Origin of the sequence: Mucilaginibacter oryzae (assembly GCF_003148845.1) — a bacterium.
In the GTDB taxonomy this organism is placed as follows: domain Bacteria; phylum Bacteroidota; class Bacteroidia; order Sphingobacteriales; family Sphingobacteriaceae; genus Mucilaginibacter; species Mucilaginibacter oryzae.
In genome coordinates, this window is the sequence record NZ_QGHA01000003.1 from 321613 (window position 1) to 648376 (window position 326764).

Below are 326764 nucleotides of genomic sequence, written 5' to 3' on the forward strand. Positions count from 1 at the left end.
CCCATATCCTGGGTAATGTAAACCGAAGTACCGTCTCCACGCAGCACCAGCTTTTCATCCAAACCATCGGCAGTCAAATCAATCCAAACCGAGTTATCTTCTTTTTTAAAGAAAACACCTTTTTCAAGGCCTTCCTCAATAATATCCTTTCCTAACAGGTAAGTATTGGATTCGTAGTAGTATTTATCAAAATCAACGCCCAGTTGCTTGTAGGTTTCGGCAAAACCTGCGTACACCCAACCATTCATGGTGCGCCACAGGTTCATCACCTCTTCGTCTCCGGCCTCCCACTTTTGCAGCATTTGCTGGGTTTCGATCATAATTGGGGTAACATTTTTGGCTACCTCTTTAATCTTATCCTCCTCAGCTTCAATTTTATCGGCAAGCTCTTTTAAAAGCTTCGCGTTGCTTTGGGGCGTTTGCGCTTGCTTATCTTTTACTTTGGCGATGGTGGCTAAAGCCTCTTCTATTTTTACTTTTTGGGCTTCTTTAAACGCCGACAGGTTATTGTTTTCATAAACTTCGGCCAATATCGGTTTAAGCTGTTCCCTCAGTTCCTTATCAAAAAGCACATAGTACTTACCTACCAGGTGGTCGCCTTTCATACCTGATGACTCAGGTGTTTCGCCATTGCCAAATTTTTGCCAGGCCAGCATCGATTTACAGATGTGGATGCCGCGATCATTAACCAGGTTGGTTTTAATTACCTCGTAACCATCGGCAGCTAAAATTTCTGCAACCGAATAACCTAACAGGTTGTTGCGGACATGGCCAAGGTGCAGGGGTTTATTGGTATTTGGCGATGAGTATTCAACCATTACCTTTTGTCCGTTTGGTTTGGCTACCGCGAAATCGTCGGCAGTGATCGTATGGTATAACCGGTTAATCCAGTATTCATCGCTGATAGAAATATTGAGGAAACCTTTAATTACATTAAAAGAAGCTACTTCTTTCAATTCGTTTTTAACATATTCGCCTATTTCGGTACCGGTTTGCTCGGGGCCCTTGCGCGAAAATTTGGTAAACGGAAAGGTTACTATGGTTACCTGCCCGTCAAACTCTTTACGGGTTTCCTGTATGCTAACAGCAGCCGGTTCAATATCAGTTTGGTATAAATGTTTAACTGCTTTTACGGCTGCTTCAATAATAAAATCCATAGGGCAAAATTAAATAAAATGAGCGGATTGGCTATATTAAAGTGGCGAGTTTATACGATGTAGAAAGGTAGGTATCTACCGTTACCGTTAAGGGACCTACTTCCTGCACAACCGGGTTAATAATTCCTGATGCTGCGGAAACTTTACAATCAACTCATCCCGCTTTGCCATTTCAAATTCGTTAAAGTCAAAACCCGGAGCAACGGCGCAGCTTACCAAAGTAAAACCGGCTCCTGTTTTAATTTTTGCCGCGAACCATGATCCGGCTTCAACAATAACCGAAAAATTGCCGGTATCAAGGTCAGACAATTCGTGGCTTATCAAATTACCTTCCGGACCGATTACATGGATCAGCAACGGCGCGCCTTTATGAAAATACCAGAGCTCGTCCGAAGCGATACGATGAAAGCCCGAAAAGTCGTCATTCTCCAGTAAATAATAAATGGAGGTGCATGCCTGTTTTACATCTTCCGCGCCAACGCGGTTTACCTGACGTGCAGATCGGAAAGTTTCTTTATAATGACCACTTTCCGGGTGGGGCAGCAGGTTTAATGTCCGGATGTAATACGCGGCAGACTGATTTTCCATAAAGCAAAGATAGCGGATAGAGTGTGTTTTTACTTCGCCGGCCGGTCAAAAGGCCTTATGCAGGATTACGGTTACCGGCTGCCCGGAGTGCAACAGTGTTAATTGCTTGTCCGGTATCAATAAAACAAGTACAACAACATCCCTGAATAGTACAATTGCATTGGTTTACAGACCACTACTTTTGTTGTATAATTAAACTATTATAATATGGAACAGAAACTTCCGCTCCCTCCTTTTACCCGGGAAACCGCTATACAAAAAGTTCAATTAGCCGAAGATGCCTGGAACAGCCAGGACCCGGTACGGATATCGTTAGCTTATACCATCGATACCGAATGGCGCAACCGGTCGGAATTTGTTAACGGCCGCGAACAGGTGGTTGAGTTTTTAACCCGCAAGTGGCAAAAGGAATTCAATTACAAGCTTAAAAAAGAACTCTGGGCATTTACCGATAACCGCATAGCCGTGCGTTTTGAGTATGAATATCAAAATGCCGATGGCGAATGGTTCCGCGCTTATGGTAACGAAAACTGGGAATTTGACGAAAACGGGTTAATGCAAAAACGTTATGCCAGTATCAATGATGTGCCGATTAAAGAAGCAGACAGGCGGCTGTAATTCATATTACAGCAACCTGTTATCTGGAACCTGATTTATAAAGCGGTAACTTAGTGTAACTTAGTTTGCGGCATTGCATAATTTGCTCAAGGCCTTGTTGGATATGATTTTGCGTATAACAAAACATTGGTTTTGCTGTATATCGTAATTAACGAACCGCGCTAACGGTATATCGTCATAAAAAGCCAACAACACAAAGCACAAATAGCTTATTATCAATAACTTAAAGCGGCGGCATAAGTATTGAATAAACAATGGTATACAAAAATCCAAATCATTAAAAAACAATACTTTAACCTTAAAACTTTTTATCATGCCAAACGCTTTATCAACATTCGGAGCCATTCATACTGCCATCAGTATTGTTGGCGTAGCCGTAGGTTTTATGGCTTTATTCCAGGATGGGAAAATCAGTCCACAATCAAAAAACGGAAAAATTTATGGCGTATTCACTGTGCTGGCCTGCCTCTCGTCGTTCCTGGTGATGAAAACCGGTCACCTGAGCAGTGCCCATAATCTTTCGTTCCTTATCCTGATATTGCTGCCCTTTGTTTATTACGCGCCCGCATTACGCATTTTTGACGGCAAGGCAGATTATGTGCAAACCGTGGGTATGACGGCTACCTTGTTTTTTTCGCTAGTGCCGGCAGTTGTTGAAACGCTTACCCGCCTCCCGGTTGAGCAACCCCTGGCCAATGGCCCGGATTCACCGGTGGTTAAAACAGGATTATTGGTACTGTTAACGGTATTTGCCGCTATCATGATTTACCAGGCCGTTAAGCTGCGCAAGCAACGAAAAGCGGCGCTAAGTCCATCTATGTAATATTTTATATGCGGCATATTTTGATTGAAGCCCTCCTTGTTGGAGGGCTTTTTTGGGGGTATTTAGTTTTTTTAAAGAAGATAAGTGTCCAACCTCTTGAAATTGAGCTCTTCAACTCAATCGTCCGTAATACAAAAAATACATGCGGGCGGTCTTTCAAAGATCTGAACCCAGTTTATCTAATCAGCCTTGCTTATCCTGCCCGAGCCGGCATAGCGGGTTTCGCCAATGCTTGCCGAACCAGAATATAGCACACTACCCGAACCGGAAATACGTGCCGATACCTTTTTGCTGGCCATAATATTTATATCACCCGATCCGGCTATCGAAGCCTCTACTGTTTCGGTGCTTAATGATTTACCGTTGATCTGCCCCGAACCACTGATACGGCACTCGGCCAACCCGGTGCTGCCTTTAACATCTATCGAACCGGAACCGCTGATCTTTATATCAAGCGTACCCGATTTAACCGCGGTTTTAATATTACCCGAACCGCTTAGCGCGATCTTCGCGTTTTCGGCTGTCATCACGCCATCAACAGTGGTGTTACCTGAACCGCTGTTGGCCAGGTAGGCTACAGTTTTGGCCGAAATGTAAATATCAGCACGCTGTATGTTGCCATGGCTTTTCCAGTGGTTTTTAAATTCAACTTTAAGGATCCCGTTTTCCACCTCGGTTTTGATATCATCAACAATGTTGGCATCAACGTCGAGCTTTACGCCTTCTGTTCCGTCAATTTTAATAAAAACATGAAAAGGGCCGCCACAGGCTATACCGTTATAACCGGAAACATCGCGGGTTACCGTTTGCGCAGATACTTTAACAGCTACCGAAACAACCAGTACAGAAGCCATTAACGAGAAGATTAGTTTTTTCATGATCGCCTTTTTTATTTATATGACGACATCACCTTTAAAAACGTTGCAATGCTTTTTACATTTACGCTATAGCCTATCGTAAAATAGTAACCGACCCGGATAAGGGCGGCTTTCCCAGTTTCATATCAATAATGTAATAGTAAACGCCCGGAGGCAGTTGTTTACCGTTAAAAGCACCATCCCAGGGCGTGCCATACCCTATCGAATGGAATAACTTTTCACCATACCGGTTAAACACGTCAACCGTAGTGCTTTCATAGGCAACCAGGCCCCTGATCTCCCAAAAATCATTAAAACCATCACCGTTAGGCGTAAAGGTATTAGGTATGGTAATATCCGGCGATACTTTTATCAATACCTGGCTTTGTGCCACACAGCCTAATTTATCGGTTACATACAAGGTATAAACAGCATCCGCATCGCCGGTAAGCGTTGGCTCTTTAATCTTATCATCGTTCAGGCCCCTGGCCGGAACCCAGCGGTATTGTACGTTTTCATCGCTTACGGTTGGGGTTAAAGTAATGGTATGACCTTTTTGCACATAACGTACCCCACCGGCGTTAACTTTTGGCGGCGGCAGAAAAGTGATGGTCACGTCGTCCGTTGCTAAATAACACTGGCCGGGGTTGTTGGCAGTAAGCGTGAGTTTAACCGAACCCTTTTTCACATCATCAGCAGATGGCTGGTATACAGCGCCATTTTCGCTTTCGGGCGAGAGGAAAGTACCCGTTCCGGAGGTTGACCATTTACCGCCGCCCGGCGCAAAAACAGTTCCATCCAGCTTTACTTTTTGTTGCTGCTCGCAAACGTCAATACCCGCGCCAGCTTCAACACCCGGCACCCTGCCGAAGGTGATGGTCATATCGGAGGTGGCCACCTTACAATGATCCTTACTGGTCGACGTAAGGGTAAGAACCACCGAACCGGCTGCTTTGTCTTCTTCTGCCGGTACATAACGGGCATTCAGGTCATTATTCAGCGGCAAAAAGCGTCCTTTACCGCTGGTTGACCATACACCGGTTTTTGTTCCGCCGCCAATTTCGCCGCCCAATTGAACGTACTGATCGGTTAAACAGGCGGTAACGTTTTTTCCGGCATTGGCGGTTGGTGGCTGGTTTACGCGTACGGTTACGGTGTCAACCAAAGTGGTGCAGTTATTTATGGTAACATATAAACTATACAAGCCACCCATATTGGTCGTAGCGTTTTTTATCACCGGGTTTTGTGCTGATGACTTGTAATTGCCGGGACCAGTCCAGGCATAAGTTGCATTAGCTATGGCATCAACATTCAATTTGATATCACTATTTAAACAGATCGGCGAATTGGCACGGATCCGCCTTTGAGGAATTTCAGGTTCAACTTTAACCACGTAGAAAAACGGATTGCCATCGCAACCAAATGCCGATGGTCTGATCACGTATACAACGTTTACGGCAGACACGCCCTTGTTTACCAATACCTCGTTGATCTTGTTGCCCGTTTGTGTGCCCGAAGCAGGGTTGCTGATACCCGTAACATCCGCCCGGCTCCAGGTAAAAGTTGCCGAAGGTACATTTGAGGTAATGGTATAATCTAAAGCCGAACCACTGCAAATTTCGTCGGTAGCCTTGCTGTTGACGGTAACGGACGGATTAACCGTGGCTACCCATTTAAAAGTAGGTCCTGTACAGTTTCCGGTTTGATAATTAAACGTGTAAGTTACGTTAACAGGGGCATTGGTTGTGTTATATAACACCTCGCGGATCACGCTTGCCATCTGCCCCGTAACCGTTTGGTTACTAATGCCCGGCACAGCCTCGCGCGACCAGTTAAAAGCCATCACAGGCGTACTAAAAGCAACGGCATAGTTACCGGTTGTCATATTACAAAGTGTTGACGTCGGCGCGCTGGTAACCATTGGTGTTGGGTACACGGTAACCACATAATTAAAGGCGTTACCCGAACAGCCCTTGATAACCGGGGTAATAACATAGGTAACATCAACAGGATCGGCTTTAGTGCTGGTGAGCGTTTCGTTAATTTGAGACGATGACTGGTTGGATACCGCGGGGTTACTGATCCCCTCTACCGCTGCACGCGACCATATAAACGCAGCCCCCGGCTGATCGGCAGTGATGGTATAAGCCTGGGCTAAGCCACTGCAAACAATATTGGCCGAAGCGCTTGTTATTTTGGGCAATGGCGTTACCGTTACATCAACCTTTGTACGTGGGCTCACGCAACCATCAACAACTGCCTGTACATAATAACTGGTATTGCTTATGATAGCCGGCGTTACATAAGTATCGCCAACCCAAAGCAGGGTGCCGCCGACAGGCGCGTCGTACCATTGGTAACTCCCCGCCGATCCACTTGCCGTAAGGCTGGTGCGGCTGCTTTGGCAGGCTGCCTGGCTTTTGGCTACCGGCGCAGGCAGTTGCCCGTTAACCGTTACGGTTACGGCTGTCATGGGGCTTGTTTGGCTGCCGATGGTTGTATTTACATAGTAAGTGGTGGTTTGCGTAAGTGGCGGCGTAATAAAGTTTGGCCCGGTTGAGAGTTCTTTACCATTTTCGGGCGCACCGTACCATCTGTAGGTACCACCCGGCCCTGTAGCCGATACCGTGGCGATACTCCCCAAACAGGTAGTGGTGCCGACGGCGGTGGGCGGCGGTACCGTGCTGTTTATGGTAATAACAACCCTATCAACACCCGGGCCGCAACTTCCCGAAGGATCATTTGAAGTTAAGGTAAGTGTTACCTGCCTTTCGCCCGCGGCGGGGGTATATACTGCATCCAGTTTGGTAGCATCAGAAAATTTGCCCAGCCCGCCCGACCATCGTCCGCCTGTAACGCCCTCTACGCTGCCGCTAAGCTGAACCGCTTCGCCTGGTTGTACGGTTTGATCGGGACCGGCATTGGCTGTCGCGCCTGGGTCAATGGTAACCTTGGCGGTTCCCGAACCGGCAACTGTTCCGTCGGGATTATAAATGGTATTGGTAACATCGTACTTTCCGGGCTGTGTTTTACGCAGATCAATTTCGCCTGTGGCAGCGCTAACAAATACCAATCCTGCGGGTGTGGCCTTAAAAACGCCCGCGCCCGCGTTTGGAGAGAACTTAGGCTTTGGGTTGGCGCCAAACCGGCAAAAAGGCCCGTCATAACTAAAACCGGGGCTCAGTACCGAAACAATATTCACCCCGGCACTATAAGTTGCAGCACAGGGGCCGTTACCCGTTAGCGTAACAGTATAGCGGCCGGGCTTACTTGCTTTGATATCAATTTCGCCGGTATGGTTATCAATAAATACCAAACCCTCCGGCGACGAGGTAAAAGTACCTCCGGACGGACTTGTGATCACCGGCTTCGGGTTTGGGCTTCCAGGCGTAAATGTACCTGAGGAGTACGAAAACCGGACATCGCTGCCACTACTGTTAATGCTTACGGTTACCGGTACCCGTGGGCTTGTACAATCACCCAGCCGGCTTTGTACATAGTAGGTGGTTTTTTCGGAGATCACCGGCGTATTATAAACGCTGCCGGTAAACAAGGGAGCGCCTCCTGTCGGCAAGCCAAACCACTCGATAGTGCCGCTGCCCGTAGCCGATAACCTGGCTGATGAACCGGAACAAACGGAAGCATCCTCAACACCTGGCACTGATGGACGGGGAGTAACATTAACCCTAACAGCAGTGCGCCCGCTCACGCAATCATTAACCCTGCTCTCCACGTAGTAGGTGGTTGAAGCAGTTAAATCAGGCGTAACATAGCTTTCGCCTGATGATAACAGGGTTCCGCCCACCGGGCTGTCATACCAGGCAACACTCCCGCCTGTCCCGGTCGCGTTAAGTACCGCCGCGCCGTTATAGCAAACGGTGGCATCAGGTACCTTTGGGGCTGGTACCGGCGGTAATACGGTAACTTCTACCGCGGTACGCTCGCTGGTGCAGCTATTGGCAGTTAATTGCACGTAATAGGTTTTGTTAACTGTTGATGCCGGTGTAGTATAACTTGTTCCTGTTTGTAAAAGCTTCCCGCCGGTAGCGGCATCATACCACTGATAAATACCATTGCCTGGCGAGATCACCGACAAGGTAGCCTGCGATCCCGGGCAAATTGTAGCACCCGCGATTACCGGCGCGGCTACGGGCTGGTTAACTATAACCTGTACGGGGGCGCGCTTGCTTATACAACCCGCATCCGAATGGTTTTCAACGTAATAAGTAGTAGTGCCTGTCAATAACGGCGTGGTAAATGTAAGTCCGCTTTTAAGGAGGCGGCCGCCGGTTTCGGCATCATACCAGGCGTAAGTACCCTGCGGGTTTGCCGAGGCCGTTAAGGTAGCGGATGTATGATAACAGATAGTTGTGGTTTGAGCGGCAGGGACCTGCGGAATAGGGTTTACTATTACATTTACCGGTACACGCGGGCTTTCGCAATCATTAAGCCTTACCCGCACGTAGTATGTTTTACTGGCTGTTAAAGCCGGGGTAGTATAATCGGGGCTGGAGATCAGCGAGGTACCTCCCTGCGGAACATCAAACCAATCAAAAAAACCGGTGGGCGCATCGGCATGCAAGGAGGCTACGTCTCCTGAACAGATCTTCACATCTTTTACTACAGGCGTTGGCGGCGGCGGGCTAACCCATGCCGTGACCGGCACCGGCGAACTGGTACAACCGTTGGTTACCCCAACTACGTAATAAACGGTTGTGTTAAGCAATGGAGGTGTTTTAAACAATGGCCCGGTTTGCAAAACCGTACCGCCGGTTGACGAATCATACCAGCTATAGCTGTCGGCACCGCTGGCCTGTAAAGTCGCGATCCCCCCCTGGCAAACAGTGGCACCGGTAACAGTTGGTTTGTTAGTTATAAAAACCGTAACCGGGGTACGCTGACTTGTACAACCACCGATTGTAGTTTGTACATAGAAAGTTGTGGTACTCGTTATGGCCGGGGTAACGTAGGTCTCGCCGCTTGCCAGAAAATTGCCGCCAACCGCAGCGTCGTACCATTGGTAATCGCCGCCCGGGGCGGTGGCCGTAAGCGTTGCCGGACTGTTATGACAGATCACCGCGTTTTTTGCTGTAGGCGCCGCCGGGGTAGTTGATTCGGTTAAGGTGATATTTTTAACAACGCCTTTGCAACCCGGTGTTTTATCAGTAACGGTTACGGTATACGTACCCGCTTTGTTAACGCTGATGCTTTCGCCGGTTTCGCCCGTGTTCCATAAATAAGTGTAAGGCCCCGTACCGGCCGAAGCCGTGGCCTTTAAAACCACCAGCCCCCCTGAGCAAATGATGGTTTCTGATGATGACAGGGCTACCGTAAGTGTACAATTTTGCGCCTTCGCATTCCATCCCGGCACCAGAAACAAAAATAATAATACAACAAAATAAAGATTGCGCATGAACCTCTAAAAATCCATTAAACCACTCTGTTAGCACTCCATAAGGCTGTCACGGACAAACTATTTGCTGAGTATTTATGTTCAGGGCGATAAATAACTCAACAGCGCCGGTACAATTAATCAGGTAGTGCTTATACGGTGCTATTACCTAAATGGTTCCGTTTAAAAGTTTAAACATTAACTTTTCGGCAATTTTATTTAACGAAGAAGAAAGTAGTTAAACCGTAAATCACTAATTACCTGACGGTTCCCATCCAATCCGGCTTAAACAAAAAGAAAAAACCAAGCCTGTTTAACATAATGATTACAGTTAGTTAAATTTTGCTTATCATCGGCGGAGGGCAACTTAAATACCTTTGAAACCAAATACTCATTTTAAATGAAACGTAGGGATTTTATTAAAAACACCACCATTACGGCGCTCAGCGCATCTGTTATAACACCCTTAGCCGCCATGGCCTCTGAAAATGTAACCCATTTTGAAAGCGATGACCTTTCGCCGTCGGCAAGCCTGAAAGATGAATTTAACGTACATTTTATGGCTATCGGCGATTGGGGCCGCAATGGCGAATACGACCAGACCGAGGTAGCCAGGCAAATGGGCCTGTGGGGCGCAGCCAATCCCAACGATTTTGTGATTTCTGTTGGGGATAACTTTTATCCGCTGGGCGTAATCAGTGAAAACGACCCGCTTTTCCACTATTCGTTCGAAAATATTTATACCGCGCATTCGCTGCAATGTAACTGGTACCCGGTTTTAGGCAACCACGACTGGGGGGCCGATCCGCTGGCGCAGGTACGCTACAGTAAGGTAAGCCGCCGCTGGAATATGCCCTCTCTATACTATAAAAAAGAATTTTCGCTGGGCAAAACTGATAAAGTATTAATGCTGATGATTGATACTGACCCTATGCTTCACGACGATAAAAAGCAGCAGGTTGAGGAGCAGATGGTATGGATTAACGAGCAACTCAAAAACGCGGGGGCCGATGTTAAATGGAAAATGATCATCGGGCACCACCCCTACTACACCGTTGGCCCGCGGATTAAAAACTACGATACGCTAACCATCCGCGAAAAGCTGGCCGGTATTTTTGAGAAGTATAAAATTGATGTTTACCTTTCGGGGCATGATCATTCCCTGCAGCACCTCAAACCTGAAGGATATACGCACCAGTTTATATCGGGTGCCGGTTCTGAACTTACCCCGGTTACATCGGGCATCCCCTACAGTAAATTTGAGGCGTCGGAGCATGGGTTTATGTACTTTGCCATCAACAGTAATAAACTGCATGTGAAAGCTATCAACATGGCTGGTAAGGTTTTGTACGAAACTACATTGACGAAGTAGCCCCCACCCCCCTAAGGGGTGAGCGACCGTTTAAACTTTTTAATGCCCAAAAACATAAAAAGCCGGAATGAACTATTCTCATTCCGGCTTTTTTATGTTATACAGTGCCGCTTAATCCAAAAACTTAGCTCTCAGCGCTTTGATATCCTTATCTGTTAAGCCGATCTGGGTTTTCAGATAATTATCTATCGAGCCGTATTGCTTTTTAATGGCGGTAAAAGTAGCGTCGAGATATTCTTTTTTAACACTCAGCACATCTTTGGCTACATTTTCGTCAATCTTCATAAATTTCACCATGCCGTTAACCGATTTCCGGTTCTCGGCAGCGCGGTAATAGTTCGAGGCTTCATAATCTTTCATAATGGTTTCGTACGGCACGCCCAAGCTGTACAGCAATAAGGCAGCGCCTATACCGGTGCGGTCTTTACCGGCGGTACAATGAAACACCAGGCTCTTATCTTCGGGCATGGCGAGCAACTTACCGAAAAACGGCTTGTACCTTTCGGCCAGGAAAGTAGTGTTGGCGTAATAGGCCGTCATCACCGAATCGCCATGGGTTGTTTTCCTCAGGCTCTGCATCATATTGCTGTTGGCATCATCACTTCCGGCCGGGCATAAAATATAATCGGTATTAGGGTTCAGCCTATCCGGCGCCTGTTTCGATTCCTGGGTACCGCGCAGGTCAACATCATAGGCTATTTTGCGTTCGGCTAAGGCGACCAGATCCTGATCGGTGAGCTTGCTCATATCGGCGCTGCGGTATACCTTACCCCATTTTACATGGTGTCCATCCTTAGTAGCATAACCGCCAAGATCCCGGAAGTTTACAGCGCCCTGTAATTCTACTTTACGTTTGGCGCTATCGGCAATCTGGGCTTCAGCCTGCCCCGCGAGGCAAACAGCTAAAATTAAAATTAACTTTCTCATATCCGTTTTAAATGGAAAAAACAGAGGCCCTAAACCGGGCCGCTGTTTCAATTAATTAGTGTACGTATATATTTTTTTATTTGGTAAGCCAGGTATCTTTAAATACATCATCAGTACCGCCAAACTGGCTGGCGATAGCCTTCTGGTAATTAGCATTATTGGCGTTAATCTCATCTAAAGGATACAACCAACGACGTGGTAATTTACCACCAGGAGTACCTAAACCGGTGCCACCTTCGCTAAATGCCGGTAAACCGGTACGGCGGTGGTTCATATATGCTTCCCAACCCGAGTTCATGAAAAAAGCAACATATTTTTGTTGTAAAATTTGAGCAAGAGCTGCTGTAGGTGAACTTAAATTATAGCTCACATTAGCAAGAAATGTCGCGTTATCTGTAGTGACTGTACCTATGCTTTTACCACCTACTTCGGATATCGAAACCGTTGAATTTGCATTAACGTTTAAACCGAAATTGCTGAATGAAGCAGCGATACCTTTATCATACCACGATTTTGCATCGGTTGCGGTAAGCGTTGGAGCCCAGCCACGGTTAATACCTTCGGCAATATTGAAGCATAATTCAGGATAACCGATAAATATAAACGGCTCGGCAGTAGCGCCGGTAGCTGAACCAAAATAACGCATACCATTAAAGTTTGAATATTTGGCGGCGTCGTTTTGCAGGGTTGATATCGGTGTTCCCGGATCAGCGCCTATGTAGTTTGAAAAATCGCCGACATTTGTTTTAGTTACAGGCGTAGCCATTAAAAATGTGCGGGGATCTTTTGTAGACGTTGTAATATCCAATACGGTTTTACCAACATTCATAAAGTTATTGTATGAATTACTACCCGAAGCGAAAATCGGGTAAGGAGTAGCCGTTGTATATTTATATACTACGTTATCAGTATTGGCTGTCATGATCGGATATGTAGCCGGATCACCAACAATAGCTGCAAACTGCGATTTAACGTTTAAATCCGCGTTATCGTCTGCCCTTTTACTTAAACTTATCAATATCCTTAACCTGTAGGTATTGATAACTTTTTGCCACTGCAAATTAGTTAGGCCAAAAATATCACCACTATCAAAAACACTTCCGGGAGAACCTAAAGTAGCCAAGATTTTGTTAGCGTCATCAAGCAACTGCAACGAGTTTTTATAAACATCGTGCTGCGTATCAAAAACAGGCGTAAGGAAATTGATATCACCCGCCTGGCTCATAGGAACATCACCCACCCTTTGAGACAACCAGATTGCGGAATATGCGCGAAAGAACTTAGATAGTGCAAAATACTTATTGGTTGTATTGCCAAACTGGTTTTTTGCCTGAAATTCCAATTGCACTGCATATTTTAACAATTCATAGCTATGCGCACTATACGACCAGGAATCCTCGTTAGTACCCCAATATTTAGTATAGTTTGACACCTGGAACTGGTTTGATTTATTTACATCACCAAAAGGCGCTTCTTCAGAACGTACTAATACCGCTGTAAGGTGGTTAACGATCAGCGACACCGGAATTCTTGAATTTGAGTTAACAGCGTTGGGACTTAAATTGAGGTTACCCTTTTGGCAACCCGTGATTGACGTAGCCAAGATCACTGCAGCTGTTATTGCTTTTAAAGTTTTCATCTTTATAAAAATGTTTTATAAAATATTTTAGAATGTTACATTGAGGTTAAAACCGTACCTGCGGGCAGTTGTACTTTGTAATGCACCGTTTGAAGGCGCACCACCGGTTGTACCGTCGGCCGAGTTATAACCAGAAGCGTATTGATCGATATCAAAGTCTTTGCGGGCGGCAAAGTACAACAGGTTACGACCAACTAAGGAGAACGATATTGCTTTAATAGCTGAGTTTCTGAGATATTTTGCCGGAACGTTATAGCCGATAGTAACCTCACGTAATTTGGCAAATGACCTGCTGATCATAAAGGCCTCGTCGATAGATTTAACGTTACCATTTAAATAACCCTGAACGGTAATAGGAGTAGTGTTAGGAGCAAATGTTAACTCGCTTAAATTTGAGATAACACCATTTTGAAACTTAGGCGTACCACTAACAATTTTAACGCCTGCACCTTGCTCATTACCTAATAAAGACGGAGTAGGCGCCTGCGTACCCACCTTGGTAGAATTCCACTCAGCCAAACGGGCTGCACCAATAACACCCTGAACTGTTGAAAGATCAGTACCGCCCTGACGTGCCGCGTAGTAGTTATAATCATAAATAACACCACCTATACGGCCATCAAACTGGAAACTGAAGCTAAAATTTTTGTATGAAAAGCGGTTGTTCACACCAAAAGTAAAGTCAGGATTTAAGTGACCCAATGATCCGTAAACCTGGCTGTTTGAACCAGATGCCTTTAACAAAGCACCACCTGCATCATAAATAATATTACCTGCCGGGTCTCTTAAAAATTTGGTACCAAATACTTCATCAACCCTATCACCTATAGCAAAATTATGGTTAGCCACAAGTGCAATTGATTGAACGTTATTATAACCGATATCTTTCAGCGTTTCCTTAAATGTTGAATAGTTTACATTCACATCCCATGAAAATCCGTCTTTATTACGGAAAGGAGACCCGGACAATGAAATCTCCCAGCCTGCTCTTTTCGTAGTAACCGCGTTTTGGTTATTAGCGTTGTAACCGGTAGCAGGATCAGTTGGGAATGGATAAATCTGCGGACCGTTTTGCGTATCAAAATAAGTAACATCCAGGCCTAAACGGTTTTTCAGGAACTTAACATCCATACCTGCTTCATATGATACCCTTTTTAAAGAATGCAGGTTTGGATTGGCCTTGGTGTTTGAATAAACAACCGATGGCGTATTATTGTAAAGGGATGTGTAAGAGGCAAGATCCTGGTTGCCGTAGCTTGGTCCATCATAAGAGCTATATAACTCAGTGCCATAGCCAAGCAAGGTATTAGTAGTTACACCAGGCGTGTTTTGAACCTGTGTATATGCGCTTGCCACGGTTGATTGCGTCAAACCAGCTTTAAGCACTGCCTCAGAGGCCCTGAATTTCAGGAAACTGATAGCCTCCGGCAATTTAACATAATCAGATACAGCGGTTGAAAGCGAAACTGAAGGATAGAAAAATTTATCATGACCAGGAGCAAAAGTTGATAATTTATCAACACGGCCCGTTGTGTTTACGTTAAGGTATTTATCATAACCGATATCAAATGAATAATAACCGCTATAAACCTGCATTTTTGAATCCCAGTTATAGGTAAGCGCTAACTGCTGCGAGTTTGATAAAATATAAGCGTTAGGGCCTGCTAAAGCACGGGTTGTACCATAAAACGAATTATACGTAAATGAACGTGAATTACCACCTAATAAGCCCGTTACATTAAACTTACCAAAAGTTTTGTTGTAGTTGATTTGCAGGTCGGTATTGTTTTCAAACAATTTACGGTCGTCCTGACGATAGTCACCATACCAGCCAAAATAATACCACTTGGTGTAGGCATTTAAGTTAGCTGATGATGGCACCTGCTCGGTTCTTTCTTGGTTCCAGGTAGAGATTTGCGAGCGCAAACTTACGTTCAAATCATTGGTGATTTTATAATTTAAACGCAGGTAAGCGTAGATATCAGTTTTGTCATGACCGCGCAGCCATTTTTTTGCCATGAACCATGGGTTATTTAAACGACCATACTCCTGCGCGTACTGAACCAGATCCGGCACACCCATCGGGCCTTTGTAAATATCTTCAAGATCACGAACGTCATAATCAGCCGAACCATAAACCTTAAACATGTAGATGTAGCTATTAGGGCCGTAGCTAACATCCGGGATGTTCGGCGTGTATTGTTTGTTGAAGTTGATATTTCCGTCAATAGTCAACTTAGGTGTAATGTTATAGCTGGCGTTAAGGCTGAAGTTATCAGAATTTAACTTTGTATTAGGGAACATACCCTTTTGATACATGTGGGTATATGAAAACCGGGTGTTGTAATTTGAACCGCTTGCAGCCACAGCTAAATTGTTGGTTGAAATTAAACCGGTTTGCCTGAAGTTATCAAAGTTATTTTTGCCACGCGCGGTCCACGGCGTAGGTGTACGTTTGCCGGTAACCGGATCGTAAGGGCTATCATATTGGCGTAATAACTGGCCTTCAAAACGAGGACCATATTCGCCTAAACGGTTAGCGTTATCATACAAAACATCGGCAGAAGGAACGTAAACGTTGCTGTTATCTTTTGCCTGATATTCGTAGTGGTAAGCGTTACCACGACCGTATTCAGTTTGAGCCTCCGGCGAAGCGATCAGGCCGCCTTCAAATAAGGTACTGCTGTTAACGTTAACTTCCCAGCCTTTTTTATCTGTAGTACCTTTTTTAGTGGTGATGATAATAGCGCCGTTGATACCCCTTGAACCATATAACGCAGCGGCGTTAGGGCCTTTTAACACGGTATAAGTATCGATATCATCAGGGCTGATGTTCCAGGTATCGGAGTTGATGGGGCTGCCGTCAACCACAAACAAAAGGTCTTTGCTACCACGTAAAACAATCTCCGGGCGGCCTAACATCTCGGCATTGGTACCTACTGTTAAACCTGCTACTTTACCGGCCAGCGAGTTGATGGGGTTCGGATCACGGGCTTTAACCAATTCAGGGCCTTTAACTTCCTGAACGGTATAACCCAGTCTGCGGGTTTCCTTTTTCACGCCATAAGCAGTTACCACAACCTCTGATAATGCCTTTGAATCAGATTTTAGTTGAACAGAAATATTGGTTTCGTTACCGATGGTTACCTCCTGAGGTGTATACCCGATAAATTTGAAAGTTAATACTTTGCCTTTTTCAACAGCAAGCGTAAAACGGCCCTCGGTGCCTGTTACCGTACCAAAGGTTGTGCCTTTAATTTGTACACTTACGCCCGGAAGCGGGTGATTGGTTTCGTCTAAAACGATACCCCTGATTGTTAGGCTTTGTGCGAAAGAAGTGCTGTAAGCAAGCACACCTATCGCTAAAAGCATGAACAACCGTGAAATTTTGAGTAAATTTTGTTTCATTGCAATACAGTTAGTTTGCAACAAAGCTACCTTAGCAGTATTAAGACAGGATTTTCACATTGATAATATAAGAATAAGGAATTATAAACAAATATATTTTTAAGCTCCGTTTTATTACTTAATGTTAAATATTTCTTAATTCTTTTAACATTACCACCATTTGGCACGGCAACGGCTTACATACTTAAAAGAATCTCCAATACAAAAAAGAGCCGAAATCCTGGTTGGCAGGGTTTCGGCTCTTTTGTTATCGTTATCCAATTTATCCTATGAACAAATCACAACCTGAAGTTAAGCGATATGTAGGGGTACCATCCTTCAGTTGAATGGCCTGCCAGTAACTGAAGCACTGTTAAGCTGGCGGGTGCAAAATATAAGCCGCCGCCGGTGCCCGTATGCCATTTATCAGAATGCTCGTTATCAACCCAAACGCGGCCGGCATCGTAAAAACCTACCAGGCCCAGCTGCCCCGGTAATATATAACTGGCTATATCCGCCAGTTTAACCCTTGCCTGCAGATTGTTAAATACCATATGCTTGCCCGCAAAACGGTTTTGCAGGTAACCCAGTAAATTGCCCTGGCCACCTAAAAACAGCGACTGATAAAATGCCGGTTTACCGAAGCTAACGCCGCCCCCTACCCTGTCCGAAAGCACTACAGCACCGCCCGGAGTAAGGCTTTGGTACCAGGTAAATTCAGGCTTTATCTGCACAAACGACTTTGAATCATCATTAAGGCCGGTATATCCCTGCGCGGTTACCGTAAAATAGAAACCCTTTTTAGGCAGGATATTATTATCACGCTGATTGGTGGTATAATTAATGAGCGCGCCAAGGTGGGCCTTATCCTTACCAACCGTCAGGCTATCGTACGAATTGATGAGCGATGTTTGGCTGATGAACCTGCCGGCGTTATCGTTAAGATCGAGATGATAAAACTGAAATGATGGTCCCGCGCTGATATCGCTGTTTTTACCGGTATGCCAGCGCAATGCCGGATCAAACTGGTAAATATCATAACGTGTACGGTAAAAGGTGCGGTAACCCTTAAATTTGTTAAGCGTACTTTCGTTACCAAGCCCGAAAAAGTTCACGGTATTATCCGGCGATTGAATATTGGCCTGCATGGTAAAATCCGCTTTGCCAAAAACGTCTATCCATTCGCCGCTGTACCTGATCCTGAACGCGTCGGTAGCAAACGAGTGCGTGATCATTAACTGCTGTACGGTTGAGTATGGCAACTTTCTAAAACCATCATAACCGGTATATTTAAAACCTGCGCCCAATAAAAAGCCGTCGTCCTTATTTAACGCGGCGGTAGCCAGCGGCATCCATACATTATATAAGTTGGTTGGCAAAAACTGTGTATTTAAGCTATCGTTTGATAAATGCCTGTTCAGCCTGTCGGTATCGCCGATAAACGTAATATTGTTTTTGCGGCCATAAAACTGCACCCGGCGCGACGCCTGTTTTACATCAACAGTTTTATCACCAACACTGTCTATCAGCCTTAATTTTATAGGTGAATTCGCGGTGTTGATCTGCACTTTATCATCACCGGCAGATGTAAAAAGCCTGATCTCCTTCGTAATATCCGGCTGATAGAGCATATCCATGAGCTGATCTTTGGTTTCGCCCTCTTTATTTATTCTTGCTACTGTTATCCGCGTAGCCTTATCAGGGCCATCGGTTACGGTAATCAATTCGCTTTTATCGGTAGTGCGGATATCTACTATCCGGTTAATGAACTTGTAATAAGCGGTCATTGCCCGGGGGATATCGTCGCGCCGTTGCTTCAGTTTAGCCAGCAGCTCATCGTGGCGGAATTGGTAAATTTCCTTGGGCAACCTTTGCAAGCTTGCTTCAAGTACGGCATCGGTCTCGGCCTTTACAAACGCATTCACTATCTTCATGTATTCATCGTAAGGAAGCTGCGCGTCGGGATATTCCTTCATAAACCGGGTTTTAAATAATGAATACTTAACACGCGGAATAGCCGGATCAAAATCTTCCAACGTAGGATCGATCCATGACCATGAAGCGATTGACGGGAAAACACCCTGTGTAACGTGAAAAACCTGGTCGCGGTCGCGCGGAACGGCGGTATAAAGTTTACCCTTACCATTTTTGGTATCTGCCCATCGCCATTGGTCTTCGTGGCGGTCCCAATCCGTCATGAGCAGGTCGAGCAGCCTTGCCCTCAAAAATTCGCGGCCATCTACGCGGTTATCGTTACTTTTTAAAAGCGCGTCCTGCATTTTAAAAGTGTTATCAGAGTGGCCAACGGGTTCCCGCTCCTCTAAAAGGCATACCAACCCAACAAAAGTTTTGCTGTACTGGCCCAGCACAGGGTCGTCTGCAACAACACCTATTACCGGGTTTGCATGCGGAACGTTGGCGGCCTCGGCAAGCGGCGGCACCACTAAAGCGCTGTACGGATGCTGACCGCTAAACTCGTCGCCAACCCAATCAACCGCGAAAGTTCCCTGTAAATTTGGCGGGAGTAGTTTATCGGGTACTTTTTCAACGCTTCGCAATACCCATTCACGGCCTGTTTTATCTTCCAGCCTCAACGATTTTGATTCCATACCCCCACCCTGTTTTAAAGGGCTTAAGCCGCCGTTTACCTGCGATAACTTGATTACGGGCAGTTTAACCTTCATGGCCCAGTCTTTACGGTAATTTTCACCAAACAACCAACGGTGGATCCTGCTCACCTGATCATAAGAGGCATGCACAGCTACAACCGTGCTATCAGGAAACTTTTGCCAGGCCGAAGGGGCTATAGCCTGCCCCCGGGCGTAAAAACCGGCGGGTATTAATAAAGAAGACAGGAGTAATTTTTTTATCATGGGTATTTGCTTTACATGTGGGCACTTAAAAATACAAAAATGCGCAAACAAGTTGCGCGCCAAAGCACAAGCACTTAACTATCAATAAATTAAACAAAAACAATTTTAATCAAACGGCGATATATCGTTATTTAACCAATAATGATCCCGGTAATTGATACGGCATAATCCAGAGTGCCGTAGCCTTGGCGCGCCTTTACCGACGAAACGGCAGCCTTAACACGGTAGTTTTTTATGCTGATTTACATTTATAAATCTGTTGACGCGCCGGTTAACTTTTCAGGCGAAATGATAGTATTAATCATTACCGCCATCCGGATCTTATTTAATGTAATAGCCTGGCAGGTATCCCTACCCGCCAGGCTATCACCAAAAATAAAACTCAATAAAAGATAGTGCTGCTTTTTAGCCTTATCTTAAATGCGATCTTAGCATCCAGGCCATTTTTTCGTGGGTTTCCATCAAGCCTGTGATATAATCGCTGGTACCGGCATCATGCAGATCGTTTGCAAAATAGTTGATATTTTCGCGCAGGTTGATGATCACGCTTTCATGATCGTTAAGCAATTCGCGGATAAAACCATCGCCGTCATTTTTTTCGTGCAACTGCTCTGAAAGATGGGTTAATTGTAAAAAGCTTTTCAGGGTTGCCGGAGCATAATGGCCTAATGAGCGGATTCGTTCGGCTATGCTATCCACAATCTCGTCCAGCTCATTGTACTGCGATTCGAAAAATAAATGCTTGCTGTGGAAATCGGGGCCTTCAATATTCCAGTGCGCGTTACGGGTTTTGGTATATAATACAAATTCGTCGGCCAATATAGCGTTTAACGCATGGGCAACTTTAGCCAGGTTTTCGGGGGTAATACCAATTTTAGGTTCCATGTTTTTATGTTTTATAGATGTATTGTTCAATGTCGATTCAAGCTGTACCTGTATTGGTCCAACTAACCGGCGCTAAAATAGAAAGCACAGCGCTTATAAAAAATAACATTTATCACTTATACTTTGTAATGACAAAAACGCCCTGAGTTTAGCGGTCTTCCCCACACTTAAACGGGAATCTCATCCAATAAATCTCCCAAGCGGAATATTATATATAACAGGAACAGACCTTAAAGCGGTTCTCTTTAACATAAAAGGTACTGCTTTTTTAAACTTCTCCTGCGCCGGGCACTTACTTAAGGGCTCAACACATGTACCCTGTGTAAACTTAATGTCAAATTACCTGACAATAAACCTCTAATTTACAACCTGACGACCTGATTATTAACACTATACAGCCTCTTGTTAATAAATAATTTCCTCGCAATATGGGCTTAATAATTTAATAACAATAACTTCGTATTATTTAAAAACAGTGAGCCTACATTTATCAAATTATAGTTTTCTTAATTATGTGACTTAAGCTACATATTATTAATCACATAATTTTTGAAGAATTTATAAAGAAATGCCCCTAAGAATATTTGATATGAAATACATTCGAACGGATAGCACCCCGAACGGGAGATGCTGTTTGCTGATGACTTTCTACAGAATTACTCCAAATTCGAATAATACCTTGAGTTGTTCATCAGCAGGGAAATTTCATTAAACTAAACCTGATTGAAATAAAAGGATGAAGAAAATATTATTCATTACCGGCTCAATTAACCAAACCACGCAAATGCACCAGATAGCCAATGAGCTGCCTGAGTTTGATTGCTGGTTTAGCCAGCTGTTTACAGATAATACCACGCTTAACTATATTTTAAATGATACCAGCCTGCTAAACGGCACGGTATTATCCAACAAATTCAGGCTGATAGCTGAAGAATATTTAAATAATCACAACCTGCAGATTGATTTTGCTGCCCGCAAAAACAAATACGACCTTGTGGTGTTTTGTACCGACCTGATTGTACCGCGCCGCATGCGCCAAACCAAAACTATTTGGGTGCAGGAAGGAATGATAGACCGTTACACGCCTTGGAGCCACGTGGTGCGCCATTTAAAATTACCGCCAACGCTTTGCGGCAATACATCACTTAACGGCTCGTCAAACCGCTGCGATATCTATTGCGCCGCATCCGAGGGGTATCGCCAGTATTTTGCTGCCAAGGGCACACCCGAAAACAAAATCGTGGTAACAGGCATCCCTAACTACGATAACCTGGCGCAGCATATCAATAACGATTTCCCGCACCATGGTTATGTAATGGTTGCCACTACAGATATGCGCGAAACCTTCCGTTTTGAAAACCGGGTAGCTTTTATTAAAAAAGCAATTGCTATTGCCAATGGCCGCCCCTTGCTGTTTAAGCTTCACCCAAACGAAAATGTTGAACGGGCCGAGCGGGAAATTAAGGCCAACACCCCGGCGGGTACACTTATTTATAGTAAAGGCAACACCAACCACATGATAGCCAATTGTGTCGAGCTCATCACCCAGTACTCAACCGTGGTTTATACAGGCATTGCGCTTGGTAAAAAAGTGCATTCCTTATTTGATGTGGATGAGTTAAAACGGCTTACACCAATTCAAAACGGTGGCGCATCTGCAGGAAATATAGCGGCCCTTTGCCGGGACTATATCAACTACAACGGCGCCCCCGAAAACTACAGCCCAGATATGGTTTTAGCGCAATACCAGGCTAAAAAAGCAAGCCTGCAACTGAAGCCCGAATTAGTAGAAAGCTGGTAATCAAATTACCATGACAGAGAGAATACTTATAGTAATACAGGCCCGCATGGCCTCAAGCCGTTTACCGGGCAAAGTAATGCTGCCGATATTGGGCAAAAGCTTGCTTGCGCGGATGGTTGAGCGCCTGCAAATGATCAAACACCAGGCACAACTGCTGGTTGCCACATCCGAAACTGCGGATGATGATGTTATTGAGGCCGAGGCCGAGGCCATCGGCATACCCTGTTTTCGCGGCAGCCTCAACAACCTGCTCGACAGGCATTATCAGGCGGCTCAATTATTCCATGCCGATGTCGTACTGAAAATCCCGTCTGATTGCCCGCTGATCGATCCGCGAATTGTTGATGAAGTGCTGGATTACTTCTTTGCCAACAGGGACCAATACGATTTTGTAAGCAACCTGCATCCCGCCACCTACCCTGACGGAAACGATGTGGAGATCATGACCATGGAGTGCCTCACCAAAGCCCGCGAGCAAGCGACAAGGCCATTGGAGCTGGAGCATACCACCCCCTACATATGGGAAAACCCCGGCCTTTTCAGGATAGGCAATTTCGTGTGGACAACAGGGCTTGATTACTCCATGTCGCACAGGTTTACCATTGATTATGCGGAGGACTATTATTTTATAGAAAGGGTTTTCAGGGAACTTTACCCCGAAAACGCGGCCTTTTCATGCCAGGATATTCTTGACCTGCTAAATCAAAAACCCGAAATCTACAACATCAACGCCCAATACGCGGGCGTGAACTGGTACCGTCACCATATTAACGAACTGAAAACCGTATCGGCCGATAAAACCCGGCAGGCGCCTTCAGAAACTTTATAGCAACACAAAGAAGAACATAGCGTGGAGAACAAGAATTACGAAGAATTAACAGCTACGGCCCTTAAAGTAAGAGAGCATATTATCCGTATGTCGACAGACGGGGGGTGCTTTACCGGCGCGTCGCTATCGGCAGTGGACCTGATCGTGTACCTGTACAGCCGTTTTTTAAACATCAACAAGGATAACCTGAACGATCCGGACCGCGATTACCTTTTCCTATCCAAGGGTCATGACGTACCCGCCCTGTACGGCACCTTTGCCGAGTTGGGTTTACTGGAAAAAGAACGCCTTAAAAATCACCTTTTATTAAACGATCATATTTACTGGCACCCCAACACCAAAATCCCGGGTATCGAATTTCATTCCGGTTCGTTGGGCCACTTGCCATCTGTGGCGCTTGGTGTTGCCCTTGATCTGAAAATCAGCGGCAGTACCAATAAAGTAATCTGCATTTTGGGCGACGGGGAGCTGAACGAAGGCACCTGCTGGGAAGCCGTACTGGTAGCCAACGCCTACAAACTGGATAACCTGATCTTTATTGTTGACCGCAACCAGTTCCAGGCCAATATGCGTACGGAAGAACTGATTCCGCTGGAGCCGCTTGCCGATAAATTCGCTGCCTTTGGCGCAGCCGTTAAACGCGTTAACGGGCATAGCTTTGCCGAACTGGACGAAGCCCTGAATGCCTACCCTTTCCAAACCGGTAAACTGAATGTGCTTATTGCCGATACCATGCGCGGTAAAGGCCTGCCAAGTATCCAGGAGCGTGCCGACCGCTGGTTCTGTAATTTCAGTGCTGGCGAAGTTGAGCAACTTCTGCTCGAACTGCACGGCGAACACAATACAACATTAACATCCGAAACTTTAGTGGTGAGATAAGATGAGTTACGAAGAACTTTTAACCCAAACCGCGCTTGCCGATGAGCAGGTGATAGTAATGACCGCCGAAAACCGCGCGCTGGTACGCAACCTGCCCGCCAAATTAGGCAAACGTTTTATTGATACCGGTATAACCGAGCAAACTATGGTTGGCGCCGCTGCAGGCCTGGCTTTGCGCGGCCGTGTGCCGGTTATTCACGCGCTGGCCTCGTTTTTAACCATGCGCGCTTTTGAGTTTGTACGCACCGATGTGGGCATTGCCAATTTGCCGGTAAAGCTAAGTTCCTTTATCCCCGGATTTTTATCGGATGGAAACGGCCCAACCCACCAGGCCATCGAGGATATCTCGATCATGCGCGGCATCCCTAACGTAACCGTTTTCGCGCCCGCCGATGAGGATGACCTGGTAAAAATGCTGCCGCAGATCTGGGAAAGCAAAAGCCCCGCCTATACCCGCATCAATACCCGCCAAACCGGCTACAACCACGCGCCTTTTGTGATGGGCAAAGCCGAAGTAATTACCGAAGGTACCGATGTAACCATACTAACCTACGGCCTGCTGTTTGAACAGGCGCTGATAGCCGTTGAAATGCTGAAAGCCGAAGGTTTATCCGTAGGCCTGATCAATATGCGCAGCCTTAAACCGGTTGACGAGGAAGCGATCCTGAAAGCATCGGCCCAAAGCAAACTGGTAGTAACGCTGGAAGATCACTTTGTAACAGGCGGCCTTTACACCATTGTTGCCGAAGTTTTGCTAAAAAACCGCAGCACCGCCAACGTATTGCCTATCGCCCTGCATGAAAAATGGTTCAGGCCGGCATTACTGCCCTCGGTATTGGAATACGAAGGCTTTACCGGCAAACAGATAGCCGAAAAGATTTTAGGTTACCAGACCGCGCACCACCAACCCGAAATTTTAACCCCTGAATTTTCAGAATAAAAAATATTTACCATGGCCAATAAAATTGAGCTTAATAACGATTTCCCGATCATCACCGAATCGGACAAACTATACGAACGTGCTTTAAAAGTGCAGAAACCGGTTACCCAGACTTTGGCAAAAGGGCCGGGACAGTTCACCAAGGGCGTAGCGCCTAAATACCTTGTAAAAGGCAAAGGCTCGCATGTATGGGATGCGGATGGTAACGAATTTATTGATTTGAACGCGGCTATCGGCCCTATTTCATTGGGGTATGCTTATCCCGCTGTTGATGAGGCTATCCGCACTCAATTAAACGATGGCATCACTTTTTCATTGATGCACCCGCTGGAGGTTGAGCTTTCTGAACTGGTTCAGCAGGTTGTACCTAATGCCGAAGCCGTTAAAATTTCAAAAACCGGTGCCGACGTTTGTTCGGCAGCTATCCGCGTGGCAAGGGCATTCACCGGCAGGGATAAAGTATTTTGCTGTGGATACCACGGCTGGCACGATTGGTATATCGGCATCACCAGCCGCAACTCGGGCGTTCCTGAAGCCATCCAGGATATGACCTATACTTTTGAGTATAACGATATCGAATCGGTAAAGGCCGCCTTGGATGAAACCGTTGCCGCCCTCATCCTGGAGCCATTTATTTTCGAGGCGCCAAAACCAGGCTACCTGCAGGAATTGGCCGAGGCTTGTAGGGCCAATGGCACCCTGCTTATTTTTGATGAGATGTGGACAGGCTTCCGCGTAGCCCTGGGTGGCGCGCAGGAATATTTTAATGTTAAGGCCGATCTGGCCGTATTTTCAAAAGCATGCGCCAACGGTATGCCGATCGCCTTATTAACAGGCAGGGCCGATGTAATGGAGCTGTTCAATTCAGAAGTATTCAGCTATACCACTTTTGGCGGCGAGGCCCTATCATTGGCGGCCTGCATCGCTACCATCAATGAGCTTCGCGATAAAAACGTACCTCAGTACCTTGATGAGCATGGAGCCTTATTGAAAGATGGTTACAACGGGCTGGCTATTGAATTAGGTATGGATAAATACACACGTGCGGTAGGTTTCAACTGCCGCAGCATGGTAACTTTTACCCCGGATGTCGGCAACGGACTGGAAGTAAAAACGCTGATGCAGCAGGAAATGATAAAACGCGGGGTGCTTTGGGCCGGTTTCCACAACATGTGCTACAGTCACACCACCGAGGATATCAACTACATCCTTTCGGCTTACCGCGATGTGCTGCCGTTGGTTAAAGAAGCCATAGAAAGCGGCAACGTTAAACAATACCTGAAAGGCGAAGTGCTGGAGGCTGTTTTCCGCAAGGTGAGCAATTACAATATCAAACCTAAAACCACCGCCTAAGCCATGGAGCTTTTTTCATTAAAAGGGAAAACGGCTGTAGTAACCGGCGCTTTGGGCCTTATCGGCAGGAAACATTGCGAAGCCCTTGCAGCAGCTGGCGCCAACGTGGTAGTAGCTGATTTGGGCGCAGAGCAAACTGCAAAATTCGCGGCCGGACTGGGCGAAAACCATTTGGGCCTTGAAGTTGATGTAACCAGCAAAGCATCGTTAGTTGACGCGCTTAACGCCGTATTAAACAAATATGATTCGGTTGATATACTGGTGAACAACGCTGCTATTAACGATAAGTTTGAAAACCCGGCGATGGCCAAAGAGCTTTCGGCTTTTGAAAACTACCCGCTGGAGGCTTTCCAGTTATCGCTTAACGTCAACGTAACCGGCGTGTTTTTATGCTCGCAGGTATTTGGCACACAGATGTCATTACAAGGCAGCGGCAGCATTATCAACATCGCTTCAACCTATGGTATGGTTGGGCCCGATCAAACCATTTATCGTGATGCACAGGGTCAGCAAACTTTTTATAAATCGGCGGCCTACCCGGTAACCAAAGGGGCTATTATCAACTTCACCCGTTTCCTGGCCGCTTATTGGGGCCATACCGGTGTAAGGGTAAATACATTATCACCGGGCGGCGTTGAGGCCGGGCAAACCGAAGATTTTATAGGCAACTATTCAGCAAAAACACTATTAGGCCGAATGGCCAAAGCTTCTGATTATCAGGGCGCATTGATATTTCTGGCCAGCGAGGCGTCGGCTTACATGACCGGCGCTAACCTCGTGGTAGACGGAGGATGGACAGCAATTTAATTTAAACCTATTATGAACGAGATTTTAAAACAAAAAGCGGCAGGCATTAAACTATTGCTGACCGACAATGACGGGGTATTAACAGATGCAGGCGTTTACTACAACGCGGAAGGCGAACTGCTTAAAAAATTCAGCATGCGCGATGGTATGGGGGTTGAGCGCCTGCGTAAACTGGCCAATGTGGAAACAGGCATTGTAAGCGGCGAACATTCGCCATCGCTGATGAAAAGGGCCGAAAAATTAAATATTACCGAGTTGCACTTAGGTATAAAAGATAAAGCCGCAACCTTCAAAGAGATCTGCAGCCGCCTGAACCTCTCGCCGAATGAGGTGGCTTTTATTGGCGACGATACCAACGACCTGGAGGTGATGAAGCTTGCCGGACTTACCGCCGCTCCTGCCGACGCCCTGCCACAGGTTAAGGCACAGGTTGATTTTGTAAGCACACTGAACGGCGGAGACGGCTGTTTCCGCGAGTTTGCCGAGTTTATCATCGAAGCTAAGAGTAACAAATATTTAACAAGTAACCGCAATGGCACTGTTACCTTACATAACGGGCGCGTTATTGGCAAAGGCCAGCCAAGCTATATCATTGCCGAGATCGGCATCAACCACAATGGTTCGCTCGAAATCTGCAAAAAACTGATTGATGAAGCCGTAGCAGCCAAAGCCGATGCGGTTAAATTTCAGAAACGCACACCCGAAATTTGCGTACCGCGCGATCAGTGGGAAATTATGCGCGATACCCCATGGGGCCGCATCAGCTACATCGACTACAAACGTAAAACCGAATTTGGCATTGCCGAATACGCTACTATCGACCAATATTGCAAAAAAGTGGGTATCGACTGGTTCGTATCTGCCTGGGACGCGCCATCGGTTGATTTTATGGAGCAGTTTGATACCATTTTGTACAAATTGGCTTCGGCATCGTTAACTGATTTTGACCTGATTCAGCGTATATTGGAAACCGGAAAACCGCTGATGCTGTCAACCGGTATGTCGACCATGAAAGAGATCGAAACCACAATGGATTATATCAACAAGTTTGATGAAAACTATCCGCTGTTTATCGCCCATTCAACATCGGCTTACCCATGCCCTCCGCACGAGCTGAACCTTAAAATGATCCAGACTCTGGAGAATAAATATCCGGGCATACCAATCGGTTACTCCGGCCACGAAACAGGTTTAGCTACCACCGTAGGCGCAGTAGCTATGGGCGCAACCTTCGTTGAACGCCACTTTACGCTTGACCGTGCTATGTGGGGATCAGACCATGCCGCATCAGTTGAGCCGGGAGGGTTCCAACGCCTTGTTCGTGATATCCGCGATGTGGAAACCGCTGCCGGTGATGGCGAAAAACGCGTTTACGAATCGGAATTAGGGCCAATGAAACGCCTGCGTGTTAACATCAGCGACGAATACAAAGAAAAACCAACAGTAAAATAATAATGCCACAGGAAAAAGTACTTACCATCACATCCACTATCCTTTTTTGCTGGATAGCAATTATCATTGCCTGGGAACGGATCTCGCCTTACAGAAAAGGTCTCAAGTTTTTCAGGGAAGGCTTTTGGATTGACCTGGTATGGTATACGCTGATACAAAGCTACTTTCTGAAAATCCTGATTTTCGACTATATCATAGCGCCGATGCAAAGGCACTGGGATCTGTCGCATTTCCATTTGGTGAGTAACTGGCCGGTGGCCGTGCAGGTTTTATTTTTTTTGCTTACGCACGATCTGTATATCTACCTGTTTCACCGCTTTCAGCATTCCAATAAATTTTTCTGGCGGATTCACGAAGCGCACCACTCAGGTAAGGAAGTCGACTTCCTTGCCGGTTCGCGGTCGCACGTGGTAGAGATTATCATTAACCAAACCATCGAGTTTGCACCTATCATTTTGTTAGGTGCCGACCCGGTGGTTGTACCGATTAAAGCCATGCTGGATGCCATGTTTGGCATGTTTATCCACGGCAATATCAAGGTAAACATGGGCAAGCTGAAATATATCATCAACTCGCCCCAACTACATTTATGGCACCACGCCAATTATATTGAAGTTTTTCATGCTAACTTCGCCACTAAGTTTTCATTTTGGGATTACCTGTTTAAATCGGTTTATGATCCGGGCCACGCGCCGGGCGATAAACCCGAAAACTGGGGGCTTTACTATGATTACCCGCGCGATTACTTTTTGCAGCATGCCTTCAGCGTAAAACGTTTTGATGAGCAAAAACTGCTTAAGTACCCCTTATTCAACTGGTATTATAACCTGAGGCCGCGTTTAATGAATAGGTTCGGCAAAATGCTGCCGGCTAAATTAACTACGGTAAAAAAAGCGGAAAAAAAATCAGAACCGGCTGTTGCAATACCGCAGGAAGAAAACATTTTACAATAAAACTAATACATTGGCCTGGTTATACCTTTTAATAGCAGCCGCGTTTGAAGCTGCATGGACCTTCTGCTTAAAATTCATGAAATTCAGCGATTTAAAAGCTTTACGCTGGAATTCCGTTTTAAGCCTGCAATATGGTTTGCCGGTTTGGCTGCCCTTTGTGGGATATGTGCTGTTTGGCATCGGTAATATCTACTTCTTTTCGTTATCCATTAAATCGGTACCTACAGCCGTAGCCTATGCAGTTTGGACGGCGGTAACACTGATCCTCATTAAAGTGGTAGAAATGACCTTTTTAGGCGAGCGGCTATCATTTGTGGAGATATTTTTCATGCTGCTGATTATGACCGGGGTTTTGGGGCTTAAGTTTTACGGGCCGCAGGTAAAATAATCAAATCAGGCATTTAACGTCCTTGCTTTGATCACATCTCTATTTCGATGTAGAGACACATACTTGCATCTCGCATAGGACAACCTTTTCGCATCTCAAGCAAACGTAAATTGCATGCGGGAGACTCAATTATTCGTCTCTAAAAAAAATCACTCCCGCCTCTCATTTCTGGTCGAAGTTTAGCGCAGCGTAACTTCAACCAGGATCAGAAAAAGCCCCCCTAAAAAAGAAAAGGCCGGGTGGTTACATACACCCGACCTTACAGTTCAACTTAACCAAAGTGAATTGTTGCTCTTTTATAATTTCACTGTAGCCGGTAAATATTTGGCTATCAGATCTTCATAGTATGGTTTCAGTTCCGAAACCACGGGTGGTTTCGGACTTTTTGAATACAGATCGTAAGGGTTGAATTTATCTACCCATTTAAACATCTCCTGATCGTGCGCGTTTAGTAAATGATCGTACGCTTTTTCGCGGTGCTGCGAATAAAACGAGTGATAACGGATCATATACAACGCCTCTTCGGGAAGATAATCTTTGGTAATGTGGTACAAATACTCATCATGTCCCCACGACATGTGCACGTTATCCAAACCGCATTGGTGTGTATAAACGCCGTATTTGGTATTGAAGCGCTCATCGTAACTATCCGGGTTATCGGCAAAAAACTCAGGATACACTATCTTATCCGAAAATTTACATCCTACCGGGAAGGTATCGCCTACCACGTTCCATTGGGGCTCGCCAAACAGGCAAAGCACTTTGCCCAGGTCGTGTATAAAACCGGTTAATACAAACCAGTCCGGGTGCCCGTCGGCGCGGATAGCTTCGGCAGTTTGCAGCAAATGCTGTAGCTGATCGAGCGAGATATCCGGGTCTGAATCATCAACCAGCGTATTTAAATACTCCATGGCTTTCCACCATGGCATTTCCATTTCATCAAACTTTAAAAAATTGGCCTTTTTAGCCAAAACGTTATCATAAGTTTGATATTTGTGATTTAACCTGTAAAACTCGCGTACCGGGTTATCTTCGGCCTCGCTGTAAACTCTGAACTCATCCTTCGCTTTGGCGGGTCCGGGTTCGGGGTAGCGCTCTAATACATCGTCTTCCCATTCTTCGATACTGGCCAGCGGCGAAATTTCCTTTTCGGTTAACTTGTCCATGTTGGTATTTTTGGTTTTTATAACTGGTTGGTTAGCTTGTAACAAGCCGTTACCCAAGGTTATACCGACCTATCACACTACTAAATTCCTAAAAAAAGATGCCCTTTTTATGGATCGTACCGGATTTATTTACGTAAACGTTTACGTAAATCTGCTACATTAGCGGTGTAAAAAACGTTGATACAGCCCTTGCCGTGGACAAAGTAAACATCAAAAAACTCGCTGCCGAACTCAACCTTTCTGCCGCCACGGTATCGCGTGCGCTGCGCGACAGCCACGAAATTGGCGCTGCCACCAAAGCGCGGGTAATGGAAATGGCGCGAAAAATGAATTATGTGCCCAATCCCTCGGCCAGCAACCTGCGCAGCCATAAAAGTAAAACCATAGCGGTTATTGTACCCGAAATTGCCAACAGTTTCTTTTCGCAGGCTATTAATGGTATTGAGGAGATTGCCCGTGCACATAACTACCACGTACTGATTTACCAAACCCACGAAAACGTTGAACTCGAAAACGCATTTATCCGCAGCCTATTAAGCGGACGGGTGGATGGCATTTTAATATCGATAGCCAGCGGCTTAAACGGCGAAAGGAATTTTAAGGATGTGCTGCCGGTTTTGCCACTGATATTTTTCGACAGGGTTTATGAAGACATCGAAGCCATTAAAATAACCACTAACGATTACCAGAGCAGCTACACCGCCACTAAACACCTGGTTGAAAACGGCTGCAAAAAAATAGCCTACCTGAAAGGGATTGATCATACCCCCGCAGGTAAAAACAGGATAGCCGGATATATTGACGCTTTACGGGATAGCGATATTTTGTTTGATGACAGGCTGATGATAGCTACCGGCGATGAACAGCAGGAAAACCCCGACCTTGTTAAAAACCTTTTATTAAGCCAAAAACCGGATGGCCTGATCGCCTCTATCGAAGACCTGGCCCTCCCCTGCTATTACGCCTGCCGGGATTTAGGTTTAAAGATCCCGGAGGATGTAAAGATCATCAGCTTTTCAAACCTTAAAACAGCCGGCATTTTAAACCCGTCGCTTACAACCATAACCCAACCGGCTTTTGAAATGGGCCGAACCGCGGCGGGGATACTTTTTAAAATATTAAACAGGAAAGAGGTTGAGCCAAATCAAACCTTAGTTTTAGATTCGGAGTTGGTGGTGAGGGAATCAACGGGAAGCCTCACCCAACCCTCTCCAAAGGAGAGGGCTTAACAGAATTTTATTTTTTACCTTCCAGGGAGATTTAGAGGGAGCTAAAACGGAAACACCGCCTTAAAACTCAGGTTACGCCCCATGTTATAAATACCCGAGCGACCATTGGGCGATGCGGTGTAATACTCAAAGTATTTCAACCGGTTTAGGTTAGATTGATAAACCTTATCGAACAAATTATCTACCTGCAAAAACAACTCACAAAGCGTTCTTCCCGGTTTGGTTTTGATCCGGGTACCCGCGCCTGCATTGATCAATGTATAACCGGGCGTAGCCGTCTCCGTATTATCTAAAGCGTAATAACGGTTTTGCGCGGCATAAATCCCGGCCTCAACCTTAAAGTAAGTTTTTGAAAAGATTTTCCCGCTTTGCTGCAGGGTAAACTTCAATTCCGACCGCACATGCAGCGGCGGAATAAAAGGAAGGTACCTGGCCGCGCCATTTGATTGGGCAATTAGCTGCCGGTTTTTGTTAATACCGGCAACATAGGCTAAACTATTATTAAAAGCCAGCCATTTCAGTTTTTGTGGATGCAGGTTAACGGTAAGCTCTGCGCCATAAAGCCTTGCCGCGGATTGCTGATACTTGTAGGTACTATTTCCGGGAACAACAACTACCGGGTTGCCGTTGGCATCGTTCAGTTTAGCCTGGTAAATATAATTATCGATGTTATTATTAAACAGTTCGGCCATCAGGTCGAGGTCGTTAAGATATGATATAATGCCCACATCCTGCTGGAGACTAAACTCCGGTTTAAAAGTACGATCGCCAAGATAAACAATGTGAGCACCCGGATCGAGCCCGTTCGAGCCGATTTCGGTGATATTGGGGGCACGGTAGCCGCGGGCAATGTTTACCTTAAGCAGCAATTTCTCGGTAACATTATACGTTAAACCTAAACTACCCGAAAAGCCATGATAGGCATGTTTAAAGGCCGGGAATTGTAAATTGGCACCGGCGGTATCAGGCGGGATTACATGCCTGTTAAAGCCATTGGCAGGATTAGGGCCTACGTAAAAATCATGCCAGCGGATGGCACGGCTATCATACCGCAAACCGCCGGAAATATCAACCTTACCAAAAGTTTTCCTGGAGAAAAAGAAAGCACCCGCGTCAAACAAATTATAATCAGGGATCGGGAAATCGGTAGCGGTTTTACTCCGGTTAGTTTGGCACATACCGTTTAAACCGATAGTACTTTCAATGCCCCGAAAAACCGGCAAATTATATTTTACATCATAATTAAGCGTATTCAATACCACATATAAACCAGGCTGGTTCACCATAACAGAATGGTTATATTCGCGCCGGACACTTTGCTGCAGCCCAAGCGCTACGTCGATGCTCCCCTGCCCCGTTTTTATCTTGCCATAACTGTAAAGCCGGTAATGCTGAATGCGTTGGTGCAAGGGCGCAATCGCATAGGATTTAAGTTCATTATCGCCCACCAACGGGCGATTTTTAATATCATCGCCCGCCCCCTCAGCAACCTGTTTGGTAAAACGCCGGGTAACAGAATCGCGGCTGCCATCAGGTATTTCCTGTTTATTATCATACCATGTGCCTGATAATTGCCACGAACCCCATTTTTTATCCGTCCGCATATTGCCGCTCAGGTTATATTCCCTGAAACCGGTATTGTAAACAAAACCATCTGTTTTGTTTTGATAATCGTGCGCCGTTTTAGCCGAGGCGCGGAAGGAATATTTCCAAGCGGCTTTTTGGTAAGCCAGCCCCAACGAGGTACCGATCATGCCGTTGTTGGTATGATAATCTACCAGGTAATCACCTTTCCATATCCCATCCGCCCCCTCGGGCATAGCCGGAATCATGTTAATCACACCCGCCAACGCGTCTGAGCCGTAAGTTAAACTTGCAGGCCCCTTCACAACTTCGGCACGCCCGAGGCCGTATTCATCGATCTCAATACCATGTTCATCACCCCATTGCTGCCCTTCCTGCCTTATGCCATCATACAAAGTAAGCACCCGGTTATAACCTAAACCCCGGATGAAGGGTTTTGAAATATTAGGGCCGGTAGTTACCGCACTAACACCGGGAACACCTTTAACAATGGCATCAATTATGTTATTATTCACATTTTGGTTCATTTCCCTTTTGGTTATCACGGCTATGGGGATAGGGTTTCTGCGCAGCTCGGTTTTGCGCGATACTCCGGTAACCACCACCTCATTCAGTTTAGAACTGTTCTCTTTTAAATTGCAGCTAAGCGTGGTCACCAATCCTTTTGGTATGGTAACTTCATGCTTTTCGGTAAAATAGCCTATGGCCGAAAACCATACTTCATACCTCCCGGGTTGAATGTTTTTAAGTTCGTAATAACCTTGATCATTGCTGTTGGTGCCTGTTTGGCTACCTGCTAAGGCGATGGTAGCGTAAGGCACCGCATCGCCGCTACTGGTTATCCGCCCCTTCAAAATCCCGGTTTGAGCACGAACGGCGACAGGTATGGTTATCACGATTAGCAATAACAGGATATAGGGTATTTTCATGGATGTTTTGTTTGATAAATACAATGCGATGCCCATTAAGTAAATTCAAACAAACATAAATAAAAAATTAGATAAGACTAATTTATTTAATTTGTTAAATTAAATAAAGAAAATCTATACGAGTTATACATATGATCATGAAAATGTATAGGGCAATAGCTTTTAACATTTTTGTAAACGTTCCCCAATGTGATGGATTTGACATGCAATCATATTCACTACCGCCAAAAACCAATTTATTATGTTGAACGTAGTGAAACATCTTGTTCGCCCTGTAAGTAGGCGACTTTGCACCCGCAGAAGATATTTCGCTGTCGCTTGATATGAAAAGTTTAAAAGCCATTCCGTATGAAAATGTATATTAAACCAACCTTTAGTAATTTATTTACATATATTTAACGGTTTAGCCGGTTTAATAACCTTTATTTATTGATCAACAGCAATTAAAATTGATAAAGCCTGATCAGAAAATGGAACCTATTGCCTTTATTGATACAGAGATTGATGCCAAAAGCCATAAAATAATGGATATTGGCGGCATCAGGAGCGATGGAAACGTTTTCCACAAAACTTCGGCGGCTGATTTTGTACAGTTTATAAAAGGTTCGAAATATATAGCCGGGCATAATATTTTCAATCACGATATCAAATACATCGGTAAAGAGCTTGTTGAAGCGGGCATCAATGAGGTTGATGTTATAGACACGCTTTATCTTTCGCCGCTTTTATTTCCCACCGAGCCTTATCATGCTTTATTAAAAGATGATAAGCTGCAATCGGATGATCTGAATAACCCGCTTAATGATTCGATAAAAGCACGAGACTTGTTTTATGATGAAATCGAGGCTTTCAGGCAAACAGATAAAATACTCAAACAAATTTACTACCTGTTGCTGCACAACCGGAAAGAATTTAGCGCCTTTTTCAGATTTACGGGTTATTACTGCTACGAAGACCATATTGCAGGGCTCATCCATCAAAAATTTAACGGCGACATTTGCAGGCAGGCCAGATTAAGCGAATTAATCCTGTCGCATCCGGTCGAACTGGCCTATTGCCTGTCGCTTATCAATGCCAACAACCGTTATTCCATTACACCGCCATGGATTTTGAAAAACTACCCCAAAACGGAGTGGATCATGTTCATCCTCCGAAGCAATCCTTGCCTAACCGGTTGCCCTTACTGCTTAAAAGCACTCGACCCGCATGAGGGATTGAAAACATTTTTCGGATTTACGGCCTACCGCAAATTCGGCGATGAACCTTTGCAGGAAAAAGCAGTTGAGGCGGCCATCAATAATAAATCCATATTGGCAGTTTTCCCAACGGGAGGCGGTAAATCCATTACCTTCCAGGTACCCGCGCTAATGGCCGGGCGAAACAGCAAGGGCCTCACCGTTGTGATCTCGCCCTTACAATCGCTGATGAAAGACCAGGTAGATAACCTTGAAAAGGTCGGTATTACCGAAGCCGTTACGATAAATGGCCTGCTCGATCCGATAGAGCGGGCAAAATCATACGAACGGGTGGAGAACGGATCGGCCTCGCTCCTGTATATCTCGCCCGAATCGTTAAGGTCAAAAACAATCGAACGCCTGCTTTTGGGCCGTAAAATAGCCCGTTTTGTGATTGACGAAGCGCACTGCTTTTCATCATGGGGGCAGGATTTCAGGGTAGATTACCTTTACATTGGCGATTTTATTAAGCTGATACAGGAGAAAAAAAATATTGAACAGGCCATACCGGTATCTTGCTTTACGGCAACAGCCAAACAAAAAGTGATTGATGATATCCGCGAATATTTCCGCGATAAACTCTCACTTGATCTCGAATTGTTCACCTCCAAAGCTTCGCGTACCAACCTGCAATACAAGGTTTACAGGAAAGAGGATCCAGAAGACAAATACCTCGCCGTACGCGACCTTGTTGAAGAAAAAAAGTGCCCTACCATTATCTATGTATCGCGTACACGCAACGCCGAAAAGCTGACCGAAAGATTAAACAGCGATGGCTTTAACGCAAAAGCCTTTCACGGCAAGATGGACGCCAAAGCTAAAACCGCCAATCAAAACGCTTTCATAGCAGGCGAAGTACCCATTATGGTAGCCACATCGGCGTTTGGAATGGGGGTTGATAAAAAGGATGTGGGCCTGGTGATCCATTATGAGCTTTCCGACTCGCTGGAGAACTATGTACAGGAGGCAGGGCGCGCCGGAAGGGATGAAAACATCACTGCAGAATGCTACGTCCTGTTTAACGAAGAAGATTTAAGCAAACATTTTATCCTGCTTAACCAAACCAAGCTCTCCATAAAAGAAATCCAGCAGGTTTGGAAGGCAATTAAAGACATCACCAGGTTCAGGGCGTCGGTATCTAACTCCGCGCTCGAAATTGCCCGTAAGGCCGGTTGGGACGACAATGTGGCCGAGATTGAAACCCGGGTAACCACCGCCATTGCCGCCCTTGAAGATGCCGGGTATTTAAAACGCGGTCAAAACATGCCCCGAGTGTTTGCCAACAGTATTTTGTCAAAAACAGCGCAGGAAGCCATAGATAAAATTAATGCCTCGTCGAAATTTGATGATAAACAGCGCGCAAAAGCCATCCGTATTATCAAAAAGTTGTTCTCGAGTAAAAGCAGGAAACAATCTACCGACGAAGCAGCCGAATCGCGTGTTGATTACATCAGCGATTATTTAGGGATTGTAAAGGATGAGGTTATCCACATCATCACCATGCTGCGTGAAGAAAAGATCCTTGCCGATGCCAAAGACCTAACCGCGTTTATTAAGCGCGCCGAAAATAAAAACCGGTCGTTAAGCATTTTGGACACGTTTATGAGAATAGAACAGTTTTTACTGCCCCATTTTGCTGAGCAGGAAAAAACTTTTCAGCTCAGGGAGTTAAACCAGGAAGCGGAAGATCAGCGCATAGACGGCGTAAATCCCAACCGGATCAAAACCATCATTAACTTTTGGGCGATAAAAAAATGGATTAACCGGTCGGGCCTGGGTTATTCAAAAAATCACCTTGTTGTTGTAGCCCTTTATCCGGAATCTGAACTGAAGGAAAAACTTCAAAAACGATATGAGCTGGCCAGGTTTATAGTTAATTTTTTATACAAACGCAGCGTTACAGATGCCACCCCTATCCAGCAAAACACCGACGAGGTTTTGATCGAATTTTCGGTACATGAGTTAAAAAGCGCCTACCAAAACCAGGCAAACCTTTTCAAACAGGAAATTACAACAGATGATGTAGAAGACACCCTCTTTTACCTGTCGCGTATAGAGGCTATAAAAATTGAAGGCGGCTTTATGGTGTTATACAACAGCCTCAAAATTGAGCGGCTTGAGTTAAATAATAAGATCAGTTACAAAAACGAGGACTACCAAAAACTTAACCAGTTTTACCAAAACAAAATCCAGCAGATACACATCGTTGGCGAATACGCCAAAAAAATGATAGCCGATTATAAAGAAGCGCTCCAATTTGTTGAAGACTACTTTCAGCTAAATTACACATCGTTCCTTAATAAGTATTTTAAAGGAAGCCGGTTACAGGAAATTACGCGTGCCATTACCCCCGAAAAATTCAAACAACTGTTCGGCGAGCTATCTCCCGCGCAGTTAAAGATAATTAATGATAAAGATGCAAAACATATAGCTGTAGCGGCGGGCCCTGGCAGCGGTAAAACCAGGGTACTGGTACATAAACTGGCTTCGTTATTATTGATGGAAGATGTAAAGCATGAGCAATTGCTGATGCTTACTTTTTCGCGCGCGGCTGCTACGGAGTTTAAAAAAAGGTTAATTAAGCTGATAGGAAACGCTGCATTATTTGTTGAGATTAAAACTTTTCATTCCTATTGTTTTGATCTGCTTGGCAAAGTGGGGAGCCTTGAAAAATCCGGTCACATCCTTAAAGACACCATCAACAAGATCAGGAATAACGAAGTGGAGATAAACCGCATCACCAAAACAGTTTTAGTGATTGACGAAGCCCAGGACATGGACCGCGACGAGTTTGAACTGGTAAGGACACTGATGGATTGCAACGACGAAATGCGGGTAATAGCCGTAGGAGACGACGACCAGAATATTTACGAATTCAGAGGGGCAAGCTCCAAACACCTCGAAGAATTTATAACTATAAACAAAGCTACCCGGCACGAATTAATAGAGAACTACCGCAGCAAAAACAACCTGGTACAGTTCAGCAACCAGTTTGTGCAAACCATCCGTCGCCGGTTAAAGACAACGCCCATTGTGGCTATCCAAAAGGGTGACGGGCAAATAAAGCTGGTGAAACATGCGCATCAAAACCTTATTACACCGCTTGTTGATGATATCATCACAACCGGGCTTTCAGGTACTACCTGCGTTTTAACAGGCACAAATGATGAAGCCTTAAAAGTTACCGGTTTGCTTTTAAAAAATAACTTCCCGGCAAAGCTAATTCAAAGTAACGATGGTTTTGACCTTTACAACCTTGCCGAGGTGCGTTACTTTTTAAGCCGCCTTAACCTTGATGACGGCGTTTATAGTATCGATGAAACCCAATGGGCAAACGCCCGGCGCGACCTGGGAAAACAATATCAAAAAAGCAACAAGCTTAAACTTTGCATTAACCTGCTAAAAGATTTTGAAGCAACCAACACCAAGAGCAAATACAAATCAGATCTCGAAACCTTTATTCACGACTCCAAACTGGAGGATTTTTTTGATGAGGATAGCGAAACCATATTTGTATCAACCATACATAAAGCCAAAGGCCGCGAGTTTGATAACGTTTTTATGATGCTTGAAAATTTTGATGCCCTTAACGACGAAAAGAAACGGCAGCTTTATGTGGGCATTACACGGGCCAAACAAAATTTAACTATCCACTTAAATACCAATATTTTTAATGATGCTGCTGCAAATAACCTTCGGTGGATAGATAACACCGATATCCATACCCAACCCAGCCAGTTAACCAAACTGCTAACCCATAAGGATGTCTGGCTCAATTATTTTTCCGGTCGTCAGCCCTGGGTATCACAGTTGATAAGCGGAGATAAGCTCATTGTACGTAGTGATGAATGCTTCAACACCGCGGGCCAATCGGTTTTAAAATTTTCCGGAAGTTTTGTTAGGGAGATCGAATCGATGAAAGCAAAAGGCTATTTTATAAAAAACGCGGTGGTTAACTTCGTTATTTACTGGCAAAAAGAGGGTTCAAAACAAGAAATACAAATTGTACTCCCGGAGCTTTGTTTTGAAAAAATTGTGCGATAATGGGCATCCATTTCCCTTAAGTACAAAAGCAGTCTTTCGGGTTCATGTGGGCACGATCAGACAATTTTACGGGTTAGAATATAGTGAAAAATATACCATATCGATTTAATGATCATTTTTTTTCGTTCATACGCTCCACAATATTTTTTAATAGAACCCGGAATAACTAAATTCGTATAAACCCAAAACCCGAACAATTGACAGACCATAACGAAAAAAACCGGCTCAAAGCACTTCACAGCTATCATATCCTGGATACCTTGCCTGAACAGGCATTTGACCGGATTACACGACTGGCCTCCATCATCTGTGAGGTGCCGATAGCCCTGATATCGTTGATTGACGAGAATCGGCAGTGGTTCAAGTCGCGCCAGGGCCTGGAAGCTTCAGAAACATCCCGTGACCTCGCTTTCTGTCACTACGCCATACTGGGCAGCGAAATTATGGAGGTAGAGGATGCCCTGAGCGATGAGCGGTTCAAAAACAACGCATTGGTGCTATCTGACCCGCATATTCGTTTCTATGCCGGTCAGCCGCTGGCTGATCCTAACGGTTATGCCCTCGGCACCTTGTGTGTGATTGACAGAGAACCCAAGTTGCTGAGGCCTGATCAGAAAGAGGCGCTAAAACTTTTGTCCCGGGAGGTAATGGATCTGATCCTTGAACGGCGGCAAAAAGAAGAACTAAGATCTTTTGAAGTTCTGTTCCAGCTTTCCGACGATCTGCTTTGCATAGTCGACACTGATGGTTTTTTTAAAAAGATCAACCCCTCATTCGGGAAACTGCTGGGTTGGCAGGGCGACGAACTACTTAAAATGTCATTTTGGGATCTGGTGCACCCGCAGGATTTAGAAGCCGCCCAACAGGAGATGACCCGGCTTGCCTCAGGCAAGCCTACAGTTAACTTTGAGCACCGCTTTAGGTGTAAGACAGGCGATTACCGCTGGCTGCAATGGGTGGCAACTCCCGAACCTGAAACCGGCTATTTGTTCGCGATAGCACGGGACATCACCCATGAAAAAAAACAAGCGAAAGAGCTTGCAGAGAATGAACGCAAGTTGCGCGCTTTTTTTGAAAACTCGCAGGGGTTGATGTGTACGCATAACCTTACCGGAAGGTTTTTATCGGTGAATAACGCCGGGGCCGGAATCCTTGGCTACTCGCCTGATGAAATATTGCAGCTTGGCCTTTTTGATATTGTGCCGGAAGAACATCATACCGAAGTGCGCGCCTACTTACAAGCCATCAGGCACCAAGGTAGCGCGCAGGGACAAATGATAACCAGGCACAAAGACGGGTCGCTGCGGATTTGGCTGTTTAACAATGTATTGGAAAATGGCTTTAAGGACGAAGATGACTACGTTATCGGCAACGCGATAGATATTACCGACCGTGCGATGCTGGAGGATGCTCTCAGAAAAACGCGTGAGCTACTGGAAGAAACCAATAAAGTAGCCAAAGTGGGCGGCTGGGAGGTAGACCTCGTCCTTCAAAAAGTAAGCTGGACCAAAGTAACCCGTGATATTCATAAGGTGGGTGAAGATTATGAACCAGACATGGAAACGGCAATCGAATTTTATAAAGCCGGCGAGAGCCGGGAGGCCGTGACAAAAGCAGTGAATACCGCTATTGAAAACGGTACGCCCTGGGACCTGGAACTGCAACTGACGGATGCCAGGGGTAAAGAAATCTGGGTGCGGGCTATCGGCAAAGCGGAAATGGAAAACGGCGTTTGTAAAAGGCTTTACGGCACTTTCCAGGACATCGACGAAGCTAAAAAAGCAGATCTCGAGCTTCACCGTTCCCAAAAGCAGCTTAAAGATGTACTTGACGCTGCATCCGGTGTTAGCATCATAGCTACAGATCCGGAAGGGCTGATTACCGTATTTAACGCCGGTGCAGAAAAGATGCTTGGTTACGCCTGCGAGGAGATGATCGGTAAACAAACACCTGCCATTATTCATGATGCCGCCGAGACAGCCGCCCGCGGAAAGGAACTTTCTGAACAGATGGGCTATCCGGTTGAAGGCTTCCGCGTTTTTGTCACCGTTCCTGAGCAACAAGGTTCGGAGCGGCGGGATTGGACCTATATTACCAAAAGTGGCCGACGGCGTACCGTATCGCTGATGGTGACGGCTATTCGCGACCAGGGACGGGTTACCGGTTACCTGGGTGTAGCGATAGACATTACCGATAAAAGACTGACAGAAAACGCCTTGCTTGCCGAAAAAGGCCGACTATCAGCTTTTGTAGAGCATGCCCCGGCGGCTGTAGCCATGATGGATGAAGAGATGCGTTTTGTTGCGGTAAGCAGGCGCTGGCTGGAAGATTATCATTTTTCGGGTGTTAATGTGCTCGGTCGCTCATATTATGATGTGTTCCCCGGCCTTGAAACCGAGCGAAAAGAGCGGCATCAGCGCGTGTTGAACGGAGCCGTTGAACGCAAGGACGAAGATACTTACAGGTTACCGTTTGATACGGAAGACATGTTCATCACCTGGGAAATGCGGCCCTGGTTCCGGTTTGACGATAAGGTGGGCGGCATCATGATCTTTACCCAGAACATTACCCCAATCATCAAACAGCGGGAAGAACTGAAGCTGGCTAAAACGCTGGCAGAACAGGCCAGCCAGGCCAAATCGGAATTTCTGGCCAACATGAGCCATGAGATCAGGACACCATTGAACGGCGTTATCGGGTTTACCGACCTGGTGCTGAAAACACCGCTGAACGAAACACAGCATCAATATGTATCGATCATCAATCAATCCGGCAACGCTTTACTGAGTATCATTAATGACATTCTTGATTTTTCAAAGATCGAAGCCGGGCGGCTTGAATTAGATATTGAACGTTGCGACCTGTATGAACTATGCGGACAGGCCACTGACATCATCACCTACCAGGTACAACATAAAGGGTTGGAAATGTTGCTGAATGTAGCGGCCGACCTGCCACGTTTTATTTACGCTGACGCCATCAGGCTTAAACAGATCCTGGTGAACCTTTTAGGCAACGCCGCGAAATTCACCGAAAAAGGTGAAATAGAATTACATATCGAAACATTATCAGCGACCGGGGATGAACAGACACTACGGTTTGCCGTGCGTGACACCGGTATCGGAATCCAGCCGGAAAAACAGGCTAAAATATTTGACGCCTTTTCGCAGGAGGACAGCTCGACCACCAAAAAATATGGCGGTACCGGATTAGGCCTAACAATATCCAATAAATTGCTGGGGCTGATGAACAGCCGTTTGCAGCTCATCAGCCAGCCAGGTAAGGGCAGTACTTTTTATTTTGACATCAGTTTCCGCGCCGAGCAGGGCGAGGCCATTGAATGGGCCGGCCTGGATAACGTGAACCAGGTGCTTATAGTTGATGACAACGCTAATAACCGCCTTATCATTAACCAAATGCTGGCCTTAAAAAATATCTCGGTAACAGAAGCGACAAATGGTTTCGAAGCATTGCAGTTGCTGGCCAAAGGCGAACGCTACGATGTAATCCTGATGGATTACAACATGCCTTATATGGACGGACTGGAGACTATCCGCAAGATCAGGGAAAACTTCTCCCGTACTTACGAGGAGCAGCCGGTTGTTTTGCTGCACAGCTCATCAGATGATCAGCTTATCCTGCAATTGTGTAAAGAACTGGATGTACGGAAACGCATTGTTAAACCCCTCAAAATTCAGGAACTTTATGGCGCGCTTTCCAGGCTCAATAGTGATGATGATCGTCAAACCGAACATGCCGCACACAATTCGCCCCCGGTTCCGGCCACTTTGCGGGTATTGATTGCCGAAGATAACACGGTTAATATGCTTTTAGCCAAAACGTTAATCCGCAACGTCTCGCCGCATGCAGAATTGATTGAGGCGCATAACGGGATAGAGGCAGTAACCTGCTGTGAAAAGTATATGCCCGACATCATATTTATGGATGTACAAATGCCGCTGATGAACGGTTATGACGCTACACGGAAGATAAGGCTGATCGACACCGCTAAGAAGATCCCCATCATTGCGCTCACGGCGGGCAACGTGAAAGGAGAAAAAGAGAAATGCATAGACGCCGGTATGGATGATTTTGTGGTTAAACCGGTTGTAGCAGATACCATTGCGTTGATCCTGAACAAGTGGCTTGACCATGATAGCGGGCATGAAGTTAGTAACCACGAGAATAGCAGCGACACGGATCCTCATTATGACCCGCAGGTATTGATGACTTTTTTAGGCGATGCCCCGGCAAGCCTGAAAGAAGCGCTTGACGCGGCTGTGAGCGAGCTTGAGCAGGCAAAAAGCCAGATCACCGCTGCACAAAACAGTGGTAATATCAAACTGATTAACGAGCAGGGTCATAAACTTTACGGAACAGCTACCTCCGCCGGAATGGGAATTTTGGCCGGCCTGGCAAATACCCTTGAACATTATAAAGGCGGAGATTTTGCCCAACTGGACGAACTTATAACCAAAACAACCGGGGAAATTGAACAGTTATTAAACAGAATCCGGGTGTAGGCTACGTTGCCTTTATATTGGTTGGTTTTGGTCAGAATAAAAATAGAAAACCCGCTAATCTGGTTAATCAGCGGGTTTTGCCTTGGATATTGGTATCGCTTATCGTCGCCCTGCCTGTACAAATTTCGAATCTTTTCCTGCATGATCTGAGAAAATTAGCGGCTTTAGATATTTGACATAACCGGCGGCACCGATGTACAAACAGGCTAAGGTGCGTGAACTGGCGTGTCGTCCTCAAAAGCGTCTTCCGGTTCAGCCACTAATAGCGCGTTCTGCTTCAAAATAACTCTGCGTAGCCGTTCCTGGTGTTCGTCGCCCCATAAGCCGATGGAAGAAATCAAGGGGATGAGTGTTTTGCCAAAGTCAGTAAGATGATATTCTACCTTTGGAGGCATTACAGGATAGATCGTTCTTATTACTAACTCATGATCTTCGAGCTCTTTCAACTGTACATTCAGTACGCGCCTGGTAACGTCCGGAATCTTACGCTGCAATTCACCGGGCCTTAAGTGCCCTTGGTGAATGAACCATAAAATACGGATCTTCCATTTGCCATACAGCACTTCACCAACCAAATCAAGGCCGCAGTTAAGAGATGGAGCAATCTTTTTCACGTACATAACTACAAATATACAACAGCCGTTATGTGCAAGCAATACGGACAAATTTATCCCTATTTGATTCGTAAGCCCGTAATTGTATAGTATCGGAGTACTGTTGAGATTTGCGTAAAAATAAAACATTTATGAAACAACAGATCAATTACAGTAATGAACTATCCGGTAAAATAGCCTTGATAACAGGTGGTACAAAAGGCACAGGAAAAGCGATTGCCGAACGCTTAAAAGCAGCAGGCGCCACAGTGGTTATTACGGCCAGAAACAAACCCGGTCAGTATGATCCCGACCTGCATTATATAGCAGCCGACCTGAGCAAGGCAGAAGATGCACAAAATATGATCAGCGAAGTACTGTCTACCTATGCCAGGCTGGATATCCTGGTAAACAACCTTGGCGCTTCGTCAACACCCGCTGGCGGTTTTGCAGCATTGAATGATGAGGACTGGCTATCAACCCTGCAAGCTAATTTATTGGCCCCTGTAAGGCTTGACAGGGGATTTTTACCGCAAATGATCGATCGGAAAAGTGGTGTTATCGTTCACATCGCTTCCATCCAGGGGCTGTTGCCGCTATATGATTCTACCTTGCCGTACGCAGCTTCAAAAGCAGGCTTGATCAATTACAGCAAAAGTTTATCGAATGAAGTTGCCCCAAAAGGTGTTCGTGTACTAACTGTTTCGCCAGGATGGATAAATACAACAGCATCTGTAGCCTGGTTGGGCGAGATCGCAAGAAAGTCGAATAGCACAATAGAAGAAGCGCAGCAAAGTGTAATGGATGCATTAGGTGGAATACCGTACGGTAGGCCCGCCGAACCGGAAGAAGTAGCTGAATTGGTTGGCTTTTTGGTTTCACCAAGAGCCAGTTACTTAACAGGAACAAATTTCGTCATAGACGGAGGAACCATACCAACAATTTAATAGTTAGCATCATATCTAAATAGCAAATACCATGAATTTACCAGCAGTAGTTACCCGATTAGTAAACGCGCAAAACAAATACGACAGTAAGGCTTATGCGGAGTGTTTCACAAATACGGCTATTGTTCACGACGAAGGCAAGCAATATAACGGGAAGGAAGAAATTCGCCAATGGATTGAAGAAGCTAATGAGAAGTACAAAAGTTTGATGAAACCACTTAAATACAAGGAAACCGCCCTGAAAGCGGTACTGACAGCAGAGGTGTCCGGCACTTTCCCCGGAAGCCCCATAGTGCTGCAATTTCATCTGGAACTAAAGGATAACCTCATTGATTCATTAAAAGTGACTCCATAATATTGAGGGCGTAAGGCTCAGCTGATCCAGATGATTACAAAGTCGCTTTTTTTAGATGCGCCGGTCCTTTCCATTCAAAACCCAACATTATTCGAAACCCGATGAATTTGATTGAACAGCAAATAAAAAACCGCTCCTAAATCTCTTCAAGAGCGGTTCTGCTGGTGTCGTCGGGATGGCAGGATTCGAACCTGCGGCCTCCACATCCCAAATGTGGCGCGATACCGGGCTACGCTACATCCCGTTTGGCTTTTGCCGGGTTATTTAATGTTTCCAATCAGAAAATAAAACCCTCTAAACTTTCAATTTAGAGGGTTTTGATACTGGGTATCGCTTTGTCGGGATGGCAGGATTCGAACCTGCGGCCTCCACATCCCAAATGTGGCGCGATACCGGGCTACGCTACATCCCGTCTCCCTGATTGGGTGTGCAAAAGTATGATTTTTAATCAAGTTGCAAAATTTTTTTTGAAAGAATTTCCTTACAATTTCATAACATACTCATTTGTAATTTCTTTCCCTGGTTTTCCATTCGGCACTATTGAATGGTTTTAAACTAATCTGGATTACTGATAGCGATTTCAACACAAATACCGTTAAATGCGATTACACTTTAGCCGGGGCAAACCAATGGAATTGCAGCGCTATTTGAATATCGATCAATTAAAAAATTTCCATTTTATACAATAGCTATAAGCGGCCTGTTAACTTATTAAAGTCACGACCAGAAAATTAAGATTCGCCGTTAGCCCTCCCGCCAGAATTCAACGCTTTTATAATAGATAACAACCCGGTTAATTAAGGTAACAGTAATTGGATAAAACGCTTGCCTTTCGGTAACAATGTTCATTAACCGGGTCAATTGCTTTGTTTGTCGATTAACGCTCACTTACAGTTAAACTTATTATATTTTTGAGACCAACTATTGCCGGGCTCATTACGTATTTATTGATGATCGCAAAAACGCACCTGTATGACAAAAGAACGCTTACTATTAATGCCGAAACTATTCGGTTATTTCATAATTATTTTAGCCTTTAATTCCTGCAAAAAGGATAAAACCGCCACACCGCAGGTGCAAACGGTAAAGCCGGTAACGCTGGGCTTGTACGAGTACTCATCGGGCGTTAACAAGCGCATTTTTTTGCCGGTTTCGCAGGTTGGCACTAAAACGGTAACGTACTACACCGTGTTCGACACCGGCTCGTCGGGCATGACGCTCGACGCCGATGGCATTTTACCGGCATCCATGATCACCTCATCGGGGATCCAGTTTACCGGCGACTCCGTTGTGGTAAACGGCATCACAGTTACCAAAACAACCGGCACAATCAGTTTTGGAGACAACATCAGCTCCACTAAAGAATACGGCAACCTTGCCTATGCCGACATCACTATCGGCGATCAGCTGGGCAACCTCGTTTTAAAGCGCGTGCCGTTTTTCCTGTACTATAAAATAGTTGATGGCGATGGCAATAAACTAAGCGCCCATTCAAGCGATGTGTTTGGCGTTGGCCCGGGCACCAGCTATGTAACCAACATTATTCAAAGTCCGCTGCAGAGGTTTAACACCGGCGGCAATCTTACCGGCGGCTTCAAGCTGGCTACCTTAAACAAAAGTATGTTCAGTTCGGCAGGTAATTACGTGAGCAACCTGTTAACCATCGGCCTCACCGGTTCCGATCTTTCTTCGCAGGGCTTTATCATGCATAACCTCAATTACTATAATGCAGGCGGATATTCGCCCAATATTCCGGCAACCATCAGCTATAACGGCAAAACCATATCGGGGCAAATCCTTTTCGATACGGGTACCCCCTCAACCACTGTAATAGAAGACAAAACGGCTACAAACGCCATCGGTAACCTGCCGGCAAATTCAACGGTAACCATAACCACTAACAAGGGCTTCACCTATACGTATACTACAGCCAGCACAGCAAACCTTACCGAGGTGCAAAATCCCAATAACACAGGCGACACGCGAACCATTTTCAGTCTGGATTTTTTCATCAGCAACGAGTACCTTACCGATTATGGAAATCACCGCATCGGTTTGAAAAATAATTAGCCGTAACCGTCGGTCCGGTTTCGTATTACCAAAGCCGGCTTTTATAACCTATCCATAACTTGCTATAGAGAATGACACGATAATTTCTGTTTTGCGAATAATTTTCATGCATTGCGGTGATTGAAACCTTTAAATCAACAACGGGGCTGCATATTTGATAGGCAACCCCGTTTATTATACCTTATTGTAAGAACAACAGGCTCATAATAAAAATAGGTTTATAAGGTTGTTAAACCTGGTATGGGAAGATGCTAATTGGACTGTTATTTCTAACAACAGGTAGCGTATCGCTCCGTTACTTAACCAAGTGACCAAAAAACAACAATCAACGTAATTAACCCACAGTTAAGGGTTAATATTTCGGCAAAACTGCAGCTGATAGCCTTGAGATGCAAGCTTCAGTTCGAGCTAATAAGGCTTAAATCCGGAAAGATGGATATCATAATGAACAGAAGTTATCTATTAATTAAACTACGCCAGTATTATGATATTATTTTACGTCGACTGTAAATAGCGACTGATCGGAAAAACAATGCGAAGAAAAGTGATCAACTTTATAGAAACAGCTATAAAAGAACAGAAAAACCATCGCAGATGCTAAAATTTACCTTCTTCGGTTTCTAATAAGTGAAAATTAACGACAGGAAGAGCTGGAATACATTGATAACAGTTAAAAAAGACTTCAAAAAGTTACATTTCAGAAAACATTACACCTAAAAAATTAGTTTTAGAAGTAAAAGAATATAAAACATCCGGCTTTTGTTTGGTTAAAATGCAGATTCTGAAAAAAAAGTAGAATACAATTGCAACTTTTTATCGCCCAAGAGAGTCTTGTATTTAAAATAACTCTTCCAAAAACCAACAATCAACGTATTAAAAACACGATAATTTTTTAATAATATCTAAAAAAATAAAAATATAATTTTTAATAAAATTATTCAAACAAACATAAATCACTATATATCAAAACACTATAAATAAATAATTACAATTAAAATAGTTTTGGTAAAACATTTTTAACTCAAAAACCAAAATCATATCCAATCCATAACATTTTTGTTACAAAACAATATATTTTAAGTTACAACCCGCATAACGAACCGTATCACAATTGTTACAATTGAAGATACTCAAGCTATCAAAGTCTATATTTTAAGCCATCTTAGTCATTTTCATTGTCAATTCAACACTTATTATTAATAAGCATTAAACTTTCATGCACTTTCTACAAAAAAATGAGCGAAAATCACTTTTTTAGCCTTTTTTCAATATAAATTTCATGTAAAATCCACGTCAATTAATTGTCAGCTTTAGAAACACAACACGCATCGCAATGATTTTTACATATATAACAATATATCATTGCCGTTTTTACACTTTTATCAAAATTATTTTGATTCTATTGCAAAAAATGTAGTTTTGGGTATTAACTAAAACTGATTTTTAATAATGAAAAAACTCCTACTCGCAAGCTGGTGTTTTATCATGCTATTTATTAGTGTGGTACAAGCACAAAACAAAACAGTTACCGGCCGGGTAACTTCGAAAGATGATGGATTGCCGTTGCCTGGTGTATCCATAAGAGTTACGGGTACAACTATCGGTACCCAAACCAATGCAAATGGCCAGTTTGTGTTGAATGTTCCCTCCTCGGCAAAAACATTAAGCTTTAGTTTTATTGGTTACGCAAGCAAAAGCGTTGAAATTGGAAACGGCCCGTTAGTAGTTTCGCTTGAAAGCTCTGCTAACAAGCTATCAGAGGTAGTAATCTCAGGTGCTTACGGCGCTAAACAATCGTCACGTTCGGCTTCTTACGCTGTACAGGTTGTAAAAGCAGAGCAACTGAACACAGTTCGTCAGCCAAACGTTAACAATGCCCTGGCTGGTAAAGTAGCCGGTATACAGGTACGAAGCCAATCTGCAGCAGCATTGGGCCGTAATACAAACATCAGGTTACGTGGCGCTACAGGTTTTGGTAGCGGTAACAACCCATTATATGTTGTTGACGGTACCATTTTGCCAAACATTGATGACATCAGCAATGACGATATCGAAGATATCAGCGTACAGATGGGTCCGGCAGCTTCTGCCCAGTTTGGTTCACAAGGTGCTTACGGTGCTATCGTAATTACAACCAAAAAAGGTAAGAAATCAAAAGGTGTAGGCGTTGAGTTTAACTTGGGTGCCAACTTTGATAAAGCTTACATTCTTCCAAACTATCAAAACAGCTATGGTGGTGGTGCATCTGCAGATTTTATCCAATACCATTACAAAGATGGCGATCCTGAAGGTTGGAAAGCTTTAGATGGCAAATACTATCCGGATTATACCGATGATAGCAGCTGGGGCCCTAAAATGGTTGGTCAGGAGTATATTCCATGGTATGCATGGGCTCCCGGAACAAAATATTCATTCAAAACAGCTAAATGGACCCCACAACCGGACAACGCTAAAGACTTCTTCCAAACAGGTGTAGCTTTAAACAACACTGTAGCTTTCACTAAAGCGGCAGACGACTATAACTTCAGGATGTCGTTCAATAACCAGCATACAACAGGTATTGTTCCTGAAACCTGGTTAAACAAAAACAACTTCGCTTTAGTAGGTAACTTTGATCTTAACAAACACATTACTGTAGGCGCAAACATTAACTTTGCTGGTTCACAACTTCATGGCCAAATTGATGATGCTTATGCAAGTGCATCAAGCGGTTCGTTCAACTCATGGTTTCACCGTGATCTTGACATGGGTATCATGAAAGAGTTGCAAGACCTTAAATCGCCAGATGGTACTTACGTAAGCTGGAACCACGCTAATCCAAACTCATATGATCCGGCACACCCAGATCAATTTTACGGTGGTAACTATTGGTATAACCCATACTTATGGCAAAAACAGTGGCAAAACCTGAATACCCGCGACCGTTTATTCGGTAATATCTACTTCCAGTACAAGATCAATAAAGATTTAAACTTTAGAGTAACCTACCGCCGTAACCAAACCAACACCTGGAACGAAAACAAAGTTTCGTCTGAAATCCAGGCCAGCGGTACGCAAACAGGTAAAAAAGCTACTTACGCTACTTCAAACACGTATTCAAACCGTGAAAACTATGAAACACAGTTGAACTACGATAAACAGATCAAAGACTTCCACGTAACTGCCAACGTAGGTACAGATATTTACAACTGGAGCTACAAAGACAACTCGGCAAGTACTCAAAATGGTTTAAGTGTACCTGATTTGTACAGTTTGTCAAACTCTGTGGATCCAATCTCCTTCGGTAACGGTCGTACACAAGAGCAATACCGTTCAGTTCATGGTTCAGCTCACGTTGGTTACAAAGCTTTTGCCTATTTAGATGCGACTTTACGTAACGACTGGTATTCAACTATTGCAGCTACAAATGGTGCAAACTCTGTATTATCAAAATCATTTGGTGGTTCATTAGTTTTCAGCGAATTGCTCCCTGAATTTAAAGACTGGTTGAGCTTTGGTAAATTAAGGGCATCCTGGGGCCAGGTACCATTGGCTTTAGGTACAAGCACCGAAACATTTGGTGCTTACCGTAACAACACTGTGTATGGTATTGCTGCTAATAAATGGAATGGCAACCTGTTACAAGGCGGTCCTACTCAATTTGTTGATCCTAACCTGCACGGTACTACAACTACTTCTCAGGAGATCGGTTTAGACTTAGGTTTCTTTAACGACAGGTTAACATTTAAAAGTACCTACTGGAAAGCCGACGATAAAGACATACCGCTTTCATTGGCTGTAAACGCTGCCAGCGGTGTATCATCGATCTTAACAAACGTTGGTTTGATCAAAAAAAGAGGCTTAGAGATAACAGTAGGCGGTACTCCGGTTGCATTACCAAACTTTAACTGGACTATCAACGCTAACTTCTCACAATTGCTCGATAATACCGTTGTTGAGATCAGCAACAAATACGGTGTTGACCGTGTACAGGTAGCAGGTGTTTGGGGTTCAGATATGCCTTATCTTATTAACCAGAAAGGTAAATGGTGGGGACAAATTTACGGTAACGGCATCAAACGTAACTCTGCTGGCATACCTATCCTTACTTCATCAGGTGCTTACATCAACGATCCTAACGTATACTTTGGTAGCGTATTACCAAAATATACCGGTGGTTTACAAAACTCGTTCACTTTCCTGAAATCGTTTAACTTAAACATTAACATCGATTACCAGTTTGGTGGTAAATTCGTATCGTTATCAAACCGTTGGGGCCAGTATAGCGGCTTAACTGCTAATACCGCGGCGCTTAACGATAAAGGCATGTCGGTACGTGACCCTGTTGCTGACGGCGGCGGTGTAAAAGTTACCGGTGTTGACGCAAACAACAACCCTGTTACTTACTATGTAGATGCAAAATCTTATTACCAGGGCTTAACCAACAACAAAACTTACGATCCGTACATCTACGATTTAACGTTCATTAAACTTCGTGAGGTTGCGTTTGGTTATACACTTCCAATCCAAAAATGGGGTTTAGGCAAAGCATTACAATCAGCACGCATTGAGTTTGCCGGTCGTAACTTGTTGCTAATTTATGCGAAATCAAAAGATTTTGATCCATCAGAAATCAGTGCAACAGAAGGTGAAACTGCACAGTACCCAGGTACAAGGGGAGTTGGTTTCAACTTAAAAGTAACTTTCTAAGTGATAAGGACTATTAGATCAAGAAAAATGAAAAAAATATTTTTATATACATTAGCAGGCGCACTTATGCTTTCGGGTGCGGGTTGTAATAAGATTAAGGATTTTGGCGATGTTAACAGTAATCCGGGCGCAACAACAACACCTATACCTTCGGCCCTGTTATCAAACGTTGAAGCTGGCCTGAGCGGTTATGCATCAACAGGTACTGAGGCCATCAGCGGCGGTCAATACGCTCAATATTTTACTGAAACCCAGTATTCGGGAACTTCATTATATAACTTACCACAAAACTCATTTACAGGCAACTACGCGGGTAACCTGAATAATCTCCAGATTATTGTTAACCTGGCACCAACCAAGAACATGGTAAACGTTGCAAAAATCCTGCAACAGTACATATTTTGGGTGGTAACTGATTCCTGGGGAGACGTTCCCTACAGCGAGGCTTTAAAAGGCGCTACCAATATCCTGCCCAAATATGATAAACAGCAGGATATTTATAAGGGTATGCTAACCACCTTAACAACAGCCGTAAACTCGTTTGATTCGTCGCCGATTAGCGGTGATATCATTTATGGGGGTGATGTTGCTTCCTGGAAACGAATGGCCAACTCGCTTAAATTACTGATAGCCGTTCAAATGTCAAAAACAGCCGATGCAGCAACAGCATCTGCCGCCGTAAAAGAAGCAATTGCTGCCTCAGGTGGCGGTGTTATTACCAGTACTGATCAAAACTTTACGGTTAAATATCCGGGCGGTGTTTACAAAAGCCCATGGTGGAACTTGTATAATGGCCGTAAAGACTTTGCCGAATCAAAAACGCTTACTGATTATACTGCAAGCACCAGCGACCCGCGCCAGGCAGCCTTTGGTGGCGAAAGTGAGCAAGCGGGTAACTTAAACACCTCAAATATCGGTGTTCCTTACGGTTTGGCGCGCTTATCTGTAACAGCGTTTACCGATGCCAACCCCAAATGGGCCCGTGTATTACGCGGCGACTTCAGGCTTGAAAATGGATCCGTAACCCTGATCACAGCCGCTGAAGTGTGGCTGGCAAGGGCCGAAGCAGTAAACCTGGGCTGGATCACGCCAACCGCTGATGAAACAGTTGCCAAAGACTTCCAAACCGGCATTGGCGAATCATTTGTTCAGTGGGGTTTAACTGCTGCTGCAGGTAAAAGCTTTGCACAAGGTTTAGGCACACCTGATTTCAAGTTAATTTCAACTCAGCGTTGGGTGGCGAGCTATCCGGACGGGCACATGGCCTGGGATATATGGAGGAAAAGCGGGTACCCGGAACTGAAACCGGCCCCTGACGCTACTAACTCGTCTAAGCAAATTGTAAGAAGATTTGTGTATGCTACTTCAGAGTATAATACCAATGGTAAAAACGTAGCGGCAGCCGTAGCAAATTTAGACGGAGGAGACAGCCAGGACTCGCGCGTATGGTGGGATGTTAAGTAATTAATTCAAAATCAGTACACAAAATGAAAAAGAATATATTAAAATATTTGTTTCTTGCCGGTACAGTGACTGCTGTTGCAGTTTCAGGTTGCCGTAAAGAAACGGCCGCCGATAAAGTTGGTGGTCAGGCGATGGATAACGGAAAATCATTCATAGGAATCCCCGATGGTTTGGAGCAGCCTCATTTCTTCGATCCGTTCACAAACATTAAAACAGTGGATGTATTTTCGATAAAAAGGGACGCTAAAAGTTCGGCCGATCTGCAAAAAGATCAAACTATCACATTAAAATCAATTCCTGCGGCAATTGATAAATACAATGAAGATCATGACACGGAGTATGAACTATTACCAGCAAGCCTTTACACTGTAAGCAGTACAAGCGTTACGGCGGGTGCCGGGGGCGATTTAACAGCAAAGTTTGCACCAGGCGATTTTCAGCACTACTTCACTATAAAACTGAATGGTGCGAAGTTTGATCTGACCAAAAAATATGCGCTTGCTTATGTAATCAGTAATGCAGGAGGTTTGGATATTCATGCAGCCAGCAAGGATACCTTATATACCTTTTTTGCCATCAAAAACAAGTATGATGGCGATTACCTGTCAAACGGCATCTTTCATCACCCCGTTAATGGCGACCGCGCTATTACAAACAGACCCAAAACGCTTACTACAGCCGGCACTTCATCAGTAACTACCGAAATTGGGGATATTGGCGGCGTTATGACCTTAACAGTAAATGAAGCCACAAACGAGGTGACCGTTTCTGGTAATGTGAGTGCTACTCAACCGTTACTTCCGGTTGCTGGCAAAACAAATACTTACGATCCGGCAACAAAAAGTTTTATCCTCAACTACAGGTACCCAGCCAGTACGGGCGACCGCGTTGTTGAAGAAACCATCAAACGTAAATAATATTATTTCAAATCAAGGAGCGGCAACATGCCTCTCCTTGATTTTACCAATCCCGAGCCAATTTTATCCAATCGCAATGTTAAAACCGTTTTGCCTTATTAATGATGAGTATTTACAGGTTATGATAGTGGCGGTTTGTCGGTTGGGTTACTTTCAGATTGGTAATTAAATTTATAAACCTACACCCATAAACCCATAACTAATACTTTGCAGCTTCGTTCTTTTAGTTAATAGTTATATATGCTTTAAAGCCGTACACAGTAAGCTCGTGTGCGGCTTTTATATTTTAGGCAGGTCAACAAGGCCCGGTGGCAAAAAAATTTATCCTTTAATAACCGATAGCGCTACGCGATTCGTTAATCAATCTGTCGGAAAAAGCATCGTCTACAGGCTTAAGCCAACCAGCCGGTAAAGCAAACCATTCAGCATCATACAGTTGCCCGGACATTGAAGTTGTAGCCGTTTGATGCATACCTTTTATAATTTGTTTCACCTCTTTGAGGTCGTGTTGGTTTATTCTGTTTGGCACTACCATTCCAACACTTCTGTCGGGCAATGCAACCCGGTAGCCATCCGGGAATATGGCGCTTAGCTCATGCGAAAGTAAGATCCTGCTTGAGCCTATACCATCGGCATGCATAAACACTAAAAATTTAATGGTTTTGCCATCGCTTCCTGTCGCCTGGTGCGTAAAAAAGTTTTCGTTATCGGTTATCGAATGCCGCAAGTTTTCAAATGCTGTTTGCTGCCAGTGTTTGTGGCTTTCATTCAATAAAGCAAATTCATCCTTTGTAAGGTACGTCATTTGGCCGGGACCCGTAAAAAACACCCAGGTAAGCAGAAATTCTTTATTGTTTAATTGCTGGTGCGGTGATGGCCATGTACTTTCATGGTAATAACTACGGGGTACAATTAGCGGAAAGATCTGGTCAAGGTTCATATTTATCACGGTTTAAAGGTAAACAAAAGTAATGAACAATCACCGTATACCCCTTATGCTGCACAATCCTCCTCATACCCGCAGGCGGCTATCAGGGTACCTGCATCGGTATCCAGCAGGCGGGCTATCTGTATTAACCTGTCTACCGTGAGTTTTGAGTAATTAAGCTCTATTTTGCTGTAGGAGTTTTGGCTCATCTTCATTTTGGCAGCCATATATTCCTGCGAATAATTTTTGCTTTCGCGCAGTTGCCTGATGTAGTTTGCTATGCGCCCGATATCGTTTTGGCTCATTGGTTTACTTTAGTTTTCAATTAACAATACGCTGTAATAAAAGTTCGGCTGTACCCCTAACAGGAGTGAACAAGTGCCCGGCGTGCTTTTTCACCTCGCCCGTATGCCTGATATACGCTTAAAAATAACAGGCGGTTTGGGATGGCCTGCCCTATTTTCTACTTCATTTTGGCGTAGCATTTTTCAATCCGCCGGTAAAAAAACTCCGTTAGTTACTTCAAATCATTAAACATAATATCATGAAAAAACTATTTGTAATGGCTATCGCTTTGGTAGCTTTAGCCGCGGCCCCAAAAACTTATGCTCAAACTAAAATGGTAGGCGGCGCAGCCATGTACCCCACTAAAGACATTGTTGATAACGCCGTTAACTCCAAAGACCACACCACCCTGGTAGCTGCCGTTAAAGCCGCAGGCCTGGTTGAAACCCTTAAAGGTACCGGCCCTTTCACCGTTTTTGCGCCAACCAACGAGGCTTTTGATAAATTACCTAAGGGAACAGTAGCAACCTTGTTAAAACCCGAAAACAAGGAAACCCTTACCAAAGTGCTTACTTACCACGTAGTGGCCGGTAAATTAAGCGCGGCCGACCTGATGGCCAAAGTAAAGGCAGGCATGGGCAAGGCCGAACTCAAAACCGTAAGCGGCGGTACCTTAACCGTAATGCAGCAGGGTAAAAAGTTATATCTGGTTGATGAAAAAGGAGGCAAATCATGGATTACCATTGCCGATGTTTTTCAGAAAAACGGCGTGATCCATGTGGTGAATACCGTTTTGATGCCTAAATAATTTATAACATCCTATACACAAAGCCCGGCGCGCAAACGCCGGGCTTTGTGTTTTTTAATTGGCTGTAAAAATCACGCGGCTAACTTTTATAAGATCACCCCCGGTTGATATCAATCCTTTAACCTGATCCAAACCGGACCATGATCGCTTGATTTTTCCCAGCCGCGTACGTGTTTATCAACACCGGCAGCTTCCAGTTGGGGTACCAGGTCGGGGCTTAACAAAAAATGGTCGATACGCAAACCAGCGTCCCTACCGTAGGCATTGCGGAAATAATCCCAAAAGGTATAGATGGTTTCGGTGGGGTATAAATGGCGGATGGCATCCGTCCAGCCCTGGGCCAGCAGGTTTTGGAAAGCCTCGCGGGATTCGGGGCGAAAAAGCGCGTCGTCAACCCAGCGTTCGGGTTTGTACACGTCGGCACCGGTGGGGATAATGTTATAATCGCCGGTTAAAATAACGGGCTTGCCGGTGGCCAGCAGTTGCGCCGCATGGGCCTTAAAGCGATCAAGCCAGGCCAGCTTATAGTCGAATTTGGGGCCGGGAGCCGGGTTGCCGTTGGGCAGGTACAGGCAGGCAATGGTAACGCCATCCACCACGGCTTCAATATAGCGGCTGTGGGTATCTTCCTCATCGCCGGGCAGTGCGCGGCGCACCTCGGTAATATTGCGGTTGCGGGTAAGTATAGCTACGCCGTTCCAGCTTTTCTGGCCGTGCCAAATGGCATTATAACCGGCATCAAGCAGGGCCTGTTCCGGGAAATTTTCCTGCGGGGCTTTCAGTTCCTGCAGGCAGGCCACATCAGGTTGGGTTTCTTCCAGCCAGCGCAGCAGCACCGGCATCCGGGCGTTTATACTGTTTACGTTATAGGTAGCAATTTTCATGATGCAAAATAACTATCTCCGGCCGAAACCGCGCTATAAAACATGAGCTGCAACTTTTATTTTAAACGCAGATTCCCCGTTGTTGCGCGGAGATAGTTGATAACAAGCTTTTACTTTTCAAACTCGTCCGGGTTTACTTCCGGCTGCGGCGATTGCTCGTCGGGCACCTCATTGGGGATATTTTCCGGCGCTTCCTCGGGTACGTCCGGCTCCCCCGGATCCGTTGGCTGCCTGATCTCCGGGTTTTCCGGGCTTATCGGGAATTCTTCGGGCTCGAAGGGGATTGAGGTGTGTTTCTTTGTCATTGTTTTATAACACGGGAGGCGGGGTTTGGTTTTTTTGAAAAAAAACGGTCGTAAAACCAGCTAATAAAATCAAACTATCTGTTTACTTTTTTGCACTATTAGCAAAGTAAAATCCGAAAACCAACGATAGAGCCACTTGAAAAAAAGTAGAAAACATGTTCGTATTCTCAATAACCTTCATCGGATTTTGAGATAAAAATTGTGCCTTAGCCAAGGCATAGCAAACCCCAAGTACAAAAAATATATAAGCCAATGATAGCACCAAAGCAAGCACGAAAGCCCATCGGTCGGTATATTGTATTTTAGTAGACTTTTTTGAGGAAAAATAGACAGTCAGAATTAACAAAATGTATGGTAACGACGATTGAGTTACCCAATTTACTATGTCTTTAGTTTTTTCAGAAAAATAACTATTTACGGCCCATAAAACACTCCAAGGTAATATTATTAGAAAAAAGCCTCCCCAAACAATTGCCAAGGTATTTTGAGCTGTAGTTTTTTTCATTTTGAATTCAATTTTAAGAGTAGTTTTGATCGTTGCAGATGTTCATAAGCTGTCAAATGAGCCGACTGAACGGTAAGCTTTGAATTAGGTTTGGTTGAAACAAATTCATAAACTAAAACAGTACAAAAATAGTCTTTCCCTTTTTTTTTATTCGCAAGATCGCTTGGCAGAATATTGTAACCAACCCTTGAAAGCTTTTTTAGGGCTTCAAAGTCGGCATCTTTCAAACTGGGATTGAATGGCTTATTAGTAACAATAAATGCAAACATTCTAAATAGCCCGGATCTTGGTGCAAAGAAATCACTAAATGTTGGGCTTTTCAATTCATTGATAGCAAATCTCTCGCTATTAAAAATTGAAGAACCATCGTCTGTAATCGATTCTATTCTTGTCACCAAAGCAAATCCGTCCGGAATTATAAAATAGCTTCTCTCATCGTATCCGCCAGAAGTTAACGCTCTTATTAAAACTTTGTCCATCTGTCCGAGAGTTTCTGTCTTATCAAAAATTTCATTGTCTAAAACAGCCAAAGTGTAACCACTTAACGGTGGAAATGGAAAAACATTGATTGGACTCTCCCGCACTTCCTCTCCACTCACATGTAAGATATTTTTATAATTAAGCGTAATTTTCAACCCATTCGCATTGAGTGATGCAGGCTGATCTTTTAAAGGTATTTCGGATGCTGAATATCCTATAAACGACACAATCAGTTCATCGCCTTTTTTAACATAAATAACAAAGTTTCCACCGCCATCAGTTACAGTACCGATCGTCTTTCCTTTGATCCTAATTGTAACTCCCGGTAAAGGGTTTCCCTCGTCATCCGTTATCTTTCCAACCACAACATTAAAGTCCGAGACCTGATAACTATTTTGTGCGCGGACTTTAATGTTGTAAACACATAAAATAAACACAGACAATAAGATACTCTTGATTAACACTACTTTATTCATCTGACAACCGAGTTCCTTGTTCAATAGTTTCCTTAATTGCATCCGAAGAATAAACAATTCCCAATCCCATTCTCTGAATATTATTGGGTGAAATGTCTTCGAATGGAATTGAATCCGATACGATTCCCAAAATATACGGCGTGCCCTTTGGGCCGCTAAATGAGGCTATGCCAGTTAAAGAAGTATTCAAAGTCTTATAAATGACCATACTTCCACTTGAGCCAGGATAAACATTTGCATCAATAAGAAACCCATCAATACTACTCTTTAAACCCAATTTATCTCGCAATTTCTTATTAAAGTTATACCTCTCATAAGGTAGTGTGGCGATAATACCATAACGAAACATCGGCGAATAATTCTTTTCGTCATAAATGCCATCGGGATACCCAATATTATATATTTCATCACCCACTGTGAAACCTTTACTCTTCATATCTGCTTTCGAAAGTAATAGTCCCATTGGAATTCCACGCGAAGTTATCCCATCCGCTACAAATTCTTCTGTAATTTCTATTGCTACAACATCAGCTCCTTTCCTGTTAAATCTCATTTTTGGTAGATAACGTCCTTTTTTATCCGTTAATTCCACCGTCAATTCCATTCGATTTTTCGTATTGTTATAGTCTTTAGTAAAAAATCTGAGCTTAATTGCGTTAATCGATCCTTCTTGCGGCAAAGTATGCTTTGTTGTTATTAAAAACCCTTTCCATCTTTGAGTATTTGGAGTTACCTCTTGAAGCAAAATAAAACCACTTGAAAACACATCGTGGCCATCTTTATTATAAGATATCAAAGCGCAATTCTCGTAAAACGCTTCGTTTATGCTACCAGAAGTTTGTGCTTTTGTAGCTTCGTAACTTAAAAGAAGCGAAAAGACAAGGCAGTACTTTAAATATTTCATTTAGGTTATTAAAAAAATAAATATACAAATTGTTACTTTGTAGAGAGTTTATATTTTTACAAACAACCTGAAATATTTGACATTAAGTGATTATTTTCCTGTTTTAGATGCTTTAAGGGGGGCATTGCCGCCATAGCGCTGATTATTTTCCACCTCATTGAAATTTGCCGCGCAGCCGCACCCTAAAAAGCGAAAAATCAACCGCATTAAAACCACTTTCAAAATTCACGGAACTGTCCTGAAAACTTTGCGGCTCCGCGGCTTTGCATGCTTAAAAACCTCAAACTATCCAACCTCAAAAATCCTGGCATTTTAGCGCCTGCGTGCTTAAAAATCCCCGTTAAACTAACAATAATGAAAACTAAAAAAACAGTTTAATCCGCCTAAACAAAACACCTGTTTTATTGTAATATTTAATACATTGCGCAACTTTTTGCACAATCGGCTTGATATACGATGGACATTTCGCCTTACCTGTTAACTGATAAACAACTGATTGACGTATTATGCATGGGCCACCAACCTATGGCGGTGCATGTATCTGAAGATGCTGTGATCCAGGCAGCTAACGATGCCATGATAAACGTTTGGGGTAAAAACCGCAGCGTGATAGGCAAATCGCTGGCTGATGCCCTGCCCGAACTGGAGGGACAGCCATTTATTGATATGTTTAAACAGGTTTGGAACGAGGGCGTAACCTTTTCGGGCACGGATACCCCTGCCGACCTGGTGGTTAACGGCATACTGCAAACCTTTTACTTTGATTTTGAGTATCGCCCCATTAAGGATGCCGACGGAAAAACCTATGCCATACTGCACACCGCTACCGATGTAACCGAAAGGTACCACAGCCGTTTCCGCGAGCAAAAGCTGATTGAAGAACTCACCGCTTTAAACGAAGAACTCACGGCATCGAACGAAGAAGTGCGCGCAAGCAACGAAGAACTGGCCGCCATTAACGAAGAGCTGCAGGCCATAACCGAAGAGCTGCGCCTATCTGAAGAGTTTTTGCAAAACGCCAATAATGAGTTATCGATAAGCGAGGCCCGTTTCAGGCAACTGATCAGGCAGGCCCCGGTTGGCATTTGCCTGATAGGCGCAGGCGACCTGATGGTACAGGAAGTGAACGACGCCTACCTGCATGTGATTGGCCGCAGCCGTGATGTTTTTGAAAAGCGAACTATTTGGGAAATAGTGCCGGAGGCTGCCGAGGCTTATGCACCTATCATGAACGGGGTAATTGAAACCGGCAACACCTTCACTGCTAACGAACACCGGGTGATCCTTAACCGCGAAGGCAATGATGAAGAGGTATACCTGAACTTTGTGTATGAACCCATCCGCGGCCATGCCGACACGGTGAATGCCGTGCTGGTGCTCGCCTTCGAGGTGACCGATATGGTTATAGCGCGTAAAAAAATAGAACAGGCCGAAGAAAGGAGCCGCCTGGCGGTAGATGCCGCGGGCATCGGCATCTTTGACCTCGACCTGGACACCGGCATCCCGGTGGTGTCGGGGAAATTTAATGAGATCTTCAACCTCGATTCGCCGCCCGATCAGGATACGGTGACAGCCCTGGTACATGAAGAAGACCGGCAACTGCGGGCCGAGGCCCACGCGGAAGCCCTGCGCACCGGGCATTTGTTTTATGAAGCGAGGATTTTAGCCCAACCCGATACCATTACCTGGATCAGGGCTCAGGGAAAAGTGTTTTACAACGAAGATAACAGGCCCGAGCGCATGCTGGGTACCGTGCTTGACATTACCGCCTACAAAGAATTGCAGCAGCAAAAAGACGATTTTATCAGTATTGCCAGCCATGAACTTAAAACGCCGATCACCAGCCTCAAAGCTTCGCTGCAGCTGATGGATAAGATTAAGGATAAGGCCGAGCAAAACATGATTGCCAAACTGATTATGCAATCGCGCAAAAGCGTAGAAAGGGTGAGCGCCCTGGTTGAGGACCTGCTTAATGTTAGCCGCCTGCAGCAATCAGATATCCGCTTAAATAAAAGTTATTTCATCCTGTCGCAACTGGTTAACGCGGTGGCTAACCCTATCAGCATCATAGCCAGACATAAAATTATGATAACCGGCGAACTTGAACTGCAGGTTTATGCCGATGAACACCGTATTGACCAGGTACTCACCAACTTTTTAAACAACGCGGTTAAATACGCGCCCCTATCCGAAACCATTGAAGTTGACATCAGCAGGGACGATAATTATGTAATCGTTTCCGTTACCGATCACGGCCCGGGCATCCCGTTAGAAAAACAGGAACACCTGTTTGACCGCTATTACCGTGTAGACCCATCGGGCCACCAGGGCTCGGGCCTGGGCCTGGGGCTTTATATATGCGACGAGATCATTACCCGCCACAACGGTACCATCGGCGTTAACAGCGAGGAAGGCAAGGGCAGCACTTTTTGGTTCAGGTTGCCATTGTAAGGTGGCATCACCCGCAACTGCTAATTATGCATTAGAGGATAATATATCTATTCGTATTTCTATTCGGCAGGCAGTGTGCTATACCAGGAAAGGGGATTGCTATTTATAGAAATCAAATCGTATAAAGAAATTTTAACACGAATTAACTTTTATTCGGACACAATTTAAACGAATTACACGAATGTCCATTTTTTATTATTACAGCATTCGTGTAATTCGTAAGTATTCGTTTGAAATTTTTTACGCTTTATATACCGATATCTTTGTAACGGATTAAAAGCTATTCCCCCGATAATAGGGCACTCGTATAAAGTAGCTCCATAATAAATAATAAATGAAACTATTTTGCCCTGATCACGTAACAATAAACGCGGCAACTAACTTAAATTAAAGTTTTTGAACCGCTGTAATTGTTATCAATTTCAATGTGTTGTTTAAATAATACTTGATAATCCGGGCAAAAGTTGTTTAAATTTATTATATAAAATAAACCTAAAGGTTTTTCTGAAACAGGCTTATCATTTGGCCGCTGTAATTTTTTTCATGATGATATCGAAGAATCAGCATTAACCTATTAAATAATGAGGCCAAAATTGTCTTTAACCTGGTGTTTGTACCTGCTTTTCCCTGCACTATGTTATTCACAAACATCGGCGCTTAAATTTAAACAGCTCAGCACAAACCAGGGTCTCTCACAAAGCCATGTGGTTACCATTTTACAGGATAGCCGGGGCTATATGTGGTTTGGCACCGAAGATGGCCTTAATAAGTACGACGGCTATAAATTCACCCCCTATAAGCACGACCATAACAACAAGGCTTCCATTATTGATAACTACGTGCTATCCTTAATGGAAGATGATGCGCATAATTTATGGGTAGGCACAGAAAGCGGGCTCGACAGGTTTGACCGCGCTACGGATACCTTTATTCACTACTCCGGCAAGTCTGTTTTTTCTGTCAATTCTATTTTTTTGGATAGCAAAAAAAGGACCTGGCTGGGCACCGGTAAAGGTTTGTATCTTTTTAATACCGCAAATGGTTCGTTTAAAAAAATCGCCTATGCAGGTAAAAACCCCGCCGGTTTAACGGATGATTTTATCAGCCAGGTTACCGGCGATAACGACGGCTGGCTGTGGATAGCCACCGATAACGGCCTGTATCATTTTGATCCGGAAAGCGGCAAGTCTACGGGTTACTTTCATAACCCGGCAAACAACAGCAGTATTGGCAGCAGCTGGATCAAAGCGGTATATAACGACAGCAAAGGAAATACCTGGGTAGGCACCCACGGCGGCGGACTGGCGTTATACAATAGAAATAATAACTCGTTCACCAATTTCAAACACGATCCTAAAAACAACAACAGTATTTGCCATGATGATATTCTTTCGATACATGAGTATAAAGGAAAGTTATGGATAGGTACAGAAAACGGTGGCATCAGCGTACTGGATTATCCGGCCAACAGGTTTACCGCTTACCAGAATGATTCATATAACCCTTACAGCCTGAGCAGTAACTCTGTTTATTGCCTATACCAGGACCGTACCGGAAATTTATGGGTTGGCACTTACTCGGGTGGGGTTGACTTTTTACCGGCCATCGGCAATAAATTCACATCCTATAGCCACAGCCCCGACAACCCTAACAGCCTTAGCAACAATAACGTGCTGGCCATATCAGGCGATGGCAGCAATGAAAATATCTGGATAGGCACAGACGGAGGCGGCCTTAATTTATTTAACCGGACCAAAAAAACTTTTGTGCGCTATTTACACAGCGATAACAACAGTAATACCATAAGCAACAACTACCCCATAGCCATAGTGCCGGTAAATAAAAACACTATTGGTATTGGCTATCACGTGGGCGGTTTTGACCTGTTTGATATTACGAAAGGTACTTTTAAACATTACATGCCGCAGGCCAATAACCTGCGCAGCCTATCGCTTTCAGATATCACCGATGCTTATAAAGACCGTGAGGGTAACATATGGCTGGGTACGTGGAAAGGGGGCCTTAACTACTTCAATATAAAAACGGGGCTTTTTACGCGGTACACGTACAACCCAAAGGATACTAACAGCATTGGCAGCGATATCATTAACATTGTATATGAGGATAAACGGGGCAACATATGGATAGGCACCGATAACGGGTTGGATATGCTGGAGCCCAAAAGCGGGCGCTTTACCCATTACAGGCATAACGAGGAAGCTCAACACAGCCTGCCAAACAACACGGTAGAATCTATTACCGAAACAGATGACGGCGATTTGTGGGTAGGCACCAATGGCGGCGGGCTCGCGCTGCTAAACAAACGCAGCCAAACGTTTACCATCTACACCGAAAGGGAAGGATTGCCCAACAACGTAATTTTTGGAATTTTGCAGGATACCAAGGGTAATTTTTGGCTGAGCACCAACAAGGGCATAGCGCGGTTTAACCCCAAAACCAAAGCCATCAGAAACTACGGTATTGCCGACGGTTTACAGGGTGATGAATTTAAAGGCCACTCCTTTTTTAAGGCTACCGATGGTGAAATGTTTTTTGGCGGCGTAAACGGCTTCAGCACTTTTTACCCGGATAGCTTAAAGGATAACGATTTTATTCCGCCGGTTTATATTACCGGGTTACAGATTTTTAACAAACAGGTAACCATTGCCGATAAAAACTCGCCGCTGCAAAAAGACATCAGCGAAACAAGTTCTCTTAATTTATCCTATAAACAATCGGTACTTACATTTGAGTTCGCGGCGCTGAACTACAATACCCCCGAGAAAAACCAATATGCCTACAAGCTGGAAAACTTTGACAGCGACTGGAACTATGTGGGCACAAGGCGCAGCGCCACCTACACCAATCTTGATCCGGGGACGTACATATTGAGGGTGAAGGCTTCCAATAACGACGGAAAATGGAACACGCGGGGCAGCGCCATCACCATTAACATTGCCCCGCCCTTCTGGCTTACCTGGTGGTTTAAGTTAATTTTGGTTTCCAGTTTTGTAACCGTCGGTCCGGCGTTTTACATTATCCGTACACGCGCTATGCGAAAACAGAAAACCGAACTTGAACGCCAGGTACAGGAGCGTACAGCACAGCTGGCAGCAGCTATAGAGGTAGAGAAAAAGTTAGCGGTAGAAGCAGAAGAAGCCAACCGGGCCAAAAGCACCTTTCTGGCTACCATGAGCCACGAGATCCGCACGCCTATGAACGGCGTTATTGGTATGGCATCGTTACTTGCCGAAACACCGCTGAATGAGGAGCAACTGATGCTCACCGAATCTATACAAACCTGCGGCGAAGATTTGCTGAGCGTGATCAACGATATTTTAGATTTCTCAAAAATAGAATCGGGCAATATGGAGCTGGAGGAAAAGGATTTTAGCCTTCGCACCTGCATTGAAGAGGTTTTTGACGTTTTTGCCCTGAAGGCCGCCCACTTGATGCTCGACCTGGTGTACCAGATTGATTATGATGTGCCCGCGCAGCTTGTTGGCGATAGTTTAAGGCTCAGGCAAATCCTCATCAACCTGATCAGCAACGCTATTAAATTCACCAAAAAAGGCGAAATCTTTGTAGCTGTACATTTAGTTTCAGCTTCGGATGATAACCGCTTAGAGTTAAATTTTGAGATTAAAGATACCGGCATCGGTATTTCGGCCGATAAGCTTCACCGTTTATTTAAGGCCTTTTCGCAGGTGGATTCGTCAACCACGCGCCAGTATGGCGGTACGGGCCTTGGCCTGGTAATCAGCGAGCAACTTGTGCGGTTAATGGGCGGCAAAATTACCGTTGAAAGCGAAGTAAACAAAGGGAGTACCTTCCGGTTTAATATCCATACCCAAAAAAGCTTAAAACAAGATACGGTGCAGGTACATCACAGTATCAAGGGGTTTGAAAACAGCGGGGTTTTAATTGTTGATGATAACGAAACCAATTGCCGGATCTTAAAAAGCCAGCTGGAACAATGGCAGCTCTGTCCTGTGGTAGCCAATTCGGGTGCGGAGGCCCTTCAAATCTTATCAAACCCGCATAATTTCAAGCTGGTAATTACCGATATGCAGATGCCGCTTATGGATGGTATTGAGTTAGCCAAACTGATCAGGGCCGACTATCCCGACATGCCGATCATACTTTTAAGTTCGATAAGTTACATATTTCATAAGGATAATCCCGGCCTTTTCAGCGCGATACTAACCAAACCTGCAAAGCAAAGTAGTTTATACAGGCATATCTTAAAAGGGCTTGCCCGGAATACAAACGCCACAGGCGCTGAACCGATGCCCGCTGAGGAAAGTAAACATAAACTCCCTCCAGACTTTTCGGAAAAGTACCCGTTAAATATCCTGGTTGCTGAAGACAATAAAATGAACCAGCGATTGATTATGAAACTTCTGTATAAACTGGGTTACGAGGCAGATTTGGCAACCGATGGACTAGAAACGCTGGATATGGTGAACAAAAAAACATACGACGTTATTTTAATGGACGTACAGATGCCCAAAATGGACGGTATAGAAGCTACGCGGATCATAAAAAGGCGCTTTCCTGAACGTCCGTTTATTATAGCCATGACGGCCAATGCCCTGAAAGCCGATTTACAGATTTGCATGGATGCCGGCACCGACGACTATATCAGCAAGCCCTTTAAACTGGAAGATGTGGTTAGCAAACTGGAAAAATGGGCATTGCACAACAACTCCTTTTAAGCCCAAACGGACGGTAAATGATTCCGGCGTATTTTAAATTAACTATGTGTTAGGTTTGTGTCAGCGAACAGGGAAATACCGGTATCTAATCGCCGAAGCTACCCGTTTTAACATCGCCATCACGCTTATAATTGGCAACGATAACGCCGCCTGCCGTTACCGTACTTTCTGTTAGTTTAAAAGCGGCGGGTACAATATCATCATTGTACAATTTTTTCCCTTTGCCAAGCAGCACCGGGTATATTTTAAGCCAAAGTTCATCTACCAGGTTGTGTTTTAACAATAGCTGTACAAGCTGGCCGCTGCCCCATACTTTAAGATCACCACCTTCCGTTTTTTTTAGATTTTCGATATCAGCAACGTTAGTGAGGAATACGCAGTTGTTCCAGTCGGATTTGGTCACGGTGTTTGACAACACGTATTTGGTAACATCGTTTATTCCGGGCCAATTGTCGGCGCGCTGCGGCCAGTAAGCCGCAAAATTCTCGAATGTTTTACGCCCCAGCAGCATATCGGCTGGCGCCATTTGCTGCTGCATCACGTTACCCAAAACCTCATCGCTGTAAGGCACAATCCAGCCACCGTACTCAAAGCCCCCCGACGGGTCTTCGCCCGGTCCGCCCGGTGCCTGTATCACACCATCCAATGAAATAAATGTTAAAACGATTATCTTTCTCATAGCAACTCAAATTTGGATTTCTTACAAAACAAAGTTAGGCAGGCATACTTTAAGCACTAAGGTGCATATGCGGCAAATCAAGGGTTAATCGCGACGGGAAAGGACACCGAAGCCGCATATAACCGGAAAGATCATTGCCGGTGGTAACAGGATGTATAACGATAATTCAGCAACAAAAGTGATCTTTATTAAGCAGTTACCTTGTACACCCTATTTATTTACAAGGGCCCACTCCCTTAGCAAAACGATGGCGTCATAAAGTACACCTGCTTCCCCCCTGAAATCGCCGGAGCCTTTAGGCGTACCATTTTGCACATCATACCACTCGTAAAACCCCTGGTGATCAATGGTACGTTGTAACATGGGTTGTAAATCATTATAGGCATCATTAACCAGTTTATAGGGAAGCAAGGCCCCTACTACGCGACCACCAAACCAGGTCCAGTCGCCCGCGTTTTGGTAAACATAAGGCGGCATGTTGGGATATTCATCCTTAGGATAAGGCGGGTAAACGGTTATACCGATAGTGGCAAATTTTTCATGAGCGGCGGCAGCCAGCATTTGGCGGTTAATTTCTTTAACCTCGGCGGGCGTGTTAAAGCCCGCGATAATCGCGCAGATTGATCCCCCGGTATAAATCCTTCTTCTTTCATCAAATTTTCCAGAAAAAGGTTGATTACCCAAAAACAAGTGCGGGATATATTTTTGCCTGTCCGAATCCCATAAATACCGGCGTACACTTGCTTTTAAACGCGCGGCAAGCGCCGACCAGTTACGGAATGGCTTATAATTTCCGGGCATCATGGCTATAAAATCATAAACGGCCTTTGCAAACATGGCGTTATCATAAACATCAATGGCCCATTTGGTTTTTTTGTTGATATTTACGCCCCAGCCGTTTTCAGGCTGTACGTCGCCCCAATCAATGGTAGTGGCGCCTTTTACCAAACCATATCGCGCCGACCACCTTTCGTTCACAATATAGTTTAAAGCATCCTCCATCCTGGCAATCACCGTGCGCCCATCAATCTGATCGCTCAATATCGCCCTGTCGCCTGTTACATCGATATATTTTTTTACCGCCTGAATTAATGAGGATTCCTGGTCGGTTTCAACCGTATTTTTATGGGCGGCCCAACCCGGCAGGCTTTTCGAGTACCGGTAGTTATAGCCAACATGTGCCCTTGCCGTATCAACTAAACCATCTACAATATCCCCGCCGCTGCCCTGCATCCTGAAAAACAGTAACAGCATCTCTTTTACTTTTTCTCCCCCCTGCACTTTGATGGCACCGTTTATAAAAGTATTGAAATCGCGGATCCAGACTTCGTTGTAGGATGTACCCGCAGAAAACCCGTTCAGCAGTGCAAGCGCCCGTTTTTGTATGGTGTCCATCCGGTGGTCGTTCATTATCAGATAAGCCAGTCGCTGATCTGACCTGCTCTGGGCTTTAACAACGCCACCATACAAAAAAGATAATACGCCAAGGGTAAGCTGAAGTTTACGCGCGGATAACATAGTGCTATGAATTTCTACGAAAATATTGATTTACACGAATTATTGTCCGGCCTTGAATTTTTAAATCCATGTAATTCGGTCAATTGGAATCGGCGGAAGTGCTATTGTCTGTATTGCCAGATTGAATGCCGGGCACATCAATTGATCGTTAGATTGTGATGGCAGAGTATCCGGTTAATTCCAAAGTGAGCCAGGTTGCTTTATAGTGCCGGTACCAACCATTTTATTGTATTTTGGTGACTACATTTCACTATAAATTAATTTGGTTAAAATATAAAAAGGCAATAAACCCGGGGCATGTACTGACATCCCGGGCTTATGCCTTTTATTATTGGGGGGATAAACTGGTTTAGCTTTGTACAGTTATGGTTGGGTCCCAGTAATAGTAGCCGAACAATACCGGTTGGTCAACACCTCTCTGACGTACATAAAGTGCAAATTGCACATTGTATTGCTCAGTTCCTTTGGCAACTACCGTAGCCTGGTTAAACCAGAAATTTTGTACGGAATAACCAACAGGGATAGCGGTGCCCTTAGCTGGTAAAATACCCGTGCGGTTATAAACATTAAAAGTTTCGCCGTCAAATACCACATCCTGGGCGTACCAGGCCAATTTGTAAATAACTACCGACGAATCAAAGTTACCGTATTCGGATACTGCGTACCAGCGTATAACATCGCCTACATCAGCTTTAACGTTCAGGTCGGCTCCGCCCGAACCGCCAATGGTGTTACCGCGGGTAGCAACCATATACATGTAGGTGTGAGGCAAGCCTGTAGGATTATTAGGATCCTGGCTTGGATTTGGATAGTCGTTAGTTATTGCATCGGTATCAATAACTATCTGAATGTTGATGATTTCCTGCGAGGAGGAGAGAAATTCGCTGTCGATTGCCATGACTAAAAAGGTTGTTAGGATAAATAAATGGCCCTACTCTTTAAGGATTTTCGGGCTAGCTCCTTGTTCAAAACCAAAAAGACCGAAGCGCTTTCTTAACCGGTTTTTCTTCTTAGCTTATCACAACACAAACTTCAGGTTATTTCAATCAGCTTATTAGAGATAAAATACTGTATAAATAAAATAGGTATTTATACGTATCAAACCATAAAAAAACTCTTTTATAAAATTTCATAAGCTACGGTTAAAACGCGCTTATCAAGCCTGCCTGGAACATATTAAAAATTTTAATATATTGAATATCAAATACTTAAAAAACAGAAAGTAAAATAAAATGAATTTCCAATCATCAAATCACGTACGTTCAGGCTCAAACACTACTTATTTTTTGGTTGAGAAAGTAACCAGGGCCTATCTTAAAATTCAGCTTTTTCAATACATGAAACAGAATTATTTACTTTTTTCAATAAAAAAGCTGTACCAATTATTTATGATACAGCCTCTTGTTTACTCAGCGGAAAGGGATAGAAATGAACTTTTATGCGTTATATTTTAACAATCAGTTTTTTGCCGGTATACTCAACTGTTTTTACAGTATTGTTGTCTCCCATACCGATATTCATTCCCGGTTTAACCACCGATATTTTAAACCTGCGTAGCGAGATCATTCCCGGAAACTTACCCTTCCTGGCACCGATGGTTAGTTGCTTATTAGCGTCATCCCAATGAAATTCAATTGTAGAATAGAAACCCTTTTCGTAATTATAGTTATCCTTTTCGTCCTCATAAAAATTAAAACTTCCGTTAGCGCCGGGATATATTCTGAGTTCCAGGTTATCCCAGGCCTTTTCACCTGTGTATTGCACTGCAGGCCCCCATGGCAATATCGACCCGGCTTTCACGTAAACAGGTATAATATCCTTTGGCACTTCTTTGTTGATGGTTTGGCCACCATTTAATTTCTCACCGGTCCAGAAATCTAACCAATCCGCACCTTTAGGCAAGTAAACCGGCCAATTTTTTACATCAGGCTTTGTTACAGGGCTAACAAGTAATGAGCGGCCAAACAGATATTCATTACCAATTTCGTAACATGCGCTATCAGCAGCAAAATCCATGATCAACGGGCGCATAAATGTGCCATCGTTTTTTGATACGTCCCAGGCTGTACTGTAATTGTATGGCAACAATCGGTAGCGGAGATTTATCATTTTCTGTTGCCCATCAAAGCACCAATCGCCGGGTTTACCAAAATTGTAAATTTCGCGCGGAATATCAGTACCGTGCGAACGCATCATCGGACAAAATGCACCGAACTGCATCCAACGAAGGTAGAGTTCCTGAAAACCAGGATTTTTAGCGCCTCCGCCATCATTCCATCCCCCGGCAAAAAAACCGCCTATGTCACTGTTCCAGTTGGGAATGCCCATCAAGGTATAGTTCAGCGCTGCCGGTATCTGCTTCTGCAACATGTCCCAACTTGATGTTACATCGCCGCTCCATGTATTAGAGCCAAATCTTTGCTGCCCTATAAAGCCCGAGCGGGTTAACAACACCACCCGCTTATTTTTTGAAGTTTGCTTTTGATGCGTGGCAATACCGCCATTATGCATAAATGAAAACGCGTTTTTTACGCTCCGGTATGAACCCAAATGAGTAGGAAGATCAAAATCAGCATCCTTAACATTGATATGGTCCGGCTCTGTCGAATCCAGCCACCAGCCATCGTTACCAAGGTAACTAAATATCCTTTTATTAAGGTATTTCCAATAGATGTCAAGAGCAGCCGGATTATAAACGTCGTAAGGCCTTGCACCGCTATTTGGCGGCCAGGTATCAAAGTTGATGATCATATTTTTGCTATCCAACTCCTTCCGCTGATCGGTTTTGGGGCCAAATCCAGGCCAGGTAACAATCATCAATTTTGCATTTAATTTATGGATCTCATCAACCCATTGCTTTGGCCGCGGAAAACGCTCCGTATCAAAAAGCTGCGAATTCCATGCGCTATCTGTCCCTTTATATTCCGGCCAATAGCGCCAGTCTTGTATAATCACATCAATTGGCACGCGCAGTTCCCTATACTTTTTCAATACATTTATACTTTCATCCTGCGTTTTGTAACGCTCCCTGCTTTGAAAGAAGCCATAGGCCCACAACGGCAGCATGGGCGCTTGTCCGGAAAGTTTACGAACCTGTTTAATTACGCCATCTGCATTGCCGCCGTACATAAAATAGTAATCTGCACAATGCCCAAGGCTTTCAAAGGCCAGCTCACCGGGTTTATCAGTGAAGTTTGAAATAGAGTAATTATCCCAATACACACCATAACCCAAAACAGACATAAAATAAGGAGAGTAAGTGGACATGTTCTCGTTCTTCAACTGTAATGACGATCCTCTTCTGTTAAATTTATTATCCATTATCTGCCCTATGCCATAAATTGGTTCCTTACTTTGCAAAACGAACGATCCCTTTACCGTGTAAGATGGTTTACCGGCATCATCCTTTGGCAAAAATGAAGTTGTGCTATCTATCAGTAGTTGTTTACCTGCAGCATTATAGAAAGCAATTCTGCCGCTTTTGTTATTAACCATCACTTTTATTGCAGATGAAGCCATTATAAACAGATCGCCGTTTCTATGTATTTTTACCGGTGTTTTTTCGGGTTCCCTGATAACCACCAGGCTTTTGGGCGAATAGGGTTTGTTTACCGGCGTTTTCAGCACACGGACAATTGAAGGTGAATAAAATTGCACTTGAATGTTAGTGTTGCCACTTACAAACTTCGCTATCTGCTGCGTTTGGCTGTTAGGTTGAGCTAAGGCTGTGGTTAGAGCTGTTGCTATTGCAGCTACAACAATCAATAATCTCTTTATCATAATCAATTGGTTTGGTGATATGTACACGAAACAATCTATGAGCCGCTGAGTACTTTACTACGGATTGGTTCGGTTTTGTTGTACAATAATATGTATATCCGGTTATAAATTAGTCGGCTATCCTAATTAATGTCTCTTTTACAGTTAAATTGCTAATATCCTGCTCAGAATAGATAAAATACTGTCGGTTAGGTGATCACTCAACCGCCCGCGCATAAATACAGAATCGGCCGGGGCTGACAACATTAATTAATCATCAATAAATAAGGCAATCTTGCTTTCATCCCAATCTGTGCTCCATATCCGAAATTTCGATGCCTAATCTTTGCCAAAAGACTCTGTGGGTGAAGCATAAAAGCTGGGGGATGTAGATTTAGGAATGAATTTCATTAACCTAAACGTGGGGGAATGCAACGTTCCCTGCGCTTCTGAATTGCGCAACCTAAGTTCAACAAAAACAGTTAAAGGCTCATCACCTTTTCATGGCCATCAACTTGCGCACTTCCTCCATTTCGTTTTCAGAATACCCAATCAGCGTTACACATATCACTCCTGTAATCGATGTATTATTTTCAACAACACACAATAATCTATTTGCCGCAAATACAACAATTTTAGGATACAGCTGGTTTCCTGATTTAGGCCCCTACGTGGTGTTTAACCTAAGGCCGCGTTAAAGCAAAGCTTAGTTTTAAATTACTGGTTTTCGTATATATATTTTTGCATGCTGAAGTCGTCCGGGTATTCCTTTTGGGCTTTCTTTTTTGCTGCGTTATCGGGTATGCTTTGCATAAAGTCCTTCGCGGCGGCCTGCTCATCGTAAATATATTTCTGCATACTGAAATCGTCCGGATACTTCTTTATCGCAAAAGCTTTCAAAGCAGCATCGGTAACCTTAGCCATGTTGAACTTGGCGGTCTTTTGCTCGTCATATACGTAAACCTGCATGCTGTAATCGTCGGGATATTTCTTTTCAGCAAAACGCTTAATTTCTGCATCAGCTACTCTTGTAATATAATTATAAGCTTTTTTTTGCTCGTTATAAATATAACGTTGCATCTCAGCATCGGTAGGGTATTTTTGTTTAGCGATAGACCAAAGTTTCGCTTCTATTGATTGTGCAAAACTGACAGAACAAATGAGGAGTGCGGTAATCAGTGATAAGATTGGTTTCATAAGGCTATTTTACTATTTAATCAAAAATAACAAAAATTTGTACTTCAGAGTATTATAGTTGCACTAACTGCTTTTCTGACTCTCAGATATAATTTCAATATAAGTGTTTCGAAGCGAATGCTCTACCAGAACCGGATTTAAGGTAACGCTCAAACTCATAAGCTTTATACCTATCATGAAAAGAACAGCACCAGTTTAATTTTAGGGGAAGATGAGACTTAGTTGCGGGCACATATCATTTTATATGCCGGGAAAACCTCTCCTTTAGATTTACAGTACATCCTACGTAATGCTTGCCGTTATTCAATTCAAGAATGTATACGTAATACCACATGCGAAAGGTTTAGTTAAGGCTAAAACAGAAAAATGCGGAATTTTCATCCAGCTTTTTCCATTTATCTTTTGATGCACTCACCGATAGAGAGCACAATTCCTTATTACTCGGGCGAAGCCCTCCTACGCAGCTACAGCGGATTTCATCCGCCATAGTCCGCTTCGGCGTGCGAAGGCGGAGAGAGAGGGATTCGAACCCTCGGTACCGTTTCCAGTACGACAGTTTAGCAAACTGTTCCTTTCGGCCTCTCAGGCATCTCTCCGGTTTTACCTGCTGCTCTTGTTTAAAACCACAAGCAGCTATAATGCAATAAAAAAAGCCCTTTGGGGGCTTTTGGCGGAGAGAGAGGGATTCGAACCCTCGGTACCGTTTCCAGTACGACAGTTTAGCAAACTGTTCCTTTCGGCCTCTCAGGCATCTCTCCGTTTTGCTTTGTTAAGCTATTGTTTCCCTTTTTTCGGGGACTGCAAATATAGTAATTCAACTATCCCCTCAAAAAAAAATTACATTTTTAATAATCTATCCGCACATGATAAATACTCATCAGCATCCGTTTAAAAATAGCTTTAATAGTTTCAATATCTTTTAACGTTATATTACTGTCTTTCAGCTGGTTTTGATCAAGCTTATATTTTACAATCCGGTCAACCAAAACGCTGATGGATTCTTCATCAGGTTCTTTTAATGAGCGGGAGGCAGCCTCAACCGAATCGGCCAACATTAAAACAGCGCCTTCCTTGGTAAAAGGGATCGGTCCGGGATAGCGGAAAATATTCTCGTTGATAAATTTTTCGGGGAAATTTTTGAGCGACGACTGGTAAAAATAATCAACCCGGGTGTTGCCATGGTGTGTACGGATAAAATCGATCACCACTTCGGGCAGGTTTGCCTTGCGGGCCATTTCAATACCCTTGCTTACGTGGCGGATGATGATCTGGGCGCTTTCTTCGTAAGGCAGCTTATCATGCGGGTTAAAACCGGATGCCTGGTTTTCGATAAAAAACAGCGGGTTTTCCATTTTACCGATATCATGGTACAAAGCCCCTGCCCTAACCAGCAGCGCGTTGCCGCCTACGGCATAAATAGCATTTTCGGCAAGGTTGGCTACCTGCAACGAGTGCTGAAATGTGCCCGGGGCGCTAAAGGCCAGTTCGCGCAGCAGGGGCGCGTTGGTATTGGTAAGTTCAATGAGCGTAATTTCGGATGTGATGGCAAAAACCTTCTCAAACAGGTAGATCAGCGGGTAGGCCAGCAGGGTAAGCAGTACGCTTACCACAAAGGGCAAAAACTCCATCCAGTCGATATTCATAAAATCGCCTTCGCGCACAAAGGTGATCCCTAAAAAGGCCACAAAATAGTTAAATATGATAATTACTGCCGAGATGAGGAACTGCTCGCGGCGCACCAGGTTTTTAATGCTGTAGATAGATACCATACCCGCCGTGATCTCGTAATAAGCAAACTCGAAGCTGTTGGGCACAAAAAAACCGGCCATCAGCACCACAAGCATATGGATATTGAGGGCCAGGCGGGTATCAAACAAAATACGGATAATGATGGGCACTATACAGTAAGGTATATAGTATAAATTGGTAGGGAACTGCAGCTTGATGGCCAGGCTCAGGGTAGACAGCATAGCGGTAATCACCAGCAAAATAAGCCCCACCAACCTGTTATCCGCATAAATATCCTTGCGGAACAGGTATAAAAATATCATAAGCAGGGTAATGGCTATCCCCACCAAAAAAAACTGGCCCAACAGCACCAGGTTACGGTTGCCGTTTACCCGGGCGTTATCTTCAAAGGCTTTTTTAAACGATTCGAGCTTTTGGTAAACATCATCATTAACCACCGAGCCTTTGTAAACAATCACCTCGCCTTTTTGCACCATGCCGCGGGTTACCGAAAGGCCGTCAACCACCTCCTTCTCCAGCCTTGAGGTAAGGTTATTATCATAGCTCAGGTTGTTTTGCAGGCGGTTGCTGACCAGGTCGAGCAAAAAGGCTTTATCCAGGTCGGTATGGCGGCTTAATACCTTATCGCAGTAAGCGAGCGCTTTTTCGCGGGTAAAAAGTTCGCCGGTGTTACGGTCGGTAGCTACGTTTTTATTCAGGATGCGCACCTGGTAATTTTCGGTTCCGCGCTGGTATTTGGCGTTAGGCTTAAAAACGCCGGTTTGGTAGATTTCGGCAAGCAGATCGGCCCCGGTTGACAGATACTTTGATTTAAGCTTATCGTTCAGGCCCGAGTTATGCCACTTAATTTCCAAATCGCTTTTAAAACCATCTATCTGCGCGTTGCCCATGCCGGCATCAAGCTGGTAAATAGGCGTTACACTTAGCAGCGCCGATTTTTGATCGCTCATAATCTGCTGCGGTGTTTTCAATATGGCAAAGTTATAAGGCGATACCAGGTCTTTCTGGTTCCAGATGCGCCCTTTTTCGTGCTCGTAGCTAAATTTTGCCTGCTTGGGTAAAAAGTAAACAATAAGCGCGATACTGGCCAGTGTCATTAAATATTTAACGTTACGGGCGTATTTGCGCAGCAAAGCCTTTTGGCGCGAAGTGGATAGTTTTGCCATTGATGTATTTAACCTGCCAAAAATAATATAAGTTTCTGTTATATGCAGTTTTTCTTGCTTTTGTGGAATTGATTATGATATCTTTGTGATATCATTTTAAAATCAAACTAAATCATGAATCCTGAAAAAATCATCAACCCGCCGTCCGGCTTTGCTACATTTATTGTCTCGATGGTATTATTAATTGGTTCAGCACTGTTATTTGTACAGCAACAAATAGCCATTGCCATTATACTATTGATCATCACCTTCGTCTTTTTGCTACCGGGCCTCATCATTGTAAACCCTAACGAATCTAAAGTGCTGACGTTTTTTGGCAAGTATATAGGTACCGTAAAAAAGGACGGCTTTTTTTGGGTTAACCCCTTTACCGTTAAAAAGAAGGTATCATTAAAGGCATTTAACCTGAACGGCCAGCAACTGAAAGTGAACGATAGCATTGGTAACCCCATCGAAATTGCCGCTGTTATTGTTTGGCAGATTAAAGACACCGCCGCCGCCGTTTTCGCGGTTGAAAATTATATCCAGTATGTAAATATCCAGAGCGAGGCCGCTGTGAGGCACCTGGCCAATACTTTCCCGTATGATAACCTGGAAGATGAAAACGCAACGATCACCCTGCGCGGCGGCGCCGACCAAGTAAGCGAAATGCTGGAAAGAGAATTAAACGAGCGCCTGAACCGTGCGGGCATTGAAGTGCTGGAAGCGCGGATCTCGCACCTGGCCTACGCACCCGAAATTGCGCATTCCATGTTGCAGGTGCAGCAGGCATCGGCTATCATCGCGGCGCGCAAGCTGATTGTTGAAGGCGCGGTTGGCATGGTTGAAATGGCGCTGAACAAACTATCCGAAAAAAACATTGTAGAGCTTGATGAAGAGCGTAAGGCGGCCATGGTGAGCAACCTTTTGGTGGTGCTTTGCGGAGATAAAGCTGTAAACCCCGTTGTTAATACAGGTACCTTATACCACTAACAGCCATGGAATACTACAGAAATTTCGACCAGTTGCGAACCACGGGTCTGCCCGTAGTTAAACACGGATTTTGGCGACCGTGGTATGAACTTACCGACGGGCAGTTTACCTACGGCAAACTTACCTACACCAACGCTTTTAAAAGTTGTTGTTTACTGGAAACGGCAACCGGCAGCTGGAACATCAGGCGCAAAGGCCTGTTAAGCCGCAAGCTGGTTATAGAACAACCCGCCGGAGAAGAAATTGGCATGGTAGTACCGCAACGCTGGTGCCGCAAAATACAATTAAGCCTGAATAAGGGCTTTACGGCAACTTTTTTTAATAAAAAGGTTTTATCGCACAACTACACCTGGGTTAGCGACCAATATGGCGATATCCTGGTGGTGCAAACCAAATTCTGGAGCTGGAAACGTCCGTTTATAGTTCAGATTGAACCCGAAATGGCTAAAACGGTGCCCCACCTGCCATTACTCGCCTTAATGGGCATTAATTTGGTATTACTTAAACAAGCCGAAGCTGCGGCCGTGAGTTGATATGGCGGAAAAGAAAGCATTTGTATTACGCATTAACCCCGAAATGCTGAAAGAAATTGAAACCTGGGCAGCCGAAGAATTCAGGAGCACCAACGGCCAGGTAGAATACCTGCTGCAACAGGCTTTGCTGGCGCGAAAGAAGGGGGCGAAGAAGAAAGGGAAAGAGATTGGTGATTAGTGGTTAGAGGATGGACTTTAGGAAAATTGTCATCTAAATAAATCCAACCATTAATAACACATAGGTTAACTAATCTCTAATCACTAACAACAAATCACTAACTTTAGCCACCAATTTTAAAGCGAAACACATGAAAGAAGTAGTAATAGTAGCGGCAACCCGCACACCCATAGGCAGTTTCGGTGGTAGTTTGGCAGCCATCAGCGCCACACAACTGGGCGCCGCGGTCATTAAATCGGCAGTTGAAAAAGCGGGTTTACAGCCCGGTCAGGTGCAGGAAGTTTATATGGGGAATGTAATGTCGGCCAATATCGGGCAGGCTCCGGCTACCCAGGCGGCCATTTTCGCGGGCCTTCCCTACCTGCCTGCCACTACGGTTAATAAAGTTTGTGCTTCGGGCATGAAGGCCATTATGCTGGCCGCCCAAAGTATCGAGCTCGGCCAGAATGATATTGCTGTTGCCGGCGGCATGGAGAGCATGAGCAATGTGCCCTACTATCTTGATAAAGCACGTAACGGCTACCGGCTGGGCCATGGCGAGATAACCGACGGCCTGGTAAAAGACGGTCTTTGGGATGTTTATAACGACTACCACATGGGTTCGGCAGCCGAGCTTTGCGCTACCGACTGCAACATTACCCGCCAACAACAGGATGCCTACGCCATCGAATCGTACAATCGTGCGCTGGCGGCCCAGGCGGCCGGAAAGTTTAAAGAGGAAATTACCCCCGTTGGCCTGAAAGATAAAAAAGGCGAGATCACCATGTTTACCGAAGACGAGGAACCGCGCGCGGTAAAATTTGAAAAGATCCCTACACTAAAACCTGTATTTAAAAAAGACGGAACTGTTACGGCAGCTAACGCCTCTACCTTGAACGACGGTGCGGCGGCCGTTGTACTGATGAGCTGGGAAAAAGCCGATGAGCTTGGCATTAAACCACTGGCCAGGGTTGTATCATATGCCGACGCGCAACAGGCACCCGAATGGTTTACCACGGCACCCTCAAAGGCCCTTCCGCTGGCTTTGCACAGGGCAGGTTTGCAAACCGATGATATTGATTTTTTTGAGATCAACGAGGCTTTTTCTGTGGTATCGATAGCCAATAACCAGCTTTTAAATATCGAACCCGCAAAAGTAAACGTTAACGGCGGGGCGGTATCCCTCGGGCACCCGCTGGGGGCTTCGGGAGCGCGGATTGTTGTTACCCTTTTAAACGTACTGAAACAAAACAACGGCAAATACGGCGCTGCCGGAATCTGCAACGGCGGCGGCGGCGCCAGCGCAATTGTTATTGAAAATTTACGTTGATATAGAGATTAGTGGTTGGAGAATAGAGATTAGTTAGAAGCCGTTAAAAATTTCACGTAGAGACGCATATTTGTGTCTCCTGCAGGACAAGCGGCTTTGCAGGTTATACTGCTACTGTAAACAGCAATTTTAAGACACAAATATCCCTCTATCTACAGAAAAAAAGTAAACTTAAACAGTTGCTAAAGATTTGATTTGTTCAGATAAGTGAAATCACTTTTAAAACATATACAAAGCTTAGCCTCACCCCAGCGCTCTCCAAAGGAAAGGGCTGGGGTGAGGCCTTTTTTCGTAGACAATGGCAACTTTTTTTTAAAACGATTTCACTAAACCCAAAATACAGTCCCAAACAAATCACCACTTAAAGTAAAATCAAGTAAACTATAACCGTGACCAAAAAAACAGCGCTTACCATCCTTTCCCTCCTGCTTTGTTTACAAACCTTTGCACAGCATACCGGTGATGCCGGGCGGCTTAAACGGCTTACCATGTTTGAAGACAGCCTTGCGCACCTGAGCAACAAAATGGTGAACGATGAGAACGATATGGAGCGTAAAAACGCCAACTACAAGTTTATACCTACCCTGGTACAGGCTTTAAGAACAGATAATTCGTTCGCCTTTCCCTTCGATTCGGTGAAGGCCGTAACCATTGTTAAATCGCCCGATAACCGTTTCCGGATCATTAGCTGGCACGTAATGAACCTTGACGGCAGCTACCGTTTTTACGGCACGGTGCAAATGAATACCCCCACCGGCGAATTAAAAATGTACCCGCTGGAGGATTACTCGCCGCTGATTAAAAATCCTGAAGATACGGTAACCGACAACCGCAAATGGTATGGAGCCCAATACTATAAAATTGTGCCCGTGCATGCCATTAAACCCTATTATGTGCTTATTGGCTGGAAAGGCAATACCGTAAAATCAACCAAAAAAGTACTGGATGTGCTATCATTCAACAATGATAAGCCCGAATTTGGCTTGCCTGTTTTTGATGGCAACCATAAAACCCGCAAACGGGTGGTATTTGAATATGCCCGCCAGGTATCGATGTTATTAAGGTATATCCCCGATCAAAACCTTATTGTTTTTGACCACCTCACCGCGCCCGACGATAAGATGAAAAACCATCCCGAAACTTACGGCCCCGACCTGAGCTACGATGGCTACAAGCTAAAAAACGGCCGGTGGAGTTTTGTAGAAACGCTGGATATGCGCAACATTCCTGATAATACCGATGCAGCCGCCGGCGCGGGTTATATCGACCCCAAAAAACAAGCCGCCCGCGACCGCGCCAGCGTGCCCGTTAATTAAAAAAGAAATTAAACTTTACCTGTAGCAAAAAACTGAAGCATTTATTATTAAAATTGTAACACTTTCGGTATTAAATTTTGAATAAGAAGATTTATATTATTTTTACAGACTTTTTAATTTAACTAAATGCAAGAAAAAACCGCTCCGGCAAAGTCGCGATTCCCCAAGAGTGTACCTTATATCATAGGCAATGAAGCAGCCGAACGCTTTAGCTTTTACGGCATGCGTTCCATACTAACCTTATTCCTGGTAAAACAGTTTTTTAACCCTACAGGCGCCGAAGCACTGGCCCAACAGGCTGATGCCCATGCCAATAAACTGAACCACTTGTTTGTAATGGTGGCTTACGCCCTGCCATTTGTGGGCGGTATGATAGCCGACTGGTTTACCGGCAAATACAAGCTTATCCTGTACGTTTCACTGGTATATTGCGTTGGCCACCTGTTGCTGGCCATGTTTGATACCAGCTTAAGCGGTTTTGAATTCGGGATGCTTGTAGTGGCTATCGGCGCGGGCGGCATTAAATCCTGCGTTTCTGCTAATGTGGGCGACCAGTTTGACGCCAGCAACCAGGATCTGCTCTCGAAAGTTTATGGCTGGTTTTACTTTAGCATCAATGCCGGCTCTATGCTCTCCACCGTTGCTATCCCGGTTATTTACAAATATTACGGTCCGCAATGGGCTTTCGGCGTTCCCGGGATCCTGATGGCTTTGGCTACTCTTATATTTTTCATGGGCCGTAAAAAATATGTAAAAGTGCCTCCTCAAGGTGTAAACCGCAACAACCTTGTGTTTATCACCTGGTACGCCCTTACCAATTTAAGCAAAAAGAAACCGGGCCAGTCGTTACTTGATATCGCCAAAGAAAGCTATGACCCTGAACGGGTTGAGGGCGTTAAAGCTGTTTACCGCGTAATTTCTGTTTTCTTTTTCGCGCTTGCGTTTTGGGCTGTGTGGGATCAATGCCTTTCTGAATGGACACTTTACGCGGCCAAAATGGACAGGAACATTAACCTTGGCTTTACCTCGTTCATGATCGAACCGGGCTCGATGTCGACGTTTAATACAGTTTTCCTTTTATTGTTCATCCCGCTCTTCAACTATGTGATCTACCCTAACCTGGATAAGATCGGTTTAAAAACAACACCATTACGCAGGCTGGGCGCCGGTTTGGTGTTAACAGCGCTATCATTCGTAGTCATCGGCTTTACACACGTAAGTATTGATCATGGTGGCTCTCCATCTATGTGGTGGCAGGTACTGGCGTTTTTAATATTATCGGCTGCCGAAGTACTGGTATCCATTACCGGTTTGGAATATGCTTACACCCACTCTCCAAAATCAATGAAAAGCACCATGTCGGGCATCTGGTTTTTGGTGGTGTCATTCGGGAACCTGATCACCGCTTTGGTTAACGGGCTTATTGAAGATGGCGGCTGGTGGGCCGAAAATTTGAAGGGTGCTAATTACGAATGGTTTTTTGTCGCCTTTATCTGCGTGTTTATCATCATATTTATGTTTGTTGCACCGCGCCTTAAAGAAAGGAACTACATTACCGATCCTTATGTTAAGGATAACGAGGTGATTGCCGAAACCAACAATTTATAAACAACTATTTGTTAAATACAGTTAAAGAAAAGGCTGCCGGTTCTTTTCATTTTCAGAGCCGGTTTAAATCAATTAGCTTTGGCTGTTTTTATTTTAATTGATTTTTTAAGTGCCGGATAGCATTATTATAATTCCTACTTACAATGAGAAGGAAAATATCGAACGGATGATCCGCAAGGTATTTTCCTTACCTCATGATTTTCATTTACTGGTGATTGACGATGGATCGCCGGACGGAACGCCGCTTATAGTGAAAAGGCTGCAATCTGAATATGAGGGGCGCCTGTTTATAGAGGAACGTGCAGGTAAACAAGGCCTGGGTACAGCTTACATCCATGGCTTTAAATGGTGCATAGCCCGCAGTTATGACTATATTTTTGAAATGGATGCCGATTTTTCGCACAACCCGGATGATTTGCTGCGGTTAAGGCAGGCCTGTATAGATGGCGCTGATTCTGCCATCGGCTCCAGGTACATCAACGGCGTAAATGTGGTTAACTGGCCTATGAGCCGCGTATTGATGAGCTACTTTGCATCGGTATATGTAAGGTTTATTACCGGTATGAACATACAGGATGCAACCGCCGGCTTCATGTGTTACAAACGCAAAGTGCTCGAAACCGTAAAACTCGATAAGATCAAATTTGTAGGCTACGCCTTCCAGATCGAGATGAAATATACCACCATTAAACACGGTTTTAAGGTGATCGAAATCCCGATCATATTCACCGACCGTACAGCCGGCACCTCCAAAATGTCGACACGGATTTTCCGTGAAGCTTTCCTCGGTGTCATCCAGATGAAGATCAACAGTATCTTCAGGAAGTATCCGGAGGGATGATTGTTTTGAGGTGAAAGGATAAAGGTAAAAGGCGAAAGGTGAAAGCATTTCGCCTTTTATCGTTTTAATCCACAAGAACTTGTTATCCATTAATCCCACAAAAAAAGCCTTTCCCCTTTATCCTTTCATCTCAAAAAAGCTTTCACCTCAAAAAAAGAAACAAACCTTTTACCTTTAACCTTTCACCTTTCACCTAAAAAATACTAATTTCGTTGGCAATGAACGAGCATCTTGATCCTAATCGTGAACGCCTCAGCAATACCGAACGTGATATTGAAAAAGTATTGCGCCCGCAGCAGTTTGAGGATTTTACCGGTCAGCATAAAATATTAGCCAACTTAAAAATATTTGTACAGGCGGCCCGCCAGCGAGGCGAAGCGCTTGACCACGTGCTTTTGCACGGCCCGCCGGGGTTGGGTAAAACTACCCTGTCGCATATTATTGCCAACGAGATGGGTGTGGGCATCAAGATCACCTCCGGACCGGTGCTGGATAAACCCGGAGACCTTGCCGGGTTGTTAACCAACCTTGAAAACGGCGATATCCTTTTTATTGATGAAATACACCGCTTAAGTCCGCTGGTTGAAGAGTACCTGTACTCGGCGATGGAGGATTTTAAGATAGATATTATGCTGGAGAGCGGGCCCAACGCCCGCTCGGTGCAAATTTCGCTTAACCCCTTCACCCTTGTTGGCGCCACCACCCGGTCGGGTTTGCTTACAGCGCCGTTAAGGGCCCGGTTCGGCATCAACTCGCGTTTGGAGTATTACGACGCCAAATTACTCACCACCATCGTTTTGCGCTCGGCCTCGATATTAAAAACGCCGATAACCGATGAAGGCGCTTACGAAATTGCCCGCCGCAGCCGCGGCACCCCACGTATTGCCAACGCTTTACTGCGTCGTACCCGTGATTTTGCCCAGATAAAGGGCAACGGTAAAATTGATACCGAAATAGCCGAATATGCCTTGAACGCCCTGAATGTTGACAGCCATGGCCTTGACGAGATGGACAACAAGATATTGCTTACCATTATCGATAAGTTTAAAGGCGGACCTGTTGGCTTAAAAACTGTAGCTACCGCTGTTGGTGAAGATGAGGGCACAATTGAAGAGGTATATGAACCTTTTTTGATACAGGAGGGTTTTTTAATGCGCACTGCCCGGGGGCGCGAAGCCACCGAAGCGGCCTACAAACATTTAGGAAAAATAAAACTGGGCGGAAACCCATCGTTATTTTAAGATAAACCTGTATAAACATCCCCCTATCTACCATGAAAACTAAATTAAAACTTTTGTTAACCGCATGCGCGCTCATAATCAGCGGCATGGTATCGGCGCAAACCACGCCCCCTGCGCCCGTTAATCCGCCTGCCCCGGCAACTTCTGTTAAGCTGCCCGGTGATACTGCTAAAACCAGGAAAGACACCATACCGGCTAAAAAACCACTGCCCGACTTAAAAGTAGGCATCATGGGTTTAAACCACGATCATATCCACCTCATACTAACCGAGTACAGCAAAGGCAATGTGAATATTGTAGGCATTGCCGAGCCTAACAAAAAACTCAGGGAAAAATTTGGCAAGGCCTATAACCTGCCCGATTCTTTGTTTTTTGACGATCTGAAAAAGATGTGTACCACCCGCAAGCCGGCCATGGTACTGGGTTATAATGAAGTAAGCAAACATGTTGATATTGTTGAAACCTGCGCCCCGCTGGGGATCTCTGTGATGGTTGAAAAACCATTGGCTGCAACCTTAGACCAGGCAAAGCGTATGGAGTTCCTGGCGCTGAAGTATTATATCAAGGTATTAACCAACTACGAAACTACCTGGTACCCGTCTTTCCAGCATGCCTATAATTCCGTACGTGCAGACAGTATCGGCATGATCCGTAAAATGGTGGTGCACGACGGCCACCAGGGACCAAAAGAAATTGGCTGCAGCGAAGATTTTCTGAGCTGGCTTACCGACCCGGTATTGAACGGGGCAGGCGCGCTTAATGATTTTGGCTGCTACGGCGCTGATTTAATGACCTGGCTGATGAAAGGCCAGCGCCCTATTGCCGTTACGGCCATTGCACGGCATTACAAGCCCAATATTTACCCCAAGGTAGAAGATGACGCTACCATTTTAGTTGAGTATCCAAACGCTACGGGGCAAATTGAAGCGTCCTGGAACTGGCCTTTCGGCATTAAGGATCTGGAGATATTCGGCACCAAGGGGTATGTCCATGCTTTTGATAAAGATAACGTACTTTTAAAAACCGATAATCACGCACGTAATTACGTAGCCGCGCCACTGGCCGCGCCTGATGAGGCGCCGGTAACTTATTTTACCTATGCCCTGCAACACCCTTTAAAAACCGGCGAGTACGACCGCTCATCGTTAAAATACAACATGATAGTGATGCAGATTTTAGACGCCGCCAAGCGATCGATAAAAGAAGGTAAAAGGATAGTATTATAAGCTCAAACTATCGCGGTGGACCGTGTGTATCCGAGCACAATCGCTTTTAAACTTTTTGTCATATTGAGCGATAGCGAAATATCTTCTGCGGGTGCAAAGTCGCCTACTTACAGGGCGAATAAAATGTTTCACTGCGTTCAAGATGACTAATCGGTCTTTTTGGACAATGAATATCATTGCATCTCAAGGCCATCGCATTGGGCAACGCTTGCAAAATGTTAAAAGCATTGCCCTGATTTGGACCCGATTCACATCAAATTATTTAAACGGGGGTTTCGATGAGAAAGCCCCGTTTTTTTATGGCTTAAACATTTAATTATGTAACTTTTGAGGCTTAAGGCCGATCTAAAAGATACCCATTAAAAGCCGTTCGATTAAAACCCATGAAAGCTAAAATTACTTTGTTAGCATTGCTCGCCATACTTGCCGCCTGCACCAATAAAAAAGACAAACCGCCTGCCAAAGAAGTCTACCCTACAGTAAGCTATCTGAAAATAAAACTGGATGCATCAGGGCACCTTCCGTCAAATCCTTACGTGCTTACATTTAAAAACGGCGCTAAAGAAATCGTTTTTTGCGGCGTTAATCACCTTGAAAATAACAGCGACATCGATAACCCCATGTTTAAGGGCATCGAAAAAGCTTTTTTTGATGCCAGGCCAGACGTTTGTGTTAACGAAGGGGGTGATGTTTCAAAAAAAGTATTCGCATCAAAAAAAGAAGCGATTATGAAGGATGGCGAGATTGGCCTGACCAAAATGCTTGCCGACAGCCTGAAAATAAAAACCGTAAATGGCGACATGAGCGATAGCCTGGAGTTTAAAGCGCTTTTAAAGCGTTATACCAAAGGCGAGTTGCTGGCTTATATTGTTACAGAAAGGTTTATGTGGGGAATCAGGCCCCCTATAACTGACAGTGCCGCCTTTAAAGCGAACTATTCCAAGTTTATTCAAAATTATATCATGAAAACAGGCGGGGTAAAGCTATCGCAGCAAGAGCAAACACTGGAATTTTACAAGGCAAATTATCAAAAGCTGCTGCACCGCCCGTTTGAAATTGAAAAGTTAGAACCTACCAATCCCTTTAATCCAAACGGTAAATTTCAGGAGATCGGCAGGGCCTCAAAAGAAATAAGAGATCAAAACCTGCTCGCCACTATTGATGGGTTATTAAAAACTAACAACAAGGTATTTATTGTTTTTGGGGGATGGCACCTGTTAACCTGCAAGCCGGGGTTACAATACATCATTAATAAGAAACGTTAAGAAGCGTTCATCTCGGCTATCTTTAAATTAATAATTAAATTTCATTACAATAAAAGGTTGGCATGTGATATAATTATTAATTTAGCGGCCTTTAAAACAAGAAAAAACCAACCTATAATATGATAAAACAAAGTTTAGCAGCGCTGCTTATCTGCGCTTTCGGCACAGTTTCATGTCAGTCAAAACCGGCTGATAAATCAACTCCAACCACTACTCCGGCTGCTGCCGCACCGGCAACGGGCAACGCCGTACCGCAAGCCGGTGATGCCGCCGCTATACTGGCCCGCAAGCAGGTACCCATACTTTGTTACCACCAGATCCGTGACTGGAAGCCGACCGACTCCAAAAACGCTAAAGATTACATAGTACAGGTTGCCGCCTTTAAAGAACACATCAAAATGCTGGCCGACAGCGGTTACCATACCATCCTGCCCGATCAGCTTTACGCTTACCTTACCAAAGGCGCACCACTGCCCAAAAAACCCATCATGTTAACGTTTGACGATACGGACCTGGATCAGTTCACCATCGCCAACCCTACACTAAAAAAGTATGGTTTTAAAGCGGTTTATTTTGTGATGACCGTATCATTAGGTCGCCCGCACTACATGACCAAAGAGCAGGTTAAGCAACTATCAGACGAAGGCAACACCATAGCAAGCCACACCTGGGACCACCACCGTGTTGACCGCTACTCACATAACTCAACACTTAAAATTATTGGTAAAAATGGTAAAATAACTACCCGCCCGGTGGATGATTGGGTTACCCAGATTGATAAGCCAACCAAAACCCTCGAAGAAATAACCGGCAAAAAAATGGATTACTTCGCTTATCCGTTCGGCATCTGGAACAAGGCAGCCTTGCCTGAATTACGTAAACACGGCTTTAAAATGGCTTTCCAGTTGGCGGATAAACGCGACCCGAACGACCCATTGATGACCGTGCGCCGTATTTTGGATAGCGGTTACTGGAGCACCAAAACCTTGAGCAAAAGCATCAGGAATAGCTTTTAAGGCTGTCGGACCCCCCCGGCCCCCTAAAGGGGGAGCTCGAGGATATGTATAGAAAATGCCCGGCAAAACCGGGCATTTTCTGTTTTATAATTTATCAATGGAGAATAAGCGCTCTTCCTCCCCCTTTAGGTGGCTGGGGGGCGTCGCCGCGGGGCTACAAGTCCTCTCCCGCGGGACCCTGTCCTTTGTTTGAAGATGCTGCCTGAGCTGTTTTATCCTTGCCGGTTTCTCCTGGCTCCGGCGCACCCTCCTTAGCTATTGCGGTATCAGCACCGCTGTTTTCGCCCAATTCGTCATTGTGCAGATCCGAATCATCATTATTACCATCATGTACCGGCCTTTTCCTTGAAATTTCCATATTATATAATTTATTTAATTCCTGTTACCCATTTTATCGCTTCGTCCAGCTCTTCCAGTTTATAGCCTTCAAAACTGCCCGGAAGGATGTATTTAAAAAGATGACTAAATTCCCTCACCCCTTCCTGGTCAGTTACTACCGCCACTTTATTCCAACGGGTAAAATATTTAAGTCCCAGCCTCACGTTTCCGCACCAGGCACCGGGACTAAAGTTTTTGATGTTAGTTTCCAGTATCAACAAAAAATTGATCTTCCCAACGCGTTTTACCTTTTCTTCCAGCAAAGGTTGTAAAGCCTTTTCGTAATCATCATTTGTTACGTGGCCAACAGCATGCATCCCTAATACATGCGATGGCAAATATTTTATATGCTCCAGCATGTGTTGTTAAACCTATATTTTACTATAAGTACAAAAACTGCACCAATGGTTAAAAAAATGAGTATTTATTAATGATCAGAACGTAAAAAAGACCTCACCCCAGCACTCTCCAAAGGAGGGGGAACGCTTTGTTCTTAAAGCCCTTTCCTTTGGAGAGGATTTAGGTGAGGCTTTAAAATCAGCTCGCTGTATACTTTCCCGTAGCGATATCACTAAAAAAAGAGTTGCTATTGCCATTGGAGAAGGCCTCTACATTTCCCTGGCTTACCGGGCCTTAGTTATCGGTTCCATTTATATTATCTTTGCAAAATGCAGCAAAACAAACAGGCATACAGCCAACTCATTAAAAGCGAGGCCCAAAAGCTTGGATTTTTGTTTTGCGGTATTGCCAAAGCCGATTTTTTGGAGGAGGAAGCCCCGCGCCTTGAAGCCTGGCTTAACAAAAACATGCATGGCGAAATGGCCTACATGGAAAACCATTTTGATAAGCGCCTCGATCCGCGGTTGCTGGTTGACGGTGCCAAATCGGTTATCTCGCTCGGGATAAATTACTATACCGATCAAACACAGGATGACCCATCGGCGCCCAAAATATCCAAATATGCTTATGGGATGGATTACCATACCGTGATAAAGGATAAGCTTAAACAACTGCTTCAAATCATCAACGAAAAAATAGGCGAAGTGGGAGGCAGGGCTTTTGTAGATTCGGCGCCGGTACTGGATAAAGCCTGGGCCCGAAAGGCGGGTATGGGCTGGATAGGAAAAAACAGTAACCTGCTCAATAAAAAAGCGGGATCGTTCTTTTTTTTGGCCGAACTGATCATTGATCTGGAGCTGGAATACGACATCGCGCCTACGGCCGATCATTGCGGCACCTGTACCAATTGTATCGACGCCTGCCCTACCAATGCTATTGTTGGCCCTTATGTGGTTGATGGAAGCCGCTGCATCTCTTACCTCACCATCGAACTGAAAAATGAGATCCCGCAGGAATTTAAAGGTAAAATGGATAACTGGATGTTTGGCTGTGATGTTTGCCAGGATGTTTGCCCCTGGAACCGCTTTTCGGTAATCCATACCGAACCTGCCTTTACCCCCCACCCCGATCTGCTCCATTTAAAAAAAGCCGACTGGCAGGAAATCACCCGGGATGTTTTTCAAAAAGTATTCAAAAACTCGGCGGTTAAGCGCACCAGGTTCAGTGGCTTAACCAGGAATATCAGTTTTCTCAACAATTCCTGACAAGTCAATTGAAACAAAAAAGCCTTCGCGGTTGATTTTTCGCAAAGGCTTTTTGTATATAATTTGTGGTTTATCCCTTTTTAAACTTCAGCGCTAACTGCTGTAACATGTCGTCATCAACAGGTTTTGCAGGCTCTTCCTTCTTTTTAAATGGTTTATTTTGCTGGTAGTTATTATTCCGGGTATGATCGGGTTTAATAAACTCCTTTTTTTGATACTCGGGCTTTGATGCCGCCGGTTGCTGCTGCTCGGCGGGTTTTGGTTGCGCGGCACGGTTAGCCTGGCGTTCGGCAACCCGTTTAGCGTTCCAGCGGTTATAAATTTCCTCCAGTTTGCGCTTGGTGTAAAGCGGGAAATCGCCCTGCATCATCCACGAGTAATAGCTCGGTTCAACAGTAAACACGTCCTCAACACGTTTACCTTTATGCTTGCCAAAATTAATCAGTTCTTCGCCCTGCTCATTGTAAACCATACGGCCGGCAAAATCAACAGGTTTACTCAGGTTGGTAAATAGGTGCAAAGCTTCCACATCGCCCACAACCGGCACTAATTTATTACCTTTTTTATCTTCCCATTCCACGTTTTCGTAGCGCTCAATCTGGGCAAGCAACACCTCCATGGTAGCGCGGGTATCGGCCTCGGCCGAGTGCGCGTTTTCAATCACCTTATTGCAGTAAAACTGGTAAGCGGCTTTTAAGGTACGCTGCTCCATCTGGTGAAATATATTTTGCACATCAACAAAGTGGCGGGCATCCAGGTTAAATTCAACCCCCGCGCGCAAAAACTCTTCCATCAGCATCGGGATATCAAACTTGTTTGAATTATAGCCGGCCAGGTCGCTCTCGCCAATAAAATCGGCTATCGACTGGCCAAGTTCTTTAAACTGAGGTTCATTTTGAATATGCTCATCATAAATGCCATGCACTAATGATGATTCGAGCGGGATAGGGATGCCAGGGTGTACGCGCCAGGTTTTAACTTCGTCGGTGCCATCAGGATAAAGCTTGATAACAGATATTTCAACTATGCGGTCGGCACCGATATTGGTACCTGTAGTTTCAAGATCAAAGAAGGCGAGCGGACGTTTTAGTTTTAATTTCATTTGTTGATGATCAGAGATACAAAGGTCGCAAAAGTCCTAAAATTAATCAGTACAATAAATTTTTTAATTGATTTATTATACCGAATTATTATTTATTTTGACGCTTCCTAATTATCACAATTTACATGAAGAAATTATTTCTTATCGCGCTCATTTTTATCGGCTTAGCTAAAACAACCCGTGCCCAGGATTTTGAACCGGGCATAACCGATAAGGAAATTGAGATGACCGCGTATGATAAAGACCCGCAGGCCAACGCGGTTTTTTTAAATGAATTTGGCAGTACCCGGATAGATGAAGTGAACGACCACGTAAGGCTGATCTACACTTACCACGCGAAAATCAAGATTTTTAACAAAGAGGGTTTCAATAACGGCACTATCGAAATCCCGATCCACCACAACGAATCCGTATCCGAAGATGTGGACGAAGTTACCGGCACCACCTACTATAAAGACGAAAACGGCATTATCCAGAAGGCCGAACTCGACCCCAAAAAGGTTTTTACCGTAAAGGATTATAAATATGGCAGCACCGTAAAATTTGCCTTGCCTGCCCTACACCCCGGTTGCGTTATCGAGTTTAAATACAAGCTGGTATCACCATATATTGATTATTTCAGGGACTGGTATTTCCAGGACGATATCCCTAAAATGTACTCACAATACGAGGTTCATATCCCGGGTTTCTGGACATTTAACGCTTCATTGCGCGGCGTGTTGAAACTTACCAAAAGCGCATCAGAAGTGGAGCGCGAATGCTTTATATCAGGCGGTTCAAAAGCCGATTGCTCGCACATTACCTATGGCATAAAGGATATCCCCGCGTTTGTTAAGGAAGATTACATGACGGCCCGTAAAAACTTCCTTTCCGCCATCTTTTTTGAACTGGTAGAGGTAACCAACCCCTACACCGGGGTAAAAACCGTAGTAACCAAACAATGGAGCGATGTTGACCGGATACTGAAAACAAGCGAAAGCTTTGGCTCGCAACTGAAGCGTGGCAGCCTGCTTAAGGAATATATAGCGCCCGTTATAGCAGGTAAAACCGACGAGCTTGAAAAAGCCAAAGCCCTGTATAGCTGGGTTAAAAAGCAGATAAAGTTTAACGACTATTACGGTATTTACAGCGAGAATATAAAGAAGGCCATTGAAACACACTCGGGCAGTGTGGCCGACATCAACCTGACGCTGGTTACCGCCCTGAATGCCGCGGGTTTAAATGCCGAGGCCGTGTTACTTTCAACCCGCGAGCATGGTATGGTGAATACGCTTTACCCCGTATTAAACGACTTTAATTATGTGATAGCCAAGGTTAACATTGGTAATAATACCTACCTGCTTGACGCTACCGACCCATTGCTTCAATTTGGCCTGCTGCCGTTACGTTGTGTTAATGATCAGGGCCGGGTGGTGAGCCTCAACAAACCATCATACTGGATAGACCTGGGAACGCAGCAAAAAGGTGCGACAACCCGCACCCTCGAACTTACGCTGTTGGATAATGGTAAAATAAAGGGCACCATTATCTCATACTACAAGGGTTACGAGGCTTACGAACGACGTAAAATCATTAAGAAATTTAATTCGGTTGATGAGTACGTAGAGGATTTTGACGAGAAACACCCCAAGCTGAAGGTTCTTAAATCAGATATTCTTAACCTCGATAGCCTGGACAACCCGCTGCGGGAAACCTTTGAGGTGGAGATAGATGCTTACGACAACAACAATCACGACAGGCTTTTATTTAATCCCTATTTTTGGGAAAAGCGCACCACCAATCCGTTTAAACTGGCCGAGCGCGATTACCCTGTAGACTGGGGCTACGCGTCAGACAGCCGCCTGGTATTGGTAATGCACCTGCCGCCTCAATATACTATTGAAACGCCGCCCCAGGTTGTGGCTTATGGCCTGCCAAACAAAGGCGGCATGTTTGCAACCGCGTTCGAAACACAGGATAACAATACCTTCACCTTTTCGAACATCACGCAGTTTAACAAAACGGTTTATGATCCGGCCGAGTACCCTTATCTTAAAGAATTGTACAACAAGATCATCCTCACCGAAAAAGGCGAAATGGTATTCAGGAAAAAATAATGAAGAGAATTTTAACAGCGCTGTTTTTACTATCGGCAATAACCTGTGTTAAAGCGCAGGATAATTATGACACCTCCCTGATCCCGAACGACCTTTTACCTTATGCCGGCGCCGTGGTGCGTAACGAAGAAACCACCGTTGAGGTGAAAGACTTTGATTACACGCTTTGCCATGTTAAAAAAGCCATTACGGTTTTAAACAAGAACGGCGATGATGAAGCCGGCCTGGTGATCTGGTATGATAAAAGCAATATAATAAAAGATGTAAAGGGAATAATATACAACCAGTGGGGTAAACCGGTAGGCAAGTTTTCTGAAAGTGATTTTGATGACGAGAGCCAGCACGACGGTTTTTCGCTGTTTACCGATCTGAAGTTGAAGCATTACCAGCCCCGGAGTACCGATTATCCCTATACGGTAAGTTATGAGTACGATGTAAAATCGAAACAATCGCTCGACCTGGAAAACTGGCACCCACTTGCTTCCGACGGGATTTCAGTCGAAAAAAGTTCATATACCCTCATTTGCAAACCCGATTTTAAAATAAGGTATAAGCCCATAAACCTGCACGTAAACCCGGTTATAGCCACCAATAAACAGGGCCTGCAAACTTATACCTGGCAAATCAGTAACCTGAAAGCCTTACGGAGCGAGCCTTACAGCCCGATATACCGCGAAAGGATGCCGAGCCTTAAGGTGGCGCCCGATAAGTTTACTTACCGGGGCGTAAGCGGAACAGTTACCAACTGGAAGGAACTGGGTCAGTGGCAGTACGAAAAGCTGAACGCAGGCAGGCAGCAGCTATCGCCGGTAACCGTGCAAAAAATGAAGGAACTTACTGCCGACGTTACCGACCCGAAAGCCAAAGCCCGCAAAATTTATGAATACATGCAGGGAAGAACGCACTATATAAATATTTCGGTTGGTATTGGCGGGCTGCAGCCATTTCCGGCCGCGGATGTTGACCAGCAAAGCTATGGTGATTGTAAGGCATTGGTAAACTATACCCAGGCCCTATTGAAAGCTGTGGATATAGAATCCTATTACTGCGTGGTAAAATCGGGCAGTCAGAAAATAAGCATGCTGCCCGATTTTGCAAGCATGGACCAGGGCGATCATGTGATCCTTTGCCTTCCGTTTAAAAACGACACCACCTTTTTAGAGTGTACCAGCCAGAACATGCCCTTCGGCTTTTTGGGCAACTTTACCGATGACCGGCTGGTACTGGCCTGTACGCCCCAGGGAGGCAAGCTGATCCGTACGCCAAAATATACCGCCCAGGCAAACCTTGAACAACGCAAGGCCTCATTTACGCTGAACGCGCAGGGCGATCTTTCGGGCACTATGATCACCAATTTTAAAGGGGTAAATTATGAAGACCGCGACCAGGTGATCTATGAATCCAAAACAGATCAAATTAAAGACCTGAAGAAGATCTACCCTATCAACAATCTTGAAATAGAAAGCGCCGACCTTAAACAATACAAAACAGATCAGCCTTATACCACCGAAACTTTAAAAATAACAGCATCTGAATACGGATCGGCAAGCGGTGACAAAATTGTATTCATGGCTAACCCCGCCAACCGTATTACCACCCCCTTGCGCGAAGTGCGGAACCGGCATTTTGACGTGCATATTAACCGGGGCTATACCGATGAAGATGAGATAACCTACACCATACCTGCCGGGTATAAAATTGACTTGCGCCCGAAGAATGTAAAGATAGAAAAGCCGTTTGGCAGGTTTGAAGCTTCGGTTACCGTTAACGGCGACAAGGTTATTTACAGCCGCAAACTGCAGATCATTGACGGCGATTACAGCAAGGAAACTTACCAGGATATGGTTGACTTTTACCAACAGGTTACCGATAGCGACGACGATAACATCACCCTTACTAAAGGTAGCTAATAATCACTATACCGAGGATAATCCCGATAACCATAATTACGTACAGCATGATCTCGTTACCGGCAAAGCGCTTGTATTTTGTCCAGAATGAATAGTCGGGTTTGTTTTGGGGTGCCATGCTGCAAAAATATTGAAATTTGCGTCTGAATCAGAATTTACAGAATTTGAGGATTTACAGAATAGATATCTGATCTGGTTTATTTCTAATTACTTTCAAAATCCTGATCATTCTAAAATTCTGTAAATTCTGATTCAGATGACTTTTTAATTATTGATACTGGTTGTGGGCGCATATTCGATGGAACCGGCTCTGGAGAAGTATTTATACAACGACGGATCGCGCAACCTTACAATCATCACCCCCTTGCGCGAACTGGCATGCACCACGTAGCCGTTTTGCAGGTAAACCCCAACATGGCTGAACTGCTTTCCGTCGAAATCAAAAAACACCAGGTCGCCTTCTTTCAGTTCATCTTCGTATTTACGCTTGATCACGGTAATCTGTTTGCTGGTCATGCGGGGGATGGTAATCCCGTAAACTTGCTGTTCCAGTAAAAAAGTAAGCCCCGAGCAATCGATCCCGTCTTTATCCAGGCCGCCAAATTTATACGGCGTTCCCATCCACTGCTCGATAAAGGCATAGAGGCGCCCGTTTTGGATATCGCTTTTATCAACACCCATAATTTCAGCATACTTTGAAGCGATATCGCCCGATGGCTTTACAACTTCGCCAGGCTGGCCGCGCATAACGGCCTTACGGCTATGGCATGAGGTTAAAACCGCTACGGACGCCAGCACCAAAAAACAATAATATAAACGGGGAAACGGGATAGACATAAAGCAAAAGTAAAACAAGCTGTAAAAAATAGCCGCCCGGTGTTATTAACATATCCACATTAATGGATGTGCAGATGTGGCGGATGTGCAAATGTGCGCATGTGCGGATTTCAGATGTGCAGATGTGGGGATTTCAAATAAATGGGCAGATAATCAATTCTCTTAGTACGAGCGATGGCGAAATATCTTCAACGGGTGCAAAATTGCCTGCCTGCAGGGCGAGTAAGCTGTTTCGCTACGTTCCATATGACAAACCCCTACCCGGCTCAAATGCAACAAGCACATCCGCACATCTAAATTCAGCACATTTGAAATCTGCACATCTGAAATCCGCACATCAAAAAAATCAGCTTTTCACCACCCGCTGTATCTCGTCCAGTTTCATTAAAGCTTCTACAGGGGTTAAGGTGTTTACATCGAGGTTATTCAGCGTATCGCGGATTTTAACCAGCACCGGGTCATCTATTGAAAACATCTGCATCTGCACGGCCTGTTTCTGAACCTTGCGGATGCTTTCCTTAATATGTTCGCCGCCGGTGCGTTCGTTCTCCAGCTTTTTCAGGATCTCGTTGGCGCGGCTCAATACCTTGGATGGCATACCGGCCAGTTTGGCCACATGGATCCCGAAGCTGTGCTCGCTGCCGCCCGGCACCAGTTTACGCAGAAAGATAATTTGCTGGCCAACCTCTTTTACAGATACGTTGAAGTTTTTAATGCGGTTAAACGAGTTGCTTAACTCGTTAAGCTCGTGATAGTGGGTGGCAAAAAGGGTTTTGGCCCTTGCCGTTGGATGGTTATGCAGGTACTCGGCAATTGACCACGCAATGGAAATACCGTCATAAGTTGACGTACCGCGACCGATCTCATCCAGCAGGATCAGGCTCCTGTCGGATAGGTTATTGAGGATGCTGGCCGTTTCATTCATCTCTACCATAAAGGTCGATTCGCCCGACGAAAGGTTATCGGATGCCCCTACCCTGGTAAAAATTTTGTCAACCAAACCGATGATCGCCTCTTTAGCAGGCACAAAACAGCCCATCTGCGCCATCAGCACTATCAAACCGGTTTGCCTTAACAAAGCCGATTTACCGGCCATGTTAGGCCCTGTAATGATGATGATCTGCTGCGTTTCCGAATCGAGGTAAACACTGTTGGTGATGTACTCCTCACCTATCGGCAGATTTTTTTCGATAACAGGGTGGCGGCCACCTTTAATGTCCAGTACCTTACTTTCGTTTATTTCGGGCTTAACGTAGTAATTTTTGATGGAGATGGTTGCAAAGTTGAGCAGCACATCCAAACGGGCTATCAGCTGGGCGTTAAGCTGGATAGGCTTGATATACTCGGCCAGCGAATACAGCAAATCGTTGTACAGCTGTGTTTCCAATGCCAGGATCTTCTCCTCGGCGCCTAAAATCTGCTCTTCGTATTCTTTTAATTCGGGCGTGATATAACGCTCGGCATTCACGAGGGTTTGCTTGCGGATCCATTCGGTGGGTACCTTATCCCGGTGAGCGTGGGTAACCTCGAGATAGTAACCGAACACGTTATTAAACGATACTTTAAGCGAAGGGATGCCCGTTAACTCGGCCTCACGTTTCTGGATTTCGAGCAGGTAGCCTTTACCGCCAAAAGCGATTTTCCGCAGCCTGTCGAGCTCGTCACTAACGCCATCGTTCATTACCGAGCCTTTTACCAGCATCACCGGCGGCTCGGGGTTAAGTTCGCGTTCTATCTTTTCGCAAATGAGGGCGCAGGGGTTAAGCTGTTCGCCTATGGCACGTAACGGCGCGCTTCCCGAACTTTCGGCAATGCGTTTGATCTGGGCTATAGCCGTTAAAGCTTTTTTAAGCTGGCAAACCTCGCGCGGGTTGGCTTTTTGCAAGCCAATTTTCGAGATCAGCCTTTCCAAATCGCCTATCTGGCGCAGGTACTGCAGCAACTCCTCACGCAGTTCTTCATTACCTATCAGGTATTCTACCACGCCAAGCCTGTCATTAATAGACTTGATCTGCTTTAAGGGCATCACAATCCAGCGGCGCAGCAAACGCGCCCCCATGGGCGAGCAGGTATGGTCAAGCACATCAACCAGGGTCATGGCGTTTTCGTTGGCCGAACCCACCAGCTCCAGGTTGCGGATGCTGAACCTGTCGAGCCACAAATACCGGTCTTCCTCTATCCTGCTGATGGCCGAGATATGGCCCAGGTTGCGGTGTTCGGTTTCGTTAAGGTAGTGAATAGCTACACCTGCGGCTATAATGCCCAGCTGCAGCTTATCGATGCCGAAACCCTTTAATGATTTTACGCCGAAGTGTTTCAGCAGCGTTTCGGTGGCATAATCGCCGCTGTAAGGCCACTCATCAAGGGCGTAGGTATAAAAGCGGTCGCCGTAAGTATCTTTAAAATCGCGGGCGCGGCTTTTAGGGTAAATCACCTCGCTGGGCGAAAAGCTTTGCAGCAGTTTATCAATATAATCGCTGTTACCCTGGGCCGTCATGAACTCGCCGGTAGAGATATCTATGAGCGCGATGCCGATTGTATTTTTTTCAAAATGCAGCGAAGCAAGGTAATTGTTGCTTTTTTGCTGCAGGATATTATCGTTGGTAGCCACGCCGGGGGTAACCAGTTCGGTTACGCCGCGCTTAACGATGGTTTTGGTTGTTTTAGGGTCTTCCAGCTGATCGCAGATAGCCACGCGCTGCCCGGCACGTACCAGTTTGGGCAGGTAGGTATCCAGCGAGTGGTGCGGGAAACCCGCCAGCTCAATATGCGTAGCGGCACCGTTGGCGCGGCGGGTAAGCACAATGCCCAAAATGCCCGCGGCTTTAACGGCATCTTCGCCAAATGTTTCGTAAAAATCGCCCACCCTAAACAGCAGCAAAGCACCGGGGTACTTTACTTTAATAGCATTGTATTGCTGCATTAAGGGGGTTTCTTTGGTAGTATCTTTAGCCAAGCGGTTTATCCTTATAATTAATCGGCTAAGTTAATGCATTGGCAGGGGTTTTAGGGTAATGTGGAAAATTTGGGGTGATGTGGAATAAGTGCCCCCAGGTATAAAATCACCAGACCGCCTTTACCTCACCACCATTTTCCCATTCACAATCCTATCTACATAATCCTGTATCAGCGCTTTGCAATCCTGCATGCCTTTCTGCATTTCGGGGTTTAACCCGCCGGGCATCAGGTTTTTATCCAAACCTTTATCTTCCACGGCAAAAATCCCGGTAAAGTTTTTACCGTCAAACAGGTAGGTGTAATTACCCTGCATAAACTGGTAAATATTACCGGTGGAGTTGATGAGCCTCGGCTGCTCATCGGGCACTTTGCTAACTAAACTCCTCCCCCATGAGCGGAAAGGTTTATTATAACCCGTTAAATCGGCCAGGGTGGGATATATATCCATTTGCGACGCGATATCTGTGCGGGTGCCTTTAAGGTTGTACGCCGGGTTGGCGCTGTAAAACAGGATGGGAACGGCAAAACGGTTTACCTGCTTGCTGTACTCGGGGTAATAGGTTTGGCTGGTATGATCGGCAGTGATCACAAAAATGGTGTTGCTGTACCAGGGCTGTGTTTTGGCATAGTTAAAAAATTCGCGCAAGGCGTTATCGGTGTATTGTACGCACTTATCAATAGCCAGCGGACCGCCGGTAAACCTGGCCTTATATTTTTCGGGCAGCTGATATGGGTCGTGCGATGAGAGCGTGAACAACGTAGCCATAAAGGGCTTCTTTTGCCGCGTAAGCGTGCGCCCCATAAACTGAAAAAAGGGCTCATCCCAAATACCCCAGATGCCGTCGAAATCACGGTCATTATTATATTCAGTACGGCCATAATAGTGCTTATAGCCCAAAATACTGCCGAAGCCCTGGAAACCCATCGAACCGTTTGCCGCGCCATGAAAAAACGAGGTTTCGTAGCCCATATCGTTACAAACCGATACGATCGACTGGATATTTTGCTTGGCATAAGGCGACGAGGTGAAAGCGTTTTGAAATGAAGGGATACCTGCCAATACCGACGACATGGCATGAATAGATTGCCTGCCGGTAGCATAGGCGTTGGTAAATATGAGGCTGCTGTTTGATAGCGAATCTAAAAACGGCGTGTATGATTTAAAGCCCGGGATGTTAACGTCCCTGTTCATGCTGCCCCAATATTCGCGGGCCATGCTTTCCAAAATGATGATCACCACATTGGGTTTGGCGGCGGGCTGGTTATTATATTGCTTGATGGGCTTGATATTAGCGCTGATGTAAGCATCATCAACCCAATGCTGCAGCTTATAGTTATTGGTACCCAGCGTACGGAAAATAGCGAACGGGGTATTCAGTACAATATCGCCCTGGTTTGGGATGGTGATATGCTTATAGGCATCAACCATGTTGATAGGCCTCGTGCTGTGCGCAAAATCGCCGCGGATGCCGCCGATCACCAAAGCAAGGATGGCAAAAAATGATACCACCGATGATAAAAAGTAAACCTTATTGTCGGTTACCCGCTGCGGCTTCAGTTTTACCAGCTTATACAGCCAGATCCAGCTAAGGGCACAAATAATAAACAGGGCCACTACGTACCAGTAAGCTTCAGAAAAATGGGTAAATAATAGCTTTTTATTATTCTCATCGGCCAGTACATCAAGGGTGGCTTTGGTTGAGCGTACCTGGCTAAAGCGGTAATAAATAATATCTACAAAGTTGGTAGCGTAGCAAAGCAGGTTGGTAATGAAATACAAAATGGCCATACCTTTTTGAAAACCCGGGCGGGTATTCACTATCAGCGGTAATACGCTGAGCAGTATGAAAAGGCTGTTGGTATACAGCAGGGCCGTGGTATCAAAGGCCATACCATAGTAGCAAAGTTTAAGCAGTGCCCAAAAGCTATCAACAGCGAAAAGGTGTGTATTAAACGCGAAGAATAACACCCTTGCGATAAAATAAAACAAATACCCTAAAAACAGCCTGTATAAAAGCACTTTATACTCGGCCAGCCTCCATTTACTTTCCATTAAACTACGTTGCTTTTAGTTTTCCTTTAGGCCGGATCGGCAGGGAGATCATTGCCCGTTGCGGTAGAAACTAACAGGTGGCGAAAGTAAATAAAATTGATTAACAATTATTTAATAGCAGGGTAATAGGAATTTAATGACTTGCAGCTTACATAATTGGGGCTTGGGTAGATGATTGTGGGCTCGCTTGTCCTGAAGAAGACGTATGTGATGCGTCAATACGTAACAAACACTTAACATTTCCAACAAAATCCCTGTTCTGAAAAAAAAATCAACTTTTTTTTCACTGCGCAAATACACTGCGCAGCAGCTTCCAACCTTTGTATCGTCAAAACAAACAAAGGAGGTATAAAATGAAATTCAACCTGTTAAGCAAAGTGAAATCAATAGTGGTTAACCATGAAGGGGAGAAAGCTTTTAAAATGAGCCCCGAAATGGAACTGTACACCACGGTAGTAACCTGGAGCTTGAACGATACCTTTTACGAAAAAGATCAAACACGTATGGGGCGCCTGCAGATGCTGATCGCCCAATGCAATCCGGTATTTGTGGGTAAGCTGGCGGTATATGCCCGTACTAAAATGTATATGCGTTCGGTTCCGCTGTTACTGGTTACCGAATTGGCTAAGCTGCACTCGGGCGACGATCTGGTTGCCCGGGTTACCGACGCCGTTGTTGGCCGGGCCGATGAAATTACGGAGCTGCTGGCGTGTTACCAGGTAATGAACCGGCGTACCGGCACCAAAAAGCTAAACCGGTTATCGAAGCAAATGCAGAAAGGTTTAGCAATGGCATTTAACCGTTTTGATGAGTACCAGTTTGCCAAATATAATCGCGATGGCGCCGTTAAACTGCGCGATGCCCTGTTCCTGGTACACCCACGTGCCAAGGATGACTTGCAGCAACTGATATTTAACAAAATAGTGACCGGTAATCTGCAAACGCCTTATACATGGGAAACCGAGTTATCCGCTTTGGGTCAGCTGAATTTTGATAGCGTTGAAGCCAGGGCTACCGCGTTCCGGGCTAAGTGGGAAGAACTGATAGATAGCGGCAAGCTGGGCTACATGGCTTTATTGCGTAACCTGCGTAACATTCAGGATGCAGGCGTAAGCTATGCGCACTTTAAAAAAGTATGCGCAACCCTGGCAGATGGCGAACAGGTAGCTAAGGCCAAACAGTTCCCGTTCCGTTACCTGGCAGCTTACCGCGAGTTGATCACACCAACTAACGCGGCGCAAAACATTGTAAGGGCCGCCAAAGCCGCCATAACAGGCAACAAAGGCTATACCGGCGAATTGCTGGATGCCTTAGAAAAAGCGGTACGGGCAAGCGCTGCAAACATGAGGGGTTTTGATGAAAACACCCGTGTACTGCTGGCCTGCGACGTATCCGGTTCGATGCAACAACCGATCTCGGCAAAATCAAAAGTATTGCTGTATGATATAGGTTTGATGCTGGCCATGCTGCTGCAATCGCGCTGTAATAATGTGGAAGTGGGTATGTTTGGCGATACCTGGAAAACTATTGCCATACCGCGCCATAACATATTAAGCAACGTGCAGGAATTTTACCGCCGCGAAGGTGAAGTGGGTTATTCAACCAATGGCTACCTGGTTATTTATGATCTGAGTATCCGTCGTGTAAAGATGGATAAAGTAATGCTGTTTACCGACTGCCAGTTGTGGAACAGCAACAACAGCACTAATCATATCCAGGAGCAGTGGGTTTATTATAAACAAAACATTGCGCCAAACGCCAAATTGTACTTGTTTGACCTGGCAGGTTATGGCCAAACGCCATTGCAGTTGCTGCAAAACGATGTGTACCTCATTGCAGGCTGGAGCGATAAAGTTTTTGATGTACTGGCAGCCATTGAAAAAGGCAGCCCGGCACTTGATTTAATTAACAAAATTGATTTATAAATAATGGGGAGGAAAAGGCCTCCCCTGTTAAAAATATAAAGATGCCGTATGCCTGCGTTACTTCAATAAAATTAAAACCTACGCAGGCCGCCCGTTGCTCTTTATACCCGTTGCTCTTTATAAAGAAGGTGCCGTATATAAGTGTTACTTCGATTTCCAAGCCTGAGACGCCGGTTCGAATCCGGCCCCGAAAGGGTAGTTGAGATGGTTAAACACAGGGTAAGCAAACACTTGTAACCCGTTGCCCTTCTTTTAAAATACTGAAACTAAAAAACACGGAGAGTTTTAACTCTCCTGAAAAAAATAAGGATGCCGTAGGTAAGGGATACTTCGCAGCAGACCATGGGGAGGGCATTGCGGTGAAAGCCGTGATGGAGGTTCAAGTCCTCGCTTGCAAGCCCCCAAAGCCCCTTGCCGCCTTTGCTCTTTATATTAAGGAGGTGTCGTTTATTAGTGTTACTTCGATACATTACCGAACGCCCGTTTTAATCACGCCCTTAAGGGTAGTTAAGATCAGAACCCGGTGTAAGCACACACTTATAGCCAGTTACCCTTCTTATTAAAACATTGAAAATAAAATAAGGTGCAGTAAACAAGTAATACTTCGTTTAGGGACATTCGGGTCGCCGGTTCGAACCCGGCCTGCGGGTAACCGCGGTAGCTCAGGTGGTTAAAGCATAATGTAGAAGATTTGTTGACAATTGCCCTTATTTTTAAAATGAACAGCGGTTAAAGTGCCGTAGATAAGTATTACTTCGCATAACCCCAAGGTCGCCGGTATAAGTCCGGTCCTTAGCGTAAAGCTAAGGTAGCTCAGCAGCGTAGAGCATGGGACCCCGATTACTTATCGGCTATTCGCCTTTACCGCTGTTTATTAAAACTTTGCAACCTAACCTTTATCAGTAAAAGAAACCGGGATGCCGTAAGTAAGTGTTACTTCGCCTGTCACGCTAAACAAAACGCTTGCTCAATGTAGCTCCTGGTTTCTTTATTTATTTTTTACGAAAATAACCATGACACCAACCATACAACAAAAACTCCTGGAGCTTGAGCAGACTGAAAATATAAAAATACTTTACGCCTGCGAATCAGGTAGCCGGGCCTGGGGCTTCGCCTCGCCGGATAGTGATTATGATGTGCGCTTTTTTTATGTGCGCCCGCTTGATTACTATCTTGGCATAACCGGCATGCCCGACTTCCTTGATCTTCCGCTTAATGATGAACTGGATTTGAGAGGCTGGGATATACGTAAGGCACTTAAGCTATTTCTTAAGTCGAACGCATCGCCGTACGAATGGCTGCAATCGCCGGTAGTTTACAGGGAAGAAACTGTTTTCGCCGAAGAGCTGCGGGTGCTCATGCCCGGCTATTTTTCAACGCGGGCGACAGCTAACCACTATGTTTCGCTGGCATTCAATGCTTTCACCAACGATTTGCAGTCGGACGATATAAACCTCAAGCGCTGCTTTTATGCGCTGCGATCGGCACTGGCCTGCCTCTGGATAGCGGACCGGAAAACCGTGCCGCCTATGGAATTTACTAAATTGCGGGTGATGATAACCGATGCAGCCGTTCAACAAGCCATAGAGCCCTTGCTTGAGCGAAAGGGGCAAGCCAATGAAAAAGCGACGGTTAAATCTGTTCCGGTATTACAGCAGTGGCTTGCCGAAACTTTAAGCTATTGTAAACAACAAATACCCGGGCTACCGTCAAGTAAGAGAGAACCCGGTGAGCTTAACTTATTGTTCAAAAAACACATACAACAATGAATTTTCAGCAGTTAAAGCAAAACCCGCAATGGCTCCTGCTTGATTGTATCAGCGGGAGTACCGCGTATAACCTGAATGTTAAAGGTTCTGATACGGATAAAAAAGGCATCTTTATGATGCCTCAAAAACAGCTTTACGGATTCGCGCAAACCACCCAGGTAACCAATGATAGTAATGATGAGGTTTATTTTGAAGCAGGCCGTTTTTTAGAGTTACTTACCAAAAACAATCCGAACATATTGGAACTGTTAAGTACACCCAAACAGTTTGTATTATACCGCCATCAGTTAATGGACCTGATAAAGCCGGAGGATTTCCTGTCAAAACTTTGCCTGGATACTTTTGCAGGGTACGCGCATTCGCAGATAAAAAAGGCACGGGGGTTAAATAAAAAAATCAACAGGCCGATGGAGGGAGAGCGCCGGTCGATATTAGATTTTTGTTTTGTGATCTATACCAACGGAAGCATCCCGCTAAAGGATTGGTTAAAAGAAACCGGTTTTGTACAGGAGAATTGCGGACTTATTGCGGTGGATCATTTTAGGGATACCTACCTGTTGTATCATCAGCACCAGTTAACTACCGGCTATTTTAGAGGCATAAGTTCGGGGCATGAAGCCGATGACGTACAACTAAGCCCTGTCTCCAAAGGATTAACGCATCTTGCCGTAATGAACTTTAACAAAGACGGCTATTCGGTATACTGCAAAGAATATAAGGAGTATCACGAATGGGTAGCTAAACGTAACGAATTACGGTATCAAAGTACCCTATCGCAGGGTAAAAATTATGATGCGAAAAACATGATGCACACCTTCCGGCTGTTGAATATGGCCGCCGAAATAGCTAAATATGGCGAGGTAATAGTAAACCGGCCAGATAGGGGTTTCCTGCTGAAGATCCGCAGTGGTGAGTTTGAGTTTGATGGCCTGACCCTGATGGTTGAGGAAAAAATGACGGAGATTTCCGAACTATATCGTACATCTCCACTGCCCGACAGGCCGGATGTACGGAAAGCCGAAGAAGTTTTACGGCAGATGAGGACAGAATTTTACAGTGTAAGCTGCTGATAAATTTAACCATCCACTTATAACACATCATTGTAATTGGTTAAAACCAACGGCGATGTTGTGTTTTTTCCGCCGTTGGTGGTGACAACACCAACAACGGCGGGAATGGCGGGAAGTAACAATTACCTTCGGGTTACCTTTACACCGTTCCGGTATTAATTAAGGAAACCGAACCTGTTAGCCTTAATTATGAACATCATCAAAAAAACCACCCGCTTCATCCTGAAATTTGTGTTAGGCTTTGTGGCATTTGCACTGCTTTACTTGTTTTCGGCGTTGATCCTTTCGGTATGGAGTGTAGATAAAGAGCCAGGTACACCTAACGATGTCACCATCTACATACTCACCAACGGCGCCCATACCGATATAGTTGTACCGGTAAAAACCAATATTATCGACTGGGGCAAAGAAATGAGTTATCAAAACACCATTGCGAGAGATACCACCGGCAAATACATTGCTTTTGGCTGGGGCGATAAAGGCTTTTACCTTAATACCCCCACCTGGGCCGATTTAAAATTCGGCACGGCTTTTAGGGCTGCTTTCGCTTTAAGCACATCGGCCATTCATGCAACGTATCACCCTGATATGCAAACTAATAACAATTGCAGGAAAATAATGATCAGTAATGATCAATACAAGCGCGTAGTAGCTTATATCCAAAGCAGCTTTAAGCTGGATGAGAGCGGCAATGTGATCAACATAAAAACAAACGCTAACTATAATAACAACGACGCTTTTTATGAGGCTAAGCGCAAGTACAATCTGTTTTATACCTGCAACACCTGGGCTAACAACGCCTTAAAGGCCGGAGGCCAAAAAGCCTGCGTATGGACACCTTTTGACAGGGGGATTTTTTATCACTACCGTTAATAAGGCTTCATAAAAACGAAAATAGCCGTCGATTTGTGACGGCCATTTCGGTTTGATGAACATAGGTATTAATTAGCTTTCTCGGCATATTTATCATTTAAATTCAGCAGCATATCTTCCGTCATCAGCCCAACATCGAATTTCGGCTTCCAGCCCCAATCGTTGCGGGCTACGGTATCGTCAATGCTTTGAGGCCAGCTATCGGCGATAGCCTGTCGGCTATCCGGTTGGTAGCTTACTTTTAGCTCAGGTATGTGCTTCTGTATTTCGGCAGCAAGTTCGGCGGCACTGAAACTTAAACCCGATAAATTGTATGATGTGCGGATGCTAATGTGTTCGGCAGGCGCATCCATCAACTCAAGTGTAGCACGGATGGCATCATCCATGTACAACATTGGCAGGCGGGTATCTTCTGCTAAAAAGCATTCGTAGCTGCCGGTTTTAATCGCTTCATGAAATATAGCCACAGCATAATCGGTAGTACCGCCACCCGGAGGAGCCGAATAACTGATCAATCCCGGGTAGCGGACACTGCGAACATCCAAACCGTATTTTTCAAAATAATAACGGCACCATTGCTCGCCCGCTATTTTACTGATACCGTAAACCGTAGACGGATTGGTAACGCCATCCTGCGGGCAATCAGCCTTCGGAGCATCCGGACCGAAAACAGCGATACTGCTTGGCCAGAAAATCTGTTCCAGTTTTTCTTCGCGGGCAACTTCCAACACATTCAGCAGGCCCTGCATATTGATATCCCAGGCCATTAAAGGGTTTTGTTCGCCCGTGGCCGATAATACAGCCGCGAGGTGGTATATATGGGTAATTTCTTTTTCCTGTACCAAGGCTTGCAGGGCCGCCTTATCAAGCACATTTAACTGAACGTAAGGGCTTACATAACTTGTTTTTTCATTTACAGGGTGACGGTCTGAAGCGGTAACCGCGTCAACACCATATTTTAAACGCAGGGCAGCAGTAAGTTCGGTACCAATTTGCCCCAATGCACCAATTACAAGGATAGATTTCTTGTTACTATACACTTTTATAGATTTTGTAATATTAAAATGCTTTTTTAAGCGAAGGATAAGAGCACTTAGCCGTTCCCGTTGCCATACTGAAGTACGAAGGTTGGGCCTGAAAAAAATCAAAGATTAGCCCCAAAACAACTAATCTCTGTTCTCCATCCTCTAATCTCTTATTTATGCTTCTGGCTCATGTAAAACGTGATCTCGCCGCCGTTCATGATATCGGTATGGCTAATGAACAATTTATCAAGCGGCTTACCGTTCAGTACCATTTTTTGTACATATACATTTTTCGGTCCCTGGTTTTTAACGTTTATGGTGAATGTTTTGCCGTTGTCCAGGTTGATGACAGCGTGATCGACCGCCGGGCTGCCGGTTGAATACTCATCCGAGCCTGGCGCCACCGGGTAAAAACCAAGCGAGGTAAATATATACCAGGCGCTCATCTGGCCGGTATCGTCATTACCACCTAAACCATCGGGAGTTGGTTTGTACATCATCGGTAAAATCATACGTACACGCTCCTGGGTTTTCCAGGGTTTATCTGTCCAGTTGTAAAGGTAAGCCACATGGTGCGATGGCTCGTTGCCATGAACATAGTTACCAATGATGCCGTCGCGGGTAATATCTTCCGTTTCAGCAAAATATTTGTCGGGCAGGTTCATGGTAAATAATGAATCGAGGTAGCGTACAAAACGTTTATCGCCGCCCATCATTTTAATCAATCCTTCAGGATCCTGTGGTGCAAACAGCGTGTAGTTCCAGCTGTTGCCTTCAATAAAACCTTCATTAATGGTGCTCAACGGATCAAATTTGGCACGGAATACACCGGCAGCCGATTTAGGTCGCATAAAACCTATCGTCGGATCGTAAACGTTTTTATAGTTTTCAGACCGTTTGATGAACTCCCGGTAAATATCATTGCGGTTTAACTTTTTGGCTAACTGAGCGATAGCCCAATCATCAAAAGCATACTCTACGGTTGATGATACCGACACGCCGCTTCTTTCGTCAGGGATATAGCCTTTATCCATGTACTCACCAATACCCTCATAATCGCGGTGGCGGGCGGTGGCTACGCAGGCATCCAGCGCTTTATTGGCATCAAAGTTTGCATTGCCTTTTATCACGGCATCGGCAATTACCGCCACACTGTGATAACCGCTCATACACCAGTTTTCATTACCCGAGTTTGACCATACCGGCAGCATATGCTCCGGGCTTTGATCATAGTGGGCCAGCATGGATTGTACCATATCCGCGTTGCGCTTCGGCTCAATGATATTAAACAGCGGGTGCAGCGCGCGGTAAGTATCCCAAAGCGAAAAGGTAGTATAATTGGTAAAACCATCGGCCTTATGTACGTTTTGATCTAAACCTTTGTACTGACCATCTGCATCCATGTACACGGTTGGGTTAATCATGGTGTGGTACATGGAAGTATAAAAATTCAGTTTAGTTTCTTTACTTCCGCCAATTTCAATTTTGTGCAGTTCCTTTTCCCACAATTGCTGCCCATCGTTTTTTACTTTATCAAAGTCCCAGCCCGGCACCTCGGTGCGCATGTTGTTCAGCGCGCCGTCCATGCTTACCGGCGAAATAGCGAACTTAATCTTGATCTTCTCGCCCTCTTCGGTTTTGAAATCGAAATAGGTACGCAGCTGTCTTCCGGCAATTTCAGGGAAGTTTTTTACCTGGTTGAATTTACCCCAGAAACCGCCGTACACCTCGCGTTTGTCATATTTTTTGTAGCCATGCTGATAAAATGGTTTTGAAAAACTCATGGCAAAATACAGGGTACGCGTACGGGCCCAGCCGTTGGTTTGACGGAAGCCTGTTACGGTTGAATCATTTACTATGCGCAGGTAAGTCCATACATTTTTATCAGAATAGTTGTAGATGCCCGCCATCAGATCAAGAATAATGTGCGATTGATCTGACTTAGGGAAGGTGTACTGATGGAAACCTACCCTCGCCGTGGTGGTTAACTCGGCAGTGATGTTGTTGGCATCAAGCTTTACCTTGTAATAGTTGGCGGCGCTTACCTCGTTCTGGTGCGAAAATGCAGAACGATAGCCGCTACCTGGTTTATCGGCAGTACCCGGATTAAGCTGCAGCTTACCAACGGTAGGCATAATTAAAAAATCGCCCAGGTCAGAGTGCCCCGTACCGCTGAAATGCGTGTGGCTGAAGCCCACAATGGTTTTATCGTCGTACTGGTAGCCCGCGCAGTATTTGTAAACATCCGGGTTGTAATGACCATCTTTTTCGTAACCGGCCGTATCTGTTTCGGGGCTAAGCTGCACCATGCCAAACGGCACTGTAGCGCCCGGGTAGGTATGCCCCATGCGCTGTGTACCGATAATGGGGTTTACATAATCTACCAGTTTTTCGGCTTTGTTCTGGCCCTGCGCATATACCGCCGAACCCATTAATAATACTGTAAGTATCCGCTTCATTTATTTAATATCATTAATTCCCTCAGCAGGAATTTATTATCAGCACAGGTGCGTTTTGTGTATGTTATAAACTTTAATTTTTTGTTTTGACAAGGTTGCTAATTTATATAAAACCTCCGGCTTAATACCCAGTGGCTTAATTTGTTACGCAAACGTTTGTAAAGGTTTAAATAGCCGGGTTAGCGGCGTAGGCAGCCCATAGCTCATCAACTGTTTTGCCGGTCAGGTTTTTCCAGCTATCGGAAGTGTAAGTATGTTCTCGCAGTTGCTTATCCAGCGTTTTTACCAAACCGGGCTTTACATTTCTTTCAATCCACAGCAAAAACCTCGCTGTTACGCGGTAAGCGTTATCATAATTTTGGGTTGATTTAAATGGCGGCAATGCCCATTTGGCGCCCGCATTATCCACACCAAATTTATTGCGGGCAAAATCGGCAATACCTTCGGTTAACCAGCCCGGCCCATCGCTGTTACCGTAATTCTGTACAATGTGCATTACCTCGTGGGTAACCACATCTATATCGCCGGGATATTTGGCCATGTATTTAGCGCTGAACACAACGGTATCATTACCTGTAGCGGCAACACCATCGTAAGCGGTATCAATAACAAACGTTACTTTTTTTGATGTTTTTTTGTTATATTCCTTAGCCAGTTTTGGGTAAACTTCAAAAAAGGTTTTAACCAATCGGTCCTTCAGTGTAGTGCTGAAAGCCGGATCTTTATTGATAAAAGTTACCTGGTAGCCTTTCTGTTTAAAAACTTGCTGCGCCGCGGTAATATGGCTTGAACAAATGCCCGAAATAATGAGCGAAAAAAAGATGAGTGTTTTTTTCATTTATTGATTTGATGTGTTAATTGATGTTGAGGTTAAAAACCGGCCAAATATAGATAAAACGTTTTATCTAAACAGGTATACTTTATTATAATATTATTGCTAAATAATAAACAAAATTATCAAAAACTAACGCCTGCTGCCTTCAACCAGCAGGCGTTATGATTAATTAAACAATATTAAGGGAGAAAGAACTGAGAAGCATTTTAAGATAGCAACGCAGCACAAATTGGCTGGGCCTGACCTACGGTATTACTCAACTGTTTTCAAATTTAAACAAATAAAACGTTTTACCAAATGGTTTTTTTAACTATTCCCCGTTAATTTTTCATTTTTAATTAAGCGGTAACTTTGGCCCGGGTAGATCCGCGTTCAATTAGTTTTGAAGGAATCTGCAAATCAATTTTCGAAGCATCCAGCTTGTGGTTGTTAATCTGTTCCATTAAAATATCAATAGCCGATTTAGCTATTTCATAAGTGGGTTGCTGTATGGTTGTGATGCCCGGCGGATACAGGTTAAAGATCTCATTATCGTCGAAACTAATCACGGCCAAATCGCCGGGAATATCAAGTCCAAGATCCCTGATAGCCTGCAGACCCATGGTGCCAAGATAATTGGTGGTAAAAAAGAGCGCATCCATTCGTTTTTGCCTGCCAATAAATTCTTTGATCGCAGTTACGCCATCAGCTTTGCTCATATCATACGGCACCTTAAACACCATTTTGCTGTTATCTTTTAAACCATGATCTTTTAAAGCCGCCTTAAACCCTGCCGAGCGATCATTCAGCTGCACAAGTTCAAGGTTGGCCGTAACCATACCGATATTTTTATAGCCCGATTTGACGAAACAGCTTACCGCGGCATAGGCGCTTTCATAGTTATTTACCAATACATGCGGAATGTCCATACCTGGGAAATACCCATCAATCAACACTACCGGCTTTTCATTATCAACCAGGCTCCTGATCTCTTTTTCAAGACCTTTCATTGGGGTGATGATATAGCCATCAACCAGTTGCTGCGACAGCATCCTGATCATGTCTTTACCTTTTTGCAGGTTGTTGTTAGTGCTGCAATAAATAATCCGGTATCCGTCTTTCTCGGCCTCCTCCTCAATTACTTTGGCCATTTCGCCAAAAAAGGGACCACCAATATTTTCTACAATAAGGCCTATAACTTTTGATACGCCGGTGCGCAGGCCCACAGCCATACGGTTGGGTTCGTAGCCATTTTTCTGTGCTACGTCAAGGATCTTTTTACTGATCTCTTTGCTGATGCGGCCTTTGCCGTTTAGCACGAATGATACGGTTGTTATTGATGTACCTGTTAGTTTCGCTATATCCTTAATGGATATCTTTTTTTTAATCATTGTCTTTTTTCAGTCCAGGTGTTAGGTTCATCACATGGTTAATTTTGCTATTAACGGAGATTTATCCATTATAGTTTATACGAGCGTATCGCATTTTCAGCCACCTGATACCTTACATCTATATTTGTACCATAAAACAAGCCCAACACACAGTAAAGGCCCGCCTATATTACAAAAAAGATACCTTTTGGTCAACATTTGATACCTATACCATGCAATCGTTTTTAAAATAGTTATTGTTATTTATAGAAATTTTTTAAGGAAAGTTTCACACAGACGATTTTTCAACCCGGACACAATTAAACGAATTACACAAATGGTCATATGAATATAAACTCATCAATATCAAACACCAACGGTGGCTTTAGCATATAAATTACGCGGCCGCTTAATTAAAGCTTTTTAAATGTTACTTTTATCTTCGCGTTAACCTTATTAATTGATATTTTAAAACTACATGAGCATAACGCCCAAACTCACCCGTTTTGATCTTTCAATGATTGTTGTAAGTCTTGTTATCGGGATGGGTATATTCGCCGCTCCTGCCGAGGTGGCAAAAATGTCCGGTAATCCGTACCTGTATTTCGGGGCCTGGCTGCTTGGCGGCGCGGTAAGCCTTTGCGGTACGCTCACTTTTGCCGAAATAGGTGCACGCTACCCTACCACCGGTGGTTTTTACAAGGTATTTTCCTTTTGCTTCCACCCGGCGTTTGCATTTATGATTAACTGGGTACTGGTAATAAGCAACGCCGCCTCCGTAGCGGCCGTAGCGTTAATAGGCGCCGAATACATTAACCCCGTTATAATGCCGCGAAGTTTGCAAAATGATACTGGTTTAAAAATCATGACCATCGGCTCGGTGTTGATACTGTATATCATCAATTACCTGGGCATAAAAATGAGCGCACGTACCCAAAATGTGCTTACACTTTTCAAAATCGGCATGATCCTGATTTTGTGCGCGGCAGTTTTTAAAGGCAACATAACGCAGGCCGATCATATTATCGGCCATCATAACGCTAAAGGCATCGGCGCGTTCGGGCTAAGCCTGGTAGCTGTTTTTTTTACGTATGGAGGCTATCAGCAAACCATCAATTTTGGAGGAGACATTATAAACGCCAAGGTAAACATTCCTAAAGCCATTTTCTTTGGCATAGCCACCGTTATATCGTTGTACATGCTCATCAATTTTGCCTACTATTCAACACTGGGGTTGAGCGGGTTGCAGCAAAAAACAACGCTGGCTGCCACGCTGGCCGGCGTATTATTCGGTACGGCGGGCTATAAAATTGTATCGCTGCTGATGTTTGTTTCGGTACTGGCATTTGTGAATGTAAATATTATGGCAAACCCGAGGGTTTATTATGCCATGGCCGAAGACGGGATCCTGCCGGCAAGGTTTAAACACGTTAACAGCCAAACCCAGGTGCAGGAATTCGGACTTAGCTTTTTTGTGGGGGCAGTGCTGGTGATTTTGTTTTTTGCCGGGTCGTTTCAAAAAATACTGAGTTATGTGATGTTCTTCGATACCATTGGCCTGTCTACCGCCGCTTTGAGTATCTTTATTTTACGCCGAAAAACCAAACATTTAAACCATACCGGCATTTACAGCATGAAGTGGTATCCGCTTATACCCGTTATATTTATAATTACTTACTGGTTTGTTACCATCAGCATTTTTATTGATAACCCCCAGGCGGCATTAATATGTATTCTGGCGTTTATAGCCGGGCTTATAATTTACTTCGTTACCAAAAAACGAACCCAAAAACCTTATACTGCACCTTAATTATGGATATTTCATTTATATTAAACGAGCTGGGGGAAGAGCGAGAACAATACTTCAACGCGGTTTCGCCGCCTATTATGCAAAGCAGCAACTTCTGTTTTAAAGATGTTGCCGGGCTTAGGGCCGCCATGGCTAATGAGTTTGAAGGCAACCTGTACTCGCGCGGACAAAACCCTACGCTTAATATTTTACGGAAGAAACTGGCCGCCCTTGATGGCGCCGAAGACGCCCTGTTGTTCAGCAGCGGGATCAGCGCTATCAGCGTTCCCATCCTGTCGCTACTCAAATCGGGCGATCATATTGTTGCGGTTGATAATATCTACAGCTGGACGATAAAGCTTTTCCAGGATCTGCTGCCTAAATTTGGCATCACAACCACCTTTATAGACGGGACTGTTTTTGAAAATTTTGAAGCTGCCATTCAGCCTCAAACCCGTTTAATTTACCTGGAAAGCCCCAATACCTTTTGTTATGACTTGCAGGATATAAAAAAGGTAGCCGCGCTGGCCCGTTCAAAAAACATCATAACCCTGATTGACAACAGCTATTGCAGCCCGCTTTTTCAACAACCCATAGCGCTTGGCGTAGACCTGGTAGCGCAATCGGCAACAAAATATATTGGAGGGCACTCGGATGTGGTAGCCGGGATACTTACCGGGAGCAAAGCTATGCTTAAACATATTTTTGAGCACGAATTTATGAACCTGGGCCCCGCGCTTTCCCCTCCCGCCGCATGGCTGCTGTTGCGTGGCCTGCGTACGCTGCCCCTGCGTTTGCAGCGCAGCTTTGAAAGCACAAAAATTATTACCGGATGGCTTGCCGCTCATCCAGAAATACAAAAAGTGATCTGGCCATTTAGCGAAGGTTTTAAACAAAGCGAACTGGCCCGCGAGCAGATGCAGGGTTGCGGCGGCCTGTTCAGCATTGCTTTAAAAAACAGCACATTTGATAAAATAGAAACCTTTTGCAATAGCTTAAAGCATATCCTGCTGGCGGTATCATGGGGCGGGCATGAAAGCCTTGCCGTACCCGCTATAGCCTCGGTTAATGAAAATCAATATAATGAACACGATGAGCGCCACCAGCTCATCAGGATTTACATCGGCCTTGAAGATCCGCAATATTTAATTGCCGACCTGGAACAAGCGCTGAATAGGTTATAAACCAAAAGCCCGGCCTCGCGCCGGGACTTTTACTCACTCCGGAAGTCCGACCTGTCCGGCTATTGAAGATTATTGTTTATGAGTTACAGTGACGCGTGCTGTGTGGCAGTACGGTGTTGGTGCTCAAAATACAGGTATTTAATTTCGTACTGCTTATTGAACCTGTCGTAAATAGCCAGATCCGAATCGCTGTGGAAATAATTCTCAAGGCTGTACCTGAAATCGGCCTGACCGGCAAAACTATTGTTGATGTTTGCAATGGTCAATGCTGTAACCGGGGTATTCTCATTCAAACTAAAAAAATAACTGGCATTGGTTGTATAACCCTTGCCCTGCGGCGCCAGTTGCTCGTGGCTGTAAAGTGTAAAACCTGCCGTATCCAGTACCTGATAGGCCTCGTTTTTGTAAAATCTATAGTTAACCCCGTTAATACGATAACCAAACACGTCGGCTTTTAACAGCTTCACTTTCTTCCCATCACTGATCAGGCTGATATGGCTGCCTCCTAAAAACTGGTTAAGCTTTAAATTTTTAGCGTCGGTATATGTTAATTTACCTGCTTTGTAATCCTGTGCAGTGATGTATATACCGGTGCTGTTACTTTGCGCCATCAGGCTGTTCACTTGTGTACCGATCATCATTAAAACGATGATCATCTTCATTAAATTTTTCATTTTGTTTACTAAATAAATTGTTAAATTAAGGGCATAAAAAAGCCGGGCGGCAAAACCCGGCCTCCAACCTTTACTAAATCTATCTGTACAATCAAACAGGGTAGATTATCGCGGTTTTAAAGTATGTTTACCGGTTTATGCTTTGTTAAAACCTAACCAGCAGCGCGGCTATGAACCTCGTTTCAGAATTAACCAGATCGGGCGTAAAATTGGTACCGCCAATCGGTGTGGTGTTATACCCATCCGGCGAGGTTACACCGCCATGGCCTGCAAAGTAAGGCACGTCGGCATGGCGGTGCACTACTTCCATCCTGAACGTTAGATAGTCGTTTGGCATCAGGTCGATAGTTGTTGAATAATCATAAGCATGGAATTGATCGCCTGGGTTTGCCGAAAACGGGTGCGTACCTGTGGTGCCTGTACCTACTGCCGGGATAGGGTTAGCATCGCCGGTTGGGTAAAGCACCAGGTAACGGCCGGGGTTGTTCATTACACCGCCGCCTATTGTCCAGCCCAGGTGGCCTTTGGCCATTACCATACGGTGGTAAAACATAGCGCTGGCAAAATATTGGGCGGGGCCTTTAACCGGGTCTGATTTGAAACCGTTTACACCATCGCCTTTTTCGTAGCCAAGATCGCCGGTAAGGGAGAAAGCGGCGCTGTTTACAAAACTGTTTTTGTTAGTGCTTTTAAAATAACGTACTTCAACACTGTTGTCGGTATGAAAACGCTTGCGGCCGGGCTTGTCCTGGGTATCTGCGCCATAGTAGTTATTGCTTAAAGCCTGCAGCCATTCTTTGGGCCTCCACAGAACCTGGCCACCAACACCGGGCCTGCTATTGAACATACCATATGATTGCCAGCCGTTAATTAACCACGGCTCGATTTTCAATTTATCAGACACAAAGATCTGAACCCTTACGCCGTTAAAGAACCATGGGGTGTTATCGCTGGTGAAGGATGGCTGGTAAGCCCAGTTCTCGGCATTATAATAAGAGAACAGGCCTACGTACGACATAAACAGACCTGCATCAACGTTAATACCGTTCAATACGTCAAAATGGTAACCGGCATTGGCCTCGCTCAGGTAACGGTAGGCGGTGCCCAGATCAAACTGCCCGCGGGTTACGCTTAAATCGTTTCGGGGCACTACGGTGGCACGGGTACCGAACTGGGTAAGTACGCTGGCACGCACGTTATCATAATGAAAATCGCCGCCAAACGCTACTGTAGAAATTTCAAACTCATGATCGCGGGCCAGCGCGGTTGAGCCTACCACAGTATGATCTACCGGGTTATTGTTTGAGGCAGTATAATTAAAATCCAACAAAAACCTGCCGGTAAAATACTTAGTATCTAACAGGGCTTTATGACGGCGGTCGTTACCGTTAAGCCAGGTAAAATCGCCGAAGGCAAATGGTTCGGGTTTAGTTTTTACGGGGTCTTTAACAGCGATAGTATCGGTTAAAGAAGCAGCGTTTGCCTGTGCGTAGGCTAAAAGAAGTGTAAGGCCTAAAGCAACGAATAAGAGAAGTTTTTTCATTTTAAATATGATATTATTTGTTCGCGGCAGGTGCGGTTGCAGTGTTTAATTTAAATTGCGCCTGCCTGCGTTAATTATGGCATGCATGCCAATTGCTGTACCATACAGAAAGCACATTACCAAATCAAATTGATAATCAACACCTTATTTGTTTCATTTTGTTTTTTGAGAATAGATATACTAACGAGTTATCTCATTTTGAGATGGTGGTTTTCTCGTGTTGAAGTGCCGGCCTCCGCGGCTTGATAAGGGTTTAGCGGCAGATTAGTGATACCCGGACCAAAAACAATTTAACAAACAAGCCCCGCAAGGTTTCGCAAAACCAGGCGGGGCCTATTCTTAACTCACTGTTAAAATTAGTTCATTAATATATGATACTCATCAATTTTACGGTATAAAGTGGCCAGACCAATTCCCAACACCCTCGCCGCTTCAGATTTATTGCCTTTTACGTACTTCAAAACCCTGCGGATGTGATGCTTTTCAACGCTATCCAGATCAAGCGCCACCAGGTCATAGTAACCTCCGTTATGAAACTCATTGGGTAAAAGCTTGGGGGTAAGCACCGGCTCGTCCATCAGGATAATGACGCGCTCAATCACGTTTTTCAGCTCGCGGATATTTCCGTTCCATTGATGTTGGTTAAGCAGCTTGAAAAAATCGGCATCCACATCAGGCTGTTTCTTTTTTACCTTGGCCGAATATAGTTTAATAAAATGCCGTGCCAGTACTTCAATATCCCCTATCCTTTCCCGCAACGGCGGCAGCACTATTGAAAACCCGGAGAGGCGATAAAACAGGTCGAGCCTGAAATGCCCGTCTTCCGATTCCTTTTGCAAATCGCGGTTGGTGGCGGCTATCAGGCGTACATTAACCTTAATGGTTTTGGTTTCGCCTATTTTGATGAAGGTACCATTCTCCAGCACCCGTAAAAGTTTGGCCTGCAGGTCGTGGCTCATCTCGCCCAGCTCATCCAAAAAAATGGTGCCGCCACTGGCTTCCTCAAACAAACCTTTTTTGTCTTTAATGGCCCCGGTAAAGGCCCCTGCCTTGTAACCAAATAGTTCACTTTCCAGTAACTCTTTGCTAAAAGCGCTGCAGTTAACGGCAACAAAAGGTTTATCCTTACGCTGGCTTTCGTAATGAATAGCTTCGGCAAATACTTCTTTACCGGTTCCGGTTTCGCCTAAAAGCAATACGGTAGCATCGGTACGGGCTACCTTTTTGGCAAGTTCAACAGCTTCAAGTATCGCCGGCGACTGCCCCAGAACTATCGGGAAGCCGTGCTGCGTTTCTACCTCGTTCTGCATCTCGCTGATATGGTATTGCAGATTAGCTTTATCCAAAGCCTTACTTACCAGCGGCAGGATCCTGTCGTTATCATCGCCCTTGGTTAAATAATCAAAAGCACCGTTTTTAATGGCCGATACACCATCGCTTATGGTACCGAAAGCCGTGAGGTTAATCACCTCAATGTAGGGCTTTATTTGTTTAATACGTTGTACCAGCTCAACGCCGTTGGCATCAGGCAGCTTTACATCGCTTAAAACAACCCTGATGTCTTCCCGCTCAATCAGTTTCAATCCGGCTTTTGCGTTAGGCGCCTGTATAACGTGGTAACCCTCCAGCCCAAGTATGCGGGCCATCAATTCGCTCAGCTTAATCTCGTCGTCAATTATTAATATGCCCGGTTTCATTTTTGTATTTGTTTGGATTATTGATAAGCATAAGCGGCAGTATTTCCAGCAGCTTTACATATAAACTTGTTCCCTTTTTTATTTCTTCGAGGTAAATGAATTCATCTGCCGAGTGCGACCGGGCCGAATCGCCGGGACCAATTTTAACCGACGGGATAGACAACCACGCCTGGTCTGATGTAGTAGGCGAAATATATGTTTTACAGCCTGCTGCAATTCCCGCTTTAACTATTGGATGCGCGGGCGATATGGATGAAGCGCCCGGCGAACCCGGACGTGGGTTTACCTGGCAGGATACGTTCCGCCTGATTATGTCTATAATCTCCTTTTGCGAAAATGTATCATCATGCCTGATATCTACCGTAAACTCGCAACGGCCGGGCACTATGTTATGCTGCGAGCCGGCCTTGATGGTAGTCACCGTCATTTTTACCGGCGGCAGTGCCTTTAGCTGCTGCGGAAACCGGTACAGGCTAAACCATTCCAAATCGCGCAGGCATTTATGGATAGCATTATCACCTTCTTCGCGCGCGGCATGGCCGGGGCGGCCATTACTTATACAATCAATAACAAGGTTGCCCTTTTCTGCAATGGCCATTTGCAGCAGCGTAGGCTCGCCAACTATAGCCAGTTCGCAATTACCCAATAACGGCAGGATGGATTTAATACCATTCTCGCCAGCGTTTTCCTCTTCGGCGGTAATGGCTAAACAAAGATTAAAACCAAGGCCATGGTAACTGTAAAAATGCAGGAAGGCAGCAATTAACGATACCACGCAACCGCCGGCGTCATTACTGCCAAGGCCATAAAGTTTGCCATCGGCTATTTCCGGACAGAACGGATCTTTGGTATAACCCTCGTTTGGCACAACCGTATCCATATGAGAGTTAAGCAGTATTGTTGGTTTAGTTTCATCGTAGTATTTATTAAAGCACCAGATATTATTTCCCCTGCGGTTCACCTTTACCGAGTATTCGTACAAATACTGGTGAATAACAGCCGCTACAGCCGATTCATTACCGCTAAATGATTGCGTTTTGATCATTTTTTGCAGCAAAACAACACTTTCGCTAAAAAAATGCGGGTTTAAGGGCAGCGCATGCGCCATTTGGTTTACTGCAGGCTGCGTATCGTTTAATGTTTTTATCATGGCAGGTTAGTTTAATTGCGGATCGAACAACATGGCAGTACACAGGCAATTACAGCGGTTTTTATTTTGAAGCACATCATAGTTTACACAGCTTTTACAGGCGTCCCAAAAACGGGCCTCGCGCGTTACTTCCGAATAAGTTACAGGCTCGAAACCCAGCCGGGTATTCATTTTCATAACTGCAAGCCCGGAGGTAATGCTGAAGATCTTCGCTGTAGGGTATTTGCTGCGCGACAGGTTAAAAATGCTATTCTTGATCTCGGATGCAACGCCCTGGTTACGGTGTTTGGGAGATACAATTAAACCACTGTTGGATACAAACCCGCCATTGTCCCAGGTTTCGATGTAGGAAAACCCCACCCATTCGCCGGTTTCAGTTACGGCAACTATCGCCTTACCTTCATCAATCTTTTCAATCACGGAAGCGGCCGACCGTTTTGAAATACCGGAGCCCCTCGCTATGGCCGAAGCTTCCATTTCCTTAATAATCTCATCGGCAAACACCACATCAGCCGGGATGGCCGGTCGCACAATAATTCGTTCTTCTTCCATTTTATGTGTTTATTTCAGCTACCTGCAATAATTTGCATCATAACTGTACTTATGCCAATGCCAAAAGGATGCCCTTTGCAACACACCGGGGCTATTTACGGGTTTAGGCCATGTAAATGAAGATTTTATGTTTACCCCCGTTTTGCGGCCATAAAAAAAGCCTATCAAAATGAAAGGCTTTTATTTTCAAAACAAGATATTTTGAAGGTTAATAATGTGTTTGGTGGTACTCCGGGCTACTGTTAAAATGCTCCAGGTAGCCATCGGCATTAACGGCAAGTGTGCTCAACTCTGTTTTGCAAGGTGCTTTCCTCTTTTTAGGGCCGGCCAGCGGGATTATGATTACTGCTATTAAAGCTATAACTTCAAGTATGTTATAAAACGATGCCATGATCTTTATTTTATGATAAAGCTCAATGTTGGCTAAGTTTGTGCCAAAAAGCTGTTAAAAGCGCGATAAGGGCGTTAGTAGGCCTAAATTGTTGGTTACTGATATTTAACCACAGCAACGGACCTACCATTTTGGTAGGGCGGTATTATCAAAATGATAAAACATCGGTTAGCAAAACCATTAACTCAACCCAAAGGCAATTGAACGTGTAAAACTTTGCCTTAAGTACCCGCAGTTATTAGCTTAATAACTGCGTTATCCTTCAACGCTCTATGTTTATTCCCACTTCCTGATTCCCAGCTTCTGCATTTTTGAGTGCAGGGTAGACGGCGGTAAACCCAGTTTGGAAGCAGCGCCGTCCTTACCGCTAATTTTTCCGTTACAACGCCTTAAAACATCAAGAATGTGTTCACGTGCATTTTCATCAATGGTTTTTAGCCGGTCGGTAGCAACATCCTTATAAACGGAGCTTTCCTTTTTACTTTGCAGTTTGGGCAGGTATGTGTGTTTTATCATCGGGCCATCGGCAAGCAGCACACTCCGCTCAATAAAATGCTCCAGCTCGCGCACATTGCCCGGCCATTGGTATTCAAGCAACTGTGTCATCACATCAGGTGTGACACCGGTAATATTTTTGCCGCTTTTTTGCGCATAACGTTCTAAAAAATGGCGAACTAAAACCGGGATATCATCCTTGCGCTCACGCAAAGGCGGTATTGTTATCGGGAATACGAATAAACGGTAATATAAATCGAGCCGGAAACGGCCTTCCTCAACTTCTTTTTCAAGGTTGCGGTTCGTAGCCGCTACGATGCGAACATTAATTTTAATTGGTCCTTTACCGCCAATACGTTCAATCTCCTGTTCCTGCAGCACACGCAGTAGTTTTACCTGTAATTCGGCAGGCATCTCCCCTATTTCATCCAAAAAAATGGTTCCGCCATCGGCCAGTTCAAACTTTCCCGTACGTTTTTCAACAGCCCCGGTAAACGCGCCCTTTTCGTGACCAAACAACTCCGACTCAATAAGGGTGGCCGGCATCGAAGCGCAGTTAACTACTACCAAAGGCTTATTTTTTCGGGGCGACAGATAATGGATGCTTTTGGCAATCCGCTCTTTGCCGGTGCCGCTTTCGCCCAAAACCAATACCGAAGTATCGAGCGGCGCCACAATAGCGATATGATCCAGCACGGTGAGCATTTGGTGGCTTTTGCATATAATATCCCGAAAGCCTGCCGCCTTATTCTGCTCACTTAGCCCCTTACCAGCGTACACATCATTTTTAAAAGGCGCTGTTTCGCCGTGATCTACCGGGATGATGTCTTCCATGGCGGTTAAGAGCGACCGGTGCAACCTATCCAGCAGCACTACATGATCGGTACTGTAACAATCGGGTTTGCGGCTGTAAAACGAAAAACATACGTTGTCGCCTTTTGAATTCACCAAGGGGCTTCCCAAAAACGATTCCATATGAAGAGCGTTTGCCAGCAGTTTTTTAACCGGAAAACGCGATTGTAATGTGGTAAAATCGCCGTCGTTATAAAAGGCGGTTTTAGTAAGCAGCGGGCTCTCGGCCTGCATTTCCTTTAACCGTGCCCGGCTAATGTTTGTTATATTTAAAAATTCGTTGATACCGATAACCTGGTATTCATCAAAACCGGTACGTAAAAATGAAATAGCTTCGTCCGAGAATCCGGCGGAGGTTCTAACAATCACCGTTAAATAATCAAACGGAACGTAGGGCTGTAAGCTGGTGGCTATTTTAAGCAGTTTCTGTTTCCAGTTTATGGGCTCGGCTACTATGTTTTTAAACAGCTGCTCTAAACCCTGCTCCCTGCGTAATTTTGATTCGATGCTGTTTTGATGCCGGTAAAAAGCTACATCAAGCGTAATCAGTAATTCCTTTTCCCTGAAAGGCTTTACCAAAAAACCATAAGGCTGGGTAGCCTTAGCCTTTTCGAGGATACTTTCCTGGAAATTAGCAGAAAGGTATACAAAAGCGATGTTTTTCGCGGTGAGCATCGCGGCGAGATCTATACCGTTTAAATCTCCTTTTAAAAAAATATCAAGCAATACCATTTCGGGCTTTTGCTCTTCCATTATTTCAAGCGCTTCGGGCACCGAATCGGCAATGCCACAAACCCGGTATCCTGCGCGGGTCAATATTAATTTCAGGTCGTAAGCCACCAGCGATTCATCCTCAACTATTAATATTTTTCTGCTCATAGGTTTAACTATATAAAGTGTCTGTTTCTGTCTTGCTTAATCTGGTCTCGGCTTTAAATTCTACCGTGATCAGCACTCCCCCGCAATTTTCAATTTTAAAATACCCGCCAAGCTGCTTGCTCAGGGCCCTCATCATTTCCATGCCCAGGGAGTTTGCCCGGCGCAAATCAAAACCGGCCGGCAGCCCGGTCCCGTTGTCAGCTATGGTGAGTATAATAGTTTCCTCAGCAAGTTGCAGGGCGATTTTGATTTCACCTCCCTGTGGCCCAAAGGCATATTTAATAGCGTTGGTAATAGCCTCATTTAAAACAAGGCCTAAAGGCACAGCCTGGCCAACATCAAGCTTTATCGGCTCAACCATTTGCTCAAAGCGTATCCCACGCCCGGCAGGATTGTAACAATCGGCCAGGTAGCTGATCAATTCATTAATATATACCGACATATCAATATAAGACCCCGCTGAATTGCTATACAGCTTTTGGTGAATGAGGGCAATGGCCTGCACCCGGTTCTGGCTTTCGCGGATGGCTGCAAGCGCAGCGTTATTTTTTAAGAAAGCGGATTGTGTATTGAGCAGGCTCATCACTATCTGCAGGTTGTTTTTTACCCGGTGATGCACTTCCTTCAGCAACCAATCCTTTTCTTCAAGCAGGTTATCTTTTTCGTACACAAGCCGCTGCAGCGACGTATTCTGCTCGTTAATTTCAGCCTGCTTTAATTGTAACTGCTTATTGGTTTCCTGTTTGTGCCTGTACCCGTTAAATGCAAAGCCAACGATGATGATAAGCATGGCGATACCGGCAAAAGTGATATTGCGCTGCATGTTTGCTTTTTGGATTTCGGCCTTCTGGCCGTCGCTTTGCATTTGCAAAAGCTTTATCTTTTGCCTGCTTTCTTTAGTTTTATACCTGATTTCCAACTCTTCTATCTGCTTATTTTTAATAGCACTAAACAGCGAATCGTCTAATCGTTTATTAATCTCGAAATGTTTTATGGCAGCCACATAATTACCGGATGCCGAATCAACCCTGAATTGCATCCTGTGGATTTTGGTGAGGGTAACCGGCCGGATGGCGCCGGGTTTTAATTCCAGGATCCGGCTGGTGTAAATACCCGCCTTTTTAAATTGGCGGGTAAGCAGGTAAAAACCCGCCATAGTTTCATTATAATGCACAAAATCGGTCACCATTTGTTCGTTGGTGGTGTAAAAATCTTTGTTATAGGTGGTGGTTTTGTACACCTCCATCATTTTCAGGTAATATTGCTCCGCTTTGGCGTAATCTGTAAGCGCCACATAAATATTACCGAAAGCCTCGTACATATCAACCTGTTGCGCAAGTATAACCGGCGGTACCTCTGCTACCGCCTTTTTAAGATAGGCTAACGCTTCTTTAGGCCGTTTAGCAGCGATATAATCATAAATGATGAGGCTCAGGTAACCGTAAAAATCCTCATACTGTTTACGCCGCTTCAGGATCTCGGCCGATTTGAGGATGTAAACCAGGCTCTGATCGTACTTCTCCAGGTCGGCATAAACCAGCGCCACTTTCGCATAATAAAAATCGGCCAGGGCAGTATCGGCGGTTTCGTTCATGCTTTTAATTACTTCAAGCCGGTAGTAAAGTTCTTTATGCAGATCAACCTTTTGTTTACTTACCTCGGCCATGGAATGATAGGTGGCAGCCAGTTTTTTGTAGCCGATTGATTGATATTGTTTAAGTGCCTTGTTCAGCTCATCACCGGCAATGTCTAATTTTTTTTGGAAGAGGTGAACATCGGCAATGCTCCGGATCATATCGGCTTCGCCGAGCTTGTTACCGGTTTGCTTAAATAGGGCCAGCGCCTGCTGGTAGACTGCCATTTTATCCGGCAAGCCATCTTTAAGATCTACCGAAATATTATCGCCTAAACGAGCCTGGATTTTACCTTCGGCATCCTTATCCCCGGTTTTGCGGTAATAATCTATCACCTGCATAAAGGAGGCTTTGCCCTGTTTCAAATTGTTTTGTTTGATATATGCCGCGCCCCTGAGCATCAGGGCTTCATTAAGCCATTTTGCCGAGTGGAGGGCCATGCTCATCTGAATAGCTTTAGTGAACGCCGTAATACCGCTATCCAACACCTCTTGATGATCGCCTATTTTATTGAGGTAATAAGTACCAAGCTTAATCTGTAATTTAAGGATATCGGTATCCGGCCCGGATTTAAGGTTTTGCAGGTTTAATTTAATGGCAGCAACGTCCATCTTTTTTTGTCCCGACACGCCGGATGCAAAAAAAGCAACAATAAAACATAACGTTATATATTTAAACATGAACAGCGTATTTTATTGTGTTAAAGACTCATAAGCATACCGCAACACTGCTCATCCCGGGTGAATACAGGCGGAACTATGACAGGTTTTGACAAGTAAATTTATTCATTTCCGGTCAAATCGCGCTTATTTATTTAGTTGGTAATCAGGCCGCAGCTATAAAAATACAACAACAGGTTTTAATAAATTTATCGCCCGGGTATGCTAAAACCGATGTATGTTTTAAGGTTTTTGTTGTATTGGTTATATGAAAGGCATGCCGGTTGTAACATTATTTTTACAGCTAAATCATTTCATCCAAAATTGGAGTGATCAAAATCAACGAGGGCGAACCCTAAAAGAGTTGCATCGTGTCCCACTAATCAAGCAAACCCACTTCGATTACTATCCCAAAGGATACCGATATCCTTTGGGATAGTAGTATCTTTTTGATAGTACACATCAGTAGCTTTGCTTTCTCAAACAAACAACAATGAAAATATTACATCTTATCAGCAGCCCGCAGGGCGAGGCTTCGTTCAGCGTAAAATTAGGTAATGCGATTGTTAAAGAATTGCAATCGGCCAATCCGGGTTGCGCCTTAACCACACACGATTTAGCAGCTAACCCTTTTCCGCACCTGGAAGAAGCGCACCTGGCATCATTTTACACGCCCGAAGAAAAACGTACCCCCGAACTGGCTGAGGCCGTTAAACACTCGGATGCTGCTATTGCCGAATTGACAGATGCAGACGCCATTGTAATTGATACCCCTATGTACAACTTCAGTATCCCATCAACCCTAAAAACATGGATCGATCATATAGCCCGTGCCGGCAAAACTTTTAAATATGACGGCAAAGTACCTGAAGGCCTGGTTAAAAACAAAAAGGTTTACCTGGCTATCGCCTCGGGTGGTGTTTACTCTGAAGGCTTTATGAAAGCGTACGATTTTACCGAGCCATATTTAAGGGCTGTATTGGGATTTATGGGCATGACGGATATCAAAGCTTTCCGAGTGGAGGGCACCAAAGTACCCCAGCTCCAGGCAAACGCTTTGGATAAAGCCATAGAAAGTATCGAATTGTAGCGGTTTCCCGATGCACAGCAGGCATGCAAACAACATTATCCGTTTGCATGCCCGTTGTTAATAGCCCTAAACGATTAATGCAAACCTATCAGCTAAAAGTGCTGTTCCTTCGCCCGTAGCTGTATAGTATTCGCCTGTTATAGTGATCGCGCCATCGGCTTTCTCCAGTGCAACTTTCATAAAGCCGTGACAACTATCGCAACTATATTCCAGGTTAACACCTTCAAACCTGCAGTCATCGGCAGTAAAACGTTCATCATCTGTTAAAGCTACAGGATGCAGCTCGTCAAAGCCGCCGGTACCTGCTACAATAAAAGGCACTACCAATCCATCGCTGTACAGCTTACTGAAACGCTGGTAATTATGCACGTGCCCGCTAAAAACAATATCAGGCCTGATACCGGTTTCGCTAAAAACACCTTCCAGAAAATCGATCATGGGCAGGCTGGCCCCATGATTAATATCTGCCGAGTAAGGCGCGTGGTGCATACAGAGTATAACTGCCTTACCGGGGCGCTGCTTATCGGCCATCCGCAACTCCTCTATAAACCATTCGCGCTGCCGGGGCGTAATCACACCGTATTTGGGCACGTTGGTATGCAGGCCGATAATAGTAGCCAGCGGGGTGTCCATTGTCCAGTAGATGTTGGGCTGGGTGATACTCATCCGGTCAATTTCGCGGCTAAACGCCACGGGGCGCGAAACTGTATCGCAAAATACGGTGGTAAACGCGTCGAGGCTTTGGTAAGGGAATTCGGCGGCAGGGTTAACGTCACTATCGTGATTGCCGGCTATCGCCAATATAGGGCCAGGGTAAACGCTGTAGGGTTCATAAAACTGGTCGTAATAGTTTTTAGCTTCGCCATGGTTATAAACCACATCGCCCAGATGATATAAAAATTGAGGTTTGTCCGCATCTGCAACAGCACCATACTGCCCGGCCATTAAGGCCGCGATGTGCCTTTGCGAGCCGGGGTTACGGATGCTGCCGGTATCGCCCACCATGTGGAACACCATCTTGTCCTTATTTATGCCCGGCACAACATCATCTATATTTAAATGGTAGGGATAGTTGCCCGAAGCACCAGGAGGGCTTTGAAATTTATGGCTATCGTCCGGCTGATCTTTTTTAATAACCGGGGTAGTGTATTTCAATGAAGTAATTACTGTTGTTTGCTCCATTGTGCAAAAATACGCAAGTATTATTAAGGCAGGGTTAAATCAACCCGGGTGATTGATGGTGCGAACGGGTTAGTCGAACTTTAACCGGTTAAAAGATAGTTGAAAGAAAAAGGCTTTAGATAAACGGGCTATTTTAAAACTGTAACGGATAATTTAAAATATCCGCACTCATGTAATCATTACCTTTGCGCATGAAAAACTATAAAATAATCTTATCTGCCGCCCTGCTGGCATTTTCTGCCTGCGGTGTTAACAAGTCGCAAAAAGCCACATCTGCTACCGATTCAACCGCCGTTCAAGCCGTTAAACAACCGGTCAGCGATAGCCTTATTGCCAAAATAAGCATCAAAAACCCGGTTAAAGTCGGCGAACCCGTTGAACTGAAGTTTACAGTTTACAATACTGCCGATACCGCCCGCCGGTTTTGCAAATGGCATACGCCTTTTGAGCCACTAATCAGCAAATACCTGGAAGTAAAAGATGAAAGCGGCCAGGAAATGCAATATAAAGGCGCTATGGCCAAACGCGTTATGCCGCCTCCGGCCGATAGCTACATTAAAGTAAACGCTAAAGACAGTTTATCTGTAACCACCGATTTGTTAAAAGCATTTGATATCAGTAAGCCCGCTAAGTACACGGTTGTGTATGTGGGTCAAAACATGAGTGGTTTGGCTGTTGCCGATAGTATATCGTTTAATTACGTGAAGTAAATCACAAACCCCATAGCTTATTCAACCGGGCCGGGCGAAGAACGGTCCGGTTGTTTTTTTTAGAAATCAATTAAACAATCACTCTTTCCGGGCCGCCCTTCAAGTTAGCCAGCTTGCTTTGAAACATTGCAGCCATTAAACCGGCCCTGTTTTTCGCGTCATTGGCCATGGGCCCGGCAAAATGACTGTCGATAGTTTGGTTGAAAAGTTCCAGCCAGCGCTCAAAATGACCGGCGTTAATAAGCAGCGGCGCGTGCCTGGCGAAAGGGTTACCTTTAAAACCGGCTACACCAAACAGCGCTGCGTTCCAAAAGGCGTACATTTTATCAAGGTGCGGCTGCCAGTCGTCTTTAATTACGTTATTAAAAACCGGCCCTAATAACCCGTCGCGCCGTACCCTGGTATAAAAATCATCAACCATTAACTTAATTGATGCGAGGTTTTGTATATCACTCATAATGCTTCGATATTTAATGGGGTTACTTTTTAAGCACTACGATACCTAAGTTTAAATCTTCATTAAACTGGCCTATAGTTATGCTTTCAAGCATGCTTTGTAAACGGTTACGCACCTCTAAAAACCCGGAATGCAGCGGGCACGGATTTTTTGACGAACATTCTTTCAAACCCAAACCGCAGTCCCTGAATAAGCCGTCGCCATCAACAGCTTCAATTACCTCTATTAACGGGCGGGCAAGGCTTTGCTGATTGAGATAGAAGCCGCCGTTAGGTCCCTTTACCGATTGAACGATACCACGCCTGGTTAAATCCTGCAGTATTTTGGCCAAAAAATGCTCGGGCGAATCAATGCCGGAAGCTATTTCCTTTATCCCTACCCTATTGCCTTCAACCGTTCGCCGGGCTATAAAAAAAACTGCCCGCAACGCATACTCGCATGTTTTTGAAAATATCCCCATTGCTTTACAAAGCAAATGTAGGCATTAGCCTCAATAATAAAAGATGTTTTTGTCTTTTATTATTCCTTTTACTTAACGATTACCCTTTTATGCCATTAGCTTTATCGCATCCTGCCTGGTTGTGTTAAAATTGCTTTGCTCGCTAACCGGCAAACTAAAATAAAATACAGCGCCACCATTTTCACCATTTTTAGCCCTCACCGTGCCGCCGTGCTTTTGAATAATATTTTTAACAATGTATAACCCTAAACCCTTACTGTTTTTTTGCCGTACCGATTTGAGATTGCACGGATAAAACTTCTGGAACAGCGCCTGCCCTTCTTCCTGGTTAATCCCCGTTCCTTCATCGGCTATGGCAACTTCAATATCTTTTTCAGTACGGCTTACACTGATAGTAACGCGCGAACATTGCGGCGAAAACTTTGCCGCGTTGTTAAAATAGTTAATGAGCACCTGCATAATTTTGTACTTATCACCCCTTACCAATACCGGCTCATGGGCTGATAATTTACAAAACCGGTGACTGCTGTATAAAATGCGCATTTCGCCAAGTACGGTATCAATCAAATCGTTCAAATCAAACAAACTAAAGTTGAGCTGCCCGGCCTTGTCGTCGCCTGCCGAGGCCGAAAGGTACTCTTCAATAAGCCTTGTAAAACCGTTAATATGCTGATCGACCATGTTTAAAAGCTTAACCGGCTGCTTGTTGATGCTGTGCCCCAACTGGCTGATTAAAGTTTGGGTATTTAATTTAATGATAGACAAAGGCGCACGCAATTCATGGTTAATGATAGCCATCCCCAGGCATTCTTCATTTACCTTTTGGGTAACATCCTCAGCCGTCCCAACCATCTGCTCGGCGGTACCCCACCTGCGCGAATATAACACGCCTGTTAGCTCAATCCATTTTTCAGTTCCCCGCGGCGTTATTACCTGCACCCGTTTTTCAAATCTCGTTCCGTTAAAACAGGCGGCTTTAAACTCGTGGATTAACCGGCTGACCTGGCAGGGCTTAACGAGGTCGAAAAAGTCGTTAAGGTTTTCATAGTCCCCCTTTTCAAACTCAAGTATTTTACGCATACGCGGGCAAACAGCTATTTTGTTTGACCGGAGCTGAATTTTCCAGTTACCGATGTAAGCTACATTGGTAGCGTAATCTGGTAAAGTTGCGCCGAGGCTGTTAATGTTTCTTATTCCCCTGTTCATAGTTGATGCGTTAGGCCTTTATTTTGCTGCTGTTAAGCTTAATTTGATTACGTTGTTAAATTTTGACCACAACCGTATAGACATTCCCCGGATGTACGTGCGGTAGCTGCTCATCAGGATCCCGCTTACATCATAATTACTTAGCCGGATAGCGTACACAAGGTTATCACCGTCCTTGCTTCCGCAGTGGTAGGTTTCCGAAATCTCAAAATCATCAGGAGAGATCAACTCATTATGCTGCAGGCACCTGATGTATTCCTTCTCAATAACAAAATCATGGTTAAAGCCCCGCTCCTGCAGGTCGGTAATCACATCTATCAGTTTGTAGTTATGTTTCATATCAATCTGCTTTTAAATGCGGGGGATAGGTTACCTTTTACTTTAGCGGCGTTATCTTCGGTTTTATAAATCCACAGGCGTCCCTGAACTGTCATGTAATAAACAATAAACAAGACCTGAACCGTGAAAGGCGCCACAGGCAGCGTTAAGCTGCCATTAAACCTGAGGCATAAATACATGATCAGCATATCGGCCGATACAAAGCCCGAGGCAACCTGTGTAAGCGCCGGTTTGTTCGGCATCAGTATAATAACGAGCAGCGCGAATTTTAAAGCGCACACGGCCTGTACAGCTATCATGAAAAACCCCGCTGGCATAAACGGCTGCATAAGCCCGGTGTTGAGCCGGATAAAAATAGCTGCCGATAAAAACATCAAAACGCTTGCTAAAAAAGCGATGGAAAAACAAACGGGCTTTTTCATGATCGATCTTTACTTTTTTATCCTTGTTAATTAATACTAAATAATTAACCGTTGTGTAATAATGTAAAGTTCGAGGCGAAACGATGTACAATCAATGTACTAATTAAGGTTTCAGTAGTATAAATTACGTGACCGAAACAGGCCGGGGCTATCTGCGGCTACCGTTGTCATCGCTTCCAAATTTGTTTTCAATACCGAAGATGAGGGAGATCAAAACGCCATTTTCGTTCTTTATGGTAAATTTACCGTTTAATTGCCTGCTCAGCGCTTTCATCATTTCCATCCCTAATGTTGAGGTTTGCTTAATATCAAAACCGGGTGGCAGGCCAACGCCATTATCGCTTATGCTTAAAGCAATGTTATCATCATTTAAAGTTTCGAGCGATACTTTAATAATTCCCGGTCCGGCTGCAAAGGCATATTTTATGGCATTGGTTATAGCCTCGTTAAGCATCAAGCCAACGGGTATGGCCTGGGCCACATCCATTTTTACAGGCAGGATCAGTTGTTCAAACCTAATCCCCTTTTCGCGCGCCTTATAACAATCGTCAAGGTGATTAAACAGTTCGTTAATATAAACCGCAATATCAATAAAGGCCACATCCGCATGGCTATACAACTTTTGATGGATGAGTGCGATAGATTGTACCCGGTTCTGGCTTTCGCGAATAGCGGCCAGCGCGGCATTGTTTTTTAAAAAAGCCGATTGAGTGTTCAGCAGGCTCATTACTATCTGCAGGTTATTTTTAACCCGGTGATGAACTTCCTTCAGCAGCCAGTCCTTCTCGTTAAGCAGGCGATGATTATCGGTAATCAAATGCTGTAAAGCCAGTTCTTGCTCCCTGATCTTGTTTTGCATGTCAGCCAGCAGGCGTTCATTGGTTCGCTTCAGACGGCGTGTATGATAAACTGAAATTAAAACCACGGCCATAAGCAATATACAGGCAATCACCGTTAAGCTTAAATTTAATTGCGCTTCTGCAGCTGCCGGCCGAAAAAAAAAACGGCCTGGCGGCATCGATTTATAAACCGAAAAAGAGGTGCTTATAATGATGTTCACTTAATACTATTTTACAAAGCAAAGGCTCACAAGCGGCTAAACTTTAAAAGCTTATTTTACGCCAATTGAAACAGGCCCTTGCTCAACTCCTAAAAGTCACTTATAAAAGTTCATGAAGCAATGTATTAAACAGGGATGTTGATGTATAAATTATGTCTTGCTCCGGTTACATCGGTATGGAGATGATATTTAAAAAAGCATAACCGGGTACGTTATTTCGATTGGCAAACGGATATTTTATGATATATCGTTAGTAACTTCAATACCTAAAAAAACATAAAACACTAACAAACAGAAATTTAACACCAACGGCACGATATTGGACAACACAGAATTGCTTTACAACCCTAAACTAAGCAGCCATGAAACAATTAAACGATTTTGCGTCACCACTTGTCGAAAAGGCCAGAATTTGCCTTCCTTTCAAAATTCAAACCATTCAATGGGTAAGGGAAAACGGTATCGAACTGCCTAATGGTTACTTCATGTTAATATGGATTATGGCCGGTAGCGGACATTACAGACTTAACTTACAAAAGCACAGCATAACTATCAACCAGTTGTTGCTGATCAGGCCCGGGCAATTGCATGATATTAAATTTAGCGAAGGGTTGCAGGGCTACGTAATTCAGTTCACCGATTCGTTTCTTGACGCCGATGACTATGGCCGTGAAACTGCTTATAATCATTTTTACCAGTTATTCGGTAATTCGCAAAACACCATTATTAGCAGCGAACTGGCCGAAGATATGAAAGACATCAGCGAAATAATGATAAAGGAATACAGCAGGAATAATTTATACCGTGCCGAGATCCTTAAGCGCTATTTTAAAATTTTCCTGATTTATTTATACCGGCAACTGGAAGTGGTATCACAACCCTTAAAACAATCGCGGAACACCGAAATACTTCAAAGCTTTATGAGCCTGCTCGACAGGCACTTTAGGGAATATAAAATGGTTGCTGATTATGCCGATCGCTTGTCTGTTACCCCTAATTACCTGAACGAAGTGGTAAAGAAACTAACAGGCCAGCCGGCCGGGTACCATATACGCCAACGGGTTGCCAACGAGGCCAAACGCCAGGCCGTGCATCCGGATAATTGCATGAAAAAAATAGCCTACGATCTGGGCTTTTGCGACCTGGCCCACTTCAGTAAATTTTTCAAAAACGCAACCGGCACTAACTTCTCCGATTTTAAAAAGCATAGTGCTTATCATCAATTAAGGCCCCGCAGTTAAGAATATGACCTTGTTTAAACACCTTGCCCTTACAGGTAACAAAAGCCAGGCAAAGTGTCATTTTTATGTTGAAAGGATGGCAAGGCTATAAATTATCCAAATTTACTACAGAATGTGAAGGTACTATAGCGGTCATCATGCCTGCAATAAACATAGTACAAAAAGCCGCTGCTTACGTTAAGGTGCTTTTAAAAAGCAGCCTGCCGGTAAATATGCACTTTCACAATTTGCAGCATACGCAATATGTAGTGGATGCCGCGGTTGAAATTGCCAAACAAAGCGGACTGAACCGCGATCAAACTACCATAGTTAAGGTGGCAGCCTGGTTTCATGATACCGGGTATTTATATCATTACAAAGGTCACGAAGATACCAGCATTGTGATAGCCGGCACATTTTTGATGCAGCACCATTATGGCAACGATTTTATACAGCAGGTATGGGATTGTATTGAAGCTACAAAAGTACCGCAATCGCCTAAAAACCTTACCCAGCAGGTTATCTGCGATGCCGATATGCGCCATTTCGCCGCCGAAAATTACCAGGATTTTGCCCGGAACCTGAAAGCGGAATGGGAAGATCAGTTAGATAAGCGTTACACCGATACCGAATGGCAGGATCTCAACCTGCATATATTACAACATCATCAATACTTTACCGATTATGGTAAAACAGTTTTGCAAAATTTAAAGCAGAAGAATATTGAATTGATGCAGCGTAAAAACTAATGCTTCCTGGCGCTTTCTTTACGCACCCTGCTCAGGGTTTCGGGCGTGATGCCCAGATATGAAGCGATCATGGCCTGCGGCACCCTGACCGACAGATCAGGATATTTTTGTACAAAATCAAGATATTTTTGTTCGGCTGTAAACGCTATAGCCGCATGGATTCGGTTTTGGCTAACAATAAAACTTTTGTTGAGAATAGCGTTAACCATATCATTAAAGGCCGGAATATCGCGGCAAAGTTTATCGAAATTGGCTTTGGCAATCAGGATCAGCTCGGAATCCTCAATGGCGTCGATGTTATTTTGGGATGGCTCACCGGTAAGCAAACTTGCCCGGTCGCCGGTCCAGCCATCTTCGCGGGCAAAACTGATAATGTTCTCCCTGCCATTGTCATCAACATTGTAAAACCGCAGCAAGCCTTTCACAATAAAGCAGTTGTATTTCCAAACATCGCCTTCCTGCAACAGGTATTGCCTTTTGCGAAGCTTTTTATAAATACAAACCGCTTCAATTTTAGCGTAATCGGCTTCGGTAAGGGTTATTTTGTTGCTGATGTATTGTTTTAACGGACCGAACATAATAAAAGCGAATATCCCTTTTTATCCGGGATATCCGCTTTGTTACAGGTCATATTTTATAAGTAAAACATTAATTATTGTATTTACTCAGCCATTTTGCCTTAATGGCGGCGCGGGCATCAATAAATTCCTGGTCGGTACCCTGGGCAACGGCATCAAGCGGGTAACGCAACGGGCGACTGCCTTTTTCCATTTCAACAAGGTGCAGGATACCATCGGCAATGGTTTGCGGATCCATATTAAATTCGGCCATCTTGCTGAACAAGGCGGTGCCCATGGCGTTGAATTTTTGAGCGGCTTCATCGCCATATTCAGCAATAATCTTAGGTTTATCTGCATGCACACCGGCCTTGCTTCCGTTGTTCATTTCGGTAGGATAAACGCCCGGCTGGATACTTACATTTTCAATGTTATATTGAGCAAGCTCGTCCTGCAAACCTTCAGTAATGCTTTCCACGCCAAATTTTGAAGCGAAATACGGGATCATGAACGGCAGCGTATGGCCACTGGCACCGGTTGTGATGTTGATGATCAGGCCGCTTTTTGCCGCGCGCATGCCGGGCAGTACCGCGAAAATGGTGCGCAGGGTACCATAAAAGTTCACTTCAAACATCTGCCTGATCTGATCGAGCGAATAAGCCTCCAGCAAGCCAAAGCCCGATACCGCCGCGTTGTTCACCAACACATCAATATGGCCGTATTTAGTTAAAGTGTGCCCGAAAGCGGCTTTAACCGATTCGTCGTTGGTAATATCTATTTCAACCACTTCCATGTTGGGCAGCGCTGATAATTCTTTGGCTACAGCTTCGTTTTTGCCGTTAACTCCGCGCATACCTGCTATAACGGTATGGCCTGCGTTTGCGAGGGTTATTGTGGTTAATTTACCAAACCCTGTACTTGTTCCGGTTATAAAAATTGTTTTTGACATTTTGTATCGTTTTTGTTGATACAAATGTATCCTGCCCCTCAAACCTGCACATTGATGTATGATAAAAAGAAACTTGACATTTATCAAGAAGCAAAACTCCTGCACCCGCCGGTTGAATACGCGTCGGCGGATATTAAACCTGTTTGCTAAAAAGGAAATAACTTTAAAAGTGCTAACAAACCGCTAATAATTAATACGGAGCTTTAACCCGTTGTAATATTACTTTGCGATATGACTGCCAACCAGATAACACTAAGAGACGCCAACGCTGCCGATATTGAAACCATTGCCGGGTTAATGAATGATATGAGCTACCCTACCAGCCTTGCCGATATGCAGGCCCGCATGGAAGCCATATTTGCCCATCCTGATTACAGAACGCTATTGGCCATTTACAACAACGAGGTTGTAGGCCTGGCCGGTTTGCAAAAAGGTTTGTATTACGAAAAAAACGGCAACTACCTGCGTGTGCTGGCCTTTGTAGTTAAAGAAACCGCGCGAAACCTTGGCGTAGGGAAAGTGCTGGTTAAAGCCTGGGAAGACTACGCCGCCGAACAAGGCCTGCGTACCGTGCTCATTAACAGCGGTAACCGCGATGACAGAAAAGTAGCCCATCTTTTTTATCATAAAATGGGCTACGAGATCAAATCATCCGGCTTTGTGAAATCACTTTAAACGTTAATCATCATCGTCATCAACAGGTTTACCTGCCAGTTTTGCCGGGTAGGCTTTTTTACCCCTGGCGGCGTACCATAAAATGCGGTTCAGCAAATCATCGTTACCTCCGTCAATATGGTTAAACTCGGGTCGTAACGATGCCTTTGCAAAATACAAGGCCTGCCCTTTTAAAGATGCCAGTTTGGGGTTCATATCATTAAGTGGGATACGGTTTGGGACGGCTTTGTAGGTATATAAAGATGGCCATTGCCCGAAGCAATCAAACATGGGGAGAGCGGTTGCATCGATAATATTCATAGGCGGGATGCCTAAAATCTGTTCGATAGACCGCACCACGCAGGTTTGATTATAGTTGGTTGATACTGTTTTTTGCGTTTGGCTGTAGGGGCTGATCACAAACCCGGTGGTGCGATAAGCAGAAATATGGTCCCAACCCGCCTGCGAGTCATCTTCGGTAACAAAAACAACGGTATTTTTCCAGAAACGGCTTTTGCTTAAAGCTTCAATAATCCGGCCCAGGGCCAGGTCGTTATCGGCAACCATGGCTTCAGGTTTAGGCAAACCCGGGCGGGTACCCTGAGTGTGATCCGTTGAAAGTGCCATTACCATTAATTGGGGCAGTTCATCACCTGGTTGTTTTTCATATCCTTCCAGTTCTTTAATAAATGCGGATGCCCGGATCTGGTCAGTTATTTTCAACTCGTCTGATCCGGGGTAGTTTTGCGACAGCAAAGGCCTAACCCTTGATATGGTGCTGGTGTTATGAAACTTTAACGGTGTGCCGGCCTGGTATTGGTTGTATATGTCAGTCCAGCTCAACTTGTCGTCGTAATGCGGTACTGAAGCCTCGCCGTAAATCCTTACTTTTTTGCCGTGATCGGCGGCGTTGTTCCAGATAAAACCCTTACTGCCATAAACCAGGGCGTCTTCCTGCACATGCGGGTAACTCCTGAACCAGGCCCTTACGTTTTTGGCCACATAATCGGTCACCATGGCTGCATCCGTCCATTGGTGGCCCTCGGCCGAGCATTTGCCCGAGGCATAATAATTATCCAGCAAAACAAAATCCCGGGCTAACCGGTGCTGGTTTGGGGTTACTTTATCGCCGTAAATGCATAATGACGGCTCGCCTTTACCCGTGGGCAAGTCGCCTAAAACCTGGTCGTATGTGCGGTTTTCCTTAATAATGTACAGCACGTGTTTAAATACCGATGGTTCGCCAATACGCTCGGGCATTGGTTTGGGCGCGATGTTTTTACGGGGCAATTGCTGCGCTATTTCCTGCCTGAAGGTGAGGTTAAGCGTTTTTACTTTTTGGGTATATTGATTTAAGGTTTGCTCATCGGGCAGCGGGATCATGGAGATGGTTGCCTTTTCATGATGCGAATTGTAAGCCGTAACCTGATCAGGAACTTCTGATTTAAATTCTTTAGTGCTAAGGCGCGAACCCTCGCCTTCCAGGTTGGTTACAAACAGCGTATTATGATCAACCAATAAACCGCCCGGATAGGCCTCGGTAGGAATAAAACCTTTTATAGTTGATTTACCTGTGCCTTTGGCCGATGCCTTAGCGCCGAGCTGTATTACAGCTACTGCATTATCGAGCCCGTTGGCAACATATAAGGTGCTACCCTCATCGTTTACAGCCAGGGCATTTGGCGAATCGCCTATATAGCTGTTTTTGGCGGTGGTAAGTTGAACAGAAATTTGCTCAACTACTTTATAGTCAGGTATGCTGATTACCGATACATTATCGCTGTTGGCATTGGCTACGTATAAAAAGCGGTTGTCTTTACTTTTGATGATAACGTTTGGATGAAGGCCAACCGGGATATCCTTAACCACATCGCCACTATTGATATCAGTAACCTGCACGCTTCCCATTAATGTAGCGCCCGTTTTAGGATTGACGTAAGTGCTTCCGTAAGGCACGCCGGCAGTTTCATGTTTAACGGTATCGGCAGGCATGGGGCCGCCCCAGTTGGTTACTAAAATATGATGCCCGACAATGGCCAGGCCATAAGGGGCTACGCCGGTTGGCTTTGTCCATACAGTTTGGCGGGTATACAGATTAATTTTAACCAGTTGGTTATTACCATTCAGCGCTACATATAGAAAATCGGTTCCGTTTTCGTTGTTGATAACAAGCTCGTTAGGCAGGGCCAAAGGCGACGGCGCGGTGGGACTAAACGGGAAAGCGTGTTCAATGCTGAGTTTCTCGCCGTTCCAGGCGGCCTGCATCACAAACGATTGATGATTATTACCATTTGAAGCGCTCCAGAAGATCTGAGTTTTATCGCCCTTTTTCAGAACTTTGATACCCGAATAGGTACTCATCAGGCCATTGTATTGTTTATCGCCGGTGAAAGTCCATTTGGCTATCACCTTGCTTTTAACCGTATCAATAAGTGTAATGCCATAACGGTCTTCAACCGCCAGTATAGTGCTTTCCGGGATCAGCTTCACATCAAGACTATGATTTTCGAGGTTAGGATCGCCAAAGCTGATCACTTTGCCGGCCGGATCAATAATACGGTTGTAGGGCATTACCACAGGCAGCACCCTGTTGGTCAGCGTACTATCATCGTAAGCGCTGTGCATACCGGTTTGTTCAGAAATACCTGATCCATTATCATTTTTAACAGAGTTACAAGCGGCACCAAATATCGCCGATATGGCCGAAACGGTAAGTAATATTTTTATTCTCATGATTGTTTAAATGAGGATTTTTTGTGCGGCAGAAATAAGATTTACCAATTTGCTGCCGGCTTCTTCAATTTCGCCATCATTTTGTATGATGAAGCAGTTTTCCATGTTTTCGCCAAGCTCCGCGGTGCGGGCTATCCGGGCGGCTATTTCATCAGGTGTTTCACGGCCGCGGCCCGCCAGTCGCTTTATTAACACTTCGGCACCGGCAGTGATTAAAACAACAAAAAGGTCGGGGTAAAGCTGCCTGGCAACCGGAAGGTATTCGCGCGAGCCATTGACTACCACATTAAACCCTTTGTTCAACCAGCTGTTTATTTCCTGGCCTATGCCATAATACTTGCCGTGGCTGCCCCACTGTAATGCAAACATGCCTGCCTTTTTCATTAGTTCAAACTCCTCGTTGCTTAAACTTACATGGTTTTCGCTGCCGGCAAATGGCGGCCGGGTGATGTAACGATGCGCAAACATCACGTTTTCTGATCCGTTAATCTGTTTGCGGGCATAGTTCATCAGGGTATCTTTACCTGCTCCGGATGGGCCGATAACGTAAAATAATTTACTCATACTTTGTTTTTAAACTTGCTGTTCCATCAACAGCCAAACTGCCGGTTGCCTGAATGCGCGGTACTTTCTCCATTAGCCGGTAATAAGGGTTGTGGTAATGCCAAAATGGTCGCTTGCATATAACCCGCTCTCCTCGTCGGGCACATTCAGGGTAACGGCAGAGTTGATAAATGCCGGGTAACCGCCGTGAGGAGGTAAAGGCAAGGCAAAAATCTGATCGATACAGATCTGTTTATTGGCTTTGTAGTAAGCGTCGGTAAGGCTGTACCTTGGTTCGGTGCCATTGCCTGCCGTGTAACAATCAATCGCCCCCGATTTGGCTAAAAAGGCCTTTACTTCGTCCGAATCCGGCGTGGCATTAAAATCGCCGCAAATAATATGAAAGGGATGCGCGGCATCGGTACCCACAAAGGAAGCCAAAGCTTCGGCCTGGCGTCCCCGTAAACCGCTGGCATGGCTCAAGTGGGTTAAATGTGTCGTGGTAAGCAACATATTTGTTCCTGTTGGCAGGCTTACGGATACCGTAAAAGCCTTGCGGTCATTATCATCCGGTACAACCGGTAAATTTATATGTTTAAATTCGCTCAGCGGATAAACCGATAATACACCTAAACCGGAAGTGCTGTTTACAAGGTGCCCCTCAAACAGGCGCCTTTTTGATCGCCCCGGCAAAAAGCAATAGTTCATATTCAGTTCACCTGCCAAAAACCCCAGCGTATCAGCTTTGGCTTCTTTACTGTAAAAGCATTCCTGGCAGGCTATCACGGCAGGATTTAATTCCTTCAGTTGCCTGGCCAGTATACGCATCCGCAGCCGGTAATCCCCGTCACATTTCCAGGTATTTATGGTTATTATTTTAACATTTTCCACAAAGGCAATATCAGGAATCTAAGTTGTACAATCAACATTGGGTAATTATTAGGTTTGTATTAGTTCTGTATTAAATTGAAACGGGTTAGAGAAAAGTTGGGCCAGGTCGATCTCCGTTTTAATGCGCCACGGCTAAAATATTAGCAAATAATTAGTGAAAAGTTAGCATTAGATTTTCTGACGCTTAATTTAACAGAGAAAGCGGCTTTTATTGTTAGAATTTAACAATGGGCTAATCTTTAGTTTAACTACGGTGACTAATATCGTAATGGTAAAAATAGCTTATGAGAAAACCCCGGCTCGTTATTATTGATGACCATTACGACATCCTGGAGATTTTAAAACATAACATGGTTCAGGAAGGTTACGAGGTTAAAATGTTCTTTAACGCGGTTGATGCCCTCAAATACATCAACGCCGATAACACCGACCTGCTGGTAACCGACTGGATGCTCCCCGAGATGGACGGCCTGGAACTTTGCCGCAACCTCAAAATGAGCCCCTCCACACGGGATATCCCCCTGGTAATGCTCACCGGCAAAAATGACGAGATTGATGCCGTAACCGCCCTTGAGGTAGGCGCCGAAGACTATATGACCAAACCCATCCGGATGCGCGAGCTGATGAGCCGCGTAAAAAAGATCCTGCGCCGCAAAAGCACCGAAGACACCGCGAGTACCCGAAAAGAAGCAAAGGAAATTATTGAGTGCGGCGTACTGCGGATGAACCTCGTTAGCTACAAAGTGTACATTAATAATGAGCTGTTAGAACTAACCATAGGCGAATTTAAACTACTCGAATTATTGGCCAAACAACCCGGAAAAGTTTTTTCGCGCAGCCAGATTATTGAGCGCATTAATGGCTCGCAGTATTTTGCTACCGAAAGATCCATTGATGTGCAGATTGCCGGGTTGAGGAAAAAGTTGGGCGAGTATAAGGATGCAGTGGAGACGGTGAGGTCAGTGGGGTATAGATTTAATGAGCGGTTTGTCTGAACTGGATTTTGACAACTCTTACCCACCTATCCCCGACTGCCGTGAGGACACGGCAGCTCGTTTGCCATTTTCAAGAATTTATGAAATTAAAAGATAAGCAAATACTAAGCAATTTCAACAAATACTATTAATTCAACCCGGTTGCCGTGTCCTCAGGGCAGCATGCTTGTCATTCCCCTTAACCGGAGTTTACTAAGTTATTCTATTCACCCAATCCCAGTCCAGACAACCCTTGCAAACAAACACCCCCTTCAGGGGGACGGGGGGCTAACAATCCCCTAACAAAACAATATCCCTTCCCTAATTATTCACAAATAATTGCGGCCTAATTTTGATTCAAATCATTAAGCCCGATGCAAGAACAGGATTTTATATTATGCGAGTGCGAACTGGCCTCCCTCCGGGCTTTCGTAGCCTCGATAGAAGAGAACTTTGAAGTGACCATTGCCAAAGCCCCTTCAACCTGTATGACCATGATCCGGGCGCAAGACACGGTAGAGTTGCAGGAGTTTTACCTGGGTGAAGCCCTCACCACCGAATGCGAAATTTTAGTGAACGGGCAACGCGGCTATGGTATTTGCCTGGGCGACGAGCCCGTGCGCGCTTATTGCATTGGCTTTATAGATGCGCTTACCCAATTGCCCGGTGCCGATTTACAGGCTGTATACACTTTTCTGAACGAACAATTACAACTCATCCGTAAAGCCGAGCAACTGGAATATAACCAGATTATGCGCACCCGCGTTGATTTTAAACTGATGGAACAGGAATAATATGCAACCTGAACTACATTACAATACTGTTTTTGATGCGCAACAGCATTTCCGTTTGCTGCTGGATAGCATGTCCCGCCCCGGTAAGATCAATACTTTTCCATCATCGAATATTTTGCCACCGGCTGGTTTAAATCAAGCTGCTGCGCTTACGGGCTTTGCTTTGCTGAATGCCGATACCAACTACCATATCACAGTCCAAAACAGCACGGATATTGCCGATTACCTGTTGGTGAATACCGCTGCGCAGCAAGTGGATATTGCTGTGGCCGATTATATTTTTTTACCCGAAAACCATGATGGCCGGGGTTTACACGAAGCCCGGGTGGGAACACCGGTTTACCCAGAAGACAGCGCCACGCTGATAGCTGCCGCTCAGGTGATAAGCGCCGTGGCTATGACAGATTCTTTAAAGATCACCATGAATGGCCCCGGCGTAAATGGCGAAGCTACGGTATGGGTTAAAGGCATTAACCCCGATTTGTTGAATTATCTTAAAGAACAGAACAGCGAATACCCTTTGGGTATCGACCTTATAATTACCGACGGGCAAAACAATGTGCTCTGCCTGCCACGCAGCAACAGGTTTACTTACACTCAAACAAACTAAAACATGGGATACGTAGCAGTAAAGGGCGGCACCGAAGCCATTCACAATGCAAGCGAACTGGCAGAGTTTTACCGTATAAAAGGCGATACACCCCCGATAGATATTCAACAAATCCGCGCGCAGATGCGCCTGGCTATTGATAAGGTAATGGGCGAGGGCGGTATTTACGCGCCCGAATACGCGGCCATAGCCTTGAAGCAGGCAGAGGGTGATGTGTACGAGGCCGCGTTTATTTTGAGGGCTTTCCGCACCACGCTGCAACGCAATTATTACTCATACGTGATCAATACCCGCGAAATGTTTGTGAAACGCAAAATTTCGGCATCATTCCGCGAAATTCCCGGCGGGCAAATCCTCGGGCCAACCCGCGATTATACCCAGCGTACCCTTGATACGGCCAAAGCTACGGAGACATCTATCGACATCGATGCCTTTTTAAATAGCTTCGGCGCTAAGGTTGATCCTGAAAAAATGGAAGGCATCAGCACTTTCGGCAAAGTGATCGACTTACTTCAGCAGGAAGGTTTATTGGCCCCGCCCGACGAAACCGAAGATCGCCGCCTGGTCGATATCACCCGCGAAGCGATCAAATTTCCGGCTCCGCGCTCGGCAAGGTTACAAATGATGGCGCGCGCCGAAACAGGCGGACTGATGGCCCTCGGTTATAGCAGTCAGCGCGGCTTTGGCAGCGTACACCCAACCGTTGGCGAACTGCGTTACGGCAATGTGCCCGTACATGTGCAGGATGCCGGCGGCCGCAAACGCTATATTGGCAAAATTGAAGTGACCGAAAACGAGATGATCACCGGCAGCAAGGCCGCCAAAGAAGGTGCTCCGCCATACTTCACCATTGGCTACGGATTGTGCTTTGGCCACAATGAAACCAAGGCGATATGCATGAGTACGCTGGATACCACTATGCGTCGGCCCGAAAACGGGGCCCCGGCAAACGACCAGGAATTTGTACTATACCATACCGAAGGCGTTGAGGCCATGGGTTTTACCAACCACCTTAAACTGCCGCATTACGTTACTTTTCAGTCGAGCCTGAGCAATACCCGCGCCGCGATTGAACGGAACAGCCAGGCAGGCAAAGAGCTTGAACAGCAATTGATCCAGATGCAATCAGTTTAAAGCACACCACCATGATTGAAAACACCAAGTACACCAACAAATACAATTTTGCCTTTATTGATGAGGCCACCAAAAAGGAGATTCGGCGCAAACTGCTGAAGGCCGTAGCCATCCCCGGTCACCAGGTGCCATATTCATCGCCCGAAATGCCTATTTCGCGCGGGTGGGGAACAGGGGGATTGCACATTACACTGGCTGTTATAGGCCGCGAAGATGTGTTTAAAATAATTGACCAGGGCAGCGATGCCAGCGTTAATGCCTGCAACCTGCGCGAGTTTGTAAACAGGATGACCGGCTGCAAAACAACATTTGATACTACCGAAGCCACCCTGATCCAAACCCGCCACCGTATTACAGAGGAAGAATTGACGGAAAAACAGATCATCGTTTTCCAGGTGCCCCTGCCCGAGCCCTTACGTATGGTGGAGCGGTATGAGTATAAAACCCTGCAAATGCATGCCGAGGCAGATTATGCAAAAATGTACGTTTCACTTTATGAATCGTACGTGCGCCATGGAGCTATTATGGAGGGGGCGGGTTACCCGGTTATGGTAAACGGCAGGTATGTGATGTCGCCTTCGCCGATTCCCCGTTGGGATATCCCTAACCTGAACCAGGCTAAAACGTTGTTTTTATTTGGAGCTGGCAGAGAGAAGCGACTTTACGCCGTGCCACCTTACACTGATGTGGAGCCGTTGGAGTTTGAGGATGTGAACTTTGAAATAGAGGATTTCAGTAACAGCGGGTGTTATAAAACGGGTTATAAAAAAGCGTTTTTGGATGAGATCTACGCAGACGATGGCGGGCGCAAATTTGTAATAAGCGACAGCAATTTCCTGGATAAGAAGATGGAAAGGCAGGAAACCCGGCAATACAGCAATAAATACATAGATCAACTGCAAGCATATGACCTTTAACCAGGATAACTGGTTGCTGCGGGTGCGCAACCTGACTAAAATATACGGCGAACCGAACGAAAGGACACTGGCGCAAACCGGTCCGGAGTTTGGCTCCAACATCTGCCCTGAAACCGAGAGTATTGTGGCCTGTGCCGATATCAGCTTTGATCTGTACCCTGGCGAGGTGCTGGGCATCGTTGGCGAAAGCGGATCGGGCAAAAGCACGGTAGTTAAAATGCTGTACTTTGATTTTGAAAAAACTTTTGGCTCGGCATGGCTTAAGCCATATAACAACGGGTTGATTGATATACTGCAGGAATCGAACCAGCGCAAGCGCTATATCCGCAACAACCTGATGGGCATGGTTTATCAAAACCCGCGCGACGGGCTAAACTTCGGCTTCTCATCGGGCGGCAACATTGCCGAAAAACTAATCATGGCCGGGCAAATGAATGTTGGCAGTATCCGCGCAAGGGCGGCAGACCTGCTCACCAAAACCGAAGTGCCGGTGCAGCGTATGGATCACCGGCCCGGTACTTTCAGCGGTGGTATGCAGCAAAGGGTACAAATCTCTAAAGCCATAGCCAATAACCCTCCTTTGTTGTTTTTGGACGAGGTAACTACCGGGCTTGATGTATCTGTACAAGCCAAAGTGCTCGACCTGATCCGCGAACTGCAAACTACCCTCGGCATCGCCATGATCGTAGTATCGCATGATCTTTCGGTGATCAGGATGCTGACCGACAGGGTGATGGTAATGAAGAACGGACGGATTGTAGAGAGCGGCCTTACCGACCAGATTTTACAGGATCCGCAGCATGAATATTCACAATTGCTGGTGAGCTCATTGTTATAAACCAAACATACAGGCTGATAAAATAATAATGAACATATTAGAAGTTAACAACCTGAGCAAGGTATTCAAACTGCATATCCTCAACAACAAAAAGCTTGAGGCCCTTGCCGATATCAACTTTACGATGAAGGAGGGAGAGATCATCGGGCTTACCGGTAAATCGGGCTCGGGTAAATCAAGTTTGATGAAATGCATTTACCGCACCTACCTGGCCTCATCGGGCGAGATCATTTACGGTTCGAAAGATGGCTATCTCGACCTGGTAAAAGCCGATGACCATCGCATCATCGAACTTCGTAAAAATGAGATCAACTACTGCTCACAGTTTTTAAGCGTGATCCCCCGCGTAACCGCCGTCGACGTGGTTTGCGAAAACCTGTTCAGGATAGAAAAGGATAAAGAGGCAGCCCGCGCCAAAGCTAAACAGATGCTGGAACAACTGGCGCTCCCCGGCGAACTGTTTGATGCCTTCCCGGTAACCTTCAGCGGCGGCGAGCAGCAGCGCGTTAATGTGGCCCGCTCCATCATCGCTTCACCAAGGTTTTTGCTGATAGATGAGCCTACAGCCTCGCTGGATGCCCGCACCAAAGATGTAGTGATTGATATGATATTAAGCCTGAAGCGAAACGGCACATCGGTGTTGTGCATTTCGCACGATGAATATGCTTTGGACAGGCTGTGTGACAGGAGGATTGATCTGCAGTTTGGCAGGATCAATGAGGTGGAGATTGTTGAATGATTTAATGTAGAGACGCATTACATGCGTCTCCAAGATACTATGGGAGACACATGTAATGCGTCTCTACAAATAAACAAATTGATTAAAGTCTCCTCAGGGTCTCTCTCAGAGGACCCTGAGGTTCCAGTTTATAAAAATGAAGCTACGGCAATTGTGTGGAGCACAAGGCTTGCGACTTGCATAGCGCAGAGCCTCAGGGTCCTCTGAGAGAGACCCTGAGGGAACGGTGAAAATATCCCCACAAAAGAAAAGTACGATTAAAAGATATTTTAAAAATGAGATCATTCATTATCAGTAACGCCAGGGTGGTAACACCATCCGAAGTACTTGAAAACACATCCGTACTGGTTGAGCATGGCATTATTACCCATATAGCCGGGCAAATTGATGAGCAACTGGCGGAATATAATATCGATGCCGAAGGCGCCATCCTGATGCCCGGCATTATCGATATCCATACCGATGCCATGGACGCCGAGATTGTACCCCGCACCGGGGCTGATATCCCGATAAATGTGGCCTTTCGCGAATTGGAGCGCAAAATGAGCGGCTGTGGTTTTACAACCGTGTACCATTCCATGCATTTAGGTTACGATATGGCCGAGCTGAACGCCAGCAGCAAATACACCCGCGATGAGGTTTTTGAAACGGTTCACCGTGCCGCGAAAGGCAGTACGCTGTTGAATAATAAGATCCATTTAAGGTTCGAATTATCGGGTGTAAAAGCCTATCAAACCTGCTTTGACCTGATGGATAAAGGTTATGTACAGCTATTATCGGTAATGGACCATACCCCCGGCCAGGGGCAGATCAGTAAGGGCTATTTTATAGACTACTACAAGAAAATGGGTAAAACGGCCGAAGAAGCTGAACAGGCTTTTATTGATAAACTGGCTATGCCCGTTATACGGGGCGAAAAACTGGAAACCTTGATTAAACATGCACAGCAGCTGCACATCCCTGTGGCATCGCACGATGATGACAGCGTAAAAAAAGTGGAATACATGCGCGGCCTGGGTGTTGAGATCTGCGAGTTTCCCATCACCATGCAAACCGCGAAACATGCTGTTAACTTAGGCATGCATGTGGTTGGCGGCGCCTCAAATATTTTAAGGGGGGGCTCGTTATCCGGTAACCTGAATATGAAGGACGCGGTTCTACAGGGCGCGGTTGATTCGCTCTGCTCTGATTATTATCCGCCGGCAATTATTCATGCTATATTTAAATTATATCAGGAAGAGGGATTGCCCTTACCCGAGGCTGTAAAAATGGCCACACTTAACCCGGCTAAAGCCGTGGGAATAAGCAGCCATACCGGCAGTATTGAAACCGGCAAGGATGCCGACCTGGTTTTGGTAAAACTACCCGATGGCATCCCGATGGTAACGCACACCATTGTACGCGGCCATATCGTGGCACAGGCCAGCAACAAAATAAATTATCATAAGGACCATCAACCGGATAATAATTTATCACTAACCAATGAACTATAAGCAGGCAATAAACACCATGGATCTTTCCTTTGAAGCTTATAATCAAAGGCAGCTTGGCGAAATTTCGGCAGAGAAAAACAGGGAACGGGCCTGGAATGCCCGGCCCGCAGGTAATTTTATATACAAGAACCCGGACTGGCAACCGTTGGAATACGAAGGCTTTGCCGTTGTATCCATGCTGAATGAAAACCCCGGCAACGAACCGCTTACCGCCCGCCTCATTGCCATACAGCAGGAGTTAAGCTTAAACCTGTCGCCCCGTAGCGCTTTTTACCAGCTCCCGCCCCAAAGTTTTCATCAAACGGTAGCCAACACCCTCTCTGCCGATAGGTTTAAACAACATATTCTGCACGTAGGGCTTGAAGAAACTTACCCGGCTATGGTAGCCAATGCTTTTAACCGCATCCCTTCAACCGGAGGCGAATCAATTATCAGGATGAAGATGGTAGGCTTAAGCATATTTGGTACAGCTATAGGTATTTTAGGCGTTTTTGAAGATGAGGCTGATTACAGCCGGATCGTTAATTTCCGTTCGGCGTTTTATGCTGATGAGCAACTGGCCCAGCTTGATGTTAAGATGACCCGCCCCTTTATCGGTCACATCACCCTAACCTATATCGAACAAAGCCTCAATAAAAACCAGAAGGAACATTTAGCCACGGTAATCAGTGAGATTAATGAGGGTTTGGCCCTTGAAGAAAACTACTTCCATATAGCGCTTACCGGTTTGCGGAGGTACCACCACCTGGCCGATTTTATGAAGAAGGATGATTATCCAGTTCATCAATTTTAATCTTAAAAAATGAAAATAGGTATTATAGGCGATATCCACGAAGATATTACAGCGCTGCAAAAAGCCTTTGATGTGTTGGAAAAAGCGGGCTGCACCGAGGTGATTTGCCTGGGCGATATTGTAGGGTACCGGGTAAACACTTATTACTACCTGGATACCCGAAGCGCACACGAGTGCATTGCCATGATCCGCGCCAATTGCAGCACCGTAGTGATTGGTAATAATGACCTGTACCAGGTAAAAAAGCTCCCTAAATATGACGGGGGCCTGGGTTTCCCTGAAAACTGGTATGAACTTGATTTTTTTGAACGTAAAAAATGGAGCGATGGCCGGGTGCTTTTATTTGAAGAAGTGCAGCTCAACGCCCTCATGACCAGGGAAGATAAGGCCTGGCTGGAATCTGTTCCGGATTTTGTTGTGCGCGATTTTAATGGCCATAAAGTTTTATTCTCGCATTTTGCCTATCCCGATCTGCACGGCGTTAAAGCCAGCTTCCCGCAGGTTGCCGAAGCCTATCATGAACATTTAGAATTTATTGAGCAAAATGGCTGCCGTACCGGTTTTAGCGGTCATATGCACTTTGAGGGCGTTAGCATTTGCAACGATGAGCATATCGAACGCAATCCCTTTGGCAAATATCGCTTAACAGATCAGTTGCAGTGGTTGTATGGCCCTTGTGTGGCCCGCAGCAGTTTTAACAACGGGGTGCTGGTATTTGACCCCGAGCAGTTTACCATCGAGGCTATCCCTATGCTTTTTATCTGATTATAAAACATTTATCATGAAATATTTTTGCATTTTCATTCTTCTGCTAACCGGTTTTAACACCCTCGCCCAAAAGGCCGACCTGGTTTTAACCAATGGTAATATCATCACCCTGAAACAAAAAGGCGACAGGGCGCAAGCCATTGCCATAAGCGGCGATAAGATCATTGCCGAAGGCCCGGTCAAAGCCATCAGCAAATACATTGGCAAACAAACAAAGGTTATTGATTTAAAAGGCAAAACCGTGATACCGGGTTTTAACGATGTTCACCAGCACCCGGCACCGCTGTATACTTTTGATAAGCTTTATGCCACCATCGAACTGGATACCGTAAAGTCCATGAAAAATTTAATAGCCTTGCTGAAAAAGAAAGCAGCCATTACGCCCAAAGGCATGCTGATAAGGGGAGTTGGTTATAACGAAACCAGGCTGGGTGGCCAGCCCATCCGCGACAGCCTGGATAAAGCATCTACCGATCACCCTATCATTATTTCGCATGTAAGCGGTCATCTTTCGGCTGCCAACTCTATGCTGATGGACATGAACGGCATCGATGAGAATACTGCCGATCCGGCAGGCGGCGCCTTTGAGCGTTACCCTAACAGCAAACGCCCGGATGGGATCTGTAAGGAGGTGGCAGCTTCATATCTCCGCAAATCAAAACTAATTGAATACCCACCGCAACCTACAGCGGATGAGGAAATGGAAGGCTATCGGTTGTATTTTAATAAAGTACTTGCAAGCGGCGTAACCAGCATCGGCGATGCCTGGACAACACCTGAAAAAGTGGTGATATACCGTAAACTGGTTGCCGAAGGCTTCCCAATGCGTTTCAACGTACTGATGGGCACGCCTTACGCCGCCGACCTCATCAGCGGAAAGATAAAACGCAGCAATACCGATCACTTGCGGATTGAAGGTGTAAAGGTAGTTCATGGCAATTCCCTGAGCGGTAAAACCTGCTGGTTATACGAGCCTTACGATATGATCAATCCCGCTACGGGTAAAAAAGATTACTACGGTATTGCACCTGCCCGCAGCCAGGCCTCGCTGGACAGTTTATTTTTGGCTATCCATAAGGCCGGTTTGCAGATTGCCTGCCACTCCAACGGCGACAGGGAGATAGACATGGTGATCTCGGCCATCGAAAAAGCGCAAAAAGCTTATCCCCGGGGCGCAGCCCGGCACCGGATTGAGCATTGCAGCATTACCAACCAGGATATTTTGTATAAGATCAAGGTAGATGGTATTGTACCTGTATTTCACTGCTACATGTACGAGCTCGGCGATAAAATGCAGGTTTACGGCGAAAAACGGATGAGCATGCTGCACCCAACCAAAACCGCAACCGATATGGGTATCATTTACGCGTTGCACTCGGATGCACCGATATCGCCTTATCCGGCCATGATACGTTTGGGCAGCGCGGTTAACCGTAAAACCAAAGACGGCGGCATAGTGATAGGCGTTAACCAGCGTATTGATGCTGAGGAAGCCATAAAGGCCTATACTTACGGCGGCGCTTACGCCACTTTTGAAGAACAGAAAAAAGGCAGGTTGCTGGCCGGACAGCTGGCCGACCTGGTTGTATTGGAGAGCGACCCGACAACAATTGATGCGGAAAAGATTTACGATATTAAAGTTGCAATGACCATAGCCGGAGGCAAAGTGGTTTTCGGTAAATAGCGTTTGGAGCAAAAGTCGCGGGTTACCGCTTAATTTTATCAGTTGTATAGCCTCTATTTTTCTTATGTTTACTATCCGGTATAATAACCGGTTACAAAATAAGATAAGTAAGGGTAGATATGAATTTTGGTGGGGTTACTATAAAGGATATTGCTAAGGAGCTGGGCATTTCACCTTCGGCTGTGTCAAAGGCATTAAAAGATAGTCACGAAATTGGCGAAAAAACAAAAGCGCTTGTAATAGCATGCGCTCAAAGACTTAACTATCAGCCTAATCTTAACGCGCAAAGCCTGAAGCAGGGCAACAGCAAATCCATCGGGGTTGTAGTATCAACCATTGATAACCAGTTTTTTTCGCAGGTAATTAACGGTATTGAGTCGGTTGCGCATAGCAGGGGGTATAACGTGATCATCACCCAAACGCACGAATCGTATGAATTGGAAATGCAGAACGTACGCCACCTCACCTTCCGTTCTATCGATGGTTTGCTGATCTCCTTATCAACCGAAACCAATAATGTAGACTATCTTAAATACTTGCACAGCAAAGGCCTTCCTATTGTTTTTTTTGACAGGGTAAGCGATGAGATCAATACGAATAAAGTAGTGGCCGATAATTATGCCGGGGCGTACAATGCCACAACCCAGCTTATCAAGGCCGGCTACCGAAAAATAGCACACATTACCAGTTCGGTAAACGCATCTATCACGGCCGAGCGCTTAAAGGGGTACCGGGCCGCCCTGCAGCAGCATCATATCGACATTGATGAAAGCCTGATCAAATATTGTTTGCACGGCGGCAAAGACTCTGCCGAAATTGAAAATGCCCTCGGCGAGTTATTTCATCATGATAACCGGCCTCACGCTATTTTCACAGCATCCGACAGGATCACCACAACTACACTATCCTTACTGCATAAGTTGGGTTTAAAAATACCGGGAGATATCGCCCTGTTAGGTTTCACTAATACCCAACTGGCCGAAGTATTAAACCCGCCTTTAAGTTCGGTTTACCAACCGGGTTTTGAAATGGGAAAAAAGGCCACCGAGATGCTGATCAGTGTTATTGAAAGCAGATATCCCGTTACCGAATTTGAAACAATGGTGTTACCCACCGAAGTATTTATCAGGGCCTCATCGCAGCCGCAGAGGCTGTCGACCTGACTTCTGCTGGAACATTTTATGCTGATTTACGGCTTTTTATTGAGTGTAATCCGTTTTAATGATAAAGCGCTTACGGATTATTACTGAACTACCGGCATTAACTGTATTATTTACGTTTGTTGTTTTTATAAAATCTTTTGCCCACTTTTAGCGCTGTTATAAACCAAGCTAAAACCTTTCAGCGCTATGAAAAAACTATTTAACGCCTGCCTGCTGCTGCTTTTATTTTCAAAAGCCGCCACTGCGCAAAACGCAGGTAAAACTTTTACTAACCCCTTAATGCCTTCCGGGGCCGATCCGTGGGTTACTTATAAGGACGGATTTTACTACTATACCAACACAACAGGCGGCAATATCGTGATCTGGAAAACCAAAGATGTAACGGCTTTAGGTACAGCGCCCAAAACGGCCGTTTGGTCGCCGCCTCAGGGCACCCCTTATTCAAAAGAGCTTTGGGCGCCCGAACTACATTTTGTAAAAGGAAAATGGTATGTTTATTTCGCTGCCGATAACGGCGATAATAACAATCACCGCATTTATGTGATCGAAAATTCCTCGGCCGACCCAACGCAAGGCACCTGGGAGTTTAAGGGCAAAATAACCGATAGCACCGATAAATGGGCTATCGATGCCTCGGTGTTTGAAAACAAGGGCAGCTGGTACATGATCTGGTCGGGTTGGGAAGGCGACCATAACGGGCAGCAAAATATTTATATAGCTAAAATGAAGGATGCTTTGACCATTGGCAGCGAACGGGTTAAAATATCAAGCCCCACTTACGATTGGGAAACCAATGGCAATCTTCATGATGGTAAGCTGACGCACGTAAGCGTAAATGAAGGGCCCGAAATTTTGAAACATGGCCACAAGCTCTTCCTTACTTATTCGGCAAGCGGCTGCTGGACAGATTTTTATGCATTAGGAATGCTTACTGCTGATAAAAACAGCGATCTGCTAAATCCCGCTTCGTGGCAAAAATCAGCTCAGCCGGTATTTAAGCAATCACCGCAAAACAGCGTTTACGCACCCGGCCATAACGCGTTCTTTAAATCGCCGGATGAGAAGGAAGACTGGATTGTTTACCATGCTAATTCAAACCCTAACGAGGGTTGCGGCAATAAACGCTCGCCCCGAGCACAAAAGTTTACCTGGAATAAGGATGGTTCGCCCAATTTTGGGGTGCCTGTTAAGGATGGCGAGCAGTTAGCTGTGCCTTCCGGAACAAAATAATTGAAGAATAACAGCTCCCATGCGCCTGTTGGTGTTTGAAACTGTGATCCAACTCTTTACCATTTACAACGAAAAGCCGCCGATGTTATGTACACCGGCGGCTTTTTATTGATACAAATTATTGATATTACCTGAGCGTGGCGTAGTTATAAAACTGTAACCTTCCAGTGCCCTGCACATTGATAGTTTTAGTTTCAACTCCGCCTTGTGCATTCTTCAGCGTGATACTGATCTTATTATCACCTTTTTGCAGCGGGATACGGGTATAAGATATATAGGCCGGCAAACTTTGCCAGTTACGGGTATCGGCTTTTTCGGATAGCAGGCTGTACAGTTGGATGCCATAACCCAATCCCTCCAGCCAGCCATTGGTTTTACCATCGCTTTTGGCAGCCGCCCGCACCGAATACTCAGCCATTTTTTTAACAGCTAACCGCGACAAAATGCCACCCATTTCTTTTAACGCCCTTTGCTGAAGGGTTTTGAATGCCAGTTCATTAATATCCTCGGCCTTGGTTAAAAAGGCTTCCCGACCGTTGCTGGTGATCGAAGCGCTTGTATAATAAGGCGTTTGCGCAACGTATTTAGGGTAGGCTACATTTAAGCTTTCAACCGATTTAGTATTTACCTTACCCCTATCGCCGGTGTAGTTAAACGGCACAACAATACCGCCTGCGGCATCCGAAAAAAACAAATCGCCATTGCTGTTTCTTATCAAACTAAAAAACATGTTAACCTGCGTTTTAACCGGTGCGAGGCCGTTTTCCCAAAAAAATATGAGTTCCCCCCCTTCCGATGGCTTGGCGGGCTGGTAATTAATGCCGAATGTTTTTTCAAACTCGTCGGCTTCGGTTGTAAAGCCGTTCAGCTTAGCCGTGCGGATCACATCCTGCTCCAAACCCGCGGGTATGGTGGTGCCGTAATAAGTTTTATCGGGGCTTTTCAAATAAATTTCGGCGGCGTTACGATAAGAAATAAAAGCATTGTTAACATCATTATTAGCCTCATAAAGCATACCCTGCAACATCAGTGAAAAAGCGTCGTTGGTATAACGGTTATCTTTATTGTTAAACTTATCGCCCTGTTCCTGTGCCTGCAGCGTAATGCGGCGGGCTTCCACAATGGCCTCGTCGGTTTGGTTCAGGTAAATGTAATTGAGGGCCTTGTAGTAATGGATCATGAATTTTTCAAAATCCTCACCTTTATAAGTTTGCGATGCGGAGTTAAGCAATACACCAACCGCCGCATCTGAGGCTCCGCCGAGGCCCTGATCCAATAATTGATCTGCCTCGTTAAAATATTTGTTGCTGTTATCGTACTCGCCTTTCAAATGGCAGATGCGCCCCTTTTCCATCAGGTATAACAGCTTGTTGCGCGGCTTCTTAATCAGGCTGTTACCATCAAGGTCCTTTTCGGCCTGGGTATAATTACCGGCAGATACGCTTTTATAATAAGGCGCTACACTCTGGTTATAGGTGGCACAGCCCGATAACCAAAGCATCAGCCCGGCAAAAGCAAATACCCGGCATATATGCGTACGTAAATTGATCATTATATGATGCAAACAGCCCCGAACGCAGGTAAACCGTGTTCGGGGCGATATAACTGATATGTGGTATTAATTTTTAACGTATTTGGCAATTTTCTTTTCGCCAATCCAAACTACCTCGTTGGTTTGGATATTGGTAAGCTCAAGGTTTACCTGGTAGTAAACCACTTTTTGACGTTTATGCGCATCAACAATGGAGTTGATTGAGCCTTGCAAAATATAATCGGCACCATTTTCCATACCGAATTTTTTCATGCTGGATACGGTGGCGTTGGTCTGCTGATCTGCCTTTTCGGCACGTAGTTCTTCGCGCTTTTTGCCGCCTTGTACTAAACGTACTTTTTGCGATTGGATGAACGAACTTTCAATATCAGTAAGGAAGGTTTCGGCATCAATATGTTCGTGGCTCTTGTTTTGAACAAAGCCAACAATCACCACCGGGCGTTTACCCTGGTGTTCGTTCATGTGCGTGTCTATCCAGTTAGCACCTAAAATTTTGCCTGTCAGTTCGTCGGCAGCCATACGGGCGTCGCTGTTGTTCCAGTTGCCGCTTACATCTATAGTTTCATCGGTACTTACGCGGGTAACCTGGCGGGAGCACGAGTTAATTAATATTCCTGAAAACGCGATGGCAGCAACTGCTATGATCCTGTTAAATTTCATTTGTAGTATATGTTGTAAATTATGATATGTTAGATTGTGTATTGGCGCAATTGTTACCAGCCAAAGCCGATACCTATACTGGCGCGGTTACCCCAGCCCCAGCGACCGTAACCACCCCAGCGGTTACCCCAGCCGTAGTTTAAAAACGGCGAGTATGAATAACCACCATACAGGCCCCATGATGGCGAATAATCGTAATAACCATTCATGCGTTCCTCATGGCGCCATTGGCGGTTTTGGCGGCGGCGTTCCTGACGGGCCTCATACCAATCATAAGCTTTATAGGTATTTTGAATGGTAACACCATGTAAACTGTTTAACGTATCGGCTACGCGCGCATATTTAGCCTGGCTTTCGGCATATCGTGGGTTTTGATCGGGCAATAAGGCGGTTTGCTGCTGAGCTTTCACTATGCCGCTAAATAAGCTGCACACAAGTACGCAGGCCGCAATAATGATGTTCTGTTTCATTGTGATTAATTTAATAAGTAAAATTACGCAAAAGCAACACCAAATATTACAGCGCTACCCCTGGTAAATGTTAAATTATGTTAGATTGATTGCTTTTTGACGTTAGTATGAAAAGAAGGTTTAGTTGCCTGAATCAGAATTTGCAGAATTTGAGGATTTACAGAAGTCTATTTGCTCAATCCGGACAAAATCAAAGTAATCAGCAAAATTAAACCCGCTACGGCAAAATCGGTGTAATCAAAAAATCAATCGGTGCAATCCCCAAAAATAAAAACAACCGCAAGCTATCCATCAATAACAGCCAATTAAATTAGGGTGTTGCCTGCGGCCCGGGCTTTACGCTCATACTGCACAGGCATTAGCCACAAGGCCGGTATACGCTTCAATTAACACAAAATACGTTTTCATTTTAGCTTTATTCCCGTAACAAGTATGTACTGCCGGGCGTCAATGTGTTATATTTAAAAATTCATGAAAAAGTTAATCCAAAATATACTCGCCATAACAATCACTGCTATTTGCGTTAGTACGTTGTCTACAACCTCAGTCGACGCGCAAACCGCCGCTTTTAAACCTAAGGATGTTCAGCTTTATAACACTATTGCCCATATGGATAGCGTGATGTTTAACGCTTTCAACAGCCGAAACCTCGAAGTAATGAAAACACTCTTTACACCCGATGTTGAATTTTATAACGATGGTAAAGGCGTTACCGGTTATGATGCCACCATGGCGGGCTTTAAAGGTATTTTTGAAAACAAACAGGCTGCCGATTTACGCCGCGACCTGGTAAAAGAAAGCCTTGAGGTATACCCTATGCCCGGCTATGGCGCTATTGAAATGGGCACACACATTTTCACGCATACCGAAAACGGGCATAAGATTACCGGCACCATGAAGTTTGTACATCTCTGGCAGTTAAAAGACGGGCAATGGAAAGTGGCGAGGGTGGTGAGTGTAGGGCATTAACCCCTCACAAACCCTCCCCGGAAAAGAGGGCTTAAAAAGCAAAAACATATCCTAAAACTCTCCCCTACTGGGGGAGTTTTAGAGGGGGCTTGCGCAATCAAACCAAACAACATTCCCCTCCGGTTTCAATCTGAATATAATACCATCAACCGGCTTACCGAAACTACCTTTTACCGCTTTAAAAGCATAACTCATCCCTTCAAATTTACATTTTATTTGTTTCCTGCCGATGTTAGTATAAGGCAGCTTCACGCCGGCAGCAGTAGCCATATCAAAGTACCAGTCAACAGGCTTGTCACTTACCAACCACATTTTTATTTGCCGCTCGTCCATGTCAACTTCCAATGTACCTTTTACCGATGTTAGCGGCCATGATATGTGCATAGAAGCAGCCGTTTTATTGGTGAATACAGGATTGCCACCCTGCACTAACACTTCCTTGCCATCTATAACAGCTTTCAAACGCAGGCCGCCAATTTCGTTAGGTTTACTCCAGATGTAGCTATCAACAACCGGCAGGGTAAAAAATGTACACTCGTTGGAGGTAGCCACCTGCCGGGTATAAACAGACGGGAAATTTTCATTAAACAAATGGATATCGCGGATACGGAGGTTGCCGTTTTCCCAAAGCATATTGATGCGGTAAAAGCGGCTGTTGAACCAGGCTGTTTTTAAATCGCTGCCTTCAATATCTTTACTTACCGTGAACGATGTTGGCGGGGTAACTTTATATTTCTTTTTAAACCATAAGCCCGATTGCTCCATGGTTTCCAACGTTATTTTTTGTTCATCGCGCAGGCGGGCAATCAGCGGCATCTGAATTTCGAAACCTTTGGCCATGGCATCCCAGGTAAAGGAGTTTTCCTGCCCTGCCTGGGTATAATTAAAGCCAAGCGCCTTATCTTCGGTAAATGATTTCAAAAACCAGTTAACCCAGACTGAATCGCCGCCGCCAAATTTATAAACAGGTTCGAGGGTTACCACACCCTGCCTTGCCGTACCCAAACCATTGTCATACTGGCGGATCGGGTCGCTGCCCAGCATCCTGAAAATGGGTACCGGGATTTGGTTTTGGGCATGTTGAGCGGGCATGTATGAGTTAATTTTACTTGGATAATAAGCCTGGTTCCAGTAACCGCCCCAAAGGGTATAACCATCGGTGCCATACTGATCTTTACAATTGGCCGATGCCACAATGTGGTACTTGCGATACATATAATCCAAACTGTAACTATCAATAAACCATGATGCTATTGATTTGGGGTAATAGCCGAAAATCTTTTTAAAATCGGCCATGTAAACGTCAATTAGTTTTTCCCGCTCCCCTGGTGTGTATCCGGTTGAGAAACCGATGTTAGCCCGCCAGTCCCAGGGATAACGGCCACGCCATTTTAGTCCGGCTTTTTCTACCTGAGGCTGCGGGATCTCCCACCAGGCACCTATTTCGAACGAGTTACGGGGTAAGGCTTTGAGTAGTTTCTGATATCTTGGGTCGATCAGGGCATCATACTGTAGTAAAAACGTACCGCCGAGGTGATATTTTTTCATGACCTCTACCTGTTTAACCACCGTTTGGTATAATACATCTTCAGTAATGGCAGCATCACGCGGCTCAAGCAGGCGGATAAAGTTAACTATGTTGACGATTTTGGGGGAAGGCGCTTCGTGCGGTTGCTTTTGGGCTAACAATTTTAACGAAAGCAGGCAAAAAAGCACGGAGGTGGCAGAAAAAAGCAGGCGATGTTTCAAGGTTAACAATTTTGGTGATGGTTGATAAAAGTAGGCATCGCGAAAGTCTTCTCTATCCCTGTCTGTCCTGCGTGGAAAAAAGTTAGCCTGAGCACCGACTCTTATTAACAAAAAAGGAGCAAACGGTTAAAGCTTGCTCCTGTAAATATTATCAAAAATCAGTCCTTTACTTCTGCAACTCGCTCAAAACCGGCTTAGCCAGGCTTGGCAAAACATTCTGGTCGGTTTTAATCAATTCCAAAACTTCAATTTCATTGTTACCCGCTTTAAACCACTCAACCGGGGCATAAACTGTTTGCTGCGGACCAACGTTCCAATACCGGCCCAGGTTATGGCCATTTAGCCAAACGGTTCCCTTACCCCATTTGCTCAGATCCAGGTAAGTATCAACAGGTTTCTTCAGGCTAAACACGGCTTTCTTTATCACCGGCTTACCGCCTGATATTTCAACGCCTTTTCCTGCTAAGTTCAAAGTATTTAAAGGCAGCCCGTAGCTGTACCAGTTTTTCACCTCGGTACCGTTCAAAGTAACCTTACCAGTAATGCCTTTTTTGTTTTTAAGCAGGTATGGGCCAAAATTGATGCGGCCAAGGTTTTCTACCAAAATTTCCAGTTTAACTTTACCTTTTGGCAGGGTAATTTGCAGGCTATCCTGTTTCAGGCGCCTGTCAAGGATCCCAACCCGCTTACCGTTCAGGTAAATAATCCCGTAATCGCGCAGGCCATCTATTTTAAGCATGGCTGTTTTGCCCCCGGTAACCGAGGTACGATATAAAGCGAAACCGTAAGCCTGGTTCAAATCTTCAAAAGTTTGTGGTGCCGCGTGCAATGCTGCTTTGGGTAAATGATCAAACAAACCGAAGGTTTGTGTAAAACGGATAGCTGGTATAGCCTCAGCAGGTTTAGCTGCCGGAACTTCGGGCAAGGTTACACCTGCAGGCAGGTGCTTCTTGATCACCTCCCTGAATTTCATATACTTATCGGTAGCATTACCTGCTTCATCCAAAGGCGCGTCATAATCATAGCTACTAATCTGCGGCTCGTACGGGTTTTGATCGTTAAAGTTTGCGCCGTTCATGAAACCGCGGGTGGTACCACCGTGAAACATGTACATATTGATGGAGAGCCCGGCACTTAACACCGAATCAAGCGGGGCAACGTACTTTTCGGCAGGAACAGTATGATGAGCGGTTCCCCACCAGTCAAACCAGGCCGGGTACCATTCGGCAATAAAATAGGGGCCTTTGCCGCCATGGTTTTCACCGATAAGCTTTTTCACTTTGGCCACGTTATCTACACCGTTAATAGCAGGCAGCAAACCAGGCAGGTGACCATCTTTAATAGCCGCTTCCGGATCGCAGGTATAAAGCTGTCCGTCAAAACCTGCTTCAATAAACATTTTACGGTTCAGGGCAAGGTAATCCTTATCTGCACCGTACGATCCGTATTCGTTCTCGATCTGCACCATCAGCACGTTGCCGCCATGGTTAACTTGTAAGGGAGCAAGTTGCTTGCCCACCTCCATGATGTATTTATGATACGCTTCAAGGTATTTAGGCTCCTTGCTGCGTACCTGCAGGCCTTCTTCCTTTTCGAGCCAGTAAGGGTAACCGCCAAACTCCCATTCGGCGCACACGTAGGGGCTTGGCCTTAAAATCACCCAAAGGCCTTCCTCTTTGGCAATTTTTACAAACTCGGCAACATCGTGGTTACCGCTAAAATCATAATGTCCTTTTTGCGGTTCGTGCACGTTCCAAAAAACGTAGGTACCAATGGTATTAAGGCCCATAGCTTTGGCCATTTTCATACGCTGGCGCCAGGCCTCGCGCGGTACGCGGGTGTAATGCATCTCGCCCGAAATAATCTGGAAGGGTTTGCCATCCAGTAAAAACGCGGTATCACTTAGCGCGAAGGTATGTTTCACATCCTGGGCGGCAATCCTACCGGTTACCAACAAAAAAAAGAAGAGGGATAACAGTTTTATAAACTTCATATATTAAAAATGCAGGGTGTTAATTTTTGTGTTACTATGCCGATGCCTATTTTACAATTAATGTTACAGTTGATGGTTTAAGCTTACCGGCGCTAAATTGAACGTTTACCTTACCGGGAGTACCGTTGGTTTGAATATAAGCCAGTAAATGGCCGTGCAGGGTTTTACGGCGGTTTGCCTGGTAGTTTTCGTGGCTGGTGGTACTGCCGCTTTCCAATCCTAATAATTTAGCCGGGCCGGTTATGTTAACGGTTACTTCGTCATCAGCATTAAATACCGGGTTACCATCTTTATCGGTTACATAAACCTCCACCTGGCTCAGGCCTTTGGTCTTGATGCCAAAAGTTGTATTGTCGGCTACTACTTTAAGTTGATTAGCTTCGCCTGCCGTTTTGATGCTGTTCATGGATACCTCGGTGCCGTTGTTGTAAGCTTTTACAACCAATTCGCCGGGTTCATAATCAACCTGCCATGACGGGGTACGGTTACGGGCTACGCTTAATTTTTGCCTTCCTAATGATTTGCCGTTCAAAAACAGTTCTGCTTCCTGGCAGTTGGTAAAGCAGTCTACCTTTATTTTATCGCCCGGCTTCCAGTTCCAAACAGGTTCGGCAGTGCGGTGGCTCCAGATACCGCGATCTTCGGCACCGGTAACGGCACGTGCGCCTATGTAAACCATTGGCTTAGCGGCCCACAAACTCTGCCTGAAAAAGTACTCGGGCTTTTTAAATCCTGCCAGGTCTATCAGGCCTGCGCCGTTGCTGCGCTGCGGCCATTTTCCGGCTTCGCCCAGGTAATCAATACCGGTCCACAGGTATTGGGCAGAGATATACTCGTTGCTATCCACGGCGTTCCAGGCTTGTAGCTGATGGCCGTTCTCGCTGCCGTAAATAATGCGGTTAGGGTATTTTTTATGATCTTCAGGGTAGCGGTACTCCTGGTAGTTATATCCTACGATGTCCAATACTTCGGGATACCCCACCTCGTTCGACATGACTACACCGGCCAGCGCGGCAGTTACCGGGCGGGTGGTGTCAATATCCTTTACAGCTTTAACCAATCTTTTAGCTATCGGGGTTAAGCCACTTGCCGCGGGGTGGTCGGGCAAATAGCCTTTCCCGTAGATCTGCGGATTGCGGCCTGTGTTTAACACCTCATGCGTATAAGGGTCATTAGGATAATCAATTTCATTACCAATGCTCCACATAATAATGGATGGGTGATTGCGCGAGCGTAAAACCATGTCGTGTACGTCCCTGTCGGCCCATTCTTTAAAATATTCGTGATAGCCGTTTTTCGATGGCGTACCCACATTCCAGCCGGCAACCCATTTGTTTTTGCCTATCTCCCACTCATCAAAAGCTTCATCCATTACCAGGAAGCCCATTTTATCACACAGATCATATAAATAATCAGCATGCGGGTTGTGGCTTAACCTCAGCGAGTTTACGCCCGCGTCTTTCAAGATCTTTAGCCTGCGCACCCAAACTTCCTCCGGAACAGCTACGCCTAATGCACCCGCATCATCGTGAATACAAACGCCTTTCAGTTTGGTGCTTTTTCCATTTAAAAAGAAGCCCTTATCCTTGTCAAAACGGATGCTGCGGATCCCTACCGGTTGTGTTATTTCATCTATTTTTTTACCCTTACTGCTAAGCACAACTTTAAGTTTATACAAGTTCGTGCTTTCAGGATCCCACAGTTGCGGCGACAGGATTTGCTGTTCAAATTCAACGGGCTGCTTCCCTGGTGCGATCTGTGTCTGTTTTTGTGCGTTGCACACAACTTTACCGCTCCTGTCAAGCAGGCTAACATTTACAGATACCAGGGCGGTAGTGCCGGTGCTATTGGTAACATCTATAATAACTTTCGCGGTAGCATTTTTTACCGAAACCTCCGGAGTGGCGAAGGCTACATCCCACAAACCGATATGCACGGAATTTTTAACAATCAGATATACATTACGATAAATACCCGAGCCTGTATACCACCTCGAATCGGCAAATTCGCTATGATCAACTTTTACAGCGATGGTGTTTTTTCCTGTCAGATTGAGGTAAGGGGTTAACTCGTATTGAAAAGCGATAAAGCCATTAGGCCGTTTGCCGAGCGAATGCCCGTTGAGCCATACCTCGCTGTTTTTGTATACCCCATCAAAATAAATAAATACCTGCTTACCTCTCCACGCGTTATTGGCTGAAAAGCTTTTTTTATACCAGCCTATACCTCCGGGCAGATAGCCTGTGGCGCTTGCCCATTCATCGCTAAAAGGGCCTTCAATACTCCAATCGTGCGGCAGGTTTACGGTTTGCCAGCCGGTTTCGGTTGTAAGTCCGCTGATTTCATTATTAATATTGCCCTTGTGAAAACTCCATGCCGAATTAAACAAGGTTTTGCCGTTCATATCCTGGGCTTTTACCAAACCCGGAACCAGCGCAAGGAAAGCAAAAAGCAGAAACAGGTAATTTTTATTTTTCATTTGGCGATAGTGTGTGCTAATTGATAGTTCCGGTAAAAGTGATTACCGAGCGGGCCGGGATAATTTGTTTTTGTACCGATGCCTTGCCTGCTTTTAGTTCGGCATTTTGTGATGTGAGATAGGATGAAACCAGTTTTAGTTTATTGCTACCTGCATTAATATCCGCGCTTACGTCATTTGCAGAGTTGTTTACCACCACCAAAACAAGGTTTTTATCATTTTTATAAGCCGATACCAACAAAGGCTTAGCTGTTGATGAAGCTTCGGCGTTAACCCTTATTGCGCCGGGCTTAATAAAACGGCTGTAGTTGCCCAGGGCCCACAGCATTTTGCTGGAGTAAAAATTGCCGTCGGTTTTATTTCTATCCACATAAACCAATCCATCTTTATAATCATAGGCTGAAATGGCGGTCCACCACTGCCATGCGGATGCATTGGCAACCGCGAGGTCGGTATGAATAACCGAGGCCAAATACAAAGCGGCATCAATTCCCAGATCGCGTTTGTTGCCATCTATTTCACCTGCGTTATCGCCTAAAATACAATACTCCGATTGCCAAAGCTCGAGTCCTTTAATAGTAGCTATACTATCAGCCAACGCGGTACGCAACTTTACCGATGACGCCATTGGCGATGTAGTAAAATAGCTGTGCGTGGCAATGGCTTTAGCTACCGAAGGCAGATTGCCAATGTAATTTGCAGAGCCGGGTTTAAAAAAGTCGCTGATTTGGTTGCCTTTTCCTGGCTTATCACCTTTGGTAAACAGATAGTTGATGCTGCCCGCCTCGCCAACCAATATTTTTGAGTTTATTTTATTCGCTGTAAATTGTTTGTTGATAGCGCGTACCACACCGGCTATCTCTGTATTATTATAAGGAGCGCCTTCCTGGCCTCCGTCGCTCCAATCCCATTGCGGTTCATTGATCGGGCTGATATAGTTAAACCTGATTCCGCTTGTTTTTTCAACACCTTTCACAACATCGCCCAGAAACTTAGCGTAGGCATCATATTGATCGGGGGCGATGTTCACCTTCCCACCGGTTGCATAGCTTTTACCATTTACCGTAAACTGTACCGGCGGGCTGTTGTTAAACCCTAAAAACTGGTTTACCCCCCGCCTCTTCGCTGCTTTTAAAAACCAAACCTGTCCGGCCTGGTTTTGCCAGTTGTAATTTCCATCCTTGTTTAAAAAAGACTCAGCACGGCGCCACTCGTCTTTAATGCCGCTTGCTTCGCCCTGCTGCGTACTTCCCGCGCCGATATTGAACCTCCACATGGAAAGGCCTATACCTTTTGGCGAACCATCTGCAAAAGTATCCCTGCTGAAAAGCCAGTCGGCAATCTGGTTTCGCTTGGCATCAGTCCAATTGCCTACAAACTGGCACGACCATGCATCGGAAGCGGCAAAGTTATTAATGGTTTGATAGGTTTTTGAAACATCAATTTTGATGGTAACCACTTTAACCTGGCTAAACGCCAAAGGTATATTAAACCCTATCGCGGCAACAACCGGAAGTATTTTTTTTATGGTAGAATTAAATATCATCATGTTAAATCAACATAGCAACCTGCCCTAAGCAGGTTGCTATGTGTTTATTACTGTTGTACAATTTGCCATTGCTGGTTATTACCCCCGCTATAGGCATATTGTATAATGTTTGCTCCGTTTGCGGTTGAAGCCCCGTTTACATCCAAAGCCTTGCCGCTATTGCGGTTAATTACTTTGTAAATACCTGTTCCGGTGCCGGTAAGTTGCCATTGCTGGTTATTGCCGCCGTTCCAGGGGTATTGTATTATTCCGGCGCCGTTAGCTGTTGAACTCATGTTCACATCAAGCGCCTGGCCGCTGTTGCGGTTGGTTATTTTATAATAACCGCCGCCGTTATCAGTTATTATCCATTGCTGGTTATTGCCGCCGTTTTGCGGCCATTGTATAATACCGGTACCGTTGGCGGTAGATGCTCCGTTTACATCAAGCGCCTGACCGCTATTCAGGTTTAAAAAGCGGTAGTAAGCTCCGGTATAAAAAGTATCAGTACCGCCTGCGCCTACACCCCAGGCGTATTTAATGCGGCTTAAACCCGAGGCATTGGTGGTTGATACCGTATAGTTAGGGGCTGTTCCATTTAACTGCTGTATAGCATAGCTATCGCCGGTGCGGATACCCGGCCAATAAACTGCCCCCATAGTGTAAGCCCTAACCTGGTTGGTTAAACCTTGCAGGTAGGCTATTTCCTGATCTGCATTGATAGCGCCGGTATAATTTTTACCACCCGTCATCGGGATACCAAACTCGGTTAATACCGCGCGGCTGCTGTAAGCGCCTATGTTTGCTTTAAAACGGTTTTCCCATTGCAGAGCTGTTGTAAGTGTGCCGTTACTGAAAAACGTATAATCATGTATCGAGAGCAAACAACCTGAAAAACGGCTATCGGCCCCTACCCCGGTAATATCCTGCGAATAAGATGTACCGCTGATGAGGATCCTGCCCTGCGGCACCGTTGGATAATTGCTTAACCACTGGGCGCAGATGGTTGTCCACTCGCTTAAAGTGTAGCCATGCGGCTCGTTAAAAATTTCAAAGTACACGTGGGTGTTGCTGCCATACTTATTTACGATGGTTTGCCACATCGACCAGAATTCGGTAGTGTTATCTATCTTACCATCTTTAGATGAATTACCTTCCCAGTAGCCTAATATTACATTCATCCCCTTACTCAGGGCCTTATCAATTACGCCTGTATATGAGTTCCACCAGGTTTGAGATACGGTTGAATAATTTACCGGTAACCTTAACGTATTGGCGCCCGTGTTATTCTGGATGCCGGTTAATACAGCATCGGCCTTGCTCGATACGGTGGCATAGCTATCTGTTGATGCCAATCCACTCAGTACCAAAATGCCATCACTAAAATTATCACCGTCTGCCGCCCAGTTTACGCCTTTGAGAGCGCTTGCGGGTGTGGAATCGGTGGTGACAATATCCGCGGCGGGTTTGGTTTCGCCTGTTGTCGCCGGTTGAGTGGTTATAACATTGTCCTTTTTACAGCCGACCATTAAACAACATATCGCCGTTAATAATAAACCCAGGTTCTTCATATTTTGCATAGGTTGATGATTGGATTGAAAAAAGGGGAAGAAAGAACTTTCTCCCCCTTTTTTGTAAAGCGGTTATTAATAGCCTGGATTTTGTTGCAGCTGATTATTCGAAGCCTGGATCTCGGCCCTTGGTATAGGTAGCCAATAATGTTGAGGCTTGAATGAGCGGCCATCCAAAGCCACTTTTGGCGTGTAGGTAAACGAGCCATCGGCATTTTTGGTGATAATTACACCTGCAGCCGGCTTGTTTTCGGTAACATCGGCAATTTTCCAGCGACGCACATCATAAAAACGGTGCTCTTCAAAGGCAAGTTCTACGCGGCGTTCATAACGGACAGCGTTACGCATATCTGCTTGCGACATGCCCACAGCCAACGGAGGCATATTGACACCCGGGCGCGAACGGATCAGGTTAATGGCAGTACGGGCTGATAAGGTAGAACCGGAAGGAATCACATCCGGACCGTAAGCCTCGTTAGCGGCTTCGGCAAAGTTCAGCAAGATCTCGGCATAGCGGAAGTAGATCCATGGCTGAAAGCCCGCATTACCCCATGGGTTTTGCAGTGGGTAGCCATCGTTCATGAATTTTTTAAGATAATAGCCAGTTTTGGTAGTATTCCAGTTGTCTGGTCCGTCTTTGCTGTCTCTACCACCAGGAATAAAAGCTTCGATAGATCTTTCGCGGTATTGAGCGCCGTTATATAATATAGTAGCGGCAAACCTTGGGTCGCGATGCTCATATGGTTTTGTAGCATCATATCCGGATGTTGGATCGGTAATAGGTTTACCGTTATCCATTTCATAATCATCAACCAGGTTTTGCAGCGGTGTATTACCTGCCCAGCCCCCATAACCGTTAGGCCCATTTGCAATTTCAAGATGGGTGTGGTTATCGTTTTTGGTATATAAACGCTCAAAAATGGTTTCGTTGGTAACGTTGTTTAAAAACAGGTTACCATAACCACCTGCATAAATACCGTATTTATTAAGGCTGATAACAGCTTGCGCGGCAGTAACAGCGTCAGCCCACGTACCGGCGGCATATAATGGACTTGCCGCATAAAGCATTAGCCTTGACTTCAAAGCCAATGCGGCACCCTTTGTCGCACGCCCTAACATCCACGATTCGTCATTATCAACCGGAAGTTTCGAGGCGGCATCAGTAAGTTGCGCAACGGCGTAGTCAATACTTTCTTTGATAGTAGCCCTTTTAAACAGCGACGCATCTTGCAGGTTATCAGTAAGGTTAACCACTTTATCGCCCATTAATACCACGCCACCATAGTTACGGATCAGATCCTGGTAACGGAACGCCCTGATAAATTTCAATTCACCTTCCAAACGCGCTTTGTGGATTGCACTGAATGGCATTTTTGGCAAAATACTTAACGCGTAGTTACACTCACGGATGCTCCTGTAGCTGCGCCCCCATAAAACACCAGCGCCGCCTAAGTTTTCGGGCGCAAGCTGGCCTCTTTGTACCAACCAAGTATCGTCATCGTTATTATAAATGGATTCATCAGTAAGTGAACTCCACATGCTGTATTCAAAACCACGGCCAAAACCAGGGTTAGTCCCATCGCCCTCTTTATTCTGTAACCTCTCGCCAATGTAACGATTAGTTACAAAAGCCTCAAATACGGCTGTGTCCGCCTCAATTGCAGCGGTTGAGATCCTATCCGTTGCCTGCACATTCAACAGGTCTTTTTTACATGCCGAGATACCCAGCATGGCACCGCATATTATTAAATACAGCGGGGTTTTATATTGTAGTTTCATTGTTGTTTACTAATTAAAATTTCACGTTAACACCTAAGTTTATAATTCGTTGCTGCGGATAAAACTGGCCGCTGCCGCTGTTGCCTTCAGGATCGTAATCTTTTACTTTTGTGATCGTGAACAGGTTGAACGCGCTGGCATAAACCCTTAAACCACCAATCTTAAGTTTTGAAAGGAAAGGAGCATTGAAATTATAACCTAACTGAACATTTTTTAACCTTAGGAACGACGCGTCATTAAGCCAAAAGGTATTTTGATACGACCCGCTTACCGAGTTAGACGAGCGATCTGCAACCTTTGGATAGGTGCCGTTTGGATTTGTAGGGCTGAACCTGTTATCGGCCCAGCTACTGTAAAAGTTACCTACAGTACCAGCCTCGGGCAATACATATTGGCTAACCTGCGCCTGACCTGAAAATAACAGCGACAGATCAAAATTTTGATATGCGGCATTAACGGTCATGCCGTAAGTAATTTGTGGAATATTGCCGTATTTAGAGCGGGTCTGGTCATCAGCAGTCAATTTGCCATCCTTGTTATAATCCTCATATTTCAAATCGCCCACCTGCGCTCCGGGCACATGCGGATAGCTATCCAATTCGGCCTGGGTACGGAAAATACCTATAGCATTGTAAAGCAGGTAAGTATTTAAAGGCCTTCCTGTTTTACGTTGATAAGGGAGTGTTCCGGCGGCTTCGTCAATAAATATGATCTTACTTTTAGCGTAGGTGACGTTGCCACTTACACCCCAGCTAAATTTCTCGCCTGTATGGTTATAACCTAAAGTGGCTTCAAAACCCTGGCTGTTAACCTTTCCGATATTTTCTGAAGGCACCAATGGTGTATAGTTTGGGTTCCCGTCATTATAAGGATTTACAATGCCCGAAGAGCCAGGCAATGAAGCATTACGTGAAGTTAAGATATCGGACCTTTTTTGTTTGAAATAAATTGCCTCAACAGTAAAGTTGTGTAGGAAAGTAGCGTTGATACCGATGTCCAGTTTTCTGGAAACCTCCCAGGTTATATTTGGGTTTGCAAGCTTTACAAGATTAACGTTTGGCTGGATAACGTTTGTACTAACTTTTGGGTCATAAGCTACAAAACCGTTGTTAACTAAAATATAGTTGTCAAAATATTGAAATCCCTTCACGTTATCATTACCTAATGAACCGTACGATGCCCTTAATTTCAAATCATCAAAAAAGGTAACGCTGTTTTTAAACCAGTTTTCTTTCGAGATCCTCCAGCCTACTGAAGCCGATGGAAAATACCCCCACTGTTTGCCAGAAGGGAATATGGAACTACCATCGGCACGTAACTGACCTTCAAACAGGTATTTTTCGTCATAAGCGTAAGCTAAACGGCTAATAACACTTCGGCGGTTATAATTTGAACTATAGCCAGAGTTTAAATAGTCTGTAGCCGCACCGCCACCTTGTGATAATTCAGGTAATTGAGTTGATAAATAGTTATAGCGATTTGCATCAAAATACTCAAGGTGATTTTGGCTTTGCTCATAACCCACAAACGCGTTAATATCATGTAGGCCAAACTTCCTTGTAAAATTAAGTTTGATGTTTGAGGTAATTAGCGATTCGTTATTTTGCGATTCGAACAGGGTAGCTTTTTGGTTGTTGCCACCAACTATATTTTGTTCGTAAACGTCGGTAGATTTGTTATAATTATATAAGATGTAAGGCTTACTAAAGTTTTTATCAAACGTGTATGATTTATCTATTGAAAAGAAACCGTCAAGAGATAGGCCTTCAATCCCCGGAATAGCATAGCTACCCCTCAAAATACCATTAAAAACTTGTTTTGGATTATTATTAGTACCGCCAATATCGGTTACCGCTACGGCAGGGTTAGTACCTTCGATTCCCCTCGTAGGCAAGCCGTTTGGATAGAATGCCGCTATGGTAGGTTTAGCTCTATATACCGAACGGAATACATCTCCTGCGCCAATCTGCGGGAAAATTCTGTCTTCCTGGCGACCGGATAAAGACAACCCGACTTTTAAACGCTTAGTTACATTTGCATCGATATTTGAACGGAAATTATACTGGTGATATTTGGTTACCCCGCTTTTATAAATACCGTCCTGGTAAATTGTACCGAGAGAAACAAAATACTTAACATCCTCGCTGCCACCTGCAACCGAAAGGCTGTGCTGATTTTGTAGCGCTGTGCTTTTTAACGTTTGCTTTTCCCAATCGGTATTTGGATAATTGAGCGGGTCGGAACCATCTCTAAATTTTTGTATCTCAGCTTCCGAATACGTTTGATTTAGCCCTCCTCCCTGGCTTGCATAATAACCAATCTCGTTCACTATGCGGGCATAAGTTGCCGCATCGGCCATTTTTGGCAAACGGGTTGGTGAGCTAAAGCCTTGGTTAAAGCTATAATTGATAGTTGGCTTGCCGGTTTTACCACGTTTGGTAGTTACCAAAATCACACCATTAGCCGCTCTGTTACCATAAATGGCAGCCGAAGCGTCTTTTAACACAGACATACTTTCGATATCATTCGGGTCGAGCCTCTCCAAACCGCCAATCTGGCCAGGTACACCATCAACTACGATAAGTACATCGTTGCTGCCGGTAGTAGCTTGCCCACGAATGGTAATGCTTGATCCATCATACCCCGGCTCACCGCTACGATTATTTACAATTACGCCTGAAAAACGGCCTGCCAAGGAGTTTGAAAGGTTAGGTTGCGGACTTTTCACAAGTTCGGCACCTTTTACCTGCGATATTGATCCGGTTAAAGTGGCTTTCTTTTGCGTACCGTAACCTACTACTACAACCTCGTTCAGTGATTTTGAATCGGCCTGTAATTGTACGTTAATGGTTGTTTGGCCGTTAAGAATGATTTCCTGCTTGTTGTAGCCTATATAGCTAAACACTAAAGTGCCAGATGACGCGTTTGGCACGTTAATACTAAATTTACCGTTAATATCGGTAACTACACCTGTTGATGTACCTTTTAAAGCAACGCTTACGCCTGGTAAAGTCTGGCCTTTTTCGTCGGTTACCTGGCCGCTTATACGGTCAACGGGCAGGCGCTGCTCATTGATGCTGCCTGTCATTGCCATTGCCGGCAACTGTGCCGTAACAAAGCAAGCCATAGCCATGCTTGTGGCAAGGGCGAAAAAGCGGGGTGACCATTTCCGGTGGGGAGAATCCTTTTCGAGTAAATTTGGTTTCATACGGTTTTTTAAATTGGTTTTAAAATGAAGTAAACTTCGCCGCGGTTAAGGCATTTCTGTTTACCGGTAAGCCTTAGCGATAATCTCCGCTTGGCCGCCTACCCGCGCTTCAAATAAATGTCCTTTTACTTTAGTTTGGTTTACACCATGGTTATTGGTAAGGGCTAAATTGCACGAAAAACACCCTGATAAGTGAGGGGTAAATTCTGATTAAGACGGGGGGTATTTAATAAAAAAGTGCTGGTTTACCGCTTTACGGGCCATTTTAAACAGGGGGTAAATTAATACAGGTAAAATTTACAGGAGGAAGTTTCGTTGAAACACCCGATACACTAAGCATGCGAAACTGGCAGGCAAAACCTAAGAAAAAAGCGATGAGTTATCTCATGCAAAACGTTATTGATATACGAAGTAATCAATAACTAAACGCGGCAAAACTGCCCATGCAATTGCATCGTTTATCGCGACGGCATTTTTTGGAAACGGCAATTTTATAAAACCGGGGGCTTTATGTTTCAATATGCCCCCGATCAATTCTCCTTAATCACATCCCGGTTAACGTTGTAGTTATTATGAAAGGGCTTGCGGTACTTCTTAATATAATCTGAAGGATTAATACCAAACAGTTTATGAAACTGTTCCCTGAAATATTTCAGATCATTCAAACCAACCTTGTAGCCTGCCTCGTAAACCGTGCTATCAGATGAGAGCAAAATTTCGGCGGCTTTACGCAGGCGGATAAACCGGATAAAACTATTGGCCGACTGACCGGAGATAGATTTGATGCGCTTATACAAATTGGAGTGGCTCATGCCAATTTCCGCGGCAAGGGTTTTAATGCTAAAATCAGGATCGGTAAGGTGCAGTTCCACTATCTGCAAACACCTCTCCAAAAACTCTTTGTATTCCTGCGAAATCTTCAGATCATTTGATTTATTGAGCGTGATCTCGTTATAAAAATATTTTTGCAGGTTATTGCGGCTTTTAAGTATGCCGTTAACACGGGCTATCAGGATATCCCTGTCGAACGGTTTGCTGATATAATCGTCGGCCCCGCCCTCAATGCCTTTCAGTTTAATCTCGGGCGATGAGCTGGCGGTGAGCAATATCACCGGGATATGGTTCATTACCGGGTCTTCTTTTATCCGGCTGCATAATTCAATCCCGCTCACGCCGTTCATCATCACATCGCTTATCACAATATCAGGCATCAGATTGCAGGCCGCTTCAAGGCCCGACGTGCCGTTATCAGCTTCAAATATTTCGAATTCGGCGCTAAAAATCTGTTTAAGGTACGTTCTGATCTGTTCGTTATCATCAACCAGCAGCATGGTTTTGGTGGCCGAGCTTAGCGCTTCCTGATTTTTAACGGGTGTCATCAATTCCGGTTCAGGAGATACCAGTTCATCCTTGCTCTCCATCAATTCATCCAAAAACACCGAACTTTCAGCAACATCTTCAAAAATAAATTGCTGACCAAAATGCTCTTTTCCTTTCAATAACGATACGAAGAAGGTTGTGCCCGCGCCCGTCTTACTTTGATAGGTAATGTTACCCTTATGATTTTCAATAAAAACCTTAACCAGGTAAAGCCCTATACCAAAGCCCCCCGCATTAGCCATGGGGTTTTGTAATTGATGAAACTTGTCAAACAACTCATCGCCCGTACCCTCGGCTATACCGCAACCACTATCTTTTATGGCAATGGCAACACCATCTTCGCTATCTGTTATGGTACAGTTTACAATGCCTCCGTCGGGTGTAAATTTCAACGCATTGGAGATCAGATTAAAGATCGCTATTTCCATCTTCTCCTTATCAGCATATATTTCAATGTTATCCCGGTCGGTAATAAAATCAAACTGGATATTCTTGACCCGCGCCTGGTGATTGAAACATAAAAATACCTCGTGGCACAGCGAAACGATGTTTAGCTTTACTATTTTCAGCTTATCGGTGTCGCTCTCGGCCTTACGGAAAAGCAGTAACTGATCAACCAAACTCAACAAACGGCGCGCGTTGCGGTAAACAATATGCAGGTTACCATTGTCATCCGGCCCGCTGCCCTTACCAAACAGCATATCCTTTACCGGGTTAATGATGAGGGTTAAAGGCGTACGGAACTCGTGCGAGATATTGGTAAAGAACGAGAGTTTACGCTCGTTCAATTCCCTGTCCTTTTCGGCAGAAAGTTGGGCTACCTGAACTTCTAATTTAAGCTTTGCCTGGTTTATTTTGTACAACCTGTAATAATTGATCATAAAACCGGCAGCGGCGATGTAGCAAATATAGGCCCACCAGGTTTTATACCAAGGCGGCAGTATGGTTACCTGTAAGGTGGCATAATTATCAAACCAGATGCCATCCTGGTTTGATGCCTTTACCCTAAAGGTGTAAGTACCCGGTTCAAGGTAACGATATGTGGCCGAACGTTGATTACCCACATAGTTCCACGACTTATCGAGGCCTTCCATTTTGTAAGCAAAATCGCCTTTTTGCGGGTAAGCATAATTTAAGGCGGTGTATTGAATGGAAAATACCGACTGATCGGGCTGCAAAACGATTTTCCTTGTTTCATTTACTGCGGCAGGCAGCACTACGCCATTGGCATCACGGTTACCGGCTTCTACCTGTTTACCAAAAATCTGCAAACCGGTAATCACCACGCCGGGACGGTAATAGCTTTTATTTACCTGTGACGGATCAAAAGCGTTTAGCCCTTCGGTACCGCCAAAGTACATTACACGATGGGTGACATCAAAAGCTACTGAGCCGACATTGAATTGCCCACCCTGCAAACCATCAGACTGGTCGTAATTTTCTATTTTCCCGGTAGAGGCGTTAATGCTGGATAAGCCTTTATTGGTACTTACCCAAATGTTGCCGTTGCCAGCATCTTTTACAGCATACACTGTATTATTTGCCAGTCCGTTTTTTTCGTTAAATGCTTTCAGCGAGTGCTGTTTAAGATCATACCTCAGCAAGCCATCGCCTTCTGTGCCAATCCACAAGCAATTCCGCGCATCCCGGTACAGCGAAAATATTACCGCCCCGGGCAGGTATTTTTTTTCATCAGCCGTTTTTAAAAACCTGGTAAAGCGGTTTGTGCCCACATCAAAATAGTCCAGTCCTCCGCCGTAAGCGCCTATCCAAAGGTTACCGTTCTCATCTTCGGCAATCGCCCTTACATCATACGAACTGATGTTGCTGTTGGCCGGGGTATAATTTTTAAATGAACGGGTTACAGGTTCATATAAACTCAACCCACCGCCGTTAGTGCCTATCCAGAGGCGTTTACGCTTATCCTCATAAATTGCACGTACATCATTACCGCCAAGACTATTAGCTACACCGGCAATATGGCTAAAATTGGTAAACGAATCGGAAGACCGGTTATATAAAAACAATCCCTTCGCATAAGTGCCAATCCATACATTGTTGTTACTATCGGTAAACCCGCTTAAAATGGCGTTGTCGGTTAAACTTCCGGCCAACCCATCGGCTTTGTACCGTTTTATCAGCGTACCATCAGGCCTGGTTTTGAGTAACCCGTCGCCATCTGTACCAAACCACAAGTTACCGTTTTTATCAATGGTCATCCCATAAAAACGCACCAGGCTCTCACCGTTTTTATCAATGTTTTTGCGTTGTATACGGGTAAATTTTTCTGTTTTATTACTTACCATGTAAACGCCATCGCCATAGGTACCCAGCCAGGTGTTCTTATCCCTGTCAATATAAAGGGTTTGCACGGAGCGGGGGGTAAGATTAAAACCGTCATCGCCGGTAACAGGCTCAAGTACAAAACTGTTAACGTTATAGTTAGCGGATGAGCCCGGATCAAGTTTGTACAGACCGCCATCCTGCAGGCCAACCAAAAGTTTCTTATCGGTTGTTTCGTTAAGCGCTATATAACGTTTGCTTTTAGCCCCGCTTTTTTCATTGGGAAGCTGGTAAAATTTACCCGACTGCCGGTTGTACCAAACCAGGCCGTTGCCGGTGGCTATCCAAATGTTATGAAAATGGTCTTCAAAAATATCATTGATACGCCCTGAGGGGGGTAAATTAATATCCAGTTTCTTTCCGATAACACCATTTACCTGCATAAACACGTTAAGCCCTCCCTCCTGGGTACCTATCCAGAACAGTCCCTGCGAGTCTTCGAGCATCGAAATCACCCTATCGTCGGTCAGCGATAAAAGTGTTTTTTGCCTGTAATTGGTGAACTTGGCGGTCTTGGCGTTGTAATATGAAAAGCCTATACCGTAAGTGGATACCCAGAAGTTGTTACCCCGCGAAGAGACGATGTTGTTTACATCCTCTTTTTGGGCCCGGCCAATGTTTACTTTATAATGGGTAAAATTTTCTGTACGGGTATCCAGCCTGCTTAATCCATCTCTCGATCCTATCCAGATATAACCGTCTTTACCTGTAAAAACTTTTTCGACATAATTGCTGGTTAAGCCGGACGAATCCCTTTGTTTTGATTTAAATACTTTGAATGTTGTACCGTCAAAACGGTTAAGCCCATCGCTGGTTGCAAACCACATAAAACCATTCGCATCCTGGGTAATGCTGTTCACGATGCCGAACGAAAGCCCATCCTTTAGCGAATATTTTAAAGCCTTGTTTTTTATAGGCGATTGGGCATGCAGCACTGTAAAACTTAGCTGCAAAAGCACCACTACCGAAAGCCTTATTAAAAAACAAGAAGATTGTTTACGATGTAAAAGTATCAGCATTTAATTCCCTCAATATCAAAAGCCCAACAGGCTTATAAACTTTGTTTAAAACGTAAATCGTAAAATGGGCGAATGATTTTCAAATGCCACAAACGCCGGTTTTGATGGTTTATAATTGAGAAGCAAGATAGAAATTAATTGTAATTAAAACACTTAAATTAAAAATATTTTAGTTTGCACAACAAGTGAAACATGCTGAGCGGGGCAGTTGACGTGTATAGTACCACGCTTACAAGCAACTTAAACCGCTGGTTTCGATTGAACTTTTAACATGTAGACCTCAAGTTACATTAAGCATATATTAAGTTTTCATTATCGAATAATCCCGAAGCCAATTATTCAAATTTCCTACAACTTTTGGCAAGTTTCTTTGCGAAAAAATCACCCGTTGCTCATGAAACACCATTACTTTAATCACAGGCTTTTGCTCTTCGTGGCATTAAGCCTGTTATTTTCTATTAAAACTATCGCGCAAACCATAAAAGGGAAGGTAAGCGATTTTAAAACCGGCGAACCCCTTGTCGGCGCTACTGTGCATTTAACACAGGCCGGCGCCAGCAGGTTTGTTGCTGTATCGTTAAATGGTTCTTATAGCTTTAAAAATGTAAAAAGCGGTGCTTACCAGCTACAGGTAAACTATGTTGGCTATACAACTTCACAGAACTACCAAGGTACCATTACATCAACCGATGAAATTAAAATTATCAATGTAAGTATGCAAGACGCGAGTCAGCAAATGACCGAGGTAAAGATCACCGCCTCAACCGGCAAAGAATCTGATAGGGCTGTACGCACTATAGAAAAAACATCGCCTATGGTGCTTAATATCCTATCGGCCAACACCATTAAACTTTTGCCCGATGTTACTGTTGCCAACGCCCTGCAACGTGTAAGTGGTGTTACTATCCAGCGCTCAGCAAGCGGCGAGGGCCGTTACGCCATCATCCGCGGTATGGATCAGCGTTATAACTCAACCCTTGTTAACGGCATTAAAATACCAAGCCCCGATCAGCAATACCGTTTTGTACCGATGGACCTTTTCCCATCAGAAATGCTTGAACGCCTTGAGGTGATCAAAGCCTTAACGCCAAGCATGGAAGGCGACGCCATTGGTGGTGCTATGAACCTGGTAATGAAAAGCGCGCCAAGCCATTTTACGCTCAGCGCCAACGTATCGGGCGGCTTTTCGGGCTTATTTTCAGATGGCAGGTTGTTTAACGCGTTTAATGCTTCGCCTAATAAGCAGTCGCCGGCCATTGTTAACGGCAACAACTTCGCGGCTACCCCTGCCGATTTTAATAACAAAGCCATAACCAGCGGTCACAGCCTTAACAACCCGTTCAGCTCAACGGCGGGTTTAACCATCGGCGATAGGTTTGCCAATAACAAATTAGGCGTTATCTTATCGGCCAGCTATCAAAATGTATATCGTGGTTCCGATTCAAAACAGTTAACGCCAAACGCCCAGCCATCGGCTATTCCTGCACCAAACACACCTCAGTTTTCTGATGCTTATGATCGTACCTACTCAACGCAAACCAAACGGATTGGGGTCCACAATAAAATTGATTATGCAATCAACGATAAAAACAAACTATCGTTATACAACCTGTATATCCACCAGGACGAATCTGAAGCGCGTTTAACAGCTGATACTTTGGGTTTAGGCTTAAATACTACCGCTTTAAACAAGCAGATCACCATATCAAACAGGAGTACCCTAACCCAACAGTCTATTTACAACTCCACTCTGCATGGCGATCATATTTTAGGTAGTAAGCTGGTATTTAACTGGGATGGAGTTTATTCGGTTGCCAACAGACACATGCCCGACAGGACCGAGTTTTTATACGATGCCAACAAATCGTTAAACAGCGCAGGCTCTGTTACCGCCGAGTATGATAACAATACCGAGCTTATTCATCATTGGGAAAACAACCGAGACCGTGACCTGAGCGGCTATGGTAACCTGATTTTCACGCCTAAAATTGGTAACCGCGACGTTGAATTTTCGATAGGTGGCCTATATCGCCACAAAACACGGGATGCTGATTACATCGATTATCACCTTAAAGGAGGTTTAACTTATTATAACAACAACTTTAATTCGTTGCCATTTGCCATTACTACCCCGGCGGGCGGCCTGGGCAGCAATAACGATAGGTTAGAAAACAACTACCATTTTATTGAGAATGACAACGCCGAATATTTTCAGTTTAAATTTAACCCCTTAGATAAGCTACAGGTTTTAGGTGGTGTAAGGGTTGAAAATACAGATATGAGCTATGCTACGCAATCGCCAATTACGGTTACTGAACGTAGCGGAAATATCAAATACACTGATGTATTGCCAAGCATCCACCTGAAATATGAATTAGCCGACAATCAAAATATCAGGGCATCATATTTCGCCTCTATCAGTCGCCCTGGTTTTGGCGAGATCGTACCTTACAAAATTACCGGCGAGTATTATGACCAGGAAGGCAATCCCCACCTGAAACACATCACTGCCGATAACTACGATTTGCGTTATGAACTGTTTCCGGGCGGAGCCGACCAGTTTTTGATCGGTACGTTTTATAAAAAGATCTACAATCCTATCGAATACTTTGTGGTACGCGATGGTGGCCCAAGTACCCAGGTCATTAAACCGATGAATGATGCAGGCAATGCAACCAACTATGGTTTAGAAGTATTGGCCACCAAGTTTTTTGGTGTACTGGGTTTCTCGGTTAACTATACCTATACCCACTCCAGGATCACCACTACTAAATTGCTTTACCAGCAGGGTGCCGACCAAAAATCCACCCAGGATTTTGTGAACGAAACCCGCCCGCTGCAAGGCCAGGCCGATAACGTAGGCAACGCGTCGATCCTGTTCAAGAGCGCTAAATTAGGTTTGGATATGCAGGCTGCGTTTGTGTACACCGGCGAGCGTCTATTCCAGGTATCGCCTTACTACAACCTTGATTTTTATCAGCACGCTTACAATCAGCTCGACTTCTCCTTCGAGAAAACGATTACCAAAAAACTGTCTTTTTACGGCAAAATCAACAACATAACCAATGCCGCAGCCAAAATCTACCTGAAATTCCCGCACGGACAGATCGACAGCAAGCAACAGGAGTTTTTAGGCAAACAGGATATAACATCGCAAACACTGGTTCAGAGCGATTTTTATAAAACCTTCTTTTTGGGCGGTTTCAGGTATAAATTTTAATTAAACACAACGATGAAAAAATATATAGTTCCAATCATTTGCCTCATTATGGCAATAGGTGCTTCAAGCTGCCAGAAATGGAAAGGCGAACACACCGACATTTATACTTATACCCCGCCGGCCGCCAACCCGGTTAGCGATAAAGCCCCACTTTCATGCAGCGGTACCGGCAGTACTGTAGTGCCGGTGAAAGGCACCATGCTAAGTGGCAAAATCTACACGGTTGAAGGTGGCTGCGACTTGGTAATCAACCCTTTAGATACCCTTTTATTGCAGCCCGGCGTAACCCTTAATATGGGTACCGGCAGCAGTTTGATCGTGTTGGGTACACTGGTAAGCAACGGATCGAAAGATGCGCCCAACTGGATCACTGCACCGGGCATTACTAAAAACGATGCACCTGGAGGCGTAACGCCTGCCAACGACCCGGCGTATGCAGGTAAATGGAAAGGTATTGTAGGCGGCAGCACATGCAATTTAATGGTGTTGCGCTGGACACATATTGAATATGCCGGTTTACAGGAGGGCGATGCCACCTCAAAGATTGCCGGATCAGGCGCCGGCAACCAGTACAGCATATTATTTGCCAATTACAAAGGCAACTTTATTTTGGAAGACTCGTGGTTGTACGGCGGTATTGACGACCCCATACGTATATCGGCCGGTAAAATTGCCATTTTCCGCAACACCTTCGAAAAAAATGGCTTAAACGGCGGCGACTGTATAAATGCTAAAGGTGGCACTACCGGTACCATGGCCTATAACCTTTTTATAGGTACAGCAACCAATGGCCAAAAGGCATCAAACAAAGGACAGGCTACCGGTGCTCCGCAAACTAATGTTGTAATGTACAACAATACATTTGTAAGCGGTGGTTACCGGCAGGTACAAAGCGGCAGGGGTGGCTGTATTAATTTTGAGGAAGGTGCCGCGGGTATGTACTATAACAACGTGGCTATTAACTGCCGTTTTGGTTTCAGGGTGGTTGGCAGTCCCGTTGCTGATGTGGCCCATTTATCATACGGCAATAACTATCAATGGGCTGATTCGGTGAAAGTTGCCAACCAGTTTTATCCAACAGGTTACATTACGCAACCTCAGCCAACCGATATTCCATCTATAAAAACGTCAGCTAATTATTTACCAGCCGGTTATACCTTAGGTTCTATTTATGATGGTACCGATGCGGTGCAAAAAAACAACCCTATGTTTACCAACTTCCCGCTGCCAACAAGCGGACATCCGCTGGCGCAATACACAGCAGTAGGAAACTATAACTTCCATTTACAGGCAAGTTCGCCATTAATAGGCAAAGGCAACACCACTATTGCCCCGCTTATTACGGTACCGCTTGATAAGATCTACGGCTTATCTGAAGCTACTTTACCGGGCGCCGATCTGGGTTGCTACCAGCTTAACGGCAGCGGCAACAAACACTAATATTTAACGTACTCACCCAAAGGGCGATTGAGCAATCAATTGCCCTTTTTTATTCCATTTTACAAATGAAAAAGATCATTTATAATATTTTAACCCTGCTTGTGGTAGTCCAGGCATTTTCATTAAAAGTTCAGGCTCAATCTGCCGATCTTAAGATTGTATTTATCCGCCATGCCGAAAAACCGCTTAAGGGCGATAACCTTACCTGCGCGGGTATCAATCGCTCATTAAAACTGCCGGCTGTTATCAATGCTAAATTTGGCGTACCTACTTACTTGTTTGTTCCGGGTTTGGGTTTGGGCGAGACTACCAAACATGCCCGCATGTTTGAAACCGTTGTTCCCTTAGCGGCCAAATACAATTTAACCATCAACAGCAGCCGCGCCGAAAAGGATTCGTTAGGGATGGCTGCCGATTTAAAAAGCCGCAACGGAGTTGTACTGATAAGCTGGGAACACGGCGGCATAGCGCCGATAGTACGATCATTAGGTGTAAAAAAGCAAGGCTTGAAATGGCCCGATGATGATTATGATAGTATCTGGATAGTGAGCTTTAAAAATGGTGAAGCTGTTTTAAATGTGGATCATGAGGGTATAGTTCCTGAAGCAGGATGCAGTTTTTAAAGCGAATTTAAAAAAAACGCCGCAGCTCGGCTGGAGCCGAGCGGCGGCGGGGCGGCACCCTTTTGTTGTTTACAAATTCAACGCGTACATGATAATATTAACGCCGAATTTGGTATTATCCTCGGCCAGGAAACGCTTGTTCCTGAAATCGTAGTCCCACTCGCAGCCGTAATCCTTATTACTGTACAAAACCCCAATCCGTCCGTCAAACTCAATGGCTTTCAGATAGTCATGCACCAGGTCATCCCCCCAGCCGTTCAGCTCAAAACTGGTATTGGGCGGCCCTTTGTCAAAAGGAAAAAACGAATGATAGATTTGGTGGTTATTGGGGATCTTCTTCAATGCCGCCGGGCCAAATAAGGCGCTCATCTGGGCCTCAAATGAGCGGGCGAAGAGGCCATCGATATCATGGTTACAGTCATCGGCAAAAACAAAGCCTCCATTCTCAACATAGCGTTTAAAATTAGCTTTCTCCTTAGCATCAAACTGAACAAGTTTATGACCGCTGATATAGCAAAACGGAGCCGAGAAAATATCCTCACTGCTCAGGGGGATCACTTTTTCGTGCGGATCGATGGGAATAGTAGTGTACTCCAGCAATGAGTTAAGCAGGTTGGAAGGCATGCGCTGGTCGGTATCCCAATCGCCCGAATGATAACTTAACCTTGTGAAGGTAAATTTGCCGCTGTAACGCATTTTAATATTCAGATTTTAAAAGTAGCACATTATTCTGTTTCAATGGGGCTTTTGTTTTTGTATATTGTAAAGTTTCGGATACTTTGTTGCCTTTTTATTAACAGCTGCCCGTTTTTAGGCAAAAGGATGATATATTGGATGACTTATAAAAACTGATCTCATATTTTGGAACTTACCGAAAATAACGTAAAAGTATTATTGGCTAAACTGCCATTGCTAAAAAGCGAGATACAAAAGGTAATTGTTGGCCAGGATGCCATACTGGATGAACTGCTGGTAGCCTTCCTGGCGGGAGGCCATTGTTTGCTGGAAGGCGTACCCGGCCTGGCTAAAACGCTGATGGTGAAAACCATGTCGCAGGCATTACACCTGTCCTTCAGGCGCATCCAGTTTACCCCCGACCTGATGCCTACTGACATCGTAGGCACCGAGATTCTGGAAGAAGACCATGCCACCGGCAAGCGTTTTTTTAAATTTAACAAAGGTCCCCTCTTTGCCAATATTGTTTTGGCCGATGAGATAAACCGTACACCGCCTAAAACACAATCCGCACTGTTAGAGGCCATGCAGGAGTTTGAGGTTACCTACGGCGGTCAAACCTACCCGCTGGACAAACCGTTTTTTATACTTGCCACCCAAAACCCTATTGAACAGGCCGGTACCTACCCCCTGCCCGAAGCGCAGTTAGACCGTTTTTTGCTGCTCGTAAAAATGGGCTACCCAACCGAGCAGGAAGAGTTTGAAGTACTGAACAGAACCACGGGCACCAAAAAAGCTGATGTAAAACCGGTTATTAACGCCGAAGACATACAGCAGGCGCAGGCGTTAGTTAGGCAGGTAAATATCAATGATGAACTGGTGAAATATGTGAGCCTGCTGATACGCGCCACCCGCCCCGATACCACTTCATTAGCCTATGTTAAGGATTGGGTACGCTGGGGGGCAGGTCCGCGCGCGGGGCAGGCTTTGATTTTGACCGCCAAAGCCCGTGCTTTATTAAAGGGCAGGTACGCTGTTTTGATGGAAGATATCCACGCCATGGCCCCGGCAGTTCTGCGCCACCGCGTATTGATGAACTTTAAAGCAGAAGCTGAAAACATTACATCAGACCATGTTACCGCGGAGCTGATCAAAGCCATTGAAAGGCCAAAGGCTATCTGATAAAACATTTCCCTGTAGAGACGCATAATTGCGTCTCTCTGGAGAACACGCTGGCTTTACAGGGCCGCCATTCCAGCGTAAATTGCATGCCGGAGACGCAATTATGCGTCTCTACATATAAAATCCGACCTAAAAAAATGCTCGAACCAAAAGTATTAATGACCATTAAAGATCTGCCCTTACTCGCCAAAACGGTGATAGATGGCTTTTTGAATGGTTTTAATAAAAGCAGCATTAAAGGGCCCGGACTTGAATTTAGCCAATACCGCAGCTATCAGCCAGGCGATGACCTCAGGTGGCTGGATTGGCGCATGTACGCCCGTTCAGACAGGTATTACATCCGCGAATCGGAGGTGGAAACCAGTATTGCCGTTCGGTTTTTGGTGGATGCCAGCGCTTCGATGGCGCACGACGATAATGGCATTAAAAAAATTGACTATGCCCGTTTTATGGCGGCGGCGCTCGCTTATCTGGCCAATTTACAGGGAGATGCTGTTGGTTTATATATTTTTAAGGAGGGAGATTTGTTTTCACTCGCTACTAAACCCGATCCCCGGCATTTACAACGCTTGTACCACCATCTGGCGCAGATCCAGCCTTCGGGCACGTTTACTAATCCCGCACATTACAAAGAACTGTTTGCAGGTACAAACCGTAAGGAACTATTGGTTTTTATTACCGATATGTATCAAACTGATGGAGAGATCAGCAGGCTGCTCAACTCATTATCGGCACATCAGCACGAGATCATTGTTTTTCATCTGATGGGCCAAAATGAGCTTCATTTCGACTTCCACGACTATGGAACACTGGAAGATCTGGAAACGGGGGAAACTATTGATATCAACACCACGCAGTCGCTCTATTACAGGGATAAGCTACAGGAGCACCTAAACAAAACCCGGACAGAACTAACAGGAAACGGTATTTTTTACCGGATGATCAATACTTCCCAACCGTTGGATGAAGCTTTGCGCAGCTTTTTGGTTCAGCGAAATAAAAGCAGGTTTTAAGCGCTAATCAAAGTAATTAATGCAGTTTTTAAATCCCATATGGTTGTTTGCAATTGCCGCGGTAAGTATCCCGGTAATCATCCACCTGTGGAATATTAAAAGCGGCAAAACGCTGAAAGTAGGCAGCATAGCGCTCATTAGCGCTGCAGCAAAAAAAAGTAGCCGAAGCTTATTAGTAACCAATAAATTGTTGCTTGCGGTAAGGTGTTTATTACTTATACTGTTGGCCTTACTTTTATCAATACCTGTTTGGAAAAAAGAAACTAATACATCCAACGCCAGGGGCTGGCTGCTGATCCCCCGCGAAAACCTTACCGAAAGCTACCGGAAGCTGAAACCACAGATTGATTCTTTAACCCGCATGGGGTACCTGTTTCATTATTTTAACGAGGGATTTACTGCAGCGGAGATGGGCAAAGCGCTGGCCGACACATCGAAGCAATCACCAGCAGATGAAGATTATTGGGTGCTTATTAATAAACTGAACAGGCAAATTCCGGCAGGGCTGCCTGTGTACCTGATCACCCCAAACGGCATCAATCATTTTAAAGGCGACAGGCCATCAACAGCTTTAAATATCAAATGGAAAACCTACACGCCCGATGATTCCACAAGCAGCTGGATAGCCGATGCCTGGTTCACCGGCGAAAAAAACATACAGGTATTGCAGGGTCACAGCAAACCGGGCGGAACTAATTTTACCAGGCATATCATTAATTCGGCAGTAGATCATAACGCTGATTTCAGGTTACGCACCCTTGATGGCAAAGCTTACATCAGCCTGAAAAAAGGCGATACAAGTGACGTTATAATTGATACCACAGCTATCAAACTTACTGTTTACACAGATCGATATGCTGTTGATGCCGCTTATGTGGGGGCCGCCCTGCAAGCCCTGGGTAGTTTTAGCGGACGAAAAACGGTTATAAAACAATTTAAAACTCCGAACGAAATTACCGCCGGGCAAAACTGGTTGTTTTGGTTATCAGACCAAAAGCTTCCATCGGCGATAGCAAAAAAAACAACCAACGTACTGATCTACGCCCCCGGAAATGTTACCAGGACCAATTCATGGATAAATGACAAGGGGGCATTTAATATCTCGGAGCAAATTAGTAAACCGGGGCTTTACCAGCTGATCAACGGCAATGCAACCGGCGAAGCGCTTTGGACCGATGGTTTCGGCAGAACTGTTTTGAGCAGAAACCTGCCCGGCCACAACTATTATTTATACACTCATTTTAACCTGGCCTGGACAGACCTGGTTTGGGATAATAACTTCCCGCAATGGCTATTCCGATTGGTTTTTGACGAACGGATGCAAATGACTGCCGGCAGGCACGAACGCCGGGCTATCAGCAACGGGCAATTACTCCCTGGTAATAACAACGGAAAAGATACAGTAACCGGGCAGCAACCCGATATTCTTACCGATCTGTCTCATTATTTCTGGCTGCTGTTGGTTGCTTTATTTCTCTTAGAACGGTTTATGGCCCATCATCAATATCAACTTCAAAAACACTGATGGATAAACGAGGAACAGTATATCGACACATTGGGCAGATACGGCGATTTTATATTTGCTGCAGGCTTGTTGCATGTTTACTGTATTCCTTATCGGCAGCGGTTGTTTTGGGCGCGTTACTGCTGATATTCCTAAATGCGTGGCTGACCTGGACAGTAGCCATCTTATTTATAGTCTTCATTTGCCAACTGCTTTATCAAAAGTCATGGTCTACTAATGAAGCGGGCATCCTGAATTTCCTCAATCAACATTACCCCGAATTGCAGGAAAGCGGCAACCTGCTGTTAAAAAATCCGGATGAACTTAACCTGTTAGAGCGATTGCAGCTATCGAAAGTTGAAGAGAACCTTATCAACATACCTATAAGGCAAAAACATTTTTGGAAGCCGGTAAAGCAAGCGGGGATAGTTTTGGCAGCGGCTTTGGTTGTTGGCGCTTTGCTGGCGACCCTGGTTCATCTTAAACCGGGGTTAAATTTACCGGGTAACGAACAAGCAGCCGTAAAAGCGGGCAAAACGGTTGAAAAATTATTGCCGCAAATAAACGCCGTTAAGATAACGATAACCCCACCCGCCTACACAAGGAAGGTTAAACGCACCCAGGATAAATTGACCATCGAGGCCGAAGAAGGTTCGGCAATAGCATGGGAGGTTAGTACCAACACGCCGGTTAAACATGTTGCGCTATTGATTAATAACAATCGTATTATCAATTTAAAGCCTATTGATAACGATAAGCAAACATGGAAAGTGCAGGCAACTATCAACCAGGCCGTATTTTACCAGGTAAGTATTGGCGATAAACTATCAGAACGCTGTGCCATACAAATTATTCATGATCTTCCGCCGGTTATCCATATCCAGGCGCCGCAGCCCTACACTTATATCGACGCCGGCGAGGCACAGCAGGTGAACATTCGGGCCGGCATCAATGATGATTACGGCATTGCCGATGCGATGATATTTGCTACTGTTGCTAAAGGCAGCGGCGAAGCAGTAAAGTTTAAAGACTATAAGTTAGATGCAGGGTTATCTTTTGGCAGCCGTTTGCCACATTACGATCTGCAAAAACTAATAAAACTGCCCGCCTTAAATATGGAGCCGGGCGATGAATTGTATTTTTACATCCAGGCCACCGACACCCATCAGCAGCAAAGCCGAACCGATGTTTACACCGTATCAATACAGGATACCGCCAAACTGTTAAGCATGGACGGCATTGTAACCGGCACCGATCAAAAACCGGAATTTTTCAGGAGCGAAAGGCAGATCATCCTTGATTCGGAACGGTTACTGAAGGAAAAAGACAGCATCACTGCAGTGCAGTTTAAAAACCGCAGTAATGATCTTGCTACCGACCAAAAGTTATTACGCCTGCGGTATGGAAAGTTTTTGGGCGAGGAATCAGAATCGGACATCGGGGGCGATGACAACAACGCGGTAAGTGATCTCAATAATTTTGGCAACGCCGATGTGATCAGGGATCAATACACCGATAAACACGATAATGCCGAAGACGCGGGCTTTTTTGATCCCGCGCAAAAAGCACAGCTAAAAGCCACCCTGACCGAAATGTGGAAGGCCGAATTACAGCTCCGTTTATACAAACCGCAGTACGCCCTCGCTTTTGAGTATAAAGCATTGCGGCTGCTAAAAGACCTGCAACAAAAATCGCGTGTGTACGTGGCCAAAACAGGCTACAACCCTACCCCATTAAAATTAGAGAAAAGGTTAAGCGGCGACTTGTCTGCCATCAAATCGGCGTCGATAAAGCAGGAGATCAAGCCCAAAGAAGATGAGCTTGAAAGCCTGCGTAGGGCTGCAGAAGTATTAAGTCAGTTAAAAGCCGATACACCTGTAAACATACAACAACAGCAAATATTAAACCCGGTGAACCGGCAACTAAGCGCTAAAGCTGCCAGATCACCAGGCAGTTACCTATCGGCATTGAACGCGCTAAACAGCATCTTATCGCCTAACAGAAAAATTAAGCAAAGCGATATCATTTTAGTGCAAAAGGCTATCCAAAAAGCGCTTCATGAAGTAAGTAAAACGCCTGTTGCCGGGCAAAACAGCCCGGATATGGGCTTATCGGAGCAGTATTTTAAAAACTTAAACCGTAGCCGGCAATGATGCAAAACAACTGGAACATATTAGTTTTGATTATCTGCCTGGTAATTGGCGCGGTAGTGACATGGCAGGAAATTAGGCGCGTCAATAAAAGATTACTTAGCTGGCGGATCCTTGCCGTTATAATAGCGAGTACCGCTTTAGCCGGCATTGCTATCCCGATAAGTTTTCAAAAGGAGATCTCTGTTGACAACCAAACGGAGGCTGTTTTGGTAACCGATGGTTTTAATCCGGCCAGCTTATCAGCCTATAAAAACTTAAAGCGGTTCACGATAAACCCAGCTCTTAAAAAGCGCCATCCTAAACTTGTTTTAGTTGATGAATTAGCTAACCTCTACACCGACTCGGGCATTACCAGGCTGCATATTTTAGGCGATGGGTTAAGCGCTTATCAGTTATCGCAGCTCCATAATTTGCCGGTATCCTTCCATCCCGGGCAAATTAAACAAGGCGTTACAGCTGTAAACTGGAATACCCGCATTAAAAACGGCGACGAATTAAAGGTACAGGGCACCTATAAAAACACATCAGCTAACAAAATTAAATTAGTACTTCAAGGCCTCGGCACATCCCTCGATTCGGTATCTATAAAACCAGGGGAAACCGGCACATTCGAACTTAAAAATACGCCTAAAATTTCAGGAAAGGCTATATACCGCCTTTTAACTATTTCGGGTAAAGATACGGTTGATAATGGCAGCATTCCTTTCCAGGTTGACAGTACTGCGCCGTTGAAAGTATTGATGCTTACATCATCGCCCGATTTTGAAAGCCGTTTCCTGAAAAACTGGTTATCCGAAAAAGGCTATGCGGTAGCTGTACGCTCGGCTATCAGCAAGGATAAATTCCGTACTGAATTCATCAATACGCCAGCCATCCCCTTAGAAAACATTTCAGGTTCTGTTTTGGATCAATTTGATTTGCTGATCGGTGACCTATCTGCATTAAAAACATTTTCACCGCAAAATTCAGCTGCACTTCATAAGGCGGTAACAGAAAAAGGATTCGGCGTTATTATACGGGCAGATAGCGCCGCGGGAAATTCATGGCTGCAAAGCAGTTTCAAAACCGCGCTGTCGCCCCGGCGCGATACGCTGGCTTACCCTATCTTGCTACAAGGCAACCAACAACCCCTTGCCCGGATCACAACAGGGCCGCTTTCAATTCAATTCCAGGATGGTATGCGGCCCCTGGTTACAAACACACTCGGGCATTTGCTGGCGGCTACCTCCTTAACGGGTAATGGTAAACTGGTTTACACACTGATAAACAATTCCTTTAGCTGGGCATTGGCAGGCAATAAAGGCGATTATGCAAAACTATGGTCGGCTTTAATCCGGCAAGCTGCCCGCAAAACTCCGCCGGAAGCAAACTGGGCCATCCACACTGACATACCATCGGTATCTGAACCTGTTGATCTGCTGCTGCAAAGCGAAATTGCCGAAATTGCTACTGCCGGCAGCGCCGCTTTACCGCCCGATCAAAACCCACTGCTCCCCTTTGAATATCATTATCAATACCGGCCTGAAAAAACGGGCTGGCAGTTAGTAAAAGCCGGCAACGCTACAAACTGGTGGTATGTTTATGGCGATGAGGAATGGCAAAGCATCCGCAAATTAAAAAAGCAGGCAGATACCAGGCACTACAGCCTTAGCCTTGCAGGCGTCAACGATGTAACAAAACAGATACAGAAAAAAGCAACAATTTTGGTATCGAAAATATATGCTTATATTTTGCTCTTGTTAGCATGCACGTTTCTGTGGGCCGAAGCTAAAACGGCAGGGGCAGCAACAACCTCTCGCAAAGGGCAGCTATAAAACAACCCTATTTTTTAAACAAACGCCGGGCAATCCCATTCAGGGAGGCTTAAAGCGTTAAGGAGGACTAATATTTTGAGAAGACGAGACTTTCTTTATTTATCAGGTATTGGGGCAGGCGCGTTAATGCTGCCCGATTTATCTGCATTCGGTAAAACGATTGATCCGGCACAGGCCCTCGAGCGGGTAGATGTGGCCGTTAAAAAGGAGCTGGCCGATGTGGCCCTCAACACCGCAAAATCTAACGGGGCAACCTACGCCGACGTGCGCATTGGCCGCTACCTGAACCAGTTTGTAGTTACCCGCGAAAACAAGGTACTGAACGTAGCCAACACCGAATCGTACGGTATCGGTATCCGGGTTATTGCCAATGGCTGCTGGGGCTTTGCAGCCACCAACGATGTAACCAAAGAGGGCATGGCTAAAACAGCCCTTAAAGCAGTTGCTGTTGCCAAAGCTAACGCTAAAATTGGCGGCGCGCCGGTACAACTGGCACCGCAAAAAGGCTACGGCGAAGTAAGCTGGAAAACCCCGCTTACCAAAAACGCCTTTGAGGTACCTGTAAAAGAAAAAGTTGATTTACTATTGAATGCCAACGGCATAGCCATGGCGGGTGGCGCCAATTTTGTAAACTCGGTTATGTTTGCCGTTAACGAGCAAAAATACTTTGCTTCAACAGATGGCTCCTATATTGATCAGGATGTACACCGCCTCCAGCCAAGTTTTACAGTTACTAAAATCGATCCTTCGGCAGGCTCGTTCGAAACCCGCCGCTCGTTAAGTTCGCCGGTGGGTATGGGTTATGAATACCTCGACGCGCTGGAGAGTGAAAAAGTTGGCGGCATTACTCCGCGCTATAAACAACGCTACGACATGCTGGAGGATATTAAATATGCCACGAAGCAGGCCGCCGAAAAAATAAAAGCCAAATCAGTGGAACCGGGCAAGTACGACCTGGTGCTTGATCCATCACACTTATGGCTAACCATTCACGAATCCGTTGGTCACCCTACCGAATTAGACCGCGTTTTAGGTTACGAGGCAAACTTTGCCGGTACCAGTTTCTTAACGCTTGATAAATGGAAATCGGGCAAGTTCAACTTCGGCAGCAAGGCGGTTAATATTGTGGGCGATAAAACCCAGGTTGGCTCATTGGGCGCAGTTGGTTACGACGACGAAGGCGTTAAATGTAAAAAATGGGATATCATTAAAGATGGCATTTTGGTTAACTACCAGGCCATTCGTGATCAGGCCCATATCATTGGTTTAACAGAATCGCAGGGTTGCTGTTACTCGCAAAGCTGGCAGGACGTACAGTTTCAGCGCATGCCAAATGTTTCGCTGCTACCGGGCAAAACACCGCTTAGCGTTGATAACATGATTAAAAATGTAGAAAAAGGCGTTTATATTATTGGCGATGGTTCATTCTCTATCGATCAGCAGCGTTATAACTTCCAGTTTGGCGGTCAGTTGTTTTATGAGATCAAAGAGGGTAAGATTGTGGGCATGCTGAACGATGTTGCCTACCAGGCCAATACCCAGGAGTTCTGGAACTCGTGCGCGCAGGTTTGTGATGAAAGCGACTATCGTTTGGGCGGCGCGTTTAGCGATGGTAAGGGGCAACCAGCCCAATCAAGCGCGGTATCGCATGGGTCATCAACCGCGTTATTTAAAGGAGTAAACGTAATTAACACCAAAAGAAAGATCGGATAATTGAAATGGCAATATTAACTAAAGAAGAAGCCCGGGCTTTATTGAAAAAAGTACTTGCTTATTCAAAAGCCGAGGAATGCGAAGTAAGTATAAACGGCAGTGAAGGCGGCAATATCAGGTACGCCTTAAACGCCGTATCAACGGCAGGCGATGTCAGCACCATGGGCCTGGCCGTAACCTCCGTTTACGGTAAAAAGGCCGGAACCGCCACTATTGATGAATTTAGTGATGCCGCGTTGGAGCGGGTGGTTCGCCGCTCGGAAGAGTTAGCCCAGCTGGCCCCTCCCAACCCCGAATACATGCCTATGTTAGGGCAAAGTGAATTTAAGGAAGAAATAACTTTTAACCCAACAACCGCCGCTATGACACCTGATAGCCGCGCCGAACTGGTGGCTAAAAGTTTGGAAGTAACCAAAAAAGCAGGGCTAAGCGCGGCAGGTTTCCTCGAAAACTCAACTGGTTTCAGCGCGGTGATGAATTCAAAAGGTCTTTTCGCTTACACCAAAGGTACCGATGTAACTTTTTCGGTAACTACCCGTAACGAGGCAGGCACCGCATCGGGCTATGCCGCACGGGGTTTTACGGATGTGAGCAAGCTCGACACTTTTTCGGCAACCAAAATCGCCTCAACCAAATGTTTAAGCTCATCAGGAGCAAAAGCCATTGAACCGGGAAAATACACCGTGATACTGGAACCCGTAGCGGCAACCTATATGATGGAGAACATGTTTAGGTTTGATGCCCGCAGCGCCGAAGAAGGCCGTAGCTTTTTAAGCAAAAAAGGCGGAGGCACGCGTTTAGGCGAACAACTGGTTGATCCTAAAGTAACCATTTACTCTGATCCGTTCAATGCAGACCTGCCCTCTTCAACCTGGAGCGGAGAAGGGCTGCCTCGCGAAAAAACCATGTGGATTGATAAAGGCGTGGTTAAAAACCTGAGCTACTCGCGTTATTGGGCCGATAAAAAAGGCGTAAAACCGCTGCCCGGACCGGGCAACATCATTATGGAAGGCGGTGATGCCAGCATTGAAGATCTGATCAAAAGTACCGAACGTGGTATTTTAGTATCGAGGCTTTGGTACATACGCATGGTTGATCCCCAATCGCTGCTGTTAACCGGCCTTACCCGCGATGGTACCTTTTACATTGAAAACGGTAAGATCAAATTCCCGGTTAAAAACTTCAGGTTTAATGAAAGCCCGGTTATTATGCTGAACAATCTCGAAGCCCTGGGCAAGCAGGAACGCAGTATTAGCGTTGAAAGCTACCGCAGTTACCTGATCCCGCCGATGAAGATCAGGGATTTTACATTCAGCTCTTTATCTGACGCTGTTTAACAGATACTATCAGCCTGCCGATGTGATCGGCAGGCTTTATTATTTTTCATCATTATGAAATTTTTATCACTCGAACCATTTGTCCCATCCGGCAACAACTTCGAAGGCTCACGGGCTTTCTTTCTTGAATTAGGCTTTCATATCAATTGGGAGGTGGATGGCTATATTGGTTTTCAAAAAGATGAATGCCGGTTTATTCTTCAGAAATATGAGGAAATCAATTTTGCTCAGAATTTTATGCTGAGTGTAAAAGTGAGTGATGTTGATCAATTCAGAACAGATGTGCTGAACAGGCAGCTGCCCGAAAAATACGGTATCCGCATCGGCGGGATCTCGCGACAGCCTTATGGCCGGGAGGTAGATATTATTGATGTAGCAGGTGTTTGCTGGCACTTTGTAGAGCAGTGATTTTAGCGCATAATAAGCCTGCGCATTGACGAAATCGCAACACAACCTCCTAACAAAACCTTGCGCTCGCCAAAACCTTGCGCTCGTTTGCAACGAGCGCTTAACCTGGTTTCGCGATTGTATCGCGTGGCTTGCGTTATAAACGCAAAGCCATATTAAGCGCTCGTTGCAAACGAGCGCAAGTACAAAGAACTCGTTGCAAACGAGCACAAGCACACTCTTACTATCGGTGTAAACCAATCCAATCACCGTATCATTTTTCTCAATATCTTTGTGCCGCGCCAAACGGTTGTTTACCGGGATCTTGCGCTGATAAAATTAACAAACCGGCACATTTCTGATGAACAACCTGATACCCCAATTAAAAGCCTCAAAAAACCTTTATCGCCTGTTTATCATCTCCCTGTTTTTCACCTTCCTGGTTGCTACCGGCTCATTGATATTAAAATATTCAATAACAAAGAAACTGGATAAGCTGAGCCGCGAATTCAGGGAACCATCAAAAACCCAGGATATCAGCAATATCCTGATTGACCTGAACACTGCCGAAAACGATTTTCAGCAGGCGGGCCTGTATCACGAGCCTCAAAAACTGAATGATTATAAAAACAGGCTTACAAACATATTCAGCCGGATTGAGGGCATTTTAAAAGATTACCAGGCCGATAGCGCACGGTATTTCCCGGGTAGCCGACAACAGATCTCAGCCTCGTTAAAAAACAAACTGATGTTGTCAGAGCAGGTACTTGTACTGAAAAAAAGTTTTGATTCACTGCTCAAAGTAACTACCATCGAAGGTATTAACGTATCGGCGCCATCAAACCAGAATGTGAATTTCCAGTTTAAGCGCCAGGTTAAAGTAAAGCAATCGGCAGATACCACAGTAACTGTTAACAAAAACAAAAACGGTTTTTTCAAAAGGTTGCGTGATGCTATCGCCAATAAAAACCAGGCTACAACCCGTACGCTTACCATCAGGCGCGAAAGGCAAATTAAAGATTCGGTTACCAACGCGCTTAACAAAAAGCATGAAGCCATTATTACTGATCTGCTCAAAAAGCTTAACGAAAAAAACAACCAGCTGATAGGCTCCAACAAACGTCTTGTGGCCGCTAATCTTGATTTTGTATCGCAAATCCGCGAATTGTTAAAGCAACTCCGGGATATTGACCTTGGCGCCTGGATCAAAGACCGAAGCGACATTTTAAAACAATACCAGGCCGCTACCGACGAGATGAACACATTTACCGGCATAGCGATTATTGTGGTGCTTTTATTTATCCCCCTGCTCATTGTATTCATTTTCAGGGCCCGTACCGCCGAGCAGAATTACCTTACCGAAAATGAAAGGGCAGTTGCGCTGGCAAGTCAGAAATCAGAGATTCTGGCAACTATGAGCCACGAGATCCGCAACCCGCTTACGGTTATTAACGGCGCTATTTATATGCTCAACAAAACGCCGCTTACGGATGATCAGCAAAAAAAGATAGCAGCCATCAAGCATTCATCCGCCATGCTGATGGGTACCATCAACAATATTCTTGATGCCGGGAAGATGGAGAACCAGCAGACCGATGTACTTACCATTACATCGTTCAATCCCGGCCAGGAAATCAGGGAAGCGGTAGAGGCTGTTAAATTTATGGCCGAGAACAAGGAACTCGACATCACCGCTAACGTTACCGGCGATGAACAAACGTTAATTAAAGGCGACGCGTTTCGCCTTAAACAGGTTATGGTGAACCTGCTAAGCAACGCCATCAAATATACAGATACCGGCAGCGTAACAGTGCAGGCCGTTATTACCCGTTTAAATACGCAGAAAGTGGAGCTGCAGGTAAGCGTTATCGACACCGGTGTAGGAATACCAAAAGAAAAACAGGATAAATTGTTTACCCGCTACTACCAGGCCAACCAGGCCGGGCGTAAACCCGGTACCGGCCTTGGCCTGTATATTTGCCGCGAAATCATTAACCTGCAAAAAGGCAGCATTGATATTGAAAGTGAGGCAGGCAGGGGCTGCTGCATCAGGTTTAAGATAGCTTACGAAAAAGCTGAGGCATAAATACAATCAGCACACTTCTCATCAATGGTCGAAGTCGGGGGCTTGTTACTGGTTTAGAACAGCTTTGTTTTAAATAGTGATACCCTTTAATACATCGCTAAGCTTCTCCTGAATTTCCTTGTTACTTACAATCTTATACTTGTTGCGGTTAAAGCTAAATACACCATCAACAACCGAGGCTTTGCGGTCATATTCCTTCCCCGTTATTTCAATTGCACGATTAGCCGATATTACGCCATCAAGTTTAAGGTTAATGGTTTGTTGCCCGCCGGTTGTGAGATTTTTAACTTCGGCAAAGGTTGATGAGGGGTTTATAAACAGGTTAACCGAATAAACAAGCCTCTCCCCTTTTGCCACAGTAAATGAATCTGTTTTAAAACCAACGGCTGTTTCAAAAATGTCGTTCATGCCGGGCTTTTTGGCTACATACATAATTGATTTCGGATTGTTGATATTACCATCAAGCGGGATGTAATAGTCTTTAACCAGAAAGTCGCCGGTTTGAAAGCTTAGTTTTTCGTACGAGTAAAAGGGAGTGTGTTCTGTAGTTTGTGCCTTAAGGGCAAAAGGTAACAAGGCTATCGCAGCGGTAATTAATATTTTCATCGGTCTGTCGTTTTTTAAGGAAGACGACAGACCGATGAAATTAGTTGCAAGCCACGCTGATTATTCTAAAACTGCTGATATCTTATTTAAACTTTTCCGGATCGAGCCTGAAGAAGCGTACGGCATTGTTAAACAGGATATCTCTTTTTTGTTCTTCTGACAGGTAATCGGCATTTTCAATAATACTAAGGGAAGTTTCAATCAGTTTAGGCCAGATCAGCATATCGGTACCGTACATAATCCGTTTGCCGAAGCCCGCCTGCACCAAACGTTTCAGATAAGCGTTCACTTCTACCTGCGAATAGCTCCAGATCAAACCCGCAATATCTACGTAAACATAAGCATTGGCACCCATCAGGGCTATCATATTATCAACCAGTGGATAACCCGCATGCATCACCCAAACTTTTAATTTGGGGTGACGGGCCAGCAGATCTTCCAACAACAGCGGGTCGCCCATGGAGGCGCGGTATTTGGGCGAAGTGAGGTTAGCCATCCCGTTGCCACCGGTACCCATATGGATACCTACCGGGATATTCAGCTTCTCGGCCGCCGCGAAATAACCATCCAACGACATATCCGAAGGTGAAAGCCCTTGGTATTGCGGGGCTACCTCACCCATTACCTTGTAAAATCCGGATGAAAGCGAATCGGTAAAGGCTACCACGCTCATATCCTTTGGCGAGCTCACGCCTATGCCTGGAATAATGCGGTCGCCTGCTACTTTTTTCCAGTTACGGATAATACCAGCATCGCCGTAAACTACCATGGTCATGTTAAGGCGTTTGACGGTAGCCATAATCGAATCCTGCATTTCTTTATCCGAATGGGCAGCTTGCAGCGGGATGGCGCAGCCCGTACTTAAAAAAGATGGCGGCGGCGAGTTAGGATCTCCCCCGGGCATGTTTCTCAAAAACCAGGGGCATAATGGCGGCACACCAGGTGATGCTTTCATGGCATGCACGTGTACATCAATAATTGGCAGCTGCGCGCTTTTTTTGGGGGCGGTTAACTGGGCGCTCAGCAGGCCGGGCAAAAGCAGTAATACAACAATACATAAAGATTTTCTCATACGATAGCAAAAGGTTAATTGGTGGTAAGTATTTAATCTGCTTAAAATTAACGATGAGAAAGTCAACTTGCAATACTATAGTAACATTTTGTTACAATAATGTTTTATGACAGGACAAATTGATTCTAATAAATTAAAAAATGTCATCGACGAACTGCGTTAGTTATAGCGCAAGCAGCTGAGGAGGAATCTTTTTTACACCACCCCACCTTATTAAAACAAGAGCGCCGCCGGTAATTGCTTACCGACGGCGTTCCAATTCATAATGGGCCACTATTTTTGGGTTACCCGCACCCAGTCTACCAGCATTTTGGCCTGGCTATTTTTAACCATTTGCACGGTTGATTCGGGCATGCCGTAAGGCTTTTTTACGCCGTTTATCTTCACCGGATATGCTCCGCCTAAGGCAAAATTAAGGATGAGGTATTGCTGGTTATCAAACACCCATTTGCCGTAATGCTGCGCCATAGTTTTGGTTACGCGGAACATGAGTTTGCCGTCGTATTTAAACAATAGTTCTTCTGGTGTCCAGTCTACAGCATAGGTGTGCCAGTGGGTTACATCATTTTTAGCATCCAGGTACAGGCGGTTAACAAACGGTGTTTCGCCGCTGTAACCGCTGCCGTGCACAGCCGCGCTTACCCAGTCTTTTTCGCCAATGTATTCCATAATATCGGTTTCGCCGGTGTGCGGCCATTCGCCGGTACCCAGCAACCACCAGGCAGGCCATAAGCCTGCACCGTTAACTAATTTGATCCGGGCTTCAGCAGTACCATAGGTAAACTGAAATTTGTTTTGAGTAGTCATCCGGCTGGATATAAAATCAAAAAGCTGTCCGTCTTTGGTAATAAAGCCGGGGGCCGATTGCGGCCTGATCTCCAGCGCACCTCCGTCAGCTCCCTCTGCAGCTGCCCCATGTACAATGAAAGCTGTAGACGGCGTATCAACATAAGCCTGCAACTCATCATTAAAATGATTGTTTTTGCCGGTTATCTCAAAATTCCATTTGCTGCGGTCTATCTTATCCGCGTTAAAATCATCATAAAATATCACCTTGCCGGTTGAGGTGGCAGCAGCATGCTTTTTTTGTGCATAACAGGCGGATACCGAGACGGCAAAGAACACAAATGCTACGGTCCGCTTGTATCTGTATTTGTTTAGTTCCATAAATTATAACAGGGGGTAATAGCCGGGCTCTGCGGCCCGGCACTTTTTTAATTTGCTTTATAAAACCTGACGTAATCAACCTCCATGGTTCCGCTGCTAAAGCCCGGATCAACCGCGCCGCCCAGATTTCCCCCCATCGCCACGTTCAGGATCAGGAAAAAGTTTTGGTTAAAAGGCAATGAACCATCATTAGCCACCGTATGATACACATTACCATCTACCGAAATTTTGATGGTAGCAGGCGACCAATCTAAAGCATATACGTGAAACTCGGTGGTAGCATTGGTAATAGTTGTTGAGCCGCCATTACCATTACCGCCCGAATGACCGGGATAATGCAAGGTGCCAAGGATCCTGTTAAGGTTGTTACCTACATGCTCCATGATATCTATCTCGCCACAAGCCGGCCACGGCGAAGTTGCGTAATTGCTGCCCAGCATCCAGATAGCAGGCCAGGTACCGCCGCCTGCAGGCAATTTGGCTTTAATCTCCAACCGGCCGTATTTAAATACCTGCTTGTTTTCGGTAACCAAACGTGCAGAGGTATAGGCGCTGCCCATATAATTTTCTTTTTTGGCAGTGATTTTCAACGTACCACCAGATACGATAACATTGGTAGCCCTATCGGTATAATACTGCAACTCGTTATTGCCCCAGCCGCCTGCACCAAGATTATAGCCCCAAACCGCCGGATTAGGTGCACCATCGGTATTGAACTCTTCCGACCAGGTTGGCGTTGGTCCGCCGGTATTGCTGAATGAAATATTGAATGACACCGTTTTTGACACCGTACTGCCTGTGCTGCTTTTTGCAGTAACCTTAGCGGTATAGCTGCCCTCGGCAGGGTATTTATAGGTGACTGAACCATTGGTTGAGTTTTGGAAACTGCCATTGCCCAGATCAAACTCATAGCTTACCGCGTTGGTAGCCGTAGCGGTGAATGTAACGCTGCCACTTCCGTCTGTAGCTACCACGGCTTTAAGATCAAGGCCTTGAGGCGGCGTACCCACCGAGCCCAGTCCCTCGTTCTTTTTGCCGCAGGCGGCAAAAAGAACAGAGGCTAACATAATGAATAATGATATTCGTAAATTTTTCATGTTGTTACGGTTTAACTTTTAATTTCTGATACCAGGCCAGGCCGTCGATACCGATGTTACGCAGGGTTATTTGTGTTGAAGTAAGCGACAAGATCTCGTAAGTATTGCCACCTGTACCAAAATTGATCAAACCGTTACCGGGAACCAAAAACTGGTAGCCGGTAGAGTTCGAAGAGTTTGAACCCGAGGTAGCATTCATAAAGCTAAGGTTGCGAACGCCCGATACATCGATATCATAACAATTGTCGCCGCCCGATTTACCGTAAAATGTTGAAGCCGCGGCTATAAAGAACGATTGACCTTTATTGTTGATACTCATGCTTACCGTGTTGTTAGCGTTTTTGATGAAGGTGATCTCGTCATCATATAAACATTCGGCACGTTCGTTGGGAGCCGCGGCATAGTATGATGGTGTAAAACCATCTGCCGGACCAACACCAACATGGCCGGGGTTTGTCCTGTCGGTAACCCAAACTTTTGATGAACCGCCGGTCAGGTTATTCAATATGTCTGCGGGGATCACAAAGGCTACAAATACGGTCACTTTTTTGCTGATGGTTGAGGTGCTGCCACCTGTGCCAACAGCGTTAACGGTAATGGTATAATCGTTGGTACCGGGATTGTTGTATTTAACCGTGGTGGTACCTGCCCCCATTACCTGGGTACGGCCATCGCCCAGGTCAACCCTGTAGGTAATGGTGTTATTGGAGGCCAGGGTGATCTTTACCTTGCCGCTGCCCATGCCTGCCGGGTTGGCGGCATCGGCGCTGTCTACCACCAAGGTCAGCTTTAAATCTGACGGGCTGGTGAGTTGCCCGAACGAATATTCGGGCTTTTTGCAGCTGCTGTAACCAATAACAGCCGCTATGATAATTATCGCTATTGCTTTGATGTTGATTTTCATGATCTGTTATTAATTAAGGGTGATATCATCTATCAGGAAAGTATAATTGGCTGATCCATCGCCTTTGGTGCCGTTATCAAAAATCAGCACTATTTTTTGATAAGATTTTGCCGTATTGATAGCGCTGTAATCAAACGTTAGCTCTTCCCAGGCGTTGGCCGTGGTGGTTGATACTTCCTTCTCGAACGATGTGCTGCCGTCGGTCAGGTTCTCCACCTTTAACAATACCTTAGCGCCTGCACGTGGCGAGTACACCTTCATTTTAAAGGTTTTGCTGGTCGAAAAATCAATAGGATTATCAAGGGTGATAAAGCTGCCGCCGTAGGTTTCGCCGTTGTATTTAACCATTTGTGCAACTTTAGCGCTGGTGTTAATGCCTGTTGCATGCGGGTTGTTCACAACCGAAAGTACGCCCCCTGCAAAATCAGTAAAGTTATAGGTTACTGTCGATGATTCGAAGGTAAGCGGTAAGCCTAAAACGGTCGAACCCGGATCAGGCGCTACAAACATCACGTCATCCCAATAAAACTTTTTACCGCTGCCTGCATTACCAAAATCAAAAAAGATGGAAGCCTTGTCATAATTGGTAGAAAGGTTGAGCGCCGGTGTGCCTGCCGAGTTTTTGTTAAAGTCGAACGTCAGGGTTTCCCACGCATTAGCTTTGGTGGTGAGCACATCCGTTTCAACAGATTTTGCACCGTTGGTATGATCTTCCAGTTTTAGTTTAATATCGATACCCGCTGCCGGCGAGTAAACCCTTACGCTCATTTTGGTTGATGTAGCCGTAAGCGGAACTTTTGCCGAGAAACCGGCCGGCGTACCGATAGTAGTACCTGCCCATGTTTCTGCACCGTTAGGTTTAGTGGTTACCTTAACTTTATTGGAAGCGTTGGTTGGATCAACACCATCGGCAGTTTGGTTATTACCAAAATCGGTTACGGCATAATTTACATCTGAGGCATCAAAAGTTACCGGCAGGTTAATTTGTTTTAACACCGGTGGAGCTGCTACCACCTGAAAATCATCAGAATAAAATATTTTACCACTACCCGGGTTGCCAAAATCAAAGAAGATGGAAGCTTTATCGTAAGTATAAGTAGCATCAAAGGCAGGTGTACCTGCGGCTTGTTTGGTAAAATCGAATACCAAAGTTTCCCAGGCATTGGCCCTGGTGGTTTTTACATCGGTTTCAACCGAGTGGTTTCCGTTAGCATGATCCTCTACTTTAAGCTTGATATCCAGCCCCACGGCAGGCGAGTAAACTTTTACGCTCATTTTTGCGTTGGCAGCCGTAAGCGGGATTTTTGTTGCGAAGCCCGATGCTGTACCCAATGTGGTACCGGCCCAGACTTCGGCACCTGCCGCTTTAAGGGTTTTCATTACCTTATTGGCAGCATTGGCCGGGTCGGCAGCTAATGACGACTGGTTGTTGCCGAAATCGCTCAGTGTATAATCATAGTTAGGATCATCAAAGGTAACCGGCAGATCGATCTGTTTGCCTACTTTAACATCCTGCGTAAACACGGTTGTTGCCGCGCCACCGCTTAATGCTGTAACCTTTACAGTATAAGTACCCGCGCCTGCATAGGTATGCTTAGCAGTTTGCCCCTCTAAAAATGATACTGATGCAACCGGGTTGGTAGCTGTAGAATCACCGTAAGCCACTTTAAACAAGGTTTCGTAGTCGGCTGTAGCGGCTACGCTGATATTGAGGCCATCGGTTGATAAAGTTACTTTTAGGTTTTCGGGTGCCCTGAAGGCCACGGTTAAAGGTTGGCTTAGCGTAGTGGTTTTACCACTTAGGTTGTGACCAACAATTTTAACGGTGTAATTGCCTTCGGCATATTTATGCTGTACGTTTTTACCTGCCGCTACCTTCACGTAGGTATCGCCGCTATCGCCCAGGTACACATCGTATGATGACGCGCCTTCGCCGTTCGGGGTAATGGTTACCAAACCGGTATTATCATGCGTAATATCAAACAGTACTGATAACTTGCCGGGTTCGGGGGCATTTTTGGCAAATGAGGTATCGGTAAATTCCTCCTTTTTACAGCCCGCCGCTATGGCAAGCACCAGGGAAATACCTAAAATATATTTCATTGATTTCATGATCTTTTTTGTTTGAGGTTAATGATTAGTATCCCGGATTTTGTGTTAACCCTGAAATATCCACTTCCTTCTGTGGTATCGGGAATACTTCATTTTTACCAGTTTTAAACCCTGTGATCTTGCTTGCAGCCTGCCCGGTGCGCACCAGGTCGAAAAAGCGGTCGCCCTCCATACCTAACTCCAACCTTCTTTCATCCCATATGGCTTGTTTTAATGTAGCACCTGTTGATGTGATGTTGTGATTGGCATCGCCAAAGGCACGGGCGCGTACCTGGTTCAGGAAGCCCTGCGCTTTGGTATCGTTAGGGGTTGCTGAGCGGTTCTCGGCTTCAGCGGCCATCAACAATACCTCGGCATAACGTAAAGTCCTGAAATTGTTAAGATAATTAAGTTCTACCTGACCCGATGTTTCGCCTTTGCGTGGCAGGTATTTGCCATTATACAAACCTGTGTTTTTATAAGGCGCAACCTGGTAGGTGATATTGTACGATGGATTGGCTGCTTTGTAAGCTTCAATATCAAATGCGGTGATAGCTTTACGTTGATCACCTGCCGAATAAGCGTTAGCCAGATCCTGCGTAGGCAGGTTAGTGCTCCAGCCGGCAGCATAAGGCATACTGGCCGAGCCATTCAAACCACGGATACCGCATTGCTGTACCGAATAGTTACCCTGGCCGCGGGTTTGGCCTCCCCAGTTGTAATAAGGCGAGTTGTTGCTGTACTGGATCTCGAACACAGATTCAGGGCCGTTTTCGCCGGCTGCTAAAAATATCGAAGCGAAGTCAGGCACCAAAGTGAACGCTCCTGAACTGATCACGCTTTCCAATACATTTTTAGCATCATCAAACTTGTTTTCGTACAAATAAACTTTACCCAACATAGCCTGAGCCGCGTATTTGGTGATACGACCTTTTTGTGTTTGGGTGGTTGGCAAAACAGCAATAGCGTTATTTAAATCGGCCTCTATTTGTTTGTACACATCGGCTTTAGGGCTGCGTTTAAGGGTTTTGGAATCTTTAACTTCCAGGCGCCGGTCGGTAAACAACGGCACATCGCCAAACATCCGCACCAACGAGAAATAGTAATAAGCGCGCAAAAATGTGATTTCGCCATAAAGCGCATCTTTACCTGCAAAATTGATTTGCTGGCCGCCCGGATTTTTGTCTTTATATTGGGTTAAATAGTTTGTACGGTTAATACCTTCGTACGATACCTGCCATAAATCGGTAAGGGTTGAGTTTACGGGGGTAAGCGTATAGTCATCAATCTGCTGCAACGAAAGCACATCAGATGCTGCCTCGCCGCCTGCTACCGAGTTATCTGAGGCGATATCGCCTATAGGCACCATCTGGTTTAGCCATTGCAGCGGGGTGTAGGCGCTCACCGCCATGGTGCGGTAGTCGGTTTCGGTTTTCAGGTAATCCTGGTCGGTTACCTTAAAATCCTCATGCGGGTTATAATCCACAAACTTTTTACATGAGCCGGCCATGGCCATCAACAAAGCCATGCCTGCAAAACGTATATATATCTTCTTCATTCTTTTTTCTGTTTTAGGTTTATAGCTTAATATCGATACCGAACGCGTACATACGGGCCTGCGGGTAAGCGCCGCGATCAATACCGGTGTCCATCACGTCGCCGGCAATTTCCGGATCAAAGCCTGTGTATTTGGTAAAGGTGAAGGCATTTTTAACCTGGCCGTAAATGCGGATGCTTTTAAACACATTGCGCCCGAATGATTTTGGCAGCGTATAACCTAACTGGAGGTTTTTGATCTTTACGAATGAGCCGTCTTCTACATACCTGTCGGATACCCGGATATTGCTGTTAGGATCGTTAAAAGAGTACCTTGGGTTACGGGCATCATTGGTTGATCCGGGGCCTGTCCAACGGGCAAGCACATTGCGAAACTTGTTGGTGTAGTTTTGGTTACGCTCATAAGCCCTGTAAACATCATTACCTATCGACGCATAAGTAAAGGCGCTGAAATCGAAGTTTTTGTACGATACGCTCAGGTTCCAGCCCAAAGTAAATTTAGGGAAGGGGTTACCAATTTGCGTTTGATCGGCAGCGGTGATCTTGCCATCGTGGTTGATGTCAACGTAGCGGATATCCCCCGGCTGTGCGCCATCCTGTGTTGGCGCAGCGGCAATTTCGGTCGTGTTCTGGAAAATACCCGCGGTTTTATATCCGTAGAAATATCCCGGTGTATGGCCTTTTTCAAAAACTGTTACGGTTTGCGATTGACCGTTAAAATAGCTGCCGCCGGTTATACGGGCTGTACCATCGCTATTGGTTGCCGTAACGGTGTTTTTGCTGGTAGTGAAGGTGAAGTTATTGCTGAATTTAAGGTCTCTGTTAATAGTTTCGTTATAACCCAGGGTAATATCAACACCGTTTGTTTTGGTTGAACCGATGTTGGCTGTAGGCGGCGGGATGGTACCCAGGTATAACGATACCGATGGGGTAAACAATAACCCACTTACACGTTTCTCAAAATAATCGGCAGATAACGAGATGCGGCCTTTAAACACAGTTAAATCAAAACCAACGTTACTTTGAAGCTGTTTTTCCCAGGCAAGGCTGTTATTAGCTGCCGAACCTACGGTTGAACCCGGATAAAAGATGTTGCTGAAGTTGTAACCATTACTGTTGGCAGTAGGGCCGTAATCAGGGCCGCCGGTTACGATAGATACATAAACCGGGCTCACGTTTTCGTTACCGGTTGAACCGTAGCTGCCGCGGATTTTCAGATAGTCGATAAACGGAACTTTAAAGAAATCCTCACTGCTTGCTACCCAACCCAATGAACCCGCGTAAAAGCTGGCGAACTTGTTATCCTTACCAAAAGCCGATGAACCATCACGACGTGCAGAGAACGATGCCAGGTATTTACCTTTATAATCGTAATTAGCGCGACCGAAATACGACAGGTTGCGTTTAAAGTACTGGTAATATGACCCGGTTACAGCGTTCAGGTTATCGGCGGTATTGGTGCCTGTGGCGGCGCTGAAATCGGCAAATTCCCACGAGTTAAACGGCACATCCTGCCTGCTGGTATTCATACTGTTACCGCTGGTTTTAGCCATCGAGAAACCTGCTACAGTTTCAAAGTGGTGATCTTTGGCTACGCTGAAGTTGTAGTTGGCAAACGATTCCCAGGTGTAGTTGAAATTGCTGTTTTTAGTTTGCGATACGCTGCTGTGCGAGCCGGTAACCGTAGTGCCATCAGCATTCATGGTATTGTTTACGTTTTGCGGACCGTAAAAAACGAGCGGGGTAAAGTTTTTAGAGTTATCGTCGTACTTGGTATAACCAAAGCGGCTGTTCAGCTTCAAGCCCTTAATTACGTCATACTGTGCCTCGAACTTACCGTATAACTTGTTACCGGTGCTGCGGTTGTAAGTATTATCAAGTTTGGTAAGCGGGTTAAACACTTCCGACAGGATGAGGTTACTGTAACCGTATTTACCAACCGTATTAGGGTCATTGTTAACAACCGGAACGGTTGGATCAAAGTTTAACGCGCTGCCCAGGATACTGTTAAAGGAGTTTTCCTGCACCGAACGGCCACTCAGGATCACATCGGTAGCGTTTACCAAAAATTTCAATTTTGAGGTGATATCAAAAGAAAGGTTGGCTGTAAAATTGCCCCTGTTAAACCTTGATTTATCGTAGCCGCCAACAATACCGCCCTGGCTTTGGTAACCCGCCGAGATAAAATACTGCATTTTATCGCTACCGCCGCTGGCCGAAAGGTTATGCGTTTGCATTGGCGCGGTGTGAAAAACCTGGTCCTGCCAGTCGGTACCTACGCCTAAAATTGATAGATCCGGGAAAATTACCGGGCCGCCCGAGGTTACGCTGCCTTCGTTAACAATAGCGCCGTATTCGGTAGCGTTCAGTACGCCTACTTTATGCAAAACGCTTTGTACGCCGTAGTTGGAATTGATATTGATCTGTGTTTTTTGATTTTTTCCGCCCGATTTGGTGGTAACCACAATAACACCGTTCCCTCCCTTTAAGCCATAAATAGCTGTAGAAGCCGCGTCTTTCAACACGTTGATCGATTCGATATCTGATGGGTTAATCGAGTTAAAATCGGTTAGTGTTTGTACCGAACCATCAATGATCACCGTAGGATCGTTACCCGAAAATGATGGAATACCACGAACCTGTACCGTAGGCTTTGAGCCCGGCGAACCGCTCTGGATCACGGTAATACCGGAGGCCTGGCCTTGCAGTGCTTCTTCAGCACGTAGCGGGGTTAGCTTTTTAATATCGCTTGCCTTTACTACCGAGATAGCGCCCGATACATTGGTTACTTTCTGGGTACCGTAGCCAACTACCACCACCTCGTTCAGGGCATTGGCTGCGGCATCTTCCAGGGCGAAGTTCACCTCTCCGGCCTGAGTTACCTGGCGTTCAACGGTAGCCATGCCTATAAATGATACTACAATGGTAGCGCCGCCCTGTGGTATTTGTAATGTGTATTTTCCGTTAACATCAGTAACGGTACCGCTGGTGGTGCCTTTAACGGCAACTGTTACGCCGGGCAACGGATCGCCGGTCTTTTTTTCCGTAACCTTTCCGGTTATCCGGAGCGTTTGGGAATAAGCCCGCCCTGCTAAAAAACACAGCAGTGCAAGGCATATACAAAAACGTAATTTTGATTGCATATAATTTATTTTTAAGGTTATTATGATAATTAGTTAATGGTAGCGGGGCCGGTTAAAACCCTGCAGGGCGTTACATCCGGCATAAAGCAAGTATCGGTTTTCATTTTTCAGGGTGGAAAGTTGGGCAATACCTCGTACACAACTGCCGCGTGGCAATTGCTTGTTGTTTTTATGGCAACAGAGGGCGGGCACAAGTTTAAATAACTCATTTACAGGTTTATAATTTTGGTTAAATAGTAATGCCGTGGCATTAGGTTTATGGCCCCAAATGTATATGCTCATTAACCCACAGTGAAATTTTGGACTACATCACTACCACACACCTTGAAATTTTTGTTGTAATGATTGATATTCGCCCCATCTTTGATACATTTAATAAAATGTTGGGCTTTCGCCCATAAAACCTATATGCGCCCACTTGTTGTTTTTGTTTTTATCCTGCTTGCAGGTAACCTATGCTCGTATTCACAGACCTATATCGGCCAGCGGGAAACGGTTAACTATGAAAAAAAACAATACAACGCGGGTACCCAAAACTGGAAGATCATCCAGGACGCGCAGGGCCGCATGTACTTTGCCAACAACGAGGGCGTACTGGTTTTTGATGGTTCCTACTGGCAGCTTTATCCATTGCCCAATAAAACCATTGTATGGTCGATAGAATTTGGCAAGGATAAAAAGCTGTACGCGGGCGGGCAGGATGAGTTCGGTTATTTTTCGCCGGGGAAGAATGGCCTGCTGCAATTCACTTCGTTAAAAAACCTGCTGCCCAAAGCCGACCGGTTATTTTCTGATATATGGGATATTGCCTGTTATGGCGATGATATTTTCTTCAGGTCGAGGAACAAGATTTTCAGGTACCATCACGGTAAAATAAACGCTTACCCGCCCTATTCATCCTGGCTTTCATTAGGCACTTACCAAAACCAGCTGATAGCACACGACGAGCAGCGGGGTATTGCCGTTTTTAAAAACGGCAGCTGGCAAACGCTTATCAATAAAAAAGATCTGCCCGGCGGATTTTTCATCACCGGTATTGCCAATATCAATAAAGATTCGAGCCTGGTTACCACAGCCAAAAACGGTGTATTTATACTAAGCGGCAACAAGCTAAGCAGCTGGAATATCAAGGGTTTTGGGATAGATAACCATGAGCATTTTTCGGGCGTGGTGAAGCTGGGCGATGGCAGCTATTTGATAGGTACTTATGCCAACGGCCTTTACCAGGTAAACAGGCAGGGCAACGTGATCGAAAACATCTCCAAAAAAGAAGGCCTGCAAAACAGCAATGTACGCAGCATGTTTATGGATAATAACCATAACGTATGGCTCGGGCTTGATAACGGGATTGATTTTATCGCTTATAATAACGCGGTTAAGCATGTTAACCCGGCGGTGTTTAAAGATGGCGGCGGCTTTTCGGTGGCGGCTTTTGACCATAAGCTTTACTTCGCGCTATCAAACGGTATTTATGAACTTCCGGCCCTTAACAATACCGATCTGAGTTACACACCCAATAACTTCAGGGCCTTATCCCAAATTCTTTCCTGGAACCTATCGGTAGTGGATGGTCAGTTACTGGCCGGCGCTGATGACGGCGCCTACCAGATCATCAACGGTAAACTACAACCGGTTGATAAAAGTTCGGGCTATTGGCTTTACCGGCCTCTTGCCTTAAATTCGGCGGGGTACATCGCCGCGGGCAATTATAATGGCGTACGGTTGTTTAAAGATACCGGCAACGTACTCATCAACAAGGGCAGTGTAAATAAGACCTACAATGAATCGGCCCGCTTTGTAGAAATTGACAGTGACCATACAATCTGGACCTCGCACCCTTACCGGGGTATATATAAGCTGGTTCCGGGTTCGCCGAAGCTACGGGTTTATACCCAGGCCGACGGCCTGCCATCTACGCTGGATAATTTTGTTTTCAAAATAAAAGGCAAGGTTGTTATAGCCACCCAAAGGGGCATATATGAATACAACAAATCAACCGACCGCTTCCAGGTTTCGGCGCAATATCAAAACGTATTCGGCACCTTAGGGTTAAGGTACCTGAAAGAAGACCCATCGGGCAATATCTGGTTTGTGCAGGAAAAAAACGTTGGTGTGGCTGATTATTCGGGCGTTAAACCTGTTATCAATTATATCCCCGAGCTAAGCCGCAGAATTTTGAGCGGCTTTGAAAATGTATATCCCGTAAATGAGAACAACATTTTTGTTGGCGGCGAAAACGGCTTTTACCATATCAACTACGCCAGGTACAAGCAAAACATACATCCTTTAAAAACTTATATCCGCAAGGTGAAAGCCAACGCGGGCACTGATAGTTTGCTGTTTGGCGGATATTTTACCAATGTAAATGATGATGACAAACAGCCAGCGGCGGCGATGCCCTCATTAAGCTACCTCTGGAACTCGCTGCACTTTGAATATTCAACGCCTGTGTTTGAAGAACAATCAAACGTAGAGTACAGCTACTATCTGGTTGGGTTTGATAAGGAATGGTCGGAATGGTCGAAAAAAACGGAGAAGGATTATACCAACCTATCGGCCGGGAGCTATACCTTTAAGGTGAGGGCGCGCAACCATCATGATCACATCTCGCCCGAGGCGGTTTACTCGTTCAGCATCAATCCGCCCTGGTACCAAAGCCTGTTGGCCTATATCATTTACCTGGGCATATTCGCCTACCTCATTTACTATTTTTATCGCCTGCAGGAAAAACGGCACACCCGCAACAACGAGAAACGCCTGCTTGCCCAGCAACAAAAAAACGAGGAGGAGCAGCGCCGTATGGCCTATCAGCACCAGATAGAGCTGGAGCGATCTGAAAAAGAACTGGTAAAACTGAAAAACGAAAAACTGGAAAGCGAAATTGAGTTTAAAAACTCTGAACTGGCCTCTACTGCCATGAACCTGGTACAGAAAAAAGAGTTTTTGGTAAAGGTGAAGGAAGAACTGCAGCGCCTGCACAAAGCGGGCGGGGATGTGGTTGAAACATCCGAGATCAAAAAACTACTGCGCCTGCTTACCGAAGAAAATAAGATTAACGAAGAGTGGGAACAATTCAGCATGCACTTTAATAAGGTACATGCCGATTTCCTGACGGTAATTAAAGATCGCTACCCAACCATCAACCAGCAGGAACTGAAGCTTTGCGCTTACCTGATCATGAACCTATCCAGCAAAGAGATAGCGCAGCTAATGGCTATCTCGGTACGTGGGGTGGAGATCAGCAGGTACCGTTTGCGCAAAAAATTGCAGATCCCTACCGAGGTTAATTTATTTGAGTTTTTGTTTGAGATACAGCGGGAGTGTATGAAGTAAGGTTACCGCCAAACTGCCGCGGGTTTAGCAGCTTACAGCCGGCCGGGGTGAAGCTTTTAAAATGAGCAATTTATTTGCAAAAACCGGGTTCCGTTTTTACATTCGACCAAGATTTTTTGAATTGTGTTTAAGCCCCTTATCACCCTCGCTTCCGTTAGCCTGCTGTTGTTTTTAAATGCAGAGCCGCCCGTTAACAGCAAGGCCGTTCTGGCCCGTAAACAGGTACCGGTTTTATGCTATCACCAGATCCGCAACTGGCGCGCGGGCGACAGCCAGAAAGATAAAGATTATATTATACCGCCCGCTACGTTTAAGGCACACCTGAAAATGCTGGCCGACAGCGGCTACCATACCATACTGCCCGATGAGTTGTACGGCTATCTTACCTCGGGTACCCCCCTGCCGCCCAAACCCATTATGCTCACCTTTGACGACAGCGACGAAGACCAGTTTAGCGTTGCCCGGCCCGAACTGAACAAATACGGTTTTAAGGGCGTTTATTTTATTGTAACCAATAACCTGGGCAAAAACAAGTATTATATGGACGGGAAGCAGGTAAAACAACTGGCCGATGAAGGACATATTATTGCCAGCCACACCCGCGACCATATGAGTTTTAATAAAATAAAAGGCGCCGACTGGGAAACACAGATCAATATCCCTACCCAAAAACTGGAACAAATTACCGGCAAGCCCATCAAATACTTCGCGTTCCCTTATGGCATCTGGAACCCGGCGGGCCTGCCCCAACTGCACCGGCGCGGTTTTAAGGCAGCCTTTCAGTTAGATATGCCAAGGGATAACAACGACCCCATCATGACCATAAGGCGGGTAATTGACTGCGGCTACTGGAGCAACCAAACCCTTGATTATTATATTAAGCACGGGTTTGGAAAACCGGCCAGGTAAATGTTTACAAACCGATATTCAATACCCTTTTCAGGCTGCTTTGCATAGCTGCCTTGAAGCTGTCATCCTTGGCGTTAAGCCTGTAAAGGTCCAACTGTTCGCGGCGAAGGCGTGCCATTACCTCATCATAAATTTTGTTGAACGCTATTTCCCTGTTTTGTTCATCGGTGTTGTCGGCGTACTTGTCCTTAAAATCGGGGTGGGCCTGCATCTTTTTGGCCAGGTTTACCAAAATAATCCGCTGATCTTCGGGTGTGGCATCCCAGCCCTGAAAAAAGCGTTCGTTAAAGCTCCTGATAATAATATCTAACGAATCTTCTTCCGTATCGCTGCCGTGCGCGCCGCGCGGGTTTGCGTTTTGCGGATCGAGCTCGGTTTCGGTTTGATCAAGGCCGATAGCGGCGTTCAGCTTCACACGCTCCAGGCCGTAGGTTGAAAGATCGACCGAGTTCAACAGCTCATCCAAAGCATCCTGGGCCGGGTCGGCAATTAACAATTTGGGGATCAGGAATTTCAGAAACCAAAACAGCTTTTCCCAGTTAACCACCTCGTAGGGTAAAATGGCGGCCATCTGGCCATATATTTTTACAAATTGTTTGGCCTTGATCTTAAAATCGGCCTTGTCGTTATCAGCCAGTTCAAGCTGGTTGTTGAACCTTTCGGCAGCAACATCAATTATCGGGCTCAAATCCTGAGCGTTAACACCCTCAAAATATTTAGCAACAAAATCTTCTACCTCCTGCCACTCGTACACGCCCACGGTGTCCAGGTCGTTTTTTAAATCGTGCAGTACGTTTACATCTGTAGCGCTGCTGAGGGTTGTGGAAGTGTAAAACGGATCGAACGAGGCTTTGATATCATCGGTGGAGTTAAAAAAATCGAGGATAAACAGGTCTTCCGTTTTTTTGCCCAGTTTGTCGGCCGCGCGGTTGAGGCGTGATAGCGCCTGCACCGCTAATACGCCCTGCAGTTTTTTATCTACATACATGGCCGTTAGCTTTGGCTGATCGAAACCGGTGAGGTATTTATTGGCCACCACCAGCATCCGGTACTCGTCCATATTAAAGTAGCGGGCAATTTTATCGCTGATGTATCCCGGATCGGCAGGTTTGGCCGTATCTAAATGCTGGGGGAAATAGTTTAAGGTTTCTTCGGAATGCTCGATACCATCAACCGTTTTTTTGCCCGAAAAGGCTATGGCGATGTTAAAAGGCATGCCCTTTTTATTGAGCAGGTTTTGCAGGGCGAAGTAATACCTGATGGCCGATTCGATACTTTGGGTAACCACCATGGCCTTTGCCTTACCTTTCAGCTTTTTAGTGTTAACCACCTTATCAATAAAATGATCAAGCATCAGGCCCGCCTTGGTGGCTATGGTTTGCTCGTGCCGCTCAACGTAAGCCTTTAATTTTTTCTGGGCTTTGGCGGTATCAAACAAGGGGTTATCCTCTATCGATTTTTCAATTTCGTAATAGCTTTTATAGGTGGTATAGTTGGCCAGCACATCTAAAATAAAACCTTCTTCAATGGCCTGTTTCATGGAGTACAGGTGGAAGGGTTTGAACTTGCCATCCGGCTGCTTTACCCCAAATTTTTCGAGCGTGGTGTTTTTGGGTGTGGCCGTGAAAGCGAAGTACGAAGCATTACCCGCCATTTTACGGGCTTTCATGGCCTCTAATATTTTATCCTGCGGGTCGGGGTCTTCCTCTTCGTTAATAACCGAGCCCATGGCCCGGTTCAGGTTATCGGCTGCCGAGCCGCTCTGGCTGCTGTGGGCCTCGTCAATTATTACGGCAAAACGTTTGTCGCTTAAATCGTCAATCCCCTTTACAATAAACGGGAACTTTTGTATGGTAGTGATGATAATCCGTTTGCCGCTTTCGAGGCTGTTTTTCAAATCCTGGGAGGAGTATGCCGGGGCTACGATGTTTTTTACTTCCGAAAACTCTTTGATGTTTTCGCGCAGTTGTTTATCCAGCAAGCGCCTGTCGGTTACTACTATTACCGAATCGAACAGCGGGTTACTTACGCCCCTTCCCCCCGGCGTGGTATCGCTTTCGGGATAGGCTTCGATCAACTGGTAGGCGGCCCAGGTAATGGAGTTTGATTTGCCCGAACCTGCCGAATGCTGTATCAGGTACGTTTGCCCCACGCCTTTTTGCGATGCATCCTTAATTAAGCGCCGCACCACATCCATTTGGTGGTAACGGGGAAAATACAGGTTCTTTTTATTGAGCGCGTCGGTTTCCTTGCCATCAAACCGCACAAAGTGCTGTATAATGTTGGCCACGCTTTGCCGGGTTAAAACCTCATCCCAAAGGTAGGCTGTTTTATGGCCGAAGGCGTTTGGCGGGTTACCCTTACCAAAATTATGGCCCAAATTAAAAGGCAGAAAAAAGGTGTTGGCGCCATCCAGCTTGGTGGTCATGTATACCTCGTCGGTATCGGCAACAAAGTGTACTATGCAGCGCCCAAAGTTTAGTAAGGGCTGGCTGATGTCGCGTTTAAATTTATATTGGTTTTGGCCATGTACCTTGGCGTTTTGCCCTGTCCAGTGGTTTTTAAGTTCCATGGTGGCAAAGGGCAGGCCGTTTACAAACAGCACCATGTCTATCTCTTCTTTGGCATTGCTTAACGAGTAACGTACCTGGCGGGTAACGCTGAACTGGTTGGCCTCAAAATTATCTTTAACCGTTTGGCTGCTGCTGGCCAATGGCAGTGGGTATAGCAAAACAAAATGCGCGTCATCAACCTCCAAACCTTTGCGGAACAGGCGGATAATGCCGTGCTTTTTGATCATTTTATCCAGCCGCTCCAGTATTTTCAGCTTCCAGTCGTGTTGTTTTTGCAGTTTGGCCAGTTCATCTTTTTGGGTTTTATTTAAAAAATCCCAAAAGCGTTCTTCATCAATGGCGAACCGGGCATTAAAATCGGTAGCGGCGCCAATGTAATACCCATTGCCCGAGCGGTACAACTCCCTGCGCTCGGCAAAAGCGCCTGCAACGCTTGCAGCCCTGATCTCCTCGAGCGTAGTGCCGGTTAGTTTTTTTTCTATCGCTGCTTCTAAGGCTTGTTCGTTGGTTTGACTGGGCATAGGTTATAGGTTTGGTGCTTAGTTTACTTTTATTTTACCGGTTACGGCGCTGTTAATTAAGGTGGCTTTGTATTCTTTTAGTTTTTCGATTTCGTTTTGTTTGGAAGAAATAGCGTCATAAGTCCTTTTAGAAAAATCTTCGATGTATAATGAGATTTTTGCCTGCTCTGCTATTGGCGGTAATGGCAAACTGAAGTTTTTAAGCGACTGAAAATTTAGACCTTCTCTTCCTCCTCCTTGTTGATTAAACCATATTTGACCCTGGCCAACATTGGAAGCTAATAATCCATTCAGAAAAACAGTTAAAACATCTTCTGAAGGTCGCACTATGCAAACATGTTGATTTACGTTCAATGGCAAATCAAGTTCAACAAAATGACATCGACCTATCGAACCTCCTGTTATATTTAACAATACGTCACCTTTATAGACCTTACTATTATTCATAGAATTATGAGTCTTATCTGAAATAAAAGCAACCCCTTCCAAATCAATTTTGCCAAATAAAATATTCTGACTTCTTAAAAGAGGTATACCGCTATCCAAATATGATGTCCCTCCTCCGGATGGAGTAACGCCACTGCCTATTTTTGTAGTTATATATTTCAACCTCTTCACCTCCCAATGCTCCGGTATCTCACCAATCCATTCCACCCCACTATCTTTTAAAGGCACATCAGGATCAAGCCCGCGGGTAACCGCTTTATTGATGAGCACCTGGCGGCGTTCTTTTAAAAGTTCAATTTGTTTTTCTTTTTGGGCGATGGCCTGATCTATCAATTCAATTTTCCGGTCGAGGAAATTGGCAATGGCGGTTTGTTCGGCAATGAGGGGAAGTACTATATCGCTATTACCAATATCATTAAAATTAAGCGTTTGCCTCACGCCAGAGCCCAATACTTTCATATAAGCAACGTCGAATCGATGTAGAAGCCACTTAAAGTAATTTTTATCCAGAGAAACTGAATTATGTAACACAATATATCCTGAACTTACTACGACATCAATTTCCGATAACGCTATTCGAAGGCTTATCAAGTCATAATTCAAATTTAGAGGATTGACTAAGAAATCACCCTTTAAAACTACCTGATATGACTTTTTGGTTGCCTCCGGAATTTTTTCATCATCCTTAAAAATTACTTTTCCAAAGCTTATCGATCCGCAATTAAGTTCGACGTTTGTTCTTTTTTTTACCTCATGAAACAATCGTTTTAGCTTAACCACCTCCCAATGCTCCGGTACCTCGCCCAACCATTCCACCCCGCTATCCTTATAAGCGGGGTATTTTTCAAAGCCTGTTTTTGTTGTTGTTGCTTCCATATCAGGCCAGGTTTAAAATTTGGCGTATTAAACCTTCGCTTTCATCTTCCAGCCTTAAAATATCGGCGCTTACCTCTTCCAAACTACGCAGGGGCTTATGGCGGTAAAAATATTTGTTAAAGCTTATTTCGTAGCCAATTTTGGTGGCATCGAGGTTTATCCAGGCTTCGGTTACGTGCGGTTTTACCTCGCGTAAAAAGTAGGTATAAATATCTTCGGCCAGGGGCACGTTTTCGGTGTCGCGCAGGTCGCTTTCGGTTTCGTACTGCTGGTATTCGCCTTTGGTGGCGGTGGGGTAATAGCCATAATCGGGCAGCTGGCTTTCCTCGCAACCTAAATGCTGCAAAAGCGTATCCAGTTTATCGCCGCTTAATTTAACCACGCCTTTTTTCACTTTTTCGGCGTCGGCATGGTACCAGCTTACCGCGTTCAGGATGGCGTTTTTTTCGGCGGCGGAGAGTTTAATTTTAGCGGTTTTCAGATGGCCGTCAACCAATGCTAAAAAGTGGTTAAAATCATTATGTTCGTCGCTGCCAATTGCCTGCATCAGTTGGTTGGCTACACCTATCAGTTCAATGCCTTTTTGCCAGGTGGCAGGGCTAACCAAGGCCTTGCTTTGTTTGGCGTTCAGGTTTAAGTCGTTTTTTTCGCACCAATCTAATATCGCCTTTTCGTGCTGTGCCAGGTTATCATACAGGGCATCGCCAAACTCGGTGTAGGCCCATTCCATGGCCTCGCGAAGGGTTTTATCAAAGCGCAGCTCTTCAATACGTTCGGCAGTAAATTGGGCTTTTAAGCGTTTAGGCCTTTCAATGGTTACCTTGTAGTAGCCAAAATCGGTATTGCTGAAAATTTTCGAGGCAATGCCATCGTCGCCCGCGCGGTCAACAGTTTGCAGGCTTTCGTAAACATCAACAATCTGGCGGATATGTTCGGGCGCGAATTCGCAGTTTTTATTGCCCAAATTTTTGCGCAGTTTACGGTAAAGCTGCCCGGCATCAATCAATTGTACTTTGCCTTTGCGGTTTGCCGCCTTGTTGTTGCTTAACAGCCATATATAAGTGGTTATACCTGTGTTGTAAAACAGGTTGTTGGGCATTTGTATAATAGCTTCCAGCCAGTCGTTTTCAATAATATAGCGGCGTATATTGCTTTCGCCACCACCGGCATCGCCCGTAAACAGGCTCGAGCCGTTGTGTACCGAGGCTATGCGCGAGCCTGTGGTATTTTTATCGGCTGGTTTCATTTTGCTTACCATTTCCATCAGGAAAAGCAACTGCCCGTCGGACGAGCGGGGCGTGGCGTCGGCATCTTCTTCGGTACCCCAATAATCTTTTAACTTAACCTGGAAACGCGGGTCGATCACGTCTTTACCGTCTTTGATATTTTTCTGCTCGCCCGCCCACGATTTTCCGTAGGGCGGGTTGGAGAGCATAAAATTAAACTGCACACCGGCAAACTCATCGGTACTTAGGGTTGAGCCCACGCGGATATTTGCGGGGTTGTTACCCTTTATCATCATATCCGATTTGCAGATGGCGTAAGTTTCGTCGTTAATTTCCTTGCCGTACAGGTGCACATCACCTTTGGCCCTTATTTCGCCATCGGGATCTTTAATAAAATTCTGCGATTCGGTAAGCATCCCGCCCGAGCCGCAGGCAGGGTCATAAATGGTCATTACCGGCGGCAGGCTGTGTTTTACGGGTTCAAAAACCAGGTGGGTCATCAGGTCAATCACCTCACGCGGGGTAAAGTGCTCGCCGGCCTCCTCGTTATTTTCCTCGTTAAAGCGGCGTATCAGTTCTTCAAAAACATAGCCCATACCCAGGTTGCTGAGGGCGGGCAGTTTGCGCCCGTCGGGGTCGTTTTTTTCAAAGGGGGTAAGGTTGATATAGGCCGAGGTAAATTTTTCGAGCACGTTTAAAAGCACATCCTTTTGCGCCATGTGCCTTACCTGGCTTTTCAGCTTAAATTTATCGATAATTTCCTTAACATTGGCGCTGAAGCCGTTCAGGTAATCTTCAAAATGCGCCAATAGTATTTGCTGGTTATTGGTGGCGTTGTTGTACAGGCGCTGTAAGGTCCACTCGCTGGTATTGTAAAAAACGTAGCCGGATGCCTGGCGCAGCCCTTCGTCTTCCCATTCGGTAAAGCCGGCCTCATCGCGCTGAAAGGCAAGCTCCTCTAAAACAGCCGCCTTGGTGGGCTCCAACAGGGCATCCAACCTGCGCAAAACCACCATAGGCAGGATAACATCCCGATATTTACCACGAACGTAAACATCGCGCAGGCAATCATCAGCAATAGACCAAATAAAGGAAACAAGTTTATTATGTACGGCGGTATTCATTTAACAAATAAAATAATTGTTTGTTAAATATCAGCAAATAAAACGGACCGCGCGTAAATAATAAGCCGGATAATACGTGGATGCAATAATGGGTATCAATTAATATCCGCAACTTATTTGCATGGCGCAAACAATAAGGCTACCGCTTGTAAACTCAAACCGGCAATTGCGCAGGCACATGATCCATCAAAAAAATGAAGGCTTTGTACATTCGTTGTACAATCAGTTACATATGGGATAGCCGGACGGATGCGATGGTGATAGTTTTAGGTTTAATAAATTAACAAACGCCGATGAATTTTAAATCTATTATTTCCCGTTGTTGTTTAACATTTTTTTGCTGCGCGTACTGGTATCAGGGCGCCATGGCCCAACTCAATAAGGTTGAGGAGATCAGGCCGGTACCCTATCCCACTGACGTGGCCGAACAGGTGCGCACCTATGTTAACCCGGTGCTGGCGGGCGACCATCCGGATCCGACACTTTTAAAGGTGGGTGATGACTTTTATATGTGCGGCTCCAGTTTTCATTTTGTGCCAAACCTGCCTGTTCTTCACTCTAAAGACCTGTTGCATTGGGAGCTTGTTTCGAGGGTGGTGCCCGCGGATTGGAATGAGCTCAAGTCGGGGGCGCCGGGTGCAGGCATCTGGCAGGGCGCCATAACCTATTTTTATGGAACTTACCGTATTTATTTCTCTAACAGCGCGGGGGGCGGGCAATACATGTCGAGCGCGGCGAAGCCCTCGGGGCCATGGTCTGCGCCTGAAAAAGTGAAGACCACCCCGGATACCGGCCCCATCGGGTACGACAATTCTATTTTTGTAGATGACGATGGCACACCGTACATGATCATTAAAGCCAGCCAAACTACTAACCGCATCCAGCAGATTGATCATTCGGGCCACCTCACGGGTAAACTGATTAACCTGGACTGGATTAACCGATACAAAAAATATAGCTGGGCCGAGGGCCCGGTAATGTGTAAGCGGGAGGGCTGGTATTATTACTTTATGGCCGGTGATGTTACCGGTGGACAGTATATACTTCGTTCAAGATCGCTTGTTGCCGATTCGGCTAAATGGGAGAACCTTGGAAACATATTCGCGTTTTCAAAAGATCCGGATAACAGGTTCAGGTCGGTTAATCACATGTCGTCTCCGTTTCAGTTAAGTGACGGTACCTGGTGGTGCATAGCGCAAAGTTATGATGCGCCCAAAGGCGACGACTGGAGCGGACAGGGAAGGCAGGACCTGATTTTCCAGGTTCAGTGGACAGCCGATGGCCGCCCGTTTGTTCCTTACCCCTCAGATCAGCCCCTTACACGTCCTGATCTTAAAAATAACGGCCTGGCCTGGCGCTTACCGAGGTCGGATGAGTTTTCGGGTTCAAATTTATCGCTGTACTGGCATTTCCTCAACAAAAACGCCGCCCGGCGGTATTCCATCGCCGAAAATAAAGGCTGGCTCAGGCTTAAGCCCGACACCGGCAGGACCCACATCCTGCAAAAAGAAGCGGGACATTATTATTCGCTTGTTACGCGGGTAAAGCTGAATGCCGGGGCACCGGGGCAGGCGGCCGGGATTTACCTTGCTTCGGGCAATGAATCAGTAAACGTGCGTCTTTGCACAGGGTTTAACGATGGCAAAAAAACATTCAATTTTGCGATGGGCGGCCAGTTGTTCAGCGCAGAAAACACCATTGGCGAAAGCGTATGGTTAAAGCTGGAGCGCCAAGCGCATGAACTAACCGGTTACTACAGTGCCGACGGCAGGCAATGGCGCCAGATCGGTAAGGCTATCAATGCAGCTGAGCTGGATAAGGCCCAGCCTAATTTTAACTCATGGGTGGGTACGAGCATGGGCCTTTTTGCCGAAGGAAAGGACGCGGATTTTGATCTTTTTGTTTATAAAGATGGTTATTCGGAACTGCCTTTGGCGGGCGCCAATAACTATTGGGGCGTAACTTTATCACAACTTAACGGCGCTACCTTAAATAATGATGCCGGAGGTTGGGTAATGCTGGGCGGAGTGGATATTGGAAGGGGGGCAAACAAAACAACCGGTATTTCTTTAACAGCAGCGGCGCTTAGTAGCGGCAGCGTTGAAATATGGATAGATGACCTGAACAAAGACGGCAGGAGAATAGCGGTAATACCTGTTAAACCTACCGGCTCATTAGATAAATGGATAACCCTAACTGCAAAAATCCCCGCCATTGCCGGTCAGCATGACGTGTATGTGAAGATAAAAGGGGCTAAGGATGCTTTGGCGATAAGATCATTATCGTTTAAATAAACTTATTGCCGCCCCAATATTGATCGGGCATAAGGCAGGCCTTCTCATGGCTTCCCGATGGCCATTCCTAAAAGGAAGCGGCCAATCAAATCAAAGAAATCAGCTACGGTCTTTAATTTTATTGAAGACCGTAGCTGATTCTTCACACTATACCAGGCTAAAAATACAAAAGCAAGAGAGGCCGTTCAAGCGATTGAACGGCCTCTTTTATTAAATACGGTTATATTCCCTGCTTAATAGCCGGGATTTTGATAGGCAGCTTTATCCGCAGGGCTCATGATCAACGCATCTATTTGCCCCTGGGGGATAGGGCGCAGGTAAAGATGCGGGTCGATGGTGCGGGTTACTTTAACCGGTGTATGGTCGCCAAAGGTGGTTCCTGATATGGTAAACGAAGCCGCGAGTTCCGCCCACTTCTGGGTACGTACCAGATCGAACCAGCGACCGCCCTCCGCATAAAATTCACGGGAACGTTCGGCTAATACATAATTCAAATCGATAACTGCGGGGGTAGCAGCGATCATTGCCTGGCTGTCGTCTTCAATTTTCACCACATTACCGTTGTTGTTGAAACGCCATTTGCCTGCGCGGGCCCGCAACACGTTAACAAGTTCGCGTGCTGATTTTCCGGCTTTAACAGTAGCGCCTTTAACTGCCGCCTCTGCCGCGATCAGGTACAGCTCCGAAAATTTGGCAATTGGAAACGGACGCGTACTACCGGCATTTGGCTGTCCTAAACCAGTGCCGTTATCTGTACGATACGGCCCCAGTTTCCAGAGCCCCGGATAAATGATCCGGCTTATATCGCCCGGGTTAACCACCCAGTCTGATCTCCCCGGCAGCAACCCGGCGCCAACATTGCCGTTTGCTTTGGCGTATGTAACGTTCGGATCGTCATTATCCAGGAAGGTGAGTATCGCGCCACCCTGCGGTACGGGCAGGCCGTTGGCGTTAGTGACAGTCAGGGCTGTATTTCCGCCCTTTTGCCAGTTTCCGCGGTATACGGTTGTGAAAGTTCCGTCATATCTTGAATCATTCACTTTATCGGCAAATGTATTTTTCAGCACTTCAACCGTAGGCGCCATGCGAACCCAGGGGCGGCCGAGGTGCTGGTCTGCCTCACGCAAAACAGGGTTTATCCCGCCGCTCACTATATTGGGATAGTTCCAGGTCATCATCCAGCCGGCAAAGTTGTCAGGAGCGCCGCCGCTTCCGTAGGTCAAACTCGAGCCGTTATATTTCTCGCTGCTTTGCGTATGGTCTGCATAAAGTACCATTTCGCTGTTACGATCATTCGATCCAACATTCACATCGTAAAATGTGGGCTGTAATTTGAACGGGCCCGGGTTATCAATTGCGATGGTGGCAATATCGTAGGCGCTTTGAAAATACCACGCGGCGTCGTGCCCGTTCGGGTCTGTACGGCTGCTTGCAGGGTAGGTTGGGATACCGTTGGGATTTTGCAACCACCAGGCATAAGTTAAATAGGCTTTAGACAGGAAAAGGCGGGCGGCAGTTTTGGTGAGTCCGCCGGTTACGCGGCCTGTCTCCGGCAGGTCATTGATCGCCTGCACCAGATCCGGGAAGATAGCCTTTGTATAAACTTCGGGTACGGTGTTACGCACTGAGGTTCTTGAAGGCGTGATATTAAATTTCAACACGCCCGAACCCAGATCAAGCGGTACGCCGCCGTACGATTGTACCAGCAAAAAATAATCAAATGCCCTGAAAAAGCGGGCCTCGGCAATCAGCGCGGCGGAAATGCCTACAGCGCTGGCGTTTTCAATTACGCCGCTGGCCGTGTTGATATCGGTAAAAGACTCGCCCCATATGATACTGGTAGGATAGCTGGTTGAAGAGATGACGCCTACGCCTGAGCAATCCAGATCTTTGAAGTTTCCGTCTGCGCTTTGGCCCCAGGTAGCCTCATCAGTACCTGTAACACCCGAATTATAGTAATAAGCCTGCCCGTAAATATTACGCAGGTGGGCGTACATGGCTGTTAATCCTCCGTTTACGCCCTGTACCGTTTTAAAATATTCGGGAGTGAAGGTGGCACGCGGCTGTTCATCAAGCACTTTTTTACATCCCGTAGATAAGACCGTTATCAAAAGCGCGGATTTGATGACGCTTTTTATCTTTAAAGTTTTCATGTTGATAATGTTAAAATGTCAAATTCAATCCAAGTACATAGTTCGTGGTGGAAGGGGCGTTACTGCCAACTGTCAGGAATCGCCGCAGACTGTTAGACAGGGGCACCGCCGCGTTTTCATTACCATAAGAGTTTGGTTCAGGATCCATCCCTGACTCTTTGTGATAAGGAGAGAAAAATACAAATGGATTTTGCACCGTGAAATAAGTGCGCAGCCGCATGTTGGCGTGCTTAGATAGCAGCTTGCTGAAATCATAGCCAAGCGTCATTGTACGGATTTTGAGATAGGATGCATCAAAGTAACCGAGGGTACTACCATATTTAGGGTTATCGCCGCTCAGGATGCCGCCCGGTTTAGGATATTTTGCGCCCGTATTGTCTGGTGTCCAGTAATCTACCTGAACGTTGTTGTTACGGCCTGTCATCAAATTCAGATAGCCCCCGGAGCCGTACAGGCTGCTGATGAGCGTGCCGCCTTTCTTAAAGGCTCCTACAATGCTCAGATCAAAACCTTTGTATGCCACACGCGTATTAAAGCCGCCTTCAAATTTAGGGTCAACATCGATGATCTGACGATCTGCAGCCCCGATAGCCCTTGTTGGCTGACCGTTGGCGTCATAAGTGCCGGTATACAGCACTTTGATCATGCCCACGTTTCCGCCCGGTTCCAGTATGTTCAGGTAAGGGTCGCCGGATTGCCACAATCCTATTTTCTTATAATCGTATATGGCGTTTATGTTATGGCCAACAAACCAGGCGTTGCCCTCATCACGTGTCTGGCCTGAAGCAAGGGCCACAAGTTTATTCCTGTTTCCGTAGATATTAATGCCTAAATCCCAGGTAAACCCGTTTTTATTGATAAGCGTACCATTTAAACTTAACTCAAGCCCCTTGTTTTGGGTCCGCCCTACGTTTGCGGTGTAGCTTCCAACGCCCGCGGTAGGCGGCAACCCAACGCCCAGTAAAATATCGTTGGTATTGGTAACATAATATTCAACAGTACCTGATAAGCGATGTTTAAACAAAGAAAAGTCTATCCCATAGTTCCAGGTCTTGGAATATTCCCAGCCTAAAGACGGACTCGGGAGCTGGGTTACATAATAACCTGTAGCATAGTTGGTATCACCAAAATTATACTGGCGCGTGCCCAAAGTACCTAACGTTTGATAAGCATTTACTGCCTGGTTGGAGGTTTGTCCAAACCCTGCACGCAGTTTCAGGTTATCGATCACCGAAATGCCTTTCATGAAAGACTCGTTCATAACATTCCATCCGGCTGAAACCGCGGGATAAGTATGCCACTTATGCCCCGGAGCCAGGCGGGAAGAAGCATCCGAGCGCACTGTTGCCGACAAAAGGAAGCGATCGTCATAAGAATACATCACACGCCCCATGTACGACATCAGGCCGCTCTGGCTGTAGTTACCGTTGCCGATGGTGATTTCGCCGGTGGCCGCGCCCAGATTATAAAACTGGAAGGCATCAGCTGGGATATCTTTGGCCGACATGCTGGAAGAATTGTACCGGGTTTGTTCGCTGGAATAAAGGGCTACTACATTGATGTTATGTTTCTGGGCGAAGGTATGCTCGTAGGTCAGCAAATTTTCAACCGCCCAGTGATATTGCGCGGAGTTACTCACGCCGGCTGTTGAAGACGTAGTAGGCGTAGAACTGCCGATCCCCACCCCGGTATAGTTGCCGTTGTTGCTTTGCACATAGTCCAAACCAAGATTTACCCTGTATTTCAGGCCCTCCACCCACGGAATTTTCACCTCGCCATAAACGGAGTTGTAGGTGGCGTAATTTCTTGTTTCGTTAAGCCACTGGTTATGCAGGTTATTGATTATGCCCCTGGTTAAAACAAAAGTTTCGGATAGCGGGGTTTTAACGGTTCTTTTCAGGCTTCCGTCAGCATTATAGGGATTGGCAAGGGGCGACAGGCCCAAAACACTCCCTACGCTAACCTGGTTGCCTTCGGTAAGGTTATAGTTATTGTTGGTAGTGAAGCCCACTTTAAAGTATTTGCCCACATTCTGGTCAACAGAACCTCTCATGGAGTATCGGGTATATTGCTGCGTAGGAATAAGGCCCTGGTTTTTGTAATAACCACCGCCGAAATTATAGGTGCCTGTCTGGCTCCCGCCCGAAACGCCCACATCATTACTGAAAACCATACCGGTTCTGTAAAAAAGCTTCTGCCAGTCGGTATTAACGTTATCAGCTTCATCTATGGCGTTGGTATACAGGCCTGCAGCCTTACGTAGTTTTAAAAATTCGGTACCGTTCATCATCGGGTACCTGGCGAAAAGCTTTTGCTCGCCGTAATAGGAATTATAGGTAATTTTCGCGGCCCCTCCCATCTGGCCCCTGTTAGTGGTAATAAGTATAACCCCGTTTGCTCCCCTCGAGCCGTAAATGGCTGTCGCGGAAGCGTCTTTAAGAATATCGATGCTTTTAACGTCGTTAGGGTTAATATCTCCGAGAGAGCCGATAAAAGGAATGCCATCAAGTACAATCAAAGGATCATTGCTTGCAGTGAGCGAGCGTTGGCCCCTGATCAGGATCTGCATGGTTGCGCCTGGTTTGGTAGATGTTTGAGAAACCTCTACACCGGGTAACCTGCCTTGTATAGCCTGGCTGATATTTGGCGCTGGAATATCCCGGATGCGTTCGCCGCTGATTGACGCTACCGAACCTGTTACGGCTTCCCGCCTCTGGCTGCCATAGCCTATTACGATCACATCGTTCAGGTTGTTACTGTTTTGGCTAAGACGAATGGATAAACGGGTTTGCCCGTTTATCTGGATTTCCTGGTCGGCATAGCCGATAAAAGTTACAATAAGCGTCTTCTCGGTTGCAGGAACAGTTATGGTGAAATTGCCACCAACATCGCTTACCGATGTCGCTTTAGCTGTTTTCGCCCTTATGGTAGCACCAGGTAAAGGCAAACCTTTTTCATCCACTACCGTACCGGTTATCTTCCTGCCTTGTCCAAATGCTGTCAGGCTGCAAAGCAAAACCGCCAGCATCAGCAGGAATGGTTTCTTTTGAATAGTTTGTAATGATTTTTTCATAATTCAGGTTTAAAAAATTGAAGTTTTTATGCCATGGAGCGGTTAACTCATGTTAAGTATACAATGCTTTAGGTCGGGGCCTCTGATCAGGTTTTTCATTTTATAGGTTTGCTGAAATACAACGATAATTTTATTGTGCTCCGCTTCGCAATCGATTGCGAAATAGGGCGTGACATGACGCGGACCTTTAATCCGGACGATATCAAATAAATACAAGCTGTTTTTTAGTTTATAATTTGTGTATGGCGGCAGGAATGCCCTCATCACTAAGCCGAAGATCATCTCTTTAAGGTGTTTAAGGTAGGACAAATCGCCAAAATCATGAGAATTTTGTTCAATGCTGTTAAATTTTGCGGTATGTTACAGGTTCGCAGCCCGGCTGATAGCCATAGGAGCCTGACACCGCTTCATATAACCATGACCGGGCTTTAAAGCTTAACCAAAGCCTAACGAATTTCAATTACTAAAAAAATGCATCCTTACTGATAGGACCGATGTATTTCGATAGGCCATGATCAATCTTATTGCCAGGCACCTTAACTTACAAGCGTACCCTTGCTTTTTACGTGGTTCCTTTTGATGATCAAATACTCGGAAGGTAACATGCCAAAGCGTGCTTTAAAGATCCGCGAAAAATAACTGGGGGTACCAAAACCCGTGGTATAAGCTATTTGAGCTACATTATAATCACTGCTTTCCAGCAATTGGGCCGCTTTATCAAGTTTAACGTTGCGGATATACTCCACCGGGGTTTGCCCGGTTATTTCCAATACCTTGTAATAAAGCGAACCACGGCTCATTCCCACGTGGCGGCTCAGTTCCTCAACCGATAGCCCCGGCTCACTCAACTGCTCTTCTATATATTTCACAATCGCGTTCAGAAGCTTAACATCGGCTGATTCCGTTTCAACCTGTGAGCCAACCATCTGTATCTGCCGGGAATAGGTGTCTTTTAAATTTTTATTCAGGTCAAGAAGGTTATCGATCCTGGCTTGCAGAATCTGGAAGTTAAAAGGCTTGGTCAGATAATCGTTAGCGCCGGTTTTAAGGCCTTTTAACTGATCCTCTTCCCCGGTCATCGCTGTTAATAAGATTACCGGGGTATGGCAGGTACGTTTATCGGCTTTAATTTTTCTACTTAACTCAATGCCATCCATGTAAGGCATGTTGATATCACTGACAACCAGGTTAACATGGGCGCCGAGTGTTTTTTGCCAGCCTTCTTTACCGTTGGCGGCCTCAATAATATGATAGTATTGCTTCAGGTGATCCGACAAATAAGAGCGGAATTCGTCATTATCTTCTACCAGTAGTATGGTAGGCATCTGTGCCATGTTTTCGCCTCTAACCGGTTCGTCTGCAATGTGTTTATCTGCCTGGATGCAGTGGGACTCGTCGTGATCAGGTTCCACTATAACCGTGACAGGAATTTTAACTAAAAAGCTTGCACCCTGCCCGGCAACGCTTTTCGCCTGAATGGTGCCGCCATGAAGTTCTACAAACTCTTTGGTTATGGCGAGGCCTATACCTGTGCCCTGGTTAACTATGGCGCTGCTTTGGCGCGATTGATAAAAGCGTTCAAATATTTTTTCGATATCATCGGCCTGTATACCAATTCCGGTATCTGTAACTTTAAGCAGCAGGTACGCGTTCAACAACGATTCCTTTTCAATGCGGGTGCTGACTGAAATTACCCCGCCGGCGGGCGTGAATTTAAAAGCGTTAGACAACAAGTTGAAAATGATCCGTTCCAGTTTATCCGGATCAAAGTGTGCCCGCAACGCTTCCTGTTGTACATTAACCTCCAGGGTAACCTGCTTTTTTAAGGCAAGGTCCTTAAACGCTTCGCATGATTCGGTAATAAAAGACATAATCTCTCCCGGCGAAAGGCAGAGCTTCAACTTTTGTTCTTCCATTTTACGAAAATCAAGCAACTGGTTAACCAGGTTGAGTAACCTGCGACCGTTTCTGTTGATCATTTTCAGATCTTCGGTGTCATTTCCCGGAACAGATTTTTCAAGCAGCTTTTCAACCGGGGCCAGGATCAGTGATACCGGCGTGCGAAACTCATGGCTTAGATCTGTTAAGAACTTTATTTTCAGCAAGTCAAGTTCATGTAAGCGTTCGGCCTCCCGCCTTTCCTGCTCAATAAGCTGACTAACCTGAAGTTTCTCCTGCTCCTGCTCAAATTGCCTCCGTATCTTCCGGATACCACGCCTTCTTATAAAAAACAAAGCTGATCCTAAAATAAGCAGGTAAGCAATATAGGCGTAAACCGTCCGCCAGAAAGGAGGCAGTATCGTTATCCTGATTGTCGTTACCGGGTTATTCCATCGGTTTCCATCCTTACTGGCCATTACTTCAAAGTTGTAAGTACCCGGATCGATATTGGTATAACTGGCTGTCCTGATGCCCTTAACGTGATTCCAGCCTTTATCAAAATCCCTCAGCCGGTACGCGTACTGATTTTGATTAGGCGATGTATAATCCAGTGCGACGTAGCTGATGGCGAAATTTTGACCGTAGTTTAAAACAATGTCTTTTGCTGTACTGATGTGTTCGCGGATGGGTGATTCACTTCCCGGGTTAACCGCTGCGTTATCAACAGTCAGGCTACTGAGAATTACCCGCCCGGGCGGAGAAACAACCGGCAATCTTGACGGATTAAAAAAATTGAAGCCGTCCTGTCCTCCAAAAAATATATCGCCTTCCCGGGTTTTTATTCCAGCCCCCGGCAGGAAAGCCCCTTGCTGCACGCCGTTTTCACCGGTGAAATTGCGGAATACTTTTTTACGGGAATCAAAAGAACTGATACCGCGATCAGTACTTAGCCACAGGATACCATTATTATCTTGCAAAATGGTTTTTACAAAGCAATTAGCCAGGCCCTGGCTTTCGCCATAAGACACCGCTTTTTTTTGATTATTACCAAAGTAACTGATGCCCTGGTTAGTGCCGGCCCATACACTTCCCGTATTAGTAGCAAACAGGTTCATAACAATATCATCGGCCAGTGCCGAATTTTTTTTATTGTAATGTACCCAATTTTGGCGCTCTGTATCAAAAACGGCAATTCCGGTCCCCATCGAAGCGATCCACATACGCCCATCGCTATTCCTGACAATAGATGATATAAAGCCGTTGAGGGGTAAGTTCATTCCAGGGCCATCAGTTGCATTACGGCATGTGAGGTGTGAAAATGAATGTTTATTGCCGTCGTAAATATCTATTCCCCGCCCCAGCGTACCAACCCAGATCCTACCCCTTGTATCGGCATTTATACAGGTAATATCGTTGCTGTAAATACCACTACCGGCTTCGTTGGCTGTATATTGTGTATATTTACGGGTAGCCGGATCTATTCTGAAAAGACCGTTGTGATAAGTTCCCGCCCAAAGGTTTCCTTTTTTGTCTATATACAGTGATGTTACAGACAGCGCGCCTCCGGGTGGGCTCAACTTACTTTGTATGTTAAAGGAGTGCAAAAAACCGGTCTTTTTGTCTAATAAAGCGACACCAGCTTCCGTACCGATAAAAATATTGCCGTTGCTGCATTCCGCGAAAGCGGTTACAATTGGCGATTTCAAACCGAGGGGATCGAAAGGGTTACTTTTCTTCTGGTTGAAAAGAACAAGATGCGGGTCGTATTTCTCTATTCCCTCAGTAAAAGTTCCGATCCAGTAAATATCCCCCGAGTCAATAAATATACAACGTATGGAATTGCTTTTCAGGCTGGCGGCATTCCTCGGATCTGCTGTCAGTTGCCGGAAAATTCCTGATTGGGGATCGAATATATTGATACCACCTTCGGTACCAATCCAGATCTGACCGTTTCTGTTCACGCGCATCGTGAAAATCACATTATTGCCCAGGCTTTGCGGTGACTGATTTTTGTGGCGGTAGACCTCAAAGCTTTCATTATCCTTCCATTTGTTAAGCCCGTCATAGGTGCCAAACCACAGGTCGCCGCTGGTGTCTTCGATGATAGATTTAACTGTATTATTGCTTAGTGTGGACTTGTCCTGCTGATTATGAGAAAATCTTTTGAAGGCACCGGACGACCAATCATATCTGTACAAACCGTAATTGGTACCGATCCACATCCGGTGCCTGGTGTCTTCAAACAAAGAAAGGACTACAAAAGCACCCATATCCTTGTTATCCGGCTCCGGAATTTTCATGCGCGTAATTCTGCCGCTTTTTACATCAATCGTCCGGAGATCTTCATAAGTACCTACCCATAAATCACCCTTATGGTCCTGGCAAATGGCCCTGATTGATACGTCTGAAATTTCCCGCCAGGACCCGTCGCCCCTGAAACGTTTGAATTGATCAACCTTACGATCATAATAGGAAAGTCCTCCTCCGCTGGTACCAACCCAGATCCGCCCGGTATTATCTTCAAACATAGACAGCACTTCGTTGGATGGAATGCCATTACCGGATAAGCCATGCCTGTAAATCGTAAAATTGCTGCCATCAAATTTATTAAGCCCGTTTCCGGTCCCGAACCACATTAATCCAAACCTGTCTTTTACGATGGCATTGATGGTATTCGACGACAATCCTTCCTTAATTGTGATAGATGTGAAGTTTATATTCGCCTGCCCATAAGTTTGACGTGCGGCGAACAAAAAAATCAGGCATGCGAATACATAACACCTTTTACAATTAAGCATAATAAAAAATTTGATGAACAATACGTGCCGCGACCAATACCGGCTATCAGGTTATATTAATTGGTGTTGTTTTAACAAATATAATCAAGTTTAAGGTAGATATAATTATTATTTGTGCTGAAGGGGAAATTAGCGAATAATATGATTATACGAAAAGATAATGAAATCTTGTTTCTTTATTAGCCATGGCAAACCTACGCTCCTATATAGCGTATTTTCCTAAGCACCGGTAGCAGTTTGCCCGGACATTTAATAAGTATAAAGATTGTGTATATGATTAATCAGAGTTTGATCAGGCCGGGCACTATCATACTAAAATTACAAAATTCGCCGATTATTAATTGTAAATACAACAATAATTACAGGTGCAATTTAACTAGGTAAAAAATAGATTGTGCAAAACGCGTATCTTGTAAATGGCTACCGTTCACAGTAGTATTATCCCGAAACCCATCCCTATCTTCCTACTTGCCGATACAAAACTTACTGAATATATTTTCCAGCAAGTCATCCGTAGTAACCACCCCTACTATCTCACCAAGATAATGCAGCGCCTGCTTAATATCCATCGATAAAAAATCGGAAGTAATACTGCCGTCAATCCCGCCCAGCACCCTTACCAGGGCCTGTTCAGTTTTTTGCAGGGCTTCGAGGTGGCGGATGTTGGTTACCAGGGTTTCGTCGCCGCTCAATTGGTCTTTCACTGCCGATGAATAGATTTTGTGCTTCAATTCGTCAATATGGCGTTTCTGTTTGGCCGAAATGATGATCGCCCTGTCGGTATGGGGTAAAGCGGCTAATTGTTCGGGGTTAAGCAAGTCGGCTTTATTGGCAACTACCAGCATGGTTACACCCGGTTTTTGCAGGCTTTCAATATCCTTATTCAGATCCTCAATAGTTATTTCGGCGGCATCGAAAACGTAAACCAACAGGGCCGACTGGCTGATCTTTTCCATCGTGCGTTGCACCCCTATTTGCTCAATGGCATCGGTAGCTTCGCGGATGCCGGCAGTATCTATCAACCTAAAATTGATTCCCTGAATATTCAGTACCTCTTCAATGGTGTCCCTCGTTGTACCCGGAATATGGCTTACAATGGCCCGTTCCTCGTTCAACAGCGCGTTGAGCAGGGTGGATTTGCCGGCATTAGGCCGCCCGGCAATTACCGTATTCACGCCGTTTTTAATGGCGTTACCTAACTCGAACGACTGGATTAACCTGCCAACAATTTTGGTTATTTCGTGGATGAGGTTCTTCAGCTGGTCGCGGTTGGCAAATTCAACGTCCTCTTCTGCAAAATCAAGTTCCAGTTCAATCAGCGAGGCAAAGTTTACCAGTTGTTCCCTCAGGCCTTTTAGCTGGCTGCTGAAGCCGCCGCGCAGCTGTTGCAATGCTACCTGTTGTGATGCTTTGGAGTTTGAGGCGATCAAATCGGCCACGGCCTCGGCCTGGCTCAGGTCAAGCTGCCCGTTCAGGAAAGCCCTGAGCGTAAACTCGCCGGGTTTTGCAGATCGTGCCCCCTTTTTTATAAATAGCTTAATAATGCTTTCAATAATATAGCCCGAAGCATGGCAGGAAACCTCCACCACATTTTCGCGGGTGTACGATCGCGGACCGACAAACAAGGATACCAGCACCTCGTCCAAAATCAAATCGCCATCGGCAATATTGCCAAAGTGGATAGTGTGGGATGCCTGCCTGGTTAAATCCTTGCCCTTAAAAACACTATTGGCAATAGTGATGGCTTCAGGCCCCGAAAGGCGGATCACGGCTATGGCACCAACACCGTTTGGTGTGGCAAGGGCTACTATGGTATCAGTGTTATCAGTCATTTTTTAGTTGATAGTTCATGGTTCATAGATCATAGCCAAATACCATTCTCATTCGCCAATGTTCAAAGTTCGTTATTTTGCGGGTATTTCTTTGCAGGTTGGTCATAATACGAGCTGATATGACTGTCTTATTAAAAAGGCTTCCTGCTATGATCCACGAACCATCAACCATGAACTAAAAATACTACCTTCGCAGCACTATGGTAACTTTTTTTGAAGCTTCGCTCGAAACTATTTCGGTACATCACGTAGGCAATCAAACGCAGGAAGAAATGTACGCGCTTTCTGACCAGCCACTTGAACTGAAGGATGAGTTGATTCCCAATTTATTGATGCAATACTTTCTGAAACCCTTTGAGAAAGCTAATGAAGTTTACCACCTGATGCATAGCAGCGGCGATCTGGCTTTGAACGAGCTGCACCACTTTGCCTCACAGGTATTTGAGGATAACAGCAAATTTCACGAGGCATCGCAGCAGATAGCCCGCCACCTGTATAAAGTTACCAATCACCCTAATATTAAAGGGGGTGAATTGTACGTGGTTTATTTTAAACAGGTGCAAATTGAGGGCAACCCGCTGGATGTTATTGGTATCTTTAAATCAGAGAACAAGGAAACTTACCTTAAAGTATACCCGGACCAGGGCGGTTTCCAAGTGGATTATGAGCAGGACGCCATCAACATCAACAAGCTGGATAAAGGCGTGCTGATATTCAACATCGAAAAAGAGAACGGCTATAAAGTTGTTGTGGTTGATAAAACCAACGGCGGGCAGGAAGCAGCCCGTTACTGGAAAGATGAATTCCTGCAACTCAAAATCCGTAACGACAGCTTTAACCAAACCAGCAATACGCTCGGCATTTATAAAAACTTTGTGACCGAAAAGCTTGACGACGAGTTTGAAATGAGCAAGGCCGATAAAATTGACCTGCTTAACCGCTCGATGAAGTATTTTAAAGAGAAGGAAACTTTTGATATCGAAGAATTTTCGAACGAGGTGATTGGCAACGAGCAGGCCATCGAATCGTTCAAAAACTTCAAAAACCAATACGAGCAAGAGTTCGACAGCCCGATTGCCGATAATTTTATCATTTCTGAAAACGCTGTAAAAAAACAAGCCCGGGTTTACAAAAGCGTATTAAAGCTTGATAAAAACTTCCACATTTACATTCATGGCGATAAAGAACTGATTGAAAAGGGTTTTGACGATGGCCGGGCGATGAATTATTATAAGGTTTATTTTAAGGAAGAGGCGTAACTACGGAAAATAGCAGATAGTGAATAAACCTTTGTTTTAAGGTGATGTCATACCCTCAAAACAAAAATAAACTTAATCACATGTCTTACTTAAAACATCCCATTATCTGTTTTCTAATCCTGCTGATACTTTCAAGTTGTAGTGTAACACATTACGCCATTGGGATGAGTGAAAGCCAATTTAAAAACTCCGAAAAATACAATTTACAGTTAGTTGAAGAAACATCCCAACATACAGTTTACAGGCGAATAGCAACTCAGGATGCGCAAATGAAACCACTATCATACTACTATTATTACTTTAACAACGGAACATTGGTACGTACACAGCTTATCGAAGCACCAAAACCAGATGTTGTATTATTAAGCAAGTAATTTCAGACGCGTTTACTTAAAACTGCACGCCCCAACGCTCTTCAATACCCAACCCAAACAACGCAAAATCATATTTAACCGGATCGGCAGGGTCAAACTCCCGCAGCCGTTCAGTTAGTTCAACGGCGGTTTGCCAGTCGGTTTGTTTGCGGGTAATGAGGTTGAGTTTGCGCGATACCCTATCCACATGCAAATCGAGCGGGCAGATCAGATCGGTGGGCTTAATGCGGTTCCAGATACCGAAGTCTACGCCGTTATCGTCTTTACGCACCATCCAGCGCAGAAACATATTCAGGCGCTTACAGGTCGATTTTTGCGAAGGCGATGACACATGCTTTTTAGTTTTCGAACGAGGTGATTGGTAACGAGCAGGCCATCGAATCGTTCAAAAACTTTAAAAACCAATATGAACAGGAGTTCGACAGCCCGATTGCCGATAATTTTATTATTTCTGAAAACGCTGTAAAAAAACAGGCCCGGGTTTACAAAAGCGTATTAAAGCTTGATAAAAACTTCCACATTTACATTCATGGCGATAAAGAACTGATTGAAAAGGGTTTTGACGATGGCCGGGCGATGAATTATTATAAGGTTTATTTTAAGGAGGAGGGGTAACTAACCCATATTTCATAAGGCATAAAAAAACTATTCTTTCAGTATAACAGCACGTTATATTTTAAAAATATAGCCTGCTAAACCTTTACAGTTGTGATAAGTCGTAAAGTTAAATAATGTACCACTAACATATCACAATGAAAAGGCTATTCTTTATCATCATCCTTCTTTCCGTTATTACCGGTTGCGATGCCCTTAAAAAGAACTACGGCATTCCTTATTATCAGCTCGGCATGAGCGAACAAGATTTCACTTTGTCGCATAAAAACAACCTCACCATGATGGAGGCTGTCAAAGGCCAAACTGTTTACAGGCGGGTAACAAGTACTACTTCCTATACGTATTATTATTTTGAAAATAGCAAATTAGTAAGAATGCTACGAACAGATATTACAAACCCAAACCCTGTGGTAGTAGTTGCGCCAACCAAATAGTTTGCCAAGAATGTTGTTAAAACTAACAAATAAGGCGTCAAAACTGCACACCCCAACGCTCTTCAATCCCCAAACCAAACAAAGCAAAATCATATTTAACCGGATCGGCAGGGTCAAACTCCCGCAGCCTTTCGGTTAACTCAACGGCGGTTTGCCAGTCGGTTTGTTTGCGGGTGATGAGGTTAAGTTTGCGCGAGACCCTATCTACGTGCAAATCGAGCGGGCAGATCAGGTCGGCGGACTTAATGCGGTTCCAGATACCGAAGTCTACGCCGTTATCGTCTTTACGCACCATCCAGCGCAGAAACATATTCAGGCGCTTACAGGTTGATTTTTGCGAAGGCGATGACACATGCTTTTTAGTACGATGAGGAAAATCGGGCAGGGAAAAAAAGTAGGAACGGAAGCCCCCCAACCCCCTAAAGGGGGAGTAATCGCCATCGAAGCGTAAGAATGCATCTTCCAACGATTCATATTTTTCATAATGCTGCCTGAAAAAGGCTATAAAGTACAATGTATCTACATCATTAAAAGTGCGGTGCTTAAACTGAAGCATTTTTTTCAAATCAGGCTCTTCGTGATTAATGATGAAATCGTAAGGCGCGCCATCCATCAGGGCGATCAGTTCCTTACATTTTTTGATGATGGTAACCCGCTGACCCCAGGCCAGGGTAGCCGCCCAAAAACCCATAATCTCGATATCCTGCTTCCGGCTAAACAAATGCGGGATAACTATCGGGTCGTTCTCAATAAATTCGGGGCGGTTGTATTGCGCAACTTTAGCGTCGAGGAATCCCCCTACCCCCCTAAAGGGGGAACCATTAGCGTCTGTAAACTGCATCGGCAATTCCTCCCCCTTCAGGGGGTCGGGGGGCTCAATGCCTGTTTAATGTCCTCCAGCAAATCCTCAATATCCTCTACCCCTACGCTCAAACGCAGCAGGTTATCAACCACGCCAGCCTTTTCACGCTCGGCTTTGGGGATTGAGCCGTGGGTCATGCTTACCGGGTGGTTAATCAGCGATTCAACACCGCCTAATGATTCGGCCAATGAAAATACTTTAAATGATGATGCCACGCGAAAAGTCTCCTGCAAATCGGCATCTTTCAATACGATAGAGATCATACCGCCAAAATCGCGCATTTGCTTTTTAGCTATCTCATGGTTAGGATGATCGGTAAAGCCCGGCCAGTATATTTTCTCTACTTTAGGGTGATCTTTCAAAAACTCGGCTATCAGCCTGCAGTTTTCGCAATGAGCTTTCATGCGCAAATGCAGGGTTTTAATGCCACGCAACACCAGGAAACTATCCATCGGTCCAGGAGTAGCACCGCAGGCGTTGTAAATGAACCAAAGCCTTTTATAAAGCTCTTCGTCGTTCATCATCAAGGCTCCCATTACCACATCGCTGTGTCCACCAATGTATTTGGTTACTGAGTGCATGACGATATCAGCACCCAGATCGATAGGGTTTTGCAGGTATGGCGAGGCGAAGGTGTTATCCACCACAAAAAGCAGGTTCTTTTCTTTGGTGATCTTACCAATAGCTTCTATATCAACAATGCGCATGGTTGGGTTGGTAGGCGTTTCTATCCAAACCAGTTTGGTTTTATCGTTAATATGAGCTCGAACATTTTCCGGATCAGAGAGATCCAAAAAATGGAACTTAACACCATAGTTAGCAAAGATTTTGGTAAAAATGCGGTATGAACCACCGTACAGGTCGTTACCGGTTATCACCTCATCGCCGGGCGAAAGCAGTTTCATTACCGCGTCGGTAGCGCCCATCCCGCTCGAAAAAGCCAAACCGAATCTGGCATTTTCCAGAGCTGCAAGGCAATCTTCCAAAGCCTTGCGGGTTGGGTTGGTGCCGCGAGAGTACTCATAACCTTTGTTATCTCCCGGCGATTTTTGCCAGTAGGTTGATGTCTGGTATATCGGCGTCATGATAGCGCCGGTAGTTGGATCGGGCTCCTGCCCTGCGTGTATTGCTTTAGTTGCGAATTTCATATGCCCCCCAGCCCCCTAAAGGGGGAGTTTGGAATGTGTTTCATCCCCTAAAATGAAACCTGTTTGTATTTAATCCTTAGGGAAGGATATTCAAATAAGCCATCTCCGCCTAAACTCCCCCTTCAGGGGGCCGGGGGGCTAATACGCCCGTGCAAACAGTACCCGCTGTGTCGACGGCTTACCCGTTAAGATACATTTGCCCTCTTCCTGTTTATTATTTAACGGGATACAACGGATTGTCGCCTTAGTTTCCTCTTTTATTTTTTGTTCGGTTTCTGATGTGCCGTCCCAATGTGCTGATATAAAGCCAGGCTGCTCGTCCAACATGCGTTTAAACTCATCCCAGGTATCAACCTCGGTAGTATTCGCTGCACGGAAATCGAACGCTTTTTTGTAGATATTTTGTTGGATCTCTTCCAACAACGCTTCAATTGTACCGGCAAGGCCTTCCTGAGCAACAGTTTCTTTGGTTTTAGTATCGCGACGGGCCAGCTCAACAGTACCGTTCTGCATATCACGGCTACCAATGGCAACGCGTACCGGAACACCTTTCAGCTCATACTCGGCAAATTTAGCTCCCGGGCGGTGGGTATCGCGGTTATCAAATTTTACCGAAATGCCTTTAGCTTTGAGTTCTTTGCTTAGCTCTTTTACATATGCCGAGATATTATCCAGCTCTTCCTGATGTTTATAAATCGGTACAACAACCACCTGTATAGGCGCCAGTTTTGGCGGCAATACCAAACCTGCGTCATCACTATGCGCCATAATCAGGGCACCAATTAAACGGGTAGATACGCCCCACGAGGTAGCCCAAACGTAATCGAGCTTATTTTCTTTATTGGTGAACTTTACATCAAAAGCTTTGGCAAAATTCTGGCCTAAAAAGTGCGAAGTACCGGCCTGCAGCGCTTTGCCATCCTGCATTAATGCCTCAATGCAATAAGTATCCAAAGCGCCCGCAAAACGCTCGTTAGCGGTTTTACGGCCTTTTACTACCGGCAACGCCATCCAGTTTTCGGCAAAATCGGCATATACATCCAGCATTTGCTCGGTTTCGGCTATGGCTTCTTCGGCGGTAGCGTGGGCGGTGTGGCCTTCCTGCCATAAAAATTCGCTGGTGCGTAAAAATAAACGTGTACGCATTTCCCAGCGCATTACGTTGGCCCATTGGTTAACCAATATCGGCAGGTCGCGGTATGATTGGATCCAGCCTTTATAGGTGTTCCAGATAATGGTTTCGGACGTAGGGCGGATAATCAGTTCTTCTTCCAGCTTGGCTTCCTCATCAACAATAATATTGCCTTCGCCATCATTTTTAAGGCGATAGTGGGTAACTACAGCGCACTCTTTGGCAAAACCATCAACGTGGCTGGCCTCTTTACTAAAAAAAGATTTGGGTATTAAAAGCGGGAAATAAGCATTGCTATGCCCTGTATCTTTAAACATTCCGTCAAGCACTGCCTGGATCTTTTCCCATATCGAATATCCGTAGGGTTTAATGATCATGCAACCTCTAACCGGCGAATATTCGGCCATGTCAGATTTAATTACCAAATCGTTAAACCATTGCGAATAATCTTCGTCTTTACTGATAACACCTTTGCTCATATTGTTTGGATAGAATTAACACCTATATAATTAGTTGTATATTGCTGCCAAATTTATAAATTTAAAACTTATTTGAACTTGAACTTTTTACTTACCTGCTTATTATGAAACGGTATATCGCAATTGGAATAATCACTATCGGTGCCATGGCGCTGAGTTCCTGCTCCACAAGCAAGCTTGCATCAAACCAAAGTAACGACAATGTTTACTTTTCTGACGCGAAGGCGGCAGATGCACCTGTTTACGCCCAGCAGCCCGCATATAACCAAACGCCTGTTGCCGCGGATGGCTACAGCGATGACGACGATGATTATTTTTATTACGATGATTACACATCGCGCATAAACCGTTTCAGCTATTACTCACCTTTTGGCTATTACGATGATCTGTATTACGGCTATAATACTTACCCGTACTACGGCTATGGTTACGGCAGCCCTTATGGTTATGGCTACTATGGCGGTACCTGGGGACTTGGCTATGGCGGCTGGGGTTTAGGCCTGGGTTACGGCTATGGTTTAGGCTGGGGCGGATATTATAACGGCTGGGGATACGGTGGTTATGGCGGCTATTATGGTGGCGGCTATGGCTACGGTGGTTACTATGGCGGAGGCTATTACGCGGGTGGTTACGCGTCGTCGGGCACACCGCGCCCTAACCGCGGTACAGGTAACCCGTTTGCAAACCGCGTGGTTCCGCGCACGGCAACCAATACCATTTCATCAGGCATAGGTTATATACCCGGCGGCAGGAACAACACCCGGGGTAACAATGCATCTAACGCTTACAATAACGGTGTTAGTAATGACAACACCGGTACCCGCTACGCGCGCCCGGCCCGTACCGATGCTGCGCCAAGCCGCGATAACCAGCCTGTTTACAGGCAACCCCAGGTTGATCGTTCGCCGCAGCCATCTTATACACCATCACCGTCATCAAGCTCCGGCGGCGGTTCGCGCAGTACAGGCAGCAGCAGCGGCGGCGGTGGCGGACGCCCTTCAAGACCATAAACCTAAATTTGTATTTACCTGAATTTTATGAAAATAAAATATTTACTAAGCGTAATTGCTATAGTAGCAATTACTCAAAATAGCTTTGCGCAATACTCGCAGGATGCCATCAGGTTTTCTACCTATCAAACCGGTTCTACCGCACGTATAAAAGCCGTTGGTAACGCGGGTACGGCTATAGGCGGCGACCTGAGTTCGGTAAGCGGCAACCCGGCAGGTTTGGGCTTCTTCACCCACTCCGAGGCGAGCCTTACCCCCGAGTTTGATAACTCAAAAATTAACTCAAGCTTTTTTGGCCAGGCCGGCACTGCCAGCCGCAATGATGTGAATATGAGCCACGCGGCTATCGTATTTTATCAGCAGTTAAGTACCCCGCGTGGCCGCGATAAGGGCAAAGGGTGGCTAAGCCTTAACTACGGCGCGGGTTATAGCCGCACCAACAACTATTACGAAAATATTAGCTATGGCGGCCAAAACGCTACCAGTTCCATATCTGATTACTATGCGGGTATAGCCAAACGCGAGGTTGCCCAATATGGCAGCGTAAACCCCGACGGACTTGACGGCTGGGCTTACGATCATGTGCTGATTGACAATTTTGGCCCGGCAAACAATCCCAACTCCTATCAAAGCACTGTAAATGTGCCCGTAACGCAATTAGCGGGCATTAACCGCACAGGTGGCCAATCGGAGTTTAACTTATCTATGGGTGCCAACTACAGCAATAAATTATACTTAGGCTTAGGTTTGGCCATTACCGATCTGAGATACGACTCTTATTCCCGTTTTACAGAAAGCGGAAATGCTAACGTTATTGAAAACGGTCCGTCATCGCCATTCACGTCTACATTCGCGCAAACGCAAACTACACGCGGTTCGGGCTTTAACGCCAAACTGGGCTTAATTTACAAACCGGTGCAGGCCTTACGTTTGGGTTTTGTATTCACCACCCCTACCTTTTATAACATCGACGATTCGTATACCGAATCACTGGCTACCAGGTACACCGGCGCGGCGAGTTACGAAAACCATCCCGCCAACCCTTACCAGTTAAGTTATAACCTGCGCACACCACTCAAGGTTGCGGGTGGCGCTTCGGTATTTATTGGCAAATACGGCTTTATAACCGGCGATGTGGAATATATTGATTATACCACCACCCACCTAAGCAGTAATGACAGTTATACTGCCGATGAGGATAACGCCACCATCAAATCGCTATACCGCTCAACCGTAAACCTGCACGTAGGTGCCGAAATTAATGTAAACAGTATTGTTTACCTGCGCGGCGGCTACAGCCAGCAAGGCAACCCGTTTAAAGACCGCAGCATTGGCCAGGATACCAAAACAGTAACCGGGGGTATTGGCCTGCGCTTTGGCAGTTACTTTGTTGATGCCACTTACGCTCATGTAAACGCTAAACAAACTATTTTCCCTTACGAGGTTGGTGCTACAAGCCCCGGTGCCAATCTGAATAAAAACAACAATAATGGTTTCCTTACTTTAGGTTACCGCTTTTAACAGTTGATATTTTTCATTACGCTGATTGCGTTAAGTTTTTCAAACAGCCTTTTTGCTTAGCGAAAAGGCTGTTTTGTTTGTCTGAATCAGAATTTACAGAATTATGTAATTTTCAGAATTTTTGTGGAATAATCAGATTTTGCTAATTCTAAAATTTTGTAAATTCTGATTCAGACAAATTCGACGGTTAATATCATTAACTTGCCTTTTTAATTTACAGTTGATATGATCAAAACATCTACATTAAAAATAACCGGCACAATACTTTTAATAGCCGGTGCCTGTTTTGCGTCCTATGGCCAGCAATCGGCAGAAACCAAAGCCTGGGTAGCCAAATCCAACGAGTACACTAAAATCATTATCGACCTGGATAAAAAATACTCGCCGGAGTACGGCTCATCACAGGGTTTGGCCGAATACGATAAAGATATAGCAGTACCAACGCTACAAAACATTAAAGCTGAGCGCCGGGACGAAGAAGCTGTAGTTACCAGGCTTACCGAAGCGCTTAAAACCGAGCAAAACAATTTCATCAAGCAGGATATCAATATCATTATTACGCATTTGAAACTGGGTTTCCGCCAGCAGGATTTTGAATTGAGCAGGCAGGTGCCGTTTTTAAACGCGGCCTCGACAGTTTACGGCGGCCTGGAGACTTTGCTTGACGATCAAACGCCTGAGGCCCGCCGCCAATCGGCCGTAATGCGTATACGCAAATATGCCGGTTTGGAAAAAGGTTATAAACCGCTGGTAGATATTTATAAAGAGCGTGTACAGCTGCAAATGGCAGGTAAAAACATGATCTATCCATCAAAACAACGTATGGAGACCGATTTGTCGCGCAACGCCAGCATCATTAGCGGCATCGCCGAGCTTTGCGTCAAATACAAGGTAACCGGATGGAAGCAACCTTACGCTGTACTTAAAAAGCAGTTAGAAGCCTATGATGTATGGACCAAAACGAACGTTTTACCGAAGGCCCGCACAGACTTCCGCCTGCCGCCTGAGGAATATGCGATGAGCCTCGAGTCGTATGGTATAGATATACCACCTGCTAAGGTTGCAGAAATGGCACATGCGCTGTTCAAAGAATTGCAGGACGAGATGAAACCCATTGCCGAGCAGATTGCGAAAAAACGCAATTTAAAATCCAGTGACTACCGCGATGTGATCCGTGAATTGAAAAAAGAACAGATCCACGGCGATTCGATCATTCCGTTGTATGAACAACATTTAAAGGATATCGAGGCCATTATCCGCGACCACCAACTGGTAACCTTGCCAACCCGTCCGGCCATTATACGCCTGGCCTCGGCTGCCGAAACCGCGCAAAGCCCGGCCCCCCACATGGTACCGCCGCCCTTTTTGAATAATACCGGACAGCGTGGGGTGTTTGTGTTGCCCTTAAATATGCCTGCCTCGCCCGGCGAAAAGGCTGCCGATAAGTATGACGACTTCACCTTTGATGCCGCCTCATGGACCATCATCGCCCACGAAGCCCGACCAGGCCACGAACTGCAGTTTGATAAAATGGTTGAAGAAGGCGTATCGCAGGCCCGTGCATTGTATGCCTTTAACTCAACCAACGTAGAAGGCTGGGGCTTATATTCTGAATACATAACCCGCCCTTACATGCCATTAGAAGGGCAACTGGTATCGTTAGATTACCGCCTGCTGAGGGCAGCCCGCGCGTTTCTCGACCCCGAATTACAGGCAGGCAAAATCACCCAGCAGCAGGCGTTGGATGTGCTGATGAACGATGTAGTACAATCGCGTGCGTTTGCCCGCCAGGAGGTTGAGCGTTACACCATCAACGCGCCCGGACAAGCCAACAGCTATTTTTACGGGTTTACTAAAATGATAGCCCTGCGCAAGGATACCGAGGCCGCTTTAGGCAGTAAGTTTAACGCTTTGCACTTTCATGATTTCATTCTATCGCAAGGAATTTTACCGCCTGCTTTGATTCGCGAAGCGGTGATGAATGAGTTTGTGCCGAAGGAAAAGGGCTTGTAAATACGTTAACCACCACGCCGTTCTGCGCAACGACGTGGTGGTTAATTTCAGCTTTTGTTTAATTGTGTTACTTCGTGGCCTGCTTCAGTAGCCATGCTGCAATATCATTTGCGGCCTTATCATTTTCGTAGCCTGCGGGCAAACAGCCATTTACATATTCGTTATATAGCCATGGGTCGCCTACAGCTAAAACAGTTCCTTTTCCATATTTGGTTGAGGCGATGATCACAGCACCTTCCTTGTTTTTAAGTACAGGCACAGCAGTGCCGCTCAAGCTTATGGAACAGGCATCCTTCATAAAAATTTTACCTGCTGTTTTTAATACCGGGTTGTTTTTAATATAGATGGTGCCATCCTCAAAATGGGCATCATCTATCACGTGGTTTTGCAGATCGTTATTAAAACGCATCCCGAATTTAGCGGCAAGATTATTAAAATGAGGTAACTCTACATTAGCGCTATCATTCGCCATCAGCAACAACACCCCTCCTTTTTTAACCCAGGCAGCAATATTTTCGATATCATCTTCCTGGATATAGTTGGGTTTCGGGCTTTCCTTTTTAGTATCCGGATCAACAATAATATACACTGCCGAGTTTTTCAGGTTATCCAAAGTAGGCATTGCACTAAGCGTATCCAACTTTGCTCCTCTGCTTGTAAAAGCCTCGCCAAAAATCTTAAAGCCATTATTATCCGTTTCATCCCATAGGTAATGGAAACGCTCGGGTTTCCCGTTTTTGCCTTGATGTACTTCGTGATTAAAGTAATAATCAAGCGTTACGGTTTGAGCGTTGGCGACAAAGCCGGTGATGAAGAATAGCGCTGTTAATGTTGATTTAAATTTCATAACGCAGACTTAAATGTTCATTTCGACGATCCGGGCAGGGATTCAGTGATCTTGTACACCCTACTTGCGAACCTTGTGCATTGGCTTTGCTTGAAGTATAAGATTTATCTTTCTCCCCAGCGTGCTTACTCCATCCCCGCTCAATCTAAATGACATTGGTATTGATTTGAACAAAGTTCCATTCCGGACTTCCTTACACACCCCCAAAAATCGAGAACCCACCATCCACACATATCATCGATCCGGTTACAAAAGCCGAAGCATCGCTCAGCAGCCATACCAGCGCGCCTTTTAACTCATCGGCCTGGCCGAAACGTTTAAACGGTGTTTGTTTGATAACCAATTCGCCGCGTTGGGTGTAGCCGCCTTCGGGTTTGGTAAGCAGGTTGCGGTTTTGCTCGGTAAGGAAAAAGCCAGGGGCCAGCGCGTTCATACGGATACTATCGCCGTAACGATTGGCCAGTTCAACGGCAAACCATTGGTTATAACAATCAACCGCAGCCTTGCCCATATTATAGCCCAAAACTTTGGTAATAGCCCGTTTTGAGTTCATGGATGAGATATTGACAATGCTGCCCTTACCTGTTTTGGCAATGGCTTCGCCAAACACCTGCGTAGGGATGAGTGTGCCCCAGGTGTTCAGGTCCATCACTTTTTTCATGCCTTCGATATTCATTTTAAAAATATCCTCGTCGGGTTGTAAAACACCTTCGGGCATGTTACCACCAGCCGCATTCACCAGGCCGTCTATCCGGCCGAAGGCAGCCAGCATTTTATCTTTGGCGGCTACCAGTTCGGCTTCGTCCATTACATCGGCAACCAGCGCTATGGCTTTGCCGCCGGCTTCGTTTATTGCAGCGGCACGTTCTTCAGCTACCTGGGCATTCCGGCCCAAAATGCCTACCGTGCCCCCGGCCTCCACTATGCCATCAATAAACGCTTTGCCCAATATGCCGGTTCCGCCGGTTACTACGATTACCTTACCGGCTAAAGAAAATTGATTATCCACTTAAATTATATTTTAGCTTGATGTATTGTTATTTCAAATCCGCTATCGCGATAGCGTCCATATCGGTATAGTCAAGGTTTTCGCCTGCCATTCCCCATATAAAACTGTAACTGGCCGTGCCACTGCCCGAGTGGATGCTCCATGGCGGCGACACAACGGCATCGTAATTATCCATAGTGATATGCCTTGTTTCCTGTCCCTCGCCCATGTAATGAAATATTTTCTGTCCCGCCGGAACATCGAAATAAAAATAAGCTTCCATGCGCCTGTCATGCACATGGGCCGGCATGGTGTTCCAAACACTACCTTCATGCAGTATGGTTAATCCCATCACCAGTTGGCAGCTGCGTATACCTTCCAGGTGAATGTACTTATTGATGGTTCGTTTATTGGCGGTAGCCGATGAGCCTAACTCAACTTTTACAGCATCTGCATGGGTAAGCAATGTTGTTGGGTAAACAGCATGTGCGGGTGACGATAAAAAGTAAAATACAGCCGGGTTAGCGGAAACAGTACTTTCAAATATCACTTTTTGGGTTCCTTTACTTATATACAGGCAATCCAGCTTGTTTAGCTCAAACACCTGCCCATCCGCTTTGATCACACCCGGACCGGCAACGTTGATAATCCCGATCTCGCGGCGTTCTAAAAAATATCCGGCGCGAAGATTGGGGTAGTTTGGTAACTCAAGTGCCTGGTTTACGGGGTTAACCATCCCTACAATCATCCTGTCATAATGTGTATAGGTGCAATTCAATTCATTAGACTGTACCTGTTTATCTATCAAAAACCGTTGGCGTATGGTGGTGGTATCGTACCTTTTAAAATCAGAAGGGTGGACGGCGTGTAATGTTTTCAAAGCGAATAATTGATAAGCACAAGTCTACAACCTTATAAATGATAAAAAAAGCTTTTATTCGTATTTTCACTCTAACGTTGTAGTTATAAAACAAGGCCGCTCGCTATTAAACGGCCAGCTATAACGTTGAAGTAAATATTTAAAGTTCAGATGATGTTTTTTATTTGAATAAGCTTGTATAATTGATACGCAACAACTCTGCATCAACCAAAAAAGAACCGTTAAGATACCAAATTATGAAACACTCACCGGCTTATAAAAACCTTGCATTACTCGCTGTATTTTTATTTTTTGCCGCAGACATAGCTTCGGCACAACAACAAGATTGGAACGCCAAAAGCGCCAAAACCTGGGTTAAAGACAGGGTGTGGGCAAATGGATTAAAATTGAAGCTCAATTCATCAACCAATAACATTGAATTTGCCAAACAGTATGCAGCCAACAAAGCGTTATGGGATAAAGCCTTTGAATTTTTACGCGATCGCAACCTCGATTTATTGCCTCCCGGCAAATACCCGATTGATGGCGATAATGTATTTGCTTCCGTAACCGAAGGCCCGTCGAAAGAGTTTGAGCAATCGGCCTGGGAATCGCACCAAAATTATATCGACCTGCAATACGTCATCAGCGGTAAAGAAAAAATCGGCGTTGCCCCTGTACAAAGCTTAACCGTTACCCAGCCCTATGATGCTGCTAAAGACGGCGCTAATTATAGCGGCGACGGTAAATATTATACCGCCACACCCGACGAATTTTTCCTCTTCTTTCCGGGCGACGGGCACCGGCCTAACATTAAAGTTGGCGGATATGATAAGGTAAAAAAACTGGTGATCAAGATCAGGGTGGCGAAGTAATCTGAATCAGAATTTACAGGATTTTAGGATTTTCAGAATAAAACGGAAAAGTTCGCGATCATTTGTCGCGAACTTTTTCAATTCTGTTTATTCTCAAATTCTGTAAATTCTGATTCAGACAAACTTTTACGCCTGCACTGTTCTTTTCAACTTCCTTACATCAAAGCCTTGGGCAGCAGCCTGCGCAATCAGCTTATTATACGTCTGTTCATCCAAAGTGGATCTTCTGCTTAATATCCAAAGATATTTGCGGTTGGGATGCCCAACCATCGCGTAGCTATAGTTATCACCCAGGGCTATGATCCAGTATTTGCCCTTAAAAGGCCATTGAAACTGGACTTCCAACTTAGCGTTACTGGTTTTATCGGCCACAAAGGCACGGCCCTCGGCTATCTTTATTTTATTTTCTTTGATGCAACGGTTCTTAACGATGATTCCACCATCCGGAGCTAAACCGTAAGCTGCCGAGGTAAAAGTGCATCCCGACTCAAACCATTGCGGGAACGCGGCAATTTCAAACCACGAACCAACATACTTTTTCAGGTCGACATAGGGAACAGTTTCAAGCGGTTCGCACCGCAATACCTGCACAGCTAAGGCAGCTAAACCTAATACTGCAGAGCCTGCAATGATCTCTTTCTTCATAAACCAATAACGCCCGGTACACCTAAAAAGTTTAAGCTAAAACTGCATAAATGGCAACCTAACCGCATATCATTATTTAATTACCTTTGCCCCAAAGGATTATTTTGCGACATGCCCGGTAAAACAAACATCAGTATTTTAGGCTGCGGCTGGTATGGCAGCGCGTTGGCAATGGCTTTTATTGCCGACGGATTAACCGTAAAAGGCTCAACCACTTCGCCCGCCAGGCTGGATGAATTGGCTGCAACGGGTATCAAACCTTACCTGGTTAACTTTTTACCCGGCGGGGAGACTTATGATGCTGATTTTTTTGATTGCAATATTTTGTGGATAGCTATTCCGCCCAAAAGCCGCAGCGGCGAGGGTTCCGCTTTTACAGATAAGATAAAGGGAATTATTAAGGCCATAAAACAATATCATGTGCAAAAGGTGGTGTTTATCAGCTCGACGGGTGTTTATGCCGATAGCAACCAACATGTGAATGAAGAAACGGACCCTCAACCAAATACAGAGGCCGGCAGAATACTATTTGAGGCCGAAAACCTTTTGAGGCATGAAACAGACTTTAAAACCACCGTTATACGCTTTGCAGGGTTGATTGGCCCGGCCCGTAACCCGGGTAGGTTTTTTGCCGGGAAAAAAGATATACCTAACGGCGATGCACCCGTAAATTTGATCCATTTGGATGATTGTATCGGTTTGAGCAGAGCAATATTAGGTAAAGACGCTTTTGGATATTTATTTAACGGATGTTCGCCCACTCATCCCGCTAAAGCAGATTTTTATACACAAGCAGCAATCCAATCCGGGTTTGAAAAGCCGGAGTTTATCAACGAGTTGAAAGAGTGGAAAGTTGTGGAGAGCGTGAATGTTGGGCGGGTGCTTGGGTACGAATACACGGTATTGCTATAAAACTTGTCATTTCAACGAACAAGCGACAGGCTGCGCCGGAGGGTGAGGAGAAATCTTATACGCCATGCTATTCAACAAGGCATATTTGTTTTAATGGCGTATAAGATTTTTCTGTCGCCCCTGCGCTCAATCCCTCCGCTACTCTATCAAAATGACAAATCGGGAATGATGAAATTGTTAAAAAACAGGAGGTTTCGCCTTATCCCCCATCACAAAAACCAACTTACCGCCAGTCATAATATCCTTATGGGGTATATAAGGTTTTGTATAAGGCCTTCCATTCAAACTGATGCTCTGCACATATTTATTTGCTTCAGATAACCCTTTCGCCTCAATGGAAAAGCTTTTGCCGCCAGGCAAAGTAATGCTTACGCTACCCAGCAGAGGTGCGCCAAAAACATAATGCCCATCCGCCGGGTTAACCGGGTAAAAGCCCATCGCGGTAAATATATACCATGCCGACATCTGTCCGCAATCGTCATTGCCCGAAAGGCCGTCGGGCTTATCAATGTAAAATTCATCCGCTATTTGCCTCACCAACGCCTGGGTTTTGGCCGGGTTGCCTGCAAGCGTGTATAGGTAGGCAACATGATGGTTTGGCTCGTTACCATGGGCATACTGGCCTATTAAACCGGTAACATCCAGTGTTGAGCCTTTGCCAAACACTTTCGAATCCATGGTAAAAAGCGAATCCAGCTTTTTGGAGAAAGCTTTTTTGCCGCCCATCAGTTTAATCAACCCGGAGATATCATGCTGTACCTGCCACGTATACTGCCAGGCATTGCCCTCGGTGTAATCACCGCCAATGGCCAGCTGTCCGCTATCTAAGTTGGCAAATGGCTGCACCCAATCACCATTCAACTTACGGCCGCGCATCAGGCGGGTGCTTTTATCAAACAGGTTATTGTAAAATTGAGATCGCCTGCTGAAATATTGATAGTCGGCGGCTTTGTTCAGTGCTTTGGCCAGTTGCGCGGCGCACCAGTCGTCATAAGCAGCCTCTAAAGTACGGGAAACTGCTTCACGACGAATGGTATCGGAAGGCAGGTAACCGTAGCGCAAGTACAGGCTCCAATCATATTTTGGATTTTTATTTTGGGTGAGGGTAGATTTGATTGCCGCAAAAGCTTTTTGCTTATCAAAACCTTTAATACCTTTTAAAGCGGCGTCTACAACAACCGGTACGGCATGATTACCAATCATGGCATAACTCTCCTTGCCCCAAAGCGTCCAAACGGGCAACAATCCGGCAACGTCAAAATGCTGCAGCATGGTGTTGACCATTTGCCCGTCGCGTTCCGGGCAAACGATGGTGTATAGCGGATGGGCCGCCCGGTAGGTATCCCAAAGCGATAATGTGGAATAAAAAACTTTATTGGCCGAGCGGTGCACCAAGCTATCGGCACCACGGTATTGCCCATCAACATCAGCAATATTATTGGGCTGGATCAAGGCATGGTAAAGGCTGGTATAAAAAGAGATTTTTGTACGCTCTGCACCCTGGGCTTTCAGCTTACCAAGGTTATTTTCCCAAACCCGGGCAGCTTCGGTTTTTACCTGTTCGAAGGTTTTATTCAGGGTTTCTGCCTGTAGATTTTTACGGGCACCTGCTATGCTCACGCCCGAGATCCCGACCTTAGCTTCGAGAACTTCTCCGGCTCTCAAATCGAAATCGAGAATGAGGCGGCGCTTATTTTCGCCATCAACAAAATGATGACCGGTAATGTCATGATTAAAAACAGCCGTAAAGTACACCTGCTTATCAACCCACTGGCTCGAAAAAGCATATCCGCTGATATTTGTTTTGCTATCGATATTGATCGTTCCTTCAGATACATGTCCGGCCAGTTCCCCGGGGCTTTCAACCAGGCCACTTTGCATATCTACCAGCAATCGCGCTTTACCGGGTTTAAGGAATGTATATTTATGGAGTCCAGTGTGAGCAGAAGCTGTAAGTTGCGATTTAATATGGTGATCATTTAAAAGCACCTCGTAATAACCCGGTGATGCTTTTTCATTTTTGTGCGAGAAGCTGCTTTGAAACTTTTGAGGATCATTACCCTGAAAAGGAAAAAACAACACGTCGCCCAGGTCAACACCGCCGGTGCCGCTTAAATGTGTGTGCGCGAAACCTGTGATGACCGTATCTTCATAGCGGTAACCCGAACTGTAATGCCAGCCAAAATTTCCGGTTTCGGGACTGAGCTGAACCATACCAAACGGGACTGTAGCGCCCGGAAAAGTATGGCCCGTTGCCGATGTTCCAATAAACGGATTGACATATTTACCGTATTGCGCATTGGCAAACGCGGCGTATAAAAGCATGATAACAGTAACCAGTTTTTTCATATACCTATTCCTTATACTCTAAAGTTTTCTTCAATACAACATCTTCTGCCGAGCGGGCTATCACCACATCAACTGTACCAGGTTCGGTAACCAGCTTCATGTCATTATTCCAAATCGCGATATCTTCGGGCTTTATCATAAACTTTACCGTTTTGGTTTCACCGGGTTTCAGGCTGATCTTGTCAAACCCCTTTAAAGCCATCACGGGGGTAGTTACAGAATTTACTTTATTACCCAAATACATTTGCACCACCTCTTTACCTTCCCTGTTACCGCTATTGGTTACATCTACTGAAACAATCGCTTCCCCGCCTTTGCCGAATAATTGCGCTGCTACCTGCAAATTGCTATACTTAAACGATGTATAGCTTAAACCATAACCAAACGGAAACAGCACATCCGGCGATGAAAAAACATAATCCTGCCCCGGTTTTTCGGGCGAGCCGGGATTGTGGTAAAAACCTTTATTGGATGCCACGTGGTTATAAAATACCGGGATATGGCCGGTAGATTGCGGGATTGACACCGTGAGCCTGCCCGACGGGTTCACTTTACCAAACAGGATATTGGCAATGGCATTCCCGCCGCGTTCACCAGGGTACCAGGCCTCAATAATGGCCGGGATGTTTTCCTTTTCCCAAGTGATGCTTTGGGGGCGACCGTGCACCAATACCAAAACTACCGGCTTACCGGTTTTATAAATTTCCTGCAGCAATTCGCGCTGTACGCCATCGGGGTTAATATCGGTAACATCGTAGCCCTCCCCGCAGGTAAAAGGGTCTTCAGGTTCGCTTTCGGGCGCGTGGCCGTTCCAGCCTACGCCCGAAAATACTACGCTGGTTGTACCTAACACTACAACCACGGCATCGCTGTTCTTCACCACATCAACGGCCTGGGCAAAGCCGCTTTTATCGGAGCCCGAAAGCGCGCAGCCTTTGGCGTAGTTGATCCTAACTTTGCTACCCACCAATTGTTTAATGCCTTCCAGCACTGTTGTTCCCGACCGGCTATCGCGGGTAGAGCTGTAATCGCCATATTGCACCTGGTTGGCATTGGGGCCAACCACCGCCAGCGATTTCAGGCTATTTACGTTAAGCGGCAATAGCTGTTTTTCATTTTTCAGCAAGATGATAGACTCCTCGGCTATTTGTTGTGACAGCGCGATATGATCAGGCGTGTGCACCCGCCTTTTTAATGCCGAAGTATCCGGCAACGCTTTTTCAAACAACCCTGCCTTAAATTTTACGGTAAGGATGCGGGCCACGGCGCTGTCAATTTGCTGTTCCTTTACTTTTCCTGTTTTTACCAGCTCTATCAGTTTCCCATAAACATCCGAACTTGGCGCTTCCAGATCAATGCCAGCATTCAAACCTGTAAGCGCGGCTGCTCCGGCATCTTTGGCGATATGATGGAAAGTGTATAAATGTTTAAGTCCCTCATAATCTGAAAATACATAGCCTTTAAAACCCCAATCCTGCCTTAATATGGTTTGCAGTAACCATTTATTGGCATGGGCGGGTACCCCGTCAATTTCATTATAAGCGGGCATTAAGGCGTAAATGTTTGCCTTTTGCACGGCATCTTTAAAAGGAGGCAAAAACATCGACCGTAATTCGCGCTCCCCTACCGATGCCGGGGCCAGGTTAATGCCCGCCACCGGGATGCTGTAAGCGGCAAAATGCTTGGCGGTACACATTACTTTATCTTTACCAATACCGTTAATGGTTTGTGCAGGATCGCCCTGCATACCGATCACAAACGAGGTCCCCATACGGCTTACGAGGTATGGGTCTTCGGCATAACATTCCTCATTGCGGCCATAGCGCGGATCGCGGATGAGATCAAATAATGGCGATAATGCCTGGTCAACTCCCGATGAACTTGCTTCATAAGCTATTACCGAACCCATTTTTTGGATGAGTGCCGGATTCCAGGTGCTCCCCTGCGCTATAGCCTGTGGGAAAATAGTAGCGCCCGCAGCCAACTGACCGTGCAAACATTCGCCTATTTGTATGGGCGGGATGCCTAAACGCGTTTTCTCCCTGGCATATTTTTTCGCGGAGACGGAGAGCGAAGCAATATCACGGATATTGGTAAAAGGGCTTTCGCAAACGCCGTAAGCTATGGGGTTTTGCATGGAGCCTTTTAAAGAATTCATGCTCATCTGGCCTACTTTCTCCTCCAGCGTCATGCGGCCCAGCAAGTCTTTTACCCGTTCGGCTATCGGCGCTTTCTGGTTTTTATAAACCTGCGCGGCGGCGGTTTTTATTACAAAAGCAAAGGCGATGAGTAAGGCTGTTTTCTTTTGCATAGGTATGATATTACAACACTTAAATCATAAAAGCGAGGGGGCGGTACGATTCCCCTCTTGAAAGGGCGGAGGGGGTGTGTTTATCTACACGCGACTTATCGCTCGCATCCCCCCTGCTGTCACTCTTTTCCTACGCGCCCGCTCTCGAGACGGGAATTTTGCGAACGTATAAGAAATGATCTCCTAATGCACCAAATAAAACTTTGGATAAAGTTTCTCCCCACCATCCACTTTCAACTCAATAAGTGTTTGGTTTTCGTTGGCTTTATTGGCCATGTAATTTCCGGTTAATGCGTATACACCTTTTTTTAGATGCAGTAAGGCGTTCTGATGTTCTACATAGGTATTTAAACCTGGTTTGATCACCGGCACGGCATCCAAAAACAAGGCAGGCGTAACCTCAAAACCCGACGTCAGTTCATAATCCGCCTCTTTATTTATTTTAATAAATCCTTTAATCTTCACCCAATTGATGGTTTCGTCGCCTGTTGATTTAACCGGGACAACGAGGCTGGTTACGCCTGTTTCGGCAGGCTTTTCACCTTCAAGCCTGGCTATCTGCTGTTCTTTGGTTTTAAATATTTCGTACGCTATACCCGGTTTAAGATTCGCGGCCTTTACATGTGCAACCCTGATCGTTACCCGCTTAACGTTCGCTGTTTGGCGGATATGCTGATCATTCAATGTCCAGGTTGTGAAAGTTCTTAAACCGATACTATCCTTTAAAGGCACATTAATTTTTACAGGGAAAGCTACCGCGGAGCTATTGGCATCCGGCATTTTACCGTTTAGGCTGTAACGCACTTTAGCGCCTTTTAAAGGGTAATTCAACGTTACTTTAAACCGGCTTTTATTGGTAACAACATCATCAATGCCATCAATATCAGGCAGGCGGGCGTTAAAATCCCAAAGTTTGAACAATCCATATTGATTTTTCATCTTCCAGCCAAAACGGTCGAGATTCTTTTCATTCTTCGGGCTCCAGGTTAGTTCGGCCACGGCTAAAGCACGGGGGTAAACCATGTATTGCAGATGTTGCGCGTTGGGCACCTTCTCATTCCAGATATTACCTTGAGCGCCCAAAATATATTCGGCTTCGGCGTTTGTTAACTCCTTAGATTGCGGCTCGTAATTGTATACCATTTGCCAGGTAACCGGCGGGTTCCAGCCTATCGGCTCCAGGTCTTCATTGGCTTGCGGGGCGTCGAAATACATGTAGGGCAACGGTGTCATCACCACGTGATGGCGCATTTTGGCGGCCGCTATGCCGCCGGCCTCACCCTGCCAGCTCATTACCGTGGCCGATTCGGCGAGGCCTCCCTGCAAGATCTCATCCCATCCTACCAGGCGTTTATTTTTAGAAAGCAAAAACTTTTCGATCCGCTTGATAAAATAGCTTTGTACTTCCTTTTCGTTTTTAAGATGTTCGCGTTTCATTAAGGATACAGCGGTGGGGCTTTTCAGCCAGTCAACCATTTCGGCTTCATCGCCGCCAATGTGTACATATTGGTTGGGAAACAGCTCGATAACCTCGGTAAGCACATCTTCCATAAACTTAAAAGTATATTCACCGGGGTCGAGCATGCGTACGCGGTGTTTAGCCCCGGTCGAGTCCTGGCAGCCCAGTTGCGGATAGGCAAAAATGGCGGCTTCGCTATGGCCGGGCATTTCAATTTCGGGCAGGATGGTCACAAACCTGTCCTGCGCGTATTTGATCACGTCGCGGATTTCGTCTTTGGTATAAAAACCGTCCCTGCCATCATCAATCAGGTTATCCAGCTTACGGAATTCACCACGTTTAGCATAATAACTGATCTTTGCGCCAACTTCGGTAAGCTTTGGATATTTATCTATCTGGATGCGCCAGCCCTCATCATCGGTTAAATGCCAGTGGAAGGTATTGAGCTTATAGTGCGCCATTACGTCGATATATTTTTTCACTTCATCAACCGTAAAAAAATGGCGGCTCACGTCTAAACTCAACCCGCGCCAGCCAAAACGGGGCTGATCGGCAATGGTACAGGCCGCTACTTTTAAAGGCACACCTTTATCTGTTGGCAATAGTTGTATGAGCGATTGTACCCCATAAAAAACACCGGCTCCGTTACCGCTTATGCTTACCGAAGCATTGGACACATGCATGGTGTAAGCACCTTCCTGGTTTGACCATACGTTATTCAGCCTGATGGGCGTTTTAGCCGGGATCTGCTCATACACTTTTACTGTAGCTTGCAGGTTGTAGTTTTGATTAAGGTAATCCTGCAGGTACCTGCCCACCGGCTCGGTTTCTTTATTAACTCCGATAACTGCATTCTTAGCTAAAACAATGCTCCCGGAACCTGCCTTGATACTTACAGGCTGCGGTATGATATGGAATTGTGCTTTTAGCGCTGCAGATAAAAACAGGGCCGCGGATAGCAGGATATATTTAAGTGATGAAATGTTATACATAGCTAAAAACCGGGAATACATTATATTTTAACGGTGATATTCTTTTTGTAAAGTACCCAAACCGGCACAAAGATGATCAGCACGGTAAGGATCGCCCCGGCCAATGACGCGTTTTCGGGCGAGAGGTAGGGTACAAACGCGTGATTATAAACGTATGACCATAAATTGGTTTTCTGCACAGGGATGGCTGCTATTACAGCGGGTATAATATCAGCCAATACGTAAGCAGCTATAGCATTTCGCCCAAAAGCCAGAAACGGCGGCAGCAGCGCCTTATTTCCTTTTATATCGATAAGCCAATAAGAAAATGCGAGGATATTGATGGCCAGCCCGGCAGTTAAAAGCACAAATGAGCTTGTCCAAAGTTGTTTGTTAATAGGAAAAAAGGTATCCCAGATAAGGGCTAATACAATCAATAGAATCCCCGCACCCATTATTTTAACCAGGTCGGTACCGGTTTTAAGTTTGCCGGCCTTAAGCCAGGTTCCGGTAAACACGCCCAGCAAACAGGTAGCCACCGATGGGATGGTGCCCAGCAGCCCCTCCGGATCCCAGGTTTTGGCCGAACTCCAAAGGTGGTTTTCGGTAAATACCGTTCTATCTATCCAGGCTCCTAAATTGGTTGCAGGTTCAAGGTTTGGCGTACCAAAGCCCGGCACAGGTACCAGTGTCATTAATAAATAATAGCCTATAAGGCAGCATACGGCAATAACAACCTGCGTACGGATACCGGTTTTAACATACAGCAGGGCTGTTATACCAAATACAAGCCCGATGCGCTGCAACACACCGGGGAAGCGCAAATGCGCGAACTGAAAATTGTTTATTAAAGGCAGGCAAATGCCAAGCACTATGATAATAACTGTACGGCGTAAAATGGACAACAGCAGCTTGTTGTGGTTTTCAACCGCCGCCTTTTTGCTTTCCATGGCATATACGATGGATACCCCCACCATAAAAAGGAAAAAGGGGAACACCAGGTCTGTTGGTGTGCAGCCGTTCCATTTGGAGTGTTCCAGCGGCCAGTAAATATGGCCCCAATCGCCCGGATCATTCACCAGTATCATGGCGGCTACGGTAAATCCCCTGAAAAAATCGAGCGATAAAAGCCTTGGGGGTTTGGGTTTGGCAGTTGCGGGTTGTGTTACGGATTGCTGCGGATTGAATACAATAGTTGCCATTGTTGTGATTACTGCTTAACTGTTTTTTTTATGCGTTTTTAAATTATACTTAAATTGATAGGTGCCCGAGCCGATATCCATCTGCATATCATTGCCGGTTGCCGGTTTAATATTGGTGATATCCTTACTGGCAGTGATATCAATATTACCCTCGGTAACGGGGCCGTCAACAGCGGGTAGTGTTACTACAGCCGAAGTATTTGGCGGTACGATTACATCTAACGTAAAAACACCATTGTCAATACTCCATGCCGATTTTACCTTACCATACAGGGTCTCCAGTTCGGCATGGGCGTTGGTTAATTTACCGCCCGGGTGCGGAAAAATATGGATCCGGTGAAAACCCGGATCGCTTTCGTCCGTGCTGATACCGGCAACCACACGGTACATCCAATCGCCAATGGCACCGTAGGCATAGTGATTAAACGAGTTCATTTCCGGATCTTCGAAAGTGCCGTTAGGTTTGATGCCGTCCCAGCGCTCCCATATAGTAGTAGCCCCGTTTTTTACGGGATAAAGCCATGAGGGGTATGATTCTTTCATCAACAGATCGTAGGCGATATCGGTATGACCGAAACGGCTTAACACATGGCAGATGTAGGGCGTGCCTAAAAAACCTGTGGTGATGTGTTCATCATAATCCTCAATATTGTTAACCAGCCTTTTAGCGGCAGATTCGCGCAGGTTTTCGGGCAGCAGATCAAAGTTAAGGGCAAGCACATAGGATGTTTGCGTACCCGAAATCATGCGGCCGTTGGGGGTAACGTATTCGGCCAGAAAAGCCTTTTTTATATCGGCCAACAGGGCGGTATATTTTTTAACATCATCCTGTTTTCCCAATATGTTGGCTGCGTTGATAACCAGTTGCGTTGAGTAGGCATAAAAAGCCTGCGCTATCAGGTTTTTATCGGTAAGCGCGGCACCATCGGCGTAATCGGTACCGGCATAAAACAGCCAGTCGCCAAAGTGGTTACCGGTATCCCAAAGGCCGGCGCGGGTGTGGGCCGTGATGTAACCTACCCAGGCCGTCATGCTGGCATACTGGTCCTGCAGTATTTTTTTATCGCCGTAAGCCAGATAGATATTCCAGGGGGCTATTGTTGCCACATCGCTCCAGCCCGATGCCGCCGACAGGCTTATATCACCAAGCACATCGGGAATCACGTATGGAACGGCCCCGTTACTATGCTGATCGGCAGATAAATCTTTCAGCCATTTGGTAAAAAACCCGGCTACATCCATATTAAACGTGGCGGTGCGCGAAAAAGCCTGCGCGTCGCCGGTCCAGCCCATACGCTCATCACGCTGGGGGCAATCGGTAGGGACATCAATAAAATTTCCTTTTTGCCCCCACTGAATGTTGTGCTGTAATTGGTTAATAAGCGGGTTGGAGGTAGCAAAGCTGCCCGTTTGCGCCATATCTGAATAAAGGGCGTAGGCCGCCACGCTTGTAGAGTCGATAGGGCCGTTGTAGCCAACTACCTTTACATATCTAAACCCCTGGAAGGTAAAATGCGGCTCGAAAGTTTCAACGCTATCCCCTTTAAAAATATAGGTATTTTCCTGTTTGGCGGTGCGGAGATTTTTTGTGTAGAAATTCCCTTTCTGATCCAACACCTCCGCATGGAATAATTTGACGCTGTCGCCCGCTTTGGCCTTAAACTTAAACTGTACCCAGCCTACCAGGTTTTGCCCAAAATCAATAACTTTTTCGCCCGCAGGGGTAGTAAATACTTTAAGCGGCTTAAACATTTCGTGCTTGCGTACCGGCGGACCAAACATGGCTACCAGATTTTCCTTTACGCTGTCGGTACGTACCGAATCCCAGGTGGCATCTTTATAAGCAATGGTCGACCAGCCTTTCTTTTCCTTACGGGCATCATAAACCTCACCATCAAAAAATGAGGATGAACGGATAGGCCCGTAAGCTACCTTCCAGGTTTTGTCCGAATTAATCAGTACGCGCTTGCCGTTGGTATACACTACCTCTAACTGAAATAGCAAACCCAGTTTTGAGCCATAAACATTTTTTTTACGATTATACGTGTAGCCGCGGTACCAGCCATCGCCAAGGGTTACGCCTATGGCATTCTCACCTTTTAACAAATTGGCGGTTACATCATAAACCTGGTATTGCAGGCGTTTGTTGTAGCTGGTCCATCCGGGGGCGAAGTAATCGTTACCTACGCGTTTGCCGTTAAACTCGGCCTCGTAAAGGCCGTGGGCGGTAATGTATAAATGCGCGGCGCGCACTTTATGATCAAGCTTAAATGCTTTGCGGAACATAGGGCAGGGACCGCCGGTAGTATCCGACAGATAATTATCCCCGATCCACCTGGCGGTCCAGTCGGAGGGTTTCAGCAGGCCCATTTTCCACGAGTTTACCATGCTCCAGGGGGTAACCTGCTGCCGGTTGTTCCATACACGCACCTGCCAGTAAACCTTTTGGCGGGAAGCCAGCATTGGCCCCCCGTATGTTATATGTAATGATTCATTGGATGCGACTTTGCCCGATGTCCAGATCAGTTCTTTACCTTTCAGAAGAGCAACCGCGTTGCTGCCTACCCTCACTTCATAAGCGGTTTGCCACACATTCCGATCGCGGGTTATGAGTTTCCAACCCAGGCGCGGATTGGCCTGATCAACAGAGATAGGGTTTGTTTTATACTCACATACTAGGTTATCAACACGAAAGGGCGGCGGAACAGGGGGCGCTTTTTGCGCTTGTGCAACAGTTACGGGCAGATACAAAAAAAGCAATAGAATGATGCGTGTGCATACCTTTTTACACATACCTCTTAGGGGTTTAATAGTTCATTGCTATTAATATACTTTAACAGCGATATTGTTTTGATATGCACGGTATTTATCGGGCAGGGGACAAAACCATGCATTCGTTGCAATATACATTATAAACGTATTATGGCCCGGCAAAAGTTTTACCGGACCATGTAACATTATTAATGTTGGAGGTTGGCCTGGTTAAGCGGATACTGGAACAATAAACGTATGTTGCTGTACGCTGCCGAATTGATTTGCCATGACCCGTTTTTGTAAGCTCGTTCGCTGATAGCATGAGCTTTCATTACCTCGGTAGCTTTACCAGTGCGCAGCAGATCGAACCAACGGTGATTTTCGAACGCGAGTTCAACCTGGCGCTCGTGAGCGATAGCCGCGCGAAACTGCTCCTGGGTAGTTACGTTAAGATCAGGATTGGAATTGCCTGACGATTTTGGTTCTAAACCTGCACGCTGCCGTACCATATTAAGATATTTAAAGGCATCGCTGCTGCCAAACCCCTGCTCGTTTAAGCATTCGGCAAGCATTAAGTAAACGTCGGCATAGCGGTAAACTGGGAAGTTGTTGGGTGTAACGCCTTGCTGCTGTGTTTTCGGCCCGGTATATTTTTTTATGAAAGGCAGGTCGATACCATATTCATTGGAGGTAAAATCAATTAGCGATGCGTCTTTTCGTTTGTCTCCGTCTTCATAAGCGTTTACAAGATCCTGCGTTGGAATATTCCAACCATTCGGTGAACCGTTGGCTATCTCATAGCCGGTTATATCAGTATCATAATAATCCCAGGGAATAAAGGTATCCACAAAGTCGCTACCTAAACCGTTAGTTCCCTCGATGTACTGGATCTCAAATATAGACTCGGGGCCATTTTCCTTCGAAACATCAAAATTATCGGCGTAATCGGCATTGAGCTTGTATATGTTTGAGTTGATGATATCACGTAACAGAGGGATTGCCAGATCGAATTTTTTCTGTGTCATGTAAACTTCAGCCAGCATTGTTTCAGCAGTGCCTTTAGTTACACGGCCTTTATCAGTAATTGCATTAACCCCGTAACTGCGGGGTAATTTTGCAATTGCCACTTTTGCATCGGCAATAATCTGGTTATACACATTAGCAGCCGGAGCTTTATGCGCCTGGCTAAAGGCATCTCCTACCGAGTTAGTTTCGATAAGAACCAACGGTACATCGCCGAACATGCGTACCAGATTGAAGTAATTAAAGGCACGCAAAAAATGAGCCTGACCGGCAATTGTATCAGTGGCTACTGAATCCAGTTTTGCTAAAGGTAAACGGGTTAGAATAATATTGCACCTTTGTACCCCAACATAACTCGCGTTAAAAAATGATTCAACAATATCGTTGTTATTCAATTCCCTAAACTCGTCTATTTCCTCTTTATTGGTAGATGCACGATCATAAGGATCGTACTCATAGGAAGTATTGTCGGACCGCATCTCGGCCATAGCCCAGAATGAACCATTATACAAACCTTGCAACGGCGCATACGCGCCATTTATGGCCTGCTGAAATTGAGATTTGGTTTTATAAAAGTTTTCTTTAGTTTGTGAATCTGTAGGCTGAAGCGAAAGGTAATCTTTCTTACAGCCGACAAGACCCAATGTAATAACAGTAAGAAAAAGATATAGATATATTTTCATGATCTGTTGATTATTAAAATATTGATAATTAACCATACCTATTACAATTAAAATGTAACGTTGCAACCCAGTGTATAAATTGCCGATACCGGGTAACCGGTAAAGTTTACATTTGGGGATAATGACCGGTTACCGTCCTGCCCCTCAATACCAACTTCCGGGTTACCACCTTTGTAGCCGGTTATCAATATGGCGTTTTGCGCGCTGAAATACACCCTGAAGTTTTTGCTGAATTTGGTTTTGAAGTTGTAACCGAGGTCGATGTTTTTCACGGCCAGGTACGAGTTACTCTCAACCCAGTATGATGGATAATAATCGCGGGCGAGGTTAGTATTTGATACAGTAGTGGGAAGTAAACCGGCACCCGGTTGTTTTTCTGAACGCCAGCGTTGTATCACGCTCTGCTCTACATTGAATACCCCATCCAAATTGGTAGTAAATTGCTTATACATATTAAACACATGCCCTCCTACAGAGCCGGCAGATATGATATTCATATCGAAACCTCTGTACGTAAAATGATTATTGAAGCCGAAAGTAAATTTAGGCCATGGGTTACCTATTGGAACCTGGTCGGCGCCGTCAATTACGCCGTCTCCATTGATATCTTTATAGCGGATATTACCAACCTGCTCGCCGTCAAAGTGCGGGTATTTGTCCAATTCGGCCTGGTTTTGAAAAATACCTTCAAACACATAGCCAAAGAACTGGCCAAGTGGCAATCCCGCCTTGGTGATGTTGGTTGGATTATCATTAATAGGCGCATCGTAAATATGATCTGTAGAACCGAGGCTTAATACCATATTACGGTTGAACGAAAGATTAAAATCTGTATTCCAGTAAAAGCCTTTTCCAACAATATTCTTTGTGGTAACTGTAAACTCCCAGCCACGGTTTCGCACATTTCCCACGTTTGATAAAGCGCCGGTATAACCAGATGATGCCGGAATTGAGATGTATTGAAGCATATCCTGCGTATAGCGGTTATAATACTCAGCAATGATATAAATACGACCTTTAAATAATGAGAGATCCATGCCAATATCCAATTGCCTGGTTGTTTCCCATCCTAATTGGGTGTTTCCCGGATCACTTGGAGCTGCGCCTGGTACAAGTACGCCCCCAAACGTGTAATTGAAAGGATCAACCGGAGCAAGATGTTGATAGTTGCCTACGCTGTTATTACCCGCGTGTCCATAACTACCTGTAAATTTCAGCTGATCGATAAAGCCGGTTTTAGGAAAAAAAGACTCATCCGAAATACGCCAACCACCCGATATTGAAGGAAATGTACCCCATTGATGCCCCGGAGCAAACCTTGAAGATCCGTCGTGGCGAATTGAGGCCCCCAGGAGATATTTATCTTTATACGCATAATTTACTCTTGCAATTAACGATTGCAGCCTCCAGGCCTGATCATCAGCATTAGCAGTAATTAATGTGGCATGATTGAGCGATTGAATTACATCATCAGGAAAGCCTGTTCCATAAGCAAACCTGTAATGCGAGTTTTCCTGTTGTATCGAATAATCGCCTAAAACAGTTAAAGTATGGTTATCCCATGTTTTTTTATAAGTGACAGAGTTTTCATTAAGCCAGTTTAAAGAATTTGACGAGCTGAAATTACCTTGCGCTTTAACACGTTGGCCGGTACCATCATCAGGCGCGTTAAAACCGCCCAGGAATGATGGCCTGAAATAATCACCATTACTGTTCTGATAATCAACTCCAAAGGTTGATTTGATATCAAGGCCTTTAATAGGTTGCCAGGTGATATAGGTATTGGCCAGCGTACGGAAATTCTTGTACATATTGGTTGTGTTAACCAGGGCACTCACCGGGTTATTGTTTTGAAATGTACCAGGCGAACCAATTACATGCGTATATGAACCATCGGGCTGTTTTACCGGCACAAGGGGGCTTTCCAAATAGGCCTGACTTAACGTAGCAGTAAGAAAATGACCGTCTGTTTGTTGCAGGTTGCGCAAACTGTAAGTTGGCGCAATGCTTAAACCAACTGTAAGGTTTTTAGCGATATCGGCATCCATATTTCCTTTAATTGAATAACGGCGGAAACCTGTATTCAAAACCGTTCCCCTTTGATCGAAAAAACCCATCGAAAATAACGACCTTATTTTTTCAGTACCGTTAGAAACGGTAACATCATAATTTTGCATAGGCGCGTTGCGGGTTACCGCATCAAACCAATTGGTACCAACTCCATATTTAGAGGGATCTTGATATTCGATGGGAATAGGAGTATTAGTTCCGTTTACTGCGTTAGCATCTTCAATAGCTTCCTTTCGCCACTGGGCAAACTGAGTTGCGGTCATCATTTTAAGCTTACTTTTAGGCAAGATGGTTTGAATACCCGTAGACGTATTTACAGAAACGCTTGATTCTCCTTTTTTAGCGCGTTTGGTTGTGATCAAAATAACGCCGTTTGACCCGCGCGAACCGTAAATAGCTGTAGAGGCCGCATCCTTCAATACGCTGATATTCTCTATATCATCGGGATTGATTGTACTTAAAGGGTTGGAATACTGATCGAATCCCGGCGAGATCGGAAAACCGTCGATAACATATAAAGGATCATCACCGGCACCAACAGAACCGGCACCACGAATATTTACAGAAACGCCGCCGCCAGGTGTGCCGGTAACCTGGTTAACAGTAACACCCGCCAGCTGACCGGCCAACTTCAGATCAACGCTCGCGGCTTTGATCTCTTTGATGTTGCTCATTTTAACTGAGCCTACGGCGCCGGTAACATCTTTACGTTCCTGGTTTCCGTAGCCTACCACCACAACTTCCTTAAGTTCCTTATTATCTTCGTTTAAAACTACGTTGATAGTGGTTCGCTTATTTACAGGTTCTTCTTTGGTTTGAAAGCCGATAAAAGTGAATACAAGCGTGGCGTTATCTTCGGCGCTTATGGTAAATTTGCCGTCTACCCCGGTAATTGCGCCAACGTTGGTGCCTTTTACTTTAACGTTAACGCCCGGCAGCGGCTGGTTTTTATCGTCAACAACGGTACCTGTTATGGTTATCGGAGCTACCTTCTCCGTTTCGGCAACATCCTTTTTGTTGACTATGATATTTTTGTTTTCGATAACGTAGGTTAAAGGTTCATCTTTAAAACATTGCTTTAAGGCGTCGTCTAAAGAGGCATTGGTAAGTTGTAAAGAAACCGACTTTATTTTCGCGATATCTTTATACCTGTAAAAAAAATAGTAACCGCTTTGCTTTTCAATGGCTTTGAAAGCCTTGTCGATACTGATCGACTTCGCGTTCAGGGTGATAGATTGTGAAAAACTTTTAGCGCTTAACTGCAAACAACCGATAGTAATTAATAAGACCGTTAATCTCATGGTCAAAAATAGCTTTGAATAGGCACCTGGAGCACAAAATACTTTACCAGTAAAGTTTAAATGCATAACTTCGTAATGTTTGGGTTAAAAATTGAGTTAACGAAATACGACAAGCTTGATCCACAACATTATGCCGGAAGCGTTGCAGCGCTTCCGGCTTTTTTCAGACAAGGGATTTAGGTTGGAACTTCTTGGAGGGCTTTTAGTTAGTGTTTCTTCATAAGTTTGGCAGGGTTTAAATTCAGTTACGGTATTTTAAGGTGTAACAATTATTTTTTTGTTCTCTATCCTAAAACGCACATGGCTTAACTCCAGAATGTGCAACACCTGCGACAGCTTTACATCGCGCCTGATCTTACCAACAAACTCATCGTCAGGTATTTTACCTTCGTATACTACTTCGGTATCATACCACCTCGAAAGCTCTCTCATAATATCTTGTATGTTTGACCGGTTAAAGTTGAACAAGCCATTTTTCCAGGCCAGTTCCTCGTCCGTATCAACATCAATTACTTTAATGCCGTTATTATTAATAATGCCCTGCTGCCCCGGTTTGAGCAAATTGCTCACATCACCGCGGGTTAGTTTAACAGCGCCTTCAAGCAGGGTTGTTTTTATTCCGTTCTCATCGTTATAGGCCGATACATTAAAATGCGTGCCCAATACCCTAACCTGCGCGTCTTTCGCCTTTACAATAAAAGGCTTAGCTTTATCACGCGCTACCTCAAAGTAGCCCTCACCGGTTAATTCAACATCGCGCTCGTTACCCGAAAAGGCAGTAGGGAATTTAAGCGATGACGCGGCGTTCAAAAAAACCATGGTACCATCAGGTAAAACCACATGAAACTGCCCCCCTCTCGGTGTACTGATGGTGTTGTACGCAAGGGCTCCTGCCGGGGCGTGGTCTTTATCCGCGTCGGTGTAAACTACCTGCCCATCGCCTGTTTTATTGATACTGATATCGCCGTTTTGGTTAAGCAAGCCTATTTTGGCCGAATCCAGCAGCACTTTTTGCCCGTTGGCCAGTGTTAAAACCGCCCGGTTATCTCCCGGATCAACATCATGCTTAACCACCGGCTTGTTTTGAGCAACCAGAACCGGGTGTTGATGTTTGCCAACCCAATGATAAACAGCCGTGCCCATTACCGCGAAAGCTATAACAGCGGCTGCCGCGTTCCGGAAACGGTGCAGGCTTACAATTTTAGGACGGGCGGCAAATTCCGGTTGTACGATAGCCTGCCGGATTGTGGCCAGCATTTTATCTTCCAGTTCCTGCTTTACGCCTAATACTTTTTCATCCCATTCGGCATCGCCCTGAAAACTTTCAAAAAAAACAGATAGCTGTTCCTTCTCGGCAGCTGTGGCCTGCCCGGAGAGGTATTTATCTATCAATTCTAAAAATTCGTGTTTTTGCACAATGCCGATTTTAATAGGGAGAGTAAAAAACAGGGGGTATCCCCTACGCGGAAATGAAAAAAATTATTATTTTTATTTGAGTTCAATCGAGCTTCATCAATTAGATTGTTTAAAACGCCTTTATAGCTTACACAACTTGTAACAACCTTATTTTATTTAAACTATAAATTCATCACCATGCTTTGCACAACAATCATATAAACACAATTTTCTAATTAAAACCTTATCGCAGCTGATGGTATGGCATGCGTTTAAATTATACCTGTATCGTTATTAAACCAACCGATTATACGTCAAAAAAATGAACACACAGTTATCTTCCTTCTGCTCTCTTGTGTTATTCACGTTACTTAGTTCTTTTCTCTCTGCCCAAACGCGCAGGGCCGGCAATGCAACTCAACCTCATACAGATGTGTATGTTGCAGGTGGCTGTCAAAATAACGCAGGTGATTTTACTGCGATGTATTACAAAAACGGACAACCTGGCATACCGCTAATAAACGGCGAAAGAGGGTCGGCCACTTCCATTGTGGTGGTGGGAAGCGACGTTTATATAGCAGGCGACCTTGATGGGCAAGCGGCATATTGGAAAAACGGGCAGGTGGTACCGCTATCGGGCACAGCCATTGCACCGTGTAGTGCTTATTCTATAGCTGTATCAGGTGATGACGTATATGTAGCGGGGCAGGGATTTAAGCCTTTTTACGACAGAAACGGAAACAAAGGCCGAAATGTATTACAACCAAGATATTGGAAAAATGGACAGGAAATATTGCTTCCACAGCCACCGGGCCCCAATGGATATGAGGGAGAGGCAACCGTAGATTTAATTACCGTTGTTGGCCAAGACGTTTATATAATTGGCAGGAATGCTTATATGCCGGTTTACTGGAAAAACGGGCGCCTGGTAGACAATATCAGCGCCGATTTAAATAGGGTTTCGGCGATCACTACCATCAACGGACAGGTATATGCCGTAGGTTCACGTAATAAGCAGGCGGCTTATTGGAAAAACGGCCAGACTATTGTACTTACTACAGAAGAAAGCCTGGCAACCGCGATAGCGGTATCGGGCAACGATGTGTACGTGGCAGGGGTTGTAGGCGACTATACTGCAAACCTGTACCCGGGATACGGCAATCCGGGCCTTGGAAGATATTGGAAGAATGGGAAGCCCGTTGAACTAACAGGTGATCTTGAGCGGGTTTATCCAACAGCGATTGCGGTAGCCGGCGACGATGTTTATATAGTGGGTATCAATCAGGCAAACGCAGCTTACGTGATATTAAAAAATGGACAACGAATAAACATAAGTAACGGAAGTTGCTATTTGGATGCCTGGGGTATTGCAACGGTCAACACCAAAAGCATTACTAATAATTCGTATCCTAAAAAAATCACCCCAAAGCAAGCGCCTGATATAGTACCCGATAAAAAAGACCCGGAGGCACGCTTTTTAGCCGAAAATTTAAAAAAACCTGGTGTACAGGTTACGCCCAGTGGTTTGCAATACGAAATAATAAAAACCGGATCAGGTGAAAAACCATCGATAAACGACAGGGTGACGGTAAATTACCAGGGAACATTGATTAATGGCGAGGTTTTTGTCACTACGGAAGGACGGGGCGATCCGATAACACTTCCGCTTAAAAGCGCAATTCCCGGTTTTTCGGAGGGGATCAGGCTAATGAACGTGGGCAGCAAATACAAGTTATTTGTACCGCCAAACCTTGGTTTTGGAAAAACAGTTTCCGGAAATATCAAGCCAGGATCTGTCTTGATCTATGAAATTGAATTATTATCAATTGCAAGATAGAGCGATTAACCGCCGTTTAAAATCTTAATGACAAAAATTAAATTACCGGGATGAGTAATGCCGTTAAAACCAGAGACGGGCGTATGATTTTTATTTATCCAGCAAAAACATTAATGCTTCCATAATAAAAGCGGCACCTAAAGAACCGCGCAATTCGCGCAAAGCCTTGGTTAAATGATTTTCGACCGTTTTGGTGGAGATATTGAGCTGCATTGCTATTTGCTTATGGCTGAGGCATTCTTCGCGGCTAAGCTTGTAAACTTCCCTGCATTTTTCGGGGAGGGTATCAATAACCCGGTTAATCTGCAAAAGAAGTTCTTTATGTTCAATGCTTCCGTAGGCGGTTGGTGTATGCAGCCGCTCTATCAGATCGTCAAAAATTTCACTCCTTACCGAACCTGTTTTTATTTGCCTGTAAACCCCGTAACGCACCGAAGCATACAGGTAGGCTTTAAGCGATACATTAATCACAACCTCTGCACGGCAATCCCAAAGTTTAATAAATAACTCCTGGATAATGTCTTCGCAAGCCTGTTTGTCTTTTAAAATATTATATGCGGCGCTGAAAAGCGAAGCCCAGTACCGTTTATAAATAATGGTAAGTGCCGCCTCGTCATCAGCTTTTAGCAAGCCGATGAGTTGCACATCACTCATCAATAATTTATCCGGCATAGTTTATAATTAAGTCAAAAAAAGCCATGCTAAAATTACTTAAATATTAATTTATTATCTCTAAAAAGTACAAATGACTTTACTTATTGGTTATAAACCATTTATCGCTAATTAACGCAGCTTTGCTATTTGCAAAAAAAACTTCCTGATACGGGCTTAAAATGATTCGGGGTTGTAAAAAATATTTCCTTTCCTCCGGTTTTGTTCGCATAAAAAAGGGCGACCTTTACGGGCCGCCCTCCACTCTTAAAACACTCAACGCTGAAAACAATTATCTTTTTAAAATAGCATTGGCTACTTCCAGCTCTTCGCCGGTTATGGTATGCGGACGGCCTTTGTATATTTTTAAGGTAACATCTGCATTCAGTATTTTTAAAACATCAACGCTTTCATTAACCCTGCTTACGGGAACATGCGGGTCAGGATCGCCGGTGGTGATCAATACCGGGGTGTTATCAAAATTGCCCTGGTAGTTTTCGTTTACCAGTTTTTCGCCTATCAGCCCCCCGGTAAAGGCGATTATTCCACCGTACTTACCCGCGTTGCGCGTGGTATACTCCAACGTTAAACATGCCCCCTGCGAAAAGCCCAGGAAATAGATGTTTTCCTGCGCTATGCCTTGCTGTTTCAGATCGTCAACCGTATCACTGATAACCTCAAGTGCCGAATCAAGCGCCGGTTGGTTATTTTCAACTGGAGCCATAAAGCTGTATGGATACCAGCTATGTTCAGTAGCTTGCGGGCCAACTATGGCAAAATCCTGCAAATCCAGATGATCTTTTAATGAGATAATACCAGATGCCGAAGCGCCGCGGCCATGCAGCATAATGATCGCCTTTTTGGCTTGTTCGGCGGGAATACCCGCCGAAACAACCTGTTTAGTGTGCCTGTACATAATTAACATCCTTATACTAATGATGGCAATGTTTTTTCCAATTCACCGCGCAGGTGTTCATGCTGCGCAGGTAATTTTAATCCGGTGCCTAACAATTCTACCGGTTCGTCAACCGCAAAGCCAGGATTATCTGTAGCTATCTCGAACAATACGCCACCTGGTTCGCGGAAGTATAAGGAGTAGAAATAGTTCCTGTCTATTTTATCGGTGATGTGCAAACCAAGCCTGGCAATTTTATCACGGTATTCCATCAGCACTTTTTCGTTTGGAACCCGGAAGGCTACGTGGTGAACCGAGCCGCCAGCCACATGACCGGCCACTTCGCCCGGAACTTCAACCAGGTCAACTATCGCTGCATTTTCAACTGCATCGGTTATAAACCTGTAACGGTTAACATGTTGTTCCAACAAGCGGTAGCCTAAAACATCAGTAAGTATTTTGGCTGTAGCCTCAATTTTGTTTGATGTAATGGTAATGCTGTGGAAGCCTTTGGTTGCGTTAGCCGCGGTTACTTCGGCAGTTTCCCAGGGTGTACGGTTATCGGCAGTTTTGGGCACTATCAGCTCAAATTTCAAGCCATCAGGGTCGAGGAAGGTAAGGTACCGCTCGCCAAATTTCTCGGCCGGTTTATTATAGATCACATTGTTATCTTCAAACCTTTTCAACCAGAAATCAAGGCTCCCTTCGGGTACCGAATAACCAATTTCTGTTACCTGCCTTGCGCCGCGCCTGCCCGCTGCGATGCCCTCCCATGGGAAAAAAGTAAGGATGGTGCCGGGTGTACCGTTGCCATCGCCGTAATATAAGTGGTAGGTACCGGGATCATCAAAGTTTACGGTTTTTTTAACCAGCCTTAAACCCAGCACACGGGTATAAAAATCATAATTTTTTTTGGCGTTACCAGCAATTGCTGTAATGTGGTGAATGCCGTTTATTGTGTTTTCCATTGTCTTCGTTGTTTTTAAAATTTGTAATAACTGCTTTGTTATTATGATTCAAAATTACAACGGATTTTACAGGCAACACTTGATGTAGGATAAGAAAAACGGGGAGTTTTTTTTCCTTTACCAAATTGGCATTTCGATAGAACGGAGGGGGAAAGAGCGAGGGGGCGAAAGAGAAATCTTGTACGCCGCGCAAATAAACCTTGCTAAGCTTTATAACCCCGTGCAACTCCCAATTTGTCATTTCGATAGAGCAGAGGGGGCAGGGGTGCCGGGGCGAAAGAGAAATCTTATACTCCCTGCAAAGCCGCTATGCTAAGTGATAGCATACAATAATTGGTCTGCTAATTAATCACGCTATCATTCAAAAAAGTCCAGGTTGGATTGGTCGACGCTATCAAGGCTTCTTTCTTTTCCCTTCGCCACTTTTTAATTTCCTTTTCTCTTGCGATAGCATGTTCAATGTGGGTGAAGTGTTCGTAGTAAACTAAATGATAACAATAATATTTGCCGGTAAAGGATTTTTGGGTGCCTTTATTTTCATGATGCTGTGAGACACGTACGGCTATATCATTAGTAACGCCAATGTATAATACCGTTCTGTTGGAATTGGTTGTGATATAGACGTAATAGTTGTGATTCCACATGGATTTAAAAGTAGGATAAAATGTTATTTCTACCGCAAAGAGTAATCAACAGTTTTATGACCATATTAGTTTGATTAGCATAGTTGATTTGCAGGGCGTACAAGATTTCTCTTTCGCCCGGGCACTATTGCCCCCTCCGCTCTATCGAAATGACAAGTTGGAGAATAAAGGGAATGCGGAACGCTTTGCATAGTTTATTTGCGTGGCGCACAAGATTTCTCTTTCGCCCCTTCAATCTTGCCCTCCCCCTCCGCTCTATCGAAATGACAAACGGGGTTAACTTTATTTTTGTGCACTAAACAAAAACACCGCCGATTCTCCCAATATCACCTGGTCACCTTCGTTTAGCGGGTGCCCTATCTGGGTAGAATTAAGCTTGATCACTTTACCATCGGCGGCTATATGAATTTTGGTTTTGTTACGCGGAGGAACCCCGCCGTCATCTGCGAAGATCATAAATCGCTCACTCTCCATATCAAACTCAATATGGGCGTGCTGCCTGCTGATGTATTTATTACTTTCATGTTTGCTATCGCCAGGAAATACCAGCTGGTTTAACCTGAATGAGCCGTTTTCAGTCAGGGATTTTTTATCCCTGCCGATATTCAGCTTCGGATCGGTGGCTTTGATCAGGTATTCCTCCTGCTCCGCTTCGCCGTTCAGGATGCGGATATAGGCCACAAAAGCCGCCGAGTTATGGGCCACCTGCTTTCGGGTATTCATAACAAAGGCCACATCCAGCTCATCAGCCCTTCGGGCATCGGCTGGAAGGCGATCGGTAAATTCAACATCAAGCGTCCAGTCGGCAGGCAGGTTAATGGCAAAATCATCGGCTATGCGCTGGATCTCGTTTTTGAACAGCTGTTTATCATGCACATAAACAGCACCCTCGTACATGCTTAAATCTTCGGTATGGCTATCAATAAAAAGCTTCAGTTCCTTGATATGTCCGCCTTCACCACCTTCAATTTTCTGCAACGATTCTTTAATAAACCGCAGTATCGCCTCGCGGAGACTTTTCACATCATGAGGCCGGTTATCGTCACTTTTTCTGAATAAATTAAATACCATAAAAATCCTTTCTGTTTAAACACTATTCATCAACGGTGGTTTCGGGTCTCATGCTTTTTATATAACCCTTTTTCAATAACAATGGTATTACATGATTGGCTGCCAGATGCACCGCGTCCGACGATCCCCGTGTAGATTCGATCCGGATACAAACCACCATGTTGCCTTTCCCTTTCGCTTCGGGTGCAAAGAAAACATACCAGCCATCGTTTACGCTCACGTTATGCACAATGCGCTCGGGTGTGCCGGTTTTACCTGCTACTTTTATACCCAGTATCGGCTCTTTAGGCGCACTCTGTTCTATCATGTACTGCGTTAATAAGCCGGCATAGCGCGGATCTTCGGCCAGCTTAATGCCATGCTGAACGGCCACAGCCGAATCAGCTATTTTTAAGGCAAACCTGTTTGGCAGCAAAACACCACCGTTAGCTACGCCCGATACCAGCCGGGCTACCGACGCCGGGGTGGCTATCAATTCACCCTGCCCCCAGGCCATCCCCGAAATACCTTTGGCCCTGGTTTTATGGATGTTGTTAGGATCGTACCTTGGGCGGGTATCGAACTCGGTTTTTCGCCACAACGTGCGCCACTTTTCCTCCTGGGCATCGTTGAGGGCAGGTTTATTGTAATAGTAACCGCCAACACCATGCAAAAACATGCCGGTTTTCATATAAAGCGTAGCCATATATTCCTGCAAATGCTCCTGGTTGGCAAGTTTGATAAAGTACACGTTGTTCGATTTGGCTATGGCGCGCTCCATGGTAATCATGCCGGTTTCGTCGGGTTCGATGCCTTTAGTACGGATGCGTTCCTCGGTACTTACATGGTACTGGATCTCCGAGGCAGCCATCCCCAATTTATTAAATGCCGACATAGCCGTGAGCACTTTGGCCGTAGAACCCGGCTGGCTGGCATAAGTAAAACCAAGATCAGTGGTGGTTAGCCAGGTGGCCAGTTTATTCTGATCAGCCAGGGGCATGGTCAATTGGTCCCAGTTATGGATGGGCGGCAGGGGGTATTGGGCAGATGTAAGCACATCACCCGTATTGGCTTCCATAATTACCACCGATACCCGGTTATCCAGCAAAGAGGTATCCGAAGCCATTGATTGCTGGATGCCTGTTTGCAGGTCGGCATCCATGGTTAGTTTTACATCGCGGTTTTTGTTTTTAAAGGCTGCTACTTCCGGGCCGTTAATATCACTGATCAGCAGACCGGCTAACGCGCTGTAATCTTTTTTGGCAACGGTCATCTCCTTCATCCCGCGGGATAAAAACCTGTCTTCCTGGTAGCGGGATGCTTTTACGTTGTAACTGGTAACAGGCATGTGGAAGCCCCGCAGTTCGGCGGCGTGTTCATATTCGGCAAAGTAGCCGTTGGTGCTTCCGTTAAATACGCCGGTATTCTGGTCGCCCGTCCAGAAAAACATTTGCTCTTCGTATGGATAAAACCTTTCCAGCCTTTTGTGCATGGCCGAATCGAGATTGTAATGCTGCATGCCGGATTCAGCCAATTTCCTCTTTTGTTTTTCGATGAGTTCGGGCTTACTTGTGGCCAAAATTAAACCGTTACGGTCATAAATGGTACCGGCCTGTAACCTGTTCATCAAAATGGCTATGCGGGGGTTATAGCTAAACATGCGCAAACCGCTTTTATCAGCAACCAAAGCAGGTTTTACTACCCATTGTTTATTGTTTGATGTATAGCGCGATACATTAACAACCAGCAAAACCACACCCGTAAGCGCGGCGGCTAAAGCCGGTACCAGGTTTTTATCCTGCTGTTTGGTGATGTAATCCATCTGCACGGCCGTACCCCTTACCCTCGATACAGATAACAGGAAACCCGCAGCCAGCAGGTTAATTACCAGGGATGAACCGCCATAGCTTTCAAAAGGTAATGATACGCCCGATAAGGGTAAAGCGCCGATAGAACCGCCTGCTATCAGCAAAAACTGAATAAAAGTACACACGCCTATTCCTGCACTAAGGTAAAATAACAGGGGCGCACCCGTTTGCCTGCCTATAATAATGGCGCGGTGCAGGTACATCAAAAACAGGATGAATACAGCGGCCATGCCTGCCCAGCCAAACTCTTCGCCTATGGATGGCAGGATCATATCAGTGTGGGCCTCGGGGATGGTTTTGGCAAAGCCCTGCCCTACGCCCTGCCCGGTTACACCACCACTGGCCATGGCCCAAAGACCGTTGGCTACCTGATCGCCACCGTAAACCTCATTATTCCAGGCGTCCTGCCAGATAGCCTTGCGTTCAACCAATCGCTCAACCGGGCCGGGAATGATCTTATCTAAACCGGGAATCTTATCAATGGTAAGAAAGGCCGTGATCACAACCAAAGCCATTACAGCAGACTCGCTCAGGCTCCTCCGCCTGAAAAACACTACACCGCCCAGCAAAAAGAAGGTGATACCCGCGCTGATCCATACGTTATTAAAAAACCAGGTGGCCAGTACAAACAGTACCACAAAGCCGGCCATATACAAAAAGTCGCCCCGCGAAAAGGAGAACAGGATAATAAAAGTAAAACAGATCACCATTGCCGGCCCTAAATCGCCCAGAATTAAAAACAGCAGCAGCGTGATCATGGTAGCGATAAGCGCGAAAGAAAAAAACGACCAGCGCTTGCTCCAGCTGGAGTACTGGCTGATAAAGCGCTCGTTGGCAGCGAAAAAACCCGCAAGAAAAATAACAATGAGGTATTTAACGATCTCGCTCGGCTGAAAGCCCAGCAGGTTTACCTTAACACCGCTACCCTCAGGCCCCGACCCAAATAAAATGGTGCTGAACAGGATTCCCATAGCTGCGATGGCCCATGGCCAGCCATTGGCCGCGCTCCGGCTCCATTTAAAGATGAACAGGCGGTAAAAACCCGAGTCGGGGTTAAGTTTACGAAGATTGAACAGTTGAACAATGCACATGCCGAGCACCCCTATTCCTAAATAAATCAGCGTATCCTTAGCTAAAAACCTGTCGCGCAAGGGGTCCTGCAAACTCAGTAATGTTAAAAATGAGATCCCGGTGAGCATCATCACCAACGGCAATATCAACTGATCGGCCTCGGGATAACGGGCGCTGAGCAACAGGTGCAGCAGGATAAAACCTAAAAAGAAACTGGCGGCTATAATCCAGTACCATTCGTTAAACTCATGCTGGTAGCGCACAATAAAAGCTCCCTCCTTTTTCAGGATATTAAAATCGCGTGTTGAAAGCAACTTGATTCTATGCGGTGCCTGCGAAAATTTAAAAGTTACATCCTTTTCCAGGTCATCAACACCCTGCGACCTGCCAAACTCAAAGCCCGGCTGCATGGGCAGCACCGAAAAAGCCCTGCCTGCAGGTAACTGGGCAAATACAAACCGGCCCTCCGCATCGGTTCGGGCAAAAGCGGTTAGAGCCTGCAGTACTTTTTTATGCTGATCATTTGTTACATACAGCTTTTTGTAAGCCGCGCCTTTTTCTGAATATGATGATCTGGCGCCGGTTTCTTCATCGCTGAAAATACTGTCGCGCGGCAAGATCATGGTAAGTTTTACCAATACGCCGGGAACGGGTTCACCTTTGTGTTCAATGGATCCTTTAAGGCTGTATTCGCCCAAACCAAGGTCGGTTTGCGCTCCTAAAGACGGAGGGTTTTTCAACTCCTGCTCAAAACGTACGGAATCATCGCCGGTATAGCCGAGCAAGGCACGTGAGGTAAGTACGCGCTTTTTGAAAGTTTCGCCGCCTTTAATAAAAGCTTCATCGGCATTTACATAATACTTGCGTTTATTCAGTTCGCCGGTGTTATCCACCACATCACCGGCAGATTTACGTTCGGCTATTACCGATTCAATGTAATCGATATCTTTCCGATCATCAAAGTAATAACCTTTTTGCAGCAACGCCTTCACATTTTGAGCCGTGTTGGGCGCGTTAAGGTTAACCACGGTGCCATCCTTAAGCCGTTTGTCAACATCGGTAAATTTAAGCTGCTGTACGCCGTATAGCCTTACAAACAAAACAGCGAGTACAATGCCTGTAAGCAGCAGGAAAACGCGTTCCAGCCTTCGTCCCGGCGATTTAGTTTTTTCCTGCGCCATTTATCAGTGGGTATTTTTTAAGGGAACGGAATCGGCTTTGAACATACTGCCTAATGACCGGCCCGAAATATATTTCATATTAGGCAACAGGTAGCCGGTTAGCACGGGGATGGCGCAGTTGTTAAAACGTACATTTTTAAGCACCAGGGCGTCGTTACGGGTTGCAACACCCACCCTGAAGCCATCAAACGCTACGCTATCCAGAACCACATATTTACATTTGGCTGAAAGCACTATGGCAGGACCCTTATAGGTTGAATCTTTTCTGAAAAGGATCTCACCTTTAGCTTTGATGTAGATGCTATCCTTGTTGATGTGCAGCGTATCTGTCAACAAAATGGGTTGTTTAAAATCGGCAGCGGTTATTACCAGCGTGTTGCCTTTGAGGTTATTGATAGTATCCTGCAATTTTAACTCCTGCGCGTTTTTAATGGGCTTTGCTGAAATTGTATCCGGCGTTTTGGGCATACTATTCAGCTCGTTGTTCTTTTTATACTGCCAGATAAAGCCGCCTAAAAAAACAAAACACAGGATGCTCAGTATGGCAACCGTACCACCGTTGCTTTTGGTTTTCACCGCCGCTACCTGCTCCTGTTCTTCTTTGGTAACCGGTTTCGCGGTCACCTCCTGCTGTTCAACCGGCTTTACCATTGCAGCGGCGGGTTTTGTTGCGCCGTGCTGCCTGCGCTCCTTATCATTATGCACCAGCACTACGGTAACGTTATCCTTGCCACCGCGATTATTGGCTGCCTCAATAAGTTTTTTGCCTTTGGCATCCAGATCTTCGCCGGTGATCAGGATATCTGTTATTTTATTTTTATCAACCAGGTCGGTTAAGCCGTCGCTGCATACCAGCAAAATATCGCCGGGTAAAAAAGGCGAACTGCCTGTTTCCACAAATTCGGGATCATGATCAATCTCGCGGGTAAAACCCAGCGCCTTGTTAATTTCATTACGCTTTGGGTGGTCCATCGCGGCTTCTTCCGTAAGCCTTCCCGAATCTTCTAAAAAGCCTACAAACGAATGATCTTTCGAAATTTTAATCAACGAATAATCACGAAGCAGGTACAAACGGGTGTCACCAACGTGGGCATAGTAAAATTTATTGTTAAGTACATCGGCAACTGCCAGCGTAAGCACACAGGCCATGCTGCCCAGTTCCTTGTTTTGCTCCTTTTCATCATAAATACGCTGGTTGGCAAGCTTAAACGTATTTACCAGCAGGGGCACAATGTCGCCGGCTATGTATTGCAGCTGCTCTAAAATGGCAGCGCGCGCAATCTCGGCGGCAATTTCGCCACCTGCGTAGCCACCAACCCCATCAATCACACAAGCGATAATAAAATTACCATCGCCCGATTTCTCGGCAATAAAAACATCCTCGTTATTTTGTCTTTGCTTACCGGTATCTGTTATTCCGAAAAAGTTATTTGCCATGATTTTTGCTGGAATTTTTTATGTCGATAAAATGGGCTATGAGTAACAGCACGCATATGGCCAACAGCCCTACTGATAATATTTGCGACATTATGGTTCGGGTTTGAAAATATTAATACCTACAATTCCGTTAAGCAGGATGCGCGAGTTAAAGGGCAGTTCCACCCAAACAGGGGCGTTAACATCGCTCGGGGCAACTTCCTGCTCGTTAATAAGGGTGCGTTCACCAAAGGAGGCCATGTAAAATTTACCGTCGGCTTTGTTTAGCCTGATGCGTAAATGCGGCGTATTCACCCATTCAGACGGCACTTTAAATACCGCCTGCTCATCCCTTTCTTCGTCCTGGCCTGATACCACAATATCATCGTCTTTAACCAGGTACTCCACCTTGCGGCCAACAAACTGCTTATCGGGCATAATGGTTTCCAGGCGGGCCAGTACTTTGTTACCGGCTTTGGATGCCTCGCGCTCGTTATAATGCAGATCATTAGCGTAGGGCAATTCATAATAGCCCTCGCTGTAATACGTAAACCCCTTCAGCACATCATTGCTGATATCTAAGGTTTGGGCTACGCCGGTTTGCCGCGGAATAAAAGTAACCCTGAGGTTTTCCTCTTTTTTGGCAGTACTGCCCGGCAATAGCTTACCTATAAAACCTTTGTCGCCGCGTTTATAATCGGGGTGCGATACCAGCCTGAAAACCCATTTTGAGCTTGAGGGTTCAACCTTTTTGCCTACTTCCTGGTATTCGCGCAACAGTTCATAAAACTTTTTTACTGATTCATTTACGATAATGCCCAACAGGCCCGAGCGGTTATTTACAAATTCCTGGTAATCATCTTCATTGAAACTGATGATAAACTCATGATAAAAGACAATCCTGTCGGCAAATGAAAGCTGTTTGATCGATTCTTTGAATTTTTCGATGATGTACAGGTACACATCATCGGGCGTAAGGGCTTTTACCTTTTCGGCCTCTTTATTAAGAGGTTTGCCGTTGGGTAAAAACCAATCCTGCAGGCCGATGCGTTGCCAGAATGTTGATTTAGGTTCCATATATTATTTACCAAATCATTAAAAATTTAAGTTTGACGTATCCGCCTTGTTCACGCTGTCGCGGTAAAATTGCGGGTTGTCATGCCGTTGTTTAGCCCTTTGGATATTTCTCAAAATCGAGTCAGCCGTCGAATCAACTTCAGGAGGAATAGTTTGCTCTTCTTCCGGCAGCTTATTTTCGATAGGTTTCTGCTGAGGCGTGTCGCTTTGTACAGGGGAACTGATCCGTGCGCTATCCGGCTTCTTTTTTGATGGTTTAAATAACCTGTTTACCACACCATGATAAATGCGCCCGCCAAATTTATCCATCACCACTGCCGAAAATACGGTAAAGCCGCAAAGCAATATCATAAACATAATGAATACCGTTTTCGACATCCTTACCGACTTTGGATCATCCGGAGCGGCAACAATGGTTGGTGCAGGTTGTTTTGCTTCATTTTCCTGATAATATAAAACCAGGCCCTGCAGGCGTTCATTCTCTTTCAATAACACATCGGTATTCCAGGCTTCATCCGGACGGCTCGTATTAAGCGCGCCTATGCTGCCCTGCACCAAAGCTTCCTGTAGTTCAATACCGCTGGCAAACCGGTTGCTGACATCCTTTTGCAGGCATTTGTTTACAATTTGCAGCAGCCAGGCGGGCACCATCATTTCCATTTCCTTCTTCTCGTCGGTCCAGCTTTGGGGCAGGTTTTTGCGCCGTAACTCCATCACATCAGGCACTTCCAGTTCCATATGGGCCAGCATTACGGCAGTTCGGGCGGTTTCACCATTATCCTTTAACGGAAAAGGCACCCGGCCGGCAATCAGTTCGTACAGGATGATGCCATAGCTGTACACATCGGTCTGAAAATACATCAGCCCCTCATTTTGCTCTGGCGCCATAAACTCGATAGCACCTGCATGGCGGATGCTGGTACGGCGCTGATCATCAGACATCGCGGAAAGACCGAAATCCAGCAAAACATAATTACCGGTATGTACATTAAATTTTACATTATTGCTTTTAATATCGCCATGCTTAACCGATACCTTGTGGCAATGCGATAACGCGTTGGCCAGCTGGTCGGCCAGTTTAATAATCTCTTTGATAGTAAAAACGGGCTCGTGCGGTGGTTTCAGCAGGTCTTCCAGGTCGGGCCCGTCAATAAATTCCATCTCAATAAACGGGAACGAACCGCTTTCGGTAATGCCCGAATTGAGGATCTTAACTACATTAGGGTTAGGTTCTTCATTTACCTTTTTAAGTTTTTCAACCTCGTTCTGAAAATTGCGGAAGTTTTTATCGTCGGTACTTTCGGTGTGTATGGGGGTAGGCAGGAGTTTTACCGCGGTAATAATCGGGCCATAACGGCGACCTTTATAAACGGAGCCCTGGCCTCCCGTTCGTAAAGCCCCCATGTTTTCCAAACCTTCGGTAATAGTAAATACTTTGCTCATTATTTATACTTGGGGAATCAGTATTGGTAACAAATATTAAAACTTTTTACTCAACATAACGCATGCATTAGTGTTTGGTATAAAAATATAAAAAAAATGTACAGATGTGCGGATTTCAGATGTGCAGATAGATGAGCGCTGATTGGCAAATTTTATGCAGACAGATATAAATGCGTCAATGCCTTTAGAGCAATTTTATCATCTTAAAACATTATCAGGCCATCTGCACATCCACTCATCTGCACATTTGCACATCAATTCACCATTATCTCATCCACCATCAGCCAGGCCTTTGCCCCGGCAATGTATTCGCCCGGCGGGATAATGCCTTTATTGGTTCCTTTCACCCTTACGTAGCGGGCTTGCTGGGTTTTGATATTGGCCCTTACTTCGTTAATGCCATTGTCCGGAAAATCAGTTTGGCGGTAAACTTCGGTATAGCTATTTCCATCTGTAGATACTTCGAACGTTAGCAACGTTGGCTCCCACATTTTTTGCCAGTGGTATTTCAGGATGTTGATGCCTAAGCGCGATACGCTTTGAACGCTGCCCAGATCAACAACGGCATCCAGGTCATCGCCGCTGAAACCGTACCATTGGCCATCGTTATACAGTTTACTGCCAAAAACACCATTTACCAGGCCGAAGGTATTGCCCGGGTTATAACCGCCCTGCGGTTGGTTTTTAAGCGTTACCTTTTTACCTATGGCTTTGTGAAAAGTAAACGATTTTTCATAAGTACGGCCAACCTGTTTGCCATTTAACAAAACAATACCCTTAACAAGTCCGGAATGCGGTTGTATGGTAACTGAATTAGATTTGCTGGTTGTGTAAGCTTTATCACCCTCCTGCCGGTAAGCTATTTTAGCGCCGGGCAGCGTTGTTTTAAGGGTTAAAGCTACCTGGTGGTTTGCTGTTTCTGTTACCGAGTCAGTTATCTCGTCAAAAACATCGGCAGCATTTACATTAAGCTTTTTTAATAAGGGCTGCTGATATCTTAACCGCTTTAAAAAATCCACGTAGTTTTTATTTGATTTCGAACTCCAGGCAACTTCGGCCAAAGCCAACATCCGTGGGAACAGTTGCCGCTCGGCCTGTTCCGGGCTGGCCATGTATTCGCTCCAGGCATTGGCCTGTACGCCTTTAATATATTTCGCTTCTTCGCCGTTTAGCTCGTTGGTTATCGGTTCGTAGTTGTACACTTTGCTTAAAGGGGTATAGCCACCGCCGGCCAATGGCTCTTCGGGATAAAGGGATTGGTAATAATCGAGATAAACATACTTTTCGGGCGTCATGATGGCTTCGTGGTGCTGTTTGGCCGCAGCTATGCCGCCTTCTTCGCCTGTCCAGCTCATTACGGTTGCGCCGGGGGTTAAGCCGCCTTCCAGTATCTCGTCCCAGCCGATGATCTGCCTGCCTTTGCTGTTGAGGTATTTTTCCATCCGGCCTATGAAATAGCTTTGCAGTTCTTTTTCATCTTTCAGATGCTCGTCCTGAATACGCTTTTGGCATTTGGGGCAGGCTTTCCATTTGGTTTTGGGGCACTCGTCTCCGCCTATGTGGATGTATTTGGATGGGAACAGCGGCAGCACTTCGTCCATTACATTTTGTAAAAAGGTAAATGTTTCATCGTTACCGGCGCAATATACATCATCAAAAATACCCCAGAAGGTAGCGGTTGCGTACGGGCCACCGGTACAACCCAATTGCGGATAAGCCGCCAAAGCTGCCAGCGCATGACCCGGCATTTCAATTTCGGGTATTACGGTGATATGCCTTTGCGTGGCATATTTTACAATATCCTTTACCTCATCCTGGGTGTAATATCCTCCGTAACGTTTACCGTTAAAACGGTGTGGACTATCTTTTTTGTGGCCGATAATGGTTTCATCCCTATAAGCCGAAATACTCTGCAACAACGGGTATTTTTTGATTTCGATACGCCAGCCCTGATCGTCGGTTAAATGCCAGTGGAAGGTATTGATTTTATACAATGCCAGCAGGTCGATCCATTTTTTGACGGCGGCAGGTTCAAAGAAATGGCGGCTTACATCGAGGTGCATGCCGCGATAGGCGAAGCGGGGGTGATCGGAGATCTCGCAATATGGAACTTCTGCTTTTCCATCTTTAACTCTAAGTAATTGTGTTAACGATTGGAGGCCGTAGAAAATACCTGCTTCATCATGCGCTTTAATCATAATGTATTTGTCAGAAACAGATAACTTATACCCTTCCGGCTCGATGACATTATTAGAATCGAGCACCAGCCACATATCAGCTATCATTTTCGACGATTTTCTTACGGACAGATCGTTTCCGGTTAGGGCGTGAAAATATTGCCTGAAGAATATCAAATTATCTTCACTTATGCTTTTACCGAAACGACCAATGGCGTTATCAAAAAACACGAAACTTTTTTTACCGAAGGTTGCTTTTACGGGCCGCGGTATTATACCTTGCGTTGCGGTTTGCGCTTTGCTTTGAATAGCAAAAACAAAACAAGGCAAAACAAGAACAGTAGTTTTTATGAATCTGATTGGGAGTCGGAAATAGTTGATCATCAAAAGTAAATGTAAAACCGAATATAGCTTTTTTGATGATGGCGACAGATATTTTTTTATCACCGTAGAGACGGATGTGATGCCCCTCTACAAAATCGTGCCGCGCTTACGAACCTATCGCCTTACGATAATTACGCAAAGCCCTAATGATCGACATCACAATTTCATGCTGTCCTTCATCGGAGTTCAGGTACTCTTCCTCTTCAGGGTTGTTGATAAAACCGGTTTCTATCAGTACGGCAGGCATAGCGCTGTGGGCCAGCACCAACACACCCTGCTCTTTAACACCATTACTTTCGCGGCCATCAATGCCGGTAAATTCATCATCAACCAGATCACCAAACAGGATGCTTTGCTTGCGGTACTTCTGAATATAAGCGTTGAGGATAATGAGGTTTGAGGGATCGCTTTCATCATAACTTTCATAGTTTTGCTTATAATCCTTTTCCTGGAAGATAGAAGCATTTTCTCGCACGGCCTCTTCCTGCTCTTTTAGCCTGTGGAAACCGTAAACCAGCATCAGTACACCTTTTTGTTTGTGGGCGCGTGCGGCGGTACCCTCCGGTGACGAGTTACAGTGAATAGAGATAAAGAGGTTCCCTTTATTTTGATTAGCTATAGCCGAGCGCTGGTTGAGCGGAATAAAAGTATCATCAGAACGGGTAAGGATAGATTTAACATCGGTAATGGCCGTATCAAGCGCGGCTTTCAGTTTAAGCGCGATGGATAGGGTTACATTTTTTTCAAACGAATGCGATCCCCTCGCCCCGGCATCCTTCCCGCCATGCCCGGCGTCAATAATAACCGTTTTAAACTTAAAGGTAGTAACCGCCGGGATGGTATCCTTTTGCTGCGCGGCGCATACAAAAGGAATAGATAAAAATAAAAGGAAAATTATCCTTAAGAAAAAGCAGGATTTCATTTGTCTACCGCCTTCTTGCTGCATTTAGGACACAATCCATTGGCATAAACGGTAAAGCCCTGCGGCTCAAACCCGGCCGGGAGACTGATGGCAGGCAAATTCATATCATTTAAACAATATACATTTTTACATTGGATGCAGTTAAAATGCAAATGCTCATCGTGATGATCATGCTCATCGCACTTGGATGAACAGAGGGCATAATTAGCCGTTCCGTTCAGGTCGAACACTTTATGGATGATCCCCTTTTCTTCAAAAGCGTTAAGGATCCGGTAAAGGGTAACCCTGTCAATATCCTGCATCAGGCTCTCCAGGTCGGGCTGTGAGGTGGCCGTACTTCTTGACGACATCATCGATAAAACGCGTAACCTCGGCGCGGTTTTTTTCAGGTGATGCTTATCAAGCAGGTGCTCAAAATGCTGTATATCGCGGGTTTGTATCATTGAAAGTATCAGGGTTATTAATTATAAGGCTGCAAATTTAACAATGGTTTATAATTAGCAGCATTAACCCTCGTTTTTATAACGGTATTTTTTGTACCGTTAGTATCGGGGCTACCCGCATCATGCTCATGCCCCTTATGGTTGCAGGCCGGGCTTAAAAAGCAATTAAAAATCAAAAAAGCGTAAAAGAATTTCCGGTGGCGTTTTTGCATCACTCAACTTTTTTAAGTTTATAAACTTTATGATCATGGTTACAGGTGCCGGTAAACCGGTAATTAACATAATGAGCCGCAGCGATGAGCAAACCGCCCGCCGGTACCACCAACGCTTCATTAACAAAAGCCGAAAAAACATGCCCGGCCAAAATCAGCCCAAAACCTGTAGCCAGCATCAGCAGCGGTAAACTACGGTGATGGGTGCGGGTATAAGATAGGCCTATCGAATAAGCGCCTATGGCTAAGGCAAAAATAATCATCGCCCACTCCACCCAGGCGTTGGCTAAAAAACCCAGACCAATAAGCGGCAAACCGGTAAGCACCAGGGGCACCACGGCGCAATGCACAGCGCATAAAGTTGAGGCTGTTAAACCTATGTTGTCCAGTAGCGGTGATAGCTTTTGAAAGTTCATGCCGCAAATATAAACAAGTTATTGCAACATTATTGCATTTAAAAAGTCAATATTCCACACTTATTTAAATTAACAAAATCATGACAATTAGTTAATATTAGTAAATGAAGCCGTATTTTAGCGGCCTTTATTTTAACAATACTTTGAATTTAGCCCCCTTATATCATATAAAACAACTTTGGAAAGAGGCTTATAATACCCGAAGCAGCCGGTTAAAGTTATTAGGCGCAACCATCGTTATCGTAATTATTGTAAACCTGCTTCCTTCCTTTTTTAAACATATTGAACGGAGAACCGATGGCGTTGTACTGCACGACCGACTGCTGGCCCTACTGCCATCGTACGATCTTTCAGTACCGATCTTTATCCTGATCTGGAGCATGGGGTTGCTGATGATGTGGCGCGGACTATACAATCCGAAGGTGTGCATCAGTTATATCTGGACACTTAATTTTGTATGTATTGCCCGTTTTATCACCATAAGTGTGGTTAAACTTAACCCGCCAATTGGCCTGGTACCATTAATCGATCCGAGCACAAGCGTATTTTACGGGCATACTTTTATCACTAAAGATTTGTTTTTTTCGGGCCACACGGCCACCATGGTACTTGTTTACCTGCACCTGCAAAAACGCAGTGATAAGCTCATCGCCCTCATTTGCGCCATAGTATTAGCCGTACTTTTACTCATTCAGCATATCCATTATTCCATAGATATTATGGCAGCGCCATTTTTTGTATATGGCTGCTGGCGGCTAACCAAATGGCTTGGCCTGCAGTAAGCCTTATTCCCAGCTATCCATCAGGTGCATGGTATCTTTCAAATCGGTATAAAGCTTTTTGAAAACCGGGAACATGCGGCTGTAAACTTTGTGGTTATTTTTATCAGGTTCAATTATTTCCTGGTGTTCAACCCGGGTAAGTTGTTCATAACCATGAGGATACAATACCTTAGCGGCAAGATAAACAGCGCCCATAGCTGATGAATCTTCAGATTGCAGCACGGCCAGCTTTTTACCCGTGATATCGGCCAATGTTTGTGTCCACACCACCGAGCCGGTAAAGCCCCCGCTGATATTTACCTGGTGAATTTCCCCGGAAGCATCTTCTAAAGTTTTAAGCACATTGTTCAGGGCAAAGCAGATGCCCTCGAGCCCGGCTCGTAAAAAGTGCGAACGGGTATGTACCGGCTTGATATTGAAAAAAGTACCGCTGGTTTTTGTATCCCAAAGCGGGGCGCGCTCGCCATATAGGTAGGGTAAAAACAACAGGCCTTCGCTGCCCGCCGGTACAGTTGCTATTTCGTTAAACAACGCATCGTAATCGGCACCAACCGGGTTTTCTTTTTTCAGGAAATTCTTTAACAGCCAGTTCAGCGCTATCCCACCGTTGTTTACCGCGCCGCCACAAACAAAAGTTTGCTCATCAAGCAGGTAGTTAAACACCATCGCTTCAAAATTATAAACCGGTTTAGAATGGGTTATCCTTACCGCGCCGCTGGTGCCGATAGTTAAAGCGGCTATCCCCTCGCCTGTGGTATGGCTGCCTAAATTGGCACAAGCGCCATCGCTTGCCCCTATAACAAAAGGTGTTTGAGCGTTAATTGCGGTTAGTGCTACCACATCGTTTTTTACATGAGTACGGTAATAAGTGGTATTAACAGGCTGCGATAATTTAATTGCCGGTATCCCGATCAGTTCGAGGGCTTCACTACTCCAATTCCTGGCAACAATATCAAACATTCCCGTAGCCGAAGCTATGGAATAATCGATCTCAAAAACTTCAAACAGCCTGAACCAGATGTATTCTTTAATGGATATAAATTTACCTGCCGATTCAAAAACATTAGTTTCGTTAACCTTGAGCCATAACAACTTATTTAAAGGCGACATGGGATGAATAGCCGTACCACAATGATGATACAGTGAGGCCCCCTTTGGAGTTGTTCTTAATGCCTGGGCAATGTTTTCACTTCGGGCGTCAGCCCAGGTAATCATCGGGTATAAAGCTACTCCTACATCATTAACAGGAATAATACTGTGCATGGCACTGCTCAGGCTTACAGCCTGCGGGCTGCCCAATTTAGCGGTGACATCTGAAAGGCATTTTACAAAAGCATTCCAGATCAGTTCAGGATCCTGCTCACTATAGCCCGGTTGCGGACTGCTGATCAGGTAATGTGCCGATACCGTGCCTAAAGCCTCGCCGGTTAAACTGATGGCTACAGCTTTGGTGCTGCCTGTCCCTATATCAATGCCTAAAATATATGCCTGCATGGGTGATGTATTTGAGGCCAAAATAGCAAACAGAACCGGGATTTGGGGGGATTTTTAGGATTATGGGATTGGATAAACAATTTGTCTGACAAAATCGTAAATCCCGATTCATATACCCTTCACATACCCCGGCAACTCTTCAATAAACCGATAAGTACAATTTTCATGATCTATCGAACAATAGTAATGCTGCAAGCCGTTGCTCACGGCCAACAAGGCAACTTTATGCACCATATTATACCTTGCAATTTGGTCGAATGTTTTTTGATCGATGGTAACCGAGGGCGCTTTGCACTCCACCATTAATATCCGGCGGCCGTCGGGGTTAAAAACCACAATATCGGTGCGTTTTTGTAGGGTGTTAAGCTTAAGGCCTCCCTCCAGTTTGATGAGCGAGCGGGGATAGTTTTTTTGCCTGATGAGGTATTGTACGAAATGCTGCCTTACCCACTCCTCGGGGGTGATGATGATGTTTTTTTTTCGGATCTCGTCAAACAAGGTCAACGTACCCTGATCATCGCTTATTTTGAACGGGTATGGCGGAAGATTAAGGGGCCGGAGCATTTTGTTGTTACGTGTTAAGTTCTGAGTTGGTAGTTCTGAGTCCAACTTCAAAAGTAAAAAATATCCGCTTAGCATCCCGCTAAATAAAAATACATTCCACTTTTGCCTTACTACTTAGTACTTTTGGCTTTATAAAAGATGACCGCGCCCGAGATACTTAAAGACCTTAAAAACCGTAAATACAAACCCCTGTACCTGCTGCACGGCGATGAACCCTATTTTATCGACCTGATTAGTAATTACGTTGAGCATCAACTGCTGCCCGAGCACGAGCGGGGCTTTAACCAAACGGTGGTTTACGGCAAGGATACCGATATCATGACCGTACTTAACGCGGCCAAGCGCTACCCAATGATGGCCGATTACCAGGTGGTACTGGTAAAGGAAGCCCAGGATATGAAGTGGGGCAAGGAAGACGACAGTAAAAAAACACTCGACCCGGTGCTTAGCTACCTCGAAAACCCGCTGCCCAGTACCATACTTGTTTTTTGTTATAAATACGGCAAGTTTGATAAACGCAAAAAAACTTACAAGGCCATTGATAAGCACGGGATAGTATTTGAATCGGCTACGTTGTATGATAATAAGATTCCGGGCTGGGTTGAAAGCTATGTAAGCGAAAAGGGCTATAAAATAAACACACAGGCATCGGCCATGATAGCCGAGTACCTGGGTAACGACCTGGCCAAAATAGCCAACGAGCTTGAAAAGCTGATGCTGAACGTGAGCAGCGGCCAGGAGATTACCCTGAAACACATCCATGATAACATCGGCATCAGTAAAGAATACAATGTGTTTGAGCTGCAAACGGCCCTTACCAAAAAAGATGCCTTTAAGGTTAACCAGATCATCAATTATTTTGAGGCCAACCCCAAATCAAACCCCATTGTGCTGGTATTAGGCAACCTGAACAATTTTTTCAGCAAGGTACTGGTGTATCATTACGTAAAAGATAAAACCCCGCAAAACCTGGCTAAAGAAATGAGCGTAAACCCCTATTTTATTAAAGATTACGAACAGGCCGCCCGCAATTACCCCCTTGGCAAGGTTTTCCAGGTGATCAGCTACCTGCGCGAGTACGATTTAAAAAGCAAAGGCGTTGAATCAAACGCGCCGCATGGCGAGCTGATGAAAGAGCTGATGTTTAAGATATTACACTAAATCTGGTCGGCGCTTATTGAAATAATTTGGTAGCTATCTGAACAGTTTGCCCTTTATTTACGGTGATGTTAGGGATTGTTTTACTTGTTATTTTATCTAAGCCTTTATAACTTTCAATTTTCACCGAAAACGGATTTTCAGTATTTAACACTTTGAAGGAAAAGGTATGATTTACCTGGCCCCAATTGTTGTAAACTCCGTAATAATTTGAAGCCAAATCGGTTCGTATCCCTTCTGCTTTGGCTTTATCTATATTGTAATAATATAGTTCATTGTTTACATAAATTCGTAGGTATGACGTTTGTTCTGGTATAGCATCTGTTATTGTTACTAATACCTTTCCAACTACGCGCTCAGGAGTTATAGTTTGTTCTAAATCAGCTGCGGATACCTTTAGAGGGGCTTTATAAACAAATGCATCATCCATCAGCATAAAGAAAGGGTTGTGATCGTTAGCAGGATAAAATTTTGCTTCAGCAAGCGGATTGTCGGGATATACCTGTCCTGCTAATGGAATTTTCCAAAACTCCATCGGATTATTCATTCCCCCGCGCTGCGTACCAGCTGTAATTACCAGGGTGTAATTACCAGCCTTTAGCGAATCGGTTATCGTACCAAAAGAGGTTGAGTTATTAATTTCCTGTCTGGAGTTGTTCTCTATCCTAAACAATTTATCGATTTCATCGGGTGATAAGTTTTCTTCCAGACGACTAACCTGCGTGCCTGCAGAATCATAAACCATATACATAATTTTAGGGTAGTATTTATCGTCTGCAGGTAATACTGTCACATTCGGCGTTAATGCATTGTTCCGCAAGGATGTATTAATAGGTGTTACGGTTTTGGTAAAACCTGCTACAATAAAGGTTACCTTGTATTTTGGGGGCTTATCGTTTTTAACAACAGGAGGCTGAGGAGGCAAAACCGGCAGTGAAGCGTTCTTTTTGCAAGAGCAAATTACCGTTAGCATAACAAAAAGCAACATCAGGTTTTTCATGACAGGTTTAAATTTTGTAATTACCAAGGTAATAGAAATAGAACATCCGGCAAAAAAAATCCTTAATATTGTGCATTATATCTATGGAGCTTACATTAAAAACTAAGGCAAACACAGCTTCCAACCTTCTCCGGGCATCGGCAGTGTTATATCTGGTTGATTATTATTTGATTGGCGGCAGGTTTGCATCGTACAGCATGGTAATAGCCATGTGCGTAGTTTTGTGCATTTTGCTGGTGTTAGCCATGTTTATACGGGCCGGGCATGCCTGGCCAAAATGGGTTTTGCTTGTTTTACTGATCCTTACCATCACACCCGATATAATTGGTTTGCCATCAACTATCCGCCAGAATATCGCCGCCGCATTGATGGCTATAGTCATTGATTTGATGCTGCTAACGGCACTGGTGCTGCTTTTTATAAAGGGCAAGGATGATGACCAGGAGCTTGCAGATACCGATATAACCACTAAGCAGGTTAACGATGAACCGGCGGAAGGTGTTTAAATATCAATGAAAATGCAAATATCAGCGAAACGATAATCAACAGAAAGTACAACGTTTTGCGAAGATCTTTGATGTCGCGGTTTTCCTTTAATACCAAAAGCCTGAATGGTTCAACAAACAAGGTTAATACAATAAACAAAAAAGCAAACGTTAACGAAACGGGTTCGTAATTAGAAAAGCCGTTGATTTTATTATTGAAAAATCCTATTAAAAGAGGTATATTCCATCCTATAATAAAAACGATAATGGCCGTTGTTTTAATAGGGAACCGGCCTTGTTCCTGTAGCTTTTTTACCTGGTACCATGTTGATTGATCATGCACTCTCTCTTTGTCAAAAAGTCCGGTCGCTTTTATACTTTCAATAATGCTGTGGAATGGGGTCGTACTTGTAAAAACTATCTTTTTGGGATAGGAGTTTACGGTGTGATTTATCCTGATTCCGCCGACACTTAGTCCCGGTGCAGGCTCAATAGAAGTAATATCCCCTGCATTGAAAAATACTTGCCCGGCAAAACCCATATTTATTGATAACATATCGGCGGTAACACTTAATGTTGCCAAAGGCCAGGTAGCACTGGCATTGCCTATGTATCCTCCGCCGGTAATTTTAAATTCATTCATTTGTGAAGTATGGTTTAGCTATCAGAGGCTGAAGATAATTGAAAATGCAACTATCTGCAATTAGAGTGAAAGATCAACGTATTGTTTATTCACCTAAAATTCTTGTTATGATACTTTTATTTTGTGGAATATCTGAGCCGGGAAATCAAAGCTTGCCAAAAGTGCTGCAGCTACACTCAGGGTTTATTGGCAGAGGAGTCCGGGGCGACCGAACCTTGACATTGATCAGCGTCGGCCCTACATAACACTCCATCCCATAATTTTAATGTAACAATCCCTTACCTAAGGCACCGGGCATTTTACTTTATGCGTGCTTTTTTACATTTTTACGCTAGATTAAAATCACAACGTTTACATGCAGCATTGGTTAGTTAAAAGTGAGCCCTTTAAATATAGCTGGGAAAAATTTAATAAAGATGGCCGTACCTTTTGGGATGGCGTACGCAATTACCAGGCCCGCAATAACCTGCGCGCCATGCAGGAGGGCGACCTGGTGCTGTTTTACCATAGTAATGAAGGCAAAGAGATTGTTGGCGTAGCCAAAGTTGTGAAGGAAGCCTACCAGGACCCAACTACCGATGATACCAACTGGGTAGTGGTAGACCTGTCGCCGGTTGAAACGCTGAAAACGCCGGTAACCCTCGAACAGATCAAAGCCGACCCGAAACTACAGGATATCGGTCTGGTAAAACAGGGCCGCCTGTCGGTGATGGGGTTAAAACGCGAGGAGTTTGATTACATTTTAGAACTGGGCAGCAAATGAGGTTTGGCTACGCTTACCTCCGTCGTTTTTTTCAATCGGGATTTGTAGTTGCGTTATTGATATCGCCCACTTTAGTTAAGGCGCAGGATGTTTTTAGTGCTTTCGCTAATTTATTTACGGTGCCCGATAATTATGTGGTAAGGCATGTAAAACAGCCACCGGTAATTGATGGCGATGTGGATGACGCGGTATGGCAGCAGGCCAAATGGAGTGCCGATTTCCAGGATATTGAAGGCGATTTGAAGCCCAAACCGCCACTGCAAACCAATGTCAAAATGCTTTGGGATGATAGCTGCCTGTACGTGGCGGCGCGTTTATATGATCCGCAGGTGTGGGCAACGCTCACCCATCATGATGATATTATTTACCTGGATAACGATTTTGAGATTTTTATCGACCCTTTAAACAGTACCCATAACTACTACGAGATTGAGGTAAACGCCCTCAACACCATTTTTGATTTGTTTTTAACCCGCCCCTACCGCAACGGTGGTACCGCGGTTACCGGCTGGGACGCGCATGGATTGCGGTCGGCCGTAAAAATACAGGGCACACTCAACAATACAGCAGATACTGACCAGGGCTGGACGGTTGAAATGGCTATCCCTTTTACTGCCCTGCACGATGGTTTTAGCAAAGTAAAAATGAAGCACGGCACACTATGGCGCATCAATTTTTCGCGCGTGGAGTATGATACCCGGGTAGTAAACGGCAAAAACGTAAAACTTAAGGATGCCGGGGGCCGCGACCTGCCCGAACATAACTGGGTGTGGAGCAACCAGGGGCTTATTGCCATGCACTACCCCGAGCGCTGGGGCTATTTGCTCTTCAGCGATCATGAGGCCGACGATGTAACTTTCGGGATGCCTTATGCCGAAGAACAGAAAAAATATCTCTGGCTGATCTATTACAAACAGAAAGAGTGGCAGACAGCGCATCACGAATATGCGCTGTCATTAAAAAAGCTCCATATTGCTCCGCAAATAACCATCACCGGCTATCCTAACGAGCTGAAACTGGAGGCTACCCCTCACCAGTTTACAGCCTATGTTACCGATAGCAAAACAAGGTTAACCTATATGATTAATCAGGATGGCCTGGTACAGCAACAGCTAACCCCTTAACCCCATGAATAAGCGCGAATTTTTGAAAGCCGGTTTGATGGCCGGTGTGGCGGCGCAGTTGCCGCTGCTAAGCAACGCGGCAGTTGAAACAGCCAAAAGCAATAAAAAAAAGGCAATGAAAAACTGGGTATGGACCAACCCCGACCCAAAAGATACCGACGACCAGCTGGCGGCGCGGTATACGGCTTTCAAAGAAGCAGGCATAACGGGTGTTTTTTTTGAGGCCGACAGCGAGCGCCATTTCCGCGCGGCCAAAGCCAAAGGCCTGGAGGCCCACCGCTGGATCTGGACCTTTAACCGCGCCGAACTGGTTACCGAAAAACCCGAATGGTACAGCAAAAACCGCAAAGGCGAATCGTGTGCCGACCATCCGCCTTATGTGCAGTATTATCGCTGGCTATGCCCCTCGCGCCCCGAAGTGCAGGAGTACCTTACCAAAACCGCGGATGATATTTTGGCTAAAGACTATGTAGACGGCATCCACCTGGATTATGTACGCTACTGCGATGTGATATTACCGGTTAACCTGTGGGAACACTACAAGCTTGACCAAACCAAAGAGCTGCCCGAATACGATTTTTGCTACTGCGAAGTTTGCAAGGCCAAATTTAAAGAGCAATACAACCAGGATCTCGACCATATCCAATACCCTGAAGCAAGCTTATCATGGCGCCTGTTCAGGTACAATAACATTACCCGGGTGGTTAACGGCATCTCGGCCGTGGCCCATCAGCATAAAAAACAAATAACAGCCGCCGTATTCCCTACCCCCGAAGTAGCCCGCCGCAATGTGCGCCAGGACTGGACCAACTGGAAAATGGACGGCATTTGCCCCATGATTTACCACGGCTTTTACAAGGAAGGTGTGAGCTGGATAGGTGATGCCGTAGCCGAGGGTGTGCATTTTTTGGCGGGTAAATTCCCGCTGTATGCCGGGTTATATCTTTCAGATTTTAATAACGATGAGGAGATCCGCACGGGGATACAGGTAGCGCTTAAAAACGGCGCTATGGGCATATCGTTTTTTGGGAATGTACGGCCAGAAGTGCTGGCGATACTAAAGGACGAGGTTACGGGGTTTAAGGGATAAAAAGCTTGCGCCAAAAACTTGCGCTCGTTTGCAACGAGCGCTTAATATGGGTTGGCGTTTGCAACGCCAGTGTTCACGTTGTAAACGTAAAACATGTTAAGGACCATTCTAAAAAGCTTGCGCCAAAAACTTGCGCTCGTTTGCAACGAGCGCTTAATGTGGGCTGGCGTTTGCAACGCCAGTGTTCACGTTATAAACGTAAAACATGTTAAGTACCTTTTTAAACGGGCGCAAGTAAAAAATAACACTGGCGTTGCAAACGCCAACCCAACGTTAAGCACTCATTTTAAATGAGCGCAAGAAAAATAACACGGGCGTTGCAAACGCCAGTGTTCACGTTATAAACGTAAAACATGTTAAGGGCCTTTGTAAACGGGTGCAAGTAAAAAAATAACCCTGGCGTTGCAAACGCCAACCCACGTTAAGCACTCATTTTAAATGAGCGCAAGAAAAAGCCGACTGTCAAACTCTGTAAATCCTGGCTCCCACAAAATAAATTCCCAAAAGCCTGCATAATATTTTAATCCTGTTATATTTGATTGTATATAAACCAAACCCAATCCGGTATTTTGGGTTATCATACCGTACCCTAAAAGGTAATTTCATATCTCATGGCCAAAAAAAATACTAAAACCGAAACTCCCTTACCAGACGCGAAGCCTGTAAAAACAAAAAAAGCAGGCGCTAAGGCCAAAACAGAACAGGTTACGCCACCGGTTGAGGCGGCGCCCGTAAAAAAAACTACTAAAACTAAAGCTGTTGCAACGGCCGATAAACCTGCTGCCTCAAAACCTGCAAAAGCGGCTCCAGCTGATAAACCTGCCGCTGTAAAAAAAGCCGCTGCGGCTAAAACTAAAGCGGCCGCGGTTGAAGCCGTGGAAGTTACGGCACAGCAGCAGCCTGTGCAGTTAAAGGCCGTTGAGCCTTACAGCCGCTTTACCGATTTTGATATCAGTTTGTTTAAAGCAGGCAAGCACTTTAAACTGTACGAAAAACTGGGCTCGCATGTGGTGGAGCATTTGGGTGTTGTGGGTACATACTTCGCGGTATGGGCCCCTAACGCGCAGTATGTATCGGTTATAGGCAATTTTAACGGCTGGAACCGCGGCTCGCATAGCTTAAACGCCCGTTGGGATTCGTCGGGCATATGGGAAGGTTTTATTCCAAACATTGGCAACGGCGAAACCTATAAATACTTTATAAAAGCATCAGGCGGCGAAGACCTGGAAAAGAGCGATCCGTTTGCTTTACGCTGGGAACTGCCCCCGCGCACGGCATCGATAGTGGCCGATACTTTTTACGAGTGGAAAGACGAAAGCTGGATGCAAACCCGCCACGAACATAACGCGCTGGATAGGCCCTACTCGGTTTATGAGGTGCATTTAGGCTCGTGGGCGCGTAACCCCGAAAGCCCCGACGAGTTTTTGAGCTACACGCAACTTGCCGAAAAGCTGGTGCCCTACGTTAAAGAAATGGGCTTTACGCATGTAGAGTTTATGCCGATAATGGAGCACCCTTTTTACCCAAGCTGGGGATACCAGGTAAGCGGTTACTTTGCCGCGGCATCGCGGTACGGCACCCCGCAACAACTGATGTTTTTGATTGAGGAGTTCCACAAGGCAGGCATAGGGGTGATCCTGGATTGGGTGCCCTCGCATTTTCCCGGCGATGCCCATGCATTATATAAATTTGACGGTACACACCTGTATGAGCATGCCGACAGCCGCAAAGGCTTCCACCCGGATTGGAAATCGTACATATTTAACTATGGCCGCAATGAGGTGAGGGCCTTCCTGATCAGTAACGCTATTTTTTGGCTGGACAGGTACCATGCCGACGGTTTACGGGTTGACGCCGTTGCCTCGATGCTGTATCTGGACTACTCGCGTAAGCATGGCGAGTGGGAAGCCAACATATACGGCGGTAATGAAAACCTCGAAGCTATCTCCTTCCTCAAAGAATTTAACGAGGCCGTTTATGCCAATTTCCCATCAACGCAAACCATTGCCGAAGAATCTACATCGTTTAAAGGCGTAAGCCGCCCGGTTTACCTGGGGGGGCTGGGCTTTGGCATGAAGTGGATGATGGGCTGGATGCATGATACCATCGATTATTTTAAACAGGATCCTATCCACCGCAAATACCACCATAACGAAATAACTTTCAGCACGATATATGCCTTTACCGAAAACTTTATGCTGCCTTTCTCGCACGATGAGGTAGTGTACGGCAAAGGATCGATGCTGCGCAAAATGCCGGGCGACGAGTGGCAGCAATTTGCCAACCTGAGGTTGATGTACGGCTACATGTTTACGCACCCGGGCGCCAAACTACTGTTTATGGGGGCCGAATTTGGGCAGGGCGATGAATGGAATTTCAGCCAGTCGTTACAATGGCATGTGCTGCAATATCCTAACCACGCAGGCATCAGCGAAACCATGAAAGCGCTTAACCATTTATACCGCCGGGAACCAGCTTTATACGAAAAGGCATTCTCGCACCAGGGTTTTGAATGGGTTGACGGCGGCAATGCCAACGATTCGATACTGGTTTACCGCCGCATGGGGCATGACAGCAAAAACGACCTGATGATTGTACTGAACATGACCCCGGTTGTACGCCGCGATTACCGCATAGGTGTGCCCGCAGCCGGTAAGTGGCAGGAAATTTTCAATTCGGATAACCAAAAATACTGGGGCAGCGGTATCATTAACTACGATGCCGTGCAAAGTGATGCCGTAAGCTGGCATGGCAAGGCGCAATCCATCAAAATAAGCATACCGCCGCTTGGGGCCGCGGTGTTTAAACGCCTGCCCGATGTACCGCCCAAATACGAGTTGAAAAAGTAACAGGTAATCTTCGGCAGTCGTTATCAGTAGCGGAGCAATCGTACACATACAGAGGGGTTAATCAAATCCCGATGTAAAGTTCGCGGTTGCTTCGCATCCTGAAATTACTGATTTGTTAACCTTGTAAACAAGTACAATTTTCAATCGTTACAACTACCATGAACCCTAAATTCAAATTACTTTACCTTACAGGCGGCATTGTAGCAACCATATTGCTCATTGTGCAAATTGTGGCAACCTATCCCAACCTCAATGCCACGGGCGTTGTGCTGGGCGCGCTGCCCGCGCTGGCTTTGTTTTACTTATCCTACAAGGCCTATCATGTTAAAAAGGATAATGAACTGATGTGAGTTAACGGCGAAGTAATTGATTCCGTCCGTCCGTCTCCCCGTCTCCAGGCCTTTGTTTACTAACCGGACAAAAACGGAAACCATTACATAACTACAACTTAGCGGTATCGTTGTTTAATCTCGCATTAAGTTCGGCGGCAAGCTGGCTTAAGTTATAATCTATAGTACTTGCGCCTATGGCTATTGGCGAGCCGTAGTTTTTATAATTAAAGTCGAAACTCTTTTTTTTAAGCCGGTTGGTTTGCATTTCGATATACTGCTCGGGGTTTTTAAGGCCAACGATCAGGAATCGCTGGTTCATCACACCCTCAATGCCGAACGCGGTAATATCATCCCAGGGAATTAACCCCACCGAACTTGCGCCCGTATTATCAAAAATACCATTACTATCAATCACTAAGCCCGGCTTTTTATCGCTTAGTTTTTTAACATAAAAAAAGGCGGTAAAACCAAAAAAAACAATTCCTAAACAGGTTACGCCATATTTAACCAATATATTATCAAAAACAGGGTTACCAATATGCGGCTGAAAAGCCAGGATCCAGGTGCAGATGGCAACAAAGGCTACAGAGCCTAAAGCGCCTTTAATTATTTTGGTTTTGTTTAAGGGGATTTGGATTGGGGAATGAGCTGTCACGGCTGGTCGGGTTAATTGGATTAAAAGGCTTATGAATTAAGCTAAGATACAATTTATCATTCAATTGATTTACATTAATTTGCCGCTAAACCGGGGGCAACGGATCATATTTATCACATCGCCTAAACATGATAAATTGCTTCAAAGCCATAAATTCGCCCTTAACCTGCCATAAGTTAGCATCTGCCAGGATTGCTTCGGTGCCTTCCGGCCATAGTTGATTATTGAAAACACATTCGCCTATAACATTTCCGGCGGCACTTTTTGAAACGTAAATTTTCAACCAGTTAAATTTATCTGCCGTGAGCATTGGTTTAAATTTTTCTTTTATGATTTTATACAGATGATCTTCCTGTGGCAAATTTTCCCATTGTCCCTGGGTGGATAAGTTACCCAATTTAGGATGCCAGAGTACCTCGTTTTCCGGAAAGTCGAAACCCGGATCATGAGTATCCGTAAATCCATCCATCACAGTTTGATATATCGTGGTGAGGTAGTTATCCACAGCCGCTTCAACTCTCTTCTCCGGGGTTTCGCCAATACCCGCAAGGTTTTCAACTATCCCTTTCGGAAAATGCAAAGGATGTGCGGTAAGGAACATCACCTGGATAACATAAGGATGGGCGCCGGGCGTATCAAAGACAGCTGCAGAGATCTCCAATTCGGAATTAACGATCAAGGTAAGATATTGCGGATGCCGCTCAACCTTGTAACCTGCCAGGATCAGTTTTGCTTTTAATACTTCAATAATATATGCATTAGTATTCACAGGCCTGTAAGCATTGTTTTCTGCCTGATTTAGCGCCGTTTGTTTTTTTCTGAAAAGATCGAATAAGCCCATTGTGCATTTGCGATTACTGGTTTAGCTGATACATCGAAAATAATAAATCTTTCCCGATAAACCGCTAAACAGTACCCGGCATCTTTCAGCACCCCATGGACGCTCCGCTCCTCCTGCCGGTCGTTAATTTAAAGCATCGATTTAGAATTAAGAAAGAGTCGCTTTACAGTAGATTTGAATGATTATATTTGTATGATATGACTAAGCAAACGTTAGAGATACTAACTGTTGAAAGACTTAAGGAATGCAAGGTGTTGTTGGATAATAATTGTTATAGTGGTGCCTACTATCTTGCCGGTTACTCAATTGAACTTGGCTTGAAAGCGTGTATCGCAAAGCAGATCAATCAATATCAAATTCCGGCTAAAGCGTTTGTAAATGATTTTTATGTTCATGATTTAACCAAGGTTCGACTGGCCGGGATTGAATATCATAGAGCATTGAAAGAGAAAGTTGATGCTGATTTTGCTATCAATTGGGGTATAGTAAAGGATTGGAGTGAAGGTGCCAGATATAAAGAATGGACAGATGTGGAGGCGAATGATTTGTACAATGCAATAACAAATGTAAAAGGAGGGATTTTAGCATGGATACAGCAATATTGGTAGATGTTTTAAATAAAAATGCGTTTAATCTGGTTAATAAATTAAATGCAAAGGGGTTTTCGTTTACGAATGCGGCTTTAATGAAAAATCATGATGCGGAAGACTGGTATCTTGTTTTGGGTATTCCGCATTTACAGGAAAAAGGCTCGAGAGCAGCGTTTGAAATAATTTATAACACAATTAAAGAAAATAATTTAGATCTATCATTAAACGATGTGAAACTTGTTGACGATAGGAGTACGATATTTGAACTTCTAAGAAAAAGATTTAGTCCCTCAGAAAAGATCTTCAAAGAAGTTTTCAGGGAAAATTACATTGATGGTGTCAGGTTTCCTGACTCTGTGGTTTACAGCGTAAAAAATGTGGCCTAATAATCCAAACCAAGCCAATAGTGAAAAGTGCCGGGGATATATTTTCCGGCACTTTTGCTATACAGCTGCTATGTTCGATAAGCAGTTGTTATAACCTAATTTGTAAATTCTCTTTGCACCCTCTTCCTGTCGTCCGTCCGTCGCCCTGTGCCCAATCTTTTACCAAACCAAATGGACACCGGCATCTATCCCCCCGTAAAACCCTCGATTTAGCACTAAAAAAAACCAATATTTTGCTAAATATGGCGCAATTGTGTACAATTGTAAATTACTCAGAATTTAAGTGTGAGGCGAGCATCCTTATCTGTAAACTTTACATTTAAAAAGCGGTATAATTTTCACTAACAATTGTTGATAATATTTACACGAAAGCGCCTTTTAAATTAAATTTATACAGTAACCAGGCATAATTTATAATAAAATAACAATTTTCAATTTTTGAAAAGCAAAGTGTTCTTTTTACAATAAGTTAATCCTACTTTTAACAGATTTTTCAAAAAAACATAATTTATGATCATAATTGCTGACGGTGGCTCAACCAAAACCAATTGGTGCCTGGTTACCGAAGACGGAAAAAAAGTTTACTTTAACACAGAGGGTTATAACCCATACTTTTCAGGCACAGATTACATCATCCAATCGCTTAATGAAAGCCTGCCTACCGATCTTGAAAAAGACCTGATTACCGAAGTTAATTACTACGGTGCCGGTTGCTCAACGCCCGAAATGCGTAAGATTGTTGAAGATGCCATGAAAGTGGTTTTCGCAAAATCGAAGGTAAACATAGGTCATGACCTGTTAGCTGCCGCACGCGCTTTATTGGGCAACACCGAAGGTTTTGCCGCTATTTTAGGCACAGGTACCAACACCTGCATTTATGATGGTAAAGATATTACCCACAACATTGATTCGGGCGCGTACATTTTGGGCGACGAAGGCAGCGGTTGCTACATCGGCAAAAAACTGTTAACCGATTACCTGCGCGGCTATATGCCCGAGCCGGTGCGTAACCTGTTCTGGGAAACCTACAAACTTACGCCCGATGATATCAACGAGCAGGTTTACACCCAGCCACGCGCCAACCGTTTTTGCGCAAGCTTCAGCAAATTTGTTTACGATAACAACGTACACATCGAATACTCACGCAACCTGGTTCGTACCTCGTTCGAAGACTTTTTCCGTAACCTGGTAACCCATTACCCTGATTATCAAAAATACACCTTCAACTGTATCGGTTCGGTAGGTTACAACTTCCGCAACGTACTGGAAGAAGTAGCAACCGAAAACGGCATGACCGTAGGCAGCATCATCCGCTCGCCTATAGATAACCTGGTGAAATTCCATTTGGAGTTAGCGCCGAGCTCTTTGTAAGAAAAGACTCAAGACGACAAGAGTCAGGAATCAAGACGAAAAGTTGAGATTTAAGATTAAAAAGAAAAAGGGCTGGAAGATTATTCCGGCCCTTTTTCTTTTCCCAACACGTCATTGCGGGGCACGAAGCAATCGCGAACTTTACCTGGCCGATTTGCATAGCCGCTCAGCTTACGTGCGATTGCTTCGTATCTCGCAATGACGGTATTTCTATTTCTCTTCTTGCATCCTGATTCTTGACTTCCTGATTCTTGACTTCCTGATTCCTGACTTCCTGATTCCTGACTTCCTGCAGCTATCCTCAAACCAAATTCATCTCTCCCTGAAAAATCTTGCCGTACTTGCGCTTATCAAACTTGTACAATTTGGCGGCGCGGTATGATACGCCTTTTTGCTTTTCGTCCAGCTCTTTTAAAAAGCCGTAGCTCAGCATTTTTTTGCGGAAGTTGCGTTTATCCAGCTTTTTATCCAGCACCGCCTCGTAAAGCGATTGCAGCTGGGTAAGGGTAAACTTTTCGGGCAAAAGCTCAAAGGCTATGGGTTGATAGTGCAGGCGGCGTTTAATTTTGTTAAAGCCGGTTTTAAAAATCTCGCTATGGTCAAAAGCCAGTTTGGGCAACTCGCTTACCTGGTGCCAGAAGGCTTTTTTGGCATACTGGGTTACCGGCCGTAATTCTTTCTGGCCGTTTATGCGGATGAGCGCGTAGTAGGCCACGGTAATTACACGGCCCTGCGGGTGCCGGTTTACCTCGCCAAAGGTGTGAAACTGTTGCATGTGCATATCGCGCAGGCCGGTAAGCTCATACAAAATCCGCTCGGCAGCATCATCAATACTCTCGTCCTGCTCAACAATATAGCCGGGCAGCGCCAGCCAATCTTTATAGGGCTCTTCGTTTCGCTCAATGAGCAAAATTTTAAGCTCGCCGGCTTCAAAGCCGAATATCACGCAGTCTATCGAGAATACGGAATCAAACTTAGGTAACATTAGTTCCAAACTGTTGGTGAGATTTAGTTAATAAGTTTAAAGATATAGCCTTAATTGCTAATCCAAAAAAAAATAAATAAAATTTAATGGTGTAAATTACACACAGTATCTTCGTGCCGATAAACCAAAGAGTTAAAGATGCGTAAAATTTCAAAAATAGGGGTTTTAACCTCGGGCGGCGACGCACCCGGTATGAACCCTTGTATACGAGCCGTTGTTAGAACAGCCCTTTACAACGGGCTGGAAGTTGTAGGGATCAGGCAGGGTTACAAAGGCCTTATTGACAACGACATGATGGAGATGAAACATCGCTCGGTGAGTAACATCCTTAATTTAGGCGGTACCATTTTAAAAACCGCGCGCTGCCTTCCCTTTAAAACCGACGAAGGCATGGAGATAGCTTACCAAAACGCCAAAGCCCGCGGCATTGACGGCCTGGTGGTTATTGGCGGCGACGGTACGTTTACCGGCGCCCTCCGCTTTTCGCGCAAATATCCTGACATTGCCGTTATGGGCGTGCCGGGCACCATTGATAACGACCTTTGCGGATCAACCTATACCCTTGGTTTTGATACCGCTACCAATACCGTGATCGAGGCCATCGACAAAATCCGCGATACGGCCGACGCGCACGACCGCCTTTTCTTTATCGAGGTAATGGGTCGCGATTCGGGCGCTATCGCTTTGCGGGCCGGGATCTCGTGCGGGGCCGAGGCTATTTTACTGCCCGAGCGTACCACCGCTATTGATGATCTGATCAAAAACCTGAAGGATGGCCACATGAACAAAAAATCATCAAGCATTGTAATTGTTGCCGAGGGCGATAAAAACGGTGTTTGGGATGTGGCTAAGGCTGTGCAGAAGGAAGTTAAAAATTACGATATAAAAGTTACTATATTAGGCCACCTGCAACGCGGCGGGGCGCCATCAAGCTTTGACCGTATTTTGGGCAGCCGCCTGGGCTTCGCGGCGGTGAACGCACTGATTGCCGGCGAATCGCAGAAAATGGTAGGTTTACAGGCCAACCAGATATTGATGACCGACCTGGAACAGGCGCTAAACCATCATGAGTTTAAGCTGGAGCCCGATTTGTTACAAATGATGGATATATTATCGATATAAAAAATTAATGGTTGCAGTTGTTTATAGCGGATCGTACTTTGCACATTGGCGGCTTACTGATAAAGGGCGTACAGTAGCCTCGTTTAAAACCAATGGCATTAACCCCTATTTTAACGACGAGAAGCACATCCTGCAGCTGCTTAACAAAAATATCAACCTCATACACCACGCCGAAGAGATCAGGCGTATTTACTTTTTTGGCGCGGGCGCCTCGTCTGATGAGCGCCGGGAGATTGTACACAACGCCTTTGCCCAATTTTTTAAATTTGGTAAAATAAGCGTGGAGCATGATATTGCAGGCGCCGCCATTGCCTGCTGTAAAAACGAGCCCGGCATTATCAGCATTTGCGGCAGCGGCACCAATGCCGCCTGGTACGATGGTAAAAAGGTTGAACCTAATAACTACGGCTTAGGCTATATCCTTGCCGATGAAGGCAGCGGCAACTGGCTGGGCCGCCAGCTGATAAAAGGTTTCATGAACGATACCCTGCCCCCTGCCCTGCGTAAAAAGTTTATCCACAAGTACGATGCCGACCGTAAAAACCTGCTCGAAAAGGTTTACCGCCAAAAACAGCCCGCCTTGTTTTTAAGCTCCTTTACCGATTTTTACCTCGATAACAAAGCCGACCATCATCTGCAAAGCGTCATAAAAAAAGGATTTAGTAAGCTAATTTCCACATATTTGCTACCTTTATATCAGCAACACCCGGGGGCGTCAATATACCTGGCCGGTTCGGTTGCCTTTAATTTTCAGGAGCATTTACATGAGGCCGCCGCCGGGGCCGGGTTGCAGATCACTAATATTATTAAAGAACCCATAAATAATTTATTAACCTACTATTCAAGTAAAAATTAAAAAATCATGAAAATAGGAATTAACGGTTTCGGCCGTATTGGCCGCCTGGCATTCAGGGCTGCAATTGAAAGACCAGACATTGAAGTTGTTGGTATTAATGACCTTGTTGAGCCAGATTACATGGCTTACATGTTAAAATACGATTCAACTCATGGTCCTTTCAAAGGCACTATTGCCGTAGAAGGCGGTCATTTGGTTGTTAACGGTAAAACCATCCGCGTTACTGCCGAAAAAGACCCTGCTAACCTTAAATGGAACGAAGTAGGCGCTGAAGTAGTAATCGAATCTACCGGTTTATTCTTAACCCAGGAAACTGCTCAGAAACACATCGACGCCGGTGCTAAAAAAGTAGTAATGAGCGCCCCTGCAAAAGATGATACCCCTACCTTTGTAATGGGTGTTAACCACAAAGCGTTAAAAGCCGATCAAAACATCGTTTCAAACGCTTCATGTACTACCAACTGTTTAGCGCCTATCGCTAAAGTGTTAGATGATAAATTTGGTATTGAAGAAGGTTTAATGACCACCGTACACGCGGTAACAGCAACTCAAAAAACAGTTGACGGCCCATCTGCTAAAGATTGGAGAGGCGGCCGTGGTGCTTACCAAAACATCATCCCTTCATCAACCGGTGCCGCTAAAGCCGTAGGTTTAGTATTACCTCAGTTAAAAGGTAAATTAACCGGCATGAGCTTCCGCGTACCAGTTGCCGACGTATCTGTAGTTGACTTAACCGTACGCCTTAAAAACGGTGCATCATACGAAGCCATCAAAGCTGCAATGAAAGAAGCTTCGGAAGGCGAATTGAAAGGCATCCTGGGCTACACCGAAGACGAAGTAGTATCTGAAGATTTTAAAGGCGATGTACGCACTTCAATTTTTGATGCCAAAGCCGGTATCGGCCTGAATGATAACTTTGTTAAAGTGGTATCATGGTACGATAACGAGTGGGGTTACTCAAACAAACTGATCGACCTTGTTCAGGAAATCGGCAAATTATAATAGCCCGTTTCAACTGTATAAAAAACGCCCTCCGGTTAGCCGGAGGGCGTTTTTTTTGTCTAATTTGGCGCTCGCAACTAAGCCTTAATATAATGGATAATACGCTATTAGAAGCGATTGATAATGCGCACATAGCCGCAAATGAAGCCCAACAAAATAAAGACTTCGATTTCTATATGGATTTTTTTACCGATGACCTGCAATACAAACAACTTAACGGAAAAACCATAGGAAAGAAACAATTAGCAGCCAATGTTAAACACTATTTTAATAGGGTAAAAAGCTTATCGAGCAGTTACCAGCGAACAGAAATTAATTTTTCGGCAAACGAGGTTACAGAGCGGTTAATACAACATAGCGAAGTTTCAATCCGTGTATTCGTTTTCTTTTCAAAAAAATGGACCGTTGAGAGGGAAGGAATTTATAAATGGAAATTGATTGATGGCGCATGGAAAATTTTCAAGGTAGAGGTATTGAGGGAGAAAATCTTTTAGCTGTCCGTCAATCCATAACCTACCGCGGGTTTAGCGTATGCGTAACCCGTGGGAAAAACAGGTTAAGTTCCAACTTAACCACATAACAACGTAACAAGATTGACTAATTAAAAAATCCGAAATCGAACATCCGAAATCCCAAATCATAACAATGGCGTTACCTGCGGCCCGGGCTTTCAGTTGCAAGTCCTCGCCTTGCCTGCCCGCAATTTCCTGCGCACGCTGTGGGCTTTACACTGCAATCCCGAACGCGGCCTGCGCGCAAGGCTTGGTCTGTACGTCCGTCCGTAGAGTTGGGTTACTGTGTTTAGGGACGGGTGGTGGACGGCAGTTGTGCCTGCAAATATGCGGCGAGAGCCCTTTTTTTTTGCACAGGATACATGCTTCAAAAGGCTGTTAATTATGATTTAATCTTCGGTGTGGAAAACTTGCATATTAATTAGGCAAAATTAAGAATTACAACACGCTGATATTCAAAAATTAATTGCGTAATATTGTAAACGTTATTTTTCAGATAGTCACAGATGAACAAAGCTACATATAATGAAATGATAAGGCAGTTGAGTGTCGAAAAAACTCGATTGCTCGCAGAATTAGAGCATTTAGAGAAGACTATCAATAGTTTGACAATTTTAAAGAATGGTGTAAACATTGACAAATTAACAAATGAAAATATAACAAATAACACAGATAAAAATAACCAACGGAAAAATTATTACGAGAACGTAGAAGTAGATATACCCAAGGCATATAATAGAGAATTAACAACAATACAATTGTTTTTTTATGTATTAGATGAATTAGGAGAAGGGACTGTTGACGAGTTAGTAAAATACGTTTTAGAAATAGACAGTTCTTTAGATCAGCCTCACGTTTTTGGCAGATTCAGAGATATAGCATCTGGTTTGTTTAGAGCAGGGAAAATCTATGCGGATACAACTAAGAAAAAATATAAATATTCACTTAAAGAAATAAAATCAAAAGATGTACCATTTGAAGTTAGAGTGGGCAAGGAAATAGATAATTTATTGAACTTATAAAAAGGGGTAGCAAGGCTACCCCTAATATACGATACAAGTGGATAAAACCACTCATGACGGCCATTTGACGGGTGGTGGGAGTAACTTTTGGACGAGCCTCCTTCCATCCCCATTGGCAGATTTGCTATGCTAATATATCCTATATATAGTAGTTATGCAAATTTATTGTCTCAAAATAAATTTAACCATACATTAAAAAACTACTATTATGCAGTTAGGACTTCATAAATTTGATGATGGCTCACATCATTTCGCGGATATTAGAACTATTGAAATTGACGGATTAATTTGGTTTGTAGGTAATGACGTCGCTCGTACTCTTGGATATAAAAGTCCAAACGACGCCATTCGTTCACATTGTAAATTAAATGGAACCAGGAAATATCGACTGCCTACAAATGGCGGAGAACAAGAATTAACATTAGTTAACGAAGCTAATATTTATCGTCTAATCGTTAAATCTCAATTAGAAAGTGCAGAAAAGTTTGAGGTTTGGCTTTTTGAGGAAGTATTACCTTCAATAAGGAAAAAGGGATTCTATGGTAAAATAGATAGATCTGCCTTGCCTAATTTTTTAGAGAGATATAAAGATAACTATCATAAAATAGATAAAAATTATTTCTCAGTGATCACAGAAATGTACGGGCGTCTTTATTCAGCTTTAGAAGCAGTAGGATACGTAATTCCAGATAAGGGCCTACATCAAAAAAAGATGATGCCTGACATAAGCGTTGGTATTTGCTTTTCAGCGTATCTAAAGGAAAAAAATGAAATATATTACAAGCAAGTAAAAAAATATACACACTCGTTTCCTGACGGTAGGCAAGTTGAAGCCAATATGTATCCAATTGAGGCGCTACATCTGTTTATTAGATATTTACATGAAGTGTGGATACCAACAAAAGCATACGGTTATTTTAAAGGTAAAGATGATTTAGCGTTAGATTATCTACCTAAGTTATTAAGTGCATAATCATATCTAATTAAGGCTATCTCAATGATGTGATATTGCATTTTTCGTAATATCACCCCCCAACTGGCGCGAGGTACTATCATTAAAAACAAATAAAAATAGAATATATTCTTTTTAATTTTGCCATGCCGAGAGGAAGCATACTGCGATATTTCGATGGTATGTTTACCTTGTGTAGCCCAGCTTTTAGTTGGGCTATTTTTGCTTGTATAGTTTGTTAATTGGCTTCTATCGAAGCCATGCCGAGAGGAAGCCCCTGCTCCAATTCTCTGGTATATTTGTTTCTATAATTGATGTCGTAAGCTGCATTATTTTTCCAGAGCGAATAGATCAGCACTAATAGTTTCTTTTGTATGGCAACGTAACTTTTCATTTTCAAGCCGTGTTTCTCCAGCGTCCGTTCATACAGGCCAATGAATGGCTTTTGCTTATACCTTACCATATTGAACGCTGGCATATGCAAAATTCGCCTTATCCTTGAGTTTCCTTTCTTGGATATTTTTGTTTTCCCTTCGTGGCTGCCTGATTGGTTCTCTACCACATCATAACCAGCGTAGCTTATCAACTGTGGGCCGTTTTTAAATAGGATGAATCCATTGGTCTCCGCAAGTATAACGGCCACTGTTAAGACACCTAAGCCCTTGATTTTACAAATACCATCTACCTTTTCAGCTACCTCTTTATTCAAGGCTATATGCGCCTCTATCGCTGTTTCTAAATCAGCTATCTGTTTCTCAATAAAGTTGATCTGTTGCTTTAACTGCTTTACGACCATTTTGTTCTTATACATGCCGCGCTCCTCGGCATGCAATTGGTTATTAGCTGCTGTCTTGGACTCCTGCAAGCTTTGATGCTGCCTGGTCATGGCACGCAGCTGATAATAATATTCAGCTGTCGGCTGCCATAGCTCCAAGGCTTTTTCAGCCCCCATTTTAGCTAATCCCTGGGCATCTATCTTGTCATTCTTGCTTTTTAACCCTTCGGACTGCAACCACTTTTTAGCTTTGTTTGGCAGCAATACGGATAAGGAGTAGCCCTGCTTGAACAGGTACATGGCACAGTTCTCATAATAAACTCCCGTAGCTTCCATATTTACCACCAAAGGGATATGCTTCTGTTTATGGTGCTTGGTTATCCATTGATGTAGTTGCTTAAATCCGGACAGGGTATTATCGATCTTGCAACTTGATTTTACGGATACTCTTTGTACTGCATCGATTGATGAGATACACGCATAAATTGTCCTGGCCGATATATCAAGGCCTACCGAATACTTTAGCATTATAAAAAAGTTAGAAACAGAATCCTCTCATACTGCCTTTACTCATGTTTTATACAACATTATCAGACTTTGCCGATATGCTTAAGTACTATCCTGGCTTTGTAAGAAGAAACTAAAACAGGTTTGCCTCGCGCGCAGCATAATGAAATTCATTTGCATTGTATGACAGCGTAAGTACTGTTTTAGCTCTGTTAATTGTTTACAACGCAAAGATATGAGTATGCAGCGCAGGCCAAAAGCGTGGCGTACTCGTGACTTTTTAGATGAAGGTCACGAGTACGCCATTTCGCAACCCCACGCTGCATACTCGCGCCGGTAAAAAGCTTATCATCCCCCGTATACTCACGCTGGCAAGTAGCTATTCCGGCTTATTTATTCGTATGGAATCGACATAATCATGTTGCCGGATCAGGATGATATCAGAAAATGCTCTTTTTGATATACTATCGCCTGGTTCAATAAATTTCATCGCGTCCCGCTTAAGGTAAGAGCTTGTTTCTTGCACAAAAATATATTCCCTGTTATGGTCGAGTTTGATCGCGATTGTGGAATGAGTATCGGTTATATGTGTTATAACTCCCCGGAAACCGCTTTCGAAAGTTTTTGTATATCCATCTTTTTGGGCTTTTTGCTCCCTATATGCAATTAGCGCTGCGAAAATTAGCCCGGCAAAAAATGCCGAGACGCAAAACCATCCAAATCCCTTGCTCATCAACATGTAAAAACTATATAATAATGAGGGGTTTGAAACGCCAACCAGAGGTTGGATCATACAAACGGTATGGTAAATGTTTCACCTTCAAATTCGTTACAGTAATCCTTCAATTTGTAAAACTCTCTTAAGGTTGTTCCGCAGAAAGGGCAAAAATCAAACCTTATATTAGGCAAGTCTAAACTAAATTCCTTGTAACCCATGGTGAAAAAGAAATTCAGATACAATTTATCCTGCTCCCAGCCCGGTCGGGGCTTAAACCCTACAATTCGTATATTTGGCGCCGTTGTATTGGGCAAGCTTACTTCGACCAGAAATGAGTTACAACAGTATTTCTTATTTTGAACCATATTCTTTTTAAATAAATAAGTTAAGTTAAACTTCCCAACTAGCGCAAGTATGCTGCCGCAAGCCCGGGACCGAAGCTTAAGTAAAACCCACCTGAAAGTTTCGAGATTTGAAGGCTAATGCTGATATTTAACAGAGCTGTTTAAGGGTTTTCACCTGCGCTGGCTTTCCAGTTTCTTTTGATACTGATCTTCCAGCTCGTTAAGTTCCTGGTAGTAGCTTTGTTTATCCATAAACACCGATGGATTATAGTTTTTTGCAGCCTTATACTTTTGAAGGAGGTTGAATTGGGAACCATGAGAAGCCAGCCAGATATCAAATTTGAGTTTTTTCATAGCAGCTAATGTATAGGCATAGTCGCTGGCTATGCGCGGGTAAGCCGGAATCGCATTAAAATCTTTGTCGGTAACTATTGTAGGCAGGTTGGCTATCAAAACCCGATAGGTACGGCTCTTGTCCTTTACATTAAACAGGTAGCTGCAGGAGCCTTTGGTATGCCCGGGGTGATGTAGCATGGTCAAATTGATATCGCCTAACACAATATGATCACCGTTATGAAGGATGCGGTCTGCCTTAATGGGGTTAAACGTGCGAAATTTACCGTCGAGGTCATAATCAGAAAGTCCTCCATCCTCCACAACCGGCACATCGGCATAATCAGCAAGCAGCTTTGCACCGGTTACTTTTTTAATTGCCGCCATAGCACCCAGGTGATCAAAATGCGCCTGTGTAGTCAGCAAAATTTTTACGTCGTTTATTTTAAAACCCAGCTTTTTGATATTATTCAATATAAGGGTTTGAGATGATGCCAGCCCGGTGTTGATTAATATATGACCGGATTTAGTGGTGATGAGATAGCATCCGAGATCGGCGGTACCAACATAGTAAAGATTACCGGCTATCCTGAACGGATCGACAGGCCTTGTCCATTCCGGATATTTAGTTGCATCTGGTTCCTTTACTACCTGTGCATAACTGCAAACTGAAATCACTGTAAATAAAAAAACGGTTAAAATCTTTCTCATCATTTGTAATAGCCACTATTTGATGTGCCAGTTGGGTTGTTTAATAATTTGCCGGATTGGATTTGTGAAGATAGTTTTTTCTGTTTTAAATGCAGTGACGCCAATATTCAGCGATGGGAAAAAGCGCTCCGTACCCGTGAATTTTAAGCGATGAGGGGCACATGGGTTTTAAATAATGATTAATTTAGTAAAAACGAGTGCTATGATTGTCAAATTTAACAAAACCGAATTATTGTACTGTAAAATAGCTGATAACCAGGAGCCATTACAACAGGAAAAATATTTTTGGGAAATAAATCATAGGCATGACGTTAGTAAGACTTCGGCGGATTTATACCTGCTAAATTCGGAATTGGAAATCAATTATAAACCTCAAAATTCCCGTAGTTTTTCGATAAGCTATAAACACATCGATACCCTAACATTTGAGGTTGATACGGAGCAAAAAGATCGCAGGGATTTAGAGCACATATTTTCTGATGCACTTGCGTTTGCCGACGCGGAAATTAAGCGGGTTGTTCCTGCCTTACATCATCAGTATTTACAACCTGTAAATATTGATATACCTCGTGCCGCCTATGAAATGATGTGGAATATCATTAATAAAAACGCTTACCAAACACAAGCCGGGTAAATCCCCGTCATTGAGGTACGAAGCAATCGCGAACTGTGCAGGGCGGATTTGCATAGAAACGAGTGTTCCACCTTAAAAAGCGGAACACCCGTTGATCATTGGCTTGCTTTGTACCTTAATAACGCGGCGACGAAAGCTTTCTTATACTACCTGCTGATTTCGATATGCTTAAACGTTTTGGTGTATTTAAACTCAATGGTATTATCGTCATTTAGCGTAAACTCTTTAACATCCTTGCCATCAACAGTAATTTTTGATGGTTTGAAAGGGAAACCTATCAGGTTAAAGTGATAGCCATCATAGCGCGGGGTATATAAACCTTCCAGGCTTTGGTGAATGGTTAAGTGTTGATCATCGCCGTTTACCACAAATTTCTTCTCGAGGTAAATATCCTGCTCGTAGGCAAAAGTTTCGCCGTAATCTTCAAACAGGAAGGAGTTAACCTCGTAATCTGTATAATAAATATTCAGCTTAACCTCCTCAATTTCCTGCTGCCCAACGTATTGCATAACCGGATATTCAGGAATTACCGAGCCGGCTTTTACAAATAATGGCATGGTTTCCAGCGGGGTATCTACCGATACCTCTCTGCCGCCTTCTATAACCTCATAAGTCCAGAAGTTGTACCATTTGCCTTTGGGCAGGTAAACATTACGTTTACGCTGGCCGGGCTCCATTACGGGGCAAACCAAAATCTTATCGCCATAGGTAAACTCATCCTGGCGGAAATGGTTGAGTTGGGTATCCTGCTCATGCATCACTATCGGCCTCAAAATAGGGAAGCCGTAACGGTGGTGCTCCCAAAAGGTTGAGTACAGGTATGGGATTAAACGGTAACGCAACTCAATAAATTTACGGTTAATAGCCGTAAATGGCTCGCCGAAACTCCAGGGTTCGCGCTCTTTGGTATCCCCTGCCGAGTGCGCCCGCATGAATGGCGAAAAAGTACCCATCTGGATCCAGCGGGTAAACAGTTCGCCGTCAGGCTCGCCGCTGAAACCGCCTATATCAGTTCCGCAGAAAGGGATGCCTGATATAGAGAGGCGCTGGCACTGGATATTACCTATTTTAAGGTGCTCCCAGCTGGCTACGTTATCGCCGGTCCACACCGATGAAAAGCGTTGCACGCCCGAGTAACCTGCCCTGGTAATGGTAAAAGGGCGTTTATTTTTCATAATCTTGCGCAAACCTTCGTAGGTTGAGCGCACCATCTGCATACCGTAAACATTATGGGCTTTACGGTGCGACCCACGGTAGCCATCGTATTGATGACGAACATCATCGGGGAAAGTACCCGCGCCAAATACGGCAGGTTCGTTCATATCATTCCAAACACCGGCTACGCCCATCTGCACCAGCTCGTCAAACAAACCGCCCCACCACTCGCGTACCTCGGGGTTGGTAAAATCCGGAAACTGGCAACGGCCCGGCCATACGTGGCCTTCCATAAAGTAATCGTCGCTGCGGCGGCAGAAGTACTTTTTCTCCTTGCCCTCTTTAAACACCGAGTAATTGTCATCTACCCGGATGCCCGGATCAATGATCACCACGGTTTTAAAACCATCGGCAGCCAGCTCGCTGATCATCTTTTTAGGATCGGGGAAGTACTTGCGGTTCCAGGTAAAGCAGCGGTAGCCGTCCATGTAATCGATATCCAGGTAGATGCCATCGCAGGGGATCTTGTTTTCGCGGAAACCGCGGGCAATTTTGCGCACTTTGGCTTCCGGGTAATAGCTCCAGCGGCATTGGTGGTAACCCAGCGCCCAAAGCGGCGGCATAGGGTGCGTACCAGTTAGGGTGTGGTAACTTTTTACCACATCCATCATGTGCGGGCCGTGGATATAGTAATATTGCAGTTCGCCCCCATCAGCCCAGAAACTGGTTTTTGTACGATCTTCCGAGCCAAAATCAAACTGGGCTTTAAAGGTATTGTCGAAGAAAATACCGTGCGCTATGCCCTCGTTTACGCTGATGTAAAAAGGGATGCTGCGGTAAAGCGGGTCCTGGTTCCATTGGAAGGAATAGGCATCGGTATTCCAGTTTTTAAGGCGTTTGCCGCGCAGGTTAAGCTCGGTAGGTTTGTCGCCTAAACCAAAAAAGCTTTCGTTAGGGGCACAGGTTTTGGTGCAGAAAACGTAGTAACCACCGGCCTGTACGTTCTCTTCCCAGTGCATCGGGGTGGCATCCATGCTGGTTACATGGTTGTTGCTATCCGAAAATGAGATAAAGAAATCTTTTTTGCGGATGTGGCAGTTTACCTTATAAGTTGATACGCGAAACTCGTTTTCATCCTCATGCAGGTTAAAACTTACCGCTTTTGCTGGCAGTTTAGGTACCCCGTACGAAAAATCTTCTAAAAAAACGCTATGCGGCGCAAGTCGTACACGAATAATCTCGTCGGTAACCACTACAACTTCAACTTTGGCATCGCCATCGGTAAAGTAAAATTTATTCCCCACCTGCTGGGCATGGGTGGGTACGCCGAGGTATTTTTTTACTACAGGCTTAATACCATCGGCAGGGTTATTAAGGTGATGAAACTCCTCTTCCTCTTCAATAAGGTTCTCAATCTCGGTCAATTTGCTGGTAATCAACTCCGGATTTGGATTTGGGGTATTGCTTTCCATTTAATTCAATTAGTGGGTTCTGCAAATATTTACAAAGCGTACTTACTACGCAATATACAATAATGTTGTTAACCAAAAAACCATTTACCGTGCCAATTCCTTAACTTTTAATCAATTTGCGGACTCAATAATCTGGATTTTTTTACCATCGTTAACAAATAATACCGCAACCGCTGCTAAAAACATAAAAACGCCCGCCATTACCAAAGCGTAAATGGCCTGGTTGCCGTAAATATACTTTACAACCGGTCCGCCGATGATTCCGTTAACAATTTGGGGGAAAGTGATAAAGAAGTTGAAGATGCCCATGTATACGCCAATCTTTTTGGCTGGTATTGAGCTTGATAGGATAGCGTATGGCATAGCGAGGATACTGCCCCAGGCAAGGCCGATACCAACCATTGATATAACCAGAAAATTAGGATCAGTAATAAAATAGATGGAAATTAAGCCCAAACCGCCCATTATTAGCGAAAAAGCGTGCGCTTTTTTACGGCTCAGCGTTTTAACAATGCGCGGCAGCAGCAAGGCATATATGGCCGAAACAAAATTATAAACGCCAAATAATACATTTACCCAGTTAGCGGCATCGTTATAAGCCACGGATGAGGTATCGTTTGCGGGAATATGATACACATGAGCAGCCACGGCCGGGGTAGTAAATACCCACATAGAAAACAGCGCGAACCAGGAGAAAAACTGCACCAGGCCCAACTGTTTCATGGTTTTGGGCATATTTACCAGGTCGCTAAAAATCTCGGTCAGGCCGCTTTTATGGCCGGATGCCGATTCGTCCTTTTCATGAAAGGTGGCATAAACTTCGGGAGGGTATTCTTTGGTGCGGATAACCGTCCATAAAATAGCGCCTATCAATACCGCTGCGCCGATATAAAAGGAGTACAACACGTTATCGGGCACGATACCGGGAGCAGCCGTTTTAGCGATGCCGAACCACTCGGCAAAAACATAGGGCAACCACGAGCCTATTACCGCGCCCAGGCCTATTAAACAGGTTTGCATGGAAAAGCCGGTGGTATGCTGGCTGTCGGGCAGGTTATCGGCTACCAGGGCCCTGAAAGGTTCCATCGCAACGTTGAACGATGCATCCATGATCATGAGCATCCCCGCACCTACCACGATGGGCGGAATAATAGCCGCCAGCATAGATGAGTTAGGCATAAAGAACAATGCTAACCCGGACAGGATTGCCCCGGTTAAAAAATACGGACGACGACGCCCCAAGCGGTTCCAGGTTCTGTCGCTATAATGACCAATAATAGGCTGAACTACCATACCCGTAATAGGCGCGGCCAGCCAAAACCACGACAAATGCTCAACATCGGCCCCAAAAGTTTGCAGGATGCGGCTGGCGTTGCCTGTTTGCAGGGCAAAACCAAACTGGATGCCCAAAAAGCCGAAGCTCATGTTAAAGATCTGCCAAAAGCTTAATCGTGGCTTTTGCGCGATGGTTGGTTTATTCATAATTGGTTTAATAATGTCAGAATCAGAATTTACAGAATTTTAGAATGATCAGAATATCATAGTGGATACATGCCGCCTCTCAGGCTCATTCTCAACTCAATTCAAACATGCTAAGCATTCTGTAAATCCTTAAATTCTGTAAATTCTGATCAAAACTCCATTAACAAGCCGCTCATGGCAGGCAGGCTTACTTCAACGCCTTTACTGATATCGTCGGTATTGAATTTGGCGCCGCTTAGCAGGTCGGTAAATTGTTTATGGCCGCTTTGGTTTAATTTCGTTAACAGGTCATCCGGAAGTTTCAAGGTTAGTTTGCGATCGCTCCGGTTAAAATTGGTTATCACCAATATACGCTGGTTATTGGTGTAACGGGCATAAATGTACAGGCGGGTATCAAAGCCCGGCTGATGCTCGTTAGCCATCATCAGTTCATAAAACGCGCCTGATTTTAGGGCATCGCTATTATGCACCGCGGTAAGCAGGTTGTGGTAAAAGCCACGGAGCTTTTGCTGATCGGCAGATAAATTAGCGCCGTCGTACTCATGGTTGTTCACCCATTTTTGATGCTCTGGTACTCCCCAGTAATCAAATATGGAGGTGCGGCCATCGTTTCCGCTAAAGCCCTCGGTACCCTGCGCAGGCTCCCCCACCTCCTGACCAAAATACACCATTACAGGTCCGGTATTTAAAGTGGCAGTCACGATCATACCCGGAACAGCCAGCCACGGGTTACCCGCAAAATCGCCCGATGCGATGCGCTGCTCATCGTGGTTTTCCATAAAGCGGAGCATATGTTGGTCAATCCCTTTGCTGTCGTGGTTCCAAACGGCGTTAATTTCCCAGGTTGAGGAGTGTTGCTCATCGCGGGTTAAGCGTTTGATGGCATCGTACAGCCCCACCTTATCGTACAGGTAATCAAACTTACCTTTAAAAATATAATCGTTGTATTTGCCTTTATCATAAGCTTCGCCGATGAATACCAGGCCGGGATGCTCGGCTTTCAGTTTCGGGATCACCCAACCCCAAAACTCGATAGGCACCATCTCCACCATATCGCAGCGGAAACCATCTACGCCTTTTTCGCTCCAGTAATGCAGAATATCATAAACCTTATTCCACAGCGGCGGAATGGGATCAAAGTGGTTACGGCGGTGATCCATGTAATCAACGCCATAGTTCAGCTTCATGGTTTCGAACCAATCATTAATAGATGGGGTAGCGCTGAAAACATCGTTACCGGTAGCTTTAGCAGGATTTTCATCAAAATGACCATCCTTCAGCGGGCTTTTAAATTCATCACCACCGGGGTTATAGCCCTGCGGTACCACAAATTGCTGACCAGGGATATAGTAAAAATCATTCTTCGGGCTAAAGCCTTTGCTTTTATCATCATCTTCACCAAAATCGCGCACACCGGCAGGTTTAACATCCGAGCCATAGGTACGGGCTACGTGGTTAGGTACCAGATCCATCAATACCTTTAAACCGTTGGCATGGGTACGTTTGATGAGCGCTTCATACTCGCCTATGCGATTTTTAACATCCACAGCCAAATCGGGATCGATATCGTAATAATCCTTAATGGCATAAGGTGAGCCTGCCCTACCCTTTACAATATCCGGATCATCCGCTTTGATACCGTATTGCGAATAATCGGTCATGGTGGCGTGTTCAATTACACCGGTGTACCAAACATGGGTAAAGCCCATTTTTTTGATTTGCTGCAGGGCTTTATCGTTAATATCATTCAGCTTGCCAACGCCATTCTCTTCTATCGAGCCGTTGGTTTTATTAAGCGTTTTGACATTGCCAAACAGGCGCGGCAGCAGCTGGTATATAATGAGTTTGTGGTTGGTAGTTTGTTCCATTTTGTTTTTCTTTTGGTGGTGATTTGCCTGCGCAAACGTAAACATTGGCAACATGGTTACGCCCACAAAGCATCCAAAAATCCATTTCCGGTTCATCAGGCTTCAACTAAAAGATCATCGTTGGCTTTCACCACCCGCTCTTTACCATAAACCAATACCTTAGTTTCCACATCCGATGCGTTTTTGATCTGCACGCCATCCTTGCTCACCTTCACATTCAGCAAAGCACCGCGGAAACCAATATGGAAAGAGAACGACGACCATTTGCCCGGAATAAACGGCTGGAACGATAGCTTGCCATCGTTAACACGCATCCCGGCAAAACCTTCAACTACAGCCATCCAGGTGCCGGCCATCGAAGTGATGTGGCAGCCATCTTCGGTATCGTTGTTATAATCGTCGAGATCTAAACGGGCTGTACGGAGATAAAACTCGTAAGCACGGGCCTCATCGCCCAATTTGGCGGCTATAATAGCATGAACACATGGCGAAAGCGACGATTCGTGAACGGTACGGGGCTCATAAAAGTCATAGTTACGGCGAATGGTATCCATATCGTACTGATCTTCAAAAAAGTAGATCCCCTGTAGTACGTCGGCTTGTTTAATATAGCACGAACGCAGAATCCTGTCCCAGCTCCATTTTTGGTTGATAGGGCGCTCGGATGCTGGGAGATCTTTAACCAGGATCTGCTCTTTATCCAGGTAACCATCCTGCTGTAAAAAGATCTGGCGCTTTTCATCGTAAGGATAATACATCTTTTCGATGATATGCCTGAACCTGCCAAACTCGGTTTCTTCGTCGAGGTTGGTTTTGCTTACCAGCGCGGCATATTTTTCCGGGTTTTCGGCTTTTACCTTTTCGGCAACTTCAATCGTATATCGCATACACCAGGTTGCTATGGTGCTGGTGTACCAGTTATTGTTTACGTTGTTCTCGTACTCATTTGGCCCGGTTACGCCCAGCATCACATACTGCTCCCTATCTTCCGACCAGTTAACCCTTTGCGACCAGAACCTCGCTATCCCCAGCAATACTTCCAAACCATAATCGCCCAGGTAAGCCTCATCGCCGGTATAACGCACGTAGTTGTAAATAGCAAAAGCGATAGCGCCATTCCGGTGAATTTCCTCAAAGGTGATCTCCCATTCGTTATGGCATTCGGTACCATCCATAGTAACCATCGGGTATAAGGCCGCGCCGTTTTTAAAGCCGAGCAACTGCGCGTTTTCAATAGCTTTACCTAATTGTTTATAGCGGTACAACAGCAAATTGCGGGTAACCTTTTGCGGCGCTGTTGAAAGATAAAAAGGCACACAATAAGCCTCGGTATCCCAATAGGTGGAGCCTCCGTATTTCTCGCCGGTAAAACCTTTGGGGCCAATGTTCAGGCGGTCGTCTTCGCCGGTGTAGGTTTGGTTAAGCTGGTAGATATTGAAGCGGATAGCTTGTTGCGCCGAGATATCGCCATCAATAATAATATCGTTATGCTTCCATTTTTCGGCCCAGGCAGCGGCTTGTTCGGCCAGCATGGTATCAAAACCTTTGCTGCTGATGCGGTTTAAGGTGGCGTTTAGCCGCTCAACCAGCTCTTCGGGCTTGTAGTTTTGTGATGAAAGGTTGGCTGCATATTTGATGATGCTGATCGCTTCACCTTCTTTGGCTTGCAACGTAACTTTTGAGGCCACGTATTTCTCTTTTTCGATAGCCTCGGCAACAGGTTTGATGGTTTCGCCATTTTGCAGGATGCTGTACTGCATACCCGTGGCTACCTCGAAACCTGTTTTTTTGGTGCGCATTACCACATAACCGCCGTTGGGTTGGGTGGCTTTGCTTACCTCATCCCAAAACTTCTCGTCGTAATTCGAATCCTTGTTCACCACATCACCATCAATGGCAGGGATTAAAGTAATCTCGCCGCTGAAATTTAAGGGAGTGATGGTGTATTTGATAGCCCCGGTTTCGTCATCGGCCATGCTGCAAAAGCGGATAGCCTCCACTTTAACCTCTTTACCTGATGCTGTTTTGGCATGAAAATCCCTTTTCAGATAACCTTCCTTCATGTTCAGTTCCCGGCGGAAACTGATCACTTCGCATTTGGCCAGGTCAAGTTGTTCGCCATCCAACAGCACATCAATAACTACCCAGTTGGCAGCGTTCAGTACTTTGGCAAAATATTCGGGATAGCCGTTTTTCCACCAGCCAACGCGGGTTTTATCCGGGTAGTAAACCCCGGCTACGTAGTTGCCCAACAGGGTATCGCCGCTGTAAGCCTCTTCAAAATTAGCGCGTTGTCCCATGCGGCCATTGCCCAAACTGAAAATACTTTCAGAAATTTTATTGTAATGAGGATCGAAGCCTTCTTCAATAATCCTCCATTCATCTGCTTTTATGTAGTTTTTCATAACCCCCTCTAAATCTCCCCCTAAGGGGGAGACTTTAAAAATTTTTAATAATTTAAGTTTTTAGTTTACACCACTATGCCAATCAAAAGCCCTCTCCCTTCAGGGGAGGGTTGGGTGGGGCTTACAACTTATACAATTTATTCAAAGTCATCTCATCCAAACCTTTTATCACCAGGTTGGCGCCTACCAGCACATCCGGCGAGCCGATGCCTACTACCTTCATATCTCCGGCCAGGGCGGCTTCAACACCGGCAATGGCATCTTCAAATACCACGCATTCTTCGGGCTGCATACCTAAGGCCTGCGCGCCGGCCAGGAAAACTTCGGGGTCGGGCTTGGCTTTGCTTACTTTATTGCCGTCTATCACGGCATCAAACATATCGGTGAGGTTCAGCTTATCCAAAATGGTCATGGAGTTTTTACTGGCCGAACCTAAGGCTATTTTCAAACCAACCGCACGGCAGGCCTGTAAAAATTCTTTGGCTCCAGGCAATATCTCGGCCGGTGTCATCTGGTTTACCATTTCCATGTACCAGGTGTTTTTTTGCGTAGCCAGTTCTTCCTGCTCGGCTTCGGTTTTGGTTACGTTGCCCCAACCTAATATCAGTTGCAGAGAGCGTACCCGGCTTACACCTTTCAGTTGCTCGTTCTGGTGTTCGGTAAAATCAAAACCAAGCGAGTTGGCCAGCCTTTTCCAGGCCTTATAGTGGTAAATGGCGGTGTCAACAATCACCCCGTCAAGATCGAAAATGCAAGCTTTAATCGTGTTCATTTAATTAGTTAAAAGGCTGGTTGTTACGCCCTAAAGATATTGTTTAATGTGTTACACCGGGTATTAATTCTAATACCAGTGTTGTTTTTGCCGGGATGCTTACTTTGTCCAGACTAATTACTTCGTCTGTAAGCACATTTCTTGCTTTTTTGGCATCGCCGATGCGTTCAAAATAGCGCCCGGTAGTGGTGTCCTGATTCTTTTCGCTGCTGTTGAACATCATCATTACCGTTTTCTGCGCATCGTACCTGAAATACACGTAGATGCCATTTTCCGGCACATACTGCATCAGTTTGCCGGTTTGCAAAGCTGTGGTACCTTTACGATAATTGGCAAGTTTGCTTACGTAGTTAAAGGCGTCATTTTCTTTTTTGCTGCGGCCTTCGGCGGTAAACTTGTTATCCTTATCGCCGGCCCAGCCGCCCGGGAAATCTTCGCGAACAAGGCCATCCGGGTTAGAATAGTTTTTCATCAGGATCTCATCGCCGTAATACAGTTGCGGTACGCCGCGCATAGTCAACAACATGGCCATAGCCGATTTGTATTTCACCACATCCTCGCCCACCATTGATAACAAACGGCTCATATCATGGTTATCCATAAATATGGTATTGCGGGTAGCATCCTGGTACAAAAAGTCCTGCGCTACAACCGAGTACAACCGACCTACGCCATCCGTCCAGCCATCTTTACCGTTAATGGCTTCGTAAATAGCATCTTTTAAAACGCCATCGGTTACACCCGGCAATTGTGTATCAAAACCACGGTTAACGGTATTACCCTGCGTAAAGAAAGCCTGGTTTGCGGCCGACCATACCAGGGTTTCGCCAAATATGGAAAGTTTCGGGAACTCGGCTTTTACATCCTTAGCCCATTTGGCCATGTAAACAGGCTCGTTATAAGGGTAAGTATCCAGCCTGAAGCCATCGATACCGGCATACTCCACCCACCAGATGTGGTTTTGGGTGAGGTAATTTTGTACATAAACATTGTTTTGGTTAAGATCGGCCATGCGGTGATCAAACCAGCCATCCTGCATCAGCTTGCGATCCATTGGCGAGGCATGCGGATCCATCACGGCCGCGTCGCGGAAATTTGATTTGGTATACGTTGGCCACTGGTGTACCCAACTTTTCATAGGCATATCCCGGATCAGGTAGCCTTCGGTACCGGCGTGGTTATGCACCAGGTCTTTAATTACCTTGATACCCATACTGTGGCATTTCTCTACAAACTTTTTATATAAATCGTTAGTGCCGTAGCGAGGATCAATTTTATAATAATCGGTTACGGCGTAGCCATGATACGAGGCCTGGGGCTCATCGTTCTCAATTTCCGGGGTGAGCCAGATGGCAGTTATACCTAAATTTTTAAGGTAATCGAGGTGGTTGATGATCCCTTGCAGGTCGCCGCCGTGCCTGCTGAACATCGAATCGCGGTGGATGCCGCGTTCGCGCAGGTGATCGAACGAGTCGTTTGAGGGGTCGCCATTGCTAAACCTGTCTGGCATAATCAGATAGATCACATCCTTACTGGTTACACCCTGGATGCGCCCTGCCGATTTATCGCGTTTGTTAAGCGTGTAGCTATAGCTCAGGTCTTTTTCGCCCGCTTTTTTAAACTTTATCGGGAACGTTCCCGGTACTGCCGATGAAAAAATTTGCAGGTCGATGAATAAATAATTCGGATTTTCAACTTTATGCACTGCTTTAAGCTTTACGCCGGGGTAGCTTAAAGATACATTGCGCGAGGCGATATTGCTGCCATGAACCACCAACTGCAGGTTAGGGTTACTCATGCCAACCCACCACGACATCGGCTCAACACGCTCCAGAGCAGGCGTTTGTGCCTTTGCACCCAAGGCAGCCAGTAAGCAGCAAAAGGCGGATAGTAAGGTTTTTCTCATATAAAAAATGATAAAAGGGATAATTGGTTTGGCTATGGACCACTCCACAACCACGTTCCAAATTTATAATAAAATTAATTGCTTGTATGGAAAAAATATAATTGGCACTAATTTTTTCGAATTGAGACGAATTACACGAATTTTCACGCCATGGATTTGAAGTGATGCGCTTAATTGTTTGTCAAATTCCAGGCTTTCGTGTTAAAACTTTCTACACGAATTTTAACAAATCAGCGAATTACACCAATGTTATTCTACACCACGATTCGTGTAATTCGTTTAAATTACGTGCGACTTGCCAGGCATTCGCGTTAAAATAATTTCTACGAATTTTAACGAATTAGCGGATTACACCAACGTTATTCTACACTACGATGCGTGTAATTCGTCTAAATTGTGTGCGACGTGCCAGGCATTCGTGTTAAAAATTCCTACACGAATTTTAACGAATTAGCGAATTACACCAACGTTATTTTACACCACGATTCGTGTAATTCGTTTAAATTGTGTGCGACGTGCCAGGTATTCGTGTTAAAAATTATTTTTCTATATTTATTTGGATTAATTACAAATAAACACAATCTTTGTGTCAGTTTTATGACTACAACCAACGAACTATCTTTATGGACCGATGTTTTCAGCACCAAAACCGGCGCTGTTTACCAGTGCGATACGGAGCGTTGCTGGTATGTAGACTTCGCCGGTAAGGTAGCCAGGTTTGATCACCGTTGCCTGATGAAATTGCGCAAGGCGGTTTATGCTATTGATATCGAACAAAAGCTACTGAACACCACGACAGACCCGGATGTGGAGATCATTTTTATCTGCGCCTGCGATCACTGCTATGTACTTTCGCTGGCCCAGATCATTAACCTGAAAGAATTGCTGGAAGGCTCTTTCGTAATGCTGGAACTTAACCACATTATCCACGACCGTATTTACAGCAACCCGCTGTAACCAGGCTAATTTCAACACAATTTAGATTAAATTCATATTGCTTTTTTATTAAACTAAAATGCTGTTGCAGCATTATTATTGTATTATAATTTCCTGCAATAAACCTTTAACGTTTAATTTAATAAATCATGAAAGATTTACTTCGTATAAAAAGCCTGATCTCGTCAGACATCGAAATACTTTTAAACCAGCAAGTTAAAAAAGAAGCCCAATCTTCTTCTATATATTTAGCTATGGCATCATGGTGCAACCGTAATGGTTATGATTTTTCTTCCGAATATTTTTTTAAACAAGCCGAAGAAGAACGCCATCACCAATTAAAATTTTACAAATACATCCTGGATATGGGCGGCAACGCGGTATCACCCGAAGTTACCGGCATCAAACAGGAATATAACTCCTTCCGCGAAGTGTTTGAAGATGCTTTAGATCAGGAGATCAGCGTAACCAACTCCATCAAAAATATTTACGCCAAATGTTTAAAGGAGCAGGATTTTGTTACCATGGAGTTCCTGAACTGGTTCCTTAAAGAGCAACGCGAAGAAGAATACAAAGCCCGCCGCGCCCTCGAACTGTTCGAAGTTATCGGCGAAGAAGGTACCGGCAGGTGGCAGATTGACAAACATGTTGGTCAGATAAAATACGATAGCGAGGCATAGCCCCACCCAAACCCTCCCCGGAAGGGAGGGCTTATGAAAAGGTCGTTTTGCAAAGCAAAACGACCTTTTCTATCTAAAAGTCTTTCCTATAAGGGTTCTCAAGCGCCTGCAAAACCTCTTTAGGGTGATATTCCTTTAACCAGGTATTACCCGGCTGGATACTGCACACAGGCGCGTACTTGCACCTGTCGGTACATTCGGTTTCAATAACTTCTATTTCTTCCGGGCCATCATGATGTTTGATATATGATTTGGCCAGTTTATACATGTCCTTGCCGCCACGTTTTCCGCATTTGCTGCCTACACATACGTACAGCACTTTATCAGGTATGGTGAATTTGCCCATGGGATTTACTTTACAATCATAAAGTTAGGGATATGTTATTTTAATTTTAACTAATTAACGTGAGTTCGGGATAAGAGAAGAAAACAATCGCCGAATAGTTTTTATTTTAACTATCTGAATTTCAATAAGTAATCATATTTTGTTATATTTAAGTGTCTAATTTAAATGATATCAATCTATGCTTACTTCTGATAAAATTATTAAAATTTTCGTTATGGTCGATGACTTTTGCAAAGAATCTGAGTCTGAAATAGCCAGGCATCAACTTGATGCGGGTAGCTACAAGGTCAGAAACCGTAAAACCTCACTGTCCGACAGCGAACTGATCACGATATTGATCGCTTTTCATAGTGGACATTTTACCAACCTTAAGCACTTCTATCTTTATT

General features: G+C 45.1%; 239 protein-coding genes, 4 tRNA genes and 2 pseudogenes (1 of these 245 cut by a window edge). 111 read left to right on the forward strand and 134 right to left on the reverse strand.

The genetic code is table 11. The features are described from left to right. Window positions 1–1157: the 5' portion of an arginine--tRNA ligase gene (gene argS / locus LX99_RS10560; RefSeq protein WP_109607852.1), read on the reverse strand. 772 nt of this gene lie to the left of the window's left edge; 1157 of the gene's 1929 nt are visible here — the first part of the coding sequence; its start codon is at window positions 1155–1157; the stop codon falls past the left edge of the window. A gap of 96 nt (window positions 1158–1253) precedes the next feature. Beyond that, window positions 1254–1745 (reverse strand): cupin domain-containing protein, encoded by a 492-nt coding sequence (locus tag LX99_RS10565; RefSeq protein WP_109607853.1) that lies wholly within the window; start codon window positions 1743–1745, stop codon window positions 1254–1256. Between the two features lie 207 nt (window positions 1746–1952). On the opposite strand from LX99_RS10565, the gene LX99_RS10570 reads away from it, so the two are divergent. Next, window positions 1953–2363 (forward strand): nuclear transport factor 2 family protein, encoded by a 411-nt coding sequence (locus LX99_RS10570; protein ID WP_109607854.1) that lies wholly within the window; start codon window positions 1953–1955, stop codon window positions 2361–2363. Between the two features lie 313 nt (window positions 2364–2676). After that, window positions 2677–3186, forward strand: a complete 510-nt coding sequence (locus LX99_RS10580; protein ID WP_109607856.1) for a hypothetical protein — start codon at window positions 2677–2679, stop codon at window positions 3184–3186. A 179-nt stretch (window positions 3187–3365) separates the two neighbouring features. On the opposite strand, the gene LX99_RS10585 is transcribed toward LX99_RS10580, so the two are convergent. Beyond that, window positions 3366–4064, reverse strand: a complete 699-nt coding sequence (locus tag LX99_RS10585) for a head GIN domain-containing protein (RefSeq protein ID WP_109607857.1) — start codon at window positions 4062–4064, stop codon at window positions 3366–3368. Between the two features lie 73 nt (window positions 4065–4137). Beyond that, the gene (locus LX99_RS10590; protein WP_109607858.1) at window positions 4138–9456 is read right to left on the reverse strand and encodes an Ig-like domain-containing protein; all 5319 of its coding nucleotides are present in this window, start codon (window positions 9454–9456) and stop codon (window positions 4138–4140) included. Window positions 9457–9835: 379 nt separating this feature from the next. On the opposite strand from LX99_RS10590, the gene LX99_RS10595 reads away from it, so the two are divergent. Then, window positions 9836–10807 carry a metallophosphoesterase gene (locus tag LX99_RS10595; RefSeq protein ID WP_109607859.1) on the forward strand — a complete coding sequence of 324 codons (972 nt, stop codon included), beginning with the start codon at window positions 9836–9838 and terminating at the stop codon, window positions 10805–10807. Between the two features lie 111 nt (window positions 10808–10918). On the opposite strand, the gene LX99_RS10600 is transcribed toward LX99_RS10595, so the two are convergent. From LX99_RS10600 to LX99_RS10615, 4 genes are all read right to left on the reverse strand, one after another. Next, window positions 10919–11734: a tyrosine-protein phosphatase gene (locus LX99_RS10600; RefSeq protein ID WP_109607860.1), complete on the reverse strand. Its 816-nt coding sequence runs from the start codon at window positions 11732–11734 to the stop codon at window positions 10919–10921. Window positions 11735–11810: 76 nt separating this feature from the next. After that, window positions 11811–13373, reverse strand: a complete 1563-nt coding sequence (locus tag LX99_RS10605) for a SusD/RagB family nutrient-binding outer membrane lipoprotein (RefSeq protein WP_109607861.1) — start codon at window positions 13371–13373, stop codon at window positions 11811–11813. Between the two features lie 27 nt (window positions 13374–13400). Then, the gene (locus LX99_RS10610; protein WP_109607862.1) at window positions 13401–16781 is read right to left on the reverse strand and encodes a SusC/RagA family TonB-linked outer membrane protein; all 3381 of its coding nucleotides are present in this window, start codon (window positions 16779–16781) and stop codon (window positions 13401–13403) included. 278 nt (window positions 16782–17059) lie between these two features. Next, window positions 17060–19633, reverse strand: coding sequence for a BamA/TamA family outer membrane protein (locus LX99_RS10615; RefSeq protein WP_109607863.1), 2574 nt, complete (start codon window positions 19631–19633; stop codon window positions 17060–17062). A gap of 234 nt (window positions 19634–19867) precedes the next feature. On the opposite strand from LX99_RS10615, the gene LX99_RS25630 reads away from it, so the two are divergent. Beyond that, window positions 19868–20029, forward strand: coding sequence for a hypothetical protein (locus LX99_RS25630; protein ID WP_170122669.1), 162 nt, complete (start codon window positions 19868–19870; stop codon window positions 20027–20029). A gap of 15 nt (window positions 20030–20044) precedes the next feature. Here the strand turns inward: LX99_RS25630 and LX99_RS10620 are convergent, their stop codons facing one another. Next, window positions 20045–20518, reverse strand: coding sequence for a Dps family protein (locus LX99_RS10620; RefSeq protein ID WP_109607864.1), 474 nt, complete (start codon window positions 20516–20518; stop codon window positions 20045–20047). 736 nt (window positions 20519–21254) lie between these two features. Between LX99_RS10620 and LX99_RS10625 the strand changes: the two genes are divergently transcribed. The 9 genes from LX99_RS10625 to LX99_RS10665 are packed head-to-tail and all read left to right on the forward strand — an operon-like array spanning window position 21255 to window position 29920. Then, window positions 21255–22319: a glycosyltransferase family protein gene (locus LX99_RS10625; RefSeq protein WP_211319000.1), complete on the forward strand. Its 1065-nt coding sequence runs from the start codon at window positions 21255–21257 to the stop codon at window positions 22317–22319. Window positions 22320–22329: 10 nt separating this feature from the next. Then, window positions 22330–23148 (forward strand): cytidylyltransferase domain-containing protein, encoded by an 819-nt coding sequence (locus tag LX99_RS10630; protein WP_109607865.1) that lies wholly within the window; start codon window positions 22330–22332, stop codon window positions 23146–23148. Window positions 23149–23169: 21 nt separating this feature from the next. Beyond that, window positions 23170–24027 carry a transketolase gene (locus LX99_RS10635; RefSeq protein ID WP_109607866.1) on the forward strand — a complete coding sequence of 286 codons (858 nt, stop codon included), beginning with the start codon at window positions 23170–23172 and terminating at the stop codon, window positions 24025–24027. Between the two features lies 1 nt (window position 24028). Next, complete coding sequence (locus LX99_RS10640; RefSeq protein ID WP_022830761.1) at window positions 24029–24967, forward strand: transketolase family protein; 939 nt, start codon at window positions 24029–24031, stop codon at window positions 24965–24967. Window positions 24968–24979: 12 nt separating this feature from the next. After that, window positions 24980–26320, forward strand: a complete 1341-nt coding sequence (locus LX99_RS10645; protein ID WP_109607867.1) for an aminotransferase class III-fold pyridoxal phosphate-dependent enzyme — start codon at window positions 24980–24982, stop codon at window positions 26318–26320. Between the two features lie 3 nt (window positions 26321–26323). Next, window positions 26324–27127: an SDR family oxidoreductase gene (locus LX99_RS10650; protein ID WP_109607868.1), complete on the forward strand. Its 804-nt coding sequence runs from the start codon at window positions 26324–26326 to the stop codon at window positions 27125–27127. 12 nt (window positions 27128–27139) lie between these two features. After that, window positions 27140–28579 (forward strand): N-acetylneuraminate synthase family protein, encoded by a 1440-nt coding sequence (locus LX99_RS10655; protein WP_109607869.1) that lies wholly within the window; start codon window positions 27140–27142, stop codon window positions 28577–28579. A gap of 2 nt (window positions 28580–28581) precedes the next feature. After that, complete coding sequence (locus tag LX99_RS10660) at window positions 28582–29532, forward strand: sterol desaturase family protein (RefSeq protein ID WP_109607870.1); 951 nt, start codon at window positions 28582–28584, stop codon at window positions 29530–29532. Window positions 29533–29542: 10 nt separating this feature from the next. Then, on the forward strand, window positions 29543–29920 hold the full coding sequence (locus LX99_RS10665) for a DMT family transporter (RefSeq protein ID WP_109607871.1): 378 nt from the start codon (window positions 29543–29545) through the stop codon (window positions 29918–29920). A 296-nt stretch (window positions 29921–30216) separates the two neighbouring features. Here the strand turns inward: LX99_RS10665 and LX99_RS10670 are convergent, their stop codons facing one another. Further along, complete coding sequence (locus LX99_RS10670; protein WP_109608070.1) at window positions 30217–31086, reverse strand: inositol oxygenase family protein; 870 nt, start codon at window positions 31084–31086, stop codon at window positions 30217–30219. Window positions 31087–31280: 194 nt separating this feature from the next. On the opposite strand from LX99_RS10670, the gene LX99_RS10675 reads away from it, so the two are divergent. Then, window positions 31281–32315, forward strand: a complete 1035-nt coding sequence (locus tag LX99_RS10675) for a LacI family DNA-binding transcriptional regulator (RefSeq protein ID WP_109607872.1) — start codon at window positions 31281–31283, stop codon at window positions 32313–32315. Window positions 32316–32356: 41 nt separating this feature from the next. On the opposite strand, the gene LX99_RS10680 is transcribed toward LX99_RS10675, so the two are convergent. After that, window positions 32357–34828: a TonB-dependent receptor gene (locus tag LX99_RS10680; RefSeq protein ID WP_109608071.1), complete on the reverse strand. Its 2472-nt coding sequence runs from the start codon at window positions 34826–34828 to the stop codon at window positions 32357–32359. Between the two features lie 470 nt (window positions 34829–35298). Between LX99_RS10680 and LX99_RS10690 the strand changes: the two genes are divergently transcribed. After that, the gene (locus tag LX99_RS10690) at window positions 35299–40107 is read left to right on the forward strand and encodes a RecQ family ATP-dependent DNA helicase (RefSeq protein WP_109608072.1); all 4809 of its coding nucleotides are present in this window, start codon (window positions 35299–35301) and stop codon (window positions 40105–40107) included. 197 nt (window positions 40108–40304) lie between these two features. After that, window positions 40305–44630 (forward strand): PAS domain S-box protein, encoded by a 4326-nt coding sequence (locus LX99_RS10695; RefSeq protein WP_109607874.1) that lies wholly within the window; start codon window positions 40305–40307, stop codon window positions 44628–44630. 206 nt (window positions 44631–44836) lie between these two features. On the opposite strand, the gene LX99_RS10700 is transcribed toward LX99_RS10695, so the two are convergent. Next, a complete protein-coding gene (locus LX99_RS10700; protein WP_109608073.1) occupies window positions 44837–45250 on the reverse strand; it encodes a winged helix-turn-helix transcriptional regulator in 414 nt (137 codons plus the stop codon). A gap of 125 nt (window positions 45251–45375) precedes the next feature. Here LX99_RS10700 and LX99_RS10705 point away from each other — a divergent pair, with 125 nt between their 5' ends. Further along, window positions 45376–46170: an SDR family oxidoreductase gene (locus LX99_RS10705; protein WP_211319001.1), complete on the forward strand. Its 795-nt coding sequence runs from the start codon at window positions 45376–45378 to the stop codon at window positions 46168–46170. Window positions 46171–46201: 31 nt separating this feature from the next. Further along, a complete protein-coding gene (locus LX99_RS10710; protein WP_109607875.1) occupies window positions 46202–46525 on the forward strand; it encodes a nuclear transport factor 2 family protein in 324 nt (107 codons plus the stop codon). A gap of 170 nt (window positions 46526–46695) precedes the next feature. Here the strand turns inward: LX99_RS10710 and LX99_RS10715 are convergent. Both LX99_RS10715 and LX99_RS10720 read right to left on the reverse strand, forming a co-directional pair. Beyond that, window positions 46696–46769: transfer RNA gene (locus LX99_RS10715), tRNA-Pro, on the reverse strand. A 94-nt stretch (window positions 46770–46863) separates the two neighbouring features. Continuing rightward, window positions 46864–46937 (reverse strand) — tRNA-Pro (locus LX99_RS10720). Between the two features lie 560 nt (window positions 46938–47497). Between LX99_RS10720 and LX99_RS10725 the strand changes: the two genes are divergently transcribed. From LX99_RS10725 to LX99_RS10740, 4 genes are all read left to right on the forward strand, one after another. After that, on the forward strand, window positions 47498–48595 hold the full coding sequence (locus LX99_RS10725; RefSeq protein WP_109607876.1) for a pepsin/retropepsin-like aspartic protease family protein: 1098 nt from the start codon (window positions 47498–47500) through the stop codon (window positions 48593–48595). A gap of 1449 nt (window positions 48596–50044) precedes the next feature. Continuing rightward, on the forward strand, window positions 50045–53284 hold the full coding sequence (locus LX99_RS10730; RefSeq protein WP_109607877.1) for a SusC/RagA family TonB-linked outer membrane protein: 3240 nt from the start codon (window positions 50045–50047) through the stop codon (window positions 53282–53284). 27 nt (window positions 53285–53311) lie between these two features. Further along, a complete protein-coding gene (locus tag LX99_RS10735) occupies window positions 53312–54748 on the forward strand; it encodes a SusD/RagB family nutrient-binding outer membrane lipoprotein (protein ID WP_109607878.1) in 1437 nt (478 codons plus the stop codon). A gap of 23 nt (window positions 54749–54771) precedes the next feature. Continuing rightward, window positions 54772–55665 carry a BT_3987 domain-containing protein gene (locus LX99_RS10740; protein ID WP_109607879.1) on the forward strand — a complete coding sequence of 298 codons (894 nt, stop codon included), beginning with the start codon at window positions 54772–54774 and terminating at the stop codon, window positions 55663–55665. 328 nt (window positions 55666–55993) lie between these two features. Here LX99_RS10740 and LX99_RS10745 read toward each other — a convergent pair whose 3' ends face one another. Beyond that, window positions 55994–56605 carry a hypothetical protein gene (locus LX99_RS10745; protein ID WP_109607880.1) on the reverse strand — a complete coding sequence of 204 codons (612 nt, stop codon included), beginning with the start codon at window positions 56603–56605 and terminating at the stop codon, window positions 55994–55996. A gap of 53 nt (window positions 56606–56658) precedes the next feature. Further along, window positions 56659–56898, reverse strand: coding sequence for a helix-turn-helix domain-containing protein (locus tag LX99_RS10750; RefSeq protein WP_022832750.1), 240 nt, complete (start codon window positions 56896–56898; stop codon window positions 56659–56661). Window positions 56899–57137: 239 nt separating this feature from the next. Between LX99_RS10750 and LX99_RS10755 the strand changes: the two genes are divergently transcribed. After that, entirely contained in the window at window positions 57138–57686 is a 549-nt protein-coding gene (locus LX99_RS10755; protein ID WP_109607881.1) for a fasciclin domain-containing protein, read from the forward strand. A gap of 110 nt (window positions 57687–57796) precedes the next feature. On the opposite strand, the gene xth is transcribed toward LX99_RS10755, so the two are convergent. From xth to LX99_RS10780, 5 genes are all read right to left on the reverse strand, one after another. Beyond that, window positions 57797–58570: an exodeoxyribonuclease III gene (xth, locus tag LX99_RS10760; RefSeq protein WP_109607882.1), complete on the reverse strand. Its 774-nt coding sequence runs from the start codon at window positions 58568–58570 to the stop codon at window positions 57797–57799. Between the two features lie 110 nt (window positions 58571–58680). Further along, entirely contained in the window at window positions 58681–58875 is a 195-nt protein-coding gene (locus LX99_RS10765; RefSeq protein ID WP_109607883.1) for a hypothetical protein, read from the reverse strand. Between the two features lie 82 nt (window positions 58876–58957). Further along, window positions 58958–59380, reverse strand: a complete 423-nt coding sequence (locus LX99_RS10770; protein ID WP_109607884.1) for a hypothetical protein — start codon at window positions 59378–59380, stop codon at window positions 58958–58960. After that, window positions 59377–60360 (reverse strand): carboxypeptidase-like regulatory domain-containing protein, encoded by a 984-nt coding sequence (locus LX99_RS10775; RefSeq protein ID WP_170122670.1) that lies wholly within the window; start codon window positions 60358–60360, stop codon window positions 59377–59379. Before LX99_RS10775 ends, LX99_RS10770 begins: the two co-directional genes overlap by 4 nt. Continuing rightward, window positions 60329–61240 carry a serine protease family protein gene (locus LX99_RS10780; RefSeq protein ID WP_109607886.1) on the reverse strand — a complete coding sequence of 304 codons (912 nt, stop codon included), beginning with the start codon at window positions 61238–61240 and terminating at the stop codon, window positions 60329–60331. Before LX99_RS10780 ends, LX99_RS10775 begins: the two co-directional genes overlap by 32 nt. Before the next feature lie 456 nt (window positions 61241–61696). Here LX99_RS10780 and LX99_RS10785 point away from each other — a divergent pair, with 456 nt between their 5' ends. Together LX99_RS10785 and LX99_RS10790 are read left to right on the forward strand one after the other, a co-directional pair. Then, window positions 61697–63691, forward strand: a complete 1995-nt coding sequence (locus LX99_RS10785) for a PAS domain-containing sensor histidine kinase (RefSeq protein ID WP_109607887.1) — start codon at window positions 61697–61699, stop codon at window positions 63689–63691. 581 nt (window positions 63692–64272) lie between these two features. Then, window positions 64273–68409, forward strand: a complete 4137-nt coding sequence (locus tag LX99_RS10790; protein WP_109607888.1) for a hybrid sensor histidine kinase/response regulator — start codon at window positions 64273–64275, stop codon at window positions 68407–68409. Window positions 68410–68494: 85 nt separating this feature from the next. On the opposite strand, the gene LX99_RS10795 is transcribed toward LX99_RS10790, so the two are convergent. The 9 genes from LX99_RS10795 to LX99_RS10840 all read right to left on the reverse strand — a co-directional run bounded on the left by LX99_RS10795 (window position 68495) and on the right by LX99_RS10840 (window position 78477). Further along, window positions 68495–69088 (reverse strand): dihydrofolate reductase family protein, encoded by a 594-nt coding sequence (locus LX99_RS10795; RefSeq protein WP_109607889.1) that lies wholly within the window; start codon window positions 69086–69088, stop codon window positions 68495–68497. Between the two features lie 210 nt (window positions 69089–69298). Then, window positions 69299–70606, reverse strand: coding sequence for a glucosidase family protein (locus tag LX99_RS10800; protein WP_109607890.1), 1308 nt, complete (start codon window positions 70604–70606; stop codon window positions 69299–69301). Window positions 70607–70955: 349 nt separating this feature from the next. Beyond that, on the reverse strand, window positions 70956–71504 hold the full coding sequence (locus tag LX99_RS10805) for an inclusion body family protein (protein WP_211319002.1): 549 nt from the start codon (window positions 71502–71504) through the stop codon (window positions 70956–70958). Between the two features lie 545 nt (window positions 71505–72049). Next, window positions 72050–74386 carry a glycoside hydrolase family 31 protein gene (locus LX99_RS10815; RefSeq protein ID WP_109607891.1) on the reverse strand — a complete coding sequence of 779 codons (2337 nt, stop codon included), beginning with the start codon at window positions 74384–74386 and terminating at the stop codon, window positions 72050–72052. Between the two features lie 696 nt (window positions 74387–75082). Next, window positions 75083–75562: a hypothetical protein gene (locus tag LX99_RS10820; RefSeq protein ID WP_109607892.1), complete on the reverse strand. Its 480-nt coding sequence runs from the start codon at window positions 75560–75562 to the stop codon at window positions 75083–75085. 235 nt (window positions 75563–75797) lie between these two features. Beyond that, a complete protein-coding gene (locus tag LX99_RS26460) occupies window positions 75798–75896 on the reverse strand; it encodes a GIY-YIG nuclease family protein (RefSeq protein WP_211319003.1) in 99 nt (32 codons plus the stop codon). 175 nt (window positions 75897–76071) lie between these two features. Then, a tRNA-Ser gene (locus LX99_RS10830) sits at window positions 76072–76158 on the reverse strand. 72 nt (window positions 76159–76230) lie between these two features. Continuing rightward, window positions 76231–76320, reverse strand: a tRNA-Ser gene (locus LX99_RS10835). A gap of 87 nt (window positions 76321–76407) precedes the next feature. Further along, entirely contained in the window at window positions 76408–78477 is a 2070-nt protein-coding gene (locus LX99_RS10840; protein WP_109607893.1) for an HD family phosphohydrolase, read from the reverse strand. Between the two features lie 114 nt (window positions 78478–78591). Here LX99_RS10840 and LX99_RS10845 point away from each other — a divergent pair, with 114 nt between their 5' ends. From LX99_RS10845 to LX99_RS10895, 11 genes are all read left to right on the forward strand, one after another. Then, window positions 78592–79449 (forward strand): SPFH domain-containing protein, encoded by an 858-nt coding sequence (locus LX99_RS10845; RefSeq protein WP_022829886.1) that lies wholly within the window; start codon window positions 78592–78594, stop codon window positions 79447–79449. 5 nt (window positions 79450–79454) lie between these two features. Beyond that, window positions 79455–79982 carry a hypothetical protein gene (locus LX99_RS10850; protein WP_109607894.1) on the forward strand — a complete coding sequence of 176 codons (528 nt, stop codon included), beginning with the start codon at window positions 79455–79457 and terminating at the stop codon, window positions 79980–79982. Window position 79983: 1 nt separating this feature from the next. Continuing rightward, window positions 79984–80160 (forward strand): hypothetical protein, encoded by a 177-nt coding sequence (locus LX99_RS10855; RefSeq protein WP_022829884.1) that lies wholly within the window; start codon window positions 79984–79986, stop codon window positions 80158–80160. 130 nt (window positions 80161–80290) lie between these two features. Further along, a complete protein-coding gene (locus LX99_RS10860) occupies window positions 80291–81469 on the forward strand; it encodes an acetyl-CoA C-acyltransferase (RefSeq protein WP_109607895.1) in 1179 nt (392 codons plus the stop codon). Between the two features lie 389 nt (window positions 81470–81858). Next, window positions 81859–82785 carry a hypothetical protein gene (locus LX99_RS10865; RefSeq protein ID WP_109607896.1) on the forward strand — a complete coding sequence of 309 codons (927 nt, stop codon included), beginning with the start codon at window positions 81859–81861 and terminating at the stop codon, window positions 82783–82785. Between the two features lie 126 nt (window positions 82786–82911). Then, window positions 82912–84393 (forward strand): POT-type proton-dependent oligopeptide transporter, encoded by a 1482-nt coding sequence (locus LX99_RS10870; RefSeq protein WP_022834267.1) that lies wholly within the window; start codon window positions 82912–82914, stop codon window positions 84391–84393. Window positions 84394–84502: 109 nt separating this feature from the next. After that, window positions 84503–85234 (forward strand): polyprenol monophosphomannose synthase, encoded by a 732-nt coding sequence (locus tag LX99_RS10875; protein ID WP_022834266.1) that lies wholly within the window; start codon window positions 84503–84505, stop codon window positions 85232–85234. A gap of 218 nt (window positions 85235–85452) precedes the next feature. Then, the gene (gene ruvB / locus LX99_RS10880; RefSeq protein WP_022834265.1) at window positions 85453–86475 is read left to right on the forward strand and encodes a Holliday junction branch migration DNA helicase RuvB; all 1023 of its coding nucleotides are present in this window, start codon (window positions 85453–85455) and stop codon (window positions 86473–86475) included. A gap of 32 nt (window positions 86476–86507) precedes the next feature. Continuing rightward, window positions 86508–87701 carry a Gfo/Idh/MocA family protein gene (locus LX99_RS10885; RefSeq protein ID WP_109607897.1) on the forward strand — a complete coding sequence of 398 codons (1194 nt, stop codon included), beginning with the start codon at window positions 86508–86510 and terminating at the stop codon, window positions 87699–87701. 383 nt (window positions 87702–88084) lie between these two features. Next, the gene (locus LX99_RS10890) at window positions 88085–88966 is read left to right on the forward strand and encodes a hypothetical protein (RefSeq protein WP_109607898.1); all 882 of its coding nucleotides are present in this window, start codon (window positions 88085–88087) and stop codon (window positions 88964–88966) included. A gap of 119 nt (window positions 88967–89085) precedes the next feature. After that, window positions 89086–89982: a polysaccharide deacetylase family protein gene (locus tag LX99_RS10895; protein ID WP_109607899.1), complete on the forward strand. Its 897-nt coding sequence runs from the start codon at window positions 89086–89088 to the stop codon at window positions 89980–89982. A 154-nt stretch (window positions 89983–90136) separates the two neighbouring features. Here the strand turns inward: LX99_RS10895 and LX99_RS10900 are convergent, their stop codons facing one another. After that, on the reverse strand, window positions 90137–90340 hold the full coding sequence (locus LX99_RS10900; RefSeq protein WP_109607900.1) for a hypothetical protein: 204 nt from the start codon (window positions 90338–90340) through the stop codon (window positions 90137–90139). Window positions 90341–90350: 10 nt separating this feature from the next. After that, entirely contained in the window at window positions 90351–90719 is a 369-nt protein-coding gene (locus LX99_RS10905; protein ID WP_022833524.1) for a SpoIIAA family protein, read from the reverse strand. 309 nt (window positions 90720–91028) lie between these two features. Between LX99_RS10905 and queG the strand changes: the two genes are divergently transcribed. Next, the gene (gene queG, locus LX99_RS10910) at window positions 91029–91964 is read left to right on the forward strand and encodes a tRNA epoxyqueuosine(34) reductase QueG (RefSeq protein ID WP_109607901.1); all 936 of its coding nucleotides are present in this window, start codon (window positions 91029–91031) and stop codon (window positions 91962–91964) included. Window positions 91965–92034: 70 nt separating this feature from the next. Here the strand turns inward: queG and LX99_RS10915 are convergent, their stop codons facing one another. Then, window positions 92035–93066, reverse strand: coding sequence for a 3'-5' exonuclease (locus LX99_RS10915; RefSeq protein ID WP_022833519.1), 1032 nt, complete (start codon window positions 93064–93066; stop codon window positions 92035–92037). 125 nt (window positions 93067–93191) lie between these two features. Here LX99_RS10915 and LX99_RS10920 point away from each other — a divergent pair, with 125 nt between their 5' ends. Then, window positions 93192–95162 (forward strand): DUF3857 domain-containing protein, encoded by a 1971-nt coding sequence (locus tag LX99_RS10920; protein WP_109607902.1) that lies wholly within the window; start codon window positions 93192–93194, stop codon window positions 95160–95162. Then, on the forward strand, window positions 95162–97072 hold the full coding sequence (locus LX99_RS10925; protein ID WP_109607903.1) for a DUF3857 domain-containing protein: 1911 nt from the start codon (window positions 95162–95164) through the stop codon (window positions 97070–97072). The genes LX99_RS10920 and LX99_RS10925 overlap by 1 nt, the downstream gene beginning before the upstream one ends. Here LX99_RS10925 and LX99_RS26260 read toward each other — a convergent pair. From LX99_RS26260 to LX99_RS10940, 4 genes are all read right to left on the reverse strand, one after another. Continuing rightward, window positions 97059–97190 carry a hypothetical protein gene (locus tag LX99_RS26260; protein ID WP_022833517.1) on the reverse strand — a complete coding sequence of 44 codons (132 nt, stop codon included), beginning with the start codon at window positions 97188–97190 and terminating at the stop codon, window positions 97059–97061. The genes LX99_RS10925 and LX99_RS26260 overlap by 14 nt on opposite strands. Before the next feature lie 146 nt (window positions 97191–97336). Beyond that, window positions 97337–97909, reverse strand: a complete 573-nt coding sequence (locus LX99_RS10930; protein WP_109607904.1) for a C40 family peptidase — start codon at window positions 97907–97909, stop codon at window positions 97337–97339. Between the two features lie 346 nt (window positions 97910–98255). Beyond that, window positions 98256–100865 (reverse strand): DNA mismatch repair protein MutS, encoded by a 2610-nt coding sequence (gene mutS, locus LX99_RS10935; RefSeq protein WP_109607905.1) that lies wholly within the window; start codon window positions 100863–100865, stop codon window positions 98256–98258. Between the two features lie 120 nt (window positions 100866–100985). Continuing rightward, window positions 100986–102920, reverse strand: a complete 1935-nt coding sequence (locus LX99_RS10940; RefSeq protein ID WP_109607906.1) for an LTA synthase family protein — start codon at window positions 102918–102920, stop codon at window positions 100986–100988. A 353-nt stretch (window positions 102921–103273) separates the two neighbouring features. On the opposite strand from LX99_RS10940, the gene LX99_RS10945 reads away from it, so the two are divergent. The 4 genes from LX99_RS10945 to LX99_RS10960 all read left to right on the forward strand — a co-directional run bounded on the left by LX99_RS10945 (window position 103274) and on the right by LX99_RS10960 (window position 108557). Next, window positions 103274–104845 carry a TROVE domain-containing protein gene (locus LX99_RS10945; protein ID WP_109607907.1) on the forward strand — a complete coding sequence of 524 codons (1572 nt, stop codon included), beginning with the start codon at window positions 103274–103276 and terminating at the stop codon, window positions 104843–104845. 1013 nt (window positions 104846–105858) lie between these two features. After that, window positions 105859–106614 (forward strand): nucleotidyltransferase domain-containing protein, encoded by a 756-nt coding sequence (locus tag LX99_RS10950; RefSeq protein ID WP_109607908.1) that lies wholly within the window; start codon window positions 105859–105861, stop codon window positions 106612–106614. Further along, the gene (locus LX99_RS10955; RefSeq protein ID WP_109607909.1) at window positions 106611–107684 is read left to right on the forward strand and encodes a DNA polymerase beta superfamily protein; all 1074 of its coding nucleotides are present in this window, start codon (window positions 106611–106613) and stop codon (window positions 107682–107684) included. Before LX99_RS10950 ends, LX99_RS10955 begins: the two co-directional genes overlap by 4 nt. A 189-nt stretch (window positions 107685–107873) precedes the next feature. Continuing rightward, window positions 107874–108557, forward strand: a complete 684-nt coding sequence (locus LX99_RS10960) for a TIGR02117 family protein (protein ID WP_211319004.1) — start codon at window positions 107874–107876, stop codon at window positions 108555–108557. Between the two features lie 68 nt (window positions 108558–108625). On the opposite strand, the gene LX99_RS10965 is transcribed toward LX99_RS10960, so the two are convergent. From LX99_RS10965 to LX99_RS10980, 4 genes are all read right to left on the reverse strand, one after another. After that, window positions 108626–109597 (reverse strand): NAD-dependent epimerase/dehydratase family protein, encoded by a 972-nt coding sequence (locus tag LX99_RS10965; protein ID WP_109607910.1) that lies wholly within the window; start codon window positions 109595–109597, stop codon window positions 108626–108628. Between the two features lie 155 nt (window positions 109598–109752). Further along, window positions 109753–112041, reverse strand: a complete 2289-nt coding sequence (locus tag LX99_RS10970; RefSeq protein ID WP_109607911.1) for a GH92 family glycosyl hydrolase — start codon at window positions 112039–112041, stop codon at window positions 109753–109755. A 166-nt stretch (window positions 112042–112207) separates the two neighbouring features. After that, window positions 112208–112879, reverse strand: a complete 672-nt coding sequence (locus tag LX99_RS10975; protein ID WP_109607912.1) for a basic secretory protein-like protein — start codon at window positions 112877–112879, stop codon at window positions 112208–112210. 335 nt (window positions 112880–113214) lie between these two features. Then, window positions 113215–114246 carry a LacI family DNA-binding transcriptional regulator gene (locus LX99_RS10980; RefSeq protein ID WP_109607913.1) on the reverse strand — a complete coding sequence of 344 codons (1032 nt, stop codon included), beginning with the start codon at window positions 114244–114246 and terminating at the stop codon, window positions 113215–113217. 457 nt (window positions 114247–114703) lie between these two features. On the opposite strand from LX99_RS10980, the gene LX99_RS10985 reads away from it, so the two are divergent. Both LX99_RS10985 and LX99_RS10990 read left to right on the forward strand, forming a co-directional pair. Continuing rightward, window positions 114704–116035, forward strand: a complete 1332-nt coding sequence (locus LX99_RS10985) for an APC family permease (protein ID WP_109607914.1) — start codon at window positions 114704–114706, stop codon at window positions 116033–116035. Window positions 116036–116037: 2 nt separating this feature from the next. Beyond that, a complete protein-coding gene (locus tag LX99_RS10990; protein WP_109607915.1) occupies window positions 116038–117198 on the forward strand; it encodes a trans-sulfuration enzyme family protein in 1161 nt (386 codons plus the stop codon). An 83-nt stretch (window positions 117199–117281) separates the two neighbouring features. On the opposite strand, the gene LX99_RS10995 is transcribed toward LX99_RS10990, so the two are convergent. The 8 genes from LX99_RS10995 to LX99_RS11030 all read right to left on the reverse strand — a co-directional run bounded on the left by LX99_RS10995 (window position 117282) and on the right by LX99_RS11030 (window position 127745). Then, on the reverse strand, window positions 117282–117872 hold the full coding sequence (locus LX99_RS10995; protein ID WP_109607916.1) for a hypothetical protein: 591 nt from the start codon (window positions 117870–117872) through the stop codon (window positions 117282–117284). A gap of 145 nt (window positions 117873–118017) precedes the next feature. Further along, window positions 118018–119415, reverse strand: coding sequence for an outer membrane beta-barrel protein (locus LX99_RS11000; protein ID WP_109607917.1), 1398 nt, complete (start codon window positions 119413–119415; stop codon window positions 118018–118020). A 356-nt stretch (window positions 119416–119771) separates the two neighbouring features. After that, window positions 119772–121112 (reverse strand): sigma-54-dependent transcriptional regulator, encoded by a 1341-nt coding sequence (locus LX99_RS11005; protein WP_022832537.1) that lies wholly within the window; start codon window positions 121110–121112, stop codon window positions 119772–119774. Then, window positions 121087–122262, reverse strand: coding sequence for a M20/M25/M40 family metallo-hydrolase (locus tag LX99_RS11010; RefSeq protein ID WP_342769422.1), 1176 nt, complete (start codon window positions 122260–122262; stop codon window positions 121087–121089). The genes LX99_RS11005 and LX99_RS11010 overlap by 26 nt, the downstream gene beginning before the upstream one ends. 6 nt (window positions 122263–122268) lie before the next feature. Further along, entirely contained in the window at window positions 122269–122814 is a 546-nt protein-coding gene (locus LX99_RS11015; protein WP_109607918.1) for a GNAT family N-acetyltransferase, read from the reverse strand. 208 nt (window positions 122815–123022) lie between these two features. Further along, on the reverse strand, window positions 123023–123205 hold the full coding sequence (locus LX99_RS11020; protein ID WP_109607919.1) for a hypothetical protein: 183 nt from the start codon (window positions 123203–123205) through the stop codon (window positions 123023–123025). A gap of 276 nt (window positions 123206–123481) precedes the next feature. Next, entirely contained in the window at window positions 123482–125431 is a 1950-nt protein-coding gene (locus LX99_RS11025; RefSeq protein WP_109607920.1) for a sigma 54-interacting transcriptional regulator, read from the reverse strand. Window positions 125432–125435: 4 nt separating this feature from the next. Continuing rightward, window positions 125436–127745: a tetratricopeptide repeat-containing sensor histidine kinase gene (locus LX99_RS11030; protein ID WP_109607921.1), complete on the reverse strand. Its 2310-nt coding sequence runs from the start codon at window positions 127743–127745 to the stop codon at window positions 125436–125438. Window positions 127746–128217: 472 nt separating this feature from the next. Here LX99_RS11030 and LX99_RS11035 point away from each other — a divergent pair, with 472 nt between their 5' ends. Continuing rightward, window positions 128218–128814 (forward strand): FMN-dependent NADH-azoreductase, encoded by a 597-nt coding sequence (locus tag LX99_RS11035; RefSeq protein WP_109607922.1) that lies wholly within the window; start codon window positions 128218–128220, stop codon window positions 128812–128814. Between the two features lie 66 nt (window positions 128815–128880). Here the strand turns inward: LX99_RS11035 and LX99_RS11040 are convergent, their stop codons facing one another. Beyond that, window positions 128881–129996 carry a metallophosphoesterase family protein gene (locus LX99_RS11040; protein WP_109607923.1) on the reverse strand — a complete coding sequence of 372 codons (1116 nt, stop codon included), beginning with the start codon at window positions 129994–129996 and terminating at the stop codon, window positions 128881–128883. 191 nt (window positions 129997–130187) lie between these two features. Here LX99_RS11040 and LX99_RS11045 point away from each other — a divergent pair, with 191 nt between their 5' ends. Next, window positions 130188–130706 (forward strand): protease, encoded by a 519-nt coding sequence (locus LX99_RS11045; RefSeq protein WP_109607924.1) that lies wholly within the window; start codon window positions 130188–130190, stop codon window positions 130704–130706. 70 nt (window positions 130707–130776) lie between these two features. Here the strand turns inward: LX99_RS11045 and LX99_RS11050 are convergent, their stop codons facing one another. The 5 genes from LX99_RS11050 to LX99_RS11070 all read right to left on the reverse strand — a co-directional run bounded on the left by LX99_RS11050 (window position 130777) and on the right by LX99_RS11070 (window position 133410). Continuing rightward, window positions 130777–131163, reverse strand: coding sequence for a group III truncated hemoglobin (locus LX99_RS11050; protein ID WP_109607925.1), 387 nt, complete (start codon window positions 131161–131163; stop codon window positions 130777–130779). Window positions 131164–131185: 22 nt separating this feature from the next. Next, window positions 131186–131623 (reverse strand): RrF2 family transcriptional regulator, encoded by a 438-nt coding sequence (locus LX99_RS11055; protein WP_109607926.1) that lies wholly within the window; start codon window positions 131621–131623, stop codon window positions 131186–131188. 87 nt (window positions 131624–131710) lie between these two features. Beyond that, window positions 131711–132829: a PAS domain-containing sensor histidine kinase gene (locus tag LX99_RS11060; RefSeq protein WP_109607927.1), complete on the reverse strand. Its 1119-nt coding sequence runs from the start codon at window positions 132827–132829 to the stop codon at window positions 131711–131713. Between the two features lie 18 nt (window positions 132830–132847). Beyond that, window positions 132848–133168 carry a hypothetical protein gene (locus tag LX99_RS11065; RefSeq protein WP_109607928.1) on the reverse strand — a complete coding sequence of 107 codons (321 nt, stop codon included), beginning with the start codon at window positions 133166–133168 and terminating at the stop codon, window positions 132848–132850. Then, on the reverse strand, window positions 133165–133410 hold the full coding sequence (locus LX99_RS11070) for a hypothetical protein (protein WP_146203097.1): 246 nt from the start codon (window positions 133408–133410) through the stop codon (window positions 133165–133167). The genes LX99_RS11065 and LX99_RS11070 overlap by 4 nt, the downstream gene beginning before the upstream one ends. A 55-nt stretch (window positions 133411–133465) precedes the next feature. On the opposite strand from LX99_RS11070, the gene LX99_RS25635 reads away from it, so the two are divergent. Beyond that, window positions 133466–133624 (forward strand): hypothetical protein, encoded by a 159-nt coding sequence (locus LX99_RS25635; RefSeq protein WP_022832523.1) that lies wholly within the window; start codon window positions 133466–133468, stop codon window positions 133622–133624. A 114-nt stretch (window positions 133625–133738) separates the two neighbouring features. On the opposite strand, the gene LX99_RS11075 is transcribed toward LX99_RS25635, so the two are convergent. After that, window positions 133739–134521 (reverse strand): sensor histidine kinase, encoded by a 783-nt coding sequence (locus LX99_RS11075; RefSeq protein ID WP_170122671.1) that lies wholly within the window; start codon window positions 134519–134521, stop codon window positions 133739–133741. Between the two features lie 491 nt (window positions 134522–135012). Here LX99_RS11075 and LX99_RS11080 point away from each other — a divergent pair, with 491 nt between their 5' ends. Together LX99_RS11080 and LX99_RS11085 are read left to right on the forward strand one after the other, a co-directional pair. Beyond that, the gene (locus LX99_RS11080; protein ID WP_109607931.1) at window positions 135013–135891 is read left to right on the forward strand and encodes an AraC family transcriptional regulator; all 879 of its coding nucleotides are present in this window, start codon (window positions 135013–135015) and stop codon (window positions 135889–135891) included. 137 nt (window positions 135892–136028) lie between these two features. Then, window positions 136029–136619 (forward strand): HD domain-containing protein, encoded by a 591-nt coding sequence (locus LX99_RS11085; RefSeq protein WP_109607932.1) that lies wholly within the window; start codon window positions 136029–136031, stop codon window positions 136617–136619. On the opposite strand, the gene LX99_RS11090 is transcribed toward LX99_RS11085, so the two are convergent. Together LX99_RS11090 and LX99_RS11095 are read right to left on the reverse strand one after the other, a co-directional pair. After that, the gene (locus LX99_RS11090; protein ID WP_109607933.1) at window positions 136616–137197 is read right to left on the reverse strand and encodes a Crp/Fnr family transcriptional regulator; all 582 of its coding nucleotides are present in this window, start codon (window positions 137195–137197) and stop codon (window positions 136616–136618) included. The two genes, LX99_RS11085 and LX99_RS11090, sit on opposite strands and share 4 nt — an antisense overlap. A 70-nt stretch (window positions 137198–137267) precedes the next feature. Beyond that, a complete protein-coding gene (locus tag LX99_RS11095; protein WP_109607934.1) occupies window positions 137268–138125 on the reverse strand; it encodes an SDR family oxidoreductase in 858 nt (285 codons plus the stop codon). Between the two features lie 231 nt (window positions 138126–138356). On the opposite strand from LX99_RS11095, the gene LX99_RS11100 reads away from it, so the two are divergent. Further along, a complete protein-coding gene (locus tag LX99_RS11100; RefSeq protein ID WP_109607935.1) occupies window positions 138357–138800 on the forward strand; it encodes a GNAT family N-acetyltransferase in 444 nt (147 codons plus the stop codon). A gap of 3 nt (window positions 138801–138803) precedes the next feature. On the opposite strand, the gene LX99_RS11105 is transcribed toward LX99_RS11100, so the two are convergent. The 3 genes from LX99_RS11105 to LX99_RS11115 form a co-directional block, all read right to left on the reverse strand. Further along, window positions 138804–141512: an alkaline phosphatase family protein gene (locus LX99_RS11105; RefSeq protein WP_109607936.1), complete on the reverse strand. Its 2709-nt coding sequence runs from the start codon at window positions 141510–141512 to the stop codon at window positions 138804–138806. Between the two features lie 6 nt (window positions 141513–141518). Further along, on the reverse strand, window positions 141519–142076 hold the full coding sequence (gene phnN, locus LX99_RS11110; protein WP_109607937.1) for a phosphonate metabolism protein/1,5-bisphosphokinase (PRPP-forming) PhnN: 558 nt from the start codon (window positions 142074–142076) through the stop codon (window positions 141519–141521). Between the two features lie 72 nt (window positions 142077–142148). Then, a complete protein-coding gene (locus LX99_RS11115; protein WP_109607938.1) occupies window positions 142149–142946 on the reverse strand; it encodes an endonuclease/exonuclease/phosphatase family protein in 798 nt (265 codons plus the stop codon). Window positions 142947–143230: 284 nt separating this feature from the next. Between LX99_RS11115 and LX99_RS11120 the strand changes: the two genes are divergently transcribed. The 13 genes from LX99_RS11120 to LX99_RS11185 all read left to right on the forward strand — a co-directional run bounded on the left by LX99_RS11120 (window position 143231) and on the right by LX99_RS11185 (window position 156083). Further along, window positions 143231–143941, forward strand: a complete 711-nt coding sequence (locus LX99_RS11120; RefSeq protein ID WP_109607939.1) for a response regulator — start codon at window positions 143231–143233, stop codon at window positions 143939–143941. A gap of 353 nt (window positions 143942–144294) precedes the next feature. Further along, entirely contained in the window at window positions 144295–144714 is a 420-nt protein-coding gene (locus LX99_RS11125; RefSeq protein WP_109607940.1) for a phosphonate C-P lyase system protein PhnG, read from the forward strand. Between the two features lies 1 nt (window position 144715). Then, on the forward strand, window positions 144716–145324 hold the full coding sequence (gene phnH, locus LX99_RS11130; protein WP_109607941.1) for a phosphonate C-P lyase system protein PhnH: 609 nt from the start codon (window positions 144716–144718) through the stop codon (window positions 145322–145324). A 3-nt stretch (window positions 145325–145327) separates the two neighbouring features. Further along, a complete protein-coding gene (locus LX99_RS11135) occupies window positions 145328–146458 on the forward strand; it encodes a carbon-phosphorus lyase complex subunit PhnI (RefSeq protein ID WP_109607942.1) in 1131 nt (376 codons plus the stop codon). Between the two features lie 11 nt (window positions 146459–146469). Continuing rightward, the gene (locus LX99_RS11140; RefSeq protein WP_109607943.1) at window positions 146470–147375 is read left to right on the forward strand and encodes an alpha-D-ribose 1-methylphosphonate 5-phosphate C-P-lyase PhnJ; all 906 of its coding nucleotides are present in this window, start codon (window positions 146470–146472) and stop codon (window positions 147373–147375) included. Next, window positions 147365–148213 carry an ATP-binding cassette domain-containing protein gene (locus tag LX99_RS11145; protein WP_109607944.1) on the forward strand — a complete coding sequence of 283 codons (849 nt, stop codon included), beginning with the start codon at window positions 147365–147367 and terminating at the stop codon, window positions 148211–148213. Before LX99_RS11140 ends, LX99_RS11145 begins: the two co-directional genes overlap by 11 nt. Before the next feature lie 28 nt (window positions 148214–148241). Then, complete coding sequence (locus tag LX99_RS11150) at window positions 148242–148952, forward strand: phosphonate C-P lyase system protein PhnL (protein WP_211319005.1); 711 nt, start codon at window positions 148242–148244, stop codon at window positions 148950–148952. Window positions 148953–149227: 275 nt separating this feature from the next. Beyond that, entirely contained in the window at window positions 149228–150445 is a 1218-nt protein-coding gene (locus LX99_RS11160; RefSeq protein WP_109607947.1) for an alpha-D-ribose 1-methylphosphonate 5-triphosphate diphosphatase, read from the forward strand. Continuing rightward, window positions 150435–151238, forward strand: coding sequence for a hypothetical protein (locus tag LX99_RS11165; protein ID WP_109607948.1), 804 nt, complete (start codon window positions 150435–150437; stop codon window positions 151236–151238). Before LX99_RS11160 ends, LX99_RS11165 begins: the two co-directional genes overlap by 11 nt. A gap of 9 nt (window positions 151239–151247) precedes the next feature. Beyond that, a complete protein-coding gene (locus tag LX99_RS11170; protein WP_109607949.1) occupies window positions 151248–152003 on the forward strand; it encodes a metallophosphoesterase in 756 nt (251 codons plus the stop codon). A 16-nt stretch (window positions 152004–152019) separates the two neighbouring features. Beyond that, window positions 152020–153690, forward strand: a complete 1671-nt coding sequence (locus LX99_RS11175; RefSeq protein WP_170122672.1) for an amidohydrolase — start codon at window positions 152020–152022, stop codon at window positions 153688–153690. A gap of 119 nt (window positions 153691–153809) precedes the next feature. After that, complete coding sequence (locus tag LX99_RS11180) at window positions 153810–154853, forward strand: LacI family DNA-binding transcriptional regulator (protein ID WP_109607951.1); 1044 nt, start codon at window positions 153810–153812, stop codon at window positions 154851–154853. 186 nt (window positions 154854–155039) lie between these two features. Next, window positions 155040–156083, forward strand: coding sequence for a glycoside hydrolase family 43 protein (locus LX99_RS11185; protein WP_109607952.1), 1044 nt, complete (start codon window positions 155040–155042; stop codon window positions 156081–156083). A gap of 127 nt (window positions 156084–156210) precedes the next feature. Here the strand turns inward: LX99_RS11185 and LX99_RS11190 are convergent, their stop codons facing one another. The 3 genes from LX99_RS11190 to LX99_RS11200 form a co-directional block, all read right to left on the reverse strand. Beyond that, complete coding sequence (locus LX99_RS11190; protein ID WP_109607953.1) at window positions 156211–157635, reverse strand: COG3014 family protein; 1425 nt, start codon at window positions 157633–157635, stop codon at window positions 156211–156213. A 66-nt stretch (window positions 157636–157701) separates the two neighbouring features. Beyond that, window positions 157702–158295, reverse strand: coding sequence for a penicillin-binding protein activator LpoB (locus tag LX99_RS11195; protein WP_022833224.1), 594 nt, complete (start codon window positions 158293–158295; stop codon window positions 157702–157704). 53 nt (window positions 158296–158348) lie between these two features. After that, window positions 158349–158765, reverse strand: a complete 417-nt coding sequence (locus LX99_RS11200) for a hypothetical protein (protein WP_022833225.1) — start codon at window positions 158763–158765, stop codon at window positions 158349–158351. 471 nt (window positions 158766–159236) lie between these two features. On the opposite strand from LX99_RS11200, the gene LX99_RS11205 reads away from it, so the two are divergent. Then, window positions 159237–159734 carry a nuclear transport factor 2 family protein gene (locus tag LX99_RS11205; RefSeq protein WP_109607954.1) on the forward strand — a complete coding sequence of 166 codons (498 nt, stop codon included), beginning with the start codon at window positions 159237–159239 and terminating at the stop codon, window positions 159732–159734. A gap of 78 nt (window positions 159735–159812) precedes the next feature. Here LX99_RS11205 and LX99_RS11210 read toward each other — a convergent pair whose 3' ends face one another. The 8 genes from LX99_RS11210 to LX99_RS11245 form a co-directional block, all read right to left on the reverse strand. Then, the gene (locus tag LX99_RS11210; RefSeq protein ID WP_109608078.1) at window positions 159813–161483 is read right to left on the reverse strand and encodes a hypothetical protein; all 1671 of its coding nucleotides are present in this window, start codon (window positions 161481–161483) and stop codon (window positions 159813–159815) included. Window positions 161484–161649: 166 nt separating this feature from the next. Further along, on the reverse strand, window positions 161650–163476 hold the full coding sequence (locus tag LX99_RS11215) for a glycoside hydrolase family 35 protein (RefSeq protein WP_109607955.1): 1827 nt from the start codon (window positions 163474–163476) through the stop codon (window positions 161650–161652). Window positions 163477–163522: 46 nt separating this feature from the next. Further along, on the reverse strand, window positions 163523–165955 hold the full coding sequence (locus tag LX99_RS11220) for a glycoside hydrolase family 2 TIM barrel-domain containing protein (RefSeq protein WP_109607956.1): 2433 nt from the start codon (window positions 165953–165955) through the stop codon (window positions 163523–163525). Window positions 165956–165971: 16 nt separating this feature from the next. Further along, window positions 165972–167504: a glycoside hydrolase gene (locus tag LX99_RS11225; protein ID WP_109607957.1), complete on the reverse strand. Its 1533-nt coding sequence runs from the start codon at window positions 167502–167504 to the stop codon at window positions 165972–165974. 47 nt (window positions 167505–167551) lie between these two features. Further along, complete coding sequence (locus LX99_RS11230; protein ID WP_109607958.1) at window positions 167552–169063, reverse strand: RICIN domain-containing protein; 1512 nt, start codon at window positions 169061–169063, stop codon at window positions 167552–167554. Between the two features lie 66 nt (window positions 169064–169129). Then, on the reverse strand, window positions 169130–170833 hold the full coding sequence (locus LX99_RS11235; RefSeq protein ID WP_022832177.1) for a RagB/SusD family nutrient uptake outer membrane protein: 1704 nt from the start codon (window positions 170831–170833) through the stop codon (window positions 169130–169132). Between the two features lie 13 nt (window positions 170834–170846). Then, window positions 170847–174041, reverse strand: a complete 3195-nt coding sequence (locus LX99_RS11240; protein WP_022832176.1) for a SusC/RagA family TonB-linked outer membrane protein — start codon at window positions 174039–174041, stop codon at window positions 170847–170849. 530 nt (window positions 174042–174571) lie between these two features. Next, complete coding sequence (locus LX99_RS11245; protein ID WP_109607959.1) at window positions 174572–178783, reverse strand: hybrid sensor histidine kinase/response regulator transcription factor; 4212 nt, start codon at window positions 178781–178783, stop codon at window positions 174572–174574. Window positions 178784–179177: 394 nt separating this feature from the next. On the opposite strand from LX99_RS11245, the gene LX99_RS11250 reads away from it, so the two are divergent. From LX99_RS11250 to LX99_RS11260, 3 genes are all read left to right on the forward strand, one after another. Further along, complete coding sequence (locus LX99_RS11250; RefSeq protein WP_109607960.1) at window positions 179178–182003, forward strand: TonB-dependent receptor; 2826 nt, start codon at window positions 179178–179180, stop codon at window positions 182001–182003. Window positions 182004–182015: 12 nt separating this feature from the next. After that, complete coding sequence (locus LX99_RS11255) at window positions 182016–183443, forward strand: hypothetical protein (protein ID WP_146203098.1); 1428 nt, start codon at window positions 182016–182018, stop codon at window positions 183441–183443. A 65-nt stretch (window positions 183444–183508) separates the two neighbouring features. Continuing rightward, the gene (locus tag LX99_RS11260) at window positions 183509–184066 is read left to right on the forward strand and encodes a histidine phosphatase family protein (protein ID WP_109607962.1); all 558 of its coding nucleotides are present in this window, start codon (window positions 183509–183511) and stop codon (window positions 184064–184066) included. Window positions 184067–184135: 69 nt separating this feature from the next. Here LX99_RS11260 and LX99_RS11265 read toward each other — a convergent pair whose 3' ends face one another. Beyond that, entirely contained in the window at window positions 184136–184762 is a 627-nt protein-coding gene (locus LX99_RS11265) for a DUF4159 domain-containing protein (RefSeq protein ID WP_109607963.1), read from the reverse strand. 165 nt (window positions 184763–184927) lie between these two features. Between LX99_RS11265 and LX99_RS11270 the strand changes: the two genes are divergently transcribed. From LX99_RS11270 to LX99_RS11310, 9 genes are all read left to right on the forward strand, one after another. Further along, window positions 184928–185923 carry an AAA family ATPase gene (locus LX99_RS11270; RefSeq protein WP_109607964.1) on the forward strand — a complete coding sequence of 332 codons (996 nt, stop codon included), beginning with the start codon at window positions 184928–184930 and terminating at the stop codon, window positions 185921–185923. Window positions 185924–186060: 137 nt separating this feature from the next. Next, window positions 186061–186936, forward strand: a complete 876-nt coding sequence (locus LX99_RS11275; protein WP_245927892.1) for a DUF58 domain-containing protein — start codon at window positions 186061–186063, stop codon at window positions 186934–186936. Window positions 186937–186955: 19 nt separating this feature from the next. Beyond that, a complete protein-coding gene (locus tag LX99_RS11280) occupies window positions 186956–188461 on the forward strand; it encodes a BatA domain-containing protein (RefSeq protein ID WP_109607965.1) in 1506 nt (501 codons plus the stop codon). Then, window positions 188461–190593 carry a DUF4175 family protein gene (locus LX99_RS11285; protein WP_146203099.1) on the forward strand — a complete coding sequence of 711 codons (2133 nt, stop codon included), beginning with the start codon at window positions 188461–188463 and terminating at the stop codon, window positions 190591–190593. The genes LX99_RS11280 and LX99_RS11285 overlap by 1 nt, the downstream gene beginning before the upstream one ends. Then, entirely contained in the window at window positions 190590–192407 is a 1818-nt protein-coding gene (locus tag LX99_RS11290) for a hypothetical protein (protein WP_109607967.1), read from the forward strand. Before LX99_RS11285 ends, LX99_RS11290 begins: the two co-directional genes overlap by 4 nt. A 75-nt stretch (window positions 192408–192482) precedes the next feature. Continuing rightward, complete coding sequence (locus tag LX99_RS11295) at window positions 192483–194120, forward strand: TldD/PmbA family protein (RefSeq protein WP_109607968.1); 1638 nt, start codon at window positions 192483–192485, stop codon at window positions 194118–194120. 5 nt (window positions 194121–194125) lie between these two features. Continuing rightward, a complete protein-coding gene (locus LX99_RS11300) occupies window positions 194126–195457 on the forward strand; it encodes a TldD/PmbA family protein (RefSeq protein WP_109607969.1) in 1332 nt (443 codons plus the stop codon). A 54-nt stretch (window positions 195458–195511) separates the two neighbouring features. After that, the gene (locus LX99_RS11305) at window positions 195512–195865 is read left to right on the forward strand and encodes a VOC family protein (protein ID WP_109607970.1); all 354 of its coding nucleotides are present in this window, start codon (window positions 195512–195514) and stop codon (window positions 195863–195865) included. 340 nt (window positions 195866–196205) lie between these two features. After that, window positions 196206–197930 (forward strand): sensor histidine kinase, encoded by a 1725-nt coding sequence (locus LX99_RS11310; RefSeq protein WP_109607971.1) that lies wholly within the window; start codon window positions 196206–196208, stop codon window positions 197928–197930. Window positions 197931–197999: 69 nt separating this feature from the next. Here LX99_RS11310 and LX99_RS11315 read toward each other — a convergent pair whose 3' ends face one another. From LX99_RS11315 to LX99_RS11350, 8 genes are all read right to left on the reverse strand, one after another. Beyond that, on the reverse strand, window positions 198000–198536 hold the full coding sequence (locus LX99_RS11315) for a hypothetical protein (RefSeq protein WP_109607972.1): 537 nt from the start codon (window positions 198534–198536) through the stop codon (window positions 198000–198002). A gap of 82 nt (window positions 198537–198618) precedes the next feature. After that, complete coding sequence (locus LX99_RS11320) at window positions 198619–199608, reverse strand: amidohydrolase family protein (RefSeq protein WP_109607973.1); 990 nt, start codon at window positions 199606–199608, stop codon at window positions 198619–198621. Between the two features lie 273 nt (window positions 199609–199881). Then, window positions 199882–200775, reverse strand: coding sequence for a glycoside hydrolase family 16 protein (locus tag LX99_RS11325; protein ID WP_109607974.1), 894 nt, complete (start codon window positions 200773–200775; stop codon window positions 199882–199884). A gap of 47 nt (window positions 200776–200822) precedes the next feature. Continuing rightward, window positions 200823–201872 (reverse strand): family 16 glycosylhydrolase, encoded by a 1050-nt coding sequence (locus tag LX99_RS11330; RefSeq protein WP_109607975.1) that lies wholly within the window; start codon window positions 201870–201872, stop codon window positions 200823–200825. A gap of 4 nt (window positions 201873–201876) precedes the next feature. Further along, window positions 201877–202776 carry a PKD domain-containing protein gene (locus LX99_RS11335; protein WP_109607976.1) on the reverse strand — a complete coding sequence of 300 codons (900 nt, stop codon included), beginning with the start codon at window positions 202774–202776 and terminating at the stop codon, window positions 201877–201879. A 9-nt stretch (window positions 202777–202785) separates the two neighbouring features. Next, window positions 202786–204888, reverse strand: a complete 2103-nt coding sequence (locus LX99_RS11340) for a hypothetical protein (RefSeq protein WP_109607977.1) — start codon at window positions 204886–204888, stop codon at window positions 202786–202788. 25 nt (window positions 204889–204913) lie between these two features. After that, entirely contained in the window at window positions 204914–206425 is a 1512-nt protein-coding gene (locus LX99_RS11345; protein ID WP_109607978.1) for a RagB/SusD family nutrient uptake outer membrane protein, read from the reverse strand. Window positions 206426–206444: 19 nt separating this feature from the next. Beyond that, window positions 206445–209567 carry a SusC/RagA family TonB-linked outer membrane protein gene (locus tag LX99_RS11350; protein WP_109607979.1) on the reverse strand — a complete coding sequence of 1041 codons (3123 nt, stop codon included), beginning with the start codon at window positions 209565–209567 and terminating at the stop codon, window positions 206445–206447. Between the two features lie 408 nt (window positions 209568–209975). On the opposite strand from LX99_RS11350, the gene LX99_RS11355 reads away from it, so the two are divergent. Further along, on the forward strand, window positions 209976–212900 hold the full coding sequence (locus LX99_RS11355) for a ligand-binding sensor domain-containing protein (RefSeq protein ID WP_109607980.1): 2925 nt from the start codon (window positions 209976–209978) through the stop codon (window positions 212898–212900). 123 nt (window positions 212901–213023) lie between these two features. Beyond that, entirely contained in the window at window positions 213024–213809 is a 786-nt protein-coding gene (locus LX99_RS11360; RefSeq protein ID WP_245927893.1) for a polysaccharide deacetylase family protein, read from the forward strand. Window positions 213810–213813: 4 nt separating this feature from the next. Here the strand turns inward: LX99_RS11360 and LX99_RS11365 are convergent, their stop codons facing one another. From LX99_RS11365 to LX99_RS11375, 3 genes are read right to left on the reverse strand one after another with little or no spacing between them, the layout of a single operon-like run. After that, window positions 213814–216903 (reverse strand): type I restriction endonuclease subunit R, encoded by a 3090-nt coding sequence (locus LX99_RS11365; RefSeq protein WP_109607982.1) that lies wholly within the window; start codon window positions 216901–216903, stop codon window positions 213814–213816. Window positions 216904–216921: 18 nt separating this feature from the next. After that, window positions 216922–218226 (reverse strand): restriction endonuclease subunit S, encoded by a 1305-nt coding sequence (locus LX99_RS11370; RefSeq protein WP_109607983.1) that lies wholly within the window; start codon window positions 218224–218226, stop codon window positions 216922–216924. A 1-nt stretch (window position 218227) separates the two neighbouring features. Continuing rightward, entirely contained in the window at window positions 218228–220576 is a 2349-nt protein-coding gene (locus tag LX99_RS11375; RefSeq protein WP_109607984.1) for a type I restriction-modification system subunit M, read from the reverse strand. 365 nt (window positions 220577–220941) lie between these two features. On the opposite strand from LX99_RS11375, the gene LX99_RS11380 reads away from it, so the two are divergent. Beyond that, complete coding sequence (locus LX99_RS11380; protein WP_170122673.1) at window positions 220942–222870, forward strand: family 43 glycosylhydrolase; 1929 nt, start codon at window positions 220942–220944, stop codon at window positions 222868–222870. A 233-nt stretch (window positions 222871–223103) separates the two neighbouring features. Here LX99_RS11380 and LX99_RS11385 read toward each other — a convergent pair whose 3' ends face one another. From LX99_RS11385 to mnmE, 4 genes are all read right to left on the reverse strand, one after another. Continuing rightward, window positions 223104–225023 carry a RagB/SusD family nutrient uptake outer membrane protein gene (locus LX99_RS11385; RefSeq protein ID WP_109607986.1) on the reverse strand — a complete coding sequence of 640 codons (1920 nt, stop codon included), beginning with the start codon at window positions 225021–225023 and terminating at the stop codon, window positions 223104–223106. Window positions 225024–225033: 10 nt separating this feature from the next. After that, complete coding sequence (locus LX99_RS11390; protein WP_109607987.1) at window positions 225034–228096, reverse strand: SusC/RagA family TonB-linked outer membrane protein; 3063 nt, start codon at window positions 228094–228096, stop codon at window positions 225034–225036. A 536-nt stretch (window positions 228097–228632) separates the two neighbouring features. Next, window positions 228633–232775, reverse strand: a complete 4143-nt coding sequence (locus tag LX99_RS11400) for a hybrid sensor histidine kinase/response regulator transcription factor (protein WP_109607989.1) — start codon at window positions 232773–232775, stop codon at window positions 228633–228635. 464 nt (window positions 232776–233239) lie between these two features. Further along, complete coding sequence (mnmE, locus tag LX99_RS11405; RefSeq protein ID WP_109607990.1) at window positions 233240–234607, reverse strand: tRNA uridine-5-carboxymethylaminomethyl(34) synthesis GTPase MnmE; 1368 nt, start codon at window positions 234605–234607, stop codon at window positions 233240–233242. A 200-nt stretch (window positions 234608–234807) separates the two neighbouring features. Here mnmE and LX99_RS11410 point away from each other — a divergent pair, with 200 nt between their 5' ends. Both LX99_RS11410 and LX99_RS25355 read left to right on the forward strand, forming a co-directional pair. After that, complete coding sequence (locus LX99_RS11410) at window positions 234808–235866, forward strand: nucleoid-associated protein (RefSeq protein ID WP_109607991.1); 1059 nt, start codon at window positions 234808–234810, stop codon at window positions 235864–235866. 164 nt (window positions 235867–236030) lie between these two features. Then, the gene (locus tag LX99_RS25355; RefSeq protein WP_022829953.1) at window positions 236031–236240 is read left to right on the forward strand and encodes a hypothetical protein; all 210 of its coding nucleotides are present in this window, start codon (window positions 236031–236033) and stop codon (window positions 236238–236240) included. 16 nt (window positions 236241–236256) lie between these two features. On the opposite strand, the pseudogene LX99_RS11415 reads toward LX99_RS25355, so the two are convergent. Continuing rightward, window positions 236257–236586, reverse strand: a pseudogene (locus LX99_RS11415) (TIGR02757 family protein); the annotation flags it as partial. An 8-nt stretch (window positions 236587–236594) separates the two neighbouring features. Here LX99_RS11415 and LX99_RS11420 point away from each other — a divergent pair. Beyond that, the gene (locus LX99_RS11420; RefSeq protein ID WP_022829951.1) at window positions 236595–236855 is read left to right on the forward strand and encodes a hypothetical protein; all 261 of its coding nucleotides are present in this window, start codon (window positions 236595–236597) and stop codon (window positions 236853–236855) included. Window positions 236856–236992: 137 nt separating this feature from the next. Next, window positions 236993–237289, forward strand: coding sequence for a hypothetical protein (locus LX99_RS11425; protein ID WP_109607992.1), 297 nt, complete (start codon window positions 236993–236995; stop codon window positions 237287–237289). 37 nt (window positions 237290–237326) lie between these two features. Here the strand turns inward: LX99_RS11425 and LX99_RS11430 are convergent, their stop codons facing one another. From LX99_RS11430 to proS, 3 genes are all read right to left on the reverse strand, one after another. Next, window positions 237327–238130 carry a TIGR02757 family protein gene (locus LX99_RS11430; protein ID WP_109607993.1) on the reverse strand — a complete coding sequence of 268 codons (804 nt, stop codon included), beginning with the start codon at window positions 238128–238130 and terminating at the stop codon, window positions 237327–237329. 17 nt (window positions 238131–238147) lie between these two features. Next, a complete protein-coding gene (locus tag LX99_RS11435; protein WP_109607994.1) occupies window positions 238148–239299 on the reverse strand; it encodes a cystathionine gamma-synthase in 1152 nt (383 codons plus the stop codon). Window positions 239300–239437: 138 nt separating this feature from the next. Beyond that, a complete protein-coding gene (proS, locus tag LX99_RS11440; protein WP_109607995.1) occupies window positions 239438–240910 on the reverse strand; it encodes a proline--tRNA ligase in 1473 nt (490 codons plus the stop codon). 104 nt (window positions 240911–241014) lie between these two features. Between proS and LX99_RS11445 the strand changes: the two genes are divergently transcribed. From LX99_RS11445 to LX99_RS11455, 3 genes are all read left to right on the forward strand, one after another. After that, complete coding sequence (locus LX99_RS11445) at window positions 241015–241920, forward strand: hypothetical protein (protein WP_109607996.1); 906 nt, start codon at window positions 241015–241017, stop codon at window positions 241918–241920. A 27-nt stretch (window positions 241921–241947) separates the two neighbouring features. After that, complete coding sequence (locus LX99_RS11450) at window positions 241948–243441, forward strand: OmpP1/FadL family transporter (RefSeq protein ID WP_109607997.1); 1494 nt, start codon at window positions 241948–241950, stop codon at window positions 243439–243441. A gap of 225 nt (window positions 243442–243666) precedes the next feature. Beyond that, window positions 243667–245454, forward strand: a complete 1788-nt coding sequence (locus LX99_RS11455; RefSeq protein ID WP_109607998.1) for a DUF885 domain-containing protein — start codon at window positions 243667–243669, stop codon at window positions 245452–245454. Window positions 245455–245521: 67 nt separating this feature from the next. Here LX99_RS11455 and LX99_RS11460 read toward each other — a convergent pair whose 3' ends face one another. From LX99_RS11460 to kduI, 3 genes are all read right to left on the reverse strand, one after another. Further along, the gene (locus LX99_RS11460) at window positions 245522–246301 is read right to left on the reverse strand and encodes a DUF4350 domain-containing protein (protein WP_109607999.1); all 780 of its coding nucleotides are present in this window, start codon (window positions 246299–246301) and stop codon (window positions 245522–245524) included. 193 nt (window positions 246302–246494) lie between these two features. Next, a complete protein-coding gene (locus LX99_RS11465) occupies window positions 246495–247310 on the reverse strand; it encodes an SDR family oxidoreductase (RefSeq protein WP_109608000.1) in 816 nt (271 codons plus the stop codon). Between the two features lie 28 nt (window positions 247311–247338). Next, entirely contained in the window at window positions 247339–248169 is an 831-nt protein-coding gene (kduI, locus tag LX99_RS11470; RefSeq protein WP_109608001.1) for a 5-dehydro-4-deoxy-D-glucuronate isomerase, read from the reverse strand. Window positions 248170–248405: 236 nt separating this feature from the next. On the opposite strand from kduI, the gene LX99_RS11475 reads away from it, so the two are divergent. Then, window positions 248406–249023, forward strand: coding sequence for a YhcH/YjgK/YiaL family protein (locus LX99_RS11475; protein ID WP_146203100.1), 618 nt, complete (start codon window positions 248406–248408; stop codon window positions 249021–249023). Between the two features lie 126 nt (window positions 249024–249149). Here the strand turns inward: LX99_RS11475 and LX99_RS11480 are convergent, their stop codons facing one another. After that, a complete protein-coding gene (locus LX99_RS11480) occupies window positions 249150–249668 on the reverse strand; it encodes a lipocalin family protein (protein WP_109608003.1) in 519 nt (172 codons plus the stop codon). Window positions 249669–249779: 111 nt separating this feature from the next. Between LX99_RS11480 and LX99_RS11485 the strand changes: the two genes are divergently transcribed. Beyond that, a complete protein-coding gene (locus LX99_RS11485) occupies window positions 249780–250580 on the forward strand; it encodes an NAD(P)H-binding protein (protein ID WP_109608004.1) in 801 nt (266 codons plus the stop codon). Between the two features lie 177 nt (window positions 250581–250757). Here the strand turns inward: LX99_RS11485 and LX99_RS11490 are convergent, their stop codons facing one another. From LX99_RS11490 to LX99_RS11525, 8 genes are all read right to left on the reverse strand, one after another. Next, window positions 250758–252929 carry a GH92 family glycosyl hydrolase gene (locus LX99_RS11490; protein WP_109608005.1) on the reverse strand — a complete coding sequence of 724 codons (2172 nt, stop codon included), beginning with the start codon at window positions 252927–252929 and terminating at the stop codon, window positions 250758–250760. A gap of 4 nt (window positions 252930–252933) precedes the next feature. Beyond that, the gene (locus LX99_RS11495; RefSeq protein ID WP_109608006.1) at window positions 252934–255240 is read right to left on the reverse strand and encodes a glycoside hydrolase family 3 N-terminal domain-containing protein; all 2307 of its coding nucleotides are present in this window, start codon (window positions 255238–255240) and stop codon (window positions 252934–252936) included. Window positions 255241–255423: 183 nt separating this feature from the next. Then, window positions 255424–257691, reverse strand: a complete 2268-nt coding sequence (locus tag LX99_RS11500) for a beta-N-acetylhexosaminidase (RefSeq protein WP_170122674.1) — start codon at window positions 257689–257691, stop codon at window positions 255424–255426. Window positions 257692–257711: 20 nt separating this feature from the next. Further along, window positions 257712–258872 (reverse strand): acyltransferase family protein, encoded by a 1161-nt coding sequence (locus LX99_RS11505; RefSeq protein ID WP_022830728.1) that lies wholly within the window; start codon window positions 258870–258872, stop codon window positions 257712–257714. A gap of 15 nt (window positions 258873–258887) precedes the next feature. After that, window positions 258888–261665 (reverse strand): alpha-L-rhamnosidase, encoded by a 2778-nt coding sequence (locus LX99_RS11510; protein WP_109608008.1) that lies wholly within the window; start codon window positions 261663–261665, stop codon window positions 258888–258890. Window positions 261666–261832: 167 nt separating this feature from the next. Then, window positions 261833–263332 carry a RagB/SusD family nutrient uptake outer membrane protein gene (locus LX99_RS11515; RefSeq protein WP_170122675.1) on the reverse strand — a complete coding sequence of 500 codons (1500 nt, stop codon included), beginning with the start codon at window positions 263330–263332 and terminating at the stop codon, window positions 261833–261835. Between the two features lie 47 nt (window positions 263333–263379). After that, window positions 263380–266703, reverse strand: coding sequence for a TonB-dependent receptor (locus LX99_RS11520; protein ID WP_170122676.1), 3324 nt, complete (start codon window positions 266701–266703; stop codon window positions 263380–263382). A 255-nt stretch (window positions 266704–266958) separates the two neighbouring features. Further along, window positions 266959–268119 (reverse strand): FecR family protein, encoded by a 1161-nt coding sequence (locus tag LX99_RS11525; RefSeq protein ID WP_109608011.1) that lies wholly within the window; start codon window positions 268117–268119, stop codon window positions 266959–266961. Window positions 268120–268579: 460 nt separating this feature from the next. Between LX99_RS11525 and LX99_RS11530 the strand changes: the two genes are divergently transcribed. Beyond that, a complete protein-coding gene (locus LX99_RS11530; RefSeq protein ID WP_170122677.1) occupies window positions 268580–269935 on the forward strand; it encodes an FKBP-type peptidyl-prolyl cis-trans isomerase in 1356 nt (451 codons plus the stop codon). A 90-nt stretch (window positions 269936–270025) separates the two neighbouring features. Here LX99_RS11530 and LX99_RS11535 read toward each other — a convergent pair whose 3' ends face one another. The 13 genes from LX99_RS11535 to LX99_RS11600 form a co-directional block, all read right to left on the reverse strand. Further along, complete coding sequence (locus tag LX99_RS11535) at window positions 270026–270607, reverse strand: RNA polymerase sigma-70 factor (RefSeq protein WP_109608013.1); 582 nt, start codon at window positions 270605–270607, stop codon at window positions 270026–270028. A 271-nt stretch (window positions 270608–270878) separates the two neighbouring features. Further along, window positions 270879–271502, reverse strand: a complete 624-nt coding sequence (locus tag LX99_RS11540) for an alpha/beta hydrolase (RefSeq protein WP_109608080.1) — start codon at window positions 271500–271502, stop codon at window positions 270879–270881. An 11-nt stretch (window positions 271503–271513) separates the two neighbouring features. Continuing rightward, window positions 271514–272449: a ring-cleaving dioxygenase gene (locus tag LX99_RS11545; RefSeq protein WP_109608014.1), complete on the reverse strand. Its 936-nt coding sequence runs from the start codon at window positions 272447–272449 to the stop codon at window positions 271514–271516. Window positions 272450–272790: 341 nt separating this feature from the next. Further along, window positions 272791–273093: a GIY-YIG nuclease family protein gene (locus tag LX99_RS11550; RefSeq protein WP_109608015.1), complete on the reverse strand. Its 303-nt coding sequence runs from the start codon at window positions 273091–273093 to the stop codon at window positions 272791–272793. A 282-nt stretch (window positions 273094–273375) separates the two neighbouring features. Continuing rightward, complete coding sequence (locus LX99_RS11555; protein WP_109608016.1) at window positions 273376–274164, reverse strand: FHA domain-containing protein; 789 nt, start codon at window positions 274162–274164, stop codon at window positions 273376–273378. Between the two features lie 22 nt (window positions 274165–274186). Further along, entirely contained in the window at window positions 274187–278263 is a 4077-nt protein-coding gene (locus tag LX99_RS11560) for an FtsW/RodA/SpoVE family cell cycle protein (protein ID WP_109608017.1), read from the reverse strand. Window positions 278264–278266: 3 nt separating this feature from the next. Further along, entirely contained in the window at window positions 278267–279700 is a 1434-nt protein-coding gene (locus tag LX99_RS11565; RefSeq protein ID WP_109608018.1) for a PP2C family protein-serine/threonine phosphatase, read from the reverse strand. A gap of 90 nt (window positions 279701–279790) precedes the next feature. Beyond that, window positions 279791–280756 carry a hypothetical protein gene (locus tag LX99_RS11570; RefSeq protein ID WP_109608019.1) on the reverse strand — a complete coding sequence of 322 codons (966 nt, stop codon included), beginning with the start codon at window positions 280754–280756 and terminating at the stop codon, window positions 279791–279793. Between the two features lie 18 nt (window positions 280757–280774). Then, on the reverse strand, window positions 280775–282199 hold the full coding sequence (locus LX99_RS11575; protein WP_109608020.1) for a serine/threonine protein kinase: 1425 nt from the start codon (window positions 282197–282199) through the stop codon (window positions 280775–280777). A 254-nt stretch (window positions 282200–282453) separates the two neighbouring features. Then, window positions 282454–284706, reverse strand: a complete 2253-nt coding sequence (locus LX99_RS11580) for a glycoside hydrolase family 20 protein (RefSeq protein ID WP_170122678.1) — start codon at window positions 284704–284706, stop codon at window positions 282454–282456. 160 nt (window positions 284707–284866) lie between these two features. Beyond that, window positions 284867–285682, reverse strand: a complete 816-nt coding sequence (locus LX99_RS11585) for an N-acetylmuramoyl-L-alanine amidase family protein (RefSeq protein WP_109608081.1) — start codon at window positions 285680–285682, stop codon at window positions 284867–284869. Beyond that, window positions 285679–286125 carry a Fur family transcriptional regulator gene (locus tag LX99_RS11590; protein WP_245927894.1) on the reverse strand — a complete coding sequence of 149 codons (447 nt, stop codon included), beginning with the start codon at window positions 286123–286125 and terminating at the stop codon, window positions 285679–285681. The genes LX99_RS11585 and LX99_RS11590 overlap by 4 nt, the downstream gene beginning before the upstream one ends. A gap of 211 nt (window positions 286126–286336) precedes the next feature. Beyond that, window positions 286337–286753 carry a MerC domain-containing protein gene (locus LX99_RS11600; protein WP_109608023.1) on the reverse strand — a complete coding sequence of 139 codons (417 nt, stop codon included), beginning with the start codon at window positions 286751–286753 and terminating at the stop codon, window positions 286337–286339. 104 nt (window positions 286754–286857) lie between these two features. Here LX99_RS11600 and LX99_RS11605 point away from each other — a divergent pair, with 104 nt between their 5' ends. Further along, window positions 286858–287535, forward strand: a complete 678-nt coding sequence (locus LX99_RS11605; protein ID WP_109608024.1) for a phosphatase PAP2-related protein — start codon at window positions 286858–286860, stop codon at window positions 287533–287535. 3 nt (window positions 287536–287538) lie between these two features. Here the strand turns inward: LX99_RS11605 and LX99_RS11610 are convergent, their stop codons facing one another. Continuing rightward, window positions 287539–289029: a gluconokinase gene (locus LX99_RS11610; RefSeq protein ID WP_109608025.1), complete on the reverse strand. Its 1491-nt coding sequence runs from the start codon at window positions 289027–289029 to the stop codon at window positions 287539–287541. 108 nt (window positions 289030–289137) lie between these two features. Next, a complete protein-coding gene (locus tag LX99_RS11615; protein WP_109608026.1) occupies window positions 289138–289593 on the reverse strand; it encodes a type I restriction enzyme HsdR N-terminal domain-containing protein in 456 nt (151 codons plus the stop codon). 138 nt (window positions 289594–289731) lie between these two features. Between LX99_RS11615 and holA the strand changes: the two genes are divergently transcribed. Next, the gene (gene holA / locus LX99_RS11620; RefSeq protein WP_109608027.1) at window positions 289732–290754 is read left to right on the forward strand and encodes a DNA polymerase III subunit delta; all 1023 of its coding nucleotides are present in this window, start codon (window positions 289732–289734) and stop codon (window positions 290752–290754) included. Between the two features lie 13 nt (window positions 290755–290767). On the opposite strand, the gene LX99_RS11625 is transcribed toward holA, so the two are convergent. Further along, window positions 290768–291751, reverse strand: coding sequence for a hypothetical protein (locus LX99_RS11625; protein WP_109608028.1), 984 nt, complete (start codon window positions 291749–291751; stop codon window positions 290768–290770). 83 nt (window positions 291752–291834) lie between these two features. Between LX99_RS11625 and LX99_RS11630 the strand changes: the two genes are divergently transcribed. Then, window positions 291835–292257, forward strand: a complete 423-nt coding sequence (locus tag LX99_RS11630; protein WP_109608029.1) for a hypothetical protein — start codon at window positions 291835–291837, stop codon at window positions 292255–292257. On the opposite strand, the gene LX99_RS11635 is transcribed toward LX99_RS11630, so the two are convergent. Further along, on the reverse strand, window positions 292229–292879 hold the full coding sequence (locus tag LX99_RS11635) for a hypothetical protein (protein ID WP_109608030.1): 651 nt from the start codon (window positions 292877–292879) through the stop codon (window positions 292229–292231). The genes LX99_RS11630 and LX99_RS11635 overlap by 29 nt on opposite strands. Before the next feature lie 355 nt (window positions 292880–293234). Between LX99_RS11635 and LX99_RS11640 the strand changes: the two genes are divergently transcribed. From LX99_RS11640 to LX99_RS11660, 5 genes are all read left to right on the forward strand, one after another. Then, window positions 293235–293642 carry an EVE domain-containing protein gene (locus LX99_RS11640; RefSeq protein WP_022834074.1) on the forward strand — a complete coding sequence of 136 codons (408 nt, stop codon included), beginning with the start codon at window positions 293235–293237 and terminating at the stop codon, window positions 293640–293642. Beyond that, window positions 293639–294766: a carbohydrate-binding family 9-like protein gene (locus LX99_RS11645; protein WP_109608031.1), complete on the forward strand. Its 1128-nt coding sequence runs from the start codon at window positions 293639–293641 to the stop codon at window positions 294764–294766. Before LX99_RS11640 ends, LX99_RS11645 begins: the two co-directional genes overlap by 4 nt. A 4-nt stretch (window positions 294767–294770) precedes the next feature. Next, window positions 294771–295856 carry a family 10 glycosylhydrolase gene (locus LX99_RS11650; protein WP_109608032.1) on the forward strand — a complete coding sequence of 362 codons (1086 nt, stop codon included), beginning with the start codon at window positions 294771–294773 and terminating at the stop codon, window positions 295854–295856. A gap of 611 nt (window positions 295857–296467) precedes the next feature. Further along, window positions 296468–298705, forward strand: a complete 2238-nt coding sequence (glgB, locus tag LX99_RS11655; protein WP_109608033.1) for a 1,4-alpha-glucan branching protein GlgB — start codon at window positions 296468–296470, stop codon at window positions 298703–298705. A gap of 158 nt (window positions 298706–298863) precedes the next feature. Next, window positions 298864–299055 (forward strand): hypothetical protein, encoded by a 192-nt coding sequence (locus LX99_RS11660; protein WP_109608034.1) that lies wholly within the window; start codon window positions 298864–298866, stop codon window positions 299053–299055. 91 nt (window positions 299056–299146) lie between these two features. Here the strand turns inward: LX99_RS11660 and LX99_RS11665 are convergent, their stop codons facing one another. Next, window positions 299147–299692, reverse strand: coding sequence for an STM3941 family protein (locus LX99_RS11665; protein WP_109608035.1), 546 nt, complete (start codon window positions 299690–299692; stop codon window positions 299147–299149). A gap of 85 nt (window positions 299693–299777) precedes the next feature. Further along, window positions 299778–300461, reverse strand: a complete 684-nt coding sequence (locus LX99_RS11670) for a DUF6348 family protein (RefSeq protein ID WP_146203103.1) — start codon at window positions 300459–300461, stop codon at window positions 299778–299780. Between the two features lie 269 nt (window positions 300462–300730). On the opposite strand from LX99_RS11670, the gene LX99_RS11675 reads away from it, so the two are divergent. The 3 genes from LX99_RS11675 to LX99_RS11685 all read left to right on the forward strand — a co-directional run bounded on the left by LX99_RS11675 (window position 300731) and on the right by LX99_RS11685 (window position 302880). After that, complete coding sequence (locus LX99_RS11675) at window positions 300731–301141, forward strand: DNA-binding protein (RefSeq protein WP_109608037.1); 411 nt, start codon at window positions 300731–300733, stop codon at window positions 301139–301141. Then, entirely contained in the window at window positions 301120–301509 is a 390-nt protein-coding gene (locus LX99_RS11680) for a hypothetical protein (RefSeq protein ID WP_109608038.1), read from the forward strand. The genes LX99_RS11675 and LX99_RS11680 overlap by 22 nt, the downstream gene beginning before the upstream one ends. Before the next feature lie 510 nt (window positions 301510–302019). Continuing rightward, window positions 302020–302880: an N-acetylglucosamine kinase gene (locus LX99_RS11685; RefSeq protein ID WP_022834071.1), complete on the forward strand. Its 861-nt coding sequence runs from the start codon at window positions 302020–302022 to the stop codon at window positions 302878–302880. Window positions 302881–303181: 301 nt separating this feature from the next. Here LX99_RS11685 and LX99_RS11690 read toward each other — a convergent pair whose 3' ends face one another. Further along, complete coding sequence (locus LX99_RS11690) at window positions 303182–303874, reverse strand: NUDIX hydrolase (RefSeq protein ID WP_407937401.1); 693 nt, start codon at window positions 303872–303874, stop codon at window positions 303182–303184. Window positions 303875–304003: 129 nt separating this feature from the next. Between LX99_RS11690 and pfkA the strand changes: the two genes are divergently transcribed. From pfkA to LX99_RS11720, 6 genes are all read left to right on the forward strand, one after another. After that, on the forward strand, window positions 304004–304987 hold the full coding sequence (gene pfkA, locus LX99_RS11695; RefSeq protein ID WP_022834068.1) for a 6-phosphofructokinase: 984 nt from the start codon (window positions 304004–304006) through the stop codon (window positions 304985–304987). Window positions 304988–304994: 7 nt separating this feature from the next. Beyond that, window positions 304995–305843, forward strand: a complete 849-nt coding sequence (locus LX99_RS11700; RefSeq protein WP_109608040.1) for a hypothetical protein — start codon at window positions 304995–304997, stop codon at window positions 305841–305843. A gap of 6 nt (window positions 305844–305849) precedes the next feature. After that, window positions 305850–306845, forward strand: a complete 996-nt coding sequence (gene gap / locus LX99_RS11705; RefSeq protein ID WP_109608041.1) for a type I glyceraldehyde-3-phosphate dehydrogenase — start codon at window positions 305850–305852, stop codon at window positions 306843–306845. 92 nt (window positions 306846–306937) lie between these two features. Further along, window positions 306938–307339, forward strand: a complete 402-nt coding sequence (locus LX99_RS11710; protein WP_109608042.1) for a DUF4440 domain-containing protein — start codon at window positions 306938–306940, stop codon at window positions 307337–307339. Window positions 307340–307863: 524 nt separating this feature from the next. Further along, window positions 307864–308379 (forward strand): hypothetical protein, encoded by a 516-nt coding sequence (locus LX99_RS11715; protein WP_109608043.1) that lies wholly within the window; start codon window positions 307864–307866, stop codon window positions 308377–308379. Between the two features lie 208 nt (window positions 308380–308587). Beyond that, window positions 308588–309352 (forward strand): BRO-N domain-containing protein, encoded by a 765-nt coding sequence (locus tag LX99_RS11720; RefSeq protein ID WP_109608044.1) that lies wholly within the window; start codon window positions 308588–308590, stop codon window positions 309350–309352. Between the two features lie 217 nt (window positions 309353–309569). Here the strand turns inward: LX99_RS11720 and LX99_RS11725 are convergent, their stop codons facing one another. From LX99_RS11725 to bla, 3 genes are all read right to left on the reverse strand, one after another. After that, window positions 309570–310634, reverse strand: a complete 1065-nt coding sequence (locus LX99_RS11725) for an IS110 family RNA-guided transposase (protein ID WP_109608045.1) — start codon at window positions 310632–310634, stop codon at window positions 309570–309572. Window positions 310635–310992: 358 nt separating this feature from the next. After that, entirely contained in the window at window positions 310993–311406 is a 414-nt protein-coding gene (locus LX99_RS11730) for a hypothetical protein (RefSeq protein ID WP_109608046.1), read from the reverse strand. A gap of 440 nt (window positions 311407–311846) precedes the next feature. Next, a complete protein-coding gene (gene bla, locus LX99_RS11740; RefSeq protein ID WP_109608047.1) occupies window positions 311847–312719 on the reverse strand; it encodes a subclass B3 metallo-beta-lactamase in 873 nt (290 codons plus the stop codon). A 202-nt stretch (window positions 312720–312921) separates the two neighbouring features. On the opposite strand from bla, the gene LX99_RS11745 reads away from it, so the two are divergent. Beyond that, on the forward strand, window positions 312922–313353 hold the full coding sequence (locus LX99_RS11745; RefSeq protein WP_146203104.1) for a hypothetical protein: 432 nt from the start codon (window positions 312922–312924) through the stop codon (window positions 313351–313353). Between the two features lie 146 nt (window positions 313354–313499). Here LX99_RS11745 and LX99_RS11750 read toward each other — a convergent pair whose 3' ends face one another. The 6 genes from LX99_RS11750 to LX99_RS11775 form a co-directional block, all read right to left on the reverse strand. Then, entirely contained in the window at window positions 313500–315980 is a 2481-nt protein-coding gene (locus tag LX99_RS11750; protein WP_109608049.1) for a glycoside hydrolase family 31 protein, read from the reverse strand. A 111-nt stretch (window positions 315981–316091) separates the two neighbouring features. Further along, window positions 316092–317462, reverse strand: coding sequence for an MFS transporter (locus tag LX99_RS11755; RefSeq protein WP_109608050.1), 1371 nt, complete (start codon window positions 317460–317462; stop codon window positions 316092–316094). Between the two features lie 149 nt (window positions 317463–317611). Beyond that, on the reverse strand, window positions 317612–319426 hold the full coding sequence (locus tag LX99_RS11760) for an alpha-amylase family glycosyl hydrolase (protein ID WP_245927896.1): 1815 nt from the start codon (window positions 319424–319426) through the stop codon (window positions 317612–317614). Further along, window positions 319426–321735: a glycoside hydrolase family 65 protein gene (locus LX99_RS11765; protein ID WP_109608051.1), complete on the reverse strand. Its 2310-nt coding sequence runs from the start codon at window positions 321733–321735 to the stop codon at window positions 319426–319428. Before LX99_RS11765 ends, LX99_RS11760 begins: the two co-directional genes overlap by 1 nt. Window positions 321736–321856: 121 nt before the next feature. Further along, on the reverse strand, window positions 321857–322507 hold the full coding sequence (pgmB, locus tag LX99_RS11770) for a beta-phosphoglucomutase (RefSeq protein WP_109608052.1): 651 nt from the start codon (window positions 322505–322507) through the stop codon (window positions 321857–321859). 43 nt (window positions 322508–322550) lie between these two features. Further along, the gene (locus tag LX99_RS11775) at window positions 322551–324413 is read right to left on the reverse strand and encodes a glycoside hydrolase family 13 protein (RefSeq protein ID WP_109608084.1); all 1863 of its coding nucleotides are present in this window, start codon (window positions 324411–324413) and stop codon (window positions 322551–322553) included. Window positions 324414–325010: 597 nt separating this feature from the next. Between LX99_RS11775 and LX99_RS11780 the strand changes: the two genes are divergently transcribed. Then, window positions 325011–325370 carry a hypothetical protein gene (locus tag LX99_RS11780; protein ID WP_109608053.1) on the forward strand — a complete coding sequence of 120 codons (360 nt, stop codon included), beginning with the start codon at window positions 325011–325013 and terminating at the stop codon, window positions 325368–325370. 128 nt (window positions 325371–325498) lie between these two features. After that, window positions 325499–326029: a ferritin gene (locus LX99_RS11785; RefSeq protein ID WP_109608054.1), complete on the forward strand. Its 531-nt coding sequence runs from the start codon at window positions 325499–325501 to the stop codon at window positions 326027–326029. A gap of 73 nt (window positions 326030–326102) precedes the next feature. Here the strand turns inward: LX99_RS11785 and LX99_RS11790 are convergent, their stop codons facing one another. Then, window positions 326103–326375, reverse strand: coding sequence for a (2Fe-2S) ferredoxin domain-containing protein (locus LX99_RS11790; protein ID WP_109608055.1), 273 nt, complete (start codon window positions 326373–326375; stop codon window positions 326103–326105). A 178-nt stretch (window positions 326376–326553) separates the two neighbouring features. On the opposite strand from LX99_RS11790, the pseudogene LX99_RS26545 reads away from it, so the two are divergent. Then, window positions 326554–326764: pseudogene (locus LX99_RS26545) on the forward strand (IS982 family transposase); the annotation flags it as partial.

Bases quoted from the DNA above. Each gene is read 5' to 3' on its own strand.
- LX99_RS10565 (WP_109607853.1), bottom strand. From the start codon at position 1,745: ATGGAAAATCAGTCTGCCGCGTATTACATCCGGACATTAAACCTGCTG.
- LX99_RS10570 (WP_109607854.1), top strand. From the start codon at position 1,953: ATGGAACAGAAACTTCCGCTCCCTCCTTTTACCCGGGAAACCGCTATA.
- LX99_RS10580 (WP_109607856.1), top strand. From the start codon at position 2,677: ATGCCAAACGCTTTATCAACATTCGGAGCCATTCATACTGCCATCAGT.
- LX99_RS10585 (WP_109607857.1), bottom strand. From the start codon at position 4,064: ATGAAAAAACTAATCTTCTCGTTAATGGCTTCTGTACTGGTTGTTTCG.
- LX99_RS10590 (WP_109607858.1), bottom strand. From the start codon at position 9,456: ATGCGCAATCTTTATTTTGTTGTATTATTATTTTTGTTTCTGGTGCCG.
- LX99_RS10595 (WP_109607859.1), top strand. From the start codon at position 9,836: ATGAAACGTAGGGATTTTATTAAAAACACCACCATTACGGCGCTCAGC.
- LX99_RS10600 (WP_109607860.1), bottom strand. From the start codon at position 11,734: ATGAGAAAGTTAATTTTAATTTTAGCTGTTTGCCTCGCGGGGCAGGCT.
- LX99_RS10605 (WP_109607861.1), bottom strand. From the start codon at position 13,373: ATGAAAACTTTAAAAGCAATAACAGCTGCAGTGATCTTGGCTACGTCA.
- LX99_RS10610 (WP_109607862.1), bottom strand. From the start codon at position 16,781: ATGAAACAAAATTTACTCAAAATTTCACGGTTGTTCATGCTTTTAGCG.
- LX99_RS10615 (WP_109607863.1), bottom strand. From the start codon at position 19,633: ATGATAAAAAAATTACTCCTGTCTTCTTTATTAATACCCGCCGGTTTT.
- LX99_RS25630 (WP_170122669.1), top strand. From the start codon at position 19,868: ATGCTGATTTACATTTATAAATCTGTTGACGCGCCGGTTAACTTTTCA.
- LX99_RS10620 (WP_109607864.1), bottom strand. From the start codon at position 20,518: ATGGAACCTAAAATTGGTATTACCCCCGAAAACCTGGCTAAAGTTGCC.
- LX99_RS10625 (WP_211319000.1), top strand. From the start codon at position 21,255: ATGAAGAAAATATTATTCATTACCGGCTCAATTAACCAAACCACGCAA.
- LX99_RS10630 (WP_109607865.1), top strand. From the start codon at position 22,330: ATGACAGAGAGAATACTTATAGTAATACAGGCCCGCATGGCCTCAAGC.
- LX99_RS10640 (WP_022830761.1), top strand. From the start codon at position 24,029: ATGAGTTACGAAGAACTTTTAACCCAAACCGCGCTTGCCGATGAGCAG.
- LX99_RS10645 (WP_109607867.1), top strand. From the start codon at position 24,980: ATGGCCAATAAAATTGAGCTTAATAACGATTTCCCGATCATCACCGAA.
- LX99_RS10650 (WP_109607868.1), top strand. From the start codon at position 26,324: ATGGAGCTTTTTTCATTAAAAGGGAAAACGGCTGTAGTAACCGGCGCT.
- LX99_RS10655 (WP_109607869.1), top strand. From the start codon at position 27,140: ATGAACGAGATTTTAAAACAAAAAGCGGCAGGCATTAAACTATTGCTG.
- LX99_RS10660 (WP_109607870.1), top strand. From the start codon at position 28,582: ATGCCACAGGAAAAAGTACTTACCATCACATCCACTATCCTTTTTTGC.
- LX99_RS10670 (WP_109608070.1), bottom strand. From the start codon at position 31,086: ATGGACAAGTTAACCGAAAAGGAAATTTCGCCGCTGGCCAGTATCGAA.
- LX99_RS10680 (WP_109608071.1), bottom strand. From the start codon at position 34,828: ATGAAAATACCCTATATCCTGTTATTGCTAATCGTGATAACCATACCT.
- LX99_RS10690 (WP_109608072.1), top strand. From the start codon at position 35,299: ATGGAACCTATTGCCTTTATTGATACAGAGATTGATGCCAAAAGCCAT.
- LX99_RS10700 (WP_109608073.1), bottom strand. From the start codon at position 45,250: ATGTACGTGAAAAAGATTGCTCCATCTCTTAACTGCGGCCTTGATTTG.
- LX99_RS10705 (WP_211319001.1), top strand. From the start codon at position 45,376: ATGAAACAACAGATCAATTACAGTAATGAACTATCCGGTAAAATAGCC.
- LX99_RS10710 (WP_109607875.1), top strand. From the start codon at position 46,202: ATGAATTTACCAGCAGTAGTTACCCGATTAGTAAACGCGCAAAACAAA.
- LX99_RS10725 (WP_109607876.1), top strand. From the start codon at position 47,498: ATGACAAAAGAACGCTTACTATTAATGCCGAAACTATTCGGTTATTTC.
- LX99_RS10730 (WP_109607877.1), top strand. From the start codon at position 50,045: ATGAAAAAACTCCTACTCGCAAGCTGGTGTTTTATCATGCTATTTATT.
- LX99_RS10735 (WP_109607878.1), top strand. From the start codon at position 53,312: ATGAAAAAAATATTTTTATATACATTAGCAGGCGCACTTATGCTTTCG.
- LX99_RS10740 (WP_109607879.1), top strand. From the start codon at position 54,772: ATGAAAAAGAATATATTAAAATATTTGTTTCTTGCCGGTACAGTGACT.
- LX99_RS10745 (WP_109607880.1), bottom strand. From the start codon at position 56,605: ATGAACCTTGACCAGATCTTTCCGCTAATTGTACCCCGTAGTTATTAC.
- LX99_RS10750 (WP_022832750.1), bottom strand. From the start codon at position 56,898: ATGAGCCAAAACGATATCGGGCGCATAGCAAACTACATCAGGCAACTG.
- LX99_RS10755 (WP_109607881.1), top strand. From the start codon at position 57,138: ATGAAAAAACTATTTGTAATGGCTATCGCTTTGGTAGCTTTAGCCGCG.
- xth (WP_109607882.1), bottom strand. From the start codon at position 58,570: ATGAAAATTGCTACCTATAACGTAAACAGTATAAACGCCCGGATGCCG.
- LX99_RS10765 (WP_109607883.1), bottom strand. From the start codon at position 58,875: ATGACAAAGAAACACACCTCAATCCCCTTCGAGCCCGAAGAATTCCCG.
- LX99_RS10770 (WP_109607884.1), bottom strand. From the start codon at position 59,380: ATGAAAAAAACTACAGCTCAAAATACCTTGGCAATTGTTTGGGGAGGC.
- LX99_RS10780 (WP_109607886.1), bottom strand. From the start codon at position 61,240: ATGAAATATTTAAAGTACTGCCTTGTCTTTTCGCTTCTTTTAAGTTAC.
- LX99_RS10785 (WP_109607887.1), top strand. From the start codon at position 61,697: ATGGACATTTCGCCTTACCTGTTAACTGATAAACAACTGATTGACGTA.
- LX99_RS10790 (WP_109607888.1), top strand. From the start codon at position 64,273: ATGAGGCCAAAATTGTCTTTAACCTGGTGTTTGTACCTGCTTTTCCCT.
- LX99_RS10795 (WP_109607889.1), bottom strand. From the start codon at position 69,088: ATGAGAAAGATAATCGTTTTAACATTTATTTCATTGGATGGTGTGATA.
- LX99_RS10800 (WP_109607890.1), bottom strand. From the start codon at position 70,606: ATGTTATCCGCGCGTAAACTTCAGCTTACCCTTGGCGTATTATCTTTT.
- LX99_RS10805 (WP_211319002.1), bottom strand. From the start codon at position 71,504: ATGGCAATCGACAGCGAATTTCTCTCCTCCTCGCAGGAAATCATCAAC.
- LX99_RS10815 (WP_109607891.1), bottom strand. From the start codon at position 74,386: ATGATAAAGAGATTATTGATTGTTGTAGCTGCAATAGCAACAGCTCTA.
- LX99_RS10820 (WP_109607892.1), bottom strand. From the start codon at position 75,562: ATGAAACCAATCTTATCACTGATTACCGCACTCCTCATTTGTTCTGTC.
- LX99_RS26460 (WP_211319003.1), bottom strand. From the start codon at position 75,896: ATGTGGTATTACGTATACATTCTTGAATTGAATAACGGCAAGCATTAC.
- LX99_RS10840 (WP_109607893.1), bottom strand. From the start codon at position 78,477: ATGGCAAAACTATCCACTTCGCGCCAAAAGGCTTTGCTGCGCAAATAC.
- LX99_RS10845 (WP_022829886.1), top strand. From the start codon at position 78,592: ATGAATCCTGAAAAAATCATCAACCCGCCGTCCGGCTTTGCTACATTT.
- LX99_RS10850 (WP_109607894.1), top strand. From the start codon at position 79,455: ATGGAATACTACAGAAATTTCGACCAGTTGCGAACCACGGGTCTGCCC.
- LX99_RS10855 (WP_022829884.1), top strand. From the start codon at position 79,984: ATGGCGGAAAAGAAAGCATTTGTATTACGCATTAACCCCGAAATGCTG.
- LX99_RS10860 (WP_109607895.1), top strand. From the start codon at position 80,291: ATGAAAGAAGTAGTAATAGTAGCGGCAACCCGCACACCCATAGGCAGT.
- LX99_RS10870 (WP_022834267.1), top strand. From the start codon at position 82,912: ATGCAAGAAAAAACCGCTCCGGCAAAGTCGCGATTCCCCAAGAGTGTA.
- ruvB (WP_022834265.1), top strand. From the start codon at position 85,453: ATGAACGAGCATCTTGATCCTAATCGTGAACGCCTCAGCAATACCGAA.
- LX99_RS10885 (WP_109607897.1), top strand. From the start codon at position 86,508: ATGAAAACTAAATTAAAACTTTTGTTAACCGCATGCGCGCTCATAATC.
- LX99_RS10890 (WP_109607898.1), top strand. From the start codon at position 88,085: ATGAAAGCTAAAATTACTTTGTTAGCATTGCTCGCCATACTTGCCGCC.
- LX99_RS10895 (WP_109607899.1), top strand. From the start codon at position 89,086: ATGATAAAACAAAGTTTAGCAGCGCTGCTTATCTGCGCTTTCGGCACA.
- LX99_RS10900 (WP_109607900.1), bottom strand. From the start codon at position 90,340: ATGGAAATTTCAAGGAAAAGGCCGGTACATGATGGTAATAATGATGAT.
- LX99_RS10905 (WP_022833524.1), bottom strand. From the start codon at position 90,719: ATGCTGGAGCATATAAAATATTTGCCATCGCATGTATTAGGGATGCAT.
- queG (WP_109607901.1), top strand. From the start codon at position 91,029: ATGCAGCAAAACAAACAGGCATACAGCCAACTCATTAAAAGCGAGGCC.
- LX99_RS10915 (WP_022833519.1), bottom strand. From the start codon at position 93,066: ATGAAATTAAAACTAAAACGTCCGCTCGCCTTCTTTGATCTTGAAACT.
- LX99_RS10920 (WP_109607902.1), top strand. From the start codon at position 93,192: ATGAAGAAATTATTTCTTATCGCGCTCATTTTTATCGGCTTAGCTAAA.
- LX99_RS10925 (WP_109607903.1), top strand. From the start codon at position 95,162: ATGAAGAGAATTTTAACAGCGCTGTTTTTACTATCGGCAATAACCTGT.
- LX99_RS26260 (WP_022833517.1), bottom strand. From the start codon at position 97,190: ATGGCACCCCAAAACAAACCCGACTATTCATTCTGGACAAAATACAAG.
- LX99_RS10930 (WP_109607904.1), bottom strand. From the start codon at position 97,909: ATGTCTATCCCGTTTCCCCGTTTATATTATTGTTTTTTGGTGCTGGCG.
- LX99_RS10940 (WP_109607906.1), bottom strand. From the start codon at position 102,920: ATGGAAAGTAAATGGAGGCTGGCCGAGTATAAAGTGCTTTTATACAGG.
- LX99_RS10945 (WP_109607907.1), top strand. From the start codon at position 103,274: ATGAAATTCAACCTGTTAAGCAAAGTGAAATCAATAGTGGTTAACCAT.
- LX99_RS10950 (WP_109607908.1), top strand. From the start codon at position 105,859: ATGACACCAACCATACAACAAAAACTCCTGGAGCTTGAGCAGACTGAA.
- LX99_RS10955 (WP_109607909.1), top strand. From the start codon at position 106,611: ATGAATTTTCAGCAGTTAAAGCAAAACCCGCAATGGCTCCTGCTTGAT.
- LX99_RS10960 (WP_211319004.1), top strand. From the start codon at position 107,874: ATGAACATCATCAAAAAAACCACCCGCTTCATCCTGAAATTTGTGTTA.
- LX99_RS10970 (WP_109607911.1), bottom strand. From the start codon at position 112,041: ATGAAGCGGATACTTACAGTATTATTAATGGGTTCGGCGGTATATGCG.
- LX99_RS10975 (WP_109607912.1), bottom strand. From the start codon at position 112,879: ATGAAAAAAACACTCATCTTTTTTTCGCTCATTATTTCGGGCATTTGT.
- LX99_RS10980 (WP_109607913.1), bottom strand. From the start codon at position 114,246: ATGATTAAAAAAAAGATATCCATTAAGGATATAGCGAAACTAACAGGT.
- LX99_RS10985 (WP_109607914.1), top strand. From the start codon at position 114,704: ATGAGCATAACGCCCAAACTCACCCGTTTTGATCTTTCAATGATTGTT.
- LX99_RS10990 (WP_109607915.1), top strand. From the start codon at position 116,038: ATGGATATTTCATTTATATTAAACGAGCTGGGGGAAGAGCGAGAACAA.
- LX99_RS10995 (WP_109607916.1), bottom strand. From the start codon at position 117,872: ATGAAAAATTTAATGAAGATGATCATCGTTTTAATGATGATCGGTACA.
- LX99_RS11000 (WP_109607917.1), bottom strand. From the start codon at position 119,415: ATGAAAAAACTTCTCTTATTCGTTGCTTTAGGCCTTACACTTCTTTTA.
- LX99_RS11005 (WP_022832537.1), bottom strand. From the start codon at position 121,112: ATGAAACCGGGCATATTAATAATTGACGACGAGATTAAGCTGAGCGAA.
- LX99_RS11010 (WP_342769422.1), bottom strand. From the start codon at position 122,262: ATGATAAAAACATTAAACGATACGCAGCCTGCAGTAAACCAAATGGCG.
- LX99_RS11015 (WP_109607918.1), bottom strand. From the start codon at position 122,814: ATGGAAGAAGAACGAATTATTGTGCGACCGGCCATCCCGGCTGATGTG.
- LX99_RS11020 (WP_109607919.1), bottom strand. From the start codon at position 123,205: ATGGCATCGTTTTATAACATACTTGAAGTTATAGCTTTAATAGCAGTA.
- LX99_RS11025 (WP_109607920.1), bottom strand. From the start codon at position 125,431: ATGAGCAGAAAAATATTAATAGTTGAGGATGAATCGCTGGTGGCTTAC.
- LX99_RS11030 (WP_109607921.1), bottom strand. From the start codon at position 127,745: ATGTTTAAATATATAACGTTATGTTTTATTGTTGCTTTTTTTGCATCC.
- LX99_RS11035 (WP_109607922.1), top strand. From the start codon at position 128,218: ATGAAAATATTACATCTTATCAGCAGCCCGCAGGGCGAGGCTTCGTTC.
- LX99_RS11040 (WP_109607923.1), bottom strand. From the start codon at position 129,996: ATGGAGCAAACAACAGTAATTACTTCATTGAAATACACTACCCCGGTT.
- LX99_RS11045 (WP_109607924.1), top strand. From the start codon at position 130,188: ATGAAAAACTATAAAATAATCTTATCTGCCGCCCTGCTGGCATTTTCT.
- LX99_RS11050 (WP_109607925.1), bottom strand. From the start codon at position 131,163: ATGAGTGATATACAAAACCTCGCATCAATTAAGTTAATGGTTGATGAT.
- LX99_RS11055 (WP_109607926.1), bottom strand. From the start codon at position 131,623: ATGGGGATATTTTCAAAAACATGCGAGTATGCGTTGCGGGCAGTTTTT.
- LX99_RS11060 (WP_109607927.1), bottom strand. From the start codon at position 132,829: ATGAACAGGGGAATAAGAAACATTAACAGCCTCGGCGCAACTTTACCA.
- LX99_RS11065 (WP_109607928.1), bottom strand. From the start codon at position 133,168: ATGAAACATAACTACAAACTGATAGATGTGATTACCGACCTGCAGGAG.
- LX99_RS11070 (WP_146203097.1), bottom strand. From the start codon at position 133,410: ATGCCGAACAAACCGGCGCTTACACAGGTTGCCTCGGGCTTTGTATCG.
- LX99_RS25635 (WP_022832523.1), top strand. From the start codon at position 133,466: ATGAAAAACCCCGCTGGCATAAACGGCTGCATAAGCCCGGTGTTGAGC.
- LX99_RS11075 (WP_170122671.1), bottom strand. From the start codon at position 134,521: ATGGCCGTGGTTTTAATTTCAGTTTATCATACACGCCGTCTGAAGCGA.
- LX99_RS11080 (WP_109607931.1), top strand. From the start codon at position 135,013: ATGAAACAATTAAACGATTTTGCGTCACCACTTGTCGAAAAGGCCAGA.
- LX99_RS11085 (WP_109607932.1), top strand. From the start codon at position 136,029: ATGCCTGCAATAAACATAGTACAAAAAGCCGCTGCTTACGTTAAGGTG.
- LX99_RS11090 (WP_109607933.1), bottom strand. From the start codon at position 137,197: ATGTTCGGTCCGTTAAAACAATACATCAGCAACAAAATAACCCTTACC.
- LX99_RS11095 (WP_109607934.1), bottom strand. From the start codon at position 138,125: ATGTCAAAAACAATTTTTATAACCGGAACAAGTACAGGGTTTGGTAAA.
- LX99_RS11100 (WP_109607935.1), top strand. From the start codon at position 138,357: ATGACTGCCAACCAGATAACACTAAGAGACGCCAACGCTGCCGATATT.
- LX99_RS11105 (WP_109607936.1), bottom strand. From the start codon at position 141,512: ATGAGAATAAAAATATTACTTACCGTTTCGGCCATATCGGCGATATTT.
- phnN (WP_109607937.1), bottom strand. From the start codon at position 142,076: ATGAGTAAATTATTTTACGTTATCGGCCCATCCGGAGCAGGTAAAGAT.
- LX99_RS11120 (WP_109607939.1), top strand. From the start codon at position 143,231: ATGAGAAAACCCCGGCTCGTTATTATTGATGACCATTACGACATCCTG.
- LX99_RS11125 (WP_109607940.1), top strand. From the start codon at position 144,295: ATGCAAGAACAGGATTTTATATTATGCGAGTGCGAACTGGCCTCCCTC.
- phnH (WP_109607941.1), top strand. From the start codon at position 144,716: ATGCAACCTGAACTACATTACAATACTGTTTTTGATGCGCAACAGCAT.
- LX99_RS11135 (WP_109607942.1), top strand. From the start codon at position 145,328: ATGGGATACGTAGCAGTAAAGGGCGGCACCGAAGCCATTCACAATGCA.
- LX99_RS11140 (WP_109607943.1), top strand. From the start codon at position 146,470: ATGATTGAAAACACCAAGTACACCAACAAATACAATTTTGCCTTTATT.
- LX99_RS11145 (WP_109607944.1), top strand. From the start codon at position 147,365: ATGACCTTTAACCAGGATAACTGGTTGCTGCGGGTGCGCAACCTGACT.
- LX99_RS11150 (WP_211319005.1), top strand. From the start codon at position 148,242: ATGAACATATTAGAAGTTAACAACCTGAGCAAGGTATTCAAACTGCAT.
- LX99_RS11160 (WP_109607947.1), top strand. From the start codon at position 149,228: ATGAGATCATTCATTATCAGTAACGCCAGGGTGGTAACACCATCCGAA.
- LX99_RS11165 (WP_109607948.1), top strand. From the start codon at position 150,435: ATGAACTATAAGCAGGCAATAAACACCATGGATCTTTCCTTTGAAGCT.
- LX99_RS11170 (WP_109607949.1), top strand. From the start codon at position 151,248: ATGAAAATAGGTATTATAGGCGATATCCACGAAGATATTACAGCGCTG.
- LX99_RS11175 (WP_170122672.1), top strand. From the start codon at position 152,020: ATGAAATATTTTTGCATTTTCATTCTTCTGCTAACCGGTTTTAACACC.
- LX99_RS11180 (WP_109607951.1), top strand. From the start codon at position 153,810: ATGAATTTTGGTGGGGTTACTATAAAGGATATTGCTAAGGAGCTGGGC.
- LX99_RS11185 (WP_109607952.1), top strand. From the start codon at position 155,040: ATGAAAAAACTATTTAACGCCTGCCTGCTGCTGCTTTTATTTTCAAAA.
- LX99_RS11190 (WP_109607953.1), bottom strand. From the start codon at position 157,635: ATGATCAATTTACGTACGCATATATGCCGGGTATTTGCTTTTGCCGGG.
- LX99_RS11195 (WP_022833224.1), bottom strand. From the start codon at position 158,295: ATGAAATTTAACAGGATCATAGCAGTTGCTGCCATCGCGTTTTCAGGA.
- LX99_RS11200 (WP_022833225.1), bottom strand. From the start codon at position 158,765: ATGAAACAGAACATCATTATTGCGGCCTGCGTACTTGTGTGCAGCTTA.
- LX99_RS11205 (WP_109607954.1), top strand. From the start codon at position 159,237: ATGAAAAAGTTAATCCAAAATATACTCGCCATAACAATCACTGCTATT.
- LX99_RS11215 (WP_109607955.1), bottom strand. From the start codon at position 163,476: ATGAAGTTTATAAAACTGTTATCCCTCTTCTTTTTTTTGTTGGTAACC.
- LX99_RS11220 (WP_109607956.1), bottom strand. From the start codon at position 165,955: ATGAAAAATAAAAATTACCTGTTTCTGCTTTTTGCTTTCCTTGCGCTG.
- LX99_RS11225 (WP_109607957.1), bottom strand. From the start codon at position 167,504: ATGATGATATTTAATTCTACCATAAAAAAAATACTTCCGGTTGTTGCC.
- LX99_RS11230 (WP_109607958.1), bottom strand. From the start codon at position 169,063: ATGCAAAATATGAAGAACCTGGGTTTATTATTAACGGCGATATGTTGT.
- LX99_RS11235 (WP_022832177.1), bottom strand. From the start codon at position 170,833: ATGAAACTACAATATAAAACCCCGCTGTATTTAATAATATGCGGTGCC.
- LX99_RS11240 (WP_022832176.1), bottom strand. From the start codon at position 174,041: ATGAAACCAAATTTACTCGAAAAGGATTCTCCCCACCGGAAATGGTCA.
- LX99_RS11245 (WP_109607959.1), bottom strand. From the start codon at position 178,783: ATGCTGATACTTTTACATCGTAAACAATCTTCTTGTTTTTTAATAAGG.
- LX99_RS11250 (WP_109607960.1), top strand. From the start codon at position 179,178: ATGAAACACCATTACTTTAATCACAGGCTTTTGCTCTTCGTGGCATTA.
- LX99_RS11255 (WP_146203098.1), top strand. From the start codon at position 182,016: ATGAAAAAATATATAGTTCCAATCATTTGCCTCATTATGGCAATAGGT.
- LX99_RS11260 (WP_109607962.1), top strand. From the start codon at position 183,509: ATGAAAAAGATCATTTATAATATTTTAACCCTGCTTGTGGTAGTCCAG.
- LX99_RS11265 (WP_109607963.1), bottom strand. From the start codon at position 184,762: ATGCGTTACAGCGGCAAATTTACCTTCACAAGGTTAAGTTATCATTCG.
- LX99_RS11275 (WP_245927892.1), top strand. From the start codon at position 186,061: ATGCTCGAACCAAAAGTATTAATGACCATTAAAGATCTGCCCTTACTC.
- LX99_RS11280 (WP_109607965.1), top strand. From the start codon at position 186,956: ATGCAGTTTTTAAATCCCATATGGTTGTTTGCAATTGCCGCGGTAAGT.
- LX99_RS11285 (WP_146203099.1), top strand. From the start codon at position 188,461: ATGGATAAACGAGGAACAGTATATCGACACATTGGGCAGATACGGCGA.
- LX99_RS11290 (WP_109607967.1), top strand. From the start codon at position 190,590: ATGATGCAAAACAACTGGAACATATTAGTTTTGATTATCTGCCTGGTA.
- LX99_RS11300 (WP_109607969.1), top strand. From the start codon at position 194,126: ATGGCAATATTAACTAAAGAAGAAGCCCGGGCTTTATTGAAAAAAGTA.
- LX99_RS11305 (WP_109607970.1), top strand. From the start codon at position 195,512: ATGAAATTTTTATCACTCGAACCATTTGTCCCATCCGGCAACAACTTC.
- LX99_RS11310 (WP_109607971.1), top strand. From the start codon at position 196,206: ATGAACAACCTGATACCCCAATTAAAAGCCTCAAAAAACCTTTATCGC.
- LX99_RS11315 (WP_109607972.1), bottom strand. From the start codon at position 198,536: ATGAAAATATTAATTACCGCTGCGATAGCCTTGTTACCTTTTGCCCTT.
- LX99_RS11320 (WP_109607973.1), bottom strand. From the start codon at position 199,608: ATGAGAAAATCTTTATGTATTGTTGTATTACTGCTTTTGCCCGGCCTG.
- LX99_RS11325 (WP_109607974.1), bottom strand. From the start codon at position 200,775: ATGGAACTAAACAAATACAGATACAAGCGGACCGTAGCATTTGTGTTC.
- LX99_RS11330 (WP_109607975.1), bottom strand. From the start codon at position 201,872: ATGAAAAATTTACGAATATCATTATTCATTATGTTAGCCTCTGTTCTT.
- LX99_RS11335 (WP_109607976.1), bottom strand. From the start codon at position 202,776: ATGAAAATCAACATCAAAGCAATAGCGATAATTATCATAGCGGCTGTT.
- LX99_RS11340 (WP_109607977.1), bottom strand. From the start codon at position 204,888: ATGAAATCAATGAAATATATTTTAGGTATTTCCCTGGTGCTTGCCATA.
- LX99_RS11345 (WP_109607978.1), bottom strand. From the start codon at position 206,425: ATGAAGAAGATATATATACGTTTTGCAGGCATGGCTTTGTTGATGGCC.
- LX99_RS11350 (WP_109607979.1), bottom strand. From the start codon at position 209,567: ATGCAATCAAAATTACGTTTTTGTATATGCCTTGCACTGCTGTGTTTT.
- LX99_RS11355 (WP_109607980.1), top strand. From the start codon at position 209,976: ATGCGCCCACTTGTTGTTTTTGTTTTTATCCTGCTTGCAGGTAACCTA.
- LX99_RS11365 (WP_109607982.1), bottom strand. From the start codon at position 216,903: ATGCCCAGTCAAACCAACGAACAAGCCTTAGAAGCAGCGATAGAAAAA.
- LX99_RS11370 (WP_109607983.1), bottom strand. From the start codon at position 218,226: ATGGAAGCAACAACAACAAAAACAGGCTTTGAAAAATACCCCGCTTAT.
- LX99_RS11375 (WP_109607984.1), bottom strand. From the start codon at position 220,576: ATGAATACCGCCGTACATAATAAACTTGTTTCCTTTATTTGGTCTATT.
- LX99_RS11380 (WP_170122673.1), top strand. From the start codon at position 220,942: ATGGCCCAACTCAATAAGGTTGAGGAGATCAGGCCGGTACCCTATCCC.
- LX99_RS11385 (WP_109607986.1), bottom strand. From the start codon at position 225,023: ATGAAAACTTTAAAGATAAAAAGCGTCATCAAATCCGCGCTTTTGATA.
- LX99_RS11390 (WP_109607987.1), bottom strand. From the start codon at position 228,096: ATGAAAAAATCATTACAAACTATTCAAAAGAAACCATTCCTGCTGATG.
- LX99_RS11400 (WP_109607989.1), bottom strand. From the start codon at position 232,775: ATGCTTAATTGTAAAAGGTGTTATGTATTCGCATGCCTGATTTTTTTG.
- mnmE (WP_109607990.1), bottom strand. From the start codon at position 234,607: ATGACTGATAACACTGATACCATAGTAGCCCTTGCCACACCAAACGGT.
- LX99_RS11410 (WP_109607991.1), top strand. From the start codon at position 234,808: ATGGTAACTTTTTTTGAAGCTTCGCTCGAAACTATTTCGGTACATCAC.
- LX99_RS25355 (WP_022829953.1), top strand. From the start codon at position 236,031: ATGAGTGAAAGCCAATTTAAAAACTCCGAAAAATACAATTTACAGTTA.
- LX99_RS11425 (WP_109607992.1), top strand. From the start codon at position 236,993: ATGAAAAGGCTATTCTTTATCATCATCCTTCTTTCCGTTATTACCGGT.
- LX99_RS11430 (WP_109607993.1), bottom strand. From the start codon at position 238,130: ATGCAGTTTACAGACGCTAATGGTTCCCCCTTTAGGGGGGTAGGGGGA.
- LX99_RS11435 (WP_109607994.1), bottom strand. From the start codon at position 239,299: ATGAAATTCGCAACTAAAGCAATACACGCAGGGCAGGAGCCCGATCCA.
- proS (WP_109607995.1), bottom strand. From the start codon at position 240,910: ATGAGCAAAGGTGTTATCAGTAAAGACGAAGATTATTCGCAATGGTTT.
- LX99_RS11445 (WP_109607996.1), top strand. From the start codon at position 241,015: ATGAAACGGTATATCGCAATTGGAATAATCACTATCGGTGCCATGGCG.
- LX99_RS11450 (WP_109607997.1), top strand. From the start codon at position 241,948: ATGAAAATAAAATATTTACTAAGCGTAATTGCTATAGTAGCAATTACT.
- LX99_RS11455 (WP_109607998.1), top strand. From the start codon at position 243,667: ATGATCAAAACATCTACATTAAAAATAACCGGCACAATACTTTTAATA.
- LX99_RS11460 (WP_109607999.1), bottom strand. From the start codon at position 246,301: ATGAAATTTAAATCAACATTAACAGCGCTATTCTTCATCACCGGCTTT.
- LX99_RS11475 (WP_146203100.1), top strand. From the start codon at position 248,406: ATGAAACACTCACCGGCTTATAAAAACCTTGCATTACTCGCTGTATTT.
- LX99_RS11480 (WP_109608003.1), bottom strand. From the start codon at position 249,668: ATGAAGAAAGAGATCATTGCAGGCTCTGCAGTATTAGGTTTAGCTGCC.
- LX99_RS11485 (WP_109608004.1), top strand. From the start codon at position 249,780: ATGCCCGGTAAAACAAACATCAGTATTTTAGGCTGCGGCTGGTATGGC.
- LX99_RS11490 (WP_109608005.1), bottom strand. From the start codon at position 252,929: ATGAAAAAACTGGTTACTGTTATCATGCTTTTATACGCCGCGTTTGCC.
- LX99_RS11495 (WP_109608006.1), bottom strand. From the start codon at position 255,240: ATGCAAAAGAAAACAGCCTTACTCATCGCCTTTGCTTTTGTAATAAAA.
- LX99_RS11500 (WP_170122674.1), bottom strand. From the start codon at position 257,691: ATGTATAACATTTCATCACTTAAATATATCCTGCTATCCGCGGCCCTG.
- LX99_RS11505 (WP_022830728.1), bottom strand. From the start codon at position 258,872: ATGGCAACTATTGTATTCAATCCGCAGCAATCCGTAACACAACCCGCA.
- LX99_RS11510 (WP_109608008.1), bottom strand. From the start codon at position 261,665: ATGTGTAAAAAGGTATGCACACGCATCATTCTATTGCTTTTTTTGTAT.
- LX99_RS11515 (WP_170122675.1), bottom strand. From the start codon at position 263,332: ATGAAAATATATCTATATCTTTTTCTTACTGTTATTACATTGGGTCTT.
- LX99_RS11520 (WP_170122676.1), bottom strand. From the start codon at position 266,703: ATGAGATTAACGGTCTTATTAATTACTATCGGTTGTTTGCAGTTAAGC.
- LX99_RS11530 (WP_170122677.1), top strand. From the start codon at position 268,580: ATGTATTACAAAAACGGACAACCTGGCATACCGCTAATAAACGGCGAA.
- LX99_RS11535 (WP_109608013.1), bottom strand. From the start codon at position 270,607: ATGCCGGATAAATTATTGATGAGTGATGTGCAACTCATCGGCTTGCTA.
- LX99_RS11540 (WP_109608080.1), bottom strand. From the start codon at position 271,502: ATGTACAGGCACACTAAACAGGTTGTTTCGGCGGGTATTCCCGCCGAA.
- LX99_RS11545 (WP_109608014.1), bottom strand. From the start codon at position 272,449: ATGGAAAACACAATAAACGGCATTCACCACATTACAGCAATTGCTGGT.
- LX99_RS11550 (WP_109608015.1), bottom strand. From the start codon at position 273,093: ATGTGGAATCACAACTATTACGTCTATATCACAACCAATTCCAACAGA.
- LX99_RS11555 (WP_109608016.1), bottom strand. From the start codon at position 274,164: ATGGTATTTAATTTATTCAGAAAAAGTGACGATAACCGGCCTCATGAT.
- LX99_RS11560 (WP_109608017.1), bottom strand. From the start codon at position 278,263: ATGGCGCAGGAAAAAACTAAATCGCCGGGACGAAGGCTGGAACGCGTT.
- LX99_RS11565 (WP_109608018.1), bottom strand. From the start codon at position 279,700: ATGGCAAATAACTTTTTCGGAATAACAGATACCGGTAAGCAAAGACAA.
- LX99_RS11570 (WP_109608019.1), bottom strand. From the start codon at position 280,756: ATGGAACCTAAATCAACATTCTGGCAACGCATCGGCCTGCAGGATTGG.
- LX99_RS11575 (WP_109608020.1), bottom strand. From the start codon at position 282,199: ATGAGCAAAGTATTTACTATTACCGAAGGTTTGGAAAACATGGGGGCT.
- LX99_RS11585 (WP_109608081.1), bottom strand. From the start codon at position 285,682: ATGAAATCCTGCTTTTTCTTAAGGATAATTTTCCTTTTATTTTTATCT.
- LX99_RS11590 (WP_245927894.1), bottom strand. From the start codon at position 286,125: ATGATACAAACCCGCGATATACAGCATTTTGAGCACCTGCTTGATAAG.
- LX99_RS11600 (WP_109608023.1), bottom strand. From the start codon at position 286,753: ATGAACTTTCAAAAGCTATCACCGCTACTGGACAACATAGGTTTAACA.
- LX99_RS11605 (WP_109608024.1), top strand. From the start codon at position 286,858: ATGAAGCCGTATTTTAGCGGCCTTTATTTTAACAATACTTTGAATTTA.
- LX99_RS11610 (WP_109608025.1), bottom strand. From the start codon at position 289,029: ATGCAGGCATATATTTTAGGCATTGATATAGGGACAGGCAGCACCAAA.
- LX99_RS11615 (WP_109608026.1), bottom strand. From the start codon at position 289,593: ATGCTCCGGCCCCTTAATCTTCCGCCATACCCGTTCAAAATAAGCGAT.
- holA (WP_109608027.1), top strand. From the start codon at position 289,732: ATGACCGCGCCCGAGATACTTAAAGACCTTAAAAACCGTAAATACAAA.
- LX99_RS11625 (WP_109608028.1), bottom strand. From the start codon at position 291,751: ATGAAAAACCTGATGTTGCTTTTTGTTATGCTAACGGTAATTTGCTCT.
- LX99_RS11630 (WP_109608029.1), top strand. From the start codon at position 291,835: ATGGAGCTTACATTAAAAACTAAGGCAAACACAGCTTCCAACCTTCTC.
- LX99_RS11635 (WP_109608030.1), bottom strand. From the start codon at position 292,879: ATGAATGAATTTAAAATTACCGGCGGAGGATACATAGGCAATGCCAGT.
- LX99_RS11640 (WP_022834074.1), top strand. From the start codon at position 293,235: ATGCAGCATTGGTTAGTTAAAAGTGAGCCCTTTAAATATAGCTGGGAA.
- LX99_RS11645 (WP_109608031.1), top strand. From the start codon at position 293,639: ATGAGGTTTGGCTACGCTTACCTCCGTCGTTTTTTTCAATCGGGATTT.
- LX99_RS11650 (WP_109608032.1), top strand. From the start codon at position 294,771: ATGAATAAGCGCGAATTTTTGAAAGCCGGTTTGATGGCCGGTGTGGCG.
- glgB (WP_109608033.1), top strand. From the start codon at position 296,468: ATGGCCAAAAAAAATACTAAAACCGAAACTCCCTTACCAGACGCGAAG.
- LX99_RS11660 (WP_109608034.1), top strand. From the start codon at position 298,864: ATGAACCCTAAATTCAAATTACTTTACCTTACAGGCGGCATTGTAGCA.
- LX99_RS11675 (WP_109608037.1), top strand. From the start codon at position 300,731: ATGACTAAGCAAACGTTAGAGATACTAACTGTTGAAAGACTTAAGGAA.
- LX99_RS11680 (WP_109608038.1), top strand. From the start codon at position 301,120: ATGGATACAGCAATATTGGTAGATGTTTTAAATAAAAATGCGTTTAAT.
- LX99_RS11685 (WP_022834071.1), top strand. From the start codon at position 302,020: ATGATCATAATTGCTGACGGTGGCTCAACCAAAACCAATTGGTGCCTG.
- pfkA (WP_022834068.1), top strand. From the start codon at position 304,004: ATGCGTAAAATTTCAAAAATAGGGGTTTTAACCTCGGGCGGCGACGCA.
- LX99_RS11700 (WP_109608040.1), top strand. From the start codon at position 304,995: ATGGTTGCAGTTGTTTATAGCGGATCGTACTTTGCACATTGGCGGCTT.
- gap (WP_109608041.1), top strand. From the start codon at position 305,850: ATGAAAATAGGAATTAACGGTTTCGGCCGTATTGGCCGCCTGGCATTC.
- LX99_RS11710 (WP_109608042.1), top strand. From the start codon at position 306,938: ATGGATAATACGCTATTAGAAGCGATTGATAATGCGCACATAGCCGCA.
- LX99_RS11715 (WP_109608043.1), top strand. From the start codon at position 307,864: ATGAACAAAGCTACATATAATGAAATGATAAGGCAGTTGAGTGTCGAA.
- LX99_RS11720 (WP_109608044.1), top strand. From the start codon at position 308,588: ATGCAGTTAGGACTTCATAAATTTGATGATGGCTCACATCATTTCGCG.
- LX99_RS11725 (WP_109608045.1), bottom strand. From the start codon at position 310,634: ATGCTAAAGTATTCGGTAGGCCTTGATATATCGGCCAGGACAATTTAT.
- LX99_RS11730 (WP_109608046.1), bottom strand. From the start codon at position 311,406: ATGATCCAACCTCTGGTTGGCGTTTCAAACCCCTCATTATTATATAGT.
- bla (WP_109608047.1), bottom strand. From the start codon at position 312,719: ATGAGAAAGATTTTAACCGTTTTTTTATTTACAGTGATTTCAGTTTGC.
- LX99_RS11745 (WP_146203104.1), top strand. From the start codon at position 312,922: ATGATTGTCAAATTTAACAAAACCGAATTATTGTACTGTAAAATAGCT.
- LX99_RS11750 (WP_109608049.1), bottom strand. From the start codon at position 315,980: ATGGAAAGCAATACCCCAAATCCAAATCCGGAGTTGATTACCAGCAAA.
- LX99_RS11755 (WP_109608050.1), bottom strand. From the start codon at position 317,462: ATGAATAAACCAACCATCGCGCAAAAGCCACGATTAAGCTTTTGGCAG.
- LX99_RS11760 (WP_245927896.1), bottom strand. From the start codon at position 319,426: ATGAACCGGAAATGGATTTTTGGATGCTTTGTGGGCGTAACCATGTTG.
- LX99_RS11765 (WP_109608051.1), bottom strand. From the start codon at position 321,735: ATGAAAAACTACATAAAAGCAGATGAATGGAGGATTATTGAAGAAGGC.
- pgmB (WP_109608052.1), bottom strand. From the start codon at position 322,507: ATGAACACGATTAAAGCTTGCATTTTCGATCTTGACGGGGTGATTGTT.
- LX99_RS11775 (WP_109608084.1), bottom strand. From the start codon at position 324,413: ATGAGAAAAACCTTACTATCCGCCTTTTGCTGCTTACTGGCTGCCTTG.
- LX99_RS11780 (WP_109608053.1), top strand. From the start codon at position 325,011: ATGACTACAACCAACGAACTATCTTTATGGACCGATGTTTTCAGCACC.
- LX99_RS11785 (WP_109608054.1), top strand. From the start codon at position 325,499: ATGAAAGATTTACTTCGTATAAAAAGCCTGATCTCGTCAGACATCGAA.
- LX99_RS11790 (WP_109608055.1), bottom strand. From the start codon at position 326,375: ATGGGCAAATTCACCATACCTGATAAAGTGCTGTACGTATGTGTAGGC.